Below are 461,373 nucleotides of genomic sequence, written 5' to 3'. Positions count from 1 at the left end.
TCGACTTCGACAACGCTGATTACCACCACCGACCCCGTGCGCATCGCCGAGGATTACGCCTACCTCCAGCACCTTTCCGAAGGTCGCATTGATCTCATGATGGGCCGCGGCAACACCGGGCCTGTTTATCCGTGGTTTGGCAAGGATATTCGCAAGGGAATTCCGCTGGCCATCGAGAACTATCACCTGCTGCGCACCCTTTGGCGTGAGGAGAATGTGGATTGGCAAGGTCAATTCCGCACTCCGCTGCAGTCATTTACGTCCACACCGCGCCCGCTCGACGGTGTAGCACCTTTCGTGTGGCACGGCTCAATCCGCTCCACTGAGATTGCTGAGCAGGCCGCCTTCTATGGGGACGGCTTCTTCCATAATCACATTTTCTGGAATATCGAGCACACCACAGCCATGGTCAATCTCTACCGCCAGCGCTATGAGCACTACGGTCATGGTGCTGCTGATCAGGCAATCGTCGGGCTTGGCGGTCAGGTCTTCGCCGCTGAGACGGAGAAGAAGGCCAAGGAGATTTTCCGCCCATACTTCGACAATGCCCCGGTCTATGGACATGGGCCATCTCTGGAAGAATTCGAGAACATCACTCCACTGACCGTCGGCACGCCTGAGCAAATCATCGAACGTTACCTGGGCTATGCAGACGCCGTTGGCGACTACCAGCGTCAGCTCTTCCTTATCGATCACGCCGGCCTGCCGCTGGAAATGGCGTTGGAGCAGGTTGAAATCCTGGGAACCGAAATCGTTCCGGTCCTGCGTGAAGAGTTCGAGCGCCGCCGTCCGGCGCACGTGCCTTCCGACCCGCCGACGCACGCCTCGCTGGTTGCCGAGGGCGCAGATTCCCCGCACCTTCTCGTCCGCCCGGCTGAAAGGAATCAGTAGTGAAAAAGCTCGTCGTCGTAAGTGCCGGTGTTTCCGATCCATCAACCACGCGCATCCTTGCCAATCGCATCGCGGAAGCTGTTAACGTGCAGGTCTCCAAGCGCGGCGAAGGCCTCGAGATCGAGTACGTCGAGCTGCGCGAACTCGCTGTCAGCCTCGGCACGGCGATGTCCACAGGGCTTTACGACGAAAAATTGCGCGCCGCCCTCGATACTGTCAGCGGTGCTGATGGATTGATTGCCGCGACCCCGGTGTTCGCAGCATCCTACTCGGGGCTGTTCAAAATGTTTTTCGACGCCCTGGATAAGGATGCGCTGACCTCCATGCCGGTCATTATTGCTGCGACGGCTGGCACAGCGCGGCATTCATTGGTGCTGGAGTATGCGATGCGTCCGCTGTTTAGCTACCTTCGCGGCACCGTTATGCCGACTGCTGTATTTGCAGCCACTGAGGACTTTGGCGCTGGCGATGGTGCCGGAAATGGCGCCGGCGGAGTGTCCGGCGCGGAGATGAACAATCGCGTCGTGCGTGCAGCTCGTGAGCTTGCCGAGTACCTTGTCGGTGTTCGCTCGGCAGTAGTCGGTTTTGGTCCAGATTTTGGGAACGAAGCTGAAGAAAAGGGTGCAGCGCATTCAGCGGGCGGGGCCAGCGAGGGGAATCAGGGTGCCAGCGCGCCGAACAGGCGACGCAGTACAAACACGCGGGTGGATACTAACGTCACGGATTTTGCCACGCTGCTAGAGGGGCTCGACGGTACCGCGAAGTAGCCGTGCGCTCACGTGAAGGGAGGGCAGGGGAGGGCGGCGTCAGCGCTCTTTAGCGGCACCACGGCAGGTTGTAGTAGTCGCAAGAGAAGGTATCGGAAAGAGCGTATTCCTTAACCTGCAGGTCGTCGCTGCTGGTCGTAGCTGTCGGTGCTGCGGTAGCGGCCGGGGCGCCGGTCAGCGCGCCCAGGGAAAGTGCTGCGGATGCAATGGTGGTAGCAAGAACAGAAGTGCGTCGAAACATTAGGTAGTACTCCGAAAGATATCTGCCTCGGCAAAGTGTCAGGGCTTTGTGGACTGCCGGACTTCGCCAGTGATTAATAAAGAAATCATAACTATTTAATCAAGAGTGTGAAGTGTGGAGGTCTCTCTACCTGCCCGCGCCTGGGGGTGGCCATTCGGCTACTCTCTGGTGTCTTTATGTAGGTGGGCTAGTGGCCGAAATGTTGATTGTCTAGTACCAAGTGGCCGACCGAGGCATTTTTGAATTGGTTCAAAAGGTGTAGTTCTAATGCGTTTAAATTGATCGCCGAAATCTTATTGTGGCGCCCATAATCGCTGGTCAGGGTCAATTAGATGTCGTATTTTCGCGTGGCAGAAATCGGTGAGATTCCATTTTTACTATGTGGATAATTGCTGCGGCCGTCGTAAAGCCAGTCGAAAATTTTCCATTACAAAACGCTGAATTTCGACTTACCTTTGCAGGTGTCAGTTCAAGTATTTCCTTACGAGTTGCTCGTCACATCCTGAAAGGATTTCGCCGTGAAGAAGACCCTGCTCTCCGGCTCCATTGCAGCCCTGGTTACCATGTCCTCGCTGGCTGTCGCCCCGATGGCCGAAGCTGCCCCAGCCCCTACCCCGGGCACCGTCGGTGGCACCTGCTCCGTTGAAGGCCAGTCCGGCCAGTCCCTGAAGATCACCGGCTCGAAGTTCGAGGTCGAAGGTACTGCGACTGTCGCTAACTACGGCGACACCGACCTGCCGCTGACCCAGACCCTGAAGGAGGGCAAGACCAAGTCCTGGAATGTCGGCGGTTCGGTCGACTTCGACCTGCTCAAGCTCTTCCATGTCACCTTTAGCGCCGGCTACCAGTCCACTCAGACCTGGGAAGTTGGCCAGACCCTCGGCCCGTACCCAGTCAAGCCTGGCTACACCGGTGTTCTGGAGTATGGCTTCCTGAACCAGTCCTTCGAAGGTACTCACCTGACCTGTAAGGGCGGAAAGTGGATCGACGCAGGTCGTCCGTACTGGGGCACCATCCCGAAGGAGCGCCACATTCGCGTTTCCATGCGCGCCAACGAAGCTGATCGCTCCGTCGACGGTGCTGCTCCGGCACAGGTCAAGGAGTACGCCGTCTAAGACGGGCTGAGCCTCTTTAAGACCTCGAAGCAGAAGGAAGTTTCTCCATGTTGAGCCTGAAAAAGAAGGCCCTGGCCTGCGCGGTGATGGGTGCAAGTCTTCTTGCACCAGGCATCGTTGGACAGGCCGCGGCGACCCCGCTGACCCAGACCCCTGACCAGGATGAGCACCACACCGGTTTCACCAATACGGATAAATGTGACCCGGTCAAGGATGCCAAGCGTCACCCCTGGGAACAGTGGATTACCGACGAATGGGACCGCTACAACGGCACTAACTCATTCACCAACCGCACTGACCGCCCTATTCAGTACACCCTCGAGGTGACAGAGGGAGTCAACGAGTCTGTGAAGGCCATGAGCTCCGGAAATATGTGGGACGTGTTCCTCCACGGGGTGAAGAACAAGTACGGCATCGTCGAGGTCAGTCAGTGGTCGGTTGGCGACAAGCTGGGCCCGGTGACCGTCAACCCCGGTGAGACCGTTCGCGCAGACTACGGCGTGCACATGAAGTCCTTCATTGGCCGTGTTCGCACCTGTGACCAGAAGACCGGCCTGTGGCGCGGTGAGCCCTACTTCGGTGAGTACAACGGCAAGGGGCCGTCGACTCGCTTCGTGGTCTGGCACAAGACCACCAAGGAGGGCGAGCACCGTCAGCAGTGGGCGCCTGTCAGCGGTAACTCCGGTGACGGCGGCCCGGCATCCGCCACGATTAACGACTAGGAGCAGTTATGAAAAAGCGTGTTGTCGCCATGTGCTTGACGACGGTCTTTGCGCTCGGACTCGGTGCTCCGACAGCGGTGGCCGCCCCGAATCCAGGAGCCGGTGAACCGTTCGCGCCGGAGGAGTGGGTACCAGTGCCCAAGCCGGCGGCAGTTGACCGCGGTCCGGCACCGGGAACCACTTGTGAAGCTCCGGGTTCGGTGGCTGAGTTCGTGGAAATCACCGGCTCTCGCTACGACGTTGAGGGCGTTGTTTCTACGAAGAATGACATCGGTGATGAGCCGATTCCGCTGACGCAGACCATCAAGGAGTCCAAGACCAAGAAGTGGTGGACCAATATCTCTGTCAGTGTGAAGGTCAGCAAGGAGCTCAACCGCAAGTACTCCTGGGAATACTCCCGAGAGATGGTTTGGAGCCTCGGGCAGAAGATCGGGCCATACGAAGTACGCAAGGGTGAAACTGGTCGTCTGAGCTGGGGATTCCTGGTTGACGAGTTCGCCGGACAGACTGTTCGCTGCAACGCCAACTCGAAGACGTGGGAGCCAATTGGGCGCACCTACTTCGGTGTGGCTCCGCGCGAGCGACATGTCGAGGTGACCATCCAGTAGTTACACAGTTCTCTCTCCACACTCAGCACGGGTAAAAGGGGCATATTCGCGAAAGTGAATATGCCCCTTTTTGCTATCCATCTCGGGCCTGCAAAGGCTCAATTCAGAGCCGCTAACCGGCCAAATCTCAGAGCCCCTGGTTATTCTGCGGCAGCGGATGCCGGCGGGTGGAAGCCTGCGTCTATTGCTTTCAGCGCCAGGTCCAGGCGAGAGGTAGCTCCAAACTTATTGAACATGCTGGAGAGGTGCTTCTTGATAGTGCCCGGCGACTTGCCGAGTTCCTTGGCGATGTCGTGGTTTGACTTACCGCGGCAGATCAGGCCGAGAACCTCTCGCTCGGCTTGAGTGATCCTGTATGAGGAAATGTTGCGGGACGGCAGGGTTTTAATCAGCCGAGTCGCAGAAATCGGTGAGATGACGGTGCCGCCCTGGAAAACATCTTCAACGGTGCCAATGACGGATTCCGGGCGGGCAGTTTTGAGAATGTAGCCATTTCCGCCGAGACTCAAGATTTTCAGCATTGTTTCATCGGTATCAAATGAGGTGATAGCGATGAATTTCGGTGGATTCTCCACCTTCTTAATGCGCTCAAGTAGCTCAACGCCGTCCATGTTAGGCATATGAATATCGGTCAAAACTACGTCAACGCCACCACGGGCAATAATGTTGAGAGCCTCGTGGCCATCGCTGGCTTCATCGACCACGGTGATATGCGGTGCCTTCTTGAAATAGGTTCGCAGCGTCGAGAGTACAAGTGGGTCGTCATCGACAATGAGAACCTTAATGTCAGACATCCGCGAACCTTTCATAGAAGTTATAAAAACCGAACAATATCTGTCATCGTGTGATATTACTACGCTAACCAGGACTTTTCGAGAGATATCTTCGTCACAGGCGGCTACTGCACCAATCTTACGCTAGCGTAACCTACTGGTTGGTAGGTGGCATGTGGAGTTTGCAATTCCACACATTTCCTTCTCGTTCTGACGTGATGGAACCGTCCCACGGTCGCACTCGCCGATGCAGTGAGGAAAGCCCCAAACCGCTCGAGAGCATCGCCCGCGGCAGAAAATGCGGTAGCGCCTTCGATATCTGATTGCTGATGTCGAGCGTGAAGCCATCTTCCTCGTTGCTCAGCGCCAGAATGTGAACGTTCGTTTGCGGTTCGCCGTACTTCTGAATGTTCGTGCAGAACTCCGACAGCGCCGGCGAGATAACCTCTGAAATCTGCGTCAAAGAGGGCTCGGTTTCAATCTTCGTGGCCAGCGAAACGTTAAACCCAGCTTCCTGCAGTTCATCCTTGGCCTGTTGAAGCACCCTGCTCATGCTGGGGACTCGCTCATCCTGGCCGATAGCGGAGGTCAAAGAACTCTCGTCGTCAGCTGATTTCAGCAATGAAAGCAACTGGCGAAGCTGTAGCAGGCCTTCTCGGGAGGTCTCTGCGATGTCCTCCAGGGATTCTTCAAGTTTTTCATCGGTCCCTTCTCGCTCGATGGCGAGCGCCTGCGCCAGCATGGTTACGCGAGTAAAGGACTTGGCAGTGGAGTCGTGCAGTACGGTCGCCAACTCAAGGCGTTGCTCTTCCAGAGCGCGGTTAGATTCAATCGTTGCCCGCCGGCGTTGTTCTTTGTAGCGACTGCGCATCATGCCGATGGCGTAGGCAATTACAAAAAGCAGTGTTGTCACAAAGGTCGCGACATGGTCACGTGCGAAAGTACTTGTGTTGACGTCGTAGTTTGAGATCACCAACAAGAGCAACGCAGTGATTCTCGCCGGCATCTTGTTGTTGTTAGCACGCATCACTTCCACGATGAGAAGCGCGCAGAAAATCTGCATTGGAGCCTGCTCTGTGGGAAGGAAAGTCAATGCCAAGAAATTCGCTGGGACAACCACCATGGCAAAAAGTGGCAGATAGGTCGCCACTGCAACAAGAATGACCTGAAGGCCACCGATAATGGTCGGCAACAACAGATCAGAGTTGCTCTCGCGGAAAATTAGCGCATCGAGAGCCGTGAGAACCAGCGCAATGACCATCTCCACTGACCCCGGAGTCCTCAGAAAGTCCCTTATCTGTGACAGCGATTTCTTAATCACTACGCCAAGACCTCTTTCCACACCACAACGCGGTCGTCTCTAACGGGATGCAGTAATCAATATGCAGTAATCAATATATTGTCAGTGCGGTTGAGAGTGCCATTTGCATGATTAATGCCGTGGCGCAGGGATCGTCGTAAAGCACAAAAAATCCGCCCGGGAAGAATAACCTCTCGGGCGGATTCCTGCTTACTTAGCGAGCGCTACTTACGTCGCGCCGATCCTGGCAGCGGAACTCCGTGCTGGTTGCGCGGAAGGTTCTTAGCGCTTGCCGACGGCGCCTGCGTCTCCTCGGCTGGGGTCTCAGTGGCCTGCTCGGTGGAGGTGGCATCTTCCGCCGACTGCTGTTCGGTAACCTCTGGTTGCGCCGGAGCCTGCTCTGCCTCTGGCTGAGCAGGAGCCTCCTGAGCTTCGGTTTCCTCTGCTGCCGGGGCAGGGGTGCTAGCGACTGGCTTGGCCTTGCGTGCGCCACCCGGGATTGGAGCGCCCTTGCGTGCGCCGCCCGGAACCGGAGCACCGGATGCGGTCTTCGGCTGCTCAGCTGCTGGCTGCTCGGACTCGGTGGCCGCTACTTCAGCAGCGGCTTCCTCGGCGGGAGCGGTTTTCTCGGCCTTCGGCTTCGCGGCCGGAGCTGCCTTCTTAGCGCCACCCGGAACCGGAGCGCCCTTGCGTGCGCCACCCGGAATCGGAGCGCCCTTCGTTGCCTTCGGAGCCTCAGTCGGAGCTTCGGTTTCTGCAGCTGCTGGCTCTGCCTGCGCGGCCGGTTTAGCGGCCTTGGCGCCGCCCGGAACTGGAGCGCCCTTCTTAGCGCCGCCTGGAACCGGGGCACCGCCCTTGGCACCGCCTGGCTTCGGAGCGCCGCCCGGAGCTGGAGCACCCTTCTTGGCACCGCCTGGGGTCGGGGCGCCGCCCTTTGCACCACCTGGAACCGGTGCGCCGGCCTTGGCACCGCCTGGCTTCGGAGCGCCACCCGGAGCAGGAGCACCCTTCTTGGCGCCACCCGGAGTTGGTGCGCCGGCCTTGGCACCGCCTGGCTTTGGAGCACCGCCTGGAGCTGGAGCGCCCTTCTTGGCACCACCTGGGGTCGGTGCGCCGCCCTTGGCGCCACCCGGCTTCGGAGCACCACCCGGCTTCGGAGCACCACCCGGAGTCGGAGCGCCACCCTTGGCAGCAGCGCCTGCAGCAGCACCAGCAGCTGCGGCACCAGCGCCGGCAGCGGATGCCTTCTCTGCCTTCTTCTTCTCGGCAGCCTCAGCCTTCTTGCGCTTAGCTTCCTCTTCCTCGAGGCGCTGACGCTCTTCCTCTTCAGCCTTCTTTGGATCGACCCAGCCACGCTCCGGCTGCTCAATCCACTCCGGTTCGCGTGCCTGCGGCAGCTCGCCGTCGACCTTCACGGAGTCGCGGAGCATCTGGGCGATGTCCAGGACCTCCGGCTTCTTCTCGTCGTCCTCGATGACGTTGTTGACGCCATCGTTCATCATCGTCTTACAGAACGGGCAGCCGATGGCAATTGCCTCAGCGCCGGTTCCGACAGCCTCTTCGGTGCGGTTTACGTTGATGCGCTGACCGATGGTCTCTTCCATCCACATGCGAGCGCCACCAGCACCACAGCAGAAGCCGGTGTTCTTATTACGCGGCATTTCGACGAGGTTGGCGCCGGACGCGCCAATCAGTTCACGCGGAGCCTCGAATACCTTGTTGTGGCGGCCCAGGAAGCATGGGTCGTGGTAGGTGACCTGGCGGCCCTGACCCGAAGCAACCGGCTGCAGGCGGTTAGCACGAACCAGCTTGTTCAGCAGCTGGGTGTGGTGGACAACTTCGTACTGTCCGCCCAGCTCCGGGTACTCGTTCTTGAAGGTGTTGAAGCAGTGCGCACAGGTGACGACAATCTTGCGCTGCTTCGGCGGCACACCGTCGAAGACCTCGTCGAGCTGCTCGATGTTCTGCTCAGCCAACATCTGGAAGAGGAACTCGTTACCAGCACGGCGAGCGGAGTCACCAGTACAACCCTCAGCCTGGGAGAGCACAGCGTACTTCACACCGGCGGTGTAAAGCATCTCTGCAACAGCCTTGGTGGTCTTCTTCGCATTGTCGTCGTAGGCACCGGCACAACCGACCCAGAACAGGTACTCGGTGTCGTCGAAGCTCTCGACATCCTCGCCCCAAATCGGGACAACGACGCCTTCCTTGCGGACCTCATTGATCCAGTCGGCGCGAGTGGAAGCGTTCTGGCCCCACGGGTTGCCCTTGGTTTCAAGGTTCTTGAACAGGCCAGCCAATTCGGTCGGGAAGTCCGACTCGACCAGAACCTGGTAACGACGCATATCGACGATGTGGTCGATGTGCTCAATGTCAACCGGACACTGCTCGACACAGGCGCCACAGTTGGTGCAGGACCACAGGACGTCCTGGTCGATGATGCCCTCATCGCCGTCGCCAACCAGCGGCTTGGTCAGGAGTGCTGCGCCAGCGCCTTCGCCCTCGCGAGCGGTTTCGATGGTCTCGCCAGCCAACAGGTACGGGGCAGAAGCGTAAGCGTGGTCACGCAGCTGGTTAACCAGCAGCTTCGGGGACAGCGGCTTGGAAGTGTTCCAGGCCGGGCACTGCTCCTGGCAGCGACCACACTCGGTACAAGAGGTGAAGTCCAGCAGAGCCTTCCAGGAGTGGTCGGTAACCACGCCGGTGCCCATGGAGTCAACCTCCGGGTCAGCCTCTTCCAGGTTCAGGATCTCGCCGTTAGAGGTCATCGGCTTAGCCCCAGCGAGGGCGTTGTAGCCGTCAGCGTTGCGCTTGAGCAGGATGTTGGCGAACGCCAGGAAGCGGTGCCATGCGACACCCCAAGTGAGGTTGCGGCCAACAACGAAGAGCCAGACCATACCGGACAGCAGCTTAATCAGCGCGAAGATGGACACCATGACTTCGGAGGCCGGCAGAATCTGTGCGATACCACCGGTGACGAAGTTCGCCCAGGTCCAGACCTCGGCGCCAGTGTGACCGTGGTCGCCGTAGGTAGCCAGCTTGGCAGCCTTGACGAACATCATGCCCAGGCCCTCGATGAGGACGACGGCCTCAACGAAGTAGGCAGCCTTGGCGTTGGATCCGTAGAAGCGGCTCAGACGCTCCTTGCCCAGGTTGGTCTGGCGGACGAGAATCAGTGCCAGGATGCCCAGGGTGGTGCCCAGGCCGAGCAGTTCGTCGATGAAGTGCCAGGCGGTCAGATTCCTGAGGATTGGCCAACCACCGGCTGGCCAGAAGGTCTGAATGTACGCCTCGAACCACACTAGGGAACCGAGGAGGAAGCCCACCATGACGAACCAGTGAGCCACAGCAACGCCGGGCTTCTTGGCCATCTTGGTGTGACCGACGATCTCTCGGATCATGGTCCAAATACGGGTTCCCCATTCACCGGTGTGACCGTACGTCTTTTGGCCCACCATGATGGTCTTCACCATATGGGTGAATCCCTTAATAAAGATGAACCAGCAGGGCAGGGACAACAGGACGCCAATAACGCCGACTGCGACGGTGAATCCGGTAGATTCCGGAATCGCCGTGTCAGCCGTCGCCGCGGCGAGGTTGAGCACGCTCATAATGTTCCTTCTAGGCTGGCTCAGCCAGGGTGATGGCTGAGTGAAAATAGTTCTCTTGTGAGTTCTATCACGAGCCGCGGACGCTTACCTAACTAATGTGCAAAATAGTGCTGAATTCATCGATACACGGTGTAACCAGCGGTTATTTGACGAATTACGCAAAAAAATCGTTGTTTTATTCGAGAGGGGTTCGAGGGGGTTGACGCCTTCGCTTGACGACGGCGCGCGGCACTTTCGTCGTCACGCATTTGTAGGCGGAAGTGGCGGCGGAGTTGCGTGTATGTAGTTGTCGAGTGTTGTCGATTCGATGTTTTGCGGACGCATTGTGGGGGTAGTGCTGGAGTGCAGGGGTGGGGCTGTGTTGCGAGGAGGAGAAGATGTTCGGTGGCGTGTTGATTTTTGAAGATTGACTGAAGCGGACATCTATTCACATGCGTTACATCCTTAACTTAAATAACAATAGTGACTTCTGTACCTGTGTTTTGGTGGATAATTTGCTATTGGATCCCGGGATTTGCTGGCAGTTAACGAAAAAGTCATTAAATGTAACTCACTTTTATGAATCCCAAGTGGATTTAAAAGCCTCTACGTCCGCAATTTACCTGGTAGGCGGCGTGCTATTTTGGTGGCGAAGAGAGTGCCTGGCCACCCCCGCGTAATTCTTATGTAGGCGCCATTTTGTGTAGCGCCTAGTATTAGCGGCGTGATACTGCGGATTTATCCGCCTGATTCTAAATGGCATGTGGGGTATGGATTTTTCCGTGCCACTTTTCTTGAGAGGGACTTTAATGGCGCGATCTTTCCGTGCAATCGCTATGGCTGGAGCTGGCCTTATTCTTACTGCGAGTGCGGTCTTTGGCTCGGGCGCAGTGGTAAACGCCAATCCGGTCAGTGCAGTCGCAGTCAAGGCGTTCAATAGCTCGCTTGCGACTCCAGTGGTGGTTTCCCCGGTCGGACGTGCAGCTGCGGAGACTGCGTTACTTGATCCTCAGGTGCCGATTATTGTGCTCGGGGCCCGTCTCAATCCCGACTGCAGTGCTCCTGCTGTGTTGACGTCCCGATTGGAAACTGCACGTTCGCTGGCGCTGCGTCATCCGCTTAACCCGGTCGTCGTCACGGGTGGTCGTACTCGGCCGGGCTGCCAGACTGAGGCTGAGTACATGCGTGATGCGCTTGCATCTATGGGAGTGTGGAAGCGACGAATCACGATGGAAACAAACTCAGACTCCACCGTTGAAAACGCGGCAGGCACTGCATACCTTGCAGGATCGGGAGCCCGTGGCGTTCGTGCTGCTGTCATTGTGACTTCTCCAACGCACACACCGCGTGCACGAGACACCTATGCTGCCGCCGACAACTCGGCTCTGTGGCTGGCAGTCCCGTCGACTGTGAACTAGCAGTTTCTAGGAATTGGTGAAGTTTGCCTCGCGCTTTTCAGTGAAAGCGGCCATGCCTTCCTTCTGGTCATTGGAGGAGAACAGGGAGTGGAAGGTGCGACGCTCAAAGAGCAGTCCCTGCGACAGCGTCATTTCGTAGGCCTGGTTGATCTGTTCCTTAATCTGGGTAGTGGCAACCAGAGACTTCGACGCAATGGTGTCGGCGACTTTCAGGGCCTCGTCGAGAAGCGCGTCCGGCTCGACGACGCGGGCGACCAGACCTGCGCACTCAGCTTCCTCGGCACCCATCATGCGGCCGGTGAGGCACATCTCCATTGCCTTAGCCTTGCCGATTGCGCGGGTGAGACGCTGCGAGCCGCCCATGCCCGGAGAGATGCCGAGGTTGACCTCAGGCTGACCGAACTTGGCCTTAGCGCCAGCGATGATGAAGTCCGCCATCATAGCGACCTCGCAGCCACCGCCCAGGGCGTAGCCGTTGACGGCGGCGATAACTGGAGTGCGGACGGAAGTCAGAACATCCCAACGTGCGAACCAGTCAGAGGCATACATCTCGGTGCCGGACTTGTCCGCCATCTCCTTAATGTCCGCACCTGCGGCAAACGCCTTCTCGGAGCCGGTGATGATAATCGCGCCGATTCCCGAGTCGTTGTCGAAAGCGGTGGCTGCTGCGCCGATCTCTTCCATGGTCTTGTGGTTCAGGGCGTTCAGTGCCTTCGGGCGGTTCAGGGTGATAATGCCGACGCGACCTCGGGTTTCGGTAAGGATGTTTTCGTAGGTGGTCATTAGATACTCCTTTGGGATGGCTTGAGTTTGGTGAAAGTTGTGTATGTAGCCCGCAATTCCAAAATCTGAAGAACGTGGCTGCGGCTTGAAAAGTCTTTCCTGTATGCGAGGGTACCTGCGGTAGCGGGTGTCGTCAGGCTGTTTGAGCTGATAGGTGCAGGGTGGGGCGAGTTGGTGTCTTTTAGTGCTCGATGTGCCGGTGGCCATATTGGCTAACTAGACAGCTTTGTCTATATACTTCGCTTTATGTCGAACAAGAACACCGCAAACACGCACGAACTATGGGACATTGCTCGCAAGCTTCGGGAAAACCACACCTATGTTGACTTGACTCACGCGTTTCACGCCGGTCAGCCGAAATTCCCTGCGCTTCCCGACGAACAGCGAACACGGCTTTTCACCGTTGCTGAGCATGGATTTGAAATCGACCAGTATCAGTTTGTTGGCCAGTGGGGTACGCATGTGGATCCGCCTGTGCATTTCGTCCAAGAGACGAGAACTCTTGACAATATTGGCGTCGAGCAGATGATCCTGCCTTTGGTCGTCCTAGATTTCACTGCTGAAGTCGCTCGGGATAATGATTTCTCCCCTTCGATTGCTGATGTCGAGGCGTGGGAGGAACGCAATGGTTTGATTCCGGGCGGTGCATTTGTCGCATTTCGCAGTGACTGGTCAAAGCGGTGGCCTGACGCTGAGGCAATGGCCAATGCGGATGAAGAGGGCGTGACTCACTACCCAGGATGGAACGTTGAGGTTGTCGAATGGTTGATAGACAACCGTGGCGTTGTGGCGATTGGGCACGAGACCACTGATACGGACCCCGGCATCGTGGCTCATGGTGGCAGCTTGCCGACGGAACTCTATCTATTAGGGCGTGACCGATGGCAGATTGAACTTCTGGCTGGGCTCGACCAGGTGCCGGAAACGGGGGCTCTCGTGGTTGTCTCCTGGCCGAAGCCAAAGGATGGGACGGGGTTCCCAGCTCGAGTTTTTGCTGTTTTGCCAGTGTAATCCTCCCACTGCCTTCGAACGGTTTTCGAATACGCCATAAAGCTTCGCCTAACTCAATCCGAGCCTAGATGCGTGATTCAGCCGTCATTGTTTGAGAGCTTTGCATTGTCCGTTCACTGCGTCGACCGAAACGACGAGCCGACAGCACGGATTATCCTCCGGCGTGCATTGTCAAGATCGGCCGGCTCTATGTGCTCGCATGGGGTGAGCTCTGTGAAGGCATGGGCGGCAGTGCCGCGGTGAAGGCGGATTCCCGAGTGGCAATCCGCCTGTGGTCTTAACCTCGCTTACGCAGTGAAACTACCAATGCGGCAATACCGGTCAGCGCGCCCACGAGGCCGAGCCCCAGGCCCCAGCCGCCAAGCGTGCTGCTCGAATCCTCGCTGGTAGCAGCTGCGGAATGCTCCACGTCGTCTGAGCGGCTATCGCCGTGGTTTGTCTCGCTGGTGCCATGGTTGTGGCTGTGGTCGTGGCCGTGGCTATGTTCATTGTCTTCCGACTTCTCAATCAGCTCCACAGTTGGAACCGGGTAGTCACTATCGTGGTCCTTTTCAGCCCAGTTCATCGAACCCTTTTCACAGGTTTGCAGCGTCGGCACCTCAACTGTCGACGGCTTTGCGTCATCAGCCACCTTCACGCTGAGCGTCAGAGAATCCTTCAGGTCCGACGGCAGTGGAGTCTTTGCGGTGTAGATGACCTTCTGCACCTTTTCATTCTTGCCAGAGCCGGTCGACTCCTTGGTGACATCCCAGTTCGCGTTCACGTTCGGCGTAACCTTTTCGAACTCCTCCGGGATGGTGAACTCGACCTTCGTCGTCGGCGAACCGTCGCAGCCATGGCCGACCCCGAAAGCCAGATCCGCGTAGCCGCCAATCGGGGCAGACGACGGGGTTGCATGCACATGTGCGGATGCAATGGCAGGGAAGGCGAGGGTTAGTGCGGCGCTTGCCGACGCTACTGCGAGCCCACGGAAAAAGGGGAAATGGTGTCGCTGTGCATTCTGAGGCACGAAAAACTCCTAAATAAGTGGGATGAATTCTTGGCTCAATCGCCCCGTAAATGGGGAGAATTTAGACATGTATTAGTGGAGCCGCCAGAGCTGATTCGGTGTCAGGCCATGGGGTAACAAGGGCATGGCCTGTTGATGAGCCGGTGGCTGCAAAACACGTCAGGGGATTAGTCGGTTCGCTGTGCAGGAAAGTTCCCAGGGCTAGTGCTAGGAAATTCTTTGTCCCCCTGGAGTCCAGAGGCAGGATTCTGTATAGAAAATTGCGCTGTCGGCTACCGTGAGTGGCTTTAGAGCATAGTCTTGTAAAAATCTTTTATCGCGGTGACCTGCGGTGATGACGGTTTTTTTAGAAAAGTTGAGTCGGGTTGGAATAACTTTGTCCCATAGTCCGTTGCATAGCATGACAAACATTGAGTCGGACACACTCAAGTTTGCTTGACAGATTTTCTACGGCAATGCAGACTTGAGCGCGTAAGACTTAAGGGCAATTCTTTTACTCTTCTAGAAAGGTGTTCATCATGGGACGCGCTGTTGGTATTGACTTGGGTACGACGAACTCCTGTGTCTCCGTCCTCGAGGGCGGCGAGGCTCAGGTGATTGCGAACGCTGAGGGTTCGCGCACCACTCCGTCGGTGGTTGCATTTGCAAAGAATGGTGAGGTCCTGGTTGGCCAGTCCGCTAAGAACCAGGCTGTCACTAACGTTGATCGCACTATTCGTTCGGTCAAGCGCCACATGGGTACTGACTGGAGCATCGAGATTGATGACAAGAAGTACACTCCGCAGGAGATTTCCGCTCGTACGCTGATGAAGCTGAAGCGCGACGCTGAGTCTTACCTGGGTGACGACGTCACTGATGCGGTTATTACCGTTCCGGCTTACTTCAACGACGCTGAGCGTCAGGCAACCAAGGAAGCGGGTCAGATTGCTGGCCTGAACGTCCTGCGCATTGTCAATGAGCCGACTGCTGCTGCACTTGCTTACGGTCTGGAGAAGTCCGACAAGGAGCAGACCATTCTGGTCTTCGACCTCGGTGGCGGTACCTTCGACGTCTCCCTGCTGGAGATCGGCGACGGTGTTGTTGAGGTTCGCGCAACTGCTGGTGACAACAAGCTCGGTGGCGATGACTGGGATCAGCGCATCGTTGACTGGTTGGTTGAGAAGTTCCAGTCCAGCAACGGCATTGACCTGACCAAGGACAAGATGGCTCTGCAGCGTCTGCGTGAGGCTGCTGAGAAGGCCAAGATTGAGCTGTCCTCCTCGCAGCAGGCATCTATCAACCTGCCGTACATCACCGTTGATGCTGACAAGAACCCGCTGTTCCTGGACGAGACCCTGTCCCGTACTGAGTTCCAGCGCATCACCTCTGATTTGCTTGACCGCACTCGTAAGCCGTTCCAGCAGGTCATTGCTGACGCTGATGTTTCGGTTTCCGACATTGACCACGTCGTGCTGGTCGGTGGTTCCACCCGTATGCCGGCAGTCTCCGAGCTGGTCAAGGAACTGACCGGTGGTCGTGAGCCGAACAAGGGCGTTAACCCGGACGAGGTTGTCGCAGTTGGTGCTGCTCTGCAGGCCGGCGTTCTGCGCGGTGAGGTCAAGGACGTGCTGCTGCTCGACGTCACCCCGCTGTCGCTGGGTATTGAGACCAAGGGCGGTGTCATGACCAAGCTGATCGAACGCAACACCACTATCCCGACCAAGCGTTCGGAGACCTTCACCACTGCTGAAGACAACCAGCCGAGCGTTCAGATTCAGGTCTTCCAGGGCGAGCGTGAGATGGCTGCAGCTAACAAGCTGCTGGGCTCTTTCGAGCTGGGCGGTATCGCTCCGGCACCGCGTGGTGTCCCGCAGATTGAGGTCACCTTCGACATCGACGCCAACGGCATTGTCCACGTCACCGCTAAGGACAAGGGCACTGGTAAGGAAAACACGATCACCATCCAGGACGGCTCCGGCCTCTCCAAGGAGGAGATCGACCAGATGATCAAGGACGCTGAGAAGCACGCTGACGAGGACAAGAAGCGCCGCGAGGAGCAGGAAGTCCGCAACTCGGCTGAGTCCATGGCTTACCAGACCCGCAAGTTCGCATCGGAGAACGAGGACAAGGTTTCCCAGGACATCCGCGACCGCGTTGAAGAGGCCGCCAAGGAAGTCGACGAGGCTCTGAAGGGCTCCGACATCGAGGCCATCAAGTCCGCCGTCGAGAAGCTGTCCACCGAGAGCCAGGAGATGGGTAAGGCTATCTACGAGGCTCAGGCAGCTGAGGGTGCAACCGCAGCCGAGGGTGCTGAGGCCGCTGACGCTGACGACAACGTCGTTGACGCTGAGGTCGTCGACGAGGACGAGAAGGACAAGTAAGAATGACTGACCAGGATCAGGGAAACCAGCCCACCCCGGAGGAGCCGGCCAACCTGGCCGATCAGGTCAACGAGGTCTTCGAGCAGGCCAAGCTTGACGACGACGTGGAGCCGGCGACCGAAAATGCCGCCGGCGACACCGCCGCGGAGGAAGCTGCAGACCCAGTTGCAGCCATCCAGCGTGAGTTGGATGAGCGCACGGAGGACCTGCAGCGCCTGTCGGCGGAGTTCGCAAACTACCGTCGTCGAGTTGACCGAGACCGTGAAGCCGAGCGCGTACAGGCGAAGGCAAAGCTGGCTGGAGAACTGCTGGTTTTGGCTGATGACCTCGACCGGGCTGAAGAGCACGGCGACTTGGCAGACGGCACCCCGCTGAAGGCTTTCGCGGATAAATTCCGCGGCGTGCTGACCGCACAGGGTGTTGAGGAATTTGGTGCCGCAGGAGAGGAGTTCAACCCGGACATCCACGAGGCTGTCCAGGATCTCTCCGAAGGGGATGACAAGGTTCTAGCCAATGTGCTGCGCAAGGGCTACCGAATTAATGACCGTGTCATTCGTACGGCGATGGTAATCATCGGCGATCCGCAGTAGCGGAGACACAAGTGACGCAGATTTCTTTGAATTAGTTTTTCTGAAAGGAGGAGATGCACCATGACTCAACGGGAATGGGCAGATAAGGACTATTACGCTGACTTGGGCGTCTCTAAGTCTGCGTCACTCGACGAGATTAAAAAGGCCTACCGCAAGTTAGCCCGGGAGAACCACCCGGATAAGAACCCGGGTAACAAGGCCGCTGAAGATAAGTTCAAGCGAATCTCCGAGGCATACTCGGTGGTCGGTGACGAGGACAAGCGCCGCGAATACGATGAGCTGCGTGCAGCTCTCGCAGGTGGTTTCCGATTCCCCGGTGCCGCAGGTGCCGGCGGAGCCGGTGCTGCCGGTGCACGTGGATTCGACTTCGACGTGTCAGATCTCTTCGGCGGAGGTGCCGGATTCGGTGGCAATGCTGGTGGTGCAGGTGGCCTAGGTGATTTCCTGGGCGGCTTCGTAAACCGCAATGGTGGCGCTGGTGCTGCCGGGCGGCAGAAGGCCCGCCGTGGTGCGGATGTGGAGACAGAGATTACGCTCGATTTCCGCGAGGCCGCCCAAGGTGTCACCATCCCGCTGCAGCTCACCAACCCGTCGCCATGCACGAACTGCAATGGTTCGGGCGCAGCGCCGGGAACCTCGCCGGTGACGTGTACCACCTGTCATGGTTCGGGATATGTCAAGGAACAAAAGGGGGCCTTCGGCTTCTCCAGTCCGTGTGTGGACTGTGGTGGTCAGGGCACTCGCATCGAGAACCCCTGCTCGCAGTGTAACGGCACCGGTGTGACCACCCGCCGTCGTACCATCACCGTTCGCGTCCCCGCAGGTGTGGTGGACGGCCAGAAGGTCCGTCTTGCTGGCCAAGGTGAAGCGGGACTGCGGGGACGTCCGGCCGGTGACCTCTTTGTCACCGTTCATGTTCGCCCGGATGAAGTCTTCACCCGCAGCGGCAACGACCTTGAGGTCACGGTGCCCGTGAGCTTCGGCGAGCTCGCACTCGGCGGCACTATTACTGTGCCGACGTTGGGCGACAAGATTCGCGTGCGTGTCCCGGCTGGCACAGCCGATGGCCGAACACTGCGTGTGCGCGGTCGAGGAATCCCGAAGCGCAATGGCACTCCGGGTGACCTGTTGGTAACCGTGCGTGTGAAGGTGCCGACCAATTTGGATGACAATGCCACTTCGGCATTGCGCTCCTACGTCGAAGCGGAACGTGCTAGCGGGTTCAATCCTCGTGAGGGTTGGGCAGGTGCGAAATAATGTCCGACAACACTGAGGTCTATGTCATATCCGTAGCCGCGAATCTCGCGGGCATGCATGCGCAGACGCTGCGTAATTATGACCGACTCGGGTTGGTAACTCCGCAGCGAACCTCCGGCGGAGGTCGGCGCTACACCAAACGCGATGTGGCGCTGCTGCGTGAGATTCAGCGTCTGAGTCAGGAAGACGGCGTCAACCTGGCCGGTATTAAGGCCATCATCGACCTGACTGAGCGGGTGGATTCGCTTGAGCAGGAAAATGCAGAACTGCGAGAGCAGCTCTATCAAGCAAAGGCACAGGCTCGTCGTTCGCGAGGCGAACTGGTTCACGTCCCACGCTCTACGGCAGTGGTGATGTGGGAGCCGCGCACGCGGCGCGGGCGCAGAGGTGATCGTGGCGGGGAAGGATAACTCACACGGGTGATTGAACGGACTAAGCAGCGTCGGCTGGTTAGTCCGTTTTCTCTTGGCTTGTTAATTTGGGCCGCGGATAAGCAACTGTTGATCTGAGACGCCGGTCAGCTATCAGTTAGCCACCGGTTGGTCTCGCGAGTGAAAACTTCATCGTCAAAGTAGTGTTCGATGTGTGGGTTGCCCTGAACGTGCCGATACTTTTGAGGAATATCCTGCACGGGAGTGACCATGAATTCGGCCAAGTCTCGCATGGACAGGCCACGCTCACTCAGGTTGAGTGCGTACGCGCCGAAGTCTTTATCCGCCGGGTTTTTCCCATGAATCCCCAGTTCGGCAGGAATCCGAATGGGGTCCATCGGGGACGTCGCCACCGCCACACGGTGGCTATTTTCATATTCGGGTCGGGCTGTACCGTCCGGCTTGAGCAGTTTCATGTCGTTTGCACGCTCCAGTCCAGGGCCAACACCTGGCGGAGCTATGAGCAGCACCCTATCCGCGTAGAGGCCACTACCAAGGGAGGCCTGCGAGACCACCGTCGCCCCATAGCTATAGCCGGCGACAACGTGCCGCTGAGTAGGAGACTGGGCATGGGCGGTAGCGCCACCGGCAACTGCAGTGTCACCGCTATCGACACCACCGGAACGCTCAATCAAACCGGCTTGCAAGTGCTGCAGCCGCTCTGCAGCAAAATTGTGATACTCGGTGCGTATGGCCTCACGGAGGTTGGGTGGCGCGTCATAGGAAAACAACACCACCGCCACATCCTCCGGATTTCCACCGGCGGCGTGGAAGGTCGCGGCTACACGCTCGAACTGCTTGCTAGCGTCCTCCGCGCTAGAGCTGGTACCGGGGACGAGAGTGATCACAGTCGATGCTCGCTCAACGTCACCGAACGCAATCGCAGAATGTCCAGGCGAGGACTCCAATAGTTGTCCAGGAGGCAGCCCCAAAGCCCTGGCGCGAGCGGACATGGCGGCATCTATCTCTGATAGCGGGCTACTCGAATACGCCCCAGCCCATCCGCTCCCAACTTCCAAGTCCCAACCACCGTCAATCTCTTTGTCGCTAGTGGTGCCAGTACCACGACCAGCCTGCGATGGCTGCAATCTACCCGAGCCACTAGCTCCGCTTGCCACCAGTGGTGAAAGAGCTGAGATTGCGCCCGCCGCCTTCTCATCGAGTCGGTTGAGTTCAGCCAAGGCCGACTGAATCCGAAGCTGCGAGGTTGCACGCCATTCGGCCATGGTGAAAGGCCCGGAAGGAATTTTGGGATGAACGAGGCTGCGCGCAATCGTAGACAGCATGCCCTCCGGCGGAGTCACCGCACCAGAAACCAGATTCACCTGAAACCCCAGGTTGGTTGCCTGGTTTACCGCGTCGGTAAGTTCGCGGATGACGTCGTTAAGCATGGCGGCGGTATCGCTGCAGCAGGCGGCGAGACGTTCGAGCGCTACGCTGCTCCGGCGCAGACGCGTGGAGCTGTGGGTGACAGAAGCCTCGGCGGCGCTGCGGTTGTCGCCGGCGAAGTCATCCTCTGAAAGCGCGTTGAGTGCGCCCTGGGAACTGTCGGCGGAATCGGTGAGGGCGCGCGCCCCGGAACGCAGCGCCCGGGCGAGGATCTCCAGCGAATCCACACGCCACAGCAGCGCTTCGCCTACCGTGACCATGACGGCTTTTCCAAGGCGGCGGACTGGTCATGCTCGTGCGCGAGAGCGCTGACCGCGAGGGCATCGGCAGCCTGCGCAACAACGTCGATGTTTGTGCACGCGGCAAGCAATGATTCCGACCACTTCCCACAAGTAGTGGAGGCAGCGGGGACAATCCGTGAGCCGGGCAGGGCAGAGGTGAGGTCGGCACTTCCCGGGGCAGCTGCGACGATGGTGGAAAGACCATCAATACGAGTGGAGATCTGCTGGTAAGAGCGGCTTAAGGCGGATAGTTGAGCTGGATTGACTGTGATGTGTTCGGCCATGTTTTTGATTCTGCTGGGTGGCGAAAGGCAGCGGAAGAGCATCTTCAGCGAACTGTGGATAACTCTGAGCGATAGCAACGCACGGCGACGTCCTGTGGATAACTTCAGGACAGTCAATCCGGGGGAGCCGGTAACATTTAGGCATGCGTATTGCACTGGCTCAGTTGGAATTGTCAGCATCGGTTGAAGAGAATCTGGACGCGGTAAAGGTGACTATCGCGCGAGCAGCACAGGACAACGCCGATTTGGTGGTCTTCCCCGAGGCCACGATGAAGGCGTTCAATTCCGGTCGCCTGGATGCCGTGGCGGAGTCCAGCAGCGATAGGTTCGTAGCGGAGGTCTCGCAGGCCGCTCACGATGCCGGAATCAGCGTGGTAGTCGGCATGTTCCGCCCGGCAGATGAAGTGGAGCGCGACGGTAAGACGATGCACCGTGTCTTCAATTCGCTGCTCCTGGCTTGGCGTGATGAGGACGGCCCCGGTGTCGAGTTCTACGACAAGCTCCACCTCTTCGACGCTTTCGGGTTTCGCGAATCCGATACCGTCGCGCCGGGCAACGCGCACGTGGTGTGTGATGTCCCGCTTGTCGACGGATCGTCGGTCGCCCTCGGCCTTGCGACATGCTTTGACATCAGGTTTCCGGAGCAATTCATTCAACTGGCCAACCTGGGCGCGGAGGTCATCGCGCTGCCTGCATCGTGGAATGATGGTCCGGGCAAGGTGACGCAGTGGCAGACTCTGGTCTCGGCGCGTGCGCTGGATAGCACTTGTGTGATTGCAGCAGTTGATGCGGCCCGGCCTGGCGGGGCTAAGGCAGCGGGGAAGGATGAGGGGCCAACTGGCGCGGGGCACTCCATGCTGGTCAATGCGGACGGCGGGGTTATTGCCTCGGCGGGCTACAGCCCGCAGTTGCTTGTCGCCGATGTTGATATAGCGGAGGTGGAGCGGATTCGCCGCTCGATTCCGGTGCTGGAGATTCGCGATCAGGGCTAGCTGGGAAGCAATGAAGAGGGCCGAGCCGAGCTGAAAGCAGGAGTGGGGGAGCGAAGATTGCGGGATATTAGCCTATAGTTCTACCGATTCGGGCGAAGTCCTTTATATTTCTTATCATGCTGCTCCACATCCTCTGGGTCATTGGAATTACGGCCGAAGGCGTCACCGGTGCGCTGGCGGCCGGTCGAATGCGCATGGATCTCTTTGGGGTTTCAACAATTGCGTGCATGACTGCCATCGGCGGTGGCACCCTGCGAGATGTCATTCTCGGCCACTATCCGTTGGTGTGGGTTGCAAGCCCACAATATTTGCTGGTTATCGTCGGTGCCGCACTGATCACGGTGCTGTTGGCCGACTTCCTGATGAAGCACTTCCGAGTCGTGTTCTTGGTCGCTGACGCGATCGGTTTGTCGGCGTTTTCCATCATCGGTGCCCGCGTGGCCATGGAGATGGGGCACGGTGTCATCATCGCTATTGTCGGCGCCGTTCTTACCGGTGCGTTTGGAGGTGTGCTCCGCGACCTGATGTGTGACCGCGTCCCACTGGTGTTCCAAAAGGAGCTCTATGCCTCCATCGCAGTCGTCGCGGCGACGCTTTACTACGTGCTCGACATGGTTGGCCTGCACGAGAGCATCAACATTATCTGCGCTGTACTGTCGGCGCTGTTCATTCGACTAGCGGCGCTGTGGCGTGGCTGGTCGCTGCCGGTATTTGACTACCAGGGGCGCGATTAAAAAAAACTCCCGCACCAAGAAAAACCTGGTGCGGGAGTTTTTAGTTGCGCTAGCGGCTACCTAGAGGCGCCCACAAGCGCAGATGCACAGCGAAGCGCAAATGCACAGCGGACGATTAGGAAATCGAAGCCTCGTAGATGCCCTTGACGGACTCAGCCATGGTTGCGTTGAACTCTTCGTCGGACTGCTGAGCGGACAGGCCCTCAGACAGTGCACGGGAGAAGGAAGCAATCATGCCGTGGTTGCGGGACAGACGCTCGTTGGCGTCCTCGCGCTCGTAGCCACCGGACAGGGCGACAACGCGCATGACCTTCGGGTGCTCAATCAGCGGCTTGTACAGGTCATCCTTGGTCGGGATGGAAACCTTGATCATGACCTTCTGGTCATCAGCCAGGTCATCCAGGCCAGCGAGCAGCTCGCGCAGGACGATGTCCTCAGCCTCTGCCTTGTCAGCAGCGTTGATGTCGACCTCCGGCTCCAGGATCGGAACCAGACCGTGGGACAGAACCTGCTTGCCGAACTCGAACTGCTGGGCAATGTTGGCCTTGATGCCCTCTTCGTTTGCCTCGGCAATGAAGGAACGCATCTTGGTACCGAAGATGCCCTTAGCGACAGCGCGCTCCAGCAGCTCATCCAGGCCCGGGCACGGCTTCATAAGCTGAACGCCGTTTTCCTTGTCTGCCAGGCCCTTGTCAGTCTTCAGGAACGGGACGATGCCCTTCTTTTCCCACAGGTACTGAGCGGTCGGGATTCCCTCGATGTCGCGATCCATGGTCTGCTCGAAGAGAATCGCGCCAATAATCTGCTCAGAGTTGAAGGACGGGGAAGTGATGATGCGGGTACGCATCTCGTGAACCAGGTCGAACATTTCATCTTCGTTCGAGTACTGATCCTCGTTGATGCCGTACAGGCGCAGCGCCTTCGGGGTAGATCCACCGGACTGGTCGAGAGCGGCGATGAAGCCCTTGCCCTCAGTCATCTGACGTGCCTGCTCGATGTTCATTCGAGTCCTTTCGTGAGAATGAAGGAATGTCACCTACCAGGGTAACCAAAACAATATGAGTGCGCTGCCCGCCCATCACTCACATGGGGGAAGTTGAATCCGGCGGGAGTGTGCTGGTGAGGACGTCGGGCGGTGTGTCGGAGTGTGTTCGCACGTGGTTTCTGGAGCTTTCCAACGTTTTCTAGTGCTTTCCGGCGCGCTACTACGCTTAACGACGCTGCCGAGCTCAATCCTTTTTGCTATAGATGTGGTGTGAATCACAGTCGGAAATTGAAAAATTTGAAGTTGAGTGGAACAGACTCAAGGCTGAGTGCGTTATGGGTAGTGAATGACAAAGTTGAGTCAAAGGGGCGCAAGTTATGAGTTTTACACCAACAACTAAGACTGGAGAAGTTCTCCAGGAAGCTATGAAGGCCGCGACCAACGCGGGTAACCCGGATATCCGGCCTGGGCACATTCTGGTAGCACTGCTGGAGCAAAAGGAGGGTATTGCGGCTCCACTGCTTGAAGCAGCGGGCGTTAATCCTTCTGGGGTTTTGACCCGCGCTAAGGAGCTGGTCGCGGGGTACCCGTCGGCAAGCGGGGCGAATATGGCGAACCCGCAGTTTAATAGGGACGCTGTTAATGCACTGAACGCCGCCGAGGAGCTGGCGGGGGAGCTGGGAGACGAGTACGTTTCCACGGAAATTCTGCTTATCGGTGTAGCAACTGGCCAGTCGGAGGCGGCAACTGTGCTGCAGTCGGCGGGTGCTACTGCCGAGGCGTTAAAGGGTGCGCTGGCTAGCGTGCGTGGATCGAGGAAGGTAACAACGGAAAATCCGGAAGAGCAGTACCAGGCTCTGGAAAAGTATGCGACGGACTTAACCGCGCGGGCACGTGAGGGCAAGATTGACCCAGTTATCGGCCGCGATGCGGAGATTCGTCGCGTGGTACAGGTCTTGAGTCGTCGTACCAAGAACAATCCGGTGCTCATTGGTGAGCCGGGCGTTGGTAAGACGGCCATTGTAGAGGGGCTGGCACGACGCATTGTTGCAGGTGATGTGCCGGAATCTCTGAAGGGCAAGACGCTGATGAGCCTGGATCTGGGCTCTATGGTCGCCGGTGCGAAGTACCGCGGTGAGTTCGAGGAGCGCCTGAAGGCGGTTCTGGACGAGATTAAGGAGTCCGACGGTCAGATTATTACCTTCATCGATGAGATTCACACCATCGTTGGCGCTGGCGCCACGGGTGATGGCTCGATGGATGCGGGCAACATGATTAAGCCGATGCTGGCTCGTGGTGAGCTGCGGCTGGTCGGTGCGACGACCCTGGATGAGTACCGCAAGTACATCGAGAAGGATGCTGCGCTGGAGCGTCGTTTCCAGCAGGTCTTTGTCGGTGAGCCGAGCGTTGAGGACGCCATTGGTATTCTGCGTGGTCTGAAGGAGCGCTACGAGGTCCACCACGGTGTTCGCATCCAGGACTCCGCGCTGGTGGCTGCAGCAACGCTGTCGGACCGCTACATCACATCCCGCTTCCTGCCGGATAAGGCTATCGACCTGGTTGATGAGGCCGCATCGCGTCTGCGTATGGAGATTGACTCCTCGCCGGAGGAAATCGACTCCGCGGAACGCATCGTGCGCCGCCTCGAAATCGAGGAAATGGCCCTGGAGAAGGAAACTGACATCGCGTCGAAGGAACGCCTGGACAAGCTCCGTGAGGAACTTGCAGATGAGCGCGAGAAGCTCAACGCTCTGAAGACTCGCTGGCAGAACGAGAAGTCCTCGATTGATGATGTCCGCTCCGTCCGCGAAGAGCTCGATGCCCTGCGCACTGAGTCCGAAAAGGCTGAGCGCGAAGGTGACTACGGGCGCGTCGCAGAGCTGCGTTACGGACGCATCCCTGAGTTGGAGAAGAAGCTGGAGGCCGCCGAGGAATCGGTCGCTGACGCAGAGGAAAACTCCATGCTCAAGGAGGAGGTCACGCCTCAGGAAGTCGCTGAGGTTGTCTCCGCCTGGACGGGTATCCCGGCTGGCAAGATGATGCAGGGTGAGACCGAGAAGCTGCTCGAAATGGAGCTCAACCTCGGCCGTCGCGTTGTTGGTCAGAATGCCGCTGTGGAGGCTGTCTCCGATGCCGTCCGCCGTTCGCGTGCGGGTGTTGCCGATCCGAACCGTCCGACTGGTTCCTTCCTGTTCCTCGGTCCAACTGGCGTTGGTAAGACAGAGCTGGCCAAGGCGCTGGCGGAGTTCCTCTTCGACGATGAGCGTGCGATGGTGCGCATCGATATGTCCGAGTACGGCGAGAAGCACTCTGTCGCTCGTCTGATTGGTGCTCCTCCCGGATACGTCGGCTACGACGCTGGCGGTCAGCTCACCGAGGCTGTTCGTCGCCGTCCGTACACCGTCGTGCTTTTCGACGAGGTCGAGAAGGCTCACCCGGACGTGTTCGATGTGCTCCTGCAGGTGCTCGATGAGGGTCGCCTGACCGATGGTCAGGGCCGAACCGTGGACTTCCGAAACACGATTCTGATTCTGACCTCCAACCTCGGTGCTGGTGGTACGCATGAGCAGATCATGGATGCGGTCAAGATGGCCTTCAAGCCGGAGTTCATCAACCGTCTCGACGATGTAGTGATCTTCGATCCGCTGACCTCCGAGCAGCTGCGCGGCATTGTGGACATTCAGGTTCGCAACCTGGCAGAACGCCTGGAGGCACGTCGTCTGGTGCTGGATGTCTCCGATGAGGCACTGGATTGGCTGTCGGAGCGCGGCTACGACCCGGCCTACGGCGCCCGTCCGTTGCGTCGTCTGGTGCAGAAGGCAATCGGCGATGAGCTGGCACGTCGACTGCTCGCCGGTGATGTTCGCGATGGTGACCGCGTAGAGGTCACGGTTGCTGACGATAGCGAGTCGCTGAAGGTTGTCGGCTATGACGAGGATGGCGTAGCCCGAATCTAGGGCGCCTGATACTCAGGGCGATAACTGCTGAGCAGGTTGTCTGTTTGTTGGGGCGGTTTGAGAGAGTTTTCTCCTGAACCGCCCCTTTTTTGTGCCTTTATTGTCCGGGTTTATGTGTCTTGTGACCGACCGTGTGTGCTTGTTGCATTCCGGTCAGTCTGGAGTGCGCCGGTATAGTGCGCAAATATGACTAACTTTCAGTGGCGACCAGCGACAGACTCCGACCTCCCCTTCATTGCCTGGATGGACGAACTAACGGAAACATTCGGAGATGAAAGTCAGCCACTGCCGGAAGATTATGTAGTCACGAGGCGTCAGTACGTCGACCAGTGGGACGCGAGTCAGGGCGGGGTTATCCTTTTCGCCACTTCGCTTGACGACGCTGACCTCGAGTCGCTCAGTAGCGACATGACCCGCACTGACCCATTTGAACCGAGGGTTTCTCGCGAGGCTACCTACAGTGCGGCCGCCATTAAGACGGAATGGTTGGAGCGCGGGGATTCGTCGTCAAGCGAAGAGCACGAGAGCTATGAAGTGCCGGTGGGGGCAGCCTGGCTGCGTACGTTTACGCAGGACGATCCGGGGTACGGGTTTGTGGAAAATCGGATTCCTGAGGTAGCGATTGCGCTGCGTCCGGGTGTTGTTGGGCGCAGGCTGTCGCAGCCGATGATTGCAGGACTCCTTGAGTATGCGCGTGAGCTGGGGTACCCGGGGGTTAGTCTGGCTGTCCATGATGCCAACCCGCGGGCGGCGAAAGCCTATGTGAAGGCGGGATTTGAGCTAGTGGGGCGCTCGAGCTTCCCGGACCATGATGTGATGGTGGTGCGGTTTTAGGTTTTCGGCGTGCAGTTTTTGGTGGGGGCTGCGCGGGTTGGTGGGGGCTGCGCGGGTGGTGAGGGACTGCGCGAGTTGGTGGGGTTTTCAGGGCGGATGGTGGGGTGTTTAGGCGCTGGAAGCGAGGCAGCGTTTCGGAAAAAGGTTCGAAAAAGTTGACTTAGGGGGTTGTGGTGTGTCGAATGGGTGTGCGATAATGTGGGGGAGGGAAATTAGTTAGTCCATTTGGGGATTCGGATTGCTAGCGTTTTAAAAGGGGTGGGGAAATGTCTACACCATCGGCGTCAAACGGCGGTGGACCGCTTTCGACATCGCAGGTTTTAGATGCGGTTGCGCAGTTTGAAGCTCTGTCGACAGTCATCGTGGAGAACTTCGAAGTACTTGCACCGGATCATGCGCACGATGCATATAAGTCGATTGAGAAAGCGCGAAAACGACTCGCAGTAATTGATGCGACTTATGTGGAGACTATGAAGGGGCGGATGCCCAGCGCGGAGCACCGAAGGATCGCGTGGCTAGCGCAGGAGATGCGAATCTCGCGAGCAGAAGCGAGGCAGCGTATCAATGTCGTCGGATGTCTGAGTAGGAATGTTGATCCGTTTGCTCCGGCGAATGAGGATGTGCGAATGCCGAACCTTCGTCAGAAGGTTGAGGAAGGTGTTGTCGGTGCGGATGCTGTTGCGAAGATTGACAAAGCCGTTCGGGAGCTGCCGGCAACGGAGCATGCGCAGCTGTCTAGGCTGCTGGACAAGCACATTTCAGATTTAGTGGACAAAATCCGTGTTGATGATCTCAATAAATTGCCGAACCGCCTGCGGGCGATGTTGGGGGTTGATGACCCGTATACGGATGAGGACCGCGCTCGGAAACGAAGTCTAAAAATCGGTGCTCAGGGGCCGGACGGCATGAGCCGGTTGAGCGGTGTGTTACGCCTTCGTTTGCGGCGGTGCTCAAAAGGCTGCAGGCAGATCATGCGCGGCCTGGTGGGTTACTCGAAGAAGGCGCCGATGACCAGCGGAATCCGGAGCAGCGTTTCCATGATGCCGTGGAAGCGGCGGTGAACGGGGGCTTTCAACCAGGCGGTGAGCTTCAGCCGGCGCGGGGGACGACATCGGTGGTCACCGTCGCGCATATCGCAGATGTGGCAGCGTTAGCTGGAGTCTCCCTGCCTGAGGGGAAAGATTTTGTACTTCCTGGATCGGGCAAAGCGGTCTCAGACGCGGGAGTGCGAATTTCCATTAGTCAGGCCGTGCAACAGATGGTTGATAGAAATTCGTTCCTCCAAGTATTGGGGAATGAGGGGCAGACCTTGTATTTTGGTCGGTCCCGCAGGCTGGGGACTTTGCCGCAGTATCTGGCCCTTCTTGGAGAGGAAGGAGGTTCCTCCGCGCCGGGCATGGGCACTCCGGGAGCTATGTGCGATGTTCACCATGTGCAGTCGTGGGCTTCCGGTGGTGGCACTGACCTGGATAATCTCACGTTGGTGGATCCGGGTACGCATCGAAAGATCGACGATGCTCGATGTAATGAAAATGCTTGGTGGACGCTCCGGCCGGATGAGGTGGCGGAGATTCTAGGAACTGACGAAGGGGACGGGGTTAGCGGGGAGTGTGAGCAGGCCTCTACTGATCGTGTGGTCTGGGTGCCCCCGAAAGACGAGGAAGGAAACCGGAAAGCGGAATCCAATGAGGACCCCGATACGTTCGATAGCCCGGGGCGCTGGTTGCGTCGTAAAGCGCGAGAGAAACGGGCGGGGGACACAGTGGATGGCAATGACGAGATGGGGCCGGATCCCGGTGGGTAGTCGGATTGGGAGACCGAGGCCTGGCTTAGAGGCTGATCTTCCGTTTCGTAGTCAGCTTTGTGTTAATAAAGCGGTTGAGGAAAGGGGGGTGCCGATGCTGGCGGCATAGTGCAGCAGTTTTTCTGCGGTGGCACAGCCGATTCCATGGCCTGTGCCTGAGATGAAAACGGCCAGGTGAGCAGCGTCTTCATGCACCTTCCCAAGCTCCTAGTTTTAATAACGTACATATCGCGCTACCAAGTCAATCGATTTAGAATCCGGAATTATGACAACATCCATCTCGGTACAAGAGCTTCGTGACAAGATTGCCGGCGGCGGTCGTATCGTCGTCGTTGACGCACGCTGGTCGCGTGCTAAAAAACCATATGACTCCTACGCCACGGCTCACATCCCACTGGCCGTGTTCTGTGATCCCGAGTTGGACCTAGCAGGTGTTCCAAGCCGAGAAGCTGGTCGCAACCCGTTGCCGGATATCGAGCGTGTGCGCGATGCCGTCCGTCGATGGGGAGTCCGCTCGGAGCATCTCGTGATCGTCTACGACGCGGGCGATGGACTGTTCGCGTCACGTGCTTGGTGGATTCTGCGCTGGGCAGGTTTGGAGAATGTGCGTGTCCTCACCGGTGGGTTAGCTGCTTGGGAAGCAGATGGAAACGAGACTGCCTTCGGGCCCGGAAATCTGCCGCGGCCTGGAACGATTGCGGTGAGTGAAGGCAATATGCCTGTTGCCAGCCTCGATGACGTACGCACCTGGTCTGAGCGTGGAATTTTGGTGGATGCGCGTGAGCCCAGCCGTTTTGAAGGTCGTAGTGAGCGCGTCGATCTGCAGGCAGGTCACATCCCGGGTGCCGTGAACCTGGCGGCTCGCAGTCTGCAAAATGCCGACGGCTCCTTCCTGCCTGTTGAGCAGCTCCGTGAGCGCTTTGCCTCCGTCGGTATCGAAGACGGTCGCAATGTAGCGGTCTACTCCGGTTCCGGTCTTCATTCCTCGCTGTTCATTCAGGCTATGGAAGAAGCGGGCATCACGGGCGCCGCTCTGTATGTCGGCGGCTGGTCCCAGTGGGCTGGCGATCCGAGCCTGCCTATCGTCCGCTTCTAAGCGGGCCCGGGCCAGGGCGACCGCCCCAGGGCCCCTGATGTGCCGTCCATGTGGCTTTTGCCCCTCGCCCTTTACCGTCCTAGAGAGTCCTGAACGCTCTCGCCTCGGGCATTGGCATTGCGCCAGACGGGGGACGGCATCTTGTCGCTGACCAAATAGAACGGCTTCTGGCTTAAGCTAGGAGATTAATGATTCCCCTAGTATTCACCCTCGCAGCGATTCTCATCATCGCCGCAGTCGCGCTGTTCGTTGTCGACCGCCGCCGTCGCAGCACAAGTGAGACTGCTGTGGCGTCTCCGTCATCGCCATCGCTTTACGACGAGCCCTCGGACTCCACCGGCGAAGTAACCGGTGTGGCGGCAGAAGATGTTGTGTTCGAACAGTCGGATTCTTCGGAGCAAGGCAGCCCCGAGACAACTTCTGTGGCGAGACCGAATGTCGCAGCTGACGCTGACTCTGAGGTTGCCGCTGAGACTGATAGCGCCGCTGAAGTTGACTCTGAAACTGAGGTTTCGACGACAGAACTGGGGACTTCAGCTGTAGAAAAGACGCCGACGGAGCCTGAATCTGTCTCGGGAATCGAGCCGGTGGCCCCTGCTGAAATGCCCGAAGCAACAGAAGAAGCGGGTGCTCCCGAAACATCGGAAGCAGCAGCTGACCTGAATGCGGGAACGGACATGACTCTCCGAAGCGGCGCGGAGTCCGGCACAGAATCTGGCATGGAGCCAGCCGAGTCGGTGACTGCTGAAGATACCGATACCACGGATGAGCCCGAGACAGGTTTAGTGGACAACACCAGTGCCATAGATGCCAACAGCACCACTGCTCCTGACGCTCGCATTGGAACTGTTGACGGTGCAGAATCCGAAGCTGCGTCCGGCGTAAAAGCCGAGACTGACGAAGTGCCGCAACCATCCGATCGTGCGGCGCGCACCCAGGCCACCCAGGCCACCCTGCCCACTGAGTCCACCCCGCCCGCGCAACCGCAGCGCGCCCAGCAGCAGTCAGTGGCCCCTGTCCGTCGACGTATCAGCGGTCGCCGTGTGCGTCACCTGCGGAAGGCCTGGGCGCAGGAACGTAATTCTGTCTACAACCGTGTGGACCATGAGCTGCCGTCGTACTGGCAGCGTACGCCGGACGGCGATGCCAAGGCCGTGGTCTCCGGTTTCGCCTTTGGCCGGGAAATGCACCTCGCCGATGTCGGCGGCATCACCACCATCGCCATCCGCCGCTCTGTATCCAGCGATGAGGTTTTCGAGTTGCGCCGCAGCGGCGGCACGACGCTGCCTCACGTAGCCACCGAAGCCGGCCTGGTAGTCGCAGCTACCGACCCAGAGCTCATTCATCGCATTTTCGACGACCGTGCAACCCGCATGCTTGCCGACGTGCACCCGGCCATTACCCGCATGTGGTCCGAAAACTCCTGGTCCTTGGCTCAGCTGATTGATAATTCGGTGCCAGAGGACTGGGACGGTGCACTGGCATCGCTGTCGGACTTCTCCGACATTGCACGCAGGTTGCCACCAGCGGAAGGCGAAACCGTCGCTCCGGACACTAAACAGTGGGATCCCACTCGTTTGCAGCTCACCGAGCAGTCCGTTGACTCTGGTTCCTTGATTTCTGATGGAACCGGGCGTGGGCACTTGCACGCGGTACCAGACCAGCGTCGCAACGGTTCTGCTAACCACGATTCGCAGGATCATAGCTCACAGAACGGGCATGCCCAGAGTCACAGCGCGCAGAATAGCAAGGGCGAAGAGCCGCTGGACGTTGAGGAAATTGTTTACGCAGATTCTCCTTCGTCCTCGTCCGCTGCTACCGCGGATGCAACCACGGATGATTCGCAGTGGTCGTCGCAAAGCAATGCACAACCCACGGTGGTGCAGGCGATTGACGGTTCGTCGTGGCGCCCTACGCGGGATATACCGCTGGATCCGACGGCGCTGCCTTCGCGGTCAACGGCACGAAAGATGGGTGCAAACGTTGGTGAGTCGGAGGACATTGGGGATTCTGGCCAGCAGATTCCTGCGCTTGGTGAGGACCCCGAACATAGCCGGATGCGCTCGAGCCAGGGGCGTGTGGTGCGATCAAATGTGAAGCCCGCCAGTATTTTTACCGACGCCGCCCCAGACCTCGACAGCAGCGACGACCCCACCGAATCTGTATCCGAGGACAAGGGCGCAACCCCTGATTCCGCGGACGAGTAGAACCAGACATATCCTTGAGCACACAGTCGTTTATTTAGGAGACAACCTCAGATGAGCATCCACACGAGCAATGTCAATCAGGAGAAGCTGCAGCGTTTGGCCGAGCTGGTCAAGGAGCTGGCGGTTGTTCATGGCAAGGTCACGCTGTCGTCTGGACGTGAGGCTGACTACTACGTTGACCTGCGCCGCGCCACCCTACATCATGAGGCCTCGCGCCTGATTGGTTCCCTGCTACGGGAGCTCACTGCAGACTGGGACTACGCGCACGTCGGGGGTCTGACGCTTGGCGCGGACCCGGTGGCTACCTCTGTCATGCACGCCGAAGGGCGTCCAATTGATGCCTTTGTGGTGCGTAAGGAAGCCAAGAAGCATGGCATGCAGCGCCGCATCGAGGGGCCGGACATTGTGGGCAAGAAGGTCCTGGTTGTGGAGGACACCACCACCACGGGCAACTCGCCGCTGACCGCCGTCGCTGCACTACGTGAGGCCGGTGCTGAGGTTGTCGGTGTCGCCACGGTGGTTGACCGCGCGACGGGCGCCGACGAGGTCATCAAGGCTGAAGGCCTGGACTACCGTTACCTGCTCGGTTTGGATGACTTGGGTCTGGCCTAAGAATCTGAGCGCTAGAGCTATCGCCGAGCCTCACCCTGCTCGCCGAGCCTCACCCAGCTCACCGCCCCAACGCAGTCCCACGAAAGAGGAACATCCCCATGACCACCAAGCGCGCAGGACTCCTGTCCAAGCTCACCACGACCAAACTTCCCGGCACCAAGGAAACCGTCGCTGACATGTTTGTGCGTCGCACGGGCGAGGGCCTCGGCGCACTCGTCGGTATCGCCAGCGCAAGCTCCGACACCCGCCGTGCCCCAGAACGTGCCGGCTATATCGCCGCCAGTGCGGTCAACGTTGTCTCCAGTGCCTTCGGCTGGGAGACTCCACGTCGAGTTTCCAAGACTGTCCTCATGCCACTGTTGGCGGCCAATGTTTGGCGCCGTCGCCACGAGACGTCTCGCTTTACGACGACCACCCTGCTCATCGGCCTCGCCGGCGGTTGGCTGGGCGACTTGATTCTCATGCCGAATAAGCCGAACCTGAACCGCGGTTCTGTGCCGTTCGCAGTTAACCAGGTTGCCTACCACGTGCTGCTGTGGCGTGCCGGAGCTCGGATTAGCGCGCTGCGTGCTGCCATTCGCTTCCCACTGTGGGCTGGTTCGGTACCGCTGGTCGGTGCTGTAAAGCCCGAGGCGCTGCCCGCTGCTGTTGGCTACGGTCCGCTGCTGGCTGTGACCTCCGCACTGGCCGATGACCCGGCGCTGCTGGAGGGTGCCGGTGCTGTCGGTACTGATGAGCAGACCGGCCTGCCGATTGCCGATGCCGCCTACGGCCTCGGCCACGGTGGCAACCTGTTCCTCGTCTCCGACACGCTACTGATGGCTCGAAAGATGTTTGCGGAGGAGGGCGTCGTCGGCAAGCTTCTGAATGCGGCAGTGATGGACACCTACACCGTGGCGCAGTTGTTCCTGGTCGAGGGGCTGTTGGCTCTTGACCGCGCCTGAGCCCGGGAAGGGGCCGACGGAATGGTTTGAGGCTCGTGTCGGGGTGGGGCCGTGGGAGCAGGAGCACCCGAACGAACCCCGGCCGACCGGCCCAGAATACGATGAGCAGCTTCTGGATGAGGGCGACCGACGTAATGTCGTCGATGCCTACCGCTACTGGACGATGGAGGCTATCGTCGCGGAGCTGGATAAGCGTCGTCATCCGTTGCATATCGCCATCGAGAATTTTGAGAATGACTCCAACATTGGCACCGTGGTACGCACCGCAAATGCCTTCCTGGTGGAGGCCGTGCACATCGTGGGGCGCAAGCGTTGGAATCGTCGCGGCGCGATGGTGACTGACCGCTACCAGCACTTGCTGCACCACGAGACGGTGTCGGAGGTCATTAGCTGGGCGCGCGAGCATGATTTGGCTGTCGTGGCCGTGGACAATGTGCCGGGCTCCGTACCCATCGAAACCGTTGAGTTGCCCGAGCGTTGTCTTTTGCTCTTCGGCCAGGAGGGGCCGGGAGTGACTGAAGAAGCACAGCAGGCGGCGGATTTGACGGTGTCGATTGCCCAATTTGGCTCGACGCGTTCGATAAATGCGGGGGTAGCGGCGGGTATTGCCATGCACTCTTGGATTCGTACTCATGCAGATATCACCGCGGCCTGGTAATTGTCTGCTTAGGTGTTTTATTTCGAAGGCTGTTTTAGAGCTGTTTCACAGCCGTTTTAAGGAGAGCCAGTGGTTCTAAAAATGTCGCGTCCGGAGGCCGAAACGTGGGCCTATCGTGCGGACGTGGCTGAACAGGCGATTCGCAACCGTCATGCGGCGAAGCTGTGGGGTCTTCCGGGCACGAATTTGGCAATGGCTTCCTGGCCCGCGCCGCTTCGACATAAGGTCTTCATCAACTGGCATTACTGGTGGCAGGCGCAGTATCTCGACTGCCTGGTAGACGCAGCCAAGCGCGTGCCTTCTAAGGAGAAGTACCGCGCTATCCGCCAGACCACTCGGGGTATCCGCATTCGCAACCTCACGCTGCTGACCAAGAACAAGTACTACGACGATCGCGCGTGGATGGCGTTGGCGCTCGGGCGTGCCGACGCTGTCCTCGGCGCATCGGTGCCCAAGAAGACGACAGCACGGCTGATTTCATGCTTGGGCGATGGTCGGCAGGAGTCCACGGGTGTGCTGCCGTGGCGTGAGCAGGACCTCTTTTTCAACGTCCCCTCGAACGGTCCTGCAGCCATCGCTCTGGCCCGGGCTGGTCGTATCAAGGAGGCAGAGGAACTTATCGATTGGGTTTACGCCAACCTCCTGTCGGACTCAGGGCTGCTCTACGACGGCATTCGCTTGTCCATGGCAGGTGCCGTCGTGCAGAAGGGCATGTTTACGTACAACCAGGGTGTCATGATTGGCGCTTGCCTCGAAGTGGGACTTGCGCTTCGGGCGCACGGCCAGCGTGAACAGGCGACGAAGTATTTCACGCGCGTGCAAAACCTCATCCACGCGGTGGCAAAGGATTTGGCGACCACCGACAATGTTATCGCCGGTGCCGGTGGCGGCGATGGTGGTCTGTTCAACGGCATCCTCGTGCGATACCTCGCCGATGCGGCGGTGCGTTTGCCTGGAGACAATCGCATGAATCGCGCGGCAGCTCGCATTGCTCGCCGACTGGTTCTGGCTTCGGGGGAGAAGTGCTGGTACCACCGCCTCGAGGTTGATGGCCTGCCGCTTTTCCCCGCAGATTGGAACGACAATGCTCAGTTCCCACAGGGCGGTTCGGTTGCGCAATCAGTCGGTGGCGCGGTTCGCGGTTCGGCGATTAAGGAGCGTGACCTCTCTGTCCAGCTGTCGGGTTGGATGCTGATGGAAGCGTGCGCCCGAGTGGCCGATTTTGTTGCGACCAAGCTGGAAAATGGTGAGTCGTTGGATTCGACGAAGCCGAGCTGCCCGGAGTAGTCGGGGAACGCTAGTTGGTCGTCATCTGGCGCTTGCCGACGTTGTACCACCGCGCTGTGCCCGCCGTTGCCAACAGGGAGTCACCTACTGAGCCCCTGCCATCGCCACGTGATGCCTGGCACAATAGGACGCATGAAACTCAATGACATGATGGCTCCTGCTCCCGTGAAGCTCCCCGTTCTTGACGAGGCCGTTGCTGCCCGCAACGGTGGCGCAAGCCCGGAGGCCGTGGTTCGCGCATGCCCGCGCGATTCCCAGGCTTGGGCGGATTTGGCTGAAAGCGCCTTGTCCGAGGGCCAGGAGATTCAGGCCTATGCCTTCGCTCGCACTGGTTACCACCGCGGTCTGGACCTGCTGCGTGGAAACGGCTGGAAGGGGTTCGGAGCCATTCCGTGGGAGCACGAGCCGAATCGTGGTGTGCTCCGCGCCTTCGCAGCGTTGGCTAAGGCTGCTAAGGCTATCGGCGAGGATGATGAATTCGATCGCATGATGGCGTTGCTGCGTGACAGTGATGAATCCGCGTTGCCAGAACTGGGTCTTTAATCGCGCATAGAGATTCAGCGGGCACATAAGAGTGCACAACAGCACAACGGGTACATAAAAAGCGCACAGTTTTTTACATGAGGATGGTGACTTCGGCATGGCTGGCATAGCTGGTGGGGAAGATAAGGATGCCGCAGCTGCCAGGAATCTAGAGGACCTTGCTCCCGCGCATGTCGACGACCTCGTCGAAGCTAAGGAAACGCAATTCGTCGAGGATAATCCGCGCCCGGATTTCCAAGATTTTCGCAATACGTACCTACATCCGGCCTCCCGCGCAGCAAACAAGCTGCGTCAGAAAGTGAGGCCCCGCACGCGTTTCCTCCATGCGATTGACCGTGTGCGCTCCCGTTGGATGCTCATTGTCCAAGCCACGTTAGCCGCTGGGTTGGCCTACTGGTTCGCACTTGAGGTACTGGGGCACCCCAACCCGTTCTTCGCGCCGATGGCCGCTTTCATCAGCCTCAACGTGATGACCGCAGGTCCTCGCCTAAAGCACTCTGTGGAGTTGGTGCTCGGCGCCTCGTTGGGAGTCGGCATTGGTGATGTGATTATCTCCATCCTCGGCTCGGGTATCTGGCAGCTGACTGTCGGTGTGTTCGTCGCCATGGTCATTGGCGTGTTTGTCGGTCGCGGTCCGCTTGTGGTCAACCAAGCGGCATCTTCAGCCGTGCTCATCGCCACCATTATTCCGCCGGGCACCGCCGGTTCTTATTACCGAATGATCGATGCTCTCGTCGGTGGTGTGGTGGGCATTATTGTGCTCATGATATTGCCGCGAAGCCCGCTGGCGGGTGCTCGCCGCAAGGTGGCCAAGGTCCTCGACATGGGTGCAGACGTACTTTATGACATCGGCATCGGCATGAAAGAGGGCGACACCGATCGCATCCGCACCGCACTGAGCGTGGTGCGCTCCATGCAGGCGCAGGTCTCGCTGATGGACCGCACTGTCGCCGACGCGGGCGAGCAGGTCCGTATCTCGCCGTTGCTCTGGCGTTCTCGGGATAGAATCCACTCGCTGTCGCGCATGGTACATCCCGTCGACAACGCCATGCGCAACATCCGTGTGCTCGCGCGTCGCGCTATCACCGCACGTGAGGATCACATCGACTTCTCGTCCGAACTGTGCGCACTTGTTCTCGGCGTGTCTGAAGGTACGCGCCTGGTCAGTCATGTGCTTGACGACGAAGCCGCCGTGCGCCGAATCCCAGAGTGGGGCGAGTTGCCTTTCGAATCCGGCGACATCGCTATCGCTCAGCTTTCCGAGGGATCCGGAGAGGTCAAGCTTGAAGACGTGGTTCGGTACTTGCGTCGTTTAGCGGCGAAAATGCACCCACGCGTGATCGAGGACGCAACGCTGTCGGAACAGGTTGTGTTTGCGCAGTCCCGCTCATTGGTGGTGGACCTGTTGCAGGTGTGTGGCCTGTCCAGGCGTTCAGCTGTGGCAACGCTGCCGCCGACGACCCCGTTCCCAGCAATGCCGCCGGAGGTATGGGACGAGTAGCCGGTGAGGAGTGGGTGAGTAGCGGCTCGCTAGGCGCCCGTCGGTTACTGCCCACGTGCTCCGGCGCACATGCTACTGCCCACGTGCTATTGCAGCATGCTCTAGTGCGGTACGCGCTTGACCTCGACGCCGCCGAAAGCGACAAAGCCGCTCACAATAATCTTCGGAGCCTGTCCGGCGCCAGGAGCAGGAAGGTTACGTCCCGGGTTTCCAGTAACATCCGTGCCTCCGAAGATGGGCAGCACGTCGACATCAACCTGGTAATGGTCGGGGACAATGACGTCGACTCCACCGAAGGCGCAGCCAATGTTGACGACAGTAGTTTCCGCGGTCAGGATGGCCTCGCGGAAATCCAAGCCGGTCCCGCCGAAGGCCGCCACCGTGGTGTGCGTGGGAGCGCACGTCCAAGGGCCTCTCTTGTCGGTGCCGCCGAAGATGCCGATGGAGAGCTTCGAACCAGTTGCCGCGGCGGAGCTATCAATCCGAGCTGGTTGATGATTGTTGGCTGCATTCGGTGCCACCGAATGGTGCTCGTCCGGGACGCTGTGTAGGTTCGGGCGCAGGTTAGGGTTTGGGTGCGCATGTGGAGTCGGCTCGGCCAGGTTCGCGGGCAGCGACAAGTCCTGTGTCAATGCGGGCAACTCATCGATGTACGTCGCCTTTTGGGCTTTCTCGGTGCGCTCCTGCAGTTCCGCAAAGTCAATCTGGCCATCGCGGAATGCCCATTCCAAGCGTTCCAGCGCAGTGTGGCGGGCTTGGTCGCCAGCGCGTAGCCGTGGGGTGTTGTCGGTCATGATGCTGTCCTATCGAGGCAGTGGCGGGCAGTGGCTTTAACACCCAAATGTTATCTGTACTCGAACTTTCGCGCAGGCCGCTTTCGAGCAAGCCACTTTCTCATGGGCAGACCGTGGCTATTGCCCGACGCAGTTAGCGCACAATCTGCAAGTCGCGAAGGTGTCGGTACATAGTTGTCTTCTCTCGCGGCTTTCGAGACTCGACTCCATCGCGCACATATCGGAAGCCCAGGCCACCAACTTGAACCGCCCGACCCGTCATCGGACGGTGTAGCTCGCGGGCCGGGGCTTCTTTCGCTTTACGACGGCCACCGCGACCCAATCCGAGTCGGCTCAGCAGGCCTTTGCCGACTCCATCCTCGTTACCGATTTCCGCTTCCGGAGCCGGAACTTCGGCCGCAACGATGCCCGGGGCATCGGGGGTAGGGCGAATCTGCAGGCCGGTGGATGTGCCGGAGAACATCTGATGCTCGTCGACATAGACCTCGCCAGTAAACCCGTTTGTCGAGGACACTCCGGTAATTCCCGGCTCTGTCAGTAGGGCGTAACCAACAATTGCGTGGCCGGTGTCATCGCGAATCAGCGGCACTGGCGTCGTCGGGCGCGTGAGCGCGGCCGCCGCATCGAGCCCTTCTCCTCCTTCGATGCCCCAGTTTTTGGCCGCGGTCGAGGGCGCGGTGGGGACATGTGCCACTTCAATCCACAGGAGGTTCTTGCGCATCAGGTAGGTTGCCACGGCAGCCAGTGCCGCGTCGGTGCCAACGACCACAATTCTTAACGGCTCGCTCGGCTTTTGCGGAGCGGGTTGCGGAGCGCCTAAGTGGTCGACTTTCTTCTGCTTGGAGATTTCCTCCGGTGTCGGTGCTGTATCGACAGGCAGTACGTCCTTGGCCAGGTCGTCGATGAAAGCTAGCTCCTTGCGGGTGGGGATCATCGCGACGTCGTGAAGCGCATAGGCGGGTGGTGCCGGAGTAGCTGGTGCTGATGGTGCGGACGGTGCTGATGTAGACCATGATTGGCGGAGCAATTGGGAAAACGCGGGTACATCGGGGCCACACTGCAGCACAACAATACGCATAGGACTACACTCTAATGCGTCGTCTGCAATCCCAGGAGTTGAAGTAGGACTATGGCCGCAATCATTATCGTCGGTGCCCAGTGGGGCGACGAGGGCAAGGGCAAAGCAACCGATATTCTCGGTGGCCGCGTCGACTACGTCGTCAAGCCCAACGGTGGCAATAACGCCGGCCACACCGTTGTCGTTGGCGGTGAGAAGTACGAGCTGAAGCTGCTTCCGGCGGGTGTGCTGTCGGAAAACGCTGTGCCGATTATCGGTAACGGCTGTGTGGTCAACCTCGAGGCGCTTTTCGACGAGATTGATGGCCTCGAAGCTCGCGGTGCAAAGGCCTCCCGCCTGCGCGTTTCCGGCAATGCCCACATGGTTGCTCCGTACCACCAGACGCTGGATCGCGTGACCGAGCGCTTCCTGGGTAAGCGCGCTATCGGCACCACTGGCCGCGGTATCGGCCCGACGTATGCCGACAAGGTCGGCCGTACGGGCTTGCGTGTCCAGGACATTCTGGATGAGTCGATTCTGCGCCAGAAGATTGAGTCTTCGCTGGCTCAGAAGAACCAGATTCTGGTCAAGCTGTACAACCGCCGCGCCATCGATCCGGATGAGGTCTTTGATTACTTCATGGGCTTCGCCGATCGTCTGCGCCCGATGATTATCGACTCGGAGTTTGAGCTCAATCAGGCTTTGGACGCCGGCAAGCACGTCCTCATGGAGGGCGGCCAGGCCACCATGCTCGATGTCGACCACGGCACCTACCCGTTCGTGACCTCCTCGAACCCAACCGCTGGTGGTGCCTGCGTAGGCACCGGCATCGGCCCGACGAAGATCACTTCGGTGCTGGGCATCATGAAGGCCTACACCACCCGCGTCGGTGCTGGCCCGTTCCCGACGGAGCTGTTCGACAAGTGGGGCGAGTACCTGCAGACCACCGGCGGTGAGGTCGGAGTCAACACCGGCCGTAAGCGCCGCTGTGGTTGGTACGACTCGGTGCTGGCTCGCTACGCCGCGCGCGTCAACGGTTTCACGGATCTGTTCATCACCAAGCTGGATGTCCTGACTGGTATCGGCGAGATTCCGATTTGTGTCGCTTACGACGTTGATGGCGTGCGTCACGACGAAATGCCACTCACCCAGTCGGAGTTCCACCACGCTGTCCCGATTTACGAGACCATGCCTGCATGGGACGAAGACATCACTGGCTGCCGCACCTTCGATGAGCTGCCGGACAAGGCCAAGGATTACCTGAACCGCCTGGAGGAGCTCTCCGGCGCTCGCATTTCCTACATCGGTGTTGGCCCGGGTCGTGACCAGACCATCGTTGTCCACGATGTGCTGGACAACTAGCGCTGGGCAACTAGCGCTGGGTACTTAGCCTGGGGGGGCAGTGGCGAACTAGCCGGAAAATAGTCCGGCTTTCGACCCGGCTTTATCGAACTGTTAGATAAAAAATCTTCGGTGTCGAAACTGCTGGCTGCTGTAAAAAAGAACATTTGCTAACCACGAGAAGGCTCTGGGAATTGTCAGTTGACACTGGCATCCCAGAGTCATTTTTGTATCGTAGGCCTCACCGCGTGGTCCAACGACAGAAGTCCAAACGACAGAAGGCGTGTGGTTTTCATGCAAAACACAGGACACCGAGTACAACGACTGGCAAGTTCCGCCGTACTTTCCGGCGCGATGGTTTTCTCCGCAGTAGGTGGAGCCGTTGCAGCTCCCGCGGCCCAGGCGGAACCGGCCCCAGTGCCGGCACCGGCTCCGGCGAAGGCAGATAGCTGTACCCCGAACCCGGCAGCACCTGAAATCCAGGAGGCCCTGGATAAGGTCAACAGGGAGCGTCCGAACAACCATGATGGGTGGAAGTACACTGGCACCTCCAACTTCAGCCCGTGTAGCGATTTGAGCTTTGCTCTCGCAGATCAGGCCAAGCAGGGCAACGCTCAGTCCTCCACTGTGCTGTTGATGTTCCACAAGGGTGAGTTCATTGGTACGGACTCTGACCGGCCTCAGCACATCAACAAGGTGACGCCGACCCCTGATGGTAAGAACATCTCGGTCATCTACCACGACTGGGAGGCTCAGGAGGCCGCAGGTGCGCCGAACGCTGATGCGGCCAAGTTCACCTCTAATGTTCACTTCTTCTGGAACGGCGATCACGTCGTCCACGAGGGCAAGATTCCCGGCGGGGCGAAGCCCGCTTCCTAAGGACTCCCGAGAATTTTCGAGAGCTTTCGAGAATTCTTGGACACTCCCGGGGTCTCTTGAATTTTCCCAAGTAAACTCAATTCAGAGTCGGACATGAGAAAGTAATGCTCCGTCGTAGCTCAGTGCTTGAGAAAACTTGAGAGAACAGAAGAGGTTCCAGCCATGAGTGGTCATTCAGTTCGTCGCGGGTCGATGCTGGTTAGCGCGGCGGTCGCAGGTGTAGTGGCTTTGTCCGGTTGCTCCACTGATGAGACCGCAGCACCGACCTCTGCTTCTCAGGTAGATCAAGAAACGACGACCATCACTACGACCACCACTGTCGAGGATGACAGTGAAAGTGCAGATACCCCCAATCCGGATGTCGATGACAACGACCCCGATGGGGGTTCTTCTGCGCCAACCCAGGAAGAGGCTTTCGAAGAAGCGGTTGCCGACCTGAACTCAATGGAAGGTGGCAATGGCAGCGGTTGGACAGTCACGGACGATACGAACTGGGATACCACCAGCGAGTTGACCTTTGCCTCAGCAGTACAGAATGAAATTACGCATTCAACTACCGCTGGTGCAGTGCTGCTGTTTCATAAGGGCGAGTACGTGGGGACCGCCGGTGGTCCGCAGACAATCAACTCGGTCGAGGGTGATGGCAAAACTGTGACCGTCAATTTCTTCGATGTCAATAAAATGATCGAAGACGGCGGTGCCTTCGCCTTTAAAGACCAGTACAACGCTCCCGTTACGTACTCCTGGGATGGGGCAGAGGTTGCTCAAGAAGGCGAGATTCCAAAGGCAGAGGGGAATTAAACGCTCACCCCGCACTCTCTCCAGATGCGAGTGCTGTCAGGCCGTTTTAAAGTAGTGGCGCACCACACAGTTTTCACCCAGATTTCTGTGTTCTGTAAACCTCCGACGGTAGTTTGTCGACACTGTGTTGTCGGTACTGCGCCGTCGCTATGAAGTCGCTAATACTACGCCCAAAGAGGAAAATCACCGGCCATGTCTTCTCGCAACTCATCTGACTCCATGTTTGACGAACGGACCAAGCAGAGCGAGCAGCCTCAGAATTCACGCGTCCACGGCACGCGCCGCGCAATCGCGGCCATCGCTATGGGCGCGTTTGCTATTTCTCCTATTGCAGCCTGCAGCAATGATGCAGACAACGACGCGGCGTCGTCGTCAAGCAGTGCAAGCGCGGTCAGCACTACGTCGAGCGAAGAGAAGACCTTTGAAAAGCAGCAGGTCGCTGAGCTGAATGCGGCCGCGAATGTGCGGCCGGCTGCGATGGCTAAGCTGCCGGAGGGTTTTGATCTGCAGTCACACCGTGGTGGTCGCGGTGAGTGGACGGAGGAGTCCAAGCAGGCGATGATCAACTCGTTGGAGCTGGGCGTTACGACGTTGGAGCTGGACATCGTCCTGACGAAGGATGGCGTGCCTATGGTCTGGCACGATCCGGAAATCCAAGATGACAAGTGCTCGGACACCGAGCCAGTGACGGAGGGGGATCCGCAGTACCCGTACGTCGGCAAGCTCGTACATGATCTCACCTATGAGCAGGTACAAACCCTGGTCTGCGACAAGAAGCTCGAGGACTTCCCGGATGCGGAGCCAATCAAGGGCAATAGGATGATGACCCTGCCGGAGCTGTTCGAGCTGACTAAGGACAACCAGGACATCCACTTCAACATTGAGACCAAGATCGAGGGCGAAAAGCGCGCTGACTCGGCAGAACCGCAGGAGTTCGTCGATGTGATTCTCGACGAGATTGACCGCGCGGGTGTGGCTGATCGTGTGATGATTCAATCCTTCGATTGGCGCTCGTTGCCGCTGGTCGCGGAACGGAACCCGGAGATTCCGCTGGTCATGCTGTGGGACGAAACCACCTGGAAGAAGGATTCTCCTTGGATCGGCGATGTCAATTACGACGAGGTCGATGGCGACATCATCGAGGCCGCCAAGCAGCTCGGCGTGCAGGTGCTCTCACCGACGCACAGCATTCCTTACGGCAAGACACCGTCGGATTCTGACTACCACCCGGTCGCCACGCCGGAGCTGATTTCCCGCGCACACGAGGCCGGCATGAAGGTGGTGCCGTGGACGGTGAACGAAAAGGAGACCATGCGCGAGCAGATTGCCGCTGGTGTCGATGGCATCATCACCGACTACCCGACGCGACTGCGCGAGGTCTTGGCCGAGCTGAATATGCCGCTGCCAGAGCCCGCTCCGGTGGGTGATGCAGCGATGTCGACGAACTAGTAAACCCGGCTAGCACCAGCGAAAACTCGTCTGTATCCCTGTTTTGCCCGTGTTTAGCTCTGCGGGCTGAGCGTGTTTCGTGTCACACTTGACCTTATGACGCGTTTGAAAGTGCTTGCCGACGTTGACACGGGTATCGATGACAGTCTTGCTCTCGTCTACCTCGCGGGGTTGCATACCGCAGGCGAGATCGAGCTGGTGGGTGTGACCTGCGCAGGTGGTAACACCACTGCGGCATGGTCCGCTCGCAACACCAAGTACATGTTGAATCTCTGCGGTTGTCCGGAGGTTCCGGTTGTCAGCGGTTTCGAGGGGCCCGCTGACCGTGAACTGACCACCACGCCTGAGACTCATGGCCCGTACGGGCTGGGCTACAACCTGGCACCACCGGCCGTCATCTACGAACCGGGGCGCTCAGGAGCGGCGGATCCGCTGGCGCTGTGGCGACGAGTCATCGAGCAGGCACGGTCGACGGGGGAGAAGGTGCACCTGCTGGTCACTGGCCCTATGACTACCTACGTGGCCGCTTTGAAGAAGTACCCAGAACTCATGCGGGAGCTCGACGGCGTGACCATTATGGGCGGTGCTGTGGACTACCACGGTAACGTCACCGAGTTTGCGGAATGGAACTTCTGGGTCGACCCCACCGCGGTCACCGAGGTCTTCGGCACCGCGGGCGCTGTGGCCGTCGAGCGCCCGGAGGATGCCGTGCGCAGCATCGCCACCGCCGCAGGCGCGCCGGTGCCGACGCTGGTTCCGCTCAATGTCACCGAGACCATCACCATTAGTGATACTGAGATTGAATCCTGGCGAGATGCCGGTATGAACTCGGAGCTGCTGCGTGTTCTGCGCCGCTCGCTGAAGTTCTACTTTGAGTTCCACCAGGGTGTTGGAGTCGGTTATAAGGCGCAGGTCCATGACCTCTTCGCTGCGATGGTGGCCGTCGGTGCGGTGACCGGGGAAGTGGAGAAGATGCGTCTCGTGGGCGTCGATAAGCGAACCTTTGCAGATGAGCCTGCGCGGCGCGGACAGGTGGTGGAAGATCCTGCCGGTTCGGTGGCGAATGTTGTCCTGGCCGCTGACCGTGAGGTGGCGCTGGCTGAGTTCCAGCGGGTGTTCCCGCGCTAGGTTCCCGCCCGTGCCCGCCGCGGTGAATCAGCTCGCTGTCGTATGCTGGAGGCAATCAATTTAACAGCTGCTGGTTGCGCAGCGTATGTGCCGTAGACGAAAGCGAATTTATCTCGATGTTCACCCCTGAAGTCACCGGAACCCCGTACCAGCCGGGAGCAACGCGAGTTCTGCTGCTCGGCTCTGGCGAGCTCGGCAAGGAGGTGACCATTGCTTTCCAGCGTCTTGGCGTTGAGGTGCACGCTGCCGATCGCTACGAGCATGCACCGGCACACCAGGTCGCTCACCACGCCTACGTCTTGAATATGTCGGATTCCAGTGCACTGCGGGATCTGATTCTCCAGGTCAAGCCACACTTCATCGTCCCTGAGATTGAGGCTCTGGCAACCGAGGTGCTGGCAGAGGTCGAGGAAGATGAGACGCTGGACGTCACCGTTATTCCGACCGCACGGGCGACTCAGCTGACCATGAACCGAGAGGGTATTCGCCGCCTGGCTGCGGAAGAGGTGGGGCTGCCGACTTCCCGCTATCACTTCGCCTCCAGCTTTGATGAGTTCACCGCAGCTGTTGATGAGATTGGCTTCCCATGCGTGGTCAAGCCGGTCATGAGTTCCTCGGGCAAGGGACAGTCCACGCTGCGTTCGCCGGAGGATGTCCAGGCCGCGTGGGATTACGCCATGAGTGGCGGTCGCGTTGAGTCCGGTCGCGTCATCGTGGAGGGCTTCGTCGATTTCGACTATGAGATCACGCTGCTGACCGTGCGCTCCGTGGATCCGGAGACCGGCGAGGGGGCAACGTGGTTCTGTGAGCCCATCGGCCACCGTCAGCAGGATGGTGACTACGTTGAGTCCTGGCAACCGGCTGCCATGAGCGAAAACGCCCTGGACAATGCTCGCTCTGTCGCCGCGCGCATCACCAACGCGCTGGGCGGTCGCGGTATCTTCGGCGTCGAGCTGTTTGTCCGCGGCGATGAGGTGTGGTTCTCCGAGGTCAGCCCGCGTCCGCACGACACCGGCATGGTCACCATGGGTACGCAGCGTTTCTCCGAGTTCGAGCTGCACGCGCGCGCAGTGTTGGGTCTGCCTATCGACGTCACGCTGGTGTCCCCGGGAGCCTCCGCTGTCGTCTACGGCGGTGCTGACATCGAGCAGCCGGGTTACACCGGGCTGACGGAGGCCATGGCTATTCCGGAGACCGATATTCGTATCTTTGGTAAGCCGGTTGCCGGCCCGCGTCGCCGCATGGGTGTTGCTGTTTCGACCGCGGATTCTGTCGATGCTGCTCGTGAGCGCGCATCGGAGGCGGCATCAAAGATTAAGGTCGTCGAACTGGGGTAGTTCGACGACCTAGTGTGCGCTGCTGGTGTTGCTTGGGAAAGGAACGCTGCAGCGCACTTTTTTGTGCCCGCTGTGGTGCGTAAGCTACTTGATCTACTTGGACTTCTGTACCGGTGGCTCGGCCGACCAGGGGAAGACGATCCAGTCATCGGTGTGCTTCCAGACGTAGTCCGGTGCAATCTCCGAGCGGGACTTGCCGTAGAGCACAGCGGAACGGACTTCAGCGCCGTGCTTCTTGAGCAGGTCGAGCACCAGATGCAGCGTGCGACCGGAGTCGGCCACATCGTCAACGACCAGCAGGCGGCGGTTGGAAATCGATTCGATGTCCAGGAGCGGCTCCAGCAGAACCGGATCCGGCAGGGTCTCCGCCACGTCGGTGTAGAACTCGACGTTGATGGCGTCAGAGAGCTTGACGCCCATGGTGTAGCTGAGTGCGCCTGCTGGCAGCAGGCCACCGCGGGCCACGGCGATAATAATCTCCGGGTCGAAGTCCGAGTCGACAATCTGCTGTGCCAGTTCACGGGAGGCGACGCCGAAGCCTTCCCAGGTCAGAACTTCCTTGACGTCCAGGTTGGATGAGTCTGCATGATAAGCCATGTATTAACTCTAATCCGAAGATCGACTGACGTGCACAATCAACTGTCCGGTTAGACCCGATGCGCTAGCTCGCGACGGTCTCCACAACAGCTTCGTGCACAGCTTCGGCCACGTCATCGGCATCTGGCTGCTTTGCGACGACCGTGGAGGCCGCAACCATGTCAGCCCACTCGACCAGCTTCTTGCGCTCGCGGCCTTCGGCTTCGCCCGCGGCACGCTCGGCGGCGTCGAGTGCGTGCCAGCCCTCCCAGGTGGTGACCTGGAGGCCCTTGTCGGCCAGGAACTCGTCGACGTCGTTATGCGTGGGCTTTGCAGGTGCGGCCAGGCGACCTGCCTCCCAGTCGGCGATGAGGTTGCCGACAGCTTCGTTGGCATCGCCCTTGGTGTTACCGATTAGGCCGACCGGGCCACGGCGAATCCAGCCGGTGGTGTACAGGCCCTGGATGTGGTTGCCGTCGATGTCGTCAAGCACGCGGCCGCCGGCATCTGGGATGGTGTGCGTGCCGGTGTCGAACGGTACGCCGGTGACTGCGTCGGAGCGGTAGCCGACTGCGCGGTAGACCGCACCGACCGGCCATTCGGTGAACTTGCCGGTGCCGCGGACGCCACCCTCGCCGTCGAGTTCGGTGCGTTCGGTGCGGATAGCGCTGACGTGCTGTACTCCATCTTCACCGGTCTCGCCGATGATTTCGACCGGGGACTCGAAGAAGTGGATGAAGAGCTTGTGCGGGGCGCCCTTTGGCTCGCGGATGGCGTAGTTTTCCAGAATCGTACAGACCTGATCGGTGATCTTGGACTCGCGACGGGACGTTTCGGAGGCGGCATCGTACTGGATGTCCTCCGGATTCACGACAACCTCAATGGTGTCAGAGTGGTCCAGTTCCTTCAGCTCCAGTGGAGTGAACTTTGCCTGAGCCGGACCGCGACGGCCAAAGACATGGACTTCGCGGGCGGCATTCTTTGCCAGGCCGTCGTAGACGTTGTCGGCGATTTCGGTGACGTGCAGCTCATCGGCAGTCTTGGCGAGAATACGGGCGACGTCGAGACCCACGTTACCGACGCCGATCACAGCGACCGACTCAGCAGAGAGGTCCCATTCGCGAGCAAACTCCGGGTGGGAGTCGTAGAAACCTACGAACTCACCGGCGCCGTAGTGCTCCGGCAGATCCGAGCCCGGGATGTTCAGATCGCGGTCGCCGGTCGCGCCAGTGGCGAAGATGATGGCGTCGTAGAACTGGCGCAGTTCATCAACGCTGACCTGCTTGCCGACGTCCACGTTGCCCAGCAGTCGAACCTGCGGCTTGTCCAGCACTCGGTGGAGGGACTTAATGATGCCCTTGATTCGCGGGTGGTCTGGCGCAACACCGTAGCGGATGAGGCCGAACGGCACTGGAAGGCGCTCGTAGAGGTCGATGGCGACATCGCGGCCGGACTTCATCAGCGCGTCGGAGGCGTAGATGCCGGCCGGGCCCGAGCCAACCACGGCTACACGCAGTGGCGTGGTGGAGTTGGCGAGATCGGGCAGTGAGGAAGCGGCCGTGTTCTGGGCTGCAGTCTGGTCGTTGGTCATTGGGTGGAATCCTTTTTCTACGTTTTCTTTGTCGCGATTGCTTATCGTAGACCAACCGGTCTATGCTTGCTGAAACAGAATATAGACAAACTGGTCTACAAAAAGCAAACACAAAACACCGCAAGAATCACTGCTTTGGCTTGAGAGGGTTTTGCTGCGCATCGCTTCTGCTGAATGAGCTCTGAAAGGGGCTCGTCGTGCGAGCATCGTGGCAACGGCAGGCTCTGGTTGGGTAAGCGGGGAAGGGCTTGTCATGGAAAAACTCATAGTCTTCGTGCTAATCGGCCTTGGCGCGCAATTAGTCGACGGCACTCTGGGGATGGCTTTCGGTGTCACCGCTACTTCGCTGTTTATTGTCGCTGGTAGTAGTGCTGCCACTGCGTCGGCGGTGGTTCACGTAGCAGAGGTGGGTACGACACTGGCCTCCGGTATTTCACACTGGCGATTCGGCAATGTCGACTGGCGACGCGCGCTGAGTCTTGGCGTGCCGGGTGCTATCGGTGCCTTTATTGGTGCGACCTTTTTGGCGAATCTCGACGGTGATGCCGCGACGCCTGTGACCTCGACAATCTTGCTTTTCCTCGGTCTGTGGGTGATTATCCGCTTCGCCTTTTTGGCCAATGTTAAGCGCAAGAAGAAGGCCTGGGGGGCGAAGAAGCTCGCTCCGCTGGGGCTCTTTGGTGGCCTGCTTGATTCCACTGGAGGCGGTGGTTGGGGGCCTGTTACCACCTCAACTTTGCTCGGCGCTGAGGCTGACCAGCCGCGCAAGATTATCGGTACTGTCTCTGCGGCGGAATTTCTCGTTGCCTTGGCGGCTGTACTGGGCTTTTTGCCCAAGCTGCGGGAGGAATTCACTCAGCATGCCGCACCGGTAATTGGTTTGTTGTGCGGTGGTGTGATTGCGGCACCCTTGGCTGCGTACCTGGTGGGGCGCATTAATCCGCGGCTGCTTGGGATTGCGATCGGCGGCGTGTTGGTGGGGCTGAATATTCGCACTCTGTTTTCGTCGCTGGTTTCTGGGGGCGTACTGACGACAGCGCTGCTCGTGTGGGCTTTTGTTGTCGTTGTGCTGGTGCTGTGGGCGCGTTCGCACGACACTCTTCCGGGGCTGCGTCAGCGGGTCCAACTTGAGCCGACTTCTCAGTCTTCCTCGGCTGATGTGCCTAGTTCTGGATCTCCATCACCCGCTTCGGTTGATGCCGGGGCCGAGGATGCTTCTGAAGGTGTCAAAGTGGGTGCGAAAAACGGTGTCCGCGTGGGCGAAGCGGAAGTCCGCTAGGTATCCGAGCGTGTCCCGGCTTGCACTAGCCAGACTGGTCGGTCTAATGTTGCCTGCAATGCAACGTAGACCAAACGGTCTATAAAGATTAGAAACTAATTCGGTCAACGAGAACAAAACGAAAGTGATTCGGTAGATTCCCCATGAGCTCTCCTACGAAAACCGCCGAGCGTCCAGCTTCCGCAGCGGCTACCCGACGTAAGAAGCGCGCACCGAAGCCACAGGGGCAGTGGCTTATCGACGGCCGCGAGCCACTTAACGACGACGAGCGCATTAAGAAAGAAGATGCTGGCATCGCCGTTAAGCAGCGTGTTATCGACATCTACTCCAAGCAGGGGTTTGACTCCATCCCCGCGGAGGACCTAGCGCCTCGCTTTAAGTGGATTGGCCTCTACACCCAGCGCAAGCAGGGGCTTAGCGGTGAGCACACCGGCGTGAAGACCAACGCCGAGCTGCAGGACAAGTACTTTATGCTCCGCGTCCGCCTCGACGGTGGCCAGACCACCACCGAGGGCATTCGCACCATCGGCGAGATTTCCCGCGACTTCGCCCGCGACACTGCGGACTTCTCCGACCGCCAGAACGTCCAGCTGCACTGGATTCGCGTCGAAGATATGCCGGAGATCTGGGACCGCCTTGAGCGAGTTGGTCTCGACACCAACTTTGGCTGCGGCGACGTTCCCCGCGTTATTCTAGGCAGCCCGGTTGCCGGTGTTGCGGCCGATGAAATTGTCGACGGCACCAACGCCATCCGCCGCATCAAGGAGGAGTACCTCTCCGGCGACGAGTTCTCCAACCTACCGCGTAAGTTTAAGTCGGCAGTTTCCGGTTCCCCGCGTCTCGATGTCACCCACGAGGTCCAGGACGTTGCCTTCGTCGGTGTCAATCATCCAGAGCACGGCCCCGGTTTCGACGTTTGGGTCGGTGGTGGTCTCTCCACCAACCCGATGCTCGCCCAGCGTCTCGGCGCCTGGATCCCAGAGGACGAGGTTCCCGAGGTATGGGCGGGCGTGTGCCGCATCTTCCGGGACTACGGCTACCGTCGCCTGCGCAATCGTGCGCGTCTGAAGTTCCTCGTTGCCGAATGGGGCGCGGAGAAGTTCCGCCAGGTACTCGAAGACGACTACCTCAACCGCAAGCTTATCGACGGCCCCGCACCCGAACCTTTCGAGGGCGACCGGGACCACATCGGCGTGCACAAGCAGGCCGACGGTCTCAACTACGTCGGTGTTAAGCCCGCTGTTGGCCGTGTTCCGGGCTCTGACCTGGTCAAGCTCGCCGACATCGCCGAGCGCCACGGTGTTTCCCGCGTCCGCACCACCGTGATGAAGGAGCTCATTCTCCTCGACGTCGCCGACGACCAGGTCGACTCCCTGCTCGCAGAACTCGACGAAATTGGCCTGTCTGCCAAGCCTTCTGCTTTCCGACGGGGCATCCTGGCCTGCACCGGCCTAGAGTTCTGCAAGCTCGCACTTGTCACCACGCGCCAGCGCGCAATTGATTTGGTGGGCGACTTGGAGGAACGCCTCGGTGACCTCGACGTCCCAATCACCATTGCGCTCAATGGCTGCCCGAATGCCTGCGCCCGCACGCAGATTGCCGACATCGGACTCAAGGGGCAGATTGTCACCGACGACGAGGGCAACCGTGTCGAGGGTTTCCAGGTTCACCTCGGTGGTTCGCTGGGGCTCGATGCCAACTTCGGCCGCAAGGTTCGCGGACACAAGGTCACCTCGGCAGAACTGGGTGACTACATCGAGCGCGTCGTCAATCACTTCAAGGAGCAGCGCCACGAGGGTGAACAGTTCCGCGAGTGGATTGTCCGCGCTGATGAGGAGGACCTGAAGTGAGTGAATCTCCCAATGGGGTTCGGTCGCAGGGGCCGTCGTCAAGCGAAAAAGACGAGACGCCAGCGCGACTGGGAATCGGTGGCCGAAGCGCACACCCCAATCCGAACCGGGGTGCGGTGATGCATTGCCCTTACTGCGGCGGTGATGATCTGTGGCCCGACCTGGAAACCGATTACGCCTGGCAATGCCGCGAATGCTGCCGGGTATTCACAGTGAAACTGCATGGTCATATTGATAGGAAGGTGGCGTCATGAGCACGGGACTGAAAACCGCTGAAGTCATTAAGACTCAGGAGGCGCTCGCGCGTCAGGATGTGCTGGACAATCCGGAGACCGCTCGTCGTCTGATCGAGCTCGCGCTGGAGTGGGGCTCCAAGCTGGAGACTGCCACTGCCGGGGAAGTACTGGAATGGGGTGCGGAGCACCTGCACACGCCACTGGCTGTGACCCTGTCGATGCAGGACACGGTATTGGCGGAACTGGCTGCTCGGCACGCGCCGGAAGCCGACCTGGTTTTCCTGGATACGGGTTACCACTTCCCGGAGACCCTTGATGTGGCGGAGCAGGTTGCACAGCGCTACGACAACCGACTGCTGTCGATTGAGCCGAAGCGCACCCGCGCCGAGCAAGACGCCGAAGAGGGCGTCGACCTGTACAAGACCGACCCGACGCGATGCTGCGCACTGCGGAAGGTCGAGCCGCTGTCAGCTGTGAAGCGCCCCTACGAGGGCTGGGTCACAGGTCTGAAGCGCGTCGACGCGCCGACCCGCGCACACACGCCGGTACTGGAAATCGATAAGACCGGTCGCATCAAGCTCAACCCGCTGGCCACCTGGACGGATGAGGACGTTGCCCAGTACATCGAGGACAACGACCTCATTGTGCATCCGCTGACACAACAGGGGTTCCCGTCGATTGGGTGCGCGACATGCACTGCGCGAGTGGCAGAGGGTGCGGATCCGCGCTCGGGCCGCTGGGCGGGCAGCGAGAAGACAGAGTGCGGATTGCATCTCTAGTTTGAGTGGCTGGCGGCTAGACGATACCGACAGCCACTAGTCACTAGCCAATTGCCGCTCATGGCTAGCTGCGACCTGCAGCTTATACAGACAGTTTTTTTTAAAACAGCCGAAAGGCTAACACAGCTAACACAGCCACAACAGAAAGAACCCCATGACAAGCTCAACCACCGTTTCCGTACAAAACCGCCTCGACCCGCGGCTTGCCGAACTGGAAGCCGAGGCCATCGACATTATCCGCCAAACCGCCGGCCAGTTTGACCGTCCGGCACTGCTTTTCTCCGGCGGAAAGGACTCCGTCGTCGTGCTCGAGCTGGCCAAGCGCGCCTTCGCACCGGCGGGTATCCCGCTAGAGCTGCTCCACGTCGACACCGGCCACAACTTCCCCGAAGTCATTGAATTCCGCGACAAGATTGCCGCTCAGCCGGGCATTAAGCTGCACGTAGCCAAGGTCCAAGACTGGATTGACAGCGGTGTGCTCACCGAGCGTGCTGACGGCACCCGCAACCCCTTGCAGACCGTGCCACTGGTGGAGACCATTGCCAACCGTGGTTACGATGCCGTCCTCGGTGGCGCCCGCCGCGATGAGGAGAAGGCCCGCGCCAAGGAGCGCGTGTTCTCCGTCCGCGACTCCTTCGGCGGTTGGGATCCACGCCGTCAGCGGCCGGAGCTGTGGGGGCTCTACAACGGTCGCCACGCCGCTGGAGAGAACGTTCGCGTTTTCCCAATCTCGAACTGGACCGAGGCCGACGTCTGGGCCTACATCGAAGCCCGTGACATCGAGCTGCCACCCATCTACTTTGCCCATGAGCGTGAGGTATTCAACCGCGGCGGCATGTGGTTGGCACCGGGCGAGTGGGGTGGACCCCGCGACGGTGAGACCCTAGAGGTTCGCACTGTCCGCTACCGCACTGTCGGTGACATGAGCTGTACCGGCGCTGTCGAATCGACTGCCACCACTATTGCGGAGGTCATGGAGGAACTTCGCACATCCAAGCTCACCGAGCGCGGCGCTACCCGCGCAGATGACAAGTTGTCCGAATCCTCCATGGAAGACCGCAAGAAGGAAGGTTACTTCTGATGAGCCAGCCAAATTCCCCAGCTACCCTGATTACCGCCGACCGCGCCACTCGCGCTCGTCGCACTCTTCGCCTGTGCACCGCTGGCTCCGTCGACGACGGTAAGTCGACCTTTGTCGGGCGCTTGCTGCACGACACGAAGAACATCCTCGCTGACCAGTACGAGGCCGTCGTCGCCTCCTCGCAGGCGCGCGGTCAGGAAAATCCTGACCTCTCGTTGCTGGTTGATGGTCTGCGGGCCGAGCGTGAGCAGGGCATCACGATCGACGTTGCCTACCGCTACTTCGCCACCGACGTCCGCTCGTTCATCCTCGCCGACTGCCCTGGTCACGAGCAGTACACCCGAAACACCATCACTGGTATGTCCACCGCTGAGGCCGTCGTTTTGCTTATCGACGCACGCAACGGCGTCGTGACGCAGACCAAGCGACACGCAACGGTGGCCGGTCTGCTGGGTGTTCGCCACGTAATCTTTGCCGTCAACAAGATCGACCTGCTGGACTACAGCGAAGAAGCCTTCCGCAAGATTGAGTCGGATGTAGCAGTGCTGGCAGAGCGTTTGGGTCTTCAGAACACCTTCGTTGTTCCAGTGTCGGCTTTGGTCGGCGACAACATTGTCGATCCGTCTGAGCACACCCCGTGGTACGAGGGGCCGACTGTGTTGGAACTGCTGGAAAACCTCAACATCGGTGCCGACCTGGAAACCGATGCCGAGGCCGACCTACGCCTGCCCATCGACTACGTCATTCGTGATCACGCCACTGAATACCGCGGTTACGCTGGCCGTATCGCCGCAGGCAGTGTGCGTGTGGGTGACACTGTCTCCGTAGACGCCAACCGTCAGGCTACGGTCACGAAGATCACCGTGGCAGCCGAGGATGTCACTGAGGCCGTGGCCGGTCAGTCGGTTGCCATCAGCTTGGATGCCGAGTTCGACCTCGCCCGTGGTGATCTCATCAGTGGCACCCGTCCGGAGGACGTCCGCCGCTTCTCCGCCGTGGCTGTCCACCTTGCGGACAAGCCGCTGGCAGTCGGTCGCGTCGTAGAGGTGCGCTATGGTGCCGCACTGGTGCGTGGTCGTATCGCTTCCGTCGATGCGCTCATCGATATCGAAACCGGTGAGCCCACCGGTGTGGCTGATCAGCTTGCAGTCAACGACGTCGCGGAGATCACCGTCGAGGTCGCACAGCCGCTGCCGGTCGATGCCTACCGCGTCGGTGGCCGTGTCGGTGCATTCCTGCTCATCGAGCCGGGCACCGGTGACACCCTCACCGCAGGCCTCGTGCGTGGCGCTGCCCAGTAGAGCTGCCAGGTAGAGAAACCAGAAAGCACAGCTAGCGAGCCTGAGGAGACCATCGATGACCGCACTGATTCTGCTTGCGCACGGTTCTCGGCACTCAGAGACCAAACCGGTGCTCGAAGACGTGGTCGCGCTCGTGCGCGAGAAGATGCCGCTCACCCGTCTGGATGCGCCCTCTCAGATTCGCCTCGCCTGGCTGGACCTCGACGAGCCCTCACTGGATACCGTCTGTGCCGAGCTCGCCGCTGCCGGCGAGACTCAGGCACTGGCCGTACCGCTGCTGTTCACCGATGCGTTCCACTCGCGAGTCGACGTTCCCGAGCAGGTTCGACTCTGCGATCGGCATGGTGTTGACATCACAGTGGCTGAAGGACTCGGGCTTGGCGACGGCACGAAGCGCGCCGTCGTAAAGCGAATCATCGAAGCGGCGGAGAATGCATCTTTTTCCTGGCCGGTCGATGCGCTGGTGATGGGGGTCGGCTCCTCTGATGAGGATGCCAATGCGGCGGTGCACCAGTTTGCGGCAAACCTTGGCGGGATGCTGCCGGGACATGTGAGCGCGGCATTCGTGGTCGGTCCTGAGAAAATCAAGGGAGCCGATGCTGTGGCCGCGGCGCAGGAGCGCGCGGCCAAGCGCGGACGCGGACTCGTAGTGGTGCCGCTGTTTACCGCGCCGGGCCTATTGTGGGATCGAGTCATCGATGCAGGCGCTGCCGACGGTGCTGGTCAGGTGGCTTTTGGTGAGCCATTGGCCGAGCTGTTGGCGCCGATTGTGTGCTGCCGCTGGGACTCGCGCGCCGCGTACACGGACGTGAAGGTAGTGGCGTAGCCGACGCTTTTTATCCGTCCTAGTTACTCGCCGTTACTCGCCCTTGGAGTGGGTGACCATCTCATCCCACTCGACGTACTTCTTGCGTTCGCGACCCTCGGCCTCGCCGGCGGTGCGTTCGGCAGCATCGAGCTTGTGCCAACCTTCCCAGTCCAGGTAGTCGATACCCTTGGACTCCAGCAGCTCGTTGACAGCGGACAACTCCGGCTTCGACGGGTTGAATTTCTTGCCCTCAGCGGCATCGGCCAGCAGATTGGCTACGGCCTCATTGGCATCGCCCTTGGTATTACCAATCAGGCCGACCGGTCCGCGGCGAACCCAACCGGTGGTGTAGAGGCCAGTGATGGCCTCGGCTGCTTCATCCTCGGTGTTGTCGGATTCGATGACTCGACCACCGACGTTGGAAATGACATTCTTCACGTTGTCGAACGGGATACCCGGCAGCACATCAGAGCGGTAGCCCACGGCGGAGTAGACAGCGCCGACCTTCCAGTCGGTGGTCTCGCCGGTCGGCCGCAGCCCGCCAGCACCGTCGTATTCCATGCGCTGAGTGCGCAAGCCTGTCACATGCTGCTGGCCGTCGGTACCCTCCTCGCTGAGGATTTCCACTGGCGACTCGAAGAAGTGAATGTAGAGCTTGTGCGGTGCGTTCTTTGGCTCACGGATGGCGTAGTTCTCCAGGATGGTGCAGACCTGGTCAGTGATCTTGGAGTTGCGACGCATAATCTCGGATGCGGAGTCGTAATCAATATCGCGCGGATCGACAACGACCTCGACGTTCGGTGAGTAGTCGAGCTCCTTGAGCTCCAGCGGAGTGAACTTTGCCTGTGCCGGGCCGCGGCGGCCGAAGACGTGGACTTCCTTGGCCTTATTTGTCTTCAGAACCTCGTAGACATTGTCCGGAATCTCTGTGACGTGCAGTTCCTCACCGGTCTTCGCCAGGATTCGAGAGACATCCAGCGCGACGTTGCCGACACCGACGACGGCCACGGACTCCGCCGAAAGGTCCCAGGTGCGCTCAAAGAGTGGATTGCCGTCGTAGAAGCCCACGAATTCGCCTGCGCCGAAGTGCTCCGGCAGGTCCGCTCCCGGCGTTGGCAGTGCGCGGTCGCCGACGGCACCGGTGGCGAAGATGACGGCGTCGTAATGCTCCTTTAATTCGTCGAGTGTGATGTCCTTGCCGAACTCAACGTTGGAAAATAGGCGCAGCTCCGGCTTTTCCATCACGCGGTGCAAGGCCATGATGATGCCCTTGATGCGTGGGTGGTCGGGGGCGACGCCGTAGCGGATTAGACCGAATGGAGCCGGCATCTTTTCAAACAGATCGACTTCCACGTCAGTACTGGATTTCATCAGTGCATCGGAAGCATAAACACCGGCCGGGCCAGAGCCAATTACGGCAACGCGGAGCGGGCGATTCATGAAGTGTGTCCTTCTTTCTCTAATGCTTTACGACGGCCACGAGGCCGCGGCGTAAGTAGCTGCCAGCGGTGACCTCGTGGGGGAAAGGAGTTATTGGTGAGCTATCGGTTTATTCGACATTCCCAATGGTAGCGCCCCCAATCGTAGCGATAACTTACGAAAAATCGAGAGGCGAGCATCACATCATCGGTGAGATGCTTTTGAAGGCATACAAAACTAAATGTGACCTTAGTCACGTCTAATGTGGGAATTTGGGCTAGTTCACTAGAAAAACCGCATAAAACCCGCGATTATGCGGGAAAATTGTTGGAATCTGCGGGGAAAAGTGTGGCTACCAGGGGTAACCAAAGAGGTTTGAGTCCGCCGTGAGATGTAAGGTGACTCACAATAAGATGAAAATAATGATTTGGGACTCAGCGGGATTAGATTCAGCAGGATTAGAAGCTCAGCATGATCTTGAGCCTCCGGCAGTCCAACGGCTCGAGCCAAGTCAACGTTTAAATAAGTCAACGATTAAGCGCAGTGCGAGAAAGGAACGTCGGTGAGCGATAAGAACGCCCAAGCGTCCACCAACAACTCCGCAGTCCTGATTACTTCAGTGGACCGCGCAGACAATCTGCAAGATGTCATTACGGCATTGTCTGAGGCACTGGGTGGGGCACGTTGCCTCCACACTGTCGGTGGGGCGCACGGCGCCACCGTGGATCAGGTTGTTGTGGATCCGGAATCCGCGCTTGACACCATCGTCAGTGCTGTTGAGGCTGACCGCGCTGCTAACGAGGGGGCGGCTGTTCTGACCGGCTCCGGCAACCTCGATTTTGACTTCCGCATTGCCACCGTCGCCGGCGCCGGTGTCATCGTTGTCGCTGGCGGCGAGGGCTGCCACACAGAGGCCGCAAAGGCTCGCGTTCGTTTGGCTCTCAGCAGTGCAGCTCAGCGTCACAGCGAGGTACTCGCAGTTGTCCTTACAGGGGAGGAGGCAGCTGAGGCTGCTAAGACTCTCGAGCTCGACGTTCCCGTTGTTGCCGTTGACGATGCTGAGGGGCTGCGCAAGGTCGTAAGCCGCGAGGTCACCGCAGTGATGACTCCACAGCGTTTCCAGTGGTGGCTATTGCAGCGCGCCAAGGCTGATAAACGCCACATTGTGCTGCCAGAGGGGGACGATGACCGCATTCTTGAAGCCGCTGATTACCTCCTGCGCGAGGACATCTGTGAGCTCACTATCCTCGGCGACCCGGATGCGATGAAGGCACGCGCCGCCGAACTGGGTTTTGACATCGACGCCGCCCATCTCTGGAACCCGCAGACCTCCGAATATGTTGAGCAGTTCGCGGAACAGTTCGCAGAGATGCGCAAGGCCAAGGGGGTCACGCTGGAGCAGGCCCGTGAGACGATGCGGGACATCTCCTACTTCGCGACGATGATGATTCACAACGGGCTTGTCGACGGCATGGTGTCCGGTGCAGCCCACACAACTGCGCACACCATTCGTCCGTCCTTGCAAATCATTAAGACCAAGCCGTCGGCTTCCACGGTGTCGTCACTGTTCCTCATGGTTATGGACAACTCGCTGTGGGGTTTTGCGGACTGTGCGGTGCTGCCGAAGCCTGCTCCGGAACAGCTGGGTGAAATCGCGGTAGTATCCGCCGAGACTGCAGCTTCCTTCGGCATCGACGCCCGCGTCGCCATGCTGAGCTACTCCACTGGAGCATCCGGCACAGGTGAGGATGTGGACCGTGTGAAGGCGGGTCTGGCCAAGGCCAAGGAGCTGGCTCCGGAGCTCGCTGTCGATGGTCCGCTGCAGTTCGATGCTGCTATTGACCCGTCTGTGGCTGCGAAGAAGATGCCGGATTCCTCCGTTGCGGGTAAGGCAACTGTTTTCGTGTTCCCGGATCTGGACGCCGGTAACATCGGTTACAAGATTGCCCAGCGCTGTGGTGGTGCATTGGCAATCGGCCCGATTCTGCAGGGCTTGAACAAGCCGGTCAACGACCTTTCCCGTGGCGCCACGGTGCCGGACATCATCAACACGGTTGCAATTACCGCTATTCAGGCTGGAGGAAACTAATTATTATGTCCCGTCACGTACTTGTTTTGAACTCCGGTTCCTCCTCTATCAAGTTTCAGCTGGTAGATCCGGAGAAGGACTCAACGCAGCCGCCGTATGTCTCAGGTCTGGTGGAGCGCATTGGTGAAGAAGACGGCATTATTAATCTGAAGTTCTCCGGACAGAAGATTGAAATCACTGAGCCGATCGCTGACCACGCCAGTGGTCTTGACCGCGCGTTCGAGCTGATGGATGAGCACGGTGTTGGTCCGGAGTCGGTGGATATTGCGGCCGTCGGTCACCGCGTCGTTCACGGTGGTCGCCTGTTCTCTGGACCGGAGCTGATTACCGACGAAATCGTCGGCATGATCCGCGACCTTATTCCGCTGGCGCCGCTGCACAACCCGGCCAATATCGTAGGTATCGAAGAGTCTCGCAAGCTGCTTCCCGACGTGCCGCACGTCGCCGTCTTCGACACTGGTTTCTTCCACACCATGCCGCCAGCTGCTGCTCTGTACCCGCTCAATGCAGAGGTCGCATCGAAGTTTGATATCCGTCGTTACGGCTTCCACGGCACCTCGCATGAGTTTGTTTCCAAGCAGGTGCCGGACCTTCTGAATAAGCCGGCAGAGGAAATCAACCAGATTACGCTGCACCTGGGTAACGGTGCGTCGTGTGCGGCTATCCGAGGTGGCCAGGCGGTGGATACCTCGATGGGGCTGACTCCGCTGGCTGGTCTGATGATGGGTACCCGTACCGGTGACATTGACCCGGGCGTCATCTTCCACCTCTACCGCAACGGCATGAGCATCGACGAGATCGACAATCTGTGTAACCGCCAGTCCGGTCTGAAGGGTGTCTCTGGTGTCAATGACTTCCGAGTCCTGCAGGAGCGCATGGATGACCACGACCCGGATGCTTGGGCTGCGTACCAGATGTATGTCCACCAGCTGCGCCGCTACATTGGCTCTTACATGCTGATTCTCGGCCGCCTCGATGCCATCACCTTCACCGCCGGTGTCGGTGAGAACCATGTCGGTATCCGCCGTGATTCGATGGCTGAGCTTGAGAACTTCGGTATCAAGATTGATGACGAGCTCAACTCCCAGCCGAATGACGGCCCGCGTCTGATTTCGGCGGAGGACTCGAAGGTCAAGGTCTTCGTGGTACCGACCAACGAGGAACTGGCCATTGCTCGCTACGCAATGAGCTTCGTGGAGTAGGTTTTGGGGCAGGGGCCCTGGCGAGTAGGCAGGACCCCCTGTAACCCTCCGTAATCGACGGCTGCTAGATGCCCCATCTGTTGAATCCGCAGCTGTGACCCAACAAAAATGAGCTCGCTCCCACTGTCTTCCAAACTGGAAGAACCTAGTGGGGCGAGCTCATTTTTCACCGCCGGGGCGACTGCGCCTATGCCTCAACAGGCTCAGTCACCCGGTCATCGTTTCAACGCATCAGCGCAGCTAACTACCAGATGTAGACGCCGTCGCCGACCTGCAGGGTATCGAAGTACTTCACAGCATCATCGTGGTTCAGGTGGATGCAGCCGTGGGACATCTGACTAACAGAGCCCTCGTGGAAAGCTTCGCCGTCGTTGGTGAAGTACACCGAGAACGGCATCGGACCGTTGTAAGGACGGGACCACTCATCGCGGACCTTGCGGGTAACGCTCAGGTGGCCGCGGGTGGTTTCGTAACCCGGCATACCGGAGGACATTGGCACCGGACCGTAGGTGATGTTGCCATTTTCCTGCAGCCAGGTCTTCTGGTTAGCCAGGTCAACGCATGCGCGGGCGCTCGGCGGGCACGGGTTGTTTGGCTCTGGGCGTGGTTCAGGGCGTGGCTTCTGCTCTGGCTGTGGAGCAGGGGCAGGCGCCGGCTCAGGCTGCGACGGCTCGTCCTGGCCCCCCAGCAAACCGAAAATCTCGTTGACGACGCGGGTGGCTTCGGCCTTCTGTGCAGCTGGCAACGGCAGGCTGTCGATGGCGTTCAGCAGCTGAGTTTTGACCTTGTCCGCCACCTGCTTGTTGTTTTCAGCGAACTTGAAGTTTTCATTAATCAGAGCGACGACCGAATCCGGCAGCTTCACCGAAGAGGAATCCAGTACCTCAGAGAGCTCAGGGGCAAGGTCGCCCGAATTCAGAGTCGAGATCTCCGGCAGCTTGAGGTCCCGAACACTCTGGCTAAGCGACTGCAGGTCTGGAGAAACCGGCAGGGCAACGGCAGTGCCGGCCCCAATACCAAAGGCGGTGGTGAGGGCTGCAGCGCTGATAATTACGCGCTTAGCGCTGCGGAGAGAGGATTTCGAAGAGGCAAACATAGAGGATATCTTAAACCACGAAAGGCAATTCTCTCTTTATTCACCAATTATGGGGTGGCGCTCAGGCCCACAACAGCATGTTTGACCAGGTTCGGTAAGGAGCTGTTAGAGAGCTAACGCCAAGTCCGTGGCCGAATGAGATTTGCGATATCCACCAAGTTGTAGCGGTGTCGCGGAAACTGCGAAGAGCGTGCCAGCATCCGTAAGTCTTTTTCCAATCCTTCACGCAGGCCGGCCACGGTAAAGGGCGCATCGAAAAGACCATTGGAGCTAGCTGCATGGTCGAGGTTCGAGCTGCGCAACCAGTTCAGCGCGGACGCCATCACGGCGATGCGCAGCTGTGGCATGCGCGGTTCATTCGTCGGCAGCTCCACCAGACGACGCGCAGCACGGCGAATTCTCGATTCAGTTAACTCGGAGGGCATCCCTGAGGTGAGCATCAGAATCGTCGTCAAACGTGCCATGCGATGGTGACGGGAGTTACCGGGTACGCGGTCAAGCTGGGAGATAGCCATTTCGTGTTGGCGCTCAGAGGCCAGCTGACGAGCTAGCCCGAAGGCGGAGGATACCGTCGTCGGGTTGGCCGCCCACACGACGGCGTAGAGACGCAGGGTGTTGAAACGAATCGTCTGAGGCGACAGGGACTCGCTGGCCCAGGCGGGGGAGAAGATCTCGGGCGTATCGGCAGCGACATTATCCAGCGCGCTGCTCAAGTTCGCGGCGGCGCGGGCGACAGCGGGCTCGAGGAGAGATGCGTTGGCGATGCCCAAGCGCTGTTGAATCAACTCGAGAGTCGCTGCCAGCGCCAACTTCGGGGCGGGCTCGCCGGGCAGCATCGTCAGCACGTGGTGGAACGAGGCGAGGGCATCGTTGAATTGGTCGAGAAGCAAATAAGTCACGCCCTCGTACCAGTGGTAACGCCAATCGCGCTGCAAACGTTCAGAGACATCGCGGAGGCTGTCGCGGGCCTCATCAATTAATCCGAGGTCCAGTTTCGCACGCACGATGCCCAGTGGAATTTCCACGGAAGAGCCATACTCGGGTTCGGACAGCGCATTGGTCAGTGTTTCGATAAGTTCGTTGGGCTCTGTAAACGACGAGGCACTCAAGATGCGCGCACCCGGATCTGTCGGGTTAATCAGTGGTACAGGCAGCGCGAAGGTCACTTCTTGCGGAGTGATTTCCACGCCGCGGGTGATGCCGTCGACAAGCTGATCGGTGCGGAACACCAGGTGCTTGGTGCCGTACGTGGAACGCTGCGGCGAGAAATTCGACACCGCCTGCGGGAATTGCACGCCGTCGCGCACCGCCAGAATCTCGCGCAATACGCCGATGAGCTGCACACTCATCTCTTCGGCAGAACCGAAGCGAGCCTCCGGGTTCTCGTGGCAAGCGCGTAGTAGGAAGCGGTAGAGCGAGTAAAAACGGCGGAATAGAGGCTCTTCGACAGGTGAGGGTAGCCCCGGGTCGTAGATGCCGTTGGTCGCCGGCAACTTCAGAATCAGCGAGGCCAGCGTGCGGCCGACTGTGTAGATATCGCTGGCAATCGTTGGTCCCGTCGTGGCAATCTCCGGCGCCTGGAAACCGGGCGTGCCGTAGATATGGCCGTAGGCGCCGATGCCGGTGACCGCGCCAACGTCGATAAGCGTGACGTGGTCTTCGCTGAGCAGCACGTTGTCCGGCTTCAAATCGTTGTAGACAACGCCGCGCGAGTGCAGGTAATCCAGCGCGGGGAGCAGCTCCAGGATGTAGCCAATCGCCAGGTCACAGGGCATGACGCCGTCGGGGTAGCTCCGTCGCTGCTTGCGTAACGACGGGCCGCCGACGTACTCCATCACAATGAAGCCGGTGGCGCTGTTGGCGTCCGTCTCATCGATGAAGTTGATGATCTTCACAATTCCCGGATGCGAGATTTCCGCGAGGAACTCGCGTTCCGCCTGGACTACGGCGAAATCCTTCTCGTTTTTCGCTGCCATCATGCCCTTGAGCACGACCCAACGATCCGAGACATTGTGGTCAATCGCCAGGTAAATCCAGCCGAGCCCGCCGTGGGCAATCGGGCCTACGATCTCGTACTGATCCGCCACGATATCGCCGGCTTTCAGGCTCGGCGCCGGCTTATTCGTCGCTCGAATCTTCTCATCACTCATTACTGCATCGCGCGGATCCTGCGTTGTGATGTACGGCAGGTGCACCATGCCGTCGGCGACAGTGCGTCCGCGGTGTGCATTCGATCGCCTCCGGCGGAAGTCCTCCAACGCTTTCCGGTGCGAGGCCATCGACGGATCTGGCGTCTGGGCGCCGGGTTGGGTCGTCGCGCTTGACGACGAGCCCCCGCGCCCCAACAATTCGGCGATATCGAACTCTTCGTCATCGTCATCATCGTCCGCAAAAGGGTCGAAGGCGACAGCGGCAGTGCCGGGCTCTTGTTCGTCGTCTTCATCGGCGAATGGGTCGAAGGCGACGGCCTGAGTGGCAGCTGCCTCTGCCTCTGCGTGAGCATCCTCCTGGGGCTCCGGCGTGTACTGGGGATGCTGGGCTTGCTCGGATTGCTGGGCTTGTTCGGAGAACTGGTTTTCGTCGCTCATCGGTTATCCACCTCGCCTTCTGGAGCAGCTTCCGGTGTGGGGGAGATTCCAAGTATGTCTTCATCGTCGCCGTACTGTGGCGATGGCTGTGTACCGCTTGGCAGGAAGGGGCCGAACCAAGTGTCGTAGAGGGACTGCCAGGTGCCATCGCTGGCCATACGCTCCAGGGTCGCGTTGATTTGGCGAACTAGGCCTGGGTTCCCCTTGGATACACCGGCCGCGTAGCTTTCCTCGTTCAAGCCCCGCTGGACAATGGCGGTAGCCGGATCTTGGTCGTTGATACCAGCGAGGATGGTGTCATCGGCAACGACAATCTCTGCCTGGCTGTTTTGAAGTGAAATGAGGCAGTCCGACCAGTTACCGACCAACAGCAGCGTATTGTTCGGCGAGAGCCGTCGAATCAAATCCTCGGTAGTGGATCCCCGGGAAACGCAGATGCGACCGTCCTCGACGTCCTCGGGGGAAGCATCGCCACCCGGCGAAGAGACTAGAACTCCAGCTCGTGCTGTCAAATACGGTGTGGAGAACAGCACCCTTTCGCGCCGGGCATCGGTGACCGTCATAGTGCGCAAAACGACATCGACAGTGCCGTCTTCGAGTGCGGCAGTGCGTTCGTTGCTGTCGACGAACCGAAACTCGACAGCATCGGGATTGTCAAAGATGTCCCGGGCAATCTCTTGTGCCAGGGATACTTCAAACCCCGAGAGCTCTCCGCTGCTGAAGTCGCGGAAGCTGAGCAGGTTCAATGATTGGTCAACACCAACGATGATGCGGCCGCGCTGGTAAATCTCCGGGATTCGCTCTTCCGGTGTTTGGTCATCGGGGGCGAGTGTGGACAGATCTGGGGTGTTGGCTTCTGCCGCAGGCTTCCTCGAGGAGGCTTTGTCGTAGAACGCGCCCGGTGGCAGGGGGAAGTCACCGGTGGCCTCCAGGATTGTGCGCGAGTAGGGATCGTCGGCAAGCGAATCGGTCGCGCAGGCACTGACGGTGAGCCCGGCGATGGCGAGTGCACCAAGGACGGCCCCGCGCCGCCAACCGGCGAGACTGTGGAGCGACGGGGAGAACGAAACAATCATAGGTACTCCAGAAGCCGGTGTCGGAAGCCGAAAACAACCAGAACTGCCGCGATGACGGTCAGCGTAACCGTGGCGAGGGACAGTGCCGCGATAGCGCGACGGGATTGGTCGAGGTTCTCACGGGCGGTCAGGCGGGACTCGGCGATGGAATTCTGTAGCGACTCATCGACCTGGTTGAACGCAGTCGCCGACGAGCTGGCATTATCCACATCGGTCGCGATGCGAACCGCACCGGCGTAGTCGCCTGAACTCAAGTGCTCCATCATCAGGTTGTGGCCGGACTCCCAGCTGTAGATACCGTGGATAGCGGCTCTGACATCGTCGTCCGGCGCGTTGGTGTCCACTCTTTCCAGCTCGCCGACCAGGGTGCGCACCGACTGCGAGAAGGACTCCGCATCCGCGGGCTGACGGCGCACTAAGCCGAGGGTTTCGCTGGCGCGTAGCTGCTGGGCATCAATGCGTACTTGGGTTAGGGCATGAACGTCCGGGCGCTGCTCTCCGAAGAGGGAGTTAGACTGCCACGGCTGAGTGGTGGCGATTCCCACACCGACAAGTGCGATGGCCATCAGCATGGTTGCACCAAACAGGCCGACGTTGAATAGTCGACCGGTGCGGCGAGTCAGCCACCACTGTGTGATTAGCAGCATCAAAATTGCCGCTGCCAGGCCTGACATCGGGAAAAGAGGTGGTTTCGATAGTTCGCGCTGCTCCTCATTAGTGGTGGTACTGGTGCGTTCGTAGAGCGATTTTGCAGCTGGCAGAATCTGGACCTGCATCAAGTTTGAGGCAGAGGCGAGGTACGCGACACTGACGGGGTTGCCCTGGCGCGCATTCGCGCGAGCTGTCTCGACCATGCCGGTGTAGACCGGCAACAGTCGCTGTACAGTCGCGACATCCTTCATCTCTGGATCATCGACGTTTTCAATGCCCGTAGCTGCGCGGGTAGCGGACATGGATGCTTGTGCGATGACATCGTCGAAGTTGCTGACCAAGTCCTGGCTGCTGTTGAGCGTGCCGCGGGAAAAAGCGGTGTTGGCCGACGCATCGGCAATCGTCAGCGAGGCATAGAGATTCTGCGAGGCATTGGCCATCGGCTCGCTCAGCTGCGAAATGCGGGTGAGCTGCTGCTGGCGTTGCGAGGTTGTTTGCCACATGGATAGGCCGGCGGCCAGGATTGCGACGATGAGGATGAGGGCGACTATGGTCAATCGGCCCGGCGACGTTATCAAAAATGACGCTGACCGGCGCACATACGTGGCCGACGGGCCGAGCTTGTCGTAGAGGCGCTCACCGAGAAAACGTGTCAATCTCCGGTTGCGCGGGCCAATCTCCAGGGCATCCACGCGCAAGTCTGTATCGCGCGGAGAGTCTGCTAGGGCTGTTGGGGTTGTGGCCGTTGCTGGGGCATTAGCCGAGGACTCTGTAGTTTCCAGAGCAGTTGATGGTGCCGCACTCTCGGTAGCCGGGGTGGTGTCGGGAGTATCTTTCGATTCTTTTGCCGCCTGAGCCGCAGTGTGTATGTCTAAGCTTTCGCCACCGGGAGTGGTGCGACCGCTGAAACGAGTTCGGCGTGGAGCACGATTCTTGCGGTGGAATGGGTTTCGGTTTTTGTCGTGGGCACGGGAATGAGGCGCACTTGAAGTGGTTTCACCCATGTGCACGTGTCCTTCCGACGTGACCGAAGTCGCCTGCGACGATCTCTCCGCTCAGAGCAACGTTAGTTCCTTGCAAATCTTAGTCGCTCGGGCTTGTGACGGAAAACACAAGGGTATCTGGCGTAGGGTGGAGACATGCTTCAGGATGGAAATGGTTGGGCAGCCGGCCCCAACGGTACGCGCTGCTGGGGACGCTTCGGAGCTGCAGGGCTGCTGATTGTGAGCCCTCAGCGCACGGTGCTTATGCAGTATCGAGCTGACTGGACATCGTTCCCCCTAACGTGGGGTGTTCCTGGTGGGGCTTGTGATTCTCATGAGACTCCTGAGGCGACCGCGCTGCGTGAAACGGCTGAGGAAACTGGGCTGCTGGAGCATCAGCTTCGCATCCTCGACACGCAGGTCACCACCGGGCCCTTCCCGGCCGATCCGGACCGCCCCGAGCTCGCCGGCGGCTGGAAGTACCACACGGTCTACGCACTAGCTGCCGAAGAGCTGGAGACGAATCCGAACGAAGAGTCTCTAGAGCTGCGCTGGATTCCGCTTGACGACGTCGACAGCCTCAATCTGCTGCCGCCTTTCGTGGAATCGTGGCCCCGGGTGCGCGCGCACCTCGAGAAATTGTTGGAGGCCCTTGGCTAGGTGGCTAAGGTCTGAGGTTAACACCGACCATTGAGGCTGCACGCTGAGATTTGGCACACCAAAGCCGCTCCCCGGCGCGACTTTTAAGTCGGGAGAGCGGCTTGTCTACTTGTTGCTTACTTGGAGTCGGCAACTGCTGCTGCGCCAGCGGCCAGCGCGGTGACGGTCAGGACAGACGGCCATGCGCCAATCTTCTTAGCCAGCGGGTGTGAGAGGCCGAAAGCGCCGAGGTAGGCGGCTACTAGGCCGGCGGCACCCAGGGCGCCGGTCTTTGCATTCCAGGTGCGTGCTGCGTATGCGCCGGCGGCACCCAAGATGACGCCACCGAGCGGACGAATGCCTGTTTCGCGAGCGGTGAGCCAGCCGCCGATGAGGCCAGTGGCCACGAGCGGAGCGGTCTTTACGTCTTTTGCCTTCTTCAAAGTAATAGCCATAAGCATCATCGTACCTAGTAAGAAGGGCTTGGCGGCGCGCTTTTAGAACGGCTCCTGGCGGCGCTGGTGCTCCTCAACATAGCTTTCCGAGTGCTCCGCCAGCTTTAGTAGCGAGGGCAGTGCCTTAATTAGCGCACGAACGTCCTTTTGCGACATTGTCCGCACAATTTCGTACACCAGCGCACCCCAGTGGTCGATAAGTTGCTCCAGCAGCGTTTCGCCATCGCTGGAGACATAGAGGTTCTGCGCACGGCGATCCTTTGCGTTGTTCTCGCGTTCAATCAGTCCGTTGTCGAGTAGACGGCGAACTGTTGCCGAAACGTTGGACGGGCGTAGGAAACGCAGGCGTGCAATGTCGGATACGCCGCAGCCCGGGTGGGTTGAAATAAAGTGCAGTACTTCCATTTCCGACTGGGAAATGTCCATCCTGGCATTCGGGCGCTCACCGAGGCGGCGAGTCGATGCAAGGAAGTCATACAGGCCGATGGAAATCTTCTGCACGCTTTCGCGCAGGGATTCATCGGACTCAGTCGAGTCATCCGCGGTGGGGAAGCCGCTCGCTGGCTCCGGGGTAGTGGTGCGCTGAGGGGAGCGTGCAGAAGTCATGATCTTCCTTCCCGACGTAATGAATTGATGTTCTGAATAAACACCTTATATCGTCGAAATAACTTTCTGTGGTGAAAATTTGTAGATTGAACAAAAAGTTAGGCTCATAAGTGTTGTGCGGGTGCTTTATCGCCCATTTCTGCCCCTGATTTTAGGGGCTGGCAGCAAGAACTCCGCTTTACGACGGCCCCAGCGACACCCCCTAGAAGGAACTAGGCCTACGCGGTTTTCCGCCGCGTTTATCTACACTTCGTAATCCACAATCACCGGAGCATGGTCGGATGCGCCTTTGCCCTGACGCTCTTCGATGTCGATGAATCCGGCGGACGCCTTTGCCGCGAGGGCGGGGGAGGCGAGCTGGAAGTCGATGCGCATGCCCTCATCCTTGAAAAAGCGGCCAGCTTTGTAATCCCAGTAGGTCCACTGGTTTGGGGTGAATTGGCGAGTTACCTCCTTCATGCCCGCCTGCTCCAGCGCATAGAAAGCTGCGCGTTCAGGTGGTGTGACATGTGTTTTCCCCGCGAAGGCTGCCATTGACCAGACATCGCCGTCGGTCGGGGCGATGTTGAAGTCGCCGCCCATCATGAAGGTGGCCTCCGGGTCGTCGTCAAGCGTGGCGATGATGTGCTGACGGAGCCGCTCCAAAAATTCGAGCTTGTACTCGAAGTGCAGGTCGGTGATGTCGCGGCCGTTCGGGATGTAGAGGCTGTGGATGCGCACGCCACCGCAGGTAGCAGCGATATGGCGGGCCTCCAATGTGGGAGTTGCGTCGGGGTCCTTGTTGAAACCGGGCTGACCGGGGAACCCTGCCTGGATGTCCTCAAGGCCGACGCGGGAGATGATGGCAACGCCATTCCACTGATTCAGGCCGTGGTGGGCGACTTGGTATCCCAGCTCTTCAAAAGCAGCGGTGGGGAATTGGTCGTCCTTGCACTTGGTTTCCTGGACGGCCAGGACATCAATGTCATTCCGGCGCAGCATTTCCACCATTCGGTCGAGGCGAGTTCGAGCCGAATTGACGTTCCAGACACAGATTCGCATATCAACGATTGTAAAAGGGGAACGAAACGGCGGCCTCATGCGTTGAACAAAGCAGTGACAAAATAGGCGGACAAAAACGGATAAGGTGGGCGGAAGCCCGGTAGGAAAGGGAGTTTCGAGGTTGGCTAACTGGGACGATCGCCGTTACGGCGGCGAGTACAGTCCGACGGATTACCTGGGTAGTAGTGGCAGGAACGCTTATCGGGAACACGACGCATATGCGGCGTACGATGCGGCAATGCCGTATCAGGAAGTGCCATATCCGGTAGCAAACATTCCGGTCGGCTATGAAAGCGGGTACCCCGCTAGCTATGGGGTGTCTTCCTTCGGTGAGCTCAGTGCCAATCCCAAAGTCGCGCCGCTGACCGCTCAAATGGCAGTACACCTGGGCTTTGACCCCAATCTGGCCAATGGCTCAGTGGCACGTCGTGGTGGTGCGCTGTTGGTGGATTCTGTCATCTACACTGCATTGATTGCCTCCATTGCAGTTCTCACTAGCATCGTGGGGACATCGGACAGCGGCGTAATGGTGATGCTGATCAGCCTCTTCCTCGGTCCCGGTGGTTTTTACCTCTACCGCGTGGCGGGGGACTCCATCTTCGACGGGTCGCCGGGTAAACACGCCATGGGCATGAAAATCGAAGGTGCACACGGGATGCCAGTCTCAGCCCGCGATGGTTTTGTGCGCAATGCCTGGATTCTGCCGTCGATGATTCCGGTCGCCGGTTGGTTTGTCTCTGCGGGCCTGGCCGGCTGGATTGCAATGGCTGCCTCACGCGATCCGCTGGGGAGAGGTCGTCATGAACTCTCGGTCCACACCCGTGTGGTGGAAAAGCCGGAGACGCGCGAGCTGCCGCGTGGGCAGCGCCGCATGGGCAATCGCATGGGTAGCAAAGAGCAGCAGGGCAAGCAGCTGAAGCGGATTAAAAGGGTTAAGCGCGGGAAGTAGGGCAATCAGGGCGAGCAGCGCAGGGCCGAAACGTAACCCCCGGCCCCTAAGCCCCTGTCAGCTCCGCGTAGCGGTGCCGGTGGTGCTCGGTAAAACCGAGTGTCCGGTACAGCGCAATGCCAGCCTCATTTGAGCCCAATACCTGCAGATATGCAGAATCTGCCCCGTGTTGTGTGCCCCAGTGCATCATGTGAATTCCCAGTAGGGTGCCAAGTCCTCGGCGGCGCATATCGGCTGCGACTTCCACAGCGGAGAACCCGAGCCACACACGGCCGTCGTCCGATTCGGTCAGCGTGCCGCGCGTAATGGCTACCGTGCGTATGCCTTCAGGCGCATTGTTGTCAGGCACTTGCAGGCGTCCGAAGCACATGCGGCCATCAATTTCATTGCGCAGAAGCTGTAGTGCATGCTCGGGCAGCGTGGTACCGCGGAAATGGTAGAGCCCCAGCCAGTCGTCGTCAGGTTGATCAGCGATATCCACCTGCACGTCTGCAAGCTCGACGCTGTGCTCATCGAGCACCTGTACGGCGCTGTGCGATTCAGCTGCCAATTCAGCAGGCGGCAAATCCCCATCGAGTGAGCGCGTCATAACCACAATGTCCGGCCCGACCGTCCACTCCGGCCCCGCGACCAGCGCCTGTGCAGGTTTGGCGATTCTATCCGGAATCGCAATCCGCACCGGCAAATCGTGGGAATCGTAAAACGACTTAATCTTCTCCAACGGCACCGGCTGAGTGCTGGCTCCGGGTTCGAGCGGCAGTGCGGAGTTGGAACGCTCCGTGATGCCGTCGCCCGCACGCAGCAGCCAGCCCGACTCCACCACGTGCGCGATACCCGGGAAGGCCTTCGCTGTCGCAGTTTCCACGGCGCGAATATCCGAATTGCGCACCGGATGATCGGGGAGGGCCTTCACAATCAAAATGTGCTTATCGCTAAAGTCCACTGCTGCCACGGACTCGTCGGCACGCACGCCAGCACGAACCTGTGGACGCACGACGAACGGATCCATGCTGAGCACATGCCCAATGACGTCCGTAGTCTTCTTGCCGCTGGCCAGCGCCTCTTCATCGGTTAGCGCGCGCCGCACAATGACACGACGTCCCACCGCTACCTCACCGACACCCCAACGGGAAATCGGTAGCTTCTGGGCTGCATTTTCGCTTGCCGACGACTCCAATTGCCTATCCGTCACGATTTAATCCTCGTGGCCGAACGGATCCGGATCCACGCCCGGCATCCAGGTCAGGCCGCCCTCGGTCCAACCGGCGCGCTTGATTTCCTTCTTGGCCATGCGCTTCCAACGGCCCGTGAGGCAGTCGGTGTAGAGGAACCCATCCAGGTGGCCGACTTCGTGCTGCATGCAGCGGGCGAAGAAACCGGTGGCCTCGATGCGGACCTCTTCGCCGTTTTCATCCAGGCCGGTGACAACAGCCTTCTCCGCGCGGTTGGTGGGGAAGGACAGGCCGGGTACAGAGAGGCAGCCTTCGTCATCGGAACCGTCGTCATTAGGCATGGTCTTCGGGATTTCACTGGTGGTCAGCACCGGATTGATGACGCAGCCGCGGTGCCAGACATCGTCGTCATCGGGGCAGTTGTAGACGAACAGACGCTTGCCGACGCCCACCTGGTTGGCAGCCAGCCCCACACCGTGGGCGCGGTCCATGGTTTCGTACATGTCCTCGATGAGCTCACGCAGCTCGGAGATGTCCTCGGTTACCGGCTGGGTAGGAGTGTGGAGAACGGGGTCTCCGGCAATCACAATGGGACGGATAGTCATGCCGCTGATTCTACTCGGCGTCCATGTTTTCTAAATCGCCTGGTGATGCCTGAGTTGTGTCAGGGAGTTGTAGGTGGGGCGTAGGTGAGGCTGGGTGGCTAGATCTGACGATGTATCTTCACTAAGTATCTGCATAGACAGTGTCGTGCAGAATAGAGGATCAGGGCGAGCGAGAAGGAAAGCGGGGTGCGGAAAGTGGTGAGCAAGAAGCCCATAGGTGGCAGCCACGAACCTGAGGCCGAGCGGCGGCTTGACTCATCCGAACATCTCGGACTCGTGGGTGATACCAGCGGCATTGAGCCCATTTTGGCGCAGAAAATGCTGGATTTTGAGAAGGAATGGCTGAAAGTTGCCCGCCGTGGGCCGCGTATGGCCGGTGCGCGGCAGGAGGCAATTCGGCGTCGCTTTGCCGAGGACTTCGGCAACAACACAATCCGTTACCACCAGGTACTTTCGCGACTTCTCGATTCTCCGGCAGCCGAAGCGGCCGAACCCGTGTTGGTTCATCGGCTGCGCGCCGTGCGGGACAACCAAGACGCATAAGGTTCAAGTTTCACTTCACGGTTCGGCGGCAGAACATATAGGATGTGGGATGTGTCTGACCAACTAAACCCTCAGAATTCGCCGCGTCCGGGCCGTCATCGACTCGATGACGACTTCGACGACTTCGATGAGTACAGCGATTACGCGGAGGCTCCCGCCGCTGGCGGCGCCCATGCGTACTCCGAGCCGTCGGATGCTCAACACACAGCGCCAAAATCTGCGGCTCCCGCCGCTGGTGCAGCTGCTGCTGGTGCCACCGCCGCCTCGACCGGTGCCAGCGCTGGGGCTGCTAGCAATTCCGCAGCTGCTGATGGTGTTGATGACGGCGACATCGGCGACGGTGCCGGTGATGGCCGCTACATGCGCGTTCTCGCTATCGTGCTGCTCGCTATCGGCGTGTGCCTGGTCGCCTACGGTGCCTATGCACTCAGCACACGTGGCGACGATGCCGAGAACACCGGCCAGAATGACACCTCGGCATCCGCTCCGGTTGACTCTGGTGCGCCTGCTGACTCGGCCAACGGCAGTGATCCGGCAAAGGATGGTGCTGTTGGAGATGGTGACGGCGAGGTTCCGCCGCCGCCACCGGCAAATGAGCCAGGCAAACCGGTTCCTCCCGCTGAGAATCCGCCGGCACAGGATGAGGCCAACGAAGCGCCCCAGATTGACCGCAAGACTGTCAAGGTCAGTGTCCTGAATAACTCTGAGGTCGTGGGCCTCGCCGATGACCTGTCCAAGCAGATGGGCGAGCAGGGCTGGGGCGCCGGCGAGACCGGCAATGCTCCTGAAGAGAAGATGGGTGTGTGGGAGAAGACCACCGTCTACTTCGACCCGAGGAACGAAGAGGAAAAGGCCGCCGCTGAGCAGATCGCGCATGACAACGGTTGGGAAGCCGCACCTCGCGATGACCGCCTCCGGGACGCTCCGGCGGGAATCGTCGTGGTCGCCACTGACCCGGCTCACTAGACTCCCGGCCCACCAGGCTTTGGTCTCTCACTAAGGTTTGCGGCCTAAGTCTCAAAACCTGCCGCCGTGGTGCGAAGCCCCATAGCTTTCCAAGTCCCGCGTAAGCCACACATTTCATGGCCTACGCGGGGCTTTTGCATATTTTGCAGTCTCAAACAGATCACGGCTGAAAAAGGGGTACTAGTATTCTGCTAGTAGCCAGTGAGGTCTGTGAGGTTTTTATGTTCGCCGTAAAGCGTCGTCGTGTTGCTGTCGCCACCGCGTTGGGTTGTGCTGCAACACTGTTGGTGTCCTGCTCGGGGGTTGAATCCAGCAGCGACAAGGACGGGAACGCAGGCGCGTCGACAAGCACTGCGCCAGTGAGCGTAGATCCGGCTGCACCGAAGCTGACCGAGCGAGTCAGCGCCTATAACTTCATCCGAACAAACGACGACGGATCAATGAAAATGCTGGCAACTGTACAGGTCATGAGCGCCAAGGGATGGATGGGCCTTTCCGACGAAAAAGGTCAGTTCACTACCTTGGATAAGGGCAAGTACACAGTGCAGGCGCGCGGTGCATCTGGCTGCAGTGGCATCGGCAGCCCCGCAACCGAAGGGTTGGGTGTCATCGGCGAAGTGCACGTCGATGACAAACGGAATGCAGATGTCTGGAACGTTCCGTCCAAGGTGGATGAAGACAGTTTCACCACAGTTGCGCTTGTCGATTCCAACGGTGACCTTGCCTCCTGCGCAAAAACCGTCACCTGGACGGAGCCAACTGAGGAAAACGACTCCTAGTGTGAAAAAATAGCGGTATGACTGAGCAATTTTCCGGATCGGCGCAGCCATCACTGGGAGTGGAATGGGAAGTGGCGTTCGTTGACCGACGAACGCGCGACACCGCCCCCGCTGCCGCCGAGGTGCTCGACATCATCGATGCGGAGCATCCCGGACATGGGCTCCAGCGAGAGTTCCTCGCCAACACCGTAGAGCTCGTCACCGGTGTGCACACGAACGTGCCCGGTGCCGTAGCGGAGCTCCAAAGCCAGCTGGACATGGTTCTCGAGGCCGCTGATCGCGTTGGGGTGGATGTGTGGTCATCGGGCTCGCATCCGTTCGCCCGCGGTACTGCTCAGCAGGTCAGCGCTAAGGGGCACTACTCCGAAATCATCAACCGCACTCAGTGGTGGGGTAACCAGATGATCATCTGGGGAGTCCACGTCCATGTTGGCATTAAGGACTCCGAACGCGTTTGGCCGATCATTCAGGCCCTGGCAACGAAGCTGCCGCACATGTTGGCGCTGTCTGCCTCCTCACCGGCCTGGAACGGTGAGGACATGGGTTACGCTTCCAACCGAAGCCTGCTCTACCAGCAGCTTCCCACCGCGGGTCAGCCGCCGGCGATTTACACGTGGCCCGAGTGGGAGTCCTACATGCACGACCAGTCCCGCTCCGGCGTCATCAATCACACCGGCTCGATGCACTTGGACATTCGCCCGGCATCAAAGTACGGCACCATTGAGATTCGTGTCGCTGACGCTACCTCTAACCTGCAGGAACTCGCCGCTATCGTGGCATTGACGCACTGCCTGACGGTTTACTACGACCGCATGTGGGAGGCTGGCGAGGAACTACCGTCACTGCAGTCCTGGCACATCGCCGAAAACAAGTGGCGCGCCGCTCGCTACGGGATGGACGCGTTGGTCATCGTCAATCGCGATACCGACGAGCGGTGGGTTCGCGATGAACTCCGTGAGCTTGTGGTTCAGCTCGCCCCGCTTGCCGACGAACTGGGCTGCCGAGCCGAACTGGAATTCGTCAACAACATCGTGGAAATGGGCGCGGCATACGAGCGTCAGCGCACTGTGGCGGATGCGGCCGGGGCGCTGCCTTCCATGGCTACCGAGGACGACGTACGAGCGAACGAAGAGCGCATTGGCCACACCCCGTGGCGGGCCGCTGTGGATCTTGCAGTGCAGGAACTGCGCGCCGGGCATCCGATAGCGCCTGCAGATTTCCACGAGCAGGTGAGCGACTAGCCGTCGTTAAGCGGTGTGTGCCTAGACAAAAATAGTGACTAGGCTTATAGCACTTTTGAGGTGCATAAACCTAGTCACTTTGTCATAAACCCAGTCAGTGACTTAAGGCCATTGTCCTCTCGTTATTCCCGGCTGTCATCGCGGGCCACGCTGTCCTCGTCGACGAGCCTCTCCTTGAACGCCTCGTGGCCAACGCGGTTACTAACAATCGGCGATGTACCCAGAGCAAACAGGATAATCAGGGTCAACAGAGCCAAGTCACTGCTAGTAGTTGTGTGAGCTGACGCGTGCGTGGCGACGTGTACAAGCGAGCCCGACAGCGTCAAAATTAGCCCCAGTGTTTGTGGCTTGGAGGATGCGTGCATCCGACTGATGGTGTCGCGGAAGCGTATCAATCCCACGGACGCTGCAACGCACAGTAGCATTCCGGTGAGAATCAGTGTGATGGCGATAATGTCTGCCACGAGAATCATTTGGATTCTCCCTTCGCTGTTTTCGGAGCCGTTGTCGGTGTTGCCTTAGGCGCCGCTTTCTGTGCGGTTTTCTTTGTGGCGACCTTTCCGGTTGCTTTCGTCGCACCCTTCCGGGAGCTCTTTGCGGGCTGCTTTCCGTCATCCGGAACACGGAACTTGGCGACCGCCAGCGAAGACAGGAAACCGAGCAGCGCAATGATGAGCATTGGGTAGACCACCGAAGTGTCCAAGCTCCAGGCCATGAACGCAGCGAGCATGCCCTGCAGCATTGCAGTCGTCGACTCCAGCGCCACCAGGCGGTCCAGCGAGTTTGGACCGGCAATCATGTGCCCGAGGGTAATCATCACCGCAATGAAATAGCCTGCGGCAGCCACTCCGAGCAGAGTGTTAAAAACTTCCGGGTTCATCGGCTACTCCTTTCGCTGCTCTTGTCACTGCTCACCTGGTTGTCACTTGGCACCGACTTGGTCGGTTGCTCGTTGACATCGCGGTTTTCAAACGCCCGAATAACCCGACGCTCGATTCGAGTCAGCTGGTTGATTTGCTCGGCTACCTTGCTCGTCGACGACGCGTCGAGAATGTGCATGGTCAGCGTCTTTTCCCGCTTGTCGATGTCCACGATGATTCCGCCCGGCTGCAAGTTAATCAGTGCCATTGCAGTCGTGAGCGAAATATCGTCATTGGTGCGCATAGGGACCTTGATGATGGCCGTCGGTGGTGGATCAGCTCGTCGGATGGCCAGCCAGGAGACACTGATTGAGGCCTTCACAAAGTCGATTGTCCAGGAACCGAACAGTCGCACCATGCCACCGAAGTTGATGTCCAGCGCGCTGTTTGGCGGGATAGGCATGGCGAGGTTGAGCAACGTGGCTACCAGGATTCCCGAAAGCACATTGGCAAATGTCACTTCGCCCCACAGCATGACCCAAATAATCAGCGTGAACAGGAACAACAGGATTGAAATACGCGGTGGTCGTTTTGCGGCCACCCTGGCGCGAGCTTTACTCATGAGCTTTCACCTGCTCCTTCCAACGTGCTGGTGGCATGTTCGGTCACCGGGTCCGACTCCCACGGGCTCTTGGTGCGGCCTGGGTTCTTCAGCTGCTCCAGTCCCTTGTCATCGGCCGAGTCGATACCGAGAACTGCCGCGCGGTACTCATCGACATTCGCGACATTGCTTGCCGCTGAGGTCGCCACATTGGACAGTGGACCGGCCAAAACAGTGACGCCCACGGAGGCAATCACCAGCAGGGCCGTCGGCATCACCATGCCGAGTGGCATCCTGCCGACGTCGTCACGCTCTGAGATAGCAACCATCTGAGTTTTTTCCCGAAGTGTGGCTGGGTGTGCCAGCACGGTGTCGCCCTCGGGGGCATCGGAACGGTCGCGCCAGAATGCCTTCGACCAGACGAGAATCATGGTGTAGAGAGTCAGCAGGCTGGTGATGATAGATCCCGCAACCAGGATCCACGCGGTGGCGGATCCGTTGTGCGCACCGGCCTCAATCAGCATGACCTTGCCCAGGAAGCCCGAGAACGGCGGGATACCACCGAGGTTGAGCGCGGGGACCAGGTATAGCAGCGCCAGCAGCGGCGACGACTTGGCCAGACCGCCCAGACTGCGCAGGGAGGACGAGCCCGCCTGGCGTTCGATAAGCCCGACCACCAGGAACAGCGCCGTCTGCACCAGAATGTGGTGGACGATGTAGAAGATGGCGCCGCCGAGGCCCAGCGTATTGCCGACGGCAATACCGAAGATCATGTAACCGATATGGGACACCAGCGTAAATGACAAGAGACGTTTGATGTCATTTTGGGCCATGGCACCGAGAATGCCCATGAGCATTGTCGCCAGGCCGGCCCACATCAGGACGTCGTCAAGCCTGCCGTCGGGGAAAACGACACTGCGCGTGCGGATGATTGCGTAGACACCCACCTTCGTCAGCAGACCCGCGAAGACCGCGGTGACCATCGACGGTGCGGTGGGGTAGGAGTCCGGCAGCCATGCCGACAGCGGGAACACCGCCGCTTTCACTGCGAAGGCGACGAGCAGCACTGCGAAGATTGCGGTGCGGGTGCCGTCGGGGATGGCTTCCATGCGCAGGGAAATGTGCGCGAAGTTCACCGTGCCGACCGCCTGATAAACCAGGCCAATCGCCAGCAGGAACACCATCGAGGACAGCATGTTGACCATCACATACGACACGCCTGCGCGAATGCGTGACGACGATGCCCCCAAGGTGAGCAGCACGTAGGAGGCTACGAGCAGAACCTCGAAACCGACATACATGTTGAACAGGTCGCCAGCCAGGAAGGCCATTGAGACACCCATGTTGAGCAGCATGTACGTCGGAACGAAGACGGAGATGGGCTCGTCTTCATCGCCATCGCTAATGCCCTGGCCGATGCCGAACCACATCACGGCGAAGAGGACGAGCTGCGAGACAGTAATCATCAACACTGCGAGGTTGTCGGCCACGAGTGTGATGCCGATTGGTGCGTCCCAGCCGCCAACCTGGACCGTGTGGATGCCGTGGGCATAAATCAGGTACACCAAGGCGCTGGCGACTCCCAGCAGGCTGCCGAGTGAAAACAGCGCGATCGCCTGCTGTGCTTTGGGAAAACGTGCCAGCAGCAGAGCAATTGCGGCGGTGGCGGCGGGGACGATGATAGGCAGCGGAATGAGTGCCAGAATTAGTTGCTCAGTCATCATCGTCGTCACCTCCTGGGGTGTTTGATGGTGGGGTCACGGGCTTTTCGAAACTGACCGGACCGAAGTTATCTCCGGCCTCCGTGGGACGACCGGTGGTGGGGTCGTCGGACTTGTCGTGATCCGGAGCAGCCGACGGGTCGCTGGCGCGACGCAGTGCCAGGTTGCGGTCCTCGTGGTCATCCTGCACGTGATCGCCGATGTGGTAGCGGTGCTGGCGATAGAGCAGAGCCAACAGGAAGGCGGTCATGCCCATAGAGATAACAATCGCGGTGAGGATAAAGGCCTGGGGCAGCGAGTCCGCCTGAGCATCGCTGACTAGCGATTCCCTATCCCAAATCGGTGGGCGCCCCGGCGAACCAGAGCCAAGCAGGATGAGCAGGTTGATACCGTTGCCCATCAGCAACAGTCCCATGAGCATCCTGGTCAACGAACGATCGAGGAACAGGTACACCCCGGCGGCGATCAGCGTGCCGACAGTAGCCAGCAGAACAAAATTGAGAATCACTGGTGAGTGTCCTTTCCTTCGGTCCTAGCTGGGGTGGTCGGTTGTGATGCCTCTGACTCGGTGGTGTTGGTCGCAGTCCGTGCATCTGCCGCTGTTTTGGCGCCTGCAGTCTTGGCACTTGCAGGCTTGGCACCGGTTGGCTTCGCACTTGCAGTCTTGGCGCCTGCGGACTTAACACCTGCGGGCTTAGCCGCCGCCAACTTGCTACGCAGCTGGCGGGACTGGCCGAGTGCGGCTCGATTCACACGACGTGAACGATCACGCTCAGCGCGAAGGTTTATCTGAGCATCGATGCCGCCGCCCAAACTGCGCAGGATGTAGACAATCGTGCCAACGACAATCATGTACACACCCAGGTCAAAGAGCATAGGGGAGACAACGGTGACGTCGCCGAGCAGCGGAATTTCCCGCGAGCCGTACCAGGAAGTCAGCGGAGCCCAACCCACGAACAGTGGCCATACGGCGCTAAGAGCCGACACCAGCAGACCGCCGCCGAGAAGTACCTCGGTAGGAATTGGCAGAGTTGCTGCCAGTTCACGATGCCCACCGATGAGATAACGCATGGTCAGTGCCAGCGCAGCCACGAGGCCACCTGCGAAGCCACCACCGACATCGTTGTGGCCGGCGAAGAAGAGGTAGATGGAAACCACCATCATGGCGGGGAAGAGCGCGCGCGATGCCACCAGAACCATGATTGGGTAGCGCAACCGCTCGGCTTCACCGGACTCATCGATGGTGTTCAACCAGCGGGTGTTGCGGCGAGCACGATTCCGCTGTGGCTTAATCTTTGAGCGCATGTGCATCGTGTGCGTGCGGAATACCAGCGAGGTAATCCCCAGCGCCACCATCACCAGCACGGTGATTTCACCGAAGGTATCCCAGGCGCGGATATCGACAAGAAGTACGTTGACCGCATTCTGGCCGTGCCCAATGTCGTGAGCCAGCGGCGGAATGTCGCCGGAGATTGGCTCAGTACGACGGGAGCCCATAGCGTAGGCGGCCAACACTGGGACAGTGACACCGACTGCGATGGCCAGCCATGCACGGTGTCGTATCCACCTCGGATTTGATGCCGGTGCCCGCGGCGAGAGCGTGCGCAGCACCAACACGAAAACAATCATTGAGACCGTCTCAACCAGCAGCTGCGTCAGAGCCAAATCAGGTGCACCGTACATGGCGAAGATAATGGCCAAGCCGTAGCCGGTCACACCTACCAGGATGACACCGGAGAGCCTGTTTTTCTGTTGGGTGGCGGCCAAAGCCGCGATGATCATAATCAACGCGACCGCGCCCTGCGGTGCAGAGTCCCACAGTTCCATCCGGAGCTCATCACGCTCACCGAGCAACAAGGCACCGATGGACAGCACGATGAGGGTCAGCAAAATGACCGCCTCATTCAACGGAAGGGAACCACGCTGGGTCGCAGCAGTGGCACGGAGAGAAAGACGGCGGGCCAAGTCCAGGATGCCGTCGTAAAGCGCATCGGCACTACCGAGAGCCGGCTGTTCAAACTGTAGCTGACGCACCAGTTTGCGCTGCCAGTGCATGATGCCACCTGTGATCAGAATTGTGGCTGTCAGCGCCAGAGGAAGGGTGAAACCGTGCCAGAGAGCCAGGTGCGATTCTGCTTCCGCATTCGGGTAGGCATTGGTGAGGTAGGGCGAGATAGTCGAGTCGAGGACGCGGGGAACCAGGCCGAAAACCAAACCTGCCAGCGCCAACAGCCAAGCCGGGCCAATCTGATCCCACGTCGGGGAATCCATCTCTGCCACGGCAGGGGAAGTGCCACCGCCGCTGGCGTGGGTGCTGGACTTGGTCGCAAACGCGGCGCGCAGCAGGTACAGCGAGTACGCTACGGTCAGAATCGAACCCACGACGAGGCCAATGGTGGTAAACACCGACGGCATCCCATGCAGCGGATCAGCATTGAGCGTGGCCTCCAGCGCAGCTTCCTTGGCGACGAAGCCGAAGAACGGCGGCACACCCATCATCGATGCAGCGGCGAGAATCGAAATCACCAGCAACTGCGGCGACTTTCTACCGAGCCCAGAGAGCTCACGGATATCGCGCGTACCAGTCAGCCTGTCAATTGTGCCCGCGACCATAAACAGCGCGGCCTTGAACATGGCATGGCCGAGCGTCAGTGCCAGGGCTGCCAGCATCGTCGCACGCGTGCCTATCGACGCGACTGTGATGATGAATCCCAACTGGCTGACAGTGCCATACGCCATAATCAGCTTGAGATCCTTCTGGCGCAGGGCCATCCAGCCGGCCATGATCATGGTCAAGAGGCCGAGCGGGATGATGATTGGCTGCCACGCGTTGGTGTCATTGAAGGTCGGCGCGAGCCGGGCAACCAGGAACACACCGGCTTTGACCATCGCTGCCGAATGCAGGAAGGAAGAAACCGGGGTAGGGGCGGCCATTGCACCGGGTAGCCAGAAGTGGAAGGGCGCGATAGCGGACTTCGACAGCGCACCAACGACCAGCAGGATTGCGGCCGTGGATACTGCCGTGGAGTCCAGCTGTGCCGCTGTCAGAGCGCCAGGCGCGGTGAGTTCGGAGAAGTTCCAGAAACCGGTGGTCACTCCCATCAGAACGATACCGACCAGCATGATGAGGCCACCCAGCGTCGTGACCAGGAGCGCCTGGCCTGCTGCGCGACGGGAGGAGGCGCGCTCGGCGTAGTAGCCCACCAGGAGGAAGGACAGAACCGAGGTAATTTCCCAGAAGACGAACATCAGCATGATGCTGTCGCTGATGACCAGGCCGTACATCGCCGCAGCGAAGGCGATCATTTGGGCTGCGAAGGAACCTACGCGGCGACGTTTGCCGAGTGGCGGGTTGATGAAGTAACCGGAGCAGTACACCAGTACGAGAAAGCCGATGGTCAAAACCAGCGTGCCGAAGAGCGATTCAATAGGACCTAATCGCAGGTTTACATCCAAGTGGATAATGGGCATCCACGAAAAATGCGTGACGGCGGGTTGCGTGAGTGCGGAAGTTTCCCCGTTGCCATTGTCTAGAGCTAAGCGAACGAGATGGGTGCCGGTGTAGATGGCACCGCCTGCCAGCGGGAGGCTGAGTACGAGGAACCCGCGGGTTCCGAGCCACTTAATCGTCCATGGTGCAAGCGCTGCCGTAACGAACAGGATGCACAGGAGAGAAGTCACTATTCCATAATGATTGGAACACGCCAGTTCATGCAACCCCGTTTTAGGGACTTAAGCATTTGAAGCGGTGTTAACCGAGTGTGTGAAAACGGTCAATTGTTTCTGGGAAAGTGAAAATTTGGGGGTGAGTTGTGGGGGGCGGAAGTTGGGCATTTTTTGGGGCTTGAGCGGCTGACTGCTCAAGCCCCAAATCAGTGCCATTACTGCCCCCCCCCAACACCACCCCACCCCAAAGGTCAATACATTGAACTTGGTGATTCATTGAACTGACCACTATTCTTGGCTGCCATGAGTATTAGCGTCCAGAACTTGAGCGTGAGCTACGGCGCGAACACCGCGATTCGGAACATCAGCTTCACCCTCGACTCCCCCGGCATGCACGGCATCATCGGCCCCAACGGCTCAGGCAAATCCACCCTCATGAAGGCGATGCTCCAGATCCTGGACAAACACAACGTCCACGGCACAGGCCCCACCGGCGCCCCTGCCGGCTACCCCGTCACCCTCGACGGCAAGGCCCCCGCCGAGCAGCGCCGCGCAATCGCTTATATCGAGCAGCGCTCTGACCTCGACCGCAACTTCCCCACCAGCGTCTTCGACACCGTCCTGATGGGCACTTACCCGCGCCTGGGTCTTTTCCACCGCCCCGGCAAGGCCGAACGCGAAGCAGCCACCCAGGCTCTCAAGGACGTCGACATGTGGGACTTTCGCCACCGCCACATCAGCGAACTCTCGGGCGGACAGTTCCAGCGCGTCCTCTTTGCCCGCGCCATCGTCCAGGACGCGGAGTACATCTTCCTGGACGAGCCCTTCGTCGGCATCGACGTCCCCAGCGAGAAGACGATCGTGACCCTGCTGCGGCAGATGGCGGACGCGGGCAAGCACGTCGTCGTCGTGCACCACGACATGAACACGGTGCGCGGCTACTACAACGACCTCATCGTCCTCAACGGCGAGCTCGTCGCGGCGGGTCCCACCGAGGAGGTCTTCGTCCCCGACGTGCTGCAGAAGGCCTTCGGCGCGCTCGTCATCCGCGAGCCGTCAGCACCAGCCCACCCCACGCCACGGCAGGCAGCCCTCCAGGAGGAGACAGCATGATCGCGGAGTTCCTCGACTCACTACTCAGCCACGGCTACCTGCAAAAAGCGCTGATCACCTCGGTGATCGTGGGCGTGGCCTGCGGCATCGTCGGCAGCTTCATCGTGCTGCGCGGCATGGCCCTGATCGGCGACGCCATCTCGCACGCCGTACTACCGGGGGTCGCGGCCTCCTACCTGCTCGGCACGAACCTCTTCCTCGGGGCGGTGGTCGCGGGTCTACTCGCCACACTGGCGATCGGGCTGATCAGCGAACGCTCCACTGTGAAGAACGATTCGGCGATCGGCATCGTCTTTTCCACCTTCTTCGCGATCGGCGTGCTGCTCATGGCGAAAGCGCAGACGGCGACGGATCTGACGGAGATCCTCTTCGGCAACGTCCTGACCGTTCAGGACGCCGACCGCAACCTCTCGATCGGTATTGCCGCTGCCGTGCTGATTCTCACGCTGGTCTTTTACAAGGAGCTCAAGCTCAGCACCTTCGACCCCGTCATGGCGCAGTCGGCTGGCGTGCCCGTGCGGGCAATCCACTACGGGCTGATGGTGGTGCTCACGCTGGTGACGGTCATTTCCCTGCAGACGGTGGGCGTGATCCTGGTGGTCTCCCTGCTGATCACTCCGGCGTCGGCGGCGTACCTGCTGACGAACCGGCTGGGAGTGATGATCGGGCTTTCAGTGGCGATCTCGGCGCTCAGCTCCGTAGTGGGGCTGTTCCTGAGCTATAGCTACAACGTGTCCTCCGGCGTGACGATCGTGCTGACCGCCAGCGCGCTGTTCCTGCTGGCTTTCCTCTTCGCGCCAGGCAAGGGACTGATTGCTCGCTCGCTGGGCAATAAGCCACTGGCCGCGCTGTTGGCCCTCCTGGTGGGCGGTGCCCTCGTGTTCGGGGCCGTGACCTTCTCGACGGAGGAGAAGGCAGACGGTGAGCAGCTGAACGTCGTCACCACCTTCACGCTGCTGGCGGACCTGGTGGAGGAGATCGGCGGCGAGGCGGTGGACGTCCATAACCTCGTGCCGACCGGCACGGACCCGCACGACTACGACCCCCTGCCCGCGGACCTGGATGCGACGAGCGACGCCGACCTGCTGTTCTACAACGGGCTGAACCTCGAGGGCGGTGAGCACGGCTGGCTCGCGAAACTGAAAAACACCGCGGGCCTGGACGATTCCCAGATGGTCGAGGCCACCAAGGGCGTGGAACCGAAGTACCTCAAGGACGAAAAGGGCAATCAGGAGATCAACCCGCACGCCTTCCTGGACCCGACCGTCGGCATCGCGATGGCCGAGAACGTGACCGCGGCGCTGGCCGAGGCCCTGCCCGAGCGTGCCGAGCACATCGAGGAGAAGGGGGCGGAGTACAAGGCCATGCTGGAGAGCATCGACGCCGACTACCGCGAGCAGATCGGTGCGCTGCCGAAGGAGGATCGTGTGCTCGTGGCCAGTGAACATGCCTTCCAATACATGGTCGACACCTACGGCATGGAGCAGCTGTATATCTGGCAGATCGACACGGATGAAAACGGCTCCCCCGCGCAGATCGGACACCTCGTGCGCCAGCTGAAGGACAAGCGCCCGAAGCACCTGTTCGTGGAGTCGAACGTGGATACGCGCCCCATGAAGACCGTCTCGAAGGAGGCCGGGATTCCGATCTTCGACGAGCCACTGCACTCCGATGAGCTCGGCAAGCCGGGCACGGTCGCGGGAACCTACGAGGATTTCCTGCGCAGCAACTTGAAGACCATGATCGCGGGGCTGAAGCGCTAAAACGCGAATGCTCGAGGCCCACATGCGTTGGGCTTCCCCGGTCGCATTCCCGTTACCTTGTGAGTGTCCCCGATAATGGGGATAGTCGCTGGTCCCGGTATGGCTTACCTGCCCTGTAGTTTCCATAATCCGGGGGGGTGTTGCCGCCGGGTGCCAGGACTTTCGATGACAGCTGATAGGGACACGGCCAGTTTTAAACTAGGTCTCTTTGTAACGTGGGTGCTTGCAACGAAGGTCATGACACCAGCGACTGGAACAACGCCATACCCATCTCGTTTTCTAGGAGCTCATCATGTCTCCGGAGCATTCCATCGACATATTCCTTGGGTTAGACGTCGGCAAATCTGAACACCACGCCTGCGCCTTAGACCGTGATGGCAACAAGGTCTTCGACAAACCGTTGCCTCAACTCGAATCCGAACTAGCAGGCGTTTTTCACCAGCTTCAGAAGCTTGGCACCGTGCTCGTGATCGTCGACCAACCCAACACCATCGGCGCACTACCGATTGCTGTAGCCCGGGACTGCGGTTGCGAAGTCGGATACCTGCCAGGTCTTGCGATGCGCAAAGCTGCAGATCTCTATCCGGGACGTGCAAAAACAGACAAACGCGACGCATTCATCATCGCCGACACCGCCCGCACAATGCCCCACACGCTACGTGCCGTCGACCGCAATGATGAGGTACTCTCCGCCCTAAAGATGCTGTCCGGCTTCGATGATGACATCGCCCGCGATTGCACTCGCACTGTCAATCGGCTTCGCAGTGTCCTCACCCAGATCTACCCCAGCCTGGAACGAGTTTTTGCTGGTAGCACCCTGACTCGCACGCCGATCCTGGAATTATTGATCCATTACAAGGGACCGCAGGGGCTAAAAAGAGCCGGATACCAACGAGTGTTGAACTGGATGATCAAGCGCACACGTAAAGACCCCACCCCGCTGGTAGACGACATTTTTACAGCGCTGAAAGCTCAAACAGTCACCGTGCCTGGAAGCGATGCCGCCGAGTTAGTAATTCCTCAACTGGCTGCAAACATCCAGGCCCTCAAAGAGCAACGAAACACCATTGCTGAGCAGGTTGAAGAGATGCTCGCTGATTTCCCTCTTTGTGAGGTCTTGATGAGTATGCCCGGAGTCGGCATCAAGACCGCAGCGCAGATCCTTCTTGCGATCGGTGATGGCTCCGACTTCGCTAGTGCTGGCCACTTAGCTGCTTATGCTGGAATAGCACCCGTGACTAGACGATCCGGTTCGTCGATCAGAGGTGAATTCCCGGCACGGTCAGGCAATAAACGACTGAAAAACGCCTTGTTCTACTCCGCATTCGCAGTTATCCGCAGCCACGAACCGTCACGGCGGTATTACGAACGCAAACGCGCTGAAGGAAAACGCCACAACGCAGCAGTCATCTGCCTGGCACGACGCCGATGCAATGTCATCTACGCGATGCTGAAAAACAAGGAGTTCTTCCGCGAAATCCCGCCACGCCCCGTCGCCGCATAAAGCCCCAAAGACGAAGCCGACCAGCACACGCTGGCCGGCTCCTAGGCACGCCTAAGAAACTACTCCCAAGACTGTGCTCGTCAACATCGGTCTGGCACTTGACAAAAACATAGGGACACCCCCCGTTTACTAAACGAGCAGCATCCGCGTCCTACCCATGCAGGCGGTTAGCAGCGCAGACCAAAGCGGAGAGCACGGAAGCCTCCGGAGTCTGGCCGAAGCCCATGGTCCACACATGGTCATTGTTGTGACCTGCATAGACAAAGGTAGCGGTAGCTTCGAAGATTTCGAACTGGTGGAATTCCACGATTTCCACGCGGTAACCTGCATCAGCCAGCAGATTAGTGCAAGCCGACACCGGCCCCATAGCGGTAATCTCCTGGGTGAAGGTGTGGGTGTGGTCGTCCTTGTCGGTCAGTGTTAAGTCAGCGTTGAAATTCCAGCGCCCCAGGGTGCCGCGGGTTGCCTCGAAATTCTTGATCTGAACCGGGCCGCTCGTGGGGGAGTAGGTGTCCTTGAACTTCTGCCAGTTCATGCCACGAGCTTCTTGCCTTAAGCCTCGAGGCAGGCGATGTCCGAATCGAGCCCTAAATGGATCGTCGGAATAAGTTCGCACATTGCCGTCGTCCTGGTGCTCCAACGAAGGGCGCTTGCCCGTGAACGTCGTCGAAGTGGACATGTTCTTCTGGGTGCGAGTGGGAAACATTCTTTTCTGGTCCTTTGCTTAGTTGCTTTTGCTGTGAGTGGCGGACCAACCAAGTGCTTTGAGAAGTTGCGGCCAGAGACCCCGTGTGGAGGGGTCAGTCCTGTCGGCCTCCACCGGGGTTCGTAGCCTTCGCTACTCGAATAAGAATGTTCTGCTGCATGGGTGGAACCTTACTACAGGTAAAAGATGTGACACAAGTCATTCAATCAATATCTTTGGTGGATTCTTTGCTGTCCCCGTTAAATTCCGTTGACAGAGGCCAGGAAAACCGCCTCGCCAATAGCGATGTCGCGAATCTCGTTCGGGTCGACCGATTCATCAGCCGAGTGGATGCGAGCCTGTGGCTCCTCCACGCCGTAAAGCGCGATGTCAGCACCTGGTACGGCGTCCAGCAGGGTGGCGCACAGCGGAATTGAGGCGCCCTCGCCCATGCTTGCGGTCTCCTTGCCATAGGCGGCCGACAGGCTGTCAGCGACCAGTTGCACAACCTTGCCCTCAACGTTGGCCCGGAACGGGTTAGCCAGCTCGTCGCGTTCGACCGTCACCTTCACGCCCCACGGAGCATGTGCGCGCAGGTGATTTTCCAGCGCGTCCTGCGCCTCAGCCGGATCAACGCCGCCTGGGATGCGGAAGTTAATGTGCGCCATGGCGGTCGACGAAATCGCGTTGACAGCATTGGTTGCCGGTGGGCAGTCGATGCCGGTCACAATCACCGACGGGCGCGCCCAGGTCAGATCGGAGACGGAAGTGTCCTCGTTGCTAATCAGGCCCACTCCATTGAGCACGCCGGCGTCAGCGCGGAAAGTCTCTGGCGAGTAGTCCAGGCCCTCCCACCGCTGCGAGCAGTCCAGTCCATCAATAGAAGTAAAGCCATTTTCATCGCGCAGGCTGTCGAGCATGCGAATCAGTGCCGCCAGCGCATCCGGGGCTGCGCCGCCGAACATGCCCGAGTGAACCGGCTGCTCCAGCGCATCGACGCGTACTTCCACATCGGCGGTGCCGCGCAGAGTGGTCACGAGCGTCGGCTGGCCAACCTCGGCATTGCCGACATCCGCAATGAGGATGACGTCGGCGTCGAAAAGCTCTGGCTGTGTGGCGATGAGGTTGTTCAGGCCCGCCGACCCGCGCTCCTCGGAGCCCTCCACGATGAGTTTGATGTTTGGCATGTCGACGTGGCCCGCAAGAGCGTCGTCGCGCAGCGCGCGCAGCGCAGCCAGGTGCATGACCACGTTGCCCTTGCAGTCGGCAGTACCGCGTCCGTACCAGCGACCGTCGCGCTCATCGAGCGTCCACGGATCCGCGGTCCAAGCGGATTCGTCGCCCGCCGGCTGGACGTCGTAATGGGAGTAGAGCAGTACGGTCTTCGCGCTTTCCGACGACCCGGGGACGAAACCCGACAGAGCAATCGAGCCGTCGACGGTGTGGTGCGCCTTCAGTTCGATGTCCAGCTCTGCGTACATCTCGGTAACCGCCTGAGCTGCGTCAATGCAAGCCTGTTTGGTTTCTTCGGTGCCGTGTACGGAGGGGAAAGCCACCAGCTCGGTCAGCTGGGTGCGGATGGTCTCGCGTTGGCTGGAGATGTGGTCTCGCAGGGCGTCCGTGAGTTCCTTATTAATAATGCTCATGTGCGACAGTGTAGGCGCACAACCATGATGACGTTGGGAGTGACGTCGGGAGTGGTATTGGCGTTGGGAGTTGCGGCGCTTAACCTTGCACTCGATGGGGTTGAGTGCTAAAAAAGTGAATTAGCACTTGCTCTAATTGAGTGCTAATAAAAACAACTTCACACCTTGTGTATGTGTGCGTTGTATGCGAGTTGCAGCAAACTGCAGCACATACTGCAGCGCAGACTGAAACAAGTGTTGCAAAGTCGTTAAAAAGTACAGTGTTGACTCCGGTGATGGAGAGGGCGGCGCTTCCCTCGAATCACATGCCGTCGCGGGCGCCTGGGTCAACTTCCAATGTAAGTGCCACATAAATAGACGGAGGATTCTTCAAACCTCATGGCTAAGATGATTGCATTTGACGAGGAGGCCCGCCGCGGTCTCGAAACGGGTCTGAACACCCTGGCAGACGCTGTCAAGGTTACGCTGGGCCCGAAGGGTCGCAACGTAGTCCTCGAGCGCAAGTGGGGCGCACCGCTGATCACCAACGACGGTGTCTCCATTGCACGTGAAATCGAACTTGAGGATCCTTACGAGAAGATCGGCGCTGAGCTGGTCAAGGAAGTTGCCAAGAAGACCGACGATGTCGCTGGTGACGGTACTACTACCGCTACCGTTCTGGCTCAGGCTCTGGTTTCCGAGGGTCTGCGCAACGTTGCTGCTGGCTCCAACCCGATGGGCATCAAGCGCGGCATCGAGAAGGCTGTCACGGCTGTTACCGAGAAGCTCCTGGAGTCCGCTAAGGACATTGAGACCAAGGAGCAGATTGCTGCTACCGCTGGTATCTCCGCTGCTGACCCGGCTATCGGTGAGCTGATTGCCACCGCTATGGACAAGGTCGGCAAGGAAGGCGTCATTACCGTGGAAGAGGCCAACACCTTTGGTCTCGACCTGGAGCTGACCGAGGGTATGCGCTTCGACAAGGGCTACATCTCCGGTTACTTCGCCACTGACATGGAGCGCCAGGAGGCCGTTCTGGAGGATCCGTACATCCTCCTGGTTTCCGGCAAGATTTCCAACATCAAGGACCTGCTGCCGCTGCTGGAGAAGGTCATGCAGTCCGGCAAGCCGCTGCTGATCATTGCTGAGGACGTCGAGGGCGAGGCTCTGTCCACCCTGGTCGTCAACAAGATCCGCGGTACCTTCAAGTCTGTCGCTGTCAAGGCTCCGGGCTTCGGTGACCGTCGTAAGGCAATGCTGCAGGACATGGCTATCCTGACTGATGGCCAGGTCATCTCCGAGGAGGTCGGCCTGTCGCTCGAGACCGCTGACCTGCCGCTGCTGGGTCGCGCTCGCAAGGTGGTCGTCACCAAGGACGAGACCACTATCGTCGAGGGCGCTGGCGAGCAGTCCGCTATCGAGGGCCGCGTCAACCAGATCCGCGCTGAGATCGAGAACTCCGACTCCGACTACGACAAGGAGAAGCTGCAGGAGCGCCTGGCTAAGCTCGCCGGCGGTGTTGCAGTTATCAAGGCTGGCGCCGCAACTGAGGTCGAGCTCAAGGAGCGCAAGCACCGCATTGAGGATGCCGTCCGTAACGCAAAGGCTGCTGTGGAAGAGGGCATCGTCGCAGGTGGCGGTTCCGCACTGCTGCAGGTCTCGCACGTGCTTGACGACGAGCTGGGTCTGACCGGCGACGAGGCAACCGGTGTCCGCATCGTGCGTGCGGCTCTCGCAGCTCCGCTGCGCCAGATTGCTCTGAACGCTGGTTTCGAGGCCGGCGTCGTTACCGAGAAGGTTGCTTCCCTGCCGCAGGGTGAAGGCCTGAACGCTGCTACCGGCGAGTACATCGACCTGATGGAAGCTGGCATCAACGACCCGGTGAAGGTTACCCGCTCCGCACTGCAGAATGCCGCTTCCATTGCGGCTCTGTTCCTGACCACCGAGGCTGTTGTCGCTGACAAGCCGGAACCGGCTATGCCGGCAATGCCGGGTGGCGACGAGATGGGCGGCATGGGCTTCTAAAAGAGGTCCCGACTGCTTGAGTTAGCCTAAAAAGCGCCGCTGAGGGAAATCCTCAGCGGCGCTTTTTGCTGTGTAACTTGAGAAAGTTTTAAGTCCCCGAACCCACCCTCGTTGCATCAGACGCCTCAGCGCTTGGTAGTGAAAAATAACCGATGATCTGTACCCATGTACGCAATGACGAGGACTGTCTGTTATTAATCCTGCTGCCTCAGTACAGGTGAGATCTTTAGGTGTCCCTTTAAGGCCAGAGACAGGCCGTCGCGCTCGCCGACAATCTGGATGCAACTACCGACTTATCAAAATGTGAAATTCTTCTGGTTTCGCTACCGAACCCTGCCACTTTGCTATTCGGCCGGCTTATTCGCGGCCTCGATAAGCTCGGTTGACCAGTTCGCCTGCTGAATACGGGTATCCAAGTCCCGGTATTCCTTCGCCGCCTTGTCGGCTTTCTGGCGCAGCGACCGGATATCCACAGTGGCGACATAGCGAATCTCCGAAGCTGAGTATCGATCCCGCCGACCCGAGCCCTGATCGGCTGCGGAGGTGTAGAACCGCCGCCGTGTTAGCAGGTGGTCGCGCTTCGCAAGTGCGTCGCTAAGCGTTCCGTCCTCGAAGGCAGTAGCGGAATTCGTTGCGTTAATCGAGCGCACCAGCCATTCGAAGCGCGCCATCAGACGCTCGGCTTCGGCAATAAGCGCTTGCGGATCTTCATCAGGCGTATCGCCTTCCTGCACCTGCGCCACCAGCGCGAGACGGCGATTAATCTCAGCCAGCCGGTCGGAAACTTCGGATCGTGCGGCAAGAGCCTCGGATAAGAACATGGCATTTATTGTACGCGCAGTGCTTATCGACGGTCGCTGCGTGCAGTCCCACCCCCTCAATTTCGGTAAGACGGAACGTTAACTGCTGGGAAATTGCAGGTAAGGGCACCCGCATGGGGGACGCGTGGCAGAGAAATTCAGTAGGATAAGGGGTATGGCTGACAAGAATGAAGAGGAATTCCACATCGTCGATTTGGCGAAGACCGAAGGCTACGTCGTCGATGATTCTGATGAGGACGATCCGGTACTGGTCACTCCAGACGGTGAGCGGGTTGACACTTGGCGCGATGGCTACCCGTACGAGGAGCGCATGACGCGCAAGGAATATGAGTCTATTAAGAGGAAGCTGCAGATTGAGCTTCTGAAGTGGCAGAACTGGACCAAGGAAACTGGTCAGAAGCACATCATCCTCTTCGAAGGCCGTGACGCCGCTGGTAAGGGCGGTACCATTAAGCGCTTTAACGAGCACCTGAATCCGCGTGGTGCTCGAACTGTGGCTCTGGAAAAGCCGTCGCCGCGTGAGTCCACCTCGTGGTACTTCCAGCGCTATATTGAGCATTTTCCGTGCGCTGGCGAAATCGTCTTCTTCGACCGTTCTTGGTACAACCGTTCGGGCGTTGAGCGCGTGATGGGTTTCTGTACTGAGTCTCAGCATGCAGAGTTCCTGCGTGAGGTTCCGATGCTGGAGAACATGATTCTGGGCTCCGGTATTTCGCTGACCAAGCTGTGGTTCTCGGTGACCCAGAAGGAGCAGCGCACTCGCTTCGCTATTCGCCAGGTCGACCCGGTACGTCAGTGGAAGCTCTCTCCGATGGACCTCGCATCGCTGGACCGTTGGGGTGACTACACCCGCGCGAAGGAAGAGCAGTTCCGTTACACGGATACCGATGAGTCCCCGTGGATTACCATTAAGTCCAACGACAAGAAGCGTGCCCGCATCAACGCGATGCGTTATGTGCTGAGCAAGTTCGAGTACACGGAGAAGGACCACGAGCTGGTCGGTACTCCGGATCCGAAGATTGTTAAGCGTGGCCGCGACCAGATTGGTGACTAATTCGGTGGCTCGTAACTGACAAAATTCTTGTCTAGAGGTAACGCCCGCATGAGTGCTCAGGCACTCGGCGGGCGTTTTCTTATGGTTGGCAGCGCCGGGACGATGCCCTTATGGCTCGCAGCGGCGGGGCGATGCGAGTTAGTGACTGAGTTTATGACAAAAACGGCCAGAAATTTTGCTCGAAAGTGTCATAAACTGGGTCAGTTTCACATTTGCAGCCCGCCAGCTTTTTAGACCGTCAGACTTTAGCCTGCCAGCTTGCAGCCGCTACCCCTCAATCAACTCCTGACCCCAGTAGGAATCTGGGGTAGTGCCAGGGGCGATCCAATACACAGCGGAGCCGATGTGACGGTTCCACTCATTGAGCAAATCGCCGCGATCCAAACGGGCCTGGATTGCGCTGAACTGGTTGTCCGGGTTCTTCTGGAATGCAACCCAGACCAGGCCAACGTTCGGTCCTTCGAACGGGAAGGCCGGCTCACCGGGCTGGTCTTCGTAGGCATAGGCGCGGCGACGCAGGGCGTCGTCAGGCTGACCATCCTGCTCACGGGAAAGCGCCAAGTGAGACTGGCGGTGGATGAGATACTCGCCCTGGTCATCGACGGCGTCCATGTCCTCTTCATCGAACTCGTCATTGCCGCCGGAAAGAGGAGCGCCGGTGTGGAAGTCACGACCGATAACGATGGAGCGTTCGTCGGTGCTGAGCTCATCCCAATTGTTCAAGTCGAGGGCAATACGGCGAACAACCATCACGCAGGAGTTGTTAATCGCCTTGTCCTTGGAGTCAATCCACACCTGTTCGGACCATTCCTCCGGAGTGGACGGGTTGACGGTGCCGTCGAGCTGACCCAGCGGGTTGCGTGGGGTAGCGCCGTGAGGCTGCGAACCCCAGGCGTAGGAAAAGCCCTTCTGGAACCACTTCACGCGAGCCCACGGAGCCGCCTTCTTTTCCAGTAGACGGGACGCGGCCGAAACGGTGACGAGATCATCACCGCACAACTGCAGAGCGAAGTCAGACTGGCCCCACTCAGGGCGGAGCATGTCATGCTGGAATGACGGGATATCGTGCAGACCAGCCGGCTTGCGCTCTGGCTTGCCGAGCACATCGAAGATGCGCTCACCGAAACCTGCGGTAATGGTCAGGTTTGCAGTGGCTGCAACCATTTCCGGTTCCAGATACCCCTCGATGTCCTGGCCTTGGGTGAGGCGGCGGGCAACGTCGGTAAGCGAGGAGAACAGTGCCTTCAGATCTGCTGCGTCGACGCCGTCCTTCAAATCGAATGCGACGAGGCGGAGATGTGCTTGGCCGGGCTGTTCAACGCCTGACTGGACCGGGCCATCGAACGGAATCTTGGCGCCCCTCAGGGAAGTTTCGGAAGCCTGTGTCAATCGAGGTCACTCCTTGAAAGCGGTGGAATGAATAGCTTTTATGACTACGAGCTTAATCGCATTGGCCCCAGCAGGAGAGCACTAAAGCGAAGGCTCGGGGAGGGGCTAAGTGAATGACATATTTGTATATTGCGATATACTTCACATCCACAGCCGCCTCGAAGGTGTTCATAAAGGAAAGTGCTGCATATCGCACGTTTTCCGCGCAAGGTGTGTTTTGAGCCTAGCGCGCATGAGGCCCTCGAGTTATGCAGGGGAATCCCGGTGCAAGTCCGGAACTGTCCCGCAACGGTAAGCATCACTGCCAGAGCTTTGGTTTATCCGACGAGTTGATAACCAATCTTGCAGTGATGACAAGTCCGAATGCCTGCCGGTTGTGCAATTTCATATCCGATGCTGATCACGACTGACGAGGAAATCACGAGATCATGGCAATTCACGCAACCCTCGCGGGCATTCCGCGGATAGGGCGTAATCGTGAGCTCAAAAAAGCTCTGGAAAACTACTGGCGCGACCCGGCGACCGGCGGCCTGTTGGCCGCGACGGCGCGCAACACTGTCAATAGCTACATTGGCGCAGCGTTGAAGGTAGGAATCGACTCGGTTCCGACAATTGGGCGCTCGTTCTACGACTCCATGCTGGATACATCGGCGCTGCTCGGAGTGCTTCCAGCTCGCTTTCAGGATGTCCCGAAAACGGACGGTTCCAACCTGCCGGAATGGATCAACCACTACTTCGCCACCGCTCGCGGTACGAAGACGCAACCGGCATCCGCAATGACCAAGTGGTTCGACACTAATTACCACTACATCGTTCCGGAGCTGTCAGCCGATACTGAATTTACCTCTGACCTCACTGACTGGTTGGATGATTCCTGCAGCTTGAACAATGGCGCCACAACGATGCTGCGCCCTCATTTGATTGGTCCTGTGACCTACTTGAGCCTGTCGCGTACCGACGATGGTTCGAACCCACTCGGCCTGCTGGAAAAGTTGACCGATGCGTACGCGGAAATCATCGCTCAACTGGGGGATAAGGGCTTTGAGTGGATTCAGCTCGATGAGCCAGTATTGGTCACTGACCTCGATGAAGTGACTCTTGCTAGGACTCGCCAGGTCTACGAGAAGTTGGCCGACGTGGCGGAGTCTGCGAATACCAAGTTGTGGGTGCAGACCTACTTTGGTGATGGTGATCAGGCGCTGGAAACCCTTTCTGGCACAGGCGTGCAGGCCATTGGTTGCGACCTGGTAGCAGGTAGCTCCGAGTTGCCGCATTGGACTGGCAAGGAACTGCTGGTTGCGGGCATTGTCGATGGTCGTAATGTGTGGCGCACCGACTTGGATGCAGCTCTGGCGACGCTGGAGAAGCTGGCAGCCCGAGGCCCCATCGCGGTGTCGACTAGCTGTTCGCTGCTACACGTGCCGTATTCCCTGACAGCGGAAGACCCGAGCGAAGAGGATGCCGAGGTGCTGCAGTGGCTGGCCTTCGGGGATGAGAAAATCGCCGAGGTGACCCTCTTGGCGAGAGCGCTTGATGCCAGGTTGAATGACCACCAACTCGATGCCGCGGATTTGAAGGCGTTGAGTGAGTCCCGGGCCGCACTGGCATCGAGGGCAGAGTCGAAGCGGATTGTTAAGCCTGAAGTTCGTGAAGCTTTGGCGGCAATCGAGGCCAGCGACCGGACTCGTTCCCCGTTTGCAGCTCGCCAGGCGGCTCAGGCTGAGGCCCTTAACCTGCCTCCGCTGCCGACCACCACAATCGGTTCCTTCCCGCAGACCAATAGTATTCGTCGTGCACGTGCGCAGCTGCGCACGGGAGAGCTGACCCCAGCTGACTACGAGTCGGCAATGCTCGCTGAAATTCGATCTGCCATTGAACAGCAGGAAGAACTGGGGCTCGATGTGCTGGTTCACGGTGAACCTGAGCGCAACGACATGGTGCAGTACTTCTCGGAGCAGCTGGACGGCTACCTTGCCACCACCAATGGCTGGGTCCAAAGCTATGGTTCCCGCTGCGTGCGGCCGCCGATTCTCTACGGTGATATCACCAGGCCAGAGCCGATGACGGTGCAGTGGTACAAGGCAGCGGCAGACATGACTGACCTTCCCGTCAAGGGAATGCTCACCGGGCCAGTGACTATGTTGGCATGGTCGTTTGTCCGTGATGACCAGCCAATCGGTGACACTGCGGATAATGTTGCGCTGGTTTTGCGCGATGAGATTGCAGATCTCGTGGCCGCTGGAGCGCAGATCGTACAGGTCGACGAGCCTGCCATTCGCGAGTTGTTGCCCCTGAATGAAGCGGACCAGCCCGCCTACCTGAAGTGGGCTGTGGGGTCCTTCCGCCTGGCTACCTCTGGCGTGACTGACGACATTCAGATTCACACGCATATGTGCTACTCGGACTTCAATGAGCTCATTGACACCGTCGATGAGCTCAACGCCGATGTCACGTCCATCGAAGCAGCTCGCAACGGTATGCAGGTGCTCGCAGCGCTGAAAGATGAGGGATACGTTCGCGGGATTGGTCCAGGTGTCTGGGACATCCACTCGCCTCGCGTGCCGACGGACGGAGAAGTCAACCAGCTCGTGGAAGATGCGCTTGAAAGCGTTGACCCCAACCTGCTGTGGATTAATCCGGACTGTGGTCTAAAGACCCGAGGTTGGGAAGAGGTTACGGCTTCACTGAAAGTATTGGTAGCCGCAGCTCAGCAGGCTCGGTTGCAGCTAGCAGAGTAAGTCGCGAACTGCATAGCCGCAAAATAAATAGTGGGTTAAGTAGCAAAAAGTGTGTCCGCTCGGCGTGTCGCCGGGTGGGCACCTTTTGCTACTTAGCCCTACTTAGCCCCAATGCGAGTTAGTGACCTCGGTTATGGCTGGCAGCGGGCCAATGGAGTTACTGACCGCGTTTATAGCAAAAATTGTCCGAAAAATGGCTTGAAAGTGTCATAAACTCTCACAGTTTCACATTTGCAGCCCGTTGTGCCTACCAGGCTCCTACCTAAGCCCCCCACTCAATCCGGGCTACTTCTTGGCCACCACTGGCTCAATTGGGTTACCTCGCCAGGAGGTGTGCGCAGGAACATGGTCACCGCGCATGACGAGAGAACCGGGTTCGACGCGGCAGCCGTCGTCAAGCACAGATGCCGGCAGTGCGACTGAGTGCGGTCCCAGCACGGAGCCGTGTCCGATGTGGACGGTGTCGAGCGTCATCACGCGGTCGGTGAACAGGTGCGTCTGAACGACACAACCACGGCCGACAGAAGCGCCCCGCTCGATTTTGACAAGGTCGGTCTCGGGCAGCCAGTACGTCTCCAGCCACACCCCGTGGCCAACGTTCGCGCCGAGCAGACGCATCGCGCGTGCGATACCGCCGGTGGCCATCGCCGGGTTCAGGTACCACGGTGCGGCAACCATTTCGACGAATGCATCCTGCAGCTCATTGAGCCAGACGAACTTGCTCCACAGTGGGTGATCACCGGGCTTGTGCTTGCCGACGCACACCCACTTGGCCACGACCGTGATGAGCAGCCCCAGCACACCAACAATCAGTAGCACGGCAGGGGAGAGCAGCCACGCGACCAGCAGGCCGAGCAGGGCAGCGCCAACGCCACCTGCAGTGACCAACTCCGCGGTGAACATGCCAAGGGCCTGCAAGATAAACAGCGTGACCGTAGCCAACATGAGAGAGACCATCGGTGCCAGGACGCGCAGTGTCTCGACGATGCCGCGGGCGACCTTCAATCCCGTAGTCGGACGGTAGGTCTGCGCCGACTCATCGCTGGAGACGGTGCCCACGCGGCGCATGCGCTCTGGCGGCGAACCCCACCAGTTGGAGCCGGACTTGGTCTTCTTCGGGGTAGAGGACAGCACGGCCACCAGCGAGTTCTTCGCCAGCTTGCGTTCTGGAAGCGTGATGCCGGAGTTGCCCAGGAAGGCGCGCTTGCCGATGCGGGAGTCACCCACCAGCAGCCAACCGCCGCCGAGCTCGTAGCTGCCGACCATGGTGTCGTCAGCCAAGAAGGACTCGTCCTTGACGTGCAAGAACTTCGGAATACCGATCGCGGTGGAGACTTCGCTGTCGTGACCAATTTGGGCGCCCAGTGCACGCAGCCACAGCGGCGTCAACATGGAGGCGTAGATGAAAAATAGGTCGTGACGGGCAGCGTCCATCAGGCGAATTGTCGCCCACGACTGCCAACCCACGCGCGAACGCACCGGGAACACTCCCGGCTTCAGGCCGATGCTGAACAGGCGCACGAGAATCAGCGTCAGCAGGGCATACACCGCAACACCGACGAAGGTGGCGGGAATAGCCCACAGCACGGCGCTACCCAGCGTTGGCCAGAGATTCGAGGTGGTTAGCTCGGTGGTGCCGTCGATAAGCCCCGTGCCCCAACCGATGACAGCAGCCATCGCGACCGCAGCGGACAGCGGCACCAGCGTCAGTAACACAGCAGTAAGACCGTAGATAGCCACCCAGTGGCGACGCGCCGGCGGGACTTCCTCCGGGAAGCGGTGCTTGGACCGGCCGACCTTGCGAGCCGGGGAACCCGACCAGCGCGCACCAGCCTTGACCTTCTTTTCACCGGTGACGGTGGAACCCGCCTCGATGTGAGCGTCATTGCCGATACGCGCGCCGGGCAGCAGCGTGGAACGGGCACCGATGCGGGCGTGCTTGCCAATAGTGACCTCGCCGACGTGGACGACATCACCATCGACCCAGTATCCGGACAGGTCTACCTCCGGCTCGATCGAGCAGTAATCATCCAGTTTGACCAGACCCGTCACCGGCGGCAGCGCGTGCAGATTCACGCCCTTACCAATGCGGGCACCCAGCATGCGGGCATACCACAGCACGAACGGAGCGCCCGCCACAGAGTGGGCGCCAGAGCTCTCCGCCAGGCGTTCGGCCGCCCATAGCCGCAGGTGTACCGAACCGCCACGCGGGTAATCACCCGCGGTGATGTTGCGCGTGAGCAGGCGTGTCGTCGCCGCGTTGATGGGCATGACCCCCAGCGGGGTCAGGAACAGCACGGCCAGTACGGCCACCAACCAGCCTGGTAGCGCCAGCGGTCCGCCGATAACCCAGTTGATAATCGCAAGCCACGTTACCCAGCGCATGCCACGTGCCCACTGCAGAGGCACCATGAGGCCGACCTGCGCCCAACGGGTCTTGCGGGAGACAGGCGTCGGCTCGGGCACCTTTTCCAGGTGAGCGGTGGGGTCTGGCGCGTCGGCAAGCATGTCGTCGCTGATGAAACCGCGAGCGACCAATTCCTCGGCGAGGTTTCCCAGGCGTGGGTGGTCGTAGAGATCGCGCACGGCGACCTGTGGGGCGCGCTGACGAATGCGCGCGATGACGCTCGCCGCCGCCAGCGACGTGCCGCCCAGGGCGAAGAAGTCCGAGGCTGCGCCGGGCGCAGGTACGGACAGCACGTCGGCCCAGATATCGGACAGCCATTTCTCCACAGGGCTCAGCTTGTCGACGTCGCCCTCACCCGCACGTGCAGGCAGTGGCCACGGCAACGCCGCCTTGTCGACCTTGCCGGAGGTGCGAACCGGCAGCTCATCCATGATGTGCAGGCGTGGCACCATCGCGGCTGGCATGGCATCGCGGAGGGTGTCCATGCACTTGTCGTAGTCCATGGCTGCGGCGTCGCCACCGGCGCCGACGTAGCCGACCAGGATGGAGTCGCCAGCACCGGTCTTCTGCACCACGACAGTCGCCTGAGTAGCGCCGGGGAGGGCAGCCAGGTGCGCCTCGACCTCGCCGAGCTCAATACGGCGCCCGCCGATTTTCACCTGATCGTCGACGCGGCCGGTGAAGTACAGTCCGCCCTCATCCATGATGACGTGGTCGCCGGTGCGGTACGCGCGCTCCCAGCCCAGGGCTGGCAGCGGCGCGTACTTCTCGGCGTCCTTCTCCGGATCCAAGTAGCGCGCGAGTCCCACACCGCCGATGACTAGCTCACCCTTCGTGCCCGGTGGGACGGGGTTGCCCTCCTCGTCGATAACGGTGAGGTCCCAGCCGTCCAGAGGAAAACCAATGGTCACGGGCTTGCCAGGCTTCAGCTCGATGCCGGAGGCCACGACGGTGGCCTCGGTGGGGCCGTAGGTGTTCCACATCTCGCGCTCAGGGGTGGACAGGCGCTCGACCAGCTCTTGCGGGCAGGCTTCGCCACCGACGATGAGTAGGCGCACGCTGTCGAGTGCTTCAGCGGGCCACAGGCCGGCCAGTGTTGGGACCGTGGAAACGGCCGTGATGTGGCGGGAAATCAGCCATGGGCCCAGGTCTACACCGGAGCGCACCAGCGAACGTGGGGCCGGCACCAGGCAGGCGCCATTTCGCCAGGCCAGCCACATTTCCTCACAGGAGGCGTCGAAGGCGACGGACAGTCCGGCGAGAACGCGGTCGTCCGGGCCGAGCGGCCCTTCCGGGTGGTTGGCCAAGAACCAGCGGGCCTCCGCATCGACAAAAGCGGCGGCGCTGCGGTGGGTGACCGCCACGCCCTTGGGCTTGCCGGTGGAGCCAGAGGTGAAAATAATCCAGCAGTCATCGTCAGGAGTGGGCTCCTGCGAGATGATCTCGCGTGCGTTCGGCGGCGTCGGTTCCGTCGCTTCCTCGTCGGAGTCGGCGTCGAAGTCCAGCGGGCGGGGGCGATTACGCGCCGTAGAGCCAGCCAAATGTAGGCCTTCAGCATCGAAGTAACCAGCGATACCGGCCTCGCCGAAGACCATTTCGGCACGCTCGTCGGGGTCGTCCGCATCCACCGGAACGTAGGCGGCACCGGCAGCCATGATGGACAAAATTGCCAGGTAGAGCTCGCGGCTTCCCGACGGCATCCGCACACCAATGCGGTCGCCGCGACGGATGCCCTGTTCGTAGAGCCACGTAGCTGTGGAATCAATCTCGTTGATTAATTCCGCATACGTGACGACAACCTCGCCGTCATCGATGGCCTCAGCCTCAGGGAACCTTCGCGCGGTCGCCCGGACAATGTCAATGAGTGTGCGCTCAAGCGGCTGTTCCGTAGCACGTAGGAACTTCGCTTCAGTGGTTGTCACTTGAGAGCCCCCTTCTTATTCTTCTTCTTGCGCTTTTTCTTCTTCGACTTCTTACGTTTAGGACGCGGGGCATCGCTTGACGACGTCGCCTGCGTCTTATTCTCCGCCATGTCCTTGGTGTCTGTCTCAGTGGCCGTGACCTCTGGGATAGCGGCCTCGGGGTTCTTCGCGCCGGCATCGGTTTCGGGGCTTGCAGCGGAGTCGTCGGCAAGCGATGCAAGCAGCGCGCGTACCTCGGGTGCGCATTCGGCGACGGCGGCGCGTTCGGCTCTGCGGAGTGAGCGTCGCAGAGATGCGCGGGTGGTGTTGCCCGTTTCTGTCAGCGCGATGAGCTGGCGGCGTCGATCCTTGGAGTCTCGGGTGCGTTCGACTAGATTTGCCGACTCCAGAGAGTCAATCAGGCGAACCATGTCAGAGCGGTCCATGCCGAGCAGCGCGCTCAGCTCGGTTTGAGCCATGTCGCCGCCATCGGCGATGGCCTCCAGAACCCAATAACCGCGGATGGAAATCGACTCAATCTGAGTGCGGCCAAGAGCCGCGTTGACACTGGCGCGGACAGCCGCATCGAGCTGCGCCAGGCACCAGGACGCGGATTTGCGCAGGGCGGCCGGTGCGACGGCGAGTTCGCTTGCGGAGCCGGGCTTGCACTTGGACTTAGCGCTGGCCTTGTTTTTGGCTTTCGCTCCCTTGCGAGCCTTCTTCGCCTTGGTGCCGCTCTGTGCGTCGACAGCAGGCACCTTCGCGTCTACGTCGGCTGCCACACCACCGCTGGTGTCGGCTGAGTCCGCCGAGGAAAGTACGGATGAATCAGACATACTTCCCATACTAGACAATCTGGGGAACCATCAATAATGGGACATGGCCAACTAATAATGCCCATGTTTGCCTGCGGATTGTTAGAAGGTCGGTGCTTTGGGGTGGGTAAATAAATGAAAAACTGCCCTGCAGGTAGGCAGGGCAGTTGTAGTTGATTTAGTTGGCTTTCTCCATTGGGCGGCCGAAGTGCTCCCAGTCGATCATGCCGCCGGTGATGACGATGGTGTCGATACCGTTCTTCTCCAACCAGGAAGAAACCTGAGCGGCGCGTCCACCGGAGCGGCACATCAGGTAAATGTCGGAATCCAAATCTAGCTCGCCGTAGCGGGACGGAATCTCTTCCATGGGGATGTGAACGGCGCCGGTGGCGTGGCCGTCATCCCACTCCATCTGTGAGCGGACATCAATGATCTGTGCGTCTTCGGGTACTTCAGATACGTTTACGGTTTCCATAGTGCGCACTATACGCAATCTGACCTTATCGCCGGAAGCACAAAGGCCGCCGGAGGAAAACTCCGACGGCCGTAGCGCTGAATCACAGGAACTGCGTCAAAGGTGCGAGCCCCAGGAAGGGAGATTGGCTAGCGCAATTCTTACTTGTGGCTCTTACTTGTGGCGCTCGATAGCCTCAGCCAGGATGCGCTCAGCCTCAGCCTTGTTGCCCCAGCCCGAACCGGAAACTTCCTTGCCCGGCTCCAGGTCCTTGTAGTGGACGAAGAAGTGCTCAATCTCGTCCTTGGTGAACTGGGAAACATCGTCGATGTCCTGGTAGTGGTCGAAGCGGACATCATCCAGGACGCACAGCAGCTTGTCGTCGCCGCCGGCCTCGTCGGTCATCTTGAAAACGCCGAGCGGACGAGCCTTGACAATAACGCCCGGGAAAACCGGCTCCGGCAGGATCACGAGAGCGTCCAACGGGTCGCCATCCTCGCCGAGGGTTTCATCGATGAAGCCGTAGTCGGCCGGGTAGGCCATTGGGGTGAACAGGTAGCGGTCGAGGTAGACCTTGCCGGTCTCGTGGTCGACTTCGTACTTGTTGCGCTGACCCTTCGGGATCTCAATAGTGACCTCAACGCTCACGGCGATGACTCCTTATAATCGGTGTACACTTCTCTGACGGCTATCTTATGCGAAACCCGCTCAAAACCGTTTATTTGTGCACCTTAAGTGAGGTTTTGTTTTCAGGAAGAAGGTGTTTGTGACCGTGGGTAGTACCGACTCTGACAGCTCCAAAACCGCCGCTAAGGGCACGCAAAAATCGCCCAGTTCCGTAAAATCCGGCAAATCCAAGAAGTCGCGCGGACTGAAAATCGGCGGTGCCATCGCCGGTGTTCTCGTTATCGCAGCGGGCAGCGGCGTAGCGGTTGTCGTCAATAACAATCGTCAGATTGTTGTCGATGCACCGCCCGCGGTCAGTCATGTCTCTGCTCCTGTGACGGCGGCGCAGTCTTCGCTTGACGACGGCGCTCTGGCCCAAAAAGTCAGCGCCATCATGGACGCTGCTGCGGCCGATCCAGCCTTCGGTGAGCTGCATGGAATTGTTAGCGATGCTACTACCGGCCAGAAACTGTGGGGGATCAATGACACCGCGGTGGCCTTGCCGGCGTCCAGCATGAAGATTCTCACTGCGTCTGCCGCACTGTTGGACTTAGGTGAAGATCATCGGGTTTCCACCCGTGTCTCCCGGATCACGGGGACTGATGACATCGTTTTGCACGGCGGGGGCGACCCTACCTTAAGCAAGGACGGGGAAGGGTTCTTCCAGGACTCGGCTTCAATCGCTGAGTTGGCGAAAAAGATTTCCGTGGTCATTCCGGAGGGGGTCGGCAAGGTTTATCTCGACAACTCTCTATTCACCGAGAGTTTCCACGAGACCTGGGAGCGCGAGGGGTTGGAGGACGGCTACATCGCACCGGTGGAGTCGGTGATGATGGATGCCGGTCGTATCGATCCGACGAATGAAGAATCGCAGCGCAGCGCCACGCCCGCTGCGGATGCAGCTGATGCGCTGGCGAAGGCGCTTGGTGCGGAAAACGGAGGCAGCTTGAAGGATGCGGCCAAGGATGGTCAGTCACTACCTCTGGACCCAGACATTGTTGCGCTCGTGCAGTCGGCTCCGCTAGTTACCCGTGTGCACGAGATGATGATTTACAGCGACAACGTGCTCGCAGAGTCCATTGCCCGTGAGGTGGCTATCTCTCGCGGTCTGCCGCCGACCTTTGAGGGGGCCGCACGTGCCGTGCGTGACACTCTCGCGGAGCACGGTTTTCCTCTCGATGGTGCGGTGCTGTCGGACTCCAGCGGCCTGAGCACGGATAACCGTATTTCTCCGCAGCATCTCTCCGAGGTGCTCAATTCCGCCGCGGGGCCGGTGGAATCGGCTGAGCAGGGAGGACTGGCGGAGTCGCAGGAGTCGTCGGAAAGCACTGCGTTGCGGTTGCGCCCACTGTTGGACAGCCTGCCGGTGGCGGCAGTGTCCGGCACTCTGGCGACGCGCTTTGCTGGTCAGTCCGGGGCGGGCATCGTCCGTGCGAAGACAGGCACGCTGAATAAAGCCTCGGCGTTGGCGGGATATGTGGTGACGAAGTCGGGGCAGGTGCTGACGTTCGCACTGATTTCCAACGAGGCGAGCCTGTTGCCGGCAAGAGCTGCGTCCGATAAGGCAGCGAGCGCCCTTGCGGATATCTAAACTGAGATTCATTTGCCACTGAAAATAATTTGAGGAGATGAATCCGCAATGGCCTCTCACACTTCCGCGATTAGGAATTTGCCAACCGTTCGCGAGATTGCCGCACAGGTCCGCGAGGGAAAGCTAAGCCCCGTGGACAGCGTGCAGCGCAGTCTCGACGCTATCGCCAGACTGGATGGAGGGATTCATGCCTTCCGCGAAGTGTGGGCGGATAGGGCTCTGCAGGCTGCGCGGGAACTCGAGCAAAGCGAGAAACTCTCGGAGTTGCCGCTTGCAGGTGTGCCATTTGCGCTGAAGGAAAACACCGCTCTAGAGAACCCGTTTGTCCAGCAGTTGACTAGCGCCGGTGCAATCGCGGTGGGAACTACGGTGAATCCGCAGTTCTGTACGTGGGGGACGACGACGCTGCCGGGGCTGGCAGTCGATAATCCGATTCTGCCGGGGCACACTCCGGGTGGGTCCTCCGGTGGATCCGCAGCGGCTGTCGCCGCTGGGATGGTTCCGTTTGCGCAGGGCAACGACGGCATGGGGTCACTTCGTATCCCTGCAGCGTGCTGCGGGCTTTCGACTCTGAAGGCGACCCCGGGAACAATGCCGGGGCGCGTGGGCGGCAATGACTGGTACGGAATGTCTGTCCAAGGGGTGCTCACAGTCAATAACGATGACTTGCGCCTGATCACCAAGATCCTCACAAATGGCATGGTGGATGCGGAGGACCCGGCGAAGACCCTGCCTGAAAACTTCGCAGTCAGCGTGGACACCACTGCGCCCGTATTCGGTTTGAAGGCTGCACCGGAGTACGTCGATGCGGCACAACAGGCGGCGAGAGTATTCGCGGACAAGGGCTTTGCCGTCTCGGAAAAGAACATGCCGTACCCGCTGAACCCACTGCCGATGCTCGCGCGCTGGACTGCGGGGGTGGCGGATCAGCTTCGCGACGAGCCGCGCCCTGATCACCTGGAGTGGCGCAATCGAGTCCACGCCGGCATTGGACGCTTGCTGCGTTTCACAATCAATGGCCGCCAAGTGGCACGCGATGGCGCTCGCATCGAGCGTGAGCTACCGGGTGACACCATCTTGATTACCCCGGCTCTGGCCAAGAACCCACCGCGAATTCGCGCATGGCATCGCATGCCCTGGATTGTGAACCTGCTGTCCAATCTGCGCTTCACTCCCTACGTCTCGACGTGGAATTACCTGGGATTCCCGGCTGGCATCGTTGTGGAACCGACCTCTGGGTTGCCGGTGCAACTGATTGCGCGCCCGACCCAGGAGCGAATTCTGCTTACCGCGATGGAAACCATCGCAAGTGGTGGGCGCGTTGGCTAGACCTTTTTGGCCGGACCGCAGCCCTCATTTCCTCATCATTCGGCAAGCTGTCCGCGCGATAGTGCAGCAGGTGGGGCAGGAATTGGGCAGCGGTGTCGTCATTGGGCTTTCCGGTGGTGCGGATTCGCTGGCCCTGACCGCCGGGGCCTGTGCGGAAGCTCTCGGGCCCAAGGGTGCGCTGGCCGGCCGCAAAGTCCACGCCGTCGTAGTTAATCATCAGCTTCAGCAGGGCTCTGCAAAAGTTGCCGAGCGCGCCGCCCACATTGCTCGGGGGATGGGGGCTACGGCCGAGGTTATCGCGGTCGATATCAACAACAATTCCGACCGTGGTCCCGAATATGAGGCGCGTTTGGCACGACACGCAGTGCTACGGGAGGTCGCCCAATCTCGAGGTGCGGCGCTGATGCTCGCCCACACCTTGGACGACCAGGCGGAAACAGTTTTGCTGCGGCTGGCCAGGGGAGGCGGTCCGCAAGCGCTGTCCGCCATCCGCGACAACCTCACGTGGTCTGACGGGACTCGGATTCTGCGCCCGCTGCTCGGTGTGCGACGCTCAGATACTCAGCTCTGCTGCGAAGAGCTGGGCTTGAAGGTGTGGCACGACCCGCACAACCATGACGACCATTACGCCCGCGTCCGGGTTCGAAAGACGATTTTGCCGCTGCTGGAGCAGGAGCTGGGTCCGGGAGTTGCGGAAAATCTCGCTAAGACTGCGGCGATTGCAGCAGTCGACAATGACTTTTTGGACGCTCACGCCGATTCGGCTCTGCATGCGCTGCTGGGGGAGGAAGAGGCGTCGGCAAGCGGGAGCCTGTCTGTGCGAGGGGTGGCTGAGCTTGACGACGCCATCGCGGTGCGTGTCCTCGCACGTTGGTTGCGGCAGGCGGGTGCGGAGCCCAGCAGTAAACAGATTGACATGGTGATGGCGCTCGTGCACCGCTATCACGGCCAGGGCGAAGTGCCGGTGACCCGCGGTCGCGATGGTGCTGACAGAAATGCCAGGTTGGTCGTTGAGCGAAAAGATGGCACTCTACAATTGGTAATGAATCGTCCCGCGGTGCCTTAAGAAGGGTGCCGCAATCCAACTTCCGGCGGCTGAGAACAATCGGTTGCCATAACCCTGAACTTGCACTGGGGCAGTTACGCTCCATCGACACGCCGCCATAGAAGTGCGGAAAGGAAATGCGATGCATGATGTGAAGGATTTCAACGTCCCCGCAAACCCCTACGGCGATGAGGTAGAGGCAGTTCTCATTGGCGAAGAGGAGCTGCATGCTCGCATTGCCGAGATGGCGCATCGTGTGAATGAGAAGTACAAGGATGCCGACAGCGATCTGATTCTGGTCGCAGTGCTCAAGGGTGCGGTGTTCTTCCTGACTGACTTCGCTCGTCAGCTCAGCATTCCCAGCCAGATGGAGTTCATGGCGGTTTCCAGTTACGGAAACTCCACCTCGTCGTCAGGCGTGGTGCGTATTTTGAAGGACCTGGATCGCGATATTGAGGGACGCGATGTTGTGATCGTCGAGGACATCATTGACTCCGGCCTGACCCTGTCCTGGTTGATGAAGAACCTGCGCAACCGTAATCCGCGCTCCCTGGAGGTCATTACGCTTTTGCGTAAGCCAGAGGCTGTGCGCACCAGCCTGGATGTTGCGGATGTTGGCTTCGACATTCCGAACGAGTTCGTCATCGGTTACGGCCTGGATTACGCCGAGCGCTACCGCGACCTGCCGTACGTCGGCACGCTTCACCCGCGCGTTTACCAGGGCTAGGTCTGTCTTCGGCGCTTATTGCACAGTGCCGATGCTTTACGACGGGCATTGCGCGCGTACCCTCCCGCAGTTCTAGCTGTCTTCTAGCTGTGAAAAGTAGGAGTTGGAAACTTTTTTCGGTTGCGATGCGTTATGCCTACTGTGGGGTCAGGTGCCATGAGCCCTGGCCCCACGTTGTGTCATTGATGTGTCTTCGAGAAGAACTCGTTGATGCGTACAATTAATAAAAGCAACTAATAGATGTAGAGAGCGAAAAGCGAACCCACTGTATGGACAAGAAAAAGGTGTTCCGGTTTGCCACCGTTGCCGGCATCATCCTGATTATCCTCTTTGCTATTACTCAGCTGGCGGATGATTCCCGGGAATACCGCGAGGTGGATACGTCCGTTGCCCTGACCCAGTTGGATAAGGGCAATGTCACGGAAGCTCAGATTGACGATCGTGAACAGCGAATTCGCCTCACCCTGAAGAAGGGCGTGGAGGTCGAAGGTACTGAGGACGTCACGAAGGTGATGACCAAGTACCCAGCGCGTGCGACCGACCAAGTCTTTGACAAGGTCACCGCCGCCAAGGGTATGGAGAAGTTCGATACCAAGGTCACGCAGGATTCCTTCCTGATGTCCACCTTGGGCTTCCTGCTGCCGATGGTGATCTTCTTCTTCGTCATCATGTACTTCTTCAGCCGCATGCAAGGCGGCAAGAACGGCATGTTCGGCTTTGGTGGCAACCGCGCCAAGCTGCTGAACAAGGAGACCCCGACCAATACGTTCGAGGATGTTGCTGGTGCCGATGAGGCCGTCCAGGAGCTCGACGAGATTAGGGATTTCCTGCAGCACCCAGCTCGCTACGAAGAGCTCGGCGCGAAGATTCCGCGTGGTGTTCTGCTCTACGGTCCTCCCGGTACCGGTAAGACCTTGCTGGCCCGCGCCGTCGCTGGTGAGGCAGGAGTGCCTTTCTACACCATCTCGGGTTCGGACTTCGTTGAAATGTTCGTCGGTGTCGGTGCCTCTCGTGTCCGTGACCTGTTTAATCAGGCCAAGGAAAACAGCCCGTGCATTATCTTCATCGACGAGATTGACGCCGTCGGTCGCCAGCGTGGTGCCGGTATGGGCGGCGGCCATGATGAGCGTGAGCAAACCCTGAACCAGCTGCTGGTGGAGATGGATGGTTTTGGTGATCGTCAGGGTGTGATCATCATGGCTGCGACCAACCGTCCGGATATTCTCGACCCGGCGCTGCTGCGTCCGGGCCGTTTTGACCGACAGATTCCGGTGGGCGCACCAGACCTGAAGGGCCGCGAGGCAATTCTGAAGGTCCACGCCCGGAACAAGCCGCTTGGGCCGGATGCGGATCTGACGTCGCTGGCGAAGCGCACCGCCGGTATGAGCGGTGCTGATCTGCAGAACGTGCTGAATGAAGCTGCGCTGCTGACTGCTCGCGTCAACGGCAACATCATTACTGCGGATGCGTTGGAAGAGGCAGTCGACCGAGTTATCGGCGGTCCGCGCCGTACCTCCAAGGTGATTTCCGAGCAGGAGAAGAAGGTCACCGCCTACCACGAGGGTGGCCACACCCTGGCTGCGTGGGCGCTGAAGGACATTGAGCGTGTTTACAAGGTCACCATCTTGGCTCGCGGTCGCACTGGTGGACATGCGCTGACCGTCCCCGAGGACGACAAGGGCATGTATAACCTGCCAGAGCTCTTTGCCCGTCTGGTCTTCGCCATGGGTGGTCGCGCTGCCGAGGAGCTGGTGTTCGGATTGCCGACTACCGGTGCTTCTGCCGATATCGAGCAGGCCACCAAGATTGCTCGCGCCATGGTGACCGAGTACGGCATGTCGCCGGAGCTCGGCCCGGTGAAGTACGGGGAGGAGCAGGGCGACCCGTTCGTCGGCCGCGGTGGCAGCGGCTCTTTGGACTACTCTCCGGAGGTGGCAGCAACCATTGATCAGCAGGTTCGTTTGCTGATCAATAAGGCTCATGACGAGGCCTACGCCATCTTGAAGGAAAACCGCGACACTCTCGATGTTCTGGCTGAGAAACTGCTGGAGAAGGAGACTCTGCGTCGTCCGGATCTGGAAGTTATCTTCACCGATGTCGTTCCCCGTGAGCGCCTGAACTTCTTCGATAGCGACACTAAGCACCCGGCCGATGGCCGCGAGCCGGTGAAGACACCGGTGGAGTTGGCAATCGAGCGCGGCGAGGAACCGCCGAAGCGTGTCAACATCTTCGCGCCGGTGCGCCGCCGCGAACCGGAGAACCAGGACGCGGGCAACAACGGCAATGGTCAGGGGCCGGCAGGCTCCGCTGGTGCCGGTAATGCTAGTGTCCCGGGTTTGCCGGGCGCCCAGCAGGACCGACCGAATGTTCCGGTTTACGGTGGCACCCCACCGCCGGCTGGTTGGACCGCTCCAGGTTGGCCGCCGAAGGATACCGGCAGCACGCACAGTTCGGCTCCCGCACCGGCACCGGCGCCTGCGCCGACTCCTCGCCCTGATGGGCAGAACCAGCCGGGTTCGCAGGAAGGCCAGGGCAACGCGCGTGGCCAGCACCCGGGCACTGCTAACTACCCGGCAGGTGCGCCGGACTTCGGCTCGAAGGCAACCGGTACGGGTAGTAACGGTGGCAACGGCCCCGCGAATATCCCTGCCCCTCCGAAGATGCCGTGGGACAGGCAGGGCGGACGTCACCGCCAGGACAACTCTGGCAGCGATGCCACCCCGACTACGGTGATGCCGTCGGCAGGACAACAGCAGGAGCTGCGCGGATTCCGCCTGCCGGATAACGAGCAGCCGGAACACACAGAACGTCCGGAAAACCCGAAGAACGCCGACAATTCCGATGACAAGGGGGCACAGATGCACGATTCGGATAAGGACGGCGTCGTCAAGCGAAACGAAGACAACAGCGCCTGGCAGGACAAGCCGGACACCAACGAGGAGCGATAAGTACACATCATGGAGCGCGAATTCGATCAGGGGCGGGCCGAGGCTGCGGTTCGTGAACTGTTGATTGCCGTCGGTGAGGATCCCGACAGGGAAGGCCTGAAGGAGACACCGGCGCGAGTGGCGCGAGCCTACCGTGAGGTTTTCGCGGGCCTGTTTGAAGATCCGTCTGAGGTGCTGGCAAAGACCTTCAACGAGGATCATCAAGAACTCGTTTTGGTGAAGGACATCCCGATTTACTCCACCTGTGAGCACCATTTGGTGCCGTTCTTCGGCGTTGCCCACATTGGTTACATCCCGGGCAAGGACGGTCGTGTGACGGGCTTGTCCAAGCTCGCTCGTCTGGTCGATGGCTATGCGAAGCGCCCGCAGGTGCAGGAACGTCTGACCAGTCAGGTTGCGGATGCCTTGGTGGAGCGGCTGGATCCGGCCTCGGCGATCGTCGTCATTGAAGCGGAGCATCTCTGCATGGCCATGCGCGGTATCCGCAAACCGGGTGCGCGCACGGTGACCTCAGCCGTCCGCGGTGGCTTCAAGACGGATGCCCGTTCGCGCGCAGAGGCAATGGCGCTCATCCGCAAGAGCTAACGCAACAGTTAAATGGTCGATTGGAAAGGCTGGACAACAAGGTGACTGAATCCCCCTTGCAAGCGCAGGCAGGACAGCCGGCGGAGATGGGTATCGAGAATCAGCTCTGCAAAGTGATGGGCATTGTCAACGTCACCGAGGACAGCTTTTCCGATGGCGGCCTGTACAAGACCTTCGACGCGGCGATTGCCCATGCGCACGAGCTGCTCGCTGAAGGCGCACATATTCTCGACATCGGTGGCGAGTCCACTCGCCCCGGCGCACACCGCGTTTCCGAGGATGAGGAAATTGCCCGAGTCGTGCCGGTGGTCCGTGAGCTCGCGGCAGACGGGCACCTGATCAGCGTCGATACTATGCGCGCAAGTGTCGCAGAGGCAGCAATCGCCGAGGGCGCGGTGTTCATCAACGATGTCTCCGGCGGTCTCGCAGACCCCAACATGTACGCAGTCTGCGCCGATGCCGATGTGCCCATCTGCCTGATGCACTGGAAGACCGATCGCTTCGGCTCCGCTTCTGGACGCGCCGAAACTCACCCGGACGGCATTGTCGCCGATGTCCGTGAGCACCTGCTTCAGCTTGTCGACGGTGCCATGGGCGCCGGCATCGTCGAGGAAAATATTGTCCTGGATCCAGGCCTGGGCTTTGCCAAAAACGCCGATGACAATTGGGCGCTCCTCCACGGCCTGCCGGAGCTTATTGACCTCGGTTTCCCCCTGTTGGTCGGTGCTTCCCGCAAGCGTTTCGCCGCCGCCGTCGGCAGTGAGGCTCGCGCGCCAAAGCAGGCTGATGCCGCGACTACCGCAATTTCCGCGCTGTCCGCAGCGGCGGGCGCATGGGCGGTTCGAGTTCACAATGTGGCCGACAACCTCGACGCAGTGCGGGTGGCGCAGGCATGGAACCTTGGCCGCTCACTGACCGGTTACACCGCGGCCGGCGACTATCCGGAAGGTGGCTCTAACCGCGCTGCACAGCACGATGAGTCTCCTGCTGAATCGCCAGCCGAGGCGGCTCTGGAAGGAGACGAGTAGAAACAGTGGCTGATCGCATTGAACTCAAAGGTCTGAAAGCCCGCGGCTACCACGGCTGTCTCGACTTCGAGCGCCGCGATGGCCAGGACTTCATCTGTGATGTCACCCTGTGGCTGGATTTCTCCGGTGCCGCTGCCAGCGACGAGCTGGACGACACCGTCAACTACGCCGACATTGCAGCCACAGCGCACGGGATTTTGACCGGCACTCCTCGCAACCTCATCGAAACAGTCGCGACCGAGATCGCCGAAGCAGTGCTTGCCGACGACGACGCCCGCGCCGAACGCGGATTGTCCCCACTGTTGCATGCGGTGGAAGTGACCATTCACAAACCACATGCGCCCATTCCGCTCGACTTCGATGACGCTGCGGTGACAGCCCGCCGTTCGCGGAAGAAGCGGTTGGCATGATTCGCGCAGTTCTTTCTATCGGCGCGAACATGGATCGCGCGCGAGAAAACCTAACAGGTGTGCAGGACTTCTTCGCCGATGAATTGGTCGCAGCCTCAAAAATTTATGCCACCCCGCCTTGGGGTGGGGTAGAGCAGGGCGACTTCCTCAACGCCGTACTCATTGTCGATACGTCCCGGACACCAATGGAGCTACTGGAAGCTGGTTGGAAACTGGAAAATGATGCTGGTCGAGTACGTGAAATTCACTGGGGACCACGGGCGCTCGACGTGGACATTGTGCAGGTCATTGACAAGAACTCCGGCGAGGAGATCATCTCTGACGATTCGACTCTGACCCTGCCGCATCCGTGGGCAACCGAGCGTGCCTTTGTACTGGTGCCGTGGCTCGATGCCGACCCGGATGCCGAATTGGGGGGAGTTCGGGTCGCAGCACTCGTCGATAAGCTGGCACCTGAAGACGTAAACGCAGTGCGTCTAGCAGACAGCGCGGATGGAGAAGAGGCCTAGAGATGAAACCGACCTCACCGATTACGTTGGCTGCATCTGCGCTGGTTCTCGCGCTGGCGTCATGGATGATCGTGGCACAGTTTTTCGGTGCGCTCGGGCCACGAAGTTGGTGGGACCTGGGGTTTCCCTGGTTGCTCACAGCTGTCTGTGTGGCGGCAGCGCGGTGGATTAAGTCGGTGCTGAAAGAGGGGAAGGTCGGGCAGGATCGCAGCCAGGTGCAGCCGTTAACGTTGTCGCGATGGCTGGTGGTCGGTACGGCATCCGCATGGTTGGGGGCGATTCTCGGAGGTTTGTACGCCGGTGGCGTGCTGTGGGCTTTGCCGAAGTGGACGGAGCTTGCGGCTGCACAGGCCGACGGGCCGATCATGATTGTCGGCACAGTATCCGGCATTTTGCTCGCTGCGGCGGGGCTGTGGCTGGAAAAAGTTTGCCAATTGCCAACTGATGGCGAAAATTCTTCGCCTCCTAGCGGGGAAATGGGAACTAACTCGGTAGGGTGGGAGTTATGACTGACCTCTCCAACGCCGGTAATGACCCGAAGCGCTCGGGTGATGCCGCATATTTTCAGGGCGACGCGGCAGCTACTTCGTCGGATATGGCCGAGTCTCCGTCTCCGTCGCCTTCTTCGGCTTTCGAAAGCTACTCCGCTGGGGCTAACTCCGGGGCTGATGCGGCATATGCAGATGAGCAGAGCAATGATGTGACGAAATTCAGTTCTACCGATGGTATGACGGAGAAAACCGCCGTCATTCTCATGGTTGTGCTGCTGGTGCTCGCGGTGATTGCCAGTATCGTCATGCTCTTTGCCTCCTCTGCCGGGTGGATGAAGGTTGCCGTGCTGCTGGCGTTGTGGTCGGCAGTTATCGGGGCTGTGCTGGTGACTCGATACCGCAAGACCATTGCGCTGGAGCGCAAGCGGTTGGAGACAATCGAGGAACTGCACAAGGTGGAGCTTGACCGCGAGCTGGCTACTCACCGTGAGCAGGAGCTGATTCTCGAGCAGAACTACCTGGACTCGCTTGAGGGTAACAACGATGACAACATTGCGGCGCTGCGCGCTGAGGTCTTTGCACTGCGTGCCCAGCTTGCTGAGTTCATGGGGGAGGATTTCGACGACGAGCAGGTTGCTCTTCGCGCCCAGGCCGAGCGTCTGCGTGAGCTCGACTCGCCACAGCAGGCCTCGCCGATGAAGGATCCGACCGGTCACGACCGGCCGACACCACGCGCGACTTCCCACCGCGCTGAGATGACCGCTAACGGCACTGTTGGCGTTCATACCCAGCACGGCGGCACGGGCTCCGCTTCCTCCGCTTCGCCGGTTGAAGACGCCGAGGCCACCGACATGCGCCGTACATTCTCGCCGTCTGGCCAGCCGGTTGACGTCCACGAAGTCGCCGATTCCAAGGATGACGAAGCCGTTTCCAAGGAGAAGTTCTCCACTAACTCTTTCCGCGCCATCAACTGGCAGGAAACCCCGGCCGAGGACGCCGCAGAGGATGATTCTCAGGGCGGTGCTCACGAGGCACACGGTGCACGGCACCCATTCGCTGCGCCGGAATCGGACGATGCCTCGGACTCTCCGACTCGCCAGCTGCAGGCCATTCGCGATGAGGACCTCGCAGAAGAGCCAGCTCAGAAACCGGCTCAGGCTCCTGAGCAGGAGCCTGCAAGCCACGGTCGGCGCCGTGCTGAGGACAACAAGGGCAGCCTGACGGTTGCCGAGCTGATGGCGCAGATGCGCAAGAAGAGGGAGCAGCGCGAGGACGAAGAGGCCTAGTCGCTTACCGAGTATGCGCGGCCTACTCACTGCACATAGCTGGTTTGGTCTAACCTAGTCAGTCATGACGCAAAGCCAGCATGATTCCCATCCCCATCGGACAACCGCTCCGCGGTTGGCGGTGGGGATTATTTCTGCCGGAAAAGTCGGGGTCGCGCTCGGCCAGGCGTTAGAGCACTGTGGGCATCGTGTCACTCACGTGGTCGCGCGCTCACCAGAATCTGTCACACGAGCGCATCTACGTCTCCCGAACGCACAGGTTAGTAGCATTGCCGACACAGCTTCCACCTGCGAGCTCATCGTCATCGCCGTGCCGGATCGCGCCATCGCAGAGGTCGCGGAGGAAGTCGCCCGCCATGTCGGCCCCGGACGCATCGTCATGCATACTTCTGGTTCCCTCGGGCGTGCCGTGCTCGATCCGGTCGCACTCACCGGCGCGCTGACCATCGCCGCCCATCCCGCAATGACATTCGCAGGGCTTGACGACGACTCCGAGCTCCTGACCGGCTGTCCATGGGGCATCACTGTTGGGGATGAGCTCGCGAAAACAGTCAGTGAACTGCTCATTGGTGAACTCGGCGGTCGTCCGGTGTTCATCAACGAACGTCACCGCGGTCTCTATCACGCGGCTATGGCCCATGGCTCAAACGGTCTGGGCGCAGTTGTGGTCGATGCAGTAGAAATGCTGGCAACCACTATCGGCGGAGATACAGCAGCCGAAGACACCGACCTAGCTGAGCTGCGTCGAGGCCAGGCCGCCGAGCTGCTCCGCCCACTGCTGGAAGCTTCATTGGACAATGCCTTGAGGTGGGGTTCCCGGGGGCTGACTGGCCCGGTGACGCGGGACGACCTTGGGACCGTCGTCAAGCACGAACGTGAAATTGAAGCGGTGGCACCGGAAATGGGAACCGCCTACCTGGCTCTTGCCGAGCGCATCGCCGAGCTGCGCGGCGCCAACGAGGTTTTGCGGTACCTACGCCGATGAGCTGAGCGGACTGGCTGTTCTGGTCATCCGGGATGTGGCGTAAGGTATTGCCGTCGGGCGAAAAGTTTGGTCCGGTAGATCTGAACGCGGAGGAAACATGACGGGTTATACCGCCGGAGAGACAACTGTTCACAAGACTATTGCGGGAATCGCGCAGGTCACCCGTGCGTTGCGGAAGACCGGGCGGCCGGTGGTGCTCGTACCTACGATGGGTGCGCTACACCAGGGGCACCTTGAACTAGTACAGGCCGCGAAGACGCTGCCGCGCGCTGTTGTGGTGGTGTCGATTTTCGTCAATCCGCTGCAGTTCGGTGAGGGGGAGGACTTTGACGCCTACCCGCGGACTCTGGAGGAAGACGTTGAGAAGCTCCGCGCTGTCGGTGCTGAGCTGGTCTTTGCGCCGAACGCGAAGGAGATGTACCCCAACGGTTTCCGCACGACCGTGCAGCCGGGGCCGCTGGCTTCGGAGCTCGAAGGTGCTACTCGCCCGGGGCACTTTGCCGGTGCGTTGACGGTGGTCAACAAGCTTTTCAACATCACCAACTGCACTGATGCCGTTTTTGGTGAGAAGGACTACCAGCAGCTGTGCCTGATGCAGCAGATGGTCACTGACCTGAATATGCCGGTGCAGTTGCACGGTGTACCGGTGATTCGCGAGGCCGACGGGTTGGCTATGAGCTCCCGCAACCGCTATCTGTCCGAGGAGCAGCGCAATCTCGCAGTAACCCTGTCCGCCGCGCTGACTGCTGGTGCTTTTGTCGCGGACCGTGGTGCGGATGCTGTGCTGGAAACCGCGCGTGGTGTGCTCGCCAGCCAGCCTGAAGTCGAGTTGGATTACTTGGAGCTGCGTGACGCTGCGCTCGCCCCGCTTTCCGACGAGGCGTTGCGCGGCGACGGCCAGGAGACTGAAGCTCGCCTGCTGGTTGCTGCGAAGGTCGGCACTACTCGTCTCATTGATAATGTTGGCTTGATTCTTGGTGCGCCGCGCCCGGATTCGGCAAACGGTTTCGGTCAGCTCGGCCAGAAGGACGCCGAAATTGCGTCGGCGGCTCTGTCGGCTGCGGGGCTGGACGGCGAGCTGACTGAGGAAGAGGCCGCTGAGCTGGCTGAGCTGCAGGAAAAGGTTCGTGCTGCTCGAGATGCGCGTCTGAAAGATGAGTCCAGCAGAGAAACTCTGAAGAACGCTGGCTTTGGCGTTGAGCAGGACAGCGAGTAGAACGGCTTTTAGAAGTAGTTTCTCGTGGCTGGGAAGTTGTCGTATTATAGTGTGCCGACTAATAACCTGCCACGCTAAGGGGTGCCGCGGTAGGCAAGCATCCAGGGGACGAATCCAGGAAGGGACCTACCTTTTTCATGTTTCGCACTATGTTGAAGTCCAAGATTCACCGTGCCACGGTGACTCAGGCTGATCTTCACTACGTTGGATCGTGCACGATTGACGCTGATCTGATGGAAGCGGCCGACCTGCTTGAAGGTGAAGCCGTCGACATCGTCGATATCAATAATGGCAACCGGCTTACTACTTACTGCATTACCGGAGAGCGCGGCTCGGGCATCATTTCCATCAACGGTGCCGCCGCTCGTCTGATATCGCCGGGTGATCTGGTTATTATCATCGGCTACGGAATGATGGATGACGCTGAGGCGCGTACGTACAAGCCGAATGTCATCTTCGTCGATGAGGACAACAAGATTCTGGAAAGTGGCAATGACCCGGCGGATGTGCCGGAGGGTTCTGATTTGAAGAATCCGCGTAGCCCGGAGAACCAGGGCTAGTCCACGTAGCCCGCAGAGCTGGGGCTCGACTGCGTAGTTGGAGAGAAGAGTCGAGCCGGAGAACCGCAACACCAGGGTGTTCACTTTGCGTTAAAGCGCAAGTCATTAGACCGTCAGCTAAAGCTCATTGGCGAGTTGATTTTTAGAAACCGAAAGGTAACGCAACGTCCTTAGCTTCTTAGAGGATCTAAAAGTTTTAGTTTTCCATTTCCTCACCTAGTCGAAGCTATACAAAGGCGGTCTCCCCGTGGTTCGTATTGGCAAGAATCTGCTGACAAATCCTTTTGCTACCTCTCGCAGCTCTCTGACCTGCACTTACAAGTGTGGTAATGCCTGTGCTGACGATGCTCCGAACGAGTTCTCGGACAACCAGTACTTCGGTGATGTTGCGAAGGAGGCGTTCTCCCAGCGCGCATTCTCCCGTCGCGCGGCACTGAAGGTCACTGGTGCTAGTGCTCTTGCGGTCGGCGGTGGCGCCGTGCTGGCCGCTTGCTCCTCTGATGATTCGGGCAGCGCCGCAGGTGGCTCCGACGCCTCCGGTACCGCTGCTGCCGGTGACGGTAGCAAGGACGAATCGCCGGAGGGTATGCGTTTCGACGCCGTCAAGCCGAACACGGAAGACGCAGTCGTTATCCCGGACGGCTACGAGCAGAATGTTCTGATTCGCTGGGGCGACCCAATCCACGAGGGTGGCCCGGAGTTCGACTTTGACAAGCAGACTCCGGAAAACCAGCTGAAGCAGTTCGGCTTCAACAATGACTTCGCTGGCCTGATTAAGGCTGAAGACGGCACACTGCTGTACGTTTGCTCGCACGAGTACACCACCGAGCCGATGATGTTCCGTGCCTACAAGAAAGAAGATGCCACTAAGGAGCAGGTCGACATCGGACTGGCTGCCCACGGCCAGACCATCCTTGCTGTGGAAGAGGATGACAAGGGATTCCTGAAGCCAATTCTCAGCGACAAGCGTAACCGTCGCATCACTGGCTTCACCGAATTCACAGTTGACGGCCCGGCTGCTGGTCACGATCTGCTGAAGACCAAGGCTGACCCGACCGGTATGAAGGTCGAGGGAACTTTGAACAACTGCTCCGGTGGTGTTACTCCGTGGGGTACCTACCTGTCCGGTGAGGAGAACGTTGACCAGTACTTCGGCAACGTTGGCAAGCTCAAGGACGAGGACGCAGTTAAGAAGCTCAAGCGCTACTCGGTCAAGAATGAAGAGCTGTCCGACCGCGCGTGGGAGAAGTACTACGACCGCTTCGATGTCTCCAAGGAGCCGAATGAGCCGAACCGCTTCTTCTGGCTGGTAGAGATTGACCCATCTGACCCGAACTCCACCCCGGTCAAGCACACCGCAGTGGGCCGTTTCAAGCATGAAGCCGGTCAGATTTACGTCACCGACGACGGCACGGTCGTGTGCTACTCCGGCGACGACGAGCGTTTCGAATACATCTACAAGTTCGTCTCCTCCCGCAAGATTAAGGAGGGGGACCTCAAGCACAACATGGGCATTCTGTCCGAGGGCACTCTCTACGTCGGTAAGTTCAACGGTAATTCCGAGTCCGAGATTGACGGCTCCGGTGAGCTGCCGAAGGACGGCCGTTTCGACGGTGACATTGAGTGGCTTCCGCTGATGACCGCCAAGGCAGACGGCAAGCACGAGTCCCACGTTGATGGCATGACCGCCGAAGAGGTCTGCATCTACACCCGCATCGCCGGTGACAAGGTCGGTGCGACCCGTATGGACCGCCCGGAGGATATCGAGCCGTCTCCGAAGACCGGTAAGGTCTACGCGGCGCTGACCAACAACAAGTACCGCGGTAAGGCGGGCGCGAAGGACGACAAGGGCAAGGAACGCAAGGATGGTGCAGGGCGCCCGCTTGCCGACGCCGTCGAGGTCGCACCAATCACCGAGAACAAGAATGGCCTTGTTCTGGAGATGGAAGATGACCACGCCGGTACCAAGGGCAAGTGGAACCTCCTGCTGGTCTGTGGTGACCCGAACGAGGCTTACACCTACTTCGGTGGCTTCGACAAGGAATCGGTCTCGCCAATTTCCTGCCCGGACAACGTCGCCTTTGACGAGTACGGCAACCTGTGGGTTTCCACCGACGGCAACGCCCTGGACTCCAACGACGGCCTGTTCGCCGTGGCTGTCGAAGGCGAGCGTCGTGGTGAGACCAAGTGCTTCCTGACTGTTCCGGTTGCTGCAGAGACCTGTGGTCCGCAGATCTTCTCCAACCGCGTGATGGTCAACGTCCAGCACCCGGGCGAAATCGAGACGGATCAGGGTCATCCAGTCGGCGACAACCCGGACCCGACCACCAACCCGACCTCGCACTGGCCGGACGGCGGCAAGGAGCAGCCACGCCCGGCCGTCGTTCAGGTTGTACGCACTGATGGCAAGAAGATTGGCGTCTAAAGGGCACTCAACTAGCAGGTCGGCGGTGTAGTCGGCTAACCTTTATAGCCGTGACTGACGCGAAGAAGACCCCTGAAAACACCGCCACCGTTCCTGAGCAGCTGCGCATTCGCCGCGAGAAGCGTGACCGCCTGCTCGAGGCTGGAATTCAGCCGTACCCGGTTGAGGTTCCCCGTACTCACTCTCTCAAGGATGTCCGTGAAGAGTGGGGCCACCTCGAGGCTGGCGAGGAGACTCAGGATGTCGTGACCGTCATTGGTCGTGTCATGTTTATTCGTAACACCGGCAAGCTCTGCTTTGCCGCTCTGCAGGAGGGTGACGGCACGACCCTGCAGGCCATGCTTTCCAAGGCTGAGGTCGGCGAGGACGCCCTGGCTGCTTGGAAGTCGGACGTAGATATGGGCGACTTCGTCCTCATTACTGGCCGCGTAATTTCTTCGCGCCGCGGCGAGTTGTCTGTGATGGCTACCGAGTGGCAGATGGCCTCGAAGGCTCTGCGCCCGCTGCCGGTGTCGTTCGCTGATCTGTCCGAGGACAGCCGCGTGCGTCACCGCTACACGGACCTGATTATGCGTGAGCAGGCTCGTACTAACGCACTGACTCGCATCAAGGTCATCCGCGAGCTGCGCCACGCACTTGAGCGTCGCGGTTTCCTCGAGGTCGAAACCCCGATGCTGCAGACTCTGCACGGCGGTGCAGCTGCACGTCCGTTCGTGACTCATTCCAACGCTTTGGACATCGATCTCTACCTGCGTATCGCGCCGGAGCTTTTCCTCAAGCGCTGCGTCGTCGGCGGTATGGAGCGAGTCTTTGAGATCAACCGTAACTTCCGCAACGAGGGTATCGACTCCTCGCACAGCCCGGAGTTCGCGATGCTGGAGTACTACGAGGCATTCGGCACCTACGATGACTCCGCCCGCACCGTCCGCGAGGTCATTCAGGAAATCTGCGTCGCGGTCTTCGGTTCGACGACTGTTACGCTTGCCGACGGTACGGAGTTCGACTTTGGCGGCGAGTGGAAGCAGATTGAGATGTACCCGTCGCTGAACGAGGCACTTGCTCGCAAGTTCCCTGGTCAGCCGGAAGTCACTATTGACTCGACCGTCGAGGAGCTCAAGGCAATCGCCGATGTGATTGGCCTTGAGGTTCCGGAGAAGGGCGGCTGGGGCCACGGCAAGCTGGTTGAGGAAATCTGGGAGCTGCTCTGTGAAGACCAGCTCGACGGTCCTATCTTTGTCCGCGACTTCCCGGTCGAGACCTCTCCGCTGACTCGTCAGCACCGCTCCAAGCCTGGCGTGACCGAGAAGTGGGATCTTTACGTCCGTGGCTTCGAGCTGGCTACCGGCTACTCCGAGCTGGTTGACCCGGTTGTCCAGCGTGAGCGCTTTGAGGATCAGGCGCGACTGGCCGCTGGCGGCGACGACGAGGCCATGGTTCTGGATGAGGACTTCCTGCACGCAATGGAGCAGGGCATGCCGCCGACGACCGGTGTGGGCATGGGCATTGACCGCCTGCTGATGGCCCTGACCGGCCTTGGCATTCGCGAAACCGTGCTGTTCCCGATCGTGAAGCCGGAAGCGTAAGCGACTGAATTCATGTGTAGTTATCCCGGTGTTATCACCGGGATTATTTTTATCCCGTAATTTCTTCACCCGTGAATTCGGTAAATGGGAATAAGAAAATTGATCGGCGATCCGTATTGCGCTTGGGAGCAGTAGCGGGTGCGGGGGCTGTAGCGGTTGCCGTCAATAGCGTCGGGACGCGAGCAGTTGCATCGGCGGCCCCGAACCAGTCGCCGTTTCCATTCACCGGGTTGACCAGCGGCCTTGTTGTGACGGACCTGGAAGTCGTGACCGTGACCGATACGTCGGTGACATTTTCGTGGGCGACGTATGCAGGCCCACATCCAGCGTGGGGGAAGCTGGCTCCACTGGCGCCGGCCGACACTGAAGTTGCGCTAGTGCCAGTCGATGCCGATGAGGGCGGCGAGCTACCCGTGGTACATAAGGACGAGACGCAGGTTGGCTACCACTTTGTGACCGTCGATAAGCTGCGCCCTGGAACCACGTACCGTTTCGAATGTCGATCGAATGGACTGGTCGCCGAGCCGGGATTAATTACCCGAAACCTCCCCAATGCACCCGAGCAAACTGGACAGTTCACGACGTTGGTCGCTCCGGAAGGGGAGTACCTGACCACGATTGCCATCCTTAATGACGCGCATATTGGCGAAAATGGGCACGGTATTATCACCGGCGATTTCCCCGCTCCTATCTTTTCTGAACCGGGTGCCGCGCCGTATCCCGAGGTCATGCTGACGGCTGCGCTCGCCGAGCTGCGGGGGATGGGGATTGAAAAGGTTTTCGTCAACGGTGATGCCACGTCGGAAGCACGTCCGGCGGAGGTGCGTCGATTTGCCGAGATTATGAATACTTTTGGTGCTCAGGAGCGGCAGTGGTTTGTCACCCGCGGCAATCATGATCGTCCGCATAAGCCGGATGCCGATCCATCTGCTGGCTACGACGAATTCCCGGTTTTGGAGGGTAGCGAGAATCATCGCGATCCCTTCGGTGTTCTCCTGGGGCGTCCGCGGCAGGAACTGTGGGTCACTCAGCAGGGGCCGGTCCGTGTCATAGGGCTGGATTCATCGAAGTTGGATGAGTCCGGCGGCGAAATTAGCCCGGAACAGTTCGATGCACTGGAGCGGGAATTGCAGCGTGACCCCAGTAAGCCGACAGTTGTGCTGGCTCATCATCCAATTACCTCCGAGGCTGGTTGGACACATGCTGCCGGGCCCACCTTCATTCTCAACAGCGCTGATGCACGACGCTTGCAGCAGATGCTTAACGACGCTCCGGGTGTATTCTTCGCGGGGGCAGGTCACACCCACCGTGCAAAGCGTACTCGCGGTGATGTTGGGGCCGGCGTTGATTATTTGGAGACCGGCGCGTGCAAAGCATACCCCGGTGGCTACACACTGCTGCATGTCTACTCCGGTGGCTACCAGGTTAACTTTCACCGTTTGAGCAGCGAAGATGCGCTTGCGTGGACTGCGCGTGCCCGTTGGGCGATGTACGGTTTCGAGCCCGAGGCTCTGCTTGGTGAGCTCTCTGATCGCAACTACGTTGTTAACCGCGTTATCGCCTGACAAGTTAGAAGCCTGAAAGTTTTCTGTTACTTGGCAATGTTTTTTCAATTCTTGTGACAACGGTCACGTGATTGTTTTATTGTTATGCCAGTAATAGTTCTGACTCGAAAGGCCATGATCACATGAGCGAGAAGAAGAACCGCGAAGATTCGACTGTCGGCCGCAATAACCCTGGTCGCGACGCTATCGGAGCGGCAATGCGGTTCATCACGTCGATTACTGGTTCGGACTTCGCCCAGAAGTACGACCTTCAGCCAAAGATCGACCGCGTGGTGTACCAGTCCACCAAGTCCGGTTTTAAGACCCTTGGTGCCGCGAACCGTCAGTTTAAGAAGATTTCCGGTTCCGGTAAGCCGGAGCGTCCGGCTGAGGAAGCCCAGGCTGCACAGGAGGCCGCAGCCGAGGAGAAGGCAAAGAAGCTCTTCGACCTCACCCCGACCGAGGATCAGCAGATGATCGTCGAGACGGTTAAGGAATTCGCTGAGTCTCGTCTGCGCGAGGTTGCTTATAAGTCCGACCACGAGGCAACTCCGCCGGAGAACCTCGTCTCTGAGGCTTCTGAGCTGGGCGTCACTATGATCAACGTCCCGGAGGCTTTCGAGGGCATCGCTACCGGCGAGGACGTCACCACCAACGCGCTGGTCGCGGAGGCTCTGTCCTACGGTGACATGGGTCTGGCTCTGGCAGTGCTGGCTCCGGCCGGTGTCGCTGCCACCCTGACCGCTCACGGCTCCGACTCGCAGCAGAAGACCTACCTGCCGGCATTCGCTGGCGAGAACGTCCCGGCTGCCGCTGTTGTGCTCGCAGAGCCGCGCCCGCTTTTCGACGCACGCAAGCCTGAAACCACCGCAAAGCGCGAGGGCGATTCGCTGGTCCTCAACGGTGTTAAGTCCTTCGTTCCGAACGCCGGCGCAGCTGAGCTGTTCATCATCGGTGTTGAGCTCGAGGGTAAGCCGGCTCTGGTTATCGTTGAGTCCGACACTGAGGGGCTCCACGTTGAGGCTGACCCGTCCATGGGTCTGCGCGGTGCCGCAATGGGGCGCGTCATCCTGAAGGACGTCAAGGTTCCGGCTGAGAACATTCTCGGCGGCGCTAGCACCTCGGCTGCAGATCGTGAAGAGGCATACCTCGACATTCTGCGTCGTTCCCGCCTCGGCTGGGCAGCTCTTGCAATGGGTACTTCTCAGGCAGTTCTCGACTACGTCATTCCTTACGTCAACGAGCGTCAGGCATTCGGCGAGCCGATTTCCCACCGCCAGGCAGTGGCCTTCATGGTCGCCGACATCAAGATTGAGCTCGATGGTCTCCGCATGATCACCCTCCGCGGTGCTTCCCGCGCTGACCAGGGTCGCGGCTTCGCTCGCGAGGCAGCTCTGGCTAAGACCTTCGCCACTGAAAAGGGTATGAAGATTGGTTCCGACGGTGTGCAGCTGCTCGGCGGACACGGCTTCACCAAGGAGCACCCGGTTGAGCGTTGGTACCGTGACCTCCGCGCAATTGGTGTCGCCGAAGGCATCGTCGTTCTGTAAACCGCTAGATACTTCAGCCGAAAAGAATTAAGAGGAAAGAAAATGATTAACCTCGAACTGCCGAAGTTCCTCAAGGCGGGCGCGTCCCAGTCGCATCAGGCCGCCGCTGAGATCTTCCGACCGATTTCCCGTAAGTACGATCTCGCTGAGCACGAGTACCCGAAGGAACTCGACACCCTTGCCTCCATGATGGACGGCATGGCAGATGGTGGCCGTGGCTTCTCCGGTGCTTCTGGTGGACGTGGCGACGATAAGAAGCCGAAGCGCACCGGTGTAAAGAACGGTGGCAACATGGCTTCGCTGCTCAACGTTATTGAGACCTGCTGGGGTGACGTGGGTCTGACCCTGTCTCTGCCGTACCAGGGTCTGGGTAACGCAGCCATCGCAGCTGTTGCTACTGATGAGCAGCTGGAGGCTTTCGGTAAGACCTGGGCTTCCATGGCAATTACCGAGCCGTCCTTTGGTTCTGACTCCTCCGCAGTTTCCACCACCGCCAAGCTCGATGGTGATGAGTACGTCATCAACGGTGAGAAGATCTTCGTCACTGCTGGTGAGCGTTCCGACTCCGTCGTTGTGTGGGCGACCCTGGACAAGTCCAAGGGCCGTGCTGCCATCAAATCCTTCCTGGTGAAGAAGGGCACTCCGGGCTTCACCGTGGAGCGTCTGGAAGAGAAGCTGGGTATTCGTTCCTCGGATACTGCAGTGCTCCGCCTGGACAACGTCCGCGTTCCGAAGGAGAACCTGCTGGGTTCCCCGGACATTGATGTTAAGAAGTCCTTCGCCGGCGCAATGGCGACCTTCGACAACACTCGTCCGCTGGTTGCGGGTATGGCCATCGGTGTCTCCCGTGCTTCGCTGGAAGAGCTGCGTCGCATCCTGGAAGAGGCTGGCATCGAGATTGACTACGATGCACCGGCACACACCCAGAGCGCTGCTGCAGCTGAGTACCTGAAGCTGGAGTCCGATTGGGAGGCTGCATACCTCCTGGCTCTGCGCGCTGCGTGGATGGCTGACAACAAGCAGCCGAACACTCTGGAAGCTTCCGAGTGTAAGGCCAAGGCCGGCCGTGCAGGCACCGAGATTTGCCTCCGTGCCGTTCAGCTGGCAGGTACCTTCGGTTACTCTGAGCGTAACCTGCTGGAGAAGTGGTCCCGCGACGTCAAGATCCTGGACATCTTCGAAGGTACCCAGCAGATTCAGCAGCTGGTCGTTGCTCGCCGCACCCTGGGCCTGTCCTCCAAGGAACTGAAGTAGTTACAGTTTCAGAGCAATCTACATACTGGTGAGCCGGTAAAAGCTCACAAAGATGCTCAAGCCACATTTCTTAAAACACCGTCCTGCCATGACTTGGTAGGGCGGTGTTTTATTTTGCGCTGTTTTGGCCGTGTGTCTCTTGTCGTTGCGTTCCTATTTTTCTGAGATTAGAGGGAGAGTTCATCTAATTTTCATCTTTAGGTTCTAGGCTTATTGGACATGAGCATTTCCCGCCGGGCCTACCTATCTGTTGCAACTCTTGCTGCAAGTTCAATGGCCGTCGCGAAAACCTCGGGAGCGTACGGCCTGGAGTACGTCACGTCGGGTCTGGGGCTTACCCAGTCGGATTCCAAGTCGTGGCAGGTACTGGCTAGCGACTTGGAGGTCATCACTGTCACAGACACGTCAGTGGCATTTACATGGGCAACATATGCTCCGGGAGTGCAGACAGCGTATGGCTTCATTAAGCCGACCGTTCCTTCGGATGAGCGGGTGCTGCTTGGTCCTGCGGATTCAACGCAGTTAGAGCTCGTGCACGAGGGGTACTCAGAGTCGGGCTACCACCATGTGGTCATTGACGGGTTGGAGCCGGGACGGGAGTATCGCTTTGAGTGCTGGTCACACAACTGTCGCGCGGTTCCGTCGCTGAATATCACCATGAGCAAAACGGCACCGGAGAAGACAGGCGTCGTAAGCACTCTGCCAGCGCTGGAGGGTGCACATTTGGCGACGTTCGCGCTGACGAATGACACACACATTGGTAAGCCCAATCATGACGGCATTCGCATTGGCAACCTCGGTCTTTCCTCCGGTCCGGGAGAGCAGCCTTTTGCCTCTATGCAATTGCAGGGTCTGGTGGACACGGTAAAGGCTGCCGGGTTAGACACTCTCGTCATCAATGGCGATTGCACGGATAGCAACCGCCCTGAGGAGTATGACGAACTCATCAGGGTTTTGGATACTTTCGGTGAGTTTGGGAAAAACTGGTTTGTCACCCGTGGTAATCACGATGTGCACCCGCCCGGGCTACCCAATATCAATGGTTTCCGTGGACGCGGAATCCGCAAGGGCAAGACCGCGGTTCCGGATTACTTCAGCCAGCGTCTTGTGCCGACGCAGCAGCACTGGTCGACTCGCGTCGGCGAAGTGCGTCTCATCGGTGTTGATACCGCCGAGTTTGGTTATGCAGGTGGACGTATTAATGAGCGTCAGATGCGTGCATTGCGTGCCGAACTCGCAGACGATCCAGAGCGTCCGACAATTTTGTTTGCGCATCACCCGTTTACTCAGGATGCGGTGCGTTCGCATTTCGGTGGTGAGGCATTCATGGTCGAGGCGCAGCAGGCCAAGATTTTCCAGGAGATTCTGGCCGCCACGCCGGGTGCCAAAGGCGTGTTCGCTGGTCATACGCACCGCAGCCGCCGTGGTATCGCTGACTACGGGGATACGGACTTCTGTGAGCGGGGCGCGGCACTCGGCTATCCGGGTGGATACACGCAGATCCGAGTTCACACTGACGGTTACCAAATTAGCTACCACCGCACTACGACACCTCAGTCTCTGTCCTGGTCCACGAAGACTCGTTGGTCGATGTTCGGGTTGGAGCCAGAGTTTATGCTGGGAAAGATCTCCGATCGGAACTACGTCAATTTCTTCAAGAACAAAGTGCCGCTCTGAGCTAGTGCTAGCTTCAAGCAGGGTACGCTGGGCAACGCATAGTGTTAATGGAAAATACGTAGTGGCAAGTTCCGCTGTGGGCGTAGTCGCAAGCCGCCACGTTATTGGCCGAGCACAAGTGTGGCTCTGAAGTAATAAGGAATTTAGCGATGACCGACCAGTACAACCCGCGTTCGTCCTCCCCGCAGGATTGGGAGCAGGACGGTTATGCAACATCTGCCTGGGAGCAGCCGCAGGGCGGGGCCCAGGGCCAGTACCAGCCTCAGTACCAGTACCAAACGCAGGGGCCGAACCAGGGCGGTTACCCCCAGCAGTATCCGGCTTATCAGCAGGCTCCGGCACCTGAGCAGAAGAGCAACAACGGTCTGTACGTGGTCTTGGGCATCGTCGGTGTCGCACTTGCAGCGGTCGCCGGTATCGGTGGCGCGTACTACCTGAATAATTCCTCCGATAATTCCCCGCAGTCTCCCGATACGGTTGCGGCAGGGGACTCGTCGTCAAGCACTGCGTCCCCGGCGCCGGTGGAGACGCACACGGAAACCTATACCCAGACCGTCGAGCCAGAAACGACGAAGCAGCCGGAGAGCAGCGCTCCTACCACTACGCAGAGGGGAAATTTTGGTCTCCGCGCGTTCGGTATGGATCGCGATGATATCGACGCCAAAGGTTGGGTTGGCAGTACCGCTCGCTGCTCGGGTGGGGATTACGCGCGTGTGCTGGCGGAGACGTCGTCGGGCAAGGCTGTGATTTGCGAGAATTCCAATAACCGCCAGCAGCGCCATTACATCGGTGACTTCGGTGAGATTTCGGATAGTCCGGATGCATACACAGTAGATAGTTTCTCCGGGAACCGTGCTGTCGCAAAGAATGGTGGCTACACGTATACCGTCACTCCAAATGCGGTAACCGTGACCCAGGACGGCGAAGAAATTTTCCGTGAACCCGTCACGGACTACGGTGTTTTGAACGCAGGCTAATCAGCACTGGTTCTTTCTAGGACACGCAAAAAGGACGCGGTAACTTCCACAATGGAAGTTTCTACCGCGTCCTTTTCGTGTCTGCCGCTCGCTTTACGACGGTCCCTGCGCCCTAAGCAGCCTTCTCCTCGGCGGCATTCTCCCACGGCTTCGGCAGGTGGCGAGGAACCACCTTGCCGACTGCGTTGCGTGGCAGTTCATCGAGGAACACGGTCTCGCGCGGAACAGCGAAGCGGCTGAGGCGCTGCTTGACGTATGTGCGAATCTGCTCATTGGTCAGGGCGCGGCCCTCAGGTGAATCGTCGCGGACAACCCAGGCGACCAGAGCCTGACCGAAGCGCTCATCCGGAACACCTGCGACTGCGCACTCGCGGATACCCTCGAGCTGGCTGAGTGCATCTTCGGTCTGACGTGGGAAGACGTTCTCGCCACCGGAGACAATCATGTCGTCCTCGCGACCGGAGATGTAGAGCAGGCCATTTTCCATTCGACCCAGGTCACCGGTACAGACCATGCCGTCAATGACCTGCTTGTCCGCGCCGGGGCGGGTGTAGCCCTCGTACAACATGTTGTTACCCACGAAGATTCGACCGGTCTCGCCGTCGGCGACGCGGTTGCCGTCTTCGTCGAGAATCTGGACACGAGTGCCCAGCGGCGCGCGACCTGCCGTGGTCGGATTTGCCTTGAGCTCATCCGGGGTAGCAATGGTTGCCCAGCTGACCTCGGTGGAGCCGTACTGGTTGTAGAGAACCGGTCCGAAGCGCTCGAGGGTCTTGGTGACGATTCCCTCCGGAATGGCCGAACCACAGGATGCGATGACCTTCAGCGATGTCGCACCGATGTCGTAGTTGTCTGGGAGAATCTCAATCATGCGCTGCAGCATGGTCGGCACCAGGAAGATGGTGTGCGGAGAGTGCTGCTCGATAATGCGCAGGCTGTCGGCTGGATCGAACTTGCGGCGCATAATCATGGTGGAACGCAGTGCGATGCACAGCTGCGCAGTCGCGAATCCCCAGGTGTGGAACAGCGGAGCCGCAAGGTAAGCCGGGCGACGCTGACGCAGAGGAATTCGGCTCATGATGGAAGATGCCGGCATCCAGCTGCGCGGCTCCGGACGCTTGGCACCCTTTGGAGTGCCGGTGGTTCCGGAAGTCAGAATAATAACGCGGCCACGGCGCGGGCGGGTTGGCAGCTCGGCGGTCGGCCACTTTGCCGGCGGTGCTGTCTTCAGCATCTCCTGCATGGAGGTCCAGCCCTCGCGAACGCAGGAGGTGTCACCGTAGTTTTCAAACCACGACACGGCGACCGGGCACTCATCGAAGTCCTCCGGCAGCATGTGAGTGAATTCCTCATCAATGAACAGGAAGTCAATCTTCTGTTCACGAATTACGGCCAGAGTCTGCTCGGCGGAGGCGCCGGTATTGAGCAGCACCAGGTCGGTGCCGAGACGACCGTGGGCACACAGAGCCATAATGAAACCGCGGTGGTTGCGAGCCAGCACACCGATGCGGTCGCGCTGCTGAATATCGCCGTGACGGAGTGCTCGCGCCAGGGCAGTGGAGCGCTCGTGCAGCTCCTCGTAGGTCAGCGAGCCGCCATCATCAATAATCGCAGTGTGGTGCGGATCGCGGCCGGCTGCAATGCCGAGGAGACCAGCTGGCAGGAAGTCCCAGCGGTAGATGGAACTTAATGCCTTACCAGCCGCGCCGGGCCCCATCGAGCCGAGGACGCCAGCCTGAGTCACCGGTGCGAGTCCGAGAACGAGGTCCGAGGTAGCTCGCGAAGCTTTGCGCACCTTATTGAGAATCGAGGTCTGTGGATTAGATGTCATAGTCACTCATCTTCCGTGGTTCATGTCCTGTGGTCTTCGGAGAGGCCTAATCAGGCGAAACCTCATCGGTAGGACTGCCGATTTAGTTTCTTTTACAGTAAGAATAAGTGTCCTAGGTCACTTTTGCGTAGCTTTTTGCAAAATTTTTTTATCAGAAACGAATAGTTGTGAAGATATGTGGCGTGACCAGTGAAGATAGTCAAGTATCAGTTCTCTTTCGCAGCTCAATGGGTGCTGACCTTAGCCGGGGAGGGGTTCTGGTTTGGATCTGATTCTTTTGGGGAAAGCTCCTGAAACCTGTTCTTATCCAGTTGCGCTCTCGACTCGGTGGCGAAGGGCGAACCTATCCGATACGACTCCAGTCCAGACCACTATGGTGACGTCGACTGAGGAGCTGGACGATGATCGCGATGACATTGATGACACGGATGATGACCGTGACGATGGCATGGACGACGATGATCACGATGACTTTGATGACGACGATGACGATGACCGCGTGAACAATTAGTTTTCTAATCGGCACCGTAGATTTTGTGAATCATCGGCCCCCCACGTAACCCATGAACCCCCGCTCACTAGTGAGCGGGGGTTCATGGGCGTTTATGGCAGGGACGCTATTTATTGTCCTGCGGTGTCCTGTGCCATATTCTGCTTAGCGGCATGGCTGACATTGTCGGCGATATCTGTTGACAGTTGTTCGGCATCATCCCACGGGCCAGAATTGGATACCCACACATTGAGCTGTATATGCCCGGTTCGGATGGTTTCTAGGTATCCGTCCTGGTCGTTAATGGTAGATGCACGAGACTGGGCGTCTTCGTCTGCTCCACCAACAAGAATGAGAATTGTTCCATTGGAATCTTCAAAGTTGTAGCCACAGCCAATACCTAAGTCCTTCACGCTAGTCGGCACAGCGTGAGTCTCTTCCGGCATGTAGTCGCCAGCATCACAGACGTTAAGCCAGCTGAGCGCCATTTTGTAGTAATAGGAGGCTATGGAGGCCTGGTCGGAATTGGTGTTCTTGTCTTCCAATTCCGAGTTTGCTTCTTCCAGCTCATCAATCTTTGCTTGCAGCTCGCTTTCCCGCTCCTCTGCCTGCTGTTGAAACGAGTAAATCTCTTCACTCGCGCTTGCAAGTTCGGACTCAGCATTCTTACCGCCCATGGCAAACCCCGCCGCGCCGGCAACAATCACTCCGACTGCGCCGAGGATGAGCGGCAGCGTCAAAGGTTTACTCTTTCCGGACTTAGTGCCGGAAGCTCTCTCCGACACTTTCTCGGAAGTGCCCGACTGGTTGCTATTCCACGGATCGATGGGTTCGTGAGCGTTCATTTTTAACCGACTACCTTCACCTTCTGTGCGATTGTGATTGGTTCGAATCCTGGCTGCTGAGCTGTCACAGCAACGATGTATTCACCGGGTTCTGTAAATGTTGCGTAGGCCTTCTCCCCAAACCGGCGAACGATCTGGCAAGGAGTATGTTGTCCAGTCACACCTGCGCTGGCACTTGCAGTCGGTTTGCCCTCAGAATCGTAGACATCCACCTTGTTTTCACAGGTTTCCGTACCACCAGACTGGCTGAAATTCCACAGCAACCTCGCGTTTGCTTCGCCATCAACCAGGGGATAGGTCAACAGGCTATTGGCCCCCTCGAAGGGAAGCGTGATCCGAGCAGTGTCGAAGCCGCCCAATTCTTTCTGGTGAGCAGTTGCGTCAATCTTGACGTTTTGGCGCTTGGCACTGCCGGGCTCCATGCCGCCAATTTTGGTCAGCTCCATCGAGCTATTCAGCGTTACTGCACCGGAGTCGGCATCCGAGTCTGAAAGTTCGCTGTTGGGAGAATTCTTATCCTGCGAACTGTTGGCATATTCCTGCTCTGGCTCTTCCGACCCGGTCGAGCTCTCAATCGAGCTAGGAGTTTCGGATTGTGCATCAGAAGCAGGGGACGTTTCTGTAACTGTCACCACCGCGGGGGACTCCGGGACAGCGTTGTTAGTGGGCATACCTGAGCAGCCAACCAGAGTCAGGGTAGCAGCGGCGGCTGCCACAGCTAAAACGTGCTTTGAATGAAACTGGGATGTCATGGGCGTTAAAAACCTCCGAGTTAAGCGCCGAATAAGCGTTTTCTTCATCTGCTTGACGACGCTATAGCGGAGGCCTCAGAAGCGGTACGGGAGTTCTCCCGGTGACTTTCACTACCCGTGCAGGTTTAACTAAATCCTGTCGGGTTCAGCGAATTAATCGTTGGACAAAAGATTGAGGGAAAGAACCGTTTAATGAACCTCCAACAGCTGAAAGATGTGGCCAAAAGCTACTTCTCAAAAACCACAGATATTGTGAAGGGTGTTCCAGATCGTACTAAAGGTTGGCGCGGTGATTTGGAGGATCAAGGAATTATTCCAAACCGTGTTGGTGTAGATCAAGAAGGTCGTATCATTCCGCCATTTTTTGTTTGGTGGGCACCCTGGATGTTTCGAGTCGTACTCATTATCGCCGGATTCATAATTGGCGGAATTTTGGAATCCATCAATAGTGGGCCATATCCAGATACGGCGATGTTGATTCCATTCGCCATGGGGTTTGCGATGTGGTTCTTGCGAAATCAGACTAGTTGGATTCCCGGCCTCATTATCACGGTGCTGGCAGTCACCGCAGCATCGCTTATGTCTAAAAGCGTCCTTATTTCGCTCGAAGCATTAATCCTTTTCGCTCTCGTAGTCCTAGTGGAATACATCTACGCTCGCGCCGCATTCGACTACAACACTGCCGCGGCGTTTGAAGAGATGAAGCAGGCGCTTTCCACCTACGGCACTGCCTATGAGCTTGAAGAACGAGAGGACACCAACGTCAACGGAGAGACTCTGACAACTGTCTCCGCGCTTGATTCGGGACGCCCTGCTAGGGCAATGATTCGACTGTTGCCGGAGCATGTAGACCCCGGATGGCTTATCGCAGTAGATCCCGCCAGGCGGTTTATGACAGGCCTATCTCCAGAACAGCGTGTTCGCATCAGTGAGATTCAGGAGCAGATGTGAGTCTGAATCCCGCAGTTCGAGACAACCTAGCTGGAAATCTATTTTCACCAGGCGCAGTGCCAACGGGCGCCAAGTTAGCTCAGCTGATTGCTGACATTCCCATGGGCGGAGATGCCTCTTCCTCGGATTTTTGGGAAGCGCGTGTCCGTTTAATTCGAGACCTGTTGTTCTTCGGTAAGCAGTCCCAGCGCGCACTGGACATTATCGATGAGCTGCACACCGAAGATTTTGTCGACGCAGTGCGAAAGAAGTTCGGTGTTTCTTTTCGACTTGTTCTCAAACGAGTACAGCGTCCTCAGTACTTCTTCACTGATGTGCAGATGAAGGCAGTTAAAGAGGGGTTCTTGAAGCCGTATGCAAAGGGCAGCGGAAAAGCGATTACCGAGCACGGGCTTGAAGAGTTCTTTGATCGGATATTGGTTCCAACGTCTAACCGCATGGAGCTCCGTGAATACGTCGACGTTGAAGATAGCCAGGAAATTGAGACTGGTCCGACGAACAACGCGGAGAAACGAGTCTGGGCGGCCTTTGATGAGGCCAGTAGTGCAAATACCGACATTCGGTCGATTGCAGATGTCATTGCGAACGGTTTTCGTGAACAGTCCGAAGGCTTTATTGACGGCAAACCGATCGATAGCGACATGCTGAAGAGTGCAACTAAATCCATCGGTGCGAGTTTTCGTACCGGCTCGCCAGAGGCTGAAACCCGCACCGGTCTTATTCGAAGGTTGCAAGCAGTCGATGATCCAGCGGATTTAGTGACTCGACATACTTTCGGTCTGCTTAACGACGGAACGTCGCTGGACCCAACGAGACTTCGTAAAGAATTGCAAATTGCTGAGGGAGCCTACTGTTCTAGTTCCGATTCGACAATTGAGAATCGCGTCCTTCAAAACGTCAATCGAGACGATGTCTTGAAGGCTGATACCGGAAGGGGAAAATCGGGTTTTAAGACGCCCCATGCCGGTGAAGGGGATGTGATTGCCAAGGAGTTATTACGATTTCTTTCTCCATTTGTTGTGCTCGGTTTAATAGTGCAGTTCATGCAGGAGGGTAATGGATTTATTGCTGTACCGGTTCTGGCTATTTTTGTCGGTATCTTGTGGGCGTTGGTAAAGAAGCGAGTGGCAAAACGATGGATTGCTGTTTTTGGAATCGTATATTTCATTGCCATGGGGGTTATAAATGATAATTTCTATGAATTAGGATGGGTTCTATTTTCTATATTTATCATTACATTTGTGTCGATTGCCTATCTATTCGCTAAGGGGAAGGAATATAAAAATGGGGTTCTTTAATAACAAAAAGGATGAAAATAAAAGGTCGGTTAAACATTCAGACGGTCGTGCTGATGAGTATCAGGAACGAGATCCTAAGTATCCGGAGGTTGACTTCGGTGGAGCGCATAATTTCGCCCCGCTGCCGAATTTTGATGAGTCCTTCGGCCCCCGGGGCACGGTCGACAATGGTGATACCACAGGTCAGGAGCCGGTCGAGTATTCCGGAGATCCAAAACTAGACACCGACGAAGCTGCATGGTCCAAGGTTGAGAACGTCGAATTTGACGGTGTTGAATTTGGTGGTGCCGAGTTTGGCCATGATGAAGACACCGCGGAAGGAGTTCCAGCCCAGCAGGATTTTCCTCCCGCGACAGTGGAAGAGCTCCCAGAAACGGATGCTGAAAGTACCGCAGGTGTTGCGGCCGGGAACGTCGTAAAGCAGTTGGATTTGATTCAAACACGGCTGGACACAATGAACGCAGTATTGCGCTCTCAAAGTGAAGAGTTGGAAGCGCTGACTGATCGTCGTTGGTACGCCCAGTTGATGCCGCTGGCGGAAAAGTTGGCGGCCATCCATGACGGGATTTGCGCTGACCTTTCGCGGCTCGAAGAAACTACCGAAACTGATGGCAGTGACCTGTATTCGACCCTGGATTTCCTGCAGGACTCGATCGCAGATGCGCTTCAGTCCATGGGAGTGGCAATTACAGAGGCGAAGGTGGGCGATGCCTTTGATTCTTCAATTCACCGTCGTACCAAATTCGCGGATTCGGATAACCCCGCGCTGCACCGCACGCTGGCGCCATCACGACGAATCTCGCACTACTACACCTTCACCAGTTCTACCAGTCCAATTGTGGTGGCCAAGGCGCCGGTCACGGTGTACCGGCACAGCGGCAACTAGGCCAAAACTCGAGTCTGAACAGAGCACAGCTCGAGTCCGGCCAGCACACAACTAGAGCGCTGACACGGCAAAAGAAGTCAAGAATCCAACAGATTTCAGAATAAGGAGAAAAATCATGGCTGAACGTATTTACGGCATCGATCTGGGCACATCCAATAGCGCAATTTCCTACGTGGACTCACTGGGTGTTCCTGTCATTCAAGAAAACCTCGACGGAGATCTGTCGACACCAAGTGTGGTGTGGTTTGAATCGAAGGCCAATACCGTTGTCGGAAAGCTGGCACGTGAAGAGAAGCTCTTCAGCCCCAATGACGTCATCGAGCTGGTGAAGCGGAGCATCGGCACCGATAAGAAATGGAATTTCAGCGGGAAGGCGTATACCCCGGAGGAGATTTCTTCATTGATTTTGCGCTCGTTGGTTCCAGACGAAGCAGCTGACGACGAGATTTCGGCAGTTATTACTGTGCCGGCATATTTTGGTGCGAAGGAGCGCGAGGCAACTCGCAACGCAGGGCAGATTGCTAATTTCAATGTGTTGGAGCTGGTAGCAGAACCGGTTGCTGCGGCCCTCTACTACGACTCCAAGCAGCCTCTAAAGGACAAGACCTTGCTGGTGTATGACCTCGGAGGCGGTACATTCGATGCCACGATTGTGCAGGGGATTGACAACACCTTCCGGGTTATTGCCACCGACGGTGATGCTCGACTGGGCGGTGCTGACTGGGATAAGGCGCTTGGTGAATTTATCCTGGATAAATTCATTGAGCAGACTGGTGACGAGGAGGCGGAAAACGATGAGACCTTCGTCGCTAAGTTGCATGAGCAGACGGTGAACTGTAAAGAGGCGCTGAGTAATGCGGAAAGCGCCACTGTGCGACTTGCCAGTGACTCTGGTTCCCGCGCCAAGATTGCCGTTACCCGCGAAGACTTGGAGCGTGTCACGGCGCCATTGCTCGAGCAGACGGAGATTCCTTTGACCCGTGTATTGGAGACGGCAAAGGAAAAGGAGCCGGGACTGACAATTGATGAGGTCATCCTGGTGGGTGGATCTTCGCGAATGACCGCCGTAACCAAACTGGTGGAGCGTCTGACGGGTAAGAAGCCACTGTTGGTTGAGCCTGATCTAGCCGTTGCTAAGGGTGCTGCCCTTGCTGCGATGATCAGCAAGCTCGGGGGAGTGGTTAATGCTGAGTCCAGCCCTGCTGTCCAACAGCAGTCAATTGCGCAGATCGCGGCTGAGACAGGGATTGACGCCGGGCAGCTAGCCGCGCTGTCGGAGAAGAAGGTGGCAAATGTATTGCCAAAGTCGATTGGCATTCGAGTTGTCGATCATCTGAACAACCCGTACATCGACTATCTGGTCAACCAGAATGACATGATTCCCCTGTCTGAGCCGGTGGTCCGGGAGTATTCGACCGTAGCTGATGGCCAAGAGGAAGTAGATTTGACGCTGTATCAGCAGGCCAGTGACGTTCCATCCGAAGATGTCGCTCTCAATGACATCATTAGTGGATCGGAATCTATGCTGACAGGTATCCCGCCGTTGCCCAAGGGTCAGCCAATTCAGGTTAAGTTCTTTGTAGCAGCAGACGGCATGATTACCGTGGAAGGCACTCACGTTCCATCGGGTCGCTCAATCGAATCCCACGTGCGCATTGGTGTGATGAATGAGGAAGAGATTTCGGCTGCTCGCACGACGATGATGAAGGTTTCTGTCAGCCAAGGAGATAACTGATGACCGACGATCGCACTCTAATCCCGGGCGTCGATGACATTGACAGCGGTGCAAATTCCGATACTGATGGTCGAAATCGGAAGATTCTGCTGTTCGTGCTCGCCATTCTGGTTGTCGTCATCCTGGCAATGGTGGTCTGGATCCTAAATTTCCGCTCTAACCAGCAGGATAACGCCGACGGGTTGTTTGAAACCACTGAAAGCACCGAAGTGGAAGTCTCGCCGTCCTACTATGTGGGCGATGATCAGGAACCAACCTCGACTACAATCGCACCGCCTGCCGACGATCGGTTCGTAGACCCAGAGGTCTTAGCGTCGACCGTTGATCCGACGTGCCCGATGCTGCAGAGTGCCTGGTCAAACCAGGGCTCCGATATGGACTGTGAAGCATATTACGAGGTAGTGCGGGCGCTCAGTAAACAGCGGCAAGAGCAAGGAACACTGCCAAAGCAGACGACAATCGAGATTGAGTATGACGGTCAGCCACTGACGATGGAATGCCAAGAAGTTTCGCCTAATTATGATTGCCGCTCTGAGTCTGGGATTCAGATTATGGTGGGTAATCTCGATGGGTCTGGGCAACGGAACCGATGACTAATCTTCCCCAGGTAGGCGATATTTTTGAGGGCTACGAGGTTGAAGCTCTCATCGGTGCCGGCAATATGGGGACTGTTTTTCGAGTACGAAATCCCAAGCTGGGCCGAAACGAAGCACTGAAAATCGTCCCACTGCCGGAAGAGGCCAGTGCTTCTAAGCGAATGGAGGCACTGTTCCAGAACGAGGTTTCTATCGCAGCCACTGTTCACGTTCCCAACGTTGTGACCGTGTTCGATGGCGGGCGAGCCGGGAACCTGCTTTGGTTCACCATGACTCTTATTAGCGGTAATTCGTTGGGCGCTGAACTGGCCGAATATCCGCCGCGCACTTTCGATAAGAGCGAGGTCATGTCGATTGGTGTGGAGATTGCTACCGCGCTAGATCGGCTAGCAAAGCACGAACCAGCGGTGATTCATGGTGATGTAAAACCATCAAATATCGTCGTAGAGCGAGATTCGTCGGGGCTTGTGTTAAGCGCGACGCTTGTGGATTTCGGTGTATCAACCGCCACTGAAATCGACAGTGTTGGCGTGACCAATCGTGTTGCCGGCTCATTGCCCTACATGGCGCCAGAGATCTTCACTAAGGGTTGCATTAGTGCAGCTAGTGACGAGTATGCGTTTGCGTGCACGATATTCGAGCTGTTGCAGGGATATAAGGCATTTCCAGCTACTGACGCGGCCAGTGCGCGGCAATTGCACTGCGGTAAGCGACCGGTTACCAACCTCGGTGCGGTAGTTGATTCGGTCTTCGCCAAGGCGTTGGCGGTTGACGCCGATGAACGCTACGAATCCTGCAATGCGTTTATTAGCGATCTCATTGCTGCGCTAAATGGTGGTGCCGTCGAGGTTCGCAATCCGAAGAACCGGAAGAAAGCCCTTGCAGCGTTCTCCGTAGTGGCATGTCTAGGCCTTATTGGTGGTGGCATTGTTGTTGCCGAACGTAGCGGCATTGGAGATGGCGGTCTCTTTAGTGCCAAGCACTTGGCACAGCCAGTAGCTATCGGAGGTTCTGCGGAACCGATGCGACTTCGCGCTCCCGATTTGGCGAAGGGGCCTCGGATTCCGGTGGGTGACCGATGGACCCTTACGTCGTTAAGCGACGTCCCCATCGGTGAGAAGAGCTGGCAGGGGATTCAGCGGATGGGAACATTCAACGGTGCTGCATATCACGCGACGCAGTTTGCTTCGGCAGATGAATTCTTGCTGCCATTTCGCCACGGTATTGATGAGAAGAAGCCGATTGCAGAGGCTGAAAATGACAAATGGCGGGGTGAAATTCTGGATGCCGTGAGCAAGAACCGGTCAGTGGCTGAACCAGCTGGCTCTGAAGTGGTGAAACTGCGAATGGAGCCCGATGGTCGCCGGCTGGATGTCCTACAAACGTCAGGCTCATTTCAAGCTGTGAACAGCGAAGGTTCCGAGGCAACACGGCCGATTAATTACTGCTTGGTTCAGCCGGCGGAAAGTTCTGCGCCATCCAGTCCCGAAGTGCTTCGTCCGGTATTTGTCGTTTTGAGTGAAGGCGATCCTTGTCCTGCTGCCTATGACACGGTGGCGGCGTGGGCAATGCAAACCACGACGAATTAAGCGATAACGCCGAGAATATTTGTTATATTTCGGATAACTATCATGAATGCCAGTCACTTCAGCCGTCGTTGGGCGATTCCCCCAGGAGCGTTGGGTAGGGTTCCTGATTCGCGGTTGGTGGCTGGTGGTGCGAGAGAAAGGCCTGGTCAACGTGACATCGCTCCCAACACTTGTGGTTGATAATTTGTGTGGGGATGCGATTGTTGCCAATCCGAGTGAGGGATTGACCATCGGGCGTGACGCCGACCTCAAAGTGGGCGAAGATAACCGCTACATGCACCGCATAGCAATGTATGTGTATGCGGAATCCGGAATGTGGTTTCTGCTCAATAACTGCGAGCACGTGACTGCAATGGTGCACATTCCGGAGGTGTCGCGGTCATTCCGGCTGGCTCCGCAACAGCGTTTTGATTTGAGCTACCCGGAGTATTTCATCCGCTTTTCCGTCAAGGATGACCAGTACGAAATTCAGATTAAACAGGATATTGAGCACGCCGATGCGAAGGTCGTGCTGCCAACTGACGGGACTGAAACCATCTCGGTTGGGGAGCTGCCGGAGCGCCAGCGTGCTCTGATCGCTGCATATGCGGAGGATTATCTGCGCGGCCGAATCGACACCATTATGGTTTCATGCACCGATGCCGAGGCCGGCCGAAAGCTGGGAGGCAAGACCGCAAAGGCAGTCGAGCATTACCGCACCGCACTTTTTGAATCCGCTTTGAGCAAGGGGCTGGTCTCAAGCAAGGAGTGGCAACGGGTTAATCAAAAGAGCCGTCTGCAGCTGGTAGTTGTCGCTGCAATCGAAGCACGATTGGTCACTGCAGACGACTTGAAACTGCTCGCTTAACGACGGTACTTGCGATAAGTCAATCCTTTAATTGGCGTGTTCACAGTAGTGGTTCGGCCGCCACGGGCATTCTTCGTCCACCGAACGGGCCCCATGCGATAGGAATATCCGAGGCCAGAACGCGATAGCGTAACCCGGGAGTTGCGGGTGGGGCGGAAGGTCTTTCGGAAGCTGAATAGTTTGAAAGCCATTGATATAAATCCATTCTCGGTGCGTCACAGACTGCCATGCGCTCTGACCGTGCTGCTTTGGACAGCATCGCTCTCTGACTGCATTGTGCCGGTGACATAAGCGGATAAATCGTGGTGCGTTTGATGGCACCACTGTCCAGATTTGGGCAGTCCAGCATGGTTTAGCTAGGGGAGAACTCCCCGGGGAGAACTCCCGTTTCTTTTGTGTCCGAGAGTTTTTAATCTGAGATCATGTTCACCAAGAAGATTTCCGCTGTAGCCGCCGCAATCACTGCCGCCACTGCGCTTGCTGTTGTCAATCCGTCCGTCGCCGATGCAGCTACGAACTACCCCAAGATCAACCGTGACTATGTCAGCTATTCCACAGACGGAGAAACCGTAGTCTGTGGTGGGTCGGTAAATCAGGACATGTTCCGCTGCCAGACCACAGCTAAGTGGGGTAACAAGAAGAACGCCCACAATCTGGTCACCTTTGATCTCGAGGATGCATCTGGAAGTTGGGAAGCCGGAATGAGCGGTGGAAATTGGGATGCCTCGCGCCCGCCATTCCGACTGAAGGAAGGGAAGAAGTACAGCTTCCACGGGATCGTGGTCCTGAATAAGAATGGCACCCTGTACTTCAGTTCTCCGTACCACGAGGTGCGCGGTGAAGTGACTCCGTATGAGTGGGAGATTATGGAGACTGACTGATATCCCGTGCAAATACTCCTTCTTGTCTGGCGTTTGGCTTAACGCGCAGGAGTAATTCATTCCAACATTCGTTTCCTCCCGGTGGCATTGCCGCCGGGAGCTTTTGCTGCCGTACGAGCAGTGATACCTCTCTCGACCAGGCTGTTCGCTACTGGCGTACGGCTATAGGGATTAATCTGTGTCGCGTCGCGTTTAAGCTAGGTGAAACAACCTTTATTGAATTACGGCAAAAATAGACACTTGAAAGGGCAGTGATGTTCGAGAGGTTTACGGACCGAGCACGTCGCGTTGTCGTCCTGGCACAGGATGAGGCACGCGAGCTCAATCACAATTACATCGGCACGGAGCACATCCTGCTCGGCCTGATTAGTGAAGGCGACGGTGTAGCTGCCAAGGCGCTGGAGTCCATGGGTATTTCCCTGGATGCTGTGCGCTCTGAGGTAGTCGACATTATTGGTCGTGGCTCCCAGCCGCCGAGCGGTCACGTGCCGTTTACCCCGCGTGCAAAGAAGGTGCTGGAGTACTCTCTGCGCGAGGCTCTGCAGCTGGGTCACAAGTACATCGGTACTGAGCACCTGCTGCTCGGCCTGATTCGTGAGGGCGAAGGTGTTGCTGCTCAGGTCCTGGTTAAGCTCGGCGCTGACCTGCCGCGCGTACGTCAGCAGGTTATTCAGCTGCTCAGCGGTTTCCAGGGCGATGAGTCCGATGGTTCTCCGGAGCAGCGTCCGGTCGGTGCTACTTCCGGCGCTCGTGTGCAGGAGGGTAACCACCAGTCGGGTTCGCTGGTGCTTGATCAGTTCGGTCGTAACCTGACCGTTGCTGCACGTGAGGGCAAGCTGGATCCGGTTATTGGCCGCGAGAAAGAAATCGAGCGCATTATGCAGGTTCTTTCTCGTCGCACCAAGAACAACCCTGTGCTGATTGGTGAGCCTGGTGTTGGTAAGACCGCCGTCGTGGAGGGGCTTGCACTGGACATTGTCAACGGTCGTGTGCCGGAGACGCTGAAGGATAAGCAGCTTTACTCTCTCGACCTGGGCTCGCTGGTTGCGGGTTCCCGTTACCGCGGTGACTTCGAGGAGCGTCTGAAGAAGGTGCTCAAGGAGATTAACCAGCGCGGTGACATCATCCTGTTTATTGACGAGATTCACACGCTGGTTGGTGCCGGTGCCGCCGAGGGCGCAATTGATGCAGCCTCGATTCTGAAGCCGAAGCTGGCTCGCGGTGAGCTGCAGACCATCGGTGCTACCACTTTGGATGAGTACCGTAAGCACATTGAGAAGGACGCCGCTCTTGAGCGTCGTTTCCAGCCGGTGAACGTGCCGGAGCCGAGTGTGGATCTCACTATCGAGATTCTGCGCGGTGTCCGCGATAAGTACGAGGCTCACCACCGCGTATCCATCTCGGACAAGGCTCTGGTTGCCGCAGCTACGCTCTCCGACCGCTACATCAACGACCGCTTCCTGCCGGATAAGGCCGTTGACCTGATCGATGAGGCCGGTGCTCGCATGCGCATCAAGCGCATGACTGCCCCGGCTGACCTGCAGGAGATTGACTCCAAGATCGCCGATGTGCGCCGCCAGAAGGAAGCCGCCATCGACGAGCAGGACTTTGAGAAGGCAGCTGGTCTGCGCGACAAGGAGCGCAAGCTGGGCGAAGAGCGCCGCGAGCGCGAGAAGAAGTGGCGTGCGGGCGAGTCCGACACCATCGCTGAGATTGGTGAGGAGCAGATTGCGGAGGTCCTGGCTTCCTGGACTGGCATTCCGGTGTTCAAGCTCACCGAGGAAGAGTCCTCGCGTCTGCTGCGCATGGAGGATGAGCTGCACAAGCGCATTATCGGTCAGGAAGAGGCCGTCAGTGCTGTCTCCCGCGCTATTCGTCGTACCCGCGCTGGTCTGAAGGACCCGAAGCGTCCGTCCGGTTCGTTTATCTTCGCCGGCCCGTCTGGTGTTGGTAAGACCGAGCTGTCGAAGGCCCTGGCCGAGTTCCTCTTTGGTGAGGAAGACGCACTCATTCAGATTGATATGGGTGAGTTCCACGACCGCTTCACCGCTTCGCGCCTCTTCGGTGCTCCTCCCGGATATGTCGGCTACGAAGAGGGCGGCCAGCTCACCGAGAAGGTGCGCCGCAAGCCGTTCTCCGTCGTGCTTTTCGACGAGATTGAGAAGGCCCACAAGGAGATTTACAACACCTTGCTGCAGGTCCTGGAAGACGGTCGTCTGACTGACTCGCAGGGTCGAGTGGTGGACTTCAAGAACACGGTTCTGATCTTCACCTCGAACCTGGGTACCAGCGACATTTCCAAGGCTGTTGGTATGGGCTTCTCGGGGGTCGGCGAGGCCGATGAAGATGGCAAGTACGAGCGGATGAAGGACAAGGTCCACGACGAGCTGAAGAAGCACTTCCGTCCGGAGTTCCTGAACCGTATCGACGAGATTGTGGTCTTCAAGCAGCTGAGCCAGGCTGAGATTGTCCAGATGGTCGACCTTATGCTGGCCCGCGTCAGCGACCAGCTCGACGAGAAGCGCATCACCATGGAGATTTCCGACCGCGCCAAGAACCTGCTGGCCAAGCGTGGCTTTGATCCAGTGCTCGGTGCCCGTCCGCTGCGTCGCACGATCCAGCGCGAGATTGAGGATCAGCTCTCCGAGAAGATTCTCTACGGTGAGGTCGGTCTCGGCGAGACCGTCTTCATCGATGTCGAAGGCTGGGATGGCGAGTCCAAGGACGTCGACAAGGCGAAGTTCACCTTCACCAACAAGGGCAAGGCCGGGAACGTTGATGCCGACGGCGGTGCTCTGGGGGAGTCTGAGGAAGACAAGGACGTTCTCGGCAGCGCTGATGGCACCCTGAGTGTTGAAGCCGACGACATCGAAGGTGCTGCCGACCAGGCCGCTGCCGAGGTCGAATCCGATAACTCCGAGGGAGAGAACTAAATGGGGCTCCAATTTCGCAAGAAGCAGAACCTGGACAAGGACACGTGGCTGAACTACTCGGGTTCGGGAGTCTCTGGTTCTAAGCGTATCGGTCCGGTGACCATTAACAGCCGCGGCGGTTACACCGTCCGACTGGGCAAGGGCCTGACCTTCCGCGGTCGTTGGAAGAAGAAGTAGTTAGTGGCTGATGGCTGTCGGTGAGCATTTCACCGTCAGTACAGCTAGTGCGCTAGCACACTAGTACCCCATTTTCTGATTCACCCACGCAAGCATCTCGTCGTGGGTGAGCACGTAGGCAAGGCCGTGCGTCCCATCACCGAGGTCAGTGTCGACCTCCACGTAGGTGATGTCGGCGCCGGCCTTTTGCCATTTCTGCACAAGTTTGCGTGCCGACGTCACGGGTAACACATCATCCAACGCGTTATGGGTAACGAATACGGGCATACTGGGAGTCTTTGTCCCCAGAGCTTGTTCTTCCACGTGGCGCCGAACGACGGGGGAGAGCTCCGGCGAGCGCAGATTCTCCGCTATCCCCAAGTCGTTGGCCGTAAATGCCTTGGTGTCATTGCGAGGCCAACGTTCGACAGTGGCGCCAATGCATTCATCGGCCGTGAGCTTCAGGAAATCCTGCCCCAGCGGGCTCAGCATGCGCTCGATTGGTTCTTTTGCCTCTGGGTACTCTGCAATCAAGCCGTTCATGAAGTAACCGACGAGCCCCGCCAGCGCCGAGCCGCGAATATGCAGTGCAGTGTCGGTGAGATCGGCCGGAATAGCCCCGGCGTAAACAGCGCGGATGTTCAGCTCCGAGGCATACTCATCGGCGAGCTCGGCCGCTGCAGCGGTGGCGCCTCCGCCCTGTGAGTAGCCGAACAGCGCAATGGGAGTGTCTGTAGGCAGTTGTAAAGTTTCAATAGCCGCTCGCGCCATATCGAGCGTGTTATTCCCGGCAACCTCACGGTTGAGATACGGATGTACCCCAGGCGTGCCGAGCCCCTGGTAATCCACGATGGCAACATTCCATCCCTGTGCCAGCAACTGAGGTGCCGGAGGCGTCGGAGGCGCTTCGTAGCGCAGGGCAACCGAACTGGCACAGTTATCAGCCATACCGAGAGTTCCAGGTGCAATTACTGCCAGTGGGCGCGGGGATTTCTCCGACCAGCGGGTATAGGGCTGCAAAATCGTGCCGGACACGGCTGTCTGGCGGTGGTCGCGTGCGCCTGTGGAGGAAAACACGACCCGCTGTGCGCGTGCGGGCGCATTGACCGGAAATGGCGTCTTCGTAATTACCTGACCTGGAGGCAATCGCTTCACCGTAGAAGAGTCAGAATCCGAGGAACCGAAGCCAGTTGCTCCTAGACCATCCACCGCCGAGCAACCACCGAGCGTTCCCACGCTAGAGCTCAGAAGAGCAACTCCAAGTACCATGCTCAGCGCGATTCTGCGTTTACTAGCCCCAAAGAGACAGCGCTGGCGCTGAGGTCGATGGGGCGTGGCATTCATGTTCCCAATTCTAGGCAACGCACTTGTTCGAATCTGGTCTTTACCGGAGCATTGTCTGGGTTCTAACGGGGCAACTGGAAGCGGCCATCGGAGGTTTGCTCCGCAAGTCCGTCGTCAAGCAGGGAAAACAATGCGCGGGAACGCTGATGCGTATCATCCCAGACCGCATCCAGAGCGGTCTGTTCGACGGGGGAGTCGGCGGCGCGGAGCACGTCGAGAAGCAAGCCCCGGACTTGACGGTCGGTGCCTTCGAACTTCTGCACGCGCCGTTTCGCAGCGGCGATTTCGTGGTCTTCGGGTTCGGGGCGACCGGCGGCAATCCAGGCGCAACTGGTGGCGATGGGGCAGGCCTCGCACTCGGGTGTCGTTCGACAGACAGTAGCGCCGAGTTCCATGAGTGCGACAGAGGTCTCGGCCGCAGTCGTGGGGTCGAGTGGTAGGAACTCTTTGACGAGCGTCATGTCTGTGCGTTTGGCGATGCCGGGTAGGTACGTGCCCTGGCGGTGTCGCCGGAGTACGCGGCGCACGTTGATGTCCACCACCGGCGTGCGCGCGCCAAAAGCAAACGCCGCTACTGCCCGAGCTGTGTAGTCTCCTACCCCCGGAAGGGCTAACAGTGTGTTCACGTCGCTTGGTACTTCGCCGTCGTGCTTTTCGACGATCTTTTCTGCGCATTCACGCAGCCGGAGTGCACGTCGGGGGTAGCCGAGTTTTCCCCACATACGTAGGACTTCATCCTTGGGCGCGACTGCCAAATCGGCTGGGGTGGGCCATTTTTCCAGCCAGGCGCGCCAGGAGGGGATGACGCGGGCGACGGGAGTCTGTTGACTCATCACTTCGCTGACGAGCACAGCCCATGGTGAAGTGCCTTCTTCGCGCCAGGGAAGTGGCCGCATGTTGGTGCGATACCAATCACGTAAGGCGGCATCGACGTGTTCGTCGAAGTCGTCGGATTGGTTAATTGCAGAGGTCAATCTACCTTCTCGCTTTCCCATAAACAGCAGAGTCGTTGCACAATATAGCTATGAGCAATTCTGAGAGGACTCCTGAGAGTGTATGGCAATCGATGGTGCGCGGAAACCTCCGCTTCTGCGAGAGCAAGACTGCGCATCCTCGCCAGGACTTGGTTCGTCGTAAGCAGCTGACGCAGGGGCAGAAGCCGAAGGCCGTTGTGCTGGCTTGCTCGGATTCCCGCGCTCCGGTGGAGATTATTTTCGATCAGGGCTTGGGCGATGTATTTGTGATCCGTACTGCCGGTGAGATTACTGACCTGTCGGTGCTGGCTTCGCTGGAATTCGCAGTTGATGGTCTTGGAGTTCCGCTGGTGATTGTTCTCGGTCACGAGTCCTGCGGCGCTGTGGCTGCGGCGAAGAATGCACTGGATGGTGGCGAACTGCCGGGTGGTTTCCAGCGTGTGCTGATTGAGAAAGTCACCCCGTCGCTGCTGGCGGCTCGCAAGGATGGCGAGACTGAAATCGACGAATTTGAGCGTCGCCACGTGCGCGAGATTGTTAATCACATTATTGATCGCTCTCCGGAGATTTCGTCGCGCTTGGTGACCGGCGAGGTAGGCGTTGTCGGTATGCGGTACCGCTTGGAGGACGGACGCGCTGAGACCGTCGTTACCCATGGAGTCAGCGAGAACCCGCTAACCTAAATGTGTGACCAATAAGCTGCCTCCAGAAATCTACCGGCGTCGGCGTATCGCCGCGGCGGTGTTGCTCGTTATCATCCTCGTTCTCCTGGGCTGGGGTATTTCCGCACTGGTAAACCGGGACAGCGAGGATTCTGAACCGGTGAATGTCACCAGGGATGACGGGAAAGAGGTGACTCCTCCGGAACAGCCCAAGGAACCTTACGCGCTTAAGTCTGACAAGGACTCGGAGAACGACAAGTCTGACAAGTCTGACAAGGACGCCAAGAAGGGCGACAAGGAAGGCGAAGACTCCGCGAAGGATAACGCTCAGGCGGCGCTTGCGAGCAAAAAGGACTGTACCCTTGCAGATCTGCAGGTGACGGCCACCTCGGATCAGCCGAACTACGGCGATGAGCAGCCGACTCTGGCGATTACCGTCCACAATCCCACCGGCGGTGAATGCCGCGTGAACCTTGATGAGCAGCAGTTGCGCTTCGAGGTGTACGACCTGGCAACGTATGAGCGAGTCTGGTCGGATGTGGACTGCAATGACTCCGAAGGCCACGGTGAACTGGTATTGGCACCGGGCGAGGAAGTCAACTATGCCGCCACCTGGTCGCGTCTGACCTCGGCGCCGAACAAGTGCTCCGAAGAAGACCGGGTCCCAGTTCCCTCCGGGTCGTACATCTTCTACGGCGTGATTGGTGACAACAACTCTGACGCCTACACGTTCAACGTGCGCTAGCGCTTAGCTCCTAACCCAAGCTCAATGGCCTCGGCAACGGTGCCTGCTTCCAGCAGTTGCATCCCTGCCGGGCCTTTTGCGCCTCTGGGCACAATTGCCGTGTCGAAGCCCATTCGATGAGCTTCCTTAAGGCGCCACTCCAAATCGGTCACTCGCCGCACTTCGCCGGCCAACCCCAGTTCGCCGAGTGCAATGGTTTTGTCCTGGAAGGTCCGCTTAGTCATGGATGAGGCCAGTGCCAGCGCAATCGCCAGGTCCGCGGCAGGCTCCGACAGCGTCATTCCGCCGACGGTGGACACGTACATCTCCATGCGGGCTAATTGCTTGAAGTTACCGTGTTCAGTCAGCACGGCCGCGACCATCGGCACGCGCCTCGGGTCGAGACCAGAGACATTGCGTCGTGGATTATGTGCCTCAGTGTTGATTACCAGGCCCTGCACCTCCGCCAGCAGCGGTCTGCGGCCATCCATGGCCACGGTAATTGCAGTTCCCGAGGTCGGCGTTCGGTGATGCAAAAACAGCCCCGAGGGATCCTCAACTTCCGCAATACCGCCCGCGGTCTGCTCGAAGCAGCCCACCTCATCGGTGCTGCCGAAGCGGTTTTTCAGACCCCGCAAGAAGCGTAGCCCCGAGTGTCTATCGCCTTCGAAGTTGAGCACCACATCAACCAGGTGCTCCATCGTGCGCGGGCCGGCCACATTGCCGTCCTTGGTCACGTGCCCTACTAAGAAAATCGCAGTCCCGGTCTCCTTTGCCAACGCCGCCAGGGCAGAGGTTACGGCGCGGGCCTGAGCAACGCCACCGCGAGCACCTTCGACGTCGGCACGCATCGTCTGCACGGAGTCCACAATGAGCAGACCGGGGGAGAGCTCTAGCGTCAGATCGATGACGTCCTCGATATTCGACACCGCCGACAGGTACAGCGAGTCCGACAGCGCGCCAGTGCGTTCGGCACGCAGCCGCACCTGACCGACCGACTCCTCACCTGTGACGTAAAGTGTCGGCCCCAAATCGCCTTCCGCGCAGCGATAGGCCACTTCCAGCAGCAACGTCGACTTACCAACCCCCGGCTCGCCGGCCAAGAGCACCAACGAACCCGGCACAATACCCGAACCGAGCACCCGATCCAGCTCACCGATGCCCGTGCGCACCGCGTGCGCAGCCTTGGCGGAAATCCCGGTAATGGCCGTCAGCTCAGAAGAAGAAGTGGGGATTCGATCTGTTGCGGATGTCTCGGCGAGGAAACGTTCCTCCGCCTCGTCGTCAAGCGCGCGCTGTGCTAAACGCTGGCTCTCAGCCGCGACGGAAGTGGAAGATGCTTTACGACGACCGCCCCGCGTGCCGGGCTCCGTTGCGGCAGCACTCCGGCGACGTTGCTTGGCTGCCCGGGCGGCGATTTTGTCCTCAAGGGTGGAGCCGGACTTCCCGCTGCTGGAGCGGATAGTGACCTTCTCCAGCGTGCCCCACTCTTTGCAGTTGGGACATTGGCCGACCCATTTTGACACCTGCCAACCGCATGCCGAGCATTCGTAGGCTTCGTCTTTGGTCTTGGCCACGGTGCAACCACCTTTGCTTCAAACGAGGGGGCGACAGACCCGACAACGTTTGGTGCGGGATGTGCGGGAAATGTCGCTAAAAAATTGCCCCAGATACGCGAGAACGGGCCAGGGCAGAGTCAATGACATGTGTCAAGGACTGACTGTACCGCCGTGGCCCGTATCAAGCGACCAATCGCCCATGCCCGCTCGATGAAGCTCCTCGCGTTATTTGCGGGACAGGACTGCGCTGTACCAGCGCTGATAGTGCGCTGCGCACGAACAGCGCAGGGAACGCGCTGTACTGCGCTTACTTGGTTTCAATCATGCCGTCAGCACCGCGGTTCGGTGCGCCAGCTTCCAGAATGTCAGCGGAGACGGTGATGTCCAGGTCGTAGGTGTTGGTGTTGCCCTGCGGGTCAGTGAACTCGAAGGTGGCCTCGCGGTTCTGGCCAGCAGCGCTGCTCTTGTCGCCAACCAGGGTGGCCGGGTCCAGCTCATTGGTGTAGTACGCGATGCAGCCGGTGTTGTCCTTAGCGGTCTTAGCCAGCGGATCGATGACGGACTTCGGGCCGGCAACAATCTGGCACTCGCGCGGCAAGGAGTTCTCGCCCTTGGCAGCCTTAGCGAAGGAAGGAGTCTCAGCGACCTTCTTCAGCTCAACCTCGCCGATACCTTCAACGGTGACGGACTTCAGCGTGTAGACCGACTCGGTAGCGCGCTGCTGGTTGCTGGCGGAGAACTTCAGACCAGCGGTACCAGCCTCCGGGTCAACCAGGATGTGAGCGTCGCGGATGTTGACGAAGCCAAGAGCCGAGTTGGTGTTCTCAGCACCCTTGCCGGCAGCATCTTCGCCGCCGTTCATCGCACCGTCGACAGCCGGGTGCTGATTTGCGGTCTGCGAAATCTGACCGGCGCCACAGGCAGCAAGTGCAACTGCAGATGCTGCGGAGACGGTGATGAGAGCGCTGCGGCGAAGTACGGACTTGAAGGCCATGACTAGATTTCCTCCAGTAGCTTGAGGATGGGCGATAGGATTTTCAGTATTTAAAGAACACCTTAGTGTCTTCCTAAGATGTTCTCATACTACCCGTAAAATCATGGGGGGACATGATAGGGTGGAAGGCCGTTGGAAAGGGCGTGTGCATTACATGGAATTCAGCATTGGCGATACCGTAGTTTATCCGCACCACGGAGCTGCGAAAATCGAAAACATCATTGAACGAGAGCTTAACGGTGAGACCGTTCAGTACCTTGTACTGCAGATTCTGCAGAGTGATCTGAATATCCAGGTGCCCGCCAAGAATGCCGAGCTGGTCGGTGTCCGCGATGTTGTTGGTGAAGAGGGACTGCTGAAGGTCTTCTCCGTGCTACGTGAGACCGACGTGGAAGAGGCCGGCAACTGGTCTCGTCGCTACAAGGCCAACCAGGAGCGCCTGGGTTCGGGCGACATTAACAAGGTCGCTGAGGTGGTTCGTGACCTGTGGCGCCGCGATCAGGACCGCGGTCTGTCCGCCGGCGAAAAGCGTATGTTGAGCAAGGCTCGCCAGGTTCTCGTCGGTGAGCTCGCGCTTGCCGACGGCGTTGATGAGGCCAAGGTCGAGGAAGTTTTTGCCCGCGTCGATGCCACTATCGAGCGTCACCGCGCGCTGGCACAGGAAGGTGCCGCTGGTGAGAAGAAGGATGAAGCCGACGATAAGCCGGTGGACCTGGACGCAGACGCATAAGTCGAGCCCCCTTATCGGTTTTCCACCCAGTAGGGATTTTCTGCACTTTTCCGGATAACGGCTAGCGCACACACATTGCCCGTGTGCGCTAGCCGTTTTCTCTTTTTCACCCGTATCTATTTCCCCGCTATGCTCGGGGCTGTGACATTTCAAATCTTCGATACCGCAACCCGCCAACTGAAGGATTTTGAGCCTCTCCGCGAGGGGCATGCCTCCATTTACCTGTGCGGTGCGACTCCGCAGGCTCAGCCGCACATTGGCCATGTTCGCTCTGGCGTGGCCTTTGATATCTTGCGCCGTTGGCTGATCGCCAAGGGGTATGACGTCGCGTTTGTGCGTAACGTCACCGATATCGATGACAAGATCTTGAATAAGGCCGCCGAGCACGGCCGCCCTTGGTGGGAGTGGGTCTCCCGCTTTGAGCGCGAATTTACCTGGGCCTACAACCAGCTCGGTGTTCTTCCGCCGAGCGTTGAGCCGCGTGCCACCGGACATGTCACTCAGATGGTGGAGTACATGCAGCGTCTGATGGATAACGGCTTCGCCTACGCCGTCGACGGCAGCGTCTATTTCGACGTGGATGCCTGGTCCAAGGCTGAAGGCAGCGACTACGGCAGCCTGTCCGGCAACCGCGTCGACGAGATGGAGCAGGGCGAGACCAATACTCCGGGCAAGCGCGGTGCGCACGATTTCGCACTGTGGAAGGCGGCTAAGCCGGGCGAGCCCTCGTGGCCGACGCCGTGGGGCAATGGCCGGCCGGGCTGGCACCTGGAGTGCTCCGCCATGGCCACCTACTACTTGGGCTCGGAGTTTGACATCCACTGTGGCGGCCTCGACCTGCAGTTCCCGCATCATGAAAACGAGATTGCGCAGTCGCACGCAGCCGGCGACGGCTTTGCTCGCTACTGGATGCACAATCACTGGGTCACCATGTCCGGTGAAAAGATGTCGAAGTCGCTCGGCAACGTTTTGTCTGTGCCGCACATTTTGACCATGGTTCGTCCGGTTGAGCTGCGTTACTACCTCGGCAGTGCGCACTACCGCTCCGTGCTGGAGTACTCCGAGGAGGCTCTGCAGGAAGCGGCAGCGGGCTACCGTCGTATCGAGGCGTTTATGCACCGTGCCGTCGATAAGCTCGGCGATATCGAAATCGGTGAGTGGACGCCGGCGTTCGAAGCAGCGCTCGACGACGACCTCGCTGTCCCGCGCGCGCTCGCAGAAATCCACAACGCTGTTCGTGGAGGCAATCAGGCGCTTGCCGACGGCGACGAGACCAAGGCCAAGGAGATTGCCGGTGCTGTCCGCGCTATGGCCGCAGTCCTTGGATTCGATCCGCTGAATGAGCAGTGGGCAACCTCCGATTCCGGTTCTGATGCAGCAATGCATGCGCTCGGTGTGCTGGTTGAGCACCAGTTGGAGGAACGCACCCGGGCTCGTGCAGAGAAGGACTGGGCTACGGCTGATGCTGTGCGCGACCGCCTGAAGGAAGCGGGTATCGAGGTAACTGATACCGCGGATGGTCCAGCATGGTCTGTCGCTGACTAGGGCTGAAAAGCTGGCTTTAGGCTAAAGAAAACTATTAACAACAGGAAGCAGGTAGCTATGGCAGGCAACGGTCGTCGTGGTGCAGTGCGCAAGGCAAGCAAGAAGAACGTTGGCGGCTCCGGTGGCCAAAAGCGTGGCTTGCGTGGCAAGGGGCCGACCCCGAAAGCAGAGGACCGCGTTTATCACGCAGCTCATAAGCGGGCGAAAGAGAAGCGCCGCCGTGACTCGGGGCGTCATGAGCGCAAGGGGGATGGCACCGAGCTGGTAGTTGGCCGTAACCCGGTCGTGGAGTGCCTGCATGCAAAGGTGCCAGCGGCCGCGCTGATTGTGGCGCTGGGTACCGACAATGACGAGCGCCTGCAGGAGTCAGTGCGTATTGCTAACTCCCGTGGTATCCCGATTCGCGAGGTACCCCGCCACGAGTTGGACACCATGACCGGCAACACCATGCACCAGGGTATCGGCCTGCAGATTCCGCCGTACAAGTACGCATCTGTCGAAGATCTGATTGATTCTGTGGCCCAGACCGGTGAGCCGGGCCTTATCGTCTGCCTGGATAACATCACTGATCCGCGTAACCTGGGTGCGGTCATTCGCTCGGTGGCGGCCTTTGGTGGTCACGGTGTGGTGATTCCGGAGCGTCGCTCGGCTGCCATTACGGGCGTCGCCTGGCGTACCTCTGCTGGTACTGCTGCGCGTCTGCCGGTTGCGCGGGCGACCAACATGGTGCGCTCGCTCAAGCAGTTCCAGAAGGCTGGTTACCAGGTCGTTGGACTGGATGCCGGTGGCGATCACACTCTGGACACTTACGACGGCACCACCCCGGTGGTTATGGTCGTCGGCTCCGAGGGCAAGGGACTTTCGCGCCTGGTGCGCGATACCTGTGACACCATCATGTCCATTCCGATGACCGGTTGGGTTGAGTCGCTCAACGCTTCCGTTGCTGCCGGCGTGACTCTGAGTGAGTTTGCCCGCCAGCGCCGGGCAAAGAGTAGCCAGTAGCGCATTTGATACCCCCGTAGGCACCATTACCAATTCGTCATAGTAATGGCGTTTACGTGGGGTATTTTGCGTTCTAAATGGCGGCCGGTACTTATGGCTACCCCCAGTAGTTCAGCGCTTTAAAGATAATTCTATTTCCGGCGTGCGCTGCAGAAATGACGGCGTTATTATCACTTCCAACAGAAAATTATCCGTAGTTTCCTGAAGGGGAGGGCGGGCAAATCATGCTCCTAGAAATGGGGGCGTAATTGGCCGTAATTTAGGGATGCTCACGGACCTAGCGGTGGCTTGTACAGCTAGCTTTTGGGTCACTGAGATGTCAGACCACGACATCCTCAGCGTTAGTTTTTCTGTCTGCCGGGTCACCCCATTTCGGCAGCCTCGCAGTCTTAAAAAGAGCGGGGGTATTGGAGTCTGCTTTTAGAGAATCCAGTAAAAATACGGGCAGCCCCTCGGTGGCGAGAGGGGAGGTGGACGCACCTTCTCCGCAATCGTCACTCGAGGAGCTGCCCGATGTTTTTGTTGTTTTAAAAGCCACTCCGAAAAGCGTATGTGTCTATTTGCTCCACTTGGCAGCCTGAACGTCGTCACGCGTTGCCTTACGCGACTGCACCGTTCCGATGGCGTAGCAAATCAGGTAGAGGACAAACGCGATTGTCGTCACTAGAACGCTGACCGGGATGCCCGGTGCGAGCGAGAGGACGATGCCGCCGACAGCCGCGACCTCGGCGAAGATGGTCGACAGGATGATGGCCTTCACCGGCGAGGCAGTGACGAATGCGGCCGCGGCACCCGGGGTGATAATCAGGGCGATGACGAGCAGGGAGCCGACAATTTGCACGCCCTGGGCGGCGACGAGACCGGTGAGAATCGCGAAGTAGATCGATAGCGCCTTGACGTTGACACCACAGGCGGCGGCCATGATGGGGTCAGCGGAGGCGAATAGCAGCGGCCGCCATTTCCAGGCAACGCCGCCGACGACGATGACCGCGACGATGGCCATCGTCCATAGAGAAGTGTCAGTCAGACCAATGATCTGGCCGGTGAGAAGTGAAAACGCGGTACTTGTCCGGCCAGGGTAGAGGTGGATAAACAGCACCGATAAGCCCATGCCGAAGCTCAAAACCACGCCCACAACCGCATCTTGGCGCCCTCGAAGCGACAGTGCTGCCAGGACTATTGCGATGAGCACCGAGCCGATAATGGCGCCGCTGCTGACACTGACACCCAGTAATAGAGCCGCGGATGCGCCCATGAGTGCCAGCTCACTGGTGCCGTGGACCGTGAAGCTCATCTGCCGCATGACAATCAGGGGCGAGATGATGCCGGAAATCAGCCCAAGCAGTGCCGCTGCAATGAGGGCATTGTGGACGAAGCCGACCTGGAGTAGAGCGGCGGTGTCGGAGAAATACTGAGCCAGTAGGGTCATTAGGCGATAACCAACTTTCCCTCGACACGGGCAACCACAATTTTGGTTTGGTAGAGCTCCGAGAGCGTCTCTGAGGTGATAATTTCCTCGACCGATCCGACCGCATGTCCATGCGGCGTCAGGTAGAGCACCCGGTCACAGACGCCCAGGATGGGGTTGATGTCGTGGGTGACAAAGACGACTGCCGTGTCATTTTCCCGGCGATGCCGGTCCAGGCGCTCGACCGTGGTCCGTTGTGCCGCAGGGTCGAGGGAGAGCAGAGGCTCGTCGCAAAGCAAAAAATCCGGTGCCGAAACGAGCGCCTGCGCCTGGCGCACAAGCTGTTGCTGACCGCCAGAGAGCGTGCCGACACGACGGTCCGCAATACCCGTTGCGCCGACAAAGTCCAGCATCTGGTCGGTGGCGGAGCGGTTCTTGCCGGCCGCCAGCTCGACGAGGTCGCGAACCCGAATGGGCAGCGAGGGCTCGAACATCCGCTGCTGCGGAATGTAGCCCAGGTTTCCGTCGACTTTTACTGAACCGTGAGTCAGCCGTCGCATGCCAAGGGCGGTGGTCAGCAGCGTGGATTTGCCGACGCCGTTCGGACCCAGGATGGCCAAGAACTCGCCGGGCTCGATATCCAAATTCAGACCGGACCACAGCGGTTCGACGGCTGCGTCAGTAAAAGTCAGTGAGGGCAAAGTTATGCGGACTCCATATCGGAAAGGGTTTGCTTGTAGAGGTCAAAGAACGACTGGTCAGTGCTGGGTGACTCAAAAACATCGACGATTTTAACGCCCTTTGCTTTGGCTGCCTCGACGAGTCGCTGCGAGACCTGGTCGTGGGTCTGTGGCGAGTCGATGAGGTAGTCCAGCTCGCCGGACTCGATCAGCTTGAGCATTTCATTGACATCGCTTGCCGACGGCTCGGACTCATTCAGCGTGGACTGACGGTAGCCCTTCGGGGTGATGTCCTTGATCTTCGTGTCCTTCAGGATGTCATCGGCCAGCGGGTGAACCTGAGCAACCTTAGCGGCCTCGAGCTTGCTCTTGGCCTCTTCGATGTCCTTGATTTCCTTGTCGACAGCCTTGGTGTCGGCCTTGGCGCCCATCTTGGTCAGAGCTTCGGCGAGCTGCTCTGCAGTTTCTTCAACCGCATCGGTGTCGTACCAGACGTGTTCGTTGGCTTCGCCGTCATGGTGGTGGTGCTCGTGGCCTTCGTGGTCGTCGTGACCTTCGCCATCATGCTCGTGGCCTTCATGGTCGTGCTCGTGGCCCTCGTGATCATGGTCGTGACCTTCGTGGTCGTGGTCGTGGTCGTGGCCCTCGTGATCATGGTCATGTTCGTGGTCATGGCCTTCTTCCTGCGGCAGCGCAGAGATAATGACCTTGTCCTTTGCGTCACGCAGAGAGGAGGTCAGCCATGCGTCGTAATGCCCGCCACCTGCGACGAGAATATCGGCGTCCCCTACCTTTGCCATGTCGGCTGCGGCCGGTTCGTAGGAGTGAGGGTCGATGTCGTTGGACGCGATAATCGGGTCGATGGAGACCTTCTCGTCGTCGGTGACTGCGTCGGCGACGTCTGCCCAGACCTTGGTGGAGGTGACCACCTTAATGGTGTCTTCGGACTTGCCCGCGGACGTAGCGCTGTCATCATTGCTGGAGCATGCGCCGAGACCTGCGACGAGGCCGGCGCTGGCGACTAGCGCCGCGATGCGCGTGGAAAAGCGTGCCTTCATATATGTATCCAATCCTGTTGCGGGCTGAATTATTCCTTTTATTCAGCTCCTGAGCATTAACCGCTATTGAAAACAGTTGTCTTTTAGTTCAAATAACATAGTAGGGGCTGCGGAGACCCAGTCACAAGGCGGGCCTCTGCCGGAGTGGCCGAAATGACAGTCGCGCACATTCGTTGGGTAAAGTTGTCCGCGATTAGATGCGTGTGATGCTCGTTGTAGTTCTTTTCCATAAAATCGAGGTTTTCTACCTGAGGTAGCTGGACGAAGATATCTGAGCGGGCAGTCGCTGTTGGTTTTTCAAGAAGGGTCGGTATTCCGTGCAAAGTCGGCGTCGTCGTGGCACCTTGGCTTCCATCGCTGCAGAACTTGGGGTCTCGCGCACGACTGTGTCTAATGCTTACAACCGTCCTGACCAGCTCTCGGAGAAGTTGCGGGAGCACATCTTGGAAACTGCGGAGCGGCTTGGCTATCCCGGGCCGGACCCAATGGCTCGCGGTCTGCGCATGCGCCGGGTTGGCGCCATCGGCGTGCTGTTCACCGAGCACCTCCCGTTCGCTTTTGAAGACCCTGCGTCGGTGGATTTTCTCGCCGGCCTCGCAGAGGAGCTCGGCGAAATGGGCGACTCCATGTTGGTCATTCCAGCTTCCTCCGAGGAGGGCGGGGACGTAGATCTCAATCTGATTCGGCAAGCGGTGGTCGACGGTTTCGTGGTCTACTCCGTCGCGGACAACGACCCGTTCCTCGCTGCCGTGCGCGCCCGTGGCTTGCCGACGGTCGTGTGCGACCAGCCTGCAGATGCGGTGGCTCTACCGTTTGTGGGCATCGATGACCGTGAGGCCATCAAGCCCGCGGTGCGACACCTGACTGAACTGGGACATCGCAAGGTGGGAATCTTGTCAGTGCGATTGTCGCGTACCCCGAACTCGGGATATGTCACGGAGAAGCGGCTGGCAGAAGCTCATCACCAGGTGCAGAAGAACCGCGTCGAAGGTGCGCTGGAAGCGCTTGCCGAGGCTGGTATTCAGCAGGTGGATGTGCCTATCATCGAGCGCCACCTCAATGACCGCGAGAATAACCGCGATGCGGCTCGCCAGCTGCTGACCGACAACCCGGATCTCACGGCGGTGGTCTGTACCACGGATACTCAGGCAATTGCGGTCTTGGAATATGCCAAGGAGAACGGAATTCGTGTTCCGGAGGACCTGTCCATCACAGGCTTTGACGGAATCGAGCGCGCCCTCTTCCACAAGCTGACCACTGTAATTCAGCCGAATAGGCAGAAGGGCATTGCCGTCGGCCGCGCGCTGGCCGAGGAGCTTGAGGCCGCACGCGAGGACAGCGGTCGCGCTCCTCGCGTCTTGTTGGAGACTGAGTTTGTCGTTGGATCGACAACCGCAGCGCCGTCGGCACCGTCAGCCGGGTAGCGGGCCGACGAGGGTAACAACATCGTGGCGCTATCGGGGGCTCTTGGGGTGGTAAACCCCACCTCGTCTTTACTGTGTTCGGATTCAGATTAAGGTCTATTACATGACAGATTCAACAAATTCGAGCACCGACCAATCAGCTGCGGCTCTCAATAGTCCGGAAGCTACCCGCGACGACCATGTCGAACTTGGCGGCCCCGTCGAATTGGATGAAATGTCTATCCGTGGCGCGATGAGTGAGTTCACCACAGGCGTGACCATTATCGCCACCGAGGATGAAGGCGAAGCGTACGGTTTCGCCTGCCAGTCTTTTTCCTCGCTGAGTCTCACTCCACCGATGGTTCTGTTTACTGTCATGAAGACCTCGCGGTCTTGGCCGCATATACGGAACGCTGGACGCTTCTCCGTCAATGTGTTGGCCGAGGATCAGGAGGATATCTCGGCAGCCTTCGGCCGCAGTAATGGCGAAAAGTTCAAGACGGGGAAGTGGACCCGCTCTGAGCTGGGCAACCCTTTATTGCACGGCTGCTCCGTGTGGATTGATTGCACCGTCGTCGATGTTTACGAAGGCGGCGATCACTGGATTGTGACGGCGGATATTGTGGCTATCGGCAAGCGTGAAGAAATCAATCCGCTCATTTACCACCGCGGTTCTTACGCACGGGTTTCTCACCCCGGCGCCGATGCGCCTGTCGATCAGAAGTGGCGTCAGCGCCCCTCGGTGTAACCCGAGGTTGTCGCAGTCCAGCCACGGCGATCCTCGCCTGGCTTGGGGTCTTTCATCTCTCGCATGCGCAGACCGTTGTTGTCCTGCTTGTAGGTGAATTCGCCCGCAGCAATCTTGTGGAAGCGCTCCGAATAGGTCTGCGCCTGGTCTGAGCAGTCCAAACTGCGAGTCTGCTCCGGGGCGCCGAATTCGACCGCCTCGCCCTTCCACTGCAGCGAACCAGAGCCGTTGCCACAGGAATCAGCGAAAGTATATGTTGTCTGCCCCAGCGTAATAGTCGGTGCCTGCGTTCCGTCCGGCACACCGTGGGGCAGGTTTGGGTCATCAAAAATCGCGGTTATCTGCCACTGCTTGCCGACGATCTCCGCTGCCGGCTTTGCCTGGCATGCGGTAGCCGTCATGGACACCGCCGCAACGACAGCTACTGTGGCAACCGCCTTTTTCCCGCTCCGCCCCATGCTGCGTGACCCCGTTAGTTAGCTGCCTTCTTGGTGCTCTTCTTAGCAGCCTTCTTCGTCGTCTTCTTGGCGGCCTTCTTTGTAGCCTTCTTCGCCGTCTTACGAGTGGTCTTCTTTGCTGCCTTCTTGGCCGACTTCTTTGCAGTCTTCTTAGTGGACTTGCGTGTGCGCTTTGCGGTCTTCGGAGCGTTTTCCTTCTCGTACTCCTCGTGAACCTTCTTGAAGCTCAGGCCTTCCTTCTCCACTCCGAGCATGCACATCAGAGTGACGGCATCGTAGAAGTCCTCGGCGAAGGTAGCCACAATTCGCCGTGCGCCAGCAGCGGTCTTTTCTTCGACCTTGTGAAGAGCCTCGTTCTGAGCAGTGCGAGTGTCTGTGACCTTCGGTGGCACGAATCCTCCTGGCAAGCATGGCCTTAATTGCGCCCAATACACCTACTTCTGCCAGCCATCTAGCCATATGCTCCCGTCACTGAGCTCAACCGAGTTCAGCGGAGAAGGAATGGGATTGTGATGACGCAGTTTCGGCTTTAAGCGCTACTTACAATTCAAAAACCTAATTCTACCACGTTGTTGATAGGTCGCGCGGTGTGGATAATGCTCCCATGGATACGGCTAGTCCACGCAGCGGCTGTCCCGCGGATTGAGCAGTGGCTGCCCCGCGGAATGGCTAGTCCACACGCGGGTTCATACCGCCCTTGAAGCGGTAGTTGCGTGGACGGCGAGGCTTGTTCCGCGGATTCACAGGACGGATGCGACGCATACCGGCCCGGATTGGACGGGTCAGGCCACTGTCTTCGCGCAGTGCGCGAGGGCGACGGAGCCTGCGCGCCATCCATTCACCGAGGACAATACCCGCAGCTAGTGCCGTCGCAATGCCTAGCGCTGAGGCTAGCGCCGTAAACCCCTTGGTCGGGTGGTCGTGCAGCAGTGCGTGCATACCGCGGTAGATCGTCATACCCGGAAGCAGCGGGGTTACGCCTGCCACTGCCGTAATCAGCGGCGGGATGGACCAACGTCGTGCCAGCAGGCCACCGATGAGACCAATCAGCGTTGCTGCCGCGCCTGCGCTGGTCACCGGATGAACTCCCAGTGGAGTCAACACGTAGTAGTAGGTCATCGACCCCAGCAGAGCGACCGTTCCGGACACTGACAACGCGGTGAACCCAGCATTCGAGGCCAACGCAAATGCGATTGAGGCGGTAGTTCCCGCTATCACCCTCACTGTCGCCTGTGCCAGGTTGAGGTCAGAACCCGCGATGACGTCGGGAAGCGGAATGCCCAGCATTCCGGAAAACTCGATGCCCATTGCGATGCCAGCGACGATTCCGCCGGTCAACAACATGGTGTCGAAGAAGCGCGCGGAGCCAGTCACAGGTGCGCCGGTGATGCCGTCTTGCAGTGCTTGCACGAGGGTTAGGCCGGCGAGCATCACGATAATTCCCGAGGCGATCAGCCTGGATGGCTGCATCTCAAAGGGGAGATACGCCTGCGCCGCATTGAGCACAGCAGCGGAGAGCGTGGCAATGAGACCGCCGACTGCATTCTGAAAGAATGTGGGCAACTCGCGGGCAGCGAGTTCACCAATCACGATGACTATGGCCAGTGTGACCGCAGCCGCGATAAGGGCGACCTCGAAACTCGAGCCGAGCAGCACTGTCACAGATGAAGCCAGCAATGCCCAGCCAGTGTAGATGACGCGGAGGCGGTATTTTGCGGGCTCACGCTCGACCTTGTCGATAGCCTCAATAGCCTCCTCCAAGCTCAGGTGGCCCGCGCGAATTCGGCGGATGACACGGTCGGTGTGACGCAAGCGCTCGAAGTCGGGCACTGGTGCGGTGACAACGCGCATCGCGGTAATAGGGGTACGGCGCGCGCCGATGAGGTGGTAGACCGTCACGGAGGTCAACGTGATATCGACTTGGATTTGGGTGAGGCCATAGGCTGAGGTCACGGCCTTAATTTGTAGCTCGGTATCGCGGTTGCCCGAGCCACATGCCAGCAATAGCCCGCCGATGCGAGCAGCGAGATCGAGTACGGCCGTGACCTGACTCGGGTCGGAATAATCGATCGGTGCCAGCGGCAGCGGGGTAGTAGTCGAGTGCACTAGGTCGACAGTTGCCGTTGGGCCGGAAACGAAATCAATCACGCGCTGCTTGAAGGTGGACTGACCTTCGATTGCAGGAAACTGGGTCTGCGGAGTGTCGTCGTAAGAGACAGTGGCTTCAGCGTCGTAGAGATCATTCTTCGCAGCGGAGTTTTCTCCGGCGTTGGAATTGCTGTCACCAGCGAATGACATGTCGACACTTCCTTTCCCCGATACTGCCTGGGGTGCATTGCAGTGATGCTGCAAAGACGCGATGCGGAGACGTTGCAGAAACATAGCCCCAGTGATTTAGCGATAGTCACACTACCCCGTCAGTGACCGAGAATCTTAATTCGTTTTTGAGGCGGTGAATTTGCCTATCTGAGCGGGGCTTTTAGCGTGTGGAAAAGTGTTCAAGAAGTGCGGTTGCAGTTTTCCTGTGGTGTCGTTTTTAACTTCTGCTTGCCAACCTGTACAATCGCCTGTCAGCGGCACAGCTGAGTTCGATTCTCAGGTTGACTCTGATTCTTTCGAGCCAGCGACGGCTAACGCCAAAAGGTCGCTTTAAAGTTGCCGGGATGGCGCAATTGGTAGCGCAACTGATTTGTAATCAGTAGGTTACGGGTTCGAGTCCCGTTTCCGGCTCCAAAACCCCAGGTCAGGAAGTTTTCCGGCCTGGGGTTCTTTGGTTTAAAGGGTGCTCGCGTCCTTTTTGGGTCCTTTTTCGTCGCTCCAATGCAAAAACCCCCGCGCCAAGAGGGGTTAAGTAAAGAAAAGTGTGTCTTTTCCGGGCGTGTTGCGGTTATTTGATCCAGCCTTTTTGGATGCCGAGGTTGTGTTGGTAGCTGGTGTCGATGGCGGTGTCGTATTCTGCTGGTGCACCGATGTCATTGGTAGTGGCTGTGGTGTTGTGGGTGATCAGGTCTGTTGCTGTGGAAAGTGCGTCTTGACCCCATCGTTGGTCCCTGGCGATCTTGACCGGATCGTCAGGGACTTCTGTATGTAGATACAGCCACCAATCCATCACTGTGCGTTGATGCGGTAGTGATAGTCCGCGGTGTCTGCGGGCTAGTTCTTTTATGGGGGCGTTGATGCCACCTTCGAGGCTGTTTGTTGTTGCTGCAAGGTTGTCGGGGTCGATGGTTGTTGGTGGGGGTTGCAGGTAGGTAAACAGCAGGTCTCTGCGGTGCAGAGATAGCAATGATTGATAGGCCGCTCGGACGCGTTGGTGGGTGTAGACCTTGGTGTAGGCGCCGGTAACGGGGTCTTTGATGGTGGTTTTCTCGTTCATCCATTCCCGGTAGGTGTGGTCGAATTCGTGCAGGTGGGCGACCCATGTGGATGCTTGGTCAAGGTCGGTGATGCGAGTGAGTTTCAGGGCTAGGCGGTAGAGGGTTTTGCCGGCATCGGTGCGGGGGTTGCTGGTGGTGTGGCGGCGGACTGTTTGTTGGGCGTGGACGAGGCAGCGTTGGATGCGTGTTGTTGGCCAGCAGTGGTGGATGGCTGATTGGGCACCTTGTCCGCCGTCTGTGACTGCGATTAGTGGTGCGGCAATGGGGCGTAGGAGTTCGGTGTAGGCGGCGGTGGTTTCGTGTCTGGCCCAGGTCCAGTTGATGACGTGGGTTTTACTGGCTGCGATCAGGAGGCATCCGGACTTTAGATAGGTCGCGTCGAGGAAGATTTGGTCATGGATGCGGAATGAGTCGATGGTGGGTGTGGGGATGATCCACCAGCACCATCGGAATCGGTGGTGCATGGTTTGCCTGGTTACGCCATGGTGTGCGGCGAAGGTGGTTAGAGATTGGGTGCCGGTGGCCCATTGGATGAACAAAGCCATGGTGGCGGTGTTTTTGTTGTGGGTTTGGGTGTTGCGGGTAAAGGAGTGTCCGCAGTGGGTGCAGCGCCAACGGGTGGTTGATTTGCTGGTGGTGCCGTTTTTCTTTGTGTTGTTGCCGCATAGTGGGCAGCTGGGGCGGTTGGTGGTCATCCTTTAATCCAACCGGTGTGCGGTTAGCACAAATGTGGCCGGAGGTGCGGGATGGTGTGGGTAATAGCTTTCGGGGAGCTATTCTTTGGTGATTTGTGGTGTGTGGTCTGGGGTTATGGTGGCATGCGGACACACTTTTCTTTACTTAACCCTCTAGCACGGCACGTCCACCGCAGCGATGCGGTGGGGTTGGATCGTGAGGCTCTCCCCGGTGGATTCGAGCACCGCGGAGATGGTGGAGGGGGTCATCATCACGATGGAGATCCAGTCATGGCTGGTGGCACCCGCATAGTCCACGTAGTGCAGGCGCACCTGTGTGCCCGCGGTATAGGCGCGGCGCAGCTCGGACATGATCTCCCGCGGCGAGCGGAAGGTCCGGGTGTCCGAGGCCTTCGTGCCGTCCGCCGGGTCCACGGCGATGGCCTGGTCGTGGGCGCGGCGAAAACCCTCCACGGCGCCGTCGATCTCCGAGGCGATCTCGGTGGAGTCCCCAGTGATGTCCATGATGTTGCGCTGGGGAGTATCCACGCGAGACGGGACACGAGCCGAGTGGGGTTCGGTGGCGGAGCCCTGCTGGAATGCCCTGGTGGCGTCGTCAATCAAATACCGCAGGGACTGGGGAACGGACGAGAGACCGCCGGGGGACATGCGATCCAGGAAGGCCTCGATGTCCTTCCATGGGGCGTCATAGCGCTTCGGCCCGATCAGGCTGAATACGTCGCCTTCGCGGCCGTCCTCGCGCACCAGGGTGGCGGTGAGCCCCAGACGGCGGCGAGACTGCAGGTCGGAGGTCATGCGGAACACCGGGGCAGGCAGCAGGTGAACCTCGTCGTAAATGATTAAGCCCCAGTCGCGGGAGTCGAACAGCTCCAGCGCCCGGTATTCGCCCTTCGACTTGCGCGTGACCACTTGGTAGGTGGCGATGGTCACGGGGCGGATCTCCTTCTTCTCTCCGGAGTATTCGCCGATTTCATCCTCCGTCAGGGAGGTGCGGCGCACTAGCTCGTCCTTCCACTGCCTGCCCGCGACGGTGTTCGTCACCAGGATCAGGGTGGTGGCCTTTGCCTTGGCCATCGAGGCCGCGCCGACCATCGTCTTGCCCGCACCACATGGCAGCACTACCACGCCCGAGCCGCCTTCCCAGAAGCTATCGGCCGCCATCTCCTGGTAGTCGCGCAGCTGCCATTCTTCGTGTTCCTGCGACAGCTCGATGGGGTGTGCCTCGCCGTCGACGTATCCCGCCAGGTCCTCTGCGGGCCAGCCGACCTTCAGCAGTTCCTGCTTGAGCCTGCCGCGCTCGGAAGGGTGCACAACGATCGAGTCCTCGTCGATCTCTGCGCCCAACATGGGCTTGATCTTTTTGTGACGCCGGATCTCCGTCAGCACAGCCCTGTCCGTCGTCTCTAGCACGAGCCCGTGCGCTGGGTGCTTGATGAGCTTCAGCCGCCCGTAGCGATCCATCGTGTCGGCAATGTCGATGAGCAGCGGCTGCGGGGCGGGGAACCGCGAGTAGGTTTCCAGCACGTCCATGATCTGCTCCGCGTCGTGCCCTGCCGCGCGGGCGTTCCACAGCGCCAGCGGGGTGATGCGGTAGGTGTGCACGTGCTCCGGCGCGCGCTCCAGCTCCGCGAACGGTGCCAGCGCGGTGCGCGCCTCCTGCGCCTGTTCGTGGTCGATTTCCAGCAGCACGGTCTTATCCGACTGCACAATGAGCGGTCCGTTTCCAATGCCCACGCTGTGTGTCACTTCCTTTTTGTTTATCGACGCCACCGCGACGGTGTTGCTCAAGCCAAAGACATCATTTTACGCTGCAGTGGTGCGAACTCGTGCTCCACTATGCTGAGACCCATGATTGCTCAGACGGGAAATCTGCGCCAATGGCAGTATTTCGTGGCTTTAGCGGAGACCGGTAGTTTTACAGCGGCGGCAGCGCGACTGGGAGTGAGTCAGCCGCCTGTCTCCAATGCCATTAAGCGCTTAGAAGCTGGTGTAGGTACACCGCTATTTATCCGAGGGGCGGGGGAAGTGAAACTAACCGAGGCAGGGTTGACCTTGCTTCCATATGCCCGGGTGATTAATCGCGATCTTCAGACTATGCATTCGATGATTGACGGTATCCGAAGTGGTGCGCAAAGCGGGTTTCGTTTGGCCATCAGTAGTGCGCTTCCAAGCGAGATAGGATCGCGTATTGCAGCAAAGGCACAGCAGCATGATGGAGTAGTTTTGTCGTCACTGCCTTCTGTTGAGATTCTTGCCCGTGTTGAAGAAGGCGCTATTCATGCGGGGCTTGTTCAAGCTCCGGTTCCCTTGGGTACTCACCGCAGTGCGAGGCAGTTTTCTCTGTCACGTGATCTAGTGGTGCCGCCGGGGTATTCAAGGTTGGATAAGACCTTGTCTCAATTGAATCTGCTGGTGGAGAACCTGAATGACAATTCAAGTGCAGCCAGTGGTTTGGCGAGAGAGCTATTTCGGTCGGGTGTGTCTTGCGAAATTAATGATTCAGAGGATGCTCTAGGTAGGGGCTTATTGATTGGAAGAGGGGAGGGGATGTCTTTGGTATTTCGCGGTTTTCACCAGTTTGACAATGCTATTGAGCTTCCTTCCCGTTTCGATTTTTCCGTGGATGTAGTGGTTCGCCGAGGTGGGATGGACAATGGCGCCGAGGCCATGGCGGTCGCCGAAAGAATTTGTCGAAGGATTAACCAATGACTGCACGGATGGAGATGGCCCTGGAAAACGTGTTGATGCGGTCGGGGTGTGAGGGATGGTGGTGTGCATCGCGACTGCACGATGGGGTGACTATCGGACGCAAACAAGACGAGAAAATTACGGTGGCATCCTTATATAAAATCCGGCTCCTCCACCTCACTTTGGAAGCGATTCAACGAGGTGATCTGGATCCTCGTCTTCGTGTTGACGTTGCACCGTCCAAAGGAACTTACGAAGGGTATGGGTTCGCTGCCTTTGATGACGCAGTGAACGTGAGTCTCCGAGACTTAATGAAACAAGTCGCATCGGTGTCAGATAACGTGGCCGCCCACGAGATTTTGCGTCTACTGCCTGCGTGGGCTCGAGAAGCATTTCTTAAACGGTTTCCACCTCATTATGACTTGCAAGATCGGAATAGCTTAGTGACGGCGGAGAAACAATTGCGTCAATATGTTCAATCCCAAGGGGGGAGTAGTACAGATATAGCGTTTTCTGCAGTCTCTTCGTTGGCGGAAATAACTAATGACTTGGAACAGGTTTGGAAAGACGATAGTGCAGCGGTACGTCGATCTATGTGTGAACTCTTGGGGTTGCAGGTGTGGCGTCACCGTGTTCCTTCAGGCTTTCCTCCAAGCGGCGTTGATATCTATGGAAAAACGGGCACTGTAGGACTTCTCCATGGTGAAGCTTCGATTATCCAGGTTGAGGGCGAGGAGCCCATTGTGGTGTCCATCATGCTGAAACAGGTGGTGCCAGAACAAGCAATGAGTACTCACGATGGTGCTGTTGGCGAAGTGGCTAGACTGCTCGTGGACGCTCTTCGTTAGAATTTCTGCCACTTGAATACACACTTCTACCATCGCCTATATGTGAATGAAATGAGACAATTGCATTATGTGATATTGGTGGCATCCAATGCGTCTCACTTAACGTCACTCCCATGATGACTAAGCACAATCGTTTCCGTCAGTCGGTGATTGCACTCTGTTCGCTCTCCGCAGTGATGTTGAGCAGCTGTTCAGCTCTACCGTGGGAATCAGACTCAGACGTATTTCTCAAAGCTTTCAACGCGGGAGATGACAGCAAGGCTGCACGGTATCTGGATCATCCAGACCCGGAGCGCGCCCTTCATGAATTTCGGCAGTCACTTCATGGTGTGAAGGTCAACATCGAAAAATCTGATATTTCCAATGGAAAGCAGAATACTCATGTGACTTGGTCCAAAGATGGTGTGGAGTTGGAGAGCAATGGTCGGCTCGTCCTTAGTGGACAGGATGGTAAGCCTCAATGGTTGCCTTCGATCTTCGAAGCTCAGTTGAGCGATGATTCCGCACTCTTTTTGCTGAAGATAAACAGTACGATCTTCCAATTAAAGATCGCTTGGGCAATGAATATATGACCTGGACGAAAGTTATTCAGGTACGAGGTCGCAAAGATATAGCCTCTAGAGCGCAGGAATTGGCCCAGATTTTTGCACCAGTGTCTCCCACAACGACTAAGGAGTGGATCGAGCAGACCTTGGGAGAGTCTCAGGATGAAGACACCGTGCTCCTCACTTTGAGGCAGGAAGAATTCCGGAAGATACAAGAGCAACTTAGGACCTTTGAGGGAATTTCCACTGTGGAGCAGGGGCGTCTCTTAAGCGTGTCCAAAACTCTTAACTCTCCGCTGGATGCTGAATTGAACAAATATTGGGAGTCAGTGCTCGATGCTAATTCAGGATGGTCGATACGCGCTGAGAGTTCACAAGGTATGACGACGGTAGCCTCTGAGCCGCCTCGCCGAGTTCAGCCAATCGCAACCACTCTGGATAACACACTGCAAAGCGCAGCAAAACAAGCAGTGGACAGTGAGCAACGTGCCGCAGTTCTAGTCGTGCTCAATCCTAGAACAGGAGGTGTCCTTGCCGTTGCACAAAATGACAAGGCAAATAACCAAGGGCCAATCGCACTCACCGGGCTATTCCCACCGGGATCGACGTTCAAAACTGTGACCACAGCGGCGGCACTAGAGGCAGGGGCAGTCAGCATGGATGAGGAACTACCTTGTCCTAGCAATATCACCGTCGCTGGACGCACGATTCCCAACGATCATGACTTCGATCTAGGTAGCGTTCGACTGGAAGAAGCTTTCGCCCAATCATGTAACACAACCCAAGCGGTCATTTCGGATCGTTTGGGAGAAGATGATCTGCAACGGACTGCTTTAGAACTCGGAATTGGCTCCGACTTCGACGTACCAGGGATGACCACACTTACTGGTTCGGTGCCGCGGACACCGGCTGGACCTCCTCGTGTGGAGGCTTCTATTGGACAGGGCGAGGTTCTAGCTAGTCCATTTGGGATTGCGCTCATGCAATCGACTGTCGCTAACGGCGGCTTGCTTGTTCCTCCACAGCTCATTCAAGGCGAACAGACAGTAGTGAATAAACAGGCAGACCAGCATGTCAGCGATACAACTATTCAAAGCCTCCGGACGATGATGAAATCAACAATTGACCACGGTTCAGCTAGGTCGTTGAGTGATCTTAGTGCACTTGGCGGAAAGACTGGTACAGCAGAAATTGATGGCAAGCTTTCCAATGGCTGGTTCGCTGGAACGACAGGGGAATTGGCGATTGCGTCCCTTGTAATCGAAGGAGATTCTTCTCAGCCAGCTGTGGAAATGGCCGGGCGTTTCCTTCGCTCGCCGGATGTTCAGAAATTCTCTGGAATTCAATAAACTTGCGTCATAACCTCTAGCACGGGTTAAGTAAAGAAAAGTGTGTCTTTTCCGGGCGTGTTGCGGTTATTTGATCCAGCCTTTTTGGATGCCGAGGTTGTGTTGGTAGCTGGTGTCGATGGCGGTGTCGTATTCTGCTGGTGCACCGATGTCATTGGTAGTGGCTGTGGTGTTGTGGGTGATCAGGTCTGTTGCTGTGGAAAGTGCGTCTTGACCCCATCGTTGGTCCCTGGCGATCTTGACCGGATCGTCAGGGACTTCTGTATGTAGATACAGCCACCAATCCATCACTGTGCGTTGATGCGGTAGTGATAGTCCGCGGTGTCTGCGGGCTAGTTCTTTTATGGGGGCGTTGATGCCACCTTCGAGGCTGTTTGTTGTTGCTGCAAGGTTGTCGGGGTCGATGGTTGTTGGTGGGGGTTGCAGGTAGGTAAACAGCAGGTCTCTGCGGTGCAGAGATAGCAATGATTGATAGGCCGCTCGGACGCGTTGGTGGGTGTAGACCTTGGTGTAGGCGCCGGTAACGGGGTCTTTGATGGTGGTTTTCTCGTTCATCCATTCCCGGTAGGTGTGGTCGAATTCGTGCAGGTGGGCGACCCATGTGGATGCTTGGTCAAGGTCGGTGATGCGAGTGAGTTTCAGGGCTAGGCGGTAGAGGGTTTTGCCGGCATCGGTGCGGGGGTTGCTGGTGGTGTGGCGGCGGACTGTTTGTTGGGCGTGGACGAGGCAGCGTTGGATGCGTGTTGTTGGCCAGCAGTGGTGGATGGCTGATTGGGCACCTTGTCCGCCGTCTGTGACTGCGATTAGTGGTGCGGCAATGGGGCGTAGGAGTTCGGTGTAGGCGGCGGTGGTTTCGTGTCTGGCCCAGGTCCAGTTGATGACGTGGGTTTTACTGGCTGCGATCAGGAGGCATCCGGACTTTAGATAGGTCGCGTCGAGGAAGATTTGGTCATGGATGCGGAATGAGTCGATGGTGGGTGTGGGGATGATCCACCAGCACCATCGGAATCGGTGGTGCATGGTTTGCCTGGTTACGCCATGGTGTGCGGCGAAGGTGGTTAGAGATTGGGTGCCGGTGGCCCATTGGATGAACAAAGCCATGGTGGCGGTGTTTTTGTTGTGGGTTTGGGTGTTGCGGGTAAAGGAGTGTCCGCAGTGGGTGCAGCGCCAACGGGTGGTTGATTTGCTGGTGGTGCCGTTTTTCTTTGTGTTGTTGCCGCATAGTGGGCAGCTGGGGCGGTTGGTGGTCATCCTTTAATCCAACCGGTGTGCGGTTAGCACAAATGTGGCCGGAGGTGCGGGATGGTGTGGGTAATAGCTTTCGGGGAGCTATTCTTTGGTGATTTGTGGTGTGTGGTCTGGGGTTATGGTGGCATGCGGACACACTTTTCTTTACTTAACCCTCTAGCACGGCACGTCCACCGCAGCGATGCGGTGGGGTTGGATCGTGAGGCTCTCCCCGGTGGATTCGAGCACCGCGGAGATGGTGGAGGGGGTCATCATCACGATGGAGATCCAGTCATGGCTGGTGGCACCCGCATAGTCCACGTAGTGCAGGCGCACCTGTGTGCCCGCGGTATAGGCGCGGCGCAGCTCGGACATGATCTCCCGCGGCGAGCGGAAGGTCCGGGTGTCCGAGGCCTTCGTGCCGTCCGCCGGGTCCACGGCGATGGCCTGGTCGTGGGCGCGGCGAAAACCCTCCACGGCGCCGTCGATCTCCGAGGCGATCTCGGTGGAGTCCCCAGTGATGTCCATGATGTTGCGCTGGGGAGTATCCACGCGAGACGGGACACGAGCCGAGTGGGGTTCGGTGGCGGAGCCCTGCTGGAATGCCCTGGTGGCGTCGTCAATCAAATACCGCAGGGACTGGGGAACGGACGAGAGACCGCCGGGGGACATGCGATCCAGGAAGGCCTCGATGTCCTTCCATGGGGCGTCATAGCGCTTCGGCCCGATCAGGCTGAATACGTCGCCTTCGCGGCCGTCCTCGCGCACCAGGGTGGCGGTGAGCCCCAGACGGCGGCGAGACTGCAGGTCGGAGGTCATGCGGAACACCGGGGCAGGCAGCAGGTGAACCTCGTCGTAAATGATTAAGCCCCAGTCGCGGGAGTCGAACAGCTCCAGCGCCCGGTATTCGCCCTTCGACTTGCGCGTGACCACTTGGTAGGTGGCGATGGTCACGGGGCGGATCTCCTTCTTCTCTCCGGAGTATTCGCCGATTTCATCCTCCGTCAGGGAGGTGCGGCGCACTAGCTCGTCCTTCCACTGCCTGCCCGCGACGGTGTTCGTCACCAGGATCAGGGTGGTGGCCTTTGCCTTGGCCATCGAGGCCGCGCCGACCATCGTCTTGCCCGCACCACATGGCAGCACTACCACGCCCGAGCCGCCTTCCCAGAAGCTATCGGCCGCCATCTCCTGGTAGTCGCGCAGCTGCCATTCTTCGTGTTCCTGCGACAGCTCGATGGGGTGTGCCTCGCCGTCGACGTATCCCGCCAGGTCCTCTGCGGGCCAGCCGACCTTCAGCAGTTCCTGCTTGAGCCTGCCGCGCTCGGAAGGGTGCACAACGATCGAGTCCTCGTCGATCTCTGCGCCCAACATGGGCTTGATCTTTTTGTGACGCCGGATCTCCGTCAGCACAGCCCTGTCCGTCGTCTCTAGCACGAGCCCGTGCGCTGGGTGCTTGATGAGCTTCAGCCGCCCGTAGCGATCCATCGTGTCGGCAATGTCGATGAGCAGCGGCTGCGGGGCGGGGAACCGCGAGTAGGTTTCCAGCACGTCCATGATCTGCTCCGCGTCGTGCCCTGCCGCGCGGGCGTTCCACAGCGCCAGCGGGGTGATGCGGTAGGTGTGCACGTGCTCCGGCGCGCGCTCCAGCTCCGCGAACGGTGCCAGCGCGGTGCGCGCCTCCTGCGCCTGTTCGTGGTCGATTTCCAGCAGCACGGTCTTATCCGACTGCACAATGAGCGGTCCGTTTCCAATGCCCACGCTGTGTGTCACTTCCTTTTTGTTTATCGACGCCACCGCGACGGTGTTGCTCAAGCCAAAGACATCATTTTACGCTGCAGTGGTGCGAACTCGTGCTCCACTATGCTGAGACCCATGATTGCTCAGACGGGAAATCTGCGCCAATGGCAGTATTTCGTGGCTTTAGCGGAGACCGGTAGTTTTACAGCGGCGGCAGCGCGACTGGGAGTGAGTCAGCCGCCTGTCTCCAATGCCATTAAGCGCTTAGAAGCTGGTGTAGGTACACCGCTATTTATCCGAGGGGCGGGGGAAGTGAAACTAACCGAGGCAGGGTTGACCTTGCTTCCATATGCCCGGGTGATTAATCGCGATCTTCAGACTATGCATTCGATGATTGACGGTATCCGAAGTGGTGCGCAAAGCGGGTTTCGTTTGGCCATCAGTAGTGCGCTTCCAAGCGAGATAGGATCGCGTATTGCAGCAAAGGCACAGCAGCATGATGGAGTAGTTTTGTCGTCACTGCCTTCTGTTGAGATTCTTGCCCGTGTTGAAGAAGGCGCTATTCATGCGGGGCTTGTTCAAGCTCCGGTTCCCTTGGGTACTCACCGCAGTGCGAGGCAGTTTTCTCTGTCACGTGATCTAGTGGTGCCGCCGGGGTATTCAAGGTTGGATAAGACCTTGTCTCAATTGAATCTGCTGGTGGAGAACCTGAATGACAATTCAAGTGCAGCCAGTGGTTTGGCGAGAGAGCTATTTCGGTCGGGTGTGTCTTGCGAAATTAATGATTCAGAGGATGCTCTAGGTAGGGGCTTATTGATTGGAAGAGGGGAGGGGATGTCTTTGGTATTTCGCGGTTTTCACCAGTTTGACAATGCTATTGAGCTTCCTTCCCGTTTCGATTTTTCCGTGGATGTAGTGGTTCGCCGAGGTGGGATGGACAATGGCGCCGAGGCCATGGCGGTCGCCGAAAGAATTTGTCGAAGGATTAACCAATGACTGCACGGATGGAGATGGCCCTGGAAAACGTGTTGACGCGGTCGGGGTGTGAGGGATGGTGGTGTGCATCGCGACTGCACGATGGGGTGACTATCGGACGCAAACAAGACGAGAAAATTACGGTGGCATCCTTATATAAAATCCGGCTCCTCCACCTCACTTTGGAAGCGATTCAACGAGGTGATCTGGATCCTCGTCTTCGTGTTGACGTTGCACCGTCCAAAGGAACTTACGAAGGGTATGGGTTCGCTGCCTTTGATGACGCAGTGAACGTGAGTCTCCGAGACTTAATGAAACAAGTCGCATCGGTGTCAGATAACGTGGCCGCCCACGAGATTTTGCGTCTACTGCCTGCGTGGGCTCGAGAAGCATTTCTTAAACGGTTTCCACCTCATTATGACTTGCAAGATCGGAATAGCTTAGTGACGGCGGAGAAACAATTGCGTCAATATGTTCAATCCCAAGGGGGGAGTAGTACAGATATAGCGTTTTCTGCAGTCTCTTCGTTGGCGGAAATAACTAATGACTTGGAACAGGTTTGGAAAGACGATAGTGCAGCGGTACGTCGATCTATGTGTGAACTCTTGGGGTTGCAGGTGTGGCGTCACCGTGTTCCTTCAGGCTTTCCTCCAAGCGGCGTTGATATCTATGGAAAAACGGGCACTGTAGGACTTCTCCATGGTGAAGCTTCGATTATCCAGGTTGAGGGCGAGGAGCCCATTGTGGTGTCCATCATGCTGAAACAGGTGGTGCCAGAACAAGCAATGAGTACTCACGATGGTGCTGTTGGCGAAGTGGCTAGACTGCTCGTGGACGCTCTTCGTTAGAATTTCTGCCACTTGAATACACACTTCTACCATCGCCTATATGTGAATGAAATGAGACAATTGCATTATGTGATATTGGTGGCATCCAATGCGTCTCACTTAACGTCACTCCCATGATGACTAAGCACAATCGTTTCCGTCAGTCGGTGATTGCACTCTGTTCGCTCTCCGCAGTGATGTTGAGCAGCTGTTCAGCTCTACCGTGGGAATCAGACTCAGACGTATTTCTCAAAGCTTTCAACGCGGGAGATGACAGCAAGGCTGCACGGTATCTGGATCATCCAGACCCGGAGCGCGCCCTTCATGAATTTCGGCAGTCACTTCATGGTGTGAAGGTCAACATCGAAAAATCTGATATTTCCAATGGAAAGCAGAATACTCATGTGACTTGGTCCAAAGATGGTGTGGAGTTGGAGAGCAATGGTCGGCTCGTCCTTAGTGGACAGGATGGTAAGCCTCAATGGTTGCCTTCGATCTTCGAAGCTCAGTTGAGCGATGATTCCGCACTCTTTTTTGCTGAAGATAAACAGTACGATCTTCCAATTAAAGATCGCTTGGGCAATGAATATATGACCTGGACGAAAGTTATTCAGGTACGAGGTCGCAAAGATATAGCCTCTAGAGCGCAGGAATTGGCCCAGATTTTTGCACCAGTGTCTCCCACAACGACTAAGGAGTGGATCGAGCAGACCTTGGGAGAGTCTCAGGATGAAGACACCGTGCTCCTCACTTTGAGGCAGGAAGAATTCCGGAAGATACAAGAGCAACTTAGGACCTTTGAGGGAATTTCCACTGTGGAGCAGGGGCGTCTCTTAAGCGTGTCCAAAACTCTTAACTCTCCGCTGGATGCTGAATTGAACAAATATTGGGAGTCAGTGCTCGATGCTAATTCAGGATGGTCGATACGCGCTGAGAGTTCACAAGGTATGACGACGGTAGCCTCTGAGCCGCCTCGCCGAGTTCAGCCAATCGCAACCACTCTGGATAACACACTGCAAAGCGCAGCAAAACAAGCAGTGGACAGTGAGCAACGTGCCGCAGTTCTAGTCGTGCTCAATCCTAGAACAGGAGGTGTCCTTGCCGTTGCACAAAATGACAAGGCAAATAACCAAGGGCCAATCGCACTCACCGGGCTATTCCCACCGGGATCGACGTTCAAAACTGTGACCACAGCGGCGGCACTAGAGGCAGGGGCAGTCAGCATGGATGAGGAACTACCTTGTCCTAGCAATATCACCGTCGCTGGACGCACGATTCCCAACGATCATGACTTCGATCTAGGTAGCGTTCGACTGGAAGAAGCTTTCGCCCAATCATGTAACACAACCCAAGCGGTCATTTCGGATCGTTTGGGAGAAGATGATCTGCAACGGACTGCTTTAGAACTCGGAATTGGCTCCGACTTCGACGTACCAGGGATGACCACACTTACTGGTTCGGTGCCGCGGACACCGGCTGGACCTCCTCGTGTGGAGGCTTCTATTGGACAGGGCGAGGTTCTAGCTAGTCCATTTGGGATTGCGCTCATGCAATCGACTGTCGCTAACGGCGGCTTGCTTGTTCCTCCACAGCTCATTCAAGGCGAACAGACAGTAGTGAATAAACAGGCAGACCAGCATGTCAGCGATACAACTATTCAAAGCCTCCGGACGATGATGAAATCAACAATTGACCACGGTTCAGCTAGGTCGTTGAGTGATCTTAGTGCACTTGGCGGAAAGACTGGTACAGCAGAAATTGATGGCAAGCTTTCCAATGGCTGGTTCGCTGGAACGACAGGGGAATTGGCGATTGCGTCCCTTGTAATCGAAGGAGATTCTTCTCAGCCAGCTGTGGAAATGGCCGGGCGTTTCCTTCGCTCGCCGGATGTTCAGAAATTCTCTGGAATTCAATAAACTTGCGTCATAACCTCTAGCACGGGTTAAGTAAAGAAAAGTGTGTCTTTTCCGGGCGTGTTGCGGTTATTTGATCCAGCCTTTTTGGATGCCGAGGTTGTGTTGGTAGCTGGTGTCGATGGCGGTGTCGTATTCTGCTGGTGCACCGATGTCATTGGTAGTGGCTGTGGTGTTGTGGGTGATCAGGTCTGTTGCTGTGGAAAGTGCGTCTTGACCCCATCGTTGGTCCCTGGCGATCTTGACCGGATCGTCAGGGACTTCTGTATGTAGATACAGCCACCAATCCATCACTGTGCGTTGATGCGGTAGTGATAGTCCGCGGTGTCTGCGGGCTAGTTCTTTTATGGGGGCGTTGATGCCACCTTCGAGGCTGTTTGTTGTTGCTGCAAGGTTGTCGGGGTCGATGGTTGTTGGTGGGGGTTGCAGGTAGGTAAACAGCAGGTCTCTGCGGTGCAGAGATAGCAATGATTGATAGGCCGCTCGGACGCGTTGGTGGGTGTAGACCTTGGTGTAGGCGCCGGTAACGGGGTCTTTGATGGTGGTTTTCTCGTTCATCCATTCCCGGTAGGTGTGGTCGAATTCGTGCAGGTGGGCGACCCATGTGGATGCTTGGTCAAGGTCGGTGATGCGAGTGAGTTTCAGGGCTAGGCGGTAGAGGGTTTTGCCGGCATCGGTGCGGGGGTTGCTGGTGGTGTGGCGGCGGACTGTTCGTTGGGCGTGGACGAGGCAGCGTTGGATGCGTGTTGTTGGCCAGCAGTGGTGGATGGCTGATTGGGCACCTTGTCCGCCGTCTGTGACTGCGATTAGTGGTGCGGCAATGGGGCGTAGGAGTTCGGTGTAGGCGGCGGTGGTTTCGTGTCTGGCCCAGGTCCAGTTGATGACGTGGGTTTTACTGGCTGCGATCAGGAGGCATCCGGACTTTAGATAGGTCGCGTCGAGGAAGATTTGGTCATGGATGCGGAATGAGTCGATGGTGGGTGTGGGGATGATCCACCAGCACCATCGGAATCGGTGGTGCATGGTTTGCCTGGTTACGCCATGGTGTGCGGCGAAGGTGGTTAGAGATTGGGTGCCGGTGGCCCATTGGATGAACAAAGCCATGGTGGCGGTGTTTTTGTTGTGGGTTTGGGTGTTGCGGGTAAAGGAGTGTCCGCAGTGGGTGCAGCGCCAACGGGTGGTTGATTTGCTGGTGGTGCCGTTTTTTTTGTGTTGTTGCCGCATAGTGGGCAGCTGGGGCGGTTGGTGGTCATCCTTTAATCCAACCGGTGTGCGGTTAGCACAAATGTGGCCGGAGGTGCGGGATGGTGTGGGTAATAGCTTTCGGGGAGCTATTCTTTGGTGATTTGTGGTGTGTGGTCTGGGGTTATGGTGGCATGCGGACACACTTTTCTTTACTTAACCCGCCAAGAGGGCGCAGGGGCGGCGGCAGGAGGGCAGCGACTAGCCGCCGAAAATTGCCAGCGCGTCGGCAGCGAACGCTTCAATGATTGCGGAGTTGTCAACATCTCCCGCGCGGTTGATGTAGGCGGCCTCCGTAGTCGAGGCGGAGGCATGGCCCAGTTGCAAGGTGGCCAGCGCCGCGTTGCCCGTTGCAGCCATGGCGGTCGCTACCGTGTGACGGAGGTCGTGATAGGAAATCACCGCAGGCAGCAGCTCCCGGTCGGCCTGCGCCACATCGTCGCCGGCGAGGTGCGGCAAGCCTGCCCATGTTAGAGCCCGGCCAGAGTTTTGCCAGGGTGGGGGTATGTGCCGGATGGGTCGTCACGCATAGGCAGTACCCGCGTCGTCGGTGCCCCTGTCGTGCGTTGGCCGTGGAACAAGCTCGTAGGCTTATCGGCCAAGCGCTCGGCAATCCTTGAGTCTATTGGCCCGAGAAGCTGGTCTGGCAAAAACATGTAGGTGTGTGACGATCAGCTATAACTTTCCTCCTTGTAAGCAGGAAACCCGCTCGCCTCTCATGACAGCAATGTACTTGGATAACCACATCGCTACTTGACCGTAGATTGATGTAGCGATACGATTTGAACATGTTCAGTGAACAAGTTCAATCAAGTCGTGCTACTCAAAAGGAGGCGACGCGCAATAAAGTCTTGGATACCGCCTATGCCCTTTTTGTGTCAGTCGGGTACGCGGATACAAATGTGCGTGCCATCGCGCAGAAAGCTAACGTCAGCGTTGGAACCGTTATGAACGTCGGGAGCAAGCAGTCGCTGTTGATTCAGACCATCGGACATCGAATCACCGTCATGCACGATGAGCTCCGTGGACAATCAGACAACCTTCTCGACGTTCTCGCTCCTTTCCTGAAAATGTTTACTGGGCAGGAAGAATTATCGAAAGCGTATGGCGCTGCCCTAATCACACAGGGAGACAACGGAGAGATTCTCAACGAGCTTCGAACTCTCTTGGTAGATGAAATCGTGTTGCGCCTAGGCAATATGCTCCCTAAAGATGACGCTAAAGAGTTCGCGACAATCCTTTACAACATTTATCTTGGGTTGCTTCTTGGCTGGGCTGCCGGTGCATACGACACCGACGAACTATCCATTCACGCGAACAGTTCCATCTCCCGTCTTAAAATCGCGTACGGAGTAAAATAATGATTCTCGAATCTTCGCCTGCTTGGCCCTCCATCATTCTTGCAGCCATTTTGTTCGGAGACGCGGTACTCTCGCTCAAACCCGTAGCATTCATCGAGGCCTGCCTCAGAGGAGTACGACTTCCTACAGAGTGGTGGTGGGCTCTTATCGTTATCAAGTGCCTAGCAGCAAGTGGACTCATTATTGGGCTCTGGATACCAGGCATTGGAATAGCGACGATGGTTGGAGTCATTGCCTACTTCTGCACCGCAGCAATCGCACATATCCGAGCCAAGTTTCTAGGTAGCGAGTTTTGGGTCAATTGCTTAGGGATGCTCGCTATTTCACTAGGCGCTCTCATTGCGACACTATTGATAGCCTGAAACGACCAATTTACCAATTGTGTTCGCCCATTGAGGGGCGCCGTTGCCCGCGCCGGGCGGCTTGCCGCGGGTGCCTGGGACCCGCTAGCCGCCTACCGCCTCGCCGGCCTGTCGAAGGGTATGAGCGTCTGCCTCGGTGCAGAAGGCATGACAAAGCCCTAGCTGATGGGTCGGGGTTGTGGGATTTGCAGAGTGGCGGGCTGCTGCGGGACTGGTAGATAGGCGTCCAGCTCTTCGACGGGTATCTGCGGTACTGCATCCGAGATACCAGTGGCGAGCGCTGCGCGACTGGGCCCGCGCCGGGATGTCACACCCGACGACGTGGGGTGGCAGGAGCAGTAACCGGAATTGAGGGGTTGGGGGCAATCCCAGTCCATTTTTATGCGTGGGGGGTAGGGGTGCGACGGGCAGGGGTTGCTGGGGCAAGGGGTGTGTGGCCCCTAGTCGACACCGTGTAGCCACCGCCGGTTAAGTCTTGTACTCAGGCTGTGGCGTATGTCCAGCTGCGGGTCTACTTCGGAAAACTCCGCACTTCCCCAAAGACTTTCCTCAAAAACTAGTAGGGGAGGTGTCCCTGTGTGGCGCGAGAAACGGCTTTGACAGGCATAAATGGCATTATAGGTCAAACCTTTACAGGGTACCCTAACGGTAGGTTACGGGTTCGAGTCCCGTTTCCGGCTCCAAAACTCCAGGTCAGGAAGTTTTCCGGCCTGGGGTTCTTTGGTTTAAAGGGGAAAATGTAGGGGTTAAGTAGCGTGAGGGGTGAAATCGTCTAACAGAACGTCCGCATCCCCTCTGTCCCGTAAGTCGGCTTAGAAGCTGGAAGAACCGCCTGAACCGGAAAACCCTGAGCTAAACCCGCTGTTGACGCCACCGCTACTGGAAGAGCTGTCGCGGGCAGTGGTGGCATCGCTATCCCAGGTGCTCACGACATAGAAGGGCACGTAGCCGTGGTAGCCAGAGCCAGCGAAGAAATCAGAGTCGTAGATGCGCGTGCGCTCGGGGCGCTCGTCGGCCTCATTGCGCTTCTGCAGCTGGGACTGCACGTGCTCCGACAAGAGCGCGGAGCGATCCAAGAGTTCTAGGTAGCGCTCCATGAACTGCGGATGGTGTGGTTCCTTGGATAATTCAGTGGCGGCATCTTCCAACTCCTTCGCGTGGCGCTCAAGCGCCGAGTCGATGCTTGCGGCCAAGTAGCCTGCCTGTGCCAGATCCTTCTCCAGCTCGTAGAGTTCATAGCGGCGAGCATCCGCAACAGCGTTCTCAATGCGGTGCAGCTTTTCAATATTGGCCTCAGCGGTTTCCACGCGCTCGCACAGTTGGCGCGCGTTGGCGATGAGCTCGGAGTGTGAGCGGAATTGCTCATCTGGCGCATCCGCCGGAATCGACATGAGGAAACCAACCTGGCTATCGATTGCTAGGAAGTCATCGCGCAAACCCTCCCAGTCCTGGCGCAGGCGCTCATCCACCAGCCCTGATTGGAGCGAGTGCGCTCGAATATCAATCTCCCTTAGCCGTTGCGCCACATCGGTGTAGGTCTGCGACACGTAGTCCCAGTCCTCGCGTGCCTGCTGTGTCTTCTTCTGCCGGCTGCGGCGTACACCGCCGGCGAGGCCGACACCAGCGCCGCCAACGCTCAGGCCCGCCACCCCGAGGCCAACGGCCGCCGCCATCCGGTCCTCTTTTGCGCCCTCGTACTGAGTATCCGCAGCACGGTCTACGTCGATTGCAGCCGCTGCGCCAGCAAAGAGGCCAGCAGGAATGTTGTCATCCCGCACGCCCGGCTTAATTGCTTCGATGGACTGTTTCAGATGGCTGTCATTCTTGCGTAGTTTCATTTGAGCAGCCACGTCCTCACCCGCGAAGACGAAGGCTTGGCGCGGATCAAGGCCCACGCCGACGAAGACCTGGCCATCAGCAAACTTATCCTTGCCGATGAGCTCCTGGTGGTTATCGCGCAGGTACTCCTCTACGGAGTCATTAACGTTTTCCTTGTTCTCGGCAAAGACCATGTAGTGCAGCCCTTGGACCACGTCAGGGGCGGCGATCCGGGAGACATCGCGAAGCATGCGCTGTTCTTCCTCCGGGGTGAGCACATCGTCTGAGTCCATGATGTCAGCCTGCACCTCACGCTGCGCGGGCTGCATGACGTAGTCAGAGCGCTCGGGCGAATCAAAGACCGCCAAGCAGGTGCCCGCACCGACACCTCCGAGAAGCAGGCCGCCCACTGCTGCTGCGCCGATGATGGCACCGATGGAGGTCACTTTGGGGCCGCGGTTGGATGCAAAAGGTTTAATATCGCGAGAGTCGGTCACGGTGATTCTCCTATTCGCGAGCGATCGGCCCCGCCAATTTTATCCGGTTTAAGGAGGTCGGGCGGGGAACAAAGGGTGCGTTTGAAGACTGATTAAAGGGCAAATGCCTGTCGGGGGCTGGGGCGGGGGAATTTTCTTTCACTTATGCGCACGTTGTCGGAAGTCCCGGTCAACATATGGATGAGCTATTCACTTATGGCCACGCTGCTGCGTATCGATAGGTGAATATTGCATCGATAGGACAGCGCAACGCCGCCAGCAGGACAGCGCAACACCGACAGCAGGACAGCGCAACGCCGACAGCCGGAAAATCACAGGCCACGGAGCTTTCACATCTGCAACTCTAGCCCCACGCTTCACAGGGGTTACATGCGCATGTAAAGTGGACTTTGTTCTTAAGTCATAAGCGTCGATAGGGCTGGTCTCGGGGAAGGGCCTGCGCTATGGGCGCTTTTGGCATTTTTCTGCAAAACCTTCCAGAAAACCCCACAAGCTGGGGTGATTTCTCCGAGAAAAATATTCTACGATAGAGCCATGTCAGAGGTGCTCTTTGTCAGTAGTTCAAACATGGGACTCTCACGCGTACTAGAAGGGCTGCTGCGGCAAGCTGCCCCAGGCCTGACAGTGTTGTCAGCAGGTATCAGCATCGATGATGATGACCGCGGTCTGGATGAAGACGCGCGGCGTGCGCTCTGTGAGGTGGGGGCACGGTGCGATGGCGATCCTCATCAACTCACGCCGTCTCTCGCAGACAGTGCGGATGTGGTCATTGTTGTGGGGAAAATCGACGTTTCGGACTACATCGCGCCAGATGTAGAGACTGAGCGCTGGGAATATGATGACCCAGCTGACCGCGGGATTTATGGTTATTCCCGCTACGCGGAATTGCGGGATTTCTTCACTCTGCGCGTCAATACGCTGGCGGAACGGTTTGCTGCCTAAATAGTCGCTGAAATAGTCGCTGTCTTAATAAAAGGTGGGGCGCGGGAACCGTCGTAAAGCATGTGCTGAAGCTGACACACTTTTGTTTTCTGACAATAATGCCCGCGTTCGCCCGGTCAACACCTAATGTAAGTAGTTATGTCTATTGGTCCATCGCTGCGACGCACCCTGTACAAACTTGCTGAGAAAGAGATGTCCCCGGCTAAGGCAAAGTTCTTGCTGAACATTTGGCCGCCGCTGTTTGGCACCGGCATCCGTATCACTGAGATTGCGGATGACTGGTCTGAGGGGCGATTGGAGCTGCGCCTAAACGCTCTGACTGCGAATATGCATGGCGCGGCATTTGGCGGTGCACTGTTTTCGATGACGGATGTGCTGTTTGGCACGCTGGTTATGCAGCGTCTGGATGTCAAGAAGTACGAGGCGTGGACGCGAACTGGGTCGTTTGAATTTATCCGGCCGGGTAAGAATGGTGCGTACCTTGAGGTAGAGGTGCCGGATGAGATGGTCGAAAAGCTTAAGGCCGAAACTGAAGGTGGCTATTCGACGGTCGTTCCATACACCTCTGTAATCCGAAACCGCGATGGCTCCCTGGTCGGTATTGGTCAGCAGGAGCTCTACGTGCGCCGTCGTGGTCGTAAGAAGCCGCCGGCCAATCCGAACCAGCAGGATTGTGTTGCCGGTGAGAACCTCATCTCTGCTGCTCGCACTCTTGCACGGCTGGGGATGCGCGGGGTGGAAAACCGTGATGTGCTCGTCCAGCAGGAACGCACCGCACGACGCTGCATTTCACCAGAGTCGCGTGCAGTCGCATGGCTCCACGGGGTCCTCGAGTACGGCGATGTCACTGTCGACGACTACCGCGCCGCAGGGCTTCCCGACGTCGTCATCGAGGCCCTCACCTCCGATAACCCCTCGCCAGCCGCGCAGCAGCTGCTTGCGGATGTCGTCACCGCGCGCGAGTCGCTGACCAAGTTCTAGGTCGAAGCTCTACGCCAATAGCCGAGTGATCAGTTCGATCACTTCGGGGTCTGTTTGCTGCTTCCAATGCGCAACAGACCTGCCCTCCAGCTCGGTTTCGAGCAAAACAGCTCGACTGTCCGGCAGGAAGCTCTGCGCGGTATCGGACCACGGAATGACCAGGTTGTCATGGTGGCTGATGACATTAATCCAGTCAGGTGTGGCTGCCTTGCGCCTTCGGAGGTGTGGGGCAGTGTTGGCTGCAGGAAGTTCATATTGTCCTGCCGCTACCGCAATTTGATCGGCTAAAGCCTGTCCCATTAGCCAGCGGGCAGGAGCCCCATTCCACCAGCCCAAAATGCGGGAGATCTCAGTCAGATTTACACCGCCGACAGAGCCCGACACACTGATGACACGTCGAAACGAAAAACGCTCGCATTCATGGTTTGCAAGACGCGTAAACAGCAGGAAAGCCAGTAGCCCACCCTGCGAGTGAGCCACAATATCGACCGTGTCCGAGTTCGTTTCAGTGCAGACTCCGTTGATATAGGCCTCGACTTCGGCGACAGAATCTACGAGGGCAGCAGTGCCACGGTCTCCGTAGGCCGGTACATAGACTCGGCGGCCGCGGGCACGGAGTCCGTCGGCAAGCGGTGCCCACGCGCCGGGACTATCGAGCGTGCCATGAAGTGCGATAACCGGAACGGGGTCTCTGAGGTCCCCCGACGCTGGACTTGGATTTGGCAGGGACGGATGTGCGGCTGTCGGTGGGAAAATCCGCGTTAGGAGCGGTCTATTCCGCATGCTCGATTGGGTCAAAATCCTCGCCTACCAGCTTGAATAGTGCCTCGCGAGTAAGCGCGCGGGGGCGCCAATCGTGCGCCATCTGCTCATGCAAAACGATGGCTTGAGGGAACGTGTCCTGCACATAGAGATTGGTGACCATGCCTGTGTCACCATCATCCAAGAAACAGGACTGTGGAGGGGAAATGAGCTGGTCATACTTGGTGGCAATGCAGGTGTAAGTAACACCGGGACCGAGGATATCGTGGGAATTGGAGTTCAAAACCATCTTTGAACCCGTGAGCTGTTCCAAACCGGAAACGCCCCAATAGCTCTGCACAAAGTTGCTCATCAGCGACTTTGTGCCGGGGATCTTAGTGATACTGGAAGCGATGCCGCCCAGGTTGGTGCCGTGATTGGGGGCGGCAAGACAGACAACATGCTTGATGTACTTGGAAATGCGTAGAGAAAGCAGGGTGGCGATTAAGCCGCCTTGCGAGTGCCCCACGATAACGGCGTGCTTTGCGTCAGTGGCGTGCAGGACAGCCTTGATGTAAGGCACGAGCATGTCGATGGACTGATTGATGGGGTCTGTTGCACGGTGCCCAAAGTCTGGCGCGAAGACAGCCCAGCCATCTTCCCGCAACTGACCGCCAAGGGTCTCCCAAATGCCCTTGACCTGGCCTGTTCCGTGCAGGAGGATGACCGGCCACGGCCGAGACTTGGATACTTTGGCTCCCCAGTTATCTTCGAAAACACCGCGCAGCGGACGGAAGATGGCATAGGGAAGCGATGCTGATCCTTCAGCTGCAGCCGGTTGTTGCGCCTCCGGTTCCTGCGCTTCAGGGGCAGGGACTACCGGAAGTTGTTCTTCCCGAAAATCCTCGTTTGAAGCGGCGATTAGCGCACCAACTTTCCGTCTTCGTCAGTCCCGAGGGCCTTCCGTAGCTTGGCGGCGGCCTCATCCATGGACTCTGCGGAAGGATTGCGATCTACCGACTGTAGGTTGTACCCGGACATATCGTGGGCAGGGAAGATATGAATGTGCGTGTGCGGAACCTCGAAGCCGGCGATGAGGTAGCCAGCACGCGGAGCGTCAAAAGCGGAGACAACAGCCTGACCAACCTTCTGGGCAACCTCATTGAGGTGGGCCCATAGCTCAGGCGAGGCGTCCGTCCACTTGTCCACCTCTTCAACAGGGACGACCAGCGTATGACCAGGCGCAATTGGCTCGATGGTCAAAAATGCGACGACCTTGTCATCGCGGTAGACAAAACGACCGGGGAGTTCACCGTTGATGATTTTGGTAAATACTGTGCTCATGTGCCAAGGGTAACCCGAATAGCGGATTGAGGGGTTGGGTGCGATGAGAGTTATCCGGGCTGATTAGTAAGATGATTGCTATGCGCATCCTCGTAATTGGCTCCGGTGCCCGTGAGCACGCCCTGTTGTACGCAATGAGTAAGGACCCGCAGGCTACTGATCTTCACGTAGCCCCTGGTAATGCGGGTATGAGTGAAATTGCAACCATGCATCCACTGGTCGTGGATGACCCCGCTGGCGCTGTTGCGCTGGCCAAGGAAATTGGGGCCGATTTGGTTGTTATTGGCCCGGAGGTTCCGCTGGTCGCGGGTGTGGCAGACGCACTGCGCGACGCTGGTTTCGCGGTCTTCGGCCCGAACGCTGACGCAGCTCGGATTGAGGGGTCCAAGGCTTTCGCTAAGGACGTCATGAAGGCGGCTGGGGTAAAGACCGCCTCGGCAGAGGCCATCCAGCCGGAGGCCTCCGACGAAGACATCGAGGCCGCCATTGACCGCTTTGGCCCGAACTGGGTCGTGAAGGATGACGGTCTGGCTGCTGGCAAGGGAGTCGTGGTCACTAAGGACCGCGCTGAAGCTCTCGAACACGCAAAGGCTGTTCTGGCCGCCGGTAACCCGGTGCTGCTGGAGTCCTTCCTGGACGGCCCGGAAGTTTCCCTGTTCTGCCTGGTCGACGGCGAAACCGTCGTCCCGCTGTTGCCGGCTCAGGACCACAAGCGCGTCGGTAATAACGACGAGGGGTCGAACACCGGTGGCATGGGTGCTTACAGCCCGCTGTCCTGGCTGCCGGAAGGCGCAACTGAGCGCATTGTCACCGAGGTCTGCGAGCCGGTCGCTCGTGAGATGGCCGCTCGCGGTTGCCCGTTCCAGGGTCTGCTGTACGCAGGTCTGGCCTGGGGCGAGGACGGCCCGGCTGTCATTGAGTTCAACTGCCGTTTCGGTGACCCGGAGACCCAGGCCGTGCTGGCGCTGCTGGAGTCCCCGGTGGCGCAGCTGCTCAACGCCGCTGCTACCGGAACATTGGCGGACTTCGGTCCGCTGTCTTGGCGTGATGGTTACGCTCTGACTGTTGTACTGGCCGCTGAAGGCTACCCGGTATCGACGCGCACGGGTGATGTCATTGAAGGTGCAGAGCCTGGCCGCGAGGAAGATGGCATTCTCCACGCAGGTACTGCCCGCAATGCTGCAGGTGAGCTGGTCTCCGCTGGTGGCCGTGTGCTCAACGTCATCGGCGTTGGTGACACGCTGGAAGAGGCCCGCGACAAGGCGTACGAGACCATCAAGACCATTAAGCTCGAGGGCTCGCACTACCGCACCGACATTGCACTACCTGCAGTTGAGGGCCGCATTTCCATTTAAATAATGCCCGAGGTGTTCAGGCTGCACTCGGATACCTCACTGGTGCACCCACCCGGGTTGAACTAGATTTCCCGGGTGGCCTCGGTGGCTGCAAAGATGAAGGTATGCACGCCGAATCTCCGCAGTCGCCAAAGTCGTCGCAGTCACCGCAGCCGTTAAACTCCTCGCAGTCACCGCAGGCATCCCAGCCCCAGCGCGACCTAGCATCCCGCCGCTGTGAGGTCGCACCCTTCCATGTGATGGATGTTCTCGCGCTCGCACAGGAGCGTCAGCGTACTCACGGTGATGCTCTATTCCTCTGCGTGGGACAGCCCGCGACCGCGGCCCCGGCTGCCGCGATTGCCCGTGCGCGTGCTGATTTAGAAAATCAGGTTCTGGGCTACACAGCGGCCGTCGGCACGCCTGAGCTGCGTGAAACCATCGCCGCCTGGCATCGTGAAAACTACGGCACGGCCACGGAAGTCGCTGATGTTGTCATCACTACCGGTTCTTCCGGCGGTTTCGTAGCGCTCTTCCTCGCAGCCCTCGATGTTGGCGACGACATCGTGCTCGCGCGCCCGGGCTATCCCGCATACCGCAATACGCTGCAGGCGCTCGGCGCCAACATTGTCGAGATTGACTGTGGTCCTGAGACTCGTTTCCAACTCACCGCCCAACACCTGGAGGCACTTCCGCGCGTGCCCAAGGCCGTGATTGTCACCAGCCCGGATAATCCCACTGGCACCATTATCGATGCCGACGAGCTGCGTGCCATTGCGAAGTGGTGTGAGCAGCACGATTGCCTGCTCATTTCCGACGAGATTTATCACGGCATTACTTATGGCCGACAGTGTGCGTCTGCACGCGAGTTCTCCGACGCGGCGGTCGTGGTCGGCAGTGTCAGTAAGTACTTCTCGATGACCGGCTGGCGCGTCGGCTGGCTAATCGTTCCCAAGTGGCTGCGTGCGCCGCTTGATCGCCTCGAAGCCAACCTCACTGTCTGTCCACCGGCAATTTCGCAGGCAGCGGCGGTGGAAGCGTTCAACTCCGAGTCCATTGCCGAGCTCAATTCGCACGTGACGCGTTACGCACGCAACCGCGACGTTTTGCTCGAGGGGCTGCCCCGCGTCGGTCTCGGTAATATCGCTCCGCCCGACGGCGGTTTCTATATCTATGCCAATATCGCAGGGCTTTACGACGACCCGAACTCCGTCGACTCCATGACATGGGCACGGGAACTGTTGGCTACAACGGGCGTGGCCGTTGCCCCTGGAATCGACTTCGACACAGAGAACGGCCATGAGTGGGTTCGCCTCTGCTTCGCCGGTGAGACTTCCGAGATGGAAGAGGCTGTTCGGCGTATTGGGGTATTTACTGGTCGTGGTTAAAGCGGCTTTAGTGGCGCTCACGGTGTGATTTACCTCACCCTTTCAGGGGTGTTTTTCAGTCGGGCGAGATAGGGTGCTCGACGGGCGAATCGCTGCTTTAAATCCTCTACCGGCGGCCGCTGGTAGAGCCGATGTTGGGGCATTCCTGGAAGGGGCCGTTGGGGCTCTGTTTTCTTGATCGCCCGTTCGCTGTAAAGGCGGAAAAACTGTCTCAGATTGAGGGCTCTGTGGCTGCGGTCACATCAAGTGAGGCTGGGGTTGGGTCGATAGTGGAGTAGGGTGGCCTTCGTGGCAGCATCTTTGACAGCCGGCAGCTCTGTCGGTGGTCTATTTCCGCTGGCAGGGGGGGCGTTTTCTTTAATTGCTGATGGGGTTGACCTCTGAGGAGCTGGCGGCTATTCCCATACGGGGTGACGATTGAGCGCGGTGTGTAACCCACATTCAACGACAGCTACAAGCGCTTTTAGCGGGGATAGTTTATGTCCGACTGAAAGATGCTTCCGCGTCCTGTTTTTGGCTGTGTAAAAGCGTGATTTTTGAAGCCGTTGTCGGGAGCGGTGAAGCGAGGCTTGGGGTGGCGCTGAGGGGCGCTGTTTGTGGTGCAGCGATTGAGCTAAAAAACGTCCAAAAGTTAACAAAAGGTTAACTAAAAATAAAGTTTAGTGCTTGCCAGGTCTTGTGTTGTGGTCTACGGTTGCAAGTCATAAGTTCCAATCGGTTCGATGAAACATTGTTTCAACTGCGGAATCGCAAAGAATCGGTTGGAGAAGTCCAACAATAAAGATCAAAGAGATCTTAAGAGAGGTGACCTCTGATGAACGCATTCAACGAGATTATGGATACTGTGTCCCCGATTTTCCGGGACGGCAAGGAATCTAAGCAGGATGCGCTGGCATCGCTGCTTGCCGAAGCCATCGTGGAGGCGAACCCGAACCAGGGCATCGCCGCCGACGACCGCCGCGCTGCCTAACAAGAATTAGCTTTGGTCCGATTCCTGCTAGGCAGCTAGTGGGGAAACAATCCCTACTGGTTATTCCTACTGGTTCAGGAACTCCCGGACCTGCTCCATATCCTTATCACCGCGACCCGACAGGTTCACGAGCAACAGCAAAGGCTCATCGCCTTCGTGAACCGGCAGCCCGAGCTCGCTACCAGCGGCAGGGTCGGTTTCACGGAGTCGCGCAATTTTAATGGCCTGCGCCAGCGCATGCGAGGATTCCATCGCCGGAATAATGCCCTCCATGCGGCTGAGCAGCTGGAACGCTTCCAGCGCCTCCTCGTCGGTAATCCCGACATAGCTGGCGCGGCCATTCTCCTTCAGCATGCCGTGCTCCGGGCCAACAGACGGGTAATCCAAGCCCGCCGAGATGGAGTGCGATGGCAACACCTCGCCGTCGTCGGAAAGCATGACAAATGAGCGCATGCCGTGAAGGACGCCAGTCTTACCCGCGTTGATGGGCGCGCCGTGACGATCGGTGTCGAGTCCCTCACCTGCGGGCTCGACACCAATGAGGGCGACATCGGAGTCGTCGATGTAGTTAGCAAATGCGCCGATGGCGTTGGAGCCGCCACCGACGGCTGCGATCACAGCGTCGGGAAGCTTGCCGTAACGCTCGACCATCTGACCGCGTGATTCCTCCGAGATGACCTGCTGGAATTCACGCACGATAGTGGGGAATGGGTGCGGACCGGCGGCGGTGCCCAGTAGGTAGAAAGTGGAGTCGAGAGTCTTGCTCCACTCGACCAGTGCCTCGTCAATAGCATCCTTCAAACCGGCCTCGCCGGTGGTGACGGGAACGACCTTCGCGCCCATGAGCTCCATGCGCTCGACATTGGGGTGCTGGCGGGCGACATCGTGCGCGCCCATGTAAATCTCGCACTCAAGTCCCAGCAGCGCTGCGGCCATCGCGGTGGCCGTGCCGTGCTGGCCTGCACCCGTCTCAGCAATGAGGCGGGTTTTTCCCATGCGCTTTGCCAACAGTGCCTGGCCAACCACGTTGTTGCCCTTGTGCGCGCCGCCGTGGTTCAAGTCCTCGCGCTTCAGCACAATCGTCGTGTTCGGCGTGGATAGACGACGGCATTCGAACAGCGGGGTCGCGCGGCCGAGGAAATCACGACGTAGTTCTTCCAGCTCGCGCTGGAACTCCGGATTGCTCATCGCCTCGATGTAAGCCGCTTCCAGCTCATCGAGTGCTGGTAGCAGGAACTCCGGCACTTCCTGTCCGCCGAAGCGACCGAAAAATGCAGGCAAGAGAGTTTCGCGCACCTCGCCCGCGCCGTTAACGCTTGCCGACGGCGCCCTGGTTGCAGTCGGTGCTGAAGCCTTGGCGATGGCATCCGCGCTGGGGTTGTAATCAGTCATTGAGGGGGCCTTTCGTTGCTGTTGTTTATTTCAGCGGGCCCTGGTTCTCTTTGTCGAACCGATAAAAGAAAAGAGCCCGCCAGATTTATCTTCTTGCGAGCTCGTACTTGACGGGTTTGCCGTCGAATTTAATGAGATGACGTGACGTTGCTCGCGGACTTAAGCGAGCCACCACCACTGTGCGCCGCACGGCGCGGGTGTGTTCATCAGGGGTGTCATCATGAATCTGACAATAACTCAAGCTTTCCGCAGTAGCCAAAGCGGGTGGGGTGTGGGGGCGGGGTTGGGCGCGAAATGTGTACGGGATATCGCAACTGTGCCTGGAGTGTAGGGCAGTTCCCCTATTAGTCGGGTACGCGTAAGGGGCAGAATTCTCGGATCCCCTCGACACCGCTGGCCACGAGGACTAACGTTCCGATGGTGATTACGCTGTCGCGGCAGACCACTAAATCACGTCGGGGAGTTCGTCCCACGACGTTGGTGGTGTGGTGCTATGTCGCCCTCATAACCGTTGGCACGGTTTTGTTAATGCTGCCGATCTCGGCAGCCAATAGCCACCCCACGGGGCACTGTGCCCCGAGCCCTGGGAATCTGTGCCTGCCCACGGCGCTGTCTGATGCGCTGTTCACAGCCACCTCAGCAACAAGCCTGACCGGCCTGATCACCGTAGATACGGCCACCCATTGGTCAACCTTCGGCAAGGTCGTCATCATGTTGTTGATTCAGCTGGGTGGTCTCGGGTTCATGACCTTGGCTTCACTCTTCGGCCTCTTCGTAGCAGGAAGGCTCGGCCTGAACCGCCGTGCCGGTGCCCGCGTTGAAGGCCGCGGTATGGATATGGGCGAGATTTCGTGGGTTGTCCGTGCTGCCGTTAGCTTCACTCTGTTGGTGGAGTTTGTGGTCGCAGTGGCACTTACGCTGCGGTTCCACTTCGGTTATGAGTACAGCTGGGGAAGAGCTGTGTGGGAAGGCTTGTTCCATGCCATCTCCGGCTTTAACAACGCCGGCTTCGCTCTGTATACCGACAATGTCATGGGATTTTTCAGTGATACCTGGGTGCTATTGCCCCTGGCCTTCGCCCTCATTGTGGGTGGTCTGGGTTTTCCGGTTTTGCTTGAGGCTTGGCGGCACCTGAAGACGTGGCTCAGCGTTCGCACTCGAGGACAGCTGCCTAAGCGCTGGTCATTGACTACTCGCTTCACCATTAAAGGCACCATCCTGCTGATTGCCTTGGGCACGCTCATGGTGGCATTTGGTGAGTGGTCCAATGCCATGTCTGGATTCACCACGGGGGAGAAGATACTCAACTCATTCTTCGCTGGTGTGAGCCCGCGTACCGCGGGGTTCAACGCACTCGATTACGCAGACTTTCACCCGTCGACACTGCTGGGCACGGACTTCCTCATGTTCATTGGCGGCGGCACCGGTGGTACCGCAGGTGGCGTGAAAATCACGACGTCGGCCGTCATTCTCGCCGCCGTTCTCGCGGAGATTCGCGGTGACACCTCTGTATCCGTGGCTAGGCGGCGCCTGAACCCAAAGGTGCTGCGCCAGGCCCTCGTTGTTCTTGCATTCGGTATTGGCCAGGTATTTCTGGCAGTAATCGCCGTCAGTTTCATAGCGCCACAGTTTTCTACTGACCAAATCCTTTTTGAAGTAGTCAGTGCCTTCGCCACGGTAGGCCTTTCCACAGGTATCACCGCTGACCTACCGGTGGCGGCACAGGCAATCTTCATCGTGCTGATGTTCACCGGTCGTGTTGGCCCAATCGCCTTGGCGACGGCCTTGGCCGCCCGCCCACGCCAGCGCGTCTATGAATATCCGGAAGAAAGGCCCTTCATTGGCTAACTCGAAATTCAATCCGTTTGCTGGTTTTGCAGAGCATTTCGCCAACCAAGCCAGCTCTTCTCCTGTTGTCATTCTCGGCATGGGGCGTTTCGGACAGGCGCTCGGCGAGGAGCTGGTCGCTGGCGGTATCGAGGTTCTCTGCGTAGACCACCGCGAAAAGGTGGTTCAGGAGCTGTCCTCGACCTTCGATCACGTGGTTACCGCCGACACCACCATGCCGGAAGTACTGAAGCAGCTCGGTGTCGATGAAGCCGAACGCGTGGTCATTGCAATCGGCAGTGATATCGAGGCGTCGTTGCTGACCGCGTCCGCACTGGTGGACATGGATGTGCCGCTGATTTGGGCAAAGGCCGATAACCAGGCCCACGCCAAGATTCTGGGCCAGATCGGTGTTCACCACGTCATTCGCCCGGAGGCCGACACTGGCCGTCGTATTGCGCACCTAATCGGCGGCAAGGTCCAGGACTTCCTGGAGTTCGATCGCGACTACGCAGTCGGTAAGGTCGCGCCGCCGATCCATTGCCTGGATAAGACCGTGGCGGAGATTAACCAGAGCGCACCGATTACGGTCGTCGCCGTACAAAAGCGCGGTCAGCGCTTCCGCCCCGCGCTTGCCGACGACCGCATTACCGCAGGTGACCTGTTGATTGTCTCGGGTGCCATTCGGCAGTTGGAGACGTTCGCCGGGGAGTAGGAGCTGATTGCTACTTGTCGCCGTGGCTGTCGATTCCGTCGACGCCTGTGACCGTGGTCAGCAAAAACACGGAATCCGCTAGAGCCTTCACTCCGTGCTTGACGTGGGTGAGCACTTTGAGATTGCCCTCGGAAATCGTGGTTTTATCGGCACCGGTGATTTCAACTTCGCCAACAAGCACAAGCATCGAGGCTGCGGGCGGCGAGTTATGGGCGGAAAGCTCAGTTCCTTCAGTCAGTGCGATGAGAGTCTGGCGCAGCGGACCGTCGTGGACAACAATTTCCGCAGCGCGGCCATTGCTATTCGCTTTAGCTTGAGTCAGAAGGTCGTCTTGTTGTGAATTAATATTCACAGCGTCCTAGCTCCTTGGTGAAACCACAGCGCGCAGAGCACGCGCTGCCTCTTCCGGATTTGCTGCCTCGGTTAGTGCGCGAACCACCACAATGCGCTCCGCGCCAGCGGCGATAACTTCGCCGGCGGTCTCGGCGTTGATACCGCCGATTGCCCACCATGGCTTTACCGGGTCACTTGCGCCGCGGTCGTGCGGGCGCACAATATCGGCCACGGAATCCTGGTGGGACTCCGCTGAACCCTGTGCACGCACCCTCCGCACGAGTGCCGCAGCTTCACGGACCATCTCGACTCCGACGGGTTGACGGTCGGGCTTCGTCGGGGTGGCATACACCGGGCCGATTACCGCGTAATCGATGCCATCGTCGGCAAGCGAGGCGGCGAACATGTCCAGATTTCGGTTGGAGCGGCCGATGAGAACCTCGGGGCCAACGATCTGGCGGGCCTGCTCGGTGCTGAGGTCTTCCTGGCCCACATGCAGGATGTCTGCGCCGGTCAGTGCGGCAATGTCGGCGCGGTCATTGACGGCGAAGAGCTTGCCGTGTTCAGCGGCGACCTCGGCGAGGGTCTCCACGGCGGCGATCTCGTCGCGGGTGTCGACTTTCTTGTCGCGCAGCTGGATGATGTCGGTGCCGCCTTCGTAACAGGCGTGCAGGAACTCGCGCAGATCACCACGGGATGCGCGCGAGTCGGTGCAGAGGTACAGGCGGGCGTCGGCAAGCAGGGCGCGTCGTGTTGTGCGAGTGGCGGCTGATGAGGCGTTCATGTCCCCATGTTAGGCGAGGTTGGGGATGCGGTGTCGTGGCGGTGAGTCCGAAGTCATATGATGGGGGAGTACCACGTTCCGCGGGAGCCGTACTCGGTATCGATGAGATGCCGCTGGCTGAGAGGGCGAGTAACGCCGACCGCTTTTACCTGATGCGGGTTATGCCGCCGGAGGGAGGAATGGCAGTGAATGCTGCCGCTATGGGTGCCGCCTCGACAAGTGAGGGCGGCACAGGGAATACGTCGTCAAGCGTTGTTATCGCAGGCGCGGGCATTATCGGCTTGGCGACGGCATGGAGACTACTCCGCCAGGGATTCGATGTGACCGTCCTCGATGCCGAGCCCGTTTCCGGCGCAACCTTCGCCGCGGCTGGCATGCTGGCGCCGGTTGCCGAAGTCGTGTGGGATCAGCCGACGCTGTATCCGCTGATGGTGGAATCGGGCAAGCTCTACCGCGACTTTGCCCAGGCCATCGCCGAGGAATCGGGCCACGATGTTGGCTATATCGAGAATTCCACGTTTGTTTGTGCGGGCGATGCCGCTGACCGGCAGACACTCAGCGAGCTCGTTGAGCTGCAGCATGACATGGGCATGGAGATCAACCGCATCACCGCCACCGAGGCGCGCCGGGCAGAACCGGCACTGGGGCCGGGCTGTGTTGGTGCGGTGGATATTCCGGGAGATCACCAGGTCAATCCGCGTCTGCTCGCCGAAGCGTTGCTGACCATTCTGGGAGACCGCGTCATCCGCACCCGCGCGGAAGAGGTTATTTACGCTTCCGATGCCGACCCCCGCCAAGCCATTGGGCTGCGCGGCACGGACGGAAATGACTACCTCGCCGATGAGGTCGTTCTGGCTGCGGGGCTGAACACCGCCGATATGGCCGGTCTGCCGGAGAATCTGAATCTGCCGCTGCGCCCGGTCTATGGGGATGTGCTGCGTCTGCGGGTGCCGGAGCGCTTGCAGCCGCTGGTCACCCGCACTATTCGCGGTGTGGTTCAGGGGCGTCCGGTTTATATCGTCCCGCGTGCCGACGGCACCGTCGTGCTCGGCGCAACCTCGCGTGAAGATGACCTGACCGGTGTCTCCGCCGAAGGAGTCCACCAGCTACTCCGCGACGCATACCGCCTGGTGCCCGGCATTCTCGACTGCGAAATCTACGAGATGACCGCCCGCGCCCGGCCTGGCTCCCCGGACGATGTCCCCATGATTGGCCGCGTGGTTCCTGGATTGACCGTGTCCACCGGCTACTTCCGTCACGGCATTCTGCTTACGGCCATCGGTTCCAAACTCACGGCCGATGTCGTCGCAGGTCGGGAAAATGACAACGACCCGGCGCTTCTTTCCGCCGTCAATCCATTCCGCTTCAGCGATTAGAGGAGGCTCGCTTATGTCCACCACAACACTCAATGGCGAAGGCTACACACCGGCTGCGGGGGAGATGGTCGCAGACCTCGTCGCTAAGCACACGGGGCACGCGCTTAACGACGACGGCACTGTCGCGGACGGCACCCGCCTGGGAATCGCGGTAGCCGTGGATGGTGCGGTAATCCCGCGAGCCAAGTGGGCGAGCACGCCCGTGGCAGGCGCCATCGACATCGTGACAGCAGTTCAGGGAGGCTAGAGATGACCGAGAATTCCGCACAAGCAAACATGTCCGCGCAGGAAAATGAAACCGGGACGGCGAGCGAAGTTACACGTGAACCGCTGCGCATTGGCGGACTGGAGTTGAACTCCCGTCTGATTATGGGAACTGGCGGTGCGACCAGCATGGATACGCTGGAGCGGGCGCTGGTGGCTTCGGGCACTGAGCTGACTACGGTGGCGATGCGCCGCTTTACGCCCGGTACGAAGCAGAACGTTTTTGAGATTTTGCAGCGCAACAATATTGCGGCGCTGCCGAATACTGCGGGGTGCTATACCGCTCGTGACGCGGTGCTGACTGCGCAGTTGGCCCGCGAGGCGCTGGAAACCAACCTGCTGAAGCTCGAGGTCATCGCCGACGAGGACACGCTGCTGCCCGACCCGGTCGAGCTGGTCGCGGCAGCGGAGCAGTTGGTAGCTGACGACTTCGTCGTTTTCGCCTACACCAACGACGATCCGGCGCTGGCCAAGCGGCTGGAGGATCTGGGCTGTGCAGCTGTCATGCCGGCGGGCTCGCCGATTGGTACTGGCCTGGGCATTCTTAACCCACACAACATCGAGCTGATTGTGGACCGCGCGAATGTGCCCATCATCCTGGATGCGGGCATCGGTACCGCGTCTGAGGCAGCGCAGGCGATGGAGCTTGGCTGCGATGCAGTGCTGTTGGCATCCGCAGTGACCCGTGCACATGATCCGGTGGGCATGGCCACGGCGATGCGCTTCGGCGTTGAGGCAGGACTGACTGCTCGCGAGTCCGGCCGCATTCCACGGCGTCGACTGGCCCAGGCGAGCTCGTCGTTTGAGGGCATCATCACTGAGCGCGTCAGCGGCGCACGCGAGCAGGATTCTCTGTAATGGCGGAGCAGGGTGTCAATCTTTCGGACCGCGACCTGCGCCGGTACGCGCGGCACCTAACACTGCCGGGCTTTGGTGCCGAGGGGCAGCGAACTTTGCGATCCTCCCGCGTCCTCGTTATCGGAGCTGGTGGCTTGGGATCGCCTGCGCTGTTATACCTGGCCGGGGCAGGGGTCGGGCATATCACAATCATTGACGATGACGTGGTCGACGAGTCCAATCTTCAGCGCCAGGTCATTCACCGTGAGTCCGATATTGGTCGCCCGAAGGCCGAATCTGCCGCGGATGCCGTGCGGCGCCTTGACTCCGAGGCATCGGTGACCGCAATCGTCGGCAGGTTAAGCGTCGACAATGCTGAGGAGCTCTTCGCCACTCACGATGTAGTGCTCGACGGCGCGGACAACTTCGCCACGCGCTACCTGTCCTCCGATGCCGCGGAGCTGACCGGAACGCCGCTGGTCTGGGCCACGATTCTGCAGTTCGCAGGGCAACTGTCCGTCTTCTGGCCTGGCCACGGCCCCATGCTTCGCGATCTTTACCCCGACATCCCCGATCCCGGCTCCGTGCCGTCGTGCGCCGCAGGCGGTGTCCTCGGCGCAATGGTCGGACAGATCGGCTCCATGATGGTCGTCGAAGCTATCAAGGTGCTCACTGGTGTCGGCAAGGTCGCCGTCGGCAAACTCGTGCTTATCGACGCCCTGGAGGCAACCACCCGCCCACTGTCCTTTGCAGCCGACCCGGAGCGCGAACCCGTTTCCGACTTGACCGAAATTGCGCAGGTGTGCGCAGCTTCGTGGACCGAGGATGAGGAGGCCCCGGCGCAGAGCATGCGCAGCATTGGCCCCAACACGGCGCACGAGCTTCTTGCCGAGGGTGTGCCTCTCATCGATGTACGCGAGCCTGAAGAACACGCGGAGGCTGCCATTGCCGGATCTGTGCTTGTGCCACTCGGCAACATTCGCAGCCGTGGGTGGGCTGCGATTCGCGAAGCGTGGGCTGAGCGGAACCTCCAGTCGAACTACCCACGAGTTCTGATTCACTGCCACTCGGGTGCCCGCTCGCAACAGGCAATTGAGCTGTTGGCCAGCGAGATTGAGGCTGATGGCGCCATACCGGAGCTCATCAATCTGGACGGGGGCATTGTGGCCTGGCAGGCTGCGGGGCAGGAGACCGTCGTAAAGCGTGGCGGAACGCACTAATTAGTGGCTACCGCCACGCGCTGTTGAACAGTGTGCCTACGCCTGCGGCTTCAGCGTTGTCGACCACAACTCGGTGCCACGAGTGGTGAGCAGACGGACGGTCATCTCGCGTGAGTCGCCGTCGATATCGACTTCGCCGAAGTGCTGGAAGTCCTGTGTGGGGTCGGCGTTGGCATTGTCTTTACCCGGTGCGTGGACGTACTCCACCTTCGGCCCGAAGGTCGAATCCATTTCGTTGGGGCCGAATGCGCCCGCGTGGAGAGGACCGGAGACGAATTCCCAGAAGGGTGCGAAGTCGGTGAACTGTGCGCGCTCTGGGCTGTAGTGGTGAGCCGCGGTGTAGTGCACATCGGCGGTGAGCCAGACGACATTTGAAACATCTTTAATGGCGCTGAGCAGGCGGGCGATTTCACGTTCACGTCCTGCAGGTGCACCGGCGGCACCATTGGATACGCTTTCTTGGTCACCATCGTCGCCGTCGGGGACGATGATTCCAAGCGGTAGGTCATTAGCAACAATCTTCCACGTCGCGCGGGAGTCCTTGAGGGAGTCGATTAACCAGTTGGTCTGCTTTTCGCCAAGGATTGGTTCTTCGGTTGTCGAGCGCGGATTATTGGAAGTGTTTTCTCCCTTGTAACTGCGCATATCCAGAATGAATATGTCTAGCAACGGGCCGTAGGAAACCTTGCGGTAGACGCGCCCATCTACAGCCATTTGTTGATCAATTGGCTGCCACTCATGGAAGGCCTGGTAGGCACGCTTGGCCAGGGTGTTGACATCGCGCTCGGTATAGCGATCGTCGTCTAGGACTTCGTTGGGGTACCAGTTGTTGACTGTTTCGTGGTCATCCCACTGGACTAGCTGCGGAACCTGCGCATTGAAGGCCAAGTAGTTCTTGTCCATGAGGTTGTAGGAGTACTGGCCACGATACTCTTCGAGGGTTTCAGCAACCTTGGATTTGGCCGGAGTGACATGGTTGCGCCACACAGTGCCGTCGGAAAGCGTGACGGATTCATCCAGCGGACCGTCGGCATAGCAGGTATCGCCTGAGTGAATGAATAGGTCTGGATTGCGCTCCATCATGGTGGAAAAGCCGGTGTATCCACCGATTTCGTCGTTAATTCCCCAACCCTGACCTGCGACATCGCCGGACCAGTGCAGGCGGATGTTGGATGCGCGGTTTGGGGCAGTACGGAAGGTGCCGATAACGGGATCAGAGCAGATTCCAGTATCTGCCTCTTCGAGCGTGACACGATAGAAGATTTCCTGCCCCGGTTCGAGACCGACGACACGTAGACGTCCGGTGCCGTCAGTGTCTGGAGTTAACAGAGAGTTACTGCGGAATACCTTGGCATTCTGGAAGCTCTCAGTTGCAGCAGTTTCAACCACCATATGGGCGGGGCGGTCTGAGCGAGCCCAAATCAATGCGCCGTCGCCGCGGATATCGCCACTTGCAACGCCGTGGGTGAGCTGTGGCCGAGAACGCAGTAACCCTGGGGAGGCCAGTGACGGCGAACCCGGTGTAGCTGAAGCCGCAGCTCTAGAGGCATGAGCGAGCGTGACTGAAGTGGCAAGTGCGGTGGATGCGCCTAAACGTAGAGCGCTGCGACGGGAAAGCTGCATGGAGTCGAACGATAGGTTTTCCACTTTGACGTTCAGTTAAACCAGCGTGAACTCGAAGGAAAAAGTCGCAATTACAGAACAAAGGCTTAGTTATTGAGAATGACTGGGCTTCCTTTTGTAACGTAGATAACCGACTTGGGAGGAATGTGTCTTCCGAGCTGTCTTTTCTGAGACAAACAATCTAGAAGTGAAAGGCGCTGACCCCGATAATGGGATCTACACAAACGCCACAAGTAAAAACGCAAGAAAAGAAGTCGGGCGGTTTTCTTAAGAACCTGCCGACCGACCCGTTGATCTTCACGACGGCGATGGGTTTCATTGTCCTCTTTGTGGCAGTGACCATAGCGCTGGGGGATACCGCTCGGGATGCCTACTCGGCCGCTTCCGATTGGGTTACGTCTAACATGGGCTGGCTGTTCATCGGTGGTGTCTCGGCAAGCTTTATCTTCCTCATCGGCTTGTTTGTGTCCCGCTACGGACGCATCCAGCTTGGCGATGATGACGAAGAGCCCGAATACACCATCGCCGAGTGGTTCGGCATGCTCTTCGCCGGTGGTACTGGCTCCATGCTGATGTTCTGGGGTGTGGCTGAACCGCTCAACCACGCTTACAACCCGCCGTTCGGTCAAGAGCCGATGAGCCGCGAAGCTCAGAACACTGCGATGGCATTTACCATCTACCACCTGGGTATTCACATGTGGGTCATCATGGCGCTGCCGGGGCTCGCGCTGGGGTACTTCATTTACAAGCGTCACCTGCCGCCGCGCGTCTCCTCCATCTTCGCGCCGCTGCTCGGTACCCGCATCTACTCATGGCCGGGCAAGCTTATCGACGCCGTCGCCATCATCGGTACCGTCGTCGGTATCGCGGTATCGGTGGGCATGGGTGCGCTGCAGATTAACTCCGGTGCTGCACGTGTAATCGGTACCCCGGAAAGCTCGATGGTGCAGCTCATTCTGATTGCCATCATTATTGTGATTGCCTCGATTTCCGTGGCCCGCGGTCTGGACAAAGGTATTAAGGTGTTGTCCAATGCGAACATTTGGGCCGCCATGGCATTGATGGTCTTCGTGCTGCTCATGGGCCCGACATTGACGCTGCTGCGCCAGACCGTCGATACGACAGGTGTCTACTTGGATGCGCTGCCTCGCATCATGTTCTGGACTGACTCCTACGACGTCAACCCGAATTGGAAACAGGGCGCCTGGACGGTCTTCTACTGGGCCTGGACAATCTGCTGGTCGCCATTTGTGGGCATGTTCGTCGCCCGTATTTCCCGCGGCCGTACTGTGCGTCAGTTCATTGCCGGTGTGATTGCACTGCCGACAATCGTGTCAATCATGTGGTTCTCTATCTTCGGCCGCGCTGGCTTCGAACTGGAAAATGAGCAGCCGGGCATTCTGACGGAACCAGTCGTCGAAGGAGGGGATCCCTCGCCGGCTCTATTTATCCTGCTGGAGCAGTACCCACTGGCAACCCTTGTCAGTGTGTTTGCGCTCTTTGTGATTATGATCTTCTTCGTCACCTCCATTGACTCCGCTTCGATGGTGATGGACATGATGTCTACCGGTGAGGAAAACAAGGCTCCGACCTTCTACCGCGTGCTGTGGGGCGTCATGATTGGTGCTGTGGCAGCTTCTCTGCTGCTGATTTCTGGTGAAACCGCACTGGAAGCGCTGCAGTCTGCCGTGATTGTTATCGGTGTACCGTTCTTCTTCCTCCACTTTGTGATGATGTACTCCTTGGTCAAAGGCATGAGTGATGACCACATGGCAGTGCGCAAGCCGGTTACCCGCCAGTGGGAGAAGACCGATACTCCAGAGAAGTTGGAGAAGCACGAAGCCGCACCCGCGCCGGGCTACGACGAAGAGGGCAATGAGCTGCCGCGCTTTGAGTACACCCACGATGAAGAGGGACGTCTGGTTATTCAGTCCGATGTGGTCGTTGAAGGCGAGTTTGAGTCTGGCGAAAAGTCGGAATCAGAGAGCCCAGAGGAGTCGGGGACGAAGTCTGAGTCGTAGTAGAGCACGGTCGCAGTAGTGCCCGGCACTTGTGGCCACGCTATTCACCTATCGTTGCGCTGTAGCGTGGCCATCAGTGAGTAGCTCATCGATAGGAGCGAAGGCAAAGGCCGTAGCCAAACAAAAACGCCGCCCGGCGGAAACCATAAGCAGTTTCCGTGGGCGGCGTCGCTGTGTTCGTCGTAAAGCAAGTGTGGCGTTAAGCCGTGATTAGCTTTACTCGTAGGTGCCTCGGAGGTCCTTGTAGTCCTCATCGTGCCAATCCACGTTGGCCTGGTCCTTGGTGGTGACACCGACATCAGGCTGATGCGGGACCTTCGCAATGATGTTGCGGCGGGCGCGGCCGGCGCGGAGCTGGCTTTCGATACGCTCGGCAAGGTTGGCCAGGCCGAAGTTGATGGCAATGAGAATGATCGCCACGACGACCAGCGATGGAATCATGGCGCCGTAGTACTCGCCAAGCTGGCGGCCAGAGCGGACAACCTCGACGTAGCCAATCATGTAACCCAGCGCGGAGTCCTTCAGCGCAATGACCATCTGCGAGATAATCGCCGGCAGCATGGCGGCGACTGCCTGCGGCAGCAAAATAGTGACCATCGTCTGGCGGTGGGAGAGACCCAGCGCAATCGCGGCCTCACGCTGGCCCTTCGGCAGCGACTCGATGCCGGAGCGCAGTGTCTCGCCAATGACGGAGCCGTTGTACATGGTCAGGCCAAACACAACGGCGGCAAAGCCGAGGTAGTTCGACGGAAACAGCTGCCAAAGCGCGAACACCGAGTAGGCAAACAGCATGAGCACCAGCACCGGAATGGCGCGGAAGAACTCGACAATCACCGAGCACAGCCAGCGCACCGGTGCGACCGGGCTCAGCCTGCCGACGCCCAGGAGAGCGCCAATAACCAGTGCCAACACAATAGAGACGACAGCCGCGACAATGGTGCTGACCAGACCGGGCAGAATGTATGTGGTCCAGGTTGTGGATTCGAGGAAGAACGACCATTTATTGGCCTCGAACTGGCCCTTGTCGGCCAGCTTCATTCCCACCCAGGCGAGAATCGCAACGGTGATTGCGGCCACGATCCAGGTGAGGGTTCGGTTGAAGCGCTGAGCCTTGGGGCCCGGCGCGTCGTAAAGAACTGTTGCGCGAGTAGCCATTAGCGCTTCACCGCCCATCGCTTGCCAGCCCAGCCGAAGAACAGGCCGGTCGGCAGAGTCAGAATAATAAAGCCGACAGCGATGATGCCGAAGATAATCAGGATATCGCTGGCGTAGTTTTCGGTCATGGTCTTCATCAGCAGCGACGCTTCAGCCACACCGATTACCGAGGCAATCGTGGTGTTCTTGGTCAGCGCGATCAGGGTGTTGCCGAGCGGCACGATAGCGCCACGGAACGCCTGCGGGAAGATGATGTAGCGGAAGCTCTGGCCGAAGCTAAGCCCCAGGGAGCGGGCGGCTTCGGCCTGACCGAACGGCACAGTATTAATACCGGCGCGCAGGGACTCCGCAACGAAGCACGAGGTGTAGGCAACAAACGCCAACACCGCGAGACGGAAGTTCTGCTTGACAATGAAGGAGTCATTCTCCGCAGCCAGCAGCAGCCCCAAGTTGTAGTAGAGACCCATCGAGGCCAGCAGCACAATCAACGTCAGCGGGGTATTGCGGACAATGCTGATGTACCAGGTCGACAGGGTACGTAGGATTCCCACGGGGCTCACGCGCATAGCGGTGAGAAGCGTGCCAAAAATCAGGGAACCAATTGCCGAAGCAATCGTCAGTTTGATGGTTACCCAGAAAGCCGGAAGCAGTTCCGGCCCCATTTCACTCCATAGTTCTGGATTCATTGTTTGCTCGCACCCCTTCCTACTTCTTCTCTACGAACGACAGATCGCCGATTGCCGGCTTGTCGTCGAGCTCGAACTTGTCGCCCAAATGCTTCTTCAGGATCTTCTGAAGCTCACCGGTGTCGTACAGCGACTCCAGCGCCTCATTGATGGCCTCACGGCTGGCATCATCACCCTTGGGCAGGCCGATGCCGTAGTACTCATTGGTCCAGTAGGAACCATCGGGGTTGCGCAGCTCGACCACGCGGAAGTCGTCGCCGAAGCGCTCCTTGTAGCGCTGGGCGAAGCCCGCGAGAATAGTTGCATCGGTAGTCAGGGCATCGACGACACCCTGCTTCACACCTTCCGCGCACGCGGCGTAGGTATCGAACTCCTGCAGCTGCACCTCCGGTAGAGCGTCCTTGACTTTCTGCGCTGGGGTGGAGCCGGATACAGAACACAGGCGAGTGCCCGGGGCGACGTCGTCAAGCCCCTGGATACCCTCGGAACCGCGCACCAACAGTGCCTGGTGCGTGACCAGGTACGGGCCGGCGAAGTCGACGGCAGCCAGGCGGCCAGCGTTGATGGAGTAGGTGGCGGCGATCATGTTGACCTCGCCGTTGTTAATCAGCGTCTCGCGCTGAGCGGACGGGGTCTCGCGCCACTCCATCTCGGGCACATCCCAACCGTTCTTGTTGGCGATGTACTCAATGACGTAGCGGGAAACATCGTTGTCGACGCCCGCGAACTCACGGTCCGGGGTGCGCTCGCCGAGACCCGGCTGGTCAAACTTCGTACCCAGTGTCACGTGCCCGGCTTCGATATCGGCCAGCAGGTTTCGGGGTCCGCTGCTACCGCAGGCCGCGAGGCTCATTGTCGTGGCAACAGCTACGACAGCCGCCGCAACTCGCTTGCCGACGACACCTCGGCGGCCCTGGTTGCGACTGCGTCCCCGGCCTCCTCGTAATAGTGAAAGCTTCATGGTGACCAGCCCCGCCTAGTGTCCGACGATCTTGGCCAAGAAGTCCTTGGCACGATCGCTCTGCGGGTTGGTGAAGAAGGTCTCCGGGTCGGTGTCTTCGACAATCGCACCGTCGGCCATGAACAGGATGCGGTCGGCCACGCGGCGGGCGAAGCTCATCTCGTGGGTGACGCAAACCATGGTCATGCCGCCCTTGGCCAGGTCGGTCATGACATCGAGGACCTCGTTGATCATTTCCGGGTCGAGCGCGGAGGTGGGCTCGTCGAAAAGCATGACCTTCGGGTCCATGGCCAGGGCGCGTGCGATGGCGACGCGCTGCTGCTGACCGCCGGAGAGCTGCGCCGGGTACTTGTCAGCCTGTTCCGCAATGCCGACACGGGCGAGCAGCTTGTCCGCACGCTCGCGGGCCTCGGCTTTGGAGATCTTGCGGACCTTCAGTGGGGCCAACGTGACATTGTCGCGAATGGTCATGTGGCTGAAGAGGTTGAACTGCTGGAAGACCATGCCGACCTCAGCGCGCAGGCGGGTGAGTTCCTTACCTTCTTCGGGAAGGAGCTTGCCGTTGATGCGAATTTCGCCGCTGTCGATGGTTTCCAGGCGGTTGATGGTTCGGCACAGTGTGGATTTACCAGAGCCGGAGGGGCCGAGGATAACTACGACCTGGCCAGCTGGGATTTCCAGGTTGATGTCGCGCAAAGCGTGGTAATCGCCGTAGTGCTTGTTCACCTCGGCAATCGAAATCATGCTCTGTGGTGTGGATGATTCAGTCATGGGGAAAGTATAGGTGACTCACGACACATAACTGCTATCGGTGTTCCTTGTCCGATATTCACCTGTAAAAAGTGACTGCACACCAATTAGTTCTAAAGATCCACGCGATGGCGCCTCGCAACAGGCTTGCGGCCATGCACGAACCAGTAGAAGACGGCCGCGAGAACCACCACGACCGCCAGGCCTGCGTACATCTTGTCGAAGCCCATAGTGGCGGCTACCGAACCAAGCACGATTGGGCCGAGGCCGATGCCCGCGTCGACAAGCAAGAGCAGCGTCGAGATGCCCGTGCCCAACTTGTGCGCCGGCGCCAGGTGCACAGAGATGGTCTGGCAGGCCGGCATCAGCGTGCCGTAGCCCAGGCCGCAGAGCGCACCGGCGGCGATAACGTGCCAGTCAGCGCTAGCGAAAGCCAGAACAAGCAGTGAGATGGTGAAGCACACCAGGCCGATGGCGATGACGGGGTTGTCGCCGCGGCGATCTTGTAGGCGTCCCAGTGAGAAACGCGCCGCCATCATCGCCACCGCATAGGCGATGAAGAAGAAGCTGGCGCCCCTAGTCAGGCCGCTCAGCTGCGAGTATCGGTTCAGGAATGTAATCACGCCCGCATACGCCAGGCCGACGAGCAGCATGAACAGGCCGATTGGCACCACTCTCGGCGTCATGATGTCATCGAAGGAAAACGTGCGCTTCGTCTCGCTTGCCGACGAGTCTTCGGTGGCCTCGTCCTTGGTTGCCACAGTGGCAGGCTCGTTGGGTTGTGGCAGAAAGAGTGCCAGCACCAGTCCGACAATGGACAGGCCGAGGGCTGTGGCAAAGAGGACGCTGTAGCCGACCGAACCAATAAGGGCAAGGCCGAGAGCTGGGCCAATCGCTGTGGCCAGGGTGGTGCCGAGCGAGATATAGCCAGTACCCTCTGCGCGGCGCGAAGCCGGAATAGCGGTCTGGGCGGCGGCCATCACGGCGGTGGAAGCGAATGCGTAGGTCAGGCCGTGGATGATGCGGATTGCAATCAGGATCGGCAGGGATGCGGCCCACAGGTAGGCGGCACAGGCTGCCACGATGACAGCGAGCGAGCCAAGCATGATTCTGCGACCACCGAAGGTGTCCACCAAGTAGCCGGAAAAGAGACGAGCGATGGTGGCGCCGACCACGAAAGAACTGGCGGCGAAGCCACCGGCGGCATCGGAGGCGGAGAAGCGCTGGACGGCGTAGAGCGCCATGACCGTGATTGAAAGGTAGAACACCAGGTACATGCTGAAGTTAATCAGCCAGCTGATGATGAACGCGGGGGAGAAGAGCTTGTCCTGCCCGTGCTGCTCGTCCTGCTCGTTCTGTTTGTGCCTGTTCTGTGTGGTCGTATGCGTTGTCATGCTGAAGATACGGTCTCTTTTCTCGTTTGAAAACGATCGTGGAATTAGTGCTTTGGCGAAACTGCTTTCCGGCATTTGTATCATGCAAAAATGCAGTTAGGGCTCGAATTATAACAATTGGTTTGTATGATGCAAATGTGCTTTTTCGGCCTTAACCGCATCCGTGGCGCGCTAGAATAGGGGCTGTTCAGCAAACAGATACATCCCGCAGGCCCATTAAAGGGCCGACATAAAGGCGACAAGAGGATTGACTGCCACCGTGCGAAACGACGACCTGGCCGCGCTCGTTTACGAGAACATGCTGCTATCCCGGGTGAGCTCCAGCGGCTACCGACCACATCGTAAGGACATCCTGTTGGATCGCTCCGCCGCAGCACTGCTGGCTAGGCTGGAAGCACAGCCGGATATGACAGTCGCCGAGCTCTCCGATGCACTAGGGCTGGACATTTCTACAGTGCATCGCCAGCTGGCCGCCGCCATGCGGCAGGGGTATATCGCGAAGAGGTCCGCGCCGTCGTCAAGCGCGAAGGTGCATAGCGCGACCGACAAGGGGCTAGAGCTGCTGCACCGGGAGATTGAGGCGCGTAAGAATACCGTCGATGACATTACGCATGGCTGGGAAGACTCGGAGCTCGCGGAGTTCGTGCGATTGATGCGCAAATTCAACGAGGGCGTGGAAGAAATGCGTGGTCATCCATGGCCTAGATAACCGCGGATGCAGTGGTCATGGAATACTTGAGGGCGTGGCTGAGAAAAAGAAGATCGCAAACGTCCTTGCTAACCGATACGCCTCTGCGACTCTGGCTGAGTTGTGGAGCCCTGAGTACAAGATCATCCTCGAGCGCAAGCTCTGGATTGCCGTTCTGAAGGCTCAGGTCGCTCGCGGAATTGAGGTGCCGGAGGGCACTATCGAGGCGTATGAGAAGGTCATCGACCAGGTTGACCTCGACTCCATTGCCGCCCGTGAGCGTATTACTCGCCACGATGTGAAGGCTCGCATTGAAGAGTTCTGCGACCTGGCTGGCACCGAGCACATTCACAAGGGTATGACCTCGCGTGACCTGACCGAAAACGTTGAGCAGCTGCAGGTTCTGCAGTCGCTGAAGGTCGTGCGCGACAAGGCCGTTGCCGTTGCCGCCCGCACTGCGGAAAAGGCCTCCGAGTACCAGTCGCTGGTGATGGCAGGTCGCTCCCACAACGTCGCCGCACAGGCAACAACCCTGGGTAAGCGCTTCGCCTCTGCTGCGGACGAGATGCTGCTGGGCATCGAGCGCGTAGAAGACCTGATTTCCCGCTACCCACTGCGTGGCATCAAGGGCCCGATGGGTACCGCCCAGGACATGCTGGATCTGCTTGACGGTGATGAGTCCGCACTGGCCTCCCTCGAAAACGAAATCGCTGAAGGCCTCGGCTTCGACCGCGTCTTTGACTCCGTTGGTCAGGTCTACCCGCGCACCCTCGACTTCGACGCTCTGTCCGCACTGGTCGAGCTGGGCGCAGGCCCGGCGTCGCTGGCCACCACCATCCGCCTGATGGCCGGTAATGAGACCGTCACCGAGGGCTTCAAGGAAGGCCAGGTCGGCTCTTCCGCCATGCCGCACAAGATGAACGCCCGCTCCTGTGAGCGCGTCCACGGTTTCCAGGTCATCCTGCGTGGTTACATGACCATGCTCTCCGAATACGCCGGTACTCAGTGGAACGAAGGCGACGTTTCCTGCTCCGTGGTTCGCCGCGTTGCACTGCCGGATGCTTTCTTCGCCATGGACGGCATGTTCGAAACCTTCCTCACCGTCCTGTCCGAGTTCGGTGCATTCCCGGCCATGATCGACCGTGAGCTGGAGCGCTACCTGCCGTTCCTGGCTTCCACCAAGATCCTCATGGCAGCCGTTCGCGCTGGTATGGGCCGCGAGGAAGCCCACGAGATCATCAAGGAGCACGCCGTCGCCACCGCACTGGATATGCGCGAAAAGGGTGCTGAGCAGAATCTCACTGAACGTCTCGCTGCAGATGAGCGTTTCCCGCTGGATGCCGCAGGGCTTGCCGACGCTCTGGCGAACCGCCATGCGTTCATCGGTGCCGCGGAATCCCAGGTTGACCGCGTAGTTGCACGTGTGCAGGCTGTCGTGGACAAGTACCCAGAGGCCGCGGCCTACAAGCCGGGCGAGATTCTGTAGCTTCGCGAGCGTCACGCGCGAAACACGTAAACGAAAAAACGTAAAGACGTAAGGTCCCTTGAAAAACTCTGTCACGTTGGTGGCAGAGTTTTTCTTTGTTTGTTGACGAAAGCACCAGTGAGCAGCCAAGTTCCTCGGTACGATGAGCGATAAGCATCGAAACCTCTACTCGAAAGGTGCCCGACGTGACATCGGCTGTTAGGACTTCGCTTTCTCGCCCAGGTGCCACATTGAATGTGCTGCGCTGGGTTCCAGAAAATGACAAGGGCGCGCCCATTACTCCTAAGGGAGTGGTGCAGATTGTCCACGGCATGGTCGAGTACGCCAACCGCTACGCCAAGTTCGCCGAGTACCTCGTATCCCAGGGTTATGCCGTCGTCGCGCACGACCATCGCGGCCACGGTATGACCAAGACGGATGCTGGCATCCCGGGCTTCTTCGCTGACTACGGTGGCTGGAACCTGATTCTCGAAGACCTCCACGCGGTGCGCCAGTACGTTGATGCAGAATTCCCAGGTAGCAAGCACTATATTCTCGGCCACTCCATGGGGTCGCTTCTGACTCGTAACTACATCGCCAAGTACGGCGAGGGGCTCACCGGTGTCATTATCATGGGCACTGTGTCGTGGCCAGGGGCTAAGGGCGACGCGGGAATGAAGGTGGCAAACCTGCTGGCTAAGATTCGTCCTACCGCGCCGGGCAAGCTGCTCAACACTCTCACCTTTGCTGATTACAACAAGGACTTTGAGCGCCGCACTAAGTTTGATTGGCTCACCCGCGACCACAAGATTGTCGATGCTTATATTGCGGACGACAAGTGTGGTTTCGTTCCCACCAATGCCTTTTTCCGCGACCTTCTCGTCGGCACGCACTACGCGAACTCGCCTGAAGCCTATGAGAAAGCGCCTGATGAGCTGCCGCTTTTCGTGGTTTCCGGTGCCGTTGATCCGGCGGGTGGCGCTGCCTGTGTGACTGAGGTCGTGGGCAAATACCTGAACGCGGGCAAGAAGGACGTGCGCTTTAAGGTCTATCCGGATGGTCGCCATGAGATTCTCAACGAGTTGAATAAGGAAGAGGTCTACTCCGACATTGTGGCGTGGTTGGAGTCCCGCTAGGGGGAGCTGGTTAATAGACAAAAAGTATGCCCGTTCGGCGGGTCGACCGGTGGGCATCTTTTGCTACTTATCCCAATGCGAGTTACTGACTGCGTTTATGTCAGCGGCGGCAGGGCGATGCAAGTTACTGACTGCGTTTATGACAAAAATGGCCTGAAAAATTGCCTGAAAGTGTCATAAACTCATACAGTTTCACATTTGCAGCCCGTAATCATATTTGGCGCCCGTAATTTTTGGGGTCTGCCCAGTCATTATCTTGAGAATCAGACATACTTTTGTCATGTAACGTTCTTTTTACGCTTGAAGATTTACGCTTGAAGAAAAGGAACCGACCACATGATCAGAAGAAGACAACTCTCAGCGGTCGTGCTCACCATCTCCATGCTGCTGGTGCTCGTAGGCTCTTTTGCGGGAATCACAACAGGGCGTGCACAGGCGCAAGAGGCCGCGAGTACTATCTCGCCAACCATGGTGATCCTGGATGCTTCAGGGTCAATGCTTGCCGACGACGCGGGTGGCCAAACCCGAATGGAGGCAGCGAAGGACGCGACGAGTAAGTTCGCGGGATCTGTGTCAGAGGACTCCGAAATTGGGTTCATGGTCTACGGCACGGAAGTCGGCAATTCGCCGGAGGAGCGGGAAGCTGGCTGTCAGGACATCACCACGCTGCTGCCCGTGCAGGCTGGCAACTCGGCGAAGATTCCTGCTGAAGTAGGAAAGATCCAAGCCTCCGGCCACACTCCGATGGGGCCTGCGCTGCGTCAGGCGGCCGATGAGTTGCCGAAAGAAGGGCAACGTTCGATTGTGTTGGTCTCCGATGGTGAGGACACCTGTGCTCCGCCACCGGTGTGCGAGGTAGCAAAAGAACTCAAGCAGCAGGGCGTTGATCTGGTCATCAACACAGTTGGTTTCCTCGTTGATGCGGGCGCACGTGCTGAACTGGAGTGCATTGCTGAGGCCACAGGCGGCGAGTACCTAGATGCCCAGGACTCCGATTCGCTGGCTGAGTCCATGAAGACGCTGGCGACCCGCACCGCACGCACCGCGCAGTCCAGCGCGCAAGAGATACAGGGCGGCGACGCTCCTACGAGCGCTACCCAGGTTCCTGCCGACGTGGAAACGTTCTCGACCAAGCTGCGGGAAAAGACTCCTGAGTCCGAGCGCAGCATCAGTAATCAGGAAGGCGACGGTGCTGAGTACTTCTCCGTCCCGGTCGCTGAGGGAGAGCGGCTTGCAATTAGTGCGGCCACGGTGCCGGGAGCGTCGTCAGGCGCGACTTTGATGGACCTAGATGTCCGCAACTTCGCGCTCACTATGCATTTGGACGACAGCAGTTGCTTCCTTGCCAATGATTTCGGCAATGGCATCATCGACTCCAATGGCCCCTTTTTCGCATCGATAACAACCAAGCAGCCCGGAGGAGCGGAGGGGGACTGTAAGTCGGGCAATATGGTGTTCTCCGTGGCCCGAAAAGGAGGCCCCTTCGAAGGTCAGGACATTCCTGCAGAAGTAACCATCAAGCGTTTCGCCAACGAAAACCTGACTGATGTGCCGGAGGCGTTCCCGTCCGACAAGGAGAGCTTGAACCCTCCGCCCGCGACACCGGAAGCAGATCAGGCTAAGAAGGTCACCCCAGGTTCGTGGTTCGATGACGCCACGGAACTTACTGCCGACAACATCAGCAGCGTCACGGCCGACATTGTTCCTGGTGAGACGCACGTGTACAAGATCAAGTCCGAGTATGGGCAGCAGCTCCGCGGCGCCGTCAAACTCATTGACGCCCCAGAAGCGGACAAGCTTGCACAGATCTCCGGCCTGGATATCAAGACGCTGAATTCGGCACGCCAGCTCGCCGGTAGCGAGGAAAACCGTCCGGTAAATGAACACCAGATCGGCGAAGAGACAACATTTGGTAACTCGGCCCGGATTAACTACCGCAATCGAATCGGCGAAGATAGTGAAAAGTCGGGTGATTACGAGGCTGAAAGAGCGTGGCTGGATGGTGACCAGTACATCGTTGTCTTCTTCAACAACAGTTGGGGCGCCGGTAAATCCCACGATGTCGCGGATGTTCAAAACGTCCCGGTGACTTACCAGCTGACCACGGAGTTGGTCGGCGAGAAGATCCCGGGCCCAGCTTTTGAACAGGTCGCGCACAAGTCGCCAAGTAGCGAAACCCCGACCAGCAGCCAGCAGGATCCGAAGGCCCCCGAAGAAAATGAGGATGACGGCTCTTCCAACATGATGTGGTTCTCTATTGGTGCAGTTCTGTTAGCCGTCGTCGTCGGCGCGACAATCGCGTTGACCCGTAAGTAACGCTAGAGCGTCCAGTACACGCCGAATCGGTCAGGCTTGACGACGGCTTCCGTGCCCTCGGCAACCTCAGCGCCTGTTAGGCCAAGCGCTTGGCAGGCGCTTTCGACCTCCTCGGCAGAATCGCTGGAGAGGCGCATCGCCACACCGTCGCCGAAGGTGAAATTGTGCATGCCCGGCGAGTCGAGCGTCATGAAATTCCCTGACCCGAAAAGCCGGTTGTATACCTCGGTGGCGGCGGCAGCCTGTGGTTCGTCGCCTGTCCACATGAAGTAGGGAATAACGGCGGGATTCGCTGTCTTTGCGGCAGCATCCGTGCTTGCAGCCCCGCTGGTTAAGGAATCAATCATCAGTTGCCAGTTGACCCCATTGCCGTCGACCAACCAGCCAAAGAGCGGCGAGAAATCGTAGCTGGTCAGGGGCATGAGCGTAGCACCACCGTTGATGGTTTCATCACCCGCCATCAGATGCTCCCACAGTCTGCGTAGCTGGTTTTCCTGACCAGGGGCAAATCGCACCATAAAAGACACAGCGGGGGTTAATCGGCGGTTCCCGTTCTCAATGAGTTCGAAGTCCATCCCGCCGATGGTGAGCGTGGTGGAGTTGGGCTTGATGTTGGAGTGAAAACCTTCGGCGTAAAACCGCGCAGCGGCGCGGGGGTCGTCGTTAAGCGCGATCACGGCCGAGATAGAAACAGTCATGAAAATGAGCCTAACGACGAGCGCCTAGCCGTGCAGAGAACGCAGCGTTTGATCCTAGTCAGTGAAGAATCTTCATACGGCGATATCCCCAGTAACGCTGCGCTGATTAGGGGATTTCAGTTAGTGGCGTGGGCTCTGCTCTCGAACTAGGTCTGCAAATCTGTTGATGTAGTCGCGAACAAAGTCCTCAGTGCTTGACGACGTGAATTCTCCTTGTTCGTCAATGAGTGTTGGCGATTGTCCCAGGAAGACCTCTGGCTGACCGAGCATCGGCATGTCGAAGTACGACAGCGCGAGTCGCAAGTTCTTCTGAGAGCTATAACCTCCCATACGGCCGACGGAGTGGCTGATAATTCCCGCGGGCAGGTTCTTCCATGCCACATCACCGTTGGGCTTAGATCCGATGTCAACGGCATTCTTCAGAGCTGCAGGAATTGTGCGGTTGTTTTCTGGGGTGACAAATAGGATGCCATCGCTGGCTTTAATGGTTTCCCGGAAACTGGTGTATTCCGCGGGAGTCGCAATATCGGACACTGCGGGGTCGTCGTAGTCGAAGTTGTAGAGAGGGAGGTCACGAATCTCGACGATGTCGACTTTGAAGTCATCGGGGAAGTACGTGGCTGCCTTGAGTGCAATCTTTCGTGCATAGGAGGCTCGACGCAAGCTTCCTACCAGGATAGAAATCTGTGCAGTCATGCGAATGTTCCTTTCTTAGGATGTATGGGGAAAGACGTGGATTTAGAAATCCCAGTCTTCATCTGCGGTGTCTTCGGCTTTTCCGATGACATATGCGGAGCCGGAACCGGAGAAAAAGTCGTGGTTTTCATCTGACCCCGGGGTGAGGGCGGCGAGAATTTCGGGCTTGAAGGCGGTCTCTTCATGGTTAAACCGCTGCGGGTATCCCAAGTTCATGAGCGCTTTGTTGGCGTTGTATCGAATGAAGTTGGCAACGTCGTCGTAGAGCCCGAGTGGTTGGTATAGGGCTTCGGAGTACCTCAGTTCGAGCTGGTATAGATCATCGAGAAGTTCGAAGACGAAAGCCTTCATCTGCGTTTGCGTGGCGGTGTCGTAGGTTTCTACGCCTCGCTGGAATTTGTAGCCGGAGTAATAGCCGTGAACAGCTTTGTCACGCAGAATCAGGCGCACCATATCGGCGGTATTGGTCAGGATGCCACGTGATGCGAAGTGCAGCGGGAGGTAGAAGCCGGCGTAGAGCGAGAAGGACGAAAGAAGCGTTGCTGCCGCCTTTCGCTTGAGTGGAACGTCGCCGTAATAGTGTTTGAGCACAGCTTTTGACCGAGCCTGCAGGATGTCATTGGCGACTGCCCATTGGTAGGCAGCGTCGATGTCAGGGGTATTGGATAGCGTAGAAAATACTGAAGAATAAGACTTTGCATGCACTGCTTGCATGAAAGCGATATTCGTGTAGACGGCCTCTTCATGTTCGGTGCGGGCATCTTGAATTTGGGAAATCTCCCCGACAGACGCCTGGACTGTGTCGAGCATGGTCAGTCCGGTGAAGACCTTCATGGTCAGCTCGCGTTCTAGATCGGTGAGACGTCGCCAGTCTGCAAGGTCATTGGACAGCGGAACTTTTTCGGGCAGCCAAAAATTTGCTGTTAGGCGATTCCACACTTCGAGATCTTTGTCATCTTGCACTCGGTTCCAGTTGATTGGCCGAAGGCGGGCAGCTGGGTCCTTTCGAAAAGACGGTGGCGTAGTTGAATAGCTGTAGATGTTCAAGAAGTAGCGCTCCTCCAGAATTTTTCCAGGCCCTCTTTGACGTTTTCCACATCGTGGTCTGTCCCCAGTAGCTCATAGTGGTATAGCTCCGGAACCTGGCATTTTGCAGAAATGATGGCTCCGGCTATGCAAAAGTCGGTGCCGAAATTTGTGTTGCCCGAGGTGATGACACCGCGGATGAAACTCCTGTTGGTTTCGTCGTTGAGAAAAGCGATGACTTGCTTAGGTACCGCGCGGCGCCGACATCCGCCACCATAAGTCGGTGTGATCAGGACAAATGGGCTGCAAACGCGAATCATTCCGTCTTTTCGCGGATGTAACGGGATGCGTGCTGCTGGTTGAGCCAGCTTTTGGACGAACCGGTGAGTGTTTTCAGAAGCACTGGAGAAGTACACGATTCGGGGTGACTCCTCCGGTGGGAGTTCCGTGAAAGTCAGCGGCGTCTTCGATGATGAAGACACTCGATTACCTCCTATGTTCAATGGATTGAACATAGAATAGAGGAGTGAATGGGGTGTCAACAAGGCGTTGCCTACATGCGGTTGAAAAGTGCTTAGTCACGCAATTGCGAAGTAAAGCCGCGACTCTGCATTAACGGCGGAAAAACCCAGCAGCTGATTTTCAAGTCGGGAAAGTGGCGGGGTTGCCGGCCGGGGGGGGGGAGGAGGCGGTGTCTCTCGGAGGGGCTCCAGTCGTGCCCTGGGCAAAAGCACAACTGGGAAAACAAAAACGCCGCGCCTTGGAAAGACCCAGTCGATGAGGAGACTGGTTTTCCAAAACGCGGCGTTTTCTACAGCGCTTTCGCGTCAACTACTTCAGCGGGCGAACACTTCCGGTGAAGTGCGGACGCTTCTTCTTGCGATCCCACGCGACGATGTTGACTGCACGGCCGATGTTGGAGCTGCTATCAGTCAGGTTGTGAGCAGCACCTGCACCGTCACCGGTGTGGGTGAGTGCGACGTTGATGGTGGTCGGCAGAACGACCGGCGCACCGAAGGAAATCTGGAACTCGTACGACTGACCCGGCAGAACCTGTGCCTCAGCCAGTGCGCGGGAGGCGGTGTACATGCCGTGTGCAATCGCTGCTGGCATGCCCAGAGCCTTCGCGGAGACAGAGGTGATGTGAATCGGGTTCCAGTCACCGGAAACCTTGGCCCACTTGCGGCCGGTGTTGCCAGCCAGCTTCCACTGGGCAGTGGGGAAGGGGACCTTGAACTGCTCGCGCTTGATGGTCTCGGCGCCGGACTTGATGGCCTCACGCTGTGCCTGGACCTCTTCGAAGCCCTCCGCCTCCTTTAGGCGAACGCCCTTGGCCAGGTACACCGACTGCTCCTCGACCAAGGTGGCGCCGGATGTGGACGATGTAACAGTCGACTCCAGAACAACCTCAGTGCCCGAGCGGTGAGCGCGGAATGCGGCAACCTTCACCGCGATATCAACCTTGCCACCGAGTGTGACAGGCGAGATTTCGCGGTAGGTGTTCTCGGTGTGGACCAGGCCCATCATCGGCAGCGGGAAATCGTCCGCAGCCATTAGCTCCATCTGAATGGGCATGATTAGGGCGTGGATGTGGCCGAAGAACGCTTGCTCAGACTTCGGGGCGCCAACGACGTCGCGGAAGTCCTGGTCGCGGTCGGCATCGACAGTGACACCCTTGACCGCTAGTTCATCGACCTTGATTTCGGTGGAGTTCGGGCGCTTCTTTGTCGAACCAGCGGCTGCCTTGGCGTAGAGCGGAACCAGATTGGGAATGGCGTCCAGGGTCTTAGCCATAAGTTTTCCTCTTTCCTCCTTATCGGGAGCCTATGCGGAAGCCGTGGCTTCGCTTAGGCGCCGACGATGTTCTGACCACAGACGCGCAGGACGTGGCCATTGACACCGAGCGCGCGGTCGGAGACCAGGAAGGCGATTGCCTGGGCGACATCGCCCGGCTGGCCACCCTGCTGCAGCGAGTTCACGCGTCGAGCAACCTGGCGATTGACGAACGGAATGGCAGCGGTCATGTCGGTCTCGATGAAGCCCGGAGCAACAGCGTTGATGTTGCCGCCGCGCTTAGCGAACTCCTCAGCGTAAGCCTCGACCATTGCGATAACACCGGCCTTGGAGGTGGCGTAGTTGGTCTGACCGCGGTTACCTGCGATACCGGAGGTGGAAGCCATGGTGGCAATACGCGGAGCCTTCTCGAAGGCCTTGTGGTTCAGCAGCTGCTCGTTCATCTTCAGCTGAGCCTCGATGTTGACGGCGATGACCGAGCCCCACTTGGCGTCGTCCATGTTGGCGAACATCTTGTCGCGGGTGATACCTGCGTTGTGGATGACGATGTCCAGGCGGCCGTAGCGGGCCACAGCAGCATCGGCAATGGCGTTGCCGGCGTCGTCGGCAGTGATGTCCTGCTGCAGAGCCAGGCCACCGAGCTCGTTGGCAACCTTGGACAGCGCCTCGCCAGCCTGCGGAACGTCGATGACGATGACCTCTGCGCCGTCAGCCTTGAGCTGACGAGCGATAGCGGCGCCGATACCACGGGCGGAACCGGTGACAGCGGCAACCTTGCCAGCCAGCGGCTTATCCCAGTCGGCCGGAATCTCACCAGCGTCGGAGGTGACGCGGAGGAACTGGCCGTCGATGAAGGCCGAGCGGCCGGAGAGGAAGAAGTGCAGGGAGGAAATCACGGACGGGGCGGTGACCGAGACACCCGGAGCAACGAGGATGCCGTTAGCGGTGGAGCCGCCACGAACCTCGTGGCCGAGGGAGCGAATCAGGCCCTCGATACCACCGGCGACAGCGTTCTCAGCAATCTCGGCCGGAGTTGCGTTGTGGTGAGCATCCTTGGCGCGGGAGACGGTGACGATGCGGCCACCCTTGTCCAGCTTGCGCATGTGCTTTGCAGCAGCGAGCACTGGGCCCTGCAGCTCTGACGGGCGCTTAGCCTCGGTGGCGACGAGGACAATGGCACCAATCTTGTCGTCAGCGGCGTTGCCACGACGAACTTGCAGGCCCCACTCTGTCAGCTGAGCTGCAACTGCGTCTGCATCTGCACCCTCGCCGGTGACGAGCACCTTGTCGTTGTTCAGCAGCGGACCGCCCGGCTTGTGGCGGCGCAGGAACGGTGGCTGTGGCAGGCCAGCGGCTTTAGCCAGTCCAGTGAGCGGACCACCGTTGACGAGTTCCTGGTACTTATCGGTCATGGAAAATTCTCCTTGAAAGTAAAAGTGTCTTTATCGGTGGTGCGCTTTTAGACGCGAGCCTCGAGAACTGCGACAACACCCTGGCCGCCCGCGGCACAGACGGAGATCAGGCCGCGAGTGGTCTTGCCGGTCTCGTCTGCCTTCTGGCGCAGCATCTTGGCGAGGGCTGCCACAATGCGGCCGCCGGTAGCGGCGAATGGGTGGCCGGCTGCCAGGGAAGAGCCCTTGACGTTGAGCTTCTCGCGCGGGATGGAGCCCAGCGGGCCTTCCAGCCCAAGCTTGGTGCGGCAGAACTCCTCGTCCTCCCATGCCTTCATGGTGGACAGGACGGTGCCGGCGAAAGCCTCGTGGATCTCGAAGAAGTCGAAGTCGTCGAAGGTCCAGCCGTTGCGGGCCAGCAGGCGCGGGGTGGCGTAAGCCGGAGCCATCAGCAGACCCTCGTCGCCGTGGACAAAGTCAACTGCGGCTGCCTCGGAATCGACGACGTCGGCAAGCACCGGCAGACCGCGCTCAGCGGCCCACTCCGGGGTGGAGACGAGGACGGCAGAGGCGCCGTCGGTAAGCGGAGTGGAGTTACCGGCGGTCATGGTCGGCTCTGCTTCCAGGCCGCGGCCGAAGACCGGCTTGAGCTTGGCCAGCTTCTCCGGGGTGGAGTCCGGGCGCATGTTGGTGTCACGGGAAACGCCCTTGTACGGGGTGACGAGGTCAGTGAAGAAGCCCTCGTCGTAAGCGTTTGCCATGTTTTGGTGGGAAGCGGCGGCGAGCTCATCCTGCTCAGCTCGGGTAACGCCCCACTTGGCGGTGGTGATGGCCTGGTGCTCACCCATGGACAGGCCAGTGCGCGGCTCGCCGGTCGACGGAGTGTCCGGAGCCAGGTCGGACGGACGAGCCTTCAGGAAGACCTTTGCCATGTCCAGAGTGGACTTCTGGCGGCTGGCCTCCAGCAGGATCTTGCGCAGACGGTCGTTGACAGCAATAGGAGCGTCGGAGGTGGTGTCCACACCGCCGGCGATAGCGGAGTCAATCTGACCCAGCTTAATCATGTTGGAGACAGAGTTGAGGGCCTCCATGCCGGTGGCACATGCCATCTGAATGTCGAAAGCCGGGGTGTCCGGCGCCAGTGCGGAGCCGAGGACACACTCACGGGTGAGGTTAAAGTCACGGGAGTGCTTCAGCACAGCGCCGGCGGAGACTGCACCGAGGCGTTCGCCGCCGATACCGAAGCGGGCGACGAGACCGTCGATTGCAGCGGTCAGCATGTCCTGGTTCGACTCGTTAGCGTATTCCTTATTAGAACGAGCGAACGGAATGCGGTTACCGCCGACGACGACTGCGCGGCGCAGAGAGTTATTGTTGGCCTGAGCTGCCATGTGATTGTTCCCTTCAAAATCCTTGAAGTGTGACGTGAATTACTAAATTTAGACAATACTGGTATCGGTGTTTTCTGTCACGTTTTTAGAAATATTTTTGCCCAGTCATCTACCGAGTGGGGGAGGGTAGGGGTAAACGCTGTCATTTATCTGTGAAAAGTTCGGCAGACAGCACTCCGAAATCGCAAAATTTTTCCCGCTTGACGACGGTAATTGCGTCAATCCCCACTAGTTGGGGTGGCGGCCGGAGGTATCAATAGAGTGCAAAGGCGTATAGGGGTTTAGACTTTATCGCCATGCGACCTGAACTTTCCTCGTATAACCATCTTTCCGCGGGCAAGGTCCGGGAAATCTACGAGATTGACCCTGAGACTCTACTGCTTGTGGTCAGTGACCGTATTTCTGCCTTCGACCACATTCTGGAGACCCCGATTCCTGACAAGGGTCGGGTGCTCACCGCGATGAGCGTGTTCTTCTTCGACGAGATCGACTTCCCGAACCATATGGCCGGTCCGGCCGACGATGAGCGCATTCCGGAGGAGTGCCTCGGCCGAGCGTTGGTGTGCAAGAAGCTGGACATGCTGCCATTCGAGTGTGTCGCACGTGGCTACCTAACCGGCTCGGGTCTCGTCGAGTACAAGGAAAACGGCACTGTCTGTGGCATTGAGCTGCCTGAAGGGCTCGTCGAGGGCTCCAAGCTGCCAGAGCCAATCTTCACCCCGGCCACCAAGGCGGAGCTGGGCGAGCACGACGAAAATGTCTCCTTCGACGCCGTTGTGGAGTCCCTGGGCCAGAAGCGTGCCGAAGAATTGCGCGATGCCACCCTGCGTATCTACACCCAGGCGGCTGAACTTGCTGCAGAGCGCGGCATCATCCTGGCTGACACCAAGTTCGAGTTCGGCCTCGATGCCGACGGCAACCTGGTGCTGGCCGACGAGGTTCTCACCCCGGACTCCTCCCGCTACTGGCCAGCCGACTCCTACCAGGAGGGTTCGGTTAACCCGAGCTTCGACAAGCAGTACGTCCGAAACTGGCTGACCTGCTCCAAGTCCGGCTGGAAGAAGGACGAGGGCACTCCGCCGCCGGCGCTGCCGGGTAGTGTTGTGGAAGCAACTCGCGAGCGGTACGTCGAGGCCTACGAACGACTGTCGGGCCGCCGCTTCTCGGACTGGATTGGAGAACCTGCGTGAGCGAAGTGACCTTGGACTCGGCATCCGTCGGCAAGCCTGCAAAAAAAGATTTGCCCGCACCCCGTGCACAACGGAAGCCGGTGACTCGGTCCTTCCACGGAAGGGACTTCACCGATAACTTCGAGTGGCTCCGCGATAAGGAAAACCCCGAGGTTATCAAATACCTAGAGGCTGAAAATGCCTATACGGAGGCTTTTACCTCCAATCTTGATGGCACCGCGGACGCGATTTTTAAGGAGATCAAGTCGCGCGTGCAGGAGACCGACATGTCGGTCCCAACTCGCCTTAATGGCTGGTGGTACTACTCACGCACGCAGGAGGGCAAGTCCTACGGGATGAGCTGTCGCGTGCGTGTGGAGGCCGGTGACGGTCTTGCCGCGTGGACTCCGCCGACCATTGCGGACGACTCCCCGGCACCAGGAGAACAGGTCATCCTGGATGCCAACGAGCTGGCCGAAGGCCACGACTTCTTCGCCCTCGGCGCAGCGAGCGTCTCGGCGGACGGCAATCTGCTGGCCTACTCCACCGATGTCACAGGCGACGAGCGCTACACGCTGCGCGTAAAGGATTTGCGCACGGGCGAACTGCTTGACGACGAAATTGCGGGCATCGCCGCAGGTGCTACCTGGGTTAGCTCGGAATGGATCTTCTATCAGAAGGTCGACGAAGCCTGGCGGCCGGATTCCGTGTGGCGTCACCGCGTGGGCACCTCCACCGAGGATGACGTCTGTGTCTTCCATGAGCCCGATGAGGCCTACTGGGTCGGAGTCGGTACGGTACGCAGCGAAAAGTACCTGATTATTGAGAGCTCCTCGAAGATTACTTCCGAGGTTTGGTACCTGGACGCCAGTGACCCGACCGGTGAGTTCACCTGCGTGCGCCCGCGTGAGGCCGGTGTTGAATACGACATCGATCACGCCGTCATTAGCGGCCGGGATATGTGGCTGATTACACACAATATGACTGGTTCGAACTTCGCACTGGCCATGGTGCCGGCGGGGTCTTTCGACAGCATTTCGGATCTCACTGAGCTGGTTCCGCACCGCGATGACGTCCGCGTTGAGGGCGTCGACTGCTTCGCTGGGCACATCGCGTTTGGTTACCGTCGTGGCGGTATTGGCCGTGTGGCGCTGGCGGTATTGGGTCAGGATGAGGATGGTGCTGGCTCCGCTGGTGATGCCTCTGATACAAGCCATGCTGCTGCTCCAGTGCCAGCGTCCGCTGTGAACTTCGTCGAGCTCGACTTCGACGAAGAGCTCTACTCTGCAGGCACTACCGGCAATGCTGAATGGGACACCCCGGTGTTGCGCTACGCTTACGGCTCCTTCACCACGCCGTCGCAGCTTTGGCAGATTGATATTGCCTCGGGCAAGCGGGTGCTGCTCAAGGAGCAGAAGATTCGCGGGAAGTTTAATCGCGGTGATTACGTCGCCAAGCGTGAATGGGTGAGTGCAGCCGACGGTGCCCAGATTCCGGTATCGATTATCCACCGCGCGGACCTGGACCTGAGCAAGCCGAATCCGACGCTGCTCTACGGCTACGGTTCCTATGAAGCCTCGATGGATCCTGGCTTTTCCATCGCGCGACTGTCGCTGCTGGATCGTGGGATGATTTTTGTCATTGCACACGTCCGCGGTGGTGGCGAAATGGGCCGCGGCTGGTGGGAGAACGGTCGCGCAACCACGAAGAAGAACACATTCACTGACTTCGTCGCCGTCGCTGACTACCTGCTGGATTCTGGGTGGACCACACGCGAGCAGCTGGTAGCACTCGGCGGTTCGGCGGGCGGCATGCTGATGGGCGTGGTCGCGAACATTGCTGGCGATAGGTTCGCGGGCATTCAGGCCGTGGTCCCGTTTGTCGACTGCCTGACATCCATGCTGATGCCAGAGCTGCCGCTGACCGTGGTGGAGTGGGATGAGTGGGGCGATCCCTACCACGACCCGGAGGTCTACGACTACATGGCCTCCTACGCGCCGTACGAGAACATCTCGGCCGATGCGAAGTACCCGAAGATTCTCGCGATTACTAGTTTGAACGACACCCGCGTGCTCTACGTGGAGCCGGCAAAGTGGATCGCCAAGCTGCGCGAGGTTGTCGGAGGTCAGCCGGGGCAGTTCCTGCTCAAGACCGAGATGTCCGCAGGTCATGGTGGTGTTTCCGGTCGTTACGAACGCTGGCGTCAGACTGCCTTCGAGTACGCCTGGATTGTCCACACTGCTGGTGCGGTGGAGTAACGGCATGGATATGCGCACGCTGCTGTCCGCGCAGGGTTTTGACACCGATTCGCTTTCCGACGATCAGTTGGCCGTCTACCACACCCTTTTTCGGCGGCGGGATGTGCGCCGCGAATTCGCCGGAGAAGTGGTGGACAGGGAGCGATTGATGCGCGTGTTGGCGGCGGCCCATGCAGCCCCGTCGGTGGGGCTGTCCCAACCGTGGGACTTTCATATCATTCAGAATCCGGACCGCCTGCAGCAGTTTGCCGACCACGTAGCCGGACGTCGCGCTGAATTCGCGGCCAAGCTCGAAGGCGAGCGGCGTGAGACCTTCAATCCGATTCAGATTGAAGGAATCGTGGACTCGGGAACGGGCATCGTCGTCACCTATGACCCGACCCGTGGCGGCAAGAACATTCTCGGCCGCGACACCGTCGATGACACCGGCCTCATGTCAGTCGCGCTGGCTATTCAGAATCTGTGGCTGGCTGCTACGGCAGAGGGGCTCGGCGTCGGCTGGGTCAGTTTCTACCATGAGGATTTCCTGGCTGACTTTGTCGGTGTCGAGGCACCCGTGCGCCCGGTGGCCTGGCTGTGCATTGGTCCAGTAACGCACCTGGCCGAGGAGCGTGACTTGGAGAAGTTCGGTTGGCGCAAGGGACTGGCTCTCGATGAGGTTGTGCATTGGGGATAATCCGCGCTGCAGACGCACATTGATGTGCTGCGATGGCGCTTTTTGAACTCTTATTTGAAAGGCTTCTGAGTATTCTCCAAGCCTTGTCCTCTCCGTTACCAAAAATTTACATACGCCTGTTTTTGTTGAATCCATGGCAGGCAGTGGGGTGCAAGAACAGATTCGGACGACCGACCAGGTCATTCGTCCAGCGGGCAAAGAGCTCGTAACTGTTGACGGTGGTGTGGTCGGTTCGCCGCTTTTGGTGTCGGTGTCGGGTTTGCGCGATGGCACATTGCTCGACGTCGCTCGTTTCGTGGCAGCGATGGAACAGCGCGGTATTACACCGTCTCTGCTGGTAGCGCCGCATGCGGGTAAAAACTGGTCGTTGCGGGAAGCTCCGGCGGTGCTGGATTGGCTCCGCCGTCGTAGCGATGACGGCATCGAGATTGTTCTCGCGGGGTTCGATCAGTCAGTTCGAGGCCGAGGCGCGGAATTTGCGTCGTTAAGCGAACATGAAGCGCGTTTGCGCCTGACCGCCGCAACGCGCCAGATGCGTGCGATGGGTTTTGAGACGGACGTCTTTGCACCACCGAAGTGGACCATGTCGCCCGAGACCATGAACGTGCTGCCGGAGCTGGGCTTCCGAGTGGCAGCGGACCGAAATGGTGTCCGCGACCTGACCACTGGTGCTGTTGATCCGACTCGCGTGCTGGCTATCGGCGAGGGCTTCGGCGGCGCCGGTTGGTGGCGCCGTGCGGTGCGCTCCTCGGTGCAGCGCTCGCTGGAGAAGGGCCGCGCGGTGCGCATCTCCGTTAACGCTTCGAAACTGCGGGAGCACAAGCTGCGCCAGGATGTTGTCGGCATCATTGACCAGGCGGTCGATGGGGGTGCGCAGCCGGTCAACCACTCTTCGGTGCCGCTGGGCCGCGAGCTCTTTGAAGGCATGGAGCAGGTCGGCTAGTCGCTACCTCTGACGGCTATCGGGGGACTGCCCTAGTGTGGGGTTTATGAGCAATCTCTTCGACATCCCAGTGACCACCATCGACGGCAACGAAGCAACGATGAATGACTGGGCAGGCCACGTTCTGCTTATCGTCAACACCGCCTCGGAGTGCGGTTTCACGGATCAGTACGACGATCTGCAAGGACTTTTCGACGAATTCGCACCCCGTGGCTTCTTCGTCCTCGGCTTCCCCTGCAATCAGTTCGGTGGGCAAGAGCCCGGCAACGCCGAGGAAATCAAGCAGTTCTGCCAGCGCGAATTCGGCGTTACCTTCCCGCTCTTCCAAAAGACGAAGGTCAACGGCCATGGCGCGCACCCACTGTACAAGCTGTTGAAGGAAACCCCGGACGCCGACGGCGAGGCTGGGGATGTGAAGTGGAACTTCGAAAAGTTCGTTGTCTCGCCCGAGGGTGAGGTCATCGGCCGTTTCCGCTCCAAGGTCTCGCCTGACGACGATGCTCTGCGCGACCTCATCGAGGAAAACTTGCCTATTTAAACTTGGCTATTTGGTGGCGTCCAGCGGTGCCTGCTCGAAGTAGCCCGTGGCACCGTAGCCCACGATGCCACCTCGGTTGCGCAGGGTCATGCTAGCTAGACCGACCTTGCCAAGCTCATCGCCACCGATGGTGACCCAGTCACCCTGAACCGCGACAACCATGTTGGCGTGCACCCCAAGGCCTGCGGGGTAGCGGTAGAAAATGATGTCACCCACCTGAGGAGAGAAGTCCTTGTCGGTGACGAAAGCATCATGTGCCTTGTAGGCATCCATGAGCTGTTCGACATCCGTAACCAGCCATGGGTTCTCGGCTGCGGCAGCCGAATCCTCGGGCGTATCAAAGACCGGAACACCCGCGGACGCGAGCAGGAATGACAAGAATGGCGCAGTCCAGGAACCGGAGCAGTCGACCGTGTTGCCGAATGCGTCAAGGTTTGGATTCAGCTTCGCGGTCTGGTTCGCAGCTGTGGGTGCAGAACCCGGCCTGGTGGCAGCAGCGGCGGCGACGGCATCTGCATCAGCAGTTGGGTCTGCGTCTGAATTCGGGTGCTCGCCGACCTTGGGGATAACGCTGCGGATGTCGTCATCAGTAGCGCCACACGCCAGGCCGAAGTAAACCTCAGGGGAGGGCTGCTCCTCGTACTGATAGCGCGCAACATCCTTCAGAGCCTGCTGATAGTAAGGGCGGTCTGCCTCGGTGCGGGGGAACGTGCCACCACGCCACGCCAGAACATTGATAGGACCGAAGAGCGTGAACCACCCGGCGAAGAGGAATACCGCCGTCAGTACCAGGATGGAAACAGGCGGGATAGCGGCGCGAACACGTTGCAGCATGCTCGGTGAGGATGCGTTCTCCTGGCCGTCGTCAAGCGATGGTGAGGAAGACTCAGACCGTGCTGCGTGAGGCTGCTGTGCGGGCACAGGCGCGGGTGAATCGGTGGTCATATCTTCTCAGGATAGTAGGCGGCGCTGCGCTCGTCCTTGGCGAGTGCGTCTGAGCCGTACGTAATGGCCTAGTCTGCGGCTCCTGCTGCAGAAGAGGGCGTGCAGTTAAACTGTGGTTCATGACTTCACCCGACATGCGTAACGAGGCCGAGCACGACCCTCGTGAGGATCTGCCGAGCTTCCTGCGTGAGCCGGACAAAATAGACAAGCTTCTCTATGCATCGCTGATGCTGGTTGCCGTGTACGGCTTTGCAATCATCCCGTTCCGTGCGGTTTTGCTGCTCAAGTACACGTTCTTGCACACATGGCTGACAGGATCGAATCTGTCGGTGCTGATTCTCGCGTCGGAAAACGAGGACCGGCCGCTCTTCCTCTTCGCTGTTGTAGTGATTGCGGCGCTTTCGACAATCAAGTTCATGCCGTTCTTCTACTGGATGGGCAAGAAGTGGGGCACGGAATTCATAACGATGAGTTTCGGCGGACACCCACCGCGATGGTTTAAGAAGATGGAGAACTTCATCTATGAACGCATCGGGCTGAGTGTGCTGGCATCGTTTGTGCCATTCTCGCCGATTCCGGCCACGATTGTCGTGGCCATCGGTGGTATTGCGAAGGTGCGCGGCTGGGTAGTAGGCGTGTACCTCTTCTTCTGTGCCGCAATGCTCAAGTGCTTCTACCTGTACTTGGGCCTGAAGTTTGGCCCAAGCATCCAGGGCTCCCTGCAGACGATTGACCGGTACGTCACCTACATCACCTTCGCGCTGATTGGCTGGATGTTCCTATCCATCTGGTGGAAAAACAGGAAGCCGGGTAGCCAGGCGGCTTAATCCTGTTCGCGCTCAATCAGCGGCAGCGGGCTGTACTTGTCACGCAATGCCTTCAGTGACAGATCGTGAGCGTGCAGGCGCTTGTCCTCATCCGTCGTCGGCTGGAAGTGCGGTACCGGCTGCGGGTTGAAATCGTCATCAATTGCGACATACGTCATGGTCGAATGCAGTGCCTTGCGCAGGCCGCCGACACCCTTGCGGGGCTCACAGCAGTAGACCTGCACCGACAGGTGCATCGAGGTCGTGCCTGTACGCAGGATGCGTGCGCGCACCTCAACCAGGTCGCCAATGTGGATTGGGCTGTAGAAGCGAATACCACCTGCGTAGACAGAAATGGTCTGGCGCCCTGCCCAGTTGGTGGTAACTGCCGTCGCAGCCTCGTCGATCCACTCCATGGCGGTGCCGCCGTGGACGTTTCCGCCCCAGTTGACATCGGTCGGCTTTGCCAGGAAACGTGTGGTCAGTTCGGGTGCGGAAGAGTCCGCGGAGTAGGTCTGCGCGCGCATGCTGGCTTCGATGTCGCGGCGGAGCTCAAAACGGGAAAGAGCGGCTTTCTCAACGCGCTCTTCTTCCTCTGTTTGCGGCACCCACTTCGGCACCGGAGTCGACTTACCGTTTTCATCCATGGCCACGAAGATCACCAGGCAGTCAGCTGCGCGGGTGAACTTGCCCTCGCGCGGATCAGCCGAGAGCACTTCGTTGACGATGTGCATGGAACTGCGGCCGGTATGCGCAATCTTGGAGCGCACCTCGACAATGTGGCCACTGGGAATCGGGCGAGTGAAGTGAATGTGACCGAAGTACGCAGTCACGCAGTAGCGTCCCGACCAGCCGGTCGCGCAGGCGTAAGCGGCCTTGTCAATCCACTGCAACACACGGCCGCCGTGGACAGAATTGGTTCCGGCCATAATGACATCGGTCGGCGATGCCATAAAACGGAGTACAAGAGATGGTGACGCTGGAGCATGCACCTGTTCAGCTTTTTCAGTTGACTGCGTATCCATATATGAAAGCATAACTCTAGGATGAGGTTATGGTATCCAAAATCTCGCCTTTCGACGTTCGCAGCGCTCTTTCCACCGCCGCACCCTGGGCGGCGCAACGGCTTCTCGGCCGCGAATTGCTATCTGACCAAGAGGCTGCCTCCTTCATCGGGCCGGATGGGGCGCAGGGGTCGTCGTTAAGCCGTGCGAGCCTTGCCAAAGCGGTACGTCTGTCCGTGCGGATGCTCGCCCAAGAGGCTCCGGGGCATAGCGTCGAGGTGCGCGTGCCGCCCTTCGTCGCGGTCCAGTGCATTGAGGGCCCCAGGCACACGCGCGGTACGCCGCCCAATGTCGTGGAGATGTCGCCGGAGATTTGGCTGGGACTCGCGTGCGGAATGATCACGTTAGAGCAGGTGCAGGCGCACATCGATATGTCGGGAACGCGCGCGGCGGAAATTGGGAATCATCTGCCGGTGGCGCGCATTTCTTAAAGCCCGTGGGGGGATGCTGAATTGGTGCCCAGGCGGGTGGGGCTATTAGTGTGAATGTCGTGGCCGATACCAACATTTCAGGTGCACCAAAGACCAAACTTTTGCCAATTTCGCCATACGACGATTTGGGGGAGACATCCCCGCGCGAAGAATGTGGCGTTTTTGGCGTTTGGGCACCTGGCGAAGACGTGTCCAAACTCACCTACTATGGCCTGTTTGCCCTGCAGCATCGCGGCCAGGAAGCCGCCGGTATCGCAGTCGGCGACGGCGACCAAATTCTCGTATTCAAGGACCTGGGCCTTGTTTCCCAGGTTTTTGATGAGCAGACGCTCGACGCTCTGAAGGGGCACGTAGCGGTGGGGCACACGCGCTACACCACCGCTGGCGCTCCTGCGTGGGAGAATGCACAGCCGATGTTCCAGATGGCCTCCGACGGCACGGACATCGCGCTGGGGCACAACGGCAACCTGACCAACCACCTCACGCTGTTCCATGAGGCGGTCGACAAGGGCCTGCTGCGTGAAGAGGGCGAGCTGCCCAGTGACTCCGCAATCATGACCACTTTGCTTGCCGACGAAACCGGCAAGATTGACCACCCCGAAGATTACGGCTGCAGCACCAATGTAGAAGCGGCCGCGATGGCACTGCTGCCGCGTTTGAAGGGTGCTTTCTGTCTTACTTTCACCGATGGCGAGACGCTGTACGCCGCGCGTGACCCATACGGTGTGCGCCCGCTGTGCCTGGGGCGCCTGTCCGGTGGTTGGGTAGTCGCATCCGAGACTTGCGCGCTGGATATCGTCGGTGCATCGTTCGTCCGCGAGATCGAGCCAGGCGAGATGGTGACCATTGATGCTTCCGGTGTGCGTTCGCAGCGTTTTGCCGAGACCACCCACGCTGGATGCATTTTTGAGTACGTCTACCTGGCGCGCCCGGACTCCAACATCCGTGGTCGCTCCGTCAACGCGGTGCGTCTTGAGCTGGGCCGCCAGTTGGCACGTGAGTTCCCGGCTGACGGTGACCTGGTGATGCCGGTGCCGGAATCCGGTACCCCGGCCGCTGTTGGATACGCCCAGGAATCGGGCATCCCGTTTGGACAGGGGCTGACCAAAAACGGTTACGTGGGGCGTACCTTCATTCAGCCTTCGCAGACGATTCGTCAGCTGGGCATCCGACTGAAGCTGAACCCACTGAAGGAAGTTATCGCCGGTAAGCGCTTGGTCGTGGTCGATGACTCCATCGTCCGCGGCAACACTCAGCGTGCCCTGATTCGCATGCTGCGTGAGGCCGGTGCAAAGGAAGTGCACGTGCGCATCGCCGCGCCGCCGGTGAAATGGCCGTGCTTCTACGGCATTGACTTCGCCTCTCCGGGCGAGCTGTTGGCCAACGGCGTAGATGAGAATGACATCGTCGCCGGTATCGCAACCGCGATTGGCGCCGACAGCCTGGGATTTGTCTCCATCGATGGCATGGTCGCCGCTTCCGAACAGGCAAAGAGCGAAGTGTGCTGTGCCTGCTTCGATGGCAAATACCCACTGGGGCTGCCGGAGGGCAATCCGAATGCGGCAGCTGTGGAGAGGATGCAGGCAGCCCAGGCTGCCAAAGCCGCAACGAGCAATTAGCCTCGAAACCTCCTTAGAATGAACTACGAGAACTGAACCGAGAACGAAGCGCAAGCGGTGCCGTGGAGTGCAGCCGTTGCTTTGTTCCTGGTCCGCCAATACTCCCGGATACGGCAGTAACGCCGCCCGGGGGAGAAAGTTTAAAGCGAGAGCCTCTAATGACCGAGAACGTTTCTGGTGCTTCCTACGCTGCAGCCGGTGTCGACATCGAAGCCGGCGACCGCGCTGTTGAACTATTCGCCCCGATTGCCAAGAAGGCCACTCGCCCAGAGGTCCGTGGCGGGCTCGGTGGTTTTGCCGGCCTGTTTGCACTGGGCAACTACGAAAAGCCGCTGCTGGCCGCATCCTCCGATGGTGTGGGGACCAAGTTGGCCGTGGCGCAGGCCGTCGGCAAGCACGACACCATTGGCCTGGACCTGGTCGCCATGGTCGTCGATGATCTGGTCGTGTGCGGTGCCGAGCCGCTGTTCCTGCAGGACTACATTGCAATTGGCAAGGTCGTGCCGGAGCACGTCGCCGAGATCGTTTCCGGCATCGCCGAGGGTTGTGTCCAGGCGGGTTGCGCGCTCCTGGGTGGCGAGACTGCAGAGCACCCGGGTGTGATGGAACCGGGTGAGTACGATGTCTCAGCTACCGGCGTCGGTGTCGTGGAAGAGGACAAGCTTCTCGGCCCGGACCGCGTGCGTGAGGGCGATGTCATTATCGCCATGGAGTCCTCTGGACTTCACTCCAATGGCTACTCGCTGGCTCGCTACGTTCTCCTGGAGAAGGCCGGTCTGGAGCTCGACGGTTATGTCGAGGATTTCGGGCGCACCCTCGGTGAGGAGCTGCTGGAGCCAACCAAGATTTATGCGAAGGATTGCCTGGCTCTCATGAACGAGGCCGAGGTCCGCACTTTCTGCCACGTCACCGGTGGTGGATTGGCTGGCAACATGGTTCGCATCATGCCGGAAGGCCTGACCGCCGACATGAGCCGCGCAACTTGGACCCCGGGTCCGATTTTCAAGACCATTGCTGAGCTCGGCAACGTCTCCCGCGAGGAGATGGAGAAGACCTTCAACATGGGTGTTGGCATGGTTGCGATTGTTTCCGCAGAGGACCGCGATCGTGCCCTGGCTCTGCTGACTGCCCGCCACATCAACGCTTGGGAGCTGGGTACTGTCCGCAAGAGCGAGGCTGGCGAGGACGGGGCTGTTTTGCGCGGCAGCCACCCGCGCTTCTAAGCGTCGGCCGGCCGTCGGTTTACTGCGACGGGCGGCCGGGGACTGGGCCGGCTGGTCTGCCGTGGAGGGCGGCCTACTGATGCGACGGGGCGGTCTAGATTCTGGGTTGCACAACGGAGATCCCAGAAAACCACGGGCTGCAAATGTGAAACTGTATGAGTTTATGACACTTTCGAGCCGTTTTTCGGGCGATTTTTGTCATAAACGCAGTCAGTAACTCGGATTGATCCGCCACCGCCGAACATAATCGGCGGAACATAGGGTTAAGTGACAAAAAGTGTGTCCGCTCGGTGTGTCGCCGGGTGGGCCCTTTTTATCTCATGGGCCCTTTCCGGATTCCTATGTTGTGTTGGTATTCGGTTGGGATAGCGTTGTCGTAGAAGGCTGGTCGTCCTGTTTCGTGGTCGGCTTTGTTGTGGTCTTCTGGGACAAGATCGTTGACTTTGGCGAGTTGATCTTGTCCGTAATTGCACTGCCTGGCGATCTTTAGCGGGTCGTCAGGCAGCTGCGTTTTCGAGTGCAGGTACCACTCGAGCATTTTGCGTTGGCGCTCCCCGGACCTGCCGCGATGCGCGTCGGCGATGCGTTTGAGCTGGGCGTTGACGCCGCCTTCCAGACTGTTGGTTGTTGATGCCCAGCGCTGTGGTTCGAGTGCTTCTGGTGGTGGCTGCAGGTAGGTAAACAGCCAGTTATTGCGCGATAGGTGCAGCAGTGAGTTGTATGCCTTGCGAACTCGCAGGTGGGTCCATTCCCACTGGTTGTTGAGGGTGCGGCGTTCTTTGGGGAGGGGTGTTTTTTCGTTGAGGAATGCTTTGAATACCTGTCCGAAGTCATGCAGGCGCAGCGTCCACTCCCGTGCCTGGTCGAGTGTGGTGATACGGGTCAGTTTCAACGCCAGGGCGTAGATAGCTTTGCCTGCGTCGGTGCGTGGACGGCTGGTGGTGTAGCGACGGACCACGCGTTGGGCATGGACAAGGCAGCGTTGGATGCGGGTGGTTGGCCAGCAGGTTTTGATTGCTGAGTAGGCGCCTTGGCCACCGTCGAGGACAACGCATAGTGGTGGGGCGATGTTTTTGAGTAGTTGGGTGTAGGCGTGGGCGGTTTCGCGTTGTGTCCAGTGCCATGCGATGACGTGGTCGTGGCTGGCTGCCACAAGTAAGCAGCCAGCGTCGGTGTAGGTGCCGTCGATGAAGATTTGGTCGTAGACCCGGTTGGGATCGGGGGTGTTAGGGACATCGATAAGCCACAATGAGGTGAACCGGCGGTCGAGTGTGCGCCGGGAGACATTCAAGGTGTCGGCCACCTTGGTTAAAGAAGCAGTGCCGGTGACGTAGGTGTGAAACGCTTTGAAATCCCGGGTGTGGGTCTGATCGGGGCGGTGTCGTGTTGTTGAGCATCCGCAGTCAGGGTTTTTGCATCGCCACCTGGTTGTCCCTTTGGTTGTGGTGCCGTTTTTCTTCATTTGCCCAGCGCATATAGGGCATCGGGGTCTGTTTGGAGTCACCCAGAAAGACAACCAGGCCCCTGTTACCACATGCAGGAGCCATTCCGGTGGATTGAGCAAGAAACGGGCCTGAATAAGGTCTGGAACCTTATATAAGCCCGTTTTATGCGGCCTGACCAGCAAATAGGCTGAAAATCAGACACACTTTTTGTCACTTAACCCGGAACATAAACGCAGTCGACTAAGCAAAAGCAAGCACCCACCAACGGAATCGTTGGTGGGTGCTTGCTTTATTGAAATAGAAACGCTTTGCGGAAAATACGACAGCGGTTAGCTTGCGCTAGCTGTCGCGACCAGCGCCTGAGGCCCATTCCTCCCAGTCAGAGTAATAGTCGTCTCGATCGGACTCGTTCGACTTGCCGACGAGTTCCCGCTGCAGACGTTCCAAATCCATTTCTGGTGAATCGTACTTGAGCTGACGGGCAACCTTCGCCTGCTTTGCTTTCGCACGGCCGCGACCCATGGCCTGACCCCCTTGTGTAATCCGTGGGACGGCACGGGGATACGGCCGACCCACTTATGTCTTATTGCGTTAATTCCTGTAAGACACCATAGCCGATTTTTAGACGAAGGGGTTACGCGGGGAGGCCCATAGTGGGTTGTGTCCTCGCGCTCAGGCAACTCAATATGTGTAGTGACCTGGGGAAATATCCTTTCTGAAAAAGAATGGAAAAAGTTATTTTTTCACCACTCTGTCTGGTGGCTTTACCTATTTCCTGTTACCTATTTCCCTCGCAGGCGGTTGATGGCCACACGGCCCGGCGGCAGCTGCTCAACGCGGTCGATGGAGGAGGGGTCGACGGCCACGGCGCAGTCACCCACCACAAGGCCCTCGCGCTCCTGAGCTGAGCGTTTAAGCAGCGCCAATGCAATCGGGCCGTAATCGGCATGTTGCACGACGGTGCCCACGCGGCCCACGGCGCGCTTGCCCATCATCACTGGATCGCCGGTTTCCGGCAGCGTGGCCGAGCCGTCGAGCTGCAGCATCACCAAAACTCGTGGGGAGCGACCAACATTGTGGACACGTGATACCGTCTCTTGGCCGCGATAGCAGCCCTTGTCCAAGTGCACGGCAGCCGTGTCGAATTCAGAGGCGATCCAGCGCGGAGCCTCATGCGGAATCATCTTCTCGTCTACGTCGATTCCCAGCTCTGGGCGCAAGGAGACTACGCGTTCGGCCTCCCAGCCCATCAGACCAACGGGGGAAGCGCCAGCAGCTACCAACGCGTCCCAAGCGCCGACTACATCCTGTCGGCGCACGAGCACATCCACACGCCCGCCGCGTGGCCACGGCAGGTGCCGGACGTAGGAATGTCCCACAGTCGTAGCTTTGCCCACCTGCGGGAATGCGAGGCCAGCGGCTACCAGTACCTCAGGGGCATTCGGCCCCATGACGGAAATAATCGCCCTTTCTACCTCAGCAATTTCCACCTTGGACCAGAACACCATCATGTTCAGGTACTTCAACAGGGAGTCGAAGCCGGAAGGGGGCACGTCGATAAGCACGGAATCGTCCAAAACAGTCAGCGTCATGTGATGGAGAACGTGACCGTTTGCATCCAGGTTCAGTGCTTCAGTGACAGTGCCGGGAGCGGCTTCGTCGACCTTCTGCGAAAAAAGTGTGTTGAGGTAAGTCAGGCGATCCTCGCCAGTGACCTCAATAACGCGGTAATACGAGCGATCTACTACTCCGCAGTCCTCCTGCAGGTGACGTTGCTCTACCAGCGGACGGCCGTAGTGCCATGCCACGCTAGCTTGCCCTGTGGTTTGCTCAACGGTTTTCGCTGAGTTTCCGTCTGGGGCGTTCTCTGAGGCCTTCTCCAAACCTTCCATCTGTCCGCCCAGTTCGAGGGCAGCGGCGCCAGCCACGTGAGACATCAAAGGACTTACATACTCAACACTCACTCCCTCATGTTAACCAGAAATCCTCAAATTAAGCATGGATTAAGCTTGTGTGTATGACGGATTCGCTTTCTTCTCTAGTGCTTATCGACGTCTTTGCAGACGGCGGCCCGATTGCTGTCGAGGCAGGACAGCCATTCCTCTACGCGGATGATCTCGGAGCTATTCGCGGCGACGGAGTTTTTGAAACACTCCTGGTCAGGGGTGGTCATACCTGTAATACCGACCGGCATGAGAAGCGATTCGCATCGTCAGCACTAATGCTGGATTTGCCAGCCCCAGATCTGCAGCAGTGGCGGGCGGCTACCGAGGTCGCACTACAGGAGTTGCGCGATAGGTCAATTGAGGGGGATGCGACGTTGCGGTGGGTTTACTCGCGTGGTCGCGAGTCCACTGGAAAGCCGACTGGCTACGTTTTGGCTAGCTCTGCGGAAAGGGTGGCGGAAAACCGTCTGAAGCCGGTATCGGTCATGCTTGCAGAGCGCGGTTTCTCGCTCGACCTTGGCTCCCGTGCACCGTGGGCGCTCATCGGCGCGAAAACGTTGTCATACGCAGCTAATGTGGCCGCTTTGCGCTATGCCAAGTCCAAGGGTTTTGACGATGTCATCTTCACGTCCGCAGAGGGCAAGCTCTTGGAAGGCCCAACATCGACCATCATCGTTCAGCGCGGCAATGAACTGCTGACTCCCAACCCCGGTGAAGGAGTGCTGCCGGGCACAACTCAGGCAGCGCTGTTTGAAACAGCCGCCAACTGCGGCTGGAAAGTCACCCCGACGGTCCTGGTGCCCGGGGACCTATTCACCGCCGATGCGGTATGGCTGGTGTCTTCGGTGCGTATCGCGGTCGTGGTTAAGTCCATCGATGGTGAGCCCATCCGGCAGCCGGATGCAATCGCGGAAAAGGAATTCCGCGACCTGTGTGACAAGGCGCTGGCGACGCAGTAGGGCGCCAAACGGTGGGGCTTGACGCAGTAGAGCCCCGCAGTAAGGCCACACAACGTCCGTCGTAAAGCGGGGAGAACCTAGCCCGCGTAGCGCTTGAGCTGCGCGGACATGCGGGGAGCGAATTCCTCATCCCGCAGGCGCTCGTCTACCCACCCGAGATCGTTGTTCGGCATCAGACCGTAGAGGCGCTTGCCCGGGCCAAGGGATGCAGGACCGGTAGCAGTGACCATTGTGGAGGCTGCTTGCAGCTCCCATGCGCGCTCGGAAACCGGCTTGCCGTAGTAGATCTCAGTGACGCCGGTGGAGTGGACGCAGATGAACTCAATCTCGTCCTCGTTGTTAATGCGCCAAAATCCTGTTTCGCGCTGGTCAGGGCCGGTCGGCTTGCCTTCTTCGTCCAGCTTCCAGATGCGCGACTCATACTTCAGGTAGTTCTCGCCATCGTGGCTGAAGATGAGCTGCTGGCCGAAGTTGTACTCGCCGTCGACGACAGTGTTCGCCTGCCCCTCACCGCGCCACACGCCGACCAGCGGCAGTAGTGCCAGCAGGCCGTCGTGAATATTCGGGCCGAAGCGCAGGTTAGCGGTCTCGTCGGGGATCGGGAGCCCCTCAAGCTCAGTGATGTTGCGCGTAGCGGTGCTCTTGGCCTGTTCGGCCGCGCGGTTGATGGCCTCGTTGCCGTCGAGGCGAGGGGCTTCCGCAGCTGCAGGCTCCTGTGCAGCGGCGTCTGTCTGGTTGCTGCCATTCTTCTCGGTCATGCTTCACACTCTACCGCTGAAGCTCTTGTGGCCATGTATGGGCTGTTGTCGCATGGTGCTAACGCTGCACCGACGCTTAACGGCGATGCTTGACGACGGCCTTAGCGACGCACCCGACAGTTCTTCTCCGGCAGCTTCTCCGTGGATTGAGCTGACGCCTCGGCATCCTGCTGGGATGTCGGCGGCATGAAGTTTGTTGGCGACACGGTGCACAGAATCTGTTCGCCTTCGATGGTGATAGAACCGCCCGACACGTACACGCGAGTCGCCGGCATGCCCATCGGTATCTCTGAATCCCGCAGCGTCAGAGCGAAGGTGTCCATGATGTGCTGCGTATCAGCCTCAGACAGCTCAGGTTTGATGTGGCTTTTAGAATCCGTTGGGGACGAGGGCGCAGAAATAATCTCCATCGGCGTAATGACCACGTCGCGGCTGACAATGCGCAACTTCGCCGTAACCTGGGTTTTTCCCTGCCATCCGGCTGGCGTGGCCTCGAAGATAGCCTCGGTCTCCCAGCCGCCGGTGGGGGAGGAGTCCTTCAGGCTCTGGATGCTCAAATCGGTCAGTCCCAGCTTGTTTCCCAGAGAGACACCGTCGAGCGAGAGCTTAGTGAAGTACTGCTTCGTCGGCGATTCTGGGAAATTACCGCTGAGCACTGCCGATGCCGGGATCTTAACGTTGGAAGCTCCGTACTCCAGAGATACCAAGCCGAAGTCGGGCACCTCGACATCGCGGATGCGCGAGGTTACGGAGCTCCACTTACCCGTAACAAAGGAAGACAAGTAGGCCTTGCCACCAATGGCGACGTATGGGGTCATCTCCAGCTGAGCAGTCTCCTGAATATGCTCGGAGAGCTTGTACTCCGCATGGCTGGCGAAGCCCATGTCGGTGGCAATCACCAGCGCGGCAACGGCGAGGATAGAGCCACCGATCTTCTTCTGTCGTCGGGAAATGGACACACTCTATTAGTACCCCATCGCTTTTGGCTCAGACGACATCGGGGAAGTGTTGAATTCGCTGCTGTGTATAGGGTGGGGCGTATGAACGTAACCGAACTGCTTGACGTAGACACCACCGCCGCCGATACGCTACTGCAGCACGCCCACTCCGCCGACGGCGTGGAGGCGTTCGGCGAGGCTTTCGTCCGAGGGCTTGACGACGAATCTTTCGGGCATCGACACTTTGCGATTATTGAGAACGACCGTTACTTGGGCCTGGCCGCCGTTGCGCCGGATGCTGTGGAGATGGTTGTTGACCCGGAGTTTCGTAAGCAAGGAGTGGGGGCGAAGCTGCTTGCGCACATCGATGCTGAGGTCGGCGAGCGCCTGCCTGTCTGGGCTCACGGTGATGTCGCCGGTGCCAGTCGTTTGGCAGAGTTGACGGGACGCAAGGTCATCCGCGAGCTGTTGCAGATGTCCATTTCGAGCTCAGCGTTGGAGAAGGCTGCGGGGGCCGTCGATAAGCGCGATGATGTTGAAGCGCTAACCCTGACTGCGGCACGCGCGAAGTGGGGTGAGGCGGCCGTGGATCGGGTGTGGTTGGCTGTGAATAATGAGGCGTTTGACTGGCATCCGGAGCAGGGCGGTTGGTCGCAGCCACAACTCGATCGCGCTCGGAACGTGCAGTGGTTCGACCCGGAGGGCGTGTTCTTTGCTGCGGATGTGGCCGGGGCGCGCGACAGTGCGGAGGAGATTTGCGGTTTCCACTGGACGAAGTGGCATGCCGAGGAGTCTGTGCCAACTGGCGAGGTGTATGTGATTGGACTGAGCTCGAAGGCACGCGGACGTGGTCTCGGACGATGGCTGACCAACGTTGGGCTTTCCTATCTCCGAAACCGGGGAGCGGAAAAGGTAATTCTCTATGTCGAAGGCGACAATGCGCCGGCAGTGCGCACGTACCGTGCGGTCGGTTTCGAGGTGGCCCGCCGTGATGTGATGTACGGCGCGTAGATGCGACGGTTCGGTTTATTGGGGGAGTTATTGAAGGCGAGCTAGGGGGGGGCGAGCTTAGCTTTATCTCAGTTTTAGGTGGTTTTCCTCTGGCGCGGGGGCAATGATTCTTGTGTTTTTGAGGAGATGCTGTCCAATCCTCAGTGTTTCAGGGGCGCATTTTAGGGCCTCTTACAGGGAAAATGAGGATAAATAAAGAATTACTTGCGCCGTTCACCAATTGTTAATGTTCTGAACAGGTTCCGGTTACTATCGGTAGATAGGTTCAGCGCAGTGGACCGGAGTGTGGCGGTTCCACGTGAACTGTTTCACTCATTGTGTAAAACCCCGGAGGATTTACTGTGCTGAAGAAGAACCGTGCGGCATCTGTCATTGGTCTGGCCGCTGTTGCAAGCCTTACCCTGGCTGCTTGCTCTGAAGAGGGCGGCGAAGGCGCTTCTAACGTTGAGGGTCTGGCTGACGTCACCGGTGAGCTGCAGGGCGAGGGCGCTACCTCGCAGCAGCGCGCCATGGATCTGTTTGCCACCAAGTTTGAAGAGACCGGCTCGACCCTGTCGTACAACGCATCTGGCTCTGGTTCCGGTCAGACTCAGTTCATTGCCGGCACCGTTGCTTTCGCTGGCTCTGACTCCCCGCTGAAGGAGAAGGACGGCAAGGACCAGGTCGCAGAGGCTAAGAAGCGCTGCGACGGCAATGAAGCATGGCACCTGCCGATGGTTATCGGTCCGGTTGCCGTTGCCTACAACCTCGAGGGTGTTGACGTCGCTCTGACCCCGGCTCTGGTTGCTGAAATCTTCGACGGCAAGATCACCAAGTGGAACGACCCGAAGATCGCTGAGGTCAACGAGGGTGTCGATCTTCCGGAGAAGGACATCAAGGTTGTCTACCGCTCTGAGGAGTCCGGTACTACTGATAACTTCATGAAGTTCCTGAGCGCAGCTGCTCCGGAGCAGTGGCAGCACGAGGCTTCCAAGTCCTTCCCGACTGCTACTGGCCAGGGTGCTAACGGCTCGGCTGGTGTTGTCAACGAGGTCGCCAACATCGACGGTGCTATCACCTACGTCGAGGCTGGCTTCGCTGAGGACAAGGACCTGGGCATCGCCAAGATGGACTTCGGTCATGGTCCGGTTGAGCTGAACAACGACACCGTCGGTAAGGCTCTGGATTCCGTCACGTTTAAGACTGAGGGTCACAACATGGTTGTTGACACCGACGCTCTGTTCGCAATGGACGAGGAAGGCGCTTACCCGCTGGTTCTGACCACTTACGAAATCGTCTGCTCCGCTGGTTACGACGAGCAGACTCGTGACCTGGTTAAGAACTTCCTGAAGGTTGTTCTGGAAGAGGGCCAGGGCCCAGAGCTCGAAGAGCTGGGTTACATCCCGGTTCAAGGTGAGTTCAAGGACAAGCTGTCCGCAGCGGTTGACGCTATCAAGTAATTCTTTGCGTGCAACGCGGGTGAAAGCAGAGTGAGCTCTGTCGTTACCCCAGTTGGCGCGAGGGTCACTTCAGCCGGCCACGCAGATTTGAGCTGTAGGCCGAAAACCTGACGTAGACCGGTTGGCTTTATATATCGACACCTCAGTTGATTGGGTACCGCTCGTAGAGGGGTACTGAGGCCAATCGGTCTTCATGTGCGTTGAAGCACAAATCACTTCTACTTAGGAAATGAGATCATGAGTTCCTCGACTCCCATTGAAGGGAAGCAGGAGGCTGTAGACAGCAGTCTGTTGCAGTCCTCAGCACCGCAGGTGGATTCCTCCGGCGACGAGAGCTCGGAAGAGCAAGCCATTCAGACCGGCGTTGTTCGTCCTGGTGACCGAATCTTCAAGATTCTGGCGGTAGGATCTTCCGCATTGGTGACTGCTGCCATCATCGCAATTGCAGTGTTCCTGCTCCTGCGCGCAGTTCCGGCAATGTCCCGTAACGAAGCGAACTTCTTCACCTACACCGAACGATGGAACCTGGCGGATACCTCCGCCATGTACTTCGGTATTCCGAACATGTTTCTGGTGACCGTCGCGGTTTCCATCCTGGCGCTGATTCTGGCTATGCCGGTTGCGCTGGGTATTGCCATCTTCCTGACTGCCTATGCTCCAAAGAAGATGGTCAAGCCGCTGGGTTACCTCGTGGATTTGCTGGCCGCAGTGCCGTCGATTGTTTACGGTCTGTGGGGCTTTATGGCTCTCGGTCCGGCCTTGGCTGGTCTGTACGGGTGGTTGGCTAAGACACTGGGCTTTATCCCGATGTTTGCCCTGTACCCAAACTCGCCGGCATTCGAGACCGGTCGAAACCTCTTCACCGGTGGCGTTGTGCTGGCAATTATGATTCTGCCGGTTATCGCGGCTACCACCCGTGAGGTCTTTGTTCAGACCCCGCGTGGTCACATTGAGGCATCGCTGGCTCTCGGTGCGACCCGTTGGGAGATGGTCAAGCTGGCTATTCTGCCATTCGGTCGTTCTGGCTTTATCTCCGGCTCGATGCTGGGTCTGGGACGTGCTCTCGGTGAGACGATGGCTCTCTACCTCGTGATCTCCCCGTCCTCGGCATTCCGTGGCTCGCTTTTCGATGGTGGTACCACCTTCGCAACCGCAATTGCTAATGCGGCACCAGAGTTCAATGACAACCTCAAGGCCGGCGCATACATGTCCGCAGGTTTGGTGCTGTTCTTGCTGACCTTCGTGGTCAACTCCGCAGCCCGAATGATTGCGAAGAAGTAGCAAGGTCGTAGGAAAAGAAACGAGAAGTAACAATGACTAGTTCAACTACTGATTCTTCGCCTCACGGCCCTGCAGACATGGTCCCCACCACGGAGTCGGCTTTCACCCAAATTAAGGGTTCCCGCAAGGTGGCAGACAACGTCTCCACGGTCCTCATTTACTGCTGCATGGCTCTTGCCCTGATCCCGCTGGTGTGGGTTCTCTTCGAGCTTGTCGTCCGAGGCACCCCGTCACTGCTGAGTGGTGAGTGGTGGACTGCTTCCCAGCGTGGTGTCACTGTTGGTGCGTCTGCCGGTGGTGTTGCTCACGCAATCGTCGGTACCTTGGTTCAGGCTCTGGTCACGACTCTCATGACCGTGCCGTTCGGTATCTTCGTCGCCATCTACTTGGTCGAGTATGCAGGTAACTCCCGTCTGGGCAAGGTCACCACCTTCATGGTCGACATCCTCTCCGGTGTGCCGTCGATCGTCGCGTCGCTGTTCATCTACTCGATGTGGGTGGTCATGTTCGGCATGAGCCGTTCCGGTTTCGCTGTCTCGCTGGCGCTGGTTCTGCTGATGCTGCCGATCGTTGTGCGCAACACCGAGGAAATGCTGCGCATCGTTCCGCACGAGTTGCGTGAAGCCTCTTACGCTCTGGGTGTTCCGAAGTGGAAGACCATTTTGAAGATTGTGCTCCCGACCGCACTGTCGGGCATCGTCACCGGCGTCATGCTGGCCGTCGCCCGCGTCATGGGTGAGTCCGCACCGATGCTGATCCTGGTTGCAACCTCGCGAATCATCACCTATAACCCGTTCGGCCAGTCGCAGTCCTCGCTGCCGCTGTTCATGCTGGACATGTACAAGGCCGGTAATACCGGTGCGGCATTCGACAAGATGTGGGGCGCAGCGCTCACGCTGGTTCTCATCATTGCCCTCATCAATATCCTGGCGCGCTTCGTATCCGCCAAGTTCTCCGTCAAGAGCAGTTAATGCTGGGCGCCTAACGTCCGCTATTTCAAGGAAGGTTTTTGAAAGACCATGGCTAAGCGCCTAGACCTTAACGATGTCAACATCTACTACGGCGATTTCCACGCTGTGCAGAACGTCGACCTGCACGTCCCGCCGCGTTCCGTTACCGCATTCATTGGCCCGTCCGGCTGTGGTAAGTCCACCGTGCTCCGTTCGCTGAACCGTATGCACGAGGTCATCCCGGGTGCCTACGTCACTGGCGAGGTGCTTCTCGACGGCGAAAACATCTATGGCCCGAAGATCGATCCGGTCTCTGTTCGTAACACCATCGGTATGGTGTTCCAGCGTCCGAACCCGTTCCCGACCATGTCCATCGAGGACAACGTCGTGGCTGGCCTGAAGTTGGCCGGTGTTAAGAACAAGGCTCATCTCCAGGAGGTTGCCGAGAAGTCCCTGCGCGGCGCCAACCTCTGGGATGAGGTCAAGGACCGCCTGGACAAGCCGGGTGGCGGCCTCTCTGGTGGTCAGCAGCAGCGTCTGTGTATCGCACGCGCAATTGCAGTTGAGCCGGAAGTTCTGCTGATGGACGAGCCGTGTTCCGCACTGGACCCGATTTCCACTCTGGCAATCGAGGACCTGATTCATGAGCTGAAGGAAGAATTCACCATCGTCATCGTGACCCACAACATGCAGCAGGCAGCTCGTGTGTCCGATCAGACCGCATTCTTCTCCCTCGAGGCAACCGGTAAGCCGGGTCGCCTGGTTGAGGTTGGCCCGACCAAGAAGATCTTCGAGAATCCAGACAAGAAGGAAACCGAGGACTACATCTCCGGTCGCTTCGGTTAAACGCTTGGCGTATGCCGTAATAAGCAAAAGAAAGAGCCCCGTACCTCACGCGTCTTCACGCGAGGTACGGGGTTCTTATTGTTGTTGCAGTTTATGAGATTGCTGTTTGTTTCGGTGTGGGGCCGGGGGTGAAAATAATGTTTGTTTTGGGGCGGAATTGTCTGTTTGTTATCGGGCGGGGTAATCTTCCGAAGACGCAATCGAGCGTCCCCCGGAAAACTGTAGAGGGATCTGGGTAAATATATTTACATAGGAGTTATTCAATTATGGATAACCAGCAAAACGCGCAGTTCAATCCTCAGTTTTCCCCTGTGGGTGAGCAATCTTGGCCAGTAATCGCCGAAGAGAAAGCGCCGAAGCCAATTGTCGGTTACATTGCACTTGTAGTTGCGATTATTGGTTTACTCGGTTGTATCCCGGGGGCTTTGATTATTGGTTGGGTGGCGCTACCGGTTGCATTTATTTTATCGGTCGTCGGACTGTTTCAGCGCGCAACTACCAAAAAACCAGCTCTTATCGCTCTGATTCTTTCTGTGTTGGGATTGCTCATTGCGCCAATTGTATTTGTTTCTTCGGTAGGCAATGCCGTGGATGATGCGTTCAATCGGGATACGACTGCCTCTAGCCCGGATGGAAGCAAATCTGATTCTTCCGATTCTGGTGCTGCGGGCAGTAGTCGGGAGAATCCGTTGCCGATTGGAACGACCATCGAAAGTGAGCAGTGGGCCATTACTATCGATAGCGTAAATCTAAACGCTAACGATGAGGTTCTGGCGGAAAATCAGTTCAATGACCCTGCTCCAGAGGGGTTTGTATACGGACTTGTGCATGTTACTGCAAAGTACAAGGGGAATGACCCTCAGGGGCAGAGTTCCTGGCTTGGTATTAATTATGTAACTGCAGGTGGCCAAACCACGGACGAAACGGAGCTTTGGGCGGTGGCGCCTGACGAGTTTGACACCCTCGAGACGGTGTATGAGAACGGCGAAATCGCAGGTAACGTGGTAATCGTTGTGCCCATTGATGGGGCAGATCAGGGAGTTCTGGCAGTCACCCCAGATTTAATGTCAAAGAAGTCTTTTGTTGCTGTCTCTTGAGTAGCGGCTGTCTCTTGGGTCGCGGGGATGGACACGATATAAGAATCGGCATTCTCCAGACATCTAACGCGAAAAGTAATCGCACAAACAGTTACTGACTAGGTTTATGTCAGATGAATAGCGTTTACTCGCAGTAAAGTGTCATAAACCTAGTCAGTTTCTCGGGCTGGGGCAGTGTTTGGCTGGGGAGGTGTTTAGCCTGGTGAGGCTTAAAAACGGCTCCACTCCGGCCTAAAAACCCGCGCCCCAGGCCAGCAGCCACCCCCAACATCTCTACAGCTCAGCCCAACACCCAGCCCCGCCCAGCAGCCCTACAGCCCAGCCTCCCAACAGCCTGCAGCTTCACGAACCTACATCCGCAGGTGACGCTCCAAGGCCTGCAGGCGTTGGTTAAAGCTGCGCTGGTCGCGTTCGTCCTCAAGCTTGTCCAGGTAGACATCGCGCTTGTAACCGGTGGCCAGGTAAATAATCCGGGCGGCAACCTCGACAGCGTGATCCGCGTAACGCTCGTAGAAGCGGCTCAGCAGAGTGACATCCACTGTCTGCGCAGGGGAGTGTGGCCAATTATCGTCGTTGGTCAGCGTAAACAGGTGCTGGTGAATGTCATCGATGCTGTCATCGGTCTTATCCAAGGCCAATGCCTGGTCAACGTCGTAGTCGATGAGCACCTGACGGGTTTCGTGCGTCATCTGCTCAGATACGGAGGCCATCTCGCGGAAGAACCCCTCCACGGGCTCCGGCAGTGCCTTGTTCGGGTGGCGACGCCGGGCAACGTTGGCAATATGCACACTCAACGCGCCCATGCGGGAGATGTCCTCGACAATGTAGAGGCCACTGACAATCTGTCGGAGATCACCAGCCACAGGAGCTTCGCGGGCCAACAGCTCGAAGGCTCGCTGCTCCGCATCCTGGCGCAGGTCCTCGAGAGAATCAATCTGGGAAAGAACTGTTTCAGCCGAGACCAAATCAGCCTCGAAGAGAGCCTTGTTCGCAAGCTTGTGCATGGAGCCAACTCGGTCACACATCACAATCAGGCTGTGGGCCAAGTTGTCCATTTGTTCTCGGTAGACAGTGCGCATGCGTTCCATAGTAGGCAATCCTCAACAACGTCGCGCGTTAGTGGGGAGCCCCCAATTACCCCTCGTAAAGTTATGTAAACACTCGCTCAGAACCGAAGCTTAGCCACCGGAGTGCATAATCTCCGCGCCCTCGGGCACGGTGTCGTCCTCCGGGTCGTCCAGCCAGCCCTCCGGCAAGACCACCTTTGCAGGGGACCCCTGTCGGCCGCGGGCGCCGTCGGCGTCCTCCGGGCGGGCGTGGGCGCTGGGGCCGTCGTAAAGCGGTGCGAGAATCTCGTCGAGCGTTGCCAGCGAATCGACGCGCGCAAGAGACTTCCGCACCTCACTGCCGGCAGGGTATCCCCGCAGGTACCAGGCAATGTGCTTGCGCAGGTCGCGGCAGCCCTTACGCTCGCCCTCGTGCTCCACGAGCAGTTCCGCGTGACGACGGATAATCCCCGCGACCTCACCAAATGTTGGTGCCGGCGGCACTTCTTCGCCACGCAGCTCGGCGGACAACTGCGCGAACAGCCACGGGCGGCCAAGGCAGCCGCGACCGACGACGACACCGTCGCAGCCGGTCTCGTCGAGCATTTTGCGGGCATCGGTGGAGGCGAAGATATCGCCGTTGCCAAGCACTGGGATATCGCTGAAGCCGGAGTCGACCATGTGCTCCTTCAGCCGCGCGATCTGCGACCAGTCAGCGTGGCCGGAGTAGCGCTGCGCTGCAGTGCGGGCGTGCAGAGCCACAGCCTGGGCGCCCATCTCGGCGGCGATGCGGCCGGCGTCGAGGTGCGTGTGGTGCTCGTCATCGATGCCGACGCGGAACTTCACGGTCACCGGGATGTCCGTGCCCTCCGTGGCCTTGACCGCTGCGGCGACGATGTTGCCGAAGAGGCGACGCTTATATGGCAGCGCCGAGCCGCCGCCCTTGCGGGTGACCTTTGGTACCGGGCAACCGAAGTTCATGTCGATGTGGTCGGCGAGGTTTTCGTCGACGATCATCTTCGCGGCCTCGTAGGTCCACTTCGGGTCAGTGGTGTAGAGCTGCAGGCTGCGGGGGTTCTCGTCGGGCGCGAAGGTGGTCATGTGCATGGTCTTTTCATTGCGTTCGACCAATGCGCGGGCGGTGACCATCTCGCAGACGTAGAGACCGGAGACCGTGCCTGTACGCTGCAGCTCCTGCTCGCGGCACAGCGTGCGGAATGCCACGTTGGTGATACCGGCCATCGGCGCGAGTACCACGGGGGAGGCGAGCTCAAAGGGGCCGATGTGCATGTGCGCGGACGTGGCATCGGCGGGTGTGGCGGCACTGAGTGGACTCGTGGAGGTATCTAACACGTACAGTATTGTGTCACGCTGAACTGCCGTTTTCGAATCTGTTTTATCTGGCAGATCGGATCGCCCCGGTTAGCGCTGCGTCCGCGGATGCCTGACGACGATCACCGTTCGGCGCCCCCTCCCACCGGGCAGGTCGGTGGTATTGCGGAGAATTTCCAGGATGTGACTCGACTCCTCGTCGAGGTGTTCAGTGGGCTCGTCGAGAAGCAAAATTGGCGCTGTGCTGACAAGCGCACGGGTGAGAATGAGCCTGCGCCGCTGACCACCCGAGAGACTGTCCGCGCCGCTGTCCAGAATCGTGTCCAGGCCGTCGGGTGCGGCATCGACCCAATCGCGCAGGCCCACGGCGTCCAGCACGGAGTAAATGTCATCGTCGCTGACCTGCGGGTTACCAATAGAGATGTTGTCCCGCACCGTCGTGGCGAAGATGTGCTCATCCTCGGCGACGAAGCGCACCAGGTCGCACTGCTCCGTGTTTTCGTGGGGTTCTCCGGCACTTGCCGCACTGCGCCACAGCTCGCGTCCGTCTCCGTCAGCGATGGTCACCGTGCCCGCAACCGGCGGGATTAGTCCGGCGATTGTTTTCAGCAGCGTGGTCTTTCCGCTTCCCGACGGCGCCGTGATTTCCCGGTAGTCGCCAAAGGTGACCTCGAAGTTTTGCATCGGCAGTTGAGCTGGCTGGGCAGCGGGCTCTTCCGCAGTATTCGAGCTGTTGTCGTCGGGGTAGCCCACGATCAAGTCTTGAACCTGCAGAGTTGGCCGAACTGCCAGGTGGTTCTGAGGGAGCGTGGACGTGTGAATTGGCGCTGTGGGGGCTGGGGACGAGCGCATGACATCCGCTTCCTCTGATTCGCCCGCATTCGACGCAAGCGTCAGCAAGGCTTCCCTCGATTGCGCCAGTGTTTGCGCAGCAGCTGGCAGCGGACCAACCGCTTCAAAAGCAGCTAGCGGCACCAGAACCAGAACTGTCAGCCACTCGGGGGAGTGCAGTAAACCGCCTCCAGCGCCCCCGGCCGAATCCGTCACTAACCACGACGCTACGACCACGGTCAGGACAGTGGTCAACACGCTAGCCGCGGTGCTCAGTGCGGAGGCGCGGGCATTTGCTCGACCTGCGGCGTCATCGATGGCCGCAACCGTTTTGCTGGAGGATGACGCGGCAGAGACTGCCTCATCCAACTGGCCGTGGATACGCAGGCCGGCGGCGTCGGAAAGCAGCGCTTCGACGGCAGCGGCATGCGACTGAAGCGCGGCCGCGCGACGCTGACTTGAGCGCGCAGTGGTGCGATACGTCAGGTAAGGAGCAACACCGCCGGCCAGAAGCAGTCCCACCGCCAGGAGAACCGTAGCGGCAGGCGAGAGTAGAGCCACAAAAATGACGGCGATGAGAGAGGTCATCAGCGCCACCAATGCGGGCACTATTGATCGCACGACGGCATCGGCAAGTGCGTCAATATTCGCCCCAAGCGCTGTGACAATATCGGAACGCTCACGCAGCGCCAGCGTACGGTCGGCCACGAAATGCTCCCATAGCTTCACGCGCGAGCGCTCGGCGGTGCGCAACGCCACATCGTGGGAGACCAACCGGTCGAGGTATCGAAACGCAGCTCGCGAAATACCCAGCGCGCGCACAGACGTCACCGCCAAGGTGATGTCCATCAGCGGTGGCATCTGCCAAGAACGCGTAATCAGCCACGCCGACACCACGGTCAGACTCAGCGCGGACAGCAGCGTGATGGTGCCCGCCAACACCGGCCAAACCAGGTCGCGGGGTTTCACCAGGCGACGAAGCGCTTGCAGAGTAGTCATCGCGACTGCACCTCCACCACGCCGTCGGCGGCCGCAATCAACAGCGGATCATGGCTGGTGGCAATCACTGTGGCTCCGCGCCGGGCACGTGCGTGCAGGAGCCTAATCACGGACTGCGCACTGTCGGTATCCAGGTGAGCTGTCGGTTCATCGAGGAGGACGAGGTCGCGGGTGTCGTCGGCAAGCTCGCGCCGAAGCGCCTCCCGCTGACGTTGCCCGAGCGAGCGCCGCGAATTGTCTCCCACCGTCGCTGCGTCCAACACTGGGCGCTGGGGCAGCCACGCGATGCGCCGCAGCAGATCCTGGTCACGGAGAATGCGCTGGCCGTCGCGAATAGTTACGGAGCCTTCCAACCCCTCGTGCACGATGCCGGCGACCGCAAGCAGCGCTGTCGTCTTGCCCACGCCGTTCGGCCCCGCCAGCACCGTCACTGTGCCTGGCTGCGCGATGGCGCTTAATTCACTTGGCCGCACGCCGTCTCGCCCCGGCGCGGAAAGGCGTTCGAACACGACCGTGGGGGCGCTGTGGACACTGCTTGACGACGTTCCTTCGGCCACCTCTTCCACAGTTTCAGAGGTGGTGTCTGTGGAGTTTGGAGTCTGGCCAGCGTCCTTGTCTAACAGTTCCGTGACTTCGGTGGCAGCGACCACACCGTCCTGGGCGGCGTGGAATTTCTGGCCAACCTGGCGCACCGGGCCATAGATTTCTGGGGCGATGATGAGCACTGCCAGGCCGGTTGCCAGCGTCATGTGGCCTCCCAGAAGTCGGAAACCGATGCCGACGGCGATGAGGGCGATTGACAGGGTGGTGAGGAATTCCAGGACCGACGCGGATAGGAAAGCGATGCGCAGGACCTCCATGGTGGATTTCCGGTGGCGGGTCGACAGGCGCTTGATTTCCTCGCTGGGGGTGTCGGCCATGTTGTGCGCTTTGAGCGTTGGCAGGCCGATGACCAGGTCGAGAATCTGACCACGCACCGTGCCGATGTCGGCCAGACGGCGTTCTGTGCGGCCCTCAGTGAGGCGACCTACCAGCCACATGAACAGTGGAATGAGTGGCAGCGTGACAACCGCGATGGCAACCGATGGGAGGTCCAACCATGCGACTGCGACCAGTGCCATCGGGGTAGCCAGCGCTGCGGCCACCAGTGCGGGGAGGAATTCCGCCACGTAGACGGCCACACCATCGAGCCCGACCGAAAGCAATGCGCGCCAGTGCGCGGTGTCGACAGTGCGAGGATCGCGCAGAGCCAGGGCTCGCAGTGCCCGGCTGCGCAGGTCTGTGGCCACGCGTGCACCCGCAGATTGGCCGAAACGCACGAGCGCGTAGGAGCAGGCCACCCGAACGAGTACAGCGGCCGTGGCTATCAGCGCGAATAATGTCCAATTAGGAGTTGCCTCACCCAGAACCTGCGCCGTAATAGTGCCGATTGCCAGCCCCAACGCGATTGTGGCACCTGTGCTCGCGGCGGTCAGTGCGCCCGCGAAAATGACCCAACGCCAGGCTGGGGCCGACAGCTTGAATAGTTTCGGATCGACAGGTGCCACTTTTTAGAAACTAACCTCCAACGGACGGTCTACTGTGAGACCTTACGTTCAGCCATCAACCGCTTGCGGAATACCCAGTATGTCCACGCCTGGTAGGCAATCACCAGTGGGGTAATCACCAGCGCGGTCCAGGTCATGATTTTCAGCGTGTAGGGGTTAGAGGCGGAATTCCAGATATCGAGGGAGACTCCGTCGGCAAGCGTCGTCGGCATCAGGTACGGGTACATGGCGCCGAAGACAACGGTGGTGACGGCAGTCACGGTGACGGCGGTTGCGGAAAAAGCGATGCCATCGCGGTTGCCTACGGTTGCGGAGATGGCAATGACCAACCCCGCGACGGCGATGACGACAACAGCCCACAGCCAGGTCTTTCCGTAGCCCAGCTGTGTCCAGATGAGGAACACGCCGCCAAATATCAGCGCCGACAGTGCCGGAATTCGAGCGGCGTTGCCGACCTCGTCGCGTAGCTTGCCGGCGGTCTTCAGCCGCAGGAACGTAACTGCGTGAAGAGCGAACACAGCCGCAAACGCAATCCCGCCGACCAGGGCGTACGGGTTCAGCAACCCGAGCAGGGTACTAAAGCCGGAGTCCAAGTTCTTGTCGGCATTCAGCGGGACACCGCGCACCAGGTTCGCGACCGCTACGCCCCACAGAATTGGAGGCAGCCAGGAGCCGAAGATAATCGCGCGGTCGCACCAGGCGCGCCAGTGCTCATCGTTGACTTTGAAGCGCCATTCCAGCCCGACGATACGGACAATCAACGCCACCAGAATCAGGAAGAGCGGCAGGTAGAAGCCGGAAAACATAGACGCATACCATTCCGGAAACGCCGCGAAGAGCGCGCCGCCAGCGGTAATTAGCCACACTTCGTTGCCGTCCCATACCGGCCCGATAGTTCCGAGCATCGCTTTACGACGCGGTTCATCGCGGCCAACGAACGGCAGCAGCATTCCGACGCCGAAGTCAAAGCCCTCGAGAAGGAAGTAGCCGGCGAACAGGAACGCGATCAGGACAAACCACAAAACGGGAAGATCTAATCCGAACATGTCAGAGATACATCCTTATCTACTTTGTGTCCTCAGTCGCGGAGACTTCGGAGTCGGGGCTGGCAGCGGACTGGGCATGGACCTTGTTGAATCGAACCGGAGACGAGATGATCGCGCCCAGATTGGTAGCGATTGGTGACGACGGGCCAGCGTGCTCGGGGTCATTGCCGATGGCGTTGATAGCCTCAGCGGATTCGGTCGGAGGTCCGGCAATAACTGCGCGGCGAATCAACCAGAACCACACCACTGCCAAAAGCAGGTAGAGCAGGGTAAAGCCCACCAGGGTGATAATCACCGTGGCCGGTGCGTGGTCGGACACACCCATATCGACGGTCATGCGAATCAGCTCGGTGCGCGGGTCGCCCGCGTGATCCGGGTTCGGGTGCACAATCCAGGGCTGACGGCCCATCTCCGTAAAGATCCAGCCAGCGCTGCTGGCCAAGAACGGGAACGGAATCGCGAGGATACTGCAAGCGGCGAAAATGCGGGCTCGCTTGCCCGTCGGCACGCGCCCCTTGCGAGTAAATAGCCAAGCGAAAAACGCGATAGCCAGAGAACCGACCATGAGCCCAATCATGGCGCGGAAAGACCAGTATGTGACGAACAGATTCGGAGAGTAATTGCCTGGGCCGAAGACCGCCTCAGCTTTTTCTTGCAGGTCCTGCACGCCCTGGAGCGTGACGCCACTGAACTTGCCCTCGGCCAGGAAAGGCAGCACCCATGGCACCTCGATGAGATGCAGCACCGAGTCGCAATTGTTGTGCGTACCGACGGTCAGAATCGAGAACATTGGATCTGTCTGCGTGTGGCACAGGGACTCGGCCGATGCCATCTTCATCGGCTGCTGCTCGAACATAAGCTTGGCCTGGATATCGCCGGTGATAAACACCGCCAGCGAGCTGAGCACAGTTGTCCAGAGCCCGACCTTCATGGACTTGTGAAACGTCCGTTCGTGAACAGTATTGCTCTGGCCACCGCGGCGGCTCTGAACCAGCCACCAGCCACTGACGCCGACAACGAGCGTGCCGGCGGTAAGGAAAGAGCTGGCCACGGCATGCGGGAAAGCTGCCAAGGCAGTGGAGTTGGTCAACAGTGCGCCAAAGTCTGTAAGCTCTGCGCGGCCGGTTTCCGGGTTGTAGACCGCGCCTACAGGATGCTGCATGAACGAATTGGCGACGATGATGAAATACGCCGAGATATTCACCGCAATAGCGACAATCCAAATCGAGAGCGTGTGCATCCAGGTGGGGATACGCCCCCAGCCGAAAATCCATAGGCCCAGGAAGGTGGATTCCAGGAAGAACGCGATGAGTCCTTCAAGAGCCAGCGGGCCGCCGAAGACATCACCGATCATGCGGGAGTACTCCGACCAGTTCATACCGAACTGGAATTCCTGGACGATACCCGTGGCTACGCCCATGGCGAAGTTAATAATGAAGATGGTGCCGAAAAATCGTGTCGCTCGGTACCAGAGGTCATTTTTCGTCGTGGCCCACAGTGTCTGCATGAGCGCGACGAGCGGAGCTAGACCAATTGTCAGCGGGACAAAAATGAAGTGGTAGACGGTGGTTATGCCAAATTGCCAACGAGATATATCGACGACATCCATGTTTCCTCGACTGAAAAAGTAGACATAAACGATGCGTGTACTCCGACGGATTTGTCGAAGCCTGCATCAAGTGTCCGCAGTATTCCTGCTTATTAATTCAGTCGGACAGGAGGGGTAAAAAGTTCCGGGGCGTGAACTTATCGACGCGGGCAGGGCAAAACTCCGGAGGGCAATTATTAAAAACAAGCGCGTAATTGCTAGGCTATTTTGTTGCGCGGGCCTTTAGCTCAGCTGGTAGAGCTACGGACTTTTAATCCGCAGGTCGCGGGTTCGAGCCCCGCAGGGCCCACAAGCACGCAAAACCCCAGGTCATCAACAGCCTGGGGTTTTGTAGTATCTTGCCTGTATTTGCCCTCTGTGGCACCTACTTCTCCCGCTTGTGGTAGCCCATCCGTGGCTTGAAGCCCGCCGGGTGCTTAAGCTGCGCCACTGCATCGGCGACTATCAAGCGGAAGCGTGGCTTCATCGGTGGCATCTGTGAGATCTGGAACCATCCGACATCAGTGGATTCATCATCAGCGACATAGGGGACGTCGTCGCCAACAACACTGCAGCGCATGGAGATATCCAGATATGAGGAAACATCGCCGTTGAGGTGTTCGATAGGGCCAACGGCGCCAGTTCCAAGCAGGGCCTCAACTGTGACATCGAGTCCCGTTTCTTCCTTTACCTCTCGCACGGCGGCGTCGTGAGGCTGCTCGTCCGGGTCGATAATTCCGGTGACTGGGGTCCATTCACCATTATCGGAGCGACGAACCAGCAAGACCTCGGGCAAGGCGTACATCGGTGCATTCGGCGGAACATCGCGAATGACGATAGCCGTGACACCGGGGAGCCAGAGCGGAGCGTGGCCCACTTTTTCACGGAGCTGAACAATGAAATCCGGAATTGCCATAGTTGCGAGCTTATCTGAGTACTAGTAGCGTCCGCGGAAATAGTAAGAAACTCCAGTTCAACCGTGGATTTTGGGAAAAGGGTACTTATCCTCTATAGTTCTTTACGTTGCCAAGAGCGCGCGCAAATGCAATGTTCATACACTGCAGGTGTACGCGGAGTGTGCCACTGAGTGGGCAACTCTTTGCAGCGTTAAGTCGGGCTCCCATCGTCTAGAGGCCTAGGACTCCGCCCTTTCACGGCGGCAACACGGGTTCGAATCCCGTTGGGAGTACCACTAAAAATCATGATGGCCCTGTGGCGCAGTTGGTTAGCGCGCCGCCCTGTCACGGCGGAGGTCGCGGGTTCAAGTCCCGTCAGGGTCGCAATTCTAAACGCCAGTTCCGGTTGGAGCTGGCGTTTTTTGCTTTTGGTTAGTGGTGCGCTGGGCGTCGGGGGGTTAAGTAAAGAAAAGTGTGTCTTTTCCGGGCGTGTTGCGGTTATTTGATCCAGCCTTTTTGGATGCCGAGGTTGTGTTGGTAGCTGGTGTCGATGGCGGTGTCGTATTCTGCTGGTGCACCGATGTCATTGGTAGTGGCTGTGGTGTTGTGGGTGATCAGGTCTGTTGCTGTGGAAAGTGCGTCTTGACCCCATCGTTGGTCCCTGGCGATCTTGACCGGATCGTCAGGGACTTCTGTATGTAGATACAGCCACCAATCCATCACTGTGCGTTGATGCGGTAGTGATAGTCCGCGGTGTCTGCGGGCTAGTTCTTTTATGGGGGCGTTGATGCCACCTTCGAGGCTGTTTGTTGTTGCTGCAAGGTTGTCGGGGTCGATGGTTGTTGGTGGGGGTTGCAGGTAGGTAAACAGCAGGTCTCTGCGGTGCAGAGATAGCAATGATTGATAGGCCGCTCGGACGCGTTGGTGGGTGTAGACCTTGGTGTAGGCGCCGGTAACGGGGTCTTTGATGGTGGTTTTCTCGTTCATCCATTCCCGGTAGGTGTGGTCGAATTCGTGCAGGTGGGCGACCCATGTGGATGCTTGGTCAAGGTCGGTGATGCGAGTGAGTTTCAGGGCTAGGCGGTAGAGGGTTTTGCCGGCATCGGTGCGGGGGTTGCTGGTGGTGTGGCGGCGGACTGTTCGTTGGGCGTGGACGAGGCAGCGTTGGATGCGTGTTGTTGGCCAGCAGTGGTGGATGGCTGATTGGGCACCTTGTCCGCCGTCTGTGACTGCGATTAGTGGTGCGGCAATGGGGCGTAGGAGTTCGGTGTAGGCGGCGGTGGTTTCGTGTCTGGCCCAGGTCCAGTTGATGACGTGGGTTTTACTGGCTGCGATCAGGAGGCATCCGGACTTTAGATAGGTCGCGTCGAGGAAGATTTGGTCATGGATGCGGAATGAGTCGATGGTGGGTGTGGGGATGATCCACCAGCACCATCGGAATCGGTGGTGCATGGTTTGCCTGGTTACGCCATGGTGTGCGGCGAAGGTGGTTAGAGATTGGGTGCCGGTGGCCCATTGGATGAACAAAGCCATGGTGGCGGTGTTTTTGTTGTGGGTTTGGGTGTTGCGGGTAAAGGAGTGTCCGCAGTGGGTGCAGCGCCAACGGGTGGTTGATTTGCTGGTGGTGCCGTTTTTTTTGTGTTGTTGCCGCATAGTGGGCAGCTGGGGCGGTTGGTGGTCATCCTTTAATCCAACCGGTGTGCGGTTAGCACAAATGTGGCCGGAGGTGCGGGATGGTGTGGGTAATAGCTTTCGGGGAGCTATTCTTTGGTGATTTGTGGTGTGTGGTCTGGGGTTATGGTGGCATGCGGACACACTTTTCTTTACTTAACCCGCGTCGGCGTGGGTAATGGACAAAAAGTGTGTCTGACTCTCAAGATGGTGACTGGTGAGAAGCCAAAAACTACGGGCTGCAAATGTGAAACTGTATGAGTTTATGACACTTTCAGGCCATTTTTCGGGCTATTTTTGTCATAAACGTAGTCAGTAACTTGCATCGCCCCAACGCCGCCAGTCATAAACGTAGTCAGTAACTCGCATCGGTGTCACTGGGGGAGAGGGGGGGGCTTTACCCGGGTTTGGTGGGGAGAGCTTTTGCCACAGTCTAGGATGCCCCGAGACCCGGGGCTGGATGTCAGTTTTCAACTTAAAATATCTGCCATGAACTGGCGATTTGCTTATGTTCAGCGCTGTTCTGTAGAGTAACAACTCGTGCACAGCGCTGGTAATCCAGAAAGTTGAGCACGGCATTTAAGGCCCTGTGGCGCAGTTGGTTAGCGCGCCGCCCTGTCACGGCGGAGGTCGCGGGTTCAAGTCCCGTCAGGGTCGCCACTTGATTAAATTCAAGTCTGGCCAGATAGCTCAGTCGGTAGAGCGTCCGCCTGAAAAGTGGAAGGTCAGCGGTTCGATCCCGCTTCTGGCCACAATTAATCCCCAGTCCGGAAACGGGCTGGGGATTCTTTGTTTTACCAGGTGTTTGTCGCGGGGATCGTCGTAAAGCACAGTGCATCGAGCCGTGCGAAAGCCTTAAAGTGGGGGAAATTAAACCGCGTACACACCCTAGCGGATAGGATGTTGTGCATGAGTAAGGAATTCGCCTCAGCAGGAACGCTGTCCCACGATAAGACGCTGCCGTGGGTCGTGCGCATCTTCGTCTACACGGATGCTGAGGGCAGCCAATCGGCTGCTGAGAAGGTTCGTGGGGTGCTCGCGGAACTGATTCCGGATCAGGAAGTCAACGTCTACGAGGATGTCATGCCCGATGTGGGGCGCACCTCTTCGCTCGCTGATTTGTGGGCGGAGGCCAACCCGGGCATGGATCCGGGGGATCGGAAGCGTTACCGCATCAGTGTGGTGGCTCCGGGGCTGTCTCACTGCGAAATGGCGGATCTGGCAGGCCCGCTCGCTGAGGCCGTCAGCCCGGGGTGGGCAGAGGGGGAGGCTGCGACTAAGGTCGCGAAGGGCGATGTCCCGTGCCGTGTCGCTGTCGGGCGTGCCGACGAGCACCCGGGCGAACCCCCGCTAGTGCAGAACTAGCCGGGATTCGGAATTAATCCGAAGCGAGAGCTGTTATCTGGGTTACATCCTAAGAGTCGTTTGCAATGACGACGCTTCACAACCATGAGAGGGAAGTGATTCCGAAAATGGCACACACTATTTCGCATGATGAGGCCGGTCAGCGCTACGTTCTCACCGTAGAGGGAGAAGAGGCCGGCTTTGCCGCTTACACCCCGGTGGAAGGTGCCCTGGACTTTGACCACACGGTTGTAGATGGCAAGTTCCGTGGACAAGGCCTGTCCAAGCCGCTTATCGCAGGCGCGTTGGATGATGTTCGGAAGAACAACCGAAAGATTCGCACCAGCTGCTCCGCTGTTGCCAACTTCGTGGAGAAAAACCCGGAATACCAGGATCTACTGGCTGACTAGTCGCTGAAGGGCAAAGAACGCACAAAGCAGCCGGCCGGCTGCTCACGATAGGAAGAGCAGCCGGCCGGCTTTTGTATGTAGAGCTAGTTTTAGGGCGGGGCTAGATGAAGTCCCCGTCACCTTGGACGTACACCGCCGGATCGCACAACGGCTTGTGCTCGTCGGGCTTGGCAGGGCGTACGCGGCCCGGAATTCCTATCACGATGGAATCGGGTGGACAGCTGTGGGTGACCACGGAGTTGGCGCCGACTGATGAGCCTGCACCAATTGTGATGGGGCCAAGGACTTTCGCACCTGCTCCGACGGTGACGTTGTCCTCCAGGGTGGGGTGGCGTTTTACCTTCTCCAGTGAGCGGCCGCCAAGCGTCACGCCGTGGTAGAGCATGCAGCCGTCACCGATTTCTGCGGTTTCGCCAATGACGATGCCCATACCGTGGTCGATGAAGAACCTTCGGCCAATTTGAGCGCCCGGGTGAATCTCAATACCAGTCAGCCAACGGGAAAACTGTGCGAGTACTCGTGCAATGCCCTTGGAAATCCCGCCTCGTTTCCAGAGGCGGTGCGAGAATCGGTGAATCCAGATTGCGTGTAGGCCGGAGTAGACAATGGCATTTTCTACATCACTGCGCGCAGCTGGGTCGTGCGCGCGGGCATTGTCCAGATCCTCTTTGAGGATTCGGAAAAAGTCACTCATGGGCGTCAATTCTATCTGGTCGGAAGTGTGGGCAATGAAAAAACCCGCTTGCCGACGGAAAGTGCCAGCTAGCGGGCTCTGCAGAGAAGGTTACGGGCGTTTATAGCGCTTGGTCTTAGTCGCGCAGATCCTCGTACAGGATGGAGGAGACGTAGCGCTCGCCGAAGTCAGGAACAATCACGACGATGTTCTTGCCCTCGGACTCCGGGCGGGCTGCAATCTCGAGAGCAGCCTTGATGTTTGCACCGGCAGAAATGCCGCCGAGGATGCCCTCGGCTGCAGCGACCTTGCGGGAGACCTCAATAGCGTCCTCGTTGGTAACCGCAATGATCTCGTCGAGAAGCTCCTGATCGAGAACCTCTGGGACGAAGTTTGCGCCCAGACCCTGAATCTTGTGCGGGCCGGCGGTGCCCTCGGTCAGCAGCGGGGAGGCCTTCGGCTCAACGGCAACCAGCTTGATGTCCGAGTTGTGCTTCTTCAGCGTGCGACCAGCACCGGTAATGGTGCCGCCGGTGCCGACACCAGCCACGAAGTAATCAACCTTGCCGTCGGTAGCTTCCCAGATTTCTTCACCAGTGGTTGCCTCGTGGATAGCCGGGTTGGCCGGGTTGGCGAACTGGGAAGCCAGGATTGCATTGTCGGTGTTAGCCACGATTTCGTTGGCCTTATCGACAGCGCCGCGCATGCCATCCGCGCCCGGGGTGAGTACAAGCTCAGCGCCAAATGCGCGCAGAACGACGCGGCGCTCCTGGCTCATGGTGTCCGGCATAGTGAGAATGACCTTGTAACCGCGGGCTGCGCCGACCATTGCCAGCGCGATACCGGTGTTGCCCGAGGTACCCTCGACGATGGTTCCGCCCGGCTTGAGCTCGCCAGAGCGCTCGGCGGCATCGATAATTGCGTTGCCGATGCGGTCCTTGACCGAGTTGGCAGGGTTGTAAAACTCCAGCTTGGCAATCACGTTGCCCGGCAGGCCCTCGGTAACACGGTTGAGCTTAACCAGCGGGGTGTTGCCGATCAGTTCAGTGACATCGTTATAAATAGTCATTAATCTTATCCATTCCGGAAATCACAGAGGACTTCCTAATGAGTTTTCGCGTGTAGCCGTAGTGTACGCCTGATCCTGCAATTAGTACAGACCAGTTCGTCTATTTTATGGCTTGCGTAGGGAAGTGGAAGCTGTCAGTTCCGGTGCCGCCACCGTCATAGTCGCCGCGGCCGGCGCCGTCGCAGTCGCACCGCTATTTTCGCAATGCCCCTGCTATTGCCACGTTAACGCTGTCTCATTGCCTCGCTCGTCCTTACCTCCATTGTGAGGGTAAAGAGCATTAAAGTTTCTTAGAATCCACTATTCTGAGACGTGATTTACAGTGCACGGGAATGCCTTGTGAATAGGCAGCGGCCCTCGCCACTGTGATTGGGTGCGATTGTGGCCCTTATCTGCACAGCGGTTATATGTGATAACCGAAAAACGCAGACAATGGACTCAGCGATTGCGGTGCTTCGTCGAAGCCACTCAGAGGGACTCAAACCTTTGGGGAAGGAGGCGAGGCATTAATAGAAGTGTGAAGCTTTCCTCAGCCCATCAGCCAGGAGACCGACTGTAAATCATCCAATTCGCGTCCGCGGATTGGCGGTCGAGCGGTGCTGTCGAGGTGAATAGCGCCGTAGAAAGATGATTTACATCATGCATATTGCTGAGGGATTTCTCCCAGTCACTCATTGCATTGGGTGGGGTGTAGCTGCCGCTCCCTTTGTCATTCACGGCGCAATTCAAGTCAAGCGCACTATGAAAGAACATCCCGGTAGCGGCATGCTGCTCGGTGCTGCTGGTGCGTTTACCTTCGTGCTCTCCGCAATCAAGATTCCATCTGTGACGGGTTCCACTTCGCACCCGACAGGTACAGGTTTTGGTGCTGTAATCTTCAAACCTCCGGTGATGGCGCTGCTTGGCTCCATCGTGTTGCTCTTCCAAGCAATCTTGCTCGCTCACGGCGGCATTACGACGCTCGGTGCGAACATCTTCTCCATGGCAATCGTCGGCCCGTGGGTTGGCTACGCCTTCTACGTATTGACTCGAAAGCTCGGCGGAGGCCTACTACCAGGTGTGTTTATGGCAGCGTTCTTCGCTGACCTCTCCACCTATGTTGTGACCTCCGTGCAGCTCGCTCTTGCACACCCGGCAAACCCGGGCGGTGTCGGCGGCGCTCTGGCTACATTCCTCGGCCTGTTCGCTATCACGCAGATTCCGCTGGCAATCATCGAGGCTCTGGTCACCGTCATTCTCATGCGCACCCTGCTGGCCGTGGCACATTCTGAGCTCCTCGATCTCGGCTTCCTGTCCCGCTTCGGTGATGCGCCAGCACCGGCGCTGGAGGCGAAAGCTGCAGAAGCCACGGCTGACGCTGTTGCAGGATCTGTCACTTCGCAGAATGCGGCAGCTGCATCCGTATCTGGCCAGAAGCAGTAGCCGTCGTCAAGCGAAAAGAAGCGAAAGAGAGCACGATTATGAATGCAAAAAACAACGCGCAGATTGTCGACGCACAGGCAGCTAGCCAGCCGAAGAAGAACTCCGTGTGGGTCAGCGTTGGTCTCATTGTCCTGGTAGTCGTAATTGCCATGTTCCCGCTGTTCTTCAACTACGGGGACGACGACGCCGAGGAGCCGTTCGCCGGCACTGATGCCACCGCTACGGAGACAATTCAGGAAATCGACCCGAACTACGAGCCGTGGTTCGAGCCACTCGTCGGCGAGCTGCCGGGTGAGGTCGAGTCGGGTCTGTTCGCGCTCCAGGCCGTTATCGGTGCTGGCGTCCTGTTCTACGTTATTGGCTTCTACCGAGGGAAGGCTGCTGCGCGTTCGGACAAGCGCGAGAAAGAGCAGTGAATGCGCTAGAAGCTGCAGCGGCGCGCAGCGCTTGGGCACGCCGCAACGTGGGTGAAAAGATTCTGCTGCTCGGTGGGCTGCTGATTCTGGCGGTTGCGCTACCGCCAATTCCCTTTGCGCCTGTCATTGCGGTCATTGCTTGGTCTATTGCGTACATAGCCCGAGTGCCCCGCAAGCTGTATGTGGCAATGGTGCTGGCACCGGCGGCTTTTGTGCTCGTCGGCGCGTTTCCGCTTTTGGTAGCGCTTACTCCCGACGGTCTCGCGTGGTCGCCGGATGGCCCGCAGCGAATGGCGCAGGTTGTGATGCGTTCGTTTGCGGGTATCAGCTGCACGATGGTCTTTGCGCTGACCACTCCGATTTCGGAGCTCATTGCCTGGCTCGACAAGCACGGCTTGCCGCGATACTTGACGTACCTCGCCGAGGTGATTTACCGGATGACCGGCGTGCTGATTCACTCCGCACACTCGATGACGGAAGCGCAAGCACGACGCTTGGGACACTCCACGCGCCGGGCGATGATCCGAGATGTAGCGGCACAGTCCGCCAGCCTCTTTGTAATTGCCTTTACCCGCGCGCGCAAGATGCAAGAGGGAATCGAGCTGCGCGCCGATCCGAGCGCAATGAAAGTACTGGTGATTTCGCGGCCCAGGCAGCCGAAGTTCATCGCGATATCCAGTGCATTACTTTTGTCGTTGATTGCGGCCTGGGCGCTGCTGAAATGGGGTGTATAGGGATGTCGAGCAGCAGGAAAAATCGCGCTGATCACGTACATGGTGCCAACGGTGTCATTGTCGAAGCGGCTGCAGTTACATACGCTTACGACGAAACCCACGTTCTGAAAGGCGTGGATCTGGCAATTTCGGGTGGCGAGCGCCTAGCGCTGTTGGGGGCAAACGGTTCTGGCAAGTCCACGCTGTTGCGTATGCTCGCGGGAGCGTCTAAGCCCAATAGTGGTGAGGTCCGCCTTGACGGCACCGTCTACACGTACTCCCGGCACGGCCGCAATGCGGTCCGTCGCTCAGTGCAGATGGTCACGCAGGATCCGGATGAGCAAATCTTCGCGGCTAGCGTGTTTGCAGACGTCTCGTTCGGTCCCGTCAACCTGGGGCTTAAGAACGAGGAAGTCGAACGGCGCGTCCGGCAGGCTCTAGGTACCGCCGAGATCACCGATCTCGCCGAACGCGTTCCGCACCAGCTTTCCTATGGTCAGCGCAAGCGCGTCGCTCTCGCTGGTGCGCTGGCGATGCATCCGCGTGTGCTGCTTCTCGACGAGCCCTCCGCCGGCCTCGATCCGCAGGCGACCCGAAAGCTTGCACACACGCTCAATCAATTGCGCGATCAGAGCACTGCCGTCGTCGTCGCCACGCACGACATCGACTTCGCGTGGAATTTCGCCGATAGGGCAGCAGTGCTTGCCGACGGCAAACTGCGAGTTGGCTCCAAAGAGGAAATTTTGGCCGATCGACGGTTGGTCGAACATGCTCGATTGGCTTTGCCCTGGGCGCCCGTGGTCTCCAAGGCGATTGGGCGAGATGTGTGGCATCCAGAGGATGTTTAGGCGAGCGGTTTGGTTGGTGAATAGCTCATCGATATGTGCAGCTAAACCACGCTAAAAATGAGAAAAGCGCCCGCGGGCAGGGCGTAATGCCTATGAAAATAGGCCTAGAAATATAGGCGAAGCTGTCGCATTTCTTCGCTTCCATTTCACGTCACACCTGTCCGCGGGCGATCTCCGTGGCCGTGGCACTTTGCAGTGCCCTCGGCGCATCAGGCAGGTATTCGGACTTTCTGGCGTGACCGACAATAAGGGGATGACGACTGCCGCAAGCTTCAATGCTTACGTGCAGATCCTTATTATCAATTTTCCTACTTTTCGCCGCTTCCCAAGGTTGAAATAACCTCAGTGCCGTTGGCGAATTTTGTTCCAGATTACCGCTGCGGGACAGTTCCGGAATTGCACCGGATTCCCTCTTGCGTTTGCTGTGCACCACCTTCGGACAACCACGTGGAGGACGTAGCATTGAAAGTGGAACTCAACAAAACCTGTTGCATGTATGACAATAGCGCACGATGCAAAATAAGCGAAGGTCTTTTTCGAAAATGTCCGCATTGGGGGTAAAACGCCGTTCATTACCCTCTGTTATCAACATTCACGCAGTTTGTTAGCGGAAAAATAGCTACCCCCTGCCTTGTATTTATTCGGCCGAGGCGGGGCTAATGACAGGATTTATCCTGGTATTTTCTTTACGTACTTGTAGAGAAACCTAGTTGTTTCCTAAGATTGTGTGACGGATGCCTTAATGCAGGTGTACCCGTTCGGAGGGTACTATCTACTTTGTACGGTTTACAGCCCCCGAAAGGGTCAGTGGCCGCTGAGCGGTAGTTGGCCATTTCGTAGGAGTGTAAGTCGGCGCGAAGTCACAGGCTGATGGTGCCTCTGTGGGTGCCAGTGAAGCAATTTGCCCGTTACGCAGGAGGACGCGAGATGGATCCCCACCGCATTCTGGACGACAATGAGGTTATTAAGTCGTCCTTGGTCGCCCTAAAGAATGCGACTGGTATTCCGGTCACAATGTATGCGGAAGTCACCGATAACTCTAAGATGCAGATCAACAACTGGGTTGGCCTGCGTACTCCGGCCCTGCAGAATCTGACTGTGGAATCGGGTGCGGGTGTCGGTGGTCGCGTGTTGGCCACGCGCCGCCCGGTGGGTGTCAGTGACTACCTGCGCGCCAAGGTTATTACCCATGAGTATGACGACAAGATTCGTGACGAAGGCCTGCACTCGCTGGTCGCCGTGCCGGTGATCGTTTCGCGTCTTGTCCGTGGCGTGCTCTACGGTGGCGTGCACTCCTCGGTGCGCCTGGGGGACAAGGTTCTTGAAGAGGTCACAATGACCGCCCGTTGCCTGGAGCAGGACCTCGCTGTCGTCGATGCCTGCCGCAACATGGATCGTTCTGGCAACGGTAAGGGCGGCCGCATCATGAATGGCGCTGAGTGGGAGCAGGTTCGTTCCACGCACTCCAAGCTGCGCATGCTCGCTAACCGTGTGGATGACGAGAAGCTGCGCCAGGAACTCGAGGTGCTCTGTGACCAGATGGTCACCCCGGTTCGCGTCAAGCAGACCACCAAGCTGTCGGCTCGTGAGCTCGATGTTCTCGCCTGTGTCGCCCTCGGTCACACCAACGTCGAGGCCGCAGAGGAAATGGGCATCGGTGCCGAGACGGTTAAGTCCTACCTCCGCTCCGTAATGCGCAAGCTGGGCGCCCATACTCGCTACGAGGCCGTCAACGCGGCCCGTCGCATCGGCGCACTGCCGTAAACCGCTTGACGACGGTTCCTTTGCGCCCAAACCCGCGGGTATTGGGGTAGTCAGTTCTGCTACTTGCTCCGCTACTTACCCCCTGCTTGCCGCTGGGCTTCGCGCTCACCACCGGGGATCCACTTAACGTCGTTTCCGTCATTGGCCACTCTCGAAAGAATAAACAACAGGTCAGACAGGCGATTGAGATACTTCGCCGGTAGGACTGAGGTGGTTTCGGGAAATTCGCGGCAGGCAGCCCATGCTGCACGCTCGGCTCGGCGAGTAATCACCCGAGCTGTGTGTAGCAGTGCTGCGGCTGGTGTGCCTCCCGGGAGGATGAAGGAATCCAGTTTCGGCAGTTGTTCATTGAATTGGTCGCACCAGTGCTCGAGTCGCTCGATGTAATCCGGCTCGATACGCAACGGCGGGTACTTCGGGTTTTCTTCAATAGGTGTTGCCAGGTCGGCTCCGGCATCAAATAGGTCATTCTGCACGTAGCGAATGACAGCCGAGATTTCGTCGTCAAGCGTGCCGAAACTGAGCGCCTGGCCGAGTGCGGCGTTGGCCTCCTCGCACGTGGCGTAGGCGATAAGGCGAGAATCATCCTTGGGAACGCGGCTGAAATCGGATAATCCAGTGGTGCCGTCGTCGCCGGTGCGAGTGTAAATGCGAGTTAGATGAACGCTCATAGCTTCAAGCCTAAGCGCGATATTGCGAAATGTGGTTGGCTGGGGGAGTGGGAAATGAGCGATTTCTGGTTAAAGGCGGAGCGACGCTAAATGGTCAGGTTCAGATTTCCGGGGCGAAGAACTCGGTTCTGAAACTGATGGGTGCGGCGCTTCTCGCCGAGGGCACGACAGTACTGACGAACTGCCCTGAAATTGACGACGTGCCATTGATGCAAAAAGTCCTCGAAGGTCTCGGCTGCTCCGTGACGCGCGAGGGCGACCGGATTGAAATCACGGTGCCCGAAGAACTCTCGCATCACGCTGACTTCGATGCCGTGCGCCAGTTCCGCGCTTCGGTCTGTGTGCTCGGGCCGCTGACGGCGCGTACCCGTAACGCGATTGTCGCACTGCCCGGTGGTGACGCTATTGGTTCCCGCCCGCTGGACATGCATCAGGCTGGCCTGGAGAAATTGGGAGCACGCACCTATATTCACCACGGTTGCGTGGTGGCTGAGGCGGGGCGACTCAAGGGGGCGAACATCAAGCTGGACTTCCCGTCCGTCGGCGCGACCGAGAATATTCTGACCGCGGCCGTACTAGCGGAAGGTACGACTGTGCTGGATAACGCCGCCCGTGAGCCCGAAATTGTCGACCTGTGCGAGATGCTCGTGGAGATGGGCGCCAAGATTTCGGGTGCGGGATCTAACACCATCACGGTTGAGGGCGTAGAGAAGCTGCACCCGACTGAGCACAAGGTTGTCGGCGACCGAATTATCGCAGGGACCTGGGCTTATGCTGCAGCGATGACCGGCGGCGATATTACGGTCGTTGGCATTAACCCTAAGTACCTGCACCTTCCTCTGGAAAAACTGAAGAACGCAGGCGCTCAGGTCGAGACCTACCCGCAGGGCTTCCGCGTGCGTATGGACAGGCGTCCGCAGGGTGTGAACTATCAAACGCTGCCATACCCAGGCTTTCCGACGGACATGCAGCCCATGGCCATTGCTCTGTCCGCGGTGTCCGAAGGGACGTCAGTGCTTACCGAGAACGTTTTTGAGTCGCGCTTCCGGTTTGTCGACGAGATGATTCGCCTCGGCACGGACGCGACTATCGATGGCCACCACGTGATGATTCGCGGAAAGAAAACGCTGAGTTCCGCACCTGTGTGGTCTTCGGACATTCGCGCCGGAGCGGGACTAGTGCTTGCTGGGCTGTGTACTGAAGAAGGTGACGTCACTGAGGTGCACGATGTCTATCACATCGACCGTGGCTACCCGGGCTTCGTAGAGACACTCAATTCTCTTGGCGCTTCTGTTGAACGGGTTAGCTAGTGATTGTTGGCCTCTGGTCAATGGCTAACGGCTAAGCGCACGGTGCTAGTTAAACGCGCGGTGCGGAAAACCATCGCAAGTCTTCGGTTCTGGATGCTTCAGAACCGTAAGGAGTGATTCTCCTGTGGTGGCTTGTGGTGGTTTTCGCTATTTTACCTGGGGTTTTGTGTCTTTGGGTGGGGTGTGTGTAATGTATCTGGAGGTCAGCGTGGCCAGGCAGTTTATGTGTTTGGTTGGTTGATGTGGGGGAAATGTTTTCGTGCGGTTAGCCGCTGGGAGTCGTTGGTTTGACTTTCTGGTTAATTGTTTGTTAATGTTTTCTCTCGCTGCTCACGTGGTGGTTGCCCTGGTTGGGGTGGTTGTCTTCGTGGGTGTGTGTTGTGTGAGAACTCAATAGTGTGCCGATGTACTAACTAATACTTTTTTGGGAAAGTGCTTGTTTGGTTGTCGTTTGCGTGTGTGTTGCTGGTGGGTGCCGGGGGCCTTTGTTTGTTTTGGGTCCTTTTGTGCTTGCGGGTGATGGATTGCGTGGCGGCGCCTTTGTTTGGGTGCTTTTCGCGTGGTTTTTTCATTTGTGGGAAAGATCATGGTTGTTCTCTTCTTTTTTGGCCTCGTCGGTTCGAAGGGGAGAACGTTTTATTTTTGGATAACGGCCAGGCCGCGCACTGTTTTTGGTGTGTGGTGGTTGTTTGTCTGTTTTTGTCAGGTTTTTGGGCCTTTCATTGTTTTTTGATTCTTCTGATTTGAAGGGTTTTTGATGGAGGGTTTGATCCTGGCTCAGGACGAACGCTGGCGGCGTGCTTAACACATGCAAGTCGAACGGTAAGGCTCCAGCTTGCTGGGGTACACGAGTGGCGAACGGGTGAGTAACACGTGGGTGACCTGCCCTGCACTTCGGGATAAGCCTGGGAAACTGGGTCTAATACCGGATAGGACCGCACCGTGAGGGTGTGGTGGAAAGTTTTTTCGGTGTGGGATGGGCCCGCGGCCTATCAGCTTGTTGGTGGGGTAATGGCCTACCAAGGCGGCGACGGGTAGCCGGCCTGAGAGGGTGGACGGCCACATTGGGACTGAGACACGGCCCAGACTCCTACGGGAGGCAGCAGTGGGGAATATTGCACAATGGGCGGAAGCCTGATGCAGCGACGCCGCGTGGGGGATGACGGCCTTCGGGTTGTAAACTCCTTTCACCATCGACGAAGGGTTTCTGACGGTAGATGGAGAAGAAGCACCGGCTAACTACGTGCCAGCAGCCGCGGTAATACGTAGGGTGCGAGCGTTGTCCGGAATTACTGGGCGTAAAGAGCTCGTAGGTGGTTTGTCGCGTCGTCTGTGAAATTCCGGGGCTTAACTCCGGGCGTGCAGGCGATACGGGCATAACTTGAGTACTGTAGGGGAGACTGGAATTCCTGGTGTAGCGGTGAAATGCGCAGATATCAGGAGGAACACCGGTGGCGAAGGCGGGTCTCTGGGCAGTAACTGACGCTGAGGAGCGAAAGCATGGGGAGCGAACAGGATTAGATACCCTGGTAGTCCATGCCGTAAACGGTGGGCGCTAGGTGTGGGTTTCCTTCCACGGGATCCGTGCCGTAGCTAACGCATTAAGCGCCCCGCCTGGGGAGTACGGCCGCAAGGCTAAAACTCAAAGGAATTGACGGGGGCCCGCACAAGCGGCGGAGCATGTGGATTAATTCGATGCAACGCGAAGAACCTTACCTGGGCTTGACATATACAGGATCGCGCCAGAGATGGTGTTTCCCTTGTGGCTTGTATACAGGTGGTGCATGGTTGTCGTCAGCTCGTGTCGTGAGATGTTGGGTTAAGTCCCGCAACGAGCGCAACCCTTGTCTTATGTTGCCAGCACGTTGTGGTGGGGACTCGTAAGAAACTGCCGGGGTTAACTCGGAGGAAGGTGGGGATGACGTCAAATCATCATGCCCCTTATGTCCAGGGCTTCACACATGCTACAATGGTCGGTACAGTGGGTTGCCAGTCCGTGAGGGCGAGCTAATCCCGCAAAGCCGGTCTCAGTTCGGATCGGGGTCTGCAACTCGACCCCGTGAAGTCGGAGTCGCTAGTAATCGCAGATCAGCAACGCTGCGGTGAATACGTTCCCGGGCCTTGTACACACCGCCCGTCACGTCATGAAAGTCGGTAACACCCGAAGCCAGTGGCCTAACACATTTTTTGTGGGGGAGCTGTCGAAGGTGGGATTGGCGATTGGGACGAAGTCGTAACAAGGTAGCCGTACCGGAAGGTGCGGCTGGATCACCTCCTTTCTAAGGAGATTATTTTTTCTTTGTGTCATGTGTCATCGTGTTGGTGGCGTGTGGCTATTTTTTGTTTTTTGGGTGGAACACCTACTGGTTAGATCACTGAAGTGGTGGTCTGCGCGTGCGTGTGATGATTTTAAGCGTTTGTGCTTTCCTTTTTTGTGTTGGTTGGTTGTTGGTGCGCTGTTGGGTGTCTGGGATGACACATGTTGTTGTTCCTGTTTACAGGTTGCTGCGTGCTGCGGGCAGGCTGCTGTTTGGTGGTTTGTTTTGTGGTGTGTGGGTGTTGTGTGAGAACTGGATAGTGGACGCGAGCATCTTGTTTTTCTGTAAGTTCGATTTTGTCAAGCAGTTTTTCTGTTTGTGATTGTTCTTAGTTATTTGTTTGTGTGTTGTGTTGTAAGGGCGCATGGTGGATGCCTTGGCATAGTAGGCCGATGAAGGACGTGAGAGGCTGCGATAGGCCTCGGGGAGCTGCCAACTGAGCGTTGATCCGAGGGTGTCCGAATGGGGAAACCTGGCCGTCGTTGTGGGCGGTCGCCGTTAGATGAATTCATAGTCTAATTGGTGGTTACGCGGGGAAGTGAAACATCTCAGTACCCGTAGGAGTAGAAAACAATTGTGATTCCGTTAGTAGTGGCGAACGAACGTGGATGAGGCTAAACCGCGTGCGTGTGATACCTGGCAGGGTTTGCGTGCGTGGGGTTGTGGGGATGCACTTTGCAGGGTCTGCTAGTCCTGCGTTGTGTTGTGTGGGTGTAGCGGAAGTGGATTGGAATGTCCTGCCGTAGACGGTGAGAGTCCGGTACGTGAAACACCCGTGCGTGCAATTGGTGTGTTGCCCGAGTAGCAGCGGGCTCGTGGAATCTGCTGTGAATCTGCCGGGACCACCCGGTAAGCCTAAATACCTGCTTATGACCGATAGCGGATTAGTACCGTGAGGGAATGGTGAAAAGTACCCCGGGAGGGGAGTGAAATAGTACCTGAAACCATGTGCTTACAATCCGTCAGAGCCCTTTTTTGTGGGGTGATGGCGTGCCTTTTGAAGAATGAGCCTGCGAGTCAGCGGCATGTCGCGAGGTTAACCCGTTTGGTGGGGTAGTCGTAGCGAAAGCGAATACTAACTAGTGTGTTGTCAGTGGCATGTCCTGGACCCGAAGCGGGGTGATCTACCCATGGCCAGTGTGAAGCAGAGGTAAGACTCTGTGGAGGCGCGAACCCACTTAGGTTGAAAACTGAGGGGATGAGTTGTGGGTAGGGGTGAAAGGCCAATCAAACTCCGTGATAGCTGGTTCTCCCCGAAATGCATTTAGGTGCAGCGTCGTGTGTTTCCTCCTGGAGGTAGAGCTACTGGTTGGTTTAGCGGGACTATCATCTTAGCGACATCAGCCAAACTCCGAATGCCGGTGAGGTGAGAGCACGGCAGTGAGACTGCGGGGGATAAGCTTCGTAGTCGAGAGGGAAACAGCCCAGATCGCCGGCTAAGGCCCCTAAGGGTGTGCTAAGTGGAAAAGGATGTGGGATCGCGAAGACAACCAGGAGGTTGGCTTAGAAGCAGCCATCCTTGAAAGAGTGCGTAATAGCTCACTGGTCGAGTGGTTCTGCGCCGACAATGTAGTGGGGCTCAAGTACACCGCCGAAGCCGCGGCAATCACCTTTTTGGTGGTTGGGTAGGGGAGCGTCGCGTGACTGCTGTGAAGCGCTGGGGTAACCCTAGTGTGGAGTGTGCGCGAGTGAGAATGCAGGCATGAGTAGCGAATGAGGAGTGGAAAACTCCTCCGCCGAATGACTAAGGGTTCCTGGGCCAGGTTAATCCTCCCAGGGTGAGTCGGGACCTAAGGCGAGGCCGACAGGCGTAGTCGATGGATAACGGGTTGATATTCCCGTACCCGTGTGTCCGCGCCCATGGTGAATCAGGGATACTAACCCACCTGAACACGCGCCGTTTACTAGCCTTTTAGGTTGGTTGGTGTGTGTGATGCTGGGGACCTGAACTGGTAGTAGCCAAGTGATGGGGTGACGCAGGAAGGTAGCCGTGCCACGTGATGGATATCGTGGTGTAAGCGTGTGGCCCGTGTTCTAGGTAAATCCGGAGCACATATAGGGTGAGGCGTGATGCGTACCCGTTTTGGGGAAGTTGGTGATCCTATGCTGCCGAGAAAAGCCTCTAGCGATGTGGATATACGGCCCGTACCCGAAACCGACACAGGTAGTCAGGTAGAGAATACTAAGGCGATCGGGAGAACTGTGGTTAAGGAACTCGGCAAAATGCCCCCGTAACTTCGGGAGAAGGGGGGCCATGACTGGTGACCGACGTGGTTGAGCTGGTTGTGGCCGCAGAGAATAGAGGGAAGCGACTGTTTACTAAAAACACAGGTCCGTGCGAAGACGGGTAAGTCGATGTATACGGACTGACGCCTGCCCGGTGCTGGAAGGTTAAGAGGACCTGTTAGACCCCTTTTGCGGGTCGAAGCGGAGAATTTAAGCCCCAGTAAACGGCGGTGGTAACTATAACCATCCTAAGGTAGCGAAATTCCTTGTCGGGTAAGTTCCGACCTGCACGAATGGCGTAACGACTTCCCTGCTGTCTCAACCACAGACCCGGCGAAATTGCAGTACGAGTAAAGATGCTCGTTACGCGCGGCAGGACGAAAAGACCCCGGGACCTTCACTATAGCTTGGTATTGGTGTTCGGTTCGGTTTGTGTAGGATAGGTGGGAGACTGTGATGCCTCAACGCCAGTTGGGGTGGAGTCGTTGTTGAAATACCACTCTGATCGTATTGGACATCTCAACCTCGGCCCGTGATCCGGGTTAGGGACAGTGCCTGGTGGGTAGTTTAACTGGGGCGGTTGCCTCCCAAAGAGTAACGGAGGCGCCCAAAGGTTCCCTCAGCCTGGTTGGCAATCAGGTGTTGAGTGTAAGTGCACAAGGGAGCTTGACTGTGAGACTGACAGGTCGAGCAGGTAGGAAACTAGGGACTAGTGATCCGGCACCGGCTTGTGGAAGCGGTGTCGCTCAACGGATAAAAGGTACCCCGGGGATAACAGGCTGATCTTCCCCAAGAGTCCATATCGACGGGATGGTTTGGCACCTCGATGTCGGCTCGTCGCATCCTGGGGCTGGAGTAGGTCCCAAGGGTTGGGCTGTTCGCCCATTAAAGCGGCACGCGAGCTGGGTTTAGAACGTCGTGAGACAGTTCGGTCTCTATCCGCCGCGCGCGTAGAAACTTGAGGAAGGCTGTCCCTAGTACGAGAGGACCGGGATGGACGTACCTCTGGTGTGCCAGTTGTCCCGCCTGGGGCATGGCTGGTTGGCTACGTACGGAAGGGATAACCGCTGAAAGCATCTAAGCGGGAAGCCTGTTCCAAGATTAGGTTTCTTTTGAGGTCCCCTATAGATGATGGGGTTGATAGGCCGGATCTGGAAGCATCGTAAGGTGTGGAGGTGACCGGTACTAATAGACCAAACATTCAACACGCAAAGTGTGAATTACAGGGTTTTTGCTCGCGTCCGTTATTCAGTGTCTGGCATGACACCACCCACCTGTTGTGGTGGGGATGGGTTGTTGCCTGGTTTTTGTCGGTGGTGTTAGCGGTGGGGTCACGCCCGGTCCCATTCCGAACCCGGAAGCTAAGTCCACCAGCGCCGATGGTACTGCACTCGGGAGGGTGTGGGAGAGTAGGTCGCCGCCGGCATAAAAAGTTTATTGTTGTGGGTCGTGGTAGCCAGTTCCCGTGTGGGGTTGGGTGCTGCGGCCCACTTTTGTTTTACCCACAGGTAAACGGAATTAACTAAGCGTCGATCGGATCCTCGGTTTCCTCTTTTGGTGAATCCTCGTTGGCTCTCTGTGGCAGACTGTCTCTATGACTAATCAGACACCTAACTCCGATGTGGTTAACCTCGCTTCTTCTGAGGACGAGGCTCAAGACAACTTCACTCCCGTAACGACCGAAGAAGGTAAGCTACAACAGCTTATTGAATGGCTCGAAGAACACGTCTCGGCCTATTCCTACTTGAGCGAGGTTGTCCCCTTGGGTGCCTCTGAGGAAGACATTAAGAAGGCTCGTGCTTCAGTCAATGACCGCGGCGCTCGTATGCCAGACGCCATCATTCACGGTTCAATGATGGTCCTGGGGGCGGCCGTCAACCATTCCTCGCCATACCTTGCGTATGCCGACGGCAAAGTAGAGGTGACGGATACGACGGTGGGGGATAGTCCTAGCGTTCCGGTGCGGGTTTTTGTCCCACAGGATCCAACCGGGTCTGTGGTAGTTGCCGCACACGGCGGCGCTTTCTGGATGGGCGACGGCAGTCTGCGTGAGAATTCCTTCGGCCCAAATATGGCTGCCCTGGCAGCCCGATCGGGCGCAATTGTTGTGGACGTGGATTACCGGCTCGCACCAGAGAATAAGGTATCTGAGGCCGTCTATGACATTGCGCGGGTAGTCGCATCTGTCGCAGATGATTCGTTGCAGCTTCAAAAATTGGGTGCAATGCCCATCAGTGATCAGAACCCGTTAGTTCTTTATGGTGTCTCTTCAGGCGGCCACAACGTTGTTTCCGCGGTAGACCAGATTAGTCAAGACACTCCGGTTGCTCTGTTGCTCGTTGCCCCGGCTCTAGACCTGCGTGGTGCTCCTGCGGTGTGGTTGCAGGCATTCTTCGGCACCTCTGATGATTCGGCAAAGGAAGTGTCACCGGGATTGCATGAGCCGTCGCGAAGCATGCGTGTCCACGTTCAGGCGGCCTCCCGCGATACTGTTGTTCGGCCAGCTACCGAGTACCTGAAGAAGGTCGAGGAGGCAGGTGGAGACGCCACTCAGGCGGTATTCTTGGCGACTCACCAGATTGCGGTTCCAAAGGTTCAGCGAGAGCAGATTACGGACGCGGCGCGGTTCATTCTAGAGGCCACTCACACGGAACGTGAGCTGCCAGAGGACCCGGCAGGTGAATACGATAAGGAAGCGATTGACCGGCAGAACGAAGAGTCCTGGGGTAAGAGCTAGTCAACCCGTTTCAGTTCCTAATGGCGCTCTCGCTGTGCATGTGAGCACCGCGGAGGGGAGCGCTGCTAAGGGAAATCGGGGGCGGGGCTAGAACAGCTCAGTGCCAAAAGGTCGGGGCTAACAGCCCCCGACTAGTGCAGCGGCAGGAGATTGCGCTTCGTTGCGTGTACCTCTTCCACCCGGTCGATGTTGCGTTCGAGCACATTCCAATCGTTGACCGGAATATTGCGCTGGGCTTGGGCAATGACTGACTTGTCTGGAGTGGACCACGCGAGCGGCACTGGGGTGATCTCGTCGTAGAACTCGGTGCGGCTCTTGTGCGTACCGGCCACAGCAACAGCTGGCACCTTCGCGCCCACACGGCGGGGAACCCCGGAAATCGTGGTGACAGTTCGTGTAGCCAGGGCCGGGACGGGCTCGCCATCGGAGGGGTCTTTACGCATGTCCACCAAGGTCATCAGCACCATGGTTCGCTCATCCACACGCGCAATCATGGCCGGAACCAGCGGGGATTCGTCGTAAAGCTCTTGCGGATCCTTAATTGCGCGTCGCACCTGGAAGGTAACGCCGACGTAGAGAGCTGCGAGGGCGAAAAGCATAACCGCGCTGCCGATAACAAACGGCGTGCGGTCGAAAACTATTAGAACCAGCACAGCGCCGACGAGCAGCAGAGCAGAGAAAATGCCGGAGGAGATGAGCAGTCGGCGGGCATCGCGGTAGTACTCGTTGTTGGCGTTGGTGTGCTCGCGGTTGACGGGGAAGTGAAAGTTCATGGCAGTCCTTTAGTTATCCAGTTTTCTAGGATTCCGAGCTAGCGGTGGAATCACCGGGCAGGGAGGGCCCGAGGTACTCGTCTGCGTCGACGATTCGGTAGGCGTAGCCCTGTTCCGCCAGGAAACGCTGGCGGTGAGCTGCGTATTCGGTATCGAGCGTATCGCGAGTCACCACCGAGTAAAAGACGGCGCCACCACCATCGGACTTCGGGCGCAGGAGACGCCCCAGGCGCTGTGCCTCCTCCTGTCGGGAACCGAAGGTGCCGGAGATTTGCACGGCGACAGAGGCTTCGGGAAGGTCGATGGAAAAGTTCGCAACCTTGGAGACCACCAGCGTGTTGATCTCGCCGCGCCGGAACTTCCCAAAGAGCTCCTCGCGTTTGGCGTTGGACGTCTTTCCTTCGATGACGTCGACGCCGAGCTCTTCGCCGATCTCTTCGAGCTGATCCAGGTAGGCACCAATCACCAGAGCGGGTTCGCCCTCGTGTCGGGCAAGGATTTGCTTGACGACGGGAATCTTCGTCGGCGTCGTTGCGGCCAGACGATACCTGTCGGAGGCCTCAGCCGTGGCGTAGAGCATGCGCTCGGACTCGGTCGGGGTCACGCGGACCTCAACGCAGTCAGCCGGTGCGATCCAGCCCTGGGCTTCGATGTCCTTCCACGGGGCATCGTAGCGCTTCGGGCCAATCAGGCTGAAGACATCGCCCTCGCGGCCATCTTCGCGCACCAGGGTAGCGGTGAGCCCCAGTCGACGGCGCGACTGCAGATCCGCACTCATTCGGAACACAGGAGCGGGCAGGAGGTGGACCTCGTCATAGATGATGAGGCCCCAGTCGCGGGAATCGAATAGCTCGAGTGCGCGGTATTCTCCCTTAGTCTTGCGCGTGACCACTTGGTAGGTCGCAATGGTGACGGGGCGAATTTCCTTCTTTTCGCCGGAGTACTCGCCGATTTCGTCCTCGGTCAGCGAGGTGCGTCGCAGCAGCTCGTCGCGCCACTGCCTGCCGGCGACGGTGTTGGTGACCAGAATCAAAGTGGTGCGCTGCGCGTCTACCATGGCCGCCGCACCGACGATTGTCTTGCCTGCGCCACAGGGCAGCACCACGACGCCGGAGCCACCTTCGCGGAAGGAATCAGCCGCCATGCGCTGGTAGTCGCGCAGTTCCCAGGTGTCGTGGCCTCCGGTGCCCTGATCCTGCCAAGCGATGGCGTGTGCCTCACCGTCGATGTATCCGGCGGTGTCATTGGCCGGCCAGCCGACCTTCAGCAGCTCCTGTTTGATACGGCCTCGCTCGGAGGGGTGCACGGTCCAGGTGTCGGCATCGATTTGCTCACCGAGCATCGGACGTATCTTTTTGTGCTTGGTCACCTCGGCCAGTACCGCAGGGTCGTGTGAGACCAGAATAAGGCCGTGAGCTGGATGCTTGGTCAGGCTCAGGCGACCATAGCGGTCCATGGTCTCCGCGACGTCGATAAGCAGCGGCTGTGGGACGGGGAACTTGGAGAAGCGCTCGAGGACATCGACCACCTGCTCCGCGTCGTGACCGGCGGCGCGAGCATTCCACAGCGCCAGCGGGGTGATGCGGTAGGTGTGCACATGTTCAGGAGCACGTTCGAGCTCCGCGAACGGTGCCAGCGCCGCGCGTGCCGCATCCGCCTCCGGATTATCGACCTCCAGCAGCACCGTCTTGTCCGATTGGACGATCAGCGGACCCGTACCGAAACCCATTATTTCCTCGCCTCGCAGACATTCGACCAAAAATAAGCTAAAGGTCAATTCTGCCACGATTACGCAGAAGATGCGGCACGGGCTCGAATCATCCCGAACCGCCACATTCGCTTCTGCATCGCTTTACGACGGTCCGCGCGCCCGCCGCCTAGTCGACAGGATGTACTTCGGTAATGCGATGCAGCAGGAAGCGCAGCACTTGGCTGGTGGCCGGGTCGATTGCATCGACCTGCCCACCGGAGACTGTGACTGGGCGCACGCGCTTGCGGCCGGGTTTGCCGTTGCGGTCAACGTAGCTCAAATACAGGTCGTCACCGTGGCGAGCCGCGCGCTGCAGGAGCTTGAATGCTTCGGTGCCGGAGGCGTAGTCGCTCGTGCCACCGGTGCTAGTGCTGGCACCGGCAGCTGTGCCCGTACCTGTCGTCGAATCCGCAGCCGAGTCAGAGACCCCAGCAGTGCTGCCACTGGCCGTAGCGCCACTGGAACTACCGGCGTGCTCAGCAGCACGGTTGCCATCGGCAATAGCCGTCAACGCCTGGCTGATGCGTTCCGGTTCGGGCATCGTTGTACGCGCAGTGGGCACCGGAGCTGGCGCCTCAATGCGGCAGGGAGCGAGACCGAGATCCAGCACCAAACCCTCTGCATCTTCGGCGATGATGGAAAAGCCCGCATTTCTAGCGGTCTCAATCACCTGGGCAAGCGGGGCCTGGCTAATTAGCACCGTTTCGGCAATCTTCCGCAACGCCAGGCTTTGTCCAGCTTGGTGACTCTGGAATGAGGCCAGCAGGGCCGGGTCGTCACAGCGGATAAACGAAGCTGCGGGGCCACCGCGGAGACGACCGTGGCGGCGGGCGACGTCGTCAAGCAAATAGGTAATGGACTGCGGCACCTCGCCGACGGCGTAGCGCGAAAGAAACTCCGAGATATCGGCGGCATTGATGCCGGCGTCGAGGGCATCGCGAAGGCTGTCTTCGGTCACGCGGTAGACGCTGGCGAGGCCGGGAGATTCCAGCTGCGCAATCGAACTGAGCATGCGTTCCATCTCCGGGGATGCGGGGCCCGGTACGACGATGGTGTTGTCCGCCTGAACCATCAGGTACGAGGCGTTCGGCGGCAAGAGGTTGTTACAGGCGGCACGCAGATCGTCGAAGGCCTCGGCGGTACCGGATTCGATGAGCGCGACCATGGCTTTGCCGACCTCGCTAAGGCCGACGGAAATCGTTTCCACGCCCGGGTCCCGCACGACGATGCCGAGGGCGACCAGCTCGTCGACCACGCCACTGAGCGTCTCGTCCGTGCACCTCGCGTTGGTAATCGGGTAGTAGTAGGCGGCGCATTCACGCAGGTCAGTCAGAGCAACGATGTCGTTGTCGCTTGCCGACGACGCCACCTGCGCACAGCAGGCCAGCACCATTTCCCGGATTGACGGTACCCCGGAGAGCCGAGCTTGTGGGGAGAGTAGAGCAATGCGCTTGCCTTCCTCATTGAGCTGGTCGACCCGCCAGGGAGCTGCGTCGCTAGTGCGAGTGCCGACCGTCAAACTCACCCACCGGTCAACCAGGTCGGCGTCGAGGAAGCCGTCGGCTGCCAGCGTGGGGGCGAAATAGTCACCACCGCTGTCGTGCAGTGGCAGCGGATGTGGAGTACCGACATGAACCAGGCCCGCTGCACTGAGATTAGCCACGCCGCGAGCCAACTCCGAGATGTCGACGCCGAGCTCCTCGATGAGACTGCGGGTTTCCCGCACTCCGATGACACCGTTTTTCAAGGTCGGCGCGGGGTCGGTTCCCAGCAAGTCCAGCAGGTCAGTCGCCTGTCGCAAAGTTTCCCAGGCAGTGGCGGCAGCACGGTCGTTACCGCTGGCGATCGCGTGGGTAGCGGGGGTTTCGGGGCGCAGGGGGACGTCGTCGTCGGCAAGCCCGACTCCACGCATAAGCGCGCGAACGGTGGCGGGCAGGCGGACGGTGCCCTCGTCGATGCGTTCGAGCAGGCCGGCGTTGATGAGCGCTGGGACCGGCAGTGAAGGGTCGGCATCCGGATGAGCGTCCTTTGTGACGCCGAGCCCTCCGGAGTTGGCGAGGGTATCCAGGAGACGCTGCTGCCTGTCTGTGACCTCGGTGAGTGCCGTGCGTAGCTGGCTGCGGCTGGGGCCATCGGGATTGGGCAGAAGATACCAGCCAGGTGGCAACGAGGTGGCGACCTCATCGCTGAGGCAGAAGTAGTCCTGCCAGGGCAGAGGCTTCTTGCGGGTGGACTTGCCGGTGAAGGTGCCGCGGGGGCCGGGACCGTTGCCCCAGATGAGTCCGTATTCGCGCAGGGTATCGAGGCTTGTCCGAATATGCGTGGCCGTGGGCCGTTGATTGGCGGGAACCTCTGCTCGAGAGAGTAAGTCGAGAATGTAGTCGATGAGGGCGTCCGCAGTGACGGGTTCGGCGTCAGCACCGAGGTCGGCGGCGGCCTCAATGCAGGCGAGCTCCAGTGCGGGCAGTCTGGTCAGCGCGCGGGAGACAGAAGCGCGGAGCTGGAGCCTTGCCGCTAGCACCTGGGAAGACTTCGGCGGTGGCGACAGCGCATCGGGGCGATTGCTGAGGATAGTGCCCACAAATTGGTCTGGTTGACCTGCCAGCCAGTCGGAAAAGAGTGCAAAGGGGGTGGTGCTAGTCATGACAATCCCCACTTTAGTGAGATTTAAGGAGGGGAGAAGGTGACTGGGGAGAAAATTTTTGGGATAATCTCAGCATGGCTAACGTTGCAAAGAAATCCTATGTCGATCCCGGCTGGCCGAAGGACCTCGAGCCTGGTCAGCACGCTGTTACTGAACTGATTGCTCACCACGCTGGTGCAGATTCGCCTTTCGGCGACATTGAGTTCCCGGTTGATCCGGAGACTCTGGGTTACGTGCACCCGACCACGGTGATTAACAAGTAATCTTTTAGGTTCTTAGCAGAGCTACATCTGCTGGAGGCCCGCAGCCGTGACTGCTAGTTCAGTCATGGCTGCGGGTTTTCACATCTGTGGCCTCGGGGCGGGGGCTTGAGTAGGGGCGCTTGAAGTGGGGGCTTGAAGTGGGCGGGGGCTTATTCAAGCCCGTTTCCGGTTAATCCACCGGAATGGCCCCATGGATGCGGGCTGCAAATGTGAAACTGTGTAAGTTTATGACACTTTCAAGCCATTTTTCGGGCCATTTTTGTCATAAACGCAGTCACTAACTCGCGTTGGCACGCCGTTGCCAGCCATAAACGCAGACAGTAATTCACGCAGTCACTAACTCGCATTGGGTCGGCACCGCCAATCTGCGGAAGGCAAAAAGTAGCCCCGAGGGGATTACCCTCGGGGCTACTGTGATGAGCTGGCTAGCTCGAAAGTCTTAGATCAGACCCTGCAGCTTCGACAGGTCGAACGGAATGGCTGCGACCAGTTCCTGCGGGAGCTCAACCTCGCCGGTCAGTGCACGGAACTCAGCGATGAGTGCCTGAGCGTCGGACAGGCTGTCGACGTTGGACAGGCGGTCAGCGAACTGCTGAACCAGGTCGGTCTTGGAGTCGGAAGCAGCAGCTGCCGGAGCGGCCTGTGCGCGAACAGGAGCGGAGCCCTGGCTCGGGTGCGGACGATCGGTCGGGCCGGAGGAGAGACCCAGGCTTGCGGAGCAAGCCGGCCATGCGCCCCAACCCTGCTGAGCCAGGACCTTCTCAGCAACGTAGATCTGCTGCTCGCGGGAAGCCTGATCAGCGGTCGAAGCGAACTCGTTACCACCGAAAGCGTTCCAGGTGCTTGCGGAGAACTGCAGACCGCCGTAGTAGCCGTTTCCGGTGTTGATGTGCCAGTTGCCACCGGACTCACACTGTGCCAGGCGGTCCCAGTCGGAGTCCGGAGCTGCAGAAGCGGTCGGTGCGAAGATAGCGGCACCGGCACCGAGGATTGCGCCGGTCAGTGCAACCTTTGCCGAAGTGGAAGCGAAGGTGTTGGTCTTAGCTGCGTGGCGAGCCATATGAAAATTTCCTTTTCGTCGATTTTCTTTGTGGCGCCAGTGGGGCTAATGCAACCCCATCTCACTCTTATGGAAAGTTCTTCACGTTGTTGATAACGGGCCGATGTCATCGCACTGGAGTGAGATGAAGGCGATCTATGCGACTTCGTCCGTTAAACGCGTCGATTGCACACCGTAGCGGTTGATAACGAAATAGTCACGCGAATCGCCGGATTCTTAATTTTGAGCGCAGGTGGGAAATATACATAAAAGTAGGTGAAACTGCAGGTAAAAGACGTGACTGTTATTGGTGTTGTGTAAGTTAAAACTTCAAAATGTGATAAAGCTCACGTTATCGTCTTGTTATTTTTCCGGTTTTGGCGCGCCGCATGCACTGAGAAGGATGGCCATAAGAGATAGCCATAAAGAACCAACGCTGGCAGTTAGTTGCCGTCTCGGTGCGTCAATCCGCGAGAGTGCTCGCTTCACACAGATCCGTCTTCCCTTTATGTCCCCATCTATGGGTATAATTGAGTTCTTTAGGTAATCGGAGGTGACGTGCACATGCACGCCGCTACCGCTGCCGCCACTTCGCACTAGTAAGCAGTAATAAATAATGTGTTCCCGGTTGGAGTGCGTCCTGTTTTGGTCGCACCTTAATTAAAGGAACACCATTAAGACAGCACCCGGCCTGGCATATCCTCGCGGTCCTGTCTGGCCAAGCTCGCCCCGAGCGAGCCTCTAACTCTGGCCATTTGTGCGTGCGAGGACGGTGGCAAATGCGGAAGAATTGCATCTCCGATCCGAAGACCCCGAAGGGCAGTCACCGCTGCACAAGGGGAACGAGGTTGAGTGCCCCCAGTCACAGGGCACGGGAAGGTTAGGTGGAAAGTGCCCATCGGTAAGGTCAGGTGGTACGACAAGGATCGCGGTTTTGGCTTCGTTTCGAATCCGGACGGTGAAGATGTCTACATCGGCAGGAACGTGCTGCCGAAAGGCGTGGAAGAACTCGTAACTGGTCAGCGCCTGGAGTACGACTACGCTGACGGCCGCCCAGGCCCGCAGGCTCTCCGGATCAAGGTGCTCGACGAGGGACCGCGCGGTGCCCGTCACCGCCGTGGCGGGGCAGGTGGGGGCGCAGGAGCCCGTCGTCAAGCAAAGAAGCACAGCCCCAGCGATCTCAACGGCATGATTTCGGACATGATTTCCATGCTGGAGTCGACGGTGCAGCGTGACCTGCGCGCCGGGCGTTACCCGGAGCGTAAGGACGGCCACCAGATGGCTGAAGTCCTGCGTGCGGTCGCGCGCGAGCTGGACTCGTAAGTCGGTAGAAGATGTGAAAAACGCCCGCTCACGAAGGTGGATAACCTCAGTGAGCGGGCGTTTTGCTGTGCTTTACGACTGTTCGTTGACGATCGACCAAGTAATACCGTAGGTGGTCTCTTCACCCTCGGAGTTCTTTCCGATGAGCGCGGTGGAAACCTCCACGACCCCGAGTGGGGTGCGTTTGCCGGCAACAGCTGCGGAGCCGGCGATGGTCTCGGTCGTGGCTTCGCCCGGATCCTTGCGAGAGGTGGAGTTGACCGCATCGTCGGAGAAGAAACGCTGCAGAGTCCAAGAGTTAGAGCCAACAGTGGAGCCGACGTTAACCTCAGCTGTCTCCTGCTCGCCCAGGGAGATCTTGGCGGCGTTGGCCTCAGTCGTGGTGCAGGCATTCTTCTCAAAGAGGTCGCAGACACGGTAGGGAAGAACCTCTGTGGTTTCGCCGTCCTGAATGACCTCGATGGACAGCGCGTGCGGGTCGTCGATTGCCTGGTTGGTCCACTTATTGACGGCAAGGACAATGCCGGTGACGACAAGACCCACCACGACAATAGCGCCGACAACCATGAACGCCTTACTATTCTGTTGCCAGCGGCGCCTACTCGATCCCATCAACTCTCACTTCCCGACATTCGTAACGGAATTGAAGCTACGTTCAGTCACACTAGCCGTTCTCGGGCTAGATACTGCTATTCACTCACGGTAACACGGTAGGCCGTGGGCCATTTCTTCCCTGTGAGCAGGAACTGGCGGGGGCCATTGGGGGAGGTAGAGGAAGAATCCGGCAATAGAGCAATGCCGTTGAGCACATCAATACTGTTTTGCTCTGCCGGGGAGAGCTGCGCGTACAAGTCGCGGAAGAGCTCGGTGGCATCGACGATGCCTGTGACCTTTCCGTCTTCCGGGTTGATGCGGTAGATGAATGGACTCTGCCAGACGTTGGCCCAAATCTCGCGGTGCGATTGCGGGGAGTTTGGTCCGTCCGCGTTGCTCTGGTTGTTTGAATCGCTCGTGTCCGCTGGTGCTTCGTCCGGAGCTGCGTCCGGGGCTATGTCGGTGTCGACAGTGACGCACTCGAGTTCGTTGAGCCACGTTGTCTCTGTACCTGCTGCAGTGACGGGCAGTTGACGCTGGGAAGAGAGGTCATCGGGGGCGCGGAAAGTGAGGGTGCCACTGCCGTCGGAGGTCACGATGGTGTCCTCGAAGGAGCACGCGCCCCAGCCTTCGGTGTCGAAGGGAACCTCGCGACGCTGCTTGAGAGTAGCCGCGTCGCGTTCAATGGCGCGTCCTTCCTTCCACGTCAGCTGCCACACGGTATCTCCATGACGGGTAATCCCCTCGCCGAAGAGTTCAGGCTGTAAATCTTCCACGTTGGTCGGCTCGGCTGCAGAGTTGTCGAGCCACTGCGGTAATCGGTAAATCTGGGACTCACCGTAGAGGCCGGTGCCCATCAACAAAGAACCATCGGGTTCGAACTCAAGGCCCTGGACAAAAGGCGCAGCGACATTCTTCTCCGTGGGAAGTGGTGGAGCCAAGACAGGATAGGACTGCTCGATGGCCAGTTTCAGTGTCGGAACGTCACCGAGCCCCGGCACCTTATCGGCACCGACCAGCTCGGAGGGATTAACCGATGCCGAAGTCGACCTTGGGGCGGTGCCGGAGTTCGAGTCCGCACTAGCTCCACTAGAAGGGGCCTCGCCTGAGGGATCGCCACCTGAACCAGTTTCAGCCGCACAGCCGGCCAATAGGGCGGCAGTTGCCACGGAGAGGATGGCAGCTCGGACCGTCGTAAAGCGTGATGAGTGGAAAGGGCGGGCGAGTTTTGCATCGCCCGACGGGAATCTGTCCATAGCTTCACTCTAGGATAGGAAACGTGACTGAAAATCGACGACGTTCCCGAAACAGCCGCCGACGGGGGAAGGTGATGAATCACCAGGCGGTCGACACTGCCCGTACCGCTATTGAAGAGCTCGGGGAGGGGCCTGCCGGCGCGCACACCGGTGTAAGTGTCGTAGGCGAGGGCGTTGCGGTGCATCGTTTTGCGGCTGACCTGCCCGGATACAGGGGCTGGGAGTGGCATGTGGTGGTCGCGTGCGCGCCGGGCACTCAACAGGCGACGGTCAGTGAAGTGGCTCTTGTCCCTGGCGAAACCGCGCTGCAGGCGCCTGAATGGGTGCCCTACGAGGAGCGGCTGCGCCCCGGTGACCTCGGTCCACGCGATTTGTTGCCGGCTGCAGTGGGAGATGAGCGACTCGACGGCGATGACTTGCAGACCCGCACCTTGTCGGCGCGTGGTGTGGAAGACACCGAGCAGCGTTGGGAAGAGGGCGATACCGGCCCCGAGAGTGACTTTGCTCGGGAAGCATTGCACCGTTGCCGAACCTGCGCCTTTATGGTCCCGCTGACCGGGCCGCTCGGTAAGAACTGGGGCGTGTGCGTTAACGAATGGACATTCGATGCCACGGCCGTAAGCTTTGACCACGGCTGCGGTGCTCACTCAGCTATCCCGGAAGTAACGGGGCAGGGTGCACCGGTGGCGGAACCCTACCAGGATTCCCACCTGTAGCTTTCCACCTAGGCAAACGCGATGACGAAGAAGGTGCAGTTTCGACGCCACCGTGGCCCCAGAGACTGCACCGTTACGGTTTTCGGCACAAAAATTCCGCTCTGACACGGATAAACACGTGACACGGATAGTAAAGAGACTCTAGAGAGGCATAAAAAATGGACAAAGGTACGTCCACCTCTGCAACATCCTCAGATGAGGCGAAGGACTCCAAGCCTGCACGGAAGGGGAGCCATCTTTCGGCAGTGGACCGCTATTTTCACATCACGGAGCGCGGTTCGACGACCGTGACCGAGATTCGCGGTGGCGTAGTGACCTTCTTCGCGATGGCCTACATCATTCTGCTCAACCCGCTGATCCTCGGCAATATCGAGGATGTCAACGGCAATAGCCTGGGGATACCACAGGTCGCCGCTGTCACCGCGCTCGCCGCGGGTGTCATGACCATTACTTTTGGTCTCTTTGCCAAGTACCCCTTCGGCATTGCGACGGGCCTGGGCATCAACACCCTGGTTGCCGTGACATTCGTTGCTAACGAGGGGCTGGCCTGGGAAGAAGCGATGGGCCTGGTCGTGCTGGACGGCGTGATTATCGTGCTGCTGGCGCTGACCGGATTCCGCACAGCTGTCTTCCACGCGATTCCGTCCGATATGAAGGCCGCGATGAGTGTGGGTATCGGCCTATTCATTGCCATGATTGGTCTGGTCGACGGTGGCCTGGTTCGCCGTATTCCCGATGCCGCTGACACGACTGTTCCGGTGCAGCTCGGCATCAATGGTCAGATTGCCTCGTGGCCGACCGCCGTGTTCGTCCTCGGGCTGATTATCTGCGGCATCATGGTTGTCCGCAATATTCCAGGTGGCCTGTTCATCGGCATCGTGCTGAATACCATCATTGCGCTCGCAGTCGAGGCCTTGACGGATGCGGGCCCCTCCTTCGCTGATGGCAAGCCAGTGCCGACCGGTTGGAATCTTGCGGTACCGACTCTGCCGGACCGCGTAGGCGGCATGCCGGACTTGTCCCTCGTTGGAGCTGTGGATCTTTTCGGATCCTTTGCCCGCGTCGGTGCCCTCAGCGCCACCATGCTGCTGTTTACCTTGGTCCTGGCGAACTTCTTCGATGCCATGGGCACGATGACTGGTCTGGGCAAGCAGGCCGCACTTGTCGATGAAGACGGTGTGCTGCCGGACATGAAGCGCGCACTGGTTGTCGAAGGCACCGGTGCCATTGTCGGTGGTGCAGTCAGCTCCTCGTCGAACACCGTCTTTGTGGACTCCGCAGCGGGCATCGCCGATGGTGCACGCACTGGCCTTGCCAACATTGTCACCGGCATCCTCTTTCTGGCAGCGATGTTTTTCACCCCGCTCTATGAAATCGTGCCCATCGAGGCTGCCGCGCCAGTGCTGGTCATCGTCGGTGCCATGATGATCGGGCAGATTACCGAGATTGATTTCACCCGTTTCGACATCGCACTGCCGGCATTTTTGACTATTGTCACCATGCCGTTTACCTACTCGATTGCAAATGGTATCGGCATCGGTTTCATCACCTTTGCTGCGATGGCTATCTTCTCGGGTCGTGCCAAGTCCGTACATCCGCTGATGTGGATTGTCTCCGGCCTGTTCATCATCTACTTCGCCGCCGATCCGTTCACCGCTCTGCTGGGCGGCTAAAGAGTTTCCATGAGTACCACCACATCCCTCGAACGCTTTGCGCCCATCGTCGTCGACGATCCCGCCGACAGCCGTCTCGATGACATCCGCAACCTCAACAAGTCCGATTCCCGCCCCGATTTGCCCGGTGGGAAGGGGCTGGTCATCGCCGAAGGCACGCTCATTGTGCCGCGGTTAGTGCGCTCACGCTTTCCGCTCCGCGCAGTCTTTGGTACTCGCCAGAAGCTCGCATCGCTTGCCGACGGACTGACCGCGAGCGAGGCCGCTATTGCGGAAACGGTGCCCTGGTTTGAACTCGACCGCGAGGTTCTGGCCGCAGCGGCCGGATTTGATCTTCACCGCGGCCTTCTGGCCACCGCTGACCGCGCGCCGGAGCTATCGGTGGACCAAGTTCTGAGCGGAGCCACCACCTTGGCCGTGATGGAGGGAGTCGGTGACCACGAGAACATCGGAGCCCTGTTCCGTAACGCGGCGGGCATGGGCGTGGATGGGGTCGTCTTCGGCGCGGCCTGCGCCGATCCGCTGTATCGCCGCAGCGTGCGCGTTTCCATGGGGCATGTGCTGACAGTCTCATTTGCGACTCTGCCCGGTACTACGACCACCTGGCAGCGAAGCCTGGACCAGCTCAAAGAGCAGGGCTTCCGCGTGGTGTCGATGACCCCTGCGGGCACGGTGGACCTGTGGGATGCCATGGACACGGACAAGGTCGCGATTCTCGTTGGCGCTGAGGGGCAGGGGCTTACCGAGCACGCGATGGCAGCCACCGATGTGCGTGCTCGCATTCCCATGTCACCGGGAACTGACAGCCTGAATGTGGCTACCTCCGCGGCGATCGCGTTCTACGAGCGACTGCGCGTTCAGTCGCAGCGCGCAGGGCGGTAGAAACTATTTCCCGAACTTGCCTCGCGCCCGCTGCCAGGTGCGGCCAGCGAAGTTCTTGGCCTTAGCCCCAAAGCGACTGAGCTCCTCCAGAAAGTCTCGGTTCGGCTCTGCGTTGTGAACTTCGTAGTCGTCGTAGGCGCGGTCAAGCTCTGCGCCAGACTCGGACGAACCCGGCTCACCCATTAGCCCGCGTGGACTACGAGACGTCGAATACGAAGCCCCGGGAGCCGCACGACGGCCATCCACCGCAAAACCACTAACAGGGATATCGGTAGCGGGCGAATGCGGGTCGAATCCGAGCCAGTCGGTGATGACGGCGTCGGCAAGCTCTGCCGGAACGAACGGCAAACCGACCCCCTCGCGTGGACGTGAACCCGTACCTTCGAAAGCATCGGGCAGCGGGCGGTGCTTGCCCGCCCAGAAGCTGCCCTCTGCGGGGCAGGGAAGACCGATGTCTTCCAGTGTGCGGTAGCGAGTAGCGGAGAAAGCACGCTTGAGCTCACCATCGTGCCAATGCGCAAAGGCACCGAAGCCCGTGGATTTATTCGACACACTCGCGTAGACGTCCGTGGCGGCAATCTCCTGGCGCAGACGAGGCGACAGCTTGGACAGCTGCGAGACATCATCGAGAACCGTCTGCAGTACGGCAACGCCCTCAAATCCACCGATGTAGTATTCACCGTCACCGGTTTCCGCCGAGCGGTTGAGCGGGAAATCACCAATCGGTGTTACCGGCAACGTCGAGTCATAGAGAGCTAGGAAACGACGCCCGAAACCGCGGTCATGCTGAACACCTGTCTCCAGGGTCGCAGCAGGGTCATTGGTGCTGATAAACCAAATCGTGACTACACCGCGGCGAATCGCGGAGAATTCGAAATCAGAAGCGTTGCCACTGGTCATGGAGCTCATTGTCGAGGGAAACTCCTACTTCTTCGGGCCGTTCGGACGTACGCCGAGTAGCACATCCTCCCACGACGGCATGACAGTCTTCTTCTTGCGCTTCGGCTGCTCCGCGTCCGGGTGCTGCAAGAACTCCGCCTCGTCAATATCGTCGTCGGCGGCATCGCTTTGCGACGGAACATCCTGCTCCCCGTGGCCTCGCTGCGGCTCCGCCGAAGACTGCCATGCGGCTGGCATCTCAGAGGTATCCGCGGTATCAGCAGCTCGATTGGCCTGCGGAGCCAAGTCTCGGTTGCGGCGGGCAAAGTCGGGGTCAATCAGCTCTGCTGCCAGCTCATTGCGAGCAATGGTGAGCGCGGAAAGTCCCTCCGCCTGGTAACTCCACTCAGCTACGTTGGTGGTGTGGCCGACATTCCAAGTAACCGTCACAATCCACTGTCCACTCGGGTCGCGGTAGGCGTCCCACGAGGCATCGGCGAGTTCCTGGCCACGGGCGGCAAAAGCGGTGGCGAGAATCTCCCACAGGGACAACTTGGCCGGGCCATCAATGCGACGTGGCTTCGACTGCTTGCCGAGCTCCGCAATACGTGCGCGCTCCGCAAGCACCGGGTAGGCGAAGGACTCAATCTTGCGCGGCTGCATGCCGCTGTACTCAATGAGCTCCTCCACCGTCTGGCCGCTGCGAATGCGATCCTGGATTTCGCGCGGCGACAAAACTACGCGGGGCTCTTCCAGAACTGGCTTCGGTGCCGTTGGAGTCTTCTTCGGTGCCCCGCCTGCCGTAGCGGAGTTGCCGGCCGCCTCGCTGCCTTCGGCCGCGTCGCCGCTTGCGGTGGTGGCTTCCGCTGTGCTGCCACTAGTGGAACTTCCGTCGGTGGAGCCCCTCTCTGCGGTAGCACTCTCCCCAGAGCTACCGCTGGCAGTGGCGGTGGCGGCGCTGGATCCGTCGGCAAGCGATGCGGAATCAGCTACAGCAGGGGAACCAGTGGCATCGGCGAGCTCGAAGTGCTCGACCAGGAAAGTGCGCAGGTTCTCGTCGAGAGGCAGCGTGAAGCGAAGTCCCTCCTGCCGTTCCTGCTCGGTGATATCGGCGGGAACGAGAATCAGTGAATCGGTCACATCGCCGTCCAGAACGGGCTTCAGCTCCCTCATGCGAGAACCTCCTTGTTGGTCGACGTTATAAGTAATGCTCACTAATCATGGTAAACGACAAAACTCCCGCGTCACGGACAAATGGGGCAATGCCCTTGCGCGTGGCGCGGGAGTTATGCGGCTGAGGCCGGTATTTGGCTGTTACTTTGCAGCGTAGCCGTTGTCCAGAACCCAGTCGATAGCGCCAGTCAGACGACGGATGTCCTCCGGGTCGATGGCCGGGAACATACCGATGCGCAGCTGGTTGCGGCCCAGCTTGCGGTACGGCTCGATGTCGAGGATGCCGTTGGCGCGCAGAACCTTGGCAATCTGTGCGGCGTCGATGTTGTCCTCGAAGTCGATGGTGCCGACGACCAGCGAGCGCTTTGCAGCATCGGTGACGAACGGAGTTGCCTCCGCACGGTTCTCAGCCCAGTTGTAGAGGTGGGAGGAGGACTCGGTGGTGCGGGCAACCATGCCGTCGAGGCCGCCGTTGGCGTTCATCCACTTGACCTGATCAGCCAGCATCAGCAAAGTGCCGACGGCCGGGGTGTTGTAGGTCTGGTTCTTGCGGGAGTTATCAACGGCAGTCTGCAGGTTCAGGAAAGCCGGGATGAAGCGGTCGGAAGAATTGATCTTCTCAATACGCTCGATGGCAGCCGGGGACATTGCAGCCAACCAGATGCCGCCGTCAGAAGCGAAGCACTTCTGCGGGGAGAAGTAGTAGACGTCAGCCTGGGACATGTCGACCGGGAGGCCGCCGGCACCGGAGGTGGCATCGATAGCCACGAGCTGGCCCTCGGAGCCTGCCGGGCGGGTGACCGGAACCATGGTGCCGGTGGAGGTCTCGTTGTGAGCCCAACCAATAAGGTCAACGCCCTCTTCGCCAGCGACAACCTCAGGTGCGGAACCCGGCTCTGCTTCGATGATCTGCGGAGCGTCGAGCCACGGAGCCATCTTGGAGGCCTTGGCAAACTTGGAGGAGAACTCACCGTAAGTCAGGTGAGCGGACTTCTTCTCGATGAGCCCAAAGGTGGCAGCATCCCAGAAAGCGGTTGCGCCGCCGAGGGACAGGACAATCTCGTAGCCGTCCGGAAGCTGGAAGAGCTCAGCCAGACCCTCGCGAACCTCACCAACAACGTTCTTCACTGCCGGCTGACGGTGGGAGGTACCCATGATAGAGGTACCGCCGTCAACGATTGCCTGAATCTGTGCCGGGCGAACCTTCGACGGACCGCAACCAAAGCGGCCGTCGCCGGGCTGGAACTCTTCAGGGAGGACTGGGAATTGATCGCTCATATGAGGCGCAACCTTTCAAAGTGCATTCAAAGTGAAGCTTGATATACAGCCGTTGTCTTCAAACTCTAGCGGTAATCGGGGGTACTTATAGCAAAAGGGTGGGGTTCAATTGCCCCCGCTTCCGTACTTTGCATAACAAAACAGGGTGGATTGGCGTATTTGCAAAGTTTGCGAAGATTTTTTTCCAGTTTTGTTGGTGCTGAAAACTTGGCGGTGTGGGGCCTCGGGCGGGCGGCGAGGGGTGAATTATTGTGGATTTAGTCGATGTGTTTTCGGGCGTCGGCTCGATGGCTTTTGAACTTTTAAAGACATTGGCCGCTGAATGGGCTCCCGACCTCCTGATTAGTAAATGAGCAGTGACAACGTAATAAACCCGTTTTTTCCATTTGCATTTCGGGGTGAAGAGGGGTCAAGATTGGGTAAGCCCAGGCTGCCCGAATGGGGTAGAGGGTGTTGCACTGCTCACACTCTTTGATATTGTGTGTTCTAATCCACTGCAGGTGTCGGTTCTTTATGGTTACGACACGGTCGATGTGAACTAAGCAAACTTTTTTCACAGGGCAAGATGCAATGGAACGCAAATGTCGCGCATAATTGAATCATTGAAAACAATGCGACCCCGAAGGGGTGGCGTGGAGTTGGGAGGCAGCATGCTGTTTTCCGCTGTGCCTGCTTCCCCCGCACTCTGGAGTCGTTAAGAAAAATTTTTCTGTGAAAGGGAAGTTGTGGCTACTAAAGACGGCAAAGCTGTACTCCACTACCCGGGCGGCGAGTTCGAGATGGACATCGTCAAGGCAACCGAGGGTAACGACGGTATCGCACTGGGCAAGATGCTCCAGGAAACTGGACTGACCACCTTTGACCCAGGCTACACCGCCACCGGTTCTACCGAGTCCAAGATCACTTACATCGACGGCGGTAACGGCATTCTGCGCTACCGCGGTTACCCGATTGAGCAGCTGGCTGAGAAGGCTACCTTCAACGAGGTTTCCTACCTGCTGATTCACGGCCACCTTCCGTCTGAGGAAGAGCTTGCGCAGTTCAACCACGACATTCGTCACCACACCCTGCTGGACGAGGACTTCCGTCGCGCATTCAGCATCTTCCCGCGTGGCGCACACCCGATGCAGACCCTGGCTTCCTCGGTCAACATTCTGGCTTCCTACTACCAGGACGAGCTGGATCCGCTGAACGAAGAGCAGCGCAACCTGGCTGCGGTTCGCCTGATGGCTAAGGTCCCGATGCTGGCTGCATACGCTTACCGCGCATCCAAGGGTGAGCCGTACATGTACCCGGACAACAACCTGAACGCTCGCGAGAACTTCCTGCGCATGATGTTCGGTTACCCGACCGCTGACTACGAGGTTGACCCGGTAGTGGTTGACGCTCTGGACAAGCTGCTCATCCTGCACGCTGACCATGAGCAGAACTGCTCCACCTCCACCGTCCGCATGGTCGCTTCCTCCGGCGCTTCCATGTTCGTCTCCATCGCTGCTGGTATCAACGCTCTGTCTGGCCCGCTGCACGGTGGCGCTAACCAGGCTGTTCTGGAGATGCTCGAGGACATCCAGCAGAACCACGGTGGCGACGCAACCGAGTTCATGAACCGCGTGAAGAACAAGGAGCCGGGCGTCCGCCTGATGGGCTTCGGTCACCGCGTCTACAAGTCCTACGACCCGCGTGCAGCTATCGCTAAGAAGACCGCTCACGAGGTGCTCCAGCACCTCGGCGGCGACGAGCTGCTGGATCTGGCTATGAAGCTGGAAGAGATTGCACTGGCTGATGACTACTTCGTCTCCCGCAAGCTCTACCCGAACGTTGACTTCTACACCGGTCTGATTTACCGCGCCATGGGCTTCCCGACGGACTTCTTCACCGTCCTGTTCGCCATCGGCCGCCTCCCGGGCTGGATCGCTCAGTTCAACGAGCAGGTCACTGACCCGGCATCGAAGATCAACCGTCCTCGCCAGATTTACACCGGCGAGACCGAGCGTGACTTCGTTCCGCGCGACCAGCGCTAAGGATTTTCTAGCGATTACCGCGTAGGAGTTTCTCGCAGGTAACCCAGCATAGAAAAGTCCAGCGTTGAAAACGCGAAAAGGCGCGTACTAGCCTTCGAAAGGTTGGTACGCGCCTTTTATTTTTCCTAGAATTCTAAGAAACCCCATTTAAGTTGGGTCCATTTACGTTGGGCTGAATACCAACTGTGAAAAAGCCAACCGTGATAGGAGATTGTCTTGTCCAAGCCAGAACTCACTGCTAAGTCCGGTCCGGCTCCGACGGAACTCGTCATCAACGACCTCACTGTCGGTGACGGCAAGGAGGCCACCCCGGGTGCTCGTGTCGAGGTCCACTACGTGGGTGTTGACTACGAAACCGGTGAAGAGTTCGACTCTTCCTGGAACCGTGGCCAGTCCATCGAGTTCCCGCTGAACGGCCTGATTGCCGGTTGGCAGGAAGGCATTCCGGGCATGAAGGTCGGCGGTCGTCGCGAGCTGATTTGCCCTCCGGAGAAAGCTTACGGCCCGGCTGGTGCAGGACACTTCCTGTCTGGTAAGACCCTGGTCTTCGTCATCGACCTGTTGGACGTTAAGTAGAAGTCCGCATGCTAGCTCTGTTGGCCGGCTGAGCTTCGCTCCGCTTCGCGGTTCCTGCTCATCCCTCCGTCGGCGGTTTGCAGGATTTCCGGCGAAGAAAGTGACTGCGTTTATGACACTTCAGGCGTGAAAAATTGCCCAAAAGTGTCATAAACTCAGTCACTTTCTTGCTTTCTGAGGTTGGGGTGGGGACTGAAGGCCCAAACCAGCCCCACACCAGGCCCCAGCCCCCTTACTCGCTCAGCGCGAAGCGACGGTAGTGGTCGAAACGCTGCTCACGGCCAACGCGAGCCGGATTCTTCTCTAGCTCCCAGAGGGCGTGCTCGATAGCACTCAGAGCACGGCGGGGCAGTTCGGCCGGATTCTCAGGTTCGGCCACAATCTCGTCGATAACCCCGGTCTTCAGCATGGTCTCGGCGCCAACGCCCTGCTCCTCCATCATTTCCGGGGCATGCTCGGTGTCTCGGTAGATAATCGCCGAAGCACCCTCCGGCGGCAACGGAGACATCCAGGCATCGTGCATTGCCAGCACGCGGTCAGAGGGCAGCATGGCCAGCGCACCGCCACCGCAGCCCTGGCCGAGAATGAGTGACACGGTCGGAACCTTCAAGTTCACCAGCGTGGTCAAGGTGCGGGCAATCTCGCCGGCCATGGCATTTTCCTCGGCGTCCTTGGTCAACTCAGCGCCTGGGGTGTCAATGACCGTGACCAGCGGAATGTTCAGGCTTTCCGCGATGCGCATCGCACGGCGGGCAAAACGCAGTGAGCCCGGCCCCATTGGATGCGTGCCCAGCGGCGGCTGGTTATGGCGATCCTGGGCGACCAGAATCACCGGCCGCTCACCAATCCGCGCCAGGCGAGCCCGAACCGACAGCGACTTGTGGCCATCGCCGGTGCCGGAGATTGGCACGGAGCAGTCGACAAGGGCATCGATAATATCGCCGCCACCTGGACGAGAAGTATCGCGGGTGCGCAGGATAGCTTCCCAGGTATCGCGACCGTCAATGGCTGCTACTGGCGGTGGGGTGGGTTCGCTGGGGTCTCCGTCGGCAAGCACGTCGATGGTGCGGCGGACAGCGCCGCGCAGACCTTCGAGCGGAATGATGCCGTCGATAATGCCCTGCTTGAACAGGTTCTCGGAGGTCTGAACGCCTTCGGGCATGGGTTCGCCGGTAGCGAGCTCGACGACGCGCGGGCCGAGGAAGCCGAGAAGTGCGCCGGGCTCTGCGAAGGTGAAGTGGCCTGCCGACCCCCACGACGCCATGACACCACCGGTGGTGGGATTGCGCAGGTACACCAGGAATGGCAAGTGAGAATCCTTGTGGCGCGCCACTGCGGTGGTAATAGAGATCATGAGCGCGAACGCCGCAGTGCCCTCCTGCATGCGAGTGCCGCCCGAGGTCGGGGAGAGCAACAGGGGCAGCTGCTCCGCAGTCGCGCGCTCGATGCTGCGAATAATACGACGAGCGGTTGCGGCGCCGATAGAACCGCCGAGGAAGCCGAACTCAGAACAGATGACGGCGACGCGCTTGCCGCCGACGGTGCCTTCGCCGGTGATAACGGCCTCATCGAGACCGGTTTTCTCAGCGGCGCGGGACAGTGTGCCGCGGTAGGCCTCGTCGATGTTGCCGTGCTCGGGCGCGCCGTCCCAGGATGTGAAACTTCCGTGGTCGAGGACGGTATCTATTACTTGTTGGGCGCTGATTCTAGCCATACCTCCACGGTAGTAAACAAGGGGTAAACCGGCTTAGTTGATGGTGGGCGGAAAGGGGTAGCGCTATTGTCGGAAAAAACGTGTCCGCACTACCGAGGAGTCGAACCAATGCCGATTACTGAGCGCCTCACCGAGCTGGCTGAACAGAGGCCAAACGTATGTGTCGTCGGTTCCATCAACGCAGACCTGACCGTCACCGTGAAGCGCCTGCCGCATGGTGGCGAGACTATCGAGGGCAGTCCTCTGCGCATTCTGCCGGGCGGTAAGTCGGCGAATCAGGCGGCGACGGCTGGAAGACTGGGCGCGGCCGTGGAACTGGTCGGCGCGGTCGGTTCGGATCCCAATGCGCAGTTGCTGCGCGACGCGCTTACCGACGCTCACGTGGACATCTCTGCAGTTGAGACCGTCGACTCTGCCACTGGTACAGCCATGATTGTCGTTGATGATGCGGCGGAGAATTTCATTGTCATCTCCGCTGGCGCCAATGGTGAAGTCGATGCTGAGATGGTGCGCAGTCATGCGGACAAGATTCAGCGGGCTGGGTGCCTCGGTCTGTGTCTGGAGATTTGTGATGAGGCTGTCCTGGCCGCCGCACAGATTGCCCACGATGCGGGTGTGCCGGTGGTGTTCAACCTGTCGCCGATTCGGGCGGTCAGTGAGGATCTGCTCGCGCTGGTCGATGTCCTCATTGTCAACGAGCACGAACTCGCAGCCATCATCGGCTCCGAGCGCGCGGTCGCCGGTTGCGAGCACGGTCAGTGGGATGCGGTTGGGCGCGCGCTTGCCGACGAACACGGGATTTCCACGGCCATTGTCACACTTGGCGGGGAGGGGTCTGCGGTCTTGAGGACGTCGGAAAGCGAGGTGGCAGTCACTCGCATTCCAGCGCTGCCCATCGAGGTCGTGGACACCACGGGCTGCGGTGATGCGTACATGGGTACGGTCCTCACCGCGTTGGCCGCGGGCGATGATGTGGTGACGGCAGCTCGTCTTGCGGCGGTGGTCTCGGCTCATGCGGCGACAGGCGTGGGGGCGCAGACCTCCTATGGCGAGACAGGAAAAATCGCGCAGTTTGCGGCGGACCATGGTCTATAAGGTGCGCTGCGCAAAGGCCTATAAGGTGCGCTGAGCAAACTACGCGATTGACGATTATTCGGTTTTAGGTGACCGTGGCCGAAGGAGTCACGCTCTTTTGGGCAGGGCTGGGGCCAGCTCTTGGCTGTCAGAGCCTTCTTCCAGCTGACCGCGGCACCGGTGCGCAGGACATTGCGCGGGTAGATCCAGGCGGCGAGTGCGATGACTGCGGCTACTCCCACAACCATGATTAGCAGCGAAGCCGCCAACTGGAGTGCGGAGAAGTTGCCAACGGCGTACTGCATCGGGGCAGTGGTGATGGAAACCGGTGGAATCCACGCTGCAATCTGCATGACGGTAGAGTCCAGCTTGCTCCAGCCAAACAGCGGAACATACATCGTGATCAGCGAGAACACCAGTACCGGCATCTGTGCGCCCTGGAAATCTTCCATACGGCTGACCAAGGATGCGGAGGCTGCATACAGCGCGGCGAAGAAGAAGTAACCGAGGATGAAGCACGGGACCAGCAGCCAGACTGCGGACCACGGCACATCGAAGCTCTCCGCCAATCCGGTAATCATGAGGGCAACTGCGGCGCTGGCGGTCAGCACGCTCATCATGATGATGCCAGCCAGACCGGCGCCGAGGATCTTGCCAGCCAGCAGGTGCGCCGGGCGAACGGTCGAGAGAATGATCTCGATGACGCGGGAGGACTTCTCCTCGATGACGCTGGTGGCCACCGCGCCGCCGAAGACGAGGATGGCGGTCATCATGACCATCACACCAATCAGTGTGATGACCACTGCGGGCATCTTCTCGTCTTTGGCTTCATCCAGCGACTCCACCGACACGGCTGCGCTTTGAGTCTTGGAGAAAAACTCGCTGGGGTTGATTCCGTTTTCGCTGAGCAGCATGGCTTCATTTTGTTTCTGCAGCGATTCCTGCAGCATTGGGGCCAGCCAGGATGGGGCGTCGTCGGCAAGCAGCTTCCACGAGCCCTCCTTGCCTTCTGCGGTGTCGGGGACGAGAGCGGCGTCGGCGTCGCCGTCGGTGACGGCAGCGCGAGCGGCCTTGTCGTCTGCCGCGGACGTAATCTCCAACGGTGAGAGCGATGCTGTGGCAAATGCGCCGGCTGCGGCATCCGCGCCTTCAGCATCCTTTATTTCGGCGGTAGCGTCGGCGAGAGAGTCCGCGAACGGCGCTTCTCCGACGACCGCGATTTTTACGGTGTCATTATCGGACTTGGAGGTCATGTAGTCGGCAACGAAGATACCGCCGACGGCCGCCACTGCCATGATGATGAGCGTGATTAGCGAGCTTTTCTTCAGCAGATGCTCGCGGAGTTCGCGGACGAAAACAGTCTTGACGGCCGTTGAGGCGTTGTAAGTGTTGGTGCTCATTGCTGTACGGCCTCCTGGTAGAGCTCGGTAAGTGGAATTTGCAGAGGTCCAAACGAACGGACCGTTCCCGCTGCCATCGCGCTGTGTAGCAGCTTCTGGTCGGTGTCGGCGGGGGCGTTGGAATCGAGGTGAACGACGGTGGCACCATGGGTATCACGCTCCACGCTTGTCACGCCCTCGACGGAGGTCGCCCAATCCTGGGGCGCACCATCGAGCTTGACGACGAAAGCCCGTGGGCCCCGTGCTCGCAGCTCATCAACAGTGCCTTCCACGAGCATGCGGCCGTCGCGGATGATGCCGACGCGGTCACACATGCGCTCGACAAGGTCGAGCTGGTGGGAAGAGAACACAATCGGGGTGCCGCGGTCGGCGTACTCCTTGAGTACGGAGCTCATCACCTTGACCGCAACTGGGTCGAGACCAGAGAAGGGCTCGTCGAGGACTAGTATTTCTGGGTCGTGGACGAGGGAGGCTGCCAGCTGCACGCGCTGCTGATTGCCGAGCGAGAGCGTGTCGACCTTGTCGTTGGCACGCTCGGTGAGACCGAGGCGCTCCAACAAGTTGTCGGCATTGGATTCCGCGCGCTTGGTGGGCACACCGTGTAGGCGAGCAAAGTAAATCAGCTGCTTGCGGACTTCAGCCTTGGGGTAGAGGCCGCGTTCTTCTGGCATGTAGCCAATCGTGCGGCGCAGCGAGTCATTCATCGGGGTATCGCCGATGCGCACCTCGCCTTTATCGGTGGCCAGCACGCCCAGGGCAATGCGCATAGTGGTGGTCTTGCCGGCACCGTTAGAGCCGACGAAGCCGTAGATTTCTCCAGGGTGAACTTGGAAGCTCATGCCACGGAGAACCTGCAGGTCTCCGTAGGACTTCTCAAGCCCGTCAATAATGAGGCTGTTCATGGTGATCCTTAGATTGAGGAGTGAAGGGCAGAGGAGGGATATGAGTTTTTGAGCCCGTACTAGTCGTCGCGCAGATTCCAGGCGTAGACGACGGTGGGCAGCGTGGAAATGTAGAGGAAAGCGATAATTCCGAAGATTCCGAAGCTGTACGGAATGTAGCGTCCCCAGTCAGGTTGCGCGTTCAGGACATAGGTGCCCACCAGAACGAGAGCAAGGAAGGCCACCAAGCCGAAGTAGGTGAAGCAGCGATATGTCAGCCCCCGCAGGTTCAGAATCTGTTCCTGCTGGTATTCGTCCAGTAGCGAGGTCGGTGCGCTGTCAACCATGTCGACTGTGATGTTGAGGCTGGTCCAGACGACGACCATAATGAGGGAAATCACTGGCCAGAGCAGAGAAAGCCATCCCGGGAAAATATCGGTCAGGCTACCGAGAAGCGCGATGCCGCTCAGCAGCATCAGCACAAGGCACACCTCGAATGCGATGACCAGCTTCCGCCGCGCCGCCTGGTTGCGCCACTTGGGCAACCAGCTCGACATCTGCTCGACACGCTTTGTGTACTTCGCTTCGCGCCGGGCTTCTAGCTTTTCGAAAAAGTTCGGTGTTGCGTCTTCAGTCCGAATAGCTGGCATCGTTAGCTTTCCTTTCGGTATAGGGCAGAGGACATGGGCTTGAATTCCTCGCGAGAAAACACCGCCTCAACGGGGAGATCGAACACCGCGCAGATGCGAAATGCCAGATCCAAGCTGGGGTAGTGGTCACCTCGCTCCAACGCGCCAATCGTTTGAGGATTGACCTCTACTTGTTTGGCTAGTTCGGCTCGGCTGAGTCCGTGTTCTGCCCGCAGCACTGAAATTCTGTTGAATATCGGTTCTTTGGGTTTAATCTTTGGGGACACACTCCAAAGTGTTATATAAACACAACGCTACGTCAACTGTTCGCAACAAAATGAAGCGCACTCACCTTTCTAAACCGCAGGTCAGCGGGGTAGAAAAAATCTAAAAAATTTTCAGTCCGTACACTCGGTTGGCATGACCACACTCAATCTGAAGTACGATGCAGCGACAACCGGAATTGCCAACGTGGAAATGGTCGATGGCAACGCCATCCCGATTCTGGGGTTCGGTACCTACAAGCTTGACGATGAGCAGGCGCGCGAATCCGTGCGCTACGCCCTGGAAATCGGCTACCGCCACATCGACACCGCATCGCTCTATCGCAATGAGCGAGGGGTTGGGCAGGGTATTGCTGATGCGGTCGCTGCGAACGTCGTAAAGCGTGAAGATATCTTCGTGACCACGAAGGTCTGGAACGATGCGCAGGGGTCGGCGGCGACGCGCGAGTCCGTGCGGGCATCTTTAGAACGGCTCAGCCTTGACTACGTTGACCTGGTGCTTGTGCACTGGCCGGTGGAGAAGCAGGGGACGTTTGGGCAGTGTTTCGATACGCTGCAAGAGCTCAATCGTGAGGGGCTGATTCGCTCGGTTGGTGTGGCGAACTTTTACCCAGAGGTGCTCGACCAGCTCTCGGAGACTCCGGTGGTCAACCAGATTGAGCTGCATCCGCAGTTCCCGCAGAATGAGCAGGTTGAAGACGATCGTCGTCGCGGTATTGTCACGCAGGCTTGGTCGCCGTTGGGGCGCGCGAAGTACTTTGAGGGCTCGCCGATTGCTGAAATCGCAGATCGCCTGGGTAAAACTCCCGCCCAAGTTGCTATCCGCTGGCACCTTCAGCGTGGCATCGTGGCCATCCCGAAGTCGGGCACGCCGTCGCGCATCAAGGAGAACTTTCAGGTCACCGACTTTGAGCTCACCGACGAGGACATGGAAACGATTGCGTCGATGGCGCGTGCCGACGGGCGCCTGAGTGGCGACCCGCGGGTATTCGGCAACGAATAAGCGAATTTAGATTTGCTTATAGCCCCATCACTATTGGTGTTTCGCGGGTAGCCTAAATGCTATGACGAACCCAGCATCTGAAATCCGCGTCGAAGCCGACGGCGCAATTGTCACTATCACCATCGACCGAGATCATAAGCGCAACTCCCTGACTGCCGACGTGTGTCGTGACATCGCCGATGCGGTGGAAGCTGCCGCTGAGGTTCCAGAGCAGCGCGTTATCCTGCTGCGCGGCGAAGGCCGCGCTTTCTGTGCGGGCGCCGACCTGAGTGGCCAGCACCATGAAGATTCCTTCCACGAACAGCTCCGTCGAATGCTGCGCACAATCGAGGCCAGCCGTCTGGTGGTTATAGCGGATGTGCAGGGGCCGGCTGTCGGCGCTGGGATGCAGCTGGCGATGGCGGCCGATTTGCGCGTCGTGGGTGAGCGCGGCTGGTTTATGATTCCGCCGGTCAAGCTCGGTATCGCTGTCGATGCCTGGACAATTCGCCGCGTACGCGTACTCGTCGGCGGTGCCCGCGCCCGCACTATTTTGTTGGCGGCCGAGCGCATGGATCAGGAAGCCGCCCGCGGTTGTGGTCTGGCTTCCTACCTTGGTGGTCCGGACAAGGCGGAGGAGGTAGCGCTTCGTATCGCCACCTACGCGCCCCTGTCGCTGGCCTACCACAAGGCAGTGCTCAACGACGATGAGACACATAGCCCGTTGAAGGACTACCAGCAGGAGCTCTACGACACGGTGTGGGCTTCCGAGGATGCTGCGGAGGCATCGAAGGCGCGAGCCGAAAAGCGCGAACCAAATTTCATTGGCAAATAGGTCGAATAGGTTCAGCAATTAGGCGAATAGGGTAGGCAGGCATGGGCTCGTGGAAAACTCCCGACAGTGGTCTTACTCAACAGCAGGTCCAGCAACGCATCGAGTTGGGGCACGTCAACGAGCTGCCGCCAACATCCGGGCGCAGTGTGTGGGACATTATCCGTGCCAATGTGTTTACCCGGATTAACGGTATTCTCGCTGTGTTATTCGCAGTCGTGCTCTATACCGGCTCAATCGTCAACGGTGCCTTTGGTCTGCTGATTATCGCCAACTCTATCGTCGGCATCATCCAAGAACTGCGTGCCAAGCGCACACTGGACAAGCTTTCCATTGTCGGCCGTGCAAAACCCATGGTCATTCGCGACGGGGAGCCTGCTCGCGAGATCGACCGCGAGTCCGTCGTCCTCGACGATCTCATCGAGGTTGGTCCCGGTGACCAAATCGTCGTTGACGGTATTCTCCGCTACGCCTCTGACGTGGCTGTCGATGAGTCCTCTCTCACCGGTGAATCCGATGCCGTCGATAAGAGCGTTGGGGACATGGTCTACTCGGGTTCCTCGGTCGTGGTGGGGTCGGCGCGATATCAGGCCACCAAAGTGGGCAAGGAGGCTTACGCCGCCAAGCTCGCAGCTGAGGCCAACAAATTCACGCTGACTGATTCCCAGCTCTTCCGCGGCATCAACAAGATCCTGACCTACATTTCCTGGATTCTCATTCCCGTCGGCGCCCTGGCAATCTATACGCAGCTCTTTGTCGCCGGCGATGATTTCAACGATGCGCTGCTGGGGATGGTCGCCACGCTGGTGCCCATGGTCCCTGAGGGGCTTGTCCTCATGACCACCATCGCATTTGCCCTTGGGGTGGTGCGCTTGGGGCGACATCGAGTGCTGGTCAATGAGTTGCCCGCCATCGAAGGTCTCGCGCGTGTCGACACCGTGTGTGTCGACAAAACTGGCACGCTCACCGAAAATGCGATGCAGCTAGTGGAAGTCGACATCGTATCGGGTGACGGTACCTCCCGCGATGAGGTCGACTCCGCACTCATCGATCTGTGCAAGCTCGACGATCGTCCCAACGCAACGGCTCGTGCACTGCTCGATGGGCTTGCGGACGCAGGGGACGTCGTAAAGCATGAACAAGCCAGAACCCGCCCCTTTGCCTCGGCGAATAAGTGGTCGGCGCTGACGTATCACGGCGGTGCGACGTGGGTTTTCGGCGCGCCCGATGTGCTTGTCGACGACTCCGCGGTCGGCATGCAGAAAGCTCGGCAGCTTATGGAGGAAGGACTTCGTGTGCTCCTGCTCGCGCGGACATCAGTTGGGGCAGATGACCTGCCCGGCGGTGCGCTGCGGAAGAGTGGCGAGGTGGAGTTGGAGCCAGTCGCACTTGTCGTGCTGGGGCAGAAGGTGCGTTCAGATGCGGCGGACACGGTGGCCTACTTCTATGAAGAAGGCGTCGAGGTCAAGGTCATTTCTGGTGACAATGACCGCTCCGTGGGGGCTGTTGCACGTGAGCTGGAAATGGAGGGGGCTAACAATCCTGTCGATGCGTCTGAGCTTCCGGTCAGCCGCGATGAGAATAGCGAAGCCAAGCCCACCGAGATCCGCAACGAGTTCGCAGACATTGTGGAGTCGCGGCAGATCTTCGGCCGTGTCACGGCCGAGAATAAGCGCGATATGGTTGATGCGCTGCAGTCGCGGGGGCATCATGTGGCGATGACCGGTGATGGTGTCAATGATGTGCTGGCGCTAAAAGCGGCGAACCTGGGCGTGGCTATGGGCGATGGGGCGCCGGCGACACGTTCGGTTGCGCAGTTGGTGCTGTTGGATAATCGCTTCGCCGTGATGCCGATGATTGTGGCGGAGGGGCGTCGCGTCATTGGCAATATCGAGCGCGTGGCCAACCTCTTCTTGACGAAGACTATCTACTCGGTGGTGCTGGCGCTGGCTGTGGGGCTGTGGGGGATGGATTATCCATTCGAGCCGATTCATGTGACCATTACGGGATGGTTCACGATTGGAATCCCGGCCTTCGTGCTGTCGTTGGCTCCTAACTTGGAGCGTGCGCGCGATGGTTTCGTACGGCGCGTGTTGCGCTTAGCGATACCGGCGGGCATCACGGTGGGGTTGTTGACCTTCATGTTTTGGTTGTGGGCAAACCCGGGAGTCGACGCCAGCGATGCGGCACGAGGGGAGGCGTCTACTGCGACCCTCATTGTGCTGATTGTTTCGGCATTTTGGGTTTTGGTGGTCGTGGCTAGGCCATACACCTGGTGGAAGGTTCTGTTGCTGGCGGTATCGGCAGGAGCCTACCTGTTCATCTTCTCGGTTCGTTCAGTGGCCACAGTGCTTAATCTGTACTGGGTAGGGCGGGAGCTGTTGATTCCCGCGCTGATTGTGGGAGCCATCGGTGCGGGCATTATCGAAGCGCTGTGGTGGTGGCGTCAGAGTAAGCCATTGCCGGAAGAAGCGGAGAACACGAGTACAACGGCGTAAATGGGGGTAGTAAAAACGGCGCCTAAGTATGCAGGTAATGGCGTTTTTGGGGGTGCCTTAAGGCTCGCTGAGAAGTAGTTAGCCGCATTTAACTTCTTTGCTAACTGTGTTCCAGGTAACTTTGTTTCCACACATAATGAAAAATGTGGTGCATGGCACACCCTCGGGGTGGCTGTGCTGGACCTCATTACGAACACCTGCATAACTTCCTGGAAAGGATTAGCCCGTGTCCGCAACTCCCTTGCCGGCAGACCGGCATAAGCCACAGGCGGCCGAGTACCGCTACGTGCAAAACTCAGCGCAGTTCCAAGAGCTCCGCTCTACATTCCGTTCTTTCGCCATCCCGATGACCGTCGCAGGTCTGGTGTGGTACATCGCATTCGTTCTGTTTGCGACGTTCGCGCCAGACCTCATGGCGACTCCCGTACTGGGCAATATCAACCTGGGCATCGTCCTTGGTCTGCTTCAGTTCGTGACCACCTTCGCCATCACCTGGGTGTACATCAACTTCGCCAACAAGAAGCTCGAGCCGATGCAGGCAGAGCTGCGCGAGGCACTGGAAAGCGGAGAAATCGCTGAAATCGTCGCAAAGAAGGAGGCATAGGCATGCTGACTAGTTTCTTTGCTGCAGATGACACTGCAGCAGCAGGTAACCCGATTCTCAACATCGCGGTCTTCGTCGCCTTCATTGTTGCGACCATGTTCATCGTTACTCGAGTGGGCAAGGGCGGAAACAAGGGAGCATCAGACTTTTACACCGGTGGCGCACAGTTCTCCGGTACCCAAAACGGTCTTGCCATTGCGGGTGACTACCTCTCGGCGGCTTCCTTCCTCGGTATCGTCGGCGCCATCGCGCTGACTGGTTACGACGGATTCCTTTACTCCATCGGCTTCTTCGTAGCCTGGCTGGTCGCGCTGCTGTTGGTTGCAGAGCCGCTGCGAAACGTCGGTAAGTTCACCATGGCCGACGTGCTGTCCTTCCGTCTTAAGCAGCGCCCGGTACGTACTGCGGCTGCTATCTCGACCCTCGCGGTGACCCTGTTCTACCTCATCGCGCAGATGGCCGGTGCAGGTTCCCTGGTCGCCGTGCTGCTCAACATCCACGACTCCACTCAGCAGTCCATCGTTGTCGCAGTCGTCGGCATCATCATGGTTGCCTACGTCCTCATCGGTGGTATGAAGGGCACGACTTACGTGCAGATGATTAAGGCCGTCCTGCTGGTCGGTGCTGTCATCATCATGACCCTGATCATCCTGGTTGGCGTTAAGGGCAACTTCTCCCAGCTCCTGCAGGACGCAGTGGACATGCACGCAAGCTCGGATTACATCGCCGAGAAGGGCTACGAAGCCTCCGCCATTCTTGAGCCGGGTCTGAAGTACGGCGGCTCCTTCGTCCAGCAGCTGGACTTCATCTCTCTGGGCCTGGCACTGGTCCTCGGTGTTGCTGGTCTGCCACACGTGCTCATGCGCTTCTACACGGTGCCGACCGCAAAGGAAGCTCGTAAGTCCGTGACTTGGGCAATCATCCTCATCGGTGGTTTCTACCTGCTGACCCTGGTGCTCGGCTACGGTGCTGCTGCACTCGTCGGCCCGGACCGCATCATGGCCGCGCCGGGCGGGGCCAACGCTGCAGCTCCGCTGCTGGCCTTCGAAATCGGTGGCTCCATCTTCATGGCTGTGATTTCCGCAGTGGCGTTCGCTACCGTGCTGGCCGTGGTCGCTGGTCTGGCAATTACCGCTTCCGCGTCTGTCGGCCAGGACCTCTACCAGGCCGTGATTCGCAAGGGACAGGCCACGGAAGCCGAGCAGGTTCGTGTCTCCCGCATTACCGTTATCGTGCTGGGTGTTGTCGCCATTATCCTCGGCATCCTGGCCATGGGGCAGAACGTCGCCTTCCTGGTGTCGCTGGCCTTCGCAGTGGCAGCATCCGCAAACGTGCCGACCATCCTGATGTCCCTGTTCTGGAAGCGCTTCAACACCGCAGGCGCAGTTGCCTCCATGTACACCGGTGTCATCGCCTCGCTGGTTCTGATTATCTTCTCCCCGGCAGTCTCCGGCGCTGAGTCCTCGATGATTCCGTCCGTTGACTTCTCCTGGTTCCCGCTGACCTCGCCGGGTCTGCTCGCAATCCCGCTGGCGTTCCTGGCTGGCATCATCGCCACCTACATGGGTAAGCCGGATAACTTCGATGACCTGGCAGCTGAGATGGAAGTTCGCTCCCTGACCGGTGTTGGTACCGAGGCTGCGGTTGATCACTAATAACCACTGAGCCTTTGGCTGGCAACGCTGTCCGAACAGCTCGGCCAAACTCAATTAACTGAATAGACAAATGCAAAAGCCCCGTTATCGTCACTGGTAGCGGGGCCTTTGTGGTGGGCGCGGGGTCGTCGTCAAGCATGTGCGAATCAGTGCATGATAGTTAATGGACGGGCCTGTTGCCCTGGATCCGCAGGGGCTCGCGGAAGCGAGCACGGAGTCTTAGATATAAGGTGGGAAGGTAACAATCTGGTTTGCCCCACCGCAATAATTGGAGTGTGTATGACTGACAATTCTGGCGCTTCTGAGAACAACAATTCTTTCCGTAGCGCCCTGCATGATGAGCACGTAAGCCTTGGCGCAGAAATGCGCAATGTTGGTGGCTACGAAGTGCCGTTCCGCTACTCTTCGGAAATTGCAGAGCACAACGCAGTGCGTGAGGCCGTTGGTGTTTTCGACCTGTCGCTGATGGGTATCATCCGCGTCACTGGTGAGGATGCGGCGGCGTTCCTTGCACACTCCCTGATTTCGGCAATCAAGCCGCTGGCGTTGGGTCGTGCCAAGTACACCATGATTGTGCAGGAAGACGGCGGCATTATTGATGACCTCATCATTTACCGCCTCGGTAGTCACGAATTCATGCTGGTGCAGAATGCCGCAGCCGCTGAAGATGTGTACTCGACGCTGCGCGAGCGCGTTGGTGGCTACAACGTCGAGGTTGAGCGCATGAATGACAAGAATGTGCTCCTGGCCATTCAAGGGCCGAAGGCTGCGAAGCTTCTGCGCCGTCTGTTGCCACAGGATCTGCACGCGACTCTCGATGGCATGAACTACTACTCTTGCACTCTGCTCGAGGTCGCAGGTGTGGAAATGATTGTTGCCCGAACCGGCTACACCGGTGAGGACGGCTTCGAGATCTTCCCGCCGGCTGACCGCGCCGTCGAGGTCTGGCGTGCAATCATTGCAGCAGGTGGCAAGGTGGAAAACCCGGAGGATCCGGCTGACAACGGCGCTGACCTCGGCCTGCTGCCGTGTGGTCTGGCCTGCCGCGACACCCTGCGTCTTGAGGCTGGTATGCCGCTCTATGGCTACGAGCTGACTCGCGACCGCACTCCGCTGGAGGCCGGCCTGAAGTCCATCATGGGGCCGACCAAGGGGCAGTTTATTGGTCGCAACGCACTGATTAATCGTCCGCAGTCGAAGGAGCTACTGGTTGGTCTGCGTTTCTCCGGTGATGAAGCTCCCAAGCGTGGCACCAAGCTCATTGATGCGGAAGGTAACGAGGTTGGCGTGCTGACTTCCGCCAAGGTGTCGCCGACTTTGGGGCACCCCATCGGTTTTGCATACGTTCAGCGTTGGCAGTCCTCCACTGGCACGGAGCTGACCGTTGAAGGCGCCGACATTACCGCCACCGTCGTTCCGACGCCGTTCTACAATCGCCGTCACCGCAAGTAGGGGAGCGCGGGTGCTCCGCCGCATTGTGGCGGGCTCAGATCTGTTCAGGTTCGTCTCTTCGTATCTGTTGGGTAAATAAAAAATCCGCTGCAGTATTGTTGCAGCGGATTTTGGTTTTTAGGGCGAGCTAGCGCACCTTACCTAACTAAGTCCCGAGCCGACGAACCTCGCAGCCAGAGACGAACCTAGCGGAACAGGCCGGTGAGCCCATGATTATCTTCGCTTGGCTGCTCTTCCTGCTCCGATTCCGATTCTGTCGGCTCGCCGGAGGTTGTCGGAGTCGTTGAAGTATCGGGCGGCGTGGAAGTATCAGAGGTCGTCGAGCTCTCCGTCTCACTTGTCTCCGTTGTGCTCTCGCTCGGAGTCGTCGGCTCAGGTTCCTGAGGCAGTGGCTCAGTGGTCGTCGGAGTAGTGGAAATCCACATTTGCTGCGATGTCGGGTTCGCGGGGGTTTGCTGCAGCACCGTCCATACTTCCTGCTCGCCGACTTGTGCGCATTCAAGATTCTGGCCGTTGGCGCTCATTCGTATTTCCCCGGTCTGGTTCGGGCACAGCTGCCCGATGCGCGGCGTACCGCCTTCTCGAACCTTTGGTCCGGTCGTCGTCGGCGAACTCGTCGTCGACACCGTAGTAAGTTGGCTTGACGACGAGGTTTGCGTCGCGGCAACCTCCTCGCTTTCGCTGTTGGCGCAGCTGGTGGCCGTGGCTGCGAAGGTGAGGAAGCAGCAGGCCAGCGCCAGCTGCCGGCGGTTCTTGCGCCGGACGGCAGTGAGTTTAGGGTGCTGTACGGCTGACAGCTGAGTTCGCGTATTCACATCCATCTCACTTTCTGGGCTTCTCGGGCCTGCGTCGCGTGGTTTAATTCTCGGCTTTCTGGGGCGGCGTCTCCTGAAAAACCACTGGGGGTGCCAGCTATAGGGGAACTTGCCAAGTTATTGGCAAGGTAGTTGCTGACACCCAATAGATAGGTTGATTCAACCGGCAACTATACAGTCAACTTTTCGATTTGCATACTGGATGCTTCTAATCGTGGCAGAACGGGTGCGGTAGGGAAAGGCAATTCGTCTGTGAAGTCATAAGTGGTTTTGATAGCGTGTGTCCCATGTATCGGCGCACCCCGAATCGATTCCCCGTAAAGAGTAATGCGGATTTGTTCGCTCGGCGCAGTGGCGCGTGGATACTGGATTCGTTCCTTGTAGGAATCTTTGTTGCCATCATTATGGCACTTGGCAAACTTGCGTGGGAAGCAGCCATGGCGAACTGGGCGCTGCCGAGTCCGCCAGAGTTCAGGATTTTGTATGGTGTCATATTCCCAGCTGTCTTTTTCTTTGTGCGCGTGGTTGCAGAGGCTCGCGGTGAACAGACGTTTGGTAAAAGCGCATTTTTGCTACACGTTGTTCCAGCGCGGAAAGCAGACTCTGGGGCAACTCCGTTCGAAGTCGCTCAGCCAGAGGGAACATCGGAGCTCGAATCAGGAGACGATTCTTGGCACAGAGGTTGGCGGGCAGCGGTACGTAATTGTTACCTATTGTCGCTGATTTTCTTGCCTACGGGTTTTGAGCCAAACGTTGAACTGTTTTTTGGTGTCCTGATGATTTGGGTTGCTGTTTGCCGCTGGCACCCATTCGACTGGTTGGCAGGAAAACGCGTCGTTGTTGAAAGGCGTAGCGAGCGCTAACGTTCGAGCAAGCGTCAGGCCCTGGCTCTTTCCTCCTCGGCCTCAACCTCAGCGTTGAATTCTCGTTTAGAAGACTGCCACTGGTCTTCGGTCATACCGATACGCCAGTAGCCAGAAATGGAAACGTCTTTCTTCGGGATCTCAGATTCGACGAAGAGGAAGCGGCGCAATTCCTTGATCATCTCGGCGACACCGTGGATGAACCAGCTAGTTTTCTTACCTTCTGGAATGCCCGCCTCGCGCACTGCGCGGGATAGCTCTGTGCCGTGGGTTGCGCCGTTGCGGAGGACCCAATGGACTTCCACACCCTCTCGGGTTGGGAGCTCAAACTTCCGATCTTCGGACTCGATTTCGATGTATGCGGTTGCGGTCGTGCCTGCTGGGAGGTGCTTCAGTCCGGCGCTGATAGCTGGCGCTGCGGACTCGTCTCCGGCGAGTACAAAGTGTTCATATTCTGCTGCAGGTCCCCATGCGCCTCCTGGCCCTAAGAAGCCACGCTTGTCTCCGATTTCGGCTACGCGTGCCCACGGTCCAGCCAGGCCGGAATCGCCGTGGGTGACGAAGTCGACGTCAAAGTCGCCGGTTTCGGAGTCCACATTAATCAGAGTGTATGTGCGGGTGATTGGCAGTTTGTCTCGCGGCTGTTCGGCGCGAATTTTCGCAATATCGAACGGCCAGGAGTAATCAGCGTCCTCTGGCACAAACAATAATTTGATGTAATGGTCGGTAAACTCCAGCTCCTTGCCCACAAATGCAGGCGAGTTCATGCTCAAACGAACAAGGTCTGGGGAAATCTGGCGACGTCCAGTAACTGTTGCCTCGTGTGCCTTACGGGGCTTACGCTTCGGTGCTGCTGCTTTAGCTAGGCCAGCCATAGTTGTCACTGTCCTTCAACAAGTCTTGGGCTGTTTTGTACTGGCGGAAGTCTACACGCCACGTGATTAGGTAAGCCTAACACAAGTGTTTCTGGAAATTGCTGGGTGATGCGTTCTCAGGAGGGGGCGTAGTGGCCGGTCGTGAGAAAAACAAAGAACCCTCGCGCCCTATATGTAAAAGGTCACGAGGGTATTTGTGCCCCAGAGAGGAATCGAACCTCCGACACCGGCTTTAGGAGAGCCGTGCTCTATCCACTGAGCTACTAGGGCAATCATCTTCCGGGTAAAACAGCCGTGAAAACACATTCTCGGCGGCCGGAAAATTACTTCATCACTTTAACGCATCTGCGAGCTCTAGTGGCAATTGGGTCCTCGACCTGACACGCAAACATGCAGGAAGCTCGCTATTACCCCCATGTGCTTTTGTGCTCGGCGGTGCCGCCCGGAATCTGGCTAACATGGTTTATAACGAGCGACTTTCTTGCGCTTGCGGTCGCAACAGCGCTACTTATTTTCCGGTCGCTGTTTTGGAGGAGGATGACAATATGATTAAGCCAACTTTCACGGATGTCAACGGTGTCAAGATTAAGTGCTCCATGACCACGGACTCGGACAAGCCGCACCTTTTGGTTTCGCGCATGGAAGATGATGGCTCTTTGACTCCGATTCTGGAGATGAACGTGTACGACTCCAAGTACATGGCCAACGCTTGCGAGATTTACTTGAAGCAGGCCGCTTCGGCTAACCTCCAGGGTTCGATGGCTGGCCTGTCTCCAGATGAGATGGCTGAACAGTTCGGTTACGAGGGAGATCCGACCAATCACTAGTCGAAACGACGCCGCCCGCACTCAGGCCGAGAGCCCTGTATACAGCGGATATGTCGATGTAGACGTCATCGGAATCGGCGCCGGTAGTCCGAGCCACATTACGCTCGAGGCTATCGGCGCTCTTGCTGATGTCGACGTAGTTTTTGCTCTCGACAAGGGTGATGCCAAAGCGGACTTGTTGGCTGCGCGACAGGCGATCGTCGATAAGCATGCGCCGCATGTCGAACTCGTTACCGTTCCCGACCCGCCACGTGACCGCACGCCCGATAACTACGGCGCAGTCGTCCGTGACTGGCATCAGCGCCGTGCAGAGCTGCTTGCCGACGCCTTCGTCGCTCACCTCGGACGAGAGGGCAAGCGCCGCGGTGCGTTCTTGGTCTGGGGTGACCCCTCCTTGTATGACTCAACATTGCGGATTTTGCAGCGCGTCCGCGACCTTGGGCTGGACGTGCGCTCGCGAGTTATCCCCAGTGTGACGGCGATTTCCGCGCTGACCGCAGCGCATGGAGAGTGCCTGAACCAGATTGGTAAGCCGGTATTGATTACCACTGGTCGGCGCCTGGGGGAGCGTGCGCCTGGCATGGATGCGGTGGTGATGCTCGATGGCGGTGCAGCCTGGCTCGAGCACGCGGACCCGGAGGAAGAGATTCTCTGGGGTGCATTCCTGGGAACGGAGCTGGAGACGCTCCGCCGTGGTCGCGTTGGCGACGTCGGCGAAGAGATTGCGGAGCTGAAAAAGAAGCTCCGTGCGGAGCACGGTTGGATTATGGATATCTACCTGCTGCGTTCCGGCGCCTAGGACTGAGCAGTCGCAGCGGTGCCAGTTCGGCTAGCTGACTTTCTTGCCCAAGAAGCCCTCTGCCCATCGGTGGAGGGCTTTTTCGGCGGCTTCGACGCCGTCGGCGACGGTTACCTTGGTGAGGACCTGATCGTCGTTAGGCAACACGCGTGCGGGATCGCCTGCGGGACGGACGGTGATGCTGACGTGGTCGGCATTGATGACCTCGACGGTTGCTAGTGCGAGCATCTCGACGTTCGTCTGCTCAGCAACCGCAAAGCGGTAGGCGGTGTCGTTTTCCCACTCGGTGGTGGAGTTCCGAAGGAACTCGGCGACGGAGTCAGGGGCCAATTCTGTGAGTAATTGGGTTGCGACCGGGGCGTCATCGACGCGGGAATCGTGGCGCAGCGGACGGCAGTAGAAGCGGCCGGCATTTACTTCCATGGGTTCCATACCGTCCACTCTAGACGTCCTGAACAGTGTTTAAGGGCGCCGGGGGAGGGGCTGAAAAGAATCAAGCGGGGCTGGCTGCGAATCCCATCGCAACCAGCCCCGCTTAGAGCTTTAGAACTACTTCAGTTCCATCAGGACATCGCCCTTGCCGACACCTGAGCCAGCCTCGGTAGCCAGACCCGTGACAACGCCGTCCTTGTGAGCCTTGACTGGGTTTTCCATCTTCATGGCCTCAAGGACAACCACGGTGTCACCCTCGGAGACTTCCTGGCCCTCTTCGACGTTGACCTTGATGACGGTGCCCTGCATCGGAGCAACCACAGCGTCACCGGAAGCGGCCTTCTTGGAACCGCCAGCGCGCTTCTTCTTGCTCTTCTTCTTGGCACCAGCGTTGCCGCCGCCCAGAGCCAGGTCGCCCGGCAGGGCTACCTCGACGCGGCGACCGTCGATCTCGACGACAACCTTCTGAGCCGGAACGGTGTCGGTGTCAGCGTCGGAGTCACCGTCGTACGGAGCAATCGGGTTGTCCCATTCCTCTTCAATCCACTTGGTGTAGACGTCAAACTTCTCGCCATCGCCGACAAACGCCGGGTTCTCCACAATGTGGCGGTGGAACGGAATGACCGTTGCCAGGCCCTCAACCTGGTACTCGGACAGAGCACGAGCGGAGCGGCGTAGGGCCTCTTCGCGGGTCTCGCCCCAAACAATCAGCTTGGCCAGCATGGAGTCGAACTGGCCGCCGATGACGTCGCCCTCCTTGATGCCGGTGTCCATGCGGACACCCGGGCCGGACGGTTCGACGTACTTGGTGATGGTGCCCGGAGCCGGCATGAAGTTGCTGCCGGCGTCCTCGCCGTTGATGCGGAACTCGAAAGCGTGACCGCGCATCTCCGGGTCTTCCTTGATGGACAGTTCCTTGCCTTCAGCAATGCGGAACTGCTCGCGGACCAGATCGAGGCCGGTAATTTCCTCGGTGACCGGGTGCTCCACCTGTAGACGAGTGTTGACCTCGAGGAAGTTAATCAGACCGTCAGCGCCAACCAGGTACTCAACGGTGCCCGCACCGTAGTAGCCAGCCTCGCGGCAGATGTCCTTAGCGGACTGGCGCAGGCGCTCATCCTGCTCTGGGGTCAGGAACGGAGCGGGTGCTTCCTCGACGAGCTTCTGGAAACGACGCTGTAGCGAGCAGTCACGGGTGGAGGCGACAACGACGTTGCCGTGCTTATCAGCGAGAACCTGGCACTCGACGTGGCGTGCCTTGTCCAGGTAGCGCTCTACGAAGCACTCACCGCGACCGAAGGCCGCAACGGCCTCACGGGTAGCGGACTCGTAGAGGTCGGCGACCTCTTCCATCTTGTGTGCGACCTTCATGCCGCGGCCACCGCCACCGAAAGCGGCCTTAATGGCGATTGGCAGACCGTGCTCCTTAGCGAACGCGACGACCTCGTCTGCATCCTTAACTGGCTCCTTGGTGCCTGGAGCCATTGGAGCGTCAGCCTTCAGCGCGATGTGACGAGCGGTGACCTTGTCGCCCAGGGCGCGGATGGACTCTGGTGACGGGCCAATCCAGATCAGGCCAGCGTTCTCAACAGCCTCAGCGAAGTCGCCGTTCTCCGACAGGAAGCCGTATCCCGGGTGGATGGCATTAGCGCCGGACTTCTTTGCGGCGTCCAGAATCTTGTCGAAAACTAGGTAGGACTCAGCGGAAGTGGTGCCACCGAGAGCAAAAGCCTCATCCGCCATGGTCACGAAAGGAGCGTCCGCATCCGGCTCAGCGTAAACGGCGACGGAAGGAATGCCGGCGTCCTTCGCAGCGCGAATAACGCGAACGGCAATCTCGCCACGGTTGGCGACGAGAACCTTCGTGATTTTTTCAGTGGTCTGCTCGGACACGAAATCCTCCATTTTTCGTGGGCACCCCGAGAATTGGCCCTCGGGGCAAGGTTGCGACAGTCATTTGTAGGAATCACAAGCAGCACTGCAGTTAACTGAGTGGTGAACCGCAATGCGGTTCACCACGCGGTAGCTAACAGCGTGTGACCCAATGTCTCCATTGTGTCACAGGTGCGGTAAGCAACCTCTTTTTGCTCGCTACATAAGGGGGTAGGGATTGTGGTCTTGAGCAGCGTTCAAGTGGTCATGGGGGCAGCTGAAGTGGCTATTTTCCGCCCAAAAACCTAGGTTTGTGGTTAAAATTATCACCCAAGAGTGCAAGAGCCGCCCCCTTGATTGGGGGCGGCAGGGGGAAACTAAATCTCCGGTGTAGCGTCAGCCGCTGACGCTGGAAAAACGGTGGGGGAAGCGCCCACCGGTTGCGTCGATCGCCTACAGGCTTCCCGGCTCCGAACCGTGGGCAATGGGCATGCCAATCATATTGCCCCACTCAACCCACGAGCCGTCGTAGTTGCGAACATTCTCGTGGCCGAGCAGGTGGTGCAGTACAAACCAGGTGTGCGCGGAGCGCTCGCCGATGCGGCAGTAGACAATCGCCTCATCTTCAAATTGGACGTGCGCGTAAATCTGCTCGAGCTCTTCGCGATCGCGGAAACGCGAGTTCGGGTGAACGGACTGATTCCATGGAATGTTTACCGCGGTTGGAATGTGGCCACCACGCAGGACGCCTTCCTGTGGGTAATCGACCATGTGGGTTCGTGCACCGGCATACTCCTCCGGAGTGCGCACGTCGATAATCGGAGCCTTTCCAATGAGCTCACGTGTATCGCTGAAGTAGGCGCGCAGTGTCTTGTCGTCGCGCTCGACGACAGGGTAGTCAGTGCGTGGGTAATTGGGGACCTCGAAGCTCGTGTCTCGTTCTTCAGTCATCCAGGCATCGCGGCCACCGTTAAGCAGGCGCACGTCGGGATGCCCAAAAAGCTCGAAGACCCAGAGTGTGTAGGCGGCCCACCAGTTGGACTTGTCGCCGTAGATTACGACGGTGTCATCGCGCGAGATGCCCTTCTCGCGCATGAGCTCGGCAAAGCCTTCGGCGTCGATATAGTCGCGGCGCACGGGATCGTTAAGGTCGTGATGCCAGTCGATGCGAACCGCGCCCGGAATATGTCCAATGTCGTAGAGCAGTGAGTCCTCGTCGGATTCAACAACGCGCAGACCGGGAGAGCCCAGTCGGGCAGCAAGCCAGGAGCTAGAGACGAGGCGCTCAGGGTGGGCGTACTGCTGGAACTGGGGGTGCGGGTCGTGCGGAACAGCCATCGGATACTCCCTTGGCGCAAGTTGGGTGGGTGGGACTTTCTGACGTTTATCGTCAATTGCATATCTAGTTTACGGGTCGCGTGGCGAACGGCGGAATAGTCCCCAGTGTGAGCGCTTTCCGACGGCAACAATTGCGTCCGCGGCCACCCTGGGATACGCCTCACAGTTGGGGGTAAAAGCAGTGTTTTCAGCGCGCTTGGAGTCCAGGTAGTGCCCTAAAATTTAGCTGAGAGTTAGCGCAAAAACTGTGTTGATTCGTATCACTGGAAAATGGGCTGAAATGGGCTATCTGCCTGGGTATTCGCTGCGTTACGGAGACAATTGAGTGCCGGAAGTCCATGTATTTTCTTAAAAGGAGTGCCTGTGCACAAGAACATTGTTGTATTCGAGATCGAGGGCGGCTCGGACAAGTACTTCGACGGACACCGCAAGGACACCATGCCAATCGTCAACGCTATCCGCGAAGCCGGTTGGTCCGCTGAGGTCGTCTACTACCGACCGGAGTGGAAGGACGACCTGTACGACTACGTCTCCCAGAACTTCGACGGCTACATCTCCCGCGTAAACCCGGGCAACATCCCGGGTGGTGAGAGGGGCTACTTCGAGCTTCTGACCAGTCTCTCGGTCGCTGGTTTGGTTGGTATGTCCACCCCGGGCGAGATGATGGCCTACGGCGCAAAGGACGCACTGGTCAAGCTCAAGGATACTGACCTGGTTCCGTCTGACACCGCTGCTTACTACGACGTCGAGGCATTCCACAGCACTTTCCCGACCTCCCTGTCCTACGGCGAGCGCGTCCTTAAGCAGAACCGTGGCTCCACCGGATCCGGCATCTGGCGCGTGCGCATCGCTGACGAAGAGGTTGCTAAGAACGTTGAGCCGGGCACCCCGCTGCCGCTAAACACCAAGCTGAAGTGCACCGAGGCCGTGGACAATCACACTGAGACTCGTGAGCTCGGCGAGTTCATGGATTTCTGCGACCAGTACATCATCGGCGATAACGGCATGCTCGTGGACATGCGCTTCATGCCGCGCATCACCGAAGGCGAAATTCGCATTCTGCTGGTCGGCCCGCACCCGGTCTTCGTGGTTCACAAGAAGCCGGCCGAGGGCGGCGACGCTTTCTCCGCAACCTTGTTCTCTGGCGCGAAGTACACCTACAACAAGCCGGAAGAGTGGCAGGACCTCATCGACATGTTTGCTGAGGCTCGCCCGGTCATTGCCGAGAACCTCGGTGGCGACAATATCCCGCTAATCTGGACCGCTGATTTCATGCTGGCAGACGGCGAGAACGGCGAGGACACCTACGTTCTCGGCGAGATCAACTGCTCCTGTGTTGGCTTCACCTCCGAGCTGGATATGGGTATCCAGGAGCTTGTTGCTCAGGAGGCCATCAAGCGCGTTGAGGCTGCTAACAAGTAGTCTCAACAGCTAGGAAAACCGCACCAAATTGGTGCGGTTTTTGCTTTTCGACGGTTCTTGCGATGCCTACCGATTCCAGAACTGGGAGACCGAATAGCCGTAGCGATACAGAGCTCGGCGCACGACAGGTAGCGACAGTCCGATCACACTGGATGAGTCGCCATTGATGCCATCGACAAACCAGCCGCCTAGAGCCTCCAAAGTAAACGCGCCAGCGCACTTCAGCGGCTCGCCCGTCGCAGCGTAGGCACGGATGTCCTCTTCTGGGACTTCAGCGAAATCGAGGGAAGTAATCGCCACCTCAAGGTGCTCGCCCTTTGGTGTCACGACACAGTGACCAGTAATCAGCTCAGCCGTCCGGCCACTCTGTTGATGCCAGCGCTCAATGGTCTTTTCTTCCGTGTGGGGCTTGCCCTGCAACTGCCCGTCGAGAAGCAGCATTGAATCCCCGCCAATGACAATGTCATTGGGGTAGGCCGGAGAGGCAGCGTGTGCCTTGGCCTGCGCGAGTTCCTCGACGATGCGTACCGGCGATGCGTCCGGAAGGGCTGTGATTACGGCATCCTCGTCGACGTTGGGCGCTACTGTGATGGGCTCGATGCCTGCAGAGCGGAGAATGTGCAGTCGCGAAGGGGAAGTGGAAGCCAAGACGATTCGGGGGCTGCTCATAGTTAGTGATTTTAGTGAGGGCGGAATCGTAAAGCCTAATTTTTGTGGCAAACATGCGTGGGGTTGGCCCGATTGTAAGAACAGGCAGATTTTTTTAGATGGCAGCTGCCTTCTAGTGATGTAAAGTAAAGTGGACATCAAGTTAAAGAAAGTACACAGATGAGTGGGGAAGAACGTTCGAACCAGGTCAGGAGATACCGACGCTGGTTGGAGCTGAGCCAAGCGGATTTAGCCGCGCAGGTGGAGGTCTCGCGGCAAACCATTGCAAATATCGAGCGGGGAAATTACTCGCCTTCGGTGTATTTGGCGTTGCGTATCTGCAAGGTCCTGGGAAAAACAGTCGAAGAAATTTTTGGTGAGGAAGGATACTGACAATGTCCTATGCGGATGTCGTAATTGAACGCAACAGCGCCACGGTGGACGATGAGTATCAGCAGATGTTGCTGCATAAGTCCTACACGTACGGGTTCACAATGATGATGTGGGCTAACTACGTGCTTGCAACGGTACTGATTTGGCTCATTCCAGAGCCAAAGATGGTGGGCGTGACAGTGGCAATCATCTTGATGCCGCTGGTTGGACTCTTGTTTTCGCAGCGGTGGTTGCGACGTCAAGTGCCAATGCCGAAGATTAATGGTCTTACAAAAGGCGAGATTGCAGCACTCGTAGCCGTCATTGGGCTGTGGCTGATTGGTTTTATCAGAGTGCAATTGCTCTCTGAGGCAAGCGCTGGTGGGGCACTATCGGAATCGTGGGGATTCATTGCCGGCGCTGTGGTGGGTGCTGCCATCGGTCTGGCGTTTGTGTATTTCCTGTTCAAGGTGGTGTGGCCGGTAGCTCGCAACCGTGATCAGCGTCGGCTGGACCGGGAGCTCGATGACGAGTTTGATGGCGAGTCGCTGGGTGAACAACGCTAGTAATAAGCAGTGGTCAAGGCTAAGGCAGTAACAAAAACCAAAGCGCCACCATCGGAAAACCCGATGGTGGCGCTTTGTGCTAGCGAATCGACGCAGCTAGCGTGCGGTAACGACTACGCGCTAAGCGGTAGCTGTACTAGTAGAAATGGACGTTGCGGAACGTGCCCGGTACGTGCTGGTGCGGCTGGTGGAAACCCTCTTCCAGCCGACCCCAGTTGTTGCGCGGGCCGCGGTCCTCTGGGGCGCCGCCGGCTGCTGCCATACCTGCGAACAAAAGCGCGAGCGTGGCAGTTTCAGCGTCAGACGGGTTGCCCTTGAGGACGGACATGAACGGTGCAGCCGGGGCTGTAGCGGCGTCCTTGTCTTCGGTTGCTGGGGTGTTTTTGGAATCGGTCACAGCGGAATGTTCCCATGCTTCTTGGCGGGTACGTTAACAACCTTGCGATCCAGTAGACGCAGACCCTCGATGATCTGGCCGCGGGTCTCGCTCGGCGGGATAACGGCGTCGATGAAGCCGCGCTCAGCAGCCATGTACGGGTTGACCAGGGTGGCCTCGTACTCTGCCTCGTACTCCTTCTGCAGTGCGACGACATCCTTGCCCTCGGCCGCAGCAGCCTTGAGCTCCTTGCGGTAGATGAAGCCGACAGCGCCGGAAGCACCCATGACCGCAATCTGAGCGGTCGGCCATGCCAGGTTGATGTCAGCGCCCATGTCCTTGGAGCCCATCACACAGTAAGCTCCGCCGTAGGCCTTACGGGTGATGACGGTAATCTTCGGGACGGTGGCCTCAGCATATGCGTACAGCAGCTTGGCGCCACGGCGGATGATGCCGTCGAACTCTTGGTTGGTGCCCGGCAGGAAGCCTGGAACGTCAACCAGCATGATGATCGGAATGTTGAAGGCGTCACAGGTGCGGACGAAGCGAGCCGCCTTCTCGGATGCCTTGATGTCGAGGCAGCCAGCGAACTGAATCGGCTGGTTGGCGACGAAACCGACCGAGCGACCCTCCACGCGACCGAAGCCGATGACCACGTTCTGTGCGTAGTCCTCCTGAATTTCCAGGAAGTCCTCGTCGTCGACCAGACGGGTGATGACGTCCTTGATGTCGTACGGCTGGTTTGGGGAGTCCGGAATCAGCGTGTCGAGCTCGAGGTCAGTCTCAGTGATGTTGTCAGCGATGGAGCCCTCGAACGGCTCAGCCTCCATGCGAGGAGCCTCAGCGCGGTTGTTGGACGGCAGGTAGCTGACTAATTCCTGAACGAAAGTCAGAGCGTCTTCGTCATCAGCGGCGGTGTAGTGCGAAGTACCGGAGGTGCTCATGTGAGTACCAGCGCCACCCAGCTCTTCCTGTGTGACCTCTTCGCCAGTGACGGTCTTAATAACGTCCGGGCCGGTGATGAACATCTTGGAAGTGCCATCGACCATGACAATGAAGTCGGTCAGAGCCGGGGAGTAGACGTGGCCACCAGCGCAGGCGCCCATGATCAGGGAGATCTGTGGAATAACACCAGAAGCCTGGGTGTTTCGGAAGAAAATCTGGGAGTAGAGGCCGAGGGAAACAACGCCCTCTTGGATGCGGGCACCAGCACCCTCGTTGATGCCGATAATTGGGACACCGGTCTTGATGGCCAGATCCATGATCTTGACAATCTTTTCACCGTAGACTTCACCGAGCGCGCCACCGAAGATGGCGCCGTCCTGCGAGAAGACACAGACCTGGCGGCCATCGATGGTGCCGTAGCCTGTCACAACACCGTCAGTGACAGGGCGCTTGGCGTCGAGGCCGAAGTTCTTGGAGCGGTGACGTGCGAGAGCGTCAACCTCCACGAACGAGCCCTCGTCCAAGAGGAACTCGATGCGCTCACGAGCGGTCATCTTGCCCTTGTCGTGGACGCGGTCAATGCTGGCCTGGCCCATTGGAGCCTGGGTCTCTGCGAGACGGGCTCGCAGATCGGCCAGCTTTCCAGCAGTAGTGGTCAAATCCGGGGTTTCACCGGTTGATGTATTTGCGGCAGTCGTCATACCAACTAGTTTACGTTTCGAAAACGGGGGGAGGTAGTTGGGGGCAATCGCTGTTAACAAAAGTAGGGGTAATGACTAGCTCGTTGTACAGCAAAAAGCCTGCTCTTACAGTGGAATATTGCCGTGCTTGCGCGCAGGCCACGGTACTTTCTTTGAAGTTAGAAGGCGCAGATTTTTTATCACTCGAGTTCGTGTCTCGGAGGGGAGGATGACTTCATCAATTAACCCCCGTTCGGCGGCACGATAAGGCGTGAGCATGTGTTGCTCGTATCCCATTTCCAGTTCAGCAATGAGTTCTTTCACACTCTCGGGAGTGCCAAATCTATCGGCCGCTGGGTCTGCTGCGAGAGCTGCTTCGGTGGCGGTTCGAATCTCGGCACGATGGAGGAAGCGTACTGCGCCTGAGGCGCCCATCACGGCGATCTGTGCCGTCGGCCAAGCCAGATTTACATCCGCGCCGAGCCCCTTTGATCCCATCACGCAATACGCGCCGCCATAGGCTTTGCGCATGGTGACGGTGATTTTAGGAACGGTTGCTTCTGCATACGCATAGAGCAATTTAGCGCCACGGCGCAGAATTCCCTGGTGTTCTTGATTTGAACCGGGGAGAAAGCCGGGTACGTCTACGAGAAAGACGAGTGGAATGTTGAAACAATCGCAGGTTCGGACGAATCGCGCGGCCTTCTCCGCTGCATCGATATCTAGGCAGCCCGCGAATTCCATGGGCTGATTAGCGACAAACCCAACAGATTGACCGTTGAGACGGCCAAGGCCAATCACGACATTGGCTGCTCGGTTTTCCTGGATTTCCAGGAACTCCGCATCGTCGCAAAGCGCGTAGATGACTTCGTGCACGTCGTACGGCGTGGATGGGCTGTCGGGAATGAGACTGTCGAGGGTGCGATCGGTGTCGGTGATTTCGTCACTGGCATCGGAATCCCAGCTGGGCGCGGGGGAGGTTGTGTTGTTGGGGAGGTAGTCGAGCAAATCGCAGACCCAGTCGAGTCCATCCTGCTCGCTAGCGGCGGTGTAGTGGGAGTTTCCGGCGATCTCCATATGGGTGTCGGCGCCGCCGAGCTCGTGCTGGCTGATTTTTTCGCCTGTGACTGTTTCGATTACGTCAGGGCCGGTGACGAACATACGGGAGTTTTCCTCCACCATGACAACGAAGTCCGTCAGTGCTGGGGAGTAGGCATTTCCGCCCGCGCAGGCGCCAAAAATGACTGAAATCTGCGGAATGACGCCGCTGGCGCGAACGTTGTGGTGGAACGTCTGGGCAATAAAGTCCAGTGAGACTGCGCCATCTTGGATGCGGGCGCCGGCACCTTCGTACATGCCAATAAGGGGGCGGCCGGTAGTGATGGCAAGTTCCTGAATCTTGACCATCTTTTCGCCGTAGACCTCTCCGAGTGCACCACCGAAGATTGTGCCGTCCTGAGAGAAGATGCAGACCTCACGGCCGTCTATGGTTCCCCAGCCGGTGATGATTCCGTCGGTCGCGGGGCGTTTGGCTTCCATCCCAAATGCGGTAGTGCGGTGGCGGGCTAGCGCATCAAATTCGACAAAAGATCCTTCGTCCAGCAGGTAGTCAATGCGCTCGCGGGCATTCATGCGCTCAGTCAGTTTGAGCTTGTCGTAGCCCCGCGACCCCATCGGAGTCAGTGCAGCAGTGCGTCGGCGTAGAAGGTCTTCATTGAGGAAAGCGGTGGTGTGTTGCTCCGCCGCCAAACGTGAGGAGATAGTCATGTTATGGAATGTAGTGTTTGGGAAGGAAAATAGTAAAGCAGGCGAGCTGTGATGATTCTCACGCTGTCGAGCTCTTGAGAAAGGTCACGACTCAGTGAATCCGGCCATGGCGCTAGACTGCTGTGCATGACCAACCCCAGGATTGTTGCTTCCCGCAAGCCTCTTGACGCCACGCGTGTGCGCGCAGCCGCGCCGGGCTGGAATTCCATTGAGGTTGTCGAAACCACTGGTTCGACCAACGCTGATCTTCGGAAACAGGCGGCACTGGGGCAGGTGGCAGATCTCAGTGCGCTTATCGCCTCGGAGCAGACCGCAGGTCGCGGTCGACTGAGTCGTAGTTGGACGGCCCCGAAGGGTGCGTCCATTGCACTCAGCGCGCTGCTGCGCCCGGAAGGGCTCGCACCCGAGCAACTGGGTCTGTTGCCGTTAGTCGCGGGCCTCGCAGTTGTCGATGCTGTTGTGGAAGTTGCGGGTCTTGCGCCTGAACGCGTTTCCCTGAAGTGGCCGAACGATGTCCTGGTTGACGGTCGTAAGCTCTGCGGAATTCTGGTGGAGGCCGCGTCGCTGACACCGCCAATTCTCATTCCGGGAATCGGCATCAACGTTTCCCTGCAGGAAGATGAGCTGCCGGTGCCACACGCCATTTCGCTATACCTGGCGGGAGCGGAAAACCTCGACCGCGACGACATCTCCGCTGGTGTGCTGCGTGCGCTGGGACGTCGTCAAGCGCAGTGGCGAAAGGGCGATGCGGAGCTGCTGCGGGACTACGAGGCGGTGTGCGCGACCATCGGTTCGAACGTGCGCGTGGAGTTGCCGGGGGATCGCGTGCTGGTGGGCAAGGCGGTTGGCGTGCGTGCCGACGGCGAATTGATCGTCACCGATGAAGCTGGCACAAGTCACTTTGTTGCGGCCGGTGACGTGTTCCATGTTCGTGCCACTGACGGCGGCTATGCGTCCCCGCAGGCTGATTCGGAGCGGGGGTAGTGCTGTATGGCCTTTCCCGATGATGAGTTGGACACGCGCGAGGCAATTCTGCTGGACACCAATCCAACTTTTGGTCGGCTGGTGTGGCCGCTCTTGGAACTCATGGTTATCACGGGCGTCTGCTGGTTGCTGATTGGTTTTATCGACGGCCCTGGGATTGCTCCGGGAGATCTGCAAGGTGTGCGTCAGCTGCTGCTCTTCGCGTGGCTGGGGCTTATTCTCTGGCGCGTCGTTCGTCCGGTACTAAGTTGGCTGGGGGAGCGGTTTGTGCTGACTGATAGGCGGATTATTTTGCGCCGCGGCATTCTGCGCCCGCAGGTGGTCTCGATTGATCTGCGTTCGGTGCGTGCGGTCAATCGCAAGGGCGGCGTGTTGTATCTGCACACCCGCAGTTTCGGCCCGCCGCTGGCTGTAGAAGATATTCCCAGCTCCCGCAAGGTGGCTAAGTTGGTCTCCCGGTTGACTTAGAATTTTGGGTCATAACCTACAATCAGGGGTGTGATTGCTTCGGATACCCCTGAAAACTCCACTAATTCCACTTCTAATTCCGCTGCAGCGCTAACTGCTGCGCAGCATCCCGCGCATGCTGATGGCGTGCCGGTTGTGGCGGTGATTGGTGACGGTCAGCTGGCTCGTATGATGCAGACTGAGGCCATTGAGCTGGGACAGTCCATCCGTTTGCTCGCCGGTTCGCCGGATGCTTCCGCAGCGCAGGTGTGTGCGGACGTTATCATCGGCGACTACCACGTCTGGGAAGATGTTGAGCGCGCTGTCGCCGGTGCGCAGGCCGTGACTTTCGACCATGAGCACGTTCCCACCGAATTCCTCAACAAGCTGACCGAGATGGGCTACTCGGTTCAGCCTCAGCCGTCGGCGTTGCTGTACGCGCAGGATAAGCTGCTGATGCGCCAGCGCCTGGAGGAACTGGGCGCTCCAGTACCTGCCTACGCTGCAATTGAGTCCGCCGAGGATGCCGAAGCATTCTTCGACCGCGTTGACGGTGCCGTCTGCCTGAAGGCTCGCCGCGGCGGTTACGACGGTCACGGCGTGTGGTTCCCGAAGGACCGCGAGAATCTGCGCACGCTTGTCGACGAGCTGTTGGGCAAAGATGTGCCGCTGATGGCCGAGCGGAAGGTCGCGCTGGTTCGTGAGTTGTCGGCCATGTGTGCGCGCACGCCGTCGGGCGAGGTCAAGGCCTGGCCGGTCCTCGAGTCCGTGCAGCGTGACGGCATCTGTGTTGAGGCAATCTGCCCGGCGCCAGGGCTTGCCGACGACCTTGCGAGAGCGGCCGAAAAGCTCAGTGTGACCATCGCTTCCGAGCTGGGAGTAACCGGCGCGCTGGCAGTTGAGCTGTTCGAAACCGTCGATGCTGACGGCAATCCGGAGATTTTTGTCAACGAGTTGGCCATGCGGCCACACAACACTGGTCACTGGTCGCAGGACGGCTGTGAGACCAGCCAGTTTGAGCAGCACCTGCGTGCAGTTGCTGACATGCCACTGGGTTCCACTCGCCCGACTGCGCCGGTGACGGTAATGGTCAATACGCTCGGTGGCGATGAGGCCTCGGATGTACCTATTTCACAGCGTTTTGCTGAGGTATGGCGTCGTTTCCCATCAGCGAAGATTCACTGGTACGGGAAGGATTGGCGCCCTGGACGTAAGCTGGGGCACGTCAACCTGTGCGGCTACGACGCAAGCCCGGAAGGCATCGCGGAGACCCGGCGGGTTGCCAACCTCGCTGCTGGCTACATCGTCGATGGCGTGTGGGCAGACGGCTACACCGCATAGGTGGCTGGCGCTGTATAAGAATTAGATTGCTATCTCAAGGAGACAACATTGGCTGAAGCAAACCAGGTGGCAAGCCCGAAGTTGGCCAACGTAACCGGTCCGCTGGTCGGTCTGATTATGGGGTCGGACTCGGATTGGCCGACCATGGAGCCCGCAGCGGAGGTCTTGGCTGAGTTCGGAATTCCCTTTGAGGTAGGTGTGGTCTCTGCACACCGCACTCCGGAACGCATGATTGACTACGCAAAGTCCGCCGCTGACAAGGGGCTGCGCTGCATTATCGCTGGCGCCGGTGGTGCAGCACACCTGCCGGGCATGGTTGCGTCGGCCACTCCGCTGCCGGTTATCGGCGTGCCACGCGCGTTGGAGAACCTGGAGGGTGTCGATTCCCTGCTGTCAATCGTTCAGATGCCGGGCGGCGTTCCGGTGGCAACCGTCGGTGTGGGCGGCGCTAAGAACGCTGGCCTGCTGGCTGTGCGTATTCTCTCGGCCGGTTACCCGGAGCTCATTGTGGCGATGGAGAACTACCAGGCCAACATGCGCGATCAGGTCCTGGAAAAGGACGAGCGTCTGCGCAAGAAGCTGATGGGTGAGTAGGGCGCGCAACCAGCCCCGAACTACCCGCGCATATGAACTGCGGGGTAGTGGAACGTGTCCGGGTCGGCGGTCTCCCAGGCTTCGGCCCAGTTGTGGAAGCGAGTTCCGCTCAGCAGCTCGCCTGGCTGCAGCCAGTTGTAGAGCTCCGCGTAGGTCTCACCGACCTGCTCATTGGTGCGCCGCAGCAGGTGGGACGGCCCCAGCTCAGAGAAGCTATTCAGGCCCATCGATGCCAATAGGCTAGCTGCTTCCGCGACCGTGGCATTGTGATAGTTGGCCACACGCTGACCCTTGTCGTCGACATCCAGGGCCTTCCACAGGCTCGGATCCTGGGTAGCCACACCCACCGGGCAGGTGTTTGTATGACATAGCTGAGATTGGATACAGCCGGTGGCCATCATCATGCCGCGAGCCGAGTTCACAAAGTCAGCACCGATGCACATGCGCTTCACAATATCGAAGCCAGTAATGACCTTGCCGGACGCACCGAGCTTAATGCGATCTCGCAGACCGGCACCTACGAGCGCGTTATGGACGAGAATCAGGCCGTCGGTAAGCGGCAGGCCAACGCGGTCGGAGTATTCCAGCGGTGCAGCGCCGGTGCCGCCTTCAGCGCCGTCGACGATGATGAAGTCCGGGGTGATGTTCTCTTCCAGCATGGCCTTGCACACGGCGAGGAACTCAAGCTGGGAGCCAACACACAGCTTGAAACCGACCGGCTTGCCACCGTTGAGCTCGCGCATGGTGCCCATAAACCGAACAAGTTCACGCGGGGTGGAGTAGACGCGGTGGTACGGCGGGCTCATCACACCCTTGCCAACTGGTACGTGGCGAGTAGCCGCGATTTCCTCATTGACCTTGTGACCTGGCAGCATGCCGCCGAGTCCAGGCTTTGCGCCCTGGCTAACCTTCAGATAGGTTGCCTTGACCTGCGGAATCTTAGCCTTTTCGCGGAAGAGCTCCGGATCGAAGTCGCCATCCTCGGTACGCGCACCGAAGTAACCGGAACCCAGCTGCCAATAGAGGTCGGCACCATACTTCAAATGGTAAGGGCTGATAGCGCCCTCGCCGGTGTCCTGTACGAAGTTGCCCAGCTTCGCGCCCTTATTCATTGCCATGACAGCGTTAGGGGACAGAGAGCCGAAACTCATGGCTGAGATGTTGAAGATAGACGCTGAGTACGGCTGGGCGCAGTCCGGACCGCCAATATCTACGCGCGGATCCTCGATGACGTGCTGGCTCGGCGCCATCGAGTGGCGGACGTACTCGTAGCCGGGCGCATTAATCTTTCGCTCAGTACCGAATGACTTCTTCGAGGACAGCCCCTTCGCACGCTCGTAGACCACGGTACGGGTATCGCGGTCGAATGGAGCGCCGTCGAAGTTGCGTTCGATGAAGTACTGCTGCATCTCAGGGCGAATGGTCTCACCCATGTAGCGCAGATGGCCGATGACCGGGAAGTTCCGCAAGATGGAGTGCTTCCTCTGAAGCATGTCATAGATAGCCACAACATCCAGGAAGAGGATGAAGGCCATCAGAATCCACCACCATGGGCTCAGATCCCATACAGCCAGTGCGCCCAAGACGTTGATGAGGGCGAGAATCGCAAGAATATATGGTCGGGTAATCACGGTTTCCAGGTTATCGCGACTACTTAGAGCGCTTCTCGACGGGACAGCTGCGACTAAATCACACGGGCTTTTTCGGCCGTAGAAATAGCAGTGACACGCTCGCTATCGCCACCGCGCACGACGACGGCAGCACCTCCACGAACCCAAGCCGACAGCACATTACATGCCCATTTATCTGCGGTGACCTGTGAAGAATCAGGCACCAGCCAGCCGTCGGAAACGACGCGGGAACCGGGCGTGAGCTGCATCTCGTCCGCATAATCGCCAGCAGATGAAAGCAGTTCTGCAGCCGACTTTTCCCCAATAACGGGGGTTTGGTCGGAGTCCGGGCCTGCGCCTAGATATGCGTCTGGGTGGAAACGAACTTCCGGACCAAAGTCAATGACTCCCGGTGGAATATCATCACCGCATTCCACGACACCGCGGCCAAAGGGATCGTCGGTAAGCACTGCGAGGTAGGCATCTGGGAACTTCTCTTCCCACGTGCTGACGTTGCTGACAGTGGTGAATACGACCAGCGGCTCCTCATCGCTAACGGTGACGCCAGCACGCTCGCAGCCCAGGATGATGCAGGCGGACTGCCAAATCAACGGCAAGTCAATCCATACTTGGTCTCCGGCGACGAGGTCGAACTCATCGTGCAGCATGTTGGCGATCTTGCTGGCCCAGTTGTCCAGAGTTTGGGCCGATAGATCAGTACGACCGCCGGTAGTTTCGTCATAACAGGTCAAACGAGGCACGGACGGGTCGGCCTCGAGAAGTGTCTTCAGAATCTCCACGCCTCCAAGGGTAACGAGATTCTCTCCAGGCCGTCGGGAAGAGTCCCCTAACTCAACAGCAGGGTGAACAAAAGGACCGTCGGCAAGCAGGCGATCGTCGTAATCACGCCACAATCGCGCGCCTGCTCAAGGTTCCGGCCGAAGCGGGAGGCGAAGGTGTAGACGTTCTGGGCTGTCGGCAGGCCGGCGATAATCACAGCTGCCAGCAGCGCATGCCCGTTGAGACCGAAGACGAAATGACCGAACAGCAGAGCGAGCGCGGGGTGGAGGAAAAGCTTCAGCATAGACGCCACCACGACGGCGCGACGAGGGGAGCGGCCGGCTTCCATAAACGGCATGCCATGCAGGCTAATACCGAAGGCCAGAAGTGCCATTGGCACTGCGGCTTGCCCCAATAGCCCCACTGGATGCGCTACGAACTGAGGTACTTCGATAGCAAACGCATTAACCGCAAGCCCCACCATCGCCGCCAGAAAGATTGGGTTCTTCAGCGGTGCCATGATGACATTGCGCGGTCGGAAATGGCCGCGGTTGGTGAGGATTTCCAGCACCGTCATGGAAGCGGGCGCATAGAAGGCAATCTGAAAGATAAGGGCTGGGACGACGGCGGTAGCGTCGTGAAGCACTGCGACTGCGATGGGCACGCCGAGATTAGCGACGTTGTTGTAACTCGTCGACATCGCGCCGACCACAGCATCGGCGCCGCGCTGTTTGAACATGGGCGCCACAAAAATCCGGTAGAACGCCGCCGTGCCAAGCGCCGACAGTGCCGCGACACCAAACGCCGAACCGAAGATGCTCGCCGAATCCGCCGTTGCGAGAGTGTGCGCGAGCATGCACGGCATCGCGATCCAGAACACGACCATGTTCAGGGTAAAAGATGCCCGCTTATCGACGATCTCACTGCGCCCAAACAACCAGCCAACAATGATCAGTACTGCGACGGAACCAAAGCCGGTGAATATTTCGGTGAGAGCGGGCATAAGTGCATATTTTAGACAATAAAAAACGGACCCAATCCAATCCCCTCGGTGGGGAAGGACTGAGTCCGTTTTACGCTGTTATCGCATGTATCGTCATGCGGCCAGCGCGTAAATAAGGCCTTTCGGCGGGTGTTCGAATGATCGGCTCCCGCCGACCAGCCATCTTTAGCGGCTGGTGAACGGCAGGAGTGCCATCTCGCGGGCGTTCTTCACAGCGGTAGCGACCTGGCGCTGCTGCTGCGGAGTCAGACCGGTGACGCGGCGGGAACGAATCTTGCCACGGTCAGAGATGAACTGGCGGAGCAGGTTAATGTCCTTGTAATCAACCTTCTCAACGCCTGCGGCCTTGAGCGGGTTCTTCTTCGGGCGGCGGGACTGCTCCATCCGCGCCTTCTTGTTAGAGTGATTGCGCTTCATTGGTGCTCCTCGACTTACCAGCTGGACTTACGGACGCCCGGGAGTTCGCCACGGTGGGCCATCTCACGAACGCGGACACGGGACAGACCGAACTTGCGGAGGTAGCCGCGCGGGCGACCATCTGCAGCGTCACGGTTGCGGACGCGAATCGGGGACGCGTCACGCGGCTGACGGTTCAGCTCGTACTGTGCGTCCATGCGCTCTTCGTCAGTGGAGTGCGGGGACTTGATGATGCGCTTCAGTTCAGCGCGACGTTCTGCATAACGAGCGACGATTTCCTTGCGCTGCTCGTTCTTGGCAATCTTGGACTTCTTAGCCATGAATTAGCGCTCCTCGCGGAATTCGACGTGCTTGCGGACAACCGGATCGTACTTCTTAATGGTGATACGGTCCGGGGTATTGCGCTTGTTCTTACGGGTCACGTAGGTGTAACCGGTGCCCGCAGTGGACTTCAGCTTGATGATTGGACGAATGTCATTACGTGCCATTTTTTAGATCTTCTCCCCACGTGCACGAATCTGAGCAACAACAGCCTCGATACCGTACTTGTCGATGGTCTTCAGACCCTTCGGGGACACATTCAGAGTGATGTGACGCCCCTCAGAGGCGAGGTAGAACTTCTTACGCTGCACGTTGGGGTTCCAACGGCGCGACGTGCGCCGGTGGGAGTGGGACACGGTCTTGCCGAAAGACGGCTTGCGTCCCGTAACCTGGCAAATCGCCGACATAGGGATTCCTTTGCTTCCTTGCCGCCCAATGCCGACATCACTGGTGCGCCACGCCGGACTATTGAATAACCGAGGAATCCACCTGGCCTTTTCCGGGGCGCTGCCCACTGACACTCGACGCTGAGCGCGTAAACGAATAACTAGACAACAGCGAGAGAACAGTTTACACACGAGTTGCGGGATAACCTAATCGCTGTTCCACTGTGGTTTTCTCGGCGCGACTCTCGCGGGTCGTCATAGAGTTCGTGCTTGTCGACGGGCGTTAGTGCAGGGCCCTTTTTTAATTTTCGGGCTCGAGCCTGTAATATTCCATCGAGTGTCACATGCCGGTTTATAGAAATATTGACCCGGTACGTGTCATTGTAAGTCGTGTTCGTACCCAACTCAGGCACGATTCTCTCACTCTTAGCTGGGGGAAAGCGACCTGAAGTTCAATCCTGAGGGAAACGAGAATTAATGAAGAAGGACATCCATCCTGATTACCACCCGGTGGTTTTCAAGGACGCAGGCACGGGTCACTCTTTCCTTACCCGTTCCACCGCCACCTCCGACCGCACTGTCGAGTGGGAAGACGGTAACGAGTACCCGCTGATCGTCGTTGACGTCACCAGCGAGTCGCACCCGTTCTGGACCGGTGCTCAGCGTGTCATGGACACCGCTGGTCGCGTCGAGAAGTTCCAGCGCCGTTACGGTAACCGCATTCGCCGCGCGAAGAAGAACTAAGAATAGGAGGGGAATAAGAAAATGGCAGTACCAAAGCGTCGCATGTCGCGTGCTAACACCCGCGCTCGCCGTTCCCAGTGGAAGAGCAACAACGTCGCTCTCCAGGAAGTCAAGGTAAACGGCCGCGTCTACAACGTTCCTCGTCGCATCGCCAAGGCTGTTCAGCTCGGCCTGGTTGACGTCGAGAAGTTCTAACGCGCATCTTTTAGGATGCTGACAACGTTCCTCGCTGAACCGCGAAGCGCTTCGCGCGCCCAGAGTGCGTTCAGTGCGTAAGGAACAGTTGATAAAGAGCTTTTTAAACCTCACCCCATCGCTTGTACTCGGCGATGGGGTGAGGTTTTTCAGTTCTATGGCCAGGTTTTATGGGAGCACTCTCACGAAGAATCTGTGTCACATTTACACTCACCTTATATTTTCAAGGCACAATGGGCAGTATGAAGATTTTGGTAGTTGATGACGATCAAGCGGTACGCGAAGCGTTGCGGCGATCGTTGACTTTTAATGGCTACACGGTCGAGCTCGCCGAGGATGGCGCAGAGGCCTTGGAAAAGATTGCCAAGGATCGTCCGGATTTGGCTATTTTGGATGTCATGATGCCGAAGCTGGACGGCCTGGATGTTTGCCGTCGGCTGCGCAGCGAAGGCGATGATCTGCCGGTCATGATGTTGACTGCACGTGATTCGGTCTCCGAACGCGTAGCTGGTCTTGATGCCGGCGCAGATGACTACCTGCCCAAGCCGTTCGCATTGGAAGAGCTGCTCGCTCGTGTCCGTTCGCTACTTCGTCGTTCTGCTTTGGAAGTGCCTGCGATGGAGGATGCCGCAACTCTGCAGTTTGAGGATCTCTCCCTGGACCCGGAAACTCGTGAGGTCTTCCGCGGTGAACGCCGCATTAGCCTCACTCGTACAGAATTTGCGCTGCTGGAATTGCTGATGAGCAACCCGCGGCGTGTACTCTCCCGTACCGCCATCTTGGAGGATGTCTGGGGCTATGACTTCCCGACGTCCGGCAATGCGCTGGAGGTCTACATTGGCTACCTGCGGCGCAAGACGGAGGCAGAGGGAGAGCCGCGTCTGATTCACACCGTTCGTGGTGTCGGTTATGTGATGCGGGAGACCGCACCGTGATGTTGCGCCGTCGTCGTTCGACCGGCGGTGGCGTGCAATCAAATCAGCGTTCTGCCACGGAGGCCAATCCGGGGCAAGGTACCGTCGGTAAGCAAGAGAAGTCCGCGAATACTGAGACGATGGCAGGGGAATCGCTTCCCGGCCTGCCGCGGAGCTCGCGTATCCCTTCGCTGCGTTGGCGGCTGACTATTCTGACAGCGCTCATTGTGGCGATGTCGGTGGGGCTGATGACGCTGGCTGCTTTTTTTACTGTGCAGGCAGCGCTATACCGCGAGGTGGACAGTAACCTCCGTAACCAGGCGGAAAAGCTGCTGATGTCACCGTACGCTTCGGAGTTTGCCATTGGCCCCTCCTTTGAAGCGGACTCGAACAGGATTCTGAACCCCGATCTGGACGCGGTGTACTTTGCCCACGGCAGTGTGGCGGGCAAAGGCGGTGGCTCAATCTCTATTGGTGGCCCCGAACTTGCGGTGTTGCGGGGGAATCGACAGGAATCGATTCGCACCGATGAGTACAACGGCCGTCGTGTATACGCCGTCCGCTCCGAAGACGGTGCGACGCTGATCCTTTCTCAGGATCTGAGCTCGACGCAGTCGGTCCTGAAAGCGCTCAGTGCAGTGCTGCTGAGTATCTCTGCTATCGGAATCCTCTTCGCAATCGGATCAGGTATTACGGTGGCAACAACGGGTCTGCGCCCGGTCACTCGGCTGCGCATTGCTGCGGAGCGAGTGACGGAAACCGACGAGCTGCGCCCAATCCCTGTGGAGGGCGATGATGAGCTTGCGCGCTTTACCCGCAGCTTCAATGAGATGTTGGCTGCACTTCAAGCGTCGCGCATTAAGCAGGCGGAGCTGGTTGCAGATGCTGGTCATGAGTTGAAGACTCCGCTGACGTCGTTACGCACAAATATTGAACTGCTGATGATGGCCTCCCGTTCGGGAGCGGCAATCTCGGATGAGGATCGCGCGGATCTGGAAGCTGACGTCATCGCACAGCTGGAAGAGTTGTCGACGTTGGTCGGTGACTTGGTTGATCTGGCACGCGAAGATGGCCCGCAACAGGTTATTGAGCATGTCGATGTCGACGAAATCATTTCCACGTCGCTGGCGCGTGTTGAGCGTCGTCGTCCGGATATTACCTTCGATGTGCAGACAGCTCCGTGGTATGTCTACGGGGATTCGGCGGGTCTTGGTCGCGCAGTTTTGAACTTGATGGACAATGCTGCAAAGTGGTCGCCAGAAAATGGCACCGTGCGGGTTCGTCTGACGCCGCTCAGCGAGGTTGTTGCTGAATTCACGGTGGCGGACTCGGGGCCAGGTATCCCGAAGGAAGATCGAGACAAGGTCTTCGAGCGTTTCTACCGTTCCATTCAGTCGCGGTCGATGCCTGGATCCGGCCTGGGCTTGGCCATTGTGAAGTCGGTCATCGTCCGCCACGGGGGTACGATTACTGCCGATGAGTCCGATGATGGCGGTGCCTTGATGCGAGTAACGCTGCCGGGCAGTCCGCACAGCGGAAAAGGTGACGACTCCGATTCAGCTCAAGAGCCTAGCTAGAAACGCATAACCCCACGTCAAAGCTGATGTAATCCCCGCTGCGCGCGGCCTTTTAAGGAAGCGTGTGGCGGGGATTCGGTGTTTCATTCGGGGAATTATCGGCGAGACCGCAGACTGCTCTCAGCCAATTGTTAGACAGACAGTGCAAGGTATTACGTATGAGCAACTCTTTCAACGATTCCTCGCGGGGAGATGAGCGGGGACACTACTCCTCGCAATCTCACAACTTCAGCGAGAACCGTGCCATGGGGGATGCTGGTGAGACAAACCAGTTTTCTGTCAATGAGCGCGGCTGGGAGAATTCCCACTACAACACCATCCCGTCTCAGCCGAACGGCGCTTACGGAGGCGGTTCAGAGTGGGACGTTGCGGCCAATCAGCAGAAGACCAAGGGTGCCCAGGGGGCTAAGGGCATGGGGGCGCTGGCAGTCGCTGCCCTGATGCTGTGCTCGGCCGGTATCGGTGGCGGTGTCGGCGCATGGGTAGTTCACAACTCGCAGTCGTCGGCCCCCGCGGATAACGCGCTGGATAAGCCTGCGGAAACCCGTCAGGTAGCAGCAGCTGAGGGGTCCGTGGAGAAGGTCGCGCAGAAGGTCCTTCCCAGTGTCGTGTCCATCACCACTGCCTCGGAGCGGGGCACGGCGTCGGGGTCAGGTTCCATTCTGTCGTCCGACGGTCTGGTGCTGACGAATAATCACGTCGTCGCAGGCGCGGGTCCGGACGCACATATGGAAGTCCTGCTTTCCGACGGCACCACGCACCCGGCAACTCTGGTTGCAGGGGATGCGGCTACGGATATTGCCGTTATTCGAATTGAAGGTGTTAACGGGCTGCGCCCAATCTCGCTGGGCAACTCCTCGCAGGTTCAGGTTGGCCAGGAAGTGGTGGCCGTTGGTTCGCCGCTGGGACTGACCTCCACTGTTACGCAGGGCATTGTCTCCGCTAAGAACCGTCCGGTGACCGCCGCTGGTGAAGACGGTCAGTCCTCGGTCATTGATGCAATCCAGACCGATGCGGCGATTAATCCGGGTAACTCCGGCGGAGCGCTAGTGGACATGGAAGGCAACCTCATCGGTGTGCCCAGCGTGATTGCCTCTAACAGTGAGGCATCGGAACAGGCGGGCAGCATTGGCCTTGGTTTCGCAATTCCGGTTAATCAGGCTCGTCGCATAGCGGAAGACCTGATCGATTCCGGCAAGGCGCGGATGCCTGTCATTGGTGCCCAGATCGATTCGCGTCCGATTGCACGTGGTGCACTGGTGCGAGAAGTAACGCCAGGTGGCCCAGCTGATAAGGCGGGGCTGAAAGATGGTGACCTGATTACCAAGGTTGATGACCGCACACTTGACAACGGCGTTGCACTAATTGCGGCTATTCGGTCGCATCGGATTGGGGATTCTGTCACACTTACAGTTACAGATGAGCGAGGCGGCAACGAGCGAACGGTCGATGTCACCTTGGCAGAAGCCCAGGATTGATAGGCAGCGTGGTGGAGTGAGTACCTCACCATCTGTAGAAGAGTTTTCGAGTGAAACTTCGAGTGAAAAGCTGTGGGAGAAAGCGAGATAGAGCAGATGAGCGAAACCGTGAGTACTGAGCCAAGTGACGTCAACCTCGCTGAGATGGAGCGTCTTATCAACGACGACGGCCAGGTCCGAAATGCGTTCGTTGTCCTCGTGGGGGACCATTTCGAGAACCCGGATGGTGCGGCTTCGCTCATGGTTGAGCTGTTGGAAGAAGACGGCTACTCGGTCGATGCCGTGGTCAGCACTGGTGCAGTCAAGCGTGAGATCCGGAAGGCTCTAGATACCGCTGTTGTCGGTGGCGCAGATTTGGTCGTCACGGTGGGCGGTGTTGGAGTTGGTCCTCGTGCGAAGACTCCGGATGCCACTCGCAAGGTTCTTGATGTGCGGCTGCAGGGCATCGAGCAGGCTATTCGTAACTCCGGTATGGGAGCTGGCGCCTTGGATGCGGGGCTGTCCCGCGGTTTGGCCGGTGTGTCCGGTCAGACAGTGATTGTCAATCTCGCGGAGTCTCGCGCTGCAGTGCGCGATGGCATGGCGACAATTCTCCCGCTGGTCTCACATGTGCTTGATGACCTCTGCCGCTGGAGCGTCTAGGAATGGGCGACGCCAAACATCCCAATCAGCCCGAGCAAGAGCAAGAGCAAGCCGCGCCGCGCAGTGGCAGCCGTAGGCAACGTCGTCGCGCAGGTGCACCGGCGAAAAACTTTGCCCAGTCACGCAGTGCGAAAACTGCGCGCACAGTGCACTATCACGATGAATCCCCGGAGGATGCTCGTGATTTTGATGCGGACTACTGGACAAAACAGCGCCCACCCCATTGGGGATGAGCGCTGTGTAAAAAGCGTTAGTTAGCTTCTTATCGGAAGCTCGCAACTAGCAGCTAGAGGCTAGTTCAGCTCCGTCTTGGGTTAAGTGACAAAAAGTGTGTCTGATTTTCAGCCTATTTGCTGGTCAGGCCGCATAAAACGGGCTTATATAAGGTTCCAGACCTTATTCAGGCCCGTTTCTTGCTCAATCCACCGGAATGGCTCCTGCATGTGGTAACAGGGGCCTGGTTGTCTTTCTGGGTGACTCCAAACAGACCCCGATGCCCTATATGCGCTGGGCAAATGAAGAAAAACGGCACCACAACCAAAGGGACAACCAGGTGGCGATGCAAAAACCCTGACTGCGGATGCTCAACAACACGACACCGCCCCGATCAGACCCACACCCGGGATTTCAAAGCGTTTCACACCTACGTCACCGGCACTGCTTCTTTAACCAAGGTGGCCGACACCTTGAATGTCTCCCGGCGCACACTCGACCGCCGGTTCACCTCATTGTGGCTTATCGATGTCCCTAACACCCCCGATCCCAACCGGGTCTACGACCAAATCTTCATCGACGGCACCTACACCGACGCTGGCTGCTTACTTGTGGCAGCCAGCCACGACCACGTCATCGCATGGCACTGGACACAACGCGAAACCGCCCACGCCTACACCCAACTACTCAAAAACATCGCCCCACCACTATGCGTTGTCCTCGACGGTGGCCAAGGCGCCTACTCAGCAATCAAAACCTGCTGGCCAACCACCCGCATCCAACGCTGCCTTGTCCATGCCCAACGCGTGGTCCGTCGCTACACCACCAGCCGTCCACGCACCGACGCAGGCAAAGCTATCTACGCCCTGGCGTTGAAACTGACCCGTATCACCACACTCGACCAGGCACGGGAGTGGACGCTGCGCCTGCATGACTTCGGACAGGTATTCAAAGCATTCCTCAACGAAAAAACACCCCTCCCCAAAGAACGCCGCACCCTCAACAACCAGTGGGAATGGACCCACCTGCGAGTTCGCAAGGCATACAACTCACTGCTGCACCTATCGCGCAATAACTGGCTGTTTACCTACCTGCAGCCACCACCAGAAGCACTCGAACCACAGCGCTGGGCATCAACAACCAACAGTCTGGAAGGCGGCGTCAACGCCCAGCTCAAACGCATCGCCGACGCGCATCGCGGCAGGTCCGGGGAGCGCCAACGCAAAATGCTCGAGTGGTACCTGCACTCGAAAACGCAGCTGCCTGACGACCCGCTAAAGATCGCCAGGCAGTGCAATTACGGACAAGATCAACTCGCCAAAGTCAACGATCTTGTCCCAGAAGACCACAACAAAGCCGACCACGAAACAGGACGACCAGCCTTCTACGACAACGCTATCCCAACCGAATACCAACACAACATAGGAATCCGGAAAGGGCCCATGAGATAAAAAGGGCCCACCCGGCGACACACCGAGCGGACACACTTTTTGTCACTTAACCCTCCGTCTTCGGCTTGCCGTTCTGCTCTGCCAGCAGGTCACGAATCTCAGTCAGCAGGTCAGCCTCGGTGACCTCCGGTTCAGCGGAGGTCTCCAGACGAGCCTCACGCATCGCGTTGAACTTGTTCATCGGAGCAACGATGACGAAGTAGACAACCGCTGCGACCAGCAGGAAGTTGATGACTGCGGTGATGACAGCTGCGAAGTCAAGGTAGGTCGACGGGTTGCCGCTGATGATTTCGAAGCCAAGGCCAGTGACCTCTGCGCCACCGATGGTGTTCAGCAGCGGCTCGAGCAGGCTGTCGGTGAAAGCAGTGACGATTGCGGTGAACGCAGCACCGATGACAACACCGACCGCCAGGTCGATGACGTTGCCGCGCATGATGAACTCTTTAAAGCCCTTAAGCATAGGAAATTTCCTTCTGTAGAAACGGAACAAACCAAACGAGACCTGTGAGTCATCGTGTTGCTCATGGCAGGCCCATACGATTTTGAGAAACGGGGCAGTGCGATATCAGGCAGTGCCACTCTTCTTCGCTCTAATCGTAGTTTTGAATTGCCTGGCCATTGTATCCCCGCACTAAGTTGTGGGACAAGTCAACTTTCTGCGAAAAACACTGTTCAGGACCATAAAATCTTTGAACCAGTGAGATTTTGGTCACTAACCCGCGAGTAACAGTGTGAGCGGAGATGCTAGCGATGTCGCAGCCACCACCTCCGCGGCGCCGGTGGGCAGAGCGACCAAGACCACCTCATCGTCGACGATGTTGACCACCCTTGCCCCGTGTGCAAGCGGCGCCGCCACCCCGCGCTCATCCGCTGTCGACACAATATCCACGCTGTCACCAGTGCGAAGAGCGGACACAATGCCCGCATCAGTCAACGTGATGGCAATAATTTTGCTTTCCGACGTCCCCGTCAGCGACTTGGCAAGTGACGGGCCGACCATTCGCTGCTCTGTAATTATCTCTCTCGGTGACATGCCGGTGGCCAGGGTGCGTCCCCGCACAGAGGCGATGTCCGTTACGGCTCCACCGGGAACGAGCTCCCGGGGAATGTCCTTGAAAGCCACATCTTGTTCTGCCACCGATGCGCCAGCGGCAATGGATTTGGCGCTAACCACTACCCGAATATGGCCGCTGCGGGGTGTCAATGACTCCACCGCCGCCAGGCCGACTGCGCATAGGAAAACAGTGAGGGCAACCATCCGCCGAATAGTTGTGGGGCGGAGCTTTCGGAATGGACGCGGAAACCGGGACGAATATTTTGGGCTCATATTAAGTTAGGCGCGAAAATCCCGGAATCGGTTCCATTAAATCTGTGAAATCCCCGCTGGCGTGATCACATAATCGGCAGGAATGTCGTGCTCATCGTAGGCAAGCTCCGTGCGCAATTCGGTGTTGAAAACTGCAACAGCGATGGCCGCAGCTCTCACCCCATCCGTATCACTGTCGCGTCGAGCGAAAACCAAGCTGCGATCGTAGTAACCAGCGCCACGCCCTAACCGCATCCCGGTTGCGGGGTCGGCCGCAACTGCCGGCAGGATAATGGCGTCGGCAACACCCAGCTCAGCTGGGCCAGCAGAGTCTTCCACCGAAACAGGTTCCAAGAGTCCAAATCGGCCCTTGTGGAAGCTGCCGTTGTAGTAACCCCAGTGCAGCGGTTGTGGTGGACCGGGCGGGCAGACGGGAAGCAGAATTCGTGCTCCGGAAACCGCGTTTGCCAGAGCCTCCACAAAGCCCTGGCCGGGCTTACCGCCAGTCGAACTAGAAACGCTTGCGCCGGGTTCGTCACCAGCGGGGACATAAGCGGCAATGACAGGTTTTGCGAGGTCGCCGACGGTGTTGGATAACCATTCTTGCAACCGCTGTACCAGTGCTTCGTCGTCAAGCATGCGCTCACGCTGCCCCTTGGCGGCGCGTGCGGCGAGTACCTCGTGCCGTGTGCGGGCTTTGAAATCAGACGTGGTTTCGGGAAGCGGAGCCATACCTGCAAACCTACTCTGTCAGGTAGGGGAGCGACCTCTGTCGTCAGCGCAGGAGAAAATTTCTGATTAATGCGTTGAAAAAGCGGGGTCAGCCTCCGAGCAAATGGAAGTTATATAGGTATCGTTGCCATTATGGTCTCATCGTCTAAAGAGTCTGGTTCGGACATGACTACTCCGGTTCGAACTGTCATCGTTCCTGCCGCGGGCATGGGTACGCGATTCTTGCCTGCCACCAAGACAGTGCCGAAAGAATTGCTGCCCGTAGTTGATACGCCGGGCATCGAGATGATTGCTGAAGAGGCCGCCGCCACTGGTGCGCAACGCCTGGCTATTGTCACAGCGCCGAGTAAGGATGGCGTGCTTGGGCACTTCGACCCGCGCCCGGACCTTGAGCAGACTCTCGCCGAGCGTGGCAAGGACAAGATTGCAGCGAAGGTACGCCGCGCCACCGAGGTCATTCGCGTGGAATCCGTTGTTCAAGATCGACCGCTGGGCCTGGGGCATGCGGTGTTGGTCGCAGAGCCGCTGCTCGAAGACGATGAGGACAGCGTTGCTGTCATGCTTCCCGACGATCTCGTGCTCCCAGTGGGCGTGATGGATCGGATGACGGAAGTGCGCGAGCGCTTTGGTGGTTCGGTGCTGTGTGCGCTGGAAATTCCTCATGAAGAGGTCTACAACTACGGTGTCTTCGATATTGAGGACGCCACCCCGGCGGAGTCTGGTGAGCTCGGTGCTGACGCGGCCGACGCTGATGCCTGGGACGATGTGAAGCGAGTCAAGGGCATGGTGGAAAAGCCGGACCCTGCGGATGCTCCATCCAACTTCGTTGCAGTCGGACGTTACTTGCTCGATCGCGCCATCTTCGATGCGCTGCGCCGCATCCCGCGCGGTAAGGGCGGCGAATACCAGCTCACCGATGCAATTGAGCTGCTGATTCAAGAGGGGCATCCGGTTCATGTGGTCGTTCACAAGGGGTTCCGCCATGACCTGGGAAATCCTGGTGGCTTCATTCGTGCTTGCGTAGACTTTGGACTCAGGCATCCGGACTACGGCGAGGGGCTGCGCGACTACATGCAGCAGCGTCTGGCGCAGGATGAACAGGCTTAAAGCCTTTTTATAGAGGCTTGTACTGAGAAGCTGAATAGCATAAAGCGCACCGCGGGTTGGTGCCGAGGAAGGTAAAACATGCGTTCTGTGGAAGAACAGTTGGCGGCAATCACCGCACACGCTGTGATGCCTGATCCTGTGCGCGTTGCTATTTCGGAATCCCTCGGCATGCTGTGCGCTGAAGATGTCATCGCAGAGCAGCCGTTGCCGGGATTCGTGCAGTCAGCGATTGATGGTTATGCGGTGCGCGCTGTCGATATCGTCGGCGAATCTGGTTCTTTACCTCCGGATGCGCGTCAGAGTGATGTTGATTTTCGCGAGGTCGAGCTGCCTGTTGTCGGTGAGGTGACAGCCGGCTCTCACCACCCGATGCGTCTCCAGCCGAAGCAGGCCGTGCGCGTACAAACTGGTGCGCCGCTGCCATCGCTTGCCGACGCCGTCGTGCCCCTAAACTGGACCGACCGCGGTGGCCGTCGAGTTAATGTTCTCCATCCGGTCTACTCCGGTGACTTTGTGCGCAAGGTCGGTGACGACGTGCAGCCGGGTGACGTGGCGGTGTCCTTGGACTCGGTGATTTCGCCGTCACAGGTTGGATTGCTGGCAGCGGTGGGGCGTTCGAAGGTTTTGGTGCACCCCAAGCCACGTATGTCCGTGATTTCCATTGGTAATGAGTTGGTCGATGTTGACCGCACACCGGGGCTCGGTCAGGTCTACGACGTCAACTCCTACGCGCTGGCTGCAGCCGGCCGCGATGCTGGGGCTGAGGTACACCGAGTGGGTATTGCCACCGGTGAGCCCCGCCGCATCCGGGAAATCATCGAAGGCCAGCTCATTCGCAGTGAGCTCTTGGTCATCACGGGGGCTGTCGGCGGTGCCGCGGGTGAGCAGATTCGCCGTGTGCTGGCTGAATTGGGCGAGGTTGATGTTTCCCGCATCGCTATGCATCCTGGTTCAGTCCAGGGCTTTGGTCTGCTGGGAGATGACAAGATTCCAACGTTCCTCCTGCCGTCGAATCCGGTCGGCGCATTGGTCGTTTTTGAGGTCATGGTTCGTCCCCTCATCCGACTGGCGTTGGGGAAGCGCAATCCCCGCCGCCGCGCTGTCACCGCTCGTGCTGTCGGCCCGATCGAGTCGGCGGAGAAGCGCCGTGGCTACATCCGTGGCCAGCTCATGCGTGACCGCGAGACCGGCGAATACATGGTGCAGCCGCTGGGAGGTTCCGGCGGTGCGCAAGCCCATCTTTTGGCCGGTATGTCGGAAGCCAACAGCCTCATCGTGATTCCGGAAGACGTGCTGCACGTGCGTCCGGGAGATGTAGTTGACGTGCTGTTCATGGCGCGCCAGGCCTAACCTCACTCCACTACCGCGAGTATTGTTGCTGTGCGTACTTCTCGTCTAGTAACCAGTGGCGGCCGAGTCCGCCTGCGTGTGCCAGAGCGCTCTGATGCCTCTGCATGGCGGACACTGCGGCTGCGCGACGAGCCCATTTTGCGCCCCGTGGAGCCAACCCTCGAGGACGACTGGGATAACGCCCACAAGGCTTCTGTTTTCCGCCGTAACCTGCGCAGTTGGCGTCGTTCAGAGGCTGCGGGAGACATGATTGTCTCCACCATTGAAGTAGACGGCCAGTTCGCTGGCATGCTCACACTCGGCGGTATTACACCTTTCCCCGTCGCTCACGCATGGATTGGCTACTGGGTCGGCAGCGGCTTTACATGTGGAGGGGTCGCCACTGCGGCAGTGGCGTTGGCGTCGGATTATGCCAAGAGAGTTGGCGTCCACCGAATTGAAGCGACTGTGTTGGACAGCAATGTCCCGTCGATACGCGTGCTGGAAAACTGTGGGTTCGAGTACGAAGGCGTGGCGCGGGAAGCCTTCCATATGGATGGCGCGTGGCGCGATCATCTGACTTATGCGCGGGTGGGGGAGGACAGTGCAGTGGACCTCATCGTGGCGAGTGGTCGCGCGCAATATGAAGAGGCGGAGAAATACCCACCGCAACGGCGCGCCTGAGTAGTCTGAGTAACACACGCCGATAGGGTGATGACAACTCTACTATTGGGCGAATTCGCTCTAGATACGCTGACTGCCTTCGCAAATGCCTCTGTGGAAGGGCATGTGGGTGGCGTATTTGGGCCGGGGAGAGACGGCGAAACCCCGGGCGAAATCGCAAGGAGACACAAAATATGTCAACTTCACTGTTGCTGATACTCATCGTTGTACTGTGGCTGTTTGTGCTGGCCCCGCTGGTGGTCAATACGCGCAAGCCGATTCGTCGTACTTCCGATGCGCTAGGTAAGACCCGCGTGCTGCATCGTGGTGGCGAGGAGTTGGCCACGACGCGCCGCCGTCCGTCTTTTAAGGAGTCGGACGTGCGCGTAGCCGAAGAAGTCGACGATTCTCTCGAAACCGTTGACGCGCAGGTCGACGATGACTTCGATGTCAGCGACGTGCTTATCGACGACACCGTGGACGAGGCGGCCGACCCGGCCGTCGTTGACGGCGATATCGTCTACGAGCTGGAAGCGGCAGATGCAGAAGAGGAGACCCCGCAGGCGGATGATTCCGCTACCGAGGAAGCCACTGCTGAGTCTTCTGACCGCTCTGACATGGACGTGTCCGATGATGAGTCTGCAGACCAGTCGCTGCAGGCTGTCGTTAATGACGAGGATGCTGAATCTGACTCCGCCGTTGCCTCCGCCGAAGGTGACGTGGTTCGTGCAGATGAGTCCTCTTCCGATGTGAGCGTTGACGTTCGCCGTCAGTTTGTCGATGCCGATGACTTGATGTTCGAAGATGCCGTTGAATCTGACGCTGATTCCGGTGCCGCGGCTGACGCTGAGCACGCGGACGCTGAGGCTCTCTCTGAGACTGAAGAGGCAGCAGACACCGTAGACGAGCAGGCGGAACCCGACGAGACCGTCGAGGACGACAGCGACCACAGTGTCGAGTCCAACGATGACGCAGTCGCTGTCGATGACACCTTGACCGAAGATGATTACGCGTTCGCTGAGAAGCGCCGTGGTCGTGGTGGGTTCGATCCGATTTCGGATGCCCAGTACGCTGAGACTCGCTTTGCCCGCCGCCGCCGTTCGGTTGCTGGGCTGGCAGCGTTCATCGCGGTCACGGTCATCATCGCTGCTTTCGCCGGTGGTTGGACCTGGTGGATTCCACTGGTCGGTGTCGGCTTGATGACCCTGTATCTGGTCAACCTGCGCCGCACCGTGCGTGCAGAGCAGGAACTGCGGGCTCGCCGAATTCGCCGTATGAAGATGGCCCGCCTCGGCGTGCGTAACCGCGAGGATGATGAGCTGGGAATTCCACAGCGTCTGCGCCGTCCGGGCGCGGTAGTGGTCGAGCTTGATGATGAGGACCCGGATTTCGCAGATCTGGCCTACACTGACTACCGCTTTGATGACGACGATTATGACGAAATGCCACAGGCTCGTGTGAGCTAGTCCTGTGAGCTGAGCCGTAGAACAACCTTAAAGTTGTCTGAGCACGTCAGCGCGATTTTTTGTTAGAAACTCGGCCTGTTACGATGTCACTACCTAAGACATGACACACCGGGTGTGTTTGGCGGAAGGCTTCTCCCGAGGGGTTGGGAGAAGCCTTTTTGCATGTTAAAGTCGCTGGCCTCTCGCAGCCGCAGTGCTACCGTGTTTTGACCGTGCCGTCGGGTAGCATGTCCCTCATGGATCGACCGGTAATGCGCGATATCGCGCTCGTGATTCTCCGCCTGATACTCGGAATTATCTTCATCTGCCATGGCTGGGACAAGATTTTTATCACCGGTATCGACAAGACGACCGGTTACTTTGTCGCCGCGAATATCCCGCAGGCGCACTTGACGGTCTGGGTTGTCGCTCTAGTCGAACTGGTCGGTGGCGCGTTGCTGATTCTGGGACTCTTGGCACCGACGGTGGCGATGGTCTTCATCATTGAGATGATTGGTGCCTGGTGGTCGATGCACTTGGGCAATGGCCTGTTTATCCGCGACAACGGTGCAGAGCTTGTGATGTCGCTCATCGGTGGTCTGGTGATGATTTTCGTTTTCGGTGCTGGCCGTTTCAGTTTGGACAGGCAGTTCATCAGGTAAGACCTCATTAGGTACAACCCCCTTAAGAGTTAAAGGCGGTGGAGATCCCCCGTGGAGTGCGAGGAAATTCGCGCAGCATTGTCAGCTCGTCTCGATGGCGAGCAGGCAAGCATTGCCGATGAAGTCATCGATGCCCATCTTGGGGCCTGTGAGGAGTGCCGAGCTTGGTATGAGCGAGCGGTGCGGCTGAACCGCGCCCTTACGGTTGGGCCTGCCGATGGTATGCCGGAGATTTCCACGGATGATCTCTCGGAGCGCATTTTGGTCTCCATCGAACCGGAGCGCCGCCGGCGTGAGCGCGCATGGCTGCTCATGGCCGGCACCGCCCGCGGGGTGCTCATTGCACTGGGCCTTTGCTGGGCGGTCTGGGGGATTGCGACACTGGTCGACGCCTCCGGCATGATGACGCTCGGACTTTCCTCGACGCAGCCGCAGGGCGGTGCAGGAATCGCGACAAGCACGGAAGCGCCTATCGACGGTTCCACTGCCACTGTTGACCCAATGGAGCTCGGAGCACGCCTTGCCATCCAGCTTGCGGCAATTCGGCTTGCATTGGCAGTGGGATTGTTCTGGGCTGCCTGGCGGCCACGCGCTGCCATGGGCATGGCGCCGGTCTACGGTGCCGTCGCCACGTTCAGCATTGGTTTTGGTATTCGTGACATTCTCATCGGCGCCCAGGGAGCATCTGAGATTGCTGGCCTGGCCTTGATGTTTGTCTCCGCTTTGACACTGGCCGTTGTGTGGCTGGGCGGTTATACGCCGACGGCAATCGCACAGGCATGGCGAGCCGCCTCCGGGTTGCCGGTCACAGGCGTGCCGCCACAGCGGGACTAGCTCCAGGACGGCAACCAGAACCGCCAGTCAAAGTGGTTGAGAGGCAGCGGGTAGCCGGTCAAAATCGGCAGCCAGAACACAAACGCGGCCACCACTAGTGCGGCGTGCGTGCCAACGATTACCAACCCCACCGGCTTACCGCGGGGCCGCCAGTGTGAGAGATCGTCGGCAAGCAGAGCAAAGGCGATGAGTACGAATGGAATCAGCGCGGTGGCGTAGAAGAAGTACATCTGACGGTCGTAGCCGATGACCCACGGCAGCCACGAGGCGAGGAACCCGATGACTGGCAGCGCGTAGCGGCCGTCGCGGCGGCCGAGCCAGCGCCATGTGGCCCACAGGACCACGGGGACCAGCAACCACCAGATGGGCGGGGTGCCAAAGAGCATCATCCAGCCCTTGCACTCCTGGCCGTCACTGCAGGTGGTTTCGGTGGAGTAGTAGAGCATTGGCCGCCAACTCACCAGCCACTCCCAGGGCTTGGACTCCCAAGGGTGTTTGTGGCCATTAGAGGTGGTCAGCTCGGCGTGGAACTTCAGCACGCTGTTCTGGTAGTGCAGGTAGTTCTGCACGGCCTCGGGAAGCCAGCCGGTGCCGGGGAGTCCCGTATCGCGGTCTTCGGGCGAGACATGGCGATAGACCGACGTTTCTTCGGCGAACCAAGAACGCCAACTTAAGAAGTAAACGCCCAGCGGAACCACCACCAGATCACGCAACGCCGGGGCGGTATCGCGGGCGAGTGCGCCGAGCACGGGCTTGTCCGCACCGGCATTCTTGCGTGACACCAAATCCGTGAAAACGGACCACAGGCCGAATGCGGCCATGTAGTACAGACCGGACCACTTCACCCCGGTGGCAAGCCCCAGCATGATGCCGGCGAGCAGTCGCCACCAGCGATAACTGAGATAGGGGCCGAAACTACCTAGCTCCGTGGCGGATTCCAGGCGCTTGCGGGCATCGACCTGGTCGATGAGAAGTGCCCACGCGGCCGCAGTGATGAAGAAGGTCTGAATCATGTCCAGCATGCCGACCCGGGAGGAGACAAACAGCACTCCGTCGGCAAGCGCATAGAGACCAGCGATACCCACTGCCAACCGCGAGCCGCGAGAGATGCGTCGGACGATGTCCATGAGCAGCAGTATGACCAGCGTGCCACACACCGCCGACATAAACCGCCAGCCCATTGGTGAGTAACCGAAGATCCATTCGCCCACGGCGATGACCTGCTTGGCCACTGGCGGATGCACAATCAGACCGTAGCCGGGATTGTCCTCAATGCCAGACGAGATGGGGTCGCGGGTGGACTCCAGAATCTGCCATGCTTGCGGCACATAGTGCTTTTCATCGAAGAGCGGGGTGCCATTGTCGGTCTTGGCAGCAAGCCCGATGAAACGGGTTAGCGCTGCGACGATTCCGAGAACCACAAAAGTGGCGGTATCCCATTTGTCCCACCGCCGCAGTGGCGGCAGCGAGGGCACCGGGGGAATCGGGCGCAGGAAACGCTTTTTCGCGCGGCGCTCGGTTTCCGGTGGTGGGGTTAAAGCGGCATCGGTCACGAATGTCAGTTTAAGCTATGGAATCATGACGCATTCGGCATCGAACTTCCAACCGCACGAGAACGCGCCTCTTAGCGAGGCAATGACGCTGGCCCCTGGCATCACTCTGGTGGCAACGCCGCTGGGCAATATCGCCGATGCCTCCGACCGCTTGCGCGGTGCGCTTATCGACGCCGATATCATCGCCGCGGAAGACACCAGGCGAGCACGCAACCTGGCCACAGCGCTGGGCATTTCCCCCAAGGGGAAGTTTGTTTCAAACTTCGATCACAACGAAGAGAGCCGCACTGAGTCGCTGATTCAGGCGGCGAAGGCGGGACAGAAAGTCATTGTGGTGACCGATGCGGGGATGCCGGTGGTGTCGGATCCTGGCCTGGCTGTGGTGGCGGCTGCTCACGACGCGGGCGTGCCCGTGTCCTGCGTACCGGGGCCGAGCGCGGTGACTACCGCATTGGCTCTCAGCGGGTTGGGCGTCGGCCACTTTTGCTTCGATGGTTTTGCACCTCGTAAACAGGGGGCGCGCCGGATCTGGCTGGAATCACTGAAGACAGAGAAGCGGGCCTGTTGTTTCTTTGAGTCGCCGCATCGGTTGGCTGTTACGTTGGCCGATGCCGCGGAGATTTTGGGTGAGGAGCGGCGCGCGTCGGTAAGCCGTGAGCTGACCAAGCGTTTTGAAGAGACTCGCCGTGCGACGCTGGGAGAGCTGGCTGCGTGGGCGGAGGAAGGTGTCCGCGGCGAAATTACGGTGGTGATTGAAGGCGCGGGGCAGCAGGCAACGGAGGTATCCACGGAGGGCTTGGTTGACCGCGTGGAGGAGCTCGTGGCTGATGGCATGCGACTGAAGGATGCCGCGAAGCAGGTTGCAGCAGAGGCGGGAATGACGAAGCATCGAGATCTCTACCAGGCCGTTTTAGCAGCTCGGGACGAAAATCGTTAACTGATTGTTACTTTGTGGCGGAAAATTCCTCGGCACCCGACGGTGAACAGGGGAAACGTCGTTATTGGGAGTTTTGTAATTCAGACGGGAAATGAGGAAAACCTGAGAGAATCCACATCCTGAGTTGAAATCCCAGGTCAATGGTGGACATGGTGGAGGAATGACGAATCCACCAGAGCATGAAATACAACAAGAAGTAGGGGAGTCAGTCGTCGGCGAAGTCAGGGCCGACGATTCTCACGCTCCCGTGAACCTCGGGGTTACCATCCCCGCCGTTGTCGCAATTCTGGCAATCATCGTCTGGGGCCTGGCGTGGCCGGATAGTTTCTCGACGTTTGCATCTAGCTCTCTGAACTGGGTCGTGGAGAACATCGGCTGGCTGTTTATCTTGGCCAGTACCGTCTTTGTCTTCTTCATTGTGTCCATCGCGATTTCCAAGTTCGGTCACATCCGCTTGGGCAAGGACAACGAGAAACCAGAGTTTTCCACGCCTAGCTGGATTGCGATGATGTTCGCCGCCGGTATGGGCATCGGTCTGATGTTCTACGGTGTCGCTGAGCCGCTGACCTTCTATCGCGATGGCGTGCCGGGCCACCAGCCGAAGGAAGTCGGTACCGCCATGGCTTCGACGATGTTCCACTGGACTCTGCACCCGTGGTCGCTCTACGCCATCGTCGGTCTCGCAATTGCTTACTCGACCTACCGCCTCGGCCGAAAGCAGCTGATTTCGGCGGCGTTCATCCCGCTCATCGGCGCGCGTCGCGCTGAGGGGCGGTTGGGCAAGCTTATCGACGCGCTTGCGATTTTTGCCACCGTCTTCGGTACGGCAGCCTCTCTCGGTGTGGGCGTACTTCAGATTTCCGCCGGTTTGGAAATCAACGGGTTCAACGCCATCAAGGGCGCACCTTTGTGGATTGGTCTTATTCTCGTTCTGGGCTGTGCCTTCTTGGTCTCTGCACTGTCGGGCGTGGGCAAGGGAATTCAGTACATCTCGAACTTCAACATGGTTGCCGCAGGTCTGCTGGCTCTGCTGGTGTTGGTCCTCGGCCCTACCGTGGTGATTCTGAACCTGATTCCGACCTCTATTGGCAGCTACCTGGATTCCTTCTTTGAGATGGCCTCCCGCTCCAGTGCTTCCGCTGACGGCACCGCCGGTGAATGGCTCTCTTCCTGGACAATTTTCTACTGGGCCTGGTGGATCTCATGGTCGCCGTTTGTCGGTATGTTCATCGCACGTATTTCTCGCGGCCGTACTATCCGTGAGTTCGTCTTCACCGTCGTCGCCGTTCCGTCGATTGTCTCTGCAGTGTGGTTCTCCATCTTTGGTGGCACCGCCATTACCCACGAGCAGCAGGGTGCGTCCATCTACGGTGACGGTTCGGCCGAGAGTCAGCTGTTCAATCTGCTGGAATCCTTGCCGGGTGGCGCGATTACCTCCGCTATCGCAATGATTCTGCTGGCTACCTTCTTCATTACCTCGGCAGACTCCGCCTCCACGGTGATGGGTACCATGAGTCAGTTCGGTCGACTCACAGCGTCGCGCACGGTCACTGCTATGTGGGGTATTTTCACCGCTCTGATTGCCATCGTCCTATTGGTCACCGGTGGCAGCGATGCCCTGTCGAACCTGCAGAACATCACCATTTTGGCGGCAAGCCCGTTCGTCATTGTTATCTTGGCGCTGATGGTTTCGCTGGTTAAGGGGCTTTCCGACGATCCGATGTACCTCGATGACAAGGAACAGCGTCAGTTTGCCCTGCGCATGGCTCGTGAGCGCCGCTTGGCGGAAGCGGCCGAACAGCGCGAGCGCCGCCGTGCTCGTAAATTGCGCAACTAGCTTTCCAACAGCAGCGGTGCGGCCTTGGCCTCAATCTCGGCCCATTCGCCCTCGGGTGTAGACCCGATGGTGATGCCACCGCCGATGCCAGCTTCGACCCGAACTCTCCCCGAGTTCGGGTCTTTTGTGTACTCAGCGGTACGAATACCGACATTGAGCTCAAGTGCATCACCGTGGGCCGCACCAATCGCGCCGCAGTGAGCGCCACGGGGTTCGGGTTCCCACTCGCGCAGAAGCTCAATTGCTCGCAGCTTCGGTGTACCGGTGACTGAGGCCGGTGGGAAGCAGGCTTCGATTAGTTCAGCGTGGCTGAGCTGATCGGGAAGTTCCGCGGAAACTGTGGAAAAGAGGTGCCACACGCCCGGTGCCGGACGCACACTGAGCAGGTCTGTGACCTTCACGGTGCCGGTCTTGGCAACTTGACCGAGGTCATGGCGCACCAGGTCGACAATCATGATGTTCTCGGCGACATCCTTGTCGCTGCGCAATAACTCGTTCGGGGGCCGGCCAGCGGGAATCGTGCCTTTGATGGGAGTTTCAGTCACGCTTGTGCCTGCGCGGATGAGGAACTCCTCGGGACTCAGCGAGGCCAGGATTGGAATTCCAGCGTCGAGGTTGCCGGGCAAGAATGCTGCTCGAGCCGGCTGATACCGCGCCACGCGGGAGGAAAACCACGCACCGGCGTGGGCTAGTGCAGAGTCGCTCGCTGCCAGCTCCGCGTGAAAGCGTGTGGAAATGCAGGTTTGGTACACCTCGCCTGCGGCAATTGCCTCCTTACAGTTCTCCACCGCAAGCTGGTGGTGTTCTCGGTCGCCCTGATCCCACTCCAGTGGTGTGGCCGCGGGGAGCGCGTCGGCACGCGTGTCTTCGTGCGAGTAGTTGATGGCCTCCTGAAGGGCTTGGAAATCCGGATTGAAGGGGTCACCGGTGCCGGGGCCGTCGAAATGCCACGTGCCGTCGTCGGCAAGCAACGCGACGCAGGTAGCGACCCCGTGCGCGCTGGTGCCGGAGTAGGGGCGGAACCCAAAGATCCACGCATCGGGGTCGGGGATGGTGAAAAGCGCTGCCGACTCGCAGGCAGTGAGCTCGACGTTGGCGGCGAGAACCGCGCGATAACCGAACCAGGAGCCGATGAGCGCGGCGGGACGATGACCGGCAGCGATAAGACGCGCCAGCGCAGTGGTCGCACGCGAAGTGAAGTCAGCAGCCGAGCCGGAGGAGGTAGACCGAGTGGACATAGGACATAAGCGTAGTGACTGCGCATGCGTGCGATGATGGTAGGGGACAGTTCATGTGGACTTCATGAGGACTCCGTAAGGGGCACAGTTCATCGCGATGGCAGGTCATCTATTACCCTGTTAGATATGTCTCGCATTTTCACAGCAGTTGCGTGGCCGTACGCTAACGGTCCGCGACATATCGGCCATGTTGCAGGTTTCGGAGTCCCCTCGGACGTTTTCGCTCGCTACCAGCGAATGATTGGCAATGACGTGCTGATGGTCTCCGGTACTGATGAGCATGGCACGCCGCTGCTTGTGCAAGCGGAGAAGGAAGGCGTTTCTGTCCAGGAATTGGCCGACCGTTACAACCGCCAGATTGTGCAGGACCTCGCGGGTTTGGGGCTTTCCTACGACCTGTTTACGCGCACTACCACGCGCAACCACTACGCGATTGTCCAGGAGCTCTTCCGCGGGCTCTACGAAAACGGTTACATGGTCAAGCAGACCACGATGGGTGCGATTTCCCCGTCGACAGGTCGGACGCTGCCGGATCGTTACATCGAAGGTACCTGCCCAATCTGTGGTGCGTCCGGTGCCCGCGGTGATCAGTGTGACAACTGCGGTAACCAGCTTGACCCGGCCGATCTGATCGATCCGGTGTCGAAAATCAACGGCGAGACCCCGAAGTTCGTTGAAACTGAGCACTTCCTGCTAGACCTGCCAGCGCTGGCAGAGGCCTTGACCGAGTGGCTTCAAGAGCGCAAGGACTGGCGCCCAAATGTACTGAAATTCTCCCTGAACATCCTGAAGGACATCCGTCCACGCGCAATGAGCCGTGACATTGACTGGGGTGTTCCGATTCCGCTGGAGGGCTGGTCGGAAAACGGAACCAAGAAACTCTACGTTTGGTTCGACGCTGTCGTCGGTTACCTATCCGCTTCCATCGAGTGGGCCTGGCGCATTGGCGACCCGGAAGCGTGGCGTAAGTGGTGGAATGACCCGGAGGCGCTGTCTTACTACTTCATGGGCAAGGACAACATCACTTTCCACTCCCAGATTTGGCCGGCTGAGCTGCTGGGCTACCGTGGCGAGGGCTCCCGCGGGGGCGAGGTCGGGGAGCTCGGTGAGTTGAACCTGCCGACGGAGGTCGTCTCCTCGGAGTACCTGACCATGTCAGGCTCGAAGTTCTCCTCTTCCAAGGGCGTTGTCATCTATGTGAAGGACTTCCTAGCGGAGTTCGGCCCGGATCCGCTGCGCTACTTCATCGCAATGGCAGGCCCGGAGAACCAGGACACCGACTTCACCTGGGATGAGTTCGTCCGCCGTGTGAATAACGAGCTGGCCAACTCCTGGGGCAACCTGGTCAACCGCACCGTGTCCATGGCTTTCAAGAACTTCGGTGAGGTGCCAACTCCGGGCGAACTCACTGACGCTGACCGTGAACTGCTCGACCTGGCTGAGCGTTCCTTCGCCGAGGTCGGCGACGCACTCGCACTGTCCCGCTTCCGCGCTGGTATCACTGCCGCAATGCACCTGGTCGGAGAGGCCAACGCCTACATTGCTGCGCAGGAGCCGTGGAAGCTAGCCAAGGATGAGTCTCAGCGCGAGCGCCTGGCCACCGTGCTGTGGACAGCACTGCAGGTAGTCAGCGACGCCAATGTCCTGCTGACCCCGTACCTGCCGGAAAGCGCGCAGAAGGTCTTCGAGACCCTGGGCGGCGAGGGCATCTGGGCCGCAATGCCGGAAGTGCAGGAAGTCCAGGACGACATGCCGGTCGAACCGGTCGGCGCAGACCTGCCGGCAGAGGGCAGGAGCTACCCAATCATCACTGGTGACTACGTCAATCAGAAGGCCGCCTGGCGTCGCTTCGACATTGAGCCGGGTACGGCGCTGGCCAAGCCGAAGCCGATTTTCACCAAGCTCGACGCTGAGTTGGCTGAGCACGGCCCTGAGTGGGCACAGGTGAAGTAGGGGCACAGTAGAGGTATGGGAAAGCGCAAACGCAAGATTGCAGAACCCGCGGAGTATCTCACTCCGCTGTTTGACGCCCACACGCATCTCGCGTCCTGTGGGGCGCAAACTCCGGAGGAGATTGCGGCTCTCATGGACCGGGCCGCCGCAGCGGGCGTCGTCGGAGTCTGCACGGTCGGCGACGGCATGCCGGAAACCGAACTGGCCTTTGCCGCCGCGCACGCGCACCCCAACGTCTGGGCCGCCGCCGCCATCCATCCGACGCGCGCGCACGAGCTTGACGACGACGCCAAGGCCCGCTTAACCGAAATGGCTGCCGACCCCAGGGTTGTGGCCGTGGGGGAGACGGGATTGGATTGGTACTGGCTGGATTCCCTCGACGGCTGCGCGTCGAAGAGCGAACAGCTGGCTGCGTTGCAGTGGCATATGGAGCTCGCAGCAACCGTCGGCAAGCCGTTGATGATTCATAACCGCGACGCCGATGAAGACCTGATGGCGGCGCTGGACGGCTATGACAATACGGTTATTTTGCACTGTTTCTCCTCGCCCATCGAGGTTGCCCGCGAGGCCATTACACGTGGTTACCTGCTGAGTTTTACTGGCAACGTGACCTTCAAACGCAATGATTACCTGCGGCAGGCTGTGGCTGAGGCGCCGGCGGAGCAGCTGCTGGTGGAAACCGATGCCCCGTACATGACCGCGGAGCCTTTCCGAGGTGCGCGCAACGAGTCCACTTTTATCGGTCATCAGGCGCGTGCGATGGCCGCGGCCCGAGAAATCGGGGCGGAGGAGATGGCACAGATTTTGACGGATAACGCACGTCGGGTGTACGGCATTTAAGCACGTGCTGGCGTATTGTCGCCCCTGAGCTGTGGAAATGCAGCCGGGGCGGTTTGTTGTATTTCCCGTCACTTTTATCGATATATTTTAGACAACACTGAATCTTTACCGTACTGTTACAAACTGTATTTCTTTCATTTGCTAGCTGCCCCATCCTCCGAAAGGCTGTGACGAACCCCGTGAGTGCTGCGAAGAAGCGTCATCTCAATCGTGCTAACGACGGAGTTTCCACTTCGTCCAAGATTGCCGCAGGCGGTCTGGTCGCTGCTGTTGCTCTGGGTGGTACTGTCGCAGCATCCAACTATGACACCATCACCGTCGAAATCGACGGCAAGGTCGAGCAAATCGCAACCTGGTCCAAGGATGACAAGGCCATTCTGCAGAAGGCTGGTGTCGAAACCACCGGTGGCGACCTGGTTCAGCGTCAGGGCGATCTCACGGACGGCGGCAAGCTGGTCTACCGCTCTGCCAAGCCAGTCACGATGATTGTCGATGGCAAGCCGCAGGAGCACAAGACCAATGCCATCACTACCGATGAGCTGATTGAAGGTCTGAAGAAGCAGGGGCTCATCTCCGATAAGGACAAGGTCGAGGTCGAGAAGGGCGAGATTTCCGCTAAGGGGGTCGAACTCGACGTCGTTCGTGCCAAGAATATTGTGCTTCACGACGATGCCAAGGACATCGACCTGACCGTCCCGGCTATGACCGTCGGAGATGTGCTGGCTCAGCGTGGCATTGAACTGCGTGAAGATGACACCGTCGAGCCGGGTCTGGATGCTCCGGTCACCGAGGGGATGCGCATCGCTCTGTCTCGTCTGATTGATAAGACCATCACCGAGACTGAGGAGATTCCAGCTCACGAGAACATCATTGAAGATGATTCGATGTTCGAAGATGAGCGCATCGTTGAGCAGGAAGGTGAACCGGGCCAGGTAGAGCGTCAGGTCAAGGTCACCTCTCGCGACGGTGAAGAGCTCGGACGCGAGGTCCTGGAAGAAAAGGAGCTAAAGGCTCCGGGTATCTCCACTATCCGCCAGGGCACTAAGTCCCGCATTGCAGCTCCGGCTGCCGGCTACGGCGTGTGGGATCAGCTGGCTCAGTGTGAGTCCGGCGGCGACTGGGCTATCGATACCGGTAACGGTTTCTCCGGTGGTCTGCAGTTCACCGATTCCACTTGGGCAGCTTACGGCGGTACTGAGTATGCACCGCGTGCATCGCAGGCTTCCCGCGAGCAGCAGATTGCTGTCGCTGAGCGTGTCCAGGCTGGCCAGGGTTGGGGCGCATGGCCCGCTTGTACCGCTTCCATGGGGCTTCGTTAAAGCTAGTTCCGTCTAGACAGAACGAGCTAAGCCTATTTTTTGTGTTGACCCCGTAGTATCTAACTGTGACTAAAGCAGAAGTTTCTTTCTTGGGGCCGGTCGAAGTACGCGACTTGGCGGCGCAGTTGGATATTGTCCCGACGAAGAAATTGGGGCAGAACTTCGTCCACGACGCCAACACCGTGCGTCGAATTGTCGCTGCGGCGGACTTGCCGGAGGATTCCTACCCTGTTGAGGTTGGCCCCGGCTTGGGCTCGCTGACCCTCGGGCTGCTCGAACACTGCGGCCGCGCCGCGGCTGTTGAAATCGATTCTCGGTTGGCGGAGCGTTTGCCCCAGACAGTCGCTGAGCGCGCTGACGGCTGCGCGCTAGAGCTCATTGAGAAAGATGCGTTGAAAGTCAGTCGCGAGGACTTTCGGACCGCCCCAGATGCGCTGGTGGCCAATCTGCCATACAACGTTTCTGTACCGGTGCTGCTGCACATGCTTGCCGAGCTCCCCACCATCCGCCGCGTGCTCGTGATGGTGCAGTCTGAGGTCGCTGACCGGCTGGCGGCTCAGCCGGGCTCCAAGATTTACGGCGTCCCCAGCGTCAAGGCCGCCTACTACGGCACAGTGCGTCGCGCCGGTGCCATTGGTCCGCACGTCTTTTGGCCGGTCCCGAAGGTTGATTCCGGGCTTGTGCGCATTGACTGCTACGCCCGCTCCGACGCTCCTGAGAACTCCAATGCCGCCGATGCCCCCGAGGCTCCGTGGGAGATTTCGCCGCAATTTCGCGCGCGCCTTTTCCCGCTTATCGACGCTGCTTTTGCGCAACGTCGCAAGACCCTCCGTGCGGCCCTATCGGGGATTTACGGATCTGGTGCCGCAGCCGAAGAAGCGCTTATGGCAGCGGGGATTGACCCCAAGCAGCGAGGAGAGAAGCTCGAAATTGCCGATTTCGTTCGCCTCGCTGAGGTCTCACGAGACTAGCGCTTTTAATAAAGGACAGGCGATCTTTCCCCATGCACCGTGATGACACCCCCAGTAGGGCCGAGATCGGCCGGCGCGAACCGCGCAGCCTGGCTTGGACTAAGTTCTGGCCTGACGACGACGGCTGGGTGTGCAACTGCATAGTTTTCCGCGGTGACCGTTTGCTGCTTCTGCTGCGTGAATACGAGGGCTTCCTCGGGGGCCAGTGGGATTTGCCCGGTGGCAAGCTAGACGCGGGGGAGGAGCCCGTGGAGGCCGCTGTGCGCGAACTGCGTGAAGAGGCCGGCTTGCGCGCAGCGGAGGTCAGCGAATTTGCCCATTATTCCAATCCGGACTTGGGCGGGGAGAATTTCCGCTTCCACACGGTGACCTTTCTAGTACGCGAGGCCGACGACACGCAGAATGTCCAGCTCAGCGGCGAGCATCCGGAATTTAAATGGGTAACCCGAGAGCAGTTCGAGGAGCTGCCGGTGGCTTGGTATGTTCGGCGTGTGCTTGGCAACGTCGAATGGGGCACAATAAATACTCATCATGGCGAATCTGATTAATTGCGAGAATATTTCTAAGTCCTTCGGGCTCAAGACTCTGCTCGACGGCGTCAGCCTCGGCGTTCAAGAGGGCGACCGCATCGGTGTTGTCGGTTTGAACGGTGGCGGCAAGTCCACACTGCTGAAGATTCTGGCAGGCGTGGAGCCAGCGGACTCCGGACGTATTTCGCGAGCCAACGACATGGCCATGGCGCATGTCACCCAGGGCGCCGAGCTCGACCCGAATTCCACCGTGTTTGAGTGCGTCATTGCACCGCTGGGACTCGCTGAACACGAGTGGGCGGGTAACGCTTCCATCCGCGAGGTCCTCGATGGCATCGGTATCAATGACCTCGGTATGGATACCAAGGTCGCCAATCTCTCCGGTGGTGAGCGCCGTCGCGTTAACCTGGCGGCCGCGCTGGTCCGAGATCTGGATCTGCTCATTCTCGATGAGCCAACGAACCACCTCGATATTGAGGGTGTGCAGTGGTTGGCCGATCATGTTCTTTCGCGCCGGGCAGCCCTGGTCGTCGTCACGCACGATCGTTGGTTCCTGGATACCGTTGCCACGAAGACGTGGGAAGTCCACGATGGCACCGTCGATTTTTACGATGGCGGTTACAACGACTGGACGTTCGCGCGTGCCGAGCGTGCGCGCCAAGCCGATGCCGCCGAGCAGCGTCGCCAGAACCTTGCGCGTAAGGAACTCGCGTGGTTGCGCCGGGGTGCGCCGGCCCGCACCTCGAAGCCTCGCTACCGCATCGAAGCAGCTGAGGCTCTCATCGCCGATGTCCCGGCGCCGCGTGATTCCGTGGAGTTGATGGCGTTTTCGCAGCGTCGACAGGGCAAGGTGGTCGTAGAGCTAGAGCATGCGTCCCTGGAAACGCCCGATGGTAGGGAATTGCTTAACGACGTCACGTGGCGTCTGGCCCCCGGCGAGCGCATTGGCCTGGTCGGTGTCAACGGCTCGGGTAAGACGACTTTGTTGCGCGCATTGGCGGGAGACTACCCCTTAAGCGATGGCAAGCGGATTGAGGGCAAGACGGTGCGTCTGGGTTGGCTGCGACAGGAGCTCGATGATCTGCCGCTGGATATGCGTGTGCTCGACGCTGTGGAGGACGTGGCGACCTACATTGACCTGGGCAAGAAGCAGATTAGCGCCTCGCAACTGGCGGAGCGACTGGGTTTTTCCCCGAAGCGGCAGCGCACCCCAATCGCAGACCTCTCCGGCGGTGAGCGTCGCCGCTTGCAACTCACACGCGTGTTGATGAGTGAGCCGAACTTCCTGCTGCTCGACGAGCCGACGAATGACCTGGATATTGACACGCTGCAGGAATTGGAAGACCTGCTGGACAATTGGCCGGGCACGTTGGTGGTCATCTCGCACGACCGCTACCTGATTGAGCGTATTGCCGACTCGACCTGGGCCCTCTTCGGCGATGGCGAGCTGACGAACTTGCCAGGCGGGATTAGTCAGTACCTCCAGCGTCGCGCACAGCTGGCTGACTCGGCCGCTAGTGGTGGTGCCTCTCAAGCAAATGCCGGTAGTCCGCAGACCCGTGGCGCAGCTTCAGAGGAGGATACCTCGAAGCTCTCGGCTGCGGAAGCTCATGCTGTCCAGAAGAAGATGAGTGCTCTGGAGCGGAAGATGGCGAAGCTCAGCCAGCAAGAAAGTGAACTGCATGCGCAGATGGCGGAAGCGAGTGCTGATGTAGCCAACTTGGACACACAAAAGCTGGCGGACCTCGATCGCCGAGCTGGTGAGGTTGCGGAGGAAAAGGAACAGTTAGAGATGGAGTGGCTGGAGCTAGGGGAGCAGCTCGAGGGCTAGCATCTTACTTCAGCTACTAGCCGAACATTTTAGGTATGAGCCGGGTACTCGTGGTCAGCGTGCCCGGTTCTTTCAATTTGCACCGTGGCGTGTTCAATCCCGTGGACGTCGTGAAGCAGTGCCTGCGCGCGGTCGAGCAATGCGTGCTCGTCGCCGTTGGGGAGCGTGTCGCAGCGCACGAGATGGACAGATGCCAGTAGGTCGCTGCCGTTGAGGGACCAGACGTGGAGATCGTGGACATCGACCACTCCGTCCAAGTCAGACAGGTCAGCAGTGATTCTCTCAGTGTCGACGCCCTTCGGGGTGTACTCCAGCAACACGTGGAGACAGTCGCGCACCAGAACGGCGGCTCGGGGGACGATGAAGAGCGCAATCACGATAGAGACCACCGAGTCGATGGCAGTCCAGCCGGTGTATGCGATAGCGATAGCGGAGATAATGACGGCGACCGAACCAGCGGCGTCGACAAGCACGTGCAGATACGCGCCGCGGACGTTGACGCTTTCCTTGGCAGCGCCGGCGAGCAGAAACGCCGCAATCACATTGGTGAGCAGGCCGATGACTGCGATGATGAGCATCGACGTGGTTTGAATCTCAGATTGCTCCACTGACCCGAATCGCCGGATTGCGCCCCAGAGAATCACAGCGGCAATGATGAAAACTGTCAGACCGTTGACGAGAGCAGTCAGAACCTCAACACGACGGTACCCGTACGTCGCGCGGTGATTGGCTCCGCGCTGGGCGATAGCCAAACCGGCAACTGCCATAAGCAGGCCTGCGGAGTCCGTCACCATATGGCCGGCATCTGCCAGCAGCGCCAGTGAACCCGAGACCAAGCCGCCGATGAGCTCGGCGAGAAATACGACAAGAGTTAGACCCGCAGCTGCGAGCAGGCGACGGGCAGGAGTATTCGCGGGGTCAATATGAGCGTGGTCATGGCCGTGTGAATGACCGTGTGAATGACCGTGGCCGTGTGAGTGGCCAGAGTGTTCAGTTGTGTCCATAACCCCTAATGATAACAGGGCTATTCAGCCTCCGGAAGATAGCTATCCGCCCACGCATAAATCAGGTCAGCAGCGCGCGCGGCGGACTTAGCGCGAGTGAGCAAGTGGTCTGCGCGATCCAAGCTCATCAGGGATTTTGGATAGCGAGAGACCTGGAAAATCTTCTGGGCGCTATCGATACCAACAGTCTGGTCGGTCGGGGAGTGCAGAATAAGCAGTGGCTTGCGCAGCTGGCTGAGATAAACCTCCGGGTTGTAGTCCGCCAACACTTCCAAGAACTCACGGGAGATGGGAATGCCACGACCTTCAATCTGCAGAACCTGCGTGCCGTGCTCATCGACCGTCGAAATGTCACCGGCGATGCGCACAATCGAGTGTGCCGGATCGAAGGGTGCACCGATTGTCGCTACCGCCTTGATTTTCGGCATATCGTGGCCGGCGTTCAGCGCCGCTGCGCCACCGAGCGAGTGCCCAATCAGTAGCGAGGGGGCCTCAAATTCTGCCTCCATGAACTCGTAGGCGGCCTTAAGGTCATCGATGTTGGTCTGGAACGTCGTCTCACCGAAATCACCAGTGGACTGCCCGAGGCCAGTGAAGTCGAACCGGAATGCCGCAATGCCCTTCTTCGCCAGCGCCTTGCAGGTGCGTGACGCGCCGGGCACCATCCGATTACACGTGAAGCAATGACCAAATAGCGCCCACGCGCGTGGCTGACCGTCCGGCAAATCAATTGATGCAGCCAGAGTCTCGCCGGTCGATCCCGTAAATTTTAGGTGCTTTGTTGGCATAGGTTATATCCGCGTCTCAATGTGTGCTCAATGTGTGTACGTTTTCGCTTTACGACGCCCGTTGTGGTGGCGACCGTACGCAATATTAAGCCCGGGTGCCACAAATAAGTGAGGGATTGGGCGAAAAATTCGACCAATCCCTCAATCTCCTAGTGGCTGTGAGTTAACGCACCGGAACCCCCGGCCCCAGCGGAATGCCCGCGAGATACCAGAGGACGAAGAATAGGAACCAGCCCACCATCATGCACAGCGAGTACGGGATAGCCAGCGACATCAGCGTGCCGACACCCGCAGGCTTGTAGTACTTCTGCAGGAAAGTCAGCGCCAGCGCAAAGTACGGCGACATCGGCGTAATGATGTTGGTCGGGGAGTCACCAATACGGAATAGCTGCTGGGAGACCTCTGGAGAGACGTTGACGTACATCAGCATCGGCACAACGACCGGCGCCATCAGAGCCCACTGTGCGGAGCCCGAGGTAATCAGCAGGTTGAGAACAGCCACCATCAGGACGAAGGCAGCAAAGAGCAACAGCGGCGGCAGATCCGCCTTGGTCAGGAATTCGGAGCCCTTGATAGCGGTCCACTGGCCGATATTGGACCACTTGAAGTAGGCCGTGAACTGCGAGACGGCGAAGAAGAGCACCATCATTGTGGTCAGTGTGCCCAGGCCGCGTTCCATGAAGGCGGGCACGTCTGCTGAGGAGGTGATGGTTTTGGCACCGATGCCGTACGCAATGCCGACCACTGCGAAGAAGAGGGCGATGGACGCCACGACGTCGGTAAGCAGCACGGAATTCAAGATGCCGTCGCCTTCGCCGCGCAGAGGCGAACCCGGGATGAACAGGGCAGCGAACCAAAGCGCCAGGAAGATGACAGCGGCGATGTTGCCGTAGCGGAGGCCACGTCGTTCGGCATCGTTGAGGATTAGCTTGTCGCGGCCATTGCTGGAGCTGCTAGATGCGGTGTTCCGCTCCTCCTTCTTGGCGTTTTCCTCGGCAGCTTCCTCCGAAGCGCCCGGTTTGGTGAATTCCGCGGCATCGTGGTCAATGTGGTCGTCGTGGACGGTCTTCTCCACGTGCTTGGTAATAAACAGTTCAGTAACGGCGGTAATAATCAGAGCCAGCACAATCGACGAGGCCATAGTGAAGAAGTAGTTGGCCAGCGGCGAAACTACGTATTCCGGATCTACGAAGTGCGCAGCATGCGTGGAGATACCTGCCAGCAGCACATCGGTAATGTTGAGCACCAGTGACGAATTGAACCCGGCCGACGAGGCGGCAAAGGCGACCATCGCACCGACAATAGGGTTACGACCAACGGCGGCAAATGAGGCGGCACCCAGCGGAATGAGAATCACGTAGACGGCATCAGAAGCGATTGAACCAGTCACGCCGGCCAGTGCAACAATGAATGTCAGCAGGACAGGGGAGTGCACCTTGGAAATTGCCGCGCGGATTGCCGAGCCGATGTAACCGGAGTACTCCGCAATTGCGACACCGAGCATGCACACCAGAATCAGGCCAACTGGTGCGAAGTCCGTGAAGTTCGTTACCGCCTCAGAAACCATCTTTTGCAGATACTCAGCGGTAGCGAGGCTTTCCACCTCGATGATGTCACCCGACGCGGGATCCTTGGCCTGCATACCCGCAGCCTCACCGAGCCACGAAGAAACGATGACTACACCGGCAAGAATCACGAATAGCCAAAATGGATTTGGCAGTGCGTTGCCGATACGTTCCAGTGTTGCTAGGAACCCCTTTGGCTTCGGTGGCGCTTTGTCCGGTTCCAACGTTTTTGACTGTCCCATATATAAATCCCTCTGTGTTAGACGTTGGTAAAAGGTTAGGGGAAAGTAAGTTGCGTCACAACGTAAAAGGCCAGAGGCATATATATGTTGGCTGCAAGGAGGCGCACAAGGGAAAGTTAAGGGAATAGCTAGGAAATAGCTGTAGTGCACCTTCTTCGACTAGAGTTAAGCAGGTTATGGGCAAGAAGAAGTCGAAGAAAGAAAAGGTCAGCGCCAACAACGCGGTGGTGGCCACCAATCGTCGTGCCCGCCATGACTACAACATTCTGGACACCTACGAATGCGGTGTCGTTCTCGTGGGCACTGAGGTCAAGGCGCTGCGCGAGGGCAAAGCATCGCTTAACGACGCCTTCGCGACCATCGACGACGGCGAAGTGTGGCTCCGCGGGCTGCATATCCCGGAGTACTCCTACGGTTCGTGGACTAATCACTCGCCGCGTCGTTCGCGCAAGCTGTTGTTGCACCGCAAGGAGATTGACACCCTGTGGGGCAAGGTCCGCGATGGCAACAACACGCTTGTACCCCTGAAGCTGTACTTCACCGACGGTCGCTTGAAAGTCGAGCTCGCACTCGCCCGCGGTAAACAGGACTATGACAAGCGCCAGGACATCAAGCGACGCACGGAGGAGCGCGAAGCTACTCGTGCGCTGGGCCGCCGTGTGAAGGGCATCAAGGGGTAGGAGAGGTCTTCATTAGAAGAGGGCTCTATTAGAAGGGGAACTCAGTCGCATCGACTGGGAGGATGAGCAGGCCAATGACGTTTTCGTGACGGTCAAAGGCAACTCGAGCCATCCATTCGCCAGCCTCATGTTTGAGGGTGGTGATGACGAGACTTGTGCCGAGAATCTTCGACAGGAGTTTCTGCGAGGTCGGTTCCTTAGTCCTGGTTCCCCCGAGGCTGGTGACTTGGGTGTCGTCGAAAGATTCGAACGCCCCAGTCTCGGTGAGAACATCTTCCCAGACAGAGTAGATAGTGGACCAGGGGAGGTCCTTCCGGAGCTTTGGGGAAATCATGCTTACGGTTTCTGCTTCTTCGCCGTTGATGATGTGGCGAAGGAATTTTTCGCCGAGCTCGGCGATATGTGTAGTTTTTGTGGCAGTCATCAATTCTCCTGAAACGGGGTTTTGGACACTTCCGAACCGCTTGAATGCCGCTTGCCGGGAGATATTGAGTACATTTCCAATCTCTGCCCATGAGTGGCCCGCTGTGCGAGCCTGCGCCACGGCATCTTCAAGTTCTTGTTCGGCAATGTTCGTTGCTTGCAGTCGGTGACGGATTGTCGTCAATGGATCCATGACTGCAGTCAACCATTGGTTGACATCGGTGTCAACTCGGAGTTGACATGTGGGTGGGAAGCTGCTGGCTTTACGACGAGGTCTGTTGACTTTCCTCGTCGTAAAGCGTTATTCTTGAACATCCTTTGAGTGCTACGCACTTTCCCGTGCTCGAAGGCATTGTATGGGGCTGACATGGTTTCGACACCGTACAGTGAGCCAGGGGAAGCGTGCCGGTGCAGGCTAGAGACCACCGTTAAGCGTCGTAGCAACTGATTAAGCGCCGAGAACACTCAGCGCGACTACGCTCTCGCTGCCTAATTAAGCGACTAGCGTGTCTGTCAGGCCGGGCTTGCCCTTTGGTCCGGACCCTGGCATCGACTTAAAAGGGCTCGCCCGATGGGTGTGCCGTAAGGCTCATCGGGGATCTTCTTACTTGCGGCTGGGCCCGTCATTCGGACATGTTTGCCTGAGCCGAAGGGTCGAGTAGAGGCGATTGTGCGAACTGCGCACGGAGAAGCCCTGGCGAGTTGGCGGTGGACCCGAGTTCAATTCTCGGCAGCTCCACAAATGGAAATCCCCGGTCATTACGGGTTAAGTAGCAAAAAGTGTGTCCGCTCGGCGTGTTGCGGGGCGGGCACACCGTTTGTTACTTCATGGGGCCTTTTCTGATTCCTATCGAGTGTTCGTACTCGGTTGGGATAGCGTTGTCGTAGAAGGCTGGTCGGCCTGTTTCATGGTCGGCTTTGTTGTGGTCTTCTTCGACAAGATCGTTGACTTTGGCGAGTTGATCTTGGCCGAAATTGCACTGCCTGGCGATCTTTAATGGGTCGTCAGGCAGTTGCGTTTTCGAGTGCAGGTACCACGGGTTAAGTGACAAAAAGTGTGTCCGCTCGGTGTGTCGCCGGGTGGGCCCTTTTTATCTCATGGGCCCTTTCCGGATTCCTATGTTGTGTTGGTATTCGGTTGGGATAGCGTTGTCGTAGAAGGCTGGTCGTCCTGTTTCGTGGTCGGCTTTGTTGTGGTCTTCTGGGACAAGATCGTTGACTTTGGCGAGTTGATCTTGTCCGTAATTGCACTGCCTGGCGATCTTTAGCGGGTCGTCAGGCAGTTGCGTTTTCGAGTGCAGGTACCACTCGAGCATTTTGCGTTGGCGTTCCCCGGACCTGCCGCGATGCGCGTCGGCGATGCGTTTGAGCTGGGCGTTGACGCCGCCTTCCAGACTGTTGGTTGTTGATGCCCAGCGCTGTGGTTCGAGTGCTTCTGGTGGTGGCTGCAGGTAGGTAAACAGCCAGTTATTGCGCGATAGGTGCAGCAGTGAGTTGTATGCCTTGCGAACTCGCAGGTGGGTCCATTCCCACTGGTTGTTGAGGGTGCGGCGTTCTTTGGGGAGGGGTGTTTTTTCGTTGAGGAATGCTTTGAATACCTGTCCGAAGTCATGCAGGCGCAGCGTCCACTCCCGTGCCTGGTCGAGTGTGGCGATACGGGTCAGTTTCAACGCCAGGGCGTAGATAGCTTTGCCTGCGTCGGTGCGTGGACGGCTGGTGGTGTAGCGACGGACCACGCGTTGGGCATGGACAAGGCAGCGTTGGATGCGGGTGGTTGGCCAGCAGGTTTTGATTGCTGAGTAGGCGCCTTGGCCACCGTCGAGGACAACGCATAGTGGTGGGGCGATGTTTTTGAGTAGTTGGGTGTAGGCGTGGGCGGTTTCGCGTTGTGTCCAGTGCCATGCGATGACGTGGTCGTGGCTGGCTGCCACAAGTAAGCAGCCAGCGTCGGTGTAGGTGCCGTCGATGAAGATTTGGTCGTAGACCCGGTTGGGATCGGGGGTGTTAGGGACATCGATAAGCCACAATGAGGTGAACCGGCGGTCGAGTGTGCGCCGGGAGACATTCAAGGTGTCGGCCACCTTGGTTAAAGAAGCAGTGCCGGTGACGTAGGTGTGAAACGCTTTGAAATCCCGGGTGTGGGTCTGATCGGGGCGGTGTCGTGTTGTTGAGCATCCGCAGTCAGGGTTTTTGCATCGCCACCTGGTTGTCCCTTTGGTTGTGGTGCCGTTTTTCTTCATTTGCCCAGCGCATATAGGGCATCGGGGTCTGTTTGGAGTCACCCAGAAAGACAACCAGGCCCCTGTTACCACATGCAGGAGCCATTCCGGTGGATTGAGCAAGAAACGGGCCTGAATAAGGTCTGGAACCTTATATAAGCCCGTTTTATGCGGCCTGACCAGCAAATAGGCTGAAAATCAGACACACTTTTTGTCACTTAACCCGGTACCACTCGAGCATTTTTCGTTGGCGTTCCCCGGACCTGCCGCGATGCGCGTCGGCGATGCGTTTGAGCCCGGCGTTGATGCCGCCTTCCAGACTGTTGGTTGTTGATGCCCAGCGCTGTGGTTCGAGTGCTTCTGGTGGTGGCTGCAGGTAGGTAAACAGCCATCCTTTCCGTGAGAGGTGCAGCAGGGAGTTGTATGCCTTGCGAACTCGCAGATGGGTCCATTCCCACTGGTTGTTGAGTGTGCGGCGCTCTTTTGACACGGGCGTTTTCTCGTTGAGGAATGCTTTGAATACCTGTCCGAAGTCGTGCAGACGCAGCGTCCACTCCCGTGCCTGGTCGAGTGTGGTGATACGGGTCAGTTTCAACGCCAGGGCGTAGATGGCTTTGCCGGCGTCGGTGCGTGGTCGTGATGTGGTGTAGCGGCGGATGACGCGTTGCGCATGGACGAGGCATCGTTGGATTATCGCGTTCGGCCAGCAGGCTTTAATCGCAGTAAGTGCGCCTTGTCCGCCGTCGAGGACGACGCAGAGCGGCTCAGCGATTTTGCGGAGTAGCTGCGTGTAGGCGTGGGCGGTTTCGTGTTTGGTCCAGTGCCATGCGATGACGTGGTCGTGGCTGGCTGCGACGAGCAAGCATCCGGCGGCGGTGTAGGTACCGTCGATGAAGATCTGGTCGTAGATGCGCTGTGGGTCACCGTCGTTGGGGATGTCGATGAGCCAGAACGGTTTGAATCGGCGGTCAAGTGTCCAACGGCTTACCCCTTGTTGCTGGGCGAGTTCAGACAACGTTGCTGTGGAGGTGGCATAAGAGACGAAGGCTTTAAAGTCGCGGGTCTGCGTGCGGTCGGTGCGGGTTCGTGTCGTGGAACTGCCGCAGTTCGGGTCCTTGCATCGCCACCTGGTTGTGCCTTTAGAAGTGGTTCCGTTTTTCTTCATTTGCCCAGCGCATATCGGGCATCGTGGTCTGTTTTTACTCACCCGGAAAGCACACCAACCCCCGATTAGCACATGCGGGTGCCATTCCGGTGGATTGAACACTAATCGGGCGGATATAAGGTCTTGATGCTTATATCCGCCCGATTTACCCAGCCTAATCAGCAGTAATGCTGAAAGTCAGACACACTTTTTGCTACTTAACCCGTCATTACGACCGGGGATTTTTCGTTGTACTTGAAGACGTCTGAGCGACGTCGAAAGACCTTAGAAGGTGCTCTTGTAGACGTTGGCGATAGTGGTGCCAGCAACTGCCGAACCGTGGAAGGTCGGGTGGTTGGTCATGTTGTAGGAAGCAACATCGGTATCCAGAATTGCGGAGACCTGACGCTCACCGTCCGGACCGCACATTGCGACGTCGATGTTGGTGACCTCCTTCATGTTGACGAAACCGATACCGGATTCAGCGGCAGCACGCATCTGGCGGTTCTGCAGAGCCATCTCAAAGTGGTGCATACCGGCAGCCGGAATGTGCGGTGCAAAACCTGCGGCGTTAACCGGGCAAGCGTAGTGAGTCGGGTCATTAGAGGTGAAAGCCGGGTAACCAATCAGCATGACGCGAGCAGTTGGGTTAGCGGCCTTGATCTTCTCCACAGCGGCCACAACGTTGGTGGTGTACAGGTCATCCTGAACCGGCATTGGCAGCACAGCGCCCTGCATCGCGTCATTGGCGCCAACGTAGATGGTTACTAGCTGGGTAGCCGGGCCGAGGGAGCCCTGAGCGATGGCGTTGTCAACCTGGCCCATCAGGGACTTCTGCGGCTGAGTCGGCATGAAAGCGGTAGTGCCGTTGCAGGAGTAGTCGTGCAGTTCAAGACCAGTCTCACGAGCAACGTGAGAGCCGATGTTCGAGACCGAAATCGGGCAGCCACCACGGCCCGGTACGGCTGGATCGGACTGACCCGGGTTAGCAGCGAAGGAATCGCCGAAGGCAACGTAGTTACCAGTAGGAAGAGCGTTGGCAACACCACCGGTCAGGAGGGAGGCTGCCAGCGCAGAAGCTGCAGCTGCCGAGGCTGCTGCACGGCGAACAACGTTGTTCTTCATAATTAAAAACCTCTTAGTTGAAAACCTATAGAAGGAAAAACTCGCGCTACACTCGCGATTTCTTCGCCACAGACCGTCCCTGGAAGAACCAAGTCCGACAGAACCAAGTCCGACAGAACCCTGAGCGGATACTTAGAGACGCGCCTTTATCACTTTGTTATACAACTAGGTTCTAAGTCCGATGTCAACCGGAATCAGCTAGTTATATGTATATTCGGCGCTTTCAATACCTCTTTTTGTCTCTTATCGCTGGTAGGTGGATTTATGAGGCGCTTCCGAACGTGGAATACAACGCAGCGATGACACCATCGGCTACCCCAGAACCATCTTTTAGCTCAATCTCATCTTCAGCAAAGGGCCCACGCTCATCCAGTTCCGCCTCTGTGGGGCGAGGTTGGATCAGTGTTAGGTGTGGACCTTCGCTGATAACACCACTGAAAAGACGTGCCTGGCGAGCCGCCTCACCATCCGCCTGTGCCCGCACCTCGTCCAGGGATGCACCCTCAAAGCTGTCCGCCTGCTCCGGAGCGATGACCATTATTTCCTGCGCTAACACGGCACCGACGACACCTGCCGGCCACGATGTCCGAGCGATAAAGTCCGCCAACTCAGGGCTACCGCCTTCAATTCCCTCGGGGAGGGGTTCCTGCGCAACGACAGTCAATGGGGCGCTGTCAATCAGCTCGTCGGCAAGCACGTCGGCAAGCGCGGCGGTGGGGACGAGGGCGAAGAGGCTCGGAGCGCGGTCCCAACCTTCGGTGTGGACGTATTCGACAGCTTCGCGCACGGCGCGATTGAGTGCCTGCTGGCTGAGATGAGTCTGAGTGCCGTTGTTTTCGCTCATGACGCTTGACGACGCCCCTTTCCTGGCAACGCTGTATTAACAGCATCCTTAGTCAAATGTTAGGAACTTTATTTAGAGTAGATGACAGATAAGCGTACGACCGACTTACCAGCTCGCTGGCAAGTCAAGCTCAACTCGAACAGGAGAGACGTTGTCTCTAAACCAGACTCGACCGAGACGATCGGCGGGTGGCCGACCGGGGTGGCTGGCAATTACCGTGTTGGTGATTGCCGCGCTGACCTTTGTTATTCCAATCGCCGTCAATTTTTATACGGACTTTCAGTGGTTCGGTGAAGTGGGGTATCGAGGGGTATTCGCCACCACGTGGCTCACTCGTATCGTCCTGTTTATCACTGTAGGCCTGATAGCGGGCGCACTGACATTTCTATCTATGTGGCTGGCGTGGCGCTCGCGGCCCGTCGACCTCGGACTGACGGATCCACGCAGCCCGCAGGCAGTGTACCGACGGATGGCTGAATCCGGTTCGAAGTCGATGTTCACCACGCTGCCCGTTGTATTCGGCGTACTCGGTGGCCTTGTGGGGCAGGGTAATTGGCAGACGGTGCAGCTGTTCTTAAACCGGCAGTCCTTCGGTGAGACTGACCCGCAGTATGGCAAGGACTTGGGCTTCTACGCATTCCAGTTGCCGCTGTGGTCGTACATCGTTTCGACGCTGGTTGTCCTGGTAGTTATTGCGTTCCTGCTGTCGCTGGTGACACATTACTTCCTTGGTGGCATCCGCCCAGGTAACCCGACTACAGGGGAGAAGACCCGCGTTTCCAATGCGGCTCGTGCGCAGTTGGCGTGCTGGGCCGGTGTTTTCATGCTGCTCAAGGCTGTGTCTTACTGGCTGGACCGCTATGAGCTGCTGAATAACAAGCAGAAAACCTTCACCGGTGGTTCCTACACCGATATCAATGCGCTGCTGCCGGCAAAGATTACGCTGCTGGTCATCGCAATTGTCGTGGCCGCTGCATTCTTCGCTTCTATCTTCCTGCGCAACCTCTCCATTCCGGCGTTTGCCACAGTGCTGATGCTGGTCTCCGCGGGGCTGATCGGCGTGGCCTGGCCGATGGCAGTTGAGCAGTTCTCGGTTAACCCGAACCGCGCTTCCAAGGAACGTGAATACATTGCGCGCAACATTGAATCGACGCGCTACCACTACGGGCTTACCGACGACAAGGTGAAGGTCGAGCGCGACTGGGGCGTTCCGGCTGAAAAGGAAGGCGATAAGGAGGCGGCAAAGGAAGGTGCGGATTCGATTTCGCGCGATGCCGCGACATTGGCCAATATCCGAATCCTGGATCCGGAGGTCCTGCCGCGTACTTTCACTCAGCAACGTCAGCTGAAGAACTTCTACGGTTTCTCCGATCCGCTTGCCATTGACCGCTACCAGATTGATGGGGAGTCCCGTGACTTCATTGTCGCTGCTCGTGAGCTGAACCCGCAGACTCTGCAGGGCAACCAGACTGACTGGATTAACCGTCACACGGTCTACACTCACGGCAATGGTTTCGTTGCTGCGCCGGCTAATAAGGTTGACGAGGTTGCCTCCGAGTCCGGTTCCGCCCGCGGTGGTTACCCGCTGTACACCGTGGCTGACCTGTTCGAGTCCGAGGACCCGAACGGCATGAACCTGAACCTGAAGCAGCCGCGTATCTACTACGGTCCGGTTATCGCCAACAGCGATGCCGACTACGCGATTGTCGGTGGCAATGGTGACGGCAAGGACTACGAGTACGATGCTGACGGCCGAAACTTCACCTACGACGGTGAGGGCGGTGTTGGCGTTGGCGGACTTGCCAGCCGCATGATTTTCGCCACCCGTTACCAGGAACTCAACATCCTGCTGTCCGACCGCATTGGGCCGGACTCCAAGATCATCTACAACCGCGATCCGCGTGACCGTGTTCAGAAGGTCGCCCCGTGGCTGACCACTGACACCAAGACCTATCCGGCTGTAGTCGATGGCCGTATGAAGTGGATCGTCGACGGCTACACCACGCTGGCCAAGATGCCGTACTCCCAGCGCATGAGCCTCCAGGAAACCACACAGGACTCCATTAACCCGGATGGCACTCCACGCCCGCTGCCGAACAGCGAGGTCAGCTACATCCGCAACTCGGTCAAGGCGACCGTCGATGCCTACGATGGCACCGTTGAGCTCTACGAGTTCGATGAGAAGGATCCGGTGCTCAAGGCCTGGGAGGGTGTCTTCCCGGATGTGGTGAAGCCAAAGTCGGAGATTTCCGAGGAGCTGCAGGAGCACCTGCGCTACCCGGAGGACTTGTTCAAGGTCCAGCGTGAGCTGATGGCCAAGTACCATGTCAGCGATCCGGGCGTGTTCTTCGCTAACGATTCCTTCTGGTCTGTCCCGTCCGACCCGACCGCGCCGGAAGAGCAGAAGCTCTCCCAGCCGCCGTACTACGTTGTTGCTTCCGATCCGGAGACTGGTAAGCCGAGCTTCCAGCTGATTTCCGCTTTCCGTGGTCTGGAGCGCGAGTTCCTCGCTGCTCAGATGAGTGCGTCCTCTGATCCGGAGACCTACGGCCGCATCACCATCCGTGCCCTGCCGACCAATACCCAGACCATGGGTCCGCGTCAGGCGCAGGACACGATGATGTCCGCCGATGAGGTCGCTCAGGACCGTACCCTGCTCGAGGGCACGAACGTGGTCACCAATGGCAACCTACTGACGCTGCCGGTCGGCGACGGCGAGATTCTCTACGTCGAACCGGTCTACACTCAGCGCAAGGGGCAGGAGACCGCGTTCCCGAAGCTGCTGCGTATTCTCGTCGCTTACCGCGGTCAGGTGGGCTACGGTGCCACGGTTACTGAGGCTCTGAGCCAGGTTGGTATCGATGCCTCCGCAGTAACCAAGGTCCGCGGTGAGGAAGAGGCCGAGGAGCAGCCGGCGGATAAGGACAAGGAAACCGCCGAGTCCACGAACGGTGCCGAGTCCGACGGCGAGGCGCCGAAGGAAGAGCGCAAGGTCGATGTCGCCGCGCGTGACGACGCCGCTCGCCGTATCTCCGACGCGCTACAGAAGCTTAACGACGCCCAGAAGAACGGTGACTACGCAGCGCAAGGCCAGGCACTTGCCGAGCTCGATCGTGCCGCCGCTGACTACCAGAAGGCTAATGGTCAGTAATGCTTACGGTGAGTAATGGGCCGAGAATCATAGGTTCTTATGGTCTATAGGATCCCCAGGTTGTAGCGAAACCCGCTATGACCTGGGGATTGGTCTTTGTTGGAACCTCCGTGCTACAGTTACTTCTCGTTGGCCGGAGAGGTCAGCGCCCGCTGTGAGTGCTTGTAAAAGCCAGGACAGTTGACGCGGGGTGGAGCAGTTCGGTAGCTCGCTGGGCTCATAACCCAGAGGTCGTTGGTTCGAATCCAGCCCCCGCCACTAAGTTGGAACCCTCGGTTCACGAAAGCGAACCGGGGGTTTCTTGCGTCTGGGGAACGCGATGGGGGAGGAGGTCGGTGATATCGACTTCAAAGAAGTCGGCAACACGATACAAGTTGCTAAGCGACCAGGAAATTTCTCCCCGAATCTTAATCAGTGCGTTGTAGTAGGTGGATACAGTAACCGCAGACTTCATTAACGAGAGTGAATCAACACTGCGCCATTGGCCGTCGGGGCCTTGGACTTTGTTTGAAACCAGGCAGTGTGTGTGAAGATCCGGAGCACCACTACGGGGGTCATAATGGACAAACTGTGCGGCAATGAGGCCGCGCGTGCGCGTTAACTTCTTGACTCCATTGACCTCACAGCGGGTACGCAGTGCTGTCTCATCGAGCCAATCCAGGCAAGCTGAGACACATTCATTGTGAACGGCCTCAATGGTTTTCCGCATCTCCTCGTTGCCGAGTGCCCACAGCACAGAGATAGGCTTCACCGGTGAAAACGTCAGGTCGAAGTCAGCAGTAGCTAGGCGAACGGAGTTTTTCTTCTCGTTGCCCCACGCCAGAATCTCCTTTGGCGTCGCATTTGAGTAGCCGGTTTCGTCGCTGTAGTGCTTGCGTGCGACATCGACCGCGATAGTGTTTCGTTCCTGCTCGGTGAGCCTGCGCCCAGCGTGGTAGCGGAACTGTTTCTCCATGGTCGATAGCTCCTTTAGTACCTGATGCCGGCCGGAGTAGAACGGGTAGGCGCGACCGAGTTGTACGTCAGCAATGGATGCGCCGTTGGCGATACGGGAATCGGCCTCGGGGTGAAGCCCCTCACCGTAGAGTGCGGCCATGAGCTCCTGGGTGACAGTTGTGCCCGCTGTGATTGGCAGTGGAGTCGAGGCCGGTGAGTCCGCGCCCGTACCAGCGGCCAGGGGGGGAGTACCGGTGGCTTGGTAGTAGTCACCGAGTTTGGTTTTTGTCCCTGAGCCGACGTCGGCAGTGGCAACGTTGCGTAGGAGATAGGCGTACCCATCTACTGCGTTGACCACTCGAATCGACATCATGAGCGTGACGCTAGGAAGAAAACTTGTAGAAGTTAAGACCTACTTTTGAGGTCTGAACGATGACGAACTTAAGCGATTTTTCACCCTTGTGCGTTCGTGCTGGTCAGGCCCTAAGAAGTTGCAGATGTACATCTGCCAGAGGTGTGTTGCTCTTTAGGAGCAATGTGAAAAACACCACAAGAACGGTAAGGCATGTACTGATAGTGACTTGGCGGATATGCTTAAGCACAGATCTTCGAAGTTAGTACACGAGAGAAAGTGCTCAAATGAGGAAAAGACTAGGCATCATTGCTTTGGTCGCATTCGGCGCAATGATGGTTCATGCTCCGATCGCTGAGGCATCTTCGGAGGTAACGGATTTTGGAAGCATTGAAGGACTGCCGGTCTCAGAAGATTCGTTAAGTTCGGAATTACTTCTACGTGGTGCTAAAACAGCTTTTATGTCAGGCGGGGGAGACGGCTATCGGATTGTCGGAGAGTGGGACGACAAGAATGGCCGACGAGTAGTGATGCGTGAACGTGCTCGGTCAAAGATTCAGTCAAAACACGGGCTTAGTGCTAATGCACCGCGAGTAGTTACCCAGTATGCTCCCAAGATTGAAACCTTTAACGGCGGAGATAGAGTCGAATACCGATTGCCGATGGATCATATTCGATGTGAGGGATGGGGGCCGACCAGGAAATGCCGCAAACTGGAGACTCGGGATGTTCTGGCAGTAGTCGGATTCAACAAGGTCACCGATGGGCGACCATATGGTGTTGTAACAACATACTGCCCATGGGTAGAGGGACGCTGTCCTGACTGGGTAATCAATTCTCCTCAGCTGAAGTAGGTGCTCGATGTACAGAGAAATGTCTGAATCCTCTCGTCGAGAATTACGAGGAAAAGACCTGAGGGGTAAAGATTTCTCAAACTATGATTTATCCGCCGCTGATTTTGAAGGCTCCCAGTGCCAGGGATGCTCCTTCCGAGGAGCAATGCTGGCGTGGTCTAACATGAGGAATGCGAACCTAATTGATGCAGACTTTGAAGGCGCATTCCTTAGCGAGGTTGATTTTCGGGGCGCGATACTTGATGGAGCGAAGTTTTTCGACGCTTGTCTTCTACCGGTTTATGCTGAACCTGAGCAGTTCAGAAACAGCATAGGACTGGCCACATCCTCCGTTGATATACACCGTCCAGATGGAAATTAGTGAGTGTTAGCGCTTGTTGTGGGGGTAGCGTCTTAACTTTGTTTCTGCGCGGTGTTTTTCTTTGGGCATGGTGACTAAAGACAGAAGAGCACAAGCCCGCCGTCGTGCGCGCGAGCTTCAAAAGGAAGAAGCCGACCGTCTTGCCCGTATGACGCCGCTTCGGTTTCCGAGCCATAACCTTGTGCATCTCCCTATCTACTATGCATGTGGGGTTTTGACGCGCGAGTTAGGCGGTTTCCACCAAATGCCACAGCCCGGTTTCATCACTAAGACACAGCTCCGGTTGTATCCATTCCCTTTCATCGAGTTTGTACAGCTCCTCGTCCAGGAAAAGGCTGAAATACACGCCCTCGGGGTTGCTGGTGATATATTCCATCCGCTTCCAGCCAAGCTCCTTGATGCGTACAGGAATCTGCCACGGTAGGTCTGTTCCTTGGTATCGCACCAAACGAGCATCACCGTCAGCCCCGATAAAAGCAGCATGGTCGGCATCCACTGAGTCGTCTGCATTTAGAGCGTCAATAAACTTTTGCGCGAAACTCATGCTATTTACACTTCGACGTATTAGTAGGGTAAGCAGTGATGACATGATGACCGTGTTCAGCCACAAATTTTGATGGTTCAAGTGTCTGAACAATTATCCCGCGAACTTTATCGACTAAGTAGATTTGTGCCGAAGCGCAGAATTTGTCATCACGATTTGCAGTTGAAGGTGAGACTCTCTTTGACCAGGTGGTCCCCTCTAGCGCAGCATCGATTGCAATACGAATTAGGGCATCGCCATCCTTCCCTTCGATGGCTGCAAGCGACGACCATTCGGGGCGGTTCTGGCGGATATGTTTTAACCCATGTGAACTGTCTCCACAGCACAACGTCACCTCGTTCGCATGCATAAAACCCTGAGGTGTTCCCAGGTCAACGTACTGCCAGCTTGCTACAGTCTTAAATTTATCTGTTGCAGGGCCACACGCTGCAAAAGGCGGTATCCCCGGATCCGGATTCCACGACAAGAACGCAGCACTTAACAGTGACTCATTGGGTACATCGGGCTTGACTCGCCACTCTAGAAGCCTAAGCCGCGTTAGCTCTTCGATATTTCCTGCAGCGTGCGCCGATGTGGCTAGTTGAACGAACGAAAGAAACGCTATTCCAATCCCGGCCATTAGCCTTAACGGTTTGCCTTCGCACCTTCCGCATAAAATACCCCTCCAAGGCTTACCAATGACTGATAGATATATAAATTAACATATATTAGATAGGATCATCCTAAACGAGGGTGAAGTTGAGGTCCCGGGGTAAGTCAACGCGTCCCATCGGTCACGCTCGCTCATTGCTTCACCGGTCATTGGTCAGCGCAGTAGAGCAAATACGTTCGATGTAGTCATCTACGTCGAGTTTTCCTTGCACAATTCGATACCCGCACTCAATGTCGTCGTCCGTGAGGACAATTCCCTTGGTGGTTGCCGACGCAGCAGCATTCCTTACGCGTCGCTTGGTTTTATCTGTCAATCCTCCAAGCCCATCTGGTAGTACATTCGGGCGTTAATGTGCCTCGGGTTTTCCCATCTACTGAGGCGTAACAAAAGCCGAGCTAGTTTGGATTTCTTCGATGCTTATCAGTATGGCCCGGGTAGAGGTCAGCAGCTTTGCGCATGGCAAGCCCTGGCAAACAGCCGATCTGGCAATCTCGGGCGCGGGCGACTGCAGTAGGAAAGGCACCAATGGTGTTGGGCTGATCTACAACGGCAAGTACATGGCCGTGTTGTTGCAGGTTGTCAAAGGGTGTCGCGAGGCCTGACTTTAGTTGTGGAAGCGGCTTGGCGAAGAGTTTCTTTCTTTGTCGGTCGAGTGCACATGCTTGGTGTTCAGATTTGTCGACATCCATGTCGAGGAAAATGTCGATGGGGTGATTCGGCGACATAGCGGGCTCCTAGCAAACTGGGTAGATACGCCAGCCGCTGGTGTCGGGTGTCGGGACATTCGCTGCGAGCACCCACGTTACAAGGAGACCTAGAGATTCCGGCCGTGCCCCATTAGCTGTCAACGAACGTCCTGGTGCCGGGCGACAACACTCCCGGATCATGAAACTACAGGGCGATTCAGCCATACCCGGCCCAGCGACTATCCCCATTATCGGGGATAGCCTAAAGGTAATGGGGAGACTAACGCTATCGCCCTGTCTGGCATTTGTACCAGAGGTCATTGGTTCGAATCCATCCCCGCCACTAAGTTGGAACCCCAAGTTCGCGATGAACTGGCTCCGAAAGTTGGACTGGGGGTTTCTTGCGTTTCGGGAAATAGTTGGCAGGCAGGTTCGACCAGTCCATGGTGGGCTCACAACAGTAGAAGGCGACGGGAGCAGATTTTCCTTTCCCGCTCTCTAAAAAGACCTTTACGAAGCCTTGGCTTTCGATTTCTTCAGCCAGATCATTGGCGGAATCAGCAGCGCTAGGCCACCGATAAGCGCGACTCCACCGAACAACCACACCAATCCGGCGATGATGGCGATGGGTGCGAGGATGGCCGCCGCGATTTCGAAAGGTGCGAAGCCTACGTAGGCCATACCGAATTCTTCGAGGGTGCCGGATTTCTGCTCCGGGTCCACAATCTTCAGGACGGCGATGCCCGTGGCTACGGAAGCGGTTGCCCAGCCCCAGCTGAATACGGCGCGCTCGAACCAACCATGTTCGAAGACTCGTGGTGCGACGTAGAAGAACAACACCAGGCAGAAGGCCAGACCCACGACGAACAGAATAATCAGCGGGACGATGTAGGTGGCCACCACTGCCGGCACAATCGACGCGATGCCCACTGCAACCAGGAAGTCCGTCGATGCACCGGAGACTGAACCCATCAACTTCGTATCCAGGTAGTGCGGTGCCTTAATCAGGTGCAGCACACCTACTCCCGCCAGGCCGACAAGGAAGGCCATCGCGAACAGCGGGAAGCTTAAGGCTGGGAAAGCGTCATTGACCCAGTTAGTCAGGATATTTGCCAGGAAGAGCGTCACCGCCAGTGCCGCCACGTGCAGCGCGATTGGCTCAATTGAGGACGGGCTCGTGGTCGCCCGTCCCACGCTTGGACGCTGGCCGGGAAGAGAGATGACGCCGGTACGCATGTCCTCCGGCAGCTTATCCAAGGCGGGCAGCTCGTTGGTGTGCCCCTTCTTTGAACCCCAGCGGGCAAAGATAACGCCACCGACAATTGCGGAAAACATGCCCACCGCGGCGGCTGTAAAGCCCAAACTCGTGGCCTCAGTCATGCCGGCCGAGTCCAGTGCGCCACCAACGGCTGCTGCCACACCGAAACCGCCGACGAAGCCGACGGGCAGCATGATGCCGAACCAGTCCGGGGTATTGAACAGCGGGGCGAAAAGAATCACGCCAAGCAGTGCGAAGAAGCCCCACTGTGTCAGGTACATGCCCACGGAATAGGACCACATTGTTCGCGCGCGCTGGCGAACCTTGGCATCGAAGTCCATTGTGAACGGAAGGGCACCGAAGACTGCGGCGATTAGAATCGTCGCATAGTCGCCGAAGTGCTCGCTGAACTGGATGATCCCCAAAGCGTTTGGGCCTAGTAGCAAGCCGAGTAGGCCTGCAGTAATCGGTGCAGGGATGAGGAGCTTCTGGAACCAGGGGATGAATCGCCGCATCAAATTACCGATGATGAGCAGCAACGAAATCCAACCGATATCCATCAAGATGTCGAAGGGCGTGTAACCATCCACGGGAATTGATTACCTTTCTCGTTGGTGGGATTTCACCAATTAGCAATTATGTGAATCGCATCGTCGATTCTTAGAAAAATTGGAATAAAACCATAGGATTACCTCACGATTGTACGTCAGTTACCGAGAGATTTTGTGGCTTCAGTCACGATTAAGTTCCTCGCATGCACGATAAAAGCCGCCTACCCAGTACTTTCCGGGGAGGCGGCTTGTGGTTGTGGTTAGACGGTTCTACTGTCGGCCATTCCTAATGCGCGACCAGGCTGCTGCGACAACCAGGCCAACACACGCGATGGCGAGGTAACCCCACATGTGATCGGCGCTGGTCTGAATGGTCTTTGGCGGAGCAGGAGTGTTCTCTGCGGTTAGGACGCTTTCTGTGTCGCGACCAGAGGTGACACCGTCAATCCAGTCGGCGGTGCCTGCGAGGGTAGTGATTGCCGCGCTGGGGGAGGGCAGGTCAGGATCGCCATTGGAAGTTCCGGCGGTAGCAAGCCCGGCGAGCTTTCCATCGACGAAGAATGGTCCGCCGGAGTCGCCGCCCTGCATACCTGCACCGGAGACCGAATGCGCGTCCAGGATGGCGCTTTCGATCATCGGCATCGTGGCAGCGTCGGCTGGGATGCTTTCCGTTCCCGCGGGGATGGACTCGGTTTGGGAGTCATCTGGCTTTACCGCATCCGGCATGACAGCCTCACCCGGAACAGCTTCACCTGGAGCAGCTTCACCAGGCGCAGCCTCACCTGGAGTTCCTTCAGACGGTCCGCCGCCCAGCAGCTCATTGACGACCATCTTGGCCATCGGAAGCTGTCCGGATCGGGCCATCGACGAGCTGCTGCTCCAACCGTAGAGAGTTCCCGTCTGCCCAGGTGTCGGGATATCGCGGGAAACCTTTGCAGGGGTTGCGTCAGTGACCTTCTCGGTCAAGTGAAGTAATCCTGCATCGGACACTGGAGACAGTGCCCAAGAATCGGCATCGTAGACCTTCCCGCCGATGCGGGCCTGGGTCCCTTCGTTGTTTACAGACTCCAGGCAGTGGCGTGCTGTGAGTACCCACTGATCGGCAACCAGCGTTCCGGTGCAGTCACCAAAATTGCCGACTTTGCCAATCTTCAGCGCGGCCACGGAACTGCTTTCAGCATTTGCCGGTGCGGGTTCGCCGTTTTCCAATGCAAGTGCTGGGGCGGAAGATAGAAGCAGGGTGGTGCTAACAAGTGCTGCGATGGAAAAAGATGTTTTCTTCACGGTTATTTCCCTTTCCCAGAAGGAACAATGGCCTTGATTGCGGTGGCAACGAGCTTTTCAGCAGGGCCCTGTCCCACAAACTTCTTCCAGAGACTTGCGATGACGAGGAAGAATACGATGAAACCTGCTGCGGACAACGTGGAATGCAATGCCACATTCTGTTGCCAATAAAACGCGGTGAGAACGTGCAGGATGTAAATAGTCAGTGACATTGTTCCCATGGCCGCGAATGGGTAGACCACGGTCGGGAAACGGTCGCCTACGAACAAGCACAAATGCAGCACAATGGCGGCAACAGCGACGGAGAGAATGATTTCTCCGAAGACACCGGTATGTCCGGTAAAGCGGAGCCAGCCAGCAATCTCGGGATCAAATCGGAAGTACATGCCGACGGCAGTGATAACAACGCTGACAGCGGTAACAATCCAGCTCAACCAAGTATTGGCGCTGGTCTCGGAGGGGGAAGTGCCTTGCAGGCGACCGCGTAGGTAGACGTCGTAAAGCAGCATGCCGCCGATGAAATATGCAATCCACGCCAGTAGCGGATAAATCTGTGGCAGCGTCATGGGCGCGTACTTAATTGTTGCGGCGATAGTTGCGGCGATGAAGAAGCCGACTCGCCACCAGGTTCCGAGCGCTGGCATCCAGGAAACCAGCATCATTACCAGGCCCATGATGACGAGGACCACCTGAATTTCTCCACCCACCGGCAATAGTGCCAGGCCGATGAGAATGATTAGGGCGCCGCGAGTGATCAAGCGCAAGAAGGTAGTGCTGCTGTAATTGCGGCCGATGATCATCATTGTGGCGCCGGCGATAATGGCGAACAGTGATGAGGGTAGGCCAGAGAGCACAACCTTTGTGCTCCAAAGTAGTGAGGCCATATGGACAATGATCATGCCGATGATGGCGAGTGAGCGCGCTATATCGAGCCCCACAATTCGGGTAGGTTTATTCACCCCGGATTTCTCCTTTACTACAACTTATAGGGAGGTGCTCTTTGGTAAAAAGCACTCTCTACAAACGGCGTATTGAAAACGACTTTCTAGTTGTAGCAACCGAACCTGACAATACATTAAGTGACTATGTGTAAATCATGGTGTTTCGTCTGTGTTTTTACTGGGAAACTAGCGCGCTCAAAAAGCTAAGAGGCAGGCGTAACCTGGTGGCATGACATCGATGCTGACGAGTTTCACCTGGGCAGAGGTGCCAGGCGTCTTCCTCGCGTACCTATTAATCATTGCCATCCCCACCGCTCTCGCATGGGTGGGCGCCGCATGGTTGGCCAAAAAATACGGCGAGCGTATCGCATTTGGGCACACGATTTTCGTCTTTGTCGCAGCATTCCTAATCTGCTTTTGTACGCTCGCGTGGACACTTGAGGGCGAATACGACTACTCGCCGTGGCAGGTTTTCTGCAGCGGCTTTGCGATGGTCATCCTCACTGCCTCTGCCATGATGCGCGTGCCCGCCCCAACTCTGAACCTGCTGCCCACCTGGTGGGCTGCCGTCGCCGGCTACGCCCTGTGCTGGAGCATCATTGCCGGCACCGACGACACCACCGGGCTCTGGGCAGTCGGCCTGATGTTCCTGCTCCTCGGTCTCATCGCAGGCGTCGGCGCAGTCGTGTGGCTTACGCTGGCGATAAGGCGGCTTTTGTTGGATTCTGCCGCTTAGGGATTCTTAGTGGAACGGAGTTCGACAGCTAACTCGTCGATACGGCGCTCGAGGTCATCGCGAATCAGGTCCATGCGTTCTTTTCCGTCGATGCCTCGTTTTGAGGGCTCGTCAGTAAGCCAACGCTCGAGTGAGCCTTGAGCGTCCGAGGGGAGCTCTACATGAGCGGCATCGCCGATGATGACAACACGATCTGCAGTCCGGAGAATCGTGGGGGCAATGGGCTTTGGTGATGCACTGTCCATAGAGGCGCCGATTTCTGCAACTGATTTGGCTGCAAGCGCATTGGTAGTAGTTTTGGGGTTCGTTCCTGCTGAAAGGGCGATGAACTGCGTGGCATATTTTGCACGCGCAATGGCCTCGGCCATCTGGGATTTACCGGCATTTGCCACGCAGATGAAAAGTACCTTCGGGATTTCCTTCACTTCAGAACCCTTTTTCTATAGTTTGTCCGGTACGGAAAGGTCATTGGGGAAAAGGCGCGGCCCGAGCCAGCGGGTGACGTAGACAAGTGCAACGAGTACGGGTACTTCAATAAGTGGTCCAATCGTTCCCGCAAGTGCTTGCTGGGACAATGGGCCGAAGGTGCCAATCGCAACCGCAATTGCCAACTCGAAGTTATTTCCGGCGGCCGTAAAGGCAATCGATGCGGAGGTTGCGTAGTTCATGCCCGCGGCCTTGGCCGAAGTGAGAGCGATCGCGAACATGGCGAGGAAGTAGATCACTAGTGGTAGCGCCACTTTCGCAACGGTCCAGGGATTCTCAAGAATCTGCTGTGACTGAAGTGCAAAGAGCAACACGATTGTGTATAGAAGGCCGGCAAGCGCCAATGGTGAGATTTTGGGCAAGTAGTCATTTTCATACCAGTCGCGACCACGGGCGCGTTCACCAACTATGCGTGATGCTGCGCCAGCTAGAAGCGGAATACCGAGGAATACCACTACGGATAGTGCGATTGCCCAAAAAGAAAAGGTGGCGGAAGTGGTTTCCAGTCCCAACCAGGAGGGCAGAATCTGCAGGTAGAACCACCCCAGAGCGCCGAACATGAGAATTTGAAATAGCGAGTTTACGGCCACCAGTACGGCAGCGACTTCAGTATCGCCGCAAGATAGGTCGTTCCAGACCAAAACCATTGCAATGCAGCGGGCGAGACCGACGATAATCACGCCAGTGCGCAGTTCTGGACTATCGCTGAGGAATATCCAGGCAAGGATGAACATCAGTGCGGGGCCGAGAATCCAATTGAGGAAGACTGTGATGCCCATCAGCTTCCTTGATGTCAAAATTTCGCCCGTTTTGTCGTATCGAACCTTTGCGAGCGGTGGGTACATCATGACCAGCAAGCCGATGGCGATTGGTACGGAAATTGTCGCAATTTTTGCCTCTGCCAGCCAGTTCACAAATGATGGTGCAATTTTGCCCAGAATGAGGCCAATTGCCATTGCAGCTGCAATCCATAGCGGCAAGAAGCGATCTAGGAAGCTGAGTGACTTTGTAGTCTGTGTCATAGTTTCCGGTGTAATCAATATATCGATGATTGTCAATATATTTAGGGGGGGCGTGTAGCCTCAACAGGTATGGACGAAATCTCAGAATGCTGTGCACTTGGCGGTCGGCCTCTCGACACGGCGGAAGCGCAAGCTGCGGCAACGCTCTTCAAAGCGCTGGCGCAACCGGCGCGCCTGCAAATTTTGTCTCAGCTCGCTGCCGCTGGCTGTAGTCCGATGACCGTGGGTGAGCTGGCCGCTGTTTCTGGGCTTAGTCAGCCGACGGTGTCGCATCATTTAAAGACCATGGCGGATGCCGGGCTGCTAACTAGGTCTAAGAGTGGACGGGTGGTAACCCATGAGGTACGCCCTGAGGTATTTGCTGAGCTGCGACGTATCCTGGATATCGGTCACGCGGACGGGAGATAGTGAGCCGCTCGTCGCAAATTGCGATAGGTTGGAAAACCCTGTTTACCCGCCCAGGCGCTTGACGACGGCGTCGTGAAGCAACCCATTCGTCGCAACTGCGTCCCCGCCGTGCGGCCCGTTGACACCCGCGAGGGAAGTGAAGCGGCCGCCAGCTTCCTCCACCAGGATCGCAAGCGCTGCCAGGTCCCACAGGGAAACCTCCGGCTCCGCGGCGACATCGACCGCACCCTCGGCTACCAGGCAGTAGGAGAAGAAGTCGCCATAGCCACGCAGTCGCCAGGCGTCATCGGTAAGCCCGATGAAGTTATCGCGTAGGTCGCGCTCAGCCCAGCCGGTGAGCGAAGAGTTGGAAATTGAGCAGTCCGCGATGTCTGCCACCTTCGAGACCTCAATGCGGCGCTCGGTGGCTTCCCGGCCATCGACGTGGGTGCGCTTGAATGCGCCGTCGCCCTCGGATGCCCACCAGCGACGGCCCAGTGCTGGGGCAGAGACTACGCCGACAACCGGCTTGCCGTCCTCCAGCAGGGCAATCAAGGTGGCCCAGACCGGGACATTGCGCACGAAGTTCTTAGTGCCGTCGATGGGGTCGATGACCCACTGGCGCCCCTCAAACACAGCTTCGCCGCCGAATTCTTCGCCGAGAACTTCATCGCTCGGGCGCTTGTCCGACAGAATCTCGCGGAGCAGCTTCTCGCACGCGATATCGGCATCGGAGACCGGAGTCAGGTCGGGCTTGGACTCGACGATTAGATTGGCCGCCTCGAAGCGGGACATCGTGAGGTCGTCGGCTGCGTCGGCAAGCGAGAGTGCGAGGGCGAGATCTTCGGAGTAAGAGGTGGTCATGGCCGAAATTCTAGCGCAGAACCTCACTCAGCTCTGCGACCTGGCCACTCGAGCCCGCAAGCTTCCAGCGCCCCACCGACGTACATTCGCCGCCTGCGCCCGAGATAAGCGCATACCCAGGCAGCCAGTCCCAGGCTGCGACGTCGCGCTGGAACCATACGCCGATGCGGCCGTCGGCAACGCCTGCCATATCCACCGACGCTGAGCCCAGCATGCGCCAGGTAGCGCTGCGGGACACCGCATCCAGCCAGGACTTTGTAGCCGTGGCCTCGGATTCCTCGCTCGAGCTCACCACCGTGGTGTGGAGGTAGGTCGCTGCGCAGACTTCCGAGAGGGGGCGGTCAGTGACCCGGAGGTCATCAACAGTGCCATCGAGGTTGATGCGAGTGGTCGGGAGATTGGGGCCACCAATCCAGCTCTCGCCCGTTGCCGGGCGGTGCACCGCGCCGAGGACGACCTCATCCGGATTGTTCGCATCGCCCATAACCAGCGCCAATGCGCTGCACCAGTAGTCCGAACCAGTGGTGAAGTTGTAGGTGCCATCGACAGGATCGATCACCCACGTGCGACCAGACTGGGACTCCTTCGCTGACCCTTCCTCGCCAAGAATGCCGTCCTCCGGGCGGAGCGCGGCCAAAGCCTCGACGACGAATTTCTCCGCTGCGCGGTCGGCCGCGGTGACGACGTCGGAAATCGATGTCTTGTACTCCGTGACCAGGCCTTCGTCGCGCATACGAGCGGCAATGGTAGCGGCACGCTTCACGATGGCAACCGCAACACTGGTATCCGATGCCACAATCGACTCGGACACTTGGGCGAGAAAGAGTTCTAGGTCCTGGCTGGAATCTTGGTGCGGGTCTTGGCTGGAATCTTGGCTGGCGGTGGATTCAGACATACGTCCTATTGTGCACCGAAACAGGCGGTATAGCTAAGGTAGTACCCGTGAACCCGGATCTGAATGCTGACCTCAAAGAACTCGACGCGACGCTGACCACCATTGAGAAGGTGGTCGATGTCGACGAGCTTTCCGACCGGATCAGGGAGTTGGAAGCCCAGGCCGCCGATCCGTCGCTGTGGGATGACCCCGACCACGCGCAGCAGGTCACCAGTGCACTGTCGCAGGCGCAGGCGAAGAAGAAAAAGATCGACTCGCTGCGCGGGCGCCTCGACGATCTCTCCGTGATGTATGAACTCGCGGAAGAGGAGGGCGACCCCGACGCCGTCGAGATGGCCGATGCCGAACGCGCTGAGCTGCGTGCCGACATCGAATCCCTCGAGGTCACGACGATGCTTTCGGGGCCTTACGACGAGCGCGAGGCGGTCATCAACATCCGCTCCGGTGCCGGTGGCGTGGATGCCGCTGACTGGGCCGAGATGCTCATGCGCATGTACCTGCGCTGGGCCGACAAGCACGGGCATAAGGTCGAGGTTTACGACACGTCCTACGCTGAAGAGGCCGGTATTAAGTCCGCTACTTTCGTCGTCCATGGCGAGTACATGTACGGCACCCTCTCGGTCGAACAGGGCGCGCACCGGCTGGTTCGTATTAGTCCTTTCGACAACCAGGGCCGCCGCCAAACTTCCTTCGCTGAGGTCGAGGTGCTGCCGGTTGTGGAGGAAACGGATCACATCGACATCCCCGAGTCAGATTTGCGTATCGACGTCTACCGCTCCTCCGGCCCAGGTGGGCAGTCGGTGAACACCACGGACTCCGCGGTCCGGCTTACGCACGTCCCGACCGGCATCGTGGTGACTTGCCAGAACGAGAAGTCCCAGCACCAGAACAAGGCATCTGCCATGCGAGTTCTGCAGGCGAAGTTGCTGGAGAAGAAGCGCCAGGAAGAGCGCGCGGAGCTGGATGCTCTCGGCGCAGGCGGCAATGCCTCGTGGGGTAACCAGATGCGCTCCTATGTGCTGCACCCGTACCAGATGGTCAAGGATCTGCGTACCGAATACGAAGTCAACAACCCACAGTCGGTCCTCGACGGTGACCTAGACGGTTTCATCGAGGCCGGTATTCGCTGGCGCATGGCTCAGCAGTCCGAAGGCGAGTAGCGCTAGAAGGGCGGTTCGTCTTCGGGCGCTTCCGGTGCCTCGGGTGTTTCCGGTGTGGTGGGTTCGTCGGCTTCTCCGTTTCTCTCGTTTTTGTTCATTCCCAGTTCTTCGCGAGCCTGATTTGTCAGCTCCTGTGATTCGCGGAGGTTTTCCAACCTCTGCTCGTTGTACTCCTTGAGTGTCTGTGCTTTCTTTGTCTTGCGCAGGTCGAAAGAGTAGCGACCGTGGCCGGCGAGCGGCCCCGACTCTGTGCTGATAAGGGCAGCTCTTTCGGTGCTTTGATCAGTGGCGGAGGTCCAGTACTCCACGCCGTCGATATCGCGCACGACATTCCAAAGACCGGCCGTTTTTAGATTGTGGTGGCGACGGCATAGGCAATGGAGGTTGGGCGTCTCGGTTTGGCCACCTTCGTCGGGATTCTCGTGGTTATACGGCTGAATGTGGTCGATGTCGCACTTCGTCGCATCGACATCGCATCCGGGAAAGCGACAGGTGCCGTCTCTACCTTGGATGTAAGTACGCTGTCGCTCTGTTGGCGAGTACTTTTCCGTTTTCTCGTCCGCTAGTAGCCGGATGCTAGTGACCCGATCGAGCCAGGATTCAGTGGCGATTTTGTTGATCCACCCCAAGCCACCGATCCAGGCTTCTTGGGGCTTGTCTTGAGTGAGTGGGCAGTACAGATTCAACGTGGCGGTGACCTGAGCAGTCCCGTGCAGAAGGTGTGAAAAAGCCTCGACGAAGTCGCAGTCCTGATCAGCGGTAATTTCTTCCAAGACCTTCTGAAACTCAATTGCCCGCTCAGGCATCAGTTCCATGGTGACTTCAGTGAGGTTGTCCTTTAACTCGAACTTTATAGATTCGCCAGCTTTTTGCTCGATGCCTTTTTGAAACGAAGTAATCGGCGGGTCGTACTCATTTTTAGGGCGCAATAGCGGGCTGACTTCATTAATAAATCGCTGAATATTCTGTTGAAGACTCCGAACTCCGCGAAGAACTTCACCATTGACTCTCGGCGTGATCAGTTCGAGGAGATGGTCTTCGAAATATTTCACAGTAGAGGCGTCATCCAAGGGGAGGATGGCTGTGGCAATGACCCGCATGTGGGGAAGCGGTAGCTGTGCGCGTTTGAGCAGAAGCTCTTTCAACCGCGGGAGCCGCTCTAGCTGCATCCCGATATCGATGTACTGGAGTGTTCTCCCGCGCGACATGCCAAGAGCTGGAGCGATTTTGGCGATGTAATCTTCGACATCTTTTGTTGAAGAAGAGGGAACACAAGCAAGGGCAAGCTTCAAGTCAGCTCGATTGCGGTCAATTCCAAGACGTGCTGGTGCTGTTTGAGAAATCTCATGGTGAAAGCGTGGTGCCGTCGCTTCCATTGCCGCAGCGTAAGTGCGTTTGCGTGGTATATGTTCCCCGCTGGCCATTGGTGAATCCCCCTGAAAGATAAGGCCTGGACGTTGAAATGTTGAAATAAGGAAGAGGTAGGGAAAGTATTTTCGACTAACTCTGAGTGTCAATTTTTCAAGCTTGAAGCAGCTCGGCGACGTTATTTGGTGTTTTCAATCCTCGCTTTTAATCTTTCATGGCTCATTTTAATCGAACAGGTAAGCGAAGTAAAGGGGCATTTAAAGATTTTTGGGGAAAATAGTTTCGAACATTGCTACGGCGTGAGCTTTCGTGCGGTCGCATGCTCTGGGGGTTAGTGTTAGCCGCTGCTCGTCCCCGCAATCCCGCCATCCCAGCGCCTAGTTTCGCGCATTCCAGAGTGACTTGAGTGGCTTAAGTGATTAGAGTGTCTATCTATGATCACTTTCGACGGGGTTACCAAGTCCTACTCGACTTCTAGCCGACCAGCTCTCGACGACGTTTCAGTCCACATAGATAAAGGTGAGTTTGTCTTTCTTATTGGACCGTCGGGCTCTGGTAAGTCGACATTCCTGCGCCTTATGGTGCGTGAAGAGAAAGTGGATTCAGGAAAACTGACGGTCGCAGGCCAGGATCTGACCAAGATTTCTCGCCGCAACATTCCGAAATTGCGTCAAAAGGTGGGCTACGTCTTCCAGGACTTCCGCCTGCTGCCAAAGAAGACCGTGTACGAAAATGTCGCGTTCGCATTGCAGGTGATTGGCAAGCCGAAGGCGAAATTCGACAAGGCTGTTCCGGAAACGCTTGAAATGGTCGGACTCTCGGGCAAGGAGAACCGCTACCCGCACGAGTTGTCGGGTGGTGAGCAGCAGCGCGTCGCTATTGCTCGCGCCTTCGTCAACCGCCCGCTCATCCTGCTTGCCGACGAGCCCACCGGCAACCTCGACCCAAGCACTTCCGGTGACATCATGCTCTTGCTTGACCGCATCAATCGCATGGGCACGACGGTTATCGTGTCGACTCACGACAACGATGCCGTGGACTCCATGCGTCGCCGCGTACTGGAGCTGGAACTGGGGCGTCTTGTGCGTGACGACGCCACGGGCGTTTATGGCCTGAATAATTAGTAGATAGTCCATCGGTAGAAGAACTCATTCGAAAGGTATTACTGACCTATGAAGACTCGCTTTGTCCTCGGTGAGGCTTTCTCCTCCTTGGGCCGAAACATTACGATGACCATCGCGATGGTCATTACGACTGCGGTGTCGTTGGCGCTGCTCGCGACTGGCATCCTGGTTACTGAGCAGACCAGCCGTACGAAGGATCTTTATCTCGATCGCGTAGAAGTGCAGATTGAGCTGAATGAACAAATCTCCGCCGAGGACCAAACTTGCTCCTCGCCGGAGTGCGCTGAGGTCGTCGACAAGCTTGAAGAGGCTGATGGCGTTGATTCGGTGACTTTCCGAAATCGTCAGCAGAACTTTGACCACTTCGTGGAGATGTTCAAGGACAGTGACCCCGTGCTCGTGGAAAACGCGACGCCGGAGTCGCTGCCGGCTGTCGTGATGGTGCGCCTGACCGATCCGACAGACGTCAGCCCGCTGGATCCGATTCGGGAGTTGCCACAGGTCGACCACGTCACTGACCAGCATGAAGAGGTCGGAACTGCGGCGCAGAACTTGGATTCGGTGCGAAATGCGACCTTCCTGCTGGCGGCAGTGCAGGCCGTTGCCGCGGTGTTCCTGATTGCGAACATGGTGCAGATTGCGGCGTTCTCGCGTCGTAAGGAAGTTGAGATTATGCGCATGGTCGGTGCCAGCCGATGGTTTACGCAGGCGCCGTTCGTTCTTGAAGCTGTGATTGCGTCGCTGATTGGTGGACTGCTGGCTATCGGCGCGCTGTTCCTGGGTAAGGCGACGGTCATCGATCCTGCGCTGGGCAACCTGTACAAGGCACAGCTCCTGGCGCCGCTGACCAACGGCGATATTGGTGTGGTGGCGCCGATTGTGGTCATTATCGGCATGGTCTTCGCAGGCCTTGTTGCGCAGGTCACGCTGCGTCTTTACTCGCGTGACTAGGGCCCCAATTAGGTTTGCGATTAGACCCCTCGGTTAAACCCGGTGAATAGGGTCAGGGCAGGGTGCCGGGTAAGCTGGGGACTATGAATAATGACGACGTTCAGCGCCCACCGAAGCTCGACAAGAAGGCTTATGAAGCCGAGCTCAAAAAGCTCCAGGCAGAGCTCGTCGAAATGCAGCAGTGGGTGGTAGAAACCGGTGCCCGAATTGTCATCGTGATGGAGGGTCGTGACGCTGCCGGCAAGGGGTCGGCCATTAAGCGCATCACGCAGTACCTGAATCCCCGTACCTGTCGCATTGAGGCTCTGCCGGCTCCGACGAGCCGTGAGCAGGGTCAGTGGTACTTCCAGCGTTATGTCGAAAAGCTGCCAACTGCCGGCGAAATCGTGATTTTCGACCGCTCCTGGTACAACCGCGCCGGCGTTGAGCGCGTCATGGGCTTCTGTACCTCGCAGGAGTACCGTCGCTTCCTGCACCAGGCTCCAATCTTCGAGCGTCTGCTGGTTGAAGACGGCATTATCCTGCGCAAGTACTGGTTCTCCGTGTCGGACGAGGAGCAGGTTGCTCGCTTCAAGTCCCGTCGTGAAGATCCGCTGCGCCGCTGGAAGCTCTCGCCGATGGACCTGGAGTCCATCACTCGCTGGGAGGACTACTCCCGCGCTAAGGATGAGATGTTCATCCACACTGATATCCCGTCCGCACCGTGGTTCACGGTTGAGTCCGAGGACAAGAAGCGCTCGCGTATCAATGTCATCAACCACCTGCTGACCACCATTCCGTACGAGCACATTCAGCGGGATGTTCCGGAAATTCCGGAGCGTCCGGAGTCTGAGGGGAGCTACGAGCGTCCGCCGCGCACGGAGTTCCGCTATGTGCCGGACGTTGCCGCCAATCTCGAGGCTGACCGCGTAAAGGGCGCAGGCAAGTCCGATAAGAAGGGCAAGAAGCACAAGAAGGGCAAAAAGGACAAGAAGAGCAAGAAGAAGTAGCTCCTTAGTCTCAGTGAGGTTCTGGTCGTCAGAACCTTCGCAGCAGAACCTTCCCGTCAGAACCTTTCCCTGGTTAGTTATCTGTGTCACACTGGGTGACATGACTGCTACTGATAACGGTTCTGGCACTGCACGCACCGAGGTCGATGAGCCGAAGGTGCTGCGAGAAGTCCACGGGCGATCTGGTCACCTTCGGCTGAATAGGCCGAAGGCACTTAATTCGCTCGATTTGGATATGGTCACCGAGGTCGTCGAGGGGCTCCGCGCATGGCGTGACGACGACTCGGTGGACCACATTGTTGTTTCATCCGGTCACCCCAAGGCGTTTTGTGCCGGTGGTGATGTGCGCGCAGTTCGGCAGGCTGTGCTCGATGGCGTTCCGGAGCAGGGGGAGGAGTTTTTCCGGGATGAGTACGAGATGAACGCGATGATTGCGGAATTCGCGCAGTCCAAGCCATATATCGCGATTATTGATGGCATCGCTATGGGCGGTGGCCTTGGTGTTTCCATGCACGGCTCCCACCGAATCGTGACCGAGCGTGCCAGCGCTTCCATGCCAGAAATGGCAATCGGCTTTATTCCCGACGTTGGAATTACCCACTTTTCGCAGCATGTGAACACGCGGTTAGGAGGGCCCTCGTCGGCAATCGCGAGGTTTACCGGGCTGACCGGTTACCGCCTAACTGCGGCGGACATGCTGTGGTCTGGATGGGCGACACATGCGGTGCCATCCGCGCAGCTGGACGAGTTTGTTGCGGCTCTGGACCGCGATGGAATTGATTCGGCGCTCGCGGAGTATGCGCTCGATGTGGACTCAGCTGAGGCTCGTGATCTGCTCGGGGATCCGCAGTTGGCCGAGTGGAGCGACTGCATTGAGGCTTGCTTTGGGGCTGATACCTGGGCGGAGATTGAGCGAGCTCTCAACGAAGCCGCTGAGGCGGGCTCTTGTGCATCGTCAACAGTGGAGACTTTTCGCGACCTGCTGGCACCCGCCAACCCGGAAAGTCTCGTAGCGGCCGTGGAACTCTATGCGGCTAACTCGGCCCACGAGGTCACCTTGCAGGAGGCGCTAGACCGGGAGATGAAGCTTGGCGCTTACATGCGTCAGCACCCCAATTTTGCCGAGGGCGTGCGGGCAGTGTTGGTGGATAAGGACCGCGACGCCGCCTTTAAGCCCGCTACCGTGCAGGAAGTTGATGTCGAAGAGATTCGACAGCACCTTCGTTAGCTGGCTATGCGTTAGACAAAGCTGTGGCGGCCAGTCGTCGGCGCGAAATCATCGGCAATCATGGCCGCCAATTCGAGATAACTCTGGGTGGTGGCGGGCTGGAGATTGTCCAGCTCGATATTGGCACCATTCGCGATATGCGGATCGTAGGGGATGACCTGTACTGCGCGGCAGCGCTGGGCAAATAACTCGTGCACGGTCTCTGTGGACAGTCCCTGTTTATTTAGCTCGTTGACCACCACGACAGTGGTAGAGACCAGCCGTTCGAAGCCGTGCGCTGAAAGCCAGTCCAATGTCGTCCAGGCGCTTTTCACGCCGTCCAGTGCAGGCGTGGTGACCAGCACCAGACAATTGGCCGCAGACAGAATCGAAGCGGAGATGGGCTGCGTCAGGCCGGTACCGCAGTCTGTCAGACTCACGTTGTAATGCCGCCGAAGGATGTCGAGGGCCGCGCAGTATTCGCCGTCGGAAAGCGCGATCGTCGATGTCGGATTTTGGTCGCTGCCGACAACCTCCAGCCGCGATGGCGTGTGCGATGTATATGTACGGACCTGCGCGTATTTGTCCGTATCCGGGGCTCGGAGCAGATCGCGAATAGATGCGGGATTGGCTGCGGTGACGCGTGCGCCGAGGGTGCCAAAGTCCGGATTCGCGTCGATCGCGACGATTCGGTCACTGCGCAGGCTTGCAAGCGTGGCGCCCAGGCACATGGTTGTCGACGTCTTGCCAACGCCGCCCTTCACGCTGATAACAGCGATGTTGTAGTCACCGTAGATAGGCTGTCGCACCCGCTCTATCAGCTCGCGTTGCTTGCGTGCCGACGATGATTCCCGCGGTGAAATTGCGCCCCAGGTGGCCTTATGAACCCAGCTGCGCCAGCCCGACTGTGGTGCCTGCCGCGAGTTCAGGCTAGCGGCCAAGTCTGAGACGGAAACTGCGTGATTGACTGCGTGTTTGGTGGAAGCCATAGACTTCATCCCCTCCCCAAAAATCCCCAAAGTATGTCCCCGCCGTCGTTTTTACCACGCAGCCAGGACGACGGCGACTCCAAAGAAGGCATCGAGAATTCCGACCTGTTTCGGAGTCCACGGCCGAGCGCGGCGAGCGCCGGAGATTGGCATGGTAAAAGACCTGATGAGAAGCCCAATTGCGACGATGGGCACACCGATGCTGATGAGGTTCCGGTCGTGGAGGACGAGCCACCCGATGATGGCCACGGCGGTAATGAGAACGTGATACGTGACCGAGCCAATGAGCCACTGGCGGTTGCCGCGCTTGCGAATCATAGTTTTTACATAGGGCACGGTGCCGACGAAATATCCAGCGTAGATAGCCGCAATTGCCCAAGCTTTCGGGGTTGGTCCGGCGATGATAGGCACCATGAGGCTAGCGGCCAGAACGGTGGAGACACCAGAGAGAAGTGAGCGCGGTCGGCGGCGGTAGGTCTCCCAAATAGCGATAGCGGCAAGAGGGGCAATGAGGGCGACCCAGGTGAGGAGGGAAACGTCGGCAAGCAGTGTGATGCAGCCGGCGACGGCAGTGAGCGCGGTGTACGTGGCGGCGGGTGCGAGGTGGCGGCGTTGGCGACGAGAGCGGAGCCAGACGCTCACGGCGAAGAATGCGAAGTAGCCGAGCAGCCAGGTCGCGGTGACGGCAAGGCCTGTCCATGTGGGGGTGAGGGCGAGAGCGGTCAGCGGGGGAATGGTGACCATGAACCAGGCGCCGTGCTGGTCCGGAACCCAGCCAGCGGAGCGCTTGTGATGGGAGCGGCGGGCGGGGCGGGGAGGACGTGGTTGGCGGGGCTTTTGGCTCATATTACGCATTGTAGATGCGTAATTATGTCGGGGCTGTATTAGAACCTCATATTGAAACCTCATTGAATAAAATGCACATGCGCGCAAGGCGACAGTGCTAACGTTGAACTCGCATTCTCAGGGCGAGGTGAAATTCCTCACCGGTGGTGATGCTGCGGCTGACGCAGACAAGTCCACGAGCGCCCTACCTGTGGCCAGAAGGGTCGTCAGGTAGGGGACAAGCAGATTTCGGTTGGAATCCGAAACCGACGGTCATAGTCCGGATGAAAGAGAAGGAGTTGAATAATTCGTGGAATACGTGTCGGATTTTTTGGTGGGTTTCCTCACTGCACAGCTCAGTGTGGCGGGAGCACCAATCTTGATTCGTGAAATTGTCGGTAACCTCTTTGGCCTGGCGTGTGCCTTCCTAGGTATGAAACGGAAGGTATGGGCTTGGCCGGTCGGCATTATCGGAAATGCCTTGCTGTTTACCGTCTTCCTCGGCGGAGTTTTCCACACGCCGCAAAATCTTGATCTCTATGGCCAGGCGGGGCGTCAGGTCATGTTTATCGTCGTCAGTCTCTACGGATGGTTCAGCTGGGTCAAGAGCCGCAATCAGAGCGGTGACGAGGTCGCAATTGAGCCTCGGTGGGCGACGGCATCGGAACGCATTGGGATGATTACCGTGGCTATCTTCGCCACTGTGATTTGTGCCAATATCTTTGAGATGCTGGGCTCGTGGGGGCCATGGGCCGATGCCTGGATTTTCGTCGGTTCGATGTTGGCGACCTGGGGTATGGCCCGCGGGTGGAACGAATTCTGGCTAATTTGGATTGCCGTTGATGCCGTGGGAGTGCCGTTGCTGCTCAAGGGTGGCTACTACCCGTCGGCGGCGCTGTACCTCTTCTACGGATGCTTCGTTATTTGGGGCTTTGTCTCCTGGGTTCGCCTCGAGCACCAGAGCGACAATGACCAGCAGAAGAGCTCCGCGACCGACCAAGTACCGGCTTTGGCAGCAGCCGAGCGGTAGGATAGTCCAGGTGAGCTTCCGACCAGATAACTCCCGTACCAACCGCGCCCATCAAGCCGAAGAGCGTGCCCGCAGTCTCGTGCAGGACGTCCTCGACCGCGAGGAGCGGGTACGCAACAATCTGGCCAGCGCTGATGTCGACCCGTGGACGATGCGTTTCGTCGTCGATGAGTCGATTTCTGAGGGCGCAATCATCACCTGGCGCAATGAGGCCACTCGTGCCCGCCGCATCATGCGCCGCTATGACATTCAGCGGGGCTACCGCGAGAAGTTGCGCGAAGTTGAAAAGCGCATCGATGCCATGTTGCACCTCGCGGAATCGCTGGAGGAGTCGTGGGACGCCGCGGCACACGCTTCGAAGAGGCTTTCCGACGCGGAGGCCCGCGATGTCGCCGCCTTTGAACGCGAGCGCGAGCGGCAAAATGACGCGGCAGAGACTAAGCGGCAGCGTGAGGAGAAGGTCCGCAAGTTCCGTCGGAAAGCGGAGAATATTGCTACCGATGCGTGGGATGCGGGCCGTGACGCGCTAGAGAAGCTGCCGCCGCTGTCGTCTTCGTTGAAAGACATTGCGTCCAAGTTCCGTTCCCGGGGCTCGGAGGAGCAACCGCGCGAGGTACGGCGGGCAACCGCCCGCGACCTACGCAAGGAGCCCCCGCTGCCGGAGGACTAGCGCTCCTTGGACTTAGCTGCCTGAACCACTTCGGCGAGCTTGGAAATCTCCTCGCGAGAAGGCCTAATATCCGGATGCGTACGGCAGTAGTCCAGCAACAAATAGCCAGCTGTGCGAATGCGACGATGGCCGTCCCAGTGCGGAGCGGCGATTTCGGGGTCGTTGGTGGCCAGAGACGAGATGGCCTGGCGCTCACTGAGCAGCTCGTACTGGAGATCGCGACGAATATCGAGTGCCTGATTCGGAGTGCCGGTTAGCAGCGCGCCGAGAAGAGCACCCATCTGTCGATAGCAGCGCGGAATATGACGCAGGTAGTGCTTCTCAATGCTCTCGGTCGGCCAGAAGTGCAGGACAGCGAGAGCCAGCGCGCAGGCGATACCGACTTCCAAAACACGATCGGTCACAATCGGTGCGAGCTCGCCAGCGACATTTCCGCCCAGCAGCAGCGCCAGCGGAGTGGTGACGATCGTCGTCAGCGCATAGTTCTTCACCACGAGAATCTCCGCGCCGAATTGGCAGGCTGCAAGCGCGATAAGTAGCGTCCAGCTGTCCAGGCCAAAGGAAAAGAGCAGCGCATAGAGGAAAATGCCGATAATCGAGCCCACCATGCGGTGAATCCCTCGAATCGAACCGGCGGTGCGGTCGGGGCCCCACTGTAGCGTCATCAATGCGCTGACCACCGCCCAGTCAGGCCGGTCGAGGCCGACAAGGACGCTAATGAGACCAGCTAAGCCGCCAGTAATAGCCACCTTTGTCGCAGTCATCGATGCGTGAGAATAGCGGTCGAAAGAGCGGAAGATTCGGTAACTCACGCTTGGTCGTGCGAGTGGAATGGTTGTCTGTGTCTCGTCGAAGAGGTTAGGTGTGTCCACGATGTCCACAGCGCTGCCGTGCACGCCCAAGCGGCCGCGGATAGCAATCAGCCGCTGATGAGCAGCAATGACACGGTTGACCAGTTCCGTATGGGAGGGCTTGACGATTTTGCTGCCACGGATGATGCCTGCGTCGGCAAGCGATTCCCATGCGTCGGTGAGTGCAGTTTGCGCCTGGTGATGAACGGCGAACGATGTCGAGTCTGACTTTTCCATCGCCTCGATGGCTGATTCAAGGGATTGGACGGCCGCCATCTCGGGGCCGTGCGGATTCCACAACCGCGGTGCCATGCCGATGACTATCGCCGAAAGCACACCAACGGTAGCCCACATGGCGGTTTCAACCGGGTTGAAGCCAAGGCGGGCGACCATTGTGGTACCGCCTGAGACCATCACAATGAAGAATGAACCTGGTGGTGGCAGGCGCAGTGCGTTTTGGATAAAGGCCCCGACTGTAGCCAACACCGTGGTAAAAAGTGCGATGAGCAGCAGCCATAGATTACTGCCGCCGGAAGCGATCTCACTGTGGACCACTGAGCCAACAAAACTGCCGGACATAACGCCGGCGACCAGGCATAGTCCGGCGATGGACATCACGCGCAGACGACTGCGGTAGGGGTGGCCCTCGCCATAGATGACCACACAGCCACCAGCGGCGATAAGGAGCATCTCCGAGCCATGGCCGGTGAGAAGTGCCACGGCACCCGGCAGGAATAGCGCGAGTGCTGCGCGGAGGGCACCGGGCCATCTTTGCGCACGGGAGTGGAAGGCAGTAAAAAGCTGCCATGCACTTGGTTGTGGAGGAAGCTCAACCGGTTGGCTCAATGTTGGTGAAATCTCCTTATCTATATTGGGTTGTTATTGGCGCTGCCGCTGTGTGCAACCGAGAACTCTAGTCAGCGACCAGCGTCTCGAGCGTGAACTCCGGGTGCTCCTTCTCAATGAAGGACAGCTTCCACTTGTCGCCGAAGAGGGCGATGAGGGCGCCGTCGGAACGCGTGAAGATCTCCACGCCGCGCTGCTTTGCCAGCTCAGGCGCGGTCTCTTCGTCCGTGCGGCGGGCGACGGAGTAGGGGATTGGCTCGGCGATGGTCTCGACGTTGTACTCGTTTTCCATGCGTGCCATCATGACCTCGAACTGCATCGGGCCGACCGCGGCCATCACCGGGGCGGCATCGCCGCGGGCATCGTTGCGCAGAATCTGCACCACGCCCTCGGCATCGAGCTGATCGACAGCCTTACGGAACTGCTTGTACTTGCCCAGGCTCTTGGCGCGCAGAGTGCGGAAGTGCTCGGGCGCGAACTGCGGCATCGGCTTGAATTGAACCTTGCGGCCCTCGTAGATCGTGTCACCCGGCGCCAGTGAACCCGCATTGACCAGGCCGACAATGTCGCCCGGGTAAGCCGTCTCCACAGTCGAACGTGTCCGGCCGAAAACGGTCAAAGCATACTTTGTGGAGAAAGTACGTCCCGACTGCGCATGCGTGACCTGCATGCCGCGGTCAAACTCGCCAGAGACAACGCGCATGAAGGCCAGCTTGTCGCGGTGGTGCGTATCCATACCCGCCTGCACCTTGAACACGACGCCCGAAAAATCATCCGTCGGTTCGCGCTTTTCGACGATAGCCCCCTGGCCGCCAGCCGCTGCAGCGGCAACGGCAGCCGGGTCGGACTCGCGGGCACCAGGTGCCGGAGCCAGCTCGCAGAGAGTGTCCAGGATCTGGTGGACACCCCAGTTCAGCATGGCGGAGGCGAAAATCACCGGAGAGGTGTCGCCAGCGAGGTACATCTCCTGGTCGTGGTCAGCGCTATCGGCGGAGAGCAGTTCGGACTCCTCGGCTGCCGTCTCCCAGGCGTCGCCCTGCTCTGCGGCGGCCTCATCTGGGGTGAGGTGACGCTCAGCGGCAATAGTGGCGCCACCGGCAGTGCGCTCGAAGCCGATGAACTGCTTGGCTTCGCCGTCCTCACCACGCTCCAGCAGACCGCGGAAGTCGCCGGCCTCACCGACTGGCCAGTACAGCGGAGTCGGCTGCAGGCCAATCTCCGCGACAATCTCATCCATCAACTCCAGGGGAGCCTTACCCGGGCGGTCCCACTTGTTGATGACGGTGACGATGGGAATTCCGTTGGACTTACAAACCCGGAACAGCTTCAACGTCTGAGGCTCGAGACCCTTGGCACCGTCGACAAGCATGACAGCGGCGTCGACAGCGGTGAGCACACGGTAGGTGTCCTCGGAGAAATCAGCGTGACCAGGCGTATCGACGAGATTGATCATGTACGGCTCGCCGTCGTGCCCCTCTGGCTGGTACTCGAACTGCAGCGCGGAAGAGGCAATCGAGATGCCGCGATCCTTCTCCATGTCCATCCAGTCGGACACAGTCGACTTGCGGCCGGCCTTGCCGTGGACAGCACCGGCTTCGTTAATGACATGAGCATGCAGCGCCAGCGCCTCGGTGAGCGTGGACTTACCGGCATCCGGGTGTGCGATGACGGCGAATGTGCGGCGGCGTGCGGCTTCTTCGGCGAGAGTGGTCACAGGGAAACTACGCTTTCCTTAAAAAGAAAATCGGAATAAGGGAATCGGGTTCAACCTTTCTAACTTACCGCTCCAGTGGGGTAAGGGGTCAATTGCAGTTAGAGGTTGAACAGCTCGCGCAGCGTCGTGATGACGCCTTCCTCCGCGTTCGACGGTGCGATGTCGGTGGCGCGGCGTTTGATTTCCGGGTGACCGTTGGACATGGCAAACGAACGGCCTGCGTGGTCGATGAGCTCGAGATCATTCAGGTAGTCAACGAAGCAGACAGTTTCGGCAGGAGAGACACCTAGGGCCTCCTGCAGGGCGGCGAGTGCCGTGCCCTTGTTGGTGTTGGCATCGATGAGGTCGACCCAGTGGGCACCGGAGACTACCGCGCGCAAGTGCGGGCTCTGGGAACGCAGGTAATCGGCCGATTCCTCTTCGACGGAGTAAGGATCAAAGGCGGCAATTTTGACGATGCCGTCCTCGGCGGCAGCGGCGATGACATCATCGACCTTCTGCAGCTTCAGGTAGTACTTGGCGGCCTCGTTGAACTGCAGCTGCTGAACTTCCTCCGGAATATTGAAATGCGGCGGGAAAAACTCCACGTATGCGCTGGCAGCGCCGCAGATAATAACCGACAGGGGAGTACGGCCCGCCGCCACACGGTTGTCGTTGAACTGGCGGATCGCGTGTACCAACTGAGTGACGATGTCGTGGTCGATACTGGTAACCGAAACCACCTCGCCCGCATCCGCGACATAGTTGCCGTTTTCCGCAATGATTGGGATGCGGTGTGCAATGGGGGCGAACTGGTCGGCCAGAGTTGCGTACTGGCGGCCCGACGCGGGAGCGAAGTGGACACCGCGGTCGAGCAGCTCCGTGACTACCGGCCAAAAGGACTCCGGGATTTCCTTGTCTTCATTTAGTAGAGTCCCGTCCATATCCGTGACTACAAGGCGGTATGGCGGCTGGGCGGGAGATTGCTGCTGGATATCCAGGGGTTCCGTCATGGCTCTTATTCTAACGGGTAAGTAGGGTTCAATTTTCTTCCTTGAGGTGTCTCCCGGTGTCTCCCCCGATTGGGTGAAAGCTGGGCCACAATACGGGGTACCCAGTTGAGGGCGATAGCCGGTGAATAGCGTGTGCGGGGTATTTTGAGGGGGAACTCATACTCATTTAAGCCAGGAGGATTTATGTCGGATTCGGCCCCCATCAAGCGCAATGACTGGAATGAGCGCATCAGCCTTGCAGAGCAGATGATCCCCCTCCTGGGACAACTGCGCCGCAACAATGATGTCGTGACTTCAATCTTCGGCCGCCGACTGGAAAACGTTACCGAGACCGGCATCATTAAGTCGCACCGCTACGCCCGTCGCATCACCTCGCAGGAGCTGCCCCTGAGTCAGACCCTGCCGATTCTGCAGGAACTGGTGAAGATGGATCTCGGCACCGCCTCCATTGACCTGGGCGCCCTGGCTACCAGCTTCGAAGAGGAAGGCGGCGATCTGCGCGCATTCCTCGAGCGTGAGCTTGCCGACGTCATCGGTGCCGGGACACAGACCCCGAAGACCGACATTGTCCTCTACGGTTTCGGCCGCATCGGCCGTCTGCTGGCTCGCATTCTGCTGGCTCGTGAGGCACTGTTCAACGGCCCGCGCCTGCGCGCTATTGTGGTTCGCCAGAATGGTGAGGACGACATTGTCAAGCGTGCTTCGCTGCTGCGCCGTGACTCCGTCCACGGTGCATTCGACGGCACCATCTCGGTTGACCGCGAAAACAACATTATTTGGGCAAATGGCACCCCGATTCAGGTCATTTACTCCAATGACCCGGCAACTGTTGACTACACCGCCTACGACATTAACGATGCGATTGTCATCGACAACACCGGTCGTTGGCGTGACCGCGAGGGACTGTCACAGCACCTTCAGTCCAAGGGTGTTTCCAAGGTTCTGCTTACCGCGCCGGGCAAGGGCGATGTGAAGAACATCGTCTACGGAATCAACCACAACATCATCGAGGAATCTGACAACATTTTGTCGGCAGCTTCGTGTACTACCAACGGCATCACCCCGGTGCTGAAGGTCGTCAATGACAAGTGGGGTGTCGAGTTCGGTCACGTCGAGACCGTCCACTCCTTCACCAATGACCAGAACCTGATTGACAACTTCCACAAGGGTTCCCGCCGTGGTCGCGCAGCCACCCTGAACATGGTTCTCACTGAGACTGGTGCCGCAAAGGCCGTCGCCAAGGCTCTGCCGGAGTTCGAGGGCAAGCTGACCGGTAACGCCATCCGCGTTCCCACCCCGGACGTTTCCATGGCGGTGCTGAACCTGACCCTCGACACTGAGGTCGACCGCGACGAAGTCAACAACTACCTGCGTGAGGTTTCCCTCAAGTCCGTTCTGCGCCAGCAGATTGACTACATCCACTCCCCGGAAGTGGTTTCCACCGACTTCGTCGGCTCCACCCATGCTGGCATCGTCGATGGTCTGGCTACCATCGCCAACGGTAAGCACCTGGTGCTCTACGTCTGGTACGACAACGAGTTCGGTTACTCCAACCAGGTCATCCGCATTGCTGAGGAGATCGCAGGCGCTCGTCCGCGGGTCTACCCGAAGCGCAAGCACATCGACGAGCTCTAAGGCGGCGGACCTGAGCTTGAGCTGCTGAGCCCTCGAACGCCCTCTTCCCCCCCCCTCCAAAACCACGGGGGTTGAGGCGATGGGGAGGGCAGGGGGGAGGGGGACGGAGCTTTCGGTGCGGGAGGCCGCTATCGCTTACCGCTGGTGGACCTGGTTCTGCGCGGCTTCGGGCGCTGTTGGGCCGAGGGGTCGGCCGCCACTCGGTCCCGATCCGCGTGGGGTCCCTATGTGGATTGTCAATAGTCAGGCGGGACTTTCACGTACATCGTATGGGGGTGTAGCCATGACTAATCGCCGGGCCGCATCGTGCGGGCCGGCGGTGATCAGCGCAGCGGCCTACGCAGCCGTGGCGATGGTTCTAGCAGGGATTTCTCGGAAGAACTCACGCCGAGTCAACAGGGCATAGATGACGTTGCAGCGGCTCCGGGCAAGCCACATCACCGCGGCATTGTGCTTCTGTCCTTCAGCCCGTTTACGCGGGTAGTAGTCGCGCGATGCGGGATGGCAGTTCGACGCGATCCACGCCGATCGAAACATCGCGTTTTCAACTGTTTATTGCCGGCCCTGGTGGGAAACTCGCCGCGGATCGACGTACCCGACTGCCGGGTGGTCGGCGCGATGCCGGCGTAAGCGGCCAAGTGCGCGGCGTCGGCGAAGTCCTGGCAATCGCCGATGGACAACAAGATGTTAGAGGCGGTCTTGATGCCTACGCCGGGCATCGACATCAAGACCTGGGCAAGAGGGAACGATTCGAGCATCTCCGAGCCATGTCCGGCGATCGTGTCGCGCTGTGCTTGAAGCTCTTCGATGTTCGCCGCCAGCTGGGGAATGACCAATTCTGCTGCCGCCATGCCGGGTACCGTGACAGTTTGCTCGGCAAGGGCGGCGAAAATTGCGAGGGCAACAGGGTCCTTCTTGGCGCGGTTGCGTATCCACTTCAGGACCCGGCCTCGACCTGCGGCGGCCAGTTTTGTCGGACCTTCGTAGTGGATTAGCGAGTCCAGCACCAGCGTGCGCGAGAGAATCTCGCCTGCAAAGACGCGCTCGAGTGCGGGGTGAATCTGTGTGAGCACGCTGCGAAGGCGGTTTTTCTTTCGGGTGGCGTCTTTGGCGATGTCGTCGTGGAATCCGGCGAGCATCTTCAGCGCTACTAGTGTCTCGTCGTCGCGGTCGACTGCCCGCAGTGTGTGTGGCATGGTGCGGGCGGTGTCGGCGATGATGAATGCATCCCGGCGGCGGTTTTTGATCGTCCAGGGTAGAGGTCGGCTGCTTTTCGCATGGCTAGGTCGGGGAGGTCTCCGACCGTGCAACCGCAGTCGCGGGCCACGGTGATGGGCAGGGCGCCGATCGTGTTGGGTTGATTGACGACCATGAGAACGCTGCCGTGGGCTTGCATGGACGCGAAGATTTCGCGCTGTGCGGCTTCGTCTTTGGGCAGTGGTTTGTCGTAAATTCTCTCGCCGGTGTTGGTCAGCGCGCTGGCATGGTGGCCGGTTTTGCCGACGTCGAGGCCGATGATGATTTCGGGTGTTCTGGACGGTTCCATGGTGGTGTCCTTCTGTTGCGGCTGGTCGCCGGTGTCTTGGACATCCGTTGCAGGCACCCACGTTACGACGAGACCTCTGTTTGGTCCGTGGCCCTATTAGCTGTCAGCGGTTATCCCCGGTGTCCGGTGGCAACACCCCCGGATTATGGAAATGTTCACGCAGATAAGCCATGCCGGGCCCGGTGACCGCGCCCCGTGAGGGGGCACCATCACGGTAACGGGGGGGGGCGGGGGTAAGGTCAGCAAATTGAGCCTGGCGTAAGTCGATAAGCATTGCCTAACCTAATGCTGTTTCAGGTGGTGTTCCCGATTGGGAATCGGCAACGGAAGCGAGGCGGCGACGATGAACGGAAAACGTGGATCGACCGGAGAACCCCTCTCCGGAGGGGAAGCCGGGGACGCGGGCCCAGACGGGACGGGTGACGGGCGGTTGGTGCACGTCGCACCGGTCGCAGCGGGTGGCCGACCATCCACCCGCGACATGCTCGTCGCCGCCGCAATCGGCGTCGCGGGGTCTCTCATCGTCGTGCCCCTGACTTACCTGCAGGTGTTCGCTGGCATCGCCCACGTTTATCTCGTCGCGGCGACGCTCGGGTTGTGGTTCCTGCAGTGCGTTGTTCCCCTCATCGTCGTCCGCAAGCCTGGCGCGAGCCTTATCGCGTGCCTTGCCATGGGCGTCGTGTCCGCGGCGACCACCCCATTCGGCGTCGCCGCAATCGGGGCGCTGATTATGGAAGGATTACTCATCGAGCTTCCGTTCATGGTCACCCTGTACCGGCGGTGGACGCGTCCCCAGTTCGTGGCATCGGCGATATTGTTCTCCGCGCTGATGGGAACGATGGCCCCGCGCGCAGTCGGCGTCGACTCGCCGACCACGCCCATGACCCTGATCAGCTTCGCCGTAGCCTTGGCATCGAGCCTGGTGTTTTTGGTCCTGGGCTTTGCCGTCGCAAAGGGGCTTCGCAGCCGCGGGGTCACCCGGTGACCGGCGGAGCATCCGTGTGCGCCGGTGCGACACGCGGGACGGTCCCGGCCCGGTTACGGGTTAGTGGCGCGGGCGTGCGGCACGCCGATGGGCGATGGGCACCCGACATGGTGGATCTCTCCTTCGATTTCGGCACGATCAACGCCATCACGGGACCCGTGGGGTGCGGAAAGACGAGCCTGGCCCACCTTATCGCTGGACTGATTCCCTCGCACATCCCCATCGACCATGCCGGATTCGTGCACATCGTCGATGCCGACGGCACCGAACGCCCCGTGGACGGGGACCGGGTCACCTTCGTCGGGCAAGACCCGGCGACGCAGGTGCTCACGCTCCGAGTCGTCGATGACGTGTCCATGGCCCTCGAGTTTTCCCTCGTGGAAGCCGGTATCGTCGCCAAGCGATCAGCCGAGGCTCTATCGGAGCTCGGGCTGTCAGAGCTCGCGGAGAAGGATCCGTGGGCTTTGTCGGGCGGGCAACGCCAGCGGATGGCCATCGCCGGTGCGGTGGCCAGGGCGCCGGAGGTCATGATCTTCGACGAGCCCGCGGCCCACGTCGACGAGGACGGTCGGCGGGCGCTGTTCGCCGCCATCCGTGATTTGCGGGCCCCGGGGCGCGTCATCCTGCTCATCGAGCACGACCTCCGTCCGTTCGACGGGTGGGTCGACACGGTGACAATCCTCGATGCGGACGGGAGCGTCGCCGCCCACGGAGCGCCGGATGGCATCGCGGTGAAGGGCATTGCGACGACGGCCGCGACCGCCGGAACGCCGGACGCCAGTACGCCGGGCACGGGGGCGCCGGACCGTCCCGATCCGGAATCAGAGGCGGATGCCGTTCCACTGCTGGCCTTGACCGGAACCCACGTGGCCCGAGGCGGGGAGAGGATCCTGAACGGGGCCGATCTGACACTGGAACGGGGCGAGATTCATGCCCTAGTCGGTGCCAACGGAGCCGGTAAGTCCACCTTGCTGGCGGTGCTGTCGGGCCAGATGAAGGCGGGAGCGGACATCCGGATTGACGGCGAGCCAGCCCGGCGCGCCCCCGACGCCTTCGCGTCGTGGGCGTTCCAGAACCCCGAGCACCAGTTCACCCGCGCGACCGTCGCCGCGGAAATCGACTCCGCGCTGGCCGGCACGGACCCGCACGGGCCACTCGGCACCGATGAGCTGCGGAAACTGCGGGAAGCCCTGTGCCCCCGGGCACTTGACCCCGTCTCGCCGTTCGTCCTGTCGGGCGGACAGAAAAGACGGTTGGGCATCTTCCTGGCGGTGGCGGCCAATCGCCGTTTGCTGCTTCTCGACGAGCCGTTGGCGCACCTGGATTCGCCGAGCTCGCGCATCGTGCTGGATGCGCTGGCGGAATACGCCGGGGCCGGCGGAACCGTTGTGTTCACGTGCCACGACCGCCGTGTCGCGCGAACGTGGGCGGATCGGGCGAGCATCGTCGCCGAAGGGAAGGTCGCCTGGTCCGGTCCCGCGGCCGCCGTGCCGGCTGCCCCGGAGTCGTCCCGGCGGGATCGCGCACTGCCCGCCGCCGGCGCACGGACGTCCGGGGACGAAAGCCCCTGGACCGGTGAATCCGACGCTCGGAGGCGCGCGGGGTTGAACGCCATCACGATCGTCGCGGCGGTGATGCTCGTCCTCGTCGCCGGGCTGCTCTCCGGCGGAGACGCCGTTCTCGCGCTGACGGGGGGCGCGTTCCTCGCACTCGCTGCGATCGCGGAACGCGACGTTCGGGCGACGGCGGGGAAGGTCCTTCTCGTCCTGTTAATCGGGGTGTTCTTCGGCCTGCTCGGGTGGCGCTCCGAGTTCTACGGAGGTGGGGATCCGGCGGGGGCCGTCCGCCACGGCATCCATCACGGACTGCTGCTGACGGCCGTGTTCGCGGGGACGGTCCTGGTCTCCGCGTGCATGCGCGTCGAGGAGCTTTTCGACGCCATGGTGCAACGCCTCCGGGTGCCCTACACATGGTGCACCATAGCGATTGCCGGGGTGAGCATCGCGGCGTTCCTGCGCAGCGAAATCCCCCAGCTGACATGGGCGATTAGATTGCGCTCGATGCGACCGGAGCAGTCTTTCCGCTCCGGTTTCATTCGCGCGACGACGCCCGCGCGCATCGCCTTTCCCTTGTTCGTTAGCGCCGTGCGCTGCGCCGAAAAGCTGTCCCTGACCCTGGCGATGCGCAACTTCGGCCGCCATCCGCGGCGCACCTTCCGCACCGATCACCCCTGGCGAGTGCGTGACGGGTTCGCGGCCGCAGCGTCCGCCGCGGCCTTCGTCGCCGCCCTGGTGTCCGCAGTGACTTGACGGGCACCCAGAACCGGCGGGTCCCGGGCCCGCGAGCGGTTCCGAGCTTGTGCGGAGACGCGCCCCACCCAGTTGCTTCACCCCTTTCAACCCTTCAGACACATCCTCCGGGTCACGCCATGCGGGCCCGGTCCGCCCGGCACCGGCATGGCGCCGACAACCGAAAGAGGTACCAATGAACACGATCCGGACCATCAGCGACGTGCTTCGGGACAAGGCCGATGAGACGAAAAAGGGGATCACCTTCGTCGAGAATCGGCGGGACGTCTTCGTCCCGTATGGCCAGGTCCATGCGGAGGCGGTGGCGGCTGCGACTCGGTTGGCCGAAGCCGGCATCGGCCCCGGCGATCGCGTGATCTTCCAGGTTTCGGAGAACCGCGGGCTCATCCGGGCGTTCTGGGGCTGCGTCTACGCCGGCGCGGTTCCGGCGCTTGCGCCGCCGGTGTCGGGCCCGGTTGATGTCGACAGGGTGCGGACGCTCTCGGACATGATGCCCGGGGCCCCGATTCTGGTCGACGAACGCAGTCACACGCTGCTCACCGGTGCAAACGGTGCCGTGGTCGTGGGCGAGGACCGGCTGCTCGACGTGTCCATCGTCAATGACGCTGCCGTGGAACCGGGTGCGGCGATGCCGGGTGATGCTGAAACGGACTTCTCTCAGGCGGGGGAGGTGGATTCCGGGGATGGCGCCGGGACGGTCCCCGCGTTCCCGGTGCGAGGTGGGACGGCCGGCGAAGCCCTCATCCAGTTTTCGTCCGGCTCCACGGGATCGCCAAAGGGCGTCATCGTAACCAACGAGTCCGTGCTGAACGGTCTGCGCGCGACGATCCCACGCCACGCGCACCGGTACGAGAACAAGATGCTCACGTGGCTGCCTTTGACCCACAACCTTTCGCTGATCGGCTTCCACGTCTACGCCCTTTTTCGTGGGTACGACCAGGTGTTGCTGCCGGTTTCCGAGGTGGTCGCCGATCCCCCGAGGTGGTTCGAGGCCGTGACCAGGCACCGGCCGAGACGACCGTCGTCCGGGCGACTGGCCCGGGTTCCTACAAAATGACCGCGGCGATTGCTGCCGCCACCGTTGTGGCGGTCGCGGGGAAGCCGGTCGCGCCGGGGTGCCGGGATCTCGTCGGCCACCCCCGGCTCCTCGAACCGGTCCTCGCCTTCGCCCGCGATGCGGGCATCCATATCGAGGTGCCGCATGACAACCCGACCACGGGGCCGCTGCCGACAGCGGCCCACTGCGATACCAAAGAAAAGGGGAAACGATGACGGATCAAGCTGAACGAGGTGCGGCGATCGTCGTCCGCGACCTCACGAAGAGCTACCCGATTGCGGGCAAAGCGGGCACCCCGCCGGACGGCGGGCGCAAGGGAAAGCGCGGCGCCCGGATGCGCAAGCATGTGCTCGACGGCGTGAGTTTTACCGTGCCCGCCGGGGCGATCGTGTCGTTCCTCGGCCACAACGGTGCAGGCAAGACCACCCTCATCCGAATCCTGTCGACGCTCATCACCGCCGACTCCGGCGAGGTGAGCATCTTCTCGCGCGATGTGAAAGAGGACCCGGCGGGCGTGCGCGCCGACATTGCCACCACCGGCCAATTCGCGGCGATCGACGAGAACCTCACCGGCCGGGAGAACCTGGAGTTCTTCGGGCGGCTGCGCGGACTCGACCGCGCCGCCGCGGCCGCCCGCGCGACGGAACTGCTCGCGCAATTCTCACTCGCGGACAGTGCCTCGACGCTGGCGTCGGCCTATTCGGGTGGCATGCGGCGCCGTCTCGACATCGCCGCGTCGCTGTGCGTCGTGCCCAGGCTGCTGTTCCTCGACGAACCCACGACGGGGCTGGACCCTGTCAGCCGCGAAGAGCTGTGGGGCTTCATCCGGCAACTGCGTGACGACGGAATGACCCTGGTGCTGACCACCCAGTACCTGGAAGAGGCGGAGGCGCTGGCCGACCACGTCCATCTGCTCAAGGATCGCCGCATCGTCGCCAGCGGAACGCCGGAGGAATTGCGTCGCGACTTCGGGTCGCACGTGCTCCGCGTGTCCTTCGCCACCGCCGCCGAGGCGGAGGCGTTCGCCCGCTGCCTCGGGGGAACGTGCCTAGACGGCGCCCGCGTCGCGGGGAAGTCGGTGTCCCTCGACGTCGACCCCGGACCGCGGGTCCTCGAGGCGGTGGCGCAGGCGATGGAGGCCTCGGAAGCGTCGCCGGATTCGCTGAGCGTGTCGCCGCCCACCCTCAACGAGGTGTTCATATCGATGAACGCAGGGGGTGCGGCGCGATGAGTGCGACGTCGGTCGCGGCGTTTCTCCGTCGGGATCTGCTGCTGTTGCGACGCAACACCGCGTCGCTGATCTCCATGTTCGTAGTTCCGCCCCTCTTCCTGCTGTGCCTGTACGCGGTGTTTGGGTACTCGGCGGGGCAATCCGGCTTCGGGTACCTGCGTTTCGTGCTCGGCGGCTGCCTGTTCCAGGCGGCGATGTTCACTGCCGCGGCGTCGGCGATGGCGGTGGGACAGGACGTCGAATCCGGGCTCGTTGACCGCGTGCGCGTGTTGCCCGGGGCCACAGGCGGCTATGTCGCCGGCAGGCTCGCCACCGATGTGCTGCGGATGTCCGCGTCGATCGCGGCGCTGCTGGTCGTCGCGTGGGCCTGCGGCCTCGACATGGCTGTCGGTGACGTCGCGTGGACTGTCCTGTGGTCGCTGCTCGCCGCGGCGGTCCTGTCCCTGGTCACGGACGGGGTGATTCTGATGGTGCCCGCCCCGGTGTCGACGGCCTCATCGATCCAGGCGTTGGAAATGCTGCTGCTCATGTTCTCCACCGCGTTCATTCCGGCGACCGCTTTGGACGGCTCCCTGCGCGACGTCGTACGTCACATGCCGTTTTCGCCGATGATCGAGGTGATCAGGGCGGCGTCCCCGGACGCCTTCCCGGATAGCGCCGGGGAAGAGGCAGCCCTGTGGCTCGGTGTTGCGGTGGTCGCCGGAATCGTCCTGTTCATCCGCCGGTTCACCTCGAGGAGCGAATCATGATCCGCGCCATCTTCGTGCATCTGCGGCGCATCGCCCACATTTGGCTGCGGCGCCCCGACTTCTGGTTCATGACGTTCATTGCTCCGCTCGTGTACCTGTTCATCGTCAACCGCATGTTCGGTAGCCTGGTCAGGCAGCTCACCGGAGAGTTCGAACTCCGGAACGCGGTCATCCTGGTCGTGACGGCGTGGGCGTTCATCCTGGCCATCACGGGATCGTCCACCGTGTTCGTTGAACGCAGCAATGGCTTCCACGAGCGGTTAATCACCATGCCGTCACCGTACGCGGCCGTGCCGGCCGCACGGATCATTGCCGAGTTCATCCGGATCATGGCGATGACGGCCGTCGTCGCGGCGGTGGCCGCCTTGCTTTCCGACGGCCCCCCGGAGGTGTCCTGGTGGTGGAGGATCGCGGTGACCGGGGCGATGGTTGCCGCGGCGGCCGCATGCACCGGCACGTACATCGCGTTCTCCATCACCAGCCCCCAGGGTTCCGTGGCCCTCATCCCGTTAATCATCGTTGCGATGTTCGTCAACACGGTGCTCATGCCCGCCGACCACTTCCGTCCCCTCCTGCGCGGAATCGCCGGGCACACCCCCGTATCCGCGGCCGGCGAGGCCGTCAACGGCACCGGGGCTGCGGGTCTGGTGGTCTGCGCGGCCTGGTTCTTAGGCATCGCCGTGCTCGCGGCGTGGGGCATCGCCGTGAAAACGAGGCCGGGGGAGTCTGCATGACTGGCACGTCCACGGGGGCGCCGCCGCCGACGACGGCCCGCGAACCCAAGCACCTAACCCGAAACCGCCGCGTGGACGCGGCCCACACACCCCGGAGACAGAACCAGATGAAGTCGATTGCCCAGATCGTCCAGAACAACCGCAGACTCCTCGCGGCCTACGAGGACAAGGTCCAGCCGAGGTTCCTCAGCCGCTATGCGCGTGAACCGATGGACGCCGCCGCCGTGTATCGGAAGCTCCGTGCGCTGGATCCCGGGCCGGATGCGCCGGCCCGGGTTCTCGACCTCGGTTGCGGAACCGGGTGGCTCGCCCGCATGCTCGCCGCCGAGCCTCGCTATCGCAGGGCGAACATCGTCGGCTACGACCTGTCGCCCAATGCGATCCGCATCGCCCGCGAACGCGCCGCCGTCGAAGGGCTCGGGGCCCGGACGGAATTCCACGTCGCCGACGTCCTCGCGCCGCTCGCGGGAGAGCCCGGCAGGACCGATGAAATCTGGGTGTGCGGCGCGCTCCACCAAATGAAGGATGCGGGTGCCGCGCTCGGCAGGGTCGCCGGGCTGCTCGCCGACGGCGGCATCGCTTACGTGCAGACGTTCGCCGAGGATCCCGACGTGAACGAGCGGGTCGACATGGCCGTCATGGCGAAGATGGGCCACCGGGTGTTCCGGGGCAGCGAGCTCGAGGACCTCGCCGAAGCCAACGGGCTGAAGCTGGGCGGAGCCTCACACGCCGGCATGGTGTACTTCTGCACTCTCACGAAGAAAAGCGCGATCGGGGAGGCGGGCAAGTGAGCGCCGTGGACGGGATCGTAGGCCCGTGGTCGCTGCTCGCCCCGATCCGGACCCGGATGCGTGCGGTGGTCGCGTTATCCGTCCTGTCGTCGGTGGCTACCGTCGCTTCGCTGGTCGGCATCATCGACATCGCGATGACGTACCCGGAGGCCCCGGAGCATCGGACGTGGTTGGCCGTGGCTGTCATCGTCGTCGCCGCAACGGTGCGCATGGCCGCGGACGGCGCCGCCGGCATGCTCTCGCACCGGGCGGATAACGACCTGCAGCTCCACCTCCGGCACCGGCTGGTCGCCCAAATCCGGAAGTTGCCGCTGGGCTGGCTGGACGCCCGGCGCTCGTCGGGAATCATCGGGTCGGTTGAGAAGGACGTCGCGGCTGTCCACCAGCTCATGGGCCACACCGTCGGTGAGACCGTGGTGGCGGTGCTGGTTCCCCTGCTTTCCCTCATCGCGCTCGTCGCGGTGGATTGGCGGATCGCGGCGGTGGCGGTCGTCCCGGTGCTGGTCACCTTCGCCCTGATGGGCGTAATGATGTCGCGTGGCGCCGGCCTTCAGCGCGACTACGAGCGAGCCTCCGAAGGAGTGACGGCCGCGGTTATCGAGTTGGTGCGCGGCATCCCGGTGATGAAGTCCTTCGGACGCGCCAACCAGGGCTCGGGCCGCTACGATGCCGCGGCGTCGTCGTTCGTCCGCGCGTGGTCCGCCTGGTCCCGGCAGTCGAACATCTATCTTGGGCTCATCGACGTGGTGACGTCTCCGATCACGGTCCTCGCAGTGGTGTGCGGCGCCGGCCTCGCTCTGAGGGACGCCGCGGACGGCACACCGGAGGGTCTCGTCGCCGGGCTGGTTCTCGGCCTCGGACTCTCCGCGGCGATCGTGCGGGTGGCCATGAACTCCGAACCCATCATCGCGGGGATCGCCGCCCTGAAGTCCATCGCGGAGGTGCTGGGCACGCCGCCGATTGCCGAGCCCGCCGATCCGGTGCCCGCGCGCGGAGGCACGCTCGAGGTCCGGAACCTGGTCTTCTCCTACGGCGATGGGCCGCGGGTCCTCGACGGGATGTCCGCGACGTTCGAACCGGGGACCCTCACTGCGCTAGTGGGGTCCTCCGGTTCCGGAAAGTCCACCGTCGCCCGGCTGTTGGCGCGTTTCTACGACCCCGTTGAAGGCTCGGTGCTGCTGGGCGGTGTCGATCTTCGCGACATCGCCGTGCGCGACGTGCACCGCTCGGTGTCGGTGGTGTTCCAAGATCCGCAGTTGCTCACGCTGCCGTTGCGGGAGAACATCCGGCTGGCCAGGAGAGACGCCACTGACGGCGAAATCATGGCGGCCGCGAAGCTCGCGAACCTCGATGCGGTCATCGAGGCGCTGCCGAAGCGCCTGGATTCGGTGGTCAACGTCGACGTGACCTTTTCCGGTGGCGAGGCGCAGCGCGTGGCCATCGCGAGGTCGATCGTCACGGACGCGACGGTGCTCATCTTCGACGAGGCAACCGCTTACGCGGATCCGGCTTCCGAGGCCCTCATCCAGTCCGCAATCGAGCGTTTGGCCCGTTCGCGGACGGTGATTGTGATCGCGCACAGGTTGAGCACGATCCGCAACGCCGACCGCATCCTCGTTCTCGATGGGGGAGCGGTCGCGGAGGCGGGTACCCACGACGAGTTGCTTGCGCGCGGTGGCCGCTACCGGGATTTGTGGCGCGCGTTCGCGCTCGACGACGAACCATCCGCCCCGCGGGGCACTGAATCAGACGATGAAAAGGCGGGGAACCGATGATTCGGGACTTATGGTCGATGACGGATCGGCGCTCGAGAATGACGCTGGCGTGGCTCATTGCGTTGGCCGCGCTTGCCGCGCTGGCCCAGGGAGCGGCGTTCGTCGCGCTGCTGCCGCTGCTGTCGGCTCTGGCCGAGGGAGATGATGCGACGGCGTGGCGTTTCACCGGCGTCATCGCCGGCCTCGCGGCCGCCCATGCGGTGCTGTCTCTCGCCGCGGGGACGGTCGGCAGGGCGAATTCCGCAGCGGTGCTGTCGTCCCTGCTGCGTTCCCTGGGCGAACGCGTGCTGACGTTGCCACTCGGGTACGTCACCAAGTCCACGGCCGGCCGCTTTTCGGAGATGGCGTCGTCGGGTATCGCGTTTGCGGCGTCCGTGCCGCACGTGATCCTGCGGCCTGTCATCGCCGCGGTGGTTGCGCCGACCGTCATCGCCTTCGGAATTCTGGCGGTGGATTGGCGCGTCGGTTTGGTTCTCGTCGCGTCGGCGCCGGTGATCTTCTTCGCCTACCGGGCCATTGGCCGGGTCGGCGGGGAGTCGGACGAAGCGCATGCTGACGCCGTCGCTGCCGTCTCCGGCAGGCTGATCGAGTTCACCCGCTGCCAGCAGGCGATTCGCGCCGCGAGCGACGGTTCGGCGGCGGACGCGATGGTGGATGAGGCGATCCGGGCCCAACACGATGCGTTCGCGAAGGCGACGTCGACGCAGGGGGCGGCCATCGGACGGTTGAGTTCGGTCGTCCATGCGGTGTTCACGGCGGCGGTAATCGTCGCCGTGGCAGTCGCCGCGACGGGCGGGATGGCGCCGGCGCATTTGGCGCCAATGCTCATCGTGGTCGTCCAGTTCACCGGACCGATCACCACGGCGGGAGCGTTGTCCGGCGGTTTCGGTGCGGGCCGCAACACGTTGGCTGCGTTGCGTGACCTGCGGGCAATCCCCGCCCTTCCCGAACCTGCCGCACCGGAGCTGCCCGACGGGCATGACGTGGAGTTCCGTGGCGTGAGCTTCGGGTACGGGGAGAAGAAGGTCCTCGACGGCGTCAGCTTCCGTGCGCCTCAAGGGGCGCTGGTTGCTGTAGTGGGACCGTCGGGGGCGGGCAAGACGACGATCATGCGGCTGCTGTCGCGTTTTCATGATCCGGACTCGGGGGAGATCCTCATCGGCGGGGTGCCCTTGCCTCGGATCGGCACCGACGGCGTGAACTCGCTGGTAACCCCGGTGTTCCAGGAGACGTTCCTTTTCGACGCGTCCGTGCGGGACAACGTGGTCTTCGCCGACCCCGAATTCGGTTCCGGGCCCGGTGACGGGGACCGCTTGCGCGAGGCCGCCCGGCGTTCCGGGGTGGACCGCATCGTGGAGCTGCTGCCTTCCGGGTGGGATACCCCGGTGGGGGAGGAGGGGACGCTGCTGTCGGGAGGCGAGCGGCAGCGCCTCGCCATCGCCCGGGCGCTTTTGAAGGATTCCCCGGTGGTGCTTCTCGACGAGCCGACATCCTCGCTGGATGCGGCCACTGAGCGGGCGATCGTCGGCACGATGGAGGCGTTGCGCGGCGATCACACCGTGATCGTCGTCGCCCATCGCCTGCACACCGTCCGCGATGCCGACCTCATCGTCGTGCTGTCAGAGGACGGGACGGTCGCAGAACGGGGTACGCACGATGAATTGCTGGCGAAGGGCGGTCGCTACGCCGAGTCGTGGGCGTGCCGGACGGGGAGCTCCCCGGGCGCCTGATCCTCATCACCTGGTTGATGCCCTCACGGGCGCCCTGCCGCAGCTTCCCGAATCCCACCGCCAGGCGCTCGGTGGACAGAGCGAAACCGCCGACGAAAACGCCGAGCAGCACGAACACCGACGAGCTGTAAAGAATGAAGCTCCCGGGAACGCGAAAATAGCCCCCTTTTCTCATCCCAGTGAAAGTTGGGAGGGAAGGGGGCTCGTTGCTGCCATTTGCCTCTATCTGCTACCGCCCGTGCACCTGGTTCTGAGCAATTTCCAGCCCGTGGCTGGCGATTAGCTCCACTGCCTCCGCCGCGGTGGGCAGGGTGAAAGCGAGTTCCTCGCGCTCCTTGGCATTGAAGTTGCGCAGCACATAATCAGCTGGATCCTGGCGGCCCGGAGGACGACCAATGCCAATGCGCACGCGCATGTAGTCCTTCGTGCCCAACGACTTCGAGGTCGAACGCAGCCCATTGTGGCCATTCTCGCCACCGCCACGTTTGAGGCGGACCACGCCCGGGTCCAGATCCAGCTCATCGTGGACCACCACGACGTCGGTAGGTGCGATGTTGAAGAACTTCGCCAGCGCCGCGACCGGCCCACCCGACAGATTCATGTACGTCCGGGGTTTAGCCAGAATCACCTGTCGCTCGCCACCATCGGAGGTTTTAAACCGAGTCTGCACAATCTCAGCGTTGGACTTCTTGTGCACGCTAAACGACGACGGCATCGGAGAAGTCCGGCTAGCTAGTTCATCTAGCACCAGATGTCCGACGTTATGGCGGGTGAGTTCATATTTGGGCCCAGGGTTGCCGAGGCCCACGACAAGTAGAGGCGTGGTGGAGGCGTTCATGAGTTCAATCTTGGCACACTGTGCACGGTGTTTTGATTTTGGGGAGTGCAAAAAAGGGACGGACAAGAGCGTCCGTCCCTTTTTTGTTAGCTAAGCGTGAAAGCCTGTATTGGCTCAGTCAGCTAGAGCTATTCAGCGCTGAAATTACTCAGCAGCCTCTTCCTCAGCCGGCTCATCCGGGGTCTCAGCCTCGCCCATGCCCTCGATGTCGGCATCGACGTCACCAGCCGGCTCCTCCTCCGGCTCGACGATGTTGAAGATGAGCAGGTCAGCGTCGTCGGTGAGGACCAGGCCCTCTGGCAGGGTAACGTCGCCGGCGTGAACCATGGTGCCGACCTCTGCACCCTCGACGGAGACCTCGATCTCTTCCGGAATAGCCAGAACCGGTGCATTGACCAGAATGGTCTCGGCATCCTGCATGAGCAGGGCACCCGGAGCGAGCTCGCCAGTCGGAACGACCGGAACCTCAACCTCAACCTTCTCGTCACGGTGAATGGCGAGCAGGTCAGCGTGGTCGATGTCGAGGGTCAGCGGGTTCTGGTCAACAGCCTTGACCATGGACAGCTGGGACTCACCCTCGATGTTGACGTCCAGAACAGCGTTGACACCGTGGTTACGGATGACAGCGTGGAAATCCAGAGTGTCAACGAGGATGTGCTTCGGGGCATCCAGGTCAGCGCCGTAGATGACAACCGGGATGTCGCCAGCAACGCGGGCACGGCGAGCGGCACCCTTGCCGAACTCGGTGCGGTTACGAGCATCAATCTTGATGATGTTGGGCTTTGCCATGAAAATGGACTCCTAAACGATTCGATATTGAGTCGTCGAGTCGAGCACGTGCCGCATCCATGCCACCGTGGGCGCAAAAGTTGGGCTGCGAGCGTCGCGTCGATAACGGCAACCACCTACTGTGGCCGCCCTCGCCGAGACTTACCGGAGAAATTGTAGTGGACTAACAGGTCAAACAGCAAACCCCGCCACCACCAGCAAAACTAGGTTGCTGGTCGCGGCGGGATGCCCGTCGGCAAGCGGAAAGAACTTATGCCTGACCCTCGAAGAGGGTGGTGACGGAACCGTTTTCGAAGATCTCGTGGATCGTCTTAGCCAGCAGTGGTGCGATTGGCAGGACGGTCAGGTTGTCCCAGCCCTCGGTGGACTGCGGCAAGGTATCGGTGGTGATGACCTCGCGGGCACCGCACTTCGACAGGCGCTCGCGAGCTGGGTCGGAGAAGACGCCGTGCGTGGTAGCGATGATGACATCCTCAGCGCCAGCCTCACGCAGCACCTTGACAGCGCCGGCGATGGTGCCGCCGGTGTCAATCATGTCGTCGATGAGCAGACAGGTCTTACCGGAGACCTCGCCGACCACACGGTTGGCGACAACCTGGTTCGCGACATCGACGGAACGGGTCTTGTGAATGAAGGCCAGCGGGGCGTCGCCCAGGGTGTTGGCCCACTTCTCGGAAACCTTCACACGGCCGGCGTCAGGGGAGACCACGACCAGGTTGTCCAGGGAGTAGTTCTTCTTGATGTACTCCGACAGAATCGGCATGGCGTGCATGTGATCGACCGGGCCATCGAAGAAGCCCTGAATCTGGTCGGTGTGGAGGTCCACGGAGACGATGCGGTCAGCGCCTGCGGTCTTGAGCAGGTCAGCGACCAGGCGAGCGGAAATCGGCTCACGGCCACGGTGCTTCTTGTCCTGGCGGGCGTATGGGAAGAACGGCAGGATAGCGGTGATGCGCTTGGCCGAACCGCGCTTGAGCGCGTCAATCATAATCAGCTGCTCGATGAGCCACTTGTTCAGCGGTGCCGGGTGCGCCTGCAGTACGAAGGCATCGGAACCGCGGACGGATTCCTCGTAGCGCACGAAGATTTCGCCGTTGGCAAAATCACGAGCGGTCATCGGAGTCAGCTCTGTGCCGAGCTCCTTGGCAACTGCCTCGCCCAATTCCGGGTGTGCCCTTCCGGAGAAGAGCATGAGGTTCTTTTGGTTATCGATCCACTGGCCGGTCATCTGCCGTCTAGCCTTCCTGGTCTTCCTTGTTGTTGTCAGCGTTGTCAGCTACCTGAGCCGCCTTCGATGCCTCAGCAGCAGCGGTACCTGGACGCTTCCGCTCGACCCATCCCTCGATGTTGCGCTGACGGCCACCACTGACCGCCAATGCTCCCGGAGGAACGTCGTCCTTAATAACAGTACCTGCACCTGAGTACGCACCATCACCCACGGTCACCGGAGCGATGAACATGGTGTCGGAGCCGGTGCGAACATGCGAGCCGATAATGGTGCGGTGCTTGTTGACACCGTCGTAGTTCACGAACACGCTGGAGGCACCAATGTTGGAGTGCTCGCCAATCTCCGCATCGCCGACGTAGGTCAGGTGCGGAACCTTCGAACCGTTTCCGATCTGCGCGTTCTTCGCTTCTACGAAGCCGCCGAGCTTCGCGCCGACACCGAGTTTGGTGTTCGGGCGAATGTAGGTGAACGGTCCGACCGTCGCATCCTCGCCGATCTCCGAATCGGAACCGTGTGTACGTACGACGCTGGCGCGCTTGCCGACGACCATGTTGGTCAGTGTCGTGTCCGGTCCCACGGTGGCCTCGTCGCCAATCACGGTCTTGCCGTGCAGCTGCGTGCCCGGCAGAATCGTGACGTCGCGGCCGATTTCCACCTCAACGTCAATCCACGTGGTGTCCGGATCGACGATAGTGGCGCCCCCGCGCATAGCTGCCTCGCAGGTGCGACGGTTGAGCTCGCGGCCAAGGGTAGCCAGCTGGACGCGGTCATTGACACCGGCGACGACGGTGGCATCGGCGAGGCGGTGGCCTCGCACTGAGCGGTCGGCCTCACGGGCGATGCCGATGACATCGGTGAGGTAGAGCTCGCCCTGGGCATTGTTGGTGTCCAGCTGCTTGAGAGCGTTTGCCAGGGTCTCGGCATCAAATGCGTAGACACCGGAGTTGACCTCGGTGATCTCGCGTTCCTCGTCGGAGGCATCCTTTTCCTCCACGATGCGCAGAACTTCGCCGTCGGCGTTGCGAACGATGCGGCCGTAGCCGTGCGGGTTGTCAGCAGTGGAGGTCAGCACAGTCACGGCAGCGCGTGGCTTGCGGTTGTGTTCTTCGAGCAGCGCCTGGAGCGCTTCGGAATCCAGCAGCGGAACATCGGAAGTGGTCACCAGGATGGTGCCATCGAAGTTCTGCAGCTCGGGGTGCTCCAGCGCGCACTGAACAGCGTGGCCGGTACCGTTTTGCTCGTCCTGGTGGGCAATGACGACACCGTTGGAGTGCTCGGTGTCCGAGGCCCAAGTCCCGATGGCGTCGATTACCTTTTCGCGCTGGTGGCCAACGACAACAGCAATCTCATCCGGATTAATGCCCTTGGCGGCATAGAGCGCGTGCTCCAACATGGTACGACCGCCGATAGCGTGCAGCATTTTCGGCGTATCGGATTTCATTCGGGTGCCTTGACCCGCGGCGAGAATGACCACAGCGGTGGCCGAACCGTTCGACATGAAACTTGCTACTCCTCGGTCAGGGTGCATCACGGTCACGGCGGGGCGAAAAGTCACTTCTTAATTAAGGGGCCGGCCCCCCGCTTGCTCTCCCACCAGGACTCGAACCTAGAATGCCGGTACCAAAAACCGGAGTGTTGCCATTACACCATGGGAGAATGGGGCAAACGCGAAAAATTGCATGGCTGATTCGACTCAGCCAACTCGCTTGCGCCTGCGATATACGATAGCAAGACTTTAGCCACTAATCTAAAAGCATGGCCTCCAATTCTCCGAGACGACGTATGACCGGTCCACAGCGCAAAGCTCAGCTGACAGAAGTCAGCCGTGGAATCTTTGCCGCCAAGGGGCTTGATGCCGCCTCAATGGAGGAGATCGCTGCCGCAGCTGGGGTATCAAAGCCGGTTGTCTACGAGCATTTCGGTACCAAAGAGCGGCTCTACCAGGCAGTCGTCGACCAGGAGATGAAGACCCTGGAGGCCACGATTAGGGAAGCGTTGTCCCTGGGACGCTCGCGTTACCGCATCGAACAGGCGGTGTTGGCACTGCTGACTTATGTGGAGGAAAACCCGGAGGGATTCTCCATTATTTCTCGCGACCCCGGCGTGGCGGGTGGCTATGAGACGCTGCTGAATAATGCCACTGAGTCGATTACGCCTATCCTTGCCGAGGCTTTCAAACGCGCCGGCTTCGACCCGGCCATGTCGGTGCTCTACGGAAACTGCATGGTCGGTATGGTTTCGCAGACCGCTCGCTGGTGGATGGAGAAGCGCAGTCCGGATAAGGAGACAGTGGCGGCGCACATCGTGAACCTGTGTTGGAACGGGCTGGCCGGCATGGAGGGTTCTCCGACTCTGCATGGCTCCGCTGATGTGCCAGCGGCCGCTGAGGGCGCGAAGTTCGGCGCAGGTGCCGCAGCAGACCCGATGCAGGTGGCGGAGAACGGCTAACCAGCACGCAGGGTGGATCCGGGGTGCATGGTTATATTGGGGCTATGCCAACTTCTGCGTCTTCCTCGGCGAAAGCCACACCCAGCATTCTGCCGAACCCGCTGTCGGGGCTGGAAAGCCTCGTTGTCACGGATCCTCAATTTGTCGGCGTGCTCGGGCGCATCGGCGAAGACGAGCTGGCGCTCACGGGTGCGGACGCGGTGCGTTCGCACCTTATTTACGCCATGTCTACGAAGGTGCCGGTGCTGGTCATCACGGCTACCGGCCGTGAGGCGGAGGACCTGACTGCCGAGGTCAAGTCTATGATCGGCGACCGTGTAGCTATGTTCCCCTCGTGGGAGACGCTCCCGCATGAGAAGCTTTCGCCGGCCGTGGATACCGTGGCGCAGCGTCGTAAGGCGCTTTACGACGTTCGTCGGGGCAAAGTCGACGTTCTGATTGCGGCGGTGCGCTCGTTGGTGCAGCCGATTGTGGACGACCTCGAGGCTGAAGCCAGCGCGCCCATCCACATCCAGCTGGACCAGGACTGCGAGAACCTGGTTGAGCGGCTGGTGCATCACGGCTATTCGCATGTGGACATGGTCGGCAGGCGTGGCCAGTTTGCCGTGCGTGGCGGCATCGTCGATGTCTTCCCGGCGACCGAAGAGCTGCCGGTTCGTATCGAGCTCTGGGGTGACGAGGTTACCGACCTGCGCGCCTTTTCCGTCGCTGACCAGCGCACAATCTCTGAGATAGAGATCGACCAGCTGGATATCTTCCCGTGTCGTGCACTGCTTATCGACGACGACGTGAAGGCCGCCGCGGAGAAACTCGCCACCACGCGTTCTGGACAGGTCCAAGAAATGCTCACCCGCATCGGTGATGGCCAGTGGGTGGAGGGCATGGAGTCGCTGATTCCACTGATTAGTCAGCATCCGATGAAGATGCTCACCGAGGTCATGCCGGAGAAAACGCATGTGCTCATGTGCGGGCCGGAGCGCATTCGCTCTCGCGCGCAGGACCTGATTAGTGCGGGCGAGGAGTTTATGGCCGCAGCGTGGGAAACGGCCGCGATGGGTGGCTCGGCGCCAATCGCCACCGATGGTCTGGAGCCCAGCGCTTACCGCAGCTTGGCCTCTATCCCGATGCCCACCTCGTGGCATATTTCCCCGCCCGGCATGTTGGAGGCGGGGGTCACCGAAGATGATGTGCTGCCGCTAACCTTTGAGCCTGGGCCCGCGCCACGCGGTGACTTAAAGGAAATTGGTCACCTGATGAAGCAGCTGCGCGATGCCACGGTCGCGGGGGAACGAGTGGCGTACGTGGCGGCGACGCCCGCGGGAGCGCGTCGGCAAGCGGAAAAGTTTAGGGAAGCCGGAATCGCGACGCGCATGGCGGCAGGCCCGGAGTATCCCGAGTCCGGAAGAATTACCGTCTACCAGGGTGTTTTGCACGGTGGTCTGGTATTCCCGCGAATCCCCGGTGGCGCGCTGACTCTGATTACCGAGCAGGACATCACAGGTAACCGCATCGCGGAAGGCGCGCTTGGTGGGCGCCGCAAGCCGGCGAAGCGCCGTGGTCGGGTGGACCCGCTGGCGCTGAAGGCCGGTGACTATGTCGTGCACGACACGCATGGCATTGGTCGGTTTGTGAAGCTCACTGAGCGCACCATCGGCACGGGCGAGGATCAGGCACGCCGCGAGTACGTGGTGCTCGAGTACGCACCGAGCAAGCGCGGAGGTCCCTCGGACCAGCTCTACGTGCCGATGGAGAGCCTGGATTTGCTGTCGCGCTATGTCGGCGGCGAAAAGCCCACCCTGTCGAAGATGGGCGGGTCGGACTGGAAGTCCACCAAGCGCAAGGCCCGTGGTGCCGTCCGCGAGATTGCGGAAGAGCTGGTCAAGCTCTACGCCGAGCGCCAAGCCGCGCCGGGCCACGCGTTCGCGCCGGATACGCCATGGCAGCAGGAGATGGAGGATAACTTCCCCTTCACCGAGACCGAAGATCAACTGCAGGCCATCGACGAAATTAAGTCCGACATGGAAAAGCCGGTGCCGATGGATCGCGTGCTCATCGGCGATGTCGGCTACGGCAAGACCGAGGTGGCACTGCGTGCTGCCTTCAAGGCTGTTCAAGATGGCCGTCAGGTGGCAGTGTTGGTGCCGACCACACTTCTGGCGCAGCAGCACTTGACCACTTTCACCCAACGTATGGAGGGCTTCCCGGTCACCATCCGTGGACTGTCCCGCTTCACCTCGCCGAAGGACTCCAAGGAGGTCCTCGAAGGGTTGAAGAACGGGACGGTCGACATTGTTATCGGCACGCATCGTCTCCTGCAGACCGGCGTGCAGTGGAAAGAACTCGGCCTGGTCATCGTTGACGAGGAGCAGCGTTTCGGCGTCGAACACAAGGAACACATCAAGGCGCTACGGCACCACGTCGACGTGCTCACCATGTCCGCAACGCCAATTCCGCGCACGCTCGAAATGTCGATTGCTGGCATCCGCGAGATGAGCCAGATTCTCACCCCGCCGCAGGATCGTTACCCGGTGCTGACATACGTCGGCGCGCAGTCCGACAAGCAGGTCGCCGCTGCTATCAGGCGAGAGCTGCTTCGCGACGGACAGGTGTTCTACCTGCATAATAAGGTGGAAACCATTGACAAGGTCGCCCAGAATATCCGCAATTTGGTGCCCGAGGCCCGCGTGGTAGTGGCCCACGGTCAGATGGGGGAGGAGCAGCTGGAGCGCACGGTCGATGGCTTCTGGCAGCGCGAGTACGACGTGCTGGTGTGTACCACCATCGTGGAGACCGGCCTGGATATTGCCAACGCCAATACGTTGATTGTGGAAAACGCCCACCATATGGGTCTTTCCCAGCTGCACCAGCTGCGTGGTCGCGTGGGCCGTTCCCGTGAGCGCGCCTATGCCTACTTCCTCTACCCGGAAAATCAGACGCTGACGGAGACTTCCTACGACCGTCTGTCCACGATTGCGCAGAACAATGACTTGGGTGCCGGTATGGCTGTGGCCATGAAGGACCTGGAAATGCGTGGTGCCGGAAATATCCTCGGTGTGGAGCAGTCCGGTCACATTGCCGGTGTCGGCTTCGATATGTACGTCCGACTGGTTGGCGAGGCCGTGGCCGCGCTGAAGGCAGTGGCCGATGGTGAAACTCCGGATGCTTCCGATAACGAACCGAAGGAAGTGCGGATCGATTTGCCGGTCGATGCGAATATTCCGGCCGAATATGTGTCGTCGGAACGCTTGCGTCTAGAGGCGTACCGCAAATTTGCTGCCGCCAGTGCGCTGGACGATATCAACGTAGTGCTCGAAGAGCTCGTTGACCGTTACGGAACCCCACCCATTGAGGTGGAGAGATTGGCGGTTATTTCACGACTTCGAATTATTTGCCGGGAATTCGGCGTGCATGAAGTTCAAGCCATGGGTGCGCACATTAGAATAACCCCTATGGAGCTTGCTGACTCCAAGCAGGTGCGTCTCAAGCGCCTGTATCCACAGGCGACCTATCGTGCGGCAACGCGCACGGTTTCCGTCGGAATGCCGAAGGAAGGGCGAGGGTTGCGGGCAAAACCTGTCCGCGATATTGCATTGGTGCAGTGGGTAGCAGACTTCTTGACATCGATGGCGGGAATTCCACGTATGGATATCTCGCACATGGGAAAGGACTAGAAACCGTATGACTATCATCAAGCTCGATAGCCGCTTTCCAACAGCGATTCCGCTGGAAGCCGCTAGCCTGCTGACCGGTGAAGTCAGCTACACCGAAGAAGTCCCGATCCGTGTGCGCTGGGCAATCGCCGACGCCGGTGGGCACTCGGTGTCCCAGGCGGAGATTCTGGTCACCACCGATATGGAAAACGACGAGGTACTCGATCGCCTCGATGCGGGCGAGAAAGTCTACTCCGTCGAACTGGATGATGCACCGGACCCAGCAGCTCCAGCGGACCCGGCCGCTCCGGTTGCAGCGGCTCCCGTGCAGGAGTCGGCGCCGGAACCAGAACCGGAACCAGTGGCAGAACCGCTGACTCCGCAGGAACAGCTTGCCGCAGCTCGTCTGCCCCACGTCGTCGAGGCGGTGGACATCATGGCGGCCGCACGGCGCACGGGGCAGTGGGAAGCTCGCCAGACGCACAAGAGCCTGCTGCCGTATCTCATTGAAGAGACCTACGAGTTTGTCGATGCAGTCAACGAGGGCGGTGACATTCGTAGCGAGCTGTCAGATCTGCTGCTGCAAGTCCTCTTCCACGCTGAAATCGCTGAGGACTTCGACTTCGACGACGTGGCGACCGACTTTATTTTGAAGATGCGAGCTCGTCAGCCGTACCTCTTCGACGGCACTGTGGCCGAGGGAGAAATGGTCTCGGAGGAAGAGCAGGAGCGACTGTGGACTTACGGCCGCGGACGTCCGCGCTCGAACCCGGCTACGCAGTTGCCAGCTCTGACTTTGGCTGAGGAAGCCATCCGCCGCGCACGTGCGCTGGGACTGTCCGATGCAGACATTCCAGTGGAGATTCTGGTCCCGACCCCGGGACTGGAGACTGAGTCCGGTGCGGAAGAACGGACCCGACAGGCTTCACGCACATTCCTGACTGAGCTGGCCCAGATGGAGAATCAGCAGGCCGGCAGTGCTGAGCAGTGGGCAGCGGGCAGCGAAGATAACGAAGAGGCTGAGGACTTCGGCCCGTCGGAAAGCGACAGCTAGTTTCCAGCAAAAGTGATTTCTGTCCTCGAGTTTGAGTGATTTTTACGGTCTACCCCGTAGAGTAATTCCCCATGCCTTCTAATTCTCCCTTTGATGAATACGCGCACCCCGCACCCCGCGGGGCGAAGCCGCGTGGCCGCAGTAAGGGGAAAAAGAAGTCCTCGAGAGGCTGTGGCTGCCTCGGTCTAACCTCCCTGGCGGTGCTGATCATCATTGGCACGGTTGGGGCGTTGGCTATGTTCACTGGACCCGTAATCCCGTCGTTGACCAAGAAGCCGATTCCGGATAATGTGCCGCCTGCTGCGGCTGAGCCACCGCCGATGATTGATGTCAACGCGCCCGGGCGCACCTCGGAACAGCTCCGACAGTGGGCGCAGCAGATTTCCCCGAAGACGGGTATTTCTGAGGACGCTCTCCGCGCCTACGGCAACGCATATGTGATTGCGGCAGAACAGTTCCCGAACTGCCACCTGGAGTGGAACACGCTTGCAGGACTGGGCAAAGTGGAGACTAATCACGGCACGTACTCGGGCAATTGGCTCAAGCCGGCTCATATCGGCGCCGATGGGGTAGTCAGTCCGACGATTATCGGTCCGCCGCTGGACGGCACGAGTGGGTTTGCTGAGGTTCTCGATACTGACAACGGCGAACTCGACGGTGACACAGAGTATGACCGCGCTGTGGGGCCGATGCAGTTTATTCCCGAGACCTGGCATCGTTTTGCGATGGATGCGTCTGGTGATGGTGTCGCCGACCCCAACAACATCGACGACGCAACTGCGACCACCGCACGGATGCTCTGCAGTGGGGAACGCGACCTCGCCACCCCGGAAGGGTGGGCATCTGCAATTCGCTCATATAACCAGTCTGAGCAGTATCTTCGCGATGTTCGGGACGCTGCGGCGAACTATGCGCTGAATCAGCCCGCATAGGGTGAAAAGGATTTAAGGCGAAGGTTGGCAAACCGTGCCACAATTGGAGTCATGTGCCGGAACGGTTCCGGCGGAAAGGTGACCTATGGCTGCAATCATCGAGTTGAACGCACGCGAAATTCTGGACTCCCGTGGTAACCCGACCGTTGAGGTTGAGGTGCTGTTGGAAGACGGCGCTGTGGGCCGCGCTGCGGTTCCGTCCGGTGCCTCCACCGGCGTTCATGAGGCACACGAGCTCCGCGATGGCGGAGACCGTTACCTGGGCAAGGGTGTCGAGAAGGCTGTCCGCGCTGTGCTCGAGGAGATTGAGGACGCAATTATTGGCCTCGAGGCTGAGGACCAGCGTCTGGTTGACAAGACCATGATTGAGCTGGACGGCACCGACAACAAGTCCCGCCTGGGTGCTAACGCAATCCTGGGTGTTTCCATGGCTGTTGCCAAGGCTGCTGCTGAGTCCGCTGGCCTGGATCTGTTCCGCTACGTCGGCGGCCCGAACGGTCACGTTCTGCCGGTTCCGATGATGAACATCCTCAACGGTGGCGCACACGCTGACTCCGGCGTTGACGTCCAGGAGTTCATGATTGCTCCGATTGGCGCCCCGACCTTCAAGGAAGCACTGCGCGTCGGTGCTGAGGTCTACCACGCACTGAAGAAGGTCATTAAGGGCAAGGGCCTGTCCACTGGCCTCGGTGATGAGGGCGGCTTCGCTCCGTCGGTTGACTCCACCAAGGCTGCACTGGACCTGATTGTTGAGGCAATTGAGGCCGCAGGCTACAAGTTGGGCGACGATGTCGCTCTGGCTCTCGACGTCGCTTCTTCCGAGTTCTTCAAGGACGGCAAGTACCACTTCGAGGGCGGCGAGCACACCGCTGAGGAGATGGCAGCTGTCTACGCTGACCTGGTTGAGAACTACGCCATCGTCTCCATCGAGGATCCGCTGCAGGAGGATGACTGGGAGGGCTACACCACCCTGACTGCTCAGCTTGGTGACAAGGTCCAGATCGTCGGCGACGACTTCTTCGTCACCAACCCGAAGCGTCTGGCAGAGGGCATTGAGAAGAAGGCCGCTAACGCTCTGCTGGTCAAGGTCAACCAGATTGGTACCCTGTCCGAGACCTTCGAGGCCGTCGCAATGGCTCACAACGCCGGCTACAAGTCCATGATGTCCCACCGCTCCGGTGAGACTGAGGACACCACCATCGCTGACCTGGCTGTCGGCCTGAACTGTGGCCAGATCAAGACCGGTGCTCCGGCTCGCTCCGAGCGCGTTGCTAAGTACAACCAGCTGCTGCGCATCGAGGAGTACCTGGGTGACGCTGCTGTCTACGCTGGTCGCAGCGCATTCCCGCGTTTCAAGTAAAGAGCTGAGGCGCTGCGAAAGCTGCGTCTAGCACTGCCCGTCCGCACCACGCACGTGGTTGTGGGCGGGTTTTTGTTATTTCATCGGCTGGCGGTCGGGTAGAGTGTGGGGCATGAGTGCATCGGACCGATCTCGCCGCGGAACACAGTCGCGCCCTGCAGGGGCGGGGCAGCGTTCGGCAGCGGCAATCGCATCGGGAATGCGCTCGCTGAGCACGGCACAGAAGATCGGTATTGGTCTGCTGGTGCTTTTCTTAGTATCTGTTCTCGCAATTCCGCTGCGGACTTTTGCACAACAGCAGGCGGATGTAGCCGCAACGCAGGACAATATTGCTCGCATGGAACAGCGAATTAAGCAGTTAGAGGATGAAAAGGAGCTGTACTCCAACCCCGCCTATGTTAAGGAGCAGGCACGTCTGCGCCTGGGGCTGGTAGAGCCGGGGGAGACCCCATTCCGTATCCTCGATCCGGCCGTGGGCGAACAGCCTGTGACGCAGCCGGAGGAAATTCCGCAGCACCAGGCCAAGAAGTGGTACGAGACGCTGTGGGATTCCATTTCCATCCCGCCCGAACCCGAAGAGACTCGCCCTAATCCGGGGCGCGATCAGGCAACGAGGCCAGAGAGCTTGCCGACGGTACCGGAGTCCTAAACCTCCGTAGGGCTACCTGGGGCCTCTCGGTGAGGTTGCATGCGCGGCGGAGTGTGCCGTCGTAAAGCGAAGCAACGCGCTTGTAAGGCGACTGTGAGATTATGTGTCAGTAAAAACGGAAGCAAAAGGAGTGTGACCGATGTCTGTGGATACCGCAGATTTGGAAGTGATAGCGGAGCAGCTCGGACGTGAACCGCGCGGTGTAGTGGACATCTCTTACCGCAGCCCCGACGGCACTCCTGGTGTGGTCAAGACGAAGCCGCGCTTGGACGATGGCACTCCGTTTCCCACGCTCTTTTACCTAACTGATCCGCGACTCACCGCCGAGGCCTCTCGGTTGGAGACGACCGGCGTGATGAAAGAAATGACCGCGCGTCTGGAAAGCGACGAAGAGCTCGCCGCCGATTACCAGCGCGCGCACGAGGCGTTTCTGGCAGAGCGCAATGAGATGGAAGACCTGGGCACGGACTTCTCCGGTGGCGGCATGCCGACGCGCGTGAAGTGCCTCCACGTTCTTATTGCCTACGCGCTGGCCAAGGGGCCGAATCACTTCCGACTGGGTACTGAGTCGGTGGCGCTGGCGGCGGAGAACGAGAAGCTGCGCGGCACCGCGATTCCCGCAGATTGGCCCACGATTGCCGAGCTCGGTATTGCGTATCCGGGGGTGGAGGGATAAATGACGACCCTCGCTGCCGTCGACTGCGGCACTAATTCGCTTCGCCTGCTTATCAGCCGGGTCGAGGTTGTCGATGGAGTTCTCGAAATCACAGAACTGCACCGACTGATGGAAATCGTCCGCCTTGGCCAGGGCGTGGATGCCACTGGCATGCTGGCCCCGGAGGCACTGGAGCGCGTGCGGGAGGCTCTGACGAAGTATGCAGAGCTTATGCAAGTCGAAAAAGTGCAAGCAGTCCGAATGGTGGCGACATCGGCGACGCGCGACGCAAGCAACCGCGACGATTTCTTCGCCATGACCCGCGAGATTCTCGCTCCGTGGGGTGCAGAGGCCGAGGTTATTTCCGGCGACGAGGAAGCCGCGCTGTCCTTCCGCGGGGCAGTCGATGACTTGGAGCCCGAGCTGGGTCCGTATTGCGTAATCGACGTCGGCGGCGGCTCCACCGAGGTTATTGTCGGTGACCACGATGGTACGGTAGCCGGCTCTGATTCCGTGGCTATGGGCAGTGTGCGCTTGACCGAACGGTTCCTGCAGGCCTCGCCGCCGACGGCGGAGCAGGTCCAGGAGGCGCGTTCGTATGTTGCGGAACTGGCCGACGAGATTATTGCGAAGGTGCCTGTCGACAAGGCTCGCACCATCGTCGGCTGCGCCGGGACCTTCACCACCCTGTCGGCGCTGGCACAGGGCCTAGAAACCTACGACCCGGAGGCAATCCACCTGTCGCAGCTGCGCTTTGCGGCGTTGCGTGCGTTGACAGCATCCGTCGTCGAGACCGATGCGGAATCCCTTGCTGCGAATCCGGTCATGCACCCGAAACGCGCGGATGTCTTCGCCGGTGGTTCCATCATTGTTGACGGTCTGATGGACATGTTTGAGGCGCTGCCACTTTCCGAGGCAGCCAAGGAAGAGCAGCGCTTTTTCTACATCAGCGAGAAGGATATCCTCGACGGAATTGTGGCGAGTTTGGTAGACACCCATATCGCCCATTAATCTTTCTTAGGGGCCCCTATAGCCCAATTGGCAGAGGCAGAGGACTTAAAATCCTTTCAGTGTGGGTTCGAGTCCCACTGGGGGCACCAAAAGGCCAGGTCAGAGAGTTTTCTGACCTGGCCTTTTGCTATTTGTGCGCGCTACATGCGGATTACGGCAGGACGTTGAACTTCTTGCCGAGGACAAGTGCCGTGTTGAACACCTTCGAGTACAGCTCACGCGGCATCTGCGGCATCGACACCGGGGAAAGACGCTGCACGGTCACCGTCTGCTCATCGGTGTACTTCAGCAGGCCGCCCGCTGCTTGACGACGGCCCACACCCGAATCCTTGAAACCACCCATCGGGGCATCGACAGACGCGAAGGCCGCAGCAAAACCATCGTTGACATTGACGGTACCGGCCTCAAGCTGTGGAGCCAGCTCCTTTGCGCGACGCGGGGAGGTCCACAGCGAAGCGTTGAGGCCATAACGGGAATCGTTGGACTTGGCGATAGCCTCATGGACGTCCGAGACACGCTGGAGGACTACCACCGGGCCGAATACCTCTTCGGTCAGCAGGGCGACGCCCTCCGGGACGTCGGTAAGCACGGTCGGCTCGTAGAACAGCGGTCCCAGATCCGGGCGAGGACGACCGCCGGCCAGCACGGTGGCGCCGGCCTCGATGGCCTCGTCGACCATGGACTTGACGATGTCGAACTGGCCCTGAGACTGCAGGCAGCCCATCTCGGTTTCCCACTCGTAGCCAGCGCCGATGGACATTGCCTTCACGCGGTCGGTGAATGCCGGGACGAACTCGTCCCAGACGGAGTCCACGACATAGATTCGCTCAATGGACACGCACAGGTGACCGGAGTTGGTGAAGCAGCCAATGCGTGCGCCCTCGACCGCGCGGTTGATGTTGGCATCTTCGGCGACAATCAGCGGGTTCTTGCCGCCGAGCTCCGCGGAGAAACTGATCAGGCGCTCGCCGCACTGCTGTGCCAGCGAGCGGCCGGTCTCGGAGGAGCCGGTGAACATCAGGAAGTCGCACTGGCCGACAATGCCCTGGCCGACAACGCGACCTGGGCCTGGAATGACCTGGAAGAGATCCTCCGGAAGACCAGCGCGGTAGAGCAAATCGACAGCGAAGAGAGCGGTAAACGGAGTGGTGCTGTCCGGCTTGAGCACGATGGCGTTACCAGCCATCAGTGCAGCCAGCGCGTCGGAAACCGCGAGAGTCAGTGGGTAATTCCACGGAGCAATAACACCGACGACGCCCTTTGGGTGGTGGTAGACGGTGGTCTTGGAAAGTACTGGGACAGCACCGTGTGCTCGCTTCGGCTCAAGCAGTTTCGGGCCCTGATTGCCGTAGTAGCGGGCGGTGATAGCGGTGTGTACGAGCTCCTCGTGGGCACTGGCGCGGTTCTTGCCGGTCTCGGCCTGCAGCAGGTCCAGCACCTGGTCGCAGTGGGTAAAGAGCAGGTCGTGGAAGTGGTGCAGCACTTCGCCGCGCTTTTCCGGTGCCATGCGGGCCCACTTCTTCTGCGCCGCACGGGCACGCTTGAAGGCCTCGTCGACATCGGCCTGGGTACCGACAGGAATCTGCGCCAGCTCCTGGCCGGTAAATGGCGCCGAGATAGTGGCGGTCTTCGACTTATCAGCTACCGTGACGCGCTGAAGAAGGCGGGCAACGAGCTCGTCGTTAAGCGGATTGCGGATGGTAGTTCGGTTTGTCGTAGCAGTAGATGCTGTCATGGCACAGATACTACTGTTGCGCGGCGCCCCGAGATAGTAAATTTGGCAAAACTACAAAAACTTAGAAAACTTTAGTAAGTAGTCCAGCCCATCCGACGGTTGCGGTCCGGGTCGCGCGGGCCATCGTTGCCGAACTCGAACGGTTCGTGGCCGTCGACATCGCCGTAGCGCATCTCCGGGTCATCATCCAGATCGTCGTCGACGTCGATGTCCGGCTTTTCCTCGGCCAACCGCTTGCCGAGAGTGTCATGCGGAGAAGCGCCCCGCCAGCGGTCCGGCGGATCCATTACATAATTCTCGCCATCACCGGTGAGGAAGTCGCCATCGAGTCCCTCTGAGCCATCGAGCGTGGTCTCGTCGAAATCACCAGTGGTATCCGGATCGTAGTCAAGGCCATCAGACATCTTGACCAACCTCCTGTTTCATAATCACTCATGTGGTGCCCACGCCTGGCGACTGTGAGTTTTTCCGCGATTACAAAATCACCGCCAGCAGGCGAGGAATTACCTTGATACTAACTGTTTTTCAGGGTTGGGAACAATACCTTTACATCGCCCGTTGTAGAAAGTGTAGGCAAACGTAAGCGCGTGTGCCTGAATACAAAACGTAAGAAAAACTGAGAAAAGAAAGAAGGACGACGTGCGCGAAAGCAGCAATCCTGCATTCAGTTCACTTACTAAGACCGTCGCCCGCGGACAGGCGGGCGCACATCACTACGGCCAAGGTCAGATGGGCGCTGGCTACGGGGATAACCCGTACCAGTCGCAGGTTGCCGCCGACTACCGTCCGATGACGGTCGACGATGTCGTTTCCAAGACCGGCATCACGCTGGCAACCATCATCGTTTTGGCTGCGGTCAATTTCTTCATTGCCGTCAGTGTCTCCACCAGCCTGGCCATGATTCTGACCATTGTCGGCGCCATCGGTGGTCTGATTACTGTTTTGGTTTCCACCTTCGGCAAGAAGTACGGCTCCGCGCCGGTTACCCTCACCTACGCGGCCTTCGAGGGCCTCTTCGTCGGTGGCATCAGCTTCATGTTCACTGCTCCAATTCAGGGCGTTGCCGCTGGTGCGCTGATTATGCAGGCCGTGCTGGCTACCCTGGGTGTCTTCATCGGTATGCTCTTCGTCTACAAGTCGGGCGCTATCCGCGTGACCCCGAAGTTCACCCGTTTTATGAGTGCGGCTCTGATTGGTGTCCTGGTCCTCATGCTGGGCAACCTGGTGCTCTCCCTGTTCGGCCTGGGCTTCCCGCTGCGTGACGGCGGCATGCTGTCGATCATCTTCTCTCTGGTCTGCATCGGCCTGGCAGCCTTCAGCTTCCTGATTGACTTCGATCAGGCTGATCGCCTGGTTCGCGCTGGCGCTCCGGCTCAGTACGCCTGGGGTGTCGCCCTCGGTCTGGCTGTGACCCTGGTCTGGCTCTACACCGAGATTCTGCGTCTGCTGTCCTACTTCAGGGACTAAACGCTAGAAAACTAACTAACGCACAAGCGCCGGGTAGCCCGTTATTACGGGTTGGCCGGCGCTTTGTTGTTGGCAGTCGACGTATTGACCGATAGGGCTGTGCAGTGTGACGTCGTAAAGCGCGATATCGAAGCGGGAGAGGGCACAAAAAATGGACCGATAGGCCATATGGGCTTCTATCGGTCCAAGAATCGGGCACTGTGGCCCGAAGTTGCCGCCTGGGTTGAGGCGGTCTAACGCCGGGAGCGCTTAGGCGTCCATCTCCGGGTCGTACGGCTCAGCCTTGACCACAGTGACAGACACTTCGTCGCCGCTCGGGGAAGCGTAAGTGCGGGTCTCGCCCTCCTTAGCGCCGACCAGAGCCTTGCCCAGCGGGGAATCGGTGGAGTAGGTCTCCAGGTTCGGGTTGGAGGAGTCAGCGCCACGGGTACCGATGAGGAAGGTCTCGGTGTCGTCTTCGTCGCCGTCGTAGTAGACGTGGACCACGGTGCCGACCAGAGCCACACCGGACTCCTGTGGAATCTCGCCGACGGTGGCGCGCTGCAGCAGGTCTTCGAGGTAGCGGATGCGTGCCTCTTCCTGTCCCTGCTGCTCGCGGGCGGCATCGTAGCCGGCGTTTTCCTTCAAGTCGCCCTCTTCGCGACGCTCGTTAATCTCGGCGGCGATGACCGGGCGGTTTTCATATAGCGCCTCAAGCTCGGCCTTGAGCTTGTCGTAGGACTCCTGGGTGAGCCATGGGCTATTGTTCTTTGCCTCAGTCATGGTTCCTCCTGTGTTTTTGGCTATTTAATACAAAAGCGGCCCCGCGTGGGGCCGTCGGCTGCGTCACAGGATAGCACTGTCACGCCACATGGCAATAACAGGCGCGTCGGAGTGTTGTCGCGCACGCTTTACGACGTGCCCCCGCAGCGCATGATCCTCAGTCGCGAAGGGAGATTACTTCGCAGGTGCGAGGAACTCCGGAATGTCGGTGGAGCAGCCATAGACATCGCCTGCGACGGCCAGCTCGCGGGTGGCAATGGGGACGTCCATCCGCACGGTAGCGGGGCCGCCGCCCGGGATGAATACGTCGCGACGCCCGACCTCTGCCACGTCATAGTTCAGCGCATAGATAATGCAGTAGCTATCCAGCTCCGGCTTTTCGCGGGTGACGTCCAGCGTGAAGATGAACTGCTCATCTTCCTTACCTGGAGTGCGGCTCCAGCCCGCTTGCGTTGCAGAGACATCCGGGGCGGAGACGCGGTTCATCTGAACGAAGATGTATGCGCCGGCGATGACGAGCATGCCAACAATAGCGATGACAACCAATTTTGCGGGGAGAGTGCGACTGTTGTCCCCATAGCGCTCGCGCTCTCGCTTCGGCGCTGCGGTATTTCGGGTGTTTCGCTCCGAACTTTCAGCCATGCTTTTTAGCCTATCGGAGTTCTCGGTCGACGTGGTAAAATGTTGACAGTTAAACAATCTTTCTGGTGTGGCGCGGTGTCCTGCTGCTATGTCGTTCCACCGAGTAGCGATGCTGCGTGGTCATATGATGGTGCAGCGCTATAGTGGGGCGGTATTGAAACGGTGCTGGAGTAGCATCGTTGCGGTCGAAGGGCTCCGGCCTTGGCCAGAAAACATGGACTGAGATAGTAGCGGGAGTGACTTCAATTGACACTTCGTCTGATGGCAATTCACGCTCATCCTGATGACGAATCGAGCAAGGGCGCCGCAACAATGGCCCGATATGCGGCGGAAGGGCATCGCGTCAAAGTGGTGACCTGCACCGGCGGTGAGGCCGGTAGCATTCTCAACCCGGCGATGGATCGGCCGGAGGTGCGGGAGAATATCGCCGCGGTGCGCGTTCACGAAATGGCTGCAGCCGCTGAGATCCTCGGCGTTGAACATGAGTGGCTCGGCTTTACCGACTCCGGTCTGCCTGCGGGCAACCCGGTGCCGGTGCTGTCGCACGGAGTGTTTGCTCGCCAATCGGTCGAGGATGCGACCAAGCCTCTCATTCGGGCAATTCGCGAGTTTCGTCCGCACGTCGTCATTACTTACGACGAAAACGGTGGCTACCCGCACCCGGACCACATCATGACCCATATCGTGTCCATGCGCGCTTGGCTGGAGTCTGGAACGGATAAGTACCCCGAGCTCGGTGAACCATGGGAAATTTCCAAGCTCTACTACACCCACGGTTTCATCAAGGCGCGTCTCATCGCGCTGGACAACTACTATCGCGACAACGGTTTGGAAAGCCCGCTGGCCGAGTCCTTCCGCCGTTGGACTAAGACTCCCGGCGACATCATGACCCGCGTGACCACGCAGGTTGAGTGCGGCGATTACTTCCAGCAGCGGGATCAGGCGCTGCTGGCGCACGCTACGCAGATCGATCCGAACGGGCCATTCTTCGCCGTGCCGGTAGACATTCAGCAGCGCGTTTGGCCGACCGAAGAGTTTGAGCTTGCCCGCACTCGAGTGCAGACCGAGCTGCCAGAGACCGATCTCTTCGCCGGTATCGACCCCGACGCGGAATAGTCCGGAATTAACGCTAAGCTGGAACTCATGATTGAAAGCTTCGATGCCTTGGCGGCTCGCACGACAATTTTCCTGGCGCAGAACCCCACTGGTCCGCGGGGTGCTGACTTCGGAAAGGCCTCTCCTGTTGGCCTGCTCATCATTGTCGTTTTGCTCATCGTCATCCTGGCTCTCGGCTGGGATCTCTCGCGGCGCGCGAAGCGCATGGCCGCTCGCCGGAAGTTCGCCGAGGCGCACGACATGGATCCCTTCGATTCCGAGGCTGTGGATAAGGCGATGGCTGCAGCAGAGCAGCGTCGTGAAGCGGAGTAGTCAGCGTCAAGGTGTGTGCGCGTCGCTTGACGACGGGCAGTTGCGCGCACCCCTGATTGTTTCCCGTGTGGCGGGATTTGGAGTTCGAATTGCGGGATTCTAGGCAGTGCGCTACAGTCAAGCACATGCGTATGTGGCGATTTTATTTTTCGAAGGCTCCGGAGGCAGTGACGACATAGTCACAGCCGGCGGCTAATCGTCACGTCGCCACCAACCGGAGCCAAAGGCAGCAGCCCCAACCAATCGGGGCGCTGCCTTTTGTCGTACCTACAGCCAAAATGCGCAACTAATCACCCAGAGAAAAGAGACCTCAGATGACCCCTCCAACTTCCCTCGAAGCCCCCGCCTCGACCGCGAACCGCCGCGTCGTAGCCTTCCACGACCTGCCCTCCCCAGAAGAGGTCATGGCCAAACAGCCACTGACCCCAAACCTGGTTAACGAGGTAGAGCAGTCGCGACTCGACATCGCCCGCGTCATCGCCCGCGAGGACAATCGCCTGCTGGTCGTTGTCGGCCCGTGCTCCATCCACGACCCCGAGGCCGCCATCGACTACGCCCGCCGCCTGAAGGCCACCGCCGATGAGCTCGACGAGGACCTGCTGGTCGTCATGCGCGTCTACTTCGAAAAGCCGCGCACCACCGTCGGCTGGAAGGGACTCATCAACGACCCCGACCTGGATAGCTCCTTCAAAATCAACAAGGGCCTGCACATGGCCCGCGAAGTGCTCATCGAGGTCCTGCGCACCGGCCTGCCCGCCGGCGCTGAATTCCTCGAGCCCAACAGCCCGCAGTACATCGCCGACGCCGTCTCCTGGGGTGCGATTGGTGCGCGCACCACGGAGTCGCAGGTCCACCGCCAGCTCGCTTCCGGACTTTCCATGCCCATCGGCTTCAAGAACGGCACCGACGGCAACGTCCAGGTCGCCGTGGACTCGCTGGTCTCCGCAGCAAACCCGCACTTCTTCTTCGGCATGAACGACCAAGGCCGCGCCGCCGTTGTCGAAACCGCCGGCAACCACAACTGCCACATCATCCTCCGCGGTGGCACCTCCGGCCCGAACTGGGACGAAGAATCGCTTAACGACGCCGAAGCGCGCCTGAACAAGGCCGAGCAAACCGTCAGCATCATGGTGGATGCCTCCCACGCCAATTCCGGAAAATCCGAGGTGCGCCAGGCCGAGGTCGTTGAGGAGCTCGGCAAGCTCATCGGGGGCGGCGACGAGCGCATCACCGGCATCATGATGGAGTCCTTCCTCGAAGCCGGCGCGCAAAAAATTACCGATGGTCGTAAGGGCCTCGTATACGGCAAGTCCGTCACCGATGCGTGCATGGATTGGGAAACCACCGACCGGCTGCTGCGTACGCTTGCGGCAGAAGTTCGGAAGCGTCGGCAGGCACGCGACTAAGCACAAAGTGGCCGTGCCCATTGGGTAGGGTTACATATGTGAAAGAAAACCAGCCGTCCTCACTCCGGCGGATCGCCTATCCGCTCTACGAGCGCAAACTAGCCCAAGAGCTAGAAGGAAAACCTCGCCCCAAGCACGTTGCCATCATGGCCGATGGCAACCGCCGCTGGGCGAGGGAGGCTGGATTCACCGACGTCAGCCACGGCCACCGCGTCGGCTCCCGCAAAATCGCAGAATTCGTCGGCTGGTGCGCCGAGCAGGAAATCGAGCTGGTCACCATCTACCTGCTCTCCACCGAAAACCTCGGGCGAGACCCCGAAGAGCTGGAATTACTGTTCGACATCATCGCCGACGTCGTCGACGAATTGGCGCAATCGCCTAACGACGTGCGCCTGCGCATGGTCGGCCACCTCGAGCTCCTTCCGGAAAGAATGACCGCCCGGCTGCGTCACGACGAAGAAGTCACCGCGAACAACACCGGCATCCAGGTCAACATCGCCGTTGGCTACGGCGGCCGGCAGGAAATCGTCGACGCAGTACGCAGAATCATCCGGGAATCAGTCGCCGAGGGAATCGATGCTTCCGAGCTTGAGGAGCGCATCACCACCGATGCCATTTCTCGCCGCCTCTACACATCCGGACAACCGGACCCCGATCTAGTCATCCGCACTTCCGGAGAACAGCGGCTCAGCGGCTTCCTCCTCTGGCAAACCGCCTACTCCGAGATTTGGTTCACCGATACCTACTGGCCCGAATTCCGCCGCATCGACTTCCTCCGCGCACTTCGAGACTTTTCGCAGCGCTCACGCCGCTTCGGCAAATAACCTCCCTACATCCGGAAAAATTTCCGGATGTTAGAGTTTGCGCATCCGGACCCTCGAAACCTTGTGGTCCCGAGACTTCGTAAGAACTAATGACGCACGCACTCGAGTGGGCAAAATATTTTCCGTAAGGTTCGGCAAGTTCACCTGCTGCCAAATGCGTCGGGCTACCTCGGCCGCAGCTTCGTCGTCAAGCGTGGCATAATCCGCGAAGTGCGCGCCCGGAGCGCGAAACGCTGTCTGGCGGAGACGGAGGAAACGGCTGATGTACCAACGCTCGATGTCCGCGCGCGGGGCATCGACGTAGACACTGAAATCGAAAAGATCGGAAATCATCAGCGTCGGGCCCGTCTGCAAAACGTTGAGCCCCTCGAGAATGAGAATGTCCGGACGGTCAACATCGACGAACTCATCCGGCACCCGGTCATAGAGCGTGTGCGAATACACCGGCGCCTTCACATGCCGCGCCCCCGACTTCACCGCCGTGACAAACCGCATCAACGCACGCTGATCATACGACTCCGGATACCCCTTGCGCTGCATAATCCCACGGCGATTCAATTCCTCAGAAGGATAGAGGAAGCCATCAGTAGTAACCAAGTCCACCCGCGGATTAGTCTCCCAGCGCTCGAGCAGGACCTGCAGCAAACGCGCCGTCGTTGACTTGCCGACCGCCACCGAACCCGCGACGCCGATAATAAACGGCACCGACGCCCCCTTCGAAGGATTTTCCCCAAGAAAGTTCGACGTTACGGCGTTCAGCTCCCGATGCGCCGCCACACGCATGTGAATCAGACGAGAAAGCGGAAGATAGACCTCGGCGACTTCGTCCAGGTCGATGTTTTCACCGATACCGGAAAGTCGTTCAGCTTCCTCTTCCGTCAGCACCAGAGGCATATTCTTGCGCATTTCGCGCCACTGCTCGCGTTTGAACTCGACGTACGGGCTGGGGGATGTTGCGCGCGTCATACTTCCAATTGTGCCAAGGGGGTGCCGAAAACCGGAAAACGAGTCAATAAAGGGGGCATACCTGAATGGTGCTGCTTTCGTGGTTTACCCCATAAAGGGCTAGCATGGCCTGTGGCATTGAAGTTTCATTGAAAGGTCGAAAACCTACTCATGACCGGGTCTAACAATAACGATGTCCGCTACCAATCGCTGCGTGAACTCGATCCCGACCTCGCAGAGGCAATGGCAGGGGAGCTCTCTCGTCAGCGTGACATGCTCGAAATGATTGCCAGTGAGAACTTTGTTCCACGTGCAGTGCTGCAAGCTCAGGGCTCGGTTCTGACCAACAAGTACGCCGAAGGCTACCCGGGCCGTCGTTACTACGGTGGCTGCGAATACGTCGACGTCGTCGAGGACATGGCACGCAACCGCGCCAAGGAGCTCTTCGGCGCTGAGTTCGCCAACGTTCAGCCACACGCAGGTGCGCAGGCCAACGCTGCCGTTCTGCATGCGCTAATCAACGCCGGTGACAAGATTATGGGCCTCGACCTGGCACACGGCGGTCACCTGACCCACGGCATGAAGCTGAACTTCTCCGGCAAGCTCTACCACGTCGCCGCATACGGTGTGGACAAGGACACTATGCGGATCGATATGGACAAGGTGCGTGAGCAGGCGCTCGCAGAAAAGCCGGATGTTCTCATCGCAGGTTGGTCGGCGTACCCGCGCCACCTCGACTTCGAAGCTTTCCGTTCCATCGCCGATGAGGTCGGTGCGAAGTTGTGGACGGACATGGCGCACTTCGCAGGCCTGGTTGCCGCCGGTCTGCACCCGTCGCCGGTTCCGCATTCTGACGTTGTGTCGACCACCGTTCACAAAACCCTCGGTGGTCCACGTTCGGGCATGATTTTGGCCAAGCAGGAGTACGCCAAGAAGCTGAACTCCGCTGTTTTCCCGGGGCAGCAGGGTGGCCCGCTGATGCACGCCATCGCCGGCAAGGCCGTGGCGCTGAAGATTGCTGGTACCGAGGAGTTCAAGGAGCGCCAGGAGCGCACTCTCGCTGGTGCCCGCATTCTGGCTGAGCGTCTCACCGCTTCCGACTGCGCCGAGGCTGGCGTCGATGTTCTCACTGGCGGCACCGATGTCCACCTGGTTCTGGCGGATCTGCGCAATTCTGAGATGAACGGCCAGGAGGCCGAGGATCTGCTCCACGCTGTTGGCATTACCGTCAACCGTAATGCCGTTCCGTTTGACCCGCGTCCTCCGATGGTTACATCCGGACTTCGTATCGGTACTCCGGCGCTGGCCACCCGTGGTCTCGACGAGAAGGCCTTCACTGAGGTCGCCGATGTCATCGGTACTGCTCTCGCCGCCGGCAAGAATGCGGATGTTGACTCCCTGCGTGCTCGTGTTTCGAAGATCGCTCAGGAATTCCCGCTTTACGACGGCATCGAGGACTGGAACCTCATCTAATTCTGCGTTTTTGCAGCGCAAGTACCCGTTCTAGCAGTGCGCTAGGACGGGTTTTCCCGTACATCCGGGTTTTGGTCCGGAGGTGGTGGCTCCGGCCCGAGCTGTTTCGTCGTGCCTGCCCGGTATCCGGCGTAGGACCTCCCGGACATTGATGTCACGAATGAGTTGCTAAACAGCGGCGGCCGAGTCTTGTCAGGTGGGCGCCATCGAATATGTCCGGATGTGGGGATGCGTTCGAGGTGGCCGTTGCGTCCTTCCCGGTCGTCGTCGTTAAGCCCGTTGTGTTCGCGGCAGACCATGGTGAGGTTGTCCAGCGTGGTTGTGCCGCCGTGTTTGTGGGCGACTAGGTGGTGCGCTTGTCCGCTATAGGCGGGGCGTTCACAGCCGGGCCAGGCGCAGATGGGGTTGTCGATGAGCATCGCGATGCGCTGCTCTTCAGTCGCCAGGCGGGGGTTGCCGATGGGAAATAAGTCCGTAATGGCGCTGTGTTCGTCGTAAAGCACGGCCCACCCGGTGTCGGCGAGTAGGGCGTTGAGGAAGACGTCGGGGGCGAGCGCAGAGCCGTTGGTGGTGGCGGCGAATCGCGGGCTGTAGTCGATGAGGTCTTGTGCGGTGATGATGATGGCGGGTTGGTAGCGCATTTCATCGAGCTTGTCGACGGGCGTTGCGGCATCGGCATGCTCGAGGCGCTCGGCAAGCGCTTGGCCGACGCAGCGGTCGTGGGAAAACTCCGGATGGGACTTCCGGATTTCTGCGGCACGGATGGTAAGCGGCGACAGGAGATTGTCGAGCATATCCGAGGGGCCGGAGATATGGAAGTGCTTCATTCCCCGGATGTCTACCTTCCGGGAAAATCGGGCGCGTAGGTGCTGGGGTGGCTCGTCTTCGGTGTTGAGCTCGGTGAGAGTTTCCCGCATGTAGAGATCGAGTTCTTCGAAGCCGAGGCGTTCGGCGGCAGCGACGAATGTGAGGCGGAGGTTGTCGTGGAGTTCGGCGTTGTTGGCTTGGCGGCTGCGCTTGTCGATAAGCACGCAGGTGTCCAGGCTGAGGCCGAGCTGGCGCGCAAGGGCGGTGGCGTCTTCGCGGGCTTTGGTGTTTTCCTCGGTGTCAGCGGGTTGGAGATAGTGGGCGGCGACGCGTAGCAAAAGCCGGAGGCGCGCCGGGTCAAGGCCGAGGGTTGCCGCCAAGTGGGAGGTGGCGTCGTGGCCGTCGGGACGCGCGGCGTGGAGTTCCGCTAGCGTGTCCATTCCGCGCGAGGCCAGTGCGGCGAGCGTCCCAAGAACTGTCATGCCTTTGAAGGTAAAAGTCCGGATGTAGGGGGACAACGCCTACGAGGGCAGGCTGTGGATAAGTCAGCCGGTTTAGCAGTTATCCACATCCGGACTTTTCACCGCGCAAACGCACCGCAGCTGCACCGCCGTACCGCCGCACCACGCGCTGCCGTCTGTTACGCCCCGAAGTCACGCAGGGCGCTGCCGGTGAGGCGGAAGGTGTCCCATTCGTCCATGGGGAAGGCGCCGAGGGAGCGGTAGAAATCGATGGAGGGTTGATTCCACTTCAGGACGCACCACTCGACACGTGAGTAGCCTCGCTCCACGGCAATTCGCGCGAGGTTCTGCAGCAGTGCTTTGCCCTTGCCGGTGCCGCGTGCCTCGGGGCGGACGTAGAGGTCTTCGAGGTAGATGCCGTGGGTGCCTTCCCAGGTGGAGTAGTTGAGGAACCACAGTGCAATGCCGTCGAGGCGCGGGCTGCCTCCAACACCGCCATCACCGCCACCAACACCGCCATCACCGCCACCGGCGCCGTCGTCCAAATTTCCGGATGTGGAGTCGACGACGTGGCAGAAAATCGCAGGGTTGTCCCCGAAGAGCTGTTCGCGCAGGCGCTCGGGGGTCAGTCGGACGGCATCGGGTTCTTTTTCGTAGGCCGCCAGGTCTTTGATGAGGTCGACGATCTCGTGGACGTCGTCAGGCGTGGCGGGGCGTGGAAGTGTCATGTGTCCCTTGTTACTCGCGGCGAGTGATTTGGTGCAAAAGTGCGTCCGAGGCGGGGGAGATTGCGATAACCTGCGAGGTTATGAGCAACGTTACTCAAGACTTTTCCGACGGCATTCTAGCCATCACCATCGACCGCCCGGATGCCTATAACTCCCTGGATAAGAATCTCCGCTTGGAGCTGAAAGCCGCTTTTGAGCGTGCGCAGGAGCCGGATGTGCGCGCTGTTATCCTGCTCGGCGGGCCGAAGGCGTTTTGTACGGGCCAGGATTTGAAGGAGCACATTTCTGACCTGCAGTCCGGCGCCGGCATGGGCAAGGTTGTCGAGGAGTACAACCCGATGGTCGCGGAGCTGACCGCGATTAACGTTCCGGTTATTGCAGCTATCGAAGGTGCTGCGGCGGGTGCCGGCTGGTCGTTGGCGCTGCACTGTGATTTCCGTATCGCCGGCCCGAAGGCGTCGTTCAAGGCGGCGTTCCCGTCGATTGGCCTGGCCACGGACTGTGGCATGTCGGCGCTGCTGCCGCGCATGGTCAGCGACGCGAAGGCGCGTGAGCTGTTGTTCTTCGATAAGAAGGTGCTTGCCGACGAAGCCCTGAGCCTCGGCCTGGTCACTGAAGTGGTGGATAATCCAGCGACTCGGGCACGCGAGTTGGCTGCCCAGTTTGCGGCGGGGCCGACGGCCGCGCTGAAGGAGATTAAGGCTCTGCTGCGCCGGGATACCTTGGCTGCTGCTGCGGCGGAGGCGGACGCGCAGGCTCGTTTGGCGGTCTCGGCCGACCATAAGGAAGCGGTGGCCGCGTTCTTGGAGAAGCGACCACCGCATTTCGTAGGTGAGTAAGACAGATACCTGGAGTGGCAGGGGAGAGATAGTAGTGAAGAACTACTGCTCTTCCTGTGCTCCTAGTACTTCACTGGTGAGCTCTGGGTGATCTCCCAGCTCACCGGAAACCTCGTCAGGGTGCTTGGATAGGCTGACCAGCGAGACTGCCAGACCGCCCCAGATGACGATGATGAACAGTGCCATCATGACAATTGCGATACCGGACATTTGGCTTAAACCTCCTCGGTTTCCGGAGTGTGCTTGCGTGGCAGGTGTGAGGACCGCTTGAAATCTGGCGTCACACCGAAGTCCGAGCCCGGAGGGCCATCGAGACGGTGTTGGCCGCGCCAAGGCAGGATGGCCATAATCAGAGCGCCGATGAGAATCACGCCGATGACACCCCAGCCAAAGATGTCGATTTGGGTGTCGGAGTAGCCTTCGTAGTTTTCCTGGAAAAGTCCAATGAGCTCCTGGAACAGGATGACGGCGAGAATGACCGGCGTGATGTTTCCGACGAAGATCTGCCACATGGTGCCGACCTTGAACGAGGAGACGGCGTTGAGGTGCATGGCGAACTCGTTGGTGCGGCGCAGGATCCAGTCGATTGCGATGATGGTCAGCAGTGCAACCAGGACGATACCGACGTTGTTGGTGAACTTATCGACAATGTCGAGGGTTACCAGACCTGAGGTGGTCGGGAAGGCCAGCAGCGAGATGACGGCCATGGCGCCACCGACGGTGAGGGTGGCCTGGACGCGGCCGAGGTTCAGCTTGTCCTTTACTGCGGAGACAACGACCTCGAGCAGCGACATCAGGGAGGTCACACCGGCGATTGCCAGGGAGAGGAAGAACAGCAGCCCGAAGACCGAACCGATGACCTTGGGCATCTCAGAGATGACCGTCGGGAATGCGATGAAGGCAAGACCAATACCGGAGGTTGCGACCTCGTCAACGGCCTCACCCGACTGCGCTGCCATGAAGCCCAGGGTGGCGAAGACACCGATACCGGCGAGAACCTCGAAGGAGGAGTTTGCGAACGCGGTGACCAGGCCGGAGCCGGTGAGGTTCGTGCGTGGCTTCAGGTAGGAGGCGTAGGTCAGCATAATGCCGAAGGCCACGGACAGGGAGAAGAAGATCTGGCCGTAGGCGGCAATCCATACGCTGGAGTCAGTCAGTGCGGACCAGTCTGGGGTGAAGAATGCATCCAGGCCCTTTGCAGCGCCGTCGAGCGTCAGGGAGTAGATGACCACTGCGACGAAGAGGATGGTCAACAGTGGGATGAAGATAATCGAGACCTTGCCGATGCCCTTGTCCACACCAGCGGCCAGAATGCCGATGACGAGTACCCAGACAATGAGCAGGACGATGGAAATCGAGGGGACGAAGTCCAGAGAGAAGACGCTCTCGGTGTCTACTTGGAGGAAGTCCTTCATGAAGTGGGTCTCGGCATCTGGGCCCCAGCTCTTGCGGATGGACTTCCAGGCGTAGATGAAGGACCACGCGATAATAACGGCGTAGTAGACGGTAATGAAGAAGGCGATACCGACCTGGATCCAGCCGATTGGCTCAGCCCAGGGCTTGATCCGACGCATCGACTTCGGTGCGGACCCGCGGAAGCGGTGTCCGATGGCGAAGTCGAGGAAGAGCAGTGGGATACCTGCGGTCAGAAGTGCGACCAGGTAGGGGATAAGGAAAGCGCCACCGCCGGAGTCATATGCGACATAGGGGAAACGCCAGATGTTTCCAAGCCCGACTGCCGAGCCGATAGCGGCGAAAATGAAGGCTGCTCGGGTGGAAAACACCTCCCTTCGCTGAGGGGTAGCGGTCGAGTTGGTTGTGCTCATACCTCTGGAACTCCAATCCTTCATCTCCGGTCACGCGCTCGCGCGGCCTAGGAGGGAATTTGGTGAAGTGCATCACCATTACCTAACAGAATCTTAGTATATGAGATGGGTATCTCATTGTATAGTTTCGGTTTTGTAGGGGGTAATGTTTTTAGTGGGGGTGTGGCACGGGGGAAGGGAGCTCTAATTAAGCCTCGTAAATAATCGCCAGCCACCCACTTTGAGGTATGCAAAAACCCCGCCAGGAAGACCTGACGGGGTTTGGGGGCGAATCGGCTAGGCCGACGTGCGCTGTTTACTCTGCGCCGCCCTTGGCGATACGACGGAAGATGATCTCCTTCATGATCTCGTTGGTGCCACCGTAAATGGTCTGGACCTTGGAGTCGAGGTAGTGAGTGGAGATTGGGTACTCGAGCATGAAGCCGTAGCCACCGAACATCTGCAGGCAGCGGGTAACGATGTCCTGCTGCTCCTCGGTGGTCCAGTACTTGGCCATGGAAGCACCGGTCTCGTCCAGCTGGCCAGCGTTGTGGGCCATAACAGCCTGGTCAACGAAAGCCTGCAGGGCGGTGACGCGGGTGGCAATGTCAGCCAGGTAGTGGCCGTGGACCTGGTGCTGGATGATCGGGCGACCGAATGCCTCGCGCTCCTGAGCGTACTTGTAAGCCAGGGTCCAGGCGCGGCGGGAAGTTGCGACAGAGCCGCAAGCCAGGGTCAGGCGCTCGTGAGCGAGGTTGGTGCGCAGGTAGCCGAAGGCAGCGCCCTCTTCGCCGAGCAAGTTCTCGGCCGGAACGCGGACGTTGTCGAAGTTGAGCTCAGCGGTGTCCTGAGCCTTCAGGCCGACCTTCTGCAGCGGGCCAGCCTTGGTGAAGCCCTCGAGATCAGCGTCGACGATGAACATGGAGACGCCAGCGCGGCCCTTGGATGGGTCGGTGATAGCTGCGACGAGAGCGAAGTCGGCCATCATGCCGTTGGAGATGAAGATCTTGGTGCCGTTGAGGACGTAGTGGTCGCCGTCCTTCTTGGCGAAGGTGCGCATACCTGCCAGGTCAGAACCGGCGCCCGGCTCGGTCATAGCGAGGCAGCCGATGGTGTCGCCGGCGTTCATGGAAGCCAGGTACTTCTGCTTCTGCTCTTCGTTACCGAACTTGGCCAGGTACGGAGCGACCAGGTCGTTGAGAACGCCGAAGGAAACGACGATGGAGCCACAGTCGGCGTTGGAGAGCTCCTCGTTCAGGACCTGGTTGTAGCGGAAGTCCATCTCTCCGCCGCCGCCGTATGCCTCCGGGGTGGACATACCAATCAGGCCCAGCTCACCGGCCTTCTTGAAAATCTCGCGGTCCGGCTGACCTTCCTTGTGCCAGCGCTCTACGTTCGGGGTGATTTCCTTCTCGACGAAGCCGCGAACCATGTCGCGGAACATGTTGTGCTCTTCTTCGAAGTGAGTACGGGGCAGAAAGTCCTTCATGACATGCTCCTAGAAATATTGTCGTGGAATTTTTGTCTTAAGGCCTTTTCGTACGTCGCAGATAAACGCTGCAGATAAACGCGATGGCCTCGGTTCATCGTCATAGTGACTATGACTGTTGTACCCCATTATGCATGAGTGTGATGAGAGACACTTGTTTTTTTAAAAGTTTTTTCCCGATTGATGACGTGAAATCGCTTGACGACGGATATTGTGCCCAACCTTCCCGGAAAACTACCCCCGTTGCGGTTGGAGGTTGCTATTGAATCCAGACTATCCCCGACAGTCGGCAATGTTAGGTAATGCTAACCTACAAAGCCAGGTGAATGGCTATTTTTGTCATATCTGACAGGCGGGACCCTGGGGCTTTGGGGTCGATAGGGTAGGCGTTTTGGATGGTCATCATGGGGGTGATTAACGAAACAATCTCGTTTTCTTATTCCCATTAGTGCTGGTGGTAGTTAGTATGAGCATCAGGTGGAGACCGGTTCCCTTGATTATCCGAGCTTCTTCCACTGCAGTCATAGCAACCTCCAATTGCACTCGAAAAAATGACGCGACCTGTGCGCCGTCCCTGTGGAATGGACAGCGAGCAGGTCGCGTTATTTTTATTTTTTATTGCTGCGATTAGGCGCTAGTCGGCAATCCCATCAATGTGCGCCAGCAGGGCCGAGTTGTAGTACTCCGGGGTTTCCTGGTTGAGCAGGTGCTTGGCCGGCGAAATGACGACCATGGTCGAGCCCGCGATGCCGTCGTGAAGCGAAGTGACGACGTCGAGAGACGTAGAGGTGTCCTGCTTGCCGGCGATGACCAGCGTCGGAGCGGTGATCTCGGCGAGGCGCTCGCGGGTGTCGAAGCGAGAGAGTGCTCCGCAGGCGCCGATGTAGCCGTCATCGGGGCAATCTGCGATCATGTCGCGGAAGCGGGCGGCGAGCTCAGGGGTAGTGTCGAAGCACTCGTCGGTAAACCAGTTGCGGACGACAGTGTCGGCGAGTGCGACCGTGCCCTTGTCGCGCACGAGCTGGGCCTTTTCCTGCCAGGCCTCGGGTGTGCCGAATTTCGGCGCCGTCGACGACAGTGTCAGGCTGACCACGCGATCGGCGTGTTCTAATGCGATGGTTTGGGCGATAGCGCCGCCGAGAGATAGTCCCACAAAATGTGCGCGGTCAATATCCTCCTCATCGAGGACCTCGATGATGTCGGCGGCCAAGTGGCTCATGTCCCACTCACCCTCGGGGATAGGGGAATCGCCATGGCCGCGGACATCTGGCGTGATGACCTGGTACTTTTCGCTCAAAGCAGCTACCTGGGGCTCCCACATCTCCTGTGTGGTGCCCAGCGAGCCAATCAGGACAACCGTACCGTTGTCCTTGTGGTTGATTGCATGTGCGGTGTAGTCGATGGCCACGGGAGAATCCTCCTTGAAGGTGTCAGCTGTGTCGGTGTGTCAGCTGTGTCGGCTATTTCTCGGCGTTGCGAGCAGCTTCAGCGGCAGCCCGACCAGGGCCGTCGTCCTTCTTGGCCTCTGCCTCAGCGGTTTCAACACGCTGCTTCGCCATGGACTCACGAGCAGCCTCCAGCCACTCCGGCATCTGCTCGAGCAAATCCTTAATCTCCGCCGTTGTCAGCGGCTTGTCCATGTCGTTCTTCTTCAACGCCGTGATAGTGATGCCCAGCTTGCGGGCAACTTCCGGGCGCGGGTGCGGTCCGTTGCGGCGTAGCTCAGCGAGCCACTCCGGCGGATTGGACTGCAGTTCGGCAAACTGCGCGTGCGAAATCTCACCAGTGCGAAATTCCTCGGGTGTGGCCGGGAGGAAAATGCCAAGTTTCTTGGCTGCGGTTAGGGGTTTCATGGGTTCAACGCTAGCACCCATTCGAGTAACCTTGCGGAGTATGTCGACTCCTGAACCCGCCGTCCTGCGCATCGTGTTCGCCACCGGCACCAGTCCCGAGAAGTGGTTTCGCCGCTTTAGGGATCGAATTCCGGCAACACTGCACACCCACGCCGCCGACGATCCGATGTCCGACCTGGTCGGCGGCGCCGCTGACATGGCGCTGGTTCGGTTAGAGTCCGAAAGCTCGCTGCCCGAGTCGCTCCATCGCATCCGGCTTTACGACGAAGCCTGGGGCGTGGCCTTCGAGAAAGAGCACGTGTTCTCCCTCACAGAGTCCGTGCCGGAGGAGCTGTTGGCGGACGAAACTGTGCTGCTGACCTCCGTGGATGCGGATGAGCTGCGACAGATGCTGCCCGTTGCGGCCACTGGTGCAGGTGTCGTGGTGGGACCTCGCACGATTTTGAAGGCGCTATCGAAGAAGGCGGTGGCCTCATCGAACTTGGTGGCCGAGGAAGGTGCCACAGATCCGCTGTCCCGGACAGCTATTTGGTTGGTGTGGCCGAAAGTAGAGGACGACGAGCTCCGGCAGGAGTTCGTCGGCATTGTCCAGGGGCGCAGGGAGGGCTCGACACGCACGCAGTTGGGGCGCAAGAGGGCTGACGAGCAGCCGAAGAAGTTGTCGGCCAGAGAAAAGACGCTTGCTAAGCAAGCCCGCCGGCAGCGCGCTGGGACCGTCGTAAAGCATGCGCGCAGTGGTCGTGGTGGACGTCGAAGCAGCGGCGGAAACGGGCGACCGCGCAGGCGAAAGTAATCTTTTTACAATATTTTTGCCGTTTCGTTCGACGTGCGCGGAAAAATTAGCCACACTTGTAGTTATGGCTGAAAAGAAGCGCGATTTCACGATTCGAATGATGCGTGAAGAGGACTATCCACAGATCCAAGAGATCTACGAGATTGGCCTGGATACGGGGCACGCGTCCTGGGAGCACTCCGCTCCCGAGTGGGACGAATTCATCGCACTCAAACGAGTGGATTTGTGTTACGTCGCCGTCGACGCAGAAAACCCGGACAAGATTCTGGCTTGGGCATCGGCAGCGCCGGTATCCAAGCGCCCGATTTTCAATGGCGTCATCGAAGACTCCATCTACGTCCATCCTGACGGGCAGGGCATGGGGCTGGCGGCGACGCTGCTGCAGAAGCTTATCGACGATGCCACGGAGCTCGACTGCTGGTCGATTCACTCGTGGGTCTTCCCGGAGAATGTGGGATCGTTAAAGCTGCATCGAAAGCTCGGCTTCCGTGAAGTGGGGATTTACCACCACATGGCAAAGATGACCTACGGCCCAATGGCGGGGCAGTGGCGCGATGTCATTATTTTGGAAAAGCTCCTGGAAAAGCCAGAGGAGCGCGCACTGAAGCGCGTCCAGGAAGAAGCAGAAGCCGCCGGTGAGCCGAACCGTCCGATTCTGGACAAGCTCGACCGCGCCGACGGCCAGGTGGGGGCATAGCTGCCGGGAGCCGCGGCTCCCGCGAATTAATTATTCGACGGTTTCCTTCAACGGATCCTCGCGAACAAAGAACACAATGATTGCTGCCAGAATAATCACTGGCATTAGTACCAAGAAGATCGGCGTCAAACCATCGTTGTAGCTGGAGATCAGCGCTTCGTGGATTGGCGCCGGCATGCTATCTAGGACGTGCGGCGTCAGTGAACCAATCGACTTAGAGGAAAAGCCCTCCGGGCCCATCTGCTTTGCGAACTCTGCTGCAGCCTCCGGTGATGCGGCCTTGATTTGTTCGACAGCAGCCGGAACGCGTTCGCCTGCCAGGTCCTTCATGCGGTGGATGAAAATCGAACCCACAATGGAGGAACCGACCGCACCACCAATCTGGCGGAAGAAGTTATTCGCAGCGGTAGCGGTACCGACCATGGCGACCGGGAAGGAGTTCTGCACGATGAGAACCAGAACCTGCATGCCGGTGCCCAGGCCGAAGCCCATGATGAACAGGTAAACACCAACCTGCCACAGCGGGGTGGTGGTCTCCAGCGTGGACAGCAAGTAGAGGGAGACAGCCATAATCATCAGGCCGACGAAGGGGTAGAAGCGATACTTACCAGTCCGCGAAATAATCTGGCCAACGCCAATTGAGGTGAGCAGCATGCCGACCATCATCGGCGTCATCATCAAGCCTGCAGCGGTCGGTGACATTGAGTGCACCATCTGCAGGTAGGTCGGAATATAGGCCATAGTGCCGAACATCGCGATACCCAGAATGAGACCCGACACAGTCGTGAGCACGAAGTTCCGGTTATTAAACAAGTGCGTCGGAATCAGTGGGTTGGAAACACGAGTCTCGGTGAGGAAGAACAGCACCCAGGAAACCACGGAGGCAACGATAAGCGAGATGATGACTCCGGAGTTCCAGTCGTACTGTGTACCGCCCCACGTGGTGGTGAGAATTAGCGTCGAGGCAGCGGCAGTCAAGAACATCGTGCCGATGTAGTCGAAGTTTCCTTCACTCTGGCGTCGGGGCAGCTTCAGGAAGGCTGCAGCTGCCGATAGTGCAACCACGCCCATCGGGACGTTGATCCACAGGCCCCAGCGCCAGCCCGGGCCGTCGGTGAACCAGCCTCCCAGCACTGGTCCCAGCACGGAACTCAGGCCGAACACAGCACCCATGATGCCCATGTACTTACCGCGCTGGCGTGCGGGAATAACCTCGGCCAGGATGGCCTGCGAGGAAACCATCAATGTACCGCCAGCAAATCCCTGAAAGGCGCGGGCGGCGATGAGCAGGCTCATGGAGTTGGTGATTGCACCCATGACGGAACCGACCATGAACAGCGCGATCCCCATCATGAACAGGCCCTTGCGCCCAATCATGTCACCGAGCTTGCCGACAATCGGCATTGCCACAGTCTGTGCCAACAGGAATGCAGAAATAACCCACGACATGTGGTCAACTCCGCCGAGCTCGCCGACGATGGTCGGCAGGGCGGTGGCGAAAATCATCTGCCCCAGCGAGCTCATCAGCATAGTGAGAATGAGCGCGAAGAAAATGATTCCCAAGTGGGACTTGTTGTCAGAAACCGTGGTGTCGGTTTGATCTTGAGCAGTGGTGTTGCTAGCTGTCACTATTCCTCCTCCAGAAATTTTTAACGACGTCGGCGGCGTCGTGAAGCGGTGTATCTGTTGTGAATTCGTCCCGATGAGCCGATGAGTACAGCACGCATTCGCGGACGAAACCGACCGACAGTGCTACCTCGTGCCCGACGGGCAGCTCGGGGTGCGTGCGCGACTGTGGATTCATCTCGAAATAGCGCTCAAAGGCAGAACGGACGCGGCGCATTGAGTTGCCAAAATTCGAAATGACAACCGTCGATAGCTTTGGCTCATTGCGCAAAATCTCGCGGATACGCTCCTTGAGCAGACGGTGAAACTCTTCGGTTGCCCCCAGCTCTTTATATCGGAGTAGCTGGGATTGCTGCTTTTTCTCGATGAAATCGAGCATGTCCGCGATGGGGTCTTGGTGAATTTGGGCGAGGAATACCTCTTCATCGTCAGCATCGAATGACATGATGCCGTTGCCGAAGATGGCTTGATCCTTGGAGTCGAAGTAATTGAAGAATGTGCGTCGACTGATATTGACCCGCTGACAGATGTCTTCGATGTTGACTTGGTCGTATCCGCGATCCAATACAAGGGCGGTCGCGGCATCGGCCAAAGCGCAGTGTGTTTGAAACCTTTTGAGCTCCCGGAGACCGCACTCGGGGTGTTGGCCCGGGTCCAATCTGTGATAGGTATTCTCATCAATTTGCACGAGGTGCAAAGTTACACCGAGTGCAATGTGATGGCAAGTTGATGAGTCAACAGGTGTTTGAGTACCTATGCAGAGAGCATCTTTGGGTTGTTCAGGATGCCGTGGACTCAGGCGCAGGGGTCGGGTTGTTGATAGTCGCAACGCGCCATTCAATTACACAACCTTCGTGTTTTGTGTAGGCACGGTGGAAGGCTACGTCTCCTTCAATAGCTCGTGGCGCAGGGCGTCGTTAAGCGAAGTGAAGCGGAACCTGTGCCCCGCCTTTTGCAGCGCTGCTGCCTCTACTCTCTGATTCGCGAGAGCCAACTCCGCAGCACCGCGTTTGCCCAGCAGTACTGCAGGCCCCAGTGAAGGAATCGGAACCGCCGTCGGGCGGTGCAAGACCTCTCCCAATACCCTCGTGAACTCCGCATTATTCACTCCGGAAGCCAGTGGCACCACCGCATTGACAGGTCCGGCAAGTGCGGAATCTGCCAACGACCGGTGATAGATGTCCAACAGGTCGTCCAAAGCAATCCACGGGAACCACTGCTCGCCCGACCCCAATCTTCCTCCAAGTCCGGTGAACACAACGCCCGCTAGTAGCGGCAAGAGTCCGCCGCCACCAGCAAGCACGAGACCAGTACGGACGTTTACGACCCGCTTGCCTGCATCGCGAGCGGGATCCCATGCATTTTCCCAATCGCGCACGATAGCCGAGAGACTGTCCGCGGTGGCGCTACCGTCGTAACGCTGCGCCTCCGCGCCAGGGCCAGCGTCCTCGGTGAGCACCTCTGGGCCACGATCCGCACCGTAGAACCCCACCGCCGACGCTCCAACCGCGACCTTCACGCTGTCAGTAGATGCAACGAGCTTTGCCAGAGCTCGCGTTGGTTCGACACGGGAATGGCGAACCTTTCGAAGATGCGCCTCCGTGAAGCGCCCCGCAATCGGTGCGCCGGCCAGATGGATGACCGCGTCGACTCCCTCCAGCAAGTCAGCTGCGGGTGCCGCAGTATCCCAATATCGCTTGTCCACACCCGTCTGTTCACGTGAGCGCACCAGCGAAATCACCTCATGTCCGGCCGTGGTCAGTAGCGCGCGCAGCTGCGTTCCGATGGTCCCCGTAGCTCCACTGATCGCCACTGTCAGCGGCTCCGGCACATGCCCCAAATACTCCGAAAGCCTATCGACGGCCGCAAGGTCTCCAGCAACCTTCGTAGCACGGTAGGCGAACATCGAATCTAACCCGGGTACCGGAACCTTGGTGTCAACGGTGTCCTCTAAAACCGTGCCAGCGCTGCCGTCGTCAAGCGGAGTATCGGAGAGAACGTGGGTGTGCTTCCACCCCGTGATGCGGCGAAAGGGTTCGCTGGTGACTTCGTCAATGAATCTCTGGCCGGGGAGGAAACCGGCCGGGTCGTGACGTGCAATCCATTTGAGGCCAGCCGGCATGGAGAATACGGTCGTGCCGTCGGCGAGGTTGGCGGATTCGGATTTCGGTGACATCGGGAGAAGCCCCGGTGTTAGGCGGGTGACAGCGCCTGGGCGGGAGAACCACTCGGCGACGCAACGGCGAGGAAATGCGATGGTGTGGCGATAGGTGGGAATAGTTAGTCACTCTCTGAAACTTGTCCGACGTTAAGGAAAAAATAGTAGACCCCGAAGTCTTTCAGCGAAGTGAGACTACGGGGTCTTATGCGTAAGGTGCTCTCACACCTTCGAGTTCAGAAAGAACTAGTCACGATCAGTGTTGGCCATTGCCAGCACGTCGAGGCGCTTGTCCAGCTCTTCCTCGGTCAGCTTCTCGCCGTCGACGAAGCCCATGTCGATAACAGTCTGACGGATGGTCTTACCTTCCTTCAGAGCAGTCTTAGCGACCTTAGCTGCGTTCTCGTAGCCGATGGCGGAGTTCAGCGGGGTCACAATCGACGGGGAGGACTCAGCCAGAGTCTTCATACGCTCAACGTTCGGCTCGATGCCGTCCACCAGCTTCTCGGCGAAGACGCGTGCGGTGTTCGCCAGCAGCTTAGCGGACTCCAGCACGTTACGTGCCATGACCGGGATGAAGACGTTCAGCTCGAATGCGCCGTTAGCGCCAGCAAACTCAACAGCGGTGTCGTTGCCCAGAACCTGCGCTGCGACCTGGGTGGCAGTCTCACACAGAACCGGGTTGACCTTACCCGGCATGATGGAGGAACCCGGCTGCAGATCCGGCAGGTGAATCTCAGCAAGGCCGGTCAGCGGGCCGGAGCCCATCCAGCGAATGTCGTTAGCGATCTTGTTCAGGGAGACTGCGACGGTGCGCATAGCGCCGGAGAATTCGACCAGGGCATCGCGGTTAGCCTGAGCCTCGAAGTGGTTCTGAGCCTCGCGCAGCTCCTTGATGCCGGTCAGTTCGACGAGCTCAGCGGTGACCTTGGCACCGAAGTCCGCCGGGGTGTTCAGGCCGGTGCCAACAGCGGTACCACCGATTGGCAGCTCGCCCAGACGCGGCAGGGTGGCCTCGATGCGCTCAATGCCAGCCTCAATCTGGCGGGCGTAACCGGAGAACTCCTGACCCAGGGTCACCGGGACAGCGTCCATCAGGTGAGTGCGGCCGGACTTAACAACGGTCTCCCATTCCTTGGCCTTCTTAGCCAGGGACTCCTGCAGAACCTTCAGTCCCGGGACGAGGTCCTTGACAGCTGCCTCGGTTGCTGCGACGTGAGTGGCAGTCGGGAAGGTGTCGTTGGAAGACTGACCCATGTTGACGTGGTCATTCGGGTGAACCTCAACGCCGTTGGCTTTTGCGATGGACGCAATGACTTCGTTGGTGTTCATGTTGGAAGAAGTGCCCGAACCGGTCTGGAAGACGTCAATCGGGAACTCAGCATCGTGCTTGCCTTCGGCAATTTCCTTGGCAGCGGCGACGATGGCATCTGCCTGCTCAGCAGACAGCAGGCCGCGCTCCTTGTTGACGATGGCGCAAGCTGCCTTCAGCAGACCCATAGCGCGAATCTGTGCAGACTCCAGCGGACGGCCGGAAATCGGGAAGTTCTCAACTGCACGCTGAGTCTGTGCGCGCCACAGGGCGTTAACCGGAACCTTAACCTCGCCCATGGTGTCGTGCTCGATGCGGAACTGCTGCTCTGTCATTCGTTGCCTCTTTCAGTTAGGGGAACTTGAGTGCGCGCAGGACGGCCCCTCATTGCGCATGCAATTTTCATGCGATGCAGAACCGTTAGCGCATTCGTCTTCAAGTATGAATCAGTTTGTTAAAAAAGTGGTGCCCTGAGGGCACCACTAAAGGGGTAGTTACTTACAGATCGATGTCAGGCATCTCGCCCTTGCCGTAGTCGATGCTGGCGTACTTGCGCAGCTTCTCCAGGGAGTGGAAAGCCTCGATGCGACGAATGGTGCCTGACTTGGAGCGCATAACCAGCGAGCGGGTCCACGCGCCGTTACCGCGGTAAGCGACACCGCGCAGCATGTCACCGTTGGTGACACCAGTGGCAACGAAGTAGCAGTTGTCGGATGCCACCAGGTCATCGGTGGTCAGAACACGAGAAAGATCGTGCCCAGCGTCGAGAGCCTTCTTAATTTCAGCCTCATCGCGCGGGTGCAGTTTGCCCTGGATTTCGCCGCCCATACACTTCATGGCGCATGCGGTGATGACACCTTCTGGGGTGCCGCCGACGCCCATCATGATATCGACCGAGTTCGTGTTCTGAGCTGCGGCAACAGCGCCAGCAACGTCACCATCGCCAATCAGTCGAACCTTGGCGCCAGCTTCGCGGATGTCACGAATCATGTCAGCGTGGCGCGGGCGATCCAGCACGACAACAGTGACATCTTCCGGACGCAGCCCCTTGGCCTTAGCAACGACCTTGATGTTGTGCTCAACTGGAGCCTCGATGTCAATCTTGCCGGCAGCCTCCGGGCCAACAGCAATCTTATCCATGTAGAACACAGCCGACGGGTCGTACATGGAGCCGCGGTCTGCAGCAGCAAGAACAGCGATAGAGTTCGGGCGGCCCTCTGCCATCAGAGTCGTGCCGTCAATCGGGTCAACCGCGATGTCAACGGCCGGGCCTTGGCCGTTGCCGACCTTTTCGCCGTTGAACAGCATCGGGGCTTCGTCCTTTTCGCCCTCGCCAATAACAACGACACCGTTCATAGCCACGGTGTTGATGAGCTGACGCATGGCATCGACGGCAGCGCCGTCGCCCTTTTCCTTCTGACCACGACCGACCCACTGACCAGCTGCCAGTGCAGCGGACTCAGTAACTCGGACGAGCTCCATCGCAAGGTTGCGATCTGGTGCTTCAGGATTCGAGGCGTTCATTGACTTCTGGCCCTTCCGTGGTTTTTGAGAACTCTTTTGAGGTTTGAGAATGTGCTGGGAGACGCCACGCCAGGAAACTGGGGTTTAGCGTTGCAACAATTTCTATTGATTGATGTTTGGCGCATCAGTTTTAGCGCCTTTGCATCTGTTACTAGTGTTCCACCTTTTTGGTGTTCGGGGGTGGACGCAGCGCCAAAGTGGGGGGAGTTTCAGGGCTAAACCCCCACATCACGCGGTTATCAAAAGTTTGTTCCGGCGTCAGTTCGCTTGACGACGTCGACAGCGTCCGTCATCAAGTATTGCTAGCTGCAGCTGTGCGGGTGCGAATGATGACTAGGTTCGTTGCGGGGCCTTTGGCATACTTGAGCGCGTGGCGAATGAGAAACCTAGGATTTTGCAGGACAGTCGAGACATGATTCTCACCCTCGTGGTGATGTTTCTTGCGGTGGCTGTCACCATTGGCTTTACCGGCCTGTGCAGTTTTAACCCCGGGAAGCCGGAAAACGGTCCGGTGCACGAAGTCGATGCTGCCCCATTCGTGAACGTGGAGGCTCGGCGCGTGGACTATCCAGTTCGCCTGCCGAAGGTGCCTGAGGGCTGGACTTCAAACTCGACCCGCGCGGGTATGGCGGCGGGGAAGCAGACGACCATTATTGGCTATGTCACCGCTAGCGGAGCATTCATTCAGGTCACGCAAACAGATGCGGAAGCAGGTCAGCTGCCGGATGATGGTAAGAACCGTCTCCGGGACGGTACTACTGACGTGGAAGGTACAACCTGGACTAAGTATGAGCCGGCTGAGGACAACGTGCGTCGCGTATGGGTTGGGGACCTCGGTGACTCCCGCGCAATTATCGAGGGCACTGCCAACGACGAGGAGTTCACACAGTTGGCGGCGGCTATGCAGAAGGCCGAGCCAATCGATCCGGACGCGACAATGCCGGATTCGTCACAGCCGCAGCCGACTGCGTCCGAGATGCCGTCGGCACCAGCAAAGTAGGCCGAGTCGAGCACTCACCTGGAGTGGTAATCCCGACTAGAGCCATAAAATAGCTGAACTCAGCTATCAGCGAAGAGACGAGAAACGATATGAACCGACGATCGTTTCTCGTCTCTTTTTAGTCCTCATCGCCCACATTCTCGGCAGAAGCCGAGACATCCTGATTCTTGCTGGCCAAGGCGGCTTCAACCTTTGCCCGGGCGCCAGCCAAATGCTCCTCGCAGCGGCGGGCCAGCGCCTCGCCTCGCTCCCACAGCGCCAGGGATTCATCCAGGCTCATCTGTCCGAGTTCTAGGAGCTTGACGGTCTCGACCAGCGCATCTCGAGCCTGCTCGTAGCTCAGGTTCTCCACCGGTACCTGTTCCTCCGAAGAGGGAGCCTGACCCGCGCCGAAAACATTGTCATTCATTAGCGAATACGTCCTTCACATTTAGTAGTTAAAGCTTCAAGGTTGGAAAAGTCATTGCTTACTAATTCGCCGGCTTCGTAGCTAGCGTCGCTGCAGAGATGGAGCCGTCACTGACGCGAATTCGCAGTTGGGAACCCATCGGAGCATCTGCAATAGAGGTCACAATCTGTGGTTCCGGCTGAGTAGCCGATTGTGCCTGCACGATGGCATAGCCGCGAGCGAGTGTGGCAGAGGGGCCAAGTGCTGAAACCTTGCCGCGCAATCCCGATACCACTGCCTCCTCGCGTTCCAGACTGCGGTGGATGAGAAAACGCAGCCGATCCACTTGCGCCGTGACAAACTCTTCACGCACGCGGATGGGAGTGAGCGGATCGCGCAGTACCGGCCGCGACGTTAAATCCCTCAGAGTAGCTACTTCACGGTCAACCCATCGCCGCAGGGATGCCGAGGAGCGCTCACGCAGCTGTGCAATGAGGCGTCGTTCCTCAGCAGCATCGGGCACTGTTTTCTTTGCTGCATCCGTCGGTGTGGCAGCACGTAAATCAGCGACGTAATCCAACAGCGGAGTATCCGGCTCGTGCCCGATTGCAGAAACCATCGGTGTTGTCGCCTTACTCACCGCACGAATCAGAGCCTCATCTGAAAAAGGCAGCAAATCTTCGACACTGCCACCGCCACGGGCGACGATGATGACATCAACCTCCGGATCGGCGTCGAGCTGTGCAAGCGCCTCAATAATCTCCGGAACAGCCTTGGCGCCCTGCACAATTGTGTTGATTACCCGGAAATCCACTTCGGGCCAGCGGGCACCCGCGACCGAAAGCACATCGCGTTCAGCCGCCGAACCGCGACCAGTAATCAACCCGATCTTGTTGGGGAGATAGGGCAGAGGGCGTTTCAGCCGTGGATCAAAAAGTCCTTCCGCCGCTAGCGCCTGGCGCAGCTGTTCCAACCGCGCCAATAGTTGCCCCAACCCCACGGGTCTCCACTCCGTAGCCCACAGGGAAAACTGCCCCCGCCCGGCATAAAACGCAGGCTTGCCCAAAACCACTACGCGGTCGCCGTTGCGCAACGGATTATTGCGCAGAGCCGCCGTAGAACAAGTCACCGACACCGAAAACTCCGCGGAGGTGTCACGCAGAGTGATGTAGGAGAGCTTCCAGCTCGGCTTGGAGTTGACCTGGGCGATTTCCCCCTCGACCCAAATCTGTCCAAGGCGCTCAATGTAGTCCTTGACTAACTGGTTCAGGCGTCGAACCTGAACCGGTTTCTCGGCCGACGTTTCCAATTTCGACATACATCAACACTTACACGATGGGGCGGATCGTCCTGCTAATAAACGCACTTTGCCCACAGGCTAAATCTGCCTGTGGGCAACTGTGACGGTAAAAGTGCAAGCCCGAGCTACTTGCGGTAACGAGACCTGCTATCGCGCCCGGTTATGCGCTCCTGGCGAGGGCGCTGCTGTCGCGGTGGCCACTCCTCGGTGCGACGGTGGTTGCTCCCCGGGCGTGCGGGGCTCTGTTGAGGCTTTTCGGACCGAGACTCCGGCGAAGACTGTTCTCCCCACATCCGTGCCGTTCCTGCCGCTTGACGACGGGGAAACTCCTGCTTCGGCCGCTGCGGTGCGTTTGGCCGTTCAATCGGACGATGAGGCTGCTGTCTGGTCGAGTTTGGCGAAGTGGAATCCTGAGTGAACTGCGCCTGGCCCGGATGCGGGCGAGACTGCCAACGGGATGTTGGCTGCTGGACCCGCTGTGCGAAATTCGAGCGCTGCTGGGCGCGCTCCCCAGAGCGGTCAACTGGTCGCTCACGCAGTTGCTCGGCGTTGCGCGATGCCGAGCTGGCGCTCGCTGCCGGTCGGGCACCAGAACGAGAAGTCTCCTGCCGAGAGCGTGCAGCCTGCTGGCGCGCCTGGCGGCGAGCTTCGGCATCTCGGATAATGTCCGCAGCGGGACGTCGTGAAGCAGGGCGTTCCTGAGAGCGAGAAGCTACGCGGCGATCAGATTCGGCGAGACGACGGCGAACCTGAGAGCTGGATTCGACAGCGGCTTCGTCACGGTGCTGGCGTTGTTTAGCGGCCTTGCGCTGGGTGTTGAGGGATTTCTCCTGGGTGCGGGTGATTTCGAGGTAACGCCACACTGCGATGATGACACAGATAATCATCAAGATCAGCAGCCACGGGAACTGCTGGATGATGGGATATGCGGAGGTCACCAGGCGAGCGCGTTTAGAGGTCGTCGCGGTCGCGCCACCATTTTCGGGATCGGCGAGAGAACCGGTAAACCACGCTGTGAAAAAGGTGACAAGCGCGAACAAAATAGGGATTTGAGCGACGGTAACTACCAGACCGCGAGGAACCACCAACAGTGTTCCGGCCACAGCAGCCACGGCAAAAGCAATGAAGTAGGGCTTGCCAAGCGAACCGTTGGGAACAGAAAAGAGCAAACCAAAAACGCCGGCCAGAAGCATCAGCAACGGCGGCACAAACATTGGCACGCGTGGAAGCAGGGGTTTGTTCCCACTGCCTTTACGGGTTATTGCTGATCTGTTCGACACGAATGCGTATCCTACCGGTTATTAGTGATAAAAACGGGCAAGCCCGGTATAAGAGCCTGCCCGTGTCTTGGAATCTCGCCCTACTTGTTTTTCTTAGAGAAAGGCCCGGAGACGACTTCAGTGACCTTGTGGAAGGCCTTGGTCATCGCTCCCTCTTCCTGCTTGGTCGGACCAGCATCGGGGGAAACTTTACCGGCGGTGCGAGCATCTGCCTTCACAGCGCTCTCCGCGGAGCTGTCGGAGTCATCACTGCCCAGACGGAACGAAGCCAGTCGGTCGCGCATTGCACGGCCGGCAGCTTCAATCTGAATGCCGGAGATTGATCCGGCATCCGTGGCGAACTCGATGTCCTTTGCGGTCTTGTCGCCCGTACGCAAATCCGTGAGGTCGCCGAGGTAGCGGAACCAGACCGCGACGACTGCAGTGACTGGCACCGCCAGGAAGGCGCCGATGATGCCGAAGATACCGCCACCGAGTAGGACAACCAGCAGGACGATTGCGGCGTGCAGGTCCATAGCCTTGGACTGCAGAATCGGGGAGAGAATATTGCCCTCAATCTGCTGGACGGCAATGATGATGAGCAAGACAAAGATTGCTGTGGTCAGGCCGTTGGCAACAAGTGCGACAACCACCGCAATGAAGCCGGCGGTGAACGCACCGACAATAGGAATGAAGCCAGCGAAGAAAGTCACCACGGCCAGGACCATTGCCAGCGGCACATTCAAAATCGCAAGACCGGCACCGATGAAGACCGCGTCGATAAGCGAAACGATAGCCTGCGTGCGGATGTAGCCCGACAGCGTGTTCCAGGAGCGGGTGAGCACCTCCGTGAGATGCCAACCGAGGCGACGTCCAGTCAGGCGGCGGAGCCATGGCAGGAAGTCCTGGCCGTCCTTGATGAAGAAAAACGTCAGAACCAGCATTGCCATCAAGGTTACGGCGGCCGAGGAGACCACCGAGATGCCCTGGAAGACTGTGTTGGCGATATCGCCGGAGCGCTCCTGAAGCCATGTGGACCCCTGGTCCAGTGCGTCGAGAATCTGCTCATCCTTGACGTTAAATGGTGGAGCCTGAATGATGTTCTGGACTTCCTGAATGCCGTCGGTGAACTGGCGACGCAATTCTGGGAATTGCGACTGCACAGTCGGTGCGAGGAACGCGACAACGCCGCCAAGCAGCGCCAGCGCGCCTAGGATGACCGTCAGTGCGGAGAGTGCGCGGGGCCAGCGGTGTTTCATCAGGAACACGGCGGGCGGAGCCAGCACCGTGGAGACAATCAGAGCCAGCAGAATCGGCAGAACGCCAGCCCAAATCTTTCCCAGAATCATAGCGCTGACATACAGCGCCGCTGCGGTGATGAGGAAACGCAGGCACCAACCTGCGAACCATCGGGCGCCCTCGCCAATGACGTCGGCGCGGTCGATGGACTCGGAGTCATTTTCGCTCATAAGCTCATCGAGGTTTTCAGCATCTTCCGGCAGATCCGGTTGCGTTGCCGCTGACTTATGGGCGTCGGAGGGGATAGACAGAGACTGTTCTATACGCAGAGGCTCCGATCCCATTACGTGATCGATAGCGTCTTTTTCGGACTGCGCAGTCCACTCTTCGCCTTCATTGGGTTTATTGCTCACGTATTCATTATGGGGGTTCGGAGGGGATAGGGGGCAACTTCACGAAGTTAGGGCGAGTTCAAATCTTTCTCCCCGAGCCCGTAAGATGAGCAATGTGAGTCTTACACTTGGAATCGTCGGTCTGCCCAATGTCGGAAAGTCAACCCTGTTTAACGCCTTGACACGCAACGATGTGCTGGCTGCGAATTATCCGTTCGCCACCATCGAGCCGAACGTCGGCGTTGTGGAGCTTCCCGATCCCCGTTTGAATAAGCTCGCCGAAATTTACGGCTCCGAGCGTATTCTTCCGGCTACGGTGTCGTTTGTGGACATCGCCGGCATCGTCAAGGGTGCATCGGAGGGCGAAGGTCTAGGTAACAAGTTCCTCGCCAACATCCGCGAGGCTGACGCTATCTGTCAGGTCGTCCGTGTCTTCAATGATGATGACGTTGTGCATGTCGACGGCAAGGTTGACCCGGCCTCTGACATCGGTGTGATTGAAACCGAGCTCATCCTGGCTGATATCCAGACTATTGAGAAGGCGCTGCCGCGTCTGGAAAAGGAAGCCAAGAAGGATAAGGAAAAGGTCGGTGAGGTTGAAGCCGTCAAGCAGGCTCTTGCCGTACTGGAAGAAGGGCGCACTCTCTTCGCTGCTTCCGATGATGTGAAGCTCTCCGCTCTGCGCGAGCTGCACTTGCTCACCGCAAAGCCGTTCCTCTACGTCTTCAACGCTGACGAGGAAGTGCTTGCCGACGAGGACCGCCGCGCGGATCTGGCCGCTGCTGTGGAACCGGCGGACTGTGTGTTCCTCGACGCCAAGGCTGAGTCGGACCTTCTGGAGCTGGATGAGGAATCCCGCAATGAGCTCCTGGCTGAAATTGGCCAGACCGAGCCGGGTCTGCATTCGCTTGCTCGCGCTGGTTTCCGCACTCTTGGTCTGCAGACTTACCTGACCGCTGGCCCGAAGGAGTCTCGCGCCTGGACCATTCCGAAGGGTGCTACGGCCCCGCAGGCTGCCGGCGTGATTCACACTGACTTTGAGCGTGGCTTCATTAAGGCTGAAATTGTGTCCTTCAATGACTTGGTTGAGGCCGGCTCAATCGCTGAAGCGAAGGCCAAGGGCAAGGTCCGCCAGGAGGGCAAGGACTACATCATGCACGACGGTGACGTGGTGGAGTTTCGTTTCAATGTAACCTGAGGCGCGCTAGTGTTAGCGGCATGACAACACGTGCTGCTATTTACCTCCGTATCTCGCTCGATGCTGCCATGGACGGCCTCGCCATCGACCGGCAGCGTCAGGACTGCGAAGCCCTTGCCGAGCAACGTGGCTGGGACGTCGTGCATACCTACGTCGATCAGTCGATCTCCGCGTCGAAGAAGGACGTGGACCGCCCCGACTACGACGCCATGGTGGCGTCCTTTGAGCGCGGCGAGATCGACGCAATCATTTGCTGGGACCTCGACCGCCTCACGCGGCAGCCCTGGCAGCTCGAAGAGTGGATCGACAGGGCAGAGGAGCAGGGGCTGAAACTCGTCACCGCGAACGGTGATGCTGACCTTGCCACCGACGGCGGCAGAATGTACGCGCGTATTAAAGCAGCCGTGGCGCGCGGCGAGATCGAGCGAAAGAGCATGCGCCAATCCCGTGCGCAACAGCAACGCGCCGAGCAGGGCCGCTGGTACTCCGGCGGTGTGCGCCCTATCGGCTACACCTCCACCGGCGAGATCATTCCATCCGAAGCCGCCGCCGTGCTCGGTATGTTCCGCGCTGTCGAGAAGGGCAACTCCATGCGCGACATTGCGCGCGCCTTATCTGGGGTCGATCAACCGGGCTTGCCGGATATCCCGACCACGCCGCGCCATATGTACACCGTGGTCACAGAGCGCAACGCTCGACGCCGCGCTGAAGGCCAGGAAGAAAAGCCGGTTCCCGACGCGCAGCCGTGGGCCTACACGTCGTTGCACTCGATCCTGCGCAACCCCGTGTATGCGGGTTACTCCACTTATAAGAAGGCCAAGCGCAAAGGCGTGAAGAACAAATACCGCCGTGTCACGCATATCGTCCGCGACCCCGATACCGGCGAGCCGGTGAAAGGGCAGTGGGAGCCGATCGTCACACCAGATCTGTGGTGGCGCGTGCAGAACGTGCTCGACGATCCCGACCGGCTGACCAACAAGGAGCGCCGGAACACTCGCCGCCATCTCGGCTCGGGTCTGTATGTCTGCGACGAGTGTGGCAACC

399 protein-coding genes, 10 tRNA genes, 3 rRNA genes, 1 other RNA gene, 10 pseudogenes and 5 riboswitches (2 of these 428 running past the window's edge) are annotated in these 461,373 nt (G+C 58.9%); of the genes and pseudogenes, 240 read left to right on the top strand and 183 right to left on the bottom strand.

Translation table 11 applies throughout. The annotated features are described in order from the left end of the window. Together EGX79_10460 and EGX79_10455 are read left to right on the top strand one after the other, a co-directional pair. Nucleotides 1-891 carry the 3' portion of an LLM class flavin-dependent oxidoreductase gene (locus EGX79_10460; protein AYX82560.1) on the top strand. The gene continues 231 nt to the left of window position 1, outside the view, so 891 of the gene's 1,122 nt are visible here — the last part of the coding sequence; its start codon lies beyond the left edge, outside the window; it ends in the stop codon at nucleotides 889-891. Further along, nucleotides 891-1,658 (top strand): oxidoreductase, encoded by a 768-nt coding sequence (locus EGX79_10455; GenBank protein ID AYX82559.1) that lies wholly within the window; start codon nucleotides 891-893, stop codon nucleotides 1,656-1,658. Before EGX79_10460 ends, EGX79_10455 begins: the two co-directional genes overlap by 1 nt. A 49-nt stretch (nucleotides 1,659-1,707) precedes the next feature. On the opposite strand, the gene EGX79_10450 is transcribed toward EGX79_10455, so the two are convergent. Then, entirely contained in the window at nucleotides 1,708-1,899 is a 192-nt protein-coding gene (locus tag EGX79_10450) for a hypothetical protein (GenBank protein AYX82558.1), read from the bottom strand. Between the two features lie 518 nt (nucleotides 1,900-2,417). Between EGX79_10450 and EGX79_10445 the strand changes: the two genes are divergently transcribed. The 3 genes from EGX79_10445 to EGX79_10435 are packed head-to-tail and all read left to right on the top strand — an operon-like array spanning nucleotide 2,418 to nucleotide 4,344. Then, the gene (locus EGX79_10445) at nucleotides 2,418-3,014 is read left to right on the top strand and encodes a hypothetical protein (protein ID AYX82557.1); all 597 of its coding nucleotides are present in this window, start codon (nucleotides 2,418-2,420) and stop codon (nucleotides 3,012-3,014) included. A 47-nt stretch (nucleotides 3,015-3,061) separates the two neighbouring features. Then, the gene (locus EGX79_10440; protein ID AYX82556.1) at nucleotides 3,062-3,736 is read left to right on the top strand and encodes a hypothetical protein; all 675 of its coding nucleotides are present in this window, start codon (nucleotides 3,062-3,064) and stop codon (nucleotides 3,734-3,736) included. An 8-nt stretch (nucleotides 3,737-3,744) separates the two neighbouring features. Continuing rightward, the gene (locus EGX79_10435) at nucleotides 3,745-4,344 is read left to right on the top strand and encodes a hypothetical protein (GenBank protein ID AYX82555.1); all 600 of its coding nucleotides are present in this window, start codon (nucleotides 3,745-3,747) and stop codon (nucleotides 4,342-4,344) included. A 140-nt stretch (nucleotides 4,345-4,484) separates the two neighbouring features. Here the strand turns inward: EGX79_10435 and EGX79_10430 are convergent, their stop codons facing one another. The 3 genes from EGX79_10430 to EGX79_10420 all read right to left on the bottom strand — a co-directional run bounded on the left by EGX79_10430 (nucleotide 4,485) and on the right by EGX79_10420 (nucleotide 10,028). Beyond that, nucleotides 4,485-5,138, bottom strand: coding sequence for a DNA-binding response regulator (locus EGX79_10430; GenBank protein ID AYX82554.1), 654 nt, complete (start codon nucleotides 5,136-5,138; stop codon nucleotides 4,485-4,487). Nucleotides 5,139-5,271: 133 nt separating this feature from the next. Beyond that, complete coding sequence (locus EGX79_10425; protein ID AYX82553.1) at nucleotides 5,272-6,438, bottom strand: hypothetical protein; 1,167 nt, start codon at nucleotides 6,436-6,438, stop codon at nucleotides 5,272-5,274. A gap of 203 nt (nucleotides 6,439-6,641) precedes the next feature. Continuing rightward, a complete protein-coding gene (locus EGX79_10420; protein AYX82552.1) occupies nucleotides 6,642-10,028 on the bottom strand; it encodes a 4Fe-4S dicluster domain-containing protein in 3,387 nt (1,128 codons plus the stop codon). Nucleotides 10,029-10,816: 788 nt separating this feature from the next. On the opposite strand from EGX79_10420, the gene EGX79_10415 reads away from it, so the two are divergent. Further along, nucleotides 10,817-11,425, top strand: a complete 609-nt coding sequence (locus EGX79_10415; protein ID AYX82551.1) for a YdcF family protein — start codon at nucleotides 10,817-10,819, stop codon at nucleotides 11,423-11,425. A 6-nt stretch (nucleotides 11,426-11,431) separates the two neighbouring features. Here EGX79_10415 and EGX79_10410 read toward each other — a convergent pair whose 3' ends face one another. Continuing rightward, nucleotides 11,432-12,208: an enoyl-CoA hydratase gene (locus tag EGX79_10410; protein ID AYX82550.1), complete on the bottom strand. Its 777-nt coding sequence runs from the start codon at nucleotides 12,206-12,208 to the stop codon at nucleotides 11,432-11,434. Between the two features lie 246 nt (nucleotides 12,209-12,454). On the opposite strand from EGX79_10410, the gene EGX79_10405 reads away from it, so the two are divergent. Continuing rightward, the gene (locus EGX79_10405; GenBank protein ID AYX82549.1) at nucleotides 12,455-13,219 is read left to right on the top strand and encodes a cyclase family protein; all 765 of its coding nucleotides are present in this window, start codon (nucleotides 12,455-12,457) and stop codon (nucleotides 13,217-13,219) included. 277 nt (nucleotides 13,220-13,496) lie between these two features. On the opposite strand, the gene EGX79_10400 is transcribed toward EGX79_10405, so the two are convergent. Next, nucleotides 13,497-14,228, bottom strand: coding sequence for a DUF1775 domain-containing protein (locus EGX79_10400; GenBank protein AYX82548.1), 732 nt, complete (start codon nucleotides 14,226-14,228; stop codon nucleotides 13,497-13,499). Nucleotides 14,229-14,746: 518 nt separating this feature from the next. Here EGX79_10400 and dnaK point away from each other — a divergent pair. From dnaK to EGX79_10380, 4 genes are read left to right on the top strand one after another with little or no spacing between them, the layout of a single operon-like run. Further along, nucleotides 14,747-16,588 (top strand): molecular chaperone DnaK, encoded by a 1,842-nt coding sequence (gene dnaK, locus EGX79_10395; protein AYX82547.1) that lies wholly within the window; start codon nucleotides 14,747-14,749, stop codon nucleotides 16,586-16,588. Between the two features lie 2 nt (nucleotides 16,589-16,590). Next, a complete protein-coding gene (gene grpE, locus EGX79_10390) occupies nucleotides 16,591-17,178 on the top strand; it encodes a nucleotide exchange factor GrpE (GenBank protein ID AYX82546.1) in 588 nt (195 codons plus the stop codon). Between the two features lie 60 nt (nucleotides 17,179-17,238). Continuing rightward, a complete protein-coding gene (gene dnaJ / locus EGX79_10385) occupies nucleotides 17,239-18,435 on the top strand; it encodes a molecular chaperone DnaJ (GenBank protein ID AYX82545.1) in 1,197 nt (398 codons plus the stop codon). Then, nucleotides 18,435-18,845, top strand: a complete 411-nt coding sequence (locus tag EGX79_10380) for a MerR family transcriptional regulator (GenBank protein ID AYX82544.1) — start codon at nucleotides 18,435-18,437, stop codon at nucleotides 18,843-18,845. Before dnaJ ends, EGX79_10380 begins: the two co-directional genes overlap by 1 nt. 107 nt (nucleotides 18,846-18,952) lie before the next feature. On the opposite strand, the gene EGX79_10375 is transcribed toward EGX79_10380, so the two are convergent. Together EGX79_10375 and EGX79_10370 are read right to left on the bottom strand one after the other, a co-directional pair. Then, complete coding sequence (locus EGX79_10375; GenBank protein ID AYX82543.1) at nucleotides 18,953-20,515, bottom strand: hypothetical protein; 1,563 nt, start codon at nucleotides 20,513-20,515, stop codon at nucleotides 18,953-18,955. Next, nucleotides 20,503-20,820: a hypothetical protein gene (locus EGX79_10370; GenBank protein AYX82542.1), complete on the bottom strand. Its 318-nt coding sequence runs from the start codon at nucleotides 20,818-20,820 to the stop codon at nucleotides 20,503-20,505. Before EGX79_10370 ends, EGX79_10375 begins: the two co-directional genes overlap by 13 nt. A 143-nt stretch (nucleotides 20,821-20,963) precedes the next feature. Here EGX79_10370 and EGX79_10365 point away from each other — a divergent pair, with 143 nt between their 5' ends. After that, nucleotides 20,964-21,812: a carbon-nitrogen hydrolase family protein gene (locus EGX79_10365; protein ID AYX82541.1), complete on the top strand. Its 849-nt coding sequence runs from the start codon at nucleotides 20,964-20,966 to the stop codon at nucleotides 21,810-21,812. 116 nt (nucleotides 21,813-21,928) lie between these two features. Beyond that, entirely contained in the window at nucleotides 21,929-22,546 is a 618-nt protein-coding gene (locus EGX79_10360) for a trimeric intracellular cation channel family protein (GenBank protein AYX82540.1), read from the top strand. A 115-nt stretch (nucleotides 22,547-22,661) separates the two neighbouring features. On the opposite strand, the gene EGX79_10355 is transcribed toward EGX79_10360, so the two are convergent. Next, entirely contained in the window at nucleotides 22,662-23,549 is an 888-nt protein-coding gene (locus EGX79_10355; GenBank protein ID AYX82539.1) for a fructose bisphosphate aldolase, read from the bottom strand. 359 nt (nucleotides 23,550-23,908) lie between these two features. On the opposite strand from EGX79_10355, the gene clpB reads away from it, so the two are divergent. The 11 genes and pseudogenes from clpB (at nucleotide 23,909) to EGX79_10300 (ending at nucleotide 37,974) form a co-directional block, all read left to right on the top strand. Continuing rightward, on the top strand, nucleotides 23,909-26,488 hold the full coding sequence (gene clpB / locus EGX79_10350) for an ATP-dependent chaperone ClpB (protein ID AYX82538.1): 2,580 nt from the start codon (nucleotides 23,909-23,911) through the stop codon (nucleotides 26,486-26,488). Between the two features lie 186 nt (nucleotides 26,489-26,674). Beyond that, nucleotides 26,675-27,322 (top strand): GNAT family N-acetyltransferase, encoded by a 648-nt coding sequence (locus EGX79_10345; GenBank protein AYX82537.1) that lies wholly within the window; start codon nucleotides 26,675-26,677, stop codon nucleotides 27,320-27,322. A gap of 266 nt (nucleotides 27,323-27,588) precedes the next feature. After that, nucleotides 27,589-29,126 (top strand): annotated as a pseudogene (locus EGX79_10340) (HNH endonuclease). A 265-nt stretch (nucleotides 29,127-29,391) separates the two neighbouring features. Further along, nucleotides 29,392-30,222, top strand: a complete 831-nt coding sequence (locus EGX79_10335; GenBank protein ID AYX82536.1) for a sulfurtransferase — start codon at nucleotides 29,392-29,394, stop codon at nucleotides 30,220-30,222. 188 nt (nucleotides 30,223-30,410) lie between these two features. After that, nucleotides 30,411-32,429, top strand: a complete 2,019-nt coding sequence (locus EGX79_10330) for a hypothetical protein (GenBank protein AYX82535.1) — start codon at nucleotides 30,411-30,413, stop codon at nucleotides 32,427-32,429. Between the two features lie 51 nt (nucleotides 32,430-32,480). Continuing rightward, nucleotides 32,481-33,041: an orotate phosphoribosyltransferase gene (locus EGX79_10325; GenBank protein ID AYX82534.1), complete on the top strand. Its 561-nt coding sequence runs from the start codon at nucleotides 32,481-32,483 to the stop codon at nucleotides 33,039-33,041. 98 nt (nucleotides 33,042-33,139) lie between these two features. After that, a complete protein-coding gene (locus EGX79_10320; protein ID AYX82533.1) occupies nucleotides 33,140-33,985 on the top strand; it encodes a lysoplasmalogenase in 846 nt (281 codons plus the stop codon). Continuing rightward, on the top strand, nucleotides 33,972-34,643 hold the full coding sequence (locus tag EGX79_10315; GenBank protein AYX82532.1) for an RNA methyltransferase: 672 nt from the start codon (nucleotides 33,972-33,974) through the stop codon (nucleotides 34,641-34,643). Before EGX79_10320 ends, EGX79_10315 begins: the two co-directional genes overlap by 14 nt. Nucleotides 34,644-34,712: 69 nt before the next feature. Further along, on the top strand, nucleotides 34,713-35,930 hold the full coding sequence (locus EGX79_10310; protein ID AYX82531.1) for a glycoside hydrolase family 76: 1,218 nt from the start codon (nucleotides 34,713-34,715) through the stop codon (nucleotides 35,928-35,930). Between the two features lie 132 nt (nucleotides 35,931-36,062). Continuing rightward, the gene (locus EGX79_10305; protein ID AYX82530.1) at nucleotides 36,063-36,473 is read left to right on the top strand and encodes a DUF3151 domain-containing protein; all 411 of its coding nucleotides are present in this window, start codon (nucleotides 36,063-36,065) and stop codon (nucleotides 36,471-36,473) included. A gap of 97 nt (nucleotides 36,474-36,570) precedes the next feature. Further along, nucleotides 36,571-37,974: an aromatic acid exporter family protein gene (locus tag EGX79_10300; GenBank protein AYX82529.1), complete on the top strand. Its 1,404-nt coding sequence runs from the start codon at nucleotides 36,571-36,573 to the stop codon at nucleotides 37,972-37,974. A gap of 101 nt (nucleotides 37,975-38,075) precedes the next feature. On the opposite strand, the gene EGX79_10295 is transcribed toward EGX79_10300, so the two are convergent. Beyond that, on the bottom strand, nucleotides 38,076-38,768 hold the full coding sequence (locus tag EGX79_10295; protein AYX82528.1) for a DUF1707 and DUF2154 domain-containing protein: 693 nt from the start codon (nucleotides 38,766-38,768) through the stop codon (nucleotides 38,076-38,078). Between the two features lie 133 nt (nucleotides 38,769-38,901). Next, nucleotides 38,902-39,702 (bottom strand): hypothetical protein, encoded by an 801-nt coding sequence (locus EGX79_10290; protein AYX82527.1) that lies wholly within the window; start codon nucleotides 39,700-39,702, stop codon nucleotides 38,902-38,904. Between the two features lie 195 nt (nucleotides 39,703-39,897). Here EGX79_10290 and EGX79_10285 point away from each other — a divergent pair, with 195 nt between their 5' ends. From EGX79_10285 to EGX79_10260, 6 genes are all read left to right on the top strand, one after another. After that, on the top strand, nucleotides 39,898-41,187 hold the full coding sequence (locus EGX79_10285) for an adenylosuccinate synthase (protein AYX82526.1): 1,290 nt from the start codon (nucleotides 39,898-39,900) through the stop codon (nucleotides 41,185-41,187). A 273-nt stretch (nucleotides 41,188-41,460) separates the two neighbouring features. Continuing rightward, nucleotides 41,461-42,045, top strand: a complete 585-nt coding sequence (locus EGX79_10280) for a hypothetical protein (protein AYX82803.1) — start codon at nucleotides 41,461-41,463, stop codon at nucleotides 42,043-42,045. 162 nt (nucleotides 42,046-42,207) lie between these two features. Beyond that, nucleotides 42,208-42,846, top strand: a complete 639-nt coding sequence (locus tag EGX79_10275) for a hypothetical protein (GenBank protein ID AYX82525.1) — start codon at nucleotides 42,208-42,210, stop codon at nucleotides 42,844-42,846. A gap of 192 nt (nucleotides 42,847-43,038) precedes the next feature. After that, the gene (locus EGX79_10270) at nucleotides 43,039-44,295 is read left to right on the top strand and encodes a glycerophosphodiester phosphodiesterase (GenBank protein ID AYX82524.1); all 1,257 of its coding nucleotides are present in this window, start codon (nucleotides 43,039-43,041) and stop codon (nucleotides 44,293-44,295) included. Nucleotides 44,296-44,391: 96 nt separating this feature from the next. Beyond that, nucleotides 44,392-45,423, top strand: coding sequence for a nucleoside hydrolase (locus EGX79_10265; protein ID AYX82523.1), 1,032 nt, complete (start codon nucleotides 44,392-44,394; stop codon nucleotides 45,421-45,423). 116 nt (nucleotides 45,424-45,539) lie between these two features. Further along, complete coding sequence (locus tag EGX79_10260; protein AYX82522.1) at nucleotides 45,540-46,760, top strand: formate-dependent phosphoribosylglycinamide formyltransferase; 1,221 nt, start codon at nucleotides 45,540-45,542, stop codon at nucleotides 46,758-46,760. Nucleotides 46,761-46,853: 93 nt separating this feature from the next. On the opposite strand, the gene EGX79_10255 is transcribed toward EGX79_10260, so the two are convergent. Together EGX79_10255 and EGX79_10250 are read right to left on the bottom strand one after the other, a co-directional pair. Next, entirely contained in the window at nucleotides 46,854-47,357 is a 504-nt protein-coding gene (locus EGX79_10255; GenBank protein ID AYX82521.1) for a phosphoribosyltransferase, read from the bottom strand. A gap of 64 nt (nucleotides 47,358-47,421) precedes the next feature. Next, nucleotides 47,422-48,927 (bottom strand): pyridine nucleotide-disulfide oxidoreductase, encoded by a 1,506-nt coding sequence (locus EGX79_10250; protein ID AYX82520.1) that lies wholly within the window; start codon nucleotides 48,925-48,927, stop codon nucleotides 47,422-47,424. 253 nt (nucleotides 48,928-49,180) lie between these two features. Here EGX79_10250 and EGX79_10245 point away from each other — a divergent pair, with 253 nt between their 5' ends. The 7 genes from EGX79_10245 (at nucleotide 49,181) to EGX79_10215 (ending at nucleotide 56,279) form a co-directional block, all read left to right on the top strand. Continuing rightward, entirely contained in the window at nucleotides 49,181-50,206 is a 1,026-nt protein-coding gene (locus tag EGX79_10245) for a sulfite exporter TauE/SafE family protein (GenBank protein ID AYX82519.1), read from the top strand. A 143-nt stretch (nucleotides 50,207-50,349) separates the two neighbouring features. Then, nucleotides 50,350-52,056, top strand: coding sequence for a nitrite/sulfite reductase (locus EGX79_10240; GenBank protein AYX82518.1), 1,707 nt, complete (start codon nucleotides 50,350-50,352; stop codon nucleotides 52,054-52,056). A 68-nt stretch (nucleotides 52,057-52,124) separates the two neighbouring features. Beyond that, the gene (locus tag EGX79_10235; GenBank protein ID AYX82802.1) at nucleotides 52,125-52,310 is read left to right on the top strand and encodes a hypothetical protein; all 186 of its coding nucleotides are present in this window, start codon (nucleotides 52,125-52,127) and stop codon (nucleotides 52,308-52,310) included. Then, nucleotides 52,307-53,071: a phosphoadenylyl-sulfate reductase gene (locus EGX79_10230; protein AYX82517.1), complete on the top strand. Its 765-nt coding sequence runs from the start codon at nucleotides 52,307-52,309 to the stop codon at nucleotides 53,069-53,071. The genes EGX79_10235 and EGX79_10230 overlap by 4 nt, the downstream gene beginning before the upstream one ends. 154 nt (nucleotides 53,072-53,225) lie before the next feature. Continuing rightward, a complete protein-coding gene (locus tag EGX79_10225; GenBank protein AYX82516.1) occupies nucleotides 53,226-54,152 on the top strand; it encodes a sulfate adenylyltransferase subunit 2 in 927 nt (308 codons plus the stop codon). Further along, a complete protein-coding gene (locus EGX79_10220; protein ID AYX82515.1) occupies nucleotides 54,152-55,453 on the top strand; it encodes a sulfate adenylyltransferase in 1,302 nt (433 codons plus the stop codon). Before EGX79_10225 ends, EGX79_10220 begins: the two co-directional genes overlap by 1 nt. Before the next feature lie 55 nt (nucleotides 55,454-55,508). Next, entirely contained in the window at nucleotides 55,509-56,279 is a 771-nt protein-coding gene (locus EGX79_10215) for a hypothetical protein (protein ID AYX82514.1), read from the top strand. Between the two features lie 33 nt (nucleotides 56,280-56,312). Here the strand turns inward: EGX79_10215 and EGX79_10210 are convergent, their stop codons facing one another. After that, on the bottom strand, nucleotides 56,313-57,701 hold the full coding sequence (locus EGX79_10210) for a pyridine nucleotide-disulfide oxidoreductase (GenBank protein ID AYX82513.1): 1,389 nt from the start codon (nucleotides 57,699-57,701) through the stop codon (nucleotides 56,313-56,315). Nucleotides 57,702-58,242: 541 nt separating this feature from the next. Here EGX79_10210 and EGX79_10205 point away from each other — a divergent pair. Continuing rightward, nucleotides 58,243-59,769, top strand: coding sequence for a phosphate acetyltransferase (locus EGX79_10205; protein ID AYX82512.1), 1,527 nt, complete (start codon nucleotides 58,243-58,245; stop codon nucleotides 59,767-59,769). Between the two features lie 5 nt (nucleotides 59,770-59,774). Next, entirely contained in the window at nucleotides 59,775-60,971 is a 1,197-nt protein-coding gene (locus EGX79_10200; GenBank protein ID AYX82511.1) for an acetate kinase, read from the top strand. Between the two features lie 244 nt (nucleotides 60,972-61,215). Here EGX79_10200 and EGX79_10195 read toward each other — a convergent pair whose 3' ends face one another. The 4 genes from EGX79_10195 to EGX79_10180 form a co-directional block, all read right to left on the bottom strand. Continuing rightward, a complete protein-coding gene (locus EGX79_10195; GenBank protein ID AYX82510.1) occupies nucleotides 61,216-62,067 on the bottom strand; it encodes a L,D-transpeptidase in 852 nt (283 codons plus the stop codon). A gap of 113 nt (nucleotides 62,068-62,180) precedes the next feature. Further along, complete coding sequence (locus EGX79_10190; GenBank protein ID AYX82509.1) at nucleotides 62,181-64,655, bottom strand: serine/threonine protein kinase; 2,475 nt, start codon at nucleotides 64,653-64,655, stop codon at nucleotides 62,181-62,183. After that, on the bottom strand, nucleotides 64,652-65,731 hold the full coding sequence (locus tag EGX79_10185) for a glutamate ABC transporter substrate-binding protein (GenBank protein ID AYX82508.1): 1,080 nt from the start codon (nucleotides 65,729-65,731) through the stop codon (nucleotides 64,652-64,654). The genes EGX79_10190 and EGX79_10185 overlap by 4 nt, the downstream gene beginning before the upstream one ends. Further along, nucleotides 65,728-67,386 (bottom strand): hypothetical protein, encoded by a 1,659-nt coding sequence (locus EGX79_10180; GenBank protein AYX82507.1) that lies wholly within the window; start codon nucleotides 67,384-67,386, stop codon nucleotides 65,728-65,730. Before EGX79_10180 ends, EGX79_10185 begins: the two co-directional genes overlap by 4 nt. Before the next feature lie 135 nt (nucleotides 67,387-67,521). Between EGX79_10180 and EGX79_10175 the strand changes: the two genes are divergently transcribed. Next, complete coding sequence (locus EGX79_10175; GenBank protein ID AYX82506.1) at nucleotides 67,522-68,025, top strand: NUDIX hydrolase; 504 nt, start codon at nucleotides 67,522-67,524, stop codon at nucleotides 68,023-68,025. 116 nt (nucleotides 68,026-68,141) lie between these two features. Here the strand turns inward: EGX79_10175 and EGX79_10170 are convergent, their stop codons facing one another. The 3 genes from EGX79_10170 to EGX79_10160 all read right to left on the bottom strand — a co-directional run bounded on the left by EGX79_10170 (nucleotide 68,142) and on the right by EGX79_10160 (nucleotide 70,106). Then, on the bottom strand, nucleotides 68,142-68,465 hold the full coding sequence (locus tag EGX79_10170) for a hypothetical protein (protein ID AYX82801.1): 324 nt from the start codon (nucleotides 68,463-68,465) through the stop codon (nucleotides 68,142-68,144). A 36-nt stretch (nucleotides 68,466-68,501) separates the two neighbouring features. Beyond that, nucleotides 68,502-69,065: a MarR family transcriptional regulator gene (locus EGX79_10165; protein AYX82505.1), complete on the bottom strand. Its 564-nt coding sequence runs from the start codon at nucleotides 69,063-69,065 to the stop codon at nucleotides 68,502-68,504. Between the two features lie 243 nt (nucleotides 69,066-69,308). Continuing rightward, a complete protein-coding gene (locus tag EGX79_10160; protein AYX82504.1) occupies nucleotides 69,309-70,106 on the bottom strand; it encodes an exodeoxyribonuclease III in 798 nt (265 codons plus the stop codon). A gap of 85 nt (nucleotides 70,107-70,191) precedes the next feature. Between EGX79_10160 and EGX79_10155 the strand changes: the two genes are divergently transcribed. After that, the gene (locus EGX79_10155) at nucleotides 70,192-71,055 is read left to right on the top strand and encodes an RDD family protein (GenBank protein ID AYX82503.1); all 864 of its coding nucleotides are present in this window, start codon (nucleotides 70,192-70,194) and stop codon (nucleotides 71,053-71,055) included. 46 nt (nucleotides 71,056-71,101) lie between these two features. On the opposite strand, the gene EGX79_10150 is transcribed toward EGX79_10155, so the two are convergent. Beyond that, nucleotides 71,102-72,247: a GNAT family N-acetyltransferase gene (locus EGX79_10150; GenBank protein ID AYX82502.1), complete on the bottom strand. Its 1,146-nt coding sequence runs from the start codon at nucleotides 72,245-72,247 to the stop codon at nucleotides 71,102-71,104. 3 nt (nucleotides 72,248-72,250) lie between these two features. Continuing rightward, nucleotides 72,251-72,832, bottom strand: a complete 582-nt coding sequence (locus EGX79_10145; GenBank protein AYX82501.1) for a peptide deformylase — start codon at nucleotides 72,830-72,832, stop codon at nucleotides 72,251-72,253. Between the two features lie 186 nt (nucleotides 72,833-73,018). On the opposite strand from EGX79_10145, the gene EGX79_10140 reads away from it, so the two are divergent. The 4 genes from EGX79_10140 to EGX79_10125 all read left to right on the top strand — a co-directional run bounded on the left by EGX79_10140 (nucleotide 73,019) and on the right by EGX79_10125 (nucleotide 76,361). Next, entirely contained in the window at nucleotides 73,019-73,375 is a 357-nt protein-coding gene (locus EGX79_10140) for a DUF3263 domain-containing protein (GenBank protein ID AYX82500.1), read from the top strand. A gap of 51 nt (nucleotides 73,376-73,426) precedes the next feature. Then, nucleotides 73,427-74,341, top strand: coding sequence for a LytR family transcriptional regulator (locus tag EGX79_10135; protein ID AYX82800.1), 915 nt, complete (start codon nucleotides 73,427-73,429; stop codon nucleotides 74,339-74,341). A 221-nt stretch (nucleotides 74,342-74,562) separates the two neighbouring features. Next, the gene (locus EGX79_10130; GenBank protein AYX82499.1) at nucleotides 74,563-75,120 is read left to right on the top strand and encodes a hypothetical protein; all 558 of its coding nucleotides are present in this window, start codon (nucleotides 74,563-74,565) and stop codon (nucleotides 75,118-75,120) included. A gap of 17 nt (nucleotides 75,121-75,137) precedes the next feature. Next, nucleotides 75,138-76,361: a glutamate--cysteine ligase gene (locus EGX79_10125; GenBank protein ID AYX82498.1), complete on the top strand. Its 1,224-nt coding sequence runs from the start codon at nucleotides 75,138-75,140 to the stop codon at nucleotides 76,359-76,361. 122 nt (nucleotides 76,362-76,483) lie between these two features. Here the strand turns inward: EGX79_10125 and EGX79_10120 are convergent, their stop codons facing one another. From EGX79_10120 to EGX79_10095, 6 genes are read right to left on the bottom strand one after another with little or no spacing between them, the layout of a single operon-like run. Further along, nucleotides 76,484-76,834, bottom strand: coding sequence for a cation:proton antiporter (locus EGX79_10120; GenBank protein ID AYX82497.1), 351 nt, complete (start codon nucleotides 76,832-76,834; stop codon nucleotides 76,484-76,486). Beyond that, the gene (locus EGX79_10115) at nucleotides 76,831-77,241 is read right to left on the bottom strand and encodes a cation:proton antiporter (protein ID AYX82496.1); all 411 of its coding nucleotides are present in this window, start codon (nucleotides 77,239-77,241) and stop codon (nucleotides 76,831-76,833) included. The genes EGX79_10120 and EGX79_10115 overlap by 4 nt, the downstream gene beginning before the upstream one ends. After that, complete coding sequence (locus EGX79_10110) at nucleotides 77,238-77,843, bottom strand: Na+/H+ antiporter subunit E (GenBank protein ID AYX82495.1); 606 nt, start codon at nucleotides 77,841-77,843, stop codon at nucleotides 77,238-77,240. Before EGX79_10110 ends, EGX79_10115 begins: the two co-directional genes overlap by 4 nt. Continuing rightward, nucleotides 77,840-79,546: a Na+/H+ antiporter subunit D gene (locus tag EGX79_10105; protein ID AYX82494.1), complete on the bottom strand. Its 1,707-nt coding sequence runs from the start codon at nucleotides 79,544-79,546 to the stop codon at nucleotides 77,840-77,842. The genes EGX79_10110 and EGX79_10105 overlap by 4 nt, the downstream gene beginning before the upstream one ends. Next, on the bottom strand, nucleotides 79,536-80,051 hold the full coding sequence (locus tag EGX79_10100; protein ID AYX82493.1) for a Na(+)/H(+) antiporter subunit C: 516 nt from the start codon (nucleotides 80,049-80,051) through the stop codon (nucleotides 79,536-79,538). The genes EGX79_10105 and EGX79_10100 overlap by 11 nt, the downstream gene beginning before the upstream one ends. Next, nucleotides 80,048-83,227, bottom strand: coding sequence for a Na+/H+ antiporter subunit A (locus EGX79_10095; GenBank protein AYX82799.1), 3,180 nt, complete (start codon nucleotides 83,225-83,227; stop codon nucleotides 80,048-80,050). The genes EGX79_10100 and EGX79_10095 overlap by 4 nt, the downstream gene beginning before the upstream one ends. A 285-nt stretch (nucleotides 83,228-83,512) precedes the next feature. Between EGX79_10095 and EGX79_10090 the strand changes: the two genes are divergently transcribed. The 3 genes from EGX79_10090 to EGX79_10080 all read left to right on the top strand — a co-directional run bounded on the left by EGX79_10090 (nucleotide 83,513) and on the right by EGX79_10080 (nucleotide 87,589). Then, entirely contained in the window at nucleotides 83,513-84,322 is an 810-nt protein-coding gene (locus EGX79_10090; GenBank protein ID AYX82492.1) for a metal ABC transporter ATP-binding protein, read from the top strand. Between the two features lie 74 nt (nucleotides 84,323-84,396). Continuing rightward, complete coding sequence (locus EGX79_10085) at nucleotides 84,397-86,085, top strand: ABC transporter permease (protein ID AYX82798.1); 1,689 nt, start codon at nucleotides 84,397-84,399, stop codon at nucleotides 86,083-86,085. A gap of 292 nt (nucleotides 86,086-86,377) precedes the next feature. Further along, nucleotides 86,378-87,589: an IS110 family transposase gene (locus EGX79_10080; protein AYX82491.1), complete on the top strand. Its 1,212-nt coding sequence runs from the start codon at nucleotides 86,378-86,380 to the stop codon at nucleotides 87,587-87,589. Between the two features lie 151 nt (nucleotides 87,590-87,740). Here the strand turns inward: EGX79_10080 and EGX79_10075 are convergent, their stop codons facing one another. Both EGX79_10075 and EGX79_10070 read right to left on the bottom strand, forming a co-directional pair. Further along, nucleotides 87,741-88,295, bottom strand: a complete 555-nt coding sequence (locus EGX79_10075; GenBank protein AYX82490.1) for an acetyl-CoA acetyltransferase — start codon at nucleotides 88,293-88,295, stop codon at nucleotides 87,741-87,743. A 239-nt stretch (nucleotides 88,296-88,534) separates the two neighbouring features. After that, nucleotides 88,535-89,920: a dipeptidase gene (locus EGX79_10070; GenBank protein AYX82489.1), complete on the bottom strand. Its 1,386-nt coding sequence runs from the start codon at nucleotides 89,918-89,920 to the stop codon at nucleotides 88,535-88,537. 378 nt (nucleotides 89,921-90,298) lie between these two features. Between EGX79_10070 and groL the strand changes: the two genes are divergently transcribed. Further along, nucleotides 90,299-91,924: a chaperonin GroEL gene (groL, locus tag EGX79_10065; protein AYX82488.1), complete on the top strand. Its 1,626-nt coding sequence runs from the start codon at nucleotides 90,299-90,301 to the stop codon at nucleotides 91,922-91,924. A 344-nt stretch (nucleotides 91,925-92,268) separates the two neighbouring features. On the opposite strand, the gene EGX79_10060 is transcribed toward groL, so the two are convergent. Next, nucleotides 92,269-92,745, bottom strand: a complete 477-nt coding sequence (locus EGX79_10060) for a hypothetical protein (protein ID AYX82487.1) — start codon at nucleotides 92,743-92,745, stop codon at nucleotides 92,269-92,271. 154 nt (nucleotides 92,746-92,899) lie between these two features. Here EGX79_10060 and ppk2 (EGX79_10055) point away from each other — a divergent pair, with 154 nt between their 5' ends. Further along, entirely contained in the window at nucleotides 92,900-93,799 is a 900-nt protein-coding gene (gene ppk2 / locus EGX79_10055; protein AYX82486.1) for a polyphosphate kinase 2, read from the top strand. Nucleotides 93,800-94,066: 267 nt separating this feature from the next. Here the strand turns inward: ppk2 (EGX79_10055) and EGX79_10050 are convergent, their stop codons facing one another. Next, a complete protein-coding gene (locus tag EGX79_10050) occupies nucleotides 94,067-95,188 on the bottom strand; it encodes a Dyp-type peroxidase (protein AYX82485.1) in 1,122 nt (373 codons plus the stop codon). A gap of 207 nt (nucleotides 95,189-95,395) precedes the next feature. Continuing rightward, nucleotides 95,396-95,578: riboswitch (cobalamin riboswitch) on the top strand. A gap of 38 nt (nucleotides 95,579-95,616) precedes the next feature. On the opposite strand from EGX79_10050, the gene EGX79_10045 reads away from it, so the two are divergent. Next, nucleotides 95,617-97,926 (top strand): 5-methyltetrahydropteroyltriglutamate--homocysteine S-methyltransferase, encoded by a 2,310-nt coding sequence (locus tag EGX79_10045; protein ID AYX82484.1) that lies wholly within the window; start codon nucleotides 95,617-95,619, stop codon nucleotides 97,924-97,926. Nucleotides 97,927-98,211: 285 nt separating this feature from the next. Here EGX79_10045 and EGX79_10040 read toward each other — a convergent pair whose 3' ends face one another. The 4 genes from EGX79_10040 to EGX79_10025 form a co-directional block, all read right to left on the bottom strand. Further along, a complete protein-coding gene (locus EGX79_10040; protein ID AYX82483.1) occupies nucleotides 98,212-102,255 on the bottom strand; it encodes an amino acid adenylation domain-containing protein in 4,044 nt (1,347 codons plus the stop codon). Then, entirely contained in the window at nucleotides 102,252-103,070 is an 819-nt protein-coding gene (locus tag EGX79_10035; protein ID AYX82482.1) for a MarR family transcriptional regulator, read from the bottom strand. Before EGX79_10035 ends, EGX79_10040 begins: the two co-directional genes overlap by 4 nt. A gap of 157 nt (nucleotides 103,071-103,227) precedes the next feature. Continuing rightward, complete coding sequence (locus EGX79_10030; GenBank protein AYX82481.1) at nucleotides 103,228-103,524, bottom strand: rhodanese-like domain-containing protein; 297 nt, start codon at nucleotides 103,522-103,524, stop codon at nucleotides 103,228-103,230. A gap of 153 nt (nucleotides 103,525-103,677) precedes the next feature. Continuing rightward, nucleotides 103,678-104,157 carry an inorganic diphosphatase gene (locus EGX79_10025; protein ID AYX82480.1) on the bottom strand — a complete coding sequence of 160 codons (480 nt, stop codon included), beginning with the start codon at nucleotides 104,155-104,157 and terminating at the stop codon, nucleotides 103,678-103,680. Nucleotides 104,158-104,263: 106 nt separating this feature from the next. Between EGX79_10025 and dacB the strand changes: the two genes are divergently transcribed. The 21 genes and pseudogenes from dacB (at nucleotide 104,264) to EGX79_09920 (ending at nucleotide 129,238) form a co-directional block, all read left to right on the top strand. Further along, complete coding sequence (gene dacB, locus EGX79_10020) at nucleotides 104,264-105,760, top strand: D-alanyl-D-alanine carboxypeptidase/D-alanyl-D-alanine-endopeptidase (GenBank protein AYX82479.1); 1,497 nt, start codon at nucleotides 104,264-104,266, stop codon at nucleotides 105,758-105,760. A 48-nt stretch (nucleotides 105,761-105,808) separates the two neighbouring features. Further along, nucleotides 105,809-107,089 (top strand): amidase, encoded by a 1,281-nt coding sequence (locus EGX79_10015; GenBank protein ID AYX82478.1) that lies wholly within the window; start codon nucleotides 105,809-105,811, stop codon nucleotides 107,087-107,089. 37 nt (nucleotides 107,090-107,126) lie between these two features. Continuing rightward, a complete protein-coding gene (tilS, locus tag EGX79_10010) occupies nucleotides 107,127-108,155 on the top strand; it encodes a tRNA lysidine(34) synthetase TilS (protein ID AYX82797.1) in 1,029 nt (342 codons plus the stop codon). A 121-nt stretch (nucleotides 108,156-108,276) separates the two neighbouring features. Further along, nucleotides 108,277-108,861, top strand: a complete 585-nt coding sequence (hpt, locus tag EGX79_10005) for a hypoxanthine phosphoribosyltransferase (GenBank protein ID AYX82477.1) — start codon at nucleotides 108,277-108,279, stop codon at nucleotides 108,859-108,861. Between the two features lie 269 nt (nucleotides 108,862-109,130). After that, complete coding sequence (hflB, locus tag EGX79_10000) at nucleotides 109,131-111,809, top strand: ATP-dependent zinc metalloprotease FtsH (GenBank protein ID AYX82476.1); 2,679 nt, start codon at nucleotides 109,131-109,133, stop codon at nucleotides 111,807-111,809. Between the two features lie 9 nt (nucleotides 111,810-111,818). Beyond that, on the top strand, nucleotides 111,819-112,394 hold the full coding sequence (gene folE / locus EGX79_09995) for a GTP cyclohydrolase I FolE (GenBank protein AYX82475.1): 576 nt from the start codon (nucleotides 111,819-111,821) through the stop codon (nucleotides 112,392-112,394). A gap of 86 nt (nucleotides 112,395-112,480) precedes the next feature. After that, entirely contained in the window at nucleotides 112,481-113,422 is a 942-nt protein-coding gene (gene folP, locus EGX79_09990) for a dihydropteroate synthase (GenBank protein ID AYX82796.1), read from the top strand. Nucleotides 113,423-113,427: 5 nt separating this feature from the next. Beyond that, a complete protein-coding gene (gene folB / locus EGX79_09985; GenBank protein AYX82474.1) occupies nucleotides 113,428-113,832 on the top strand; it encodes a dihydroneopterin aldolase in 405 nt (134 codons plus the stop codon). Next, nucleotides 113,829-114,341: a 2-amino-4-hydroxy-6-hydroxymethyldihydropteridine diphosphokinase gene (gene folK / locus EGX79_09980; GenBank protein ID AYX82473.1), complete on the top strand. Its 513-nt coding sequence runs from the start codon at nucleotides 113,829-113,831 to the stop codon at nucleotides 114,339-114,341. The genes folB and folK overlap by 4 nt, the downstream gene beginning before the upstream one ends. Before the next feature lie 2 nt (nucleotides 114,342-114,343). Next, nucleotides 114,344-114,850 carry a DUF3180 domain-containing protein gene (locus EGX79_09975; protein ID AYX82472.1) on the top strand — a complete coding sequence of 169 codons (507 nt, stop codon included), beginning with the start codon at nucleotides 114,344-114,346 and terminating at the stop codon, nucleotides 114,848-114,850. Continuing rightward, nucleotides 114,847-116,118, top strand: coding sequence for a hypothetical protein (locus EGX79_09970; GenBank protein ID AYX82471.1), 1,272 nt, complete (start codon nucleotides 114,847-114,849; stop codon nucleotides 116,116-116,118). The genes EGX79_09975 and EGX79_09970 overlap by 4 nt, the downstream gene beginning before the upstream one ends. A gap of 64 nt (nucleotides 116,119-116,182) precedes the next feature. Beyond that, the gene (locus tag EGX79_09965) at nucleotides 116,183-117,103 is read left to right on the top strand and encodes a prephenate dehydrogenase/arogenate dehydrogenase family protein (protein AYX82470.1); all 921 of its coding nucleotides are present in this window, start codon (nucleotides 116,183-116,185) and stop codon (nucleotides 117,101-117,103) included. 97 nt (nucleotides 117,104-117,200) lie between these two features. After that, entirely contained in the window at nucleotides 117,201-118,319 is a 1,119-nt protein-coding gene (locus EGX79_09960) for a pantoate--beta-alanine ligase (GenBank protein ID AYX82469.1), read from the top strand. A gap of 137 nt (nucleotides 118,320-118,456) precedes the next feature. Then, nucleotides 118,457-118,879 carry an aspartate 1-decarboxylase gene (locus EGX79_09955; GenBank protein ID AYX82468.1) on the top strand — a complete coding sequence of 141 codons (423 nt, stop codon included), beginning with the start codon at nucleotides 118,457-118,459 and terminating at the stop codon, nucleotides 118,877-118,879. 247 nt (nucleotides 118,880-119,126) lie between these two features. After that, a complete protein-coding gene (locus EGX79_09950) occupies nucleotides 119,127-121,304 on the top strand; it encodes a PhoX family phosphatase (GenBank protein ID AYX82467.1) in 2,178 nt (725 codons plus the stop codon). A gap of 50 nt (nucleotides 121,305-121,354) precedes the next feature. Further along, nucleotides 121,355-122,887, top strand: a complete 1,533-nt coding sequence (gene lysS, locus EGX79_09945; GenBank protein AYX82466.1) for a lysine--tRNA ligase — start codon at nucleotides 121,355-121,357, stop codon at nucleotides 122,885-122,887. A 71-nt stretch (nucleotides 122,888-122,958) separates the two neighbouring features. After that, complete coding sequence (locus EGX79_09940) at nucleotides 122,959-124,452, top strand: hypothetical protein (GenBank protein ID AYX82465.1); 1,494 nt, start codon at nucleotides 122,959-122,961, stop codon at nucleotides 124,450-124,452. A 122-nt stretch (nucleotides 124,453-124,574) separates the two neighbouring features. Then, the gene (locus EGX79_09935) at nucleotides 124,575-125,981 is read left to right on the top strand and encodes an acyl-CoA dehydrogenase (GenBank protein ID AYX82464.1); all 1,407 of its coding nucleotides are present in this window, start codon (nucleotides 124,575-124,577) and stop codon (nucleotides 125,979-125,981) included. Between the two features lie 42 nt (nucleotides 125,982-126,023). Beyond that, nucleotides 126,024-127,235 carry an acyl-CoA dehydrogenase gene (locus tag EGX79_09930; GenBank protein AYX82463.1) on the top strand — a complete coding sequence of 404 codons (1,212 nt, stop codon included), beginning with the start codon at nucleotides 126,024-126,026 and terminating at the stop codon, nucleotides 127,233-127,235. A gap of 219 nt (nucleotides 127,236-127,454) precedes the next feature. Further along, the gene (locus EGX79_09925; GenBank protein ID AYX82462.1) at nucleotides 127,455-128,912 is read left to right on the top strand and encodes a metallophosphoesterase family protein; all 1,458 of its coding nucleotides are present in this window, start codon (nucleotides 127,455-127,457) and stop codon (nucleotides 128,910-128,912) included. 227 nt (nucleotides 128,913-129,139) lie between these two features. Beyond that, nucleotides 129,140-129,238 (top strand): annotated as a pseudogene (locus EGX79_09920) (FHA domain-containing protein). Between the two features lie 763 nt (nucleotides 129,239-130,001). Here the strand turns inward: EGX79_09920 and EGX79_09915 are convergent. The 3 genes from EGX79_09915 to EGX79_09905 all read right to left on the bottom strand — a co-directional run bounded on the left by EGX79_09915 (nucleotide 130,002) and on the right by EGX79_09905 (nucleotide 133,690). Then, the gene (locus EGX79_09915; GenBank protein AYX82461.1) at nucleotides 130,002-131,720 is read right to left on the bottom strand and encodes an acyl-CoA synthetase; all 1,719 of its coding nucleotides are present in this window, start codon (nucleotides 131,718-131,720) and stop codon (nucleotides 130,002-130,004) included. 621 nt (nucleotides 131,721-132,341) lie between these two features. Continuing rightward, nucleotides 132,342-133,055 carry a hypothetical protein gene (locus EGX79_09910; protein AYX82460.1) on the bottom strand — a complete coding sequence of 238 codons (714 nt, stop codon included), beginning with the start codon at nucleotides 133,053-133,055 and terminating at the stop codon, nucleotides 132,342-132,344. 2 nt (nucleotides 133,056-133,057) lie between these two features. Further along, nucleotides 133,058-133,690, bottom strand: coding sequence for a hypothetical protein (locus tag EGX79_09905; protein AYX82795.1), 633 nt, complete (start codon nucleotides 133,688-133,690; stop codon nucleotides 133,058-133,060). Between the two features lie 309 nt (nucleotides 133,691-133,999). Between EGX79_09905 and EGX79_09900 the strand changes: the two genes are divergently transcribed. From EGX79_09900 to EGX79_09870, 7 genes are all read left to right on the top strand, one after another. Further along, nucleotides 134,000-134,758, top strand: a complete 759-nt coding sequence (locus EGX79_09900) for a hypothetical protein (GenBank protein ID AYX82459.1) — start codon at nucleotides 134,000-134,002, stop codon at nucleotides 134,756-134,758. Further along, nucleotides 134,755-136,056 carry a hypothetical protein gene (locus EGX79_09895; GenBank protein ID AYX82458.1) on the top strand — a complete coding sequence of 434 codons (1,302 nt, stop codon included), beginning with the start codon at nucleotides 134,755-134,757 and terminating at the stop codon, nucleotides 136,054-136,056. The genes EGX79_09900 and EGX79_09895 overlap by 4 nt, the downstream gene beginning before the upstream one ends. Continuing rightward, the gene (locus tag EGX79_09890) at nucleotides 136,043-136,942 is read left to right on the top strand and encodes a hypothetical protein (protein ID AYX82457.1); all 900 of its coding nucleotides are present in this window, start codon (nucleotides 136,043-136,045) and stop codon (nucleotides 136,940-136,942) included. Before EGX79_09895 ends, EGX79_09890 begins: the two co-directional genes overlap by 14 nt. A gap of 115 nt (nucleotides 136,943-137,057) precedes the next feature. Further along, complete coding sequence (locus EGX79_09885) at nucleotides 137,058-138,677, top strand: Hsp70 family protein (GenBank protein ID AYX82456.1); 1,620 nt, start codon at nucleotides 137,058-137,060, stop codon at nucleotides 138,675-138,677. Beyond that, nucleotides 138,677-139,270: a hypothetical protein gene (locus EGX79_09880; GenBank protein AYX82455.1), complete on the top strand. Its 594-nt coding sequence runs from the start codon at nucleotides 138,677-138,679 to the stop codon at nucleotides 139,268-139,270. The genes EGX79_09885 and EGX79_09880 overlap by 1 nt, the downstream gene beginning before the upstream one ends. Then, complete coding sequence (locus tag EGX79_09875) at nucleotides 139,267-140,862, top strand: serine/threonine protein kinase (protein AYX82454.1); 1,596 nt, start codon at nucleotides 139,267-139,269, stop codon at nucleotides 140,860-140,862. Before EGX79_09880 ends, EGX79_09875 begins: the two co-directional genes overlap by 4 nt. A gap of 124 nt (nucleotides 140,863-140,986) precedes the next feature. Continuing rightward, nucleotides 140,987-141,709, top strand: a complete 723-nt coding sequence (locus EGX79_09870) for a hypothetical protein (GenBank protein AYX82794.1) — start codon at nucleotides 140,987-140,989, stop codon at nucleotides 141,707-141,709. On the opposite strand, the gene EGX79_09865 is transcribed toward EGX79_09870, so the two are convergent. Beyond that, nucleotides 141,706-141,900: a DUF4236 domain-containing protein gene (locus EGX79_09865; GenBank protein ID AYX82453.1), complete on the bottom strand. Its 195-nt coding sequence runs from the start codon at nucleotides 141,898-141,900 to the stop codon at nucleotides 141,706-141,708. The genes EGX79_09870 and EGX79_09865 overlap by 4 nt on opposite strands. Nucleotides 141,901-142,131: 231 nt before the next feature. Here EGX79_09865 and EGX79_09860 point away from each other — a divergent pair, with 231 nt between their 5' ends. Both EGX79_09860 and EGX79_09855 read left to right on the top strand, forming a co-directional pair. Continuing rightward, nucleotides 142,132-142,590 carry a hypothetical protein gene (locus EGX79_09860; protein AYX82452.1) on the top strand — a complete coding sequence of 153 codons (459 nt, stop codon included), beginning with the start codon at nucleotides 142,132-142,134 and terminating at the stop codon, nucleotides 142,588-142,590. Nucleotides 142,591-142,844: 254 nt separating this feature from the next. Then, the gene (locus tag EGX79_09855) at nucleotides 142,845-145,523 is read left to right on the top strand and encodes an ATP-dependent Clp protease ATP-binding subunit (GenBank protein AYX82451.1); all 2,679 of its coding nucleotides are present in this window, start codon (nucleotides 142,845-142,847) and stop codon (nucleotides 145,521-145,523) included. Nucleotides 145,524-145,760: 237 nt separating this feature from the next. Here EGX79_09855 and EGX79_09850 read toward each other — a convergent pair whose 3' ends face one another. Then, complete coding sequence (locus EGX79_09850) at nucleotides 145,761-146,948, bottom strand: alpha/beta fold hydrolase (protein ID AYX82450.1); 1,188 nt, start codon at nucleotides 146,946-146,948, stop codon at nucleotides 145,761-145,763. 137 nt (nucleotides 146,949-147,085) lie between these two features. Beyond that, entirely contained in the window at nucleotides 147,086-148,018 is a 933-nt protein-coding gene (locus EGX79_09845; protein AYX82449.1) for an A/G-specific adenine glycosylase, read from the bottom strand. Nucleotides 148,019-148,032: 14 nt separating this feature from the next. On the opposite strand from EGX79_09845, the gene EGX79_09840 reads away from it, so the two are divergent. After that, nucleotides 148,033-148,680: a carbonic anhydrase gene (locus EGX79_09840; GenBank protein AYX82448.1), complete on the top strand. Its 648-nt coding sequence runs from the start codon at nucleotides 148,033-148,035 to the stop codon at nucleotides 148,678-148,680. Between the two features lie 4 nt (nucleotides 148,681-148,684). Beyond that, nucleotides 148,685-149,404, top strand: a complete 720-nt coding sequence (locus EGX79_09835; GenBank protein ID AYX82447.1) for a hypothetical protein — start codon at nucleotides 148,685-148,687, stop codon at nucleotides 149,402-149,404. Here EGX79_09835 and radA read toward each other — a convergent pair. Together radA and EGX79_09825 are read right to left on the bottom strand one after the other, a co-directional pair. Further along, nucleotides 149,401-150,960 carry a DNA repair protein RadA gene (gene radA, locus EGX79_09830; protein ID AYX82446.1) on the bottom strand — a complete coding sequence of 520 codons (1,560 nt, stop codon included), beginning with the start codon at nucleotides 150,958-150,960 and terminating at the stop codon, nucleotides 149,401-149,403. The genes EGX79_09835 and radA overlap by 4 nt on opposite strands. A 289-nt stretch (nucleotides 150,961-151,249) precedes the next feature. Continuing rightward, nucleotides 151,250-151,936, bottom strand: a complete 687-nt coding sequence (locus tag EGX79_09825) for a hypothetical protein (protein ID AYX82445.1) — start codon at nucleotides 151,934-151,936, stop codon at nucleotides 151,250-151,252. A gap of 154 nt (nucleotides 151,937-152,090) precedes the next feature. Here EGX79_09825 and EGX79_09820 point away from each other — a divergent pair, with 154 nt between their 5' ends. The 3 genes from EGX79_09820 (at nucleotide 152,091) to rlmB (ending at nucleotide 155,213) form a co-directional block, all read left to right on the top strand. Then, nucleotides 152,091-152,666 (top strand): CarD family transcriptional regulator, encoded by a 576-nt coding sequence (locus EGX79_09820; GenBank protein AYX82444.1) that lies wholly within the window; start codon nucleotides 152,091-152,093, stop codon nucleotides 152,664-152,666. 141 nt (nucleotides 152,667-152,807) lie between these two features. Then, entirely contained in the window at nucleotides 152,808-154,211 is a 1,404-nt protein-coding gene (locus tag EGX79_09815; GenBank protein AYX82793.1) for a cysteine--tRNA ligase, read from the top strand. Between the two features lie 57 nt (nucleotides 154,212-154,268). Then, a complete protein-coding gene (gene rlmB, locus EGX79_09810) occupies nucleotides 154,269-155,213 on the top strand; it encodes a 23S rRNA (guanosine(2251)-2'-O)-methyltransferase RlmB (protein AYX82443.1) in 945 nt (314 codons plus the stop codon). Between the two features lie 556 nt (nucleotides 155,214-155,769). On the opposite strand, the gene EGX79_09805 is transcribed toward rlmB, so the two are convergent. Genes EGX79_09805 through EGX79_09795 form a run of 3 tightly spaced genes read right to left on the bottom strand, consistent with a single transcriptional unit; the run spans nucleotide 155,770 to nucleotide 158,359 of the window. Beyond that, a complete protein-coding gene (locus tag EGX79_09805) occupies nucleotides 155,770-156,642 on the bottom strand; it encodes a metal ABC transporter permease (GenBank protein ID AYX82442.1) in 873 nt (290 codons plus the stop codon). After that, nucleotides 156,642-157,322 (bottom strand): metal ABC transporter ATP-binding protein, encoded by a 681-nt coding sequence (locus EGX79_09800; GenBank protein ID AYX82441.1) that lies wholly within the window; start codon nucleotides 157,320-157,322, stop codon nucleotides 156,642-156,644. The genes EGX79_09805 and EGX79_09800 overlap by 1 nt, the downstream gene beginning before the upstream one ends. 2 nt (nucleotides 157,323-157,324) lie before the next feature. Then, a complete protein-coding gene (locus tag EGX79_09795) occupies nucleotides 157,325-158,359 on the bottom strand; it encodes an ABC transporter substrate-binding protein (protein AYX82440.1) in 1,035 nt (344 codons plus the stop codon). Between the two features lie 317 nt (nucleotides 158,360-158,676). Here EGX79_09795 and EGX79_09790 point away from each other — a divergent pair, with 317 nt between their 5' ends. After that, complete coding sequence (locus tag EGX79_09790; protein AYX82439.1) at nucleotides 158,677-159,783, top strand: LacI family DNA-binding transcriptional regulator; 1,107 nt, start codon at nucleotides 158,677-158,679, stop codon at nucleotides 159,781-159,783. A gap of 103 nt (nucleotides 159,784-159,886) precedes the next feature. Beyond that, nucleotides 159,887-160,510 (top strand): flavin reductase, encoded by a 624-nt coding sequence (locus EGX79_09785; protein AYX82438.1) that lies wholly within the window; start codon nucleotides 159,887-159,889, stop codon nucleotides 160,508-160,510. Here EGX79_09785 and EGX79_09780 read toward each other — a convergent pair. The 3 genes from EGX79_09780 to EGX79_09770 all read right to left on the bottom strand — a co-directional run bounded on the left by EGX79_09780 (nucleotide 160,492) and on the right by EGX79_09770 (nucleotide 163,266). Continuing rightward, a complete protein-coding gene (locus EGX79_09780) occupies nucleotides 160,492-160,968 on the bottom strand; it encodes an META domain-containing protein (GenBank protein ID AYX82437.1) in 477 nt (158 codons plus the stop codon). The two genes, EGX79_09785 and EGX79_09780, sit on opposite strands and share 19 nt — an antisense overlap. A gap of 14 nt (nucleotides 160,969-160,982) precedes the next feature. Next, on the bottom strand, nucleotides 160,983-161,360 hold the full coding sequence (locus tag EGX79_09775; GenBank protein AYX82436.1) for a hypothetical protein: 378 nt from the start codon (nucleotides 161,358-161,360) through the stop codon (nucleotides 160,983-160,985). Nucleotides 161,361-161,637: 277 nt separating this feature from the next. Then, the gene (locus tag EGX79_09770) at nucleotides 161,638-163,266 is read right to left on the bottom strand and encodes a threonine/serine exporter family protein (GenBank protein ID AYX82435.1); all 1,629 of its coding nucleotides are present in this window, start codon (nucleotides 163,264-163,266) and stop codon (nucleotides 161,638-161,640) included. Between the two features lie 359 nt (nucleotides 163,267-163,625). Here EGX79_09770 and EGX79_09765 point away from each other — a divergent pair. Next, a tRNA-Thr gene (locus tag EGX79_09765) sits at nucleotides 163,626-163,701 on the top strand. Between the two features lie 154 nt (nucleotides 163,702-163,855). On the opposite strand, the gene EGX79_09760 is transcribed toward EGX79_09765, so the two are convergent. Both EGX79_09760 and EGX79_09755 read right to left on the bottom strand, forming a co-directional pair. After that, complete coding sequence (locus EGX79_09760) at nucleotides 163,856-165,040, bottom strand: IS256-like element IS3503 family transposase (protein AYX82434.1); 1,185 nt, start codon at nucleotides 165,038-165,040, stop codon at nucleotides 163,856-163,858. A 153-nt stretch (nucleotides 165,041-165,193) separates the two neighbouring features. Beyond that, nucleotides 165,194-166,774: a DEAD/DEAH box helicase gene (locus EGX79_09755; protein ID AYX82433.1), complete on the bottom strand. Its 1,581-nt coding sequence runs from the start codon at nucleotides 166,772-166,774 to the stop codon at nucleotides 165,194-165,196. 3 nt (nucleotides 166,775-166,777) lie between these two features. Between EGX79_09755 and EGX79_09750 the strand changes: the two genes are divergently transcribed. From EGX79_09750 to EGX79_09740, 3 genes and pseudogenes are all read left to right on the top strand, one after another. Then, nucleotides 166,778-167,749, top strand: a complete 972-nt coding sequence (locus EGX79_09750) for a LysR family transcriptional regulator (GenBank protein AYX82432.1) — start codon at nucleotides 166,778-166,780, stop codon at nucleotides 167,747-167,749. Next, nucleotides 167,746-168,576 carry a serine hydrolase gene (locus EGX79_09745; protein AYX82431.1) on the top strand — a complete coding sequence of 277 codons (831 nt, stop codon included), beginning with the start codon at nucleotides 167,746-167,748 and terminating at the stop codon, nucleotides 168,574-168,576. The genes EGX79_09750 and EGX79_09745 overlap by 4 nt, the downstream gene beginning before the upstream one ends. Nucleotides 168,577-168,689: 113 nt before the next feature. Then, a pseudogene (locus EGX79_09740) lies at nucleotides 168,690-170,470 on the top strand (penicillin-binding protein). Between the two features lie 66 nt (nucleotides 170,471-170,536). Here the strand turns inward: EGX79_09740 and EGX79_09735 are convergent. Further along, a complete protein-coding gene (locus tag EGX79_09735) occupies nucleotides 170,537-171,721 on the bottom strand; it encodes an IS256-like element IS3503 family transposase (protein ID AYX82430.1) in 1,185 nt (394 codons plus the stop codon). A 153-nt stretch (nucleotides 171,722-171,874) separates the two neighbouring features. Beyond that, nucleotides 171,875-173,455 (bottom strand): DEAD/DEAH box helicase, encoded by a 1,581-nt coding sequence (locus EGX79_09730; GenBank protein AYX82429.1) that lies wholly within the window; start codon nucleotides 173,453-173,455, stop codon nucleotides 171,875-171,877. Nucleotides 173,456-173,458: 3 nt separating this feature from the next. Between EGX79_09730 and EGX79_09725 the strand changes: the two genes are divergently transcribed. From EGX79_09725 to EGX79_09715, 3 genes are all read left to right on the top strand, one after another. After that, a complete protein-coding gene (locus EGX79_09725) occupies nucleotides 173,459-174,430 on the top strand; it encodes a LysR family transcriptional regulator (GenBank protein AYX82428.1) in 972 nt (323 codons plus the stop codon). Further along, nucleotides 174,427-175,257, top strand: coding sequence for a serine hydrolase (locus EGX79_09720; protein AYX82427.1), 831 nt, complete (start codon nucleotides 174,427-174,429; stop codon nucleotides 175,255-175,257). The genes EGX79_09725 and EGX79_09720 overlap by 4 nt, the downstream gene beginning before the upstream one ends. Before the next feature lie 113 nt (nucleotides 175,258-175,370). Further along, a complete protein-coding gene (locus EGX79_09715; protein ID AYX82426.1) occupies nucleotides 175,371-177,152 on the top strand; it encodes a penicillin-binding protein in 1,782 nt (593 codons plus the stop codon). A gap of 66 nt (nucleotides 177,153-177,218) precedes the next feature. Here the strand turns inward: EGX79_09715 and EGX79_09710 are convergent, their stop codons facing one another. Next, complete coding sequence (locus tag EGX79_09710) at nucleotides 177,219-178,373, bottom strand: IS256-like element IS3503 family transposase (protein AYX82425.1); 1,155 nt, start codon at nucleotides 178,371-178,373, stop codon at nucleotides 177,219-177,221. A gap of 80 nt (nucleotides 178,374-178,453) precedes the next feature. On the opposite strand from EGX79_09710, the gene EGX79_09705 reads away from it, so the two are divergent. Next, nucleotides 178,454-178,639: a hypothetical protein gene (locus EGX79_09705; GenBank protein ID AYX82424.1), complete on the top strand. Its 186-nt coding sequence runs from the start codon at nucleotides 178,454-178,456 to the stop codon at nucleotides 178,637-178,639. Here EGX79_09705 and EGX79_09700 read toward each other — a convergent pair. Continuing rightward, a complete protein-coding gene (locus tag EGX79_09700) occupies nucleotides 178,593-178,907 on the bottom strand; it encodes a hypothetical protein (GenBank protein ID AYX82423.1) in 315 nt (104 codons plus the stop codon). The two genes, EGX79_09705 and EGX79_09700, sit on opposite strands and share 47 nt — an antisense overlap. Before the next feature lie 272 nt (nucleotides 178,908-179,179). On the opposite strand from EGX79_09700, the gene EGX79_09695 reads away from it, so the two are divergent. Then, complete coding sequence (locus EGX79_09695; protein ID AYX82422.1) at nucleotides 179,180-179,752, top strand: TetR/AcrR family transcriptional regulator; 573 nt, start codon at nucleotides 179,180-179,182, stop codon at nucleotides 179,750-179,752. Beyond that, a complete protein-coding gene (locus EGX79_09690; protein AYX82421.1) occupies nucleotides 179,752-180,114 on the top strand; it encodes a hypothetical protein in 363 nt (120 codons plus the stop codon). The genes EGX79_09695 and EGX79_09690 overlap by 1 nt, the downstream gene beginning before the upstream one ends. A gap of 812 nt (nucleotides 180,115-180,926) precedes the next feature. On the opposite strand, the gene EGX79_09685 is transcribed toward EGX79_09690, so the two are convergent. Continuing rightward, complete coding sequence (locus EGX79_09685; GenBank protein ID AYX82420.1) at nucleotides 180,927-182,429, bottom strand: hypothetical protein; 1,503 nt, start codon at nucleotides 182,427-182,429, stop codon at nucleotides 180,927-180,929. 624 nt (nucleotides 182,430-183,053) lie between these two features. On the opposite strand from EGX79_09685, the gene EGX79_09680 reads away from it, so the two are divergent. Then, nucleotides 183,054-183,371 (top strand): hypothetical protein, encoded by a 318-nt coding sequence (locus EGX79_09680; protein ID AYX82419.1) that lies wholly within the window; start codon nucleotides 183,054-183,056, stop codon nucleotides 183,369-183,371. A gap of 138 nt (nucleotides 183,372-183,509) precedes the next feature. Continuing rightward, nucleotides 183,510-184,352 (top strand): DUF4442 domain-containing protein, encoded by an 843-nt coding sequence (locus EGX79_09675; GenBank protein ID AYX82418.1) that lies wholly within the window; start codon nucleotides 183,510-183,512, stop codon nucleotides 184,350-184,352. Between the two features lie 9 nt (nucleotides 184,353-184,361). On the opposite strand, the gene EGX79_09670 is transcribed toward EGX79_09675, so the two are convergent. The 3 genes from EGX79_09670 to EGX79_09660 all read right to left on the bottom strand — a co-directional run bounded on the left by EGX79_09670 (nucleotide 184,362) and on the right by EGX79_09660 (nucleotide 186,437). Further along, nucleotides 184,362-185,135: an alpha/beta fold hydrolase gene (locus EGX79_09670; protein ID AYX82417.1), complete on the bottom strand. Its 774-nt coding sequence runs from the start codon at nucleotides 185,133-185,135 to the stop codon at nucleotides 184,362-184,364. Then, nucleotides 185,125-185,880 carry an alpha/beta fold hydrolase gene (locus EGX79_09665; protein AYX82416.1) on the bottom strand — a complete coding sequence of 252 codons (756 nt, stop codon included), beginning with the start codon at nucleotides 185,878-185,880 and terminating at the stop codon, nucleotides 185,125-185,127. The genes EGX79_09670 and EGX79_09665 overlap by 11 nt, the downstream gene beginning before the upstream one ends. A 134-nt stretch (nucleotides 185,881-186,014) precedes the next feature. Then, nucleotides 186,015-186,437, bottom strand: a complete 423-nt coding sequence (locus EGX79_09660; protein AYX82415.1) for an HIT family protein — start codon at nucleotides 186,435-186,437, stop codon at nucleotides 186,015-186,017. A gap of 80 nt (nucleotides 186,438-186,517) precedes the next feature. Between EGX79_09660 and purD the strand changes: the two genes are divergently transcribed. Together purD and EGX79_09650 are read left to right on the top strand one after the other, a co-directional pair. Then, nucleotides 186,518-187,792 carry a phosphoribosylamine--glycine ligase gene (purD, locus tag EGX79_09655; GenBank protein AYX82792.1) on the top strand — a complete coding sequence of 425 codons (1,275 nt, stop codon included), beginning with the start codon at nucleotides 186,518-186,520 and terminating at the stop codon, nucleotides 187,790-187,792. 239 nt (nucleotides 187,793-188,031) lie between these two features. Then, on the top strand, nucleotides 188,032-189,159 hold the full coding sequence (locus EGX79_09650) for an aminotransferase class I/II-fold pyridoxal phosphate-dependent enzyme (protein ID AYX82791.1): 1,128 nt from the start codon (nucleotides 188,032-188,034) through the stop codon (nucleotides 189,157-189,159). A gap of 1,036 nt (nucleotides 189,160-190,195) precedes the next feature. Here the strand turns inward: EGX79_09650 and trpB are convergent. Then, entirely contained in the window at nucleotides 190,196-191,521 is a 1,326-nt protein-coding gene (gene trpB / locus EGX79_09645) for a tryptophan synthase subunit beta (GenBank protein ID AYX82414.1), read from the bottom strand. Nucleotides 191,522-191,938: 417 nt separating this feature from the next. Between trpB and EGX79_09640 the strand changes: the two genes are divergently transcribed. Both EGX79_09640 and EGX79_09635 read left to right on the top strand, forming a co-directional pair. Next, nucleotides 191,939-193,369 (top strand): TrkH family potassium uptake protein, encoded by a 1,431-nt coding sequence (locus tag EGX79_09640; protein AYX82413.1) that lies wholly within the window; start codon nucleotides 191,939-191,941, stop codon nucleotides 193,367-193,369. Then, nucleotides 193,362-194,063: a TrkA family potassium uptake protein gene (locus EGX79_09635; GenBank protein ID AYX82412.1), complete on the top strand. Its 702-nt coding sequence runs from the start codon at nucleotides 193,362-193,364 to the stop codon at nucleotides 194,061-194,063. Before EGX79_09640 ends, EGX79_09635 begins: the two co-directional genes overlap by 8 nt. Before the next feature lie 10 nt (nucleotides 194,064-194,073). On the opposite strand, the gene EGX79_09630 is transcribed toward EGX79_09635, so the two are convergent. Together EGX79_09630 and EGX79_09625 are read right to left on the bottom strand one after the other, a co-directional pair. After that, nucleotides 194,074-194,415 (bottom strand): cupin, encoded by a 342-nt coding sequence (locus EGX79_09630; GenBank protein AYX82411.1) that lies wholly within the window; start codon nucleotides 194,413-194,415, stop codon nucleotides 194,074-194,076. A 6-nt stretch (nucleotides 194,416-194,421) separates the two neighbouring features. Beyond that, complete coding sequence (locus EGX79_09625; GenBank protein ID AYX82410.1) at nucleotides 194,422-195,180, bottom strand: thiamine phosphate synthase; 759 nt, start codon at nucleotides 195,178-195,180, stop codon at nucleotides 194,422-194,424. A gap of 70 nt (nucleotides 195,181-195,250) precedes the next feature. Continuing rightward, nucleotides 195,251-195,373, top strand: a riboswitch (TPP riboswitch). Here EGX79_09625 and thiO point away from each other — a divergent pair. From thiO to EGX79_09605, 4 genes are all read left to right on the top strand, one after another. Beyond that, complete coding sequence (thiO, locus tag EGX79_09620; GenBank protein AYX82409.1) at nucleotides 195,366-196,556, top strand: glycine oxidase ThiO; 1,191 nt, start codon at nucleotides 195,366-195,368, stop codon at nucleotides 196,554-196,556. It overlaps the preceding riboswitch by 8 nt. A 13-nt stretch (nucleotides 196,557-196,569) precedes the next feature. Next, complete coding sequence (locus EGX79_09615) at nucleotides 196,570-196,803, top strand: thiamine biosynthesis protein ThiS (protein ID AYX82408.1); 234 nt, start codon at nucleotides 196,570-196,572, stop codon at nucleotides 196,801-196,803. Nucleotides 196,804-196,805: 2 nt separating this feature from the next. Continuing rightward, nucleotides 196,806-197,678, top strand: coding sequence for a thiazole synthase (locus EGX79_09610; protein AYX82407.1), 873 nt, complete (start codon nucleotides 196,806-196,808; stop codon nucleotides 197,676-197,678). Next, entirely contained in the window at nucleotides 197,678-198,877 is a 1,200-nt protein-coding gene (locus EGX79_09605) for an adenylyltransferase/sulfurtransferase MoeZ (GenBank protein AYX82406.1), read from the top strand. Before EGX79_09610 ends, EGX79_09605 begins: the two co-directional genes overlap by 1 nt. 36 nt (nucleotides 198,878-198,913) lie before the next feature. Here the strand turns inward: EGX79_09605 and EGX79_09600 are convergent, their stop codons facing one another. Then, complete coding sequence (locus EGX79_09600; GenBank protein ID AYX82405.1) at nucleotides 198,914-200,524, bottom strand: alkaline phosphatase; 1,611 nt, start codon at nucleotides 200,522-200,524, stop codon at nucleotides 198,914-198,916. A gap of 185 nt (nucleotides 200,525-200,709) precedes the next feature. Here EGX79_09600 and EGX79_09595 point away from each other — a divergent pair, with 185 nt between their 5' ends. After that, on the top strand, nucleotides 200,710-202,521 hold the full coding sequence (locus tag EGX79_09595) for a BCCT family transporter (GenBank protein ID AYX82404.1): 1,812 nt from the start codon (nucleotides 200,710-200,712) through the stop codon (nucleotides 202,519-202,521). A 216-nt stretch (nucleotides 202,522-202,737) separates the two neighbouring features. Here EGX79_09595 and EGX79_09590 read toward each other — a convergent pair whose 3' ends face one another. The 5 genes from EGX79_09590 to EGX79_09570 form a co-directional block, all read right to left on the bottom strand. After that, nucleotides 202,738-203,676, bottom strand: coding sequence for an amino acid ABC transporter permease (locus EGX79_09590; protein AYX82790.1), 939 nt, complete (start codon nucleotides 203,674-203,676; stop codon nucleotides 202,738-202,740). After that, nucleotides 203,676-204,362 (bottom strand): amino acid ABC transporter permease, encoded by a 687-nt coding sequence (locus EGX79_09585; protein AYX82403.1) that lies wholly within the window; start codon nucleotides 204,360-204,362, stop codon nucleotides 203,676-203,678. The genes EGX79_09590 and EGX79_09585 overlap by 1 nt, the downstream gene beginning before the upstream one ends. A gap of 19 nt (nucleotides 204,363-204,381) precedes the next feature. Then, entirely contained in the window at nucleotides 204,382-205,323 is a 942-nt protein-coding gene (locus EGX79_09580; GenBank protein ID AYX82402.1) for a glutamate ABC transporter substrate-binding protein, read from the bottom strand. Between the two features lie 15 nt (nucleotides 205,324-205,338). Continuing rightward, complete coding sequence (locus EGX79_09575; protein AYX82401.1) at nucleotides 205,339-206,067, bottom strand: amino acid ABC transporter ATP-binding protein; 729 nt, start codon at nucleotides 206,065-206,067, stop codon at nucleotides 205,339-205,341. Between the two features lie 119 nt (nucleotides 206,068-206,186). Then, nucleotides 206,187-207,467 carry an MFS transporter gene (locus tag EGX79_09570; protein ID AYX82400.1) on the bottom strand — a complete coding sequence of 427 codons (1,281 nt, stop codon included), beginning with the start codon at nucleotides 207,465-207,467 and terminating at the stop codon, nucleotides 206,187-206,189. A gap of 259 nt (nucleotides 207,468-207,726) precedes the next feature. On the opposite strand from EGX79_09570, the gene EGX79_09565 reads away from it, so the two are divergent. The 4 genes from EGX79_09565 to EGX79_09550 all read left to right on the top strand — a co-directional run bounded on the left by EGX79_09565 (nucleotide 207,727) and on the right by EGX79_09550 (nucleotide 213,072). After that, nucleotides 207,727-208,176 carry a MarR family transcriptional regulator gene (locus EGX79_09565; GenBank protein ID AYX82789.1) on the top strand — a complete coding sequence of 150 codons (450 nt, stop codon included), beginning with the start codon at nucleotides 207,727-207,729 and terminating at the stop codon, nucleotides 208,174-208,176. A gap of 34 nt (nucleotides 208,177-208,210) precedes the next feature. After that, nucleotides 208,211-209,641 carry an adenylosuccinate lyase gene (locus EGX79_09560; protein ID AYX82399.1) on the top strand — a complete coding sequence of 477 codons (1,431 nt, stop codon included), beginning with the start codon at nucleotides 208,211-208,213 and terminating at the stop codon, nucleotides 209,639-209,641. Between the two features lie 185 nt (nucleotides 209,642-209,826). Beyond that, entirely contained in the window at nucleotides 209,827-210,756 is a 930-nt protein-coding gene (locus tag EGX79_09555) for an alpha/beta fold hydrolase (protein AYX82398.1), read from the top strand. Nucleotides 210,757-211,092: 336 nt separating this feature from the next. Next, nucleotides 211,093-213,072: a VWA domain-containing protein gene (locus tag EGX79_09550; GenBank protein AYX82397.1), complete on the top strand. Its 1,980-nt coding sequence runs from the start codon at nucleotides 211,093-211,095 to the stop codon at nucleotides 213,070-213,072. A gap of 2 nt (nucleotides 213,073-213,074) precedes the next feature. Here EGX79_09550 and EGX79_09545 read toward each other — a convergent pair whose 3' ends face one another. The 7 genes from EGX79_09545 to EGX79_09515 all read right to left on the bottom strand — a co-directional run bounded on the left by EGX79_09545 (nucleotide 213,075) and on the right by EGX79_09515 (nucleotide 220,068). Beyond that, nucleotides 213,075-213,770, bottom strand: coding sequence for a hypothetical protein (locus tag EGX79_09545; protein AYX82396.1), 696 nt, complete (start codon nucleotides 213,768-213,770; stop codon nucleotides 213,075-213,077). Nucleotides 213,771-213,890: 120 nt separating this feature from the next. Then, complete coding sequence (locus EGX79_09540) at nucleotides 213,891-214,472, bottom strand: NAD(P)H-dependent oxidoreductase (GenBank protein ID AYX82395.1); 582 nt, start codon at nucleotides 214,470-214,472, stop codon at nucleotides 213,891-213,893. 36 nt (nucleotides 214,473-214,508) lie between these two features. Then, nucleotides 214,509-215,534, bottom strand: coding sequence for a class 1b ribonucleoside-diphosphate reductase subunit beta (gene nrdF, locus EGX79_09535; GenBank protein ID AYX82394.1), 1,026 nt, complete (start codon nucleotides 215,532-215,534; stop codon nucleotides 214,509-214,511). Further along, on the bottom strand, nucleotides 215,510-215,974 hold the full coding sequence (gene nrdI / locus EGX79_09530) for a class Ib ribonucleoside-diphosphate reductase assembly flavoprotein NrdI (GenBank protein ID AYX82393.1): 465 nt from the start codon (nucleotides 215,972-215,974) through the stop codon (nucleotides 215,510-215,512). Before nrdI ends, nrdF begins: the two co-directional genes overlap by 25 nt. A gap of 349 nt (nucleotides 215,975-216,323) precedes the next feature. Further along, nucleotides 216,324-217,286, bottom strand: a complete 963-nt coding sequence (locus EGX79_09525) for a hypothetical protein (protein AYX82392.1) — start codon at nucleotides 217,284-217,286, stop codon at nucleotides 216,324-216,326. A gap of 53 nt (nucleotides 217,287-217,339) precedes the next feature. Further along, entirely contained in the window at nucleotides 217,340-218,698 is a 1,359-nt protein-coding gene (locus EGX79_09520) for a 3-oxoacyl-ACP reductase (protein ID AYX82391.1), read from the bottom strand. 47 nt (nucleotides 218,699-218,745) lie between these two features. Then, nucleotides 218,746-220,068 carry an acetyl-CoA C-acetyltransferase gene (locus tag EGX79_09515; GenBank protein ID AYX82390.1) on the bottom strand — a complete coding sequence of 441 codons (1,323 nt, stop codon included), beginning with the start codon at nucleotides 220,066-220,068 and terminating at the stop codon, nucleotides 218,746-218,748. A 296-nt stretch (nucleotides 220,069-220,364) separates the two neighbouring features. On the opposite strand from EGX79_09515, the gene EGX79_09510 reads away from it, so the two are divergent. The 5 genes from EGX79_09510 (at nucleotide 220,365) to EGX79_09490 (ending at nucleotide 225,652) form a co-directional block, all read left to right on the top strand. Next, nucleotides 220,365-221,258, top strand: coding sequence for a phosphoribosylaminoimidazolesuccinocarboxamide synthase (locus EGX79_09510; GenBank protein AYX82389.1), 894 nt, complete (start codon nucleotides 220,365-220,367; stop codon nucleotides 221,256-221,258). Between the two features lie 50 nt (nucleotides 221,259-221,308). Beyond that, nucleotides 221,309-223,495, top strand: a complete 2,187-nt coding sequence (locus EGX79_09505; protein AYX82788.1) for a S9 family peptidase — start codon at nucleotides 221,309-221,311, stop codon at nucleotides 223,493-223,495. A 4-nt stretch (nucleotides 223,496-223,499) separates the two neighbouring features. Further along, nucleotides 223,500-224,171 carry a 5,6-dimethylbenzimidazole synthase gene (gene bluB, locus EGX79_09500; protein ID AYX82388.1) on the top strand — a complete coding sequence of 224 codons (672 nt, stop codon included), beginning with the start codon at nucleotides 223,500-223,502 and terminating at the stop codon, nucleotides 224,169-224,171. 148 nt (nucleotides 224,172-224,319) lie between these two features. Next, nucleotides 224,320-225,114, top strand: a complete 795-nt coding sequence (locus tag EGX79_09495; GenBank protein AYX82787.1) for a DUF2334 domain-containing protein — start codon at nucleotides 224,320-224,322, stop codon at nucleotides 225,112-225,114. 46 nt (nucleotides 225,115-225,160) lie between these two features. Further along, nucleotides 225,161-225,652 carry a glutathione peroxidase gene (locus tag EGX79_09490; GenBank protein ID AYX82387.1) on the top strand — a complete coding sequence of 164 codons (492 nt, stop codon included), beginning with the start codon at nucleotides 225,161-225,163 and terminating at the stop codon, nucleotides 225,650-225,652. A 6-nt stretch (nucleotides 225,653-225,658) separates the two neighbouring features. On the opposite strand, the gene EGX79_09485 is transcribed toward EGX79_09490, so the two are convergent. After that, nucleotides 225,659-226,486, bottom strand: coding sequence for a hypothetical protein (locus EGX79_09485; GenBank protein ID AYX82386.1), 828 nt, complete (start codon nucleotides 226,484-226,486; stop codon nucleotides 225,659-225,661). Between the two features lie 230 nt (nucleotides 226,487-226,716). Here EGX79_09485 and EGX79_09480 point away from each other — a divergent pair, with 230 nt between their 5' ends. Further along, the gene (locus tag EGX79_09480) at nucleotides 226,717-227,424 is read left to right on the top strand and encodes a hypothetical protein (protein ID AYX82385.1); all 708 of its coding nucleotides are present in this window, start codon (nucleotides 226,717-226,719) and stop codon (nucleotides 227,422-227,424) included. Here the strand turns inward: EGX79_09480 and EGX79_09475 are convergent. Beyond that, nucleotides 227,421-228,428, bottom strand: coding sequence for an acyl-CoA thioesterase (locus EGX79_09475; GenBank protein ID AYX82786.1), 1,008 nt, complete (start codon nucleotides 228,426-228,428; stop codon nucleotides 227,421-227,423). The two genes, EGX79_09480 and EGX79_09475, sit on opposite strands and share 4 nt — an antisense overlap. A gap of 29 nt (nucleotides 228,429-228,457) precedes the next feature. Between EGX79_09475 and EGX79_09470 the strand changes: the two genes are divergently transcribed. The 3 genes from EGX79_09470 to EGX79_09460 all read left to right on the top strand — a co-directional run bounded on the left by EGX79_09470 (nucleotide 228,458) and on the right by EGX79_09460 (nucleotide 231,740). Then, nucleotides 228,458-228,898: a hypothetical protein gene (locus EGX79_09470; GenBank protein ID AYX82384.1), complete on the top strand. Its 441-nt coding sequence runs from the start codon at nucleotides 228,458-228,460 to the stop codon at nucleotides 228,896-228,898. Nucleotides 228,899-228,948: 50 nt separating this feature from the next. Continuing rightward, the gene (locus EGX79_09465; protein ID AYX82383.1) at nucleotides 228,949-230,517 is read left to right on the top strand and encodes an amidophosphoribosyltransferase; all 1,569 of its coding nucleotides are present in this window, start codon (nucleotides 228,949-228,951) and stop codon (nucleotides 230,515-230,517) included. A 158-nt stretch (nucleotides 230,518-230,675) separates the two neighbouring features. Further along, nucleotides 230,676-231,740 carry a phosphoribosylformylglycinamidine cyclo-ligase gene (locus EGX79_09460; GenBank protein ID AYX82382.1) on the top strand — a complete coding sequence of 355 codons (1,065 nt, stop codon included), beginning with the start codon at nucleotides 230,676-230,678 and terminating at the stop codon, nucleotides 231,738-231,740. A gap of 313 nt (nucleotides 231,741-232,053) precedes the next feature. On the opposite strand, the gene EGX79_09455 is transcribed toward EGX79_09460, so the two are convergent. From EGX79_09455 to EGX79_09445, 3 genes are all read right to left on the bottom strand, one after another. Beyond that, nucleotides 232,054-233,304 carry an IS1249 family transposase gene (locus EGX79_09455; protein ID AYX82785.1) on the bottom strand — a complete coding sequence of 417 codons (1,251 nt, stop codon included), beginning with the start codon at nucleotides 233,302-233,304 and terminating at the stop codon, nucleotides 232,054-232,056. A gap of 220 nt (nucleotides 233,305-233,524) precedes the next feature. After that, nucleotides 233,525-233,707: a DUF3073 domain-containing protein gene (locus EGX79_09450; GenBank protein AYX82381.1), complete on the bottom strand. Its 183-nt coding sequence runs from the start codon at nucleotides 233,705-233,707 to the stop codon at nucleotides 233,525-233,527. 260 nt (nucleotides 233,708-233,967) lie between these two features. Then, entirely contained in the window at nucleotides 233,968-235,122 is a 1,155-nt protein-coding gene (locus EGX79_09445; GenBank protein ID AYX82380.1) for a folate-binding protein, read from the bottom strand. 80 nt (nucleotides 235,123-235,202) lie between these two features. Between EGX79_09445 and EGX79_09440 the strand changes: the two genes are divergently transcribed. After that, entirely contained in the window at nucleotides 235,203-236,090 is an 888-nt protein-coding gene (locus tag EGX79_09440; GenBank protein ID AYX82379.1) for an aminodeoxychorismate lyase, read from the top strand. Between the two features lie 77 nt (nucleotides 236,091-236,167). Here EGX79_09440 and EGX79_09435 read toward each other — a convergent pair whose 3' ends face one another. Beyond that, a complete protein-coding gene (locus EGX79_09435; protein AYX82378.1) occupies nucleotides 236,168-236,848 on the bottom strand; it encodes an FABP family protein in 681 nt (226 codons plus the stop codon). A 101-nt stretch (nucleotides 236,849-236,949) separates the two neighbouring features. Beyond that, on the bottom strand, nucleotides 236,950-237,807 hold the full coding sequence (locus EGX79_09430; protein ID AYX82377.1) for a DUF2993 domain-containing protein: 858 nt from the start codon (nucleotides 237,805-237,807) through the stop codon (nucleotides 236,950-236,952). An 81-nt stretch (nucleotides 237,808-237,888) separates the two neighbouring features. On the opposite strand from EGX79_09430, the gene mshD reads away from it, so the two are divergent. The 7 genes from mshD to EGX79_09395 all read left to right on the top strand — a co-directional run bounded on the left by mshD (nucleotide 237,889) and on the right by EGX79_09395 (nucleotide 244,410). Further along, nucleotides 237,889-238,797: a mycothiol synthase gene (gene mshD / locus EGX79_09425; protein AYX82376.1), complete on the top strand. Its 909-nt coding sequence runs from the start codon at nucleotides 237,889-237,891 to the stop codon at nucleotides 238,795-238,797. Nucleotides 238,798-239,138: 341 nt separating this feature from the next. Beyond that, nucleotides 239,139-240,236, top strand: coding sequence for a phosphate ABC transporter substrate-binding protein PstS (gene pstS / locus EGX79_09420; protein AYX82375.1), 1,098 nt, complete (start codon nucleotides 239,139-239,141; stop codon nucleotides 240,234-240,236). 237 nt (nucleotides 240,237-240,473) lie between these two features. Further along, nucleotides 240,474-241,517, top strand: a complete 1,044-nt coding sequence (gene pstC / locus EGX79_09415) for a phosphate ABC transporter permease subunit PstC (GenBank protein ID AYX82374.1) — start codon at nucleotides 240,474-240,476, stop codon at nucleotides 241,515-241,517. Between the two features lie 32 nt (nucleotides 241,518-241,549). Then, nucleotides 241,550-242,488: a phosphate ABC transporter permease PstA gene (gene pstA, locus EGX79_09410; GenBank protein ID AYX82373.1), complete on the top strand. Its 939-nt coding sequence runs from the start codon at nucleotides 241,550-241,552 to the stop codon at nucleotides 242,486-242,488. A gap of 48 nt (nucleotides 242,489-242,536) precedes the next feature. After that, nucleotides 242,537-243,313, top strand: coding sequence for a phosphate ABC transporter ATP-binding protein (locus tag EGX79_09405; GenBank protein AYX82372.1), 777 nt, complete (start codon nucleotides 242,537-242,539; stop codon nucleotides 243,311-243,313). Between the two features lie 141 nt (nucleotides 243,314-243,454). Beyond that, nucleotides 243,455-243,538: an LPXTG cell wall anchor domain-containing protein gene (locus EGX79_09400; protein ID AYX82371.1), complete on the top strand. Its 84-nt coding sequence runs from the start codon at nucleotides 243,455-243,457 to the stop codon at nucleotides 243,536-243,538. A gap of 41 nt (nucleotides 243,539-243,579) precedes the next feature. After that, nucleotides 243,580-244,410 (top strand): hypothetical protein, encoded by an 831-nt coding sequence (locus EGX79_09395; GenBank protein ID AYX82370.1) that lies wholly within the window; start codon nucleotides 243,580-243,582, stop codon nucleotides 244,408-244,410. Between the two features lie 350 nt (nucleotides 244,411-244,760). Here the strand turns inward: EGX79_09395 and phoU are convergent, their stop codons facing one another. The 6 genes from phoU to EGX79_09365 all read right to left on the bottom strand — a co-directional run bounded on the left by phoU (nucleotide 244,761) and on the right by EGX79_09365 (nucleotide 252,820). Further along, entirely contained in the window at nucleotides 244,761-245,498 is a 738-nt protein-coding gene (gene phoU, locus EGX79_09390; GenBank protein ID AYX82369.1) for a phosphate signaling complex protein PhoU, read from the bottom strand. A gap of 90 nt (nucleotides 245,499-245,588) precedes the next feature. Further along, nucleotides 245,589-246,746: a tRNA dihydrouridine synthase DusB gene (dusB, locus tag EGX79_09385; protein AYX82368.1), complete on the bottom strand. Its 1,158-nt coding sequence runs from the start codon at nucleotides 246,744-246,746 to the stop codon at nucleotides 245,589-245,591. A 132-nt stretch (nucleotides 246,747-246,878) separates the two neighbouring features. Then, on the bottom strand, nucleotides 246,879-248,618 hold the full coding sequence (gene cydC / locus EGX79_09380; GenBank protein ID AYX82367.1) for a thiol reductant ABC exporter subunit CydC: 1,740 nt from the start codon (nucleotides 248,616-248,618) through the stop codon (nucleotides 246,879-246,881). After that, a complete protein-coding gene (locus EGX79_09375) occupies nucleotides 248,615-250,165 on the bottom strand; it encodes an ATP-binding cassette domain-containing protein (GenBank protein AYX82366.1) in 1,551 nt (516 codons plus the stop codon). The genes cydC and EGX79_09375 overlap by 4 nt, the downstream gene beginning before the upstream one ends. Before the next feature lie 29 nt (nucleotides 250,166-250,194). Then, on the bottom strand, nucleotides 250,195-251,211 hold the full coding sequence (gene cydB, locus EGX79_09370; protein ID AYX82365.1) for a cytochrome d ubiquinol oxidase subunit II: 1,017 nt from the start codon (nucleotides 251,209-251,211) through the stop codon (nucleotides 250,195-250,197). 19 nt (nucleotides 251,212-251,230) lie between these two features. Further along, nucleotides 251,231-252,820, bottom strand: coding sequence for a cytochrome ubiquinol oxidase subunit I (locus EGX79_09365; GenBank protein AYX82364.1), 1,590 nt, complete (start codon nucleotides 252,818-252,820; stop codon nucleotides 251,231-251,233). Between the two features lie 216 nt (nucleotides 252,821-253,036). On the opposite strand from EGX79_09365, the gene EGX79_09360 reads away from it, so the two are divergent. Continuing rightward, a tRNA-Lys gene (locus EGX79_09360) sits at nucleotides 253,037-253,112 on the top strand. Nucleotides 253,113-253,184: 72 nt separating this feature from the next. Here the strand turns inward: EGX79_09360 and EGX79_09355 are convergent. Beyond that, nucleotides 253,185-253,715 carry an NUDIX domain-containing protein gene (locus EGX79_09355; protein AYX82363.1) on the bottom strand — a complete coding sequence of 177 codons (531 nt, stop codon included), beginning with the start codon at nucleotides 253,713-253,715 and terminating at the stop codon, nucleotides 253,185-253,187. A gap of 200 nt (nucleotides 253,716-253,915) precedes the next feature. Between EGX79_09355 and EGX79_09350 the strand changes: the two genes are divergently transcribed. Together EGX79_09350 and EGX79_09345 are read left to right on the top strand one after the other, a co-directional pair. Continuing rightward, nucleotides 253,916-253,991, top strand: a tRNA-Glu gene (locus EGX79_09350). Between the two features lie 14 nt (nucleotides 253,992-254,005). Next, nucleotides 254,006-254,082: transfer RNA gene (locus EGX79_09345), tRNA-Asp, on the top strand. A gap of 111 nt (nucleotides 254,083-254,193) precedes the next feature. Here the strand turns inward: EGX79_09345 and EGX79_09340 are convergent. Next, nucleotides 254,194-255,348 carry an IS256-like element IS3503 family transposase gene (locus EGX79_09340; protein ID AYX82362.1) on the bottom strand — a complete coding sequence of 385 codons (1,155 nt, stop codon included), beginning with the start codon at nucleotides 255,346-255,348 and terminating at the stop codon, nucleotides 254,194-254,196. Nucleotides 255,349-255,949: 601 nt separating this feature from the next. Here EGX79_09340 and EGX79_09335 point away from each other — a divergent pair. From EGX79_09335 to EGX79_09320, 4 genes are all read left to right on the top strand, one after another. Then, nucleotides 255,950-256,026: transfer RNA gene (locus EGX79_09335), tRNA-Asp, on the top strand. A gap of 19 nt (nucleotides 256,027-256,045) precedes the next feature. Beyond that, a tRNA-Phe gene (locus tag EGX79_09330) sits at nucleotides 256,046-256,121 on the top strand. 154 nt (nucleotides 256,122-256,275) lie between these two features. Then, nucleotides 256,276-256,731 carry a hypothetical protein gene (locus EGX79_09325; GenBank protein AYX82784.1) on the top strand — a complete coding sequence of 152 codons (456 nt, stop codon included), beginning with the start codon at nucleotides 256,276-256,278 and terminating at the stop codon, nucleotides 256,729-256,731. Between the two features lie 107 nt (nucleotides 256,732-256,838). Further along, on the top strand, nucleotides 256,839-257,120 hold the full coding sequence (locus EGX79_09320) for an N-acetyltransferase (protein ID AYX82783.1): 282 nt from the start codon (nucleotides 256,839-256,841) through the stop codon (nucleotides 257,118-257,120). A gap of 100 nt (nucleotides 257,121-257,220) precedes the next feature. Here the strand turns inward: EGX79_09320 and cysE are convergent, their stop codons facing one another. After that, entirely contained in the window at nucleotides 257,221-257,814 is a 594-nt protein-coding gene (cysE, locus tag EGX79_09315; GenBank protein AYX82361.1) for a serine O-acetyltransferase, read from the bottom strand. A 115-nt stretch (nucleotides 257,815-257,929) separates the two neighbouring features. Then, nucleotides 257,930-258,862 carry a cysteine synthase A gene (cysK, locus tag EGX79_09310; protein ID AYX82360.1) on the bottom strand — a complete coding sequence of 311 codons (933 nt, stop codon included), beginning with the start codon at nucleotides 258,860-258,862 and terminating at the stop codon, nucleotides 257,930-257,932. A 303-nt stretch (nucleotides 258,863-259,165) separates the two neighbouring features. After that, nucleotides 259,166-259,435, top strand: a riboswitch (cobalamin riboswitch). Between the two features lie 66 nt (nucleotides 259,436-259,501). On the opposite strand from cysK, the gene EGX79_09305 reads away from it, so the two are divergent. The 5 genes from EGX79_09305 to EGX79_09285 all read left to right on the top strand — a co-directional run bounded on the left by EGX79_09305 (nucleotide 259,502) and on the right by EGX79_09285 (nucleotide 264,025). Further along, nucleotides 259,502-260,284: an energy-coupling factor ABC transporter permease gene (locus EGX79_09305; protein ID AYX82782.1), complete on the top strand. Its 783-nt coding sequence runs from the start codon at nucleotides 259,502-259,504 to the stop codon at nucleotides 260,282-260,284. A gap of 38 nt (nucleotides 260,285-260,322) precedes the next feature. Continuing rightward, nucleotides 260,323-260,700, top strand: coding sequence for an energy-coupling factor ABC transporter substrate-binding protein (locus EGX79_09300; protein ID AYX82359.1), 378 nt, complete (start codon nucleotides 260,323-260,325; stop codon nucleotides 260,698-260,700). Beyond that, the gene (gene cbiQ / locus EGX79_09295) at nucleotides 260,697-261,434 is read left to right on the top strand and encodes a cobalt ECF transporter T component CbiQ (protein AYX82358.1); all 738 of its coding nucleotides are present in this window, start codon (nucleotides 260,697-260,699) and stop codon (nucleotides 261,432-261,434) included. Before EGX79_09300 ends, cbiQ begins: the two co-directional genes overlap by 4 nt. Nucleotides 261,435-261,436: 2 nt before the next feature. Beyond that, complete coding sequence (locus EGX79_09290; protein AYX82357.1) at nucleotides 261,437-262,261, top strand: ABC transporter ATP-binding protein; 825 nt, start codon at nucleotides 261,437-261,439, stop codon at nucleotides 262,259-262,261. Between the two features lie 194 nt (nucleotides 262,262-262,455). Continuing rightward, a riboswitch (cobalamin riboswitch) is annotated at nucleotides 262,456-262,713 on the bottom strand. Nucleotides 262,714-263,188: 475 nt separating this feature from the next. Then, nucleotides 263,189-264,025 (top strand): helix-turn-helix transcriptional regulator, encoded by an 837-nt coding sequence (locus EGX79_09285; protein AYX82356.1) that lies wholly within the window; start codon nucleotides 263,189-263,191, stop codon nucleotides 264,023-264,025. A gap of 71 nt (nucleotides 264,026-264,096) precedes the next feature. Here EGX79_09285 and EGX79_09280 read toward each other — a convergent pair whose 3' ends face one another. Beyond that, nucleotides 264,097-264,696 (bottom strand): cob(I)yrinic acid a,c-diamide adenosyltransferase, encoded by a 600-nt coding sequence (locus EGX79_09280; GenBank protein AYX82355.1) that lies wholly within the window; start codon nucleotides 264,694-264,696, stop codon nucleotides 264,097-264,099. A 29-nt stretch (nucleotides 264,697-264,725) separates the two neighbouring features. On the opposite strand from EGX79_09280, the gene murA reads away from it, so the two are divergent. From murA to EGX79_09255, 5 genes are all read left to right on the top strand, one after another. Continuing rightward, nucleotides 264,726-266,006: a UDP-N-acetylglucosamine 1-carboxyvinyltransferase gene (gene murA / locus EGX79_09275; GenBank protein AYX82354.1), complete on the top strand. Its 1,281-nt coding sequence runs from the start codon at nucleotides 264,726-264,728 to the stop codon at nucleotides 266,004-266,006. 753 nt (nucleotides 266,007-266,759) lie between these two features. Then, nucleotides 266,760-268,293, top strand: a 16S ribosomal RNA gene (locus EGX79_09270). A 375-nt stretch (nucleotides 268,294-268,668) separates the two neighbouring features. Then, nucleotides 268,669-271,765: ribosomal RNA gene (locus EGX79_09265) — 23S ribosomal RNA — on the top strand. A gap of 94 nt (nucleotides 271,766-271,859) precedes the next feature. Then, a 5S ribosomal RNA gene (gene rrf / locus EGX79_09260) occupies nucleotides 271,860-271,976 on the top strand. The 16S, 23S and 5S rRNA genes sit together here, the layout of an rRNA operon. Nucleotides 271,977-272,144: 168 nt before the next feature. Further along, nucleotides 272,145-273,287 carry an alpha/beta hydrolase gene (locus EGX79_09255; GenBank protein AYX82353.1) on the top strand — a complete coding sequence of 381 codons (1,143 nt, stop codon included), beginning with the start codon at nucleotides 272,145-272,147 and terminating at the stop codon, nucleotides 273,285-273,287. 131 nt (nucleotides 273,288-273,418) lie between these two features. Here EGX79_09255 and EGX79_09250 read toward each other — a convergent pair whose 3' ends face one another. From EGX79_09250 to EGX79_09240, 3 genes are all read right to left on the bottom strand, one after another. Continuing rightward, nucleotides 273,419-274,060, bottom strand: coding sequence for a DUF3239 domain-containing protein (locus EGX79_09250; GenBank protein AYX82352.1), 642 nt, complete (start codon nucleotides 274,058-274,060; stop codon nucleotides 273,419-273,421). 25 nt (nucleotides 274,061-274,085) lie between these two features. Beyond that, complete coding sequence (locus EGX79_09245; protein ID AYX82351.1) at nucleotides 274,086-275,789, bottom strand: DEAD/DEAH box helicase; 1,704 nt, start codon at nucleotides 275,787-275,789, stop codon at nucleotides 274,086-274,088. Nucleotides 275,790-275,937: 148 nt separating this feature from the next. Beyond that, a complete protein-coding gene (locus EGX79_09240) occupies nucleotides 275,938-278,454 on the bottom strand; it encodes a hypothetical protein (GenBank protein ID AYX82350.1) in 2,517 nt (838 codons plus the stop codon). Nucleotides 278,455-278,528: 74 nt separating this feature from the next. On the opposite strand from EGX79_09240, the gene EGX79_09235 reads away from it, so the two are divergent. Next, on the top strand, nucleotides 278,529-278,717 hold the full coding sequence (locus EGX79_09235) for a hypothetical protein (GenBank protein ID AYX82349.1): 189 nt from the start codon (nucleotides 278,529-278,531) through the stop codon (nucleotides 278,715-278,717). 439 nt (nucleotides 278,718-279,156) lie between these two features. Here the strand turns inward: EGX79_09235 and EGX79_09230 are convergent, their stop codons facing one another. Continuing rightward, a complete protein-coding gene (locus EGX79_09230) occupies nucleotides 279,157-279,777 on the bottom strand; it encodes a resuscitation-promoting factor RpfA (protein ID AYX82348.1) in 621 nt (206 codons plus the stop codon). 870 nt (nucleotides 279,778-280,647) lie between these two features. Between EGX79_09230 and EGX79_09225 the strand changes: the two genes are divergently transcribed. Next, nucleotides 280,648-281,079 carry a cold shock domain-containing protein gene (locus EGX79_09225; protein ID AYX82347.1) on the top strand — a complete coding sequence of 144 codons (432 nt, stop codon included), beginning with the start codon at nucleotides 280,648-280,650 and terminating at the stop codon, nucleotides 281,077-281,079. Nucleotides 281,080-281,151: 72 nt separating this feature from the next. Here the strand turns inward: EGX79_09225 and EGX79_09220 are convergent, their stop codons facing one another. Together EGX79_09220 and EGX79_09215 are read right to left on the bottom strand one after the other, a co-directional pair. Next, nucleotides 281,152-281,646: a DUF2771 family protein gene (locus tag EGX79_09220; GenBank protein ID AYX82346.1), complete on the bottom strand. Its 495-nt coding sequence runs from the start codon at nucleotides 281,644-281,646 to the stop codon at nucleotides 281,152-281,154. A 122-nt stretch (nucleotides 281,647-281,768) separates the two neighbouring features. Continuing rightward, complete coding sequence (locus EGX79_09215) at nucleotides 281,769-282,929, bottom strand: glutamine cyclotransferase (GenBank protein AYX82345.1); 1,161 nt, start codon at nucleotides 282,927-282,929, stop codon at nucleotides 281,769-281,771. Nucleotides 282,930-283,000: 71 nt separating this feature from the next. Between EGX79_09215 and EGX79_09210 the strand changes: the two genes are divergently transcribed. From EGX79_09210 to EGX79_09200, 3 genes are all read left to right on the top strand, one after another. Then, nucleotides 283,001-283,645 (top strand): DUF3027 domain-containing protein, encoded by a 645-nt coding sequence (locus EGX79_09210; GenBank protein ID AYX82344.1) that lies wholly within the window; start codon nucleotides 283,001-283,003, stop codon nucleotides 283,643-283,645. A gap of 158 nt (nucleotides 283,646-283,803) precedes the next feature. Then, nucleotides 283,804-285,318 carry an NCS2 family permease gene (locus EGX79_09205; GenBank protein AYX82343.1) on the top strand — a complete coding sequence of 505 codons (1,515 nt, stop codon included), beginning with the start codon at nucleotides 283,804-283,806 and terminating at the stop codon, nucleotides 285,316-285,318. Between the two features lie 9 nt (nucleotides 285,319-285,327). After that, on the top strand, nucleotides 285,328-286,200 hold the full coding sequence (locus EGX79_09200; GenBank protein ID AYX82342.1) for an RNA methyltransferase: 873 nt from the start codon (nucleotides 285,328-285,330) through the stop codon (nucleotides 286,198-286,200). 3 nt (nucleotides 286,201-286,203) lie between these two features. On the opposite strand, the gene EGX79_09195 is transcribed toward EGX79_09200, so the two are convergent. The 3 genes from EGX79_09195 to serC form a co-directional block, all read right to left on the bottom strand. After that, on the bottom strand, nucleotides 286,204-287,109 hold the full coding sequence (locus tag EGX79_09195) for a hypothetical protein (GenBank protein ID AYX82341.1): 906 nt from the start codon (nucleotides 287,107-287,109) through the stop codon (nucleotides 286,204-286,206). Between the two features lie 15 nt (nucleotides 287,110-287,124). Then, nucleotides 287,125-288,252, bottom strand: coding sequence for a DUF3071 domain-containing protein (locus EGX79_09190; protein ID AYX82340.1), 1,128 nt, complete (start codon nucleotides 288,250-288,252; stop codon nucleotides 287,125-287,127). Nucleotides 288,253-288,393: 141 nt separating this feature from the next. Beyond that, nucleotides 288,394-289,530 (bottom strand): phosphoserine transaminase, encoded by a 1,137-nt coding sequence (gene serC, locus EGX79_09185; protein ID AYX82339.1) that lies wholly within the window; start codon nucleotides 289,528-289,530, stop codon nucleotides 288,394-288,396. Between the two features lie 725 nt (nucleotides 289,531-290,255). Between serC and EGX79_09180 the strand changes: the two genes are divergently transcribed. Then, nucleotides 290,256-291,551, top strand: a complete 1,296-nt coding sequence (locus EGX79_09180; GenBank protein ID AYX82338.1) for a citrate synthase — start codon at nucleotides 290,256-290,258, stop codon at nucleotides 291,549-291,551. A 216-nt stretch (nucleotides 291,552-291,767) separates the two neighbouring features. Beyond that, nucleotides 291,768-292,127 carry an FKBP-type peptidyl-prolyl cis-trans isomerase gene (locus tag EGX79_09175; GenBank protein ID AYX82337.1) on the top strand — a complete coding sequence of 120 codons (360 nt, stop codon included), beginning with the start codon at nucleotides 291,768-291,770 and terminating at the stop codon, nucleotides 292,125-292,127. Between the two features lie 232 nt (nucleotides 292,128-292,359). Here the strand turns inward: EGX79_09175 and EGX79_09170 are convergent, their stop codons facing one another. Beyond that, nucleotides 292,360-293,841, bottom strand: a complete 1,482-nt coding sequence (locus EGX79_09170; GenBank protein AYX82336.1) for an acetyl-CoA carboxylase carboxyl transferase subunit alpha/beta — start codon at nucleotides 293,839-293,841, stop codon at nucleotides 292,360-292,362. Nucleotides 293,842-293,949: 108 nt separating this feature from the next. Between EGX79_09170 and EGX79_09165 the strand changes: the two genes are divergently transcribed. Continuing rightward, nucleotides 293,950-294,936 carry a ribokinase gene (locus tag EGX79_09165; GenBank protein ID AYX82335.1) on the top strand — a complete coding sequence of 329 codons (987 nt, stop codon included), beginning with the start codon at nucleotides 293,950-293,952 and terminating at the stop codon, nucleotides 294,934-294,936. 116 nt (nucleotides 294,937-295,052) lie between these two features. Here EGX79_09165 and EGX79_09160 read toward each other — a convergent pair. The 4 genes and pseudogenes from EGX79_09160 to EGX79_09145 all read right to left on the bottom strand — a co-directional run bounded on the left by EGX79_09160 (nucleotide 295,053) and on the right by EGX79_09145 (nucleotide 298,112). Beyond that, nucleotides 295,053-296,315: pseudogene (locus EGX79_09160) on the bottom strand (ABC transporter permease). Beyond that, nucleotides 296,312-297,217 (bottom strand): ATP-binding cassette domain-containing protein, encoded by a 906-nt coding sequence (locus tag EGX79_09155; protein AYX82334.1) that lies wholly within the window; start codon nucleotides 297,215-297,217, stop codon nucleotides 296,312-296,314. Before EGX79_09155 ends, EGX79_09160 begins: the two are co-directional and overlap by 4 nt. Before the next feature lie 59 nt (nucleotides 297,218-297,276). Further along, nucleotides 297,277-297,846: a hypothetical protein gene (locus EGX79_09150; GenBank protein ID AYX82333.1), complete on the bottom strand. Its 570-nt coding sequence runs from the start codon at nucleotides 297,844-297,846 to the stop codon at nucleotides 297,277-297,279. Nucleotides 297,847-297,848: 2 nt separating this feature from the next. After that, nucleotides 297,849-298,112, bottom strand: coding sequence for a transcriptional regulator (locus EGX79_09145; GenBank protein AYX82332.1), 264 nt, complete (start codon nucleotides 298,110-298,112; stop codon nucleotides 297,849-297,851). A 133-nt stretch (nucleotides 298,113-298,245) separates the two neighbouring features. Between EGX79_09145 and EGX79_09140 the strand changes: the two genes are divergently transcribed. From EGX79_09140 to gcvT, 6 genes are all read left to right on the top strand, one after another. Next, on the top strand, nucleotides 298,246-299,112 hold the full coding sequence (locus EGX79_09140; GenBank protein AYX82331.1) for an aldo/keto reductase: 867 nt from the start codon (nucleotides 298,246-298,248) through the stop codon (nucleotides 299,110-299,112). 61 nt (nucleotides 299,113-299,173) lie between these two features. Further along, on the top strand, nucleotides 299,174-299,926 hold the full coding sequence (locus tag EGX79_09135; GenBank protein AYX82330.1) for an enoyl-CoA hydratase: 753 nt from the start codon (nucleotides 299,174-299,176) through the stop codon (nucleotides 299,924-299,926). Between the two features lie 41 nt (nucleotides 299,927-299,967). Beyond that, on the top strand, nucleotides 299,968-302,421 hold the full coding sequence (locus EGX79_09130) for an HAD family hydrolase (GenBank protein ID AYX82329.1): 2,454 nt from the start codon (nucleotides 299,968-299,970) through the stop codon (nucleotides 302,419-302,421). Between the two features lie 226 nt (nucleotides 302,422-302,647). Further along, nucleotides 302,648-303,025, top strand: a complete 378-nt coding sequence (locus EGX79_09125; GenBank protein ID AYX82328.1) for a DUF485 domain-containing protein — start codon at nucleotides 302,648-302,650, stop codon at nucleotides 303,023-303,025. A 2-nt stretch (nucleotides 303,026-303,027) separates the two neighbouring features. After that, complete coding sequence (locus EGX79_09120) at nucleotides 303,028-304,680, top strand: cation acetate symporter (protein AYX82327.1); 1,653 nt, start codon at nucleotides 303,028-303,030, stop codon at nucleotides 304,678-304,680. A 279-nt stretch (nucleotides 304,681-304,959) separates the two neighbouring features. Continuing rightward, nucleotides 304,960-306,132, top strand: coding sequence for a glycine cleavage system aminomethyltransferase GcvT (gene gcvT, locus EGX79_09115; protein AYX82326.1), 1,173 nt, complete (start codon nucleotides 304,960-304,962; stop codon nucleotides 306,130-306,132). Between the two features lie 185 nt (nucleotides 306,133-306,317). Here gcvT and EGX79_09110 read toward each other — a convergent pair whose 3' ends face one another. Continuing rightward, nucleotides 306,318-306,953 carry a hypothetical protein gene (locus EGX79_09110; GenBank protein ID AYX82325.1) on the bottom strand — a complete coding sequence of 212 codons (636 nt, stop codon included), beginning with the start codon at nucleotides 306,951-306,953 and terminating at the stop codon, nucleotides 306,318-306,320. Nucleotides 306,954-307,234: 281 nt separating this feature from the next. Here EGX79_09110 and EGX79_09105 point away from each other — a divergent pair, with 281 nt between their 5' ends. Continuing rightward, nucleotides 307,235-307,810 (top strand): hypothetical protein, encoded by a 576-nt coding sequence (locus tag EGX79_09105; protein ID AYX82324.1) that lies wholly within the window; start codon nucleotides 307,235-307,237, stop codon nucleotides 307,808-307,810. Between the two features lie 14 nt (nucleotides 307,811-307,824). Here EGX79_09105 and EGX79_09100 read toward each other — a convergent pair whose 3' ends face one another. Together EGX79_09100 and EGX79_09095 are read right to left on the bottom strand one after the other, a co-directional pair. Beyond that, the gene (locus tag EGX79_09100; protein ID AYX82323.1) at nucleotides 307,825-308,685 is read right to left on the bottom strand and encodes a siderophore-interacting protein; all 861 of its coding nucleotides are present in this window, start codon (nucleotides 308,683-308,685) and stop codon (nucleotides 307,825-307,827) included. A gap of 194 nt (nucleotides 308,686-308,879) precedes the next feature. After that, a tRNA-Arg gene (locus EGX79_09095) sits at nucleotides 308,880-308,955 on the bottom strand. Between the two features lie 275 nt (nucleotides 308,956-309,230). Here EGX79_09095 and EGX79_09090 point away from each other — a divergent pair. Continuing rightward, on the top strand, nucleotides 309,231-309,512 hold the full coding sequence (locus EGX79_09090; GenBank protein AYX82781.1) for a hypothetical protein: 282 nt from the start codon (nucleotides 309,231-309,233) through the stop codon (nucleotides 309,510-309,512). Next, nucleotides 309,463-310,311 (top strand): precorrin-6A synthase (deacetylating), encoded by an 849-nt coding sequence (locus tag EGX79_09085; GenBank protein ID AYX82322.1) that lies wholly within the window; start codon nucleotides 309,463-309,465, stop codon nucleotides 310,309-310,311. Before EGX79_09090 ends, EGX79_09085 begins: the two co-directional genes overlap by 50 nt. Before the next feature lie 30 nt (nucleotides 310,312-310,341). Here the strand turns inward: EGX79_09085 and EGX79_09080 are convergent, their stop codons facing one another. The 3 genes from EGX79_09080 to EGX79_09070 form a co-directional block, all read right to left on the bottom strand. After that, nucleotides 310,342-310,734: a hypothetical protein gene (locus tag EGX79_09080; protein ID AYX82321.1), complete on the bottom strand. Its 393-nt coding sequence runs from the start codon at nucleotides 310,732-310,734 to the stop codon at nucleotides 310,342-310,344. Nucleotides 310,735-310,860: 126 nt separating this feature from the next. Continuing rightward, entirely contained in the window at nucleotides 310,861-312,648 is a 1,788-nt protein-coding gene (locus EGX79_09075; protein AYX82320.1) for an acetyl/propionyl/methylcrotonyl-CoA carboxylase subunit alpha, read from the bottom strand. 420 nt (nucleotides 312,649-313,068) lie between these two features. Beyond that, a complete protein-coding gene (locus EGX79_09070) occupies nucleotides 313,069-313,953 on the bottom strand; it encodes a sulfurtransferase (protein AYX82319.1) in 885 nt (294 codons plus the stop codon). Between the two features lie 363 nt (nucleotides 313,954-314,316). Between EGX79_09070 and EGX79_09065 the strand changes: the two genes are divergently transcribed. Further along, complete coding sequence (locus EGX79_09065) at nucleotides 314,317-315,375, top strand: hypothetical protein (protein ID AYX82318.1); 1,059 nt, start codon at nucleotides 314,317-314,319, stop codon at nucleotides 315,373-315,375. Nucleotides 315,376-315,441: 66 nt separating this feature from the next. On the opposite strand, the gene EGX79_09060 is transcribed toward EGX79_09065, so the two are convergent. Further along, nucleotides 315,442-316,044 carry a septum formation inhibitor Maf gene (locus EGX79_09060; protein AYX82317.1) on the bottom strand — a complete coding sequence of 201 codons (603 nt, stop codon included), beginning with the start codon at nucleotides 316,042-316,044 and terminating at the stop codon, nucleotides 315,442-315,444. Between the two features lie 159 nt (nucleotides 316,045-316,203). Here EGX79_09060 and EGX79_09055 point away from each other — a divergent pair, with 159 nt between their 5' ends. Together EGX79_09055 and EGX79_09050 are read left to right on the top strand one after the other, a co-directional pair. Further along, nucleotides 316,204-316,416 carry a transcriptional regulator gene (locus EGX79_09055; protein AYX82316.1) on the top strand — a complete coding sequence of 71 codons (213 nt, stop codon included), beginning with the start codon at nucleotides 316,204-316,206 and terminating at the stop codon, nucleotides 316,414-316,416. 2 nt (nucleotides 316,417-316,418) lie between these two features. Next, nucleotides 316,419-316,961, top strand: a complete 543-nt coding sequence (locus EGX79_09050) for a hypothetical protein (protein AYX82315.1) — start codon at nucleotides 316,419-316,421, stop codon at nucleotides 316,959-316,961. Between the two features lie 136 nt (nucleotides 316,962-317,097). Here EGX79_09050 and EGX79_09045 read toward each other — a convergent pair whose 3' ends face one another. The 3 genes from EGX79_09045 to EGX79_09035 form a co-directional block, all read right to left on the bottom strand. Next, nucleotides 317,098-317,358, bottom strand: coding sequence for an acyl-CoA carboxylase subunit epsilon (locus EGX79_09045; GenBank protein AYX82314.1), 261 nt, complete (start codon nucleotides 317,356-317,358; stop codon nucleotides 317,098-317,100). Then, nucleotides 317,355-318,983: an acyl-CoA carboxylase subunit beta gene (locus EGX79_09040; GenBank protein AYX82313.1), complete on the bottom strand. Its 1,629-nt coding sequence runs from the start codon at nucleotides 318,981-318,983 to the stop codon at nucleotides 317,355-317,357. Before EGX79_09040 ends, EGX79_09045 begins: the two co-directional genes overlap by 4 nt. 105 nt (nucleotides 318,984-319,088) lie before the next feature. Next, nucleotides 319,089-320,729 carry an acyl-CoA carboxylase subunit beta gene (locus EGX79_09035; protein AYX82312.1) on the bottom strand — a complete coding sequence of 547 codons (1,641 nt, stop codon included), beginning with the start codon at nucleotides 320,727-320,729 and terminating at the stop codon, nucleotides 319,089-319,091. 126 nt (nucleotides 320,730-320,855) lie between these two features. Between EGX79_09035 and EGX79_09030 the strand changes: the two genes are divergently transcribed. From EGX79_09030 to purE, 4 genes are all read left to right on the top strand, one after another. Further along, nucleotides 320,856-321,713 carry a biotin--[acetyl-CoA-carboxylase] ligase gene (locus EGX79_09030; GenBank protein ID AYX82311.1) on the top strand — a complete coding sequence of 286 codons (858 nt, stop codon included), beginning with the start codon at nucleotides 320,856-320,858 and terminating at the stop codon, nucleotides 321,711-321,713. Between the two features lie 6 nt (nucleotides 321,714-321,719). Beyond that, the gene (locus EGX79_09025; protein AYX82310.1) at nucleotides 321,720-322,181 is read left to right on the top strand and encodes a hypothetical protein; all 462 of its coding nucleotides are present in this window, start codon (nucleotides 321,720-321,722) and stop codon (nucleotides 322,179-322,181) included. 30 nt (nucleotides 322,182-322,211) lie between these two features. Then, on the top strand, nucleotides 322,212-323,501 hold the full coding sequence (locus EGX79_09020; GenBank protein ID AYX82309.1) for a 5-(carboxyamino)imidazole ribonucleotide synthase: 1,290 nt from the start codon (nucleotides 322,212-322,214) through the stop codon (nucleotides 323,499-323,501). A 117-nt stretch (nucleotides 323,502-323,618) separates the two neighbouring features. Then, nucleotides 323,619-324,095, top strand: a complete 477-nt coding sequence (purE, locus tag EGX79_09015; GenBank protein AYX82780.1) for a 5-(carboxyamino)imidazole ribonucleotide mutase — start codon at nucleotides 323,619-323,621, stop codon at nucleotides 324,093-324,095. A gap of 20 nt (nucleotides 324,096-324,115) precedes the next feature. On the opposite strand, the gene EGX79_09010 is transcribed toward purE, so the two are convergent. The 7 genes from EGX79_09010 to rpmB form a co-directional block, all read right to left on the bottom strand. Next, nucleotides 324,116-325,726: an FMN-binding glutamate synthase family protein gene (locus EGX79_09010; GenBank protein ID AYX82308.1), complete on the bottom strand. Its 1,611-nt coding sequence runs from the start codon at nucleotides 325,724-325,726 to the stop codon at nucleotides 324,116-324,118. A gap of 53 nt (nucleotides 325,727-325,779) precedes the next feature. After that, nucleotides 325,780-326,505 carry a TIGR03089 family protein gene (locus tag EGX79_09005; GenBank protein ID AYX82307.1) on the bottom strand — a complete coding sequence of 242 codons (726 nt, stop codon included), beginning with the start codon at nucleotides 326,503-326,505 and terminating at the stop codon, nucleotides 325,780-325,782. Between the two features lie 47 nt (nucleotides 326,506-326,552). After that, nucleotides 326,553-327,488 (bottom strand): AEC family transporter, encoded by a 936-nt coding sequence (locus EGX79_09000; GenBank protein ID AYX82306.1) that lies wholly within the window; start codon nucleotides 327,486-327,488, stop codon nucleotides 326,553-326,555. Nucleotides 327,489-327,653: 165 nt separating this feature from the next. Further along, complete coding sequence (gene rpsR / locus EGX79_08995; protein ID AYX82305.1) at nucleotides 327,654-327,905, bottom strand: 30S ribosomal protein S18; 252 nt, start codon at nucleotides 327,903-327,905, stop codon at nucleotides 327,654-327,656. A 14-nt stretch (nucleotides 327,906-327,919) separates the two neighbouring features. After that, nucleotides 327,920-328,225 carry a 30S ribosomal protein S14 gene (locus EGX79_08990; GenBank protein ID AYX82304.1) on the bottom strand — a complete coding sequence of 102 codons (306 nt, stop codon included), beginning with the start codon at nucleotides 328,223-328,225 and terminating at the stop codon, nucleotides 327,920-327,922. A gap of 3 nt (nucleotides 328,226-328,228) precedes the next feature. Continuing rightward, a complete protein-coding gene (gene rpmG / locus EGX79_08985) occupies nucleotides 328,229-328,393 on the bottom strand; it encodes a 50S ribosomal protein L33 (protein ID AYX82303.1) in 165 nt (54 codons plus the stop codon). A 3-nt stretch (nucleotides 328,394-328,396) separates the two neighbouring features. Continuing rightward, nucleotides 328,397-328,633, bottom strand: coding sequence for a 50S ribosomal protein L28 (gene rpmB / locus EGX79_08980; protein ID AYX82302.1), 237 nt, complete (start codon nucleotides 328,631-328,633; stop codon nucleotides 328,397-328,399). A gap of 456 nt (nucleotides 328,634-329,089) precedes the next feature. On the opposite strand from rpmB, the gene EGX79_08975 reads away from it, so the two are divergent. The 8 genes from EGX79_08975 to EGX79_08940 all read left to right on the top strand — a co-directional run bounded on the left by EGX79_08975 (nucleotide 329,090) and on the right by EGX79_08940 (nucleotide 335,826). Beyond that, nucleotides 329,090-329,356 carry a type B 50S ribosomal protein L31 gene (locus EGX79_08975; GenBank protein AYX82301.1) on the top strand — a complete coding sequence of 89 codons (267 nt, stop codon included), beginning with the start codon at nucleotides 329,090-329,092 and terminating at the stop codon, nucleotides 329,354-329,356. 21 nt (nucleotides 329,357-329,377) lie between these two features. After that, nucleotides 329,378-329,551, top strand: coding sequence for a 50S ribosomal protein L32 (rpmF, locus tag EGX79_08970; GenBank protein AYX82300.1), 174 nt, complete (start codon nucleotides 329,378-329,380; stop codon nucleotides 329,549-329,551). Nucleotides 329,552-329,793: 242 nt separating this feature from the next. Continuing rightward, complete coding sequence (locus EGX79_08965; protein ID AYX82299.1) at nucleotides 329,794-330,486, top strand: DNA-binding response regulator; 693 nt, start codon at nucleotides 329,794-329,796, stop codon at nucleotides 330,484-330,486. Next, entirely contained in the window at nucleotides 330,486-332,042 is a 1,557-nt protein-coding gene (locus tag EGX79_08960) for a sensor histidine kinase (protein AYX82298.1), read from the top strand. Before EGX79_08965 ends, EGX79_08960 begins: the two co-directional genes overlap by 1 nt. Nucleotides 332,043-332,200: 158 nt before the next feature. Then, entirely contained in the window at nucleotides 332,201-333,520 is a 1,320-nt protein-coding gene (locus EGX79_08955; protein AYX82297.1) for a PDZ domain-containing protein, read from the top strand. A gap of 72 nt (nucleotides 333,521-333,592) precedes the next feature. Then, a complete protein-coding gene (locus EGX79_08950; GenBank protein ID AYX82296.1) occupies nucleotides 333,593-334,162 on the top strand; it encodes a molybdenum cofactor biosynthesis protein in 570 nt (189 codons plus the stop codon). Between the two features lie 2 nt (nucleotides 334,163-334,164). Continuing rightward, entirely contained in the window at nucleotides 334,165-334,395 is a 231-nt protein-coding gene (locus tag EGX79_08945; GenBank protein AYX82295.1) for a hypothetical protein, read from the top strand. A gap of 180 nt (nucleotides 334,396-334,575) precedes the next feature. Then, nucleotides 334,576-335,826: an IS1249 family transposase gene (locus EGX79_08940; protein AYX82779.1), complete on the top strand. Its 1,251-nt coding sequence runs from the start codon at nucleotides 334,576-334,578 to the stop codon at nucleotides 335,824-335,826. A gap of 46 nt (nucleotides 335,827-335,872) precedes the next feature. Here EGX79_08940 and mscL read toward each other — a convergent pair whose 3' ends face one another. The 3 genes from mscL to EGX79_08925 all read right to left on the bottom strand — a co-directional run bounded on the left by mscL (nucleotide 335,873) and on the right by EGX79_08925 (nucleotide 337,864). Then, nucleotides 335,873-336,286 carry a large-conductance mechanosensitive channel protein MscL gene (mscL, locus tag EGX79_08935; GenBank protein ID AYX82294.1) on the bottom strand — a complete coding sequence of 138 codons (414 nt, stop codon included), beginning with the start codon at nucleotides 336,284-336,286 and terminating at the stop codon, nucleotides 335,873-335,875. Between the two features lie 252 nt (nucleotides 336,287-336,538). Next, nucleotides 336,539-337,153: a hypothetical protein gene (locus tag EGX79_08930; protein ID AYX82293.1), complete on the bottom strand. Its 615-nt coding sequence runs from the start codon at nucleotides 337,151-337,153 to the stop codon at nucleotides 336,539-336,541. A gap of 36 nt (nucleotides 337,154-337,189) precedes the next feature. After that, nucleotides 337,190-337,864 carry a 5,10-methenyltetrahydrofolate synthetase gene (locus EGX79_08925; GenBank protein ID AYX82292.1) on the bottom strand — a complete coding sequence of 225 codons (675 nt, stop codon included), beginning with the start codon at nucleotides 337,862-337,864 and terminating at the stop codon, nucleotides 337,190-337,192. 132 nt (nucleotides 337,865-337,996) lie between these two features. Here EGX79_08925 and EGX79_08920 point away from each other — a divergent pair, with 132 nt between their 5' ends. The 6 genes from EGX79_08920 (at nucleotide 337,997) to EGX79_08895 (ending at nucleotide 343,904) form a co-directional block, all read left to right on the top strand. Beyond that, complete coding sequence (locus EGX79_08920; GenBank protein ID AYX82291.1) at nucleotides 337,997-338,971, top strand: UTP--glucose-1-phosphate uridylyltransferase; 975 nt, start codon at nucleotides 337,997-337,999, stop codon at nucleotides 338,969-338,971. A gap of 78 nt (nucleotides 338,972-339,049) precedes the next feature. Next, a complete protein-coding gene (locus EGX79_08915) occupies nucleotides 339,050-340,321 on the top strand; it encodes a molybdopterin molybdenumtransferase MoeA (GenBank protein AYX82290.1) in 1,272 nt (423 codons plus the stop codon). A 30-nt stretch (nucleotides 340,322-340,351) separates the two neighbouring features. Beyond that, the gene (locus EGX79_08910; protein AYX82289.1) at nucleotides 340,352-340,984 is read left to right on the top strand and encodes an N-acetyltransferase; all 633 of its coding nucleotides are present in this window, start codon (nucleotides 340,352-340,354) and stop codon (nucleotides 340,982-340,984) included. A 173-nt stretch (nucleotides 340,985-341,157) separates the two neighbouring features. After that, the gene (locus EGX79_08905) at nucleotides 341,158-342,429 is read left to right on the top strand and encodes a hypothetical protein (protein ID AYX82288.1); all 1,272 of its coding nucleotides are present in this window, start codon (nucleotides 341,158-341,160) and stop codon (nucleotides 342,427-342,429) included. 251 nt (nucleotides 342,430-342,680) lie between these two features. Further along, a complete protein-coding gene (locus EGX79_08900; protein ID AYX82778.1) occupies nucleotides 342,681-343,070 on the top strand; it encodes a DoxX family protein in 390 nt (129 codons plus the stop codon). A 51-nt stretch (nucleotides 343,071-343,121) separates the two neighbouring features. After that, nucleotides 343,122-343,904: a hypothetical protein gene (locus tag EGX79_08895; protein AYX82287.1), complete on the top strand. Its 783-nt coding sequence runs from the start codon at nucleotides 343,122-343,124 to the stop codon at nucleotides 343,902-343,904. Here the strand turns inward: EGX79_08895 and EGX79_08890 are convergent. Next, nucleotides 343,901-345,457: a phospholipid carrier-dependent glycosyltransferase gene (locus tag EGX79_08890; protein ID AYX82286.1), complete on the bottom strand. Its 1,557-nt coding sequence runs from the start codon at nucleotides 345,455-345,457 to the stop codon at nucleotides 343,901-343,903. The two genes, EGX79_08895 and EGX79_08890, sit on opposite strands and share 4 nt — an antisense overlap. A 25-nt stretch (nucleotides 345,458-345,482) precedes the next feature. On the opposite strand from EGX79_08890, the gene rsmI reads away from it, so the two are divergent. Both rsmI and EGX79_08880 read left to right on the top strand, forming a co-directional pair. After that, complete coding sequence (gene rsmI, locus EGX79_08885) at nucleotides 345,483-346,394, top strand: 16S rRNA (cytidine(1402)-2'-O)-methyltransferase (protein ID AYX82285.1); 912 nt, start codon at nucleotides 345,483-345,485, stop codon at nucleotides 346,392-346,394. A gap of 160 nt (nucleotides 346,395-346,554) precedes the next feature. Beyond that, nucleotides 346,555-348,231 (top strand): BCCT family transporter, encoded by a 1,677-nt coding sequence (locus tag EGX79_08880; GenBank protein ID AYX82284.1) that lies wholly within the window; start codon nucleotides 346,555-346,557, stop codon nucleotides 348,229-348,231. Here EGX79_08880 and EGX79_08875 read toward each other — a convergent pair. After that, nucleotides 348,228-349,469: an aminodeoxychorismate synthase component I gene (locus EGX79_08875; protein ID AYX82283.1), complete on the bottom strand. Its 1,242-nt coding sequence runs from the start codon at nucleotides 349,467-349,469 to the stop codon at nucleotides 348,228-348,230. The genes EGX79_08880 and EGX79_08875 overlap by 4 nt on opposite strands. Nucleotides 349,470-349,595: 126 nt before the next feature. On the opposite strand from EGX79_08875, the gene EGX79_08870 reads away from it, so the two are divergent. The 6 genes from EGX79_08870 to EGX79_08845 all read left to right on the top strand — a co-directional run bounded on the left by EGX79_08870 (nucleotide 349,596) and on the right by EGX79_08845 (nucleotide 356,913). Then, complete coding sequence (locus EGX79_08870; protein AYX82282.1) at nucleotides 349,596-351,422, top strand: methionine--tRNA ligase; 1,827 nt, start codon at nucleotides 349,596-349,598, stop codon at nucleotides 351,420-351,422. Between the two features lie 15 nt (nucleotides 351,423-351,437). After that, nucleotides 351,438-352,262 (top strand): TatD family deoxyribonuclease, encoded by an 825-nt coding sequence (locus EGX79_08865; GenBank protein AYX82281.1) that lies wholly within the window; start codon nucleotides 351,438-351,440, stop codon nucleotides 352,260-352,262. Nucleotides 352,263-352,441: 179 nt separating this feature from the next. Next, nucleotides 352,442-353,581 carry a resuscitation-promoting factor gene (locus tag EGX79_08860; protein ID AYX82280.1) on the top strand — a complete coding sequence of 380 codons (1,140 nt, stop codon included), beginning with the start codon at nucleotides 352,442-352,444 and terminating at the stop codon, nucleotides 353,579-353,581. A gap of 65 nt (nucleotides 353,582-353,646) precedes the next feature. After that, entirely contained in the window at nucleotides 353,647-354,552 is a 906-nt protein-coding gene (gene rsmA, locus EGX79_08855) for a 16S rRNA (adenine(1518)-N(6)/adenine(1519)-N(6))-dimethyltransferase RsmA (protein AYX82279.1), read from the top strand. Nucleotides 354,553-354,584: 32 nt separating this feature from the next. Continuing rightward, entirely contained in the window at nucleotides 354,585-355,100 is a 516-nt protein-coding gene (locus EGX79_08850) for an NUDIX hydrolase (protein AYX82278.1), read from the top strand. Next, complete coding sequence (locus EGX79_08845; GenBank protein AYX82277.1) at nucleotides 355,084-356,913, top strand: ABC transporter ATP-binding protein; 1,830 nt, start codon at nucleotides 355,084-355,086, stop codon at nucleotides 356,911-356,913. The genes EGX79_08850 and EGX79_08845 overlap by 17 nt, the downstream gene beginning before the upstream one ends. 29 nt (nucleotides 356,914-356,942) lie before the next feature. Here EGX79_08845 and EGX79_08840 read toward each other — a convergent pair whose 3' ends face one another. The 3 genes from EGX79_08840 to EGX79_08830 form a co-directional block, all read right to left on the bottom strand. Continuing rightward, the gene (locus EGX79_08840; protein ID AYX82276.1) at nucleotides 356,943-357,917 is read right to left on the bottom strand and encodes a cation transporter; all 975 of its coding nucleotides are present in this window, start codon (nucleotides 357,915-357,917) and stop codon (nucleotides 356,943-356,945) included. Between the two features lie 20 nt (nucleotides 357,918-357,937). After that, the gene (locus tag EGX79_08835) at nucleotides 357,938-358,705 is read right to left on the bottom strand and encodes an alpha/beta fold hydrolase (protein AYX82275.1); all 768 of its coding nucleotides are present in this window, start codon (nucleotides 358,703-358,705) and stop codon (nucleotides 357,938-357,940) included. Nucleotides 358,706-358,868: 163 nt separating this feature from the next. Next, entirely contained in the window at nucleotides 358,869-360,512 is a 1,644-nt protein-coding gene (locus tag EGX79_08830; GenBank protein ID AYX82274.1) for an AbgT family transporter, read from the bottom strand. A 176-nt stretch (nucleotides 360,513-360,688) separates the two neighbouring features. On the opposite strand from EGX79_08830, the gene smpB reads away from it, so the two are divergent. Then, nucleotides 360,689-361,192: an SsrA-binding protein SmpB gene (gene smpB / locus EGX79_08825; protein ID AYX82273.1), complete on the top strand. Its 504-nt coding sequence runs from the start codon at nucleotides 360,689-360,691 to the stop codon at nucleotides 361,190-361,192. Between the two features lie 28 nt (nucleotides 361,193-361,220). On the opposite strand, the gene EGX79_08820 is transcribed toward smpB, so the two are convergent. Beyond that, complete coding sequence (locus tag EGX79_08820) at nucleotides 361,221-361,616, bottom strand: hypothetical protein (protein ID AYX82272.1); 396 nt, start codon at nucleotides 361,614-361,616, stop codon at nucleotides 361,221-361,223. Between the two features lie 357 nt (nucleotides 361,617-361,973). On the opposite strand from EGX79_08820, the gene ssrA reads away from it, so the two are divergent. Next, nucleotides 361,974-362,357, top strand: a transfer-messenger RNA (tmRNA) gene (ssrA, locus tag EGX79_08815). Nucleotides 362,358-362,436: 79 nt separating this feature from the next. Here the strand turns inward: ssrA and EGX79_08810 are convergent. The 5 genes and pseudogenes from EGX79_08810 to EGX79_08790 form a co-directional block, all read right to left on the bottom strand. Then, nucleotides 362,437-362,652, bottom strand: a pseudogene (locus EGX79_08810) (IS256 family transposase). Between the two features lie 54 nt (nucleotides 362,653-362,706). Beyond that, nucleotides 362,707-363,957, bottom strand: a complete 1,251-nt coding sequence (locus EGX79_08805) for an IS1249 family transposase (GenBank protein AYX82777.1) — start codon at nucleotides 363,955-363,957, stop codon at nucleotides 362,707-362,709. Between the two features lie 103 nt (nucleotides 363,958-364,060). After that, nucleotides 364,061-365,101 (bottom strand): annotated as a pseudogene (locus EGX79_08800) (IS1249 family transposase). A gap of 162 nt (nucleotides 365,102-365,263) precedes the next feature. Further along, nucleotides 365,264-366,103, bottom strand: coding sequence for a hypothetical protein (locus EGX79_08795; GenBank protein ID AYX82271.1), 840 nt, complete (start codon nucleotides 366,101-366,103; stop codon nucleotides 365,264-365,266). A gap of 262 nt (nucleotides 366,104-366,365) precedes the next feature. Beyond that, nucleotides 366,366-366,947: a hypothetical protein gene (locus tag EGX79_08790; protein AYX82270.1), complete on the bottom strand. Its 582-nt coding sequence runs from the start codon at nucleotides 366,945-366,947 to the stop codon at nucleotides 366,366-366,368. Nucleotides 366,948-367,098: 151 nt separating this feature from the next. Between EGX79_08790 and EGX79_08785 the strand changes: the two genes are divergently transcribed. Next, nucleotides 367,099-370,098 (top strand): UPF0182 family protein, encoded by a 3,000-nt coding sequence (locus EGX79_08785; protein ID AYX82269.1) that lies wholly within the window; start codon nucleotides 367,099-367,101, stop codon nucleotides 370,096-370,098. Between the two features lie 184 nt (nucleotides 370,099-370,282). Next, nucleotides 370,283-370,359, top strand: a tRNA-Met gene (locus EGX79_08780). A gap of 16 nt (nucleotides 370,360-370,375) precedes the next feature. Here EGX79_08780 and EGX79_08775 read toward each other — a convergent pair. Continuing rightward, nucleotides 370,376-371,407: a hypothetical protein gene (locus EGX79_08775; protein AYX82268.1), complete on the bottom strand. Its 1,032-nt coding sequence runs from the start codon at nucleotides 371,405-371,407 to the stop codon at nucleotides 370,376-370,378. Between the two features lie 840 nt (nucleotides 371,408-372,247). On the opposite strand from EGX79_08775, the gene EGX79_08770 reads away from it, so the two are divergent. After that, nucleotides 372,248-372,601 carry a pentapeptide repeat-containing protein gene (locus EGX79_08770; protein AYX82267.1) on the top strand — a complete coding sequence of 118 codons (354 nt, stop codon included), beginning with the start codon at nucleotides 372,248-372,250 and terminating at the stop codon, nucleotides 372,599-372,601. A 226-nt stretch (nucleotides 372,602-372,827) separates the two neighbouring features. Here the strand turns inward: EGX79_08770 and EGX79_08765 are convergent, their stop codons facing one another. From EGX79_08765 to EGX79_08745, 5 genes and pseudogenes are all read right to left on the bottom strand, one after another. After that, nucleotides 372,828-373,145 (bottom strand): hypothetical protein, encoded by a 318-nt coding sequence (locus tag EGX79_08765; GenBank protein AYX82266.1) that lies wholly within the window; start codon nucleotides 373,143-373,145, stop codon nucleotides 372,828-372,830. 1,080 nt (nucleotides 373,146-374,225) lie between these two features. Then, nucleotides 374,226-374,486, bottom strand: a pseudogene (locus tag EGX79_08760) (IS110 family transposase). A gap of 507 nt (nucleotides 374,487-374,993) precedes the next feature. Beyond that, nucleotides 374,994-376,331, bottom strand: coding sequence for a sodium:glutamate symporter (locus EGX79_08755; GenBank protein ID AYX82265.1), 1,338 nt, complete (start codon nucleotides 376,329-376,331; stop codon nucleotides 374,994-374,996). A gap of 231 nt (nucleotides 376,332-376,562) precedes the next feature. After that, nucleotides 376,563-377,576 (bottom strand): protease, encoded by a 1,014-nt coding sequence (locus tag EGX79_08750; protein AYX82264.1) that lies wholly within the window; start codon nucleotides 377,574-377,576, stop codon nucleotides 376,563-376,565. A 2-nt stretch (nucleotides 377,577-377,578) separates the two neighbouring features. After that, the gene (locus tag EGX79_08745) at nucleotides 377,579-378,535 is read right to left on the bottom strand and encodes a DUF418 domain-containing protein (protein AYX82263.1); all 957 of its coding nucleotides are present in this window, start codon (nucleotides 378,533-378,535) and stop codon (nucleotides 377,579-377,581) included. Nucleotides 378,536-378,746: 211 nt separating this feature from the next. Here EGX79_08745 and EGX79_08740 point away from each other — a divergent pair, with 211 nt between their 5' ends. Next, a complete protein-coding gene (locus tag EGX79_08740; protein AYX82262.1) occupies nucleotides 378,747-379,253 on the top strand; it encodes a hypothetical protein in 507 nt (168 codons plus the stop codon). On the opposite strand, the gene EGX79_08735 is transcribed toward EGX79_08740, so the two are convergent. Then, complete coding sequence (locus EGX79_08735; protein ID AYX82261.1) at nucleotides 379,250-379,678, bottom strand: low molecular weight phosphatase family protein; 429 nt, start codon at nucleotides 379,676-379,678, stop codon at nucleotides 379,250-379,252. The two genes, EGX79_08740 and EGX79_08735, sit on opposite strands and share 4 nt — an antisense overlap. Nucleotides 379,679-379,693: 15 nt before the next feature. Continuing rightward, nucleotides 379,694-380,761, bottom strand: a complete 1,068-nt coding sequence (locus tag EGX79_08730; protein ID AYX82260.1) for an ACR3 family arsenite efflux transporter — start codon at nucleotides 380,759-380,761, stop codon at nucleotides 379,694-379,696. A 69-nt stretch (nucleotides 380,762-380,830) separates the two neighbouring features. Here EGX79_08730 and EGX79_08725 point away from each other — a divergent pair, with 69 nt between their 5' ends. Then, nucleotides 380,831-381,169: a transcriptional regulator gene (locus tag EGX79_08725; GenBank protein AYX82259.1), complete on the top strand. Its 339-nt coding sequence runs from the start codon at nucleotides 380,831-380,833 to the stop codon at nucleotides 381,167-381,169. Between the two features lie 42 nt (nucleotides 381,170-381,211). Here the strand turns inward: EGX79_08725 and hisN are convergent, their stop codons facing one another. Beyond that, nucleotides 381,212-382,012 carry a histidinol-phosphatase gene (hisN, locus tag EGX79_08720; protein AYX82258.1) on the bottom strand — a complete coding sequence of 267 codons (801 nt, stop codon included), beginning with the start codon at nucleotides 382,010-382,012 and terminating at the stop codon, nucleotides 381,212-381,214. A gap of 10 nt (nucleotides 382,013-382,022) precedes the next feature. Beyond that, nucleotides 382,023-382,907 (bottom strand): inositol monophosphatase, encoded by an 885-nt coding sequence (locus tag EGX79_08715; protein AYX82257.1) that lies wholly within the window; start codon nucleotides 382,905-382,907, stop codon nucleotides 382,023-382,025. A gap of 47 nt (nucleotides 382,908-382,954) precedes the next feature. On the opposite strand from EGX79_08715, the gene EGX79_08710 reads away from it, so the two are divergent. After that, nucleotides 382,955-384,067, top strand: a complete 1,113-nt coding sequence (locus EGX79_08710) for a peptide chain release factor 2 (protein ID AYX82256.1) — start codon at nucleotides 382,955-382,957, stop codon at nucleotides 384,065-384,067. A 2-nt stretch (nucleotides 384,068-384,069) separates the two neighbouring features. On the opposite strand, the gene EGX79_08705 is transcribed toward EGX79_08710, so the two are convergent. Continuing rightward, nucleotides 384,070-385,491, bottom strand: a complete 1,422-nt coding sequence (locus EGX79_08705) for an HNH endonuclease (GenBank protein ID AYX82255.1) — start codon at nucleotides 385,489-385,491, stop codon at nucleotides 384,070-384,072. Between the two features lie 378 nt (nucleotides 385,492-385,869). Between EGX79_08705 and ftsE the strand changes: the two genes are divergently transcribed. The 4 genes from ftsE (at nucleotide 385,870) to EGX79_08685 (ending at nucleotide 389,727) form a co-directional block, all read left to right on the top strand. After that, nucleotides 385,870-386,559, top strand: a complete 690-nt coding sequence (gene ftsE / locus EGX79_08700; GenBank protein AYX82254.1) for a cell division ATP-binding protein FtsE — start codon at nucleotides 385,870-385,872, stop codon at nucleotides 386,557-386,559. Between the two features lie 48 nt (nucleotides 386,560-386,607). Then, nucleotides 386,608-387,510, top strand: coding sequence for an ABC transporter permease (locus EGX79_08695; protein ID AYX82253.1), 903 nt, complete (start codon nucleotides 386,608-386,610; stop codon nucleotides 387,508-387,510). An 83-nt stretch (nucleotides 387,511-387,593) separates the two neighbouring features. Further along, nucleotides 387,594-388,499 (top strand): polyphosphate kinase 2, encoded by a 906-nt coding sequence (gene ppk2 / locus EGX79_08690; protein AYX82252.1) that lies wholly within the window; start codon nucleotides 387,594-387,596, stop codon nucleotides 388,497-388,499. A 100-nt stretch (nucleotides 388,500-388,599) separates the two neighbouring features. Further along, nucleotides 388,600-389,727: a 3-hydroxyisobutyryl-CoA hydrolase gene (locus tag EGX79_08685; GenBank protein ID AYX82251.1), complete on the top strand. Its 1,128-nt coding sequence runs from the start codon at nucleotides 388,600-388,602 to the stop codon at nucleotides 389,725-389,727. An 11-nt stretch (nucleotides 389,728-389,738) separates the two neighbouring features. On the opposite strand, the gene EGX79_08680 is transcribed toward EGX79_08685, so the two are convergent. Further along, nucleotides 389,739-390,704, bottom strand: coding sequence for a MinD/ParA family protein (locus EGX79_08680; protein ID AYX82250.1), 966 nt, complete (start codon nucleotides 390,702-390,704; stop codon nucleotides 389,739-389,741). Between the two features lie 42 nt (nucleotides 390,705-390,746). Continuing rightward, the gene (locus tag EGX79_08675) at nucleotides 390,747-391,550 is read right to left on the bottom strand and encodes a hypothetical protein (protein AYX82249.1); all 804 of its coding nucleotides are present in this window, start codon (nucleotides 391,548-391,550) and stop codon (nucleotides 390,747-390,749) included. 100 nt (nucleotides 391,551-391,650) lie between these two features. Next, nucleotides 391,651-391,820, top strand: a riboswitch (FMN riboswitch). 10 nt (nucleotides 391,821-391,830) lie between these two features. Here EGX79_08675 and EGX79_08670 point away from each other — a divergent pair. Next, complete coding sequence (locus EGX79_08670) at nucleotides 391,831-392,550, top strand: nicotinamide riboside transporter PnuC (GenBank protein ID AYX82248.1); 720 nt, start codon at nucleotides 391,831-391,833, stop codon at nucleotides 392,548-392,550. 10 nt (nucleotides 392,551-392,560) lie between these two features. Beyond that, on the top strand, nucleotides 392,561-393,220 hold the full coding sequence (locus tag EGX79_08665; GenBank protein AYX82247.1) for a hypothetical protein: 660 nt from the start codon (nucleotides 392,561-392,563) through the stop codon (nucleotides 393,218-393,220). Here EGX79_08665 and EGX79_08660 read toward each other — a convergent pair. The 3 genes from EGX79_08660 to EGX79_08650 form a co-directional block, all read right to left on the bottom strand. Continuing rightward, entirely contained in the window at nucleotides 393,217-394,917 is a 1,701-nt protein-coding gene (locus EGX79_08660) for an FUSC family protein (GenBank protein AYX82246.1), read from the bottom strand. The two genes, EGX79_08665 and EGX79_08660, sit on opposite strands and share 4 nt — an antisense overlap. 67 nt (nucleotides 394,918-394,984) lie before the next feature. Further along, nucleotides 394,985-396,631: a peptide chain release factor 3 gene (locus EGX79_08655; protein AYX82245.1), complete on the bottom strand. Its 1,647-nt coding sequence runs from the start codon at nucleotides 396,629-396,631 to the stop codon at nucleotides 394,985-394,987. A gap of 98 nt (nucleotides 396,632-396,729) precedes the next feature. Then, nucleotides 396,730-397,623 (bottom strand): HAD family phosphatase, encoded by an 894-nt coding sequence (locus tag EGX79_08650; GenBank protein AYX82244.1) that lies wholly within the window; start codon nucleotides 397,621-397,623, stop codon nucleotides 396,730-396,732. A gap of 183 nt (nucleotides 397,624-397,806) precedes the next feature. Between EGX79_08650 and EGX79_08645 the strand changes: the two genes are divergently transcribed. Beyond that, nucleotides 397,807-399,258, top strand: a complete 1,452-nt coding sequence (locus tag EGX79_08645) for a glyceraldehyde-3-phosphate dehydrogenase (GenBank protein ID AYX82243.1) — start codon at nucleotides 397,807-397,809, stop codon at nucleotides 399,256-399,258. A gap of 336 nt (nucleotides 399,259-399,594) precedes the next feature. Here the strand turns inward: EGX79_08645 and EGX79_08640 are convergent. After that, a pseudogene (locus EGX79_08640) lies at nucleotides 399,595-400,804 on the bottom strand (IS110 family transposase). A 343-nt stretch (nucleotides 400,805-401,147) separates the two neighbouring features. Between EGX79_08640 and EGX79_08635 the strand changes: the two are divergent. From EGX79_08635 to EGX79_08590, 10 genes and pseudogenes are all read left to right on the top strand, one after another. Further along, on the top strand, nucleotides 401,148-401,789 hold the full coding sequence (locus tag EGX79_08635) for an ABC transporter permease (protein ID AYX82242.1): 642 nt from the start codon (nucleotides 401,148-401,150) through the stop codon (nucleotides 401,787-401,789). Then, nucleotides 401,786-404,098, top strand: a complete 2,313-nt coding sequence (locus tag EGX79_08630) for an ATP-binding cassette domain-containing protein (protein ID AYX82241.1) — start codon at nucleotides 401,786-401,788, stop codon at nucleotides 404,096-404,098. Before EGX79_08635 ends, EGX79_08630 begins: the two co-directional genes overlap by 4 nt. A gap of 175 nt (nucleotides 404,099-404,273) precedes the next feature. Next, on the top strand, nucleotides 404,274-405,155 hold the full coding sequence (locus tag EGX79_08625; GenBank protein ID AYX82240.1) for a hypothetical protein: 882 nt from the start codon (nucleotides 404,274-404,276) through the stop codon (nucleotides 405,153-405,155). Further along, a pseudogene (locus tag EGX79_08620) lies at nucleotides 405,107-405,370 on the top strand (saccharopine dehydrogenase). The gene EGX79_08625 and the pseudogene EGX79_08620 overlap by 49 nt, the downstream one beginning before the upstream one ends. Next, a complete protein-coding gene (locus tag EGX79_08615; GenBank protein AYX82239.1) occupies nucleotides 405,367-406,386 on the top strand; it encodes an ATP-binding cassette domain-containing protein in 1,020 nt (339 codons plus the stop codon). Before EGX79_08620 ends, EGX79_08615 begins: the two are co-directional and overlap by 4 nt. Continuing rightward, nucleotides 406,383-407,135, top strand: coding sequence for an ABC transporter (locus EGX79_08610; protein AYX82238.1), 753 nt, complete (start codon nucleotides 406,383-406,385; stop codon nucleotides 407,133-407,135). The genes EGX79_08615 and EGX79_08610 overlap by 4 nt, the downstream gene beginning before the upstream one ends. Further along, nucleotides 407,132-407,869, top strand: a complete 738-nt coding sequence (locus tag EGX79_08605) for an ABC transporter (protein ID AYX82237.1) — start codon at nucleotides 407,132-407,134, stop codon at nucleotides 407,867-407,869. Before EGX79_08610 ends, EGX79_08605 begins: the two co-directional genes overlap by 4 nt. Nucleotides 407,870-407,976: 107 nt before the next feature. Then, nucleotides 407,977-408,660 (top strand): class I SAM-dependent methyltransferase, encoded by a 684-nt coding sequence (locus EGX79_08600; GenBank protein AYX82236.1) that lies wholly within the window; start codon nucleotides 407,977-407,979, stop codon nucleotides 408,658-408,660. Continuing rightward, nucleotides 408,657-410,435 carry an ABC transporter ATP-binding protein gene (locus EGX79_08595; protein AYX82235.1) on the top strand — a complete coding sequence of 593 codons (1,779 nt, stop codon included), beginning with the start codon at nucleotides 408,657-408,659 and terminating at the stop codon, nucleotides 410,433-410,435. Before EGX79_08600 ends, EGX79_08595 begins: the two co-directional genes overlap by 4 nt. Further along, nucleotides 410,432-412,165: an ABC transporter ATP-binding protein gene (locus EGX79_08590; protein ID AYX82234.1), complete on the top strand. Its 1,734-nt coding sequence runs from the start codon at nucleotides 410,432-410,434 to the stop codon at nucleotides 412,163-412,165. The genes EGX79_08595 and EGX79_08590 overlap by 4 nt, the downstream gene beginning before the upstream one ends. A 229-nt stretch (nucleotides 412,166-412,394) precedes the next feature. On the opposite strand, the gene EGX79_08585 is transcribed toward EGX79_08590, so the two are convergent. The 5 genes from EGX79_08585 to EGX79_08565 all read right to left on the bottom strand — a co-directional run bounded on the left by EGX79_08585 (nucleotide 412,395) and on the right by EGX79_08565 (nucleotide 416,676). Continuing rightward, nucleotides 412,395-413,003 (bottom strand): aminoacyl-tRNA hydrolase, encoded by a 609-nt coding sequence (locus EGX79_08585; GenBank protein AYX82233.1) that lies wholly within the window; start codon nucleotides 413,001-413,003, stop codon nucleotides 412,395-412,397. A 144-nt stretch (nucleotides 413,004-413,147) separates the two neighbouring features. Then, entirely contained in the window at nucleotides 413,148-413,792 is a 645-nt protein-coding gene (locus tag EGX79_08580; GenBank protein AYX82232.1) for a 50S ribosomal protein L25/general stress protein Ctc, read from the bottom strand. 250 nt (nucleotides 413,793-414,042) lie between these two features. Then, on the bottom strand, nucleotides 414,043-415,020 hold the full coding sequence (locus tag EGX79_08575) for a ribose-phosphate diphosphokinase (protein ID AYX82231.1): 978 nt from the start codon (nucleotides 415,018-415,020) through the stop codon (nucleotides 414,043-414,045). Between the two features lie 7 nt (nucleotides 415,021-415,027). Further along, nucleotides 415,028-416,518, bottom strand: a complete 1,491-nt coding sequence (glmU, locus tag EGX79_08570) for a bifunctional UDP-N-acetylglucosamine diphosphorylase/glucosamine-1-phosphate N-acetyltransferase GlmU (protein ID AYX82230.1) — start codon at nucleotides 416,516-416,518, stop codon at nucleotides 415,028-415,030. A gap of 84 nt (nucleotides 416,519-416,602) precedes the next feature. After that, a tRNA-Gln gene (locus EGX79_08565) sits at nucleotides 416,603-416,676 on the bottom strand. A gap of 99 nt (nucleotides 416,677-416,775) precedes the next feature. On the opposite strand from EGX79_08565, the gene EGX79_08560 reads away from it, so the two are divergent. The 9 genes from EGX79_08560 to EGX79_08520 all read left to right on the top strand — a co-directional run bounded on the left by EGX79_08560 (nucleotide 416,776) and on the right by EGX79_08520 (nucleotide 426,868). Continuing rightward, nucleotides 416,776-417,468: a TetR/AcrR family transcriptional regulator gene (locus tag EGX79_08560; GenBank protein ID AYX82229.1), complete on the top strand. Its 693-nt coding sequence runs from the start codon at nucleotides 416,776-416,778 to the stop codon at nucleotides 417,466-417,468. A gap of 44 nt (nucleotides 417,469-417,512) precedes the next feature. Beyond that, nucleotides 417,513-421,139, top strand: coding sequence for a transcription-repair coupling factor (gene mfd / locus EGX79_08555; protein ID AYX82776.1), 3,627 nt, complete (start codon nucleotides 417,513-417,515; stop codon nucleotides 421,137-421,139). A gap of 7 nt (nucleotides 421,140-421,146) precedes the next feature. Next, entirely contained in the window at nucleotides 421,147-422,172 is a 1,026-nt protein-coding gene (locus EGX79_08550) for a nucleoside triphosphate hydrolase (protein ID AYX82228.1), read from the top strand. Nucleotides 422,173-422,243: 71 nt separating this feature from the next. Continuing rightward, nucleotides 422,244-423,104 (top strand): hypothetical protein, encoded by an 861-nt coding sequence (locus EGX79_08545; GenBank protein AYX82227.1) that lies wholly within the window; start codon nucleotides 422,244-422,246, stop codon nucleotides 423,102-423,104. 85 nt (nucleotides 423,105-423,189) lie between these two features. Further along, on the top strand, nucleotides 423,190-424,464 hold the full coding sequence (locus tag EGX79_08540; protein AYX82226.1) for a phosphopyruvate hydratase: 1,275 nt from the start codon (nucleotides 423,190-423,192) through the stop codon (nucleotides 424,462-424,464). Nucleotides 424,465-424,576: 112 nt separating this feature from the next. Next, nucleotides 424,577-425,113 carry a septum formation initiator gene (locus EGX79_08535; protein AYX82225.1) on the top strand — a complete coding sequence of 179 codons (537 nt, stop codon included), beginning with the start codon at nucleotides 424,577-424,579 and terminating at the stop codon, nucleotides 425,111-425,113. Nucleotides 425,114-425,252: 139 nt separating this feature from the next. Then, nucleotides 425,253-425,789, top strand: coding sequence for a DUF501 domain-containing protein (locus tag EGX79_08530; GenBank protein ID AYX82224.1), 537 nt, complete (start codon nucleotides 425,253-425,255; stop codon nucleotides 425,787-425,789). After that, on the top strand, nucleotides 425,790-426,779 hold the full coding sequence (locus EGX79_08525) for a Ppx/GppA family phosphatase (GenBank protein AYX82223.1): 990 nt from the start codon (nucleotides 425,790-425,792) through the stop codon (nucleotides 426,777-426,779). A gap of 12 nt (nucleotides 426,780-426,791) precedes the next feature. Further along, nucleotides 426,792-426,868: transfer RNA gene (locus EGX79_08520), tRNA-Leu, on the top strand. Nucleotides 426,869-426,930: 62 nt separating this feature from the next. On the opposite strand, the gene EGX79_08515 is transcribed toward EGX79_08520, so the two are convergent. Beyond that, nucleotides 426,931-428,514 (bottom strand): succinate-semialdehyde dehydrogenase (NADP(+)), encoded by a 1,584-nt coding sequence (locus tag EGX79_08515; GenBank protein AYX82222.1) that lies wholly within the window; start codon nucleotides 428,512-428,514, stop codon nucleotides 426,931-426,933. Nucleotides 428,515-428,585: 71 nt separating this feature from the next. Further along, complete coding sequence (locus EGX79_08510; GenBank protein AYX82221.1) at nucleotides 428,586-428,918, bottom strand: hypothetical protein; 333 nt, start codon at nucleotides 428,916-428,918, stop codon at nucleotides 428,586-428,588. A 235-nt stretch (nucleotides 428,919-429,153) separates the two neighbouring features. Here EGX79_08510 and EGX79_08505 point away from each other — a divergent pair, with 235 nt between their 5' ends. Then, nucleotides 429,154-429,981: a hypothetical protein gene (locus tag EGX79_08505; protein AYX82220.1), complete on the top strand. Its 828-nt coding sequence runs from the start codon at nucleotides 429,154-429,156 to the stop codon at nucleotides 429,979-429,981. A gap of 72 nt (nucleotides 429,982-430,053) precedes the next feature. Further along, a pseudogene (locus EGX79_08500) lies at nucleotides 430,054-430,218 on the top strand (phosphoheptose isomerase). 12 nt (nucleotides 430,219-430,230) lie between these two features. Here EGX79_08500 and greA read toward each other — a convergent pair. Both greA and EGX79_08490 read right to left on the bottom strand, forming a co-directional pair. Continuing rightward, nucleotides 430,231-430,743: a transcription elongation factor GreA gene (gene greA, locus EGX79_08495; GenBank protein AYX82219.1), complete on the bottom strand. Its 513-nt coding sequence runs from the start codon at nucleotides 430,741-430,743 to the stop codon at nucleotides 430,231-430,233. 174 nt (nucleotides 430,744-430,917) lie between these two features. Continuing rightward, nucleotides 430,918-431,385: a DUF4307 domain-containing protein gene (locus EGX79_08490; protein AYX82218.1), complete on the bottom strand. Its 468-nt coding sequence runs from the start codon at nucleotides 431,383-431,385 to the stop codon at nucleotides 430,918-430,920. A gap of 261 nt (nucleotides 431,386-431,646) precedes the next feature. Here EGX79_08490 and mca point away from each other — a divergent pair, with 261 nt between their 5' ends. The 4 genes from mca (at nucleotide 431,647) to EGX79_08470 (ending at nucleotide 435,043) form a co-directional block, all read left to right on the top strand. Then, complete coding sequence (gene mca / locus EGX79_08485) at nucleotides 431,647-432,501, top strand: mycothiol conjugate amidase Mca (protein AYX82217.1); 855 nt, start codon at nucleotides 431,647-431,649, stop codon at nucleotides 432,499-432,501. Between the two features lie 27 nt (nucleotides 432,502-432,528). Further along, nucleotides 432,529-432,813: a hypothetical protein gene (locus EGX79_08480; protein ID AYX82216.1), complete on the top strand. Its 285-nt coding sequence runs from the start codon at nucleotides 432,529-432,531 to the stop codon at nucleotides 432,811-432,813. 314 nt (nucleotides 432,814-433,127) lie between these two features. Beyond that, nucleotides 433,128-434,219 (top strand): 3-deoxy-7-phosphoheptulonate synthase, encoded by a 1,092-nt coding sequence (locus EGX79_08475; protein ID AYX82215.1) that lies wholly within the window; start codon nucleotides 433,128-433,130, stop codon nucleotides 434,217-434,219. 38 nt (nucleotides 434,220-434,257) lie between these two features. After that, nucleotides 434,258-435,043, top strand: coding sequence for an isoprenyl transferase (locus EGX79_08470; protein ID AYX82214.1), 786 nt, complete (start codon nucleotides 434,258-434,260; stop codon nucleotides 435,041-435,043). Between the two features lie 30 nt (nucleotides 435,044-435,073). Here EGX79_08470 and EGX79_08465 read toward each other — a convergent pair whose 3' ends face one another. Continuing rightward, nucleotides 435,074-436,009 carry a type I pantothenate kinase gene (locus EGX79_08465; GenBank protein AYX82213.1) on the bottom strand — a complete coding sequence of 312 codons (936 nt, stop codon included), beginning with the start codon at nucleotides 436,007-436,009 and terminating at the stop codon, nucleotides 435,074-435,076. 150 nt (nucleotides 436,010-436,159) lie between these two features. On the opposite strand from EGX79_08465, the gene EGX79_08460 reads away from it, so the two are divergent. After that, nucleotides 436,160-437,461, top strand: coding sequence for a serine hydroxymethyltransferase (locus tag EGX79_08460; GenBank protein AYX82212.1), 1,302 nt, complete (start codon nucleotides 436,160-436,162; stop codon nucleotides 437,459-437,461). A gap of 41 nt (nucleotides 437,462-437,502) precedes the next feature. Here the strand turns inward: EGX79_08460 and EGX79_08455 are convergent, their stop codons facing one another. Then, nucleotides 437,503-438,708, bottom strand: coding sequence for an HNH endonuclease (locus EGX79_08455; GenBank protein ID AYX82775.1), 1,206 nt, complete (start codon nucleotides 438,706-438,708; stop codon nucleotides 437,503-437,505). Nucleotides 438,709-438,908: 200 nt separating this feature from the next. Continuing rightward, nucleotides 438,909-439,457 carry a GNAT family N-acetyltransferase gene (locus tag EGX79_08450; protein ID AYX82211.1) on the bottom strand — a complete coding sequence of 183 codons (549 nt, stop codon included), beginning with the start codon at nucleotides 439,455-439,457 and terminating at the stop codon, nucleotides 438,909-438,911. An 80-nt stretch (nucleotides 439,458-439,537) separates the two neighbouring features. Between EGX79_08450 and EGX79_08445 the strand changes: the two genes are divergently transcribed. Next, nucleotides 439,538-440,296 carry an enoyl-CoA hydratase/isomerase family protein gene (locus EGX79_08445; GenBank protein AYX82210.1) on the top strand — a complete coding sequence of 253 codons (759 nt, stop codon included), beginning with the start codon at nucleotides 439,538-439,540 and terminating at the stop codon, nucleotides 440,294-440,296. 42 nt (nucleotides 440,297-440,338) lie between these two features. Here EGX79_08445 and metS read toward each other — a convergent pair whose 3' ends face one another. The 5 genes from metS to EGX79_08420 all read right to left on the bottom strand — a co-directional run bounded on the left by metS (nucleotide 440,339) and on the right by EGX79_08420 (nucleotide 445,464). Then, nucleotides 440,339-440,506, bottom strand: coding sequence for a methionine/alanine import NSS transporter subunit MetS (metS, locus tag EGX79_08440; protein ID AYX82209.1), 168 nt, complete (start codon nucleotides 440,504-440,506; stop codon nucleotides 440,339-440,341). A 5-nt stretch (nucleotides 440,507-440,511) separates the two neighbouring features. Beyond that, on the bottom strand, nucleotides 440,512-442,122 hold the full coding sequence (locus tag EGX79_08435; GenBank protein AYX82208.1) for a sodium-dependent transporter: 1,611 nt from the start codon (nucleotides 442,120-442,122) through the stop codon (nucleotides 440,512-440,514). A 295-nt stretch (nucleotides 442,123-442,417) separates the two neighbouring features. Further along, nucleotides 442,418-443,590, bottom strand: coding sequence for an acyl-CoA dehydrogenase (locus tag EGX79_08430; GenBank protein ID AYX82207.1), 1,173 nt, complete (start codon nucleotides 443,588-443,590; stop codon nucleotides 442,418-442,420). A 634-nt stretch (nucleotides 443,591-444,224) separates the two neighbouring features. Next, the gene (locus tag EGX79_08425) at nucleotides 444,225-444,998 is read right to left on the bottom strand and encodes an alpha/beta fold hydrolase (protein AYX82206.1); all 774 of its coding nucleotides are present in this window, start codon (nucleotides 444,996-444,998) and stop codon (nucleotides 444,225-444,227) included. A gap of 52 nt (nucleotides 444,999-445,050) precedes the next feature. Next, nucleotides 445,051-445,464, bottom strand: a complete 414-nt coding sequence (locus EGX79_08420; protein AYX82205.1) for a hypothetical protein — start codon at nucleotides 445,462-445,464, stop codon at nucleotides 445,051-445,053. 19 nt (nucleotides 445,465-445,483) lie between these two features. Between EGX79_08420 and EGX79_08415 the strand changes: the two genes are divergently transcribed. After that, entirely contained in the window at nucleotides 445,484-446,236 is a 753-nt protein-coding gene (locus EGX79_08415; protein ID AYX82204.1) for a LysR family transcriptional regulator, read from the top strand. A 64-nt stretch (nucleotides 446,237-446,300) separates the two neighbouring features. Then, on the top strand, nucleotides 446,301-446,933 hold the full coding sequence (locus tag EGX79_08410) for an N-acetyltransferase (protein ID AYX82203.1): 633 nt from the start codon (nucleotides 446,301-446,303) through the stop codon (nucleotides 446,931-446,933). Between the two features lie 30 nt (nucleotides 446,934-446,963). On the opposite strand, the gene EGX79_08405 is transcribed toward EGX79_08410, so the two are convergent. From EGX79_08405 to glpX, 5 genes are all read right to left on the bottom strand, one after another. Next, a complete protein-coding gene (locus EGX79_08405; protein ID AYX82202.1) occupies nucleotides 446,964-448,562 on the bottom strand; it encodes a DHA2 family efflux MFS transporter permease subunit in 1,599 nt (532 codons plus the stop codon). Next, nucleotides 448,552-449,256: a TetR family transcriptional regulator gene (locus EGX79_08400; protein ID AYX82201.1), complete on the bottom strand. Its 705-nt coding sequence runs from the start codon at nucleotides 449,254-449,256 to the stop codon at nucleotides 448,552-448,554. Before EGX79_08400 ends, EGX79_08405 begins: the two co-directional genes overlap by 11 nt. A gap of 183 nt (nucleotides 449,257-449,439) precedes the next feature. Then, nucleotides 449,440-450,735, bottom strand: coding sequence for a TIGR01777 family protein (locus EGX79_08395; protein AYX82200.1), 1,296 nt, complete (start codon nucleotides 450,733-450,735; stop codon nucleotides 449,440-449,442). 228 nt (nucleotides 450,736-450,963) lie between these two features. Continuing rightward, complete coding sequence (locus EGX79_08390; GenBank protein AYX82199.1) at nucleotides 450,964-452,364, bottom strand: class II fumarate hydratase; 1,401 nt, start codon at nucleotides 452,362-452,364, stop codon at nucleotides 450,964-450,966. 163 nt (nucleotides 452,365-452,527) lie between these two features. Then, nucleotides 452,528-453,553, bottom strand: a complete 1,026-nt coding sequence (glpX, locus tag EGX79_08385) for a class II fructose-bisphosphatase (GenBank protein AYX82198.1) — start codon at nucleotides 453,551-453,553, stop codon at nucleotides 452,528-452,530. A 412-nt stretch (nucleotides 453,554-453,965) separates the two neighbouring features. Between glpX and EGX79_08380 the strand changes: the two genes are divergently transcribed. Beyond that, a complete protein-coding gene (locus tag EGX79_08380) occupies nucleotides 453,966-454,553 on the top strand; it encodes a DUF4245 domain-containing protein (protein AYX82197.1) in 588 nt (195 codons plus the stop codon). A 118-nt stretch (nucleotides 454,554-454,671) separates the two neighbouring features. On the opposite strand, the gene EGX79_08375 is transcribed toward EGX79_08380, so the two are convergent. The 4 genes from EGX79_08375 to EGX79_08360 all read right to left on the bottom strand — a co-directional run bounded on the left by EGX79_08375 (nucleotide 454,672) and on the right by EGX79_08360 (nucleotide 459,152). Further along, complete coding sequence (locus tag EGX79_08375) at nucleotides 454,672-454,962, bottom strand: exodeoxyribonuclease VII small subunit (GenBank protein AYX82196.1); 291 nt, start codon at nucleotides 454,960-454,962, stop codon at nucleotides 454,672-454,674. A gap of 61 nt (nucleotides 454,963-455,023) precedes the next feature. Then, nucleotides 455,024-456,259, bottom strand: coding sequence for an exodeoxyribonuclease VII large subunit (locus tag EGX79_08370; GenBank protein AYX82195.1), 1,236 nt, complete (start codon nucleotides 456,257-456,259; stop codon nucleotides 455,024-455,026). A 107-nt stretch (nucleotides 456,260-456,366) separates the two neighbouring features. Then, nucleotides 456,367-457,521 carry a hypothetical protein gene (locus EGX79_08365; protein AYX82194.1) on the bottom strand — a complete coding sequence of 385 codons (1,155 nt, stop codon included), beginning with the start codon at nucleotides 457,519-457,521 and terminating at the stop codon, nucleotides 456,367-456,369. Nucleotides 457,522-457,601: 80 nt separating this feature from the next. Next, nucleotides 457,602-459,152: an AI-2E family transporter gene (locus EGX79_08360; GenBank protein AYX82193.1), complete on the bottom strand. Its 1,551-nt coding sequence runs from the start codon at nucleotides 459,150-459,152 to the stop codon at nucleotides 457,602-457,604. A gap of 94 nt (nucleotides 459,153-459,246) precedes the next feature. Between EGX79_08360 and ychF the strand changes: the two genes are divergently transcribed. Together ychF and EGX79_08350 are read left to right on the top strand one after the other, a co-directional pair. Continuing rightward, entirely contained in the window at nucleotides 459,247-460,329 is a 1,083-nt protein-coding gene (gene ychF / locus EGX79_08355; GenBank protein ID AYX82774.1) for a redox-regulated ATPase YchF, read from the top strand. Between the two features lie 20 nt (nucleotides 460,330-460,349). Next, nucleotides 460,350-461,373 carry the 5' portion of a recombinase family protein gene (locus tag EGX79_08350; GenBank protein AYX82192.1) on the top strand. Its footprint extends 488 nt past the window's final position, so 1,024 of the gene's 1,512 nt are visible here — the first part of the coding sequence; its start codon is at nucleotides 460,350-460,352; its stop codon lies off the right edge, out of view.

The organism is Corynebacterium jeikeium, from assembly GCA_003955985.1.
In the GTDB taxonomy this organism is placed as follows: Bacteria; Actinomycetota; Actinomycetes; order Mycobacteriales; family Mycobacteriaceae; genus Corynebacterium; species Corynebacterium jeikeium_D.
The sequence above is the reverse complement of the archived record's forward strand: the minus strand, read 5'-3'. Positions and strand labels throughout refer to the sequence as shown.

What these genes read in the sequence shown, in the direction of transcription:
- EGX79_10300 (AYX82529.1), top strand. Translation starts at nt 36,571, where the DNA reads ATGGCTGGCATAGCTGGTGGGGAAGATAAGGATGCCGCAGCTGCCAGG.
- EGX79_09710 (AYX82425.1), bottom strand. Translation starts at nt 178,373, where the DNA reads ATGCGGCAACAACACAAAAAAAACGGCACCACCAGCAAATCAACCACC.
- EGX79_08840 (AYX82276.1), bottom strand. Translation starts at nt 357,917, where the DNA reads ATGGACACAACTGAACACTCTGGCCACTCACACGGCCACGGTCATTCA.
- gcvT (AYX82326.1), top strand. Translation starts at nt 304,960, where the DNA reads ATGACTGACAATTCTGGCGCTTCTGAGAACAACAATTCTTTCCGTAGC.
- EGX79_10405 (AYX82549.1), top strand. Translation starts at nt 12,455, where the DNA reads ATGTCGAACAAGAACACCGCAAACACGCACGAACTATGGGACATTGCT.
- EGX79_10220 (AYX82515.1), top strand. Translation starts at nt 54,152, where the DNA reads ATGAGCCAGCCAAATTCCCCAGCTACCCTGATTACCGCCGACCGCGCC.
- EGX79_08590 (AYX82234.1), top strand. Translation starts at nt 410,432, where the DNA reads ATGATTCGGGACTTATGGTCGATGACGGATCGGCGCTCGAGAATGACG.
- EGX79_09720 (AYX82427.1), top strand. Translation starts at nt 174,427, where the DNA reads ATGACTGCACGGATGGAGATGGCCCTGGAAAACGTGTTGACGCGGTCG.
- EGX79_09165 (AYX82335.1), top strand. Translation starts at nt 293,950, where the DNA reads ATGCCGATTACTGAGCGCCTCACCGAGCTGGCTGAACAGAGGCCAAAC.
- EGX79_10250 (AYX82520.1), bottom strand. Translation starts at nt 48,927, where the DNA reads ATGACCAACGACCAGACTGCAGCCCAGAACACGGCCGCTTCCTCACTG.
- EGX79_08475 (AYX82215.1), top strand. Translation starts at nt 433,128, where the DNA reads ATGACCCCTCCAACTTCCCTCGAAGCCCCCGCCTCGACCGCGAACCGC.
- EGX79_09170 (AYX82336.1), bottom strand. Translation starts at nt 293,841, where the DNA reads ATGGCTAGAATCAGCGCCCAACAAGTAATAGATACCGTCCTCGACCAC.
- EGX79_08375 (AYX82196.1), bottom strand. Translation starts at nt 454,962, where the DNA reads ATGAATGACAATGTTTTCGGCGCGGGTCAGGCTCCCTCTTCGGAGGAA.
- EGX79_08455 (AYX82775.1), bottom strand. Translation starts at nt 438,708, where the DNA reads ATGGACACGCTAGCGGAACTCCACGCCGCGCGTCCCGACGGCCACGAC.
- hpt (AYX82477.1), top strand. Translation starts at nt 108,277, where the DNA reads ATGCATGATGTGAAGGATTTCAACGTCCCCGCAAACCCCTACGGCGAT.
- EGX79_09130 (AYX82329.1), top strand. Translation starts at nt 299,968, where the DNA reads ATGGGCTCGTGGAAAACTCCCGACAGTGGTCTTACTCAACAGCAGGTC.
- EGX79_08560 (AYX82229.1), top strand. Translation starts at nt 416,776, where the DNA reads ATGGCCTCCAATTCTCCGAGACGACGTATGACCGGTCCACAGCGCAAA.
- EGX79_09030 (AYX82311.1), top strand. Translation starts at nt 320,856, where the DNA reads ATGACCAACCCCAGGATTGTTGCTTCCCGCAAGCCTCTTGACGCCACG.
- EGX79_10355 (AYX82539.1), bottom strand. Translation starts at nt 23,549, where the DNA reads ATGAACATCGAGCAGGCACGTCAGATGACTGAGGGCAAGGGCTTCATC.
- EGX79_09770 (AYX82435.1), bottom strand. Translation starts at nt 163,266, where the DNA reads ATGTCATTCGCTGGTGACAGCAATTCCAACGCCGGAGAAAACTCCGCT.
- EGX79_09575 (AYX82401.1), bottom strand. Translation starts at nt 206,067, where the DNA reads ATGATTTCGATTGCCGAGGTGAACAAGCACTACGGCGATTACCACGCT.
- EGX79_09715 (AYX82426.1), top strand. Translation starts at nt 175,371, where the DNA reads ATGATGACTAAGCACAATCGTTTCCGTCAGTCGGTGATTGCACTCTGT.
- EGX79_09885 (AYX82456.1), top strand. Translation starts at nt 137,058, where the DNA reads ATGGCTGAACGTATTTACGGCATCGATCTGGGCACATCCAATAGCGCA.
- folE (AYX82475.1), top strand. Translation starts at nt 111,819, where the DNA reads ATGGAGCGCGAATTCGATCAGGGGCGGGCCGAGGCTGCGGTTCGTGAA.
- EGX79_09880 (AYX82455.1), top strand. Translation starts at nt 138,677, where the DNA reads ATGACCGACGATCGCACTCTAATCCCGGGCGTCGATGACATTGACAGC.
- EGX79_08915 (AYX82290.1), top strand. Translation starts at nt 339,050, where the DNA reads ATGCGTTCTGTGGAAGAACAGTTGGCGGCAATCACCGCACACGCTGTG.
- EGX79_09450 (AYX82381.1), bottom strand. Translation starts at nt 233,707, where the DNA reads ATGGGTCGCGGCCGTGCGAAAGCAAAGCAGGCGAAGGTTGCCCGTCAG.
- EGX79_08600 (AYX82236.1), top strand. Translation starts at nt 407,977, where the DNA reads ATGAAGTCGATTGCCCAGATCGTCCAGAACAACCGCAGACTCCTCGCG.
- EGX79_09300 (AYX82359.1), top strand. Translation starts at nt 260,323, where the DNA reads ATGAATGCAAAAAACAACGCGCAGATTGTCGACGCACAGGCAGCTAGC.
- EGX79_08955 (AYX82297.1), top strand. Translation starts at nt 332,201, where the DNA reads ATGAGCAACTCTTTCAACGATTCCTCGCGGGGAGATGAGCGGGGACAC.
- EGX79_08835 (AYX82275.1), bottom strand. Translation starts at nt 358,705, where the DNA reads ATGCCAACAAAGCACCTAAAATTTACGGGATCGACCGGCGAGACTCTG.
- EGX79_09520 (AYX82391.1), bottom strand. Translation starts at nt 218,698, where the DNA reads ATGACCGATAAGTACCAGGAACTCGTCAACGGTGGTCCGCTCACTGGA.
- EGX79_09785 (AYX82438.1), top strand. Translation starts at nt 159,887, where the DNA reads ATGACAGATTCAACAAATTCGAGCACCGACCAATCAGCTGCGGCTCTC.
- EGX79_10255 (AYX82521.1), bottom strand. Translation starts at nt 47,357, where the DNA reads ATGGCTTATCATGCAGACTCATCCAACCTGGACGTCAAGGAAGTTCTG.
- EGX79_09545 (AYX82396.1), bottom strand. Translation starts at nt 213,770, where the DNA reads ATGACTGTTTCTATCTCGGCCGTGATCGCGCTTAACGACGACCCCCGC.
- EGX79_08930 (AYX82293.1), bottom strand. Translation starts at nt 337,153, where the DNA reads ATGAGCCCAAAATATTCGTCCCGGTTTCCGCGTCCATTCCGAAAGCTC.
- EGX79_10090 (AYX82492.1), top strand. Translation starts at nt 83,513, where the DNA reads ATGAGTATTAGCGTCCAGAACTTGAGCGTGAGCTACGGCGCGAACACC.
- rpsR (AYX82305.1), bottom strand. Translation starts at nt 327,905, where the DNA reads ATGAAGCGCAATCACTCTAACAAGAAGGCGCGGATGGAGCAGTCCCGC.
- EGX79_09355 (AYX82363.1), bottom strand. Translation starts at nt 253,715, where the DNA reads ATGGCAATTCCGGATTTCATTGTTCAGCTCCGTGAAAAAGTGGGCCAC.
- EGX79_08380 (AYX82197.1), top strand. Translation starts at nt 453,966, where the DNA reads ATGATTCTCACCCTCGTGGTGATGTTTCTTGCGGTGGCTGTCACCATT.
- EGX79_09080 (AYX82321.1), bottom strand. Translation starts at nt 310,734, where the DNA reads ATGGAAGTAAATGCCGGCCGCTTCTACTGCCGTCCGCTGCGCCACGAT.
- EGX79_09470 (AYX82384.1), top strand. Translation starts at nt 228,458, where the DNA reads ATGGTATCCAAAATCTCGCCTTTCGACGTTCGCAGCGCTCTTTCCACC.
- EGX79_09860 (AYX82452.1), top strand. Translation starts at nt 142,132, where the DNA reads ATGTTCACCAAGAAGATTTCCGCTGTAGCCGCCGCAATCACTGCCGCC.
- EGX79_10200 (AYX82511.1), top strand. Translation starts at nt 59,775, where the DNA reads ATGTCCCGTCACGTACTTGTTTTGAACTCCGGTTCCTCCTCTATCAAG.
- EGX79_10030 (AYX82481.1), bottom strand. Translation starts at nt 103,524, where the DNA reads ATGGAAACCGTAAACGTATCTGAAGTACCCGAAGACGCACAGATCATT.
- mfd (AYX82776.1), top strand. Translation starts at nt 417,513, where the DNA reads ATGCCAACTTCTGCGTCTTCCTCGGCGAAAGCCACACCCAGCATTCTG.
- pstA (AYX82373.1), top strand. Translation starts at nt 241,550, where the DNA reads ATGACTAGTTCAACTACTGATTCTTCGCCTCACGGCCCTGCAGACATG.
- cysK (AYX82360.1), bottom strand. Translation starts at nt 258,862, where the DNA reads ATGACTATTTATAACGATGTCACTGAACTGATCGGCAACACCCCGCTG.
- EGX79_09780 (AYX82437.1), bottom strand. Translation starts at nt 160,968, where the DNA reads ATGGGGCGGAGCGGGAAAAAGGCGGTTGCCACAGTAGCTGTCGTTGCG.
- rpmF (AYX82300.1), top strand. Translation starts at nt 329,378, where the DNA reads ATGGCAGTACCAAAGCGTCGCATGTCGCGTGCTAACACCCGCGCTCGC.
- EGX79_10305 (AYX82530.1), top strand. Translation starts at nt 36,063, where the DNA reads ATGAAACTCAATGACATGATGGCTCCTGCTCCCGTGAAGCTCCCCGTT.
- EGX79_08645 (AYX82243.1), top strand. Translation starts at nt 397,807, where the DNA reads ATGTCGGATTCGGCCCCCATCAAGCGCAATGACTGGAATGAGCGCATC.
- EGX79_08650 (AYX82244.1), bottom strand. Translation starts at nt 397,623, where the DNA reads ATGACGGAACCCCTGGATATCCAGCAGCAATCTCCCGCCCAGCCGCCA.
- EGX79_08530 (AYX82224.1), top strand. Translation starts at nt 425,253, where the DNA reads ATGTCTGTGGATACCGCAGATTTGGAAGTGATAGCGGAGCAGCTCGGA.
- EGX79_09660 (AYX82415.1), bottom strand. Translation starts at nt 186,437, where the DNA reads ATGAGCACAGTATTTACCAAAATCATCAACGGTGAACTCCCCGGTCGT.
- EGX79_09230 (AYX82348.1), bottom strand. Translation starts at nt 279,777, where the DNA reads ATGGCTCGCCACGCAGCTAAGACCAACACCTTCGCTTCCACTTCGGCA.
- EGX79_09515 (AYX82390.1), bottom strand. Translation starts at nt 220,068, where the DNA reads ATGGCAGCTCAGGCCAACAATAACTCTCTGCGCCGCGCAGTCGTCGTC.
- EGX79_09925 (AYX82462.1), top strand. Translation starts at nt 127,455, where the DNA reads ATGAGCATTTCCCGCCGGGCCTACCTATCTGTTGCAACTCTTGCTGCA.
- EGX79_10295 (AYX82528.1), bottom strand. Translation starts at nt 38,768, where the DNA reads ATGACCGACAACACCCCACGGCTACGCGCTGGCGACCAAGCCCGCCAC.
- EGX79_09000 (AYX82306.1), bottom strand. Translation starts at nt 327,488, where the DNA reads ATGCCCGCTCTCACCGAAATATTCACCGGCTTTGGTTCCGTCGCAGTA.
- dnaK (AYX82547.1), top strand. Translation starts at nt 14,747, where the DNA reads ATGGGACGCGCTGTTGGTATTGACTTGGGTACGACGAACTCCTGTGTC.
- EGX79_08410 (AYX82203.1), top strand. Translation starts at nt 446,301, where the DNA reads ATGGCTGAAAAGAAGCGCGATTTCACGATTCGAATGATGCGTGAAGAG.
- EGX79_10440 (AYX82556.1), top strand. Translation starts at nt 3,062, where the DNA reads ATGTTGAGCCTGAAAAAGAAGGCCCTGGCCTGCGCGGTGATGGGTGCA.
- EGX79_08925 (AYX82292.1), bottom strand. Translation starts at nt 337,864, where the DNA reads ATGGCTCCGCTTCCCGAAACCACGTCTGATTTCAAAGCCCGCACACGG.
- glmU (AYX82230.1), bottom strand. Translation starts at nt 416,518, where the DNA reads ATGTCGAACGGTTCGGCCACCGCTGTGGTCATTCTCGCCGCGGGTCAA.
- EGX79_09705 (AYX82424.1), top strand. Translation starts at nt 178,454, where the DNA reads ATGGTGTGGGTAATAGCTTTCGGGGAGCTATTCTTTGGTGATTTGTGG.
- EGX79_08715 (AYX82257.1), bottom strand. Translation starts at nt 382,907, where the DNA reads ATGTCTGAATCCACCGCCAGCCAAGATTCCAGCCAAGACCCGCACCAA.
- EGX79_10165 (AYX82505.1), bottom strand. Translation starts at nt 69,065, where the DNA reads ATGACTTCTGCACGCTCCCCTCAGCGCACCACTACCCCGGAGCCAGCG.
- EGX79_08420 (AYX82205.1), bottom strand. Translation starts at nt 445,464, where the DNA reads ATGGGTGCTAGCGTTGAACCCATGAAACCCCTAACCGCAGCCAAGAAA.
- EGX79_08430 (AYX82207.1), bottom strand. Translation starts at nt 443,590, where the DNA reads ATGAAGGACTTTCTGCCCCGTACTCACTTCGAAGAAGAGCACAACATG.
- EGX79_10330 (AYX82535.1), top strand. Translation starts at nt 30,411, where the DNA reads ATGATTCCCCTAGTATTCACCCTCGCAGCGATTCTCATCATCGCCGCA.
- hisN (AYX82258.1), bottom strand. Translation starts at nt 382,012, where the DNA reads ATGACCACCTCTTACTCCGAAGATCTCGCCCTCGCACTCTCGCTTGCC.
- EGX79_10280 (AYX82803.1), top strand. Translation starts at nt 41,461, where the DNA reads ATGCAAAACACAGGACACCGAGTACAACGACTGGCAAGTTCCGCCGTA.
- EGX79_09075 (AYX82320.1), bottom strand. Translation starts at nt 312,648, where the DNA reads ATGGAGGATTTCGTGTCCGAGCAGACCACTGAAAAAATCACGAAGGTT.
- EGX79_08510 (AYX82221.1), bottom strand. Translation starts at nt 428,918, where the DNA reads ATGTCTGATGGCCTTGACTACGATCCGGATACCACTGGTGATTTCGAC.
- EGX79_10180 (AYX82507.1), bottom strand. Translation starts at nt 67,386, where the DNA reads ATGGGTGAAACCACTTCAAGTGCGCCTCATTCCCGTGCCCACGACAAA.
- EGX79_09525 (AYX82392.1), bottom strand. Translation starts at nt 217,286, where the DNA reads ATGGCTAAGACCCTGGACGCCATTCCCAATCTGGTTCCGCTCTACGCC.
- EGX79_09110 (AYX82325.1), bottom strand. Translation starts at nt 306,953, where the DNA reads ATGGATGTGAATACGCGAACTCAGCTGTCAGCCGTACAGCACCCTAAA.
- EGX79_09105 (AYX82324.1), top strand. Translation starts at nt 307,235, where the DNA reads ATGTATCGGCGCACCCCGAATCGATTCCCCGTAAAGAGTAATGCGGAT.
- EGX79_09405 (AYX82372.1), top strand. Translation starts at nt 242,537, where the DNA reads ATGGCTAAGCGCCTAGACCTTAACGATGTCAACATCTACTACGGCGAT.
- EGX79_10125 (AYX82498.1), top strand. Translation starts at nt 75,138, where the DNA reads ATGACTGAGCAATTTTCCGGATCGGCGCAGCCATCACTGGGAGTGGAA.
- EGX79_08625 (AYX82240.1), top strand. Translation starts at nt 404,274, where the DNA reads ATGAACACGATCCGGACCATCAGCGACGTGCTTCGGGACAAGGCCGAT.
- EGX79_08615 (AYX82239.1), top strand. Translation starts at nt 405,367, where the DNA reads ATGACGGATCAAGCTGAACGAGGTGCGGCGATCGTCGTCCGCGACCTC.
- clpB (AYX82538.1), top strand. Translation starts at nt 23,909, where the DNA reads ATGAGTTTTACACCAACAACTAAGACTGGAGAAGTTCTCCAGGAAGCT.
- EGX79_09205 (AYX82343.1), top strand. Translation starts at nt 283,804, where the DNA reads ATGGACAAAGGTACGTCCACCTCTGCAACATCCTCAGATGAGGCGAAG.
- EGX79_09845 (AYX82449.1), bottom strand. Translation starts at nt 148,018, where the DNA reads ATGGGAAAGCGAGAAGGTAGATTGACCTCTGCAATTAACCAATCCGAC.
- EGX79_10450 (AYX82558.1), bottom strand. Translation starts at nt 1,899, where the DNA reads ATGTTTCGACGCACTTCTGTTCTTGCTACCACCATTGCATCCGCAGCA.
- EGX79_09650 (AYX82791.1), top strand. Translation starts at nt 188,032, where the DNA reads ATGGATGTTCTCGCGCTCGCACAGGAGCGTCAGCGTACTCACGGTGAT.
- purE (AYX82780.1), top strand. Translation starts at nt 323,619, where the DNA reads ATGGGGTCGGACTCGGATTGGCCGACCATGGAGCCCGCAGCGGAGGTC.
- EGX79_09070 (AYX82319.1), bottom strand. Translation starts at nt 313,953, where the DNA reads ATGGCTGTTCCGCACGACCCGCACCCCCAGTTCCAGCAGTACGCCCAC.
- EGX79_08525 (AYX82223.1), top strand. Translation starts at nt 425,790, where the DNA reads ATGACGACCCTCGCTGCCGTCGACTGCGGCACTAATTCGCTTCGCCTG.
- EGX79_09055 (AYX82316.1), top strand. Translation starts at nt 316,204, where the DNA reads ATGAGTGGGGAAGAACGTTCGAACCAGGTCAGGAGATACCGACGCTGG.
- EGX79_10360 (AYX82540.1), top strand. Translation starts at nt 21,929, where the DNA reads ATGCTGCTCCACATCCTCTGGGTCATTGGAATTACGGCCGAAGGCGTC.
- EGX79_10410 (AYX82550.1), bottom strand. Translation starts at nt 12,208, where the DNA reads ATGACCACCTACGAAAACATCCTTACCGAAACCCGAGGTCGCGTCGGC.
- dusB (AYX82368.1), bottom strand. Translation starts at nt 246,746, where the DNA reads ATGCACATCGGCCCCTTTGAGCTCGCCTCCCCCGTGGTACTCGCGCCG.
- EGX79_08865 (AYX82281.1), top strand. Translation starts at nt 351,438, where the DNA reads ATGGGAAAGCGCAAACGCAAGATTGCAGAACCCGCGGAGTATCTCACT.
- EGX79_10130 (AYX82499.1), top strand. Translation starts at nt 74,563, where the DNA reads ATGTTCGCCGTAAAGCGTCGTCGTGTTGCTGTCGCCACCGCGTTGGGT.
- EGX79_09395 (AYX82370.1), top strand. Translation starts at nt 243,580, where the DNA reads ATGGATAACCAGCAAAACGCGCAGTTCAATCCTCAGTTTTCCCCTGTG.
- EGX79_09035 (AYX82312.1), bottom strand. Translation starts at nt 320,729, where the DNA reads ATGACTATCTCCTCACGTTTGGCGGCGGAGCAACACACCACCGCTTTC.
- EGX79_10120 (AYX82497.1), bottom strand. Translation starts at nt 76,834, where the DNA reads ATGATTCTCGTGGCAGACATTATCGCCATCACACTGATTCTCACCGGA.
- EGX79_08795 (AYX82271.1), bottom strand. Translation starts at nt 366,103, where the DNA reads ATGAAGAACAACGTTGTTCGCCGTGCAGCAGCCTCGGCAGCTGCAGCT.
- EGX79_09970 (AYX82471.1), top strand. Translation starts at nt 114,847, where the DNA reads ATGACTGACCTCTCCAACGCCGGTAATGACCCGAAGCGCTCGGGTGAT.
- rpmB (AYX82302.1), bottom strand. Translation starts at nt 328,633, where the DNA reads ATGTCGGCGATTTGCCAGGTTACGGGACGCAAGCCGTCTTTCGGCAAG.
- EGX79_10270 (AYX82524.1), top strand. Translation starts at nt 43,039, where the DNA reads ATGTCTTCTCGCAACTCATCTGACTCCATGTTTGACGAACGGACCAAG.
- EGX79_08370 (AYX82195.1), bottom strand. Translation starts at nt 456,259, where the DNA reads ATGTCGAAATTGGAAACGTCGGCCGAGAAACCGGTTCAGGTTCGACGC.
- EGX79_08460 (AYX82212.1), top strand. Translation starts at nt 436,160, where the DNA reads ATGACCGGGTCTAACAATAACGATGTCCGCTACCAATCGCTGCGTGAA.
- EGX79_09510 (AYX82389.1), top strand. Translation starts at nt 220,365, where the DNA reads ATGCGACCTGAACTTTCCTCGTATAACCATCTTTCCGCGGGCAAGGTC.
- EGX79_08845 (AYX82277.1), top strand. Translation starts at nt 355,084, where the DNA reads ATGGCGAATCTGATTAATTGCGAGAATATTTCTAAGTCCTTCGGGCTC.
- EGX79_08515 (AYX82222.1), bottom strand. Translation starts at nt 428,514, where the DNA reads ATGACAGCATCTACTGCTACGACAAACCGAACTACCATCCGCAATCCG.
- EGX79_08990 (AYX82304.1), bottom strand. Translation starts at nt 328,225, where the DNA reads ATGGCTAAGAAGTCCAAGATTGCCAAGAACGAGCAGCGCAAGGAAATC.
- EGX79_10335 (AYX82536.1), top strand. Translation starts at nt 29,392, where the DNA reads ATGACAACATCCATCTCGGTACAAGAGCTTCGTGACAAGATTGCCGGC.
- EGX79_09910 (AYX82460.1), bottom strand. Translation starts at nt 133,055, where the DNA reads ATGAACGCTCACGAACCCATCGATCCGTGGAATAGCAACCAGTCGGGC.
- EGX79_08770 (AYX82267.1), top strand. Translation starts at nt 372,248, where the DNA reads ATGTACAGAGAAATGTCTGAATCCTCTCGTCGAGAATTACGAGGAAAA.
- EGX79_10275 (AYX82525.1), top strand. Translation starts at nt 42,208, where the DNA reads ATGAGTGGTCATTCAGTTCGTCGCGGGTCGATGCTGGTTAGCGCGGCG.
- EGX79_09745 (AYX82431.1), top strand. Translation starts at nt 167,746, where the DNA reads ATGACTGCACGGATGGAGATGGCCCTGGAAAACGTGTTGATGCGGTCG.
- metS (AYX82209.1), bottom strand. Translation starts at nt 440,506, where the DNA reads ATGTCCGGTATCGCAATTGTCATGATGGCACTGTTCATCATCGTCATC.
- EGX79_08790 (AYX82270.1), bottom strand. Translation starts at nt 366,947, where the DNA reads ATGAGCGAAAACAACGGCACTCAGACTCATCTCAGCCAGCAGGCACTC.
- EGX79_10420 (AYX82552.1), bottom strand. Translation starts at nt 10,028, where the DNA reads ATGAGCGTGCTCAACCTCGCCGCGGCGACGGCTGACACGGCGATTCCG.
- EGX79_10245 (AYX82519.1), top strand. Translation starts at nt 49,181, where the DNA reads ATGGAAAAACTCATAGTCTTCGTGCTAATCGGCCTTGGCGCGCAATTA.
- pstC (AYX82374.1), top strand. Translation starts at nt 240,474, where the DNA reads ATGAGTTCCTCGACTCCCATTGAAGGGAAGCAGGAGGCTGTAGACAGC.
- EGX79_08545 (AYX82227.1), top strand. Translation starts at nt 422,244, where the DNA reads ATGCCTTCTAATTCTCCCTTTGATGAATACGCGCACCCCGCACCCCGC.
- mshD (AYX82376.1), top strand. Translation starts at nt 237,889, where the DNA reads ATGAACGTAACCGAACTGCTTGACGTAGACACCACCGCCGCCGATACG.
- EGX79_10035 (AYX82482.1), bottom strand. Translation starts at nt 103,070, where the DNA reads ATGTCTGATTCATCCGTACTTTCCTCGGCGGACTCAGCCGACACCAGC.
- EGX79_09240 (AYX82350.1), bottom strand. Translation starts at nt 278,454, where the DNA reads ATGACTAGCACCACCCCCTTTGCACTCTTTTCCGACTGGCTGGCAGGT.
- EGX79_10435 (AYX82555.1), top strand. Translation starts at nt 3,745, where the DNA reads ATGAAAAAGCGTGTTGTCGCCATGTGCTTGACGACGGTCTTTGCGCTC.
- EGX79_09825 (AYX82445.1), bottom strand. Translation starts at nt 151,936, where the DNA reads ATGGCCTTCAAGTCCGTACTTCGCCGCAGCGCTCTCATCACCGTCTCC.
- EGX79_09580 (AYX82402.1), bottom strand. Translation starts at nt 205,323, where the DNA reads ATGAAGCTTTCACTATTACGAGGAGGCCGGGGACGCAGTCGCAACCAG.
- ppk2 (AYX82486.1), top strand. Translation starts at nt 92,900, where the DNA reads ATGGCTGACAAGAATGAAGAGGAATTCCACATCGTCGATTTGGCGAAG.
- EGX79_09890 (AYX82457.1), top strand. Translation starts at nt 136,043, where the DNA reads ATGGGGTTCTTTAATAACAAAAAGGATGAAAATAAAAGGTCGGTTAAA.
- EGX79_08740 (AYX82262.1), top strand. Translation starts at nt 378,747, where the DNA reads ATGACATCGATGCTGACGAGTTTCACCTGGGCAGAGGTGCCAGGCGTC.
- cydC (AYX82367.1), bottom strand. Translation starts at nt 248,618, where the DNA reads ATGACTACTCTGCAAGCGCTTCGTCGCCTGGTGAAACCCCGCGACCTG.
- EGX79_09480 (AYX82385.1), top strand. Translation starts at nt 226,717, where the DNA reads ATGACTTCACCCGACATGCGTAACGAGGCCGAGCACGACCCTCGTGAG.
- serC (AYX82339.1), bottom strand. Translation starts at nt 289,530, where the DNA reads ATGAGCGATCAATTCCCAGTCCTCCCTGAAGAGTTCCAGCCCGGCGAC.
- EGX79_10075 (AYX82490.1), bottom strand. Translation starts at nt 88,295, where the DNA reads ATGTTTCCCACTCGCACCCAGAAGAACATGTCCACTTCGACGACGTTC.
- EGX79_10080 (AYX82491.1), top strand. Translation starts at nt 86,378, where the DNA reads ATGTCTCCGGAGCATTCCATCGACATATTCCTTGGGTTAGACGTCGGC.
- EGX79_09965 (AYX82470.1), top strand. Translation starts at nt 116,183, where the DNA reads ATGACGCAAAGCCAGCATGATTCCCATCCCCATCGGACAACCGCTCCG.
- EGX79_08905 (AYX82288.1), top strand. Translation starts at nt 341,158, where the DNA reads ATGTCAACTTCACTGTTGCTGATACTCATCGTTGTACTGTGGCTGTTT.
- EGX79_08445 (AYX82210.1), top strand. Translation starts at nt 439,538, where the DNA reads ATGAGCAACGTTACTCAAGACTTTTCCGACGGCATTCTAGCCATCACC.
- EGX79_10415 (AYX82551.1), top strand. Translation starts at nt 10,817, where the DNA reads ATGGCGCGATCTTTCCGTGCAATCGCTATGGCTGGAGCTGGCCTTATT.
- EGX79_09805 (AYX82442.1), bottom strand. Translation starts at nt 156,642, where the DNA reads ATGACCCTACTGGCTCAGTATTTCTCCGACACCGCCGCTCTACTCCAG.
- EGX79_09795 (AYX82440.1), bottom strand. Translation starts at nt 158,359, where the DNA reads ATGAAGGCACGCTTTTCCACGCGCATCGCGGCGCTAGTCGCCAGCGCC.
- EGX79_09615 (AYX82408.1), top strand. Translation starts at nt 196,570, where the DNA reads ATGTCCACCACAACACTCAATGGCGAAGGCTACACACCGGCTGCGGGG.
- EGX79_10145 (AYX82501.1), bottom strand. Translation starts at nt 72,832, where the DNA reads ATGACTATCCGTCCCATTGTGATTGCCGGAGACCCCGTTCTCCACACT.
- EGX79_10185 (AYX82508.1), bottom strand. Translation starts at nt 65,731, where the DNA reads ATGATTGTTTCGTTCTCCCCGTCGCTCCACAGTCTCGCCGGTTGGCGG.
- EGX79_09445 (AYX82380.1), bottom strand. Translation starts at nt 235,122, where the DNA reads ATGTCTCACGTGGCTGGCGCCGCTGCCCTCGAACTGGGCGGACAGATG.
- EGX79_09640 (AYX82413.1), top strand. Translation starts at nt 191,939, where the DNA reads ATGGTGATTACGCTGTCGCGGCAGACCACTAAATCACGTCGGGGAGTT.
- EGX79_09150 (AYX82333.1), bottom strand. Translation starts at nt 297,846, where the DNA reads ATGCCAGCTATTCGGACTGAAGACGCAACACCGAACTTTTTCGAAAAG.
- EGX79_09695 (AYX82422.1), top strand. Translation starts at nt 179,180, where the DNA reads ATGTTCAGTGAACAAGTTCAATCAAGTCGTGCTACTCAAAAGGAGGCG.
- EGX79_08580 (AYX82232.1), bottom strand. Translation starts at nt 413,792, where the DNA reads ATGGCAAAGCCCAACATCATCAAGATTGATGCTCGTAACCGCACCGAG.
- EGX79_10260 (AYX82522.1), top strand. Translation starts at nt 45,540, where the DNA reads ATGTTCACCCCTGAAGTCACCGGAACCCCGTACCAGCCGGGAGCAACG.
- groL (AYX82488.1), top strand. Translation starts at nt 90,299, where the DNA reads ATGGCTAAGATGATTGCATTTGACGAGGAGGCCCGCCGCGGTCTCGAA.
- EGX79_10320 (AYX82533.1), top strand. Translation starts at nt 33,140, where the DNA reads ATGACCACCAAGCGCGCAGGACTCCTGTCCAAGCTCACCACGACCAAA.
- EGX79_09690 (AYX82421.1), top strand. Translation starts at nt 179,752, where the DNA reads ATGATTCTCGAATCTTCGCCTGCTTGGCCCTCCATCATTCTTGCAGCC.
- EGX79_09760 (AYX82434.1), bottom strand. Translation starts at nt 165,040, where the DNA reads ATGACCACCAACCGCCCCAGCTGCCCACTATGCGGCAACAACACAAAG.
- rlmB (AYX82443.1), top strand. Translation starts at nt 154,269, where the DNA reads ATGGCAGGCAACGGTCGTCGTGGTGCAGTGCGCAAGGCAAGCAAGAAG.
- EGX79_08575 (AYX82231.1), bottom strand. Translation starts at nt 415,020, where the DNA reads ATGACCGGCCAGTGGATCGATAACCAAAAGAACCTCATGCTCTTCTCC.
- EGX79_09865 (AYX82453.1), bottom strand. Translation starts at nt 141,900, where the DNA reads ATGGCTTTCAAACTATTCAGCTTCCGAAAGACCTTCCGCCCCACCCGC.
- EGX79_08395 (AYX82200.1), bottom strand. Translation starts at nt 450,735, where the DNA reads ATGTCACCGAAATCCGAATCCGCCAACCTCGCCGACGGCACGACCGTA.
- EGX79_08435 (AYX82208.1), bottom strand. Translation starts at nt 442,122, where the DNA reads ATGAGCACAACCAACTCGACCGCTACCCCTCAGCGAAGGGAGGTGTTT.
- cydB (AYX82365.1), bottom strand. Translation starts at nt 251,211, where the DNA reads ATGTTCGGATTAGATCTTCCCGTTTTGTGGTTTGTCCTGATCGCGTTC.
- EGX79_09975 (AYX82472.1), top strand. Translation starts at nt 114,344, where the DNA reads ATGAAACCGACCTCACCGATTACGTTGGCTGCATCTGCGCTGGTTCTC.
- EGX79_08465 (AYX82213.1), bottom strand. Translation starts at nt 436,009, where the DNA reads ATGACGCGCGCAACATCCCCCAGCCCGTACGTCGAGTTCAAACGCGAG.
- EGX79_08875 (AYX82283.1), bottom strand. Translation starts at nt 349,469, where the DNA reads ATGTCCACTCGGTCTACCTCCTCCGGCTCGGCTGCTGACTTCACTTCG.
- EGX79_09305 (AYX82782.1), top strand. Translation starts at nt 259,502, where the DNA reads ATGCATATTGCTGAGGGATTTCTCCCAGTCACTCATTGCATTGGGTGG.
- folP (AYX82796.1), top strand. Translation starts at nt 112,481, where the DNA reads ATGGGTATCGAGAATCAGCTCTGCAAAGTGATGGGCATTGTCAACGTC.
- EGX79_10045 (AYX82484.1), top strand. Translation starts at nt 95,617, where the DNA reads ATGGCAATTCACGCAACCCTCGCGGGCATTCCGCGGATAGGGCGTAAT.
- EGX79_08675 (AYX82249.1), bottom strand. Translation starts at nt 391,550, where the DNA reads ATGCGTAATATGAGCCAAAAGCCCCGCCAACCACGTCCTCCCCGCCCC.
- EGX79_08960 (AYX82298.1), top strand. Translation starts at nt 330,486, where the DNA reads ATGTTGCGCCGTCGTCGTTCGACCGGCGGTGGCGTGCAATCAAATCAG.
- EGX79_10210 (AYX82513.1), bottom strand. Translation starts at nt 57,701, where the DNA reads ATGAATCGCCCGCTCCGCGTTGCCGTAATTGGCTCTGGCCCGGCCGGT.
- EGX79_10195 (AYX82510.1), bottom strand. Translation starts at nt 62,067, where the DNA reads ATGTTTGCCTCTTCGAAATCCTCTCTCCGCAGCGCTAAGCGCGTAATT.
- EGX79_09675 (AYX82418.1), top strand. Translation starts at nt 183,510, where the DNA reads ATGTCTATTGGTCCATCGCTGCGACGCACCCTGTACAAACTTGCTGAG.
- EGX79_09245 (AYX82351.1), bottom strand. Translation starts at nt 275,789, where the DNA reads ATGGGTTTCGGTACGGGTCCGCTGATCGTCCAATCGGACAAGACGGTG.
- EGX79_08965 (AYX82299.1), top strand. Translation starts at nt 329,794, where the DNA reads ATGAAGATTTTGGTAGTTGATGACGATCAAGCGGTACGCGAAGCGTTG.
- purD (AYX82792.1), top strand. Translation starts at nt 186,518, where the DNA reads ATGCGCATCCTCGTAATTGGCTCCGGTGCCCGTGAGCACGCCCTGTTG.
- dnaJ (AYX82545.1), top strand. Translation starts at nt 17,239, where the DNA reads ATGACTCAACGGGAATGGGCAGATAAGGACTATTACGCTGACTTGGGC.
- EGX79_09485 (AYX82386.1), bottom strand. Translation starts at nt 226,486, where the DNA reads ATGCTGCAACGTGTTCGCGCCGCTATCCCGCCTGTTTCCATCCTGGTA.
- hflB (AYX82476.1), top strand. Translation starts at nt 109,131, where the DNA reads ATGGACAAGAAAAAGGTGTTCCGGTTTGCCACCGTTGCCGGCATCATC.
- EGX79_09570 (AYX82400.1), bottom strand. Translation starts at nt 207,467, where the DNA reads ATGACAACGCATACGACCACACAGAACAGGCACAAACAGAACGAGCAG.
- EGX79_08705 (AYX82255.1), bottom strand. Translation starts at nt 385,491, where the DNA reads ATGGCCAGCGGGGAACATATACCACGCAAACGCACTTACGCTGCGGCA.
- EGX79_10380 (AYX82544.1), top strand. Translation starts at nt 18,435, where the DNA reads ATGTCCGACAACACTGAGGTCTATGTCATATCCGTAGCCGCGAATCTC.
- EGX79_09100 (AYX82323.1), bottom strand. Translation starts at nt 308,685, where the DNA reads ATGGCTGGCCTAGCTAAAGCAGCAGCACCGAAGCGTAAGCCCCGTAAG.
- EGX79_09340 (AYX82362.1), bottom strand. Translation starts at nt 255,348, where the DNA reads ATGCGGCAACAACACAAAAAAAACGGCACCACCAGCAAATCAACCACC.
- EGX79_09250 (AYX82352.1), bottom strand. Translation starts at nt 274,060, where the DNA reads ATGAACTTTCACTTCCCCGTCAACCGCGAGCACACCAACGCCAACAAC.
- EGX79_09195 (AYX82341.1), bottom strand. Translation starts at nt 287,109, where the DNA reads ATGAGCTCCATGACCAGTGGCAACGCTTCTGATTTCGAATTCTCCGCG.
- EGX79_09855 (AYX82451.1), top strand. Translation starts at nt 142,845, where the DNA reads ATGTTCGAGAGGTTTACGGACCGAGCACGTCGCGTTGTCGTCCTGGCA.
- EGX79_09955 (AYX82468.1), top strand. Translation starts at nt 118,457, where the DNA reads ATGTTTCGCACTATGTTGAAGTCCAAGATTCACCGTGCCACGGTGACT.
- EGX79_09200 (AYX82342.1), top strand. Translation starts at nt 285,328, where the DNA reads ATGAGTACCACCACATCCCTCGAACGCTTTGCGCCCATCGTCGTCGAC.
- EGX79_09085 (AYX82322.1), top strand. Translation starts at nt 309,463, where the DNA reads ATGAGATGGCTGAACAGTTCGGTTACGAGGGAGATCCGACCAATCACT.
- EGX79_10240 (AYX82518.1), top strand. Translation starts at nt 50,350, where the DNA reads ATGAGCTCTCCTACGAAAACCGCCGAGCGTCCAGCTTCCGCAGCGGCT.
- folK (AYX82473.1), top strand. Translation starts at nt 113,829, where the DNA reads ATGATTCGCGCAGTTCTTTCTATCGGCGCGAACATGGATCGCGCGCGA.
- EGX79_08775 (AYX82268.1), bottom strand. Translation starts at nt 371,407, where the DNA reads ATGATGTCGATTCGAGTGGTCAACGCAGTAGATGGGTACGCCTATCTC.
- glpX (AYX82198.1), bottom strand. Translation starts at nt 453,553, where the DNA reads ATGAACGCCTCGAATCCTGAAGCACCAGATCGCAACCTTGCGATGGAG.
- bluB (AYX82388.1), top strand. Translation starts at nt 223,500, where the DNA reads ATGGATATGCGCACGCTGCTGTCCGCGCAGGGTTTTGACACCGATTCG.
- EGX79_09595 (AYX82404.1), top strand. Translation starts at nt 200,710, where the DNA reads ATGGGATCTACACAAACGCCACAAGTAAAAACGCAAGAAAAGAAGTCG.
- EGX79_10375 (AYX82543.1), bottom strand. Translation starts at nt 20,515, where the DNA reads ATGGTCACGGTAGGCGAAGCGCTGCTGTGGCGTGTGGATTCGCTGGAG.
- EGX79_09590 (AYX82790.1), bottom strand. Translation starts at nt 203,676, where the DNA reads ATGGCTACTCGCGCAACAGTTCTTTACGACGCGCCGGGCCCCAAGGCT.
- EGX79_08695 (AYX82253.1), top strand. Translation starts at nt 386,608, where the DNA reads ATGAAGACTCGCTTTGTCCTCGGTGAGGCTTTCTCCTCCTTGGGCCGA.
- EGX79_09325 (AYX82784.1), top strand. Translation starts at nt 256,276, where the DNA reads ATGAGTAAGGAATTCGCCTCAGCAGGAACGCTGTCCCACGATAAGACG.
- EGX79_08480 (AYX82216.1), top strand. Translation starts at nt 432,529, where the DNA reads ATGATTGAAAGCTTCGATGCCTTGGCGGCTCGCACGACAATTTTCCTG.
- EGX79_09320 (AYX82783.1), top strand. Translation starts at nt 256,839, where the DNA reads ATGGCACACACTATTTCGCATGATGAGGCCGGTCAGCGCTACGTTCTC.
- ftsE (AYX82254.1), top strand. Translation starts at nt 385,870, where the DNA reads ATGATCACTTTCGACGGGGTTACCAAGTCCTACTCGACTTCTAGCCGA.
- EGX79_08490 (AYX82218.1), bottom strand. Translation starts at nt 431,385, where the DNA reads ATGGCTGAAAGTTCGGAGCGAAACACCCGAAATACCGCAGCGCCGAAG.
- EGX79_10105 (AYX82494.1), bottom strand. Translation starts at nt 79,546, where the DNA reads ATGATGACTGAGCAACTAATTCTGGCACTCATTCCGCTGCCTATCATC.
- EGX79_08550 (AYX82228.1), top strand. Translation starts at nt 421,147, where the DNA reads ATGACTATCATCAAGCTCGATAGCCGCTTTCCAACAGCGATTCCGCTG.
- EGX79_09820 (AYX82444.1), top strand. Translation starts at nt 152,091, where the DNA reads ATGGAATTCAGCATTGGCGATACCGTAGTTTATCCGCACCACGGAGCT.
- EGX79_09040 (AYX82313.1), bottom strand. Translation starts at nt 318,983, where the DNA reads ATGACGACTGCCGCAAATACATCAACCGGTGAAACCCCGGATTTGACC.
- EGX79_08415 (AYX82204.1), top strand. Translation starts at nt 445,484, where the DNA reads ATGTCGACTCCTGAACCCGCCGTCCTGCGCATCGTGTTCGCCACCGGC.
- EGX79_08765 (AYX82266.1), bottom strand. Translation starts at nt 373,145, where the DNA reads ATGAGTTTCGCGCAAAAGTTTATTGACGCTCTAAATGCAGACGACTCA.
- EGX79_09440 (AYX82379.1), top strand. Translation starts at nt 235,203, where the DNA reads ATGACGGATTCGCTTTCTTCTCTAGTGCTTATCGACGTCTTTGCAGAC.
- EGX79_08945 (AYX82295.1), top strand. Translation starts at nt 334,165, where the DNA reads ATGGGCGACGCCAAACATCCCAATCAGCCCGAGCAAGAGCAAGAGCAA.
- EGX79_09930 (AYX82463.1), top strand. Translation starts at nt 126,024, where the DNA reads ATGATTAACCTCGAACTGCCGAAGTTCCTCAAGGCGGGCGCGTCCCAG.
- ppk2 (AYX82252.1), top strand. Translation starts at nt 387,594, where the DNA reads ATGAATAATGACGACGTTCAGCGCCCACCGAAGCTCGACAAGAAGGCT.
- EGX79_08830 (AYX82274.1), bottom strand. Translation starts at nt 360,512, where the DNA reads ATGGGACAGTCAAAAACGTTGGAACCGGACAAAGCGCCACCGAAGCCA.
- EGX79_08900 (AYX82778.1), top strand. Translation starts at nt 342,681, where the DNA reads ATGCGCGATATCGCGCTCGTGATTCTCCGCCTGATACTCGGAATTATC.
- EGX79_09280 (AYX82355.1), bottom strand. Translation starts at nt 264,696, where the DNA reads ATGAGCGTTCATCTAACTCGCATTTACACTCGCACCGGCGACGACGGC.
- EGX79_10325 (AYX82534.1), top strand. Translation starts at nt 32,481, where the DNA reads ATGAGCATCCACACGAGCAATGTCAATCAGGAGAAGCTGCAGCGTTTG.
- mscL (AYX82294.1), bottom strand. Translation starts at nt 336,286, where the DNA reads ATGCTTAAGGGCTTTAAAGAGTTCATCATGCGCGGCAACGTCATCGAC.
- EGX79_09670 (AYX82417.1), bottom strand. Translation starts at nt 185,135, where the DNA reads ATGCGGAATAGACCGCTCCTAACGCGGATTTTCCCACCGACAGCCGCA.
- EGX79_08605 (AYX82237.1), top strand. Translation starts at nt 407,132, where the DNA reads ATGATCCGCGCCATCTTCGTGCATCTGCGGCGCATCGCCCACATTTGG.
- EGX79_09215 (AYX82345.1), bottom strand. Translation starts at nt 282,929, where the DNA reads ATGGACAGATTCCCGTCGGGCGATGCAAAACTCGCCCGCCCTTTCCAC.
- EGX79_09490 (AYX82387.1), top strand. Translation starts at nt 225,161, where the DNA reads ATGAGCAATCTCTTCGACATCCCAGTGACCACCATCGACGGCAACGAA.
- EGX79_10265 (AYX82523.1), top strand. Translation starts at nt 44,392, where the DNA reads ATGACGCGTTTGAAAGTGCTTGCCGACGTTGACACGGGTATCGATGAC.
- EGX79_10215 (AYX82514.1), top strand. Translation starts at nt 55,509, where the DNA reads ATGACCGCACTGATTCTGCTTGCGCACGGTTCTCGGCACTCAGAGACC.
- phoU (AYX82369.1), bottom strand. Translation starts at nt 245,498, where the DNA reads ATGGAACGCATGCGCACTGTCTACCGAGAACAAATGGACAACTTGGCC.
- trpB (AYX82414.1), bottom strand. Translation starts at nt 191,521, where the DNA reads ATGACTGATTACAACCCCAGCGCGGATGCCATCGCCAAGGCTTCAGCA.
- EGX79_09285 (AYX82356.1), top strand. Translation starts at nt 263,189, where the DNA reads ATGGATCCCCACCGCATTCTGGACGACAATGAGGTTATTAAGTCGTCC.
- rsmI (AYX82285.1), top strand. Translation starts at nt 345,483, where the DNA reads ATGACGCATTCGGCATCGAACTTCCAACCGCACGAGAACGCGCCTCTT.
- EGX79_10370 (AYX82542.1), bottom strand. Translation starts at nt 20,820, where the DNA reads ATGGCCGAACACATCACAGTCAATCCAGCTCAACTATCCGCCTTAAGC.
- EGX79_10160 (AYX82504.1), bottom strand. Translation starts at nt 70,106, where the DNA reads ATGCGAATCTGTGTCTGGAACGTCAATTCGGCTCGAACTCGCCTCGAC.
- EGX79_10430 (AYX82554.1), bottom strand. Translation starts at nt 5,138, where the DNA reads ATGTCTGACATTAAGGTTCTCATTGTCGATGACGACCCACTTGTACTC.
- EGX79_10190 (AYX82509.1), bottom strand. Translation starts at nt 64,655, where the DNA reads ATGAGCGACGAAAACCAGTTCTCCGAACAAGCCCAGCAATCCGAGCAA.
- EGX79_10285 (AYX82526.1), top strand. Translation starts at nt 39,898, where the DNA reads ATGGCCGCAATCATTATCGTCGGTGCCCAGTGGGGCGACGAGGGCAAG.
- EGX79_09220 (AYX82346.1), bottom strand. Translation starts at nt 281,646, where the DNA reads ATGGTTGTCGGCGCTATTGTCGTGGTGGGTCTTGTCGTCACCGGCATT.
- EGX79_08585 (AYX82233.1), bottom strand. Translation starts at nt 413,003, where the DNA reads ATGAACGCCTCCACCACGCCTCTACTTGTCGTGGGCCTCGGCAACCCT.
- EGX79_09460 (AYX82382.1), top strand. Translation starts at nt 230,676, where the DNA reads ATGACCGAGAACGTTTCTGGTGCTTCCTACGCTGCAGCCGGTGTCGAC.
- EGX79_08920 (AYX82291.1), top strand. Translation starts at nt 337,997, where the DNA reads ATGGTCTCATCGTCTAAAGAGTCTGGTTCGGACATGACTACTCCGGTT.
- EGX79_08540 (AYX82226.1), top strand. Translation starts at nt 423,190, where the DNA reads ATGGCTGCAATCATCGAGTTGAACGCACGCGAAATTCTGGACTCCCGT.
- EGX79_09875 (AYX82454.1), top strand. Translation starts at nt 139,267, where the DNA reads ATGACTAATCTTCCCCAGGTAGGCGATATTTTTGAGGGCTACGAGGTT.
- EGX79_09190 (AYX82340.1), bottom strand. Translation starts at nt 288,252, where the DNA reads ATGAGGGAGCTGAAGCCCGTTCTGGACGGCGATGTGACCGATTCACTG.
- EGX79_10115 (AYX82496.1), bottom strand. Translation starts at nt 77,241, where the DNA reads ATGAACCCGGAAGTTTTTAACACTCTGCTCGGAGTGGCTGCCGCAGGC.
- EGX79_09365 (AYX82364.1), bottom strand. Translation starts at nt 252,820, where the DNA reads ATGGATGTCGTCGATATATCTCGTTGGCAATTTGGCATAACCACCGTC.
- murA (AYX82354.1), top strand. Translation starts at nt 264,726, where the DNA reads ATGTGGTTGGCTGGGGGAGTGGGAAATGAGCGATTTCTGGTTAAAGGC.
- EGX79_08390 (AYX82199.1), bottom strand. Translation starts at nt 452,364, where the DNA reads ATGACAGAGCAGCAGTTCCGCATCGAGCACGACACCATGGGCGAGGTT.
- EGX79_08535 (AYX82225.1), top strand. Translation starts at nt 424,577, where the DNA reads ATGAGTGCATCGGACCGATCTCGCCGCGGAACACAGTCGCGCCCTGCA.
- EGX79_09120 (AYX82327.1), top strand. Translation starts at nt 303,028, where the DNA reads ATGCTGACTAGTTTCTTTGCTGCAGATGACACTGCAGCAGCAGGTAAC.
- EGX79_09060 (AYX82317.1), bottom strand. Translation starts at nt 316,044, where the DNA reads ATGAGCAGCCCCCGAATCGTCTTGGCTTCCACTTCCCCTTCGCGACTG.
- EGX79_08880 (AYX82284.1), top strand. Translation starts at nt 346,555, where the DNA reads ATGACGAATCCACCAGAGCATGAAATACAACAAGAAGTAGGGGAGTCA.
- EGX79_09960 (AYX82469.1), top strand. Translation starts at nt 117,201, where the DNA reads ATGACGGGTTATACCGCCGGAGAGACAACTGTTCACAAGACTATTGCG.
- EGX79_09290 (AYX82357.1), top strand. Translation starts at nt 261,437, where the DNA reads ATGTCGAGCAGCAGGAAAAATCGCGCTGATCACGTACATGGTGCCAAC.
- EGX79_08870 (AYX82282.1), top strand. Translation starts at nt 349,596, where the DNA reads ATGTCTCGCATTTTCACAGCAGTTGCGTGGCCGTACGCTAACGGTCCG.
- EGX79_08450 (AYX82211.1), bottom strand. Translation starts at nt 439,457, where the DNA reads ATGACACTTCCACGCCCCGCCACGCCTGACGACGTCCACGAGATCGTC.
- EGX79_09935 (AYX82464.1), top strand. Translation starts at nt 124,575, where the DNA reads ATGAGCGAGAAGAAGAACCGCGAAGATTCGACTGTCGGCCGCAATAAC.
- EGX79_08730 (AYX82260.1), bottom strand. Translation starts at nt 380,761, where the DNA reads ATGACACAGACTACAAAGTCACTCAGCTTCCTAGATCGCTTCTTGCCG.
- EGX79_10365 (AYX82541.1), top strand. Translation starts at nt 20,964, where the DNA reads ATGCGTATTGCACTGGCTCAGTTGGAATTGTCAGCATCGGTTGAAGAG.
- EGX79_09140 (AYX82331.1), top strand. Translation starts at nt 298,246, where the DNA reads ATGACCACACTCAATCTGAAGTACGATGCAGCGACAACCGGAATTGCC.
- EGX79_09475 (AYX82786.1), bottom strand. Translation starts at nt 228,428, where the DNA reads ATGGATACGCAGTCAACTGAAAAAGCTGAACAGGTGCATGCTCCAGCG.
- EGX79_09735 (AYX82430.1), bottom strand. Translation starts at nt 171,721, where the DNA reads ATGACCACCAACCGCCCCAGCTGCCCACTATGCGGCAACAACACAAAG.
- smpB (AYX82273.1), top strand. Translation starts at nt 360,689, where the DNA reads ATGGGCAAGAAGAAGTCGAAGAAAGAAAAGGTCAGCGCCAACAACGCG.
- EGX79_09915 (AYX82461.1), bottom strand. Translation starts at nt 131,720, where the DNA reads ATGACATCTAATCCACAGACCTCGATTCTCAATAAGGTGCGCAAAGCT.
- EGX79_09135 (AYX82330.1), top strand. Translation starts at nt 299,174, where the DNA reads ATGACGAACCCAGCATCTGAAATCCGCGTCGAAGCCGACGGCGCAATT.
- greA (AYX82219.1), bottom strand. Translation starts at nt 430,743, where the DNA reads ATGACTGAGGCAAAGAACAATAGCCCATGGCTCACCCAGGAGTCCTAC.
- EGX79_10170 (AYX82801.1), bottom strand. Translation starts at nt 68,465, where the DNA reads ATGCTTATGGCTATTACTTTGAAGAAGGCAAAAGACGTAAAGACCGCT.
- EGX79_10345 (AYX82537.1), top strand. Translation starts at nt 26,675, where the DNA reads ATGACTAACTTTCAGTGGCGACCAGCGACAGACTCCGACCTCCCCTTC.
- EGX79_09050 (AYX82315.1), top strand. Translation starts at nt 316,419, where the DNA reads ATGTCCTATGCGGATGTCGTAATTGAACGCAACAGCGCCACGGTGGAC.
- EGX79_09625 (AYX82410.1), bottom strand. Translation starts at nt 195,180, where the DNA reads ATGAACGCCTCATCAGCCGCCACTCGCACAACACGACGCGCCCTGCTT.
- EGX79_08610 (AYX82238.1), top strand. Translation starts at nt 406,383, where the DNA reads ATGAGTGCGACGTCGGTCGCGGCGTTTCTCCGTCGGGATCTGCTGCTG.
- cysE (AYX82361.1), bottom strand. Translation starts at nt 257,814, where the DNA reads ATGAGTGACTTTTTCCGAATCCTCAAAGAGGATCTGGACAATGCCCGC.
- EGX79_08635 (AYX82242.1), top strand. Translation starts at nt 401,148, where the DNA reads ATGAACGGAAAACGTGGATCGACCGGAGAACCCCTCTCCGGAGGGGAA.
- EGX79_10015 (AYX82478.1), top strand. Translation starts at nt 105,809, where the DNA reads ATGGCCTCTCACACTTCCGCGATTAGGAATTTGCCAACCGTTCGCGAG.
- EGX79_10175 (AYX82506.1), top strand. Translation starts at nt 67,522, where the DNA reads ATGCTTCAGGATGGAAATGGTTGGGCAGCCGGCCCCAACGGTACGCGC.
- EGX79_09550 (AYX82397.1), top strand. Translation starts at nt 211,093, where the DNA reads ATGATCAGAAGAAGACAACTCTCAGCGGTCGTGCTCACCATCTCCATG.
- EGX79_10290 (AYX82527.1), bottom strand. Translation starts at nt 39,702, where the DNA reads ATGATCCCCACCCGCAAGGAGCTAGCTTTCATCGACGACCTGGCCAAG.
- EGX79_08820 (AYX82272.1), bottom strand. Translation starts at nt 361,616, where the DNA reads ATGACTGCCACAAAAACTACACATATCGCCGAGCTCGGCGAAAAATTC.
- EGX79_09025 (AYX82310.1), top strand. Translation starts at nt 321,720, where the DNA reads ATGGCCTTTCCCGATGATGAGTTGGACACGCGCGAGGCAATTCTGCTG.
- EGX79_09155 (AYX82334.1), bottom strand. Translation starts at nt 297,217, where the DNA reads ATGAACAGCCTCATTATTGACGGGCTTGAGAAGTCCTACGGAGACCTG.
- EGX79_09605 (AYX82406.1), top strand. Translation starts at nt 197,678, where the DNA reads ATGGCGGAGCAGGGTGTCAATCTTTCGGACCGCGACCTGCGCCGGTAC.
- EGX79_08725 (AYX82259.1), top strand. Translation starts at nt 380,831, where the DNA reads ATGGACGAAATCTCAGAATGCTGTGCACTTGGCGGTCGGCCTCTCGAC.
- rpmG (AYX82303.1), bottom strand. Translation starts at nt 328,393, where the DNA reads ATGGCACGTAATGACATTCGTCCAATCATCAAGCTGAAGTCCACTGCG.
- EGX79_10060 (AYX82487.1), bottom strand. Translation starts at nt 92,745, where the DNA reads ATGTTCTTATCCGAGGCTCTTGCCGCACGATCCGAAGTTTCCGACCGG.
- mca (AYX82217.1), top strand. Translation starts at nt 431,647, where the DNA reads ATGGCAATTCACGCTCATCCTGATGACGAATCGAGCAAGGGCGCCGCA.
- EGX79_09255 (AYX82353.1), top strand. Translation starts at nt 272,145, where the DNA reads ATGACTAATCAGACACCTAACTCCGATGTGGTTAACCTCGCTTCTTCT.
- EGX79_08850 (AYX82278.1), top strand. Translation starts at nt 354,585, where the DNA reads ATGCACCGTGATGACACCCCCAGTAGGGCCGAGATCGGCCGGCGCGAA.
- EGX79_08975 (AYX82301.1), top strand. Translation starts at nt 329,090, where the DNA reads ATGAAGAAGGACATCCATCCTGATTACCACCCGGTGGTTTTCAAGGAC.
- EGX79_09610 (AYX82407.1), top strand. Translation starts at nt 196,806, where the DNA reads ATGACCGAGAATTCCGCACAAGCAAACATGTCCGCGCAGGAAAATGAA.
- EGX79_08680 (AYX82250.1), bottom strand. Translation starts at nt 390,704, where the DNA reads ATGAAGTCTATGGCTTCCACCAAACACGCAGTCAATCACGCAGTTTCC.
- EGX79_10110 (AYX82495.1), bottom strand. Translation starts at nt 77,843, where the DNA reads ATGAGTAAAGCTCGCGCCAGGGTGGCCGCAAAACGACCACCGCGTATT.
- EGX79_10070 (AYX82489.1), bottom strand. Translation starts at nt 89,920, where the DNA reads ATGAGCATTATTAATAAGGAACTCACGGACGCCCTGCGAGACCACATC.
- grpE (AYX82546.1), top strand. Translation starts at nt 16,591, where the DNA reads ATGACTGACCAGGATCAGGGAAACCAGCCCACCCCGGAGGAGCCGGCC.
- EGX79_10230 (AYX82517.1), top strand. Translation starts at nt 52,307, where the DNA reads ATGAGCACGGGACTGAAAACCGCTGAAGTCATTAAGACTCAGGAGGCG.
- EGX79_10225 (AYX82516.1), top strand. Translation starts at nt 53,226, where the DNA reads ATGACAAGCTCAACCACCGTTTCCGTACAAAACCGCCTCGACCCGCGG.
- EGX79_09090 (AYX82781.1), top strand. Translation starts at nt 309,231, where the DNA reads ATGATTAAGCCAACTTTCACGGATGTCAACGGTGTCAAGATTAAGTGC.
- EGX79_09900 (AYX82459.1), top strand. Translation starts at nt 134,000, where the DNA reads ATGAACCTCCAACAGCTGAAAGATGTGGCCAAAAGCTACTTCTCAAAA.
- EGX79_08685 (AYX82251.1), top strand. Translation starts at nt 388,600, where the DNA reads ATGACTGCTACTGATAACGGTTCTGGCACTGCACGCACCGAGGTCGAT.
- EGX79_09585 (AYX82403.1), bottom strand. Translation starts at nt 204,362, where the DNA reads ATGAATCCAGAACTATGGAGTGAAATGGGGCCGGAACTGCTTCCGGCT.
- EGX79_09850 (AYX82450.1), bottom strand. Translation starts at nt 146,948, where the DNA reads ATGGTACTTGGAGTTGCTCTTCTGAGCTCTAGCGTGGGAACGCTCGGT.
- EGX79_09435 (AYX82378.1), bottom strand. Translation starts at nt 236,848, where the DNA reads ATGACCGAGAAGAATGGCAGCAACCAGACAGACGCCGCTGCACAGGAG.
- EGX79_09235 (AYX82349.1), top strand. Translation starts at nt 278,529, where the DNA reads ATGGCTAACGTTGCAAAGAAATCCTATGTCGATCCCGGCTGGCCGAAG.